Below are 451,064 nucleotides of genomic sequence, written 5' to 3'. Positions count from 1 at the left end.
AATCGATGGCCTGCAGCAGCCGGCCCAAAGGCTCGTCGCAGCCCTGCACATCCCCGATCAGATAAGACGCCATGTGTTCTCCAACAACGACGCGCGACTCTACACGCCGCCGAATGCTGTAGATTGCACAGCAATCAGGGAGGACAGCCATGGATTCGACTTCGGGTTTCGGAGAGCTCAGTGACATCGACCGCTCCGAGCTGCAGATGGCCTACGGCGCCTGCGTGGCCGACATCGAGCTCTTCACACGCCAGCAGTGGTGGGCCGGTGCCTATGCGCTGGTGATCTACGCGCTGCTGCTGGCCGGCGTGCACCAGCTGGTCGATCCGATCGCCGAAGGGGGCGTGCGCCACTGGGTACTGGTGCTGATCACCTGGGCCATCTGCCTGTACGGGCTGCTGGCGATCAAGCGCATGCAGGTCTCCATCGTGGTCGGGCGGCGCCGGTTGGACCGCGTGCGCGCGCACTTCGGCCGTCCCTTCCAGGAGATCTGGTCGATTGCGCGGCCGCGCGAGGACATCCACCGCATGCTGTACGGCGTGATGGTGCTGGGCGCCGTGCTCGTGACCTGGATGGCGCTGGACAAGGCCTACGCCATCAGCCTGCCGATGCCCGGGCCGACCCCCCTGTCCTGATGGACTTCCTGCTGATCGCGCTGTTGACCGCGCTCAACGGCGTGTTCGCGATGTCGGAGATGGCGCTGGCCACCAGCCGCAAGGCGCGCCTGGTGGCCATGGCGGAGGGCGGCGACAAGGGCGCGGCGGCGGCGCTGACGCTGCTGACGAATCCGACGCAGTTGCTCTCGACGGTGCAGGTCGGCATCACGCTGATCGGCATGCTCAACGGCATCCTGGGCGAGGCCGCCTTCAGCAGCGCCGTGGCGGACTGGCTCGTGGCGCTGGGCCTGGGCGACAGGGCGGCCGACATCGCGGCCACGGCGCTGGTCGTCACCGCCATCACCTTCGTGACCATCGTTTTCGGCGAGCTCGTGCCCAAGCGCATCGCCCAGCTGTATCCGGAGAAGGTGGCGAACGCGGTGGCGCGGCCCATGGCCTGGGTGGCCCGCGTGGCCAAGCCGTTCGTGCGCCTGTTGTCGCTGAGCACCCAGGGCGTGTTGGCCGCGCTGCGCGTGGACACCGCCGCCGCCCGGGCCGTGACCGAGGAGGAGATCGCCGCGAGCCTGGAGGAGGGCGTTGACGCTGGCGTGATCGAGGCGCACGAGCACCGCATGGTGCGCAACCTGTTCCGCCTGGACGAGCGCCCCCTCACCTCCATCATGGTGCCGCGCGACGACGTGGGCTGGCTCGACGCCACGCTGCCGGTGCTGGATGCGCTGCGCCTGGCCGGGGGCGAGGCCGAGTACGCTGGACACTCCTGGTACCCGGTGTGCCGCGGATCGCTGGAGGAGGTGGTCGGCATCGTCAGCGTGGCGCGCCTGCTGGCGCTGGCCGGGCAGGACCGCGAGGCGCTGATCGGCGCGCATGTGCTGCCGGCCACCTTCGTGCCCGAGACGCTGTCGGGCCTGGAACTCCTGGAGCAATTCCGCGCCCGCGCCGGGCGCATGGTCTTCGTGGTCGACGAATACGGCGTGGTGCAGGGCGTGCTGACGCCGCGCGACCTGCTCGAGGCCATCACCGGTGAGCTGCAGCCCGAAACCCAAACGGAGGCCTGGGCCACGGCGCGCGGCGACGGCTCCTGGCTGCTGGACGGGCTGATGCCCATCGGCGAGCTCAAGTCGCGCCTGGACATCGACGAATTGCCCGAGGAGGACCGCGGCCGCTACAACACCGTGGCCGGCCTGCTCATGGCGGTCTCGGGCCACATGCCGGCCACCGGCGAACGCATCGAATGCGCCGGCTGGGTGTTCGAGGTGCTGGACCTGGATGGCCGGCGCATCGACAAGGTGCTGGCCGAGGCGCTGCGCGCAGACGAGGGCAGCGCGGGCGGCTGATCAACGCGTCTCGACGCCTGCGAAGCCGGCGTCCGGATAACGCGCACCTTGCACCGTGCCGGGTGCGAACAGCGCATCGAGTTCGGCCAGCAGCGCCTCGGGCAGCTGCAGCGCACAGGCCGCCAGGTTCTGGCGCAGATGGGCCTGGCGCCGCGTGCCGGGGATCGGCAGCACGTGCGGCTGGCGTTGCAGCAGCCATGCCAGGGCCAGCGCGGCGACGGGCTGGCCGATCTCGGCCGCGCATGCGGCCAGGCGCTCGCGCAGGTGCAGGTTGGCCGCGCCGGCCTCGCCCTGCAGGCGCGGCAGCGCACGCCGGAAGTCGTCCTGGGCCAGCGTCTCGGCCTCGGGTGGCCGGTCGGTCAGCACGGCGCGGCCCAAGGGGCTGTAGGCGACGAAGGCCACACCCAGTGCGCGCGTGGCCGGTAGCACGGCAGCCTCGGCGCCCCGCTCCCAGAGCGAATATTCGCTCTGCACGGCAGCGATCGGGTGCTGGGCATGGGCCTGGCGCAAGCTGTCTGCGCTGATTTCCGAGAAGCCCAACGCGGCGACCTTGCCGGCGCGCACGAGCTCCGCCATGGCCCCCACGACCTCGGCCAGCGGCACCTGCGGATCGCGCCGGTGGCAGTAGTACAGGCCGATGCGCTCCACGCCCAGGCGCTTGAGCGAGGCTTCGCAGGCGGCGCGGATGTAGGTGGGCGAGTTGTCGATGCGGCGTTCGTACGTGTCCTTGGCGCGCACGATGCCGAACTTGGTGGCCACCACGAGCTCGGCCCGCTCGACGGGTGCCAGGTCGCGCAGGAAGCGGCCGAGCAGCTCCTCGTTGTGGCCCAGGCCGTAGGTGTCGGCGGTGTCGAAGTGCTGCACGCCCAGGTCGCGCGCGGCCCGCAGCGTGGCCAGAGATTCGGCTTCGTCCGACGGGCCGTAGAACTCGCTCATGCCCATGCAGCCCAGGCCGAGCGGGTGGATGGAATGGCCTGCGAGCGAGCGGGTGGTGGCTTGGGGTGTGGTGGTCATGGCAAGGCTTCCTGTGTGTTGGAGGCTGGATCATCCATCGCCAAGCTGTAGCGCACAATCGGCCGAACCATTCACGCACTGTGCGGCCAGGCTGCACAATCGGCCATGGCCGTACCCGAACTCCTGCACCTGCGTGCGCTGGCCGCCGTGGCCGAATGGTCCAGCTACCGCCGTGCGGCGCAGGCCATGAACGTCTCGCCGTCGGCGCTCAGCCAGGCCGTGCGCACGCTGGAGCAATCCCTGGGTGTGCCGCTGTTGCAGCGCACCACGCGCAGCGTGGCGCCGACCGAAGCCGGGCGCGCGCTGCTCGCCGAACTGCAGCCCCTACTGGCGGGTCTGGACAGCGCCCTGGCCAACGTGGGCCAATTCCAGGCCCTGGTGCGCGGCACGTTGCGGCTGAACCTGCCGCGCAGCGCCGCCAGCCTGTGGCTGGAGCCCCTGCTGGGCGATTTCCTGCGCGCCCATCCTGGCATCCAGCTGGAGGTCAGCAGCCAGGACGCCATGGCCGACATCGTGCCGGGTGGTTTCGACGCGGGCGTGCGCTTTCCCGAAGCCTTGCCGCAGGGCATGGTGGCCGTGCCTGTGGGGCCGATGCAGCGCTTTTGCGTGGTGGCACGGCCTGATGTGGCCGGCGCGCAAGCCCTGCCACTGCTGCCCGAAGACCTGCTGGCGCGCCCCTGCGTGCGCCAGCGCTTCCCGAGCGGAGCGCTCTACCACTGGCAGTTTCGCAAAGGCGAGGTGGCGAAGGCGCTGGATGTGTCCGGCCCGCTGACCGTGGACGACCAGCGCCTGGCGCTGGGTGCCGCGCTGGGCGGCGTGGGCTGGGCCTACATCTACGAGGCCCTGGCCGCGCCCGCATTGGCGGCCGGCCGGCTGGTGGAGGCACTGGCGGACTGGTGCCCGCCGGAGCCGGGCTTTCACTTGTACTACCCGGGCCGGCGCCAGGTCAGCCCGGCGCTGCGGGCGTTCATGGACTGGGTGCAGGCCCGGCAGGCGGCTTAGTTCAGGCCACAACCACCGCAGCGCCGTCGCCGCGTGCCGCGATGGCGCCGATGGTGTGGACCGTCTCGCCCGCCGCGCGCAGTGTCGCGGCCGTGGCCTCTGCCTCGGCCGCGGCCACCACGACCACCATGCCGATGCCGTTGTTGAAGGTGCGGTTCATCTCGATGTCGTCGATGCCGGCCGTGGCCTGCAGCCAGGCGAACAGCTCGGTCTGCGGCCAGCTGCCGGCCCGCAGGTGGGCGGCCAGGCCCTCCGGCAGCACGCGCGGGATGTTCTCCAGCAGGCCGCCCCCGGTGATGTGGGCCAGCGCCTTGATCGGGTGCTGTGCCAGCGCGGCCAGCACATTCTTGACGTACAGGCGGGTGGGCTCCATCACGGCCTGCTTGAAGGGCTTGCCATCCAGGGTGGCGGGAACGCTGCCGGCGGCTTCGGCGCGTTCGATGCACTTGCGCACCAGGCTGAAGCCGTTGGAGTGCACGCCGGCCGAGGCCAGGCCCAGCACGACGTCGCCGGCGACCACGTCGCGGCCCGTGAGGATCTTGCTCTTCTCCACCGCACCGACGGCGAAGCCGGCCAGGTCGTATTCGCCCGGCGGATACATGCCCGGCATCTCGGCGGTCTCGCCGCCGATCAGCGCACAGCCGGAGAGTTCGCAGCCCTTGGCGATGCCGCCGACCACGGCTGCGGCAGTGTCCACGTCCAGCTTGCCGCAGGCGAAGTAGTCGAGGAAGAACAGCGGCTCGGCGCCCTGGACCAGCACGTCGTTGACGCTCATGGCCACCAGGTCGATGCCGACGGTGTCGTGCATGTTCCATTCGAAGGCCAGGCGCAGCTTGGTGCCCACGCCGTCGGTGCCAGACACCAGCACCGGCTCCTTGTAGCGCTTGGGCACCTCGAACAGCGCACCAAAGCCGCCGATGCCGGCCAACGCGCCCTCGCGCATGGTCTTCTTGGCCAGCGGCTTGATGCGCTCGACCAGAGCGTCACCGGCGTCGATGTCGACACCGGCATCCTTGTAGGACAGCGGAGAGGGGGAGGCGGGGGTGTTGCTCATGGGGGCAGGGTGCCTGCGACGGCACAGGGGGCAATGGGTACGCGGAGAAGACTAAAATCCGCGCGAATTCTACGGGGGCTCCCCCCGCTACCCGCTCCATCCCCTTGATGCAACAGTTGGCCCTCGACATCGGTCTGGCTTCCGGCCCCACGCTGGCGAACTTCTTCGCCGGACCGAACGAGGCTGCGCTGCAGCATCTGCAGCTGTGGTCCGGCAGCCCCACGCGCTCGCCGGTGCCCACCTACCTGTGGGGCCCCGAGGGCGGTGGCAAGACCCATCTGCTGGAAGCCGTGCGCGCCGCGCTGCGCGAGCAGGGTGGCAAGGTCGGCTGGCTCGACCCGAGCGTGGCCGAGCCGCCCGAATTCGACGAGGACTGGGCCGCCGTTCTGCTCGACGACGTGCAGCACTACAGCGCGGTGCAGCAGCACGCGGCCTTCAACTGGTTCGTCAATGCCCAGGGCCTGCAGCGCTGGGTGCTGGGCGCCGGCACCTTGCCGCCGGCCGACCTGCCGCTGCGCGATGACCTGCGTTCGCGCCTAGGCTGGGGCCATGTGTTCCAGCTGCAGCTGCTGTCCGAAGCCGAGCGCCGTGCCGTGCTGCGCCAGCAGGCCGACGCGCGCGGCATCTTCCTGTCCGACGAGGTGATGGATTTCATGCTGCGGCGTTTCAGCCGCGACCTGGCCAGCCTGGTCCAGCTGCTGGACCACCTGGACGGCTACGCGCTGCAGACGCAGCGCGCCATCACCATTCCGCTGATCAAGTCCATGCTGGAGCACACTTGAACCTGGCTTTGTTCGATCTGGACCACACGCTGTTGCAGATCGATTCCGACCACGCCTGGGGCGTCCACACCACCCGCATCGGCTGGACCGACCCCGAGGCCTTCGCCCTGCGCAACGACGCGTTCTACGCGCACTACAAGGCCGGCACGCTGGACATCCACGACTACGTGCGCTTTGCCACCGACGCCGTGCGCGAGCGCGGCCCCCAGGCTGCCGCCGCCGCCCATGCCGACTTCATGCGCGAGATGGTGCTGCCGGCCCTGCTCCCGGCGGCGCGCGAACTCGTGGAGCAGCACCGTGCGCGTGGCGACACGCTGCTGCTGGTCACGGCCACCAACGAGTTCGTGACCGCGCCGATCGCCGATGCTCTGGGCATCGAGCACCTGATCGCCGTGCAGCTGGAACGCGCGCCCTTGCCTGACGGCAGTGGCGACTGGATCACGGGCGCGATCCGCGGCGTGCCCTCGGCGCGCGAGGGCAAGGTCACGCGCATGCAGGCCTGGCTGGCAGAGCGCGGCCTGGATTGGGACCGCGTGCATTGCACCTTCTACTCCGACTCCATCAACGATCTGCCGCTCCTGGAGAAGGTCCAGGTTCCGGTGGCCACCAATCCCGACGACCGCCTGCGGGCGATTGCGCAGACGCGCGGCTGGCGCATCCTGGACCTGTTCGAAAAACTCACATGATCAAGAAACTCATCGACAAGCTGCTGGGCAAGAGCACACCCGCCGCCCGCGGCCGCCCAAAGTTCGGCAAGCGCCAGGAAATCCCGGCCGAGGTCCACCGGATCGACCCCAACCTGGTGGACGAGCGCGCCGCCAATGTCGTCAGCACGCTGCAACAGGCCGGCTACGAGGCCTACATCGTGGGCGGCGCCGTGCGCGATCTGCTGGTGGGCCTGAAACCCAAGGATTTCGACGTGGCCACCAACGCCACGCCAGAGCAGGTCAAGAGCCTGTTCCGCCGCGCCTTCATCATCGGGCGACGCTTTCGCATCGTGCACGTGGTCTACGGACGCGGCCGCGAGCACGAGGTGATCGAGGTCTCCACCTTCCGCGCCTACCTGGACAACGCCGCGGCCGAGCAGGTGGCCGGCAACGAGCGCACCAGCAAGAGCGAACTGGCCGGCATGCAGCATGCCGTGGACTCCACCGGCCGCGTGCTGCGCGACAACGTCTGGGGCCCGCAGGAAGAAGATGCCGCACGCCGCGACTTCAGCATCAACGCGATGTACTACGACCCCAAGCGCCAGATCGTGGTGGACTACCACGATGGCCTGAAGGACGTGCAGAGCCGCAGCATCCGCATGATCGGCGACCCCGCCACGCGCTACCGCGAAGACCCGGTGCGCATCATCCGCGCCGTGCGCTTCGCGGCCAAGCTCCATGCGCTGGGCTTCACGATCGAGCCCAAGACCGCGGCGCCGCTGGTCAAGTCGCAGCAGTTGCTGGCCGATGTGCCGCAAAGCCGCTTGTTCGACGAGATGCTCAAGCTGTTGCAGACCGGGCACTCCATCGCCACGATCGACAAGCTCAAGGAGTTGGGCATGGCGACCGGCATCTACCCGCTGCTAGACCTCGTGGTCGAGCGTGCCGACCAGCCCTTCGTGCGCGCCGCGCTACAAGATACCGACCGCCGGGTCGGCGAAGGCAAGCCCGTGGCACCCAGTTTCCTGTTGGCCTGCGTGCTGTGGGCAGATGTGCGCGACGGTTGGAACAACCGTATCGAGCACAAGCGCCAGCCGCCGTTCCCGGCGCTGCAGGACGCCATCGAGGATGTGTTCAGCGCGCGCATCGGCGACGTCTCCGGCCGCGGCAAGCTGGCCGGTGACATGCGCGAGACCTGGACCATGCAGCCGCGCTTCGACAAGCGCACGGGCAGCGCACCCTGGAGCCTGATCGAGCAGCCGCGTTTCCGCGCGGCGTTCGACTTCATGCGCCTTCGCGCCGACTGCGGCGAGGTCGACGAGGCGCTGGCCGAGTGGTGGCAGGAGTTCAGCCAGGCCAGCGACGAGCGGCGGCAGGATCTGCTGGACCAGGCGCGGGAGGAGTCGGGGCGTGCGCGCGTGCGTGTGGTGAAAGCCCCCAACCGCGAGGCCGATGCATCGGACGTCGTTGCAGCGCCCCAGGAAGATGGGACCGCTGTGGCCCCCAAGAAGCGTCGGCGCCGGCGCAAGCCGGCCGGCGAACGCGCAGCGCCTGCGCCCGACGACGGCGTCTGAGCCGTGGCGGCCGCCAGTGCGTTCGTCGGCCTGGGCGGCAACTTGGGCGATGCGCGGGCGGCCGTCTTGTGGGCTCTGGCAGCACTGGACCGCCTGCCAGGCACGCGCCTCGTGTGCTCATCGTCGCTGTACCGCAGTGCACCGGTCGAAGCGGGTGGTCCGGACTACGTGAATGCTGTGGCAAAGCTGGCGACGCACTTGTCGCCGCTGGATCTGCTGGATGGCTTGCAGGCGCTCGAGTTGCAGGCGGGCCGCGAGCGTCCGTACGTCAACGCACCGCGTACGCTGGATCTCGATGTGCTGCTGTACGCCGACCGTGCGCTGGATCTGCCGCGGTTGAAGATCCCGCACCCGCGCATGTGGCAGCGCGCATTCGTGCTACAGCCCCTGGCCGAGATCGAGCCCGGCTTGGTGCCAGCCTCGGCGCTGGAGTCCGTCTCCGGTCAGCAGATCACGCGCTGTGAGCAGCAGGGCTCAGCCGGATGAGGGGCCGGCCGGCGGTGCGTGCCGGCCGATGAGCGGGACAGAGCTCAGTCGCGCTTGCCGTAGCGGCGTTTGATGATGACACCCATGACCAGCAAGCCCGCCAGAAGCATCGCCTGGCCGGTCTGCTCTTCAGCCTCCAGAGCCGGCGCGGTGGCCGCAGTACGGCTGCGGCTGCCGGTGCCCCCTGCGTCGAAAGCCGTCTGGGTCTTCGGTGCTGTGGTGGGATTTCCTTGTGCGAACTGGGCCAATTGCTGCAACTGGCCAGTGATCTGGTTCGTCACGGAAGACACAGTGCCCGACTCGTTTGCGGCCTGCGCCGTTCCGGCACATGTGAGGGCAAGCGCGCATGCTGCGATGGAAAAAATATTCCGCATGGTGGAGTCCTTTGTGTGCAAGATGGATCGCATTCTCAGGGTTAGTATGTAGACTATTGTGCAGTGCAGCAATAGTCCAAATGGACTAAGTGGCCTGAAAGTACTATCGAAGGCTGTGCCAAGGCCGACTGGGCCGAGAATCGCCGTCTTCAGGAGAGCCCTCAGATGAGACTTGCGGAAATTTTTGTGCTGTTGCGTGCCCGCTGGAAGTTGGCGGCATTGGTATGGGTGACGGTGGTGGCTTTGGTCGCTGCAGTGACCTTGCTGAAGGAGCCGAAGTACACGGCGACTGCTTCGGTTGTGCTTGATGTCAAGTCGCCCGATCCCATTGCAGGGGTCATATTGCCAGGCATGGCCAACAGTAGTTATATGGGCACCCAACTTGGGGTTGTGCGCAGTGACCGTGTGGCCTTGCGTGTTGCGCAGGCCTTGGGATGGGACAAGGACGAAGAGCGCCGCAAGCGTTGGCTCGAGGCCAACGAAGGCCGCGGTGATTTCAGCGCCGCACTTGCCGGCTCGCTTTTGCGTGACATGGAGGCCTTGGCCACGCGCGACTCGAACGTCATCACTGTGGCCTACACCTCGTCGGACTCTTTGCGGGCGGCACAGATCGCAAATGCCTGGGTGAAAGCCTATATCGACACGACTCTGGAATTGCGCGTTGACCCGGCGCGGCAATACAGCGGATTCTTCGACACTTATGGCAAGCAACTGCGCGAGGATCTCGAGCGCGCCCAGGCAAAGCTCTCGGCCTATCAGCGCGAGCACGGTCTCGTGGCAACTGACGAACGCGTCGATGTTGAGAACCTGCGTCTTGTCGAGTTGTCCTCGCAGCTGGTCGCGCTGCAGGGTGTGGCCAATGAAACCGGTGGACGTCAGAGTCAAGCGGTTGCGAATGCCGACCGCATGCCCGAGGTGTTGTCCAACCCGGTTATCGTCAATCTGACTGCGGAGCTTGGACGGCAGGAAGCGCGAAATAAAGAACTCGGCGAGCGGCTGGGCGAGCGGCATCCGGAAATGCTTGAGCTCAAAGCCAAGATCGCCGACCTCCGGGCCACCATAGACGCTGAAACGCGCCGGGTGACCGGTAGCATCACCGTAACCAACAATGTGAACCAGGCGCGTCTGGAACAGTTGCGTGCTGCCGTGGAAGAGCAACGTGCCAGGTTGCTGCAACTGCGAGCGCTTCGCGACGAAGCGGGAGTTCTACAGCGCGATGTCGAGAATGCACGGCGAGCCTATGACACCATCATGGCGCGGGTGAGCCAGACGAACATAGAGAGTCAGTCCACGCAGACCAACGTCAGCGTGCTGAAAGAGGCCACCGAGCCGACGAGCCCGTCGGAGCCGCGAGTGGTATTGAACATGGCTGTTGCAGTTCTTGCAGCCACTCTTCTGGCAATGGCTGCAGCGCTGGGCACCGAGATGCGTGATCGCCGGCTCCGCACAGAACAGGACGTTCTGCGCGGATTGCATCTGCCATTGCTGGGAACGATGCCCGACCGGACTAGGCGTCCAGTCCGCAGTGTGGGCTGGACTGCGCAGATTGCTGGTGGGACACCAACCCAGCGCCAATCCAACTGAGCCGACAAGCGTAGCAAATGACCATAGAACCAAGCCGCACCAAGCTCCATTCCATGACGGCGATCGATGACGGACTGGACACCCGCCCAGACCCACCGGCCGCTGTTTCGACACCGGAGCCGGGAAGTCAGCTTGTCGACCGCTCCATCGGCGACCTCATCCGCGAAGTGCGCAAACTTGATGCGCGGCAGGTCGAACTCATCCTGCAGCACCAGCGCCAGCATGGCACGCGCTTTGGTGACGCGGCGATCGCCCTCAAGCTCGCATCGCGCGACGATGTGCTGTGGGCGTTGTCACAGCAATTCCACTACCCCTACGCGGCCGAGGGCGGTCGCGGTGACTTGAGCAATGAATTGGTCACCGCGACCGATCCGTTCAGCGATGCCGCGGAGGTATTCCGCGACGTGCGCAGCCAGTTGCTCATGGGTGTATTGGCGCCCGACCAGCCGCGCCGGGCGCTCGCGATCCTTAGCCCCGACGTGGGCGACGGAAAGACTTACTTTGCTGCCAATCTGGCCGTGGCCTTCTCCCAGTTGGGCGAGAGCACGCTGCTGATCGATGCAGACATGCGCACTCCGCGCCAGCACATGTTGTTCGGCATGCAGCCGGGCACCGGGCTGAGCAACATCCTGGCAGGCCGAGCCGCCGCCGATGTCGAGCAGGACGTGCCGGGCCTGCCTGGCCTGAGCCTGCTAACCGTGGGCACGCTGCCACCCAATCCGCTGGAATTGATGCAACGCCCCAGTTTCAGCTTCCTCATGCAGGACGTGCTGACCCGGTTTGATCATGTGGTGGTCGACACGCCCGCCGGCGTGCGCGGCGCTGACAGTCGCGTGCTCGCTGCGCGTTGCGGTGCTGCACTGGTGATCGGGCGCCGCAACCGCACCCGCATGGACGCGTTGCAAGACCTGGTGCAGCAGATCGGACGCTCGCACGCCAAGATTGCGGGAGTTCTGCTCAATGAGCATTGACCGCAGCCTGTCGATCCTCGTGGTGATCCCCACGCTCAACGAGCGTGCGCACATCGACAGCGTGGTGGACACACTGGCGCTAGACTGGCCACAGCAGCACCGCGTGCGCATAGTCGTGGCTGACGGTGGCAGCACCGACGGCACTGTGGAGCGGGTGCACGAATTGGCGCAGAGCCGGCCCTGGCTGTCGCTACTGCCCAACCCGCAGCGCGTCCAGAGCGCCGCGGTGAATTTGGCGGCGCGCGTGGAGGGCAAGGCGGCCGATGTTCTGGTCCGTTGTGACGCACACGCCGAGTATCCGGCGGGCTTCGTGCGTCGCCTGGTGGACACATTGGAGCGAACAGACGCCGATGCAGTCGTTGTGCCCATGGATTCGGGCGGCTCCAACTGCCTGCAGCGCGCCGTTGCCTGGGTTTCGGACACGCCGCTGGGATCGGGAGGATCCGCCCACCGTGGTGGGCGTCGCAGCGGCTTCATCGACCATGGCCACCATGCGGCGTTCCGCATGGAGAGCTTTCGCCGGGCTGGCGGCTACGACGAGAGCTTCACGCACAACGAAGACGCCGAACTCGACTGCCGCCAGCGTGCACTGGGCAGCCGCATCTACCTGGATGCCGACATTCGAATCGGCTACAGCCCGCGTGACACCTTGCGGGGCTTGTGGCGGCAGTACTTCAACTACGGGCGCGGCCGCTCGCGCACGGTGCGTCGCCACCCTTCCTCCTTGCGCTTGCGCCAGTTGGCAGTGCCTGGGTATGTGGGTTCCTGCATCGTGGCGGTGCTGCTGAGTCTGTGGTGGCCGCTGTTATTGTTATGGCCTGGGATCTACCTGGCGTCTCTGGTGGGCGTCTCGCTGCAGCTGGTGCTGCGGCGCCGGTCCGTTTGCGCGCTGCTGGCGGGGCCTGCGGCTGCGGCCATGCATTGGTCCTGGGCGTTGGGGTTTTTCAGCGGATGGGTCACGGTGCGGGAGCGGAGGTGGACACCCGCTATGGCGCCGAGCATGGAGCCGACATTGGCTGAAGGTCGAAAAGGATGAGGGATGCCGCCGCGCCTTTCAATGCGCGCATGTCAGATGTGCCGTTGGACGCGGCGCGCCGGCGGGATCCGCGCATTGACAGCCGTATGGCCGTCCGCCCCTCCCTCCGCCTTGCCGAGAGGTGGGTCAACAGGCTCCCGCTAGCCGGTGTGACGTTGCTTTCGAAGGTCGGGGCACCCAAGCTTGCAGCGCTGGGAATTTCTTTTTCGATTCCGTTCATCTACCTCGGCGGATTGCTAGGGCTTCTGACCGGCCGGCTGGTGATCGACCCGGCGCGCTTCGTCTGGTTCCTCACCATGGCCGCTGTGCTTTGGCTGATGCAGTTCGTGCACGGGGGACCTTTCTCGGTTCTCTCGTTGCTGATGCTGTGCGTTCTGCACTTGCCTTATGTGCTGGGGGGAAGGGCTGTGAACGGCGGCCCCGAGCGTGCTTGGGATGCGTTTCGGCTTCTCGCTTCTTTCTTGGCAATCTGCGGCATAGCGCAGTACCTGCTGCAATTCGTCATCGGACCGTTGTTCGCCTTCCCGATGGACAACTTGCTTCCTGAGCCCTTGCGCGTGCTCGGATTCAATGGGCAAGGGTGGATCGAGTATGGGTCTACAACGTTTCGTTCCAATGGCGTCTTCATGCTGGAGGCGTCTTTCTTCAGCCAACTCCTCGCCATTGCCTTGGTCGGCGAACTCCTCAATCGCGCGCTCAGCTGGAAACGCGTTGCGCTCTATTGCGCCGGGATCGTTGTGTCCTATTCGGGAACTGGAATCTTGTCCTTGATTGTGTGCTTTCCGATCTGGATGGTGAGGCAGCGACGCTGGGATGTTGCGGCAGTTCTGTTGATTGCAATCGCTTTGTTCTGGGCCGTGCTGTTATCTGGCGTTGCCAACGAAAATGTGTTCGTCAAGGTGTTTTTAGACCGCAGTCGTGAGTTCACTTCAACCGGATCGAGTGGCTTTGCCCGGTTTGTCGGCGGCTTTTACTTGTTCGAACAGTTTCTGTGGCCCGATCCGCTGCGCACCTTGTTCGGCTTTGGCTCCGGTTCGTTCGTTGCATATATTGCCGAAGCACAGTTTCCGGCCCACGGCATGGCTCTGTTCAAGATGGTGTTCGAGTTCGGCATTGTTGGCGCCACTGCCTACTTCGGTTTTCTGCTGTACTGCTTTTCCCGCTCGCGGGCGCCACTCGAACTGCGGGCTGCCATCTTTGTCCCACTCTTGATTCAGAACTACGTGCCGTTTGCACATGGGTTGGCGTTTGTCCTTCTGGTGTGGAGTACGCCCTCCGTGGCGCAGTTCTTGAGGAGTAAGGCATGAAGAAGCATTTCTTGATGATCGCGCTGGCTGCCACGATGGCTGGCGCGACGCCAGCGGCAGAGCCGCCTGCTCTTGGGACCTATCAAGGTGCCGGTTGCACGGGCCGTGACCGCTTGAAGGCGCACGAGACGTGGTTGGGCCGGAAGGTGGATGTCGTGCTCGATGGCCCTGCGCAGGACTCTTGGAGCGCGATGCGATCCAGCACCAAATGGATCGCTCAATGTTGGCAGAACACCGGCAAGGCAATGGTGTTCAGCTTGCCGATGCTGCCCAAGGACGGGAGTTCGACACTGGTAGCCGGAGGCCAGGGCGCCTACAACGCTCACGTTCGGCAGATCGCCCAGACACTTGTTGAGCACGGGCATGCAAATGCGACCATTCGCATTGGCTGGGAGTTCAACGCTGCATGGTTCCACTGGAATTCGCTGAAGGACCCGGAATCCTGGAAGGCCTACTGGCGTCAGATCGTCACGACGATGCGCGCTGTGCCAGGAGCACAGTTCCAGTTCGATTGGTGTGTGATCGTCCATGCGGGCGCGCCTTCGCCAGAGGCGGCTTATCCCGGTGACGATGTTGTCGACACCATCGGTGCTGACGTCTACAACGGCAACTGGAACCCCTCGCTCAGCGCTGAGCAGCGCTGGGGCATGGTTCGCAATGCGCGCTTCGGGCTGGATTGGCATCGCCGCTTCGCTGCAGAGCATGGCAAGCCGATGTCCTTTCCGGAATGGGGTACCGGTAGTCGGCCGGACGGCCATGGCGGCGGCGACGATCCTGTGTTCATGCGCAACATGATCCAGTGGATTCAGTCCAACCCTGTGAAGTACCACATTTACTGGGATTACAAGGCCCCCGATTACGACGGCCAACTGTCGTCCGGGAAGCGTCCGCTCGCCGAGGCGGAATTCCTCCGCGCTTTTGGAGTGCAACGTTGAATTCGAGTCATCGCGGCGACCGCGTATTGCCGACGCTAGCGCTTGGGTGCGCGCGCATCGGATCCGCCTTGACCCCATTGAGTCGGCGCGAATGCATCGCTCTGTTGGATGCCGCTTTAGAACTCGGCGTGCGCCACTTCGACACTGCCAGCATTTATGGGCAGGGCGACAGCGAACGATATATTGGGGAGGCCTTGCACGCTCGCCGGAAAGAGGTGATTCTTGCCAGCAAGGCCGGCCAGCGCTTGACCGCCAAACAAGCTTTGATCTCGCAGTTCAAAGTGCCCATTCGCTGGCTCGCCGCGCAACGCGGCGCAGTCCACAAGCGTGTCGCCGACCATCGAGCGCAAGGTGTGCCTCGCTGCTTCGAGCCCGACTACCTGGAGCGTTCTCTTCTTGAAAGCTTGAAAAGGCTGCGCACCGACCATCTCGATATCTTTTATCTGCACAGCCCCGACCCCGGCGTGCTGGACGACGAGCAACTTTTGCGTCGCGTCGAGCAGTGGCGCGCCAAGGGCCTGTTCCGTGCATTCGGCGTCTCCTGCGATGAAGATGCATTGGTGTGGAAAGCCGGAACGCATCAGTCTGTGGACGTTGTCCAGTTCGCTTTCGATGCGACGGTTCGCGCTCCTGACTTGCTCGCCACTCTTTCGCAGCACGGCAAGCGCGTTGTGCTGCGAGGTTTTCTGCCCGCGGCGCCGCATGGCGTTTCCATGGAACAAGCGCTGCGCGGGGCTCTGGGCAGTGCTTTGAGCCTGCCCGCCGTCGAGGCACTGATTGTGGGCACGACGCGATTGACACATCTGCGGGCCAACGCGCAGGCCTATCAGCACGCCTTGGCCGACGTTTCCGATCGGGAGCTGCGGGCATGAGCACGGCTACTTCAGGCGACCATGCCCTCAACAACTTTGACCTTGTGCGGGTGTTTGCTGCGGCGCAGGTGGTGGTGGTTCACCTGGTCAGCTTCATGCCTGGGATGCACAGCGCTTCTTGGCTAGAGGTGCTTAGCTTGTTTCCCGGCGTGCCGATCTTCTTCTTCATCAGCGGATTTTTGATCGGCGGATCGTGGCGGCGCAACCCGAACGTTGCCGCTTACATTGCCAGTCGCGCGCTGCGCATCTTCCCGGGCTTGTGGGCCGCTTGCCTGTTCAGCCTCGCATTACTGCTGTTCCTGTACTCCGAGCCTTTGAGGGAGAACGTTGGCACGACGTTGATTTGGATAGCGATGCAACTGAGCTTTCTGCAGTCCTGGAATCCGCAGTTTTTGCGGGGCTACGGAATGGGGGTTGCGAATCCAGTGCTTTGGACCATCCCGGTTGAACTTGCGTTCTATGTGGTGCTACCGCTGCTGGTCATTTTGGGCCAGCGGATCAGGCGCTTGTATGGCGTGCTTATCGGTGCGGCGCTAATTTCTCTCTTGGTGTGCTGGTGGGCTACGGCTGGTCTGGATCCTCGTGACGCGCAAGTGGAAACTCTCCGTAAAGTCATGACCGTGTCGCCGCTGTCATTCGTCAGCTGGGTGTGGATGTTCTTGCTTGGCGTGCTGGCGCAGTTGCAGTTCGACCGGCTTCAGCCGCTGATTGCAGGGCGCGCGTTGCCGTTCGTCCTGATCGCCGTTGCTGTTGGCATCCTGTCCTTGTTTGTGGACTTCCCTCCGCTGCTGCATCTGCCCGGCAACGAGATTGGGCTGCTCAATGCCGTCGCAAATGGGCTCGCCTGTCTTGCTTTCGCATATTCGTATCCTGGTCTTGCCCTTCGCTGGTTGCGCGGCAACGACCTGTCTTATGGCGTCTATCTTTATCACATGCCTCTCGCCAATGCGTTGATCGCCGTTGGCGTTGTGGGTTGGCAGGGAGGTGTTCTCGTGTTGATTGGTACTTTTGTGTGCGCGTTCCTGAGCTGGGTCTTGATCGAGCGCCGCGCGCTGGGCTTGAAGAGCCGCTTGCAGCTGTTGCTCGACCGCCGCTCGAGCCTTGGTCGTGAGATTGCGACGTGAACATGAAAGCCCTCTGGATCGCACGCGCCCAGCCATTCCCGCTGGACACCGGTGACCGCATTTACACCGCCCGTCTGCTGCGTGCTGTCGCACAGGCCGGTGCCGACATCACCTTCGCCGGCTTCCCGTGCGAGCCGCCCGCTGTCGTGCCGGCCGACTGGCCGGTCCGCTGGCGCCTGGTGCCCGGCACGCCGCGCGGCACTGCCCGCTCCTTGCTCAGCACGATGCCGCTGGTCGCCGCTTCGCACGCCACGCCGGCCTATCGCCAACTGGTCGAAGAGTTGGCGCAGGAGACTTGGGATTTCGTGGTCTTCGACCAATACGGACTGGGCTGGGCCATGGCGCCGTTCCTCAAGGCACGCGCCGGCCGGGCCGCACCAGTGCTGGTGCATGTGGCGCACGACCACGAGGCATCGGTCTATACCTCGTTGGTGCGCGGGTTCAAGGGTTCGGTCTTCAAGCATGCAGGCTTGTGGCAGAACTTGATCAAGACACGCGCCATCGAGCGCCACATCGCGCGCACCGTCGATCTGGTGACGGCCATCACGCTGGAAGATGCGGAGAAGTTCCATGCCGACGCGCCCGACACCGCCACCGTGGTGCTGACGCCAGGCTACGACGGTGTGGTGTCTACGCGCGAACGCATGCCCGCCGACACGCCGCGCAACGTGATCATGGTGGGCAACTACCACTGGGTTGCCAAATCGGAGAACCTTCGTCAGTTCGTCGCCGCAGCGGATGCGCTGTTCCACCAGAACGGCATCACGCTGCACGTGATCGGCGGCATCCCCGACGACCTGGCTGCCGAACTGCGCCGCAGCAGCCGCGCCACCGTCATCCACGGATTTGTCGACGAGATCGCCTCGCATTTCGCGCAGGCGCGCCTGGCCATCGTGCCCGAGGCCATCGGTGGCGGCTTCAAGCTCAAGTTTCTCGACTACATCTTCAACCGAGTGGCCGTGGCCACGCTGGCGTACGCCGCCGCAGGGCTGCCGCAGGACATCCGCGCCAGCATGCTCCAGAGCGACAACCTGGCCGGCCTGGCGCGCGCCATCGTGGAGGCCATTGGCGACCACGAACGCTTGAACGGTATGCAGCAGCGCGCCTTCGTGGCCGCCCAGTCACGCTACCGTTGGCCCGACCGTGGCAACGACCTGCTGGCCGCCGTGCGCAGCGCACGCGCAAGCATCGACGCGGTTCCCGCCCAGGCCAGGCCATGACCGCATCGCCTCTGGGCAGTTGGCTGTTCGTGGACGCATCGCCATTTTTCGGCGGCCACGAAGTCATGCTGCTGCGCTGGATCGACGAACTGCAAGCGCAGGCGCAGGTGCGGCCCCGCGTGCTAGCCCGGGCGAGCTCGCGTTTGCTGGACCAGGCCCCACAGGCCACGCGCTGCGAGCCGTTCCCTGCAGAGGGGGGCTTGCGGGCCGAACTGCAGTGGCTGCGCCGCAGCGTGCGTGCGCTGGAGCCGGAGTGCGTTGTCGTGGCGTCTGGCGCACTGGGGGCGCACGTGCCGCATGTGATGATGCTGCGCGCCATGGGCCTGCGCGTGCTGCTGTATGTGCCGCTGCTTGGCGCCTTCGCGTCGATGGGCTACCGGCTCGGCGCATGGAAAGATCGCTTCGTGCGCTGGTTCTATGCCAAGGTGCCCAGTGGCTGGGTGGCGATCACCGAAGCGCAGGCCGACGAGTTCCGGGCCTGGGCGCGGCCTTCCGGCCCGGTGTTCGTGCTGCCCAACACCATCGCACCGGAGCTGGAACAGGCCGCCCGCATGCCCGTGCGTGCGCGCGGACCGCAGGAGCCGCTGCGCGCGCTGGTGCTCGGCCGTCTGGACGCCCACCAGAAGGGGTTGGACCTGCTCTTGGACCACCTGGCCCAATCAGATCCGGCGCGCTACGGCGGCCTGCATTTCAGCCTGGTCGGCGATGGCCCGTACCACGGCGATATCGAAGCCACGGTGCGCACGCACCCAGCATTGGCCCAGCACGTGCAACTGCAGCCCTGGATGTCGGCGCATGCGGCGCTGGCCGACTGCGACGTGCTGCTGCTGTGCTCGCGCTACGAAGGCGTGCCGCTGGTCATGCTGGAGGCGATGGCCCTGGGCGTGCCAGTGGTGTGCAGTGATTTGCCGGGCACGCAGCCCTACGTGCCGGCGGGGTGCCGCTTCGCGGTGGGCGACATCGCCGCTGCGCTGGCGGCGTTGCAGACGCTGCGGCCGGTGGAACGGCGTCGCCAACTGGCCGATGCCGGCCGTGCAGGCTTCGAGGCGCAGGCTTCCGGGCGCGCGTTCAGCGCCCATGTACAGCAACTGACACGCAGCGTTCGAGCCCGCTTCAACATCCCTGGCGCTGCCGCCGCCATGTCAGAAGCCCCCGGCATCGCTGGATTCCAAGCTACCCGAGAACTGAGCATGCTGGTCACCGTCTACATCCCCACCAAGAACCGGCTGGCGCTGCTGCAGCGCGCAGTGGCTTCCGTGCTGGCGCAGACGCACCAGGATCTGGAAGTGATCGTTGCCGACGACGGCTCCACCGATGGAACGCTGGCCTGGCTAGAGCAGCTGAGCACCCAGGACGGCCGCATCCGCTTCTTCCACCATGCCCAATCGTTGGGGGCGCCGGCTGCGCGGAACAAGGCGATTCGCAGCGCCCGCGGCGAGTGGGTGACTGGGCTGGACGACGACGACAGCTTCATGCCCGAACGGCTGGCCCTGTTCCTCGAGCATGCTGCGCGGCTGGACGCAAGCGGCCAGCGCTACAGCGGGCTGTACGCGACCGAGGTGATCGAGAGCGAGAAGCGCAGCTACACGCTGGACAAGCCGGCCGTCACTGAATTCGGCGATTTGTTTCGATACAACACCATCGGCAACCAGATCTTTGCCCGGCGCCAGGCTTATCTGGATGCAGGCCTGTTCGACGAATCCATGCCCGCGTGGCAGGACCTCGACCTGTTCCTGCGCATGGTCCACAAGTGCGGGCCGGCGCACCTGGTGCCACAGGCCACCTACAGGCTGGCCGACGATGACCGCTCGGACCGCATCTCCAAGAAGAAGAAGCCCAAGCTGATCGACGCCTATGCACGCATCTGCGCCAAGTGGCCCGATGCGCCGGCAACGGACAAGCAGCGTCTGTATCTGCAACTGCTGGCGCCGTTCTATGGATTTCCGCTGGAGTGGGCGGATGTGCGGCGGTACTTTGGGCAGGGGGTTTCGCTGTCGGCCGCTGTCGCGCTGTTCAAGAACGTCGTGAAGCGCGCCCAGCGACACGGGCGCGCGGCTGCAGCATGACAGCACGGCAACGCATCGACGCTGCGGATGGCCCTGCCGCTGCTGCCACGGCGGTGCGAGGCAGCGATGCGCAGCCGACCAGACGCAAGCCACTGTACGTACGTGCCTTCGGTTTTGCGCGCCACAAGATCGAACGATTGCATCACCGCATCGATCTGGCCTTGCTGCCATTGGCGGCATCCAGTCCCTGGCTTGCCAAGACCTATTACTACTTCTTCAGTTCAGAGTTCAACCGGGAGCAGCATGCGACGGTTGCCGGTCGACTCCACCACATTCGCCACGAAGCTTCGAGCGAGGTGGCATCCGTCATCATCCGTCGCAACGTCCACCGCCTTGAAAAGGGCCTCTGCATGGTGCCGGCGCGCAAGGTGTTCGCGCTCGATTACATCGACGAGACGCTAAGGGCGTTCGAGAACCTGCTGCAAGCGTCCAGCGCCCATGACGTGTCGTTGCTCAAGTACGCGCACGACGTTCTAGGCAGCTACTTCTCGGCGACCGAGTGGAAAGAGTCCGCACAGCAGCCACGGCGGTTTGCTCGATTGAGCGATCAGGCCCGCGCTCTGCTGCATGCGCAGGACTGCACGCCTGCGGCGCCGGCCGTTCACGCGCAGCTTCCGACCAGCGATGTGACGTACGACCAGTTGCTGACCCTGGCTCAGCGTCGGGCCTCCGTGCGCAATTTCGAATCTCGCGCCGTGCCGCGCGAATTGATCGAGCGCGCCGTTGCCGTGGCAGCGCAAGCACCTTCTGCTTGCAACCGCCAGCCAATGCGCTATGTCGCGGTGGCCGACGGCCCTGTCAAGACGGCGCTTGTGCATTTGCCCATGGGCACCGCCGGATACGCCGATGGAATTCCGGTCATGCTGGCCGTCGTTGGCGATCTGAGCGCTTACCCGTACGAACGCGACCGCCACATCATCTACATCGACGCCAGCTTGGCCAACATGCAGCTGATGCTTGCGTTGGAAACTTTGGGACTGGCCTCTTGTTCGATCAACTGGCCTGACATGGAGCAGCGTGAGCGCAAAATGGCGCGCTTGCTGAACCTTGAGCCGTACGAGCGCGTGGTGATGCTGATCGCTGTGGGCTACCCGCAAGCTGCAGGCCTGGTTCCGCATTCAGAGAAGAAGCATGTCGATGAAATGCTGCGGTGGATCTGAGACAAGGTGAGCGTGCTGAACATTGAAATCGTCGGCGTGTCCCCGCACAACAAGGGGGCGTTGCTCATGCTCGAAGCGATCCGTGAACGCTTCAGCCAGCACCTGCCGGGAGCGCGCTTTGCCGTGCCGTTCACCTGGCCTACCGACAAGCGCATGCACTATGGCTTGTACAGCACGTATCCCCGCGATCGTGGAGGGTTCGACAAATCCAGGCTGTGCGAACTCGTGCCGCGTGGCTTTCGCCAAGGCGTGGGGTTCATGGCGCCGAGTGACATCGACGTGGTGCTCGACGCGTCAGGATTTGCGTACGGCGACTATTGGGGCCTGCAGAAGCTGCAGCGCCGCTTGGTTGCCGTCGCAACCAACTGGAAGACGGACCGCAACACGTTCGTCGTGCTTCCGCAGGCCCTGGGGCCCTTCAAGGAGCCAGGCATGGCCAGCGCCTTTGAAAAGGTGCTCGGCAAGGCCGATCTGATCTGCGTGCGTGACAAGACGTCGATGCAGCATGTCCAGGGCCTTGCTGCAGACAAGCACAACGTACGCCTCAGGCCTGACTTCACGAACCTGCTCCACCCGGAACTGCCCGAGCGGCTGCGGGAAGTGCAGGGCGCTGTGTTGTTGATCCCGAACGAAAAGATGGTCGGCCAGGACCAGGCAAGGCGCAACACATACCTTGCTTTCCTTCGTTGTGCGGCAGCGCAGCTCGGCGCTACGGGCCGGCGGCTTGCACTTCTTGTGCATGAGGGTGACGGTGACCGGCGCCTGGCCGTTGAACTCAATGCCATGCTGCCGCAGCCTATCGAGGTGCTGGACGAGCCATCTCCGCTGGTGACAAAGGCCATCATCGGCGTTGCGCATGCAACAGTCTCTTCGCGCTTCCATGGGCTGATCAGCGCACTGGCGGCGGCCGTGCCGTCGGTGGCCTGCGGATGGACGCACAAGTACCAGGAGGTGATGGCGGACTACGGGTGCATTCATCTCAACATCGACCTGGCCAACCAGGCCGCATGGCAGCCTACGTTGCAGCGTCTCATGGCTGCGGCCCAGCACGCTGAAGCGCGCAGGCAACTTGCGTCCGCCGCGGCAGATCAGCGTTCGCTGAGCGAAGCCATGTGGGCGGAAGTCTTCGCCCTGCTGCGCCGCCGTCATCCTGAGGCAGCCTAAATGGAAAGAGCTGTCGTCGCCCGATGTGGCGGCATCTCGGTGATCGTGCCGACCTACCGAGACGGGCACGCCGCTGTGCAGACGGCCGACGCGATTCGGACCCTGCTGCGCGAGGGCGACGAGTTGCTGATCATCGACAACGGTTCAGAGGCTGAGCACGTGCAGGTCTGCCAGGCGTTTGCCAACCGCCATGCCTGGACGCCCATCCGCATCCTCGTGTGCGGACAACGTGGCAGCTACGCGGCGCGCAACTTGGGGGTAGAGCATGCGCAGGGCGAAATTCTCGCTTTCACGGATGCGGGCTGTCTTCCCGCCGCATCCTGGCTCAGCGCGGTGCGAGATCACTTCGCGACGCGAGACGAATCGCGCGTGACTGGCCCAATCGAGATGACCTACGCAGGCGCGCACCCGTCGCTTGTGGAACTGGTCGACGCGCGCATGCACTTGAACCAGGATGGCTACGCGGCGCAGGGTTGGGCGGCAACGGCCAATCTGGCCATTCGGCGTGATGCTCTTCTTGCCTTGGGAGGCTTCGATCCGACTCTGCACAGTGGCGGCGATGTCGAGTTCGGCATGCGGGCAATGGCCAGTGGACACCAGATCGGATGGAGTTCTGCCATGGTGGTTCGGCACCAGGCGCGGGCGACAGTCCAGGAACTGCTGACGAAGCGACGGCGCGTACGGGCCGGGCATCGGCAACTTGCGGCGCGGCCAGGCTTCGCTGAGGTGGTGCAGCATGCGACGCAAGCCAGCGCGCGGGTTCAGCTGGACGCGACAGAGCGGAACTACCCAGGCGTGAGTGGGTTGCGCTGGCAACTTGGCCGAGTTGCCGTGCGCTTATTGCGTGAGTACGAGAAGCTGTTTGGGGCAGAACCGTGAGCCTGCGTATCGTGTTGAGCCCAGGCTGTTGCGGTCGATGAAGCATGGCGACTGAATTGCCTGGCACCATGTCCGAGCCCATCAAGCCAGGCCCGCCAGTCGACCTGGGCGAACTGCGCAGGAAGTCGGTGAGTGGCGGCTTGCTGACTGTGGGCGCGAGATTGGTCAGCGTGGTCTTCAGTCTGGCCTCGACGGCGGTACTTGCGCGTCTGTTGTCGCCGGAGGATTTCGGCGTGTTGGCCATGGTGCTTTCGGTGACGGCCTTTGTTGCTGTCTTCAAAGACTTTGGCCTTTCTGCCGCTGCAGTGCAAAAGGGCAGCCTCCTGACCGCCCTGCAAGCCAGCAACCTCTTCTGGTTGAACCTTGCAGCGGGGGTGGCGCTGAGCGTCCTCGTGGCCACGGCAGCGCCATTGGCTGGCTGGATCTTCGGCAATCCGGCCTTGGTCCCTGCGACGATGCTGATCTCCATCTCTTTCGTGCTGACCAGCCTGGGCAGCCAGCATGGCGCCATGCTGCAAAGCCGGCTGCAATTCAAGCGCAAGGCACTGGCGGACGTCGTGGGCGCCTTGGCCAGTTTGCTGGTGGCAGTGGTCCTTGCCTTTCAGGGGCACTCTTACTGGTCGTTGGTATGGGGGACCATCGCCGGCGCCGCGGCTACCAGCCTGTTGCTGATTCTGTTGGTTACGTTGCGCATCCAGCGGCCGCAACGCGGACAGGGTGTGCGCAGCCTCTTGCAGTTCGGCGGACACGTGACCGCTTTCGAGTTCGTCAACTACTTTCACCGCAATCTGGACAACATCCTGATTGGGCGCGTGTGGGGTGCCGAAGCGTTGGGCATCTACAGCCGAGCCTATCAGTTGCTGATGTTTCCGATCACGAACTTGCGAACGCCCATCAGCGCCGTGGCCTTCTCAGCGATGAGTCGACTGCGCGATGAGCCTGAGAAGTTTCGAGCCTACTATCTCAAAGTCAGCTTCCTGCTAGCCCTGACGTCCATGCCGTTGGTTGCGTTTCTGGCGGTTGCAGCCGAGCAGGTGATCGGCTTGCTATTGGGGGAGAGATGGCTCGCTGCTGTCCCGATTTTTCAGGCGCTCGCTGTGACGGCTTTCATCCAACCCGTTGCCAGCCTGCGCGGGCTGGTGTCACTGGCGTCTGGCCGCTCGCGCGACTATCTGCTGCTAGGGGTCATCAATGCCGTGGTGGTCTGCGCTGCTTTCGTTGCGGCGCTGCCCTGGGGGCCATTCGGGGTTGCAGTGGGCTACGGCGTTGCTGTGTACGCCTTGCTGTACCCCACGCTTCGGCTGGCGTTCAGACAGACGGGCATTCAGATGGGGGACTTCTGGCGCTCGATCCGGCTGCCGGTCGCTACCTCCCTGGTCGCTAGCTGTCTGGCTTCGGCGATTGGCGGCCTCGCCGCACTCGAAAGCGTTAGTCACATCGTCATGCTGAGCGTCCAAGCTGTCGCCTTCGTCGTCGCCTGGGTGATGGCGATCGCAGTCTTGCCAGGAGGCTGGAAAGCCTTGCGTGAGACCGGCGCCTTATTCAGGCAATTGCGCTAGTTGTTTGGCTCCTCGATGCACTCACTTATCCAAAGAAGAATTAGACAGCAACCGCAGGCGCGCGAATTGCGTGTGGCATTTGCTTGGCTTGTGTTGCTTCACCCATATCCATGAGATCACCGCGTTCCGCATCCCGCAAGGTCATTGTCCATCGCTCGGATGTGCTTCCCTACTCGGAAACGTTCATCAAGGAGCAGGTGCAAGCCTGCAGAAATTGGGAGCCAGTATTGGTGGGAGTGAGGCGGACTACTCCAAGTTTGGGGCTGGATGGCCTCGAGCTACGCATGCTGCGCAACGCTGACCCAGCGGGGCTGGTCTGGCGGCTGTGCCAAGTCTTGAACTTGCCGCCGCCAGGTGTAGTTGCGCAACTGCGGCGCGAGCAAGCAGACCTTGTCCATGTGCACTTTGGTACCGATGCCGTAGCGATGTGGCCTGCTCTTCGTCACCTTGGGTTACCGGTCCTTGTAACCCTGCACGGCTACGACATCAATACTTACAGATCATGGTGGGAGGAAGGCCAAGGGGGATGGCTAGGCCGAAGCTACCCCCACCGGCTAGTCGCGATGTCCCGACATCCACGCGTACGAATTGTTGCAGTGAGCCATGCGGTGCGCGAGGCTGCCATTGCTTATGGCATTGCGCCGGAGAAGATCGCAGTGCACTACATTGGCATCGACATGGCTCGCTTCACTCCGCAGGGCTTGCCGGTAGCGAAGCGTCGACCAAGAATACTTTTCGTCGGGCGGTTGGTTGAGAAGAAGGGCTGTGCGCATCTGATTGATGCATTCGCGCGTGTGCGGCAGGAAATACCCCATCTCGAGCTCGCCGTGATCGGCGATGGTCCGTTGGCGCCGATCCTGCGTCGCCAAGCAGAACAACTGGGTGTTCCGGTGGAGTTCTTGGGCAGCCAGCCTGCGGAGGCGGTTAGAGCGCAGATTTCCCAGGCTCGGCTGCTGTGCTTGCCAAGCGTTGTTGCCGAGAATGGGGATGCCGAGGGGTTGGGCTTGGTCATCGTCGAGGCTCAAGCTTGTGGCGTACCCGTTGTTACCTCTGCAAGAGGGGGCGCAACAGAGGGCATCGTCGATGGGGTTACAGGGCTGGCGACGGTTCCAGGCAACGTGCCCGGTTTGGCTAGTGCGCTCAGCCGCATACTCAGCGATCCCGCGCTCGCAGAGCGCATGTCTGCCGCAGCCACTGGCTTCGCGCGTGAGCGCTTCGATCTCGGGGCTTGCACGCGACTGCTCGAGCAGGAATACGACGACTGGGCGCGCATTGCGCCGGTCCTTTGAGCAGCATTTCAACGATTGCTATGGAAATCGTCTACTACAAAGATCCGAAGCACAACTTCGGTGACGACTTGAATGAGGTTGTATGGCCTCAACTGTTCCCTGCCGAGATGCTGGACGATCCGGACATCGTGCTTGTCGGCATCGGTAGTGTTCTGACTCAGCAGCAACTGGCCCCGTTCGCAGGCACACGGCGTAAGGTCATCGTGCTTGGTTCGGGGACATCTTATGGTGTGCCGCCGCAGGACATGAGCGGCTGGCATGTGCTGGGGGTTCGAGGGCCGCTGACGGCAGCGGTGATCGAAAGGCCCGAGGCCGCTGCAACCGATAGCGCCATTTTGCTGGCCGCACTTCCGCAGGTAGTGCAGCGCGCGGAAGAGGCGGGCAAGGTGCTGTTCATGCCGCATCACCGGTCGATCTTCTCGACGCCTTGGCGACAAATGGTGGAGGACTTGGGCATGACCTACGTGACGCCGCAGCAGCCAGTCCGGGACATCCTGGCGCAGTTTGCGCAGGCTCGATTGGTTGTGACAGAGGCCATGCACGGGGCCATCGTTGCTGACACTCTGCGTATTCCGTGGGTTCCGCTGAGAATCTCGCCAGCCATCGAGGAGTTCAAGTGGCGCGACTGGTGCCTCTCGCTGGGCCTTACGTATGCGCCGGTGAGCATTCCGGCAGGAACCGCCAGTGATCGCGACCGCTTTGGCCATATGCGCAAGCTGTTGCTCCGCACGGGCGTGCGCGGTGAAGCCGATATACCCGAAAACGCCGAGGCGGCCACGTTGCGCGCCTATCTTGAGCGACGGTTCTCGTCCGCCAACAGCGAACTTAACTTCGCGCGCCAGCGCAGGCTGGTGCGGCTGCTACGCTGGCCAATGCGCTTGGCCGACCCGCTATACACCAGAGGCGCTCGACTGGCTTTGGCGAGTGCGGCCAAGGGACCGTGCTATCTCAGCCGCGACGCTGATTTTGCGCGGAGGCTAGTGCAGATGCAGGAAGCTGTCGAGGCTGCGAAGCGCCTTGCAACTTGAGCCGGATATGAACGAACGCCAACCCTCGCCCGAGCGCGTGACCGTGTTGATTGCCGCTTACAACGCGGCCAGCTTTGTTGACCGCGCCATCGAATCTGCACAGGCGCAAACCTGGCCGGTACATGAGATTCTCGTCGTCGATGACGCGTCGCAGGACGGCACAGCCGAAGCTGTGCGCGCACTCGCCGTCAAGGATGGGCGCATTCGCTTGCTTCGCCTGGCGCAGAACGGTGGACCCTCGAAAGCGCGCAACGCTGGACTAAATGCCGCGATAGGCGACTGGATCGCAGTTCTCGACGCCGACGATGCGATGGTGCCCGGACGCATCAAGCATCTGCTGCACGTTGCGCAAACAGAGCAGGCGGATGCGGTCGCCGACAACTTTGCCTGGTTCAACGTGAAGTCTGGCTCGTTTAGCCAAGCAGGGCTGGGCGAGGGGCAGAGCCCCGAGCTGATCTCCGCCGAGCGCTTCGTTGATCGCGCCCGCCCCTTCAACGACGAGTCGGACTGGGGGCTACTCAAGCCGATGTTTCGCCGCGCCTTCATGGACGAACAGAAACTGCATTATCCGACGAAGTCGCGACATGGCGAGGACTACCTGCTGATGTTCGACCTGCTGCGAGCTGGTGGCCGCTATGTGCTGACGCGCGAAGTCGGCTATCACTACACGGACCGGTCCTCGGGTTTTAGCCGCACGCGCATTGACTACGGTGCCATGGTCGACCACAGCGCGCAGTTGCTGAACGATCCGTTCGTGGCTGGCAATCCGAGGTTGCGTGCGTTGATGGAGCAGCGTGTGGCAGCTGTGAGGCAACTGCAGACGCGATACGAAGCGGTGTCTGCGGTGCGTGGGCTGCAGTTCGGAACGCTGTTGACTCGTGGGGCGCGGGACAAGGCCTTTGCAGCCGCAGCGTTCGACTTTGTGCGTGAACGCTCGGGCGCAGCCCTGCGGAAAATCGCGCGCCTTGGGCGCTGAATAGGCGGGGACCCGAGTCGCAAGCATGAGCAGCATCACCGACAAGCTGATCAAGGGCAGCGCCTGGCTGTCCTTCGCCCGCGCCATCGTCAATCTGCTGTCGATCATCAGCATGGTTGCCATGGCACGTTTGCTTTCGCCAGACGATTTTGGGGTGGTTGCCGTGGCGACGACTCTGATGCTGCTGGTCACGGAGGTCACCGAACTATCGCTTGCACAGGCGCTGGTGCGGCATCGGGCACTGACTGACGCGCATTTTCATTCCGCCTTCACGATGAACGCGCTGCGAGGCGGCGTGCTCGGCGGCGCACTCGCATTGGCCGGTTCACCGCTGGCCAGCTTCTACGATGATCCACGCTTGGTGGGCATCATGGCGGGCATGGGTGCTAGCGTGTTCCTCGGTGGACTGGCCAACCCGCGTCGTATCGTGCTGCAACGCGAACTGATCTTCTGGCAGGAGTTCGTGCTCAATGTCAGCCAAAAGCTGGTTGGCGTTGTAGCTTCTGTCGTTGTCGCCTACATCTTCCGTAGCTATTGGGCGCTGGTGGTAGGGATCGTGGCGACGCAGCTGACGACGCTGGTTGTGTCGTACACGGTAATGCCATACCGACCGCGACTGGGCTTGGCGCATGCGAAGGATCTGTTGTCTTTCTCGGTTTGGGTGTCGGCCGTGCAGATCGTGAACACGCTGAACTGGCGTTTCGACACTTTGTTTATTGGTAAGTTGCTCGGAAACGAGGCGCTTGGCCACTACTCGGTGGGCGGCAACCTTGCGGCGATTCCAACGCGCGAAGCGACGACACCGCTGCGCCAGACGTTTTATCCTGCGTTCTCCAGCATGCGCGATGACCGGGAGCGCTTGTCGTCGGCCTACCAGCGGGCGCAGGCGGTCGTGACCGCCATCGCCCTTCCGGCGGGCATCGGTGCGGCACTGGTTGCCGATCCGCTGATCCGTCTAGGTATGGGTGAAAAGTGGGTGCCTGCGATCTTCATCGTGCAGGCGCTCGCTTCTGTACATGCGGTGCAGACGCTTGGTTCTTCGGCAGATGCGCTTGGTATGGCGCTGGGGCAGACCCGGCTGCTGTTTGTGCGCAGCGTGCAGATGCTCGTGGTGCGCATTCCGTTGATCGTAGGCGCAATGTATCTTTATGGCCTGGAAGGTGTGATCGGCGCGCGCGTTTTCACCGGCTTGATCGCGACAGTCGTCAACATGGTGTTGGTACGGCGTTTGATCAACGTCTCTGTCGCCGAGCAACTGGCCGTGAACGCGCGGAGCTTCTGTGCCGCAGCGGTGATGGTGATTGGCACGCTTGCCGTCGTATATTTTCTGCCTGCGCGTGCTGATACGTGGTCGCTTGCGCTCGAGATATTGGTGCTTGGCGCCACGTCCATATTGCTCTACAGCACCAGCTGTCGGTGGCTGTGGCGACGGGCTGGCAGGCCGTCTGGCCCCGAGCAAGAAATTGGCCGTTTGATGGCCAAAGTTTGGAAGAAGTTGCGGCCAGGCAGCGCAGACGCCTGAGCCGGTTGGCCACTGTGGCCTAGGAGCAATGAATGCAACCACAAACATCCCGCGAATACATTGCGGCCATGCAGGGCAAGATCCACGACGTGCTTGGGCCGTTGATCGGCAAGGCGCCGATGGCCATCGTCGACTTTCCCGACATCCGTAACGTGGGCGACTCTGCCATTTGGTTAGGTGAAATAGCGTACCTAAAGCAGCATTATCACAAGTCGCCCGACTACGTCTCAAAAATTGAGGACTTCTCTGATCGACAACTGGAGCGGAAGGTGCCACAGGGACCGATCTTCATTCATGGTGGCGGCAATTTTGGAGATATATGGGTGTCGCACCAGAACTTTCGCGAGCGCATATTGAAGCGATGGCCGGACCGGCTGATCGTGCAGTTCCCGCAGTCGATCCACTATGACAGTGACGCGCGTGTCGAGGAGTCTGCTCGCGTGATTGCCAAGCACAAGAACTTCGTGCTTCTGGTCCGCGATCAAGAGTCGTTGGAGTTTGCGCGCAAGCGCTTCGACTGCGAGGTCAAGCTGTGTCCGGATATGGCTTTCTGCATTGGTACGCTGGATGCCATGCCTCCGCCCTCAATACCGTTGTTGGCAATGTTGCGCGAGGATAAGGAAAAGGTTGCCTCACGCGACGGCACCGCTGAGCTTGACTGCCCGGTAGAGGACTGGATCAAGGAGCCCAAGTTGCCGGTGCGCTGGGCCAAGACTCTCGGCACGATGGCGGCAATATCCACGCTTGATCGGATTGCCATGAGAAAAAGCATGTTCGACGCAGCGGCGGCGCAACGATTTGGCCGCGGCACGCGCCAGTTGGCGCGCGCGCGCGCGATCGTTACTGATCGGCTCCACGTGCATATCGTGTCGCTGCTGATGGGCAAGCCGCACGCGGTATTGGACAACTCCTACGGCAAGATCACGAGATTCATGGATGCCTTTCCGGGTGGGATGGACCTTACGTATCGTGCACGTTCACTGCAAGACGGGATGCAGTGGGCGCGGGAGCAGGCGGCAAGCGTAGCGGGCGTCGCTAAGGAGGCCGCGCGGTGACTGCTCTTACCTTCGTTGTGCCGGTCCGGCACCCAAAAAATGCACGGGATTGGCCGCAACTCAAGGCTAACTTGGCGCAGACCGTCAAGTCGATCTCGGCGCAGGCGCACCCTGATTGGCGCGGGTTGATCGTCGCAAATACCGGCTCTGATCTACCACCTCTACCCGACCGCTTCGGCGTAGAGTGGGTTGACTTTGCTCCGAACGTTCTGCACGACCAAGGTCGCGCGACCAAGCAGGACTTCCTGGAGGCGTTTCGGCTCGACAAGGGGCGCCGAGTGCTGCGCGGCATGCTCAGCGCCCGCGGCAGCCGCTTCTTCATGATTTCAGATGACGACGACTTCGTCAGTGCCCGGCTTGCAGGCTTCGCGGCAGAGCGTCCACAGGCCCACGGATGGCGCATTGCAACTGGCTGGGTTTGGGGCGATGGCGGCTCCGTTGTCATGCGCCATGACAACTTCAATCGTGTCTGCGGCACTTCGCTGGTCGTACGCGCCGATGCTTACGGCCTACCCGAGCGCTTCGAGGATGCCAGCGCTGATTACATTAAGAGCATGCTGGGTGGCCACTACCGCGTGCCCGGTTTCCTCGCTGATCGCGGAGCGCCGCTGGAAGACCTTCCTTTCGACGGCGCTGTCTACCGCATCGGCCAAGCCGGGTCACATAGCATGACCCCCGGGATATTCAAGAAGTACATATTCAATCGAGAGGCGTTGCGCGATCCAGCTCAGGTATGGAGTCACTTGAAGGCGCTGAGGCCCTTGACGGCCTCTATGCGACGTGAGTTCTTCGGTGAGCGCTGAGAGGCTTGATCATTGCAGGCTTAGCGCTTGTGCAATGACTCCACCAATCCAGTCACCAAACGCTCGAGCGGCGCCGACTTGTAGCTCGCCAAGTAGTTGCGCTGGCTCTGCGCCACGTCGGCCAACGGCTCAAAGGGTTGGAAAGTCGTCGTCGGTGTCAGGGCCACACCGGTGCGGCCGGCGCGCTGTATCAGCAAAGACAACTCATTGATGTGCATATGAAAGTCAGGCTGCATGGGCTGCTTGCGGCCCTCGCTGAGCGCACGGGACATCTCTGCGATGCCGAGTAGTTTGTCTTGCGCGTAGATTTCGCGCCGCCGCAGCCAACTGACAAGCTTGTGCTTGGGAGAGCGGCCAACGCCCTTTTCGGCCTCGACTGCGTGCGACATCCAGCGACGTACCAATGGCTGGCGGCGGCCGCCCACGCCGAACAGGCGCCCAATTAACGGCTGAGTGCGCACCGTGTAAGCCTTGCGTGCGGCCAGCGTGACGCGCGAGAACCGCTCCAGATGCACGGGAGACTGGTCGTGGAAGACGTTGTCAGCGGTGATCTCGCCTTGCTCGCCGATGATGTGCATCTGGTGGTTGCGGGGCGATACCCAGGTGCAGGTGACACGCGCGGCTACACCGTTGGCAAAGTGCAGGCAGGCCACTGAGAAATCGGGCGTGTCGGCTGGGATCAAGGGGGTGTCGGTTTTGTGGTGCACCAGGAAGTCAGAGAATGCGGTGACCGACAGCACGGGGCCGAACATGGCGCACAGCCATACCAAGTGGTAGGCCACGTGTTCGACGGTGCAGCCCTCCTGGAATTCCTCAGCGTAGGGGAAAGGCGCACCGGTGGGGCTCTGCACTTTTTCCAGTTGCATCATGTGGGCGGGGTTGTCGTCCAGTTCGGCGTACACAAGCACCGGCTTGCCGATCGCGCCATCGCGCACCGCCTTCCACAAGGTGCTGACGGCATCGCAGTAAAGGTTGCTGGGCGCACCGCTAAGCACAAGGCCGCGCGTTTCGGCCATTGCGAACAGCTCGCGTGTCTTGTCTATGTCGGTCGTGAATGGCTTTTCGGAATAGACGTGTTTGCCGGCTTCCAGCGCGCGCTTGGTGGTGGCGTAGTGAGAGTGGATGCTGGTGAGGTTCACGACAGCTTCCACCTGCGGGTCGGCCAGCAAAGTTGCTAGGTCGGGGTACACCTTGAACCCGTAGTGCTTAGACACGGTGGCGGAGCGGGTGGTGTCGAGGTCGAACACGCCGCAGATGTCCAGTTCCGAGTGCGCCCAATGCGTGCGCATGTAAATGTCAAACACATAGCCGCAGCCGACGAAAGCGATCTTCATGTCGCGTCTTCCCTGGTTCTAATAATCATGAGCCGCGCGCACTTCGACGAGTGGGGGCACGGTGGATGCGCCGATGCAGCGCGCTGCGGTGTCAGAACAGACTCTCGCGCACGTAGATAACGTCGTTGGGCTCGAGCATATCAGTGAGTTCGGGCTGGATTTGTTGTACGACACCAGACGCATCTCGCCGATGCAGGCGCAAGCGCGTCTCGCTGCCGCGGTTGGTTGGGCCACCGCCTTGCGCCAACCCCTGCATGACCGTCATGCCGCGCTCGATGCGGTAGGGACCAGGGCGCTGCGCTTCGCCATATATATAAAAGACGGGTGCACGATGCACATACAATGTGTCGCCACCCATAACAAGCAAATTGGCAGAGGAATCCTCCGTCAGGAACAGCGCTGGAATGTCGATCAGCATGCGGAAGACCTTGCCATCACGCGTTCCAATCAAGATAACAACGTCGTCGCCAGTCGGCATGGCGCCGCCTGCCATCGCCAGCACGTCTGACACCTTTGTGTTGGCAATCTCCAGTGGGAAACGTCCTGGTCGTTGAACTTGGCCCAGCACCGAGACTTGATTCCCTCGCACTTGGACCAAGACGATGTTAACTTGCGGTTGTTGCAGGAAGCCACCAGCGCGCAATGCGTTTGCGATGTGCCGCTCGGCATCCGAGATGGTCAGCCCACCAATCACGGTGTTACCGATCAGCGGGACAGTGATGGACCCGGACTCGGAGACACGCGCCTCCACCGTCAAGTCAGGGCTTTGAAATACCAGGACGCGCACGGTGTCGCCCGCCCCCAGGCGGTAATCTTGGGGCGCTGTTGCGTTCTGAGAAAGTGCCGGAAACGCTGTTAGCAGCAGCGCGAAGGCCAAGATAAGGTGGCGTAGCCGGCCAAGTGGCGAGATGTAGTAGAAAATTGTGTTGGTCATAAACTCATACTCAGAACACGAACTTGGCCGAAAACTGGGCCGACGTATTGGAATAGCCAAAGCCCTCCAGATTGGAAGTGCGCAGTTCGCGATAAACTCCTGCATTCAGCGATAGTGCGTCAAACGGCTCCCACCGCACGCCGAGCCCTGCAATGTTTGTACGGTCTTCCCGAGCGTTGTTATCGACGCCTGGCAGTGCCCCGTCGAATGAGTAGCGGAGATGGTCCAAGCTTGCGTAGACCGCCGCGCGAGAACTAATGCTCCAGTAAGGATACATTGAGATGCGGTTGCCAACGGTATAGCTTGCGGTGTTTGTTTGGTATGGACTGATGCTGCGCGCCAGCGTCAATTGGACGCCGGACTTGCCTGTTGCGCGCCAATTGACATTTAAATTCCCGCGCAAGCCAGAAAAGTCACGCACGGCCAAATCACGATGTTTTCTGTCTATATATCCGAGCGTGGCGCTGACTGTTGTTTTTGCAGTGACCGACCACGAAACTTGTACTTCATGTTCCAACTGCGAGTAAGCAGTCGGCGTTGCAGTCACTCCGGGAACTCTGTTGAAGTAGTCGCCTTGGCCATCCAAAACTCGGTAGCTGATGCGGCTCCCTGATGGAAATACCCGACGAACTCCAGCTGAAATGTTGCGCAACGTGTAATCTCCGGACTGAGCCGTCGGCCGCTCGTTGCTGCGCTCGTCGCGCTCAATACCGCCGAGGAGCAGCCAATCACGCCCAAGCACTGCTACAGCAGTGGCGCCAGTCTTAATGTCGGTGCGAACGTTTCGGTCAAAACTGCGGAAGTAGTCGAAGGTATTGATGTCATCGCTGCGTGTTCTGCTGATCGAACCGCGCAGCCTCGGCGTCACACTCCAATGCCAGACGGCACGGTAATTCACGGCGTTGAAGTTTAGGTAGTCGTTGCTGCGGTAGCGGTTCGATGCCAAGTTGACATCGAGCTCCACGCGCTGCAACGAGTAACGTTTGTCCAACTGCAGCCCCACCGTGGTGGTCGACAAAGTTTCCGAGCGAGCGTTGGTACTGCGGCGAAACAGGTTGCTGTCGTAGCGCTGCCCTTGCGATGCACTGAATTTTAAAGCGTCAATATCCACGTCCTGGGCGGCTACGCTCGCCGCCCACAGCGCCAACAGGATCGCCAACCGTGGCGCGGGACGAAACCGTCGTGTCATAACAGGTGTCAATACGCCTTCGTGTCCTTGAACACCACGCCCACCGTGCGCGCGATGATGTACAGATCCAACCGCAGCGACCAGTTGCGCAGGTAATCGAGGTCAAACTCAATGCGCCGTTGCATGGACTCCAGGTCGTCGCCGCCCCGGAAGCCATTCACCTGCGCCCAACCCGTGATGCCGGGGCGCACCTTGTGGCGGATCATGTAGCCGGAGATGAGCTTGCGGTACTGCTCGTTCACGGCGATCGCGTGCGGCCGCGGGCCGACCACGCTCATGCGTCCCTGCAACACGTTGATGAACTGCGGCAGCTCGTCCAGCGAAGTCTTGCGGATGAAGGCGCCGATCTTGGTCACGCGCGCATCGCCCCGCTTCACCTGCGTGTAGCTCTTTTCGCCGTCTTCGGTCACCGTCATGGAGCGGAACTTGTAGACCATGATCTCCTTGCCGTCCAAACCGTAGCGGCGTTGCTTGAAGATGATGGGGCCGGGGGACGTCAGCTTGATGCCGATGGCCACCGCCAGCATGATCGGAGCGATCAGCAGCAGGATCACGGACGCCAGCAGGATGTCCCAGCCACGCTTGACCAGGCCGGTCGTGCCGCGGAAAGGGGTCTCGCAGACCGAGATCACGGGCGTGCCGCACACCGATGCGCTGCGGCCCTGGATCAAGTCGGTCACGAACATGTCGGGCACGAAGTAGATCGAGGCCGTGGTGTCCTTCAGGCCGTCGAGCACCTGCAGGATGCGCGGCTGCGATGCCATGGGCAGCGACAGATAGATCATCTGCACATTGTTGGCTTTGACATAGGCCGGCAAGGCTGCGAGGCGGTCGATCAGGCCGAAGCCCATCGGAGCGTTCAGGCGATGCAGTTCGCGGTCGTCGAAGAAGCCAGAGACGTCGATCTGGGAATACGGTGTTTCACGGATGCGGCGCGCCAGCGCCACCCCTTGGGTGTTCATGCCGACGATCACGGCTTTGCGCGGCGGTCCGCGCAAGGCCAGGATGGCGGGAGCTGCGAGCCGCAGGGCGCGGTGGGCAGCGATCTGCGACACGGGCGCCAGCCATAGCCACATGACAAGCGCGCCCACAGGGAAGTGGCGGTTGTATCCGGTGGCCACCCCCATCACCAGCAGCAGCGCCGCGATGGCGGCCCAGTTGATGAGGGTCTGCGTGACCAGCTTGCGCAGCGACGAGCGGATCTGCGTCGTGCCGGGAAACGTCATCGCAAACACGATGACGGACAGGATGAGGTACTCGGGCCGCAGGCTGCCCGTGTGGTAGAGCCCGACGCCCCACAGCGACAGCACCAGCATGCCGGGGTCGATCAGCGATTCGATGAAGCTGAGGGGGTGGTCCTTGCCCAGGCTACCGCTGCCAGCGACATCGGGCGCAGACTTGACTTGCGTCAAGGGAATGGGAGAGCTATCCATGGGCGTAATGACTGTTCTTCAGCCGGGACACCGCTTGGGCGCGGTTGTAGACGTCCAGCTTCTTGAAGATGCGTTGCAGGTGGTTCTTGACGGTGAATGCGCTGATGTCGAGGATGGTGCCGATTTCCTGGTTGGTCTTGCCCATTTCGACCCATTGCATGATCTCCAACTCGCGGCCGGTCATGCCGTTGTCGGGCACGGGGTTGTCCAGCCCGTGGCGCGAGATGGTGATCTGCGCAGGTCCGCCGCAGGCGGTGCCTTGCGTGATGATCTTGGAGGGCAGCGCGGCCTGGCGCATCGCCATGTCGATGTGGGGGAGCAGCGCTGTCATCGCCGCGGTACCTGTTTTCTCGGTGATTGCTTCGCGGCTCAGCACGACGTACAGGCAATCCTGTTCACCGCGCAGGTCGCGCAGGCCATGCACCATGGCAGAACGCATGGCCGGGATGGTCGAGTGGAGCAGCTCGGGCTGCGGCGAAAGCCCGAGAACGCCGTTCATTCGGTCGGCAGCGGTCACGTAGGGCTGCTTGTTCAGGGCGGACCAGTTGGCAAACAACTCCTGCAGCCGAGAGACCAGGGCCGACATGCTGGCCTGCGCCGTGCGCACGCCACGCAGTGGAAAGACGATGTCGTGGCCGATGGTGCCCCGCTGGAAGTCACCCCAGGCGGCAACCACGATGTCGTGCGGCATGAAGTACTGGACGCCACCACGTAACCAATTGACCAGATCCACATGCGTGCGGATGTGCGCGACTTCTGCCAGCACATCGAAGCAGCGTCCGCGGTCTGCGATGGATAAATTGCTCAGAAATGACATTCACATCCTCGGGGAAGACCAGTCGATCGGAAACACACCACACGGCCGTCGACGTGCGCGCTTCGAAATGGTGCATTTTCTTGAATGTCCCCCCGGCCTTGTTCTCTGCGCAAGCCAGTTTGATGCCTGTCCATGTCTGCCCGATGGCATCTCATACATAGGCCAAATTGTCATGTTGACGGTAAATGTTCCGGGTTGCCACACCCGGTCAATGCCTGGCTTGCAGGCCGCCACATTCGGGAAATTCTGCGTCGACAGATTGTCGAAGCCGTGCTCGGTAAGCCGGGATGTTAGCGGCACTCTGCGGCACAGCAACTTTCAAGCCATCAGAAAATGTAACAGTGTCTGGCCCTGTCGGGTGTGCTTTACTCCTCAGGCCGGGTTGCTTATTTGCTTACCCATGGATGCTCTCCCGCCATGACGCCACGGCCTGCTCGACCAGGCTGTGCGTCTCCTGGTAGACCGATTCATGCTTGAGGTAGGGGTCGGCAATGGCCGTCCCGAGCCAGTGCCCGAGCATGCGGGCCTTGCCTGGCGCTTGCGGGTCCACATGGGCAAGTTGCCGGATGTGGGCCGTCTCCATCACCAGAATCAAGTCGGCCCACCAGAGGAGGGTGGGGTTGATCTGTTGCGCGCGATGCCGTTCCAGTTCTTGCAGAAGCCGGGGCTGCTGGCGTGCGACATACAGCACGGTTTCGTCCGCAGGTTTGCCGACCAGCGCGCGTGTTCCGGCGGATTGCACCTGCGTCGCCTCTGCACGGCCATCGGCCTGCAACTGCAGGCGCAGCAAGGCCTCGGCGAGTGGACTTCGACAGACATTGCCGGTGCACACGACAAGAATTCGTTCGTACATGGAACCGCGTGGGTAACTGCTGGGCGCCCGATCGTGCCAGAAAGTGCCAGCGCGAATGCGCGATGCGTATCCGCAAGCCCGTGCCGGGCTGCACGACAGTGCAATGAGCCTGCTGAAGTCGTGAGTCTGCGTTCAACCGCCCGTCGAAGCTTCGTCACCTGACGAGCGAGGCGCGTGCTGGATGCTGTGTACCTCATGGCCCTCGTGCGGCGGAACTCGGCCAGATGGGGCCAGCCGGGCGAGTGATATCGGTGATCACGACGGCATGCTGCAGGGGCCGCAGGAGAGTGGGTCGGCGGGCCCGCCGGCGCAACGGGCGGAACCACGGCACACGGGCCGGAGCGCCGGAACGCGCAGTTACACTGCGCCCCGTTTCACCGAAACGTCATATTTTTGACACACCCCAGGATCTGCGCATGCTGTTCGGCAAGCTGATGCCACGCGATGGCAACTTTTTCGAGATGTTCAACCAGCATGCCGATCGCATCGTGGAGGCTGCTCGCGCCTTCTCGCAGCTGGTGGCAAATTACCACGATGCGCACCTGCGTGAGCAGTACAACCGCGATGTGGACAACGCCGAGCGTGCCGCCGACCGTGTGACGCAGGAGGTCAACCGCTCGCTGCACAAGACCTTCATTACACCGATCGACCGCGAGCAAATCCACTCGCTAATCAACTCCATGGACGACGTGGCCGACCTGCTGCAGGACGCGGCCGAGACCATGGCACTGTACGACGTGCGCAGCATGACGGACGAGATCCGCCGCCTGACCGAGCTGTGCATGAAATGCTGCGAGCGCGTGAAGGACGCGGTCAAGCTGCTTTCCAATATCGGGGACCCGGCGACCGCCGAGGCCGCGCTCAAGACCTGCGAGGAGATCGACCGCTTGGAATCCGATGCCGACCGCGTCATGCGTTCGGCCATGAGCAAGCTGTTCAGAGAGGAGCCGGACGTGCGTGAGCTGATCAAGCTCAAGGCCATCTACGAGCTGCTGGAGACAGTCACCGACAAGTGCGAGGACGTGGCCAACCTGATCGAGGGCATCGTCCTCGAGAACTCCTGATCCGGGCAGAGCGCGATGGCTTCTGTGCAGGTGGCCCTGTGGGTCGTGGTGCTGCTGGTCACCCTGGCCCTGGTGTTCGACTTCATGAACGGCTTTCACGACGCGGCCAATTCGATCGCGACCGTGGTGTCCACGGGCGTGCTCAAGCCCGGCCAGGCGGTGGTGTTCGCGGCGTTCTTCAACTTCATCGCGATCTTCGTGTTCCACCTCAGCGTGGCGGCCACCGTGGGCAAGGGCATCGCCGAGCCGGGTGTGGTGGATGTGCACGTGGTGTTCGGCGCGCTGATCGGCGCCATCTCGTGGAACCTGATCACCTGGTACTACGGCATCCCCAGCAGCTCCTCCCATGCGTTGATCGGCGGCATCGTGGGCGCTGTGATGGCCAAGACCGGTGCCTCGGGTTTGGTGGGCAGCGGCATCGCCAAGACGGTGGCCTTCATCTTCGTTTCGCCGGTGCTGGGTTTCGCGCTGGGCTCGCTGATGCTGGTGATCGTGGCCTGGATCTTCCGGCGCGCCACGCCCTCGCGCGTGGACCGCTGGTTCCGTCGGCTGCAGCTGGTCTCGGCCGGGGCCTACAGCCTGGGGCATGGCGGCAACGACGCGCAAAAGACGATCGGCATCATCTGGCTGCTGCTGATCGCCACCGGCTATGCCTCGGCTGGCGATGCCTCGCCGCCGGCCTGGACGATCATCAGCTGCTACATGGCCATCGCGGCGGGCACCATGTTCGGCGGCTGGCGCATCGTCAAGACCATGGGCCAGAAGATCACCAAGCTCAAGCCGGTGGGCGGCTTCTGCGCCGAGACCGGCGGTGCGCTGACGCTGTTCATGGCCACGATGCTGGGCATTCCGGTGTCGACCACGCACACCATCACGGGCGCCATCGTCGGTGTAGGGTCCACGCGGCGCGCCAGCGCGGTGCGCTGGGGTGTGGCGGGCAACATCGTGTGGGCCTGGATCTTCACGATTCCGGCCAGCGCCTTCGTGGCGGCGATCGCCTACTGGGTCAGCTTCCGCGTGTTTTGAGCGGCTACTGCGAGATCTTGCGCGCCTCTTCGATCTGGTACTCGAAGTAGCGCTGGAAGCTGAACGCCAGACTGGCCATCAGCACGCCGGTGCCCAACAGCAGTGCGGCGGCGACCCCGATCACGGTGAACCAGTTGGTGCTGCCGGCTGGCGCTTCCGACGAGCCCGCCGTGTTGAAGGCGGCGTTCCACTTCTCGGGCGAGCGCAGGCCGTAGACGATGGCGGTCAACGCGCTCGCCGCGATCGACACGCCCAGCAATGGGATCAGCAGCCAGCTCCAGTGGTCGTCCTGGCCGAATTGCTGCACGCGCTCGATGCCGTACAGGCCCAGCGCCGTGGGCAGCGGGTAGAGCCAGCCCCACAGGTCGCCCAGGCCGCGCAGGTAGAAGCGGTGCAGGCCCAGCGGGCCTCCCAGCAGGGCCAGCCAAGTGGCCAGGGTCTTGTTCTTGTTCCTCGGCATTGGCTTCAGACCGGCGGCTGGCTGTCGCCCGCGCCCAGTGCCTTTTCCATCAACACGATGTCGAGCCAGCGCTCGAACTTCCAGCCGCACGAGCGGATCACGCCGACGTGCTCGAAGCCCAGCGCGCGGTGCACGCCGACGGAGCCGGCGTTGGCCGAGTCGCCGATCACGGCGATGAGCTTGCGCACGCCACACGCCTGCGCCGCCTCGGCCAGCGCCGTCAGCAGCTGGCGGCCCAGCCCGCGGCCGGCCGCCTCGGGCGCCAGGTAGATCGAGTCCTCGGCCGAGAAACGGTAGGCCGGGCGCGGCTTGAACCAGTTGCAGTAGGCAAAGCCCAGCACGCGGCCGTCTTCCTCGGCCACGAGGTAGGGCAGGCCCTTGGCCAGCACGTCGGCGCGACGGGCGACCATGTCCTGGGCCGAGGGCGGATCGATCTCGAAGGTTCCGGTGCCGTGCAGCACATGGTGGGTGTAGATCGCGGCAATGGCGGCGACGTCGGCGTCGGTGCTGGGGCGGATGCTTGGCATGTGGAAAGGAGAAGCAACAGGTGCAGGCTATAATCGCGGGCTTTTCAGCGTGTCGCTGGCCGGGTGGCCACAGCGCGTGTCTCAGCGCTGAATCTGAAAAATGAATCTGGCCCATCGGTGCTATCTAACCGGCGGGCCGACCCCTTGAGGATAAATCATGGTTGTCATCCGGCTTTCTCGCGGCGGCTCTAAGGCCCGCCCCTTCTTCAACATCGTCGTTGCCGACAAGCGCGTCCGTCGTGACGGCCGCTTCATCGAGCGCATCGGTTTCTACAACCCGACCGCCAAGGCCAACGAAGAGAGCATCCGCGTCGTCCACGACCGCCTGAACTACTGGCGCAGCGTCGGCGCCCAGGCCTCGCCCACGGTCGAGCGTCTGGTGGCCCAGGCCGCTGCCGCCCCGGCTGCTGCTCCCGCAGCCGCTGCCTGAGTTGGCAGGCCTGCTCATGCTGCAGGCACTCGATCCGGCGCCCCTGCCGGACGATGCGGTCGAAGTGGCCCGCGTCGCTGGCGGTTGGGGCGTCAAGGGCTGGCTCAAGCTGCTGCCCCACAGCGCCCAACCCGAGGCGCTTTTTTCTTCCAAACGCTGGTATCTGCAGGCGTCCGAACGGGGGGCCAAGGCCTTCGACGGCACCTTGCTGCTCAAGGTGCGCGAGGCACGTGAGCATTCCGGCGGCGTCGTGGCCCAGGTACAGGACATCGCAGACAAGGATGCTGCCGATGCGCTGAAAGGCGCGCGCGTGTTCGTCTCGCGCTCTAGCTTCCCGAGTGCCGCGACGGACGAGTACTACTGGGTCGACCTGATCGGCCTGGACGTGGTCAACCGCGAAGGCGTGGCGCTGGGCCAGGTGCGCGAGCTGCTGTCCACCGGCCCGCAGACCGTGCTGGTCATAGAAGAGCAGCCTGGCGCCGAGGGCGAGAAGCCCGTCGAGCGCATGGTTCCTTTCGTCTCGGCCTTCGTCGACAAGGTCGATCTGCCCGGCCGCTGCATCACGGTGGACTGGCAGCCCGACTACTGAGCGGGGCTGCCTGAGGCCATGCGCTTCGACGTCATCACGCTGTTTCCCGAACTGTTCGCACCCTTCCTGACCAGCGGCGTGACGCGGCGCGCGTACGCTTCGGGCCAGGTCGACGTGCGGCTGTGGAACCCGCGAGACCAGGCCGAGGGCAACTACAAGCGTGTGGACGACAAGGCCTTCGGCGGCGGCCCAGGCATGGTCATGCTGGCCGAGCCGCTCGCGCGCTGTCTCGATGCGATCCTGACCGAGCGCGGCGTTGGCACGCCCGTCGTGCTGTTCACGCCGGTGGGCGCGCCGCTCAACCACACGGCGGTGGCCGGCTGGGCCGAAGGCGAGGGCGCCGTGCTGCTGTGCGGCCGCTACGAGGGCATCGACCAGCGCCTGGTCGACCGCTACGTGACGCACAGCATCAGCCTGGGTGACTTCGTGTTGTCGGGCGGCGAGATCGCCGCATTGGCGCTGCTCGACGCCGTGGCGCGGTTGCAGCCCGGCGTGCTCAACGATGCCGAAAGTCACCAGTTCGACAGCTTCCATCCGGCCCTGGACGGCCTGCTGGACTGCCCCCACTACACCCGGCCTGAGGAGTGGCGCGGCGCGCCGGTGCCCGAGGTGCTTCTGTCCGGGCACCACGGCCGCATCGCGCGTTGGCGGCGCGACGTGCAGTTGCGCCTCACGGCCGCGCGTCGGCCCGAGCTGCTGGCCGCTGCGCGTGCGGCAGGGCGCCTGAGCGCTGCGGACGAGGCAGTGCTGGCGCAAACGGCGTCCGGCACGCTATAATCGCGGGCTTTTCGGATCCTCTGTCCGCTGCCTTACGCAATGTCGCGTCTGGCTCCGTCCCGGCAAGCTGCAGCTTTTGCAGTGCTTCAATGCCCCGTGACACCCGAGCGTGAGCAAGATCCTGTGGAAGAACCATGAACCTCATCCAGATCCTCGAGCAGGAAGAAATTGCCCGTCTGGGCAAGAAGATCCCTGAATTTGCGCCCGGCGACACCGTGATCGTCAGCGTCAACGTGGTCGAAGGCACGCGCAAGCGCGTCCAGGCCTACGAAGGCGTGGTCATCGCCAAGCGCAACCGTGGCCTGAACAGCGGCTTCACCGTGCGCAAGATTTCCAGTGGCGAAGGCGTGGAGCGTACGTTCCAGACCTACAGCCCGCTGATCGCCGGCATCGAAGTCAAGCGCCGCGGTGATGTGCGCCGTGCCAAGCTGTACTACCTGCGCGAGCGCAGCGGCAAGTCGGCCCGCATCAAGGAAAAGCTGGTGCTCAAGGCCCCCAAGGCCGCTGCTGCAGCCCAGTAATCCGAACGGCCTTTCGGTCCGTCAAGCCGCCACCTGCTTCGCGCGTGGCGGCTTTTTGCTTTTCGGCTCCTGCCGTTCTTCCCAGTTGTGAGTGCCTGTGTCCGATCTGCCGCTGACGCCGCTGTCCAAGATTCCCAACTTCGATCCGCGCCACGCTCCTTCGCTGGGCACGGATGCCCATCTGCCCGCGGTGCCGCTGGCACGCCTGGGCGCAGAGGCACTGCGCGAGCGCTTCCGTTCGCCGCCGGTCTGGGAGCCCGAGGTGCGGGCCGAGCCGCGTTTCACCGACCGCCCGCCGGCCCGCGCGGCCGTGCTGGTGCCTGTCGTGTTGCGCGAGGGCGGCCCCACGCTGCTGCTGACCGAGCGGTCGCTGCAGTTGGCCAACCATTCGGGCCAGGTTGCGTTCCCCGGTGGCCGCGTCGATGCGACCGACGCCGATGCCAATGCCGCCGCGCTGCGCGAGGCGCAGGAGGAGGTCGGGCTGGACCGGTCCCATGTCGAACTCATCGGCGTGTTGTCCAACTACGTGACGGGCACGGCCTTCGTGGTGACGCCCGTGGTGGGGTTGGTGCGGCCGGGCTTTGCGCTGACGCTGAATGCCGGCGAGGTGGCGGCTGCCTTCGAGGTGCCGCTGGCCTTTCTGATGGATCCGGCCAATCACCACCGGCACATGCTGGAGTGGCAAGGCGCACGGCGCGAGTGGTTCTCGATGCCGTTTCGGGACGGCGAGACCGAGCGCTTCATCTGGGGCGCGACCGCCGGCATGCTGCGCAATCTGTACCGCTTTCTGTCGGCGTGAGGCCGTGCGCCCGTCGCCTATGATGGCCGCCCCATGAGCTTCTTCGCCATCTTCTGTGCGCTGCTGCTCGAGCAGGTGCGGCCGCTGGCCCGCGACAACGCCATCCACGGCTGGTTGCGCGCCTGGGTGCGCTGGAGCAGCGACAACTTCGACGCCGGCAAGTCCCTGCACGGCTGGACCAGTTGGGCCCTGGCCGTGCTGCTGCCCACCCTGGCGGCGTTGGCCGTGTACTGGATGCTCGCGCACTGGATCGGCTGGCCCGCCGCCGTGCTGTGGAACGTGGTGGTGCTGTACGGCACGCTGGGCTTTCGGCAGTTCAGCCACCACTTCACCGAGATCCGCAATGCGCTCGATGCTGGCGACGAACTGCAGGCGCGCGAGCACCTCGCGGCCTGGCAGCGCGTGGACGCGAGCGAGCTGCCGCGCCGCGAGATCGTGCGCCATGTGATCGAGTATTCGGTGATCGCTGCGCACCGCCATGTGTTCGGCGTGCTGGTCTGGTTTGCGGTGCTGGCTGCGCTCGGCCTCGGGCCTGCCGGTGCGGTCTTCTACCGGATGGCGGAGTTCGTCTCGCGTTACTGGCGGTACCGCGTCAACCCGCAGAACCAGCCGGCCAGCGCCGCCTTGCAGCAGGTGGCGGGCGCCGCCTGGACCGTCGTCGACTGGCTGCCGGCGCGCGCCACGGCCCTGGGCTTTGCCATCGTCGGCAGTTTCGAGGACGCGATCGACAGCTGGCGCCACCATGCCCAGCAGTTCCCCAACGACAACGACGGCGTGATCCTGGCAGCCACCTCGGGCGCGGTGAACGTGCGCCTGGGTGGCGAGGCGCTCAAGGCCAAGCCGGCGGCCAACGCCTTGCAGCCTTTCGAAGCGGGGCTGCAGCCGCCGCAGGATTCCGCCGCCACGCCGGGGCGCGAGCCCGAGCTCGCGCATCTGCGCAGCGTGGTGGGGCTGGTGTGGCGGACGGTTGTTTTGCTGCTGGGCCTGCTGGCGCTGTTGACCTTGGCGCGCCTCTTGGGATGAGCTTCACGAGCCCACACCTGGCCGCGCTGGTGCCCTATTCACCAGGCGAGCAGCCGGTCATCGAAGGTCTCGTCAAGCTCAACACCAACGAGAACCCGTACCCCCCGTCGCCGCGCGTGCTGGCAGCGATCGAGGGCGCCACGCGTGCGGGCCTGCAGCTCTACCCGGATCCCGAATCCCGCGTGCTGCGCAGCGTCATCGCGCGCCACCATGGCGTGGCGCCCGATCAGGTCTTCGTGGGCAATGGCTCGGACGAGGTGCTGGCACTGGCCTTCGACGCCTTTTTCCGCCATGCGGGCCAGCCGCTGCTGCTGCCCGATGTGAGCTACAGCTTCTACCAATCCGTTTGCCGCTGGCTGGGCGTGGTCGTGCGCCAGTTGCCCGTGGACGATGGGCTGCGCGTAGACCTTGCAGCCTTCGAGGCCACCCGCGGCGAGTCGGTGGCGGGCATGGTCATCGCCAATCCGAATGCACCGACCGGCATCGCGCTGCCGCTGGATGCGCTGGAGCGCCTGGCGCGGATCCATCCGCAGCGCGTGCTGTTGGTCGACGAGGCCTATGTGGATTTCGGCGCCGAGTCGGCCGCTGCGCTGGTGGCGCGGCATCCGAACGTGCTGGTGGTGCAGACATTGTCGAAGTCGCGCGCGCTCGCCGGGCTGCGCGTGGGCTGGGCCATCGGCCAGGCACCGCTGGTCGATGCACTCACGCGCGTGAAGAACAGCTTCAACGCCTATCCGCTGGACCGGCTGGCGCAGGCCGGCGCCATCGCAGCCCTGGAGGATCAGGCTTACTTCGTGCGCCAGCGCGACGCCGTGGTGCACTGCCGCGAAGGCCTGTTGCTGCAGCTGGAAGACCTGGGCTTCACGGTGCTGCCTTCGCAGGCCAACTTCGTGTTCGCGCGGCATCCCGCGCACGACGCCGCGCAGTTGGCCGCGGCGCTGCGGGGCCGAAAGGTCCTGGTGCGCCACTTCGCGCAACCGCGCATCGGCCAGTACCTGCGCATCAGCGTGGGCACGCCTGCGCAGTGCGAACAGCTGCTGCAGGCGCTGGCCGCCTGCCTGCAGGGCTGAGCTTCAGCCGCGCAGCGCCTGCGCGTGGTGGGCGAAGTGCTCACCCAGAAAGCTCGCGATGAAGTAGTAGCTGTGGTCGTAGCCCGGCTGCAGCCGCAGCGTGAGCGGGTGGCCGGCGGCGGTGCAGGCGGCCTGTAGCAGCTCGGGCTGCAGCTGGCCGGCCAGGAATTCGTCGGCGTCGCCCTGGTCGATCAGCAGCGGCAGTCGCTCGCTGGCACTCTTGACCAGTGCGACCGCATCCCAGGCCGCCCAGCCTGCGCGGTCTGCACCCAGGTAGGCCGTGAGCGCCTTCTGCCCCCAGGGCACCTGCGAGGGCGCGACGATGGGCGAGAAGGCCGACACGCTCCGGTAGCGGCCGGGATGGCGTAGGGCCGTGATCAGCGCGCCATGGCCGCCCATGGAGTGGCCGAAGATGCCGCGCGCGGCGGTCGCCAGGAAATGCTGCTCGACCAAGGCCGGCAGTTCGTCCGCCACGTAGTCCTGCATGCGGTAGTGCGCAGCCCAGGGCTCCTGGGTGGCGTTGACATAGAAGCCCGCACCTTGGCCCAGGTCGTAGCCGGGGTGATTGGCCACCGCCTCGCCGCGCGGGCTGGTGTCTGGCGCGACGATGATGAGTCCGTGGCGCGCTGCATGCTCCTGCGCGCCAGCCTTGGTGATGAAGTTCTGCTCGGTGCAGGTCAGGCCCGAGAGCCAGTACAGCACGGGGCAGTGCTCGCCCCGCAGTGCGGCGGGCGGCAGGTAGACACCGAACTTCATCTCGCAGCCCAGCGCTGTGGAGGCGTGTTTCCAGACCTCTTGCCGGCCGCCGAAGCTGGCGTGGCTTTCGACGCGTTCCATCAGTAGTGCACCACCGAGCGGATCGACTTGCCTTCGTGCATGAGGTCGAAGGCTTCGTTGATGTCGGTGAGCGGCATGGTGTGCGTGACAAACGGGGCCAGCTGGATGTCGCCCTTCATCGCGTCCTCGACCATGCCCGGCAACTGGCTGCGGCCCTTGACGCCGCCGAAGGCCGTGCCCAGCCACTTGCGTCCCGTGACCAGCTGGAACGGCCGCGTGGAGATCTCCTGCCCCGCACCGGCCACGCCGATGATGACGGACTGGCCCCAGCCGCGGTGCGCGCATTCCAGCGCCGCGCGCATCACCTTCGTGCTGCCGATGCACTCGAAGGAGTGGTCCACGCCCCAGCCCGTCATCTCGACGATGACCTGCTGGATGGGCTTGTCGAAGTCCTCGGGGTTCACGCAGTCGGTGGCGCCGAAGGTCTTGGCCAGGTCGAACTTGGAAGGGTTCGTGTCGATGGCGATGATGCGGCCGGCCTTGGCCTTCTTCGCGCCCTGCACGACAGCCAGGCCGATGCCGCCCAGGCCGAACACGGCGACCGTGTCGCCTTCCTGCACCTTGGCCGTGTTCCAGACAGCGCCCAGGCCGGTGGTCACTCCGCAGCCCAGCAGGCAGACCTGCTCGGGGTTGGCTTGCGGGTTGATCTTGGCCAGCGAGACTTCGGCGACCACGGTGTACTCGCTGAAGGTGGAGCAACCCATGTAGTGGTAAATCGGCTCGCCGTTGTAGGAGAAGCGCGTGGTGCCGTCTGGCATCACGCCCTTGCCCTGCGTGGCGCGCACGGACACGCACAGGTTGGTCTTGCCGCTCTTGCAGAACAGGCATTCGCCGCATTCGGCCGTGTACAGCGGGATCACGTGGTCACCAGGCTTCACGCTGGTGACGCCTTCGCCGACCTCGACCACGATGCCTGCGCCCTCGTGGCCCAGCACCGCCGGGAACAAGCCTTCGGGGTCGTCGCCCGACAGCGTGAAGGCATCGGTGTGGCAGACGCCGGTGTGGGTGATCTTGACCAGCACTTCGCCCTTTTGCGGCGGGGCGACATCGATCTCGACGATCTGCAGCGGTTCTCCGGCCTTGAAGGCGACGGCGGCGCGGGATTTCATGGGTGTTTCTCCTGGGAGGGGGTTAGCGGAGGTAGGTGCGGACCAGGGTGGTCATGTCCTGCACGCGCTGGGCATGGCGCGCGTCGCCGGTGTCGGGCGTGCCGAACTCCTCACGGATGTGGGACTCCAGCACCTCGGCCATGAGGCCGTTGACGGCACCGCGGATGGCTGCCAGCTGCTGCAGCACGGGGCCGCAATGGGCGCCGGCCTCGAGCGCGCGCTCGAGCGCATCGGCCTGGCCGCGGATGCGGCGCACGCGCAGCAGGGCCTTCTTCTTCTCGGCGGGGGAGTGCGGCATGGCGCCGCACTATACCCCAGGGGAGTATCGGATCAGTAGCGCGGCGGCTGACTCAATTCGGCGAACAGGTCGGCGTAGATGGCATGGCGGCGTGGCGCGATGTCGCCGCCTTCTCCCACAGCGGCCAGCACTGCGCAGCCCGGTTCGTGCAGGTGCGTGCAGTTGTAGAAGCGGCACTGGTCCGCATGCGCTGCGATGTCGGGCATCAGCGTGGCGAGCTGGCGCGGCGCAATCTGGTGCAGGCCGAATTCCTGGAAGCCAGGCGAGTCGATCACCGCCGTCGTGCGCGTTGCATCGGTCCAATACCAGGTGGTGCTGGTCGTGGTGTGCTTGCCCGACTTGAGTGCGTACGAGATTTCCTGCGTGAGCACCGCGGCACCGGGCACGAGCTGGTTGATCAACGTGCTCTTGCCGGCGCCCGAGGGCCCCAGCACCAGCGTGGCCTTGCCCTGCAGCAGCGGCGCCAACTCGGCAGAGCCCTCGGCGCGCAGGCTGGCCGTGTGCACGCCGTAGCCCATGGCGCGGTAGGGCGTCAGGCGCTGCGAGGCACGCGCGAAGGGTTCGGGCAGGTCGCGCTTGTTGAGCACGACCAGCGGCGCGATGTGCGCTGCCTCGGCCGCGATCAGCACGCGTGCGAGCTGGTGTTCGGAGGGCTCGGGTTCGGCCGCGATCAGCACCAGCACCTGGTCGAGGTTGGCCGCGAAGGACTTGGTGCGGATCTCGTCCTGCCGGTACAGCAGGTTGCGGCGCGGCTCGACGGCTTCGATGCTGCCTTCCTCGCCCTGGCCGGTCGGAGGCGACGACCAGCGCACCCTGTCGCCGACCACGGCCTGGCTTTTCTTGCCGCGTGGGTGGCAGATGCGCCGGCTGCCATCGTCGGCTTCGACAAGACAGTGCCGCCCGTGTGCGGCGACGACCAGACCGGTGGGCAGGGCGCTCAAACTTCAGCCTGCAGCAGCGCGTCGAAGCGCGCGGCGCAATCGAAGTCGGTTTCGGAGATGCCGTGCACGTCGTGCGTGTTCAGCGCCACCACGCAATGGTCGTAGCGCACCAACAGTTCGGGATGGTGGTCTTGTACGTGGGCGACGAAGGCGACGGCGTTCACGAAGGCCATGGTCTCGTGGTAATTGGCGAAGCGGTAGGTCTTCTCGATCGCTACGTTCTCGCCGTCGCCGCGCAGCGTCCAGCCCTGCAGCTGGGCCAGCCGGGTCACGATGTCGGTGGGCTTGAGCGCGCGGCGCGGCGTGGTCGCCCAGTCCTTCTTTGGCAATGTGCTCATGCGGTGCTCCTCAGGAGGCGGGCTGCAGTCGGGCCAGCCGTTCCGAGGCTGGTGGGTGGGAGTAGTAGAACTTCACGAACACGGGGTCGGGCGTCAGCGTGCTGGCGTTGTCCTCATAGAGCTTGAGCAGTGCGGCCGACAGGTCGGCGCCGCTGGTTTGCGCCACGGCGAAGGCATCGGCCTGGAACTCATGGCGGCGCGACAACTGTGCCGACAGCGGCGCCACGAAGAAGCTGAACACCGGCATCGCCAGCATGAACAGCAGCAGCGCCAGCGCGTCGTTGGGGGCGGGGCGGCCGTCGGGCAGCAGGGCCATGAAGGGGTGCACGCCCAGGCCTGTGTAGAACCAGGTCTGGCCCGAGAGCCAGCCCAGCAGCGCGAAGCCGGCCAGGCTCAGCGCGAACATCATGACGATGCGCTGCACGATGTGCTTGTGCTTGAAGTGGCCGAGTTCGTGCGCGAGCACGGCGTCGACCTGGCGCTGCGACAGCCGGGCCAGCAGCGTGTCGTAGAAGACCACGCGCTTGGCAGCGCCGAAACCCGTGAAGTAAGCGTTGCCGTGCGCGCTCCGGCGGCTGCCGTCCATCACGTACAAGCCCTTGGCGGCAAAGCCGCAGCGCTGCATGAGCGCGGTAACACTGGCCTTCAGGCTTTCGTCCTCGAGCGGTTTGAACTTGTTGAAGAGCGGCGCGATGAAGCTCGGGTAGACCATCAGCAGCACGAGGTTGAAGCCCATCCACGCCGCCCAGGCCCACAGCCACCAGCGCTGGCCAGCCGCGCCCATGAGCCACAGGATCAGCGCTGCAATCGGCAGGCCGATCAGCGCGCCGACCAGCGCCGACTTGAGCAGGTCGGCCAGCCAGAGCCGGCCAGTCATCTTGTTGAAGCCGAAGCGTTGCTCGATGCCGAAGGTCTGGTACAGCGAGAACGGCAGTTCCAGCAGGCCGCCGATCACCGCGAACGCGGCCAGCAGCGCCAACTGCTGCAGCATGCCGGCTCCCAGGGCACGCAACAGCAACTCGTTCAGCAGGTTCAGGCCGCCCAGCAGCGTCCATGCCAGCAGAACGGCTGCGCCGAAAGCCATGTCGAGCAGGCCGAATCGCGTCTTGGCGATGGTGTAGTCGGCGGCCTTGCGGTGCGCCTCGGGCGTGATGGTGCCGGCGAACGCGGAGGGCACAGCGTCGCGGTGGAGCGCCACATGGCGGATCTGGCGGCTGGCCAGCCAAAACTTGACCAGGAGGCCGAGCACGAGGGCGACCGCGAATGCCGCGGTGAAAAGGTCCGCAGCGGACAGGTCAGGGGGCATAGCCGGGCAGTGTAGGCCATCGGCGAGAATGGTTGCATGGACCCGACGAACACCATTTCCACCCCCGTCCTGCTGGGAAAATCCGACAAGAACCTGGTCTGGCTGGACTGCGAGATGACCGGCCTGGACCCCGAAGTCGAGCGCCTGATCGAAATCGCCGTGGTGGTGACGGGCCCGGATCTGCAGCCGCGCGTGGAAGGGCCGGTGCTGGTGATTCACCAGTCGGACGAGCAGCTGGACAAGATGGACGCCTGGAACAAGGGTACGCATGGCCGCAGCGGCCTGATCGACAAGGTACGGGCATCCACCGTGACCGAAGCGCAGGCCGAGGCCGAACTGCTGGCCTTCCTCGCGCGCTACGTGCCCAAGAACGTGGTGCCCATGTGCGGCAACAGCATCGGCCAGGACCGGCGCTTCCTGGTCAAGTACATGCCGAAACTGGAGGCCTTTTTCCATTACCGCAACCTGGACGTCAGCACCCTCAAGGAGCTGGCCAAGCGATGGAAGCCCGCGGTCTACAGCGGCTTCAAGAAGGCGCAGAAGCACACCGCACTGGCCGACGTGCACGAGTCGATCGACGAATTGGTGCATTACCGCACGCACTTCTTGCGCATGGATTGACAGGACATGCCATAATCGATGGCTTCGGCAAAGTCGCTTGACTGCGCCGATCCTGTGCATCTCCCCTCACACTCTCGGCTCTGGATCGTTGCATCCTGCATAAGCCGCCAACGCCCAGCGTTCAGCTCGGTGTTGTTTCGTTTGAAGGTGGATGTTTGTTCCACCGACAACGAGCCTTGCACCGCCAAGCAGCGCGGCGCATTGCACGTGTGAGAAATTCATGACCGACTCTTTTGAAGACCGGGCAGCTTTGCCCATGCCCGCCCACGACAACGCTTTCGTCGAAGGCGACTCCTCCTCTTCTCCCGTCGCCGCTGCGCCGGTGAATGTTTCCGCCTTTGCCGCCCTGGGCTTGGCCGAGCCGCTGTTGCGTGCCGTCGCCGACATGGGCTACACCCAGCCTACGACCGTGCAACTGCAGACCGTTCCGATGGCCATGGGCGACATCGCCGGCTTCAACGACCTGATGGTCTCCAGCCAGACGGGCAGCGGCAAGACCGCAGCATTCCTGCTGCCTGTGCTGCACACCTTGATCCGCCAGCAGGAGGCCGACGAGGCGGCAGAGCGTGCAGAACGCGAACGCCTGGCCGCCGAGGCTGTGGCGCGCGGTGAAACCTCACCCAAGAAGCCGCGCCGCAAGGATCCGACCAACCCGCGCCACTTCAAGGCTGCTGAGCCGGGTGCACTGATTCTGTGCCCCACGCGTGAACTGGCGCAACAGGTCGCGCACGACGCCATCGAACTGGTCAAGCATTGCCGCGGCCTGCGCGTCGCCAACGTGGTGGGCGGCATGCCCTACGCACTGCAGATTGCCAAGCTGCAGAACGCCAACCTGGTCGTCGCCACGCCGGGCCGCCTGTTGGACCTGCAGCGCTCGATGCAGCTCAAGCTCGACAAGGTGCGTTTCCTGGTGGTCGACGAGGCCGACCGTATGCTGGACCTGGGCTTTGCCGATGATCTGGCCGCGGTCAACGATCTGACGGCCCAGCGCCAGCAGACCATGATGTTCAGCGCCACCTTCGCGCCGCGCATCCAGCAACTGGCCATGCGCGTGATGCGCGAACCCAAGCGCGTGCAGATCGATTCGCCGCAGGAAAAGCACCAGAACATCCGCCAAGTGCTGTTCTGGGCCGACAACGCCCAGCACAAGCGGGCGCTTCTGGACCACTGGCTGCGCGATGCCAGCATCGAGCAGGCCATCGTGTTCGCCAGCACCCAGATCGAGTGCGACGGCTTGGCCAACGACCTGCAACAGGCGGGGTTCTCGGCCGTGGCCCTGCACGGCGCGCTGAGCCAGGGCCTGCGCAACCGCCGCCTGATGGCGCTGCGCAATGGCCAGGTGCAGATTCTCGTGGCCACCGACGTGGCGGCGCGCGGCATCGACGTGCCGGCCATCACGCACGTGTTCAACTTCGGCCTGCCGATGAAGGCAGAGGATTACACGCACCGCATCGGCCGTACCGGCCGCGCAGGACGTGACGGCTTGGCTGTGACCTTTGCCGAGTTCCGCGACCGCCGCCGCATCCAGGACATCGAGCATTTCACGCGCCAGCCGTTCAAGGCTGAGGTCATTCCCGGCATGGAGCCGCGCGAGCGTGCGCCCGAGCCGCGCAAGCCCGCCTTCGGCCGTGGCGGTCCGCGTGGCAATGAGCCGCGCAACCGGGGTTTCGGTGGCCCACGTGGCGGTCAGCACGACCGCGCCGGGTTCGGTACCTGGCAGGGCGGCGACCACGGCGGTTTTGGCAGCCAGGCACGGCCTGCGCCGCGTGCTGACGGCGCCCGCACTGGCGGCGCTCCGCGCCCCTCCGGTGGCGGCAAAGTGTTCGTGCCTTTTGACGCCAAAAGGCGTCCGCACAAAGCGTCGCGCTAGTCCGACAAGGAGAAGGCAGGCCGCATCTGATGCCGTGCCGGCCTCCTACAATCGTCCGGAGATTTGTGGGTTTTTGCGCAGATTCCGCTCAAATTGGGGAGCAATCGTTGCGCCCGTGGCTGGATCGCGGCTGCCCTGCATCTGTTGGCACGTACAGTTGTGGTTGGCGGGCTCTGTCTTTTACCGGGAACGGCATCGGATGATTCGACTTCGACGTAACAACACCAATGGGGGGCGCTCCCTGATTGCTCCTGGCGCTTGGGCCGAGGGTCGCGGCGCATGATCAAGTTGTTCAACCACTACCTGCATCGGCGTACGGTGTTGCAGGTGGTTCTTGATTTCGTCTTGATCCTGGCCGCCGTGTTCGCCGAATTGCTGTGGCGCCGCGCGGAGTGGCCGACGATGGTGCCGGTGTTGGGCTACACCGCATTGTTGGCCACTGGCATGCTGGTCATCAACGGCAGCATGGGCTTCTACCAGCGTGTGCATGGCCGTTCTCTCAACCAATCGCGCGCGCGCGCGGCGCTGGCGCTGCTGCTGGCGGTCCCCGTCACCTATGCTGTTTTCGGCTCGGTGCCCCTGGGCATCGACGGGCGCCAGTCACTGGCCCTGGCCGCCATGGTCGGCCTGCTGGTCGTGCTGGCGCACCGTGTCGATGCAGCCCATTCCGGCGCACAGTCTGCGCTGCGGCACCGTGTGCTGGTGTTCGGCACCGGCCCCCGCGCCGCGTTGGTGGGACGGGCGCTCAAGAAAGACGACCCGCATGTGGACGTGGTGGGGTACTACGCCAGTCCGAACGAATCTGAGGCCGAGGTATCCGCCTGGGGCATCCTGTCCAAGAACAAGTCGCTGACCGACACGGCGCTGGAGCTCGAAGTCGACGAAATCGTCGTGGCCCTGGTCGAACGTCGCGGCGGCAGCATGCCTTTGCGCGAACTGCTGGACTGTAAGCTGCACGGCGTGCGCGTGACCGACATGGCAACGCATTTCGAGAAGACCAAAGGCCAGATCCGGCTCGACTCGGTGTCCGCCGGCTGGCTGGTCTTTGGCGAGGGTTTCAGCCAGGGCGGGCTGCGCACCGCAGTCAAGCGCATGTTCGACATCGCTTGCGCGCTGCTGCTGATCGGCATCACTGCGCCGGTGATGCTGGTCACCGCGCTGGTCATCAGGCTGGAAAGCCGCGGGCCCGTGTTCTACCGCCAGGAACGGGTAGGCTTCAACGGCCGGCTGTTCAATGTCGTGAAGTTCCGCAGCATGCGCATCGACGCGGAAAAGGATGGGCCGCAGTTCGCAGCCGCCAAGGACAGTCGCGTGACGCGCGTGGGTGGCTTCATCCGCAAGGTGCGCATCGACGAGCTGCCGCAGCTGTTCTCCGTCTTGAATGGCGACATGAGCCTGGTGGGGCCCCGCCCCGAGCGGCCATTCTTCGTCGATCAACTGACGCGCGAGATTCCCTACTATGCGGTCCGCCAGAGCGTCAAGCCGGGCGTGACCGGCTGGGCCCAGGTGCGTTACCACTACGGTGCCTCGCTGGAGGACTCGGCGGAAAAGCTGCAGTACGACCTGTACTATGTCAAGAACCACTCCCTTTTCCTCGACCTCGTGATCCTGTTCGAGACCGTCGGGGTGGTATTGATGGCCAAGGGCGCGCGCTGAGCATGCCGGCGCCTGGTGTGGCGCAGGACTGCTCGCGCCCGGAGTAGGGAGGCGCGTGGACAGTCCCAACATCCTGCTGAGCGTCTGGGGGTATGCCTTCACCGGGCTGGCCTTCAGTGCATTCGCCGTGGCGTTGGCGCGGCAGCGCACCCTGTGGGCGGCGCGAGAGGTCTCTCCTGGGCTGCTGCTCGGGGCGGTCGTCGCCTCCACGGTGTGGGCCTTCCTCGTGCTGGCTGCCCTGCTCAGCGCGTCGTCCTGGCTGGTCGACCTCAGCCTGCTTGCCGATTGCCTGCGCTATGCGTGCTGGATTGGTTTTCTGCTGCTGCTGTGGCGGCCCGAGCGGCCAGGTTGGCTGGTCCAGCGCTTCGGCTGGGCGGGCGTGGTTGCGGCGCTGCTGGTCGGCGGCACGGTGGTTGTGCGGGTAAAGAACCTGCTGGACGGCAATGCCGCGGCCGTGGTTGGCCAGTGGCAACTGCTGGGCGCGATGGCACTTCCGGTCTTTGCGCTGTTCTTGTTGGAGCAGGTGTACCGCAACGTGGCCGACGACGTGCGCTGGAGCCTCAAGCCCCTGTGTCTGGCCCTGGCCGGAACTTTCCTGTTCGACCTGTACGTGTTCTCGCAGGCGGTCTTGTTCAACCGACCAGACCTGGACGCGATGAGCGTGCGCGGCCTGTTGCATGCGGTGCTGGTGCCGCTGATGTGGCTGTCGATGAGCGGGCGCAGCGACTGGGTCGGCAAGGTGCGTGTCTCGCGCACGGCCATCTTCCATTCGGCCACGCTGGTGCTTGCCGGCGCCTACCTGATCTTCATCTCCGCCGTTGGCTACTACGTGCGCTACTTCGGTGGCGACTGGGGCCGGGCGCTGCAGCTGGCGCTGGTGTCCGTGGCCTCGGTCGGCATGATGGTGCTGCTGATGTCGGGTACCGTGCGCTCGCGTCTGCGGGTCACGCTGGGCAAGCACTTCTTTCGCTACCGCTACGACTACCGCGAGGAGTGGCTGCGTTTCACCCAGACCCTGTCGAACGACCGCTCGCCGCTGGCTGTGGGCCAACGTGTAATCCGTGGGCTGGCCGACATGCTGGAGAGTCCAGCCGGCTTGCTGTGGCTGCGTAGTCCGGGCGAAGGCTCGTTGCGCTGTGCGTCGACCTGGAACATGCCTGCGTCCAAGGACAAGGAGGAGGCCGACTCCGCGTTCTGCCGCTTCCTGTTGCAAAGCGGCTGGGTCATCAACCTGCAGGAGTACCGGTCCTTCCCGCAACGCTACGGTGATCTCGCGCTGCCGGCCTGGCTGCACGAGGTGCGGCAGGCCTGGCTCATCGTGCCGCTGACCGTGGGCGACGAGCTGACGGGCTTCGTCGTGCTGGCCAGCGCGCGTGCCGATGTGGACGTCAACTGGGAGGTCAATGACCTGCTGAAGACCGCCGGCCGGCAGGCAGCCAGCTTCCTGGCCCAGATGCAGGCCACCGAAGCCTTGCTGGAAGTGCGCAAGTTCGATGCCTTCAACAAGATGTCGGCCTTCGTGGTGCACGACCTCAAGAACATCGTGACCCAGTTGTCCCTGATGATGAAGAACGCCAAGCGCTTGCAGGGCAACCCGGAGTTTCAGCAGGACATGCTCATGACTGTTGAAAATTCTTTGGACAAGATGCGACAGCTGATGCTTCAATTGCGCGAGGGTGCCAAGCCGACCGGTACCGTGCACGGTGTGGCGCTGGCTGGCATCGCCCAGCGCATCGCCCGCGTGGCCGACAGCCGCGGCCGGCAATTGGAGCTTGACCTGGACGACGAGCCGGTCGCCCGAGGGCAGGATGAGCGGCTCGAACGCATCATCGGCCACATGGTTCAGAACGCCTTCGATGCCACCGACCCTTCGGGCCGTGTCTGGCTCAAGCTTGGACGAGAAGCCGGCATGGCGTTGGTCGAGGTCGGGGACACCGGGCGCGGCATGTCCGAGGAGTTCGTTCGCGAGCGCCTCTTCAAGCCCTTTCAGACCACCAAGCAAGCGGGCATGGGCATTGGCGCCTATGAGAGTTATCAATATGTGCAGGAGTTGGGCGGGAAAATCCGGGTGGACAGCGAACTTGGCCGCGGATCGGTGATCAAGATGCTGTTGCCACTGTTCGATGCCCATTCGACATCCGTCCTGCAGCCTTTGGAGAACGCATGAGCTCGGAAAAAATGCGCGCGCTGTTGATCGTCGAAGACGACCCGGCGCTGCAGAAGCAGATCAAGTGGTCACTGGACCGCTTCGAGTCGGTGACGGCACTGGACCGCGAGTCCGCGTTGGTGCAGATGCGCCGCCACACGCCGGCAGTCGTCACCATGGACCTGGGGCTGCCGCCAGATGCTGACTCCGTCAGCGAGGGCTTCAAGCTGCTCGAGCAAATCCTGGCCGTGGAGCCGGACACCAAGGTCATCGTCCTGACGGGGCAGAACGACCAGGCCAATGCCCTGCGCGCCGTGGCCATGGGCGCCTACGACTTCATGCCCAAGCCGTTCGATCCGGACGTGCTGAACCTGACGGTGGACCGCGCCTTCCGCCTGTTCGAGCTGCAAAAGGAGAACCGCCGGCTGCGCTCCATGCAGCAGCCCGATGCGCTCGGTGGCTTGATCACGCGCGATCCGGAAATGCTGCGCATCTGCCGCACCATCGAGAAGGTGGCCAACAGCACGGCGACCGTCATGCTGCTGGGCGAGAGCGGAACCGGCAAGGAGGTCTTGGCCAAGGGCCTGCACCAGGCCTCGCCACGTCGCAACGGCAAGTTTGTTGCCATCAATTGCGCCGCGATTCCGGAGAACCTGCTCGAGAGCGAACTTTTCGGCTACGAGAAGGGCGCCTTCACGGGCGCGGCCAAGACCACGGTCGGCAAGATCGAGACGGCCAACGGCGGCACATTGATGCTCGACGAGATCGGCGATCTGCCGTTCAGCCTGCAGGCCAAACTGTTGCGCTTCCTGCAGGAGCGCACCATCGAGCGCGTGGGCGGCCGCCAGGAGATTCCGGTGGATGTGCGCATCGTCTGCGCCACCCACCAGGACCTCAAGGCGCTGAGCAAGGAAAACCGCTTCCGAGAAGACCTGTACTACCGGCTCGCGGAGATCGTCGTCAACATCCCGCCGTTGCGCGCCCGTGTCGGCGATGCCGCGCTGCTGGCCCATGCCTTCGTGCGCCGCTTCGCACAGGAGCAGAACCGCGGCACGGTGAGCCTTGGCGAGGAGGCCATCCGTGCCATCGAGGTGCACGCCTGGCCCGGCAACATCCGCGAACTGGAAAATTGCATCAAGCGCGCGGTCATCATGGCCGACGGCAACCAGATCGTGCGGGACGACATCGGCCTGGTGGCGCCGGATGCTCCGGATGGTCTGGACCCTGCGCTCGACCTGCGCGCCGTGCGCGATGCCGCCGAGCGCACCGCCATCATCGCGGCACTGGGCCGGGTCAACGGCAACATCGTCAAGGCCGCTGAGCTGCTCGGTGTCAGCCGGCCCACGCTGTACGACCTCATGCACCGCTTGGGCTTGAAGTAAGCCTGCCTTCCCCTCAAGACCATCTCAGAGAGCAGTCCCATGCCGCACCATAAAACTTCCTTTGCCACCATCGCCATGGCAGTGGCCCTCTTGCTTGCCGGCTGCGGCGACAGTCCCGAGGCCTTGCTGTCCTCTGCCAAGGACTACATGGCCAAGAACGACTACAAGGCGGCCACCATCCAGATCAAGAACGTGCTGCAGAAGCAGCCCGATTCGGGTGAGGCCCGCCGCCTGCTCGGTCTGGCGCTGCTGGCCGGTGGCGATGCGTCGGCTGCGGAGATCGAGCTGGTCAAGGCGCGCGACCTCAAGCAACCTGCCGACCAGGTCCTTCCGAAGCTGGCACAAGCGCTGTTGATGCAGGGCAAGAACAAGAAGGTCATCGAGGATTTCGCCGATACGCAGCTGTCGTCTCCCGACGCCATTTCCGAACTGCAGACCGCGCTGGCGAGCGCCTATTCGGCCGAACGCAATCAAGCCGCGTCGGCAAAGGCGCTGGAGAAGGCACTGGCCGCCGATCCACGGAACCAGGGCGCGCTGCTCTTGCAGGCCCGCAGCAAGCTGGCCGCACGCGACACCGAGGGGGCGATCGCGGTGCTGGACGGTGTGTTGCAGCGCAATGCCAAGAACGCGGATGCCTGGCGCGTCAAGGGCGACATCCAGCAGTATGTGCTTCGGGCGCCCGATGAGGCCGCAACGTCCTACCGCAAGTCCATCGAGGCCCAGCCCGGTGATGTGCGTGGCTACTTCGGCCTGATCGGCATGCTGACCAGGCAGGCCAAGCTGGACGATGCCGAAAAGGAAATGGCGACCCTGCGCAAGCTGGCACCCAAGCATCCCGAGGCGATCTACCTGGATGCGCAGCTGGCCTATGCGAAGAAGGACTTTCCCAAGGCCCGGCAGCTGGCTCAAGATCTGCTGCGCGCCGTTCCCACGAACGCCCGCGCACTGGAGCTTGCCGGCGGCATCGACCTGCAACGCAATGCGCTGGTCACGGCCGAGGAGTACCTCGCCAAGGCCGTGCAGGGCGATGGCTCCCTGGAGATGGCCCGCCGCTGGCTGGCCATGACCTACCTGCGCTCCGGCCAGGCCGCCAAGGCGCAGGCCACGCTGGCGCCAGTGGTCAACGACAGCACCAACGATGCGACGCTGCTGTCGCTGGCGGGCGAAATCCAGCTGATGAGCGGAGATGCCCGCAAGGCCGAGGAGTATTTCGCGCGCGCCAGCAAGCTCGATCCCAGCGACGGCCGCAAGCGCACGGCGCTGGCCATGACGCAGATGGCCAGCGGCAAGCTGGATGCGGGCCTGGAGCAACTGCAGGACATCGCGGCCACGGACAAGGGCACATCCGCCGACATGGCTCTGATCAGTACCCTGGTGCGCCGCAACGAGCTCGACAAGGCGCTGGCCGCGATCGACCGCCTGGAAAAAAAGACACCCAACGTTCCGCTGACCGGGCAGCTGCGCGCTGGCGTGTTGATGGCCAAGAACGATCTGGCCGGCGCGCGCAAGAGCTACGAAGCTTCCCTGGCGATCAACCCCAACTTCTTTCCTTCCGTGGCCGGGCTGGCCGTGCTGGACCTGGCCGACAAGAAGCCTGAGCAGGCGCGCAAGCGCTTCGAGGATTTGCTCGCGCGCGAGCCGAAGAACTCGCGCGCCATGCTGGCACTCGCCGAGGCCTATGCCCGCCAGCCGGGCGACAACACCAAGCAGATCGGAGACCTGCTCGCCCGCGCGGTGCAGGCCGATCCGGCGGAGGTGGCGCCGCGCGTGATGCTGGTGGACCACCTGCTGCGCCAGCAGGACACGAAGCAGGCGGTGTCTGTCGCCCAGGCTGGCGTGGCCGCACTGCCGGACAACGCGGCCATGCTCGACGCGGCGGGCCGCGCCCAGATGGCGGCCGGCGACACGAACCAGGGCCTCACGACACTGGCACGCGTCGTGTCGCTGCAGCCCCAGTCCACGGTGCCGCTGGTGCGCCTGGCCGATGCCCAGATGGTGAGCAAGGACGCGGCGGCCGCCGAGCAGACGCTGCGCAAGGCGCTCGACTTGCAACCCAACCTCATCGAGGCGCAACGGCGGATCATTTCATTGCGCAACGAGCAAGGGCGCATGGCCGATGCAGTCGCGCTCGCGCGCACGGTCCAGAAGCAGCGCCCCACCGAGCCCATCGGTTTCCTGCTGGAAGGCGATGCGCGAATGGCCGGCAACGATCCTGCCAGCGCGCTCACGGCCTACCAGGCCGGGCTCAAGGTCGCTGCGGCGCCTGAGCTGATGGTGCGCGTGCTGGGCAACCTGCGCAGCACCGGCCGCACTGCCGAGGCCGATCGCCAGGCCACTTCCTGGCGCCAGAGCCAGCCCAGGGACATGGTGGTTCCCATGTTCCTGGCCGAGACGGCGATGTCTGACAAGCGGATGGCAGATGCCGAAAGGCTGTACCTGGACGTGGTCAAGGCACAGCCCAACAACGCCGTGGCATACAACAACCTCGCCTGGGTGTCGTCCGAGCTCAAGCGCGACGGCGCCATGGCGTATGCCGAAAAGGCCAACGAACTGGCGCCCGACCAGCCGGCCTTCATCGACACCCTGGCGATGCTGTTGGCCGAGAAGCAGGACTACAAGAAGGCCATTGAGCTGCAGACCAAGGCGATGAGCCTGCAGGCCAACAACCTGCTGTTCAAGCTCAACATGGCCAAGATCTACGCCAAGGCCGGGCAGAAGACCGAAGCGCGCCAGCTGCTGGATGAACTCACCAAGCAGGGCGACAAGTTCGCCGGTCAGGCCGAGGTCGAGAAGCTGCGCGCCACGCTCTGATGGCCAGCACGCGCCGCCGTTGGCTCGCTGGCTGCGCGGCGGCAGCCTGGTGCCTGGCAGCCGCGCCCGCGCGGGCGCAGTTCGTCGAACTGATCGAGAAGACCAAGCCCTCGATCCTGATCGTTGGCACCTACAAGGCCACCAACAGCCCGCGCTTCAACCTGCGCGGAACAGGCTTTGTGGTGGGCGACGGCAATTTGGCGATCACCAATGCCCATGTCTTGCCCGCGCCTGGCGAGCCTTCGGACGGCTCCGATCTGGTGGTTCAGGTGCGGCTGGGGCGCGAACTGCAGATGCGCACGGTCAGCGTGCTGGAGATCGACCGTTTACGGGACCTGGCCCTGCTGCGTTTTTCGGGTGATCCGGCACCGGCGCTGGCCCTGGGCGACTCCGACGCGGTGAAGGAGGGTCAAGCGATCGCCTATACCGGCTTTCCGATCGGCGGTGCGCTGGGCTTCTCGCCGGTGACGCACCGCGGCATGGTGTCTTCGATCACGCCCATCGTGCTGCCGTCTGCCAACGGGCAAAGCCTGTCGGCTCGCTCGATTCGCAATGTGCGGGACGGCAGCTTCGACATCTTCCAGCTCGATGGCACGGCCTACCCGGGCAACAGCGGCGGGCCGGTGTTCGATCCCGCCACCGGCGCCGTCATCGCCGTGATCAACATGGTCTACGTGCGGGGCACGCGCGAAAGCGCGCTCTCGCAGCCGTCGGGCATCACCTACGCGATTCCGAGCAACTTCATCGTGCCGCTGCTGCAGCGCCACCAGGGCCAGCCGCGCTGACCCTGGCGCTGCGCTGCCTCAGGCGGCAGCGGCGGAGTTGCGCAGGCGGATGTGCAGTTCGCGCAGCTGTTTCTCGTCCACAGGGGCCGGTGCCTGGGTCAGCAGGTCCTGCGCGCGCTGCGTCTTGGGGAAGGCGATCACGTCGCGGATCGACTCGGCACCCGTCATCAGGGTGACGATGCGGTCCAGGCCGAAGGCCAGGCCGCCGTGCGGCGGGGCGCCGTACTGCAGCGCGTCCAGCAGGAAGCCAAACTTCTGCTGCGCTTCCTCGGCGCTGATCTTCAGCGCGTCGAAGACCTTCTGCTGCACATCGGCGCGGTGGATGCGGACCGAGCCACCACCCATCTCCCAGCCATTGAGCACCATGTCGTAGCCCTTGGAGATGCACTTCTCCGGCGCAGTGACCATCCAGTCCTCATGTCCGTCCTTGGGCGCCGTGAACGGGTGGTGCACGGCGGTGTAGCGCTGCGCTTCCTCGTCGAACTCGAACATCGGGAAATCCACCACCCACAGCGGGGCCCAGCGGCTCTCGAACAGGCCGCTCTTCTTGCCGAACTCGCTGTGACCGATCTTGATGCGCAACGCGCCGATGGCGTCGTTGACGACCTTTTCCTTGTCGGCACCGAAGAACAGCAGGTCGCCGTCCTGCGCGCCGGTGCGGGTCAGCACCTCCTGCAAGGCCTTGTCGTGGATGTTCTTCACGATGGGCGACTGCAGGCCCTCGCGGCCCTTGGCCAGTTCATTGACCTTGATGTAGGCCAGGCCCTTGGCGCCATAGATCTTGACGAACTCGGTGTAGCCGTCGATCTCGCCGCGCGACAGGCCCGTGCCTTCCTTGGCGCCGCCCGGCACGCGCAGGGCGACCACACGGCCGCCCTTGGCGTTGGCCGCCGCCGAGAAGACCTTGAAATCCACGTCGCCCATGACGTCCGTCAGTTCGGTGAACTCCAGATTCACGCGCAGGTCGGGCTTGTCCGAGCCGAAACGGCGCGCGGCCTCCTGGTAGGTCATGACCGGGAACTCGCCCAGGTCCACGCCCAGCGTGTTCTTGAACACCGTCACGATCATGTCCTGGAACATGGCGCGGATGTCCTCTTCCGTCAGGAACGAGGTCTCGATGTCGATCTGGGTGAACTCGGGCTGGCGGTCGGCGCGCAGGTCCTCGTCACGGAAACACTTGGTGATCTGGTAGTAGCGGTCGTAGCCGGCCACCATCAGCAGCTGCTTGAACAGCTGCGGCGACTGGGGCAGTGCGAAGAAATGGCCATCGTGCACGCGGCTGGGCACGAGGTAGTCGCGCGCGCCTTCGGGCGTGGACTTGCCCAGCATGGGCGTCTCGATGTCGATGAAGCCCTTGGCGTCCAGGAACTTGCGCACCTCCATGGCCACGCGGTAGCGCAGCATGAGGTTCTTCTGCATGTAGGGGCGGCGCAGGTCCAGCACGCGGTGCGTGAGGCGCGTGGTCTCGCTGAGGTTCTCGTCGTCGAGCTGGAATGGCGGCGTGACGGAGGGGTTCAGCACCGTCAGTTCCTGGCACAGGATCTCGATCTTGCCGCTCTGGATCGTGTCGTTGGTGGTGCCAGCGGGCCGGGCACGCACCAGTCCCTTGATCTGGATGCAGAACTCGTTGCGCAGGTCTTCTGCGGTGGCGAACATCTCGGGACGGTCCGGGTCGCAGACCACCTGCACATAGCCTTCGCGGTCGCGCAGGTCCACGAAGATCACGCCGCCATGGTCGCGGCGGCGGTTGACCCAACCGCACAGGGTCACGGTCTGGCCCATCAGCGCTTCGCTGACGAGGCCGCAGTAGGTGGTACGCATTTGAGATTCCATATCCAGCTCGGGAGTCTTGGCGCCTGTGCCGGCGCCGGTGGAGAGAAGCGCTGGCAGCAGGCTCAGCGCAAGGTCGGATTCGGGTTGGGCGGCATCATGGGCGCCACCACCCCCATCGAAACAATGTATTTGAGCGCCTCGTCGACGCTCATGCGCAACTCGACGCAATCGCTGGCCTTGACCAGCACGAAGTAGCCGCCGGTCGGGTTCGGCGTGGTCGGCACGTAGACGCTCAGGTAGTCCTGCGGCGGCAGGTGGTTGGCCGTGTCGCCGCGCGGCGTGCCGGTGACGAAGGCGATGGTCCACATGCCGGCGTGCGGCCATTGCACGAGCACCGCGGTGCGGAAAGCGTTGCCGTTCTCGGAGAACACCGTGTCCGAGACCTGCTTCACGCCCGAGTAGATCGAACGCACGATCGGAATGCGGTGCAGCAACTGGTTCCACCAGTCGACCAGCTTGCGGCCCAGGAAGTTGCTGGCGACGGCGCCGACCGACAGCAGGATCGCCAGCGCCAGCAGCACGCCGAAACCGGGCACGTGAAAGCCGAGCAGGCGGTCCGGATGCCATGCGGAAGGCAGGATCAACAGCGTCTGGTCGAGCGTGCTGATGACCCACTCGAGCACCCATGCGGTGATCACCGCGGGCACCACGACGAGCAGGCCTGTGGCCAGCCATTTGCGCAAGGCATTCATCGGTGGGCGCTCAGGTGCTGCCGGTCGACGAGGGGGACGGGGCGGCAGGGCTGGCGGCGGCGGGTGCGGCGGCAGGAGCGGGCGCCGGCGCGGGGCTGGCCGCTGCATCGCTGGCGGGCGCCGGTGCCGCTGCGCTCTCGTCGGGCTTGCCTGCAGGCGCGCTGGCGGGGGCGCTGCCGTTGTTGCGGAAGTCCGTCACGTACCAGCCCGAGCCCTTGAGCTGGAATCCGGCTGCCGTCACCTGCTTGCGGAACGCGTCGGCGCCGCATTGCGGACACTGGGTCAGCGGTGCATCGGAGATCTTTTGCAGAACATCCTTGGCATGGCCGCAGGACTCGCAACGGTAGGCGTAGATTGGCATGGCGTGGGCGGACGGTTGGGCTCAAAAAAACCCTCGATTATAGGCCGCGGCCCGCCCGCGGCATGCGTCATGCGCTGCGCACCAGCGGGTGGTGGCCGGCGTGCCGGTTGGCGATCCACTGCGGCGCCAGCGAGCCGACCACCATGCCGGCCATGGATGCCAACACGCCGGCCAGTTGCGCCGGGAACACTTCAGCCCATGGCATGTACATGACGGCCAGCCAGGTGCCGATGCCGGCGATGACGGCCGCGATGGCGCCCTGGGTGCTGGCGCGCTTCCAGTACAGGCCGAACACCAGCGGAACGAAGGCGCCGACCAAGGGCACCTGGTAGGCGCCGGACACGAGTTCGTAGATCGAGGTGCCTTCCATCGCGATGGAGTAGGCCAGCACGCAGGCGCTGAAGACCAGCACCGTGATGCGCATGGTCAGCAGTTCCTGGCGATCGCTGGTGCGCGGCACGAACTGCCGCCAGATGTTCTCGGTGAACGTGACCGAAGGCGCCAGCAGCGTGGCCGAGGCGGTCGACTTGATGGCCGACAGCAGCGCGCCGAAGAACAGCACCTGCATCACGAACGGCATCTTCTCCATGACCAGCGTGGGCAGGATCTTCTGCGGGTCGTCGGCCAGCAGCGCCTGGGTCTGCTCGGGCATGATGATCAGCGCGCTGGCCACCAGGAACATGGGCACGAAGGCGAACAGGATGTACAGCGTGCCACCGATCACGGGGCCCTTGGTCGCGGCCGAGACGCTGTGGGCCGACATCACGCGCTGGAACACGTCCTGCTGCGGGATCGATCCCAGCATCATGGTGATCGCGGCGGCAAAGAAGAACAGCATGTCGTGCAGACTGGGCTCGGGCCAGAACTTGAACAGGTCGCGGCTCACGGCCAGGTCGATCACCTTGTCGGCGCCGCCGGCCATCTGACCGGCGAACACCGCCAGGATGGCCAGCCCGGCCACCAGGATGATCATCTGCACGAAGTCCGTCACGGCCACCGACCACATGCCGCCGAACAGCGTGTAGGCCAGGATGGAGACCACGCCGATCACCATCCCCATGGACACGCTGATGGCACCGCCCGATAGCAGGTGGAACACCAGACCCAGGGCCGTGACCTGGGCCGAGACCCAGCCCAGGTAGCTCAGCATGATGATCAGCGAGCAGCCCACCTCGACCACGCGTCCGTAGCGCTCGCGGTAGTAGTCGCTGATGGTCAGCAGGTCCATCTTGTAGAGCTTGGCGGCGAAGAACACGCCCACCAGGATCAGGCAGAAGCCGGCGCCGAACGGGTCTTCGACCACGCCATTGAGCCCACCCTGGACGAACTTGGCCGGGATGCCCATCACGGTCTCCGAGCCGAACCAGGTGGCGAACGTGGTCGTCACGATCATGATGAGCGGCAGGTTCTTGCCGGCGACTGCGAAGTCGGCCGTGGTCTTCACCCTGCGGGCGGCCCACAGGCCCACTGCAATGGTGGCGAGAAGGTAGACGAACACCAGTGTCAGCAACACGATCCCAGTTCTCCCGTCAAGTCGTTGTTCAGAACAGCTGCACGCGCACCCACAGCTGCATGGCCAGCAGGCCCAAAGCAAAACCGATGCCGCCGTAGATGATGGCCTGCAGCAGCCGGTTGGTGCGGCGCTGCTCGGCCAGCAGTTGCAGCAGCTGGCGGTCGTGCGCGGGCGCGTGGCCGCCGCGGCGCAGGTAGTCGACCAAGAGGCGCGGCATCTCGGGCAGCAGCTTGGCGTAGCGCGGCGCCTCGTCGCGCAGCTGGCGCAGCAGGGCTTGCGGGCCGATCTGCTGCATCATCCATTTCTCCAGGAAGGGCTTGGCGGTGGCCCACAGATCCAGGTCGGGATCGAGTTCGCGTCCGAGGCCCTCGATGTTCAGCAGCGTCTTCTGCAGCAGCACCAGCTGGGGCTGGATCTCCACATGGAAGCGGCGCGAAGTCTGGAACAGCCGCATCAGCACCATGCCCAGCGAGATCTCCTTGAGCGGACGGTCGAAGTAGGGCTCGCAGACGGCGCGAATGGCGGCCTCGAGCTCGTCGACGCGTGTGTTGGCCGGCACCCAGCCCGATTCGATGTGCAGCTCGGCCACGCGCTTGTAGTCGCGCCGAAAGAAGGCCGTGAAGTTCTGTGCCAGGTACTCCTTGTCGAACTCGGTCAGCGTACCGACGATGCCGAAGTCCAGCGAGATGTAGCGCCCGAACGTGGCCGGCGCCAGGCTCACCTGGATGTTGCCGGGATGCATGTCGGCGTGGAAGAAGCCGTCGCGGAACACCTGCGTGAAGAAGATGGTGACGCCGTCGCGTGCCAGTCGGTGCATGTCGACGCCGGCCTCGCGCAACCGTGCGGTCTGGCCAATGGGCACGCCGTTCATGCGCTCCATGACGATCACGTCCGGCGCACAGTAGTCCCAGAACATCTCGGGAATCAGCACCAGGTCCAGGTCGGCCATGTTGCGGCGCAACTGGGCTGCGCTGGAGGCCTCGCGCAGCAGGTCAAGTTCGTCGTGCAGGTACTTGTCGAACTCGCCCACCACCTCCAGCGGCTTGAGCCGCTTGGCTTCGTTGGATGCACGCTGCACCCAGCTGGCCAGCATGCGCATCAGCCCCAGGTCGTTCTCGATGGTGGCCAGCATGCCGGGGCGCAGCACCTTGACGGCCACCTCGCGCTGCTCGCCCTTGCGTGTGCGCAGCACGGCAAAGTGCACCTGCGCGATGGAAGCGCTGGCGATCGGCGTGCGGTCGAACTGGATGAAGACCTCGTCGAGCGGCTTGCGGAACGCGCGCTCGATGGTCTGCACCGCGATCTCGGAAGGAAAGGGCGGCACGCGGTCCTGCAGCCGGGCGAGCTCGTCGGCGATGTCGGGCGGCAGCAGGTCGCGCCGCGTGGACAGCACCTGTCCGAACTTCACGAACAGCGGGCCCAGTTTTTCCAGCGCCTCGCGCAGGCGCTGGCCGCGCGGCGCGCTCAGGTCGCGCCCGACCGAGAGCACGCGCGTGAGCCCGCGCAGCCAGGGCTGGCGGAAACTGGAGAGCACCAGCTCGTCTAGGCCGTAGCGCAGCGCGATCCAGGAGATGTAGGCGCCGCGGGCGAGCTGCCTCACGGTGCGGCCTTCCTGCCGGCCGTCGTGTCGACGCTCATGCCGGGTTCTTGCCGCGCGCGCCGCTGGCCAGTGCCACGAACTTCTTCAGCGCCGCGGACGCAGCCCGGCCGACCTGGCCCAGCGTGTGGGCCGGTGCGTCACCGATCACGCGCGACAGGTCTTCCTCGATGTCCCAGCGCACGTGCTCGATGAGCCAGTTCACGTCGGCGGCCAGCTGCACATCGCCCTCGATGCGGATGCCGGGCTTGTCTCCGCGCAGCAGCGTCTGCGCCAGCGCGGCCGGGGATTCCTCGGTCACGGTCAGTGTCAGGTCGGCCGGTGTCAGCGCGTCGGCCAGGTCCAGCAGGCCGGCGGGCGTGGCCTTGAGGTGCAGCGTGAAGTGGCGCCACTGGAAGCGCACGGCGCGGCCCTGGTGGCGCACCAGGCGGTCCATGGCCTGCGCTTCCTGCATCAGCACGTGGTTCAGCAACAGCACCAGGCGCCGGTGGAATTCCTCCACGGCCCAGGTGGGCGGCTGCAGCGAGCTGCCGACGCGGTCGAGCAGATTGCCCAGAAAAGAAAAAGGGGACGATGTGGCCATGTCCCCGATTATTTCCGCGTTTGCGCCGCATTCCGCGGCGCATTGGCTTTATTGCAGTGCCTGAACACCGGCCACCAGCCAGCCGGCATGGCCGCTCTTGGGCTTGGTCATGTTCCAGACTTCGCGGAACGGGCTCGGGCCGGCCGAAGGCTCCTCGCGGATCATGCCGGAGAACTCCACGCTCGCCATGTAGTCTTCGCCCGTGTCCTCGATGCCCAGCAGCTTGGCATCCAGCATCACGACTTCGGTGGTGTTGGACTGGCCGCCGGTGTGGGCTTCGCGTTCCTTCAGCTGCGCCTGGATCTCGCCCAGCATGGTGTCGGTCATCATGGCGCGCAGCGAAGAGATGTCGGCACGGTCCCAGGCCGATTGCAGCGTCACGAAGTTGCGCTTGGCGGCAACCAGGAAGCCATCGGTATCGAAGTCGGCCGGAATGCCCCAGGTCTGCGAGCCCGACAGGCCCGAGCCGATCACCACGCCCGTGCCGCCGGCACCGGTTGCGCCGCTGGCATCGAACGCAGTCGCGTTGCGCTCCCAGGGGCGGGCCGAGGCGTCGTTGCCGACGTTCTCGGGCCGGTAGCTGCGCGGCGTCAGCGGCTCCTGCGGGGAGGCGGGGCCTGCGCCCTGGAAAGCGAACGGGCTGCGGTTGGCCTGCTGCGGCTGGGCGCCGCGGCGTGCGCGCATCACCGCCCCGATGACCACCATGGCCACCAGCACCAGCAAAGCGATCAGCATGAACTGGCCGAAGGCTTCGCCCAGTCCCAGCGACGAGGCCAGCCAGGCCAGGCCCAGGCCGGCGGCCAGGCCGCCCAGCATGGCGCCCCAGGGGCGCTTGGGCGCTGCAGCAGCCGCGTTGGGGGCTGCGGCGGTCTTGCCCGGCACGGCGTTGTTGGCCGACTGTGCAGGCGCGGCCGGTGCCTGCGGCGTGGCTTCGCGCTGCGTCACGTTGTTCGACTGCTTGCCGAAGGATTTCCCACCGCCCATGCGGCGCTGTGCGTCAGCGTCGGTACCCAGCGTCAATATCATTGCGCCGGCCAAAATCACGGTCCAGAACTTCATCGAGGTCTCCTCGTCGTCTTCAAATCAAAGAAAAGCGGTTCAGCACTTGATGCCCACGTGCAGGGCCACCATGCCACCGGTCATGTTGTGATAGTCCACGTGGCCGAATCCCTGCGCCTGCATGAGGCCTTTGAGGGCCTGCTGGTCGGGGTGCATGCGGATCGATTCGGCCAGGTAGCGGTAGCTCGCATCGTCGCCGGCAACCATCTTGCCGACCTGCGGCAGCACCTTGAAGGAATACCAGTCGTAGGCCTTCTCGAGCGGCTTGGCCACCTTGGAGAACTCCAGCACCAGGAGCTTGCCGCGCGGCTTGAGCACGCGGCACATCTCGGCGATGGCCTTGTCCTTGTGCGTCATGTTGCGCAGGCCGAAGGCCACGCTGACGAGGTCGAAACTCTCATCGGCGAAGGGCAGGGCCTCGGCGTCGCAGACCATGCTGGGCACCACCACGCCTTCGTCCAGCAGGCGGTCGCGCCCGGTGCGCAGCATGGCCTCGTTGATGTCGGTGTGCACCACCAGCCCGGTGCGGCCCGCGCTCTTGGCGAAGCTGCGCGTGAGGTCGCCGGTGCCGGCCGCGATGTCCAGCACATGCTGGCCTTCGCGCACATTGGCCACCAGCGTGGTGTAGCGTTTCCAGACGCGGTGCAGCCCGGCGGACATGAGGTCGTTCATGAGGTCGTACTTGGGTGCGACCGAATCGAACACCTCCCGCACGCGGCTGGCCTTTTCCGTCTCGTCGACGGACTGGAAACCGAAATGGGTGGATGACATGCGACGAATCCTAGGACACAAGAGGTGTGCAGGGACTCACATCCCTGCACCAGATCGGGGATTGTGTGGCGGTTTGCGCCACAGTGGAGGGGCGCAGGCGCGCGGGGCCGTCAGTGGCTGGCGCAGCCGTGGCCCGCCGGCGGAGCCATCGGTGCGTCGCGGTCGACGCCGGCCTCGGCGAGGCGGCGCGTGTAGTCGGCCCACAGCTGTTGTTCTTCCTTGCCCAGGAAGTACAGGTATTCCCAGGTGAAGATGCCCGAGCTGTGGCCGTCCGAGAACCCGGGCTGCACGGCGTAGTTGCCGACGGGCTCCAGCCCCAGCAGCGTGACATCGCGCTTGCCGGTCTGCAGCACCTCCTGGCCAGGCCCGTGGCCCTGGACTTCGGCCGAGGGCGAGTACACGCGCATCAGCTCGAACGGGATGCGAAACCGCGCCCCGTCGGAGAACGCGATCTCCAGCACGCGCGACTGGCCGTGCACGGTGATGTCTTCGGGCTGTGGGGTGGTGGGGGTCAGGCCGGCCATGGGAACTTTCTCAGACGAGCACGCGCTCGATGCCGCCGCGGTTGGCGTCGGCGACGTAGGTCTGCATCCAGTCCTCGCCGAGGATCTTGCGCGCCATCTCGACAACGATGTAGTCGGCCTCGAGCAGGCCGCTCTGCAGGTCGTTCTGGTAGCGCGACAGCCCTTGCAGGCAGCTCGGGCAGCTGGTCAGGATCTTGAGGTCGCCCTGCACGCCCTGGGCGCGCAGCGCGGTCTCGCTCTTGCGCAGTTCCTCTTCCTTGCGGAAGCGGATCTGCGTGGAGATGTCCGGCCGGGTCACGCCCAGCGTGCCGGATTCACCGCAGCAGCGCTCGCTCTTGGTCACGCCATCGCCGAGCAGCGCCTTGACGGTCTTCATGGGCTCCTGCTGCTTCATGGGCGTGTGGCAGGGGTCGTGGTACAGGTAGGCCCCGCCTTCGCCCAACGTGATGCCCTTCTCCAGCAGGAACTCGTGGATGTCGATGATGCGGCAGCCCGGGAAGATCTTGTCGAACTGGTAGCCCTGCAGCTGGTCGTAGCAGGTGCCGCAGCTGACCACCACCGTCTTGATGTCCAGGTAGTTCAGCGTGTTGGCCACGCGGTGGAACAGCACCCGGTTGTCGGTGATGATCTTCTCGGCCTTGTCGAACTGGCCCGAGCCGCGCTGCGGATAGCCGCAGCACAGGTAGCCCGGCGGCAGCACGGTCTGTACGCCGGCGTGCCAGAGCATGGCCTGCGTGGCCAGGCCCACCTGGCTGAACAGCCGCTCCGAGCCGCAGCCGGGGAAATAGAACACCGCCTCCGAATCCGTGCTCGTGGCCTGCGGATTGCGGATGATGGGCACGTAGTCCTTGTCTTCGATGTCCAGCAGCGCACGCGCGCTGCGCTTGGGCAGCCCGCTCGGCATCTTCTTGTTCACGAAGTGGACCACCTGCTCCTTGATGGGAGCGGGCCCCACCGTGGCTGGCGGCGCGGCGGTCTGCTTCTTCGACAGGCCACGCAGCAGGTCACTGGCCAGGCGCTGGGCCTTGAAGCCGACATCGACCATGGCCGTGCGCATGAACTTGATGGTCTGCGGGTTGGTCGCGTTGAGCATCAGCATCGCGGCCGCGTTGCCGGGGCGGAAGCTCTTCTTGCCCATCTTGCGCAACAGGTTGCGCATGTTCATGGTCACGTCGCCGAAGTCGATCTTGACCGGGCAGGGCGTCAGGCACTTGTGGCAGACCGTGCAGTGGTCGGCCACGTCCTCGAACTCGGCCCAGTGCTTGATCGACACGCCGCGGCGCGTCTGCTCCTCGTACAGGAAGGCCTCAATCAGCAGCGAGGTGGCCAGGATCTTGTTGCGCGGGCTGTAGAGCAGGTTGGCGCGCGGCACGTGCGTGGCGCAGACCGGCTTGCACTTGCCGCAGCGCAGGCAGTCCTTCATGCTGTCGGCAATCGCCCCGATGTCGCTCTGCTGCAGGATCAGCGACTCATGCCCCATCAGCCCGAAGCTCGGGGTGTAGGCATTCGTCAGGTCGGCGTGCAGCGCGCTGTCGCGCAGCAGCTTGCCCTTGTTGAAGCGGCCCTCGGGGTCGACGCGGCGCTTGTAGTCGGCGAAGGGCGCGACCTCGTCCTCGGTCAGGAACTCCAGCTTGGTGATGCCGATGCCGTGCTCGCCCGAGATCACGCCGTCGAGCGAACGCGCCAGCACCATGATGCGGGCCACGGCCTCGTGCGCGGTCTGCAGCATCTCGTAGTTGTCGCTGTTGACCGGCAAATTGGTGTGCACGTTGCCGTCGCCGGCGTGCATGTGCAGCGCAACCCAGACGCGGCCCTTCAGCACGCGCTGGTGGATGGTGTCGCACTCGGCCAGCAGCGGGCGGAAGGCCGCACCCGGAAACAGGGTCTGCAGCGGCGCGCGGATCTGCGTCTTCCAGCTCGCGCGCAGGCGGTGGTCCTGCAGCTCAGGGAACAGTGCATCCACGTCGTGCAGCCAGCCCTGCCACTGCATGCGCACCTCGCGCAGCAGCGCCAGCGCCTGGGCCACGCGGTCTTCCAGCAGCTCGGCCGAGGCGATCTCGGAGGCATCGTCCTCCTTGCCCAGCGGCAGCTTGCCGGCGCCGAAGAACTCGATCAGCGCATCCACCAGCGCCAGCTTGTTGCGCAGCGAGAGCTCGATGTTGATGCGCTCGATGCCGTCGGTGTACTCGGCCATGCGCGGCAGCGGGATCACCACGTCTTCGTTGATCTTGAAGGCGTTGGTGTGGCGGCTGATGGCCGCCGTGCGCTTGCGGTCCAGCCAGAACTTCTTGCGCGCCTCGGGGCTGATGGCGATGAAGCCCTCGCCGCTGCGCGAGTTGGCGATGCGCACCACCTCGGAGGTGACACGCGCCACGGCGTCGGCGTCGTCGCCCGCGATGTCGCCGAACAGCACCATCTTGGGCAGGCCCGCGCCATGGCTCTTGGACTTGGTCGCGTAGCCCACGGCCTTCAGGTACCGGTCGTCCAGGTGCTCCAGGCCGGCCAGCAGCACGCCCGAGCGCTTCTGCTCGGCGAACATGAAGTCCTTGATCTCGACGATGCTGGGCACGGCGTCCTTGGCGTTGCCGAAGAACTCCAGGCAGACCGTGCGCGTGTGCGCCGGCATGCGGTGCACGATCCAGCGCGCGCTGGTGATCAGGCCATCGCAGCCTTCCTTCTGGATGCCCGGCAGGCCCGACAGGAACTTGTCCGTCACGTCCTTGCCCAGGCCCTCCTTGCGGAAAGTGCGGCCCGGAATGTCCAGGCGCTCGCTGCGCACCGGCGTCTTGCCGTCGGCCTCGAAGTACTCCAGTTGGAAGCTGGCCACTTCCACGTCGTGGATCTTGCCCAGGTTGTGGTTCAGCCGCGTGACTTCCAGCCACTGCGCCTGCGGTGTGACCATGCGCCAGGATGCGAGATTGTCCAGCGCCGTGCCCCACAGCACGGCCTTCTTGCCGCCCGCGTTCATGGCCACGTTGCCGCCGACGCAGGAGGCCTCGGCCGAGGTCGGGTCGACCGCGAACACATAGCCGCTGCGCTCGGCCGCATCGGCCACGCGCTGGGTGACGACGCCGGCGCCGGTCCAGATGGTGGCCACTGGCTGTTCCAGGCCGGGCAATGCGACGAGCTCGACCTCGGTCATGGCCTCGAGCTTCTCGGTGTTGATGACCGCGCTGTTCCAAGTCAGCGGGATCGCGCCGCCCGTGTAGCCGGTGCCGCCGCCACGCGGGATGATGGTCAGGCCCAGCTCGATGCACGCGGCGACCATGCCGGCCATCTCGGCCTCGGTGTCGGGCGTCAGCACCACGAAGGGGTATTCGACGCGCCAGTCGGTCGCGTCCGTCACATGGGACACGCGCGACATGCCGTCGAACTTGATGTTGTCCTTGGCCGTGAGCTTTTGCAGCGTGCGGCGCGCGCGCCGGCGCAGCGTGGCGACCTCTGCGAAGTCGGCGTCGAAGCGGGCCACGGCCTGGCGCGCGGCCTCCAGCAGCTCGCCGACCAGCGCATCGCGGGCCGGGTCGGCCTGCGGCGTGCGGCGTTCCTCGGCAGCGGCCAGCCGGTGCTGCAGCGCCTGCACCAGCAAGGCACGGCGTTTGGGGTTGTCCAGCAGGTCGTCCTGCAGGTAGGGGTTGCGCTGCACCACCCAGATGTCGCCCAACACCTCGTACAGCATGCGGGCGGAGCGGCCCGTGCGGCGTTCGGCACGCAGGGTCTGCACCAGCTCCCAGGCGCGCGCACCGAGCAGCCGCACGACGATCTCGCGGTCGGAGAACGAGGTGTAGTTGTAGGGAATCTCGCGCAGGCGCTGCGTCTCTTCTGCCGGCGCCAGAAGCTGGTTCAGGGTATTCGGGGCATTCATCGGGGGAGGGGCGTGGCTGACCGCCGGCCCTGCGCAGGCGGGGCTGGATGTTACCGCAGCGCAACAATCAGCGCCGCCATCCGCGCGGACCATGGAAAGCCCGCATGGGCGCATGACAGTCACTGCGCTTAAATCGTTCTGTCACATGGCGCAGCTAGGCTGCCGCCTTCCTTCAATTCGGAGCATTCATGAAGAAGACCTTTGCCCTGGCGGCACTGGCCGCCGCCGCGTTCGCGCTGCCGGCCCACGCACAGACCGAAATCCAGTGGTGGCATGCCATGAGCGGCCCCTTGGGCGAGTGGGTCAACGACCTGGCCAAGCAGTTCAACGCAAGCCAGAGCGAGTACAAGGTCGTGCCCACCTACAAGGGCCAGTACGACGAGACGCTGACGGCCGGGGTCGCCGCCTTCCGCGCCGGCAATGCGCCGCACATCCTGCAGGTGTTCGAAGTCGGCACCGCGACCATGATGGCCTCCAAGGGCGTGATCAAGCCGGTCGGCGAGATCATGAAGGATTCGGGCGCCAAGTTCGACCAGGCCGCCTACATCTCCGCCGTCGCCGGCTACTACACGGCGCCGAACGGCCAGATGCTGAGCTTCCCGTTCAACAGCTCCACGACCATCTTTTACTACAACAAGGACGCCTTCAAGGCGGCCGGCCTGGACCCGAACAAGGCGCCGACGACCTGGCCCGAGGTCGTCGCCGCGGCCGCCAAGCTCAAGGCCAGCGGCCACAAGTGCCCGTTCACGACCAGCTGGGTCAGCTGGACGCAGCTGGAAAGCTTCTCGGCGTGGCACAACACGCTGTACGCCACGCTCAACAACGGCTTCGGCGGCACGGCCACGCGCCTGGCCTTCAATTCGCCGCTGCACGTGCGCCACTTCGAGAACCTGGCCAACATGTCGCAGCAGGGCCTGTTCGTCTACAAGGGCCGCAACAACACCCCCGACGCCTCCTTCCCCTCGGGCGAGTGCGCGATGATGACCGGCTCCTCCGGCCTGTACGCCCGCGTGGCCAAGGACGCCAAGTTCGCCTACGGCATCGGTGCGCTGCCCTACTACCCGGACGTGGCCGGCGCGCCGCAGAACACCGTGATCGGCGGCGCCAGCCTGTGGGCCATCGGTGGCAAGAAGCCGGCCGAGTACAAGGGTGTGGCCGCGTTCTTCAGCTTCCTGTCCAACGCCGACGTGCAGTCCGCCAGCCACAAGCGCACGGGCTACCTGCCGGTCACCATGGCCGCCTATGAGTTGACCGAGAAATCGGGCTTCTACAAGCAGAACCCCGGCACCGACGTGGCCGTCACGCAGATGATCCGCAAGACCACCGACAAGTCGCGCGGCATCCGCCTCGGCAACTTCCTGCAGATCCGCACCATCGTGGACGAGGAAGCCGAACAGATCTGGAGCGGCAAGCAAAGCGCCAAGCAGGCGCTGGACAACGCCGTCAAGCGCGGCAACGAGCAACTCGAGCGCTTCCAGAAGGCCAACAAGGGCTGAGCCCTCCGGTAGGTACACTCGCCCGCCGCGGCGCCAGGGAGCGCGCCGCGGTAACCCCGGCCGAGGACGATCACAACATGGAAAAACGCGTGCTGTTCCGCTCGGCATGGCTGCCCTGGCTGCTGGTCGCGCCGCAGATGGCAGTCGTGCTGGTGTTCTTCTTCTGGCCGGCCAGCCAGGCCATCGTGCAGTCGCTGCAGAGCGAGGACGCCTTCGGCACCTCGACCACCTGGGTCGGGCTCGACAACTTCGTCGCGCTGTTCGAGGACGAGGCCTATCTGGAGTCGTTCAAGGTCACGGCGGTGTTCTCGGCGCTCGTGGCCGGCATCGGCATCGCCGTCTCGCTGGTGCTGGCGGTGTTCGCCGACCGCATCCTGCGCGGCTCTCTGGTCTACAAGACCTTCCTGATCATTCCCTACGCCGTCGCACCCGCCGTCGCGGGCGTGCTCTGGGTGTTCATGTTCTCGCCCAGCATCGGCATCGTGGCCTACGGGTTGCGCGGGCTGGGCTACGACTGGAACCACCTGCTCAATTCCGGCCACGCGCTCACGCTGATCGTTGTCGCTGCCATCTGGAAGCAGATCTCCTACAACTTCCTGTTCTTCCTGGCGGGACTGCAGTCCATCCCGAAGGCGCTGATCGAGGCCGCCGCCATCGACGGCGCCGGCCCGGCGCGCCGCTTCCTCTCCATCCAGCTGCCGCTGCTGTCGCCCACCACGTTCTTCCTGCTCGTCATCAACGTGGTCTACGCCTTCTTCGACACCTTCGCCATCGTGCACGCGACCACCGAGGGCGGGCCCGGCCGAGACACCTCCATCCTGGTCTACAAGGTCTGGCACGACGGCTTCAAAGCGCTCGACCTGGGCGGCTCGGCGGCGCAGTCGGTGGTGCTGATGGCCATCGTCGTGGTGCTGACCGTCATCCAGTTCCGCTACGTCGAGAAGAAGGTCAACTACTGACATGGTCGAACGCCGCCCCCTGCTGACGCTGCTGTCCCACCTGGTGCTGGTGCTGGGCATCCTGATCGTCGCCTTCCCGATCTACCTGGCCTTCGTGGCCTCCACGCACACGCGCGACGAGATCGTGCAGGTGCCCATGCCGATCACGCCCGGCAGCCACATGGTGGAGAACTACAAGGCGGCCCTCACGGGCACCGGTTCCACCCAGGGTTCGGCGGCGCCGGTCGGCCGCATGATGTGGGTGAGCCTGGTCACGGCGCTGGTCATCAGCCTCGGAAAGATCGCGATCTCGCTGCTGTCGGCCTTCGCCATCGTCTACTTCCGCTTCCCGTTCAAGAAGCTCGTCTTCTGGATGATCTTCATCACGCTGATGCTGCCGGTGGAGGTGCGCATCCTGCCCACCTACAAGGTCCTGTCGGACCTGAGCATGCTGAACACCTATGCCGGTCTCACGGTGCCGCTCATCGCCTCGGCCACGGCGACCTTCCTGTTCCGCCAGTTCTTCCTGACCGTGCCCGACGAACTCGTGGAGGCCGCGCGCATCGATGGCGCCGGGCCCATGCGCTTCTTCAAGGATGTGCTGGTGCCGCTGTCGCAGACCTCCATCGCGGCGCTGTTCGTGATCCAGTTCATCTACGGCTGGAACCAGTACCTGTGGCCGCTGCTGGCCACGACCACCGAAGACATGTACCCCATCGTCATCGGCATCAAGCGAATGATCGCCAGCGGCGATTCCGCCACCGACTGGAACATCATCATGGCCACCGCCATCCTGGCCATGCTGCCGCCGGCGCTGGTCGTGGTGCTGATGCAGAAGTGGTTCGTCAAGGGCCTGGTCGACACCGAGAAGTAAGCAAGCACACATGGCCTCCATTTCCATCCGCAAGCTCATCAAGCGCTATGGCCACGGCGCCAAGGCGCTGCAGGTCATCCACGGCGTCGACGCCGAGATCCACGACGGCGAGTTCGTCGTCATCGTCGGGCCCTCGGGCTGCGGCAAGTCCACACTGCTGCGCATGGTGGCGGGCCTGGAAGAGGTCAGCGAGGGCGAGATCGCCATCGGCGCGCGCGTGGTCAACGATGTGGAACCGGCCGAGCGCGACATCGCGATGGTGTTCCAGAACTATGCGCTGTACCCGCACATGACGAACTTCGAGAACATGGCCTATGGCCTGAAGATCGCCAAGGTGCCCAAGGACGAGATCCGCCAGCGCGTGGACAAGGCAGCCAAGATCCTGGAGCTGTCGCATCTCTTGGACCGCAAGCCGCGCCAGCTGTCGGGCGGCCAGCGCCAGCGCGTGGCCATGGGCCGTGCCATCGTGCGCCAGCCGCAGGTCTTTCTGTTCGACGAGCCGCTCTCCAACCTGGACGCCAAGCTGCGCGCCCAGACGCGGCTGGAGATCCAGAAGCTGCACAACGAGCTCGGCATCACCTCGCTGTTCGTCACGCACGACCAGGTCGAGGCCATGACGCTGGCGCAGCGCATGATGGTCATGAATGCCGGCCGCATGGAGCAGTTCGGCACGCCCGAGGAGGTCTACCACCGGCCCGCCACGACCTTCGTGGCCAGCTTCATCGGCTCGCCCCCCATGAACCTCATCGAAGGCCGGGCGGAAGGCGCGCGCTTCGTCGTCGGCGAGCAGCGCCTGGCCTTGCCGCTGGCGGCGCCGCGCGACGGCGCGCTGGTGCTGGGCCTGCGGCCCGAACATGCCGAGTTGCGCGCCGATGGCGCCTGGCAGCTGGTCGTCGAAGCGGTCGAGATGCTGGGAGCCGAGCGCCTGGTCTATGGCCGCGTCGGCCAGAGCCTGTTCACCGTGCGGCAGGACGCGATGCTGGAGGCGCCGCGCATCGGCGACACCGTGGCCATCGGCGTGCCCGCCGCGCAGTTGCACTGGTTCGACGCCGAAACCCGGCAGCGGCTGTGAGCACCGCGCCCTGGCCTTACCCCGCCTGGGTGGCCCACCGCGGCGCCGGCAAGCTGGCGCCGGAGAACACGCTGGCCGCTTTCCGCCTGGGTGCCGCGCACGGGTACCGCATGTTCGAATGCGATGTGAAGCTCAGCGCCGACGGCGTGCCCTTCCTGCTGCACGACGCCACGCTGGAACGCACCACCAACGGCCAGGGCACCGCCGGCGACAAGCCCTGGGACGAACTCTCTCGGCTGAACGCTGGCCGCTGGCATTCCCGCGCCTATGCGGGCGAACCACTGGCCACGCTGGCCGGCGTCGCCCGCTTTTGCCAGGCCAACGGCCTGCTGCTCAACATCGAGATCAAGCCCACGCCGGGCGCCGAGGCGGCCACGGGCGCCGCGGTGGCCGAAGCGGCAGCGGCACTGTGGGCTGACCAGCCGGTGCCACCGCTGCTCACTTCATTCCAATTGGAGGCCCTGGCGGCCGCCCATGCGGCCCAGCCGGCGCTGCCGCGCGGCCTGCTGCTGGACGAGCTGCCGCCCGGGTGGGAGCAGGCGGCGCAACGCCTGGCCTGCCAGGTGCTGGTCTGCCGGCACAGCCTGTGGACGACCGGCCGGGTGCAGCAGGCACGGGCCCTGGGGCTGCGGATGGCGAGCTACACCGTCAACGACGAAGCCGAGGCGCAACGCTTGCGCGCGCTTGGCGAGCACACCGTCATCACAGACCGCGTCGATCTGTTCGCGCCATTGCGCTAAAGCACAGGCGTACATGTAACGGTGGAGAAGTGCGTGATAAATCGCGCACTTTTCATGCCAAAGAACGTACTAATTTGTTATCGTCTTGCGCGGGTGCAGGAGTGTGTACTGGCGCATCGACAGACCGGGATCCATTCCGTTCGCATGCGCTCCGCAGAGGAAAGGGTTCCCGCGCATGGTCGCAATCGAGAAGTTTCAGGCGCGCGCACTGCAGGTGCTGAGGAGCAGCCGCATCTTCGGCCAGCTCGACCAAGAGGTGCTGCAAGACCTGGCGCGCTTCCTCGTGCGGCAGGATGTGCCCGGCGGCCACCAGGTGCTGCGTGAGGGCGCGCCTTCGGACAGCATGCTGATCCTGTTGAGCGGCCGCTTGCGGGTATCGCGCACCAATCCCGACGGCAGCCTGCTGCTCTACAACGAGATCAGCGTGGGCGAAGGCGTCGGCGAGACCGGCATGATCCTGCAACAGCCGCGCACGGCCGACGTGACGGCGGTACGGGACTCCACACTGGCCGTGCTGCACAGCAGCGATTTCGAGGCCCTGCTCAAGCTGCGGCCGCTGGCCGTCAACCGGGTGTTCTCGCAGGCCATCTACAACCATCTGCGCCACGGTGCCCAGGTGGTGCAGCGTGCCTTCGCGCAGTCCTTCGTGGTGGTGCCCCTGCACCCGGATGCGCAGGCCGGCGCGGTGGCCCGGGCCCTGACCGCGGCCTTCGCTAAGACCGGGCGCGCGCGGCACCTGGCGCCGCCTGCACAGGAGACCGGTGACGACGACCGCGCCGATGCGCTCGACGAGCAGTTCGACCACCTGGTCTACGAGGCCCAGGCCCAGCCGTCGGAGTGGACACGCCGGGCCTTCCGCCAGGCGGACCAGGTGATTTATGTGGCCCGCGCAGACGGTGCGCTGGCCGTCAGCGAGCTGGAGCAGCAACTGGCGCGCGAACCCGGGTACGCGCTCAAGCGCAAGCACCTGGTGGTCATGCATCCTGCTGATGCCCAGGCGCCGCACGAGGTGCGGCGCTGGCTCGCCGGCCGTGCCTGCGAGCGGGTCTACCCGCTGCGGACCGACCATGTCGAGGACTTCGCCCGGCTGGCGCGCTTCCTGACCGGCAACGCCATCGGCGTGGTGCTGGGTGGCGGCGGCGCCCGCGGCTATGCCCACCTGGGCATCCTGCGCGCGCTGCACGAGGCCGGCATCCCGATCGACATGGTGGGCGGCAACAGCATGGGCGCGCTGGTCGGTGCGCAGTACGCGTGCGATCTGTCGCTGGACGAGATCATGCGCAACACCCAGGCCTTCGCGGCCGGCGGCGAGCGGTTGACGCTGCCCTTGATCTCGTTGGTCTCGGGCTTCCGGGTCGAGCGCGACCTGCGCAAGATGTTCGGCGAGCGCAGCGTCGACAGCCTGTGGCGCCCGTTCTTCGCCGCCGCCTGCAACCTGTCCAAGGGCCACACCACGGTGCAGGACACCGGGCCGCTGTGGAAGGCCGTGCTGGCCAGCAACTCGCCGGCCGGGCTGTTTCCGCCCGTGCTGCACAAGGGCGACCTGCTCGTGGACGGCGCCATCCTGGAGAACGTGCCGGTCGATGCCATGCGCATGCGCCTGGGCACGCCGCTGGAGCGCCGGCGCGGCAACGGCACCATCATCGCCATCGACGTGGACGTGCAGGAAGACCTGGCCGTGGCGCAGGACCTGGCCCGCCTGTCGCGCCGCAGCGCGCTCAAGGGCATGCTGGCACGCAAGCCCACGCAACCCGGCATCGTCGAGATCCTCTACCGGGCCGGCCACATCGGCGGCCTGCACAAGCGCGCCGGCACCGTGGCGCAGGCCGACCACTACCTGGAGCCGCCCGTGGCCGAATACTCCATGATGGACCACAAGCGCGCGCCCGAGATCGTCGAGGCAGGCTACCGCTACGCCGTGGAGAGGATTGCGCAGTGGACGCGCCCGTAGTCCATGCCGACCCGGCCGCCGACGGCGAGCGCAGCGACGGACTGGCGCTGTCGCTGAGCCAGCGCGAGGTCTGGCTGGACCAGCGGGCCTGGCCTGGCAGCGCCCACCTGAACATCGGCGGCGGTGCCTTCCTGGTCGGACTGCTGGACCTGGCGGTCTTCCGCCGCGCGCTCGCGCACCTGGTCGCCGAGAACGAAGCCCTGCGCCTGGCGCCGATGTCGGATGGCCGCCAGCACCTGTTGGCGCCGACCGAGGAGCCGGCGCTGGAGGTGGTGGACCTGGGCGACGCCGAGGACCCGAAGGAGGCGATGCGCCGTTGGTGGCAGCAGCGCATGACCGAGCCCTTCGTGCTGGACGGCCGCTCGCCATGGCGTTTCGCATTGCTGCGCGCGTCCGACCAGCTGCATGGGCTGACCATCCAGTTCCACCACCTGGTCATGGACGGCTGGGGCACCTCGCAGGTCATGCGGCGCTGGGCCGAGATCCACAACGCGCTGCTGGACGGCGAACCGCCACCGATGTCGTCGGTGCCGCACTACAGCACCTTCATCGCCGAGTCCAACGCCTACCGCAGCTCCGAGGGTTTCGCGCGCGATGCACGTTACTGGCGCGAACGCATTCCGGAGCTGCCCACGCCGCTGATCGAACGGCGCTTCAGCCAGGCCCGGCCCGACACGCTGCCGCCGGCCAGCCTGGCCTTCCACCGCGTGCCGCGGGCCGACTACGAGCGCCTGCGCCGCCATGCGACGGAGCAGGGCCAGACCGTGTTCAACCTGGTGCTGGCTGCGCTGGTGCTGTACTTTGCGCGGATCTGCGAGCGCAGCGATGTGATCGTCGGCGTGCCCAGCCTGAACCGGGGCGGGCGCCGCTACACCGACACGCTGGGCATGTTCGTCGGCGTGGTGCCGATCCGCATCGAGATCACGCCGCAGATGCCGGTGGCCGAACTGATCGCCAACGTCGGCGCCTCCATGCGTGCGGCGCTGCGCCATCCGCGCTACCCGATCAGCGAACTCGGCCGCGAGCTGCAGATGATCCGCGCCAACCGCGACGGGCTGTTCGACGTGCTGCTCTCGTTCGAGCGGCAGGACTACGCCGTCTCCTTCGGCGCGGCCCAACTGGTCGAATCGCGCCAGCTGTTCTCCGGCGTGGCCCGGTTCCCGCTGGGCGTGACGGTGTGCGAATTCCACCCGACCCAGGACGTGGAACTCGCGCTGGAGGCCAGCGCCGCCTGCTTCTCGGCCGGCGAGACCGAGCTGCTGGGGCGGCGGCTGTGGCACCTGGTCGAGGCCATCATGGCCACGCCGCCAGGGGGCACCGTCGACGGCATCGAGCTGCTGCCGCCCGAGGAGCGCTGGCACGTGGTCTCGGGCCAGCACAAGGATGTGGCCTGGCACCAGGTGGTGCTGCCCTTCGTGAATTTGTTCGAGTACCAGGCGGCGCTGCGGCCAGAGGCCGTCGCCCTGGCCTGGGACGGCGGCAGCATGGATTACCTGGCGCTGGACCGGCACGCCAACCGCCTGGCGCGCAAGCTGGTCGAGCGTGGCGCCGGGCGCGATGTCGTCGTCGCCATGGCGCTGGAGCGCTCGCCGGAACTGGTGGTCACGCTGTTGGCCATCGCCAAGGCCGGTGCGGCCTTCCTGCCGCTGGACGTGGACGCACCGCTGGCCCGCCTGGGCGCCATCCTGCAGGAGAGCGGGGCGGCGGCGCTGGTGATCCAGCCGCGCCATGCCGACCGCCTGGGCGGGCTGCACGGCAACACGCTGGTGCTGGAGCCGCTGGGCGACGAGCTCTTCGACGCCAACGCGACCGACCTGCCGCCGCGCCGGCCGGCCGCCTCGGACATGGCCTACGTGCTGTTCACCTCGGGATCCACCGGGCGGCCCAAGGGTGTGACCATCGAGCACGGCATGCTGTCGCGCCGGCTCATGTGGCTCTCGCGCGCCTGGGCGGTGGATGCGCGCGACCGGTCCGGCCAGGGCACGCAGGCCACCTTCGATCCCTCCCTGATCGAACTGCTGCTGCCGCTGATCCACGGCGCCAGCGTGGCGCTGCCGCCGCCTGGCCGGCTGCTGCCCGAGATGCTGGCCGATTTCGCGCTGCGCCACGGCGTGACGTTCATGGCCTTCGTGCCCTCCACGCTGGCGCGCTTCCTCGATGCCGTGGCCGGCCGCCCCGGCCTCAAGCTGCGCGTGGCCTGCTGTGGCGGCGAGGTGCTGCCACCCGAGTTGGCCAGCCGCTTCATCAGCGTCACGGGTGGGCGTTTGTTCAACGTCTACGGGCCGACCGAGGCCACCATCTTCGCCACCGCCTGGGAGTGCGAAGCCCAGCGCAGCCACGCGGCACTGCCGATCGGCCGGCCCATCGACGACACCCGCATCTACGTGCTGGACGCCGGCCTGCGCCCGCTGCCGCTGGGCGTGGCCGGCGAGATCTTCATCGGTGGCGCGGCCGTGGCGCGGGGCTACCTGCACCGGCCCGAACTGGACCTGCAGGCCTTCGTGGCCGACCCCTTCCATGTCGGCGAGCGCATGTACCGCACCGGCGACCGCGGCTGGCTGGCCAGCGATGGCCATCTGCACTTCGTCGGCCGGCTGGACCGCCAGGTGAAGCTGCGCGGCTACCGCATCGAGCTTGGCGAGATCGAATCGGCGCTGCTGGCCATCGACGGCGTGGTGCAGGCCGCGGCCGCGCTGCGCGAGCTGCGGGGCAAGCCCGCCATCCATGCCTGGGCCCAGGCGCCGGGCCAGAGCGCCGAGCGGCTGCACGCGCTGCTGCGGGCGCGCCTGCCCGACTACATGCTGCCGGCCAGCATCACGCTGCTGCCCGAGCTGCCGTCCAGCGGCACCGGCAAGATCGACTACAAGCAGCTGCCCGACCCGGTGGCGCAGCCGAGCGGGGGCACGCGCGCCCCGGCGAACGACACCGAGCGCGCGCTGCTGGAACTCTGGAAACAGGTGCTCAAGCTGCCCACGCTGGGCGTGCAGGACAACTTCTTCGACCTCGGCGGCGACTCGCTTGCGGCGGTCAACATGATGAGCGGGCTGGAGAAGCTGGTGGGCCGGCAGGTGCCGCTGTACCTGATCACCGAGCATCCCACGGTGGAGAGCCTGGCGGCCGCGCTGCAGCAGCACAGCACCACGCCCGGCCTGCTGCTGCCGCTGGGCGGCAGCGGCCGCGTGCCGCTGTACTTGGCGGCTTCGGGCCACGGCGACCTGCTGCGGCTGCAGAACCTGGGGCCGGCCATGGGCGAGGCCTGCAGCCTGTACATGCTGCAGCCGCCGCCCGGCGAACCGATCGCGACCATCGCCGAACTCGCCACCATGTACGCCGACCGCATCCAGGCGCAGGCGCTGGCCGAGGGCTTCGACGGTGGCTGGGTGGCCGGCTTCTCGGTGGCTGGCATGGCCGCGCTGGAAACCGCGCGGCTGCTGCGCCAGCGCGGCTGGCCCGTGCGCGGCCTGGTGTTGCTGGACACCACCTACCCCAGCTCGGTGCTGGGCGGCACCCGGGCCTGGCGCGCGGCCGGGTGGATGGTGCGGCACTTCCACATCCAGGACTTAACGATGAACGGCCGCCGGCTCGACGCCATGTTCAACGACCCCGGCCTCGTGAGCCAGGTCATGGCGCTGCGGGGCTACAAGCCCGAGGCCTACGACGGGCCCATGCTGCTGGTGCGCACCTCCGGCCTGCGCACCTGGGACCGCTGGCTGTTCAAGCCCTGGCGCCGGCTCATGGGCCGGCACCTGCGAGAGGTGGAGATCGCCGGCATGCACGGCACCATGTTCGACGAGCGGCATGTGGCCGAGCTGGCCGCGGCGCTGCGCGAGCGCATGGAGCAGGGCCAGTGACGGCCGCCCGGGCTCTCCAAGGCCTTCGGTGCCGCAGCGCGCCGCGCGAAGGTCTCCAATGAGCGCGCCACGCGGATTGCGCGGCCGGCTCTGGGGCCTCGTGCTGGCTCTGGCCGTGCTCATCGGCCTGGCCGTGGCCTGGACCTGGTCGCCCATGCGCGAATGGCTGGATGTGGACCGCATCGTGGATGGCCTGCAGGAGCTGGGCGCATCCTTCGGCCCCGTGGCCGCGGTCGCCGGGCTGAGCCTGGCCCTGGTGCTGGCCGTGCCGCTGACCTTCCTGACGCTGGTGACACTGGTGGCCTTCGGGCCCTGGACCGGCTTCGTCACCTGCATGGCCGGCGCCTTGGTTGCGGCCGCCGCCAGCCATGGCCTCGGGGCACTGCTGGGCCGCGAGGTCGTGCAGCGCCTCGGCGGGCCCCGCGTGAACGCCGTGAGCCAGCGCCTGGCCGACCATGGCCTGCTGGCCGTGGTCGCGATCCGCATGGTTCCGGTGGCGCCGTTCGCCATCATCAACATGGTGGCCGGCGCCTCGCACATCAGCCTGCGCCACATGCTGCTGGGCACCTTCATCGGCATGGCGCCCGGCACCTTGGTGATGGCCTTCTTCGTCGACCAGATCGTCGCGGCCCTGCGCGACCCCGGCCCGCTGACCTACGCCCTGATCGCGGGAACCTTGTTGCTCATCGTCGGCGCCGGTTTCGGCGCCAGGCGCTGGGTGCAGCGCGTGGAGGCGCAGCGCAGCCTCAGAGGACCCGGTTGAACCAGGCCAGCGACAAGCCGGCCGAGATGAGTGCGAGCAGCGCACCGGCCAGCGCCAGCAGCGCCGAGATCTCGGTCTCCTTCTTCTCGACCGTCAGCCGTGAACTCAGGGTCTGGTAGACCTTGCGCAGGTTCTCGGCCGAGCCGGCGTAGAAGTACTCGGCCTGGGTGCGCGTGGCCACGGCCTTGAGCGTCTCCTCGTCCAGCCGCACGCGCATGGACCAGCCCTCGAAGCCGATGGTCTCGCCGTCCACGGTGCCGATGCCCACGGTGTAGACGCGCACGCCGCGGTCGGCCGCCATCTTGGCGGCCTCCAGCGTGTCCACGCCCGTGGTGCGCTGGCCGTCGGTCAAGAGGATGATGGCGGCCGAATCGTAGGAGCCGGGTGCCACCGGGGTGAACTCCTTGACCTCGCCCTTGGCGGCCAGGTCCTTGTCGAGAGACTGGCCGCGCGGACGCTCGCGGCCATACGTCATGGCACCCACGTCGATGCCTGCATCGGGGAACAGTTCGGCCAGCGAGACGACGATGGCGCTGCCGATGGCCGTGGCGCGCTGCAGCTGGAATTTGTCGATGGCCACCACCAGATCCTCGCGCGACAGCGTCGCCGGCTGCACCACCTGCGCCGTGCCGGCAAAGGCGACGATGCCCACGCGCACATGGCGCGGCAGGTCGGCGATGAACGCCTTGGCCGCACTTTGCGCCGCCACCAGGCGGTTGGGCTGCACGTCGGTGGCGCGCATGCTGCCCGACACGTCCATGGCCAGGATGATGGTCTCCTGCTGCGACGGCAGGCTGATCACGGCCATGGGCCGCGCGGCCGCGACGATCAGCGCACCCAGGGCCAGCAGGAACAGGAGCGGCGGCAGGTGCCGCTTGAAACCCTGGCGCGCGCCCATGGCCTCGCGCACGATGGACAGGCTGGCATAGCGCAGTGCCGTCTTCTTGCGCCGGCGCAGCAACCAGAGATAGAGCAGCACCAGCAGCGGTGCCAGCAACAGCAGCCAGAGGAATTGGGGCCAGAGGAAGTTCATGGGCGTTCTCCTGCTGGAACAGGTTCAGGCGGCCATGGCGGGCCGCAGATGGGTTGGCAGGCCGCCGCCGGCACCGGACAGCCGGCTGCGTCGGCGGCGCAGTTCGGCAAAGCGCAGGATGGCGGCCGCGAGGTCATCGTCGGTGGACAGCTCCAGCGTGTCGACCCCGGCCTCGCCGAGTGCCTGGCGCAGTTCGGCTTCGCGCTGCGCGGCGATGCGCGCGAAGCGCTTGCGAAAGCCGGCGTCCGAGGTGTCGACCAGCAGCTGCTCGCCGGTCTCGGCGTCGCGGATGGGGATCAGGCCCAGGTCGGGCAGTTCCAGCTCCAGCGGGTCGAGCAGGCGCACGGCCAGCACCTCGTGGCGCTGGGCCAGCTGGGCCAGCGGCTTCTCCCAGCCCGGCGCGCTGATGAAGTCGGACACCACGAACACGGTGGAGCGCCGGCGCATGAGGCCGCCAGCGGCCTGCAGCAGCTCGTGCAGGTGCGTCACGCGGCCGGGCTCGGCGGCCTGCCCCGGGGCAGGCAGCATGCGGTGCAGCAGATCCAGCACATGCAGGCGGCTGGCGCGCGGTTGCAGCACCTGGTCCAGCCCTGCGCCGTAGAGCATGGCGCCGACGCGGTTGCCATGGCGGGTGAGCAGCCGGGCCAGCACGGCCACGAAGGCGGCCGAGACCTCACGCTTCTTCTGCTCGCCCGAACCGAAATCGACCGAAGGCGACAGGTCGAGCAGGAACCAGGCCGCCATCTCGCGGTCCTCGGTGAACACGCGCACATGCGGCTGCTGCAGCCGGGCCGTGACGTTCCAGTCGATGTGGCGCACGTCGTCGTGGTGCTGGTATTCGCGCAGATCCGCGAGGTCCATGCCCGTGCCGCGCATCAGCGTGCGGTAGTCGCCCTGCAGCAGGCCGTCGAGCCGGCGCAGCACCGTCCACTCGAGCCGGCGCAGCAGGTGCTCTGCCTGCGCGGCCGGTGCTGCGGGTGTGGCCTTGGGTTTAGGCGGCGAGCTTTTCATGTTCCAGCGGCTTGGGCGGGGCCGGGATGCGGGCCATGACCTTGCCGATCAGCGTGTCGGCCGTGACGCCCTCGGAAAGCGCCTCGTACGACAGCGCCACGCGGTGGCGCAGCACGTCGGGCACCAGGTCGCTCATGTCTTCGGGCAGCGCGTAGCTGCGCCCGCGCAGCATGGCCAGCGCGCGCGCGCCCTCGGTCAGGTTGATGGTGGCACGCGGGCTGGCACCGAAGGTGATGAAGCGCGCCAGCTCCTTGAGGCCGTGCGCCTCGGGCCTGCGCGTGGCCGAGACCAGCTTGACGGCGTACTGGATCAGCGATGGGTCGACGTAGATGCGCCGGCATTCCTTTTGCAGCGCGGCCAGTTGCTCGACCGTGGCCACGGGCGCCACCTGCACGGCTGGGCCGGTCACGCGCGTCACGATCACGAACTCTTCCTCGTCGGTCGGGTAGTCGACCAGCACCTTCATCATGAAGCGGTCGACCTGCGCCTCGGGCAGCGGGTAGGTGCCTTCGGTCTCGATCGGGTTCTGCGTGGCCATCACGAGGAAGGGCTTGGGCACGTGGTGCGTCTCGCCCGCGATCGTCACCTGGCGCTCCTGCATGACCTCGAGCAGCGCGCTCTGCACCTTGGCGGGTGCGCGGTTGATCTCGTCGGCCAGCAGCAAATTGGTGAATACCGGACCCAGCGCGGTGGCGAAGTCGCCGGTCTTCTGGTTGTAGATGCGCGTGCCGACCAGGTCGGCGGGCACCAGGTCGGGCGTGAACTGGATGCGCTTGAACTGGCCCTGGATGGTTTCGGCCAGGGTCTTGACCGTGAGGGTCTTGGCCAGCCCCGGCACGCCTTCCACCAGCAGATGGCCCTGGGCCAGCATGGCCACCATCACACGCTCGAGGAAACGGTCCTGCCCGACGACGACACGCTTGACCTCGTAGAGGATCTGCTCCATCAGCTGGGCGGTGTCTGGGCTCTGGGTGCTGGCTTCGCTCATGAAGGGTCCTCAGGATGGTCAGAAGGGATGCAGGCCCACGGCCGAGGCGGCGTTCTCGATCGGCACGGCAAAGCCGATGCCCACGAAGGTGCGTTGCTGCGACGGGTTGAGGATGGCGGTGACGATGCCGACCACCTGCCCGTCCATGGTCACCAGGGGGCCGCCGGAGTTTCCGGGGTTGGCCGCGGCGTCGAACTGGATCAGGTTGGTCAGCACATGCTTGCCTTCCGGCGAGCGGAACGAGCGGCCCAGGCCGGAGACCACGCCGGCCGAAGTCGAGGGGCCGATGCCGAAGGGAAAGCCGACCGCGACCACCTGGTCGCCGGGCGAGAGGTCGGCCGTGGAGCGCATGGTGGCGGCGATCATGTCGTCCGGGATTTTGTGCGCCTGCAGCACGGCCAGATCGTTCTCGGGCTGCATGCCGGTCACGCTGGCGGTGGTTTCCATGCCGTCGGAGAACGTGACCTTGATGCTCTGCGCACCGGAAACCACATGCAGGTTGGTCAGGATGATGCCCTTGTCGACGATGACCACGCCGGTGCCCACGCCTTGCTCCACGTCCTTGCCGTCCTTGCCCTTGACGAAGCCCATGACGCGCACCACCGACGGGATGATGGCGGCGTAGGCCTTGGCCGCCGGCGACGGCAGCACGTTGGTCTCCAGCGTGCGCATGACGGCCGCGTCGATGTCCTTCTGGGTCAAGGTGCGCGTGCCGGGACGCAAGGCGACGGTGCCGGCACCCAGCGCCGCCGCCGCCAGCAGCACGATGGTGGCCCACAGCAGGCGCGGATCGCTCCACCAGCGCTTGCGCATGGACGGTGGCGCCGCGGGCGCTGCTTCGGGGGGCTGGGGGGGGGAGGGGGCAGCGTCGGCATCCGGCGGCTCGGGTCGGGCACGGGATGCACTGCTGTAAAGAGCCGGCCTACGCATGGTGATCACCTGATGGGACGTTGTGCGGATCTACGCAATGACAGTACCACGGTTCATTCCAGGGCGCATCCCCGGCCGGAGGGCATCCCCCAGGCGACGTACGGCGATGCCGCACCGGACCCGTGCAGCGCCCGCAGGCCGCGCGCTACAGTGGTGCCATGCCCTGGATCGACACCCACTGCCACCTCGATGCGCCGGAGTTCGGGCGGGACCACGCACTGGCGCTGGCGGCGCGCGCGCAGGCGTCCGAACGCGGGGTGGCGCTGTGCGTGGTGCCGGCCGTTGGCGTGTTCGATTTCGACACGGTGCGCGCCTTCGCCCACCGCACGGGAGATGCCTACGCGCTGGGCATCCACCCGCTGCTGGTGCCGCGCGCCGACGACGGTGACCTGGAGCGGCTGGACGCTGCCCTGACGGAACACGCCGGCGACGCGCGCCTGGTCGCGGTCGGCGAGATCGGCCTGGACTTCTTCGTGCCCGAACTAACTGAGCCGGCCATGCGCGCGCGCCAGCTGCACTTCCTTCGCAAGCAGCTGCAATTGGCGCGGCGCCACGGCCTGCCGGTCATCGTGCACACGCGGCGCAGCGTGGACCAGGTCCTGCGCCAGTTGCGCGAGGTCGGCGCGGGCGGCCGCTGGGAGGGCATCGCCCATGCCTTCAACGGCAGCGTGCAGCAGGCCAGGGCCGTGCTGGCCCAGGGCTTGAAGCTGGGGTTTGGCGGTGCCATGACCTTCGACACCGCACGCCAGCTGCGCCAGCTGGCCGCCGAGCTGCCGCTGGATGCCATCGTCATGGAGACCGACGCACCCGACATCCCGCCGCAATGGCTCTATGTGCGCCAGTCCGAGCGTGCTGCCGGCCGGCCCCAGGGCCTGAATACGCCGGCCGAGCTGCCGCGCATCGCCGAGACGTTGGTGGCGCTGCGCGGCCTGCCGCTGGCCGACATCGAGGCGGCCACCACGGCCAACGCGCTCGTGGCCCTGCCGCGCCTGCGGGCGCTGTTACCCGGGCAGGCCACAATCGCGGACGATGACCAAAGCCGCTAAATCCGCCCCTGCACGACGCGCCCAGCCCGCGCTGCCCGAGGTGCAGTTCGCCGACGATGGCGTGGTGCGCACCCTGCACTTGGGCACCGAATGGGTGCAGGGCTCGATGCTGATCGACAAACCCTACGACATCGAGCTCGAGTACGTGCAGCGCATGATGGCCTGGCTGCTGTTCGTGCCCGCCGAGGGCATCACCAAGCGCCACGCCATGCAGTTGGGCCTGGGCGCCGGCGCGCTGACCAAGTTCTGCCACAAGAAGCTGCGCATGCGCACCACGGTGATCGAGCTGAACCCGCAGGTGATCGCGGCCTGCCGCGGCTGGTTCAAGCTGCCGCCGGACGATGCGCGGCTGCACGTGCGCCTTGCCGACGCCGCCCTGGCGGTGCTGGACGCCACGCTGCACGGCACCGTCGATGCGCTGCAGGTCGACCTCTACGACCACGAGGCGGCTTCTCCCGTGCTGGACAGCGCCGACTTCTACGCCGACTGCCGCCGCCTGCTGACCGAGGACGGCGCCATGACGGTCAACCTGTTCGGCCGCTCGTCGCGCTACGAGGCGAGCCTGGAGCGCATTGCGGCGGCCTTCGGTGAGTCCGCGGTCTGGGCCTTCCGGCCCACGCGCGAGGGCAACACCGTGGTGCTGGCCCAGCGCGAGGCCAGCCGGCCCGAGCGCGCCGACCTGCTCGCCCGCGCGGCCGACATCGAATCGCGCTGGGGCCTGCCGGCGCGCAAGTGGCTGCGCGTGTTCAGCCCGGTGGCGCCATGAGCGCACGCGGCGAGGGGCCCCGCAGCGCGGGGATCGACGCCAGCGCGAGGGGCGCCGGCCACCGACCAGCGCGGCCTGTGTTCTCGTGCGATGGCGCGGAGGTGGCGCCATGAGCGCACGCGGCGAGGCGCCCCGCAGCGCGGGGATCGACACCAGCGCGAGGCGCGCCGGCCACCGACCAGCGCGGCCCGTGTTCTCGCGCGATGGAGCGGAGGAGGCCCCATGACCGCCCCCTACGTCGGCCCGCTGACCTGGCGCCTGCTGGTCGACTGGCTGGCCGCCGACGGCGTGATCTCCGCCGACGAACACCGCCGTACTGTGGCGCGCTGCGCCCAGGCCGAGAGTGCCCAGCCGGCCCTGGTGCGGCTGGCCAGCGTGGCCATGGCGCGGGCGCGCGATGGCAAGCCGCTGGACATCGAGATGCTGGCCGAATGGCTGGCCGGCCGCGCCGGCCTGCCGTACCAGCGCATCGACCCGCTCAAGGTCGATGTGGGCAAGGTCGCCGACACCATGAGCGCCGTCTACGCCGAGCGCCACAAGGTGTTGCCCCTGCAGGTGGGCGCGACAGAGGTCACCGTGGCCACGGCCGAGCCCTTCGTCAGCGACTGGGTGCCCGAGGTCGAGCGCCAGTCGCGCCGCAGCGTGCGCCGCGTGGTCGCCAATCCGCTGGACATCCAGCGCTACACGGCCGAGTTCTTTGCGCTGGCCAGATCGGTGCGCGCTGCGCAGAAGGCCGGCGGCAGCGCCGGGTTGGCCAGCTTCGAGCAGCTCGTCGAGCTCGGCAAATCCAACAAGACGCTGGACGCCAACGACCAAGGCGTGGTGCAGCTGGTGGACTGGCTCTGGCAATACGCCTTCAACCAGCGTGCCAGCGACATCCACCTGGAGCCGCGGCGCGAGCAGGGCGTGATCCGTTTCCGCATCGACGGCGTGCTGCACCCGGTCTACCAGATGCCCATGGGCGTCATGAATGCCGTGGTGGCCCGGGTCAAGCTGCTGGGCCGCATGGACGTGGTGGAGAAGCGCCGGCCGCAGGACGGCCGCATCAAGACGCGCAACCCCCGGGGCGACGAGATCGAGATGCGCCTGTCCACGCTGCCCACGGCCTTCGGCGAGAAGATGGTGATGCGCATCTTCGACCCCGACACGGCCGTCAAGGATCTGGACGCGCTGGGCTTCTCGCCGCACGACGCCACACGCTGGGAGGCGCTGGTGCGCCAGCCGCATGGCGTGGTCCTGGTCACTGGGCCCACCGGTTCGGGCAAGACCACCACGCTGTACTCCACGCTCAAGCGCGTGGCGACCGAGGCGCTCAACGTCAGCACCATCGAAGACCCGATCGAAATGATCGAGCCGGCCTTCAACCAGACCCAGGTGCAGCCGCAGCTGGACTTCGATTTCGCCGAGGGCCTGCGTGCGCTCATGCGCCAGGATCCGGACGTGATCATGGTCGGCGAGATCCGCGACCTGCAGACGGCCGAGATGGCGATCCAGTCGGCGCTGACAGGCCACTTGGTGTTCTCCACGCTGCACACCAACGACGCCCCGGCCGCGCTGACCCGGCTCATGGAACTGGGCGTGCCGGCCTACCTGCTCAACGCCACTGTGCTGGGCGTGCTTGCGCAGCGCCTGGTGCGCGTGCTGTGCCGGCACTGCCGCGCGCCCGACGAAAGCACCACGGCCGAGACGCTGAACCGCGTGATCCAGCCCTGGCGCATCAACGGCGCCTGCACGCCGTACAAGCCAGTCGGCTGCCTGGAGTGCCGCATGACCGGCTTCATGGGCCGCATGGGTCTGTACGAGCTGCTGACCGTCAGCGAGAGCTTCAAGGACAAGCTCGCCCAGGGCGGCGGCCAGCCCTCGGCATTGCGCCGCCAGGCGCTGGTGGACGGCATGCGGCCGCTGCGCCTGGCCGGGGCGCTGCGCGTGGCCGAAGGGCTGACCACCATGGCCGAAGTGCTCAGCGCCACGCCACCACTGGAGGCGCCGCCGACGGCGTGACCGTCCGTCACACAGGCCGTCGCTGCGCCGCCAATCCGTCAGGCGGACGTCAGCGAGCATGTAGGTGGAATCCACATCTTTTGGCTGTTTGAAAGCACCCACAATCGCGCCACCTTTGGTTTCGAGGAGGCATTTTTGTGAACATCAAAAGTCAGAAAGACTTTTTCTCAGGGCTCATGTTCACCGTTGTCGGTGTCGCGTTCGCCTGGGGCGCGACGACCTACACGGTAGGCAATGGCGCCCGCATGGGGCCGGGCTATTTCCCGCTCATGTTGGGCATCGTCATGGCCATCATCGGCATGATCATCACCTTCACCTCCTTGGTGACCGAGACGCCGGACGGCGACAAGATCGGCAAGTGGGCGTGGAAGCAGGTGGTCTTCATCCTGGGGGCCAACTTCGCCTTCGGCGTGTTGCTCGGCGGCCTGCCCAGCCTGGGCATCCCGGCCATGGGGCTGATCGTGGCGATCTACGCGCTCACCATCATCTCCAGCCTGGCTGGCCATGAGTTCAACCTCAAGGCGGTGCTGATCCTGGCCACGGTGCTGGCGATCGGCAGCTACTTCGCGTTCATCTGGGCTTTGAAGCTCCAGATCCAGGTCTGGCCGACCTTCATCACGGGCTGAGCAAGACACCATGGATCTGATTCACAACCTCTCGCTGGGTTTCGGCGTCGCCTTCACGCTGACCAACCTGCTGTACTGCCTGATCGGCTGTATCTTGGGCACGCTGATCGGTGTGCTGCCCGGCATCGGCCCGGTGGCGACCATCGCCATGCTGCTGCCGGCCACCTACGCGCTGCCGCCTGTGTCCGCACTCATCATGCTGGCTGGCATCTACTACGGCGCGCAATACGGCGGCTCCACCACCGCCATCCTGGTCAACCTGCCGGGCGAATCCTCCTCGGTGGTGACCGTGATCGACGGCTACCAGATGGCGCGCAAGGGGCGGGCGGGGCCTGCGCTGGCTGCTGCCGGCCTGGGCTCGTTCTTCGCAGGCTCGGTCGGTACGCTGATCCTGGCCGCATTCGCGCCGCCGCTGACCGAAGTGGCGTTCAAGTTCGGCCCTGCCGAGTACTTCTCGCTGATGATCCTGGGCCTGATCGGCGCCGTGGTGCTGGCTTCGGGCTCGCTGCTCAAGGCCATCGGCATGATCGTGCTGGGCCTCCTGTTGGGCCTGGTGGGTACCGACGTGAACTCGGGCGTGGCCCGCTTCAGCTTCGACATCCCCGAACTGACCGATGGCATCGGCTTCGTGGCCATCGCCATGGGTGTGTTCGGCTACGGTGAAATCATCACCAACCTGTCCAAGCCGGAAGACGAGCGCGAAGTGTTCACGGGCAAGGTCACGGGCCTGTTCCCGACCAAGGAAGACTTCAAGCGCATGCTGCCGGCCGTGCTGCGCGGCACGGCGCTGGGTGCGGCCCTGGGCATCCTGCCCGGCGGCGGTGCGCTGCTGGCGGCCTTCGCGGCCTACACCATCGAGAAGAAGACCAAGCTGCATCCGGGCGAAGTGCCGTTCGGCAAGGGCAACATCCGCGGTGTGGCGGCGCCCGAGTCGGCCAACAACGCCGGCGCGCAAACGTCCTTCATCCCGCTGCTGACGCTGGGCATTCCGCCCAACGCGGTGATGGCGCTGATGGTGGGTGCCATGACCATCCACAACATCCAGCCGGGCCCGCAGGTGATGACCAGCAACCCCGAGCTGTTCTGGGGCCTGATCGCCTCGATGTGGATCGGCAACGCGATGCTGGTGATCCTGAACCTGCCGCTGATCGGCATGTGGATCAAGCTCCTGACCGTGCCCTACAAGTACCTGTTCCCGTCCATCGTGCTGTTCTGCGCGATCGGCGTGTACTCGACCAACAACAACACCTTCGACATCTGGATGGTGGGCGCCTTCGGCTTCATCGGCTACCTGTTCAACAAGCTCGGGACCGAACCCGCGCCGCTGCTGCTGGGCTTCATCCTGGGGCCGATGATGGAAGAGAACCTGCGCCGTGCGCTGCTGCTTTCGCGCGGCGACTGGAGCGTGTTCGTCACGCGCCCGATCTCGGCTGGCCTGCTGATCGCCGCGGCGATCCTCGTGATCATCGTGCTGCTGCCGGCGGTCAAGAACAAGCGCGAAGAGGCCTTCGTCGAAGACTGACGCTTCGCGCGGCTTTTCACCGGAACGGCGCCTTTGGGCGCCGTTTTTTTTATGATCGGCGCCCGATTCAGGGCAACAAACGGAGAACTCGATGGACTTGGGTATTGCAGGCAAATGGGCGCTGGTGTGTGGCGCGAGCAAGGGTCTGGGCTTCGGCTGCGCGCAGGCGCTGGTGCGCGAAGGCGTGAACGTGTTGATCGTGGCGCGCGGTGCCGAGGCGCTGCAGGCAGCCGAGCGCACGCTGCTGGACGATCCGCAGCGTCCGGCCGCAGCCGAGGTGCGCCACGTGGCCGCGGACATCACAACGCCCGCCGGCCGCGCCGCCGTGTTCGCCGTGCGGCCCGAGTTCGACATCATCGTGACGAATGCCGGCGGCCCGCCGCCCGGCGACTTCCGCGACTGGAACCGCGAGGACTGGGTCAAGGCGCTGGACGCCAACATGCTGACGCCGATCGAACTGATCAAAGGTGCGGTCGACGGCATGGCCGCGCGCGGCTTCGGCCGCATTGTCAACATCACCTCGAGTTCGGTGAAGGCGCCGATCGACGTGCTGGGCCTGTCCAATGGCGCGCGCAGCGGCCTGACCGGCTTCGTCGCGGGCGTGGCGCGCACCACCAAGCTGGCCTCGGCCAACGTGACCATCAACAACCTGTTGCCCGGTGTGTTCGACACCGACCGCATCCGCGCCACCGTGGCCGGCCAGGCCGCCAAGACCGGCAAGCCGGTCGAGGACATCGTCGCTGCGCGCAAGAACAACATCCCGGCGCGGCGCCTGGGCACGCCGGCCGAGTTCGGCGCGATCTGCGCCTTCCTGTGCAGCCAGCACGCCAGCTACATCACGGGCCAGAACATCCTGCCTGACGGCGGCGCCTACCCCGGCACGCACTGAGCCGCAGGCGGGCCTAGGTGCCTGCCGCGCTCCGGCGGGAGGACACCACGATGCCGCCCACGATCAGCGCGAACGCGAATGCGTGGTAAGGCCGTGGCGGCTCGTGCAGCACCAGGCCGGACAGCAGCACCGCGAACAGCGGCGTGAGGTTGGCGAAGAAGCCCGCCGTGCTGGGGCCCACGCGCCGCACGCCTGCGCCCCAGCACAGATAGGCCGTCAGCGAGGGGCCGAGCGCGATGTACAGCAGCGCGCCGGCCAGCGGCCAGCCCCAGGCCGTGGCCACGGGCGCCATCCACAGCGCCTCGCCCAGCGCGAAGGCTCCGGCCCAGGGCAGGCCGAACACCACCTGCGCCATCAGGAAGCCGGCCCAGTGCGCACGCAGCGAGGCGGGGTAGCCGGGCCGTGTCAGCAGCCAGCTGTAGGCGGCCCAGGCCAGCGTGGCGGCCAGCATGTACAGGTCGCCCGGCACCAGGCGCAGCTGCAGCAGCTGCTGCGCTTCGCCACGGGCCAGCACCACCAGCACGCCGGCGACCGACAACGCCGCGCCCAGCAACTGCAGGCGCGAGACCGGGGCACCGAACAGCAGGCCGATGGCCAGCATCCAGACCGGCAGGCTGGAGCCCACCAGCGTCACGTTGATGGGCGTGGAGGTTTGCAGCGCCAGATACTGCAGCGCGTTGTAGCAGCCCACGCTGAGCAGGCCGAGCAGCAGCAAGCCACGGCGGTGCTCCCACAGGCCGGAGCCGCGGCGCAGCACGGCTGCGGCCAGCGGCAGCAGCAGTGCGAACACCAGCACCCAGCGCAGGAAGTTCAACAGGACAGGCGGAATCATGCCGGCCACCAGCCGGCCGACGATGGCGTTGCTGGCCCACATCAAGGGGGGCAGTGTGAGCAGGGCGACCGTGGAAGGCGTCAGGCGTTGCGAAGGCATTGAAGCGACTGTAACAACGCGCCATCGCTGCTAGCATCCGCCGCTTCGATTGCAGCGCACGAGAGGAAGACATGACGACGACAAGCAAGGCCATCCGCATCGACCGCCACGGCGGCGCCGAGGAAATGCAACTGGTGCAGGTGGAAGTGGGCGAGCCCGGCCCGGGCGAGATCCGCATCCGCCACAAGGCCATCGGCCTGAACTTCATCGACGTCTACCAGCGCAGCGGCCTGTACCAGCTGCCCATGCCGCTGCAACTGGGCATGGAGGCCTCGGGCATCGTCGAGGCCGTCGGTGCCGGCGTCACGCACCTCGCGGCGGGTGACCGGGCTGCCTACGCGAGCCAGCCTCCCGGCAGCTACAGCGAGCTGCGCGTGATGCCGGCGAAGAACGTGTGCAAGCTGCCCGACGGCATCGACTTCGAGACCGGCGCGGCCATGATGCTCAAGGGCCTCACGGCCCAGTACCTGCTCAAGAAGACGCTGCCCCAGGGCGGCCTGCAGCGCGGCGACCATGTGCTGTTCCATGCCGCGGCCGGCGGCGTGGGCCTGATCGCCTGCCAATGGGCACGTGCCATGGGCCTGGAGCTGATCGGCACGGCCGGCTCGCCCGAGAAGTGCCAGCTGGCCCTGGCCCATGGCGCGGCCCATGCCATCGATTACAAGCGCGAGGACTTCCTGGCCCGCGTCAAGGAGATCACGGGTGGCAAGGGTGTCAAGGTGGTGTACGACTCCATCGGCAAGGACACCTTCGACAAGTCCCTGGACTGCCTGCAGCCCTTCGGCCTCATGGCCAGCTTCGGCAATGCGTCCGGTCCGGTGCCGCCGTTCCCGCCAGGCTTGCTGGGCACCAAGGGCTCGCTGTATCTGACGCGGGCCACGCTGTTCACGCACATCGCCACGCGCGAGAGCAACCAGGCCATGGCCGATGACCTGTTCGACGTGGTGCTGCGCGGCGACGTGAAGATCCGCATCGACCAGCGCTACCCCCTGGAGCAGGTGCAGCAGGCGCACCGCGACCTGGAGGCACGCAAGACCACCGGCTGCACCATCCTGACCTTGTGAACGCGCTGGCGCTGGACCCGGCCTGGTGCGCGGCGTTGCAGTCGCGCGCGCACCAGGCGCCACAGGCCCCGCGCGTGCCGCTGCTGTGGCAGGAGCGCGAGATCGGCAGCATCGAGCCGGCGCTTCCGCTGGCGCTGGGCTGCCTGGCGGCGGCCGACGGCACGGCGCTGCTGTGCCGCGAGGGCGTCGCCTACTGCGTGCGCGGCGCGCTGGGCGACAGCCTGGAGCGGCTGGCACGGGCATTGCGCGCCGCCGGCCTGGCCCATGCCTGGCGTGACGAGCAACTGGCCGTCTGCGATGTGCACGGCGTGCCGCTGGCCAGCGTGGAACGTGCCGTGGTGCGCGTGCTTGGCATCGCGACCCGCGCCGTGCACCTGGTCGGCTTCGACGAACGCGGCCATGTCTGGCTGCAGCAGCGTGCGTTCGATAAGGCCAACGATCCCGGCATGTGGGACACGCTGATGGGCGGCATGGTCGCCGCGGGCGACACGCTGGACACCGCGCTGGAACGGGAGACCTGGGAAGAGGCCGGCTTGCACCTGGAGGCCTTGCAGGACCTCTACCAGGCGGGCTGGGTGCACCAGCGCCGGCCCGCTGGTGACGGCACGCGCCATGGCTACCTGGTCGAGGACATCGCATGGAGCCGTTGCGTGCTGCCCGACGGCGTTGTGCCCAGCAACCAGGATGGCGAGGTGGCGCGCTTCGAATGCGTGCCGCCTGAGGAGGTGGTGGCCCGGTTGCAGCAGGGCCTGTTCACCGACGAGGCCGCGCTGATCCTGCTCCAAGCACTGCGCGAATAGACCGGCTGCTGTCCACATCCGGTTGCGGCGCCGCGTTGCGTCTCTCGATGGCGCCGTGACTGCTGTATGCATTTCTATTGGCTGGGATGCCGGTGGGCAGCTGGCGCAGCGGATACGATGTGGGTGCAGTACCGGCTCCCCGGGCTGGATGCGATGGGCATGGGGAGTCTGCACAAGGGGGCACCACATGGATTCGAACGTGCGGCAGACCGTCCTGGTCGTGGACGACTCGGCGCTGAACCGCCAGATGCTGACCGACCTGCTGCGATCGGACTACGCCGTCATCTCTGCGCGCAACGGCGAACAGGGGCTGGAGCTGGCGCGCCAGCACCAACCCGACCTCATCCTGCTCGATGTGGTGATGCCGGGGCTGGACGGCCATGAGGTGCTGCGCCTGCTCAAGGCCGATGGGCGCACCGCGGTGATCGGCGTGATCTTCATCACCGGCCTGGATTCAGCGGCCGAGGAGGAGCGCGGCCTGCGCGCCGGCGCATCCGACTACGTCGTCAAGCCGTTCCACGCCGCGGTCGTGCGCGCCCGCGTGGCCTTGCATCTGCAGCTGGCCCGCCAGCGCCGCCTGCTGGAGCAACTGGCCCGCATCGACGGCCTGACCGAGATTCCGAACCGCCGCCATTTCGACGGCATGCTGGCGCAGGAGACGGCGCGGGCCAGCCGCGGCGGCGTGGGGCTGGCGCTGGTCCTGCTCGATGTCGATTGCTTCAAGCAGTACAACGACCACTATGGGCATGCCAAGGGCGACCGGGCGCTGCAGTCCATCGCCCGCGTGCTGCAGGCCGGCCTGCGCCGCCCTGCGGACCTGGCAGCGCGCTACGGTGGCGAGGAGTTCGTGCTGCTGATGCCCGATACGGACCTCGACGGCGCGGCGGGGCGCGCCGAGCGCCTGCGCGAGGCCGTCGAGCAGCTGGGGCTGCCCCATGCCTGGTCGGATGCCGCGCCCTGCGTGACGGTCAGCATGGGCATCGCGCACGCGGCGCGCTCCGAGGATCTGTCGGGCGCCGCGCTGCTGCTGCAGGCCGACCGCCGCCTCTACGTCGCCAAGCGCACCGGCCGCAACCGGGTCGTTGCCGAAGGCTGATCAGCCCAGTTCGTCGAACTTGGATTCGCGGATGCGGCTGGGCGCCAGCGCCCCGGCCGAATCCAGGATGGGGTAGGCGATCGAGCAGATGTGCGAGTTGATGCGCTTGAGCTCGGACAGCAGGTCGATGTGCAGCGAACTGGTCTCGATGCTGGACACGGTCTTGTCGGTCAGCCGGGCCAGGTGGGTGCGCGAGTAGGCGCGTTCGAGGTCGCGAAAGCGCGCCTTCTCTTCGAGCAGCTTGCGCGCATCGTGCACCGTGCCGTTCAGGAACACGCTCATGCCCAGCCGCAGGTTGGACAGCAGCCGCTCGTGCAGTTCGCGGATCTCTGCCATGCCGGCCTCGGAGAAGCTGCGGCCCGGGCGGATCTTCTTGTCCTCGATGTCGATCAGCACGCGCTCGATGGTGTCGCCGATGTGCTCCATGTTGATCGTGAAGCTGATGATGTCCGTCCAGCGCCGGCTCTCCTCTTCACCCAGCGCCTCGCGCGAGATCTCGGTCAGGTAGTACTTGATCGAGGAGTACAGCTGGTCCACCGTGTCGTCGAGCTTGCGCAGGTCTTCGGCCAGGCGCAGGTCGTTGCGCACGATCACGTCGAGCACGCCGCGCAGCATGGTCTCCACCACGTCGGCCTGGTGCAGCGCCTCGCGCGCCGCGCAGGAGATCGCCAGCGAGGGCGTTGCCAGGGCCGAGGGGTCCAGGTGCCGGGGGCGCTCCAGCGGCCCGCCCTGGCCGCGCGGCTGGCGCGGCAGCCAGCGCTCCACGCCGCGCCCGATCCACTGCGTGAGCCCGATGAAGACGATGGCCACGGCGACATTGAAGGCCAGGTGGAACAGCACCACCTGCGTGGCCGTGTCGGCGATGTAGGGGCGCACCGCCGGCAGCCACAGCCCGACGCAGGGGGCGGCCAGCACCACGCCGAGCAGCTTGAACACCAGGTTGCCGAGCGGTACCTGGCGCGCCTCGACGGTCGAGCGCAGCGTGGTCAGCACGGCCAGTGCGCCGCTGCCCAGGTTGGCGCCCAGCACCAGGCCCAGCGCCACCTCGGCCGGCACCACGCCAGAGGCGGCGAGCGTGGCCGTCAGCAGCACGATGGCAAGGCTGGAATACGAGATCACGGCCAGCAGCGCGCCGACCGTGATTTCCAGCATGAGATCGCTGGACAAGGAACCCAGCAAGGACTTGATCGCGGGTGCCTGCGTCAGCACGGCCGTGGAGGCCGTGACCAGGCGCAGCGCCAGCAGCATGAGGCCCAGGCCGATCAGCACGCGGCCGAAGCGGCCCACGTTGGTGGACTGGCGTGCGATGAACAGCACCACGCCGACGAAGATCAGGAGTGGCGAGAGCCAGGACAGGTCGAACGAGAACACCACGGCCATGAGGCTGGTGCCCACGTCGGCGCCCAGCATCACCGCCAGTGCGGCGGGCAATGCCACCAGGCCCTGGCCGACGAAGGAGGAGACGATGAGGGCAGTGGCCGTGCTCGACTGCACGAGGGCCGTGACACCCAGGCCTGAAGCGAAGGCCGAGAAGCGGCTGGACAGGCTCATCGACAGCGCGCTGCGCAGGTTGGCGCCGAACACGCGCAGGATGCCGGTGCGCACCATGTGCGTACCCCAGACGAGCAGCGCGATGGCCGCCAACAGATTCAGCAGATGCTTCATGAATGTGCAGACGACTATACGCTGCACGGCGCTGTGGCCTGGTGGCCACAGCCGGTGCTTCAGCGGCCGCGCCGCATGCGCCGCAGCTCGTCCAGGATCAACAGCACGGCACCGACCGTGATGCCGCTGTCCGCGATGTTGAAGGCCGGGAAATGCCAGCCGGCCCAGTGGAAGTCCAGGAAGTCGACCACGTAGCCGTGCTGCAGCCGGTCGACCACGTTGCCGATGGCGCCGCCCAGGATCAGCGTCAGCGCGAACGAGAACAGCCGCTGGCCCGCATGCGCGCGCAGCAGCCAGACGATGAACACCGCCGCGCCCACGCCGATGGCCGTGAAGAACCAGCGCTGCCAGCCCGAGGCGCCGGCCAGGAACGAGAAGGCCGCGCCCGGGTTGTGCGCCCGCACGATGTTGAAGAAGCTGGTGATGGGCGTGGCATCGCCGTGCTGGTAGTGGTCCAGGATCCACTGCTTGGTCCACTGGTCGGCCACGAAGATCGCGGCCGCCAGCAGCAGCCAGGGCCACCAGCGCGGGCGTGCGCTGCCGGACGCCATCAGGCGAAGGTCCGGGTTTCGCCGGCGCCGAACAGGTTGTCCGTGCAGCGGCCGCACAGCGTGGGATGCGCCGGGTCGCTGCCCACGTCGGCGCGGTAGTGCCAGCAGCGCTCGCACTTGGTGTCCGCCGAAGCTGTGACCTGCACGGCGAGCTCGGCGCCCGGCTGCAAGTCGGCCTTGGAAGTGATCAGCACGAAGCGCAGGTCTTCGCCCAGCGCGGCCAGCACGGCGTGGTCATCCGCCGCGGCCGACAGCACCACGTTGGCCTGCAGGGAGGAACCGACGGCACCCGTGGTGCGGACGGCCTCGATCTCCTTGTTGACCGCATCGCGCACATTGCGGATGCGCGACCACTTGGCCAGCAGCGCCTCGTCGGGCGGGGGCAGGGCGCTGTAGGTCTCCATGAAGATGGAGTCCGACGTGCCGACCAGCTTCCAGGCCTCTTCTGCCGTGAAGGAGAGGAATGGCGCCATCCAGCGCAGCATGGCCTGGGTGATCTGCCACAGAGCCGTCTGCGCGCTGCGGCGCGCCAGCGAGCCAGCGGCCGTGGTGTACAGGCGGTCCTTCAGGACGTCGAGGTAGAACGCACCCAGGTCTTCCGAGCAGTAGACCTGCAGCTTGGCGACGACCGGATGGAATTCGTACACCTTGTAGTGCGCCAGGATCTCGGCCTGGAACTGCGCGGCGCGCGCCAGCGCGTAGCGGTCGATCTCCAGCAGTTGGTCAGCCGGCACGGCGTCCTTGGCCGGGTCGAAGTCGCTGGTGTTGGCCAGCAGGAAGCGCAGGGTGTTGCGGATGCGGCGGTAGGCGTCGACCACGCGCGCGAGGATCTTGTCGTCGCCGGCGATGTCACCCGAGTAGTCGCTGGCGGCCACCCACAGGCGGATGATCTCTGCGCCCAGCTTCTTGTTGACCTCTTGCGGGTCGATGCCATTGCCGAGCGACTTGCTCATCTTGCGGCCCTGGCTGTCCACCGTGAAGCCGTGCGTGAGCAGGCCACGGTAAGGCGCGCGGCCTTCCAGCGCACTGGCCAGCAGCAGCGAACTGTGGAACCAGCCGCGGTGCTGGTCGTGGCCTTCCAGGTACAGGTCGGCCTCGGGGCCTTCGGTGTGAAAGCCCGGCGCGTGCGTGCCGCGCAGCACGTGCCAGAAGGTCGAGCCTGAGTCGAACCAGACCTCCAGGATGTCGGTGCTCTTGGTGTACTGGGCCGCGTCGGCGCCCAGGATCTCCTCGGTCGTCACGCGGCTCCAGGCCTCGATGCCGCCTTTCTCGACGATGTCGGCGGCCTGGTCCAGGATCTCCATGGTGCGCGGGTGCAGATCGCCCGAATCCTTGTGCAGGAAGAACGGGATCGGCACGCCCCAGCTGCGCTGACGCGAGATGCACCAGTCGGGCCGGTTGGCGATCATGTCGTGCAGGCGCGCTTTGCCGTTCTCGGGGTAGAAGCTGGTCTGCTCGATGGCGGCCAGCGCGGTCTGGCGCAGCGTCTGCGGGGCCTTGTCCTTGGTGAACACGCCTTCGCCCTCGTCCATGCGGATGAACCACTGCGCGGCGGCGCGGTAGATCACGGGCGTCTTGTGGCGCCAGCAGTGCGGGTAGCTGTGCGTGATGGTCTCGGTGGCCAGCAGGCGGCCGGCGGCCTTCAGCGCGTCCAGGATGACGGGCACGGCCTTCCAGATGTGCTGCCCGCCGAACAGCGGGAAGTCGTCGGCATAGGCACCATTGCCCTGCACCGGGTTCAGGATGTCCTCGTTGCGCACGCCGTGCGCGGTGCAGGAGTTGTAGTCCTCCAGACCATAGGCCGGCGCGGAATGCACGATGCCGGTGCCGTCGTCGGCCGTGGCGTAGTCGGCCAGGTACACAGGCGCCAGGCGGCGGTATCCCGGGTCCACGTCGTACAGCGGGTGTTCGAAGTCGAGGCCACCGAGCTTTTCGCCTTTGGTTGTCGCCAGCACCTGGCCTTGCAGGCCGTAGCGCGCCATGCATTTGTCGACCAGCGAGGCGGCCAGCACCAGCAGGCCGCGCTCGGTGTCGACCAACGCGTACTCGAGCTCGGGATTCAGGTTCAGCGCCTGGTTGGCCGGGATGGTCCAGGCCGTCGTGGTCCAGATCACCACGAAGGCATCTTTGTCCAGCGCGGGCAGGCCGAAGGCGGCAGCCAGCGCAGCCGGGTCGTGCGCCTTGAAGGCCACGTCCAGCGTCTGGCTCTTCTTGTCGGCGTACTCGATCTCGAACTCGGCGAGCGACGAGCCGCAGTCGAAGCACCAGTACACGGGCTTCAAGCCCCGGTAGACGAAGCCGCGCTCGATCACACGCTTGAACGCGCGCAACTCGCCTGCCTCGTTGGCGAAGTCCATGGTCTTGTAGGGATGGTCCCATTCACCCAGCACGCCCAGGCGCTGGAAGTCGGCCATCTGCTGGGCGATCTGCTCGGTGGCGAACGCGCGGCTCTTGGCCTGCATGTCGTCGCGACTGAGCTTGCGGCCGAATTTCTTCTCGATGGCGTTCTCGATCGGCAGGCCATGGCAGTCCCAGCCCGGCACGTAGAGTGCGTCGAAGCCCTCCAGCTGGCGCGCCTTGACGATCATGTCCTTCAGGATCTTGTTGACCGCGTGGCCCATGTGGATCTGGCCGTTGGCATAGGGCGGGCCGTCGTGCAGGATGAACTTGGGCTTGCCGGCGCGCGCCGCGCGCAGCCGCTTGTACAGGCCTTGCTCGTTCCAGTCCTTGACCCAGCCCGGCTCGCGTTTGGGCAGGTCGCCACGCATGGGGAACGGCGTGTCGGGCAGGTTCAGGGTACTGCGGTAGTCGGTGGTGTCGGTCATGGTGCGGGCAGGGCGTCGTCGGCGACGGCGCCGTGGAACGTGGGGAGGGGGGAAGCGCGGCCCGGTTGGCAACCGGGAGCACGCGCGAGCGCGGAAGCCGGGCGGCTAAATTCGGTCGCGCGTGGTCTGGCGGCGCGTCTGCGCATGGCCGGCCGCCAGCCAGGCACGGGCGTCGTCGCAGTCCCTGTTGATGCCGGTCGTGAGGGCATCCAGGCTGTCGTACTTCAGCTCGTCGTGCAGTTTGTGCAGCAGTTCCACGCGCACGATCTTACCGTAGCCCCCCTCTGGCCCCAGGCTGGCGGGCCAGTCCAGGCAGTGCGTCTCCAGCAGCACACGGCCGCCGTTGACGTCGTTCGGGTCCAGCGAAGGGCGCACGCCCAGGTTGGCGACACCGGCCAGCGGCTGCTCCGCCAGGCCGTGCACCCCGACCACGAAGATGCCCGAGGCGGCCGGTTTCCAGTGGGAGAAGCGCATGTTGATGGTGCGGAACCCGAGCTCGCGGCCCAGCTGGCGGCCGCGCACCACATGGCCGCTGATGCTGTAGGGCCGGCCCAGCAGGCGCGCCGCGTCGTCCATGCGGCCCTGGCCCAACGCCTCGCGCACGGCCGAGCTCGAGACGCGCACGCTGCGCCGGCCGCCCTGGGCCGCGGGGTCGGGCAGCGAGACTTCGTAGCTGTTCATGCGCGCCACCTCGAAGCCCATGGCACTGCCGGCCGCAGCCAGCATGGCGTAGTCGCCGGCGCGCTTGGCGCCGAAGCGGAAATCGTCCCCCACCAGCACGTAGCGCACGTTCAGGCCGGCGACCAGCACATCCTGGATGAAGGACTCGGGGCTCTGGCTGGCCAATGCGGCGCGAAAGGGCAGCACGATGGTCTGGTTCACGCCGCAGCGGGCCAGTTCGGTCAGCTTGTCGCGCAGCGTGCCGATGCGCGCGGGTGCGATCTCGGGCTTGCCGGTCGCCTGCGCGAAGTAGTCGCGCGGGTGCGGCTCGAAGCTCATCACACAGCTTTCCACGCCACGGTGCTGGGCCTCGTTGCGCAGCAGCGCCAGCATGGCCTGGTGGCCGCGGTGCACGCCGTCGAAGTTGCCAATGGTCAGCGCGCACGCCGGTGCGATGCCCCGGTAGTGGAAGCCGCGGAAGATCTTCATGGTGTCGTTGTCTTTTTCATAGCGCCAAAGGCATGCCCCCGGCGGCGCCCGTCATATCCTGGCCACGCGAACCCTGTATATTGTGACGCGGCGCACCAATGCCAAGTGGTGCGCGCAGCCTGGATGTTTTGCGATTCCGTGTCCGTGCGCATGCACGCTAGCTGGAGGCGTCATTTGAAGGTCTTGAAGCTGTCGGGGCAGGGCCTGCCCCAATCCTGGATCACGCTGGAACAGGCGGTGCTGCACTACGCCGCCGACGAGGTGCGCTGGGAGTCCGGCGCGGAGGTCGCGGTGTTCCGCGGCGGCCACAACGCCGTCACGGGCCTGCAATCGAAGATCGCCGTCAGCAGCATCATCGGCACCAAGGGCGTGCCGGGGGTCAACCCGTTTCGCGCACGTCCGGCCCTGACCAACAGCAAGCTGTTTGCGCGCGACCGCAACGTCTGCGCCTACTGCGGGCAGCATGTGCCGGAGGATGCCCTCACGCGCGAGCACATCGTGCCGCTGGCCCAGAAGGGGCAGGACCACTGGATGAACGTGGTCACGGCGTGCCGCAGTTGCAACCACCGCAAGAGCAACCGCACGCCCGAGCAGGCGCGCATGCCGCTGCTGTACGCACCCTATGTGCCCAGCCTGTGGGAAGACTTCATCCTGCGCAACCGCCGCATCCTGGCGGACCAGATGGAGTTCCTGATGGCGCATGTGCCCAGGTCGTCTCGGCTCCTCGTATGAAAAAAGCCCCGCACTGCGGGGCTTCTTCTTTCTGAGGGGCAAGCGCTTCAGGCGAACACGCCAGCCTTGTCCTGCATGCGAGCCGAGACCTCGCCCAGGTGGTGCAGGGTGTCGCCGAACAGGATCTCCATCTGCGTGAGCCGCTTGAAGTAGTGGCTGCCCACGTACTCGTCGGTCACCCCGATGCCGCCGTGCAGCTGCACCGAGTTCTGGCCGACAAACCGCAGGGATTGGCCCAGCTGGTACTTGGCACGCGCCATGGCGCGGCGGCGTTCCTCGGCCGGGGCATGGAGCTTGAGCGTGGCGTAGTAGCTCATCGAGCGCGCCAGTTCCTGCTGCATCTTCATGTCGGCCATGCGGTGGCGCAGGGCCTGGAAGCTGCCGATCACCACGCCGAACTGCTTGCGCGTGTTCAGGTATTCCGCCGTGATCTCCATGGTCTTGTCGATGGCGCCCACGGCCTCGGCGCACAGCGCGGCGATGCCGATGTCCACCGCATGCTCCAAGGCTGTGAGGCCGTCGGCGGTCACGAGCGTGGCAGGTGCCTGCTGCAAATCGACCTCGGCGGCGCGCGAGCCATCCTGCGTGACGTAGCCGCGTGTGGCCACGCCCGAGGCGGCACGTTCGACCAGGAACAGCGCGATCTTGCCGTCCACGGTGGCCGGCACCAGCAGCGCGTCGACCTGGTCACCCGCCGGCACCACGCTCTTGTGGCCCGAGACGGTCCAGCCAGCACCGGCCTTGGTGGCCGTGGCGGCGCACCGGTCGAGGCGGTAGCGCGCGGCGCGCTCCTGGTAGGCCAGAACCACGAGGGCTTCGCCGGCGGCCAGGCGCGGCAGCCACGTGGCCTTGAGCGCGTCGTCGGCATAGCCGGACAGCACGCCGCTGGCGATCAGGGTCTGGCCCAGCGGCTCGAGCACGATGCCGCGGCCCAGTTCTTCCAGGGCCACCATGGCGTCGACCGGGCCCATGCCCATGCCGCCATGTTCCTCGGCCACGTACAGGCCGGTCAGGCCCAGGCCGGCCAGTTCCCCGTAGGCCTCGCGCGAGAAGCCGCCTGCCTTGACCAGGCCGCGGCGGTGTTCGAAGCCATAGCCCTTGTCGACCCATTTGCGCACGGCATCGCGCAGCTGTTCCTGGTCGTCGCTGAAGTTGAAGTCCATTCGCGTCTCCTGCTCAACCCAGCACAGTCTGGGCGACGATGTTGCGCTGGACCTCGTTCGATCCGCCGTAGATCGTGGTCTTGCGCATGTTGAAGTAGGTGGCAGCCAGCGGCGCGCAGTGCGCAGCGCCCACGTAGTCGCCCTGCCAGCCGGCTTCCATGGCCTCCTGGATGAAGGGCAGGCTGTACGGGCCGGCGGCCAGCATCATGAGTTCGCTGTAGCGCTGCTGGATCTCGCTGCCCTTGATCTTGAGCAGGCCGGCCACGTCGAGCGGGTTCTTGCCCGACTTCTCGGCCGACAGTACGCGCAGCACCATCATTTCCAGGGCCACCACGTCGACCTCGAGCTTGGCGATCTCGTCGCGGAAGCGGATGTCGTCGTAGACGCCCTCTGCCTTGGCGATGCGCTTGAGGCGCTCGAGCTCGCGCTTGGCGCGGTTCACGTCGGCGATGTTGGTGCGCTCGTGGCTCAGCAGGTGCTTGGCGTAGGTCCAGCCCTTGTTCTCCTCGCCGACCAGGTTCTCCACGGGCACCTCGACGTTGTCGAAGAACACCTCGTTCACCTCATGGCCGCCGTCCAGCATGATGATGGGCCGCACCGTGATGCCGGGGCTCTTCATGTCGATCAGCAGGAAGCTGATGCCGGTCTGCGGCTTGCCTTCCGTGCTGGTGCGCACCAGGCAAAAGATCCACTCGCCGTACTGGCCCAGCGTGGTCCAGGTCTTCTGGCCATTGGCGATGTACTTGTCGCCTTGGCGCACGGCGCGGGTCTTGACCGAGGCCAGGTCCGAGCCCGAGCCCGGCTCGCTGTAGCCCTGGCTCCACCAGACTTCACCGCTGGCAATGCCGGGCAGGAAGCGCTTGTGCTGCTCGGGCGTGCCGAAGGCCATGATCACCGGGGCCACCATGACGGGCCCGAACGGCACGATGCGCGGTGCGCCGGCCAAAGCACATTCCTCTTCGAACAGGTGTTTTTGCACGGCACTCCAGCCGGGGCCGCCGAACTGCGTGGGCCAGCCATAGCCCAGCCAGCCCTTGCTGCCCAGGATCTTGGCCCAGCGCTGCATATCGTCACGCGTCTGGTGCAGCGCGTTGTGTACCTTGTAGGCAATGTCCTGGGGCAGGTTGGCGCGCACCCAATCGCGCACCTCCTCCCGGAACTGTTGCTCTTCGGCTGTGAAAGCCAAATCCATGGTGGTCTCCTGTGGGTCGTCGCAAGCCGTCCAACGACGGCCCGCAGCTTTGTAGCACGACCGTGCGCTTTGGGTTGTCACCTGCGTGTGGGGATAATCCCGCGCGCTGATGAAGAACCTTGTGATCCTGATTTCCGGCGGTGGCTCCAACATGGAAGCCATCGTGCGTACCGCGCAGCAGCGCGACTGGCCCGGCCGCCTGCAAGCCCGCGTGGCCGCCGTGTTGAGCAACCGTCCCGATTGCGCCGGCCTGGCGCGTGCACGCGCCCTGGGCGTGCCGACCGCGGCCGTCGACCACCGGGCCTTTGCCCAGGCGGCCGACCCGCGTGGCGCCTTCGACGCCGCCCTGGCCGATGCCATCGACGCGCATGCGCCCGAGCTCGTGCTGCTCGCGGGCTTCATGCGCATCCTGACGCCGGGTTTCGTGCGCCACTATGCCGGCCGGCTCGTCAACATCCATCCCTCGCTGCTGCCGGCCTTCCCCGGCCTGCACACGCACCGGCGCGCGATCGAGGCCGGTTGCCGCGTGGCCGGCGCCACTGTGCACCGCGTGACCGAAGAGTTGGACCATGGCCCCATCCTCGACCAGGTGGTGGTGCCTGTGCTGCCCGGCGACGACGAGGCCGCCCTGTCGGCCCGCGTGCTGGCACAGGAACACCGCATGTACCCGCGCGTGATCGAGCGCCTGCTGACCGCTGCCTGAGGACAATCGCACCATGCATCCCAAAGCTGTTCTGGACGCCTGCGCCGAGCTCGTGCGCGAGGCGCTGGTCTTCGACCATCCCGCCGACGCCGTGGCGGCGCGCTTCTTCCGCGCCCACCGTGGCCTGGGCCCGCGCGAGCGCGCCACGCTCAGCGACACCTTGTTCGCCGTGCTGCGCCGCAAGCTGCAGTACGAGCATTTCGCACCCTCGGGCTCGGGCCCGCGCGAGCGCCGCCTGGCCATCCTGGGCTTCGGCGGGCCGCGCGACTTCCTGTTCTCTGCGCTGACGCCACAGGAGAAGGAGTGGCTGCAGCAGTGCGATGCAGTGGCTCCGTCCGACCTGCTGGAGCGCCATCGCCACAACCTGCCCGAATGGCTGGTGCAGCCGCTGCGCGCGCAGCTGGGCCAGGATTTCTGGCCGCTGGCCGACAGCTTGCTGGGTCCGGCGCCGCTGGACCTGCGCGTGAACCAGCTCAGCGCCAAGCGCGCCGAGGTGCAGCAGGAGCTCAAGGCTGCCGGCATCGAGTCCCAGCCCACGCCGCACTCGCCCTGGGGCCTGCGTGTGCAGGGCAAGCCGTCGCTGAACCGCGCGGACGCGTTCACGCGCGGTGCCGTCGAGGTGCAGGATGAAGGTTCGCAGCTGCTCGCGCTGTTGCTCGATGCCCGTCGCGGCGAGATGGTGACCGACTTCTGCGCTGGCGCTGGCGGCAAGACACTGGCCATCGGCGCCGGCATGCGCAACACCGGCCGGCTCTACGCCTTCGACACCTCGGCGCATCGGCTCGATGCGCTCAAGCCTCGCCTGGGCCGCAGCGGCCTGTCGAACGTGCACCCGGTCGCGATTGCGCACGAGCGCGACGAGCGCATCAAGCGCCTGGCGGGCAAGATGGACCGCGTGCTGGTCGATGCCCCATGCAGCGGCACCGGCACGCTGCGCCGCCACCCTGATCTCAAGTGGCGCCAGAACCAGGCCGCCATCGATGCGCTGGCCACCCTCCAGCTGGCCGTGCTGCAGAGTGCGGCGCGGCTGCTGAAGCCGGGCGGGCGGCTGGTCTACGCCACCTGCAGCCTGCTCGCGCAGGAGAACGAGGCCATCGCCACAGCGTTCTCGGCCGCACAGCCGACGTTTGTGGCCGTGCCGGTCGCTGCGGAGCTGGAGCGCTTGAAGGTGGCCGGAGCGGACGGCCTGTGCGCTGGGGAAGACGGCCGGTTCCTGCGCCTGTGGCCGCACCGGCATGCCACTGACGGCTTCTTCGCCGCCATCTGGCAAAGACAAGCCTGAGAAAAGGTTGTTTCGACGCCATAGGCCAAAACGGGGCAGCATCCTACAATAGCCGGTTTCTGCGCTGTGCCATCTGTGCTATGTGCGCGCCTGCGGAAAACGGAGAAGGGGCTGATACCTATATGTTGCTACCCGATTGGGCCGTGCTGAACGCTACCGTGGACTGGCTCGCCAATGGCCTGCTGGGCTTTTCCTGGTGGCAGATCGTTTTGTATGCACTGCTCACAACGCATATCACGATCGCCAGCGTGACGATCTATCTGCACCGCCACCAGGCGCACCGTGCAATGGATCTGCATTGGCTGCCTGCGCACTTCTTCCGTTTCTGGCTCTGGCTGGCGACGGGACAGGTCACCAGGGAATGGGTGGCCGTACACCGCAAGCACCACGCCAAGTGCGAAACCTCGGACGACCCGCACAGCCCGCATGCCCACGGCATCGAGACCGTGTTCTGGAAGGGTGCCGAGCTGTACCGCGCGGAAACCAACAACCAGGAAACCATCAACAAGTTCAGCCTGGGTTGCCCCAACGACTGGATCGAGCGCAACCTGTACTCGCGTTACAGCTGGCAGGGTGTGGGCCTCATGCTGATCTTGAACCTGGCGCTGTTCGGTGCGGCCGGCCTGGTTGTCTGGGCCGTCCAGATGGTCTGGATTCCGTTCTGGGCGGCAGGCGTCGTCAACGGCATCGGCCACTACTGGGGTTACCGCAACTTCGAGGCACCGGACGCGAGCACCAACATCTCGCCCTGGGGCATCATCATCGGCGGTGAGGAGTTGCACAACAACCACCATACCTACCCGACCTCGGCCAAGTTTTCGGTCAAGCCCTACGAGTTCGATGTGGGCTGGATGTACATCAGCATGATGCAGCGTGTCGGCCTGGCCAAGGTCAAGAAGACGCCGCCGCGCCTGCAACTCGGCCAGATCAAGCCGGTTGCCGACGAGAAGACGCTCGAGGCCCTGATTGCCCACCGCTACGAAGTCATGGCCGGCTATGCGCGCGAACTCAAGCGCACCTGCCAGGATGAGATCGCCGCGCTCAAGGCCAAGCAGGCCGACGCTTCGGTGCTGGTGGCTGCCCGCCGCTGGTTGCACCGCGACGACGAACGTGTGCCGGCATCGGTCCAGCCCAAGATCGCCGAGGCGCGGGCCGCGCACCCGGTGCTCGACAAGATGGTCACCATGCGCGAGGAATTGCGCCAGATGTGGCTGTCGACTTCGCTGACGCGCGAGCAGTTGACCGCCAACCTGCAAGCCTGGTGCCACCGCGCCGAGAGCAGCGGCATCCAGGCGCTGCAGGACTTTTCCGTCCGCCTGCGTTCTGCCCACGTTTGAGGGCTGCCCGCTCCCAAGAACCCCGCCGCGTGCGGGGTTTTTTGTTGCCGGCGGGTCCATTTGTCAGGCTGCCGGCCGCGCTGGCTGTCGGCGGTGTTCCATTTGTGGCAGCGCGCGGCACCGGCCTGCAGGCTGGCCCCGATACTGCGTTGTCACAACAGCAACAGGAGCGGGACATGCGTACACGGACTGTTCAACTCGGTGGGGGCCTCATCCTGTGGATGGCGGCCATGGCCTTGCCGGCAGGTGCCCAGTCGCCTGCTGCCCAGGCGGCGGCGGCCGGTGGTGGCAGCAGCAACTCGGCCAACGGCGGTACGGGTGGCGTGGGCCTGGGCGGTGCCGGGCCTGGCGTCGCGGTCCGCCCCGGTACGGCGGGCGGTGCGGGAAGCCCGGACACGGCGCGTCCACCGGGCAATGGTGCACTGGTCGGCCCGCGCGCGGAACGCCAGAGCCGGGAATTGACGGCAGAGCATCCGGAGCGGGGGGCCAGCGCGCCGCGCAACACCGGCCAGCGCGCGCTGATGCTCGACCAGTCGCGCCGGCCGGCGACGGCGACTCCGGCGACGAAGAACTGAACGCGCATGGACGAGACCCTGCGCTCGCACGCCTTCGCCTCCCCCCTGACTGGTGCGCGGCTGGTCGTGCTGGGAGGGGTGCACGGCGACGAGACCTGTGGAACCGTCGCCATCGAGCGCCTGCGTGCCGACCTGGAATCCGGCCGGCTGGCGCTGCGGCGCGGCGAGCTGACACTGGTGCCGGTTGCCAACCCGCTGGCGCGCCAGCGCCAGCACCGCGAGGGCGAGCGCAACCTGAACCGCTCTTTCCAGCCCGATCCGCAGCCGGCCGATTACGAAGCACGCATCACCAATCTGCTGTGTCCCCTGCTTGCACGCCACGACGTGTTGCTGGATCTGCACTCCTTCCACACAGCCGGGGCGCCTTTCGCCATGATCGGACCGCGCGACAACAGCGGACCATTGGAGCCTTTCAGCCGGGCACGGGAGGAGGGCTGGTTGGCGCTGCATCTGGGCATGGAGTGCGTCGTCGAGTCATGGCTGGACGTCTATGCCGCGCGGCTCGCCCGGCTCGGTCGGTCCACGGACGCGCGCGCCTTGGCTTTCGGCTGGGGCACCAATGAGTACATGCGCAGCCAGGGCGGTTACGCGGTGACGCTGGAATGCGGCCAGCACCGCGATCCGCAGGCCCCCGAGGTGGCCTACCGCGCGATTCTGGCCAGCCTGGCCCTGCTGGACATGGCGGGCACCGCGCAGTCCCCACCCAGGCCGCCACGGCTGCTGCGCTTGGTCGATGTGGTCGATCGCCAGACCGAAGGCGACCGCCTGCTGCGCGACTGGGCCAGCTTCGACCCGGTGCAGCGCGGCCAGCCCATCGGCGTGCGCGCCGATGGGCGCGCGGTCGAAGCGCCATGCGATGGCGTCATCGTGTTTCCGAATCCGCAGGCCACGCCTGGGAGCGAGTGGTTCTATCTGGCCGTCGACAGCGAACGGCGCCTGGCCGACCCTGGCCTCACGCCAGTTCCGTGACCACCTCGAAGCGGGCCAACTGGTGCTCGCCGAACACCATGGTGATGGGCACGTCGGCAGCGTCACGGCCGCGCGCCAGCAGCACGCGCCCGATCCGTGGCGTGTTGTGCCGTGCGTCGAAGGTGTGCCACTGGCCGCCCAGGTAGACCTCGAACCAGGCGCTGAAGTCCATGGGATAGGGCACTGGCGGGATGCCGATGTCGCCCAGGTAGCCGGTGGCGTAGCGTGCTGGAATGTTCATGCTCCGGCACAGGGCGACAGCCAGGTGGGCAAAGTCGCGGCACACGCCCACGCGCTCATGCCATGCCTGCAGGGCGGTTCGCGTCGGCCGCGCGCAGCCGTAGTCGAAGCGCAGGTGCTGGTGCACGTAGTCGCAGATGGCCTGCACACGGCCCCAACCGGGCTGCACGCCAGAGAAGCGGCTCCAGGCAAAGGCCAGCAGTTCTCCGTCGAAATCGCAGTAGCGGCTGGGCAGCAGGAACTGCAGGCTGTCCACAGGCAAGTCGCCAACGGCGTGCTCCCAGGCACCCCAGTGCACTGGGTCGGGCAGGCCGCTGTCCTGCACGACAGCCTGGTTGCGCAGCCGCACCTCGCCCGTGCCTGCGTCGACGCGCACGCGCGCGCACTGGTTGCCAAAACCGTCGAGGTAGAAGTCCGTGGCCAGTGGTGGGCTCAGCGTGATGTCCTCCGGCGCCAGCAGGTCGCCTGCGCGCGAAGGATGCAGTTGGAGCAGATAGATCAGCGCGGTGGGTGCATTGACGCGGAGCGCAATGTCATAGCCGATGCGGATCAACATGGCGGTCTGCGGCCAAGCCGCGCGTTGGAATTGTGCATTGCAGCATGGTATGCCTACGCGCCGCTGCCGCGCGGTTGTATTTTTCCCGCGTGCGCGTAGGCGCAGGGCGCTGTTCAGCGCTGCTGCAGTCGGTCCAGCAACTCCTGGGTCGGGAAGCCGTCGGCTGCCAGGCCCACGCTGCGTTGCCAGCGCCGGATGGCGCCACGCGTCGCAGGCCCCAGCACGCCGTCGATGCTGCCGGGATCGAAGCCCTTGGACTGCAGCGCCTGCTGCAGTGTCTGAAGCGCGTTGCGCGAGAGCGGCCTGAGATCACGGGGCCAGGCCGCCTGGATCGCAGGACCGCCCGCGATGCGCTGCGCCAGCAGGCCCACACCGAGGGCATAGCTGGTCGCGTTGTTGTAGCGCAGGATGGCGCGGAAGTTCGGCCCGACCAGGAACGCCGGTCCACGCGCGCCAGCCGGCAGCAGCAGGCTCGCGTCGGGCAGGCCGGGTAAGGTCGTGCCATCTACGGTGCGCACGCCTTCTTCGGCCCATTGGGCACTGGACTGGCGCAGCGCGTCGTCGGCGCGACCCACGTCGAAGCCGGGCGGCAGCAGCACCTCCATGCCCCATGGCTGCCCGCGCTGCCAGCCTTCTCGCGCCAGGAAATGCGCGGTAGAAGCCGTCACGTCCGCCATGCTGCCCCAGATGTCGCGCCGTCCGTCGCCGTCCGCATCCACCGCGTAGGCCAGGAAGTTCGAGGGCAGGAATTGGGTCTGGCCCATCGCGCCGGCCCAGGAGCCTAGCATGCGTTCGCGCGGGATGTCGCCGTTTTGCAGGATGCGCAGCGCCGCCATCAACTGGCTGCGCGCCCACGCCGCGCGGCGGCCCTCGAACCCCAGCGTGGCCAGCGCGTCGATGGTGGGCGTGTCGCCGTAGTTGCTGCCGTAGTTGCTCTCCATGCCCCAGATGGCGACGACGATCTCGGCCGGCACGCCGTAGCGTGCCGCGGCGGCCTCGGCATAGGCCTGCACCTCGAGCAGCTTGTCCTGGCCGCGCGCCACGCGCGTGGGAGAGACCGCGGTGTCCAGGTAGTCCCAGACGGCGCGCGTGAATTCGGGCTGCGAGCGGTCGAGCGCAACCACCTGATCCAGGTGCCGCACGCCGTCGAACGCCGCGTGCAGGGTGGTCTCCGTGATGCCGCCCGCACGCGCCTCGGCGCGGAAGCGTTCCACCCATTGGGCGAAGTCCTGGCTCTGCGGCGTCGCCGTGGTGGGGGAGGGCGCCGCAGCCCCTGGTGGTGCGGACGCCGGCGGGGGGGCCGCTGGCGTGGTGGAGGCAGGGGGCGGCGTGGGTGGGGGCGTCGGCGCTGTCGCGCACGCCGTCATGACCAGGGCCGCCAGCAGCGGTGCGAGGGTGCGGTGGCGGTGCGTCAGGGGCATGGGCGCGGATGGGGTCTGGCGGAAGCTGTGAGATTCGAACTCACGGATGGTTTCCCATCGCCGGTTTTCAAGACCGGTGCAATCGACCACTCTGCCAAGCTTCCGAGGCCTCGGATTCTACTCAGGCGGTCTGCAGCATCCCGCGTTGCTCGATGAAGCGCACCACCTCGACCAGGCCGTCCCTGGTCTTCAGGTTGGTCATCACGAAGGGCTTGAGTTCGCCGCGCGCATTGGTGCGCATGCGCCGCGTGTCGGCTTCCATCACCGCCAGGTCGGCGCCCACGTAGGGCGCCAGGTCGGTCTTGTTGATCACGAACAGGTCGCTCTTGGTGATGCCTGGGCCACCCTTGCGCGGGATTTTCTCGCCGGCCGCCACGTCGATCACGTAGATGGTGAGGTCCGACAGCTCGGGGCTGAACGTGGCGGCCAGGTTGTCGCCGCCGCTTTCCACGAACACCACGTCGGCCTCGGGGAAGTCCTCCAGCATGCGGTCGATGGCTTCCAGGTTGATCGATGCGTCCTCGCGGATCGCCGTGTGCGGGCAGCCGCCCGTCTCCACGCCCATGATGCGCTCGGCCGGCAACGCGCCGCTCACCGTCAGCAGGCGCTGGTCTTCCTTGGTGTAGATGTCGTTGGTGATGGCGACCAGGTCGTACTGCGCGCGCATCTGCTTGCAGAGCATCTCCAGCAGCGTGGTCTTGCCCGAGCCGACCGGGCCGCCGATGCCCACGCGCAAGGGTGGCAGTTTCTTGGTGCGGTGGGCGATGTGGTGCAGGGCGGTCATGGTCGAAGGCTTCTTAGGAACGGAACAATCGGGAGTATTGGGTTTCGTGCTGTGCGGACAGGATGGCCAGCATGGGCGCGAAGGCCTGGCGTGCATCTTCTGGCGTGGCCAGCGCCTGTTCGACGGCCGCCGGAATCGCTTGCGCCAAGCGCTGCAGCATGCGCTGGCCGGCGCTCTGGCCCAGTGGCACGGCCTTGACGGCGGCAGCCACCATGTTCTCCGCCCAGCCGAAGGCGAAGGCCAGGCAGGCCTCGCGCGGCTGCGCACCGGCGCGGGCTGCCGCGAATGCGAAAGCGACGGGATAGCAGGGCGTGAGACCGGCGAAGGCGGCCACGGCGTCGCCGTGCTGCAGCTTGAGCCATTCCAGCATGGAGCGGCCCATCTGCTCGGTCTGCAGCACGAACTCGGCAGACTCGCGCGTGCAGCGCAGCCAGGCATCGAGTGCCTGCACGCGTGCATGGTCGCCCGCCTGCCAGGCGGCAACGGCCTCGGCCACCACGGCCAGGTCGCTGCGCGCCTGGCTCAGTTGCAGCTGCGCCAGCAGCCAGTCGCCGGCCTGCTGCTCGCCGTTGGCCAAGTTGGCCTCGACAGCCGCTTCCAGTGCCTCGGAGTAGCTGAAGCCACCCACCGGCAACGCAGGCGAGGCCAGCCAGATCAGGCCCAGCAAGGTGGGCGAGGAGATGCTCAGCGTGTTCAGAGTCGGCCCAGCAGTTCGGTTTTCTTGGCCTGGAATTCGGCGTCGTCCAGCACGCCCTTGGCGCGCAGTTCCGCCAACCGCTCGATGGTGGCGAAGATGTCTTGCGCGTTGCCGCTGCCCGGCGCCGCCGCAGCAGGGGCCTGGTGCGGCGCTGGCGTGGACTGGTGGGGCGTAGCGCCCACAGGTTCCATGCCATTCACCGAGACCACCGGCAGGCTGGCCACATCGATCAAGCCGTACTGGCTGTTGAAACTCAACGAGCCGCCATAGGACTGCTGCTGCGAGAAGCCGCCGATCTGGTGGTCCAGCGTGTCGTAGATGGTCACGGTGCCGTTGGCTTCGATGGCCAGGCGCCGGGCCTGCGCGAAGTTGGCATAGCGCACACCGTTCTGCGAGCCCGTGCTGTCGGGCCAGCGCAGCGAGGGCCCCCACCAGTCGGGCGGTGGCGCCACGAACAGGCTGGCGCCCTGGCCTCCGCCGCCCGCATGGCTGTGGCCACTGCCGCTGAACTGCTCCTGCCCGTTCTGGCTCTGCGACTGGAAACTGCCTGTGCGCAGCAGGTCCGGCTGGCTTGCCACCAAGCCGGCGAGTTCGAAGCACAGGGCGTCGACGCGCGACTTCAGGTGGCCGTTGAACATGTCCGACACCATGGTCATGCCGCCGCGCATCCATTGCCCGGAGCCGCCGAACTCCGGATGGTTGAACTGGGCCATGCCGCCATTGCCGCGGACCACGGCGTCCAGCATGCTCAGCGCGGCGTCCGTGCTGATGCCGTGCCGCCGGGCGATGTCGTCGATGGCCTGCTGGCCGGTCGGAGAGAGTTGGCGCATGGGGAACCTCGCTCTGCGGTGGATGGGGCGGATTCTGGCAGCGGGATGTCAAGCCGGTGCGGCTACTGCTGCTGGTCCTGCCCATCGTGGTGATGGGGATGTGGGTGGCCGTGCTGGTGGGCGTGGCCGTGGCCATGGTCGTGATCGTGGTCGTCATGGCCATGGTGTGCGTGGCCGTGCGCATGGCCTTGCGCCGCATAGGCGCCGCCCTCCGGTTCGAAGGCCTCCGCCACGGGCGTCACGATCAGGTGCATGGCGCGCAGCATGTCGGCCAGCACATGGTCGGGTTCGATCTTGAGGTGGTCGGGCTTGAGCTCGATCGGCACATGGCGGTTGCCCAGGTGGTAGGCCGCGCGGATGAGGTCGAAGGGTGTGCCGTGCGCCGTGCAGTGCGTGATCCGCAGAACGTCCTGCGGCGCGGCCAGCACGCGGATCAGCGAGCCGTCCTCGGCCACCAGCACATCGCCGCCGCGCACGGCCGTGCCGCGCGGCAGGAACACGCCGAGTTGGCGGCCTTGCGAGTCGGTGGCATCGAAGCGGCTCTTCTGGCGCACGTCCCAGTCGAGTTCCACGGTGGCGGCGCGCTTGAGCAGCACGGGCGCGAGGCCGGCGCCCTGGGGCATGAGTTTGCTGGTGGTGAGCATGGCGTTTGTCAAAGGCACGGTTTGCCCATAATATAACGATTGTTATAACTTCGGTCGAGGTGACCCATGTCCGCACTCAAGCTGACCCAGATCGGAAACTCGGTGGGTGTGATCTTGCCCAAAGAAGTTCTCGCCCGCATGAAGCTGGGCAAAGGTGACACCGTTTTTGTGACCGAGGCGGCCAACGGCGGCGTCACGCTGAGTCCGTACGATCCATCGCTTGAAGAGCAATTGGCTCTGGGGCGCGAGTTCATGCGTGAGTACCGTGACACCTTCCACCAACTCGCCAAATGAGCCACTGGAAGTGGGTCAGCCGCGAGGTGCTGCTCCTGCTGCATGACGAGAGCCTTGCGGAGCATGGGGGCGCCGCAGGGACCAGGGACGAAGGTTTGCTGGAGTCTGCGCTGGCGCGACCTTTGCACCTGGTGGCCTACGGCGCGCCGGACGTGGCCGACCTCGCTGCGGCCTACGGGCTCGGCCTTGCCAAGAACCATCCCTTCGTCGACGGCAACAAGCGCGCTGCTTTTCTGGCGGTCGGCTTGTTTTTGATGGTCAACGGTCACCGTCTGCGCGCGAGCCAGGTGGAAGCCACGCTGACCATGCTCGAATTGGCGGCGGGCCATCTCAACGAAGCCGATTTCGCGCAGTGGATCCGCGATCACATCGAAGCGCGTTGATTGGCCCTCAGAACAGGAAATACCGCTGCGCCATCGGCAGCACCTTGGCCGGCTCGCAGGTCAGCAACTGGCCATCTGCCCGCACCGCATAGGTCTGCGGATCGATTTCCATCTTCGGCAGGTAGCCGTTGTGGACCAGGTGCTGCTTGCGCACGTTGCGGATGTTCTTGACGGCGCTCAGGTTCTTGGCGAGGCCGAAGCGCTCCTTGATGCCGGCCGCCAGCCCCGCCTGCGACACGAAGGTCAGCGAGCCCCTGGCGATCGCGCCGCCGTAGGCACCGAACATCGGCCGGTAGTGCACCGGCTGCGGCGTGGGGATCGACGCATTCGGATCGCCCATCGCCGCCATCGCGATGCTGCCGCCCTTGAGGATCAGCGCCGGTTTCACGCCGAAGAAGGCCGGTTTCCAGACCACCAGGTCGGCCCACTTGCCGACCTCGATGCTGCCCACCTCGTGGCTGATGCCGTGCGCGATGGCCGGGTTGATCGTGTACTTGGCCACGTAGCGCTTGGCGCGGAAGTTGTCGTTGCGCGCGCTGTCTTCCGGAAGAGCGCCGCGTTGCACCTTCATCTTGTGCGCGGTCTGCCAGGTGCGCAGGATGACCTCGCCGACGCGGCCCATGGCCTGGCTGTCCGAGCTCATCATGCTGATCGCGCCCAGGTCGTGCAGCACGTCCTCGGCAGCAATCGTTTCCTTGCGGATGCGCGATTCGGCGAAGGCCAGGTCCTCGGCGATGCCGGCGTCCAGGTGGTGGCACACCATCAGCATGTCCACGTGCTCGTCCAGCGTGTTCACGGTGTACGGCATCGTCGGGTTGGTGGACGAGGGCAGGAAGTTCGCCTCGCCCACCACGCGCAGGATGTCGGGCGCATGCCCGCCGCCGGCGCCTTCGGTGTGGAAGGCGCACAGCCCACGGCCCTTGGTCGCGGCGATGGTGTTCTCGACGAAGCCCGATTCGTTGAGCGTGTCCGAATGGATCGCCACCTGCGTGTCGGTGGCGTCCGCCACGTCCAGGCAGTTGCTGATCGCCGCCGGCGTCGTGCCCCAGTCCTCGTGCAGCTTCAGGCCGATCACGCCGGCATCGATCTGCTCGTGCAGCGCGGCCGGCAGGCTGGCGTTGCCCTTGCCGAGGAAGCCCAGGTTCATCGGGAAGGCGTCGGCCGCCTGCAGCATGCGCTCGATGTTCCAGGGGCCGGGCGTGCAGGTGGTGGCGAAGGTGCCCGTGGCCGGGCCGGTGCCGCCGCCCAGCATGGTCGTGACGCCCGAGGCCAGGGCTTCTTCGATCTGCTGCGGGCAGATGAAGTGGATGTGGCTGTCGATGCCGCCCGCCGTCACGATGTTGCCCTCGGCCGCGATGATTTCGGTGCCCGGGCCGATGACGATGTCCACGCCCGGCTGCACGTCGGGGTTGCCCGCCTTGCCGATGGCCACGATGCGCCCGCCCTTGAGGCCGATGTCGGCCTTCACGATGCCCCAGTGGTCCAGGATCAGCGCGTTGGTCAGCACGCAGTCGACCGCACCCTCGGCGCGCGTGCGCTGACCCTGGGCCATGCCGTCGCGGATGGTCTTGCCGCCGCCGAACTTGACCTCTTCGCCGTAGCCGCCAGCGGCCAGCGTGTAGTCGTGTTCGACCTCGATCAGGATGTCGGTGTCGGCCAGGCGCACGCGGTCGCCGGTGGTGGGGCCGAAGATCTCCGCGTATGCGCGGCGCGAGATGTTCGCCATGTCAGAGTTTTCCTTGGATCAGGCCGCGAAAGCCATAGACCGTACGGTCGCCGGCGAAGTCCACCAGTTCCACGGTGCGCTGCTGGCCGGGCTCGAAGCGCACGGCCGTGCCGGACGCGATGTTCAGCCGCATGCCGCGCGCGGCTTCCCGGTCGAAATCGAGCGCGCCGTTGGTCTCGGCAAAGTGGTAGTGCGAGCCGACCTGGATCGGCCGGTCGGCGCTGTTCTTGACCAGCACGGTGAGCGTGCGTCGGCCGGGATTGAGTTCGTGGTCGCCCGCGTCGACCAGCAGTTCGCCCGGCGTCATGGAATCGGCTGGTGCACGGTGACCAGCTTGCTGCCGTCGGGGAACGAAGCCTCGACCTGGATGTCCGGGATCATCTCGGCGATGCCTTCCATCACGTCGGCGCGCGTCAGCACGTTGCGGCCTTCGCTCATGAGTTCGGCCACCGTCTTGCCGTCGCGGGCGCCCTCCATGACGGCGGCCGAGATCAGGGCCACGGCTTCGGGGTAGTTGAGCTTCAGGCCCCGGGCTTTGCGGCGCTCGGCCAGCAGGCCGGCGGTGAAGATCAGGAGCTTGTCTTTCTCTCTCGGTGTGAGTTCCATGTCGTCGCTTGGAGATCAGGCCGTAGTGGATGTCATCGCACAAGGTTCAGCAAGCATCGTGCCGCCACGCAGCCACGTGGCATGAAAGCTGCGCTGCAACCACCCCGTGCAAGACGTCTCCGACCCCACAGAGCCCAACGCGCCGCAGCGCATCGTCAAGGTCCGGCGCGACTACAACAGCTGGGTCGCGCGCGAGACCATGGAAGACTACGCGCTGCGCTTCACGCCCACGCGCTTTCGCAAGTGGTCGCCCTGGCGCGTGGCCAACACGGCCTTCGGCGCGGCCTCGTTCCTGATCCTCGAAGCCGTGGGCGCCACGCTGCTCGTGCAGTACGGCTTCGTCAACGCGTTCTGGGCCATCCTGGCCACCGGCCTCATCATCTTCCTGGCCGGGTTGCCCATCAGCATCTACGCGGCCCGCTACGGGCTGGACATGGACCTGCTCACGCGCGGCGCGGGCTTCGGCTACATCGGCTCCACGCTCACCTCGCTGATCTACGCCAGCTTCACCTTCATCTTCTTCGCGCTGGAGGCCGCCGTGATGGCCTATGCGCTGGAGCTGGCGCTGGGCATCCCGCCCACCTGGGGCTACCTCGTCTGCGCGCTGGTGGTGATCCCGCTGGTCACCCATGGCGTCTCGGCCATCAGCCGCCTGCAGATGTGGACGCAGCCGCTGTGGCTCGTCATGCTGGTCGTGCCCTTCGTCTATGTGCTGATGCGCGATCCTGGTGCATTCGCAGGTGTGACGCACTATGTCGGTGACAAATCAACCGGCGGAGGCTTCGAATTGCACCTATTTGGTGCCGCCCTGACCGTGGGCATCGCGCTGATCACCCAGATGGGGGAGCAGGCCGACTACCTGCGGTTCATGCCGGTGCGCCAGCGCGGCAACCGGGGCCGCTGGTGGCTGGGCGTGCTGGTCGGCGGCCCGGGCTGGGTGGTGCTGGGCGTGGTCAAGATGCTGGGCGGTGCGCTGCTCGCTTACCTGGCCATCACCCACATGGTGCCCAAGGAGCGCGCCGTCGATCCGAACCAGATGTACCTGGCGGCCTACGAATACGTGTTCCCGAACTACGGCTGGGCGGTGGCGGCCACCGCGCTGTTCGTGGTGGTCTCGCAGCTCAAGATCAACGTGACCAACGCCTATGCAGGCTCGCTGGCCTGGTCGAACTTCTTCTCGCGCGTGACGCACAGCCACCCCGGGCGCGTGGTCTGGGTGGTGTTCAACACGCTGATCGCCTTCATGCTGATGGAGATGAACGTGTTCCAGGCCCTGGGCGAGGTGCTGGGGCTGTACTCCAACCTGGCGATCGCCTGGATCATGGCCGTGGTGGCCGACCTCGTCGTCAACAAGCCGCTGGGCCTGTCGCCCAAGGGCATCGAGTTCAAGCGCGCGCACCTGTACGACATCAACCCCGTGGGCGTCGGCGCGATGGCGCTGGCCTCGGTGCTGTCCATCAGCGCCTACATCGGGCTGTTCGGCCCGCTGGCGCAGGCCTTCTCGGCACTGATCGCGCTGGGCACGGCCTTCGTCGCCTCGCCGCTGCTGGCCTGGGCGACGGGCGGGCGCTACTACATCGCTCGCCAGTCGACGCCCCAGGCCCACCGCTGCGTGATCTGCGAGCGCGAGTACGAAGGCCCGGACATGGCGCACTGCCCCGCCTACCAGGGGCCGATCTGCTCGCTGTGCTGCACGCTGGACGCGCGCTGCGGCGACCTCTGCAAGCCGCGCGCCTCGTTGTCCTGGCAGTGGTCGGCCGCGCTGCGCTGGCTGCTGCCGCGGCGCATCTGGCCGTACCTGGAGACGGGCCTGGCCCACTACCTCCTGCTCATGCTGATCCTGGTGCCGCTGCTGGCGGCCGTGTTCGGCCTGCTCTACAGCCAGGAGACGGCGGTCACCGAGGGCGTGGCCGGCGCACGGCTGGCCGAGGAGGTCCTGCGCTCCGGCTTCACCAAGGCCTACATGGCGCTGCTGCTGGCGGCCGGCATCGTGGCCTGGTGGCTGGTGCTGGCGCACAAGAGCCGGCAGGTGGCGCAGGAAGAATCCAACCGCCAGACGCACCTGCTGGTGCGCGAGATCGCGCTGCACCGCCAGACCGATGCCGAGCTGCAGCGTGCGCGCCAGGTCGCCGAGGAGGCGCGCCGCCAGGCCGACCAGGCCAACCAGGCCAAGAGCCGCTACATCAGCGCCATCAGCCACGAGCTGCGCACGCCGCTCAACAGCATCCTGGGCTATGCGCAGCTGATGGGCGAAGACACCGCCGTGCCGCCGCACCGCCGCCACGCCGTGCAGGTGATCAAGCGCGGTGGCGAGCATCTCTTGCAACTGGTCGACGGCACGCTGGACATTGCGCGCATCGAGTCGGGCAAGCTCACGCTGAACATCCGGCCCATGGCCTTCGCCGACACCGTGCACGAGGTCGCCTCCATGTTCGAGCTGCAGGCCGCCGGCAAGGGCCTGGCCTTCCATTTCGAGCCCGAGGGCACGCTGCCCGAACTCGTGCGCGCCGACGAGCAGCGGCTGCGCCAGATCCTCATCAACCTGCTGGGCAACGCCATCAAGTTCACGGCCGTGGGCCATGTGCGCTTTCGCGTGCGCTACCAGCGCGAGATGGCCACCCTGGAGATCGCCGACAGCGGCCCGGGCATCGCGGCCGATGCGCTGGCACAGATCTTCGAGCCCTTCGCGCGTGCGCCTGCGCCCGGGCAGGCGGCGCCCGGCGGCGCCGGCCTGGGCCTCACGATCGCCAAGATGCTGACCGACCTGATGGGCGGCGAACTCACGGCCACGAGCGAGCCCGGCGTGGGCTCGCAGTTCAAGGTGCGCCTGTTCCTGCCCGCCTTGCACGGCAGCGCCGCGCTGCCGGCTGCGCGCGTGGCCGTGCAGCGCCATGGCTACGCCGGCGCCCGCCGCAGCATCCTCGTGGTCGACAACGAAGAGGTCGACCGCCAGCTGCTGGTGCACCTGCTGGAGCCGCTGGGCTTTGCGCTGCGCACCGCCGCCAGCGGCCACGACTGCCTGGACCTGCTGGTCAGCGGCTACCGGCCCGACGCCATCCTGATGGACCTGGCCATGCCCGGCATCGACGGCTGGGAAACCATCCGCCGCGTGCGTGCGCTGCTGCCGCGGCCCCCGCGCATCGCCATCGTCTCGGCCAACGCCTTCGACAAGGGGCTGGAAAACGATGTCGAGATCCGGCCCGAGGACTTCCTGGTCAAGCCCGTGCGCTTCGCGGAACTGCTGGATTGGCTGGGCCGCCAGCTGGCGCTCGAGTGGCTGGACAAGCCGCCCGTTGCGACCCCGCCGCCGCCCGCGGCGGCCGGGCCGCTGGCTTATCCCGACGCGGCCAGCCGCGCCGCCCTGCAGCAGGCCGTGGACCTCGGCTTTCACCGCGGCATCATGAACGCGCTGGACGCCATCGAGCGCGAGCAGCCGGCCTGCGCCGGCTTCGCGCAGCAGATGCGCACGCTGGCCCGACAATTTCAGTTCGAAGCCATGAGCCGATTGCTGCAACAAGCCGATGCCGCCCGAACCGCTTGACCAGACCCTGGACCGCGCCAACAGCGATGTGGTGCTGATCGTCGACGACGTGCCCGACAACCTGGCGGTGCTGCACGATGCGCTCGACGAATCGGGCTTCACGGTGCTGGTGGCCACCGGCGGCGAGATGGCCCTGCAGCGCGCTGCCCAGGCGCTGCCCGACGTGGTGCTGCTGGACGCCATGATGCCCGGCATGGACGGCTTCGAGGTGGCGCGGCGGCTGAAGGCCTCGCCGGCCACCGCGCACATCCCCATCATCTTCATGACCGGGCTGACCGAGACCGAGCACCTGGTCGCGGCGCTGGAGTCGGGCGGCGTGGACTACGTCACCAAGCCGATCAAGCCCAAGGAAGTGCTGGCACGCATGGCCGTGCACCTGGCCAGCGCGCGCGAGCGCCGCCAGGCGCGCAATGCGCTGGATGCCTTCGGCTACGCCAGCATCACCGTGCGCGTGAGCGATGGCCGGCTGATGTGGCAGACCGTGCTCGCACGCGAATTGCTGCAGCGCTACTGCGGTGGGCCGGCCGCCGGCAGCGTGGCGCCGCAGGTGCTGCTGGACTGGCTGCGCCGGCACGCGGCCGACGCCGAGCAGCGCCAGATCGAGCCGCCGCCGCTGCGCGTGGAGCAGGGCGCACGGGCGCTGAGCTTCCGGCTGCACCAGCAGACGGGCGACGGCGAGGGCGGGGGCGACTGGCTGATCGTCATGCGCGAGGAATCCGATGCCGCCGTGATCGAGTCGCTGGGCCTGTCGCTGGCGCTGACCGCGCGCGAGGCCGAGGTGCTGTACTGGCTGGTCAAGGGCAAGACCAACCGCGACATCGGCGAAATCCTGGGCGCCAGCCCGGCGACCATCAAGAAGCACCTGGAGCGCGTCTACGTCAAGCTCGGCGTGGAGACGCGCACGGCCGCAGCCGCGGTGGCGCTGCAGCGCGTGCGGCAATTGCAGCCGCAGTTTCAGCCGCAGTTCCAGGGGTAGTTCAGGCGGCCGTGGGCGCGTCCGCGAAGCGCGCGCGGATCGCCAGCAGCTGCGGCAGGATGCCGACGAAGACTGGCACCAGCGCCGCGTCGAACTGCTTGCCGGCCTCGCGCTCGAGCAGCGCCACGGCGTCCTCCACGCTCCAGGCCGCCTTGTAGGGGCGCACGCTGGTCAGCGCGTCGAACACGTCGGCGATGGCCACGATGCGCGCCTCCAGCGGGATGGCTTCACCGGCCAGGCCGTCCGGGTAGCCGCTGCCATCCCATTTCTCGTGGTGGCTGCGCGCGATCTTGGCCGCGATGTGCAGCACGCCGCTGTCGTGCTGGCCGATGATGTCGGCGCCGATGGTGGCGTGCGAGCGCATCACCGCCCATTCCTCGGCCGTCAGCTGGCCCGGCTTGCGCAGGATGTGGTCGGGGATGCCGATCTTGCCCACGTCGTGCATGGGCGCGGCGTGCAGCAGGTCTTCGGCATCGCGCGGGTCGAAGCCCAGCGCCAGCGCCAGCGCCTGCGCGTAGTGGCTCATGCGCAGCACGTGCTGGCCGGTCTCGTTGTCCTTGTACTCGGCGGCGCGGCCCAGGCGCTGCACGATCTCCAGCCGCGAGGCCTTGAGCTCGTCCATGCGCACCAGCGACAGATGGGTGCGCACGCGCGCGCGCACCACGGGCGGGCTCACCGGCTTGATGATGTAGTCGACGGCGCCGGCATCGAAGCCCTGCGCCTCGTCGCCGGCGTCGGCCAGCGCGGTGACGAACACCACCGGGATGGACTGCGTGCCCGGGTCGGTATGGAGCGTGCGGCAAACCTCGTGGCCGCTCATGCCCGGCATCATCACGTCCAGCAGCAGCAGGTCGGGCTTCTCCTCCCGCGCAAGCTTGAGCGCCGTGGCGCCGTCGCGCGCGTACAGCAGCCGGTAGTCGGCCTGCAGAATGCCGCGCAGCACCTGCAGGTTGGTGGGCTCGTCGTCCACCAGCAGCAGGCGCGGGCGGCGGTCGGTTTCGGTGGTCATGGCAGGGTTTCGGTGTCGGTTTGCAGATGGGCGCGCAGCCGGTCGACGCAGCGCACGGCGGCGTCGAAGTCGAAGTTGTCGATGGCATCCATCAGCTGGCGCATGTCGGCAGGCGAGAGCACGTCGGCCAGCTGGTTCAGCGCATCTTCATCGAGCGCGTTGCGCTTCAGGGCCCGCTGCAGGCCTTCCAGGTCGGACAGCACGCTGCGCTGCTCCAGCGGGGCCAGCACCGTGGGCGTGCGCGGCGCCGGCGCCGGTGCCGGTGCCGGCAGGATCGCCACCACGGCATGCAGCTGCGCCAGCAGGGCCGGCACCCCGGCCTGCATGGCGCCTGGCTGTCCAGCGCGCGCCGCGCGCTCCAGCACCTGTGCGGCCAGCCGCAAGGCCGGCAGCGCCAGGTTGCCGGCGGCGCCGCCGATGCGGTGGGCCAGCGCGGCCAGCGTGGCCGTGTCCTGGCGGTCCAGCGCGTCGGCCAGATCCAGCGGCGTGGCGGCATGCGAGCGCACGAAGTTTGCAATGGCAGCCTGCAGCCGTTCACGGCTTTTCCACAGGGCCAGGCCCTGCTCCCAGTCGACCACATCGTTCGCGCCGTCGCGCAGTTCCTGCGGTCGCGTGGCCGGCGCCTGCACCAGCAAGCCCAGCACGCGCGCCATCTCGGCGAACAGCTGGGCGGTCACCACCGGCTTGGTGGCGAACCCGTCCATGCCCGCCTCCTGTGCCGCCAGCCGGTCGGCCGCCTGCACGCTGGCTGTCAGCGCGATGACGGGCGTGGGCACCAGACCTGCGTCGCGCTCGTGCGTGCGCCATGCACGCGTGGCGCTCAGCCCGTCCAGTTCGGGCATGTGCATGTCCATCAGCACCAGGTCGAACTTGTGGTCTGCGAGCAAGGCCAGTGCCTCGCGCCCGTTGCGCGCACTGCGCACGCTGTGCCCGTCGGCCTGCAGCAGCAGGTCCAGCAATTCCACGTTCTGCGGTACGTCGTCGGCCACCAGCACCGAGAGCGGCGGCAGTTGGCCGGCGCCCGCACCAGCGTCCACCACCGGCGCCTCGCCGCTGCGCAGAGGCAGCTGCACCTCGAAGCAGCTGCCCACGCCGACCTGGCTGCGCACCACGATGCTGCCGCCCATCAGCTCGGTCAGCTGGCGCGCGATGGTGGTGCCCAGGCCCGTGCCGCCGAACTGGCGCGTGATGGTGGCGTCGGCCTGCGCGAAGGCGTCGAAGATGCGCTCGACACGGTCCGGCGCGATGCCGATGCCTGTGTCGGCGATGGCGACCACGGTCATCTCGGCACGCTGTTCGACGCGGACATCGATGCGGCCCCGGTGCGTGAACTTGATGGCGTTGCCGACCAGGTTCACCAGCACCTGCTGGATGCGCAGTGCATCGCCCTGGCGGAAATCGGACAGCGCCGCCGGGTAGTCCAGTGCCAGCACCAGGCCCTTCTTCTCGGCCGTCAGCCGCATCGATGCCACCACCTGCTCGCACAGCTGGCGCAGAGAGAAGTCGCTCAGCTCCAGTTCCACCGCGCCCTTTTCCAGCTTCGCGGTGTCCAGGATGTCGTTGAGCAGGCCCAGCAGCGACTGGCCGGCCTGGCGCACGGTCTCCAGGTGGCGGCGCTGTGTGGGCGCCAGCGCGGTGTTGAGCAGCACGTCGGTGAAGCCCAGGATGGCGTTCATGGGCGTGCGGATCTCGTGGCTCATGTTGGCCAGGAAGCTGCTGCGCGCCTGGGCCGCCTGCTCGGCACGCGCCTTGGCCTGGCGCAGCTCGCGCTCCATCGTCTTGCGCAGGGTGATGTCGGTCTTGAAGGCCATCGTCTTGACGACGCGGCCGGCGCCGTCGAACACCGGGTTGTAGGTGGCCTGCACCCACAGCTCGCGGCCGTTCTTGCCCACGCGCTCGAACTCGCCGGCCAGCACCTCGCCGCGCTTGATCGCCTCCAGCGTGCGCTGCTGTTCGGGCGAGGCGCGCTGGTGCCGCGGCATCATGTCCTGGTAGGGCCGGCCGATCAGCTCGTCGGCACGGTCGTAGCCCAGCATGGCCACGTAGTTGTCGTTGCAGTGCAGGATGCGGCCGTGCGGATCGATCTCCAGCACGGCCATGGCGCGGTTCAGCACGGAGCCGGTGGTCTCGAAGGCCTTGGCGCGCGCGCGTTCCTCGGTCACGTCCAGCATCACGCCGTCGATCCACTGCAGCACGCCCTCGGCGTCGCACACGGCGCCGGCCGATTCGGAGACCCAGCGTTCGGCACCGTCGGCGCGGCGGATGCGGTACTCCACCGCGTAGGGCTGGGCGAGCGCCAGCCCCTGGGCGATGGCGTGGCTGCGGGCCTGGCGGTCGGCCGGCGGGATCAGCGCCTCCAGGCTGCGCAGATTGCCGGTGAACTCATCGGCGCGCCAGCCCGTCAGTGTCTCGATGCGCTCGGAGACGAACAGCATCTGCCCATGCAGCTTCGCCTCGCTGCGGAACGCGACGCCGGGCATGTTGGCGATCAGCGTGCGGTACTGGGCTTCGCGGTTGCTCAGCGCGCCCTCGATGGCCTTGCGTTCGGAGATGTCCGTCACGATGCCCAGGTACATCGGCTCGCCGGTGTCTTCGGTGCGGCTGATCGCCAGCCGCAGCGCGACGGGATGGCCGTCGCGGTGCTTGCCGACGACTTCCCGGCTGGCGCCCAGCAGCGCGCCGAAGCGGTCTCGCAGCTGCGCGGCATGGGCGGGCGAGCCGGGGTGGCCGGACATGTTGTTCATCAGCAGGCCGATGTTGCGGCCCACGATCTCCTGTGCAGCCCAGCCGAAGATGCGCTCGGCCGAGGCGTTGAAGGACAGGACGCGGCCGCTGCGGTCGGCCGAGACGATGCCGTCCACGGCCGTGTCCAGCACCGCGCGCAGCCGGCCCTCGCTGGCGCGCAGGCGCTGGTTGAGCTGTTGCGAGCGCAGCAGTGCCTGCACCGTGACGGCCAATGCGCCGATGGTCACGGCCACGAAGGCGATGCCCAGCGCCAGCACGGCCTGGCTGTCCTGGGTCGGGTCGAATGCCGGATGGGTGGGGCCGATGAAGCGCGCGGCGGCCATCCCCAGGTAGTGCATGCCGGCGATGGCCAGCCCCATCACGGCCCCTGCCAACAGGTTCAGTGCGTGGCCGCCCAGGCGCAGGCGGTGCGCCAGGCCGAAGCGGATCCACAGCGCGAGCACGGCCAGCACCACCGCCAGCACGATGGAGGCGGCGAAGCCCAGCGGGTCGAACGCCAGCCGCGCGTCCATGTGCATGGCCAGCATGCCGCCGTAGTGCATGGTGCCGATGCCGGCGCCCACCAGCACCCCGCCCAGCAGGAGTTGGCCGGCGCTCACACGCGGGCGCGCCAGCAGGTGCAGGGCGGCAGCGGCGGCCAGGAGGCTGGGCAGCATGGACAGCAGCGTGATGCCGGGGCTGTAGTCCACATCGGTGCACAGCTGGAACGCGAGCATGCCGATGAAGTGCATGGCCCAGACGCCGCCGCCCAGCACCAGGGCGCCTGCTCCCAACGCAGACCAGCGCGCCGCCGGCCGCGTGGTGCGCCGGGCGCCCACGGCCAGCTGCATGGCCGCCCACGAGGCGGCGACCGCCACCACCACCGAGAGCGCCACCAGCCAGGGGTTGTAGCTGCCCGCGATCTGCTGGGCCGGCGGCACGGCCTCCAGGAGGAACCAGCGGGTCCAGTCGAACGTGAAGGGCGGCTGCATCGGATATGTTACAAAATTTGACGAAATTGTGCGGGTCTTATGTTCGCCAAAAGGACGGATCGAGACGTGCAAACATTCCACACGCATGCAGATTTCGGCACCGGGTGTGGCGCGCGCGCCGCAGTTTTGTCAGCTCTGCAGTGGTCAGCCCTGCAGGCGCAGCGCGGCGGCTTCTGCCATTTCCGGCAGGCTGTACAGGAAGCCTTGCGCGCCATCGCAGCCGCAAGCAGCCAGGAATTCGGCCTGGGCCTGCGTCTCCACGCCCTCGGCCAGCACGCGCAGGCCGAGGCCGCGCGCCAGGGCCACCGTGGCGTGCACGATGGCCGCGTCCTGCTGGTCCTGGGGCAGGGCGGTGACGAAGCTGCGGTCGATCTTCAGTTCGTCCAGCGGGAAACGCTTGAGGTAGGCCAGCGACGAATAGCCGGTGCCGAAGTCGTCCAGCGAAAGCCGGATGCCCAGCGCGTGGATGTCGTGCAGCAGGCCGATGATCTGGTCGCCCTCGCCCATGGCGACCGTCTCGGTGATCTCCAGCCGCAGCAGCGCCGGGGGAATGGCGCTCTCGCGCAGCGCCAGCCGCACGACCTGCACGATCTCGCCGTTGGTCCACTGGCGTGCCGACACGTTGACGGCCACCGGCACCGGCTGCAGCCCGGCTGCCAGCCAGCTGGCCAGTTGCCGGGTCACCTGGCGCACGGCCCAGGCCCCCATGTCGACGATCAGGCCGGACTCCTCGGCCAGCTGGATGAACTCGGACGGCGGGACGTACTGCCCCGGCACCTGCTCCCAGCGCATCAGCGCTTCCATGCCGATCATGCGGCCGGTGTCGAACGCGAACTGCGGCTGGTAGTGCACTTCCAGGCGCTCGTGCAGCAGTGCCTGGCGCAGGTCGACCTCGCGTGCCAGGCGGTCGTGCATGCGGGCGTTGATGTCGCTGGCCCAGATGTGGAAGCTGGCCTTGGGCTGGCCCTTGGCGCGGTACATCGCCATGTCGGCCTTGGAAAGCAGGTCTTCGATCTGCGTGCCGTCGCGCGGCACCAGCACCACGCCCACGCTGGCCGAACTGGGCAGCAGGCGGTGGTTGAACTCGGGGCCCAGCGCCACGTCGCGCGACAGCGCGTCGACGATCTTGCTGGCCCCCAGGGCAGCGCCCTCCGGTCCGCCCACGTCTTCCAGGATCAGCACGAACTCGTCGCCGCCCCAGCGCGCCACCGTGTCGGTGTTGCGGCACAGGGCTTGCAGCCGCTGGGCCAGCACGCGCAGCATGGCATCGCCGGTGCGGTGGCCCAGTGTGTCGTTGATGTGCTTGAAGCGGTCCAGGTCGACGAAGAGGATGGCGGCCACGCTGTGCTGGCGCTTCACGCGCGACAGTGCGAGTTGCAGCCGCTCGTGCAGCAGCACCCGGTTGGGCAGGCCGGTCAGGGCGTCGTGGGTCGCGGCATGCTCGCGTTCGCGGGCGGCTTCCAGCGCGCCGGTCATATCGGTGAACACCAGCACGGCGCCGTCGATCTCGCCGTCCGTGGCACGCAGCGGGCTGACGGTCGCGCGCAGGCTGCGCAGTCCGTCGGCCGAGCGCAGGCGCAGCAGTTCGCGCACCCGCACGCTGACGCCCTGGGCCACACAGGCGGTGATGGCGGCATGCAGTGCCTCATGGCTCTGCGCCTCCAGTGGATAGGCGATGGCCAGCGGGCGACCTTCCAGCGCCCTGGGTGCGGCCTGCTGCACAGCACTGGGATTGGCGAAGCGCACGGTGTGCTCGGCGCCATCGACGGTGAGCACCGCGTCGTCGATGGCGCGCAGGGCGGCCTGGGCCTGCGCACGCGTGCGCTGCAGCTGGCGCTGTACCGCGCGCGCGCGCGCCGCCTCGCGAAAGCCCAGCGCCACCGCCAGGCCCGCCACTGGCAAGGCTGGGGGCAGCCAGCGGTGCTGCGTCAGCAGGGCCGCGCTGGCGGCCAGCGGCAGGCACAGCAGCGCCAGGGCCAGCAGCCCGCGTGCCAGCGCCCCGCGCGGGCGCAGCGCCACGGCGCTGACCAGCAGCAATGTGAACAGTGCGGCCAGCGGCGTGGGCACCGGTTCGATGACCGCCGCGCGGGGGATGGCCAGCGTGGCGGGCGCTGCGGCGCCGGGCTGCAGAAGGTGGTAGGCCAGCTGGTCCAGATGTTGCAGCCCCTCGGGCTGCCACCAGGCCAGCAGCAGCGTGACGGCGGCACCGGCGAACCACCAGGTGGCGCGTGCTGCGGCCGCGGCGGCGAGATTGCGCCGGCGGGGCCGCGTGCTCCTGCGACCGGTCGGATCGACGGGACGGGGGAGCAGGGCAGACATGGTGGCTAGGCTGTTGCTGTGAATCGGCCCAGATTGTATGGATTGTTGTAAAACAAGAGTTTTGTATTCACATGGAATGTCGTGTTGTTCAGGTGGGACTGGAGCGCAGGCCGTAGGTCTTGTCGCCCACGAACAGGTATTCCACCCGCATGACAGCGTCGCCCTGCTCGCCCTTGAAGGTGAAGCCCACCGCCGCCACCCGGTCCCCCGCCCGGATCTCCTCGGCCTGCCAGGCGCGCATGCGGGTGAGTGGCGCCAGCTCCAGCTCCCAGCGCCGTTCCCTGCGTGTGGGCAGCACGGTCTTGGCCAACAGCGCAGCGCCGTCGATGCCGGCGCTTTGCGCGGGCAGGGGCCGCTGCTGCAGCCCAGCTGGCAGCGCCAGCGCGGCCGGTGGCTCGATCACGAGCTCTGCATGCGGGTTGCGCCAACGGCTCTCGACGACCTGGCCCTCCAGGTAGATCGGCCGGTCCTGGTCGAAGCTGCTCCAGCCGTGGTGGGCGTGGGCGCGCTGCATCGCCAGCGGGGTGGCCAGGCTGGCCAGCGCGAGCAGCCGGCGGCGCGTGAGGTGCGGGTTCATGGCATCGCTCCTTGGTGGTGGTTCATTCGTAGGCAATCCAGCGGCCACAGGCGATGGCCGCAAGCCACAGCAGGCTGGAGGCCAGCATCTGCAACCGGGCCAGCCGGTCGAGCCGGGCCAGGGCGCCGCGGCCGTGGAACCAGGCCGCGTTGCAGCCGGCCAGCGCCAGCAGCCCCATCTTGAGCAGGAAGCTGCGGTTGGCCAGCAGTTCGACGGGATGGGTGGCGAACATCAGCAGGCCGCTGGCGGCGGCCAGTGCGAAGCCGGCCAGCGCCAGCGTGAGCGACAGCCGCGCCAGGGCCGGCACCGGCAGCGCGGCGGCACCGCCGAACACGCGCACCTCGAGCGCGACGAGGTTGCCCAGCAACAGCGCGATGCCGACGATGTGCACCACCTCCAGGGCAGGGTAGGCCCAGGGGTGGGACTGCAGGGCGGCCAGGGCTTGCATGCGGCCATCTTCGCACCGGCCCGCGGTGCGCCGCGAATGCCCCCAGCCGGTGCCGTTTCAATCGTCGGGGAGCGCGCCTTCGCGCGTCATGAGTGCCGCGGCCGACGCCCGCGTCTCCACGCCCAGCTTGGCGTAGGCATGCTCCAGGTGCTTGTTCACGGTGCGCGGCGACAGGCCCAGGATGTCGCCGATGTCGCGGTTGGTCTTGCCCTTGGCCAGCCAGGACAGCACCTCCACCTCGCGCGGCGTGAGGTCGGCCTCGCGCAGCCGCGAGGCCGCCTGCGGCCGCACCTGCAGCAGCGCCATCGCCTCGCCCATGCCGCTGGCGCCGATCCACTGCAGCCGCAGTTCCTCGCCGCCCGTGGCGGCCAGCAGCGTGGAGCCGCCACCGGCCGCGCGCAGCGGCGCGATGAACGGCGCCAGCCAGCCGGGCCACTGCTCGGCCGGACGGTCGGCGAAGCGGCGCAGCCAGTCGGCCGCGCGCGGCGAACGCCAGGCCAGCCGGTCCTGGTGGTCCAGCAGCAGCACGCCCATGCCGCCCAGGTCGACCGCCTCGCGCGCCAGCCGCGACACGCGGGCGTTGCGCACGTGCGTGGCCAGCCGCACCAGCACCTCGTCGATCTTGAGCGGCTTGACCACGTAGTCCACGCCGCCCGCCTCGAAGCCGGCCACGATGTGCGCGGTCTCCGACAGCGCGGTCATGAAGATCACCGGCACGTGCGCGCGCTCGGGCAGCGCCTTGATGCGCCGGCAGGTCTCGAAGCCGTCCAGGCCCGGCATCAGCGCGTCCAGCAGGATGGCGTCGGGGATCACCCATTCCAGGCTCTGCAGCGCGGCCTCGCCGCTGCGCGCGACCAGCACGCCGTAGCCGGCGGCTTCCAGCGCGTCGACGAGGAAGCCCAGCGCGTCCGGCGCGTCGTCGACCACCTGCACCACCAGCTTCTGCGGTGTCGTCATTCCCGTTGCAACCATCTCAGAAGACTTTCCAGATCGACGCGGTCGACCAGCTGGCGCAGGTAGTCGCATTCGCGCTGCGTGGCGGGGTCGGCCGCGGCCATGCGGGCGATGCCGCGTTTGAGTGAGCCCAGGTCGCCGATGCGGGCGAGCCAGATCAGCTCGGCCGTCGCTTCGTTCGACAGGGTGTGGGCCAGCGGCGCTGCCGCCTCCTGCGCCACCGCAGCTGGCGGCGCCTCGTGGATCCATTCGAGCTGCAGCAGGCGTTCCAGCTGGCCCAGCAGCTCGGACTCGGCCACGGGTTTGGTGACGAAGCCGTTGCAGCCGCTGCCATCGAGCTGCTCGGGCGCATGGAACACGTTGGCCGAGACCATCACCACCGGCAGCGCCGCATGGCCGGCCTGGCGCAGTGCGCGGCAGGTGGCCCAGCCGTCCATCTCGCCCATGTTCACGTCCAGCAGCACCATGTCGGGCGGGTGGCTGGCCACGGCCTCCAGGCACTCGGGCCCGCTGGCCGCCTCCTGCGCCGCGAAGCCCAGCGGGATCAGGATCGCGGCCATCAGCTGGCGCTGCTCGGGCTGGTCGTCCACCAGCAGCAGCCGGCGCCGCTCGCCGCGGTAGCCGATCACCCGCCGGTGGTTCTCCACCTGGTGCTGGTCGATGGCGGTCAGCTCGCGCATGTACAGCCGCAGCTTGAAGCAGCTGCCCTGGTTCACCGTGCTGGTGACCGACAGCTCGCCGCCCATGAGGTCGGCCAGCAGCTGCGTGATGGCCAGGCCCAGGCCGGTGCCTGGCTCGTGCGCGATGCGGCCCGAGCTGCTGCGTTCGAAGGGCAGGAAGATGCGCTCGATGTCGTGCGGCGCAATGCCCAGGCCGGTGTCCTCGACTTCGAAGCGCGCCACCTCCATGCGGTGCGACACGCGCAGCACCACGCGGCCCTCGGCAGTGAACTTGATCGCATTGCTCAGCAGATTCAACAGGATCTGGCGCAGCCGCTTGGCGTCGGCCTGCACGTACGCGGGCAGGGCACGCGCCGGCAGCTCCAGCTGGAAGTCCAGCCGCTTGGCGTGCGCCTGCGGCTCGACCATGCGCACCAGGTCGTCCAGGAAGTCGCGCAGCGAGATCGCCGCCGGCTCGATGCGCATGCGGCCAGCCTCGATGCGGGCCAGGTCGAGCATGCCGTCCACCAGGCTGGACAGGTGCTGGCCGCTGCGCTGGATGGTGGCCACCGGCCCGCGCACGGCCTCGCTCGCCGCGCTGCGCAGCAGCACCTGCGAGTAGCCCAGGATGCTGTTGAGCGGCGTGCGGAATTCGTGGCTCATCCCGGTCACGAAGCGCGTCTTGGCCAGGTTGGCGGCCTCGGCCACCTCCTTGGCCTTCTGCAGCGCGGCGTCGGTGCGCTTGTGCGCGTCGATCTCGCGCAGCAGCAGCTGGTTCTGGTGGTTGGATTCGTCCTGCGCCACCTCGCGGCTCTCCACACCCAGCACGATCCACCAGGCGCCCACGGCCAGCAGCAGCAGCGCCAGCGTGTAGACCTTCTGGAAGCCCGTGCGCATGCTGGCGCGTGCATGGTCGTCCAGGCCGGCGGCCACCACGTCCTGGTAGTACACGAGCCCCATCACGGTGGACAGCAGCAGCACCAGCGAGACCAGCACGACCAGGTAGTGCGTGAGGCGGAAGTTGATGCTGCGCGCCATCACGCCCGGCAACAGCCGGCGCAGCAGGTCGTGCGTCTGCTCGGAGGCGCTCGAGCGGCTCTTGCAACGGTCGTGGCAGCGCGATTCGAGCGTGCAGCACAGCGAGCAGATCGCCGCACCGTAGGCCGGGCAGAACGACATGTCCTCGGATTCGAAACGGTTCTCGCACACCGAGCAGGACACGCTTTCGCCGGGCTGCCACAGCGGCGTGCGCGGCCGCGCGATGTACCAGCGCCCGCCCGTGCCCCAGGCGATCAGCGGCGCCGCCACCAGGGCGGTGCCCAGCGCCAGCAGCGGCGAGAACGCGCGCGCCGCCTGGCCCAGCGCCCCGGCATAGCTGGCCACGCCCACGGCGCCGGCCAGCAGCGTGGCGCCCACGCCCACCGGGTTGATGTCGTACAGGTGGCCGCGCTGGAACTCGATGCCCTGGGGCGACAGGCCCAGCGGCTTGTTGATGACCAGGTCGGCCACCAGCGCGCCGACCCAGGCGATGGCGATGTTGGCGTACAGCCCCAGCACCTCCTCCAGCGCGCGGAACACGCCGAGCGTCAGCAGCAGGATCGCGATCAGCACGTTGAACACCAGCCACACCACGCGGCCCGGGTGGCTGTGCGTGAGCCGCGCGAAGAAGTTCGACCAGGCGAGCGAGCCCGCGTAGGCGTTGGTCACGTTGATCTTGATCTGCGAGATCACGACGAACACCACCGTGATGGCGACCGCCCAGGCCGGATCGGCGAACAGCAGACCGAACGCCGCCAGGTACATCTGCGTGGGATCGAGCGCCTTGTCCAGCGGCAGCTGGATCTGCAGCACCAGGTAGGACAGCAGCATGCCGCCCAGCATCTTGAGCATGCCCGGCACGATCCAGCCCGGCCCGGCGGCCAGCACCGCGCCCCACCAGCGCCAGCGGTTGCGCGCCGTCTTCTCCGGCAAAAAGCGCAGGAAGTCGACCTGCTCGCCGACCTGCACCACGAGCGCGAAGGCCATGGTGGCGGCGGCGCCGAACATCAGCCAGGAGAAGTCGCTCTCGCCCGAGGTGAAGCCCGACAGGCCCGGCAACTGCGCGAACACGCCCGGGTTCTTGACCGCGATGGCGATGAAGGGCAGCACCAGCAGCGCCAGCCACAGCGGCTGCGTCCACGACTGCAGCCGGCTGATGAAGGTGATGCCGTAGGTCACCAGCGGGATGACGACCAGCGACGAGAGCAGGTAGCAGGCCGTGATCGACCAGCTGGTGAAGTACAGCTGCAGCGCCGACGCCATGATGGCCGCCTCCAGCGCGAAGAAGATGAACGTGAAGCTCGCGTAGATCAGCGAGGTGATGGTCGAGCCCAGGTAGCCGAAGCCCGCGCCGCGCGTGAGCAGGTCCATGTCGACCGCGTAGCGCGCGGCGTAGTAGCTGATCGGCAGCGCGGTGAGGAAGGTGATCGCGCCGACCAGCAGGATCGCCCACAGCGCGTTGGCAAAGCCGTAGTTGAGCGCCATCGCCGCGCCGATGGCCTCCAGCGCCAGGAACGAGACCGCGCCCAGCGCCGTGTTGGCGACCCGGAACTCCGACCAGTGGCGCCGCGCGCGCGGCGTGAAGCGCAGCGAGAAGTCCTCCATGGTCTCGTTCGCCACCCAGGTGTTGTATTCCCGGCGGATGCGGAAGATCTTCTGGGCAGGTGCGGAGGAGGGGGGGTCGTCCATGGAACCCCTGGCCCATGCAATAAGCGTACCGAAGGGGTCAGCGCCGCCCGGACCGGGCCTCCAGTGCTTGCACACGCTGCGCCAGCGCGTGTTCGGCCGTGATGTCCGTGATCAGCCCATACCAGCGCCGGACCTCGCCTTGCGCGTCGAACTGCGGCCGGGCCCGGCTGCGCACCCACTTCCATGTGCCGTCCGGCCACAGGATGCGGAACACGGTCTCGAACGGCTGCTTGCTCGGCAGGTGGGCCAGCCACTCGGCCCGCACGCGCACCTGGTCCGCCTCATCCATGCGTTCGCGCCAGCGGGCGTGGCGCTCGGCGCTGGTGCTCATGGGCGACCACTCCCAGGTCTGGCCCATGTAGTCGATGCTGCCGTCGGGGCCGGCAGCCCAGGTCACGTTGGGGGCCAGCGCGATCACCTCGCGGTAGTGCGCGATGGTCTCCTGCAGCGTGCGCTCGGCGGCCACCCGTTCTGACACGTCCATGGCGAACACCGAGACCCCCAGGGGCTGCCCCGATGCGCTGCGCACCTGCTGCAGGGCGATCAGGCTGATCGCGCCCGTGTCGCGGCGCCGGTACTCCAGCGGCGACAGCGGCTCGCCGTCCAGCACGCGCTGCAGGGCCTGCGCGAAGTCCGCCAGGCGCCGGCCGTCCACCAGCTGGTCGACCGCGCGGCCGGTCGCCTGCGACAGGTCCAGCCCCAGCATCTCGCCGATGCGCGCGTTGGCGCTGACCACGCGCAGCTGCGCGTCGATGAAGCCCAGCCCCACCGGCGCGGCCTCGTACAGCGATTCGAGCTGGTGGAAGCGCTGGAACGGCGAGGTGTCCAGCGGGCGGTCGCGCCGCGAGAAGCCGCCGTGCCGCTCGAGCGCCTGCCGCGCCTGCGCTGCGGCCTGCGGCGCGCCCCACAGGTAGCCCTGGCCGAGCGCACAGCCCATGCGGGCCAGGATGGCGGCCTGCCGTTCGTTCTCGATGCCCTCCGCCACCACGTGCACGCCCAGGCTCTGGCCCAGGCCGAGCACGGCGGTCACGATCTTCAGGCTGTTGGCGTCGGTCTCCAGCGCGCGCACGAAGCTGGCGTCGATCTTGATCTCGTCGAAGGGCAGGGCCTGCAGCCGCGTCAGGCTGGAATGGCCGGTGCCGAAGTCGTCCAGCGCCAGCCGCATGCCGGCCTGCTTGAACAGCGCGATGGCGCGCTGCGCCGTGGCGTTGCTGTGGAACAGCGAGCTCTCGGTGATCTCGATGCACACCCGCTGCAACGCCAGGCCGCCGGCCGCGGCCGCCGCGCTGATCTCGTCGACGATGCCCAGGTCAAGGAACTGGGTCGGCGCCAGGTTGAACGCCAGCTGGAAGTCGCCGGGCCAGGCGCTGGCCTGCGCGCAGGCCTGGCGGACCAGATGGAGGACCAGGCCGTCCAGCAGCCCCGCCTGTTCGGCCACGGGGATGAAGCGCACAGGAGGCACCGGCCCCAGCGTGAGCGAACTCCAGCGTGCCAGCACCTCGAAGCCGACGATCCGGCGCGTCTGCAGGTCCACTTGCGGCTGCAGGGCTGGCCAGATCTCCCCTGCAGCGAGTGCACCGCGCAAATGCTCCAGCAGCAGCTGTTCGTCCATGCTTGTCTCCCTTGGTTTCGCGTTGTAAACCAAAGCGGCCGGCAGCGGTGGGCGATGTCGCGGGCGATGCTGAAAGATGGCTGAGTTTGGGCTGGACCGCGCGGTCCGGCCGCTTCCCGGACCGCGCGAGCACTGCGGCGGTGGGCCGTGGCGCGGGCCCGGTGCGGGTGGCGTCACCCCAGCCGGTCGGCGCTCAGGCGGGGCGCACCAGCGCGGCCTGGCATGCTTGCGCAAGCTGCTGTGCCATCGCTGCGGGGTTGGCGATGCGGTGCACGGCCGCCGCGCCGAACACGGGCTCCAGTTCGGCCGCCGCCAGAGCATCCGGCGCGAGGCACTGTGCCTGCATGCCGGCCGACCGCAGTGCCTGCACCGCGCGGCGCGCATCGCACAGCAGGTGGCCGGCCTCGAACACGTCAATGTCCCAGGGCTGGCCATCGCTGAGCAGTACCAGGCTGCGGCGCGGGCTGTTCTGCTCGGCCAGCAGCGCCTGGGCGTGGCGCAGCGCCGCGCCCAGGCGTGTGGAGTGCCGCACAGGCAGCGCGGCCAGAGCCGCTGCATCGCACGGCGCGCCAAATTCCACCGCCCGCCAGTACGCGACCTCGGAGCGGCCGTTCGACGCGAAGCCGTGCACGGCCACGCGCGCGCCCTGCGCCGCCAGGCGGTTGGCCATCCACAGCGCGGCGCGCTGCTGGGCGGCTTGCACGCTCAGCGGGCCGGCCCCCCACATGGCGAGCGTGGACTGCGACAGATCGAGCAGCAGCAGCACGCTGGCGCGCACGGGCGGCAGCGTGCGCTGGAACAGGCGCGGGTCCCAGCTGCGGGCAAGCCGCCGGTCCACCAGGGCCGCGACGGTGGCCGGCAGGTCCAGCGCCTCGCCCTCCGCCTGGGGCGGCAGGCGTCGGCGAGTGGGCGGGGCCGCCGTGCCGCGGCGTGCCACGGAACGCTCCTGCACGCGGCACCAGCCCGGGCGCCACTGGCCCAGCCGGTCATGCCATTCGGCATAGTGCCGCTCACGCAAGACGGGGGAGCCCTGGGCTCCAACGAGGTCACCGGCCGACGGTGCCTGTGCACCGCCGTCTGCGGGCAGCGCATCCGCATCGCCGGTTCGGCCGTGGTCCCACAGGTAGCTGTGGTCGTCGCGGTAGGCCGCTGCCGGCCGGTACTGCGTGTCGAACGGCACGCGCATCTGGCCCAGCATGTTGGCCAGACGCATCGCCAGGTCGGCGAAGGCCTGCGGACCAGCGTTGGCCGGCAGCGCCCAGAAGCCCTGCTGCGCGCGCTGCACCCAGTGGTGGCCGTCGTGCGCGGCCGGGTCGGCCAGCGCGCGGTCCAGCCGATGCATCAGCGCGGCGAAGCCCAGGCCCTCGGGCGCGGTGCCCGGCAGACCAGTGGCGAACCAGCGGCGCACGCCGGGAAATTCCTCGAGCAACAGGCGTTCGACGCGCGCGTCCTCGACGGCCGACAGCAGGGCCAGCGCCAGCGGCTTGCGGCCACGCGCATCGCGCGCTGGCGGGGAATGGCGCAGGTGCGCCGCGGCGTGCGCGATGGCCGCAGCGCCGTGCACGAGGCCGGGCGGCAGCAGCAGCTGCGCGGGCGCCAGCACGGGCTGCGCCAAGCCGGTGACCGGCTCGACCGTGCAGGCGCGCCGGGACAGCGCCTGCAGCAGGAGCCGCAGCGCCGCGGTGTTCACGGGTAGAGCGCGTCCGCCAGCGCGCGCAGTGCCTGCACGCGCTCGGGCTGGTCCGACCAGGCTTGCACCAGGGCCAGTTCGCAGGCAACACGCGCCTGCATGCCGCCGGCCATCAGCTGCCCTGCGCGCACCAGCATGCGCATGGACAGGGCTGCTTGCGCGCCCTCGTCCAGTGCGCGCGCACGCTCGGCCAGACCGACGAGGCGCATGGCCTGCTCGGGCTCCAGGCCCGCCTCATGCACCAGGATCGCCACCTGGGCCGGCACCGGTGGCGCCTCGAACGCCATGGCCACGAAGCGCTGGCGCGTGGCCGGCCGCAGGTCGCGCCCCGGCTGCGGGTTGTACGAGACCACCAGCTGGAAGCGCGGGTGCGCCGCGAGCAGTTCGCCGTTGCGCTCCAGCGGCAGCACGCGGCGCGTGTCGGCCAGCGGGTGCAGCACGGTGAGCGCATCGGGCCGCGCCTCGATCAGCTCGTCCAGGTAGCACAACGCGCCGTGGCGCGCGGCCAGGCTCAACGGGCCGTCCTGCCAGCGCGTGCCGTCGGCGTCGATCAGCCAGCGGCCCAGCAGGTCGCCGGCCGCCATGTCTTCGTGGCAGGCCACGGTGACCAGCGGCAGGCCCAGCGTCCAGGCCATGTGCTCGACGAAGCGCGTCTTGCCGCAGCCGGGCGGTCCTTTGAGCAGCAGGGGCAGGCGCAGCGCGTAGGCGTCCTGGAACTGTGCGACCTCGTCGCCGACCGGACGGTAATAGGGCTCGGCCGCGACCCGCCAGTCCGCCAGCGGATCGGCCGGTGCCTGCAGAACGGCACTCACCGGTGGTCGGGCAGGGTGTTGGGAATGCCGTCGATCGGGCACTCGGGCGTGCCCGGCGTGCTGCGCGTGAACGCCTCCACTCTTTTCCGCGTGCCTTCGGGGTCCTTGATCCAGTCGGCATAGAAGCCATACGGGCAGGCTGCCACGCCGTGCATGTCCTCGCCCGAGTTGATCTTGCCGGTGTAGCCGCGGTGCAGCAGCTTGTAGAGGTGGTTCTGCGACTGGCCGTTTTGGCGCGCGTCGCGGATCAGGTGCATGGAGAGCTCGGCGTAGTTGATGCCCATCTCTTCCTCGCCGCACTCGCCCAGCGTGCGGCCGTCGAAGCCGATCAGCGCCGAGTGGCCGAAGTACGAGTACACGCCGTCGAAGCCGGTGGCGTTGGCCACGGCCACGTAGCAGTTGTTCATGAAGGCCATGGCCTTGGCCACCAGCACCTGCTGCTCCTTGGCCGGGTACATGTAGCCCTGGCAGCGCACGATGAGTTCGGCGCCCTTCATCGCGCAGTCGCGCCAGATCTCGGGGTAGTTGCCGTCGTCGCAGATGATCAGGCTGATCTTCATGCCCTTGGGGCCGTCGCTCACGTAGGTGCAGTCGCCCGGGTACCAGCCCTCCACCGGCACCCAGGGCATGATCTTGCGGTACTTCTGCACGATCTCGCCCTGGTCGTTCATGAGGATCAGGGTGTTGTAGGGTGCCTTGTTCGGATGGTCCTCGTGGCGCTCGCCGGTCAGCGAGAACACGCCCCAGACCTTGGCCTCGCGGCAGGCCGCCGCGAAGATCGCGGTCTCCTCGCCGGGCACGGTGGCGGCGGTCTCGTACATCTCCTTGGCGTCGTACATGATGCCGTGCGTCGAGTACTCGGGGAACACCACCAGGTCCATGCCCGGCAGGCCGCGTTTCATGCCGACCACCATCTCGGCGATCTTGCGGGCGTTGGCCAGCACCTCGGCCTTGGTGTGCAACCGCGGCATCTTGTAGTTGACGACGGCCACGCCGACGCTGTCCTTGCTGCTCGAAATGTCGCCGTGGCGCATTGCATTGCTCCTGCTGTGTGGGATCGGGCGGCCAGTGTTGGACCCGGTTGCACAAAGCGCACTACGTTGAATGACGTATTCGTCCTGCGCACCGTCGCGGATACCTTCTGTTGCACCGCAGCACACCAACTTCCCGTGCTGCGACCGGTCCAACCCAAGGAGTGTTCATGTCCGCAGATTCCCGTCCCGAATCCGTCCTGCGCCGCCGCATGCTGCAGATGGCTGCCATGTCGCCGCTCGCAGGCCTGTCGACCGCCGCGCTGGCCCAGCAGTTCCCCACCGCCAAGGTCAACACCACGGGCCTCGCGGTCACCGACACCGAGGTGACGGTGGGCCAGTTGCACTCGGCCACCGGCACCATGGCCATCAGCGAGACCGGCTCGATCCAGGCAGAGCAGCTCGCCATCGACCAGATCAACGCCATGGGCGGCATCCTGGGCCGCAAGATCAAGGTCATCAAGGAAGACGGCGCCTCCGACTGGCCCACCTTTGCCGAGAAGAGCCGCAAGCTGCTCGTCAACGACAAGACCGCCTGCGTGTTCGGCTGTTGGACCAGCGCCTCGCGCAAGGCCGTGCTGCCGGTGTTCGAGAAAGAGAACGGCCTCTTGTACTACCCCACCTTCTATGAAGGCCTGGAGCAGAGCAAGAACGTGATCTACACCGGCCAGGAAGCCACGCAGCAGATCATCTGGGGCCTGGACTGGGGCGCGAAGGAGAAGAAGGCCAAGACCTTCTTCCTGGTCGGCTCCGACTACATCTGGCCGCGCACCTCGATGAAGATCGCGCGCAAGCACATCGAGACGGTGGGCAAGCTGGGCAGCGTGAAGGGCGAGGAGTACTACCCGCTGGGCCACACCAACTTCAACTCGCTGATCAACAAGATCAAGGTGGCCAAGCCCGACTGCATCTTCGCGGCCGTGGTGGGCGGCTCCAACGTGGCCTTCTACAAGCAGCTCAAGGCCGCCGGCATCACCGGTGACAAGCAGTTCCTGCTGACGCTGTCGGTCACCGAGGACGAAATGACCGGCGTGGGCGGCGACAACTTCGCCGGCTTCTACTCCTCGATGAAGTACTTCCAGTCGCTCGACAACGAGAACAACAAGAAGTTCGTCGAAGCCTTCAAGGCCAAGTACGGCAAGGACGCGGTGATCGGCGACGTGACGCAGGCCGGCTACCTGGGCCCCTGGCTGTGGAAGGCCGCGGTCGAGAAGGCCGGCAGCTTCGACGTGACCAAGGTGGCGGCGGCCTCGCCCGGCATCGAGCTCAAGACCGCGCCGGAAGGCTACGTCAAGGTCGACGCCAACCACCACCTGTGGAGCAAGGCACGCATCGGCCAGGGCCAGAAGGACGGAACGTTCAAGGTGGTCGCCGAGTCGGGCAGCCTCATCGCGCCCGATCCGTTCCCCAAGGGCTACCAATAAGCCAAGCCCGGCCCTTCCCCGGCGGTCGGGGGAGGGCGTTGTCGAGAACCTGAGAGAGCGAGCGCGCCATGACCATTTCCGAGATGCTCAACATCGGCCTCATGCAGGGCTTCGCGGGCCTGTCCCTGTTCGCGGTGCTGCTGCTGATGGGCCTGGGCCTGGCCATCATCTTCGGCCAGATGGGCGTCATCAACATGGCGCACGGCGAGTTCATGGCGATCGGCGCCTACACCGTCTACATGGCCAACGTGCTGACCGAGCATTGGCTGCCCGGTGCCATGTCGGTCTACTTCCCCATTGCCATCCTGCTGGCCTTCTGCATGGCCTTCGTGTTCGGCTGGGTCATGGAATGGGCGTTGATCCGCCACCTGTACAGCCGGCCGCTGGACACGCTGCTGGCCACCTGGGGCGTGAGCCTGGCGCTGCAGCAGTGCTTTCGCACCTTCATCGGCCCCAAGGAGGTCAGCCCCAACCTGCCCGAATGGCTGATGGGCTCTTGGGCGCCGCTGGAGGGCCTGGACATCCCGATCAACGGCATGTTCGTGCTGGCGCTGACGCTCATCGTCACGGCCGGCGTGCTGCTCGCACTCAACAAGAGCCGCTGGGGCCTGCGCGTGCGCGCCACGGTGGCCAACCGCACCATGGCCAACGCCACGGGCATCGACACCAAGAAGACCGACCGCCTGACCTTCGCCATCGGCTGCGGCATCGCCGGCGTGGCAGGCGCGGCGTTCACCACCATCGGCTCCACCGGGCCGACCTCGGGGCAGCTCTACATCGTCGACGCGTTCCTGGTCGTCACCTTCGGCGGCGCCGCCAGCCTGCTGGGCACCGTGGTCTCGGCCTTCGGCATCGCGCAGACGCAGTCGATCACCGAGTTCTTCATGAGCGGCTCCATGGCCAAGGTGCTCACGCTGTCGCTGATCGTGCTCATTCTGATGATGCGGCCGCAAGGGCTGTTCGCTTCCAAAGTCCGTCGCTGAAGGCCCGCCATGCAATTCCTCAAAGACATGATCCACCGCTACCACCTGGCCAGCGTGCTGCTGCTGACCGTGCTTCTGGTCGTGGTGCTGCCGCTGTCGCTCGACATCTTCCGCCTGAACCTGGTCGGCAAGTACCTGACCTATGCCTTCGTCGCCGTCGGCCTGGTCATGGTCTGGGGCTACGGCGGCGTGCTGAGCCTGGGGCAGGGCGTGTTCTTCGGCCTGGGCGGCTACGCCATGGCCATGTTCCTGAAGCTCGAAGCCTCGGACCCGGAGACCACCAAGATCCAGTCCACGCCCGGCATCCCCGACTTCATGGACTGGAACCAGCTCACCGAGCTGCCGCTGATGTGGCTGCCGTTCAAGAGCCTGCCGCTCACGCTGATCCTGGTGGTGGCCGTGCCGATGGCGCTGGCCTGGCTCATCAGCTTCGCGATGTTCAAGCGGCGCGTGGGCGGCGTCTACTTCGCCATCATCACGCAGGCCGTGGCGCTGATCCTCACGGTGCTGATCGTCGGCCAGCAGGGCTACACCGGCGGCGTGAACGGCATGACCGACCTGAAGACGCTGATGGGCTGGGACATCCGCACCGACAGCGCCAAGACCATCCTGTACTTGGTCTGCGTGGCGCTGCTGATCGCCAGCATCCTGCTGTGCCGCTGGATCCAGACCAGCAAGCTCGGCACGCTGCTCCTGGCCATGCGCGACAAGGAAGACCGCGTGCGCTTCTCGGGCTACGACGTGTCCAACTTCAAGGTGTTCACGTTCTGCCTGGCGGCCGGCCTGTCGGGCATCGGCGGCGCGCTGTTCACGCTGCAGGTGGGCTTCATGTCGCCGACTCTGGTGGGCATCGTGCCCTCCATCGAGATGGTGATCTACGCGGCCGTGGGCGGGCGCATGAGCCTGGTCGGCGCGGTGTACGGCGCGCTGCTGGTCAACGCCGGCAAGACGCTGTTCTCCGAGAGCTTCCCCGACCTGTGGCTGTTCCTGATGGCCGCGCTCTTCATCGGCGTGACCATGGCCTTCCCGATGGGCCTGGCGGGGCTGTGGGAAGACAAGATCAAGCCCTGGTGGCAGGCGCGCGGCGCGGCCCGCCGCGCCTACGACGACAAGCTGGTGGCGGCCAAGACGGCGCCGCACGCGGCTGCGGTGGCCAGCAGTGCCGAGACCGGCACGCCCGACGCCAGCCTGCACGGCCAGCGCGCCTGACACCCGACCGGAGCACCCCCATGAGCAACACCGACTTCGCCCTGGCCGTGGAAGACCTCACGGTCGCGTTCGACGGCTTCAAGGCCATCGACACGCTGACGCTGTACATCGACAAGAACGAGCTGCGCGTGATCATCGGCCCCAACGGCGCCGGCAAGACCACGCTGCTGGACCTGATCTGCGGCAAGACCAAGGCCAGCGCCGGCAGCATCAAGTTCAAGAACACCGAGCTGACCGGCATGGCCGAGCACAAGCGCGTGCGGCTGGGCATCGGCCGCAAGTTCCAGACGCCGTCGATCTACGAGAACCTCTCGGTGTTCCAGAACCTGGAGGTGTCCTACCCCTCGGGCCGCTCGGTGTTCGGCGCGCTGGCCTTCAAGTGCACCGACAAGATCAAGGCCGCGGTGCAGGCGGTGGCCGAAGACATCTTCCTGGCCGACAGGCTGCACACCGAGGCCGGCCTGCTGAGCCACGGCCAGAAGCAGTGGCTGGAGATCGGCATGCTCTTGATGCAGGAGCCCGAGCTCTTGATGCTGGACGAGCCCATCGCCGGCATGAGTTCGCGCGAGCGCGAGCTGACGGCCGAACTGCTCAAGCGCATCAGCAACAACCGCGCCGTGATCGTGATCGAGCACGACATGGACTTCGTCGCGCAGATCGCCCACAAGGTCACCGTCATGCACCAGGGAAAGATCCTGGCCGAAGGGCCGATGGACAAGGTGCAGGCCGACCCCAAAGTGATCGACGTCTACCTGGGGCATTGAGATGGAGCTGTTGCAGTTTGGTCGTGCGACGGCGGTTGCACGTGATGCGCAAGGCGGCGGGGCGCCCCATCGCTCCGTGTCCCCCGGCCTGGCCGCCTCCTCCTTTCACCTGCGCGATGGGGCACCCCACCACCTTGCTCGGCGGTGGCTCATCGTCTTCACGTGCAACGGCCGGTGCCCTGCTCGGGGTGTGGGTGGGGGCGTCCACGAAGGTAAAGGAGGAGGCCGCCAGGCCGGGGGACACGCAGTGGACGCCCCCACCCGCAGCCCGAGCTCCCGCCCGTGTTGTCCCCTGTATCACCGTGCGAATGGCGTGCAACGCCGTGGAGACCTGACATGAGCAACATCCTCCTGAACGTCGACGACATCCACACCGCCTACGGCCAGAGCGAGGCGCTGCACGGCATCTCGTTCCAGGCCCACGCCAACGAGACCGTGGCCATCATGGGCCGCAACGGCATGGGCAAGACCACGCTGTTCAAGAGCCTGATGGGCATCCTGCCGCTCAAGAGCGGCCATATCCAGGTGGCGGGGCAGGATGTGTCCAAGGACGAGAGCTTTCGCCGCGTGGCCAAGGGCATCGCCTACGTGCCGCAGGGCCGCATGATCTTTCCCACGCTGACGGTGGAAGAAAACATCCAGACCGGCCTTCAGAGCGCCCCCAGCCTGCGCGTGCCGGACGAGATCTACGCGCTGTTCCCGGTGCTGTTCGAGATGAAGAAGCGCAAGGGCGGCAACCTGTCCGGCGGCCAGCAGCAGCAGCTGGCGATCGCGCGTGCGCTGGTCACCAACCCCAAGGTGCTGCTGCTCGACGAGCCGACCGAGGGCATCCAGCCTTCCATCATCAAGGACATCGCCAAGGCGCTGAACGAGATCCGCCGCATGAAGGGCATCGCCATCGTGGTGTCCGAGCAGGTGCTGTCGTTCGCCATGGATGTGGCCGACCGCTTGTTCGTGATCGAAGGCGGCCGCCTGGTGCACGAGACCGCGCGCGACAAGACCGACATCGCGCACATCAAGAAATACCTGTCCGTCTGAACTTCAACAAAGGAGAAGTGAATGCCTGAAACCCTGATCAAGGTCGACCTGAACCAGCCGGCCCCCAGCAACGAGAACGTGCACAACCGCTGGCACCCCGACATCCCGATGGCCTGCTGGGTCAACCCCGGCGACGACTTCGTGCTGGAGACCTACGACTGGACCGGCGGCTTCATCAAGAACGACGACAGCGCCGACGACGTGCGCGACATCGACCTGACCACCGTGCACTACCTCTCCGGCCCGGTCGGCGTGAAGGGCGCCAAGCCCGGCGACCTGCTGGTGGTGGAGCTGCTGGACATCGGCGCCAAGCAGGACAGCCTGTGGGGCTTCAACGGCTTCTTCAGCAAGAAGAACGGCGGCGGTTTCCTGACCGAGCACTTCCCGCAGGCGCAGAAGTCGATCTGGGACTTCCACGGCATGTTCACGACCTCGCGCCACATCCCCGGCGTGAAGTACGCCGGCCTGATCCACCCGGGCCTGATCGGCTGCCTGCCCGACCCGGCCATGCTGGAAACCTGGAACACACGCGAGCAGGCGCTGATCGATTCCGACCCGGCCACCAGCGGCCTGGCGAACCCGCCCTTCGCGGGCACCGCCCACATGGGCAAGCTGAAGGGTGACGCCGCTGCCAAGGCGGCAGCCACCGGCGCGCGCACGGTGCCGCCGCGCGAGCATGGCGGCAATTGCGACATCAAGGATTTGTCGCGCGGCTCCAAGATCTTTTTCCCGGTGTATGTGGACGGCGCGGGCCTGTCGGTGGGTGACCTGCACTTCAGCCAGGGCGACGGTGAGATCACCTTCTGCGGCGCCATCGAGATGGCCGGCTGGGTGCACATGAAGGTCAGCATCATCAAGGGCGGGATGGCCATGTACGGCATCAAGAACCCGATCTTCAAGCCCAGCCCCATCGTGCCGACCTACAACGACTACGTGATCTTCGAGGGCATCAGCGTCGACGAGAGCGGCAAGCAGTACTACCTGGACGTGAACGTGGCCTACCGCCAGGCCTGCCTGAACGCCATCGAGTACTTGAAGAAGTTCGGCTACTCGGGCGCGCAGGCCTATTCCATCCTGGGCACGGCGCCCGTGCAGGGCCACATCAGCGGCGTGGTGGACGTGCCGAACGCCTGCGCCACGCTGTGGCTGCCGACGCAGATCTTCGACTTCGACATCAACCCGAGCGCTGCCGGGCCGACGAAGTTCATCGACGGGTCGGTGCAGATGCCGCTGTCGCCCGACCTGATCTGAGCTGAGCTGAGCTCGCGGAGCCGCGGCATGATCCCGTCATGCCGCGGCCGCACCACCATGTCTACGTCGTCGAGCTGGCCGACCAGGTCTGGAACAGCGCGCGCTTTCGGCGCGCCAATCCCGGTTACCAGCTCTGCAGGCCCTTCGTCTACGTCGGCATGACCGGTGTGGATCCCGACATCCGCTTCGACAAGCACAAGGCCGGCATCCAGGCCAACCGCTTCGTGATGCTGTACGGCGAGCGCCTGCTGCCGGCGCTGTACGAACGCTACAACCCCATGCCCTACGAGGCTGCGCGCGAGATGGAGGTGGAGCTTGGCATCCGCCTGCGTGCGCAGGGCTTCGGCGTCTGGCAGGGCTGAAGCCACTACGTCATTCGACGTAGTGCCCGGCACGGCCTCCGTGCGCAGAATGGGTTTGAACTTTCCAACCGACCGGACCTTGCCGATGCCCACCTACGACTACGACTGCCCCGGCTGCGGCGGCTTCGACGCGTTTCGCACGCTGGCCCAGCGCAACGAGCCTGCCGCCTGCCCGGACTGCAACACGGCCTCGCCCCGCGTCTTCGTGAGCGCGCCGCGCCTGGCGCTCATGGACGGTGGCACGCGCGCCGCCATCGGCGTGAACGAGCGCGCGCGGCACGAGCCCAAGAACTCGCGCGACTACCAGCGCATGCGGCACCCGGCCGGCTGCGGCTGCTGCAGCACCAGCGGCAAGCGTTCGGCCACGGTCACGGCGCCCAGCGGCGCCAAGGTGTTCCCGTCCAAGCGGCCCTGGATGATCAGCCACTGAGCTGCGGCGAGCGCAGCGTCTGCACCAGCATGCGGTACAGGCTGTCCACCGCCTGCGAACCCTGCGAGGCCTTGCTGCGGTAGACGGCCACCTGCATCGGCTCCATGGGCCCCAGGCCGTGTTCGAGGCCCAGCACCTGCAGGTGCTCCGGCGCGCTGCATTGGGTCAGCGCCGCCACGGCCAGCCCGCTTTCCACTGCGGCGATCTGGCCCGCGAGGCTGGAACTGTTGTAGACCACCTTGTACGGCCGGCCCTGCTGCGCCAGCGCCTGCAGCGCGCTGCGCCGCCCCAGGCTGGCGGCCTCGTACACCGCGATCGGCAGGGGCGTGCGCCGCCAGACCTCGAACTGCGGCGAGCCGACCCACACCATGGGCTCGTGGAACAGCAGCATGCCGCGGCGCGCGTGGTCGCGCGAGACCAGGGCCAGGTCGAGGTCGCCGCTGGCCACGCGCGGGATCAGGGAGGTGGATTGCTCGCAGTCGAGCTGGATCTCCACCCCACCGTGGCGCGGGCCGAAGCGCTTGAGCACCGGCGTGAGGTACTTGCTGGCGTAGTCGTCGGGCACGCCCAGGCGCACCTGGCCCGAGACGGTCTCGCCCTGCAGCGTGGCCTGGGCCTCGGCCTGCAGGTCGAGCATGCGGCGCGCGTAGCCCAGCAACTGCTGGCCGTCGGGTGTGAGCTGCAGGTGGCGCGGCCCGCGCGCCAGCAGCGGCCTCCCGACGGCTGCCTCGAGCTTCTTGAGCTGCATGCTGACGGCCGACTGCGAGCGGTGCACGGCGAGGGCGGCGCTGGAGAGCGAACCCGCATCGACGCAGGCGACGAAGCTCCTGAGCCAGTCGATCTGCAGGTCGTTCATGGATTCGATTTACGCATGGCAGGGTGTCGAATTATCCGCTTTCCAGAACGCTGGGCGGCGCGCACAGTGCGGCCATGCGTTCCTCCCATGCCCTTTCGCCGGCCCTGCAACACGGCGCCCTCGATGCGCGCGCCACCGGCGTCATGGCGCTGCTGTGCCTGCTCTGGAGCCTGCAGCAGATCTCGCTCAAGGCCGTGGCCGAGCAGGCCAGCCCCATGCTCATGGTGGCCCTGCGCTCGGGCGTCGCGCTGGCGCTGCTGGCCGCGCTGATGGCCCGGCGTGGCGAGGTGCCGCAGCGGGCGCGCTTTGGCGCAGGCGCGGTGGTGGGGGCGCTGTTCGGCCTCGAATACCTGCTGGTGAGCACGGCGCTGGGCCTGACCCAGGCCTCCCATGTGGTCGTGTTCCTCTACACCTCGCCGATCTTCGCGGCGCTGGGTCTGCAGTGGCGGCTGCCGGCCGAGCGGCTGGGCGCGCTGCAATGGCTGGGCATCGCACTCGCGTTCTGCGGCATCGCCTTCGCTTTCCTCGGGGGACCGGCTGGCGCCTCGACCACCGATCCACAGGCCTGGCTCGGCGACCTGCTGGCGCTGGCGGCCGGCGCGGCGTGGGGCGCCACCACGGTGGCGATCCGCTGCTCGTCGCTGTCCGCTGCGCCGGCCACCGAGACGCTGCTCTACCAGCTGCTGGGGGCGTTCGTCCTGCTGCTGCCGGCTGCATGGCTGCTGGGGGATTGGCACTTTGTCCCGTCGCCCGCGGTGTGGGCGCACCTGGCCTTCCAGGGCGTGGTGGTTTCGTTCGCGAGCTTCCTGACCTGGTGCTGGCTGCTGCGGCGCTACCTGGCCTCGCAGCTGGGCGTGTTCTCGTTCCTCACGCCGCTGTTGGGCGTGCTGCTCGGGGTGTGGCTGCTCGGCGAGGCGCTGGAGCCGCGTTTCGTCGCCGGTGGTGGCCTGGTGCTGGCCGGCATTGCGCTGGTCGGCGGCCATGCGGCACTGGCACGCTGGCTGGCAGCCCTGCGCCGGCCCGCGCTGCGCTGATCCAACGGCGCGCCACGTCGCCGCCACCGCATACGCCACCTGGCGTACAGACCCTTTGCGGGGTTCTCCCTAGGATCGCGTCCAAGGTCAGACAAGGCTCACAGCCTTGTAGGACCGGACCGAACCAACCATCCACGGGAGCACTCCGAATGCAACGCAGCTTCACCCTCAAGGCCACCGCCCTGGCCAGCGCGGCCATCGCCCTGGCCGGCCTCGCCGCCGTTCCCGCCCACGCCCAGGACACCATCAAGGTCGGCGTGCTGCACGCCCTGTCCGGCACCATGGCGATTTCCGAGACCGCGCTCAAGGACATGGCGCTGATGACCATCGAGGACATCAACGCCAAGGGCGGCGTGATGGGCAAGAAGCTCGAGCCGGTGGTGATCGACACGGCATCCAACTGGCCCCTGGCCGCCGAGAAGGCCAAGCAGCTCATCGGCCAGGACAAGGTGGCCGTGACCTTCGGCTGCTGGACCTCGGTGTGCCGCAAGTCGGTGCTGCCGGTCTACGAGGAGAACAACGCGCTGCTGTACTACCCCGTGCAGTACGAGGGCGAGGAACTCTCCAAGAACGTGTTCTACACGGGCGCGGCACCGAACCAGCAGGCCATCCCCGCGGTGGAATACCTAATGGGCAAGGAAGGCGGCTCGGCCAAGCGCTGGGTGCTGCTGGGCACCGACTACGTGTACCCGCGCACCGCCAACAAGATCGTGCGCGCGTTCCTCAAGTCCAAGGGTGTGGCCGACGCCGACATCATGGAAACCTACACGCCGTTCGGCCACAGCGATTACCAGACCATCGTGGCCGACATCAAGAAGTTCAGCCAGGGCGGCAAGACGGCCGTGGTCTCCACCATCAACGGCGACTCCAACATCCCGTTCTACAAGGAGCTGGGCAACGCCGGCCTGTCCGCCAAGAACGTGCCCGTGGTGGCCTTCAGCGTGGGCGAGGAAGAGTTGCGCGGCCTCGATCCCAAGCCGCTTGCCGGCCACCTGGCCTCGTGGAACTACTTCATGAGCGTGAAGAACCCGACCAACACCGCCTGGATCAAGCAGTGGGGCGACTACGCCAAGGCCAAGAAGCTTCCCGGCCAGTCCACCAAGCCGCTGACCAACGACCCGATGGAAGCCACCTATGTCGGCATCCACATGTGGAAGCAGGCCGTGGAGAAAGCCAAGTCTACCGACGCCGACAAGGTCATCGCTGCCATGGCCGGCCAGACCTTCAATGCGCCCAGCGGCTTCACGCTGACCATGGACGCCAAGAACCACCACCTGCACAAGCCGGTGCTGATCGGCGAGATCCGCCCGGACGGCCAGTTCAACGTGGTGTGGCGCACCAAGGCCCCGGTCAAGGCCCAGCCCTGGAGCCCCTTCATCGAAGGCAACGACAAGAAGAAGGACGAGCCCGAGAAGAAGTGATCTTCCCGGCCTGACGCACGCACGAGAAGGGGCCGCGCGCCCCTTCTTTCACATCGGAACGAACACCAGGGGGTTGCCTTGCGAAGTTGGACAAAGGCATGGGCCGCGGCGCTGGCCTGGCTGGCCATCGCGCTGCCGGCGCACGCGCTCACGAACGAAGCCGCACTGGCCATGGCCTCGGGCACCTCGTCCGAGCGCATCGAGGCCATCACGGCTGCCGTCATCGAGGCGGTGGACAAGGGCGACGCCAGGACGGTGGCGTTCCTCCAGGCGCTGTCCGACGACACCGTGCGCTTCACGGCCGACAAGGCCTTCATCGTGCAGGGCGACAAGGGCCTCGACCCGGTGACGGGCGCCGAGGTGGCCGTGCCTGCGGATGCCGAGGACGTGGTCAACAACAACCTGATGCGCAACGAGCTCGACGTGGCCCTGGCCGCGCTGCAGCTGCGCAGCGAAGACGCCAGCGTGCGTGCCGATGCGGCGCGCGCACTGGCCGCGGCGCCTTCGGAGGCGCGGCTGCCGCTGCTGGACAAGGCGCTGGCCATCGAGAAGGACGCCGCCATCCGCGAACAGCTGGAGCTGGCGCGTGCCGGTGGCCTGTTGTCCAGCGAGGACCCCGCCAAGCGCCTGGCCGCCGCCACCACGCTGGCCGAGAACAAGCGTCCCGCCACCAAGCTGCTGCTCAACGAGCGCCTGGCCGAGGAGCAGGACCCGGCCGTTAAGAAGGCCATCGTGGCTGCCATCGCCGGCATCGACGCCGGCCTGATCTGGGGCGAACGCCTGGGCCAGGCCTTCACGGGCGTGAGCCTGGGTTCCATCCTGCTGCTGGTGGCCCTGGGCCTGGCCATCACCTACGGGCTGATGGGCGTGATCAACATGGCGCACGGCGAACTCATGATGATCGGCGCCTACGCCACCTACGTGGTGCAGGGCCTGTTCCAGAAATATCTGCCAGGCGCCTTCGACGCCTACCTGATCGCGGCCATTCCGGCGGCGTTCCTGGCGTCCGCGCTGGTCGGTGCCATCCTGGAGCGCGGCGTGATCCGCTTCCTGTACGGCCGGCCGTTGGAAACCCTGCTGGCCACCTGGGGCATCAGCCTGGTGCTCATGCAGCTGGTGCGCACGACCTTCGGCGCGCAGAACGTGGCCGTGGAAAGCCCGTCCTGGATGAGCGGCAGCGTGCAGCTGCTGCCCAACCTGGCGCTGCCCTGGAACCGCGTGCTGATCATCGTGTTCGCGCTGCTGGTGCTGGGTGCCGTGGCCTGGATGATCGGGCGCACGCGGCTGGGCCTGTTCGTGCGCGGCGTGACGCAGAACCGGCCCATCGCCTCGTGCATGGGCGTGAACACCGCGCGCATCGACACCTACGCCTTCGCGCTGGGCTCGGGCATCGCGGGCCTGGCCGGCTGTGCGCTGAGCCAGGTCGGCAACGTGGGGCCCGACCTGGGCCAGAGCTACATCGTCGACTCCTTCATGGTCGTGGTGGTCGGCGGCGTGGGCCAGCTGGCCGGCACGGTCTATGCCGCGCTGGGCCTCGGCATTCTGAACAAGCTGTTCGAGGGCTGGGCCGGCGCCGTGCTGGCCAAGATCGCCGTGCTGGTCCTCATCATCGTCTTCATCCAGAAGCGGCCGCAGGGCATCTTCGCGATGAAGGGCCGCAGCGCAGAGGCCTGAATCCCATGAGCAGTACACCCATGTCTTCGATCGAAAGCGCGCTGGCCGCCGAGGCCGGCACCCAGGTGCCTGCGCCGCCCCCACCCCCGCCGCCGCTGGGGCAGGCCGGGCGAGTGGCCTTGCCCGGGCGCGCACCGCTGCTGACCCGGCCCGGTTGGGCCGCCTTCTTCGTGGCGCTGCTGGCGGTCTGCGCGCTGGCGCCGGTGCTCAACCTCGTGGTGCCCGATGGCAGCGCGCTGCACCTGTCGGACTACACCGTGGCCGTGCTCGGCCGCATCATGTGCTACGCCATCGCCGCGCTGGCGATGGACCTGATCTGGGGCTACACCGGCATCCTGTCGCTGGGCCACGGGCTGTTCTTCGCGCTGGGCGGCTACATGATGGGCATGTACCTCATGCGCCAGATCGGCCTGGAGGGCAACTACAAGAGCGAGCTGCCCGACTTCATGGTCTTTTTGGACTGGAAGGAACTGCCCTGGCACTGGACCTTCAGCGGCTCGTTCGTGCTGCAGATGATCCTGGTGGTGGCGTTGCCGGGGCTGCTGGCCTTCGTGTTCGGCTACTTCGCGTTCCGCTCGCGCATCAAGGGCGTGTATTTCTCGATCATCACGCAGGCGCTGACCTTCGCGGCCATGCTGCTGTTCTTCCGCAACGAGACGGGCTTCGGCGGCAACAACGGCTTCACGGACTTCAAGCGCATCGTGGACATCCCGATCGCCACGCCGCAGATGCGCATGACGCTGTTCGTCACCACGGGCCTGGTGCTGCTGGGCTTCTTCCTGTTCGCGCGCTGGCTCGTGGGCAGCAAGTTCGGCCGCGTGCTGCAGGCCATCCGCGATGCGGAGAGCCGGGTGATGTTCTCGGGCTACAACCCTCTGCGCTACAAGCTGACCATCTGGACGCTGTCGGCCATGATGTGCGGCGTGGCCGGTGCGCTGTACGTGCCGCAGGTCGGCATCATCAACCCGACCGAGATGTCGCCAGCCAATTCGATCGAGATCGCGATCTGGGCCGCGGTGGGTGGCCGGGCCACACTGATCGGCCCCATCGTCGGCGCCTTCCTCGTGAGCGGCGCCAAGAGCTGGTTCACGACGGTGTTCCCCGAGTACTGGCTGTACTTCCTGGGCGCCATGTTCATTTTGGTGACGCTGTACCTCCCGCACGGCGTGGTGGGCCTGGTGCGCAAGCTGCTCGCACGCGGCAAGGAGGAGCGCGCATGACGCCGGATCTGATGGAAGAGGGCGCGCAGCGCCTGGAGCGCACCGCGGTGGCCAAGCTGGGCCAGACCGAATCGGGCGGCCGCGAGGCCGGCTTCTCGCGCATCGCCACGCCGGGCGAGGTGGACATCACGCACGGCCGCATCCTGTACCTGGAGGACGTGCACCGCTCGTTCGACGGCTTCAAGGCCATCAACGGGCTCTCCCTGGACATCGCGCCGGGCGAGCTGCGCTGCATCATCGGCCCCAACGGCGCCGGCAAGACCACGATGATGGACATCATCACGGGCAAGACCCGGCCAGACAAGGGCACGGTGTTCTTCGGCAGCACCATCGACCTCTTGCGCCACACCGAGCCCGAAATCGCCCAGCTGGGCATCGGCCGCAAGTTCCAGAAGCCGACCGTGTTCGAGCACCTCACGGTGTTCGAGAACCTGGAGCTGGCGCTGGCGACCGACAAGGGCGTGAAGTCGTCCATGCTGTTCCGCCTCGATTCGCGCCAGAGCGACCGGCTGGCCGAGATCCTGCACACCATCCACCTGGCCGACAGCGTGAACCGGCTCTCGGGCAACTTGAGCCACGGCCAGAAGCAGTGGCTGGAGATCGGCATGCTGCTGATGCAGGACCCGAAACTGCTGCTGCTCGACGAGCCCGTGGCCGGCATGACCGACGAGGAAACCGCGCGCACCGCGGAGCTGTTCCTCACGCTCAAGGGCAAGCATTCGCTGATGGTGGTGGAGCACGACATGAGCTTCATCCGCACGATCTCGGAGATCGTCACGGTGCTGTGCGACGGCGCGGTGCTGGCGCAGGGCACGCTCGACCAGGTGCAGGCCGACGAGCGTGTGATCGAGGTTTACCTGGGACGATGACATGAGCATCCTGAGCGTCAAAGGCGTGAACCAGTACTACGGTGGCTCGCACATCCTGCGCGACCTCGGCTTCGAGGCGCAACTGGGCAAGGTCACCGTGCTGCTGGGCCGCAACGGCGTGGGCAAGACCACGCTGCTGAAATCGCTGATGGGCCTGGTGCCGATCAAGACCGGTTCGATGGAGTTCGACGGCAAGCCGATCCAGGGCCGCACGCCCTACGACCGCGCACGGGCCGGCATGGGTTACGTCCCCCAGGGCCGCGAGATCTTCGCGCGCCTCACGGTCGAGGAGAACCTGCGCATGGGCCTGGCCTACAAGAGCGGCAGCACGCCGATCCCGGCCGAGCTGTTCGAGCTGTTCCCTGTGCTCAAGCAGATGATCCACCGGCGCGGCGGCGACCTGTCTGGCGGGCAGCAGCAGCAGCTGGCCATTGCGCGGGCGCTGGCGCCCAAGCCCAAGCTGTTGATCCTGGACGAGCCCACCGAAGGCATCCAGCCCAGCATCATCAAGGACATCGGCCGCGTGATCCGCATGCTGGCCGACCGTGGCGACATGGCCATCCTGCTGGTGGAGCAGTACTACGACTTCGCCGAGGAACTGGCGGACGAATACCTGGTGATGGAGCGCGGCGTGTTCATCGCGCGCGGGCCGGGCAGCGAGATGCAGGAGAAGGGGATTCGCCAGCTGGTGGCGATTTGAGTGCAGCCGGGGCGGCGCCGGCCCGGCTGCACAGAGCAAGGTGCCGCCGTGGCTGGCGGCACCCGGACACGCGCTTTACAGCGCTGCGTCCTTCAGCTTCTTCAGCGAGCGCACCTTCACGCGCACGGTGGCGGGCTTGGCGGCGAACTCGCGCTCGACCTTGGTGAAGGGGTCGATGCCGCGGCGCTTCTTCTTCGCGGGAATCGCGACGGAGGTGACCTTGATCAGGCCGGGCAGCGTGAACTCGCCGAGGCCCTTCTTGTTCAGCGAGGCGACCATCGTCGCTTCCAGCGCGGTCAGCACGGCCTTGACCGTCTTCGGCTCGGCGCCGGACAGTTCGGCCAGGTGCGCTTGCAGGCTGGTCTTGTTGAACGCGGTCTTGATGGGCTTCAGGGGGCCGGATGCTGCGGCCTTGGCGGGTGCAGCCTTGGCAGGTGCGGCCTTCTTGGCCACCACGGGCTTCTTGGCGGGAGCGGCCGTCTTCGCGGGAGCGGCTGCCTTCTTGGCAGGAGCGGCTGCCTTTGCAGGAGCCGCCTTCTTGGCGGGCGCCACCGTTTTGGCGGTGGCGGTCTTCTTCAGGGGAGCGGTTTTTTTAGCAGTTGCCATGTCGAGATACTTCTTTGGAATCGGAAATGCGCAATGTCGCGCCGCGCGATTTTAGGAAAGTTGCGACAGCCCCTTTGAAACCAGCGTCGACGAGGGGCTGCTGCCTTGCGCAACACCATGCGCAACGGCCTCGCGCAACGGCCTCGCGTGGCTGCGCCAGCCACGCTGCGCGCACCTTCATGCCGCGCCTGTGGCTGCCTCGCTGCGCCTGGCCAGGCCATAGAACTGGAAGTACACGGCATAGATCAACATGACGAAGTTCAGGAGGTCGACCCAGGTCAGCGGATCGCCACCGAAGCCGGGGACGATCTCCGCCTCGTGCAGCACGGCTTGTGCGAACCAGCGCGTGTAGACCACGAACGACAGCACGCCCAGGCCCCAGCAGCAGGCGGCGCGCAGCAGCCGGTTGGCCGCCGCGCCGAAGCGCTGCGGCCAGTTGCCGGCAACGTTGCTCCAGAAGATCAGCCAGAACACGATCCACACCCCCAGTTGCGCGGGCCACAGCGCGAGGTTGTCCGCGAGCTTGGCGACGGCGTCTGCCGGGATGAGCAGCCCTTCGAGCAGCGCCAGGTGGGCCCAGTAGATCGCCGTGCCCAGCGCGAAGTTGCCCACCAGCGCTGCCAGCGCCACATGGCTGCGGCGCCGCAACAGGTTCCACGGCCAGTTGTCGAAGATGAGGAAGGTGGCAAGCCACGCCACGACGACCGAGTAGAACCAGCCGATGGTCACCGGCAAGGGCAGCAGCACCGCGTGCGGCAACGGCATGGCCGACACGCCGGGATAGACGAGCAGCAGATAGCCCAGCGTGGTGAGGCAGCCTCCGCAAGCCAGCTGCGCCAACCCGCTTTGGGCAGGCGCCAGGCCGTGGTCGGTCCAGGGCCATCCACCCATGCCGGTGGCCAGCACGCCGAAGCCGTAGAAGCCGATCAGCACGATGAGCCCTGCCGCGCCGAAACCGGCGCCGCCAGCCGCGCTGAACGTGGGGTCGAGCGCGCCATAGCCATGCACCAGCGCGGCCGGAATGGCAAAGCCGAGTGCCAGCGTCAGGCCCGTGGCGAATAGGCCACGCCAGGGCTGGCGGATCGCCTCGAACCCGGCCATGACGAAGTTGAAGCCGATGAAGACCAGCACGAGGATGCCCCAGAACAGGTACATGCCGAACGGCTGCGGGTTGTGGTTCCAGACCGCCTGCGCTGGGTCTGCGAACAGCCGCCAGACGAGCAGGCTGACGACGTGCACGACGAGGAACACTGCCGCGGAGAACGCGAGCGGCGCCAGTGCAATGCCCTGCGGCGCGGTGGCGGGTGGTGTGGATGCCGGGGCGGCATCGACGGCGGACGTGGCGGATGGCGAAGACGGCATGGCATGGATCCTGGTGCGCACCTGGCCGACCGCGCGGCCGGCCAGGCGCAGGCCGGCCCCGCGCCGCCAAATGCGGCGCGGGACAGGCGGGGACGAGGGAAGCGAGAGGGAAGGGCCTGGGCTGCCGGATCAGCCAGCGACCGGCTGGACGATGATCTTGACGTTGCCGTCCTTGTTGTTGACCAGTTCCTCGAAGCCGCGCGTGACGATGTCGGCCAGCGTGATGCGGCCGGTGATCAGGGGCTGCACGTCGATGCGGCCATCGGCGATGAAGCGGATCACGTCGGCGAATTCGCCGTTGTAGGCCAGCGAACCGATGACCTCCTTCTCGGTCGCCACCAGCTCGAAGAAGTTGAATTGGCTCGGCTCTTCGAAGATGCCCACCATGACGCAACGCCCCGCCTTGCGGATCACGTCGATCGCCAGCTTGGCGGTGTTCTTGTTGCCGATGCATTCGAACGAGACATCGGCGCCGTAGCCACCGGTCAGTGCCTTGACCTCGGCGATGGCATCGCACTCCTTGGGGTCGATGACGATGCTGGCGCCGACCTCCAGCGCCTTCGCCTTGCGTGCCGACGACATCTCCAGCGCGATGATGCGGCCCGCCCCGGCGGCCTTGGCGCACATGATGGTGCACAGGCCGATGGTGCCGGCGCCCACCACCACCACCGTCTTGCCGACGATGTTGCCGGCCTTCTTGACGGCATGCAGGCCGACCGCCAGCGGCTCGATCAGCGCGCCGGCTTCGGTCGGGAAGTTCTCGGGCAGCTTGTAGAGCAGCTCGGCCGGCACGTTCACGTACTCGGCGAATGCGCCGTTGTTCATGAGGCCGGTGAAGGCGAGGTTCTCGCAGATGTTGTACAGGCCGTGCGTGCAGTAATAGCACTTGCCGCAATGCTGGCAGGCGTCGGCCGTGACGCGTTCACCGACGGTGTAGCCGCTGACGCCTTCGCCGATCTCGGCGATCTCGCCGCTGAACTCGTGGCCCAGCGTGCATTGCCCCTTGAGGCCGGTGAGCGGGTGCGGATGGTCGACTGGAATGAAGACCGGGCCGGCCACGTACTCGTGCAGGTCCGATCCGCAGATGCCGCACCAGTGCACGCGGATCTTGACCCAGCCGGCGGGCGGTGCCTGCGGCACCGGCACCTCCTGGACACGGATGTCGTGGCGCCCGTGCCAGACGGCGGCTTGCATGCTGCGTTGGTGTTCGATGGTTGTGCTGTTCATGGTTGTCTCCAGTGGGGTGGGAAATGGCTCAGCGCATGGCGGACGTTCGCCATGGCGTTGCAGGGGGGAACGTGTCAGACCAGGACCATGCCGCCGTCGACCACCAGCGACTGGCCGGTCATGTAGTCCGAGTCCGCTGAGGCGAGGAAGCACGAGACGCCGACCAGGTCTTCGGCCTTGGACGGCCGGCCGAGCAGGATGTCGGCCGAGAACTTGTCGAAGGCCTCGTTCTCGTGCGTGGTCATGCCTTCGCTGCGAAAGCCCTGGTCGATCAGCTTCCACATGTCGGTGGCGACCACGCCGGGGCAGATCGCGTTGACCTTGATCTGGTGTTCGCCCAAGGCGCGCGCGCCGGCCTGCGTGAGGGCCACCACGCTGAACTTGCTGGCGCAGTAGTGGGCCAGCGGCGCATAGCCTTGCTTGCCGGCGATCGATGCGGTGTTGACGATCTTGCCGCCGCCGCCCTGCGCAATCATCTGCCTGGCCGCCTCCTGCATGCCGATCAGCACGCCCAGGGCGTTGATGTCCATCACGCGGTGCCAGTCGTCTTCGGTGATCGAGAGGAAGGCGCGTGTCTGCGCAATGCCGGCGTTGTTGAACATGCCGTCGAGCCGGCCGAACGCCGCCACCGTGGTCTCGACCATGGCCTTGACGCTGGCGCGCTGACTCACGTCGACCTGCACGGCGATGGCCTCGCCGCCTTGCTCGCGGATGGCGCGGGCCACGGCTTCGGCACTGCGGGCGTCGATGTCGGCGATGGTCAGGCGGGCGCCTTGCGCGGCCAGGCCACGGGCGATGGATGCGCCGATGCCGCGGCCCGCGCCGGTGACGATGATGGATTGCTGTTCGAGTCGGCTGGACATGGGTGTCTCCTGTCTATTGGTGTGGAAGGCCAGCCCTCTTTGCACGCGCCGTGCCAGCCGATTTGGGCCCGATTGCGGCGATTTGCGGGCCGGATTCGGCGTTTGGGGCGACACCTGTCGCGGCCGCTTGCAACAGGCGTTGCGCGAAGGAGGCGACAGGTGGCGCGTGCGCAAGGCGCTGGTGGCCGTTCCGGTGGGAAGGGACGCAGCGATAGGCACGGAGGCTGCTGTAGTGGTTTGGCGAAGAGATGTGCGACGCCACGTTGACGAGAGGCATGCCATGCAGCTGGCGTTCGCGCTCGGCGTCTCGTGCAATCCGAACGCACCGCACACCGCGGATGCCGAGGAGTTCGTGGGCGAGCAGCACCATGCCCGCCAGCACGCAGGCCCCCGGGACCGGCGTCGGCAAACAGTGCGTAGTGCTGCGGCTCCAGCGGCTCTGCGCGCGACACCTGCGTCGCGCTGAGGGCGCAGGCGCTACAGCAGGTGCGGCTGCGTGATGCCGTAGCGCTTCATCTGCCGGTAGATGGTCGCGCGGCAGCGCTGCAGCGCGCGCGCCGTCGACGCGATGTTCCAGCGGTGCGCCTTCAGCGCGTGCAGCAGGCGCGCCGCGCCGATGTCTTCCGTCGCTTCATCGGCCTCGGCGGCCGGCCGCGCGTCGTGCGCTGTTGGTGCCGGCGCCGTGCTTGCCGCCTCGCGCCGGCCTGGCGCGCTGGACACCTCCAACGGCAGGTCCGCGACCCCCACGGGCCGGTCTCCCGCTTGCGCCAGCGCGAAGCGCAGCGCATTGCGCAGCTCGCGGATGTTGCCGGGCCAGTCGTACGCCAGCAGGCTGTGCAGCGCATCGGCATGCAGGGCCGTGTCGAGGCCGAGGGTCTGCGCCTCCTCGGCGAAGAGCTTCTCGATGAGGAACTGCCGGTCTGCCCGCGCGCGCAGCGGCGGCAGCGCGAGGGTCGCCCCCGCCAGGCGGTAGTAGAGGTCTTCGCGGAAGCTGCCCGCCGCGATGGCCTCGCGCAGGTCGCGGTGCGTCGCCGCGATCACGTTCAGGCGCACGGCGATGGGCCGCTCTGCGCCGAGCGGCAGGACCTCGGATTCGGCGAGCACGCGCAGAAGCCGTGTCTGCAGCGCCAGCGGCATGTCGCCAATCTCGTCCAGGAACAGCGTGCCCCCATCGGACTGCGCGATCAGCCCCTTCATGCCCTTGCTCTTGCCGCCGGTGAAGCTGCCCGGCGTGTAGCCGAACAGTTCGCTTTCGATCAGGCTCTCCGGGATCGATGCGCAGTTGACGGCGACGAAGGGCTGCGCGGCGCGCGCGCTGTAGGCGTGCAGTGCGCGCGCCAGCACCTCCTTGCCGGCGCCGGTCTCGCCGCGGATCAGCAGGTGCACATGGCTGTCGACCAGCCGCTTCGATTGGTCGACCAGCCCGCGCATCACCGCGTCGTCGCCGAGCAGCCGGTCGAGTGCATCGTGCCGTGCGCCGGCTGCAGGGCGCCGGTCGCGGGCCAGGGCCAGCGGCTCGCGGCCATCGGCGTCTGTGGCCACGGGGCCGGGTGCGGCCGTGCCCCCGCCGCGGGGCGGGATCATGACCCCCTGGAACTGCTCGCGCCGCTGCGGCCCGCCGAGCGCCACCGGCTCCGGCGCGCCGCTGCGCGCCATGCTGCGCAGCGCGTCCATGCCAATGTCCAGCAGCTGCGTGAGCGGCTGGCCCACGAGATCGGCCGCGTGCCCACCGAAGCGCCGCCTGGCGCCGGTGTTGGCGCCGCACACGACGCCATCGTCGTCGAGCGCGAACATCACGTCACCCGACACCTCGACCAGTCCGGGCACGGTGCCCAGCCGCAGCACGGCGTGCCGGGCGAAGCAGCGCAGGAAATTGGCGTCCTCGATCATTTGCGCGTACATCGCCGTCAGGTGCTGGACCAGGTGCTGGCTCTCGCGTGCTTCCGGCGAGTGCAGGGCCGACACGTCCAGCACGCCCAGCAGTTGCCCGTTGGGCGCACGCAGCGGTGCCGCGGTGCAGGTCAGCCCGATGTGCGTGGCATCGAAATGCTCGGCCTGATGGCAGATGATCGTGGCCTGCTCGACCAGGCAGGTGCCCACGCCGCAGGTGCCGGCATGGGCCTCGTTCCAGTCGGCACCGATGTACAGGCCGGCCGCCTTGAGCTGCGGCTCGGAAGCCGGGTTGCCGATGTAGTCGACGGTCACGCCATCGGCATCGGTCAGCAGCAGCATGTAGCCCAGGTCGGCGACGCGGCGGTACAGGTCCTGCATGCCGGCACGCGCGACGCGCATGAAGCCGTCCATGCGCTGCTGGTGGTCGCGCACCAGGCTGGAGGGCAGGATGCGGGTGGGCGTGGGGCGCGTCGGGTCCAGTCCATGCTGCTGCATGCAGCGCGTCCAGGACTTGTGGAAGATCGCCTGCGGCCCCGCGCCGGACACGCTGGACGCTGCGGACGAGCCGATCCGGACCACGTTGTCGATGTGACTTGACCTGACGCTGGGCATCGCTGCGGCTCCTGGTGTGGTGTTCGATGCGGTGGGTGCGTGCCATCCCGTGGCGTCTTCGTTCGGCGCTGCGCGGCGCACTCTGGACCGCCCGGAGGGGCGGGGGTGTGGCATCGGGTCCGCATGATGGTGCGGTGCATCCGGTGGCTCAATTGCCGCTTTCCCTAGGCGACAGGTGTCGCATGCGGCCGGTTTGTCGCAGCTTGCGACTGCGTTAGCATCGCCGCGGGCCGGCCACACTGCCAGCCACGTCGCTCGGACGGTTCCGGGCGCTTACGTGAAAGTCTTCCCATGTCCGCATCTTCTGCAGGCAAGCGCCGTTTCGCGCGCATCGACCGCCTGCCTCCCTACGTGTTCAACATCACGGCCGAGCGCAAGCTGGCCGCACGCCGCGCCGGCGTGGACGTGATCGACATGAGCATGGGCAACCCCGACGGGGCCACGCCGCCGCACATCGTGGCCAAGCTGGTCGAGGCGGCGCAGCGGCCCGACACGCACGGCTACTCGGCCAGCAAGGGCATCCCGCGGCTGCGCCGCGCGATCTGCCACTGGTACCAGGACCGCTACGGCGTCGCGTTCGATGCCGACACCGAGGCCATCGTGACCATCGGCTCGAAGGAGGGCCTGGCGCACCTGATGCTGGCCACGCTGGACCGCGGCGACACCGTGCTGGTGCCCGACCCGAGCTACCCCATCCACATCTACGGCGCGGTGATCGCGGGCGCCGACATCCGCTCCGTGCCCATGGCGCCGGACGTGGACTTCTTCGGCGAGCTGGAGAAGGCCATCCGCGGCAGCTACCCCAAGCCCAAGATGATCGTGCTGGGCTTCCCGTCGAACCCGACGGCGCAGTGCGTGGAGCTGGACTTCTTCGAGCGCGTGGTGGCGCTCGCGAAGAAGCACGACATCTTCGTCGTGCACGACCTGGCCTATGCCGACATCGTGTTCGACGGCTGGAAGGCACCGTCCATTATGCAGGTCAAGGGCGCGCGCGACATCGCGGTGGAGTTCTTCACGCTCTCCAAGAGCTACAACATGGCCGGCTGGCGCATCGGCTTCATGGTGGGCAATGCCGACCTCGTGGCCGCGCTGGCGCGCATCAAGAGCTACCACGATTACGGCAGCTTCACGCCGCTGCAGGTGGCGGCCATCGCGGCGCTGGAGGGCGACCAGCAGTGCGTGAAAGACATCGCGCTGCAGTACCAGCGCCGGCGCGATGTGCTTTACAAGGGGCTCACGGAGGCGGGCTGGGCGGTCGAGTGCCCCAAGGCCTCGATGTACATCTGGGCGCGCATCCCAGAGGCCTACCGTGCCATGGGTTCGCTGGAGTTCAGCAAGCAGCTGCTGGACAAGGCCCGGGTCAGTGTCTCGCCCGGCATCGGCTTCGGCGACCACGGCGACGAGCATGTGCGCTTCGCGCTGATCGAGAACGAGGCGCGCATCCGCCAGGCCGTGCGCGGCATCAAGACCATGTTCAAGGCGGACGGCCTGATGTGAAACGCTAGTGCGCGATAGTGAGCATGCGTTATCATTAGAGCCTCGCGAGGGCAGCCGCCCTCGCTTTGCTTTTTCTGAGAATCGCGCATTGCCATGGATCTGCTCGGCATCCTGATCGCCACCCTGGTCGCCGGCGTCGGCAGCGTCTGGCTCGCGGCATTGCTGCTGCGGCTGGCCGCACGCCAGCGCCGGCTCGTGGCCGACCGCCGCTTCCTTCTGAGCTTCGCCGCCGGCGCGCTGCTGGCCACCGCCTTCGTGCACCTGCTGCCCGAGGCCTTCGAGAGCGGCATGAACCCGGCGCTGCTGTTCGGCGTGCTGCTGGGCGGCCTGGTGGTGTTCTTCCTGCTCGACAAGGTGGAGCTGTGGCACCACGGCCATGAGCACGCGGACCATGGCCTTGGCCACGACCATGACCATGCGCATGGCCACGACCATCACCATGGTCACCACCACCATGGCGGCAAGGGCGGCAACTGGGCCGTGCTGGCGGGCGACAGCGTGCATTGCTTCGGCGACGGCATCGTGATCGCCTCGGCCTTCACGGTCAGCCCGGCTTTGGGCGTGGTGGCGGCCCTGGCGGTGCTCGCGCACGAGGTGCCGCACCACATCGGCGACCTGGTGGTGCTGGACGGCGGCACCGGCACGCCGCGCGTGGCTGTGCTCAAGCTCACGCTGGCCGGCATGGTCACCGCCCTGGGCGGCCTGGTCGGCTGGTGGCTGCTGGAGCGGCTGCAGGCCTGGTTGCCGTACTTCCTGGTGGTGGCCAGCAGCAGCTTCATCTATGTGGCGCTGGCCGACCTGATCCCGCAGCTGCAGACGCGGCTGACCAAGCGCCAGACCGTGGCCCAGGTCAGCTGGCTGGTGGCCGGCATCGCGCTCGTGGCGGTGGTGGGCACCCTGGCGCACCACGGCCACGGCCATGGCCATGGGGACCACGACGGCCACGGCCATGACGGTGTCACGCACTCGCGCGACCATGAGGCCGAGCACGCGCACGACCACGCGCCTGCGGCGCCGGCCGCCTTCAAGTAGGGAACTTCCAGGCCGCCGCGGCGGTCCGCACGGTGACAACAGCACGACGCAGCATGCCCATCTCTTCTTCTTCCCTGATCCGCCGCCTGCTCGCGGCCTCTGGCCTGGCGCTGGCGCTGGCCACACCGGCTTTCGCGCAGCACGACCACAAGGCCCATGCGCACGGCCGCATCGAGCTCGACGTGGCGGTGGATGCCCAGCGCATCAGTCTGCGCATGGAGTCGCCCCTGCACGACCTGCTGGGCTTCGAGCGGGCCCCGCGTTCGGTGGCCGAGCGCGGCCGCGTGACGGCGCTGGCAGAGCGGCTGCGCGCGGCCGACAAGCTGTTCGTGCTCGATCCCGCGGGCGAGTGCCAGCTGGCCGACGCCATGGTCGAGGCGCCCGTGCTGGGCCTGGGGGCGGCCGCGGCGCCAGCCTCCGCCGCATCCACGCCGGCGGTGGCGCCCGACGCCGAGGCCCATGCCGACCTGGTGCTGACGGCCAACTTCGACTGCCGCAAGGCCGCGGCCGCGCAGCATGTGGACGTGCGGCTGTTCGATGCCTTCCCGGGCGTGCGCACCGTGGCCGCCCAGGTGGCCGGCCCCCGGGGCCAGGGCCTGACGATGCTGCGCAAGGCCGCGGCCCGCCTGCCGCTCGCCGGCAAGTGAGCACGCCCGTCCTGCAGGTCGAGGGCCTGCGCTTCGCCTGGCCCGGCAGCCGCGAGGACTGCCTGGACATCGCGGCCTTCACCGTGGCGGCCGGCGACACCGTGTTCGTCCACGGCCCCAGTGGCTGCGGCAAGAGCAGCCTGCTGGCCCTGGCCGCCGGCGTGCTGCTGCCCCAGCACGGCCGCGTGCTGCTGGCCGGGCGCGACTGGCAGGGCCTGGGCCGCGCCGCGCGCGATCGCTGGCGCGTGGACCATGTGGGCATCGTGTTCCAGCAGTTCAACCTGCTGCCCTACCTGAGCGTGCTCGACAACGTGCTGCTGCCCTGCCGCTTTTCAAAGCAGCGCCAGCGCGCGGCGGCGCAGCAGGGCGGCTCGGCGCGTGCGCAGGCGGGCCACTGGCTGGCGGCCATGGGACTGGACGAGGCGCTGTGGTCGCGCCAGCCCGGCCAGCTGTCGGTCGGCCAGCAGCAGCGCGTGGCGGCAGCGCGTGCGCTGGTCGGCATGCCGGCCCTGGTGATCGCCGACGAGCCGACCTCGGCGCTGGACGAAGACCGGCGCGACGCCTTTGTCGACCTGTTGCTGGCGGCCTGCGCGGGCGCGGGCAGCGCGCTGCTGTTCGTGAGCCACGACCGGCGGCTGGCGCCGCGCTTCGGTCGCCAGGTGGCGCTGCCCGAACTCAACCGCGCGGCGGCGGGGAGGGCCGTGGCATGAAGCCCTTCCTCGCCTTGCTGGCGCTGCGCAGCGCCTGGAACCGCCGCTTCACGCTGGCGCTGACGATCGCCTCGATCGCGCTGTCGACCTTCATGCTGCTGGGCGTGGAGCGCATCCGCAGCGACCTGCGCGACAGCTTCGCCTCGGCCGTCTCAGGCACCGACCTCATCGTCGGCCCGCGCACGGGCTCGGTGCAGCTGCTGTTGTACTCGGTGTTCCATGTCGGCGGCGCGCGCAACAACATCGGCTGGAACACGGTGCAGGCGCTCAAGGCGCAGCCGGCCGTGGCCTGGGTGGTGCCGCTGTCGCTGGGCGATGCGCACCGCGGCTTTCCGGTCATGGGCACCAGCGTCGAGATCTTCGCGCACTTTCGTCATGGCGAGCGCCAGCCGCTGCGCCTGGCGCAGGGCCAGCCGTTCGCCCAGCTGTTCGACGCGGTGATCGGCGCCGAGGTGGCCGAGCGCCTGGGCTATGGCCTGGGCCAGCGGATCACGCTGGCGCACGGCGGTGGCGAGCTGGAGCAGGACAGCCACGCCGACAAACCCTTCGGCGTGGTCGGCGTGCTGGCGCGCACCGGCACACCGATCGACCGCAGCGTGCTGATCAGCCTGCAGGCCATGGAGGCGCTGCACGCCGACTGGATCGGCGGCATGCGGCTGCCGGGCCGTGCGGCCGCGGCGCTGCCGGCCGACCTCACGCCCAAGTCCGTCACGGCGGCGTTGGTCGGCCTCAAGAGCCGGGCGCAGGTGTTCTCGGTGCAGCGCTGGGTCAACAACTACGGCGGCGAGCCGGTCATGGGCATCCTGCCCGGCGTGGCCATGGACGAGCTCTGGGACGTGATTGGCCCCGGCGAGCAGGCGCTGCTCGCCATGTCGGGCCTGGTCGCGCTGGTCAGCATGGCGGGCCTGGTGGCCGTGGTGCTGGCCGGCCTGAACGAGCGCCGGCGCGAGCTGGCGGTGCTGCGCGCCGTGGGCGCCGGCCCGGTGCAGGTCATGGGCTTGCTGGCACTGGAAGGGCTGTGGGTCACGCTGGCCGGCCTGATGCTGGGCCTGGCGGCGCAGTGGGCCGTGATCGCCGCGACCGGGCCCTGGCTGCAGGCGCAGTTCGGCCTGAGCCTGCAGCTGGCTTTGCCGAGCGCAGCACAATGGATGTTGCTGGCCGCCTTGCTGGTGGCTGGATTGCTGGCCAGCCTGGTGCCGGGCTGGCGCGCCTACCGTTTGTCCCTGGCCGACGGCCTGACCCCGAGGATTTGATATGTTGCAAAACCGTGACCGCCTGCCGACGCGCCGGGCCGCCCTGGTCGCCTGTGCCGTTGCCGCCCTGGCGCCGCTGGCCGCCCGGGCCGCGCAGTTCCGCGAGATCACCTGGACCGAGCTGGTGCCGGCAGGCTGGGATCCGGCCAAGGACCTGCAGGGACTGAGCGGCGGCGCCGGCGGCCTGCAAGACACCGACCCGCGCGCCAAGGAGCTCATGGACAAGCTGCGCGAGATCTGGGACAACGCGCCCACCGTCGCCGCCATGAACGGCATCGACGCCAAGCTGCCCGGCTACCTCGTGCCGCTGGAGGAGGGCAAGCAGGGCATCCGCGAGTTCCTGCTGGTGCCGTACTTCGGCGCCTGCATCCACACGCCGCCGCCGCCGTCCAACCAGATCCTGCTGGGCCGGGCCGACAAACCCTTCACGGGCCTGCGCACGATGGAAGCGGTCTGGGTCTACGGCCGGCTGGAGATCGAGCGTGCGCCGTCGTCGATGGGCGTGGCCGGCTACACCATGCGCGTGGCCAAGGTCGAGAAGTACCGAGAGAAATAAGGCGTGGAGCGCAGTACCCGCCAGCGCGACGCGATCCGCCAGGCCCTGGTGCAGGCCGGTCGGCCGCTGCTGCCCACCGAGATCCTGGCCGCAGCGCAGATCGAGGTGCCGGCGCTGGGCATCGCCACCGTGTACCGCAACCTCAAGCAGCTGGCCGAGGCGGGCGAGGTGCAGAGCGTGGAGCTGCCCGGCGAGGCGCCGCGCTTCGAGCCGGGCGGGCACCACCACCACCACCACTTCAGTTGCACGGCCTGCCACCGCGTATTCGACGTGCACGCCTGCCCTGGCGACATGCACAAGCTGGCGCCGCCGGGCTTCGCGGTGGAGCGCCACGAACTCACGCTGTATGGCCGTTGCGACGAGTGCGCGGCACCCAAGCCCAGCCGCCGCGGCGCGGCCCTGCGGCGAGGCTGAGAAAAGCGCCCGTCGACGCGCTTTTGTCCCACAATGTTCGGGCGGGCCGATGGCGAGAATGCGCTCGTCGGGCGTGCTGGCCCGCCCACAGGAGGACGTATGGACAGCTTGCGAACGCGTGCGGCCCTGGCCGTCGGTCTGCTGGCGTGCGCCTGCGCTTTCGCGCAGGGCAGCAGCACCTCATCCTCACCTCCATCCGGCGCGAACTACGAGCTGCGCCGCGGCAGCTGGTTGCCGGGCGGCTATGCGGGGATCAACCTGGGCCGTCCGAGCTACCGGCTCGATTGCGGCCCGGGCGGCTGCGACCAGCCCAGCCTGTCGGGCAATGCCTATGTGGGCGGCATGTTCACGCCCAACTTCGGTGCCGAGATCGGCCTGCTGAGCATGGGTGATCTCGAGCGCGGCGGCGGCGACACCCGGGCCGAGGGCGTCAATTTCAGCCTGGTCGGCCGTGCGCAGGTGGCTGCCGGTGTCGGGGTGTTCGGCCGCGTCGGCACCACCTGGGGGCGCACACGCATCGACGCCGCGCCCGGCGCCGGCATTGCCACCGGCCGCGCGAGCGGCTGGGGGCCGGCCTACGGCCTCGGTGTGGACTGGGCCTTCAGCAGCAACTGGTCGGCGGTGCTGGATTGGCAGCGCCACCGTTTCGATTTCGCTGGCGACGACAATGGCTGGGTCCGTTCCACCAGCATCGGGCTCAAGTACCGCTTCTAGACACTGCCTCCATGCCCCAGACCCGTATCCTGTACGTCGAAGACAACGAAGACCTGCGCGATTCCATCGCCATGCTGCTGGAGGAGGAGCCCGGCTACGCCGTGAGGGTCTGCGCCAGCGGCGAGGAAGGCCTGGCCCTGCTGGCGCAGGACGATTGCGACATCCTGATCACCGACGTGGGCTTGCCCGGGCTGTCGGGCGTGGAACTGGCACAGCAGGTGCTGGCGCGCAAGCCGGCACAGCACGTGCTGCTGTGCTCGGGCTACGACATGGGGGGCGAGCTGGCGGCGCTAGGGCCGCACGTGCATGCCCTGACCAAGCCTTTTGAAGTCGACGCGCTGGAGCAACTGCTGCATAAGATGGTGGCCTCGCTAGGCAAGGCGTGAGGCCGGCGCGGGCGCTTGTGCGGACGCTTCAGTAGCGCCGTTCCATCCAGCCGACCGCCTGGTCGCGCAGCTGCACGATGCGCGACCAACTCACGCACATGCGGGCGTAGGCGCGCAGCACGTCGGTGCTGACCGGGGCCTCCATGCCGTCCATGGCGGCGGGTTCCAGTCGGTCGCGCGCCACCGTCTCGAATTCGCTGCTCGCTTGCAGCCATTGGTCGGCCAGGTCGCCATAACCGGAGTCGTGCAATGCCATGCACGTGTCGTCCCGCCGGTGCTCCTCGATCAGAGCCAAGGCCTGTGCCTGGTGCAAATCCATGTCGCTTTCCCCTCTTTCTGCGCCCAGACGCCGCTGTTGCATCTGGTTTCGGTGGGGATATTGCGTGTCCGCAAGCGGGCTGCTTGTAGGCCGTTGGCGCATGCACACGTGCGGCTTGTCCGTGGTCGGCTGACAAGCGCGGGCGCGATGGCGCGCGACGGGAGCGGCCCACACACTTGGACGGCACCAGCCTACAGGCCGTGGCACGCCGTTGCTCGAGGATCACTAGGCACGTGTTTGCGTGCGTTACGGATGGAGGATCCGATGAAGACGTTCCTGTTGGCAACCGTTGCGGCACTGAGCATGGCCACCGCTTCCGCCCAGATCGGCAAGGCCGCCTCGGAGGCGACCGATGCCACCAAGCACAAGATCGACCAGAAACGCGCCGAGAACGAAGCCGAGAAGAGCGGCCCTGTGGGCAAGGTGGTCAACAACGTGAAATCGGATTACCACAAGAAGCAATCCCAGCGCTCCGCCGGCAAGGCCAAGAAGGCGCTCAAGGACGCCGGCTGAGCTGGCGCTGCAGGAAGGCGGGCCCTCAGGCGGATTCCGCCCAGGCCAGCGCCTGCAGGTGCGCCATGTTGACCTGCCGGCTCGACAGGGCCAGCGCATTGGCCACACGCGCGAAGACCGCGTCGTCGCCGCGCTCGCAGGCCTCCGTCAATTCGAGGAAGGGCGCATACAGGCCACGGCGGTGCTGCAGCGCATCGACCACCGGCTCGGGCAGTTCGACCGACTCCAGCGCCTTGGCCATGGGCACACCCAGCATGCTGTCCAGCAGCGAGAACACGCCGACGGTGAAGGCGTTGTCGCATTCCTCCGGTGACAGCAGTTCGGCCGTCAGCAGCTCCATGAGACGGCCGCGGACCACCGCGGTGTGGCCGATGGCCGGTGGCGGCCCACCGCTGTGCGAGGTGCTCATCAGCAGCGCGGCCCAGCGGAACAGCTTGTGCATGCCGAGGATCATGACCGCGTGGCGGAATGAGGTGATCTCGCAGTTCAGCCCGAAGCCCGAGGCATTGATGAAGCGCAGCAGATTGAACGACAGCGTGGGGTCGCGCTTGAGCAGATCTTCCAGTTCGGTGGCGTCGGCCTGGTTCCGCACGAGGTTGATGAGCCGGATGATCGTCGCCTGCGATGGCCGGATCGTCAGGGCCTTGACCATCGTCGGCTTGGCGAACCAGTAGCCCTGGAACAGCTTGACACCGTAGCTGGCCAGCAGCTTGTGCTGCTCGCCCGTTTCCACCTTTTCGGCCACCAGCTGGGCGTTGGTGTTGCTCCGCGCGAACTGCACGAAGGCTTCCACCTTGTCGCTGGACAGCACCATCAGGTCCAGCTTGACGTAGGCCGCCAGCGGGCGCCAGGGTGCGTAGCCGCGCGTCAACACGGTGTGGTTGAAGGCGAAGCGAAAGCCTTCCTTGTGCAGCTTCTGCATGACCTCGGCCATCTTGGCGATGAGGGCGGGGTCGTGCCCGGCGATCGGCGGCACCTCCAGCACCACCTTGTCCGGGTGGATCAGCTCCAGGTGGCCACCGGCCAGGCTCTCGTGCGTGCAGTTGATGAACACGAGCTTGTTGCCGACCAGGGTCTCGGTGTCGGCGAACGACAGCGCGTTGAACAGCAGGGCGGCGTCGCTGTCGGCCGTGTGCTGGCTGGGCGAGGTCGATCGGTCGAAGAGCTCGTAACCGAGCACCGTCCGGGTGTCGTCCACGATGGCCTGCCGCGCGATCACGACCTGGTTGTCGGCATCGCCGGGAGGCGGCTTCATGGGTGTCAGCGCGTCGGAGATGATGGACATGGTGCAGGCTCCGTGCGGGCAAGCGGTTCTGGACAGCGGGCAGGCGTTGGCTGGTGCGGGTGGGCGTGGCTCACTCGACCAGGGCGTCGGCCCAGGCCAGCGCATCGAGGTGCGCCAGGCTGACCTGGCGCTCGGTGAGGTGCAGGGCCGCCGTGGCACGGCGGAATGACTCGGCATCGCCGGTTTCGCAGGCCTGCGCCAGGGCCAGCAGGTCGGCATACGGGCCATTGCCGTGCAGCAGCGCGTCGACGATCGGTGGCTGCAGCGTCAGCAGGCCCACGGCCTGCTCCATGGGCATGCCCAGCATGGTGTCCAGCAGCGAGAACACGCCCACCACGAAGGCGGCATCGCACTCTTCGGGCGACATCGACTCGGCCGCCAGCAGTTCCATGAGCCGGCCGCGGACCACCGCCGTGCTGCCCACCACCGGCGACGCTGCGCCGCCGGCTGCCGTCGTCAGCAACAGTGCGGCCCAGCGGAACAGCTTCTTCAGGCCCAGCAGCATGACGGCCTGACGGAACGAGGTGATCTCGCGCGTGAGCCCGAAGCCTGAGGAATTGATCAGGCGCATCAGGTTGAAGCCCAGCATCGCGTCCTTCTTGAGGACCTGCTCGATCTCATCGGTGCTGGCCTGGTTGCGCACCAGGTTGATGAGCTGGATCACGTTGGCCTGGGAGGGGGGCAGCAGGCGCGTCTTGATCAGGTCGGGCTTGGCGAACCAGTAGCCCTGGAACAGCTCCACGCCATAGCCGGCCAGCTGCTCGTACTGGGCGGCGGTCTCGGTCTTCTCGGCGATCAGCCGGGCGCCGGTACGGGTCTGCGCGGCCTGGATCAGCTTGGGCAACTGCATCGGGTCGATGGCCGCGAGATCCATCTTGATGAAGTCGGCCAGCGGCTGCCAGCTGGCATAGGCCGGATCGAGCACCTGCTGGCTGAAGGCCAGGCGGAAGCCGCGCTTGCGCAGCCCCAGCAGGGCATGCGAGTGCGCGTCGATCTCGGCGGGTGCGTCGCCCGCGATGCCTTCGATCTCCAGCACCAGCCGTTCGGGCTGGACCAGGTCCAGGTGGCCGCCGGCCAGGCTGTTGTGCGTGCTCTTCACGAAGATCGCGAACTGGCCGACCAGGGCCTCGCTGCCGGTGTGGGCCAGCGCGCTGAACACCAATGCCACATCGTGCGCCGGCGTATGCGCCTGGCCCGGGTGCGAGCGGTCGAACAGCTCATAGCCGAACACCGCCCGGCGTTTGTCCACGATGGGCTGGCGGGCGATCAGCATGGACGCGGTATCGGCAACGGTCATGGGGGGGTGGCAGTTCAACCAGAATGGAGTCTTGGCGAATTCTAGGGCGCTACGTTTCATTCGCACGCCATCTCATTCCAATGGGCTCCCACACTTGACCCAATCTTCGAACATCGAAGCCGGCCTGCGCCCGGCCGCGCTGTGTGCGTTGTGCGAAAGCGCGCCTGCGCGCAAGGCCGCGCTGGCCCGTGCGCTGGACGATGGCCTGGCGCTGGACGTGCGGCAGCCGCTGCAGCGACCGGCACCGGTGCCGGGCCGCCCGGCCCAGCCCGTGCTGGTGCCCCACCAGCAGCTCAAGCCGCGGCCGGTGCACACGCCGGCGGGCCGCGCGGTGCTGCTCCACGCGCTGGCGCACATCGAGTTCAACGCCATCAACCTGGCCTGCGACATCCTGTGGCGCTTCCCCGGCCTGCCCGAGGCCTTCTACCGCGACTGGGCCCGCGTCGCGCGCGAAGAAGCGCTGCACTTCCAACTGCTGGCAGCGCACCTGGCGGAACTCGGCCATGCCTATGGCGACTTCCCGGCCCACAACGGCCTGTGGGACATGGCCGAGAAGACCCAGGACGACCTGCTCGCCCGCCTGGCGCTGGTGCCGCGCACGCTGGAGGCGCGTGGCCTGGACGCCGCACCCCCGATCCGTGCCAAGCTGGTGGCCGCGGGCGACCTGCGCGCCGGCGAGATCCTGGACGTGATCCTGGCCGACGAGGTCGGCCATGTGGCCATCGGCAACCACTGGTACGGTTGGCTCTGCGGAGCGCGCGGGCTGGAGCCGGTGGCCACCTACGCCGAGTTGGCCCGCCGCTACGGCGCACCGCGCCTGCGCGGCCCATTCAACCTGGACGCGCGGCGCGCTGCCGGCTTCAGCGAGGCCGAGCTCGCGGCCCTGCAGCAGCCGGACGCCTCCCTACAATGACCTGAGACACCACCACGAGGACGCAACATGGCTTTGTACGCATTGGATGAACGCACGCCCCAGGTGGCAGAGACAGCCTGGGTGGCCGAGAGCGCCCAGGTGATCGGTGGCGTGGCGCTGGGGCCGGACGCCAGCGTCTGGCCGGGCGTGGTGATCCGCGGCGACAGCGGGCCGATTTCCGTGGGCGAGGGCAGCAACATCCAGGACAACAGCGTGCTGCACGCCGACGAAGGTGTGCCGCTCACCATCGGCAAGCACGTCACCGTGGGCCACCAGGTCATGCTGCACGGCTGCACCGTGGGCGACGAGTCGCTGATCGGCATCGGCGCCATCGTGCTCAACAACGCGAAGATCGGCCGCAACTGCCTGGTCGGCGCGGGTGCGCTCGTGACCGAAGGCAAGGAATTCCCGGACGGCTCGATGATCGTCGGCAGCCCTGCCAAGGTGGTGCGCCAACTGACGCCCGAGCAGGTCGAGGGCCTGCGCCGCAGTGCCCAGCACTACATGGCCAATGCCCGGCGTTACCGTGCCGGCCTGCGGAAGATCGGCTGATGTCGGAATTGCGCAAATTCCTGTTCGACGGCCTGCCCGTACGGGGCGCCATCGTGCGCCTGACCGACGCCTGGCAAGAAGTGCTGCGCCGGCGTGCCTCCAACACCACGGCCGGGGCCTACCCCGTGCCGGTGCAGTCGCTGCTGGGCGAGATGACGGCCGCGGCCGTGCTGATGCAGGCCGGCATCCAGTTCGACGGCGCGCTGGTGCTGCAGGTCTTCGGCGACGGCCCGCTCAAGCTGGCCGTGGTCGAGGTGCAATCCGACCTGCGCGTGCGGGCCACCGCTTCGCTGACGGGCCCTGTCGAGAGCGGTGCCACGCTGGCCGAGCTGATCGACCAGACCGGCCAGGGCCGCTGCGCGATCACGCTCGACCCGGCGCGCAAGCAGCCGGGCCAGCAGCCCTACCAGGGCGTGGTGGCCCTCAGCGATGGCGAGGGGCAGAGCTTCGGCCGCATGGCGCAGGTGCTGCAGCACTACATGCGGCACAGCGAGCAGCTGGACACCGTGCTGGTGCTGGCGGCCGATGCGCAGGTGGCCGCCGGGCTGCTGATCCAGCGGCTGCCCGTCAAGGGCGAGGCCAACCTGGCCGGCCAGGCCGGGCAGGCCAATGAGGGCGAGGAAACCGATCAGGCCGACACCCAAGGCCAGAACGAGGACTTCAACCGCATTGCTCACCTCGCCAGCACGCTCAAGCGCGAAGAGCTGCTGAGCCTGGACATCGACACCGTGCTGCGCCGCCTGTTCTGGGAAGAGGGCGTGCTGACCTTCGCGCCGCTCACCGGCGACAGCGGCCCGCGCTTCGCCTGCACCTGCAGCCGCGAGCGGGTGGCGCAGATGATCCGCGGCCTGGGCGTGGCCGAGGCCGAGTCCATCCTGTCCGAGCGCGAGAACATCGAGGTCGGCTGCGAGTTCTGCGGCCAGCAATACCGCTTCGACGCGGTGGACGCTGCGCAAATCTTCGCGCCGCCGGGTTCGCTGCCGCCGGGCAGCCAGGCCGTGCAGTAAGGGCTGCTGCCGGCGCGGCCGGCGCCGGCTCAGCGCGCCGTCAGGCGCTGGAACAGCCGGTGCTCGCAGCTCGCGTCGCCATCGCAGCCACAGCGCCAGCGTGCCCGTGGCGGCGGCTCCGGCAGCGGTTCGAGCCGGCCGGCGAGCGCTGGCAGATGGTGCAGCGCGCGTTCGGCGCGGGCCAGGCGCGCCGCGCCGCTGCCGTAGACCACCTGGTAGGGCAGGCCGGCACCCTCCAGCGCGGCGCGCACCAGCGCATCCACGGGCGCCTGCACATGCGGGCCGTCGCGTTGCAGGCCATCGGCCACCCAGGGCAGATCCAGGCCCATCAGCAGGGTCAGTGCGTAGCCGCGCTGGTGTTCCAGCGCGAAGGGGTAGAGGGAACGGTCTTTGAACAGCAGATCGCTGTAGACGGCGACCATCAGCGGCGTGGTGTCTGCGATGAGCAGCTCGGGCGCCTTGGCGGCGGCGGCATCGATGGCGCCGGCGTGCGCCCGCGCAATGCCATCCTGCTCCTCCGGGCGCGGCGTGCGGCCGGCGTCCAGGCACCACTGGCGCAGCAGCTCGGGCACCAGTGCCACCCCGAGGCCGCGCGCGGCGAGCGATTGCGCCAGCGCCTGGGACAGTGCGGTCTTGCCGCTGCTCTCGGCACCGAGCAGCGCGATCCGGATGCTCACAGGGTGCCCGGAACGGCCGTGGCGAGCCGACGCTTCCAGGCCTGCCAGCCCAGCCAGCTCAAGCCGATGAATGCGGTGTAGAGCAGCGTGGTGAGCCACAGGCCCTTGTAGGCGAACAGGCCCACGCTGACGGTGTTGACGACCAGCCAGACCAGCCAGTTCTCGATGTACTTGCGCCCCAGCAAGTACTGGCCGACCAGGCTCACGGCCGTGGGGAAGGCGTCCCACCAGGGCACGTCGGTGTCGGTGAAGCGCATGAGGAACAGCGCCACCAGGGGCCACAGCACGGCGCATGCGGCCACCACGGCCCAGCAGCCCCGGGCGGACAGGCGCGCCACGCGCAGCGCCGAGCCGTCCGGCCGGTGGCCGCGCAGCCAGTTGAACCAGCCCCACAGCGCCACGCTGGCGAAGAAGATCTGCAGCGCGGCATCGCCATAGAGCTTGCTGCGCGAGAAGAGGCCGAAATACAGCAGCGAACTCACGATGGCCAATGGCCAGCCCCAGTGCCGCTCGCGGATGTTGAAGCCCACCATGGCCAGCGCCAGCAGCACGGCCAGGAGCTCGAGCCAGCTGCTGGCCACGCCCCACAGCGTGAAGGCCGGCTCCAGCAGCCACAGCCACAGGGCGATCAGCGGCTCGGGCATTCAGCGCGTCAGCTGGACGAACAGTTCGTTGGGCTTGACCATGCCCAGTTCGCCGCGGGCCTTTTCTTCCACCATCTCCAGGCCGTCCTTGAGGTCGGCGACCTCGGCCGCGAGGCGGTCGTTGACGGCCTGGGCCTTGGCATTGGCGGCCTGCTGGTCGATCAGCCGCTCCTGCAGCTCGGCCACGTTGGAGATGCTGCCGCGGCCAAACCACAGCTGGGCGTGCACGACGGCCAGCAGCACCAGCAGCACGGCCGGAACGAAGCGCGAGCCCATGGGAACGGCGACGGAGCAGGTGGGAGCGAAACGCTCAGCGCAGCACGTTGAACGCGCGGCGGCCCGGGTAGCGTGCGACGTCGCCGAGGTCTTCCTCGATGCGCAGCAGCTGGTTGTACTTGGCCATGCGGTCCGAGCGCGACAGCGAGCCGGTCTTGATCTGGCCGGCGTTGGTGCCCACCGCGATGTCGGCGATCGTGGAGTCTTCGGTCTCGCCCGAGCGGTGGCTGATGACCGAGGTGTAGCCCGAGGTCTTGGCCAGCTCGATGGCGGCGAAGGTCTCGGTCAGCGTGCCGATCTGGTTGATCTTGATCAGGATGGAGTTGGCCACGCCACGCTCGATGCCCTGCTGCAGGATCTTGGTGTTGGTCACGAACAGGTCATCGCCGACCAGCTGCACGCGCTTGCCCAGCACGTCGGTCTGGTGCTTCCAGCCATCCCAGTCGCCTTCGGCCATGCCGTCTTCGATGCTGATGATGGGGTACTTGTCGCACCAGCCGGACAGCATGGCGGTCCACTCTTCGCTGGACAACGACAGGCCTTCGCCTTCGAGCACGTACTTGCCGTCCTTGTAGAACTCGGAGGCGGCGCAGTCCAGGCCGAGGGCGATCTGCTCGCCGGGCTTGTAGCCGGCTTGCTCGATGGCCTGCAGGATCATCTGGATGGCGGCTTCGTGGCTCGCAACGCTGGGGGCGAAGCCGCCCTCGTCGCCGACGGCCGTGCTGATGCCCTGGTCGTTCAGGATCTTCTTGAGCGCGTGGAAGGTCTCGGTGCCGTAGCGCAGCGCTTCGCGGAAGCTGGGTGCGCCAACCGGGATGATCATGAACTCCTGCAGGTCCAGCGAGTTGTTGGCGTGGGCGCCGCCGTTGATGACGTTCATCATCGGCACCGGCAGCGAGATGCCGCCCATGCCGCCGAAGTAGCGGTACAGCGGCAGGCCCGATTCCTCGGCGGCGGCACGGGCCACGGCCATGGACACCGCCAGCATGGCGTTCGCGCCCAGGCGGGACTTGTTCTCGGTGCCGTCCAGGTCGATCAGGGTCTTGTCCAGGAAGGCCTGCTCGGAGGCGTCCAGTCCCAGCACGGCTTCGCTGATCTCGGTGTTGACATGCTCGACGGCCTTGAGCACGCCCTTGCCCAGGTAGCGGCTCTTGTCGCCGTCACGCAGTTCGATGGCTTCGCGCGAGCCGGTGGAGGCGCCGGACGGCACGGCGGCGCGGCCCATGGTGCCGGACTCCAGCAACACGTCGCACTCGACGGTGGGATTGCCGCGGCTGTCCAGGATCTCGCGACCCACGATGTCTACGATGGCACTCATTGATGCTTCTTTCTAAGAGCTAGGGAATCCTTGGGGCGGCGGCGTTCAGACGCCTTCGACCACGACCATGCGCATGATGGCCGCGCCCTGGCGCGCGGCGCGCGCCTTGCCGTACTCGGGCGAATCGTTGAAGGCCTTGGCCGCCTCGACGGTGGGGAACTTGAGCATCACCATGCGCGTCGGGCTCCAGTCGCCTTCCAGCACTTCGACCTTGCCGCCGCGCACGCAGACTTCGGCGCCATGGGCCTGCATCGCCGCGGACGACCACTTCTTGTAGTCCTCGTACTGCGCGGGGTTGGTGACGGTCACATCGGCAATGATGAAGGCGCTGGGCATGGTGTCGTGGTCTCCTGGTGCGGCGTGGCTCAGGCCACTTCGGCGGCTTGGGTCGGCTGCGCAAGGCCGGCGCTCTGCTGGTCCAGCGCAGCCTTCACGAAGGCGTTGAACAGCGGGTGCCCATCCCACGGCGTCGACTTGAACTCGGGGTGGAACTGCACACCCATGAACCACGGGTGCTGACTCTTCGGCAGCTCGACGATCTCGGTCAGCTGCTCGCGCTGCGTCAACGCGGAGATCACGAGGCCGGCGGCGCGCAGCTTGTCCAGGTACTTCACGTTAGCTTCGTAGCGGTGGCGGTGGCGCTCGGTCACCACGTCGCCGTAGATCTCGTGGGCCAGCGTGTTCTTGGCCACGTCGGAGCTCTGCGCGCCCAGACGCATGGTGCCGCCCAGGTCGGACTTCTCGTCGCGCGTCTTGATGCTGCCGTCGGCGTCCTTCCACTCGGTGATCAGCGCGATCACGGGGTGCGGCGCAGTCGGCTCGAACTCGGTGCTGTTGGCATGGGCCAGGCCCGCCACGTGGCGCGCGAACTCGATGGTGGCGACCTGCATTCCGAGGCAGATGCCCAGGTAGGGCACGCGCTGCTCACGTGCATAGCGCGCCGCGCAGATCTTGCCTTCGACACCACGCTTGCCGAAGCCGCCCGGCACCAGGATGGCGTCGTACTGCGCCAGCTGCGCCACGTTGCCGGGCGTGATGGTCTCGGAATCGAGGTAGCTGATCTTCACGCGCGCATGGTTGCGCATGCCGGCATGGCGCAGCGCCTCGTTGAGCGACTTGTAGCTGTCGGACAGGTCGACGTACTTGCCGACCATGGCGATGTTGACTTCGTGCTGCGGGTGCTCGGTCTCATACACCAGGTCGTCCCAGCGCTTGAGCTTGGCCGGTGGCGTGTTCAGGCGCAGCTTGTCGCAGATCAGGCCGTCCAGGCCCTGCTCGTGCAGCATGCGCGGCACCTTGTAGATGGTGTCCACGTCCCACATGGAGATCACGCCCCAGCGCGCCACGTTGGTGAAGAGCGAGATTTTCTCGGCTTCCTCGTCGGGAATGCGGCGGTCGGCGCGGCACAGCAGCGCATCCGCCTGGATGCCGATCTCGCGCAGCTTTTGCACCGTGTGCTGCGTGGGCTTGGTCTTGAGTTCGCCGGCCGCGGCGATCCAGGGCAGGTAGGTCAGGTGCACGAAGGCGGCCTGGTTCGGGCCCATGCGCAGGCTCATCTGGCGCACGGCTTCCAGGAAGGGCAGCGATTCGATGTCGCCCACGGTGCCGCCGATCTCGACGATGGCCACGTCGACCGCGTCCGGCGTGCCGACACCGGCGCCGCGCTTGATGTACTCCTGGATCTCGTTGGTCACGTGCGGGATCACCTGCACGGTCTTGCCCAGGTAGTCGCCGCGGCGTTCCTTCTCCAGCACGGACTGGTAGATGCGGCCCGTGGTGAAGTTATTGGTGCGCCGCATGCGCGTTTCGATGAAGCGTTCGTAGTGGCCCAGGTCCAGGTCGGTCTCGGCACCGTCGTCGGTCACGAACACTTCGCCATGCTGGAACGGCGACATCGTGCCCGGATCGACGTTGATGTACGGATCGAGCTTGATGAGGGTGACCTTCAGGCCACGCGATTCCAGGATCGCAGCAAGGGAGGCTGAGGCGATTCCCTTGCCGAGGGAGGACACCACACCGCCGGTGACGAAGACGAATTTGGTCATGTCAGGGTCGGGAAAACGTTCCCGGGGAGGTGGTAAAGCGAGATTATAGGAGGGCGCCCGGCCCCATTGCGGTGCGGCCGCGGGTGGCCTTGCCTTGTCTGCTAAATTGCGCCCCCACGTGCAACGAGGGAACCCCATGGACAACTCCGCCCAGCCGCAGCCGGGCGCGGCAGGCGATCTGGCCGGCCGCCACATCGTGCTGGGCCTGACGGGCGGCATTGCTTGCTACAAGTCGGCCGAGCTGTGCCGGCTGCTCATCAAGCAGGGTGCGACCGTGCAGGTGGTCATGACCGAGGCGGCCGAGCAGTTCATCACGCCCGTGACCATGCAGGCGCTGTCGAACCGGCCGGTCTACGGCTCGCAGTGGGATGCGCGCGAGCCGAACAACATGCCGCACATCAACCTCTCGCGCGAGGCCGATGCGATCGTGCTGGCGCCGTGCAGTGCCGACTTCATCGCGCGGCTCGTGCATGGCCGTTCCGACGAGTTGCTGAGCTTGCTGTGCCTGGCGCGGCCGATGCAGCGCGTGCCGCTGCTCGTGGCGCCGGCCATGAACCGCGAGATGTGGCTGCACCCCGCGACCCAGCGCAACATGGCGCAACTGGCCTCGGATGGCGCCGTGCTGCTGGGCGTTGGCAGCGGGCCGCAGGCCTGCGGGGAGACCGGCGACGGTCGCATGCTGGAGCCGGCCGAGATCGTCGACGACCTGATCGCCCACCTGTCGCCCAAGCCGCTCGCGGGCCAGCACGTGCTCGTCACGGCAGGGCCGACCTTCGAGGCCATCGACCCGGTGCGCGGCATCACCAATCTGTCCAGCGGCAAGATGGGCTTTGCCATCGCGCGTGCCGCGCGCGAAGCCGGTGCCCGCGTGACGCTGGTGGCGGGCCCAGTGCACCTGGCCACGCCGCGTGGCGTGGCGCGCGTGGACGTGCGCTCGGCGCAAGACCTGCTGCTGGCCGTGGAGCAACATGTGGACGCGGCCTCGGTGTTCGTCGCCACGGCTGCCGTCGCCGACTGGCGGCCTGCGCATGCGGCCGAGCAGAAGATCAAGAAGGACGGCTCGGGCCAGGTGCCGGCGCTGAGCTTCGTCGAAAACACCGACGTGCTGGCGCGCGTGGCGCAGTCGCCGCGCGCCCGAAGCGGTGCGCTGTACTGCGTGGGCTTCGCCGCCGAGAGCGAGGCCCTGCTGCAGAACGCCCAGGCCAAGCGGGCCCGCAAGGGCGTGCCGCTGCTGGTGGGCAACATCGGCCCTGCGACCTTCGGCCAGGACCACAACGCCTTGCTGCTGGTCGACGAGGCTGGCGCGCGCGAACTGCCGCATGCGTCCAAGCTGGCGCTGGCGCGCCAGCTGGTGGCCGAGATCGCCACGCGCTTGAGCTGATGCACTCGCCCTACGACACGCCGCCCGATGGCGACTTCGCGCGCTACATCGAGCAACTGACCCGGCCGCAGCCGCCGGCCGGCGCGCCTGCGCCGAAGCGCCCGCCGCGCATGCCCGTGGCCAAGGCCATCCCCGCAGCCGCCAAGGCCTTCGCGCCGCTGCGCCAGCTGGTGCAGGGCGCGCTGTTCCTGTATGTGGTTTGGTTGATGCTGTCCGCGGCCGTGCCGCTGCTCGCCCCCTGGGGCGCTCTGGTCGCGCTGGCCTACCTCGTCTTCGCCTTCCTGCGCCTGCGCCATCTGCCATGGCGCAACCTGCTCCCGCAAAAACGATGAACATCGACGTCAAGATCCTCGATCCCCGCATGGCCGAACAGCTGCCGGCCTATGCCACTCCGGGCAGTGCCGGCCTGGACCTGCGGGCCTGCCTGGAGGCGCCGCTGCTGCTGGCGCCCGGCGCCTGGCAACTGGTGCCCACCGGCATCGCCATCCACCTGGCCGACCCGGGCTACGCCGCCATGATCCTGCCGCGCTCGGGCCTGGGCCACAAGCACGGCATCGTGCTGGGCAACCTGGTGGGTCTGATCGACAGCGATTACCAGGGGCAGCTGATGGTGAGCGCCTGGAACCGCAGCAGCACGGCCTACACCGTGCAGCCCATGGAGCGCATTGCGCAACTCGTGGTGGTGCCCGTGGTGCAGGCGACGTTCAACATCGTGCAGGACTTCGAAGCCTCCGCCCGCGGCGCGGGCGGCTACGGCTCGACCGGCACCGCCTGAGCCGCGTTGCAGCCGCTCAGTGCAGGGTGTCGTTGCCGGCCACCGGCACCTGCACCTTGAAGAAGCCCGTGCCGGCGGTGCCGCGGCCGATCTCGTCCTCGGTCGCCTCGCGCACGGCGTTGACCGTCAGTGACAGGCGCAGCGCGATGCCGGCCAACGGGTGGTTGCCGTCCAGCACCACGTGCTCGGGGTAGATCTCGGTCACGGTGTACATGCGGTTGCGCGGGATGGCGGCCGACAGGCCCTCGGGCAGGGCCGTGCCTTCGAAGCTCATGCCTTCCTCGAGCGCATCGGGGAAGAGCGCGCGCGGCTCCAGGAAGATCAACTCCTCGTTGAAGTCGCCGAAGGCCTCCTCGGGCTCCAGGTGCAGGTGCAGCGTGTCGCCGGCCGCATGGCCTTGCAAGGCCTCTTCGACCTTGGCCAGCAGATCGTCGCCACCGACCAGGAATTCCACGGGGTCGCTCAGCACGTCCAGGTCTTCGCCCAGCGTGTCCTTGAGGGTCCAGGTCAGCGCCACGACGCATTGGGGGATGATTTCCATGGAAGAATTGTCGCAGCTTCGCCCCGTCGACTTGCCGGCGGGGCGATGGCGTTTTTGCACAGGACCCGATGGACACCACCCAACCTCTGCCGCTGCTGGGCGGCCTCACGCCCGAGCGCTTCATGCACAAGCACTGGCAGAAAAAGCCCCTGCTGGTGCGTGGCGCCATTCCCGGCTTCAAGGCTGTGCTCGAACGCAACGCGCTGTTTGCGCTGGCCGGGCAGGAGGGCGTGGAGTCGCGCCTGGTGCAGCAAGGCCCCAAGGGCTGGACGCTCCGGCAAGGCCCGTTCGCGCGGCGCGCATTGCCGCCGCTGAGCCGGCGCGCGTGGTCGCTGCTGGTGCAGGGCGTGGATCTGCACAGCGACGCCGCTCACGCGCTGCTGCAGGCCTTCCGCTTCGTCCCCGATGCGCGGCTGGACGACCTCATGGTCAGCTACGCCACGGACGGTGGCGGCGTTGGCCCGCACTTCGACAGCTACGACGTGTTCCTGCTGCAGGCCCATGGCCAGCGCCGTTGGCGCATCGGCCGCCAGCGCGACTTCCAGTTGCAGCAGGGCGTGCCGCTCAAGATCCTGGCCGCGTTCGAGCCCGAGGAGGAGTACGTGCTGGAACCGGGCGACATGCTCTACCTGCCGCCGCGCTACGCGCACGACGGCGTGGCCATCGGTGAGTGCATGACCTATTCCATCGGTTTTCGCGCGCCGAGCCGCGGCGGCATCGCACGCGAACTGCTGCAACGCCTGGCCGACACGGCCGAGGAGGGCTTGGGTGCCACGCTGTACCGCGACCCCAAGCAGCCGGCCACGGCGCAGCCGGCTGCCGTGCCAGCCGATGTGCGCGCCTTCGCGGCCGATGCCTTGCGTGCGCTGCTCGACGATCCGGCCGCACTGGACTGCGCGCTGGGCGAGATACTCAGCGAGCCCAAGGCCCAAGTGTGGTTCGGCGACGGGGCGGATCTGCCCGATGGCTGCGGCGTTGCACTGGACCGGCGCAGCCGCATGCTCTACGACGCCGGACATGTCTACCTCAACGGCGAGAGCTGGCGCGCTGGTGGCCGCGATGCGCGCCTCATGCAGCGCCTGGCGGACCTGCGCGGCCTGTCTGCGCGCGAGGTGGCCAGCGCCAGCGACGGCGCGCGCGCACTGTTGGCGCAGTGGTGTGAGGACGGCTGGCTGCAGCCGCAGCCGCATGGCTGACGACGCCACGCCGGCACTGCCGCAAGGCCGCTTCGAGGGCCGCGCGCAATTCCGTGAGTGGCTGTGCGCAGGCCTGCAGGCGGCGGCGCGCGCCGGCTGGGCCGAGTTGATCCTGGCCGATGCCGACTTTGCCGACTGGCCGCTCGGCGAGCGCGCCGTGATCGCCGAGCTGCAGGCCTGGGCACGGCCCGGCCGCCGCTTCGTGATGTTGGCAGCCGATTACGAGGAAGTGCAGCGGCGCCATGCCCGCTTCGTGCAATGGCGCACGCAATGGGACCACCTGGTCAGCTGCCGCGCCTGCAAGAGCGCGGACCGGCAGGACTTCCCGAGCGCGCTGTGGAGCTCGCACTGGAGCCTGCGCCGGCTCGACGCCGTGCATTGCACCGGCTGGGCCGGCCCGGAAGCCGCACGGCGCGTGCAGACGCAGGAACTGCTGGCCGAATCGCTGCGGCGCAGCACGCCCGCATGGGCGGCCTCCGTGCTGGGCTTGTGAGGGTCTAGGGTTTACACCTTATTTACAAAGCCCCCTGCCTATAATCGGAGGCTGAGCTGAAGGCGACCTTGTGCTTTCATCTCGGTTGCTGCAGGCCCTTGTTCTTCTGGCGGGACTGCATCTCTTCAGGATTGTTTTCCAGAGAACACAAAGGATTCATGCAATGAACAAGAAACTCGTTCTGGCCGCTCTGATGGCCGCTGCTGCCCTGGCCGCATGCGGCAAGAGGGAAGAGCCGGCGCCCGCGCCCGCTCCGGCCGTCGAAGCACCGGCTCCCGCACCTGCACCCGCCGCCGCTCCGGCCGAAGCTGCTGCTTCCGCCGCTGCCGACGCCGCCAGCGCCGCCTCTGCAGCTGCCAACTCGGCCGCTTCGGCCGTGGGCTCTGCCACGGAAGCTGCCAAGGACGCTGCCGCTGCTGCCGTTGGCAACGCCACCGAAGCTGCCAAGGACGCCGCCGCTGCTGCTTCCGATGCCGCCAAGGCCGCTGCCGAAGCAGCCAAGGGCGCTGCCAAGCAATAAGCTGCCTCGCAGCCTGCAAAAAAGCCACCGCAAGGTGGCTTTTTCGTTGGTGGGTGGTGCCTAGACCTGGATCCAGTCCGTGCCCGTGACCGGATCGGCCACGCCCAGCGCCAGGCCGCCGCAGCCTGCGGCGCCAGCCAGCGCGGCCAACGCCAGGTCGGGCCGGTTGTTCTGCCGGCTCAGGTGGGCGGCGACGATCTGCTGCAGCCCTTGCGCCGCCAGCGCCGTGGCGATGCCCGCAGCCAGCGGGTTGGCCAGATGGCCGTGCGTGCCGCCCACGCGCCGCTTGAGGAAGTACGGGTAGGCCGAGGCTGCCAGCAGTTCCGGGTCATGGTTGCATTCCAGCAGCATGGCGCGGCAGCCGGCCAGCTGCGCCAGCACGTGCGGCGTGGCATGGCCCAGGTCGGTCAGCACGCCCAGGCAGGCGGCGCCGTCGGACAGGCGCAGCTGCAGCGGCTCGCGTGCGTCGTGCGGCACGGTGAAGGGGCGAAACTGCAGCGCCCCCAGGTCGACCGCGTCGCCATCGCGTGCGATGTGCAGCAGGTCGCCCAGGTCGGGCGCGCCGATGGCCTGGTGCGTGCCGTGGCTCATCCACAGCGGGATGCGGTGGCGCAGCGCGATCTTGCACGCGCTGCCGATGTGGTCGCTGTGCTCGTGCGTGACGAAGATCGCGTCGATGTCGGCCATGTCCAGGCCAGCGAGGCCGAGGCGCGTGGCCAGCGTCCGCGGGCCCAGGCCACAGTCGATCAACAGGCGGTTGGGCCGGCCGCCGTCACGGGCTTCCACCACGGTGGCGTTGCCCGTGCTGCCGCTGCCCAGGTTCTTGAAGCGCAGCATCTGTGCGCGGGCCCCTCAGCGCAGGTCGTCGGCGATGACCTTGACGATGTTCTGGGCATCGGCCTGCTTGGCCGGGCCGCCGTCGGCACCCAGCACGGCCACCGTGCTCGTCTCGCCCTGGCTGCGCACGGTGATGCGGTACTTGAGCGGTGCCTCGGTCTTGGAGCCACCACCGAACAGCTTGCCGAAGAAGCCGGGCTCGGCCTTGTTCGGGTCCGGCGCCACATAACGCACGAAGTAGGTGCCCTGGCTGCGGTCGCGGTCTTCCACGGTGAAGCCGGTGCGGTCCAGCGCCAGGCCGACACGGCGCCAGGCGCGGTCGAAGCCGTCGTCCATCTGCACCACGGGCTGGTTGTTGACGCTGGCCACGCGGGTGGTCGAGCGCACGGTGGTTTCGGACACGGCGGCAGCCTTGACCTGCTCGTCGCGGCTACCGAGCTTGACCAGCAGGCGGCGCAGGAACTCGGCCTCGAGCTCCGGGTCGACGGCGCGCGGCTGCCAGACGGTGCGGTCGCGCGCGTTGGTGTCGGGGTAGACCTCGATCATGCCGCGGTGGCTGATGAAGACTTCAGCGCCCGTGGCCGTGCGCTCGATGCGCGTGCGGAAGCGGTCGCGCTCACCGGTCGAGTAGACCGAGTCCAGCACCTTGCCCAGCGTGCTGCGGATGAAGTCCTGCGGCAGCTTGGCGCGGTTCTCGGCCCAGTCGGTTTCCATGATGCCCAGGTTGCGCTGGTCGATCGTGAGCAGGAAGCCGTTCTCCTGCCAGAAGTCGCGCACCTGTTCCCAGAGCTTTTCGTCCGGCGCGCGGCTCAACACCAGCCAGCGCGTGTTGCCGTCGCGTTCGATGCGCACGTCGCCGATCTGGCTGGCCGCGATCGGCACGCCAGCCTGCTGTTGCGGCTGGGTGGTCTGGTAGGCATTGGCCGACACGGTGCTGCCGGGCACGACATAGCGGCTGTCGCGGCTGAGCTGCGTGAGATCCGGTGGCACCTCCAGCGTGGGCGCCTTGCCGGCGCTTTTGTAATCGATCTTGCTGCCTTCGAGCACCGAGCAGGCGCCAAGCGCCAGGGACAGCGCGAGCAGCGCCAATCGAGCGGGAAATTTCACGGACGGGATTCCTGTAGAAAGACCGGGGCGCCGGCGGCTCAAAGAAGGCCGCTGGCGCGCAATGCCGCTTCGACGACGGCTTCGTTGTTCTGGGCCAGTGGGGTCATCGGCAGCCGCATGGTGCCGCCACACAGACCCATGCGGGCCATGGCCCACTTCAGTGGGATGGGGTTGGCTTCGACGAAGAGGTGCTTGTGCACGGGCAGCAGCTTGCGCTGGATCTCCATGGCGCCACGGGCGTTGCCGGCGATGGCTGCCACGCAAAGTTCATGCATGAGCCGCGGCGCGATGTTGGCCGTCACGCTCACGTTGCCCTGGCCGCCGCACAGCATCAGCGCCACGGCGGTCGGGTCGTCGCCCGAGTAGATGGCAAAGCCCTTGGGCACGTCGCGGATGAGCCACTGTGCGCGCTCGATGTTGCCCGTGGCTTCCTTGATGCCGACGATGCCGGGCACCTGGGCCAGGCGCAGCACGGTGTCGTGCGCCATATCGGCCACGGTGCGGCCGGGCACGTTGTACAGCACGGTGGGCAGGTCGCCGACGGCTTCGGCAATGGCCTTGAAGTGCTGGTACTGGCCTTCCTGCGTCGGCTTGTTGTAGTAGGGCACGACCTGCAGCTGGCAGTCGGCGCCGACCTTCTTGGCGAAGCGCGCCAGCTCGATGGCTTCCGACGTGGAGTTGGCACCGCAGCCGGCCATGATGGGCACACGGCCCTTGGCCTGCTCGACCGAGACGCGGATGATCTCGCAGTGCTCTTCGACGTTGACCGTCGGCGACTCGCCGGTCGTACCCACAACGCCGATGCAGTCCGTGCCTTCGGCGATGTGCCAGTCGATCAGCTTGCGCAGCGTCGGGTAGTCCACACTGCCGTCTTCCAGCATGGGAGTGACGAGGGCGACGATGCTGCCGGTAATGGGGGTCATGTCCGCAGTCTGAATCGGAAAAACGCGCATTCTACCCAGCCGGTCTGGCTGGGAAGGGGTCAGAGCCGGTGCCGCACCGGGAGTTCCGCAGGCTGTTCACGCACCGCCGCGATGCGCTGGACGAAGCGCGGATGCTCTTCCAGGAAGCCGTCTTCATAGGCCACGACCCGCAGTCCGGCGGCCGCCTGCAGCAGCTCACCCGGTCGCAGCAGGAACTCGGGCCGCGCCGGCCGGCCGACGCTCTCGTTGCCCAGCGCGAAGGTCTCGTAGACCAGCACGCCGCCCGGGCCGACGGCAGCCACGGCATCGGCCAGGCGCGGGCGCCACAGGTAGTTGGTGACGACCACGGCGTCGAACTGGCGGCCCGCCAGCGGCCAGGGGCCGTCCTCCAGCTCGGCCCGCAGCACCTCGGCGCCCGCTGCGGCCAGCGGCGCCAGGCTGGCCAGCGCCTCGGGCGAGCGGTCGACCGCCGTCACGCTGAAGCCTTGCGCGTGCAGCCAGTAGGCATGGCGGCCCGGGCCGCAGGCCAGGTCCAGCACCCGGCCACCGGGGCGCACCAGCTGCGCCCAGCGCTGCACCCAGGCGGATGGCGGGTGGAGCGGCGCGGGGGGGCCGACGGTGCTCAAAAGCAGGCCCAGACCTGGTTGGCCAGCCCGACCATGAACTCGGGCTGCAGGTACAGCATGAACACGCCGCCCAAGGCCGCCAGCGCGGCGGCCCAGCCCAGGAGCCGGAGCGTGTTCATGTGGCCTTCAGCGCCGCGCCGCGCTGGATTGCAGCTTCCTTGACCGGCAGGTTCACGAGGCCGGCGAACACGCCGAGCGCGATCGTGATCATCCAGACCACGTCGTAGCTGCCGGTGCGGTCGTAGAGGTAGCCGCCCAGCCACACGCCCAGGAAGGAGCCGATCTGGTGCGAGAAGAACACGAAGCCGCCCAGCATCGACAGATGCTGGATGCCGAAGATCGAGGCCACGGCGGCCGTGGTCGGCGGCACGGTGGACAGCCACAGCAGGCCCATGGTGGCGGCGAACAGGTACACGCTCGTGGGTGTGAGCGGCGCCATCACGAACACGGTGATGACCACGGCGCGTGCGAAGTAGATGAAGGACAGGATGTTCTTCTTCGGCATGCGCTGGCCCAGCGTGCCCGCGATGTAGGTGCCGAACACGTTGAACAGGCCGACCAATGCCAGCGCATAGCTGGCCACCTGGGGCGACAGCCCGTGGTCCTTGAGGTAGCTGGGCAGGTGCACGCCGATGAAGACGACCTGGAAGCCGCAGACGAAGTAGCCCGCCATGAGCAACTGGAAGCTGGGGTACTTGAAGGCTTCCGTCAGCGCCTGGCCGATGCTCTGGTCGCGCTTGGCGGGCGTGCTGCCGGAGAAACCGGGTTCGCGCAACGCGAACGCCAGCGGCACGATCAGCAGCGCGGCGGCGCCCAGGATCACCAGCGCCTCCTGCCAGCCGAAGCGCGCGATCAGGAAGCCCTCCACCGGCACCATCAGGAACTGGCCGAACGAGCCCGCGGCGGCCGCGATGCCCATCGCCCAGGAGCGCCGTTCGGCCGACACGTTGCGCCCGATCACGCCGAAGATCACCGCGTACGTGGTGCCGGCCTGGGCCATGCCGAGCAGCACGCCGGTGGTCAGCGAGAACATCAGCGGCGTGGTGGCGTGCGCCATGCCGACCAGGCCCGCCGCATAGAGCGCCGCGCAGACCAGCAGCACACGGAAGGCGCCGAAGCGGTCGGCCGCCATGCCCGCGAAGATGCCGGCGATGCCCCACGAGATGTTCTGCACCGCGATGGCCAGCGCGAAGGCCTCGCGCGTCCAGTCGTTGGCCTGCGTGATGGGCTGCAGCCACAGGCCGAAGCCGTGGCGAATACCCATGGACAGCGTCACGATCAGGCCGCCGCAGATCAGGATGCGGGCGAGCGGAAGGGTTGTCTTCGTTGTACTTGTCATGGGCGCGCACTGTAGTGAATTTGCTTGACCCTTGCCGTCGCCCAGGCGCTCCGTCTGTAATTGCATCCAGTGATGCCAATGGACGACCCTACAATCCCGCGCCATGGCAACCCAACCCTCCGCTAAGGCACAGCCACAGTACGGCGAAGCCTCCATCCGAGTTCTGAAAGGCCTGGAGCCCGTCAAGCAGCGGCCCGGCATGTACACGCGCACCGACAACCCGCTGCACGTGGTCCAGGAAGTGCTGGACAACGCGGCCGACGAGGCGCTCGCCGGCCATGGCAAGCGCATCCGCGTCACGCTGTTCGCCGATGGCTCCGTCGGCATCGACGATGACGGCCGCGGCATCCCCTTCGGCATGCACCCCGAAGAGAAGGCGCCCGTCATCGAACTGGTCTTCACACGCCTGCACGCGGGCGGCAAGTTCGACAAGGGCAAGGGCGGCGCCTACAGCTTCTCGGGCGGCCTGCACGGTGTCGGCGTGTCCGTCACCAACGCACTGGCCAAGCGGCTGGAGGTGACGAGCCACCGCGAAGGCCAGGTGGCCCGCCTGGTGTTCGCCGATGGCGACGTGGCCGAGCCGCTGGTGCTGCGCAAGGCCGGCGAGGGCGACCGGCGCACCGGCACCTCGGTGCGCGTGTGGCCCGACGCCAAGTACTTCGACAGCGACGCCCTGCCCATGCAGGAGCTGGCCCACCTGCTGCGCAGCAAGGCCGTGCTGATGCCCGGCGTCACCGTCTCGCTGACGGTCGAGAAGACCCGGGACAGCCAGACCTGGCAGTACAAGGGCGGCCTCACCGACTACCTCTCGCAGACGCTCAACGCCGACCCCGTGATCCCGCTGTTCGAGGGCGAGGGCTATGCCGACAGCAACGAGACCTTCGCCGAGGGCGAGGGCGCGCAGTGGTCGGTGGCCTTCACCGAGGACGGCCATGTGGTGCGCGAGAGCTATGTCAACCTCATCCCGACCAGTGCCGGTGGCACGCACGAGGCCGGCCTGCGCGAGGGCCTGTTCACGGCCGTCAAGAGCTTCATCGAACTGCACTCGCTGCTGCCCAAGGGCGTCAAGCTGCTGCCCGAGGACGTGTTCGCGCGCGCCAGCTATGTGCTGTCGGCCAAGGTGCTGGACCCGCAGTTCCAGGGCCAGATCAAGGAGCGGCTGAACTCGCGCGACGCCGTGCGCCTGGTGGCCAGCTTCGTGCGCCCGGCGCTCGAGCTGTGGCTGAACCAGCATGTGGACTACGGCAAGAAGCTGGCCGAACTGGCCATCCGCGCCGCACAGACGCGCCAGCGCGCCGGCCAGAAGGTCGAGAAGCGCAAGGGCTCGGGCGTGGCCGTGCTGCCCGGCAAGCTGACCGACTGCGAGAGCCGCGACATCTCGCACAACGAGGTGTTCCTGGTCGAGGGCGATTCGGCCGGCGGCAGCGCCAAGATGGGCCGCGACAAGGAATGCCAGGCGGTGCTGCCGCTGCGCGGCAAGGTGCTGAACACCTGGGAGGTCGAGCGCGACCGGCTGTTCGCCAACACCGAGATCCACGATATCTCGGTCGCCGTCGGCGTGGACCCGCACGGCCCCAACGACAGCCCGGACATGTCGGGCCTGCGCTACGGCAAGATCTGCATCCTGGCCGACGCCGACGTGGACGGCTCGCACATCCAGGTGTTGCTGCTCACGCTGTTCTTTCGCCACTTCCCCAAGCTGATCGAGGCCGGCCACGTGTTCGTGGCGCGCCCGCCGCTGTTCCGCGTCGATGCACCGGCCCGCGGCAAGAAGCCGGCGTCCAAGACCTACGCGTTGGACGCTGGCGAATTGACCGCCATCCTCGATAAACTGCGCAAGGAAGGCGTACGCGAGGGCAGCTGGACCATCAGCCGGTTCAAGGGCCTGGGCGAGATGAGTGCGGAGCAGCTGTGGGACACCACGCTCAACCCCGACACGCGGCGCCTGCTGCCGGTGCAGCTCGGGGCCGTGGACTTCACGGGCACCGAGCAGCTGATCACCAAGCTCATGGGCAAGGGCGAAGCCGCATCCCGTCGCGAGTTGATGGAATTGCATGGCGACGCAGTCGAGGTGGACATCTGATGACACGCGCACGACGGAACTGGAAGGCACTGCTGGCGACCCTGGCCCTGGCGACCACGCTGTGGCCGGCACTGTCGCACGCGGATGTCTGGGGTTTCATCGATGCGCGTGGCGTGGCCCATTTCGCAAGCACCCAGGTCGACGAGCGCTACGCACTGTTCTACAAGGGTGACGACAGCTTCGACACCCGAAGCGGCATCGGCGCCTTCAACCCGCCGGCCGAGGAACGGCCCGCGCTGCCGCTCAAGCTGCAGAACTTCTTCGAAGTCTCGCCGACCTACAAACAGGTCTTGCCGCATCTGCGCGCGGCCGCGGCCCGGCACGGCATCGAGATCGAGCTGCTGCAGGCGCTGATCGTGGCCGAGTCGGGTTTCGACCGGACGGCCGTCTCGCCCAAGGGCGCCGTCGGCCTCATGCAGATCATGCCGGCCACCGCCGAGCGCTACGGCGTGGTGGGCGACGCGAAAGCGCCGATCGAGACCAAGCTCACCGACCCCAAGACCAACATCGGCATCGGCACGCGCTACCTGCGCTTCCTGCTCGACCTGTTCCCGGGCCAGCTCGACCTGGCGCTGGCCTCCTACAACGCCGGCGAAGGCGCCGTGCAGAAGGCCGGCAACCGGATCCCGAACTACAAGGAAACGCAGGACTACGTGCGCACCGTCACCCGGCTCTACCAGGGGCTCAAGCCGCCTGCGGAAAGCCGTCGGCTGCAGGTGCCGCAGCACCGCGTGCGCGTGGAACTGCGCGGCCGCGCCCCCGTGGGCGACGCCACCACGCAGCTCGCGCAACAGCCCTGATGTCCTGAGCCGGCCCGCGCCGGCGACTTCGGCGGCAGTCGGTCTGCCGCACGCCTTTCTTCTTGCAACATGACAGATTCTTCGATCCTGGACGATTCCAACCTGCCCCCGCAGGGGCCCGGCACGGGCGGTCCCGCCGATGGCGAGGGCGACGACGCGCTCGACCTGGGCCGCTACGCCCAGCGCGCCTACCTCGAATACGCGATGAGCGTGGTCAAGGGCCGTGCGCTGCCCGACGTCTGCGACGGCCAGAAGCCGGTGCAGCGCCGCATCCTGTATTCCATGTCGCGCATGGGCCTGGGCTTCGGCGGTGCCAACGGCACGGTCGGCGCCAAGCCCGTCAAGAGCGCGCGCGTGGTCGGCGACGTGCTCGGCCGATTCCACCCGCACGGCGACCAGGCCGCCTACGACGCGCTGGTGCGCATGGCGCAGGACTTCAGCCAGCGCTACCCGCTGATCGATGGCCAGGGCAACTTCGGCAGCCGCGACGGCGACGGCGCGGCGGCCATGCGCTACACCGAGGCGCGGCTGGCGCGCATCACGCGCTTGCTCCTGGAAGAGATCGACGAAGGCACGGTCGACTTCGTGCCCAACTACGACGGCTCGACGGAGGAGCCGCGCCAGCTGCCCGCGCGCCTGCCGTTCACGCTGCTGAACGGCGCGAGCGGCATCGCGGTGGGCTTGGCCACCGAGATCCCGAGCCACAACCTGCGCGAGGTGGCCGACGCCTGCGTGGCGCTGATCAAGAACCCCAAGATCAGCGACGAGGAACTGCTGCAGATCCTGCCCGGCCCCGACTACGCGGGCGGTGGCCAGATCATCAGCGCGGCCAGCGACATTGCCGACGCCTACCGCACCGGCCGGGGCTCGCTCAAGGTGCGCGCGCGCTGGAAGATCGAGGAACTCGCGCGCGGCCAGTGGCAACTGGTGGTGACCGAGCTGCCGCCCGGCGTCAGCAACCAGCGCGTGCTGGAGGAGATCGAGGCGCTGACCAATCCGCAGGTCAAGGCCGGCAAGAAGACGCTGAGCCAGGAGCAGCAGCAGCTCAAGGCCAGCATGCTGGCCGTGCTCGACGTGGTGCGCGACGAATCCAGCAAGGACGCCGCCGTGCGCCTGGTGTTCGAGCCCAAGACCAGCCGCATCGCCCAGCCTGAACTGATCGGTGCGCTCCTGGCCCACACCAGCCTGGAAACCAGCGCGCCCATCAACCTGACCGGCGTGGGCCTGGACGGCCGGCCTGTGCAGAAGTCGCTGCGCCAACTGCTCGAAGAGTGGGTCGCCTTCCGCCAGACCACGGTGCAGCGGCGCTCCCAGTTCCGGCTGGACAAGGTGCTGGACCGCATCCACATCCTCGAAGGCCGGCAGCTGGTGCTGCTCAACATCGACGAAGTCATCGCCATCATCCGCCAGTCGGACGATCCGAAGGCCGCGCTGATCGCGCGCTTCAACCTCTCCGACCGGCAGGCCGAGGACATCCTGGAGATCCGGCTGCGCCAATTGGCGCGGCTCGAAGCCATCAAGATCGAGCAGGAGCTCAAGGAACTGCGCGAGGAGCAGGGCCGGCTCGAGGACATCCTGGCCAACCCGGCCTCCCTGCGCCGCCTCATGGTCAAGGAGATCGAGGCCGACGCCAAGACCTTCGCCGACGCCCGCCGCACGCTGATCCAGGCCGAGAAGCGCGCCGTGGCCGAGGTGCGCGTCGTCGACGAACCCGTCACCGTGGTCGTTTCGCAGAAGGGCTGGGTGCGGGCGCAGAAGGGCTGGGCCAGGGACCGGGCCACGCCCGCCGAGTACAGCTTCAAGTCGGGCGACACCTTGTACGCGGCCTTCGAGTGCCGCAGCGTGGACCATTTGCTGGTGTTCGGCAGCAACGGCCGCATCTACACCGTGGCGGTGTCGGCGCTGCCGGGTGCGCGCGGCGACGGCACGCCGTGCAGCTCGCTGATCGAACTGGAAAGCGGCACGCAGCTCGCGCATTTCTTCGCCGGCCCGGCCAGCGCCCAGCTGCTGCTGTCGAGCTCGGGCGGCTATGGTTTCCTGGCGACGGTGGAGAGCATGCTGTCGCGCCAGCGCGGCGGCAAGAGCTTCGTCAGCGTGGGCGAGGGCGAGTCGCTGTGCCGGCCTTCGCATGCCTCCGGCGTGGCCCAGGGTCTCACGCTGGCCCCGGCCACGCACGTGGCCTGCGCCTCTACCGGCGGCCGCATCCTGACCTTCGAGATCGCCGAACTCAAGGCGATGGAGAAGGGCGGCCGCGGCCTCATGCTGATGGACCTCGAACCCAAGGATGCACTGGCCGGTGCGGTGGCCTATACGCGCAGCATCCGCATCGAGGGCATCGGCCGCGGCGGCAAGGCGCGCGAGGAGCAGCTGGAGATCCGCTCGCTCAACAACGCGCGCGCGCTGCGTGGCCGCAAGGGCAAGAGCACGGACCTGGGCTTCAAGCCCGTGACGGTTCTCCGCGTCGAGTAAGCAGCCGCGGCCGGTGCAGGCCGCGGCCCGTCCAGCAGGGACTCAGGCCCCGATCACGCCACCGTCCACGCGGCGGATCACCACGGTGGCCGAGCGCGGCCGGTTGGCGCCCTTGTCCGGCCAGTTCGAAAAGCGCGTGGGCGCTTGCGGGTCGCTGCGCTCGCTCGGGCTCTCGCCCGGGTGCTGGATGTTGATGAACATGGTGCGGCCGTCCGGGGTGCCGGTGGCGCCCGTGATCTCGCAGCCGGCCGGGCCCGTCAGGAAGCGCCGGATCTGGCCCGTGGCCGGGTCGGCCGCCAGCATCATGTTGTGCGCCAGGCCGGCCAGTTCGCCCTTGCCCATGGCCGAGGTCGACATGTCGGTCTGGATCCACAGCACGCCGCGCGCATCGACCCACAGCCCGTCGGGGCAGGCGAAGGCATCGCCCTGCACATTGCCCTTGGCCTCGGCGCGCTCGTTGAGCGGGTCGCCGGCCAGCACGAAGTGGTTCCACTGGAACGCCAGGCCGTCGTGGTCGCCGTCTTCCTTCCAGCGGATGATGTGCCCCATGCCGTTGTTGGCCCGCGGGTTGGCCGCATCCACGCCCGGCTGGTCCTTGCCGGCGCGGTTGCTGTTGTTGGTCAGCGTGCAGTAGACCCAGCCTTGCCTGTCCACTGCGATCCATTCGGGCCGGTCCATCTTCGTCGCGCCCAGGCGGTCGCTGGCCTGGCGGCTCTTGATGAGCACCTCGCCCTGGTCGGCGAAGCCGTTGGCGGCGGTCAATGCGCCTTCGCCATGGGTCAGCGCGATCCAGCGGCCGCGGCCGTCGGCGTCGAAGCGCGCCACGTACAGCGTGCCGGTGTCGAGCAGCGTGGCGTTGGCAGCGGCGCCGCCGCTCTGGATGCGGCCGGCGCTCACGAACTTGTAGATGTACTCGAAGCGCGAGTCCTCGCCCATGTAGACCACGGCACGGCCGTCGCGCGTGACGGCCACGGTGGCGCCCTCGTGCGCTGCGCGGCCCAGGGCCGTGCGCTTGACGGGCGTGCTGCTCGGGTTGGACGGGTCGATCTCGACCACCCAGCCGTGGCGGTTGGGCTCGTTCGGGTGCTTGCCGGCGTCGAAGCGCTCGTCGTGCTCGTGCCAGCGGTAGCCGGCCGGGTCGCCCTTGCGCAGGCCCCAGCGTGCCTGGTGGGCGTCGGGCTGGTCCGGGCCCTTGAAGTAGTTGATGAAGTTCTCTTCGCAGGTCAGGTAGGTGCCCCAGGGCGTGATGCCGCTGCCGCAGTTGTTGAAGGTGCCCAGCACGCGCCGGCCGCTGGGGTCGGCAGCCGTCTTGAGCATGGCGTGGCCGGCGGCCGGCCCAGTCACTGCCATGGGCGTGCGCGCCGTGATGCGGCGGGCCCAGGGCGATGGCTGCACCACACGCCAAAGGCCGTCCGCGAGAGCGACCTCGCAGACGCTGACGCCATGGGCGGCCTGGGCCTTGCGCACCTTCTCGGCCGTCCAGCTGGCCATGCCGCCCGCGTGCAGCAGGCCGTCGTCGGTGTACTCGTGGTTCATGACCAGGAGGCCCGAGGTCGCGCTCTGCGCGTAGAAGTGGATGCCGTCGTGGTGCATGCCGAACTGCGCCTCCTGCTCGGCCGCGCTGTTGGTGGCGTCGGCCTTGTAGGCAGGCATCTCACCCGACAGACCGACTGGGTCGCCCCAGGGCGCGATCACCTGGGCGGTGTAGCCCTCGGGCACGGTGATGGTGTCGGCGTTGGAGATCGGCAGGCCCTTGAACCCGAGCGCCGTGCCCGTGGCACCGCCGCCGGTGGTGGCGCAGCCCGCAAGGCCCAGGCCGGCCAGGGGGGCGAGAAAGGCCGAGGCCGCCGCGCCGCGCAGCAGCGTGCGGCGCGAGGGCTGGCTGACGTCGTGGATGCTGGGGTTGGGACAGCGGTTGCTGTCCTCCATCGTGGAGAAGTCCTTCGGCATGGTGTTCTGGGGTGTGGTGGGAAACCCCGGAACACTGCCCGGTCACGGTGACGCTCTGGTGACAGTCACACGGCGCGCGTGATGCCGCCGTCGATGCGGATGTTCTGGCCCGTGATGTAGCCGGATTTGTCTCCCGCCAGGAAGGCGATCAGCTCGCCCACTTCTTCCGACGTGCCATAGCGGCCCATGGGGATGCGCGCGCGCCGCTCCTCTTTCTCGGGCAGGCTGTCGATGTAGCCCGGCAGCACGTTGTTCATGCGGATGCCGTCGGCCGCATAGCGGTCGGCATAGAGCTTGGCGAAACTGGCCAGGCCGGCGCGGAACACGCCGGACGTCGGGAACGCGGCCTCGGGCTCGAAGGTGGCGTAGGTCGAGATGTTGACGATGGAGCCGCCTTGTTGCTGCTGCATCTGCGGCGTCACCAGCCGCGCGATGCGCACCACGTTGAGCAGGTAGAACTCCATGCCCAGGTGCCAGTCGGCGTCCGTGATGGCCAGCAGATCGCCCTTGGGGCCGTGGCCGGCGCTGTTGACCACGGCGTCGATGCGGCCCCAGCGCGCCAGCGTGGCATCGACGAGGCGGCCGAGGTCGGCGTCGGACTGGTTGGAGCCCGTCACGCCGATACCGCCGAGTTCGGCCGCCAGTGCCTCGCCCTTGCCGGACGAGGACAGGATGGCGACGCCATAGCCCGCCGCTGCCAGCGCACGCGCCGCGGCTGCGCCCATGCCGCTGCCGCCAGCAGTCACGATGGCTGTGCGCTGGGTCATTCCACCTCCGCGATCAGCTCGATCTCGACGCAGGAGCCCATCGGGATCTGCGCCACGCCGAAGGCGCTGCGCGCATGCGCGCCGGCCGGGCCGAACAGTTCGCCCAGCAGTTCGCTGCAGCCGTTGGTGACCAGATGCTGCTCGGTGAAATCGGGGGTGGAGTTCACCAGGCTCATGAGCTTGACGATGCGCTTGACCTTGGACAGGTCGCCCGTGGCCGCCTGCAATGTGCCCAGCAGATCGATGGCGACGGCGCGCGCGGCGGCCTTGCCTTCCTCGGTCGTCACGTTCTTGCCGAGTTGGCCGACCCAGACCTTGCCATCCTTCTTGGCCAGGTGGCCCGACAGGAACACCAGCTTGCCGGTCTGCACGAAGGGCACGTAGGCTGCGGCCGGGGTGGACACGGGAGGCAGTTCGATGCCCAGTTGTTTCAGTTTGTCGTGGATGCTCATGGGTTCACTCCTGATGTTGGCTTTGGCTTTGGCTTTGGCTTTGGCTTTGGCTTTGGCTTTGGCTCTGGCTCTGGCTCTGGCTCTGGCTCGGGCTCGGGCTCGGGCTCGGGCTCGGGCCGTCGCCTTCGGCCTCGCCTGGTTCCGGCAGGGGGGCCACCGTCACGCCCACGTGCAGGATGTGGCGGGCCCCGCCATGGATGACGCCGCGCATCGGCGAGACGTCGGAAAAGTCGCGGCCCACGGCCAGCGTCACATAGTCTTCGCCGGGCGCGCGGTCGTTGGTCGGGTCGAAGTCGTACCAGCCATCGTGGTCCGCCACGTCGGGCACGTACAGCGAGACCCAGGCGTGCGATGCGTCGGCGCCGACCAGCCGTGGCTGGCCGGGAGGCGGCTGCGTGAGCAGGTAGCCCGACACGTAGCGCGCCGGCAGGCCCAGCATGCGCAGGCAGGCCACCATGATGTGGGCGAAATCCTGGCACACGCCCTTGCGCTGAGCCAGGGCTTCGACCGCCGGGGTATTGATCTCGGTGCTCTCCGACGCGTACTCGAAATCGCGGTGGATGCGCCGCATCAGGTCGTCGGCAGCCGCCAGCAGCGGCGCGCCCGGTGTGAAGCTGGGCCGCACATAGTCCATGAAATCGGCATGGCGCGGCACGTAGGGCGAGGGGAACAGGTACTCGGACGCGGCGTCGTAGGCGCTGCCGGCGCGGTAGCGGAAGCGGTCGCGCACCTGTTCCCAGCCGAGCGGGCTGGCCGGGCGCAGCGGCACCTGCGTCTCGACGACGCTGTCGGCCACCACGCGCAGTTCATCGTGGCCGGTCTGCAGGGCGAAGAAGCTGCGCATGTTGCCGAACACGTCGCGGCCCGTGCGCAGTTCGTCCGGTTCGGGCGTGACCACCAGGCGGTGCTGCAACAGCCGCTGGCTGGCCGTGTCGCGCGGCTGCAGGTGCGCGACATGCTGTGCCGTTTCCACGGCAGGCGTGTAGTCGTAGCGCGTCTCGTGGATGACTTGCAGTCGCATGCGTCTGCCCTTAGGCACCCACACTGGTCTTGGCGTCGCGCGAGTGCGTGAAGTAGATGGCGCCGACGGCGTCGGAGATGTCGTAGGCCGACTGCACGCAGCCTTCCAGCCGCTTGAGCAGGTCGGCGTGCTTGCCTTCCCCATCGACGGCGCAGATCTCCTCGAGCGACCAGCGGGCAGGCTGCAGCACCTCGCGCGCCAGCGGTGTGTCCTGCACCTTGGCCTCGCCCGCCAGCTTGGCCAGGCGGCCGGCCAGCGTGTGGGCGACCCAGCCGAGCGAACGCGGGTTGTCGCGGTCCAGCACCAGCAGGTCGAGCAAGGCCGGCAGTTCACGGCCCTGCTGGTATTGGGAGTGGAAGGTGATGCTGCTGTCGAAGAGCGAGAGCACGGACTCGAAGCCGCCGGTGGTTGCGGTGGCGCCGCTGGACAGCGCACGCGCCAGGGCGGAGGACAGGAAGCCCAGCCGCTCCACATGCCGGCCGATGGACAGCAGCCGCCAGCCGTCGTCGCGCGTCATGCGGTCGGTCTGCGCGCCGGTCATGGCGGCGGTGGCGGTGCTGGTGGTTTCCAGCAGGCGCATCGCCTCCAGCGCGGAGAAGTCGCCGCTGCGCGTGGCTTCGGTGCAGCGCGCCAGCAGGTCTTCCTCGGCCTGCACGATGACGTTCCAGTGCTCCTGCGAGAGCCGCTCGCGCACGGCCGAGGCGGCAAAGCGCGTGGACCGCAGGTTGTAGCCCACGCTCTGCACCTTCTCGGTGTCGCCCAGGCCGGCGATCAGCGAGCGCTCGAACACCCGGCGCGCCTGAATGGGCGAGGGCACGGCCGGCAGCACCAGCGCGAAGCTCTTGCACATGTCGTACAGCCAGGCCAACAGCGGCGCCAGCGATTGGTCCTCGCCGTTCAGTGCAGACAGCGTCACGCGCGCCAGCCGCAGCGTGTTCTCCGAGCGCTCGGCGTAGCGGCCGAGCCAGAACAGGTTTTCCGCAGCGCGGCTGGTGACCAGGCGCCGGCGGCGCACCACGGCCGCGGGCGACTGCTGCTGGTGCAGCAGCGTGGTGCGGTCGACCTCGCCCTCGGTGCGCACCCAGACATCGGCGCTGCTGCCGCCGCGCTGCATGGAGGCGATGCTGTGGTGCGCGCTGACCATCCGTGCCAGGCCACCGGGCAGCACACGCCAGGAACGTGGGCCGTCGGACACCGCGAACACGCGCAACATGACCGAGCGCGGTGCGATGCGCGGCGGGTAGCCCGCGCCACTGCTCCAGGTCGGCATCTGCGACAGCGGCATGTAGGTCTGCACGGTGTGCTCGTCGCCCTGGCGCACGATGCGGCCCGCCCATTCGTCGAGCTGGCGGCGCGACAGCGCGTTGCCCAGCACGGCATCGAACGGCACCGACCCACCGCTGTCGCCATAGGTGGGCTTGATCACGCAGCGGGCCAGGTCGGGCAGGGCGGCTTCCATGGCGGCACGCTCGCCGCACCACCAGGTCGGAACGGCCGGCAGTTGCAACTCCTCGCCCAGCAGGTGCCGCGCCAGCGCCGGCAAAAAGCCCAGCAGCGCGGGCGATTCCAGGAAGGCCGAGCCCGGTGCATTGGCCACCAGCACGTTGCCGGCGCGGATGGCCTGCAGCAAGCCGGGTACGCCCAGGCGCGAATCGGGCCGCAGCTCCAGCGGGTCGAGGTACTGGTCGTCCAGCCGTTTGATGAGGCCGTGCACGGGCTCCAGGCCCTTGAGCGTGCGCAGGTACAGGTGCTGGTCGCGCACCGTGAGATCGCTGCCCTCGACCAGCGTGATGCCCAGGTAGCGTGCCAGGTAGGCCTGCTCGAAGTAGGTCTCGTTGTAGGGGCCGGGCGTCAGCAGCGCGATGTGGGCATCGGCCCCGGCCGGGCTCATGCGCTTGATGCCCTCCACCATGGCGCTGTAGGTGGCGGCCAGGCGTTGCACGTGCAGCGACTCGAAGGCCTCTGGAAACAGCCGCGAGATCGCCAGCCGGTTTTCCAGCAGGTAGCCCAGGCCCGAGGGTGCCTGGGTGCGCTGCGAGACCACCCACCAGTTGCCGTCTGCGCCATGGGCGAGGTCGTAGGCCGTGATGTGCAGGTGCGTGCCGGCCAGCGGCTCGCAGCCGTGCATGGCGCGCAGGTAGCCCGGGTGGCCCTGCACCAGGGCAGGCGGCAGCAGGCCCTTGGCCAAGAGGCGCTGCGGGCCGTACACATCGGCCATGACGCTGTCGAGCACGCGCACGCGCTGCAGCACGCCGGCCTCGATCTGGCGCCAGCTGTCTGGGCTGACCAGCATGGGGAACAGGTCCAGCGACCAGGGCCGCTGCGGGTTGGCGGCGTCGGCGTAGACGTTGTAGGTGACGCCGTTGTCGCGCAGTTGGCGGCGCATCAGCGCGGTGCGGCGCTCCAGGTCGGCGAAGCCGTCGCGCCCCAGCAGCTCGAAGAAGGCGGTCCAGTCGGCCGTCAGCGGCGGCCGGGCCGCGTTGTCGCGCCCGGCGCTGTCCCCGGCCGGGCGCACCCGGCCGCGCAGCTCGTCGTAGTGGCCGGGCATGGCCGGCCGGGCCAGCGAAGACGCGAGCCCGGCTGGGCTTTCCTGTCCCTGCCCGTCGAAAAGGTTGTTGCTTGCTTGGTCCACGTCAGCGGCATTGTCACATCCCGGTCACCGCCGGGATGCTGCATACACGCCACAGTCGCCGGTGGCCCCGCGTTCAGCGGCGCAGGTCCAGCGTGAACGGGAACTCGCGGCTGCCGGGAACGTTGATGGTGGCGGGGGGCACCACCATCGTGCCCGGCGTATGGCCGAGGGGGAAGAAGCGCGACAGGCGCCGGCTTTCGGCCTCGTACGAGTTGACCGGGAAGGTGTCGTAGTTGCGGCCACCCGGGTGCGCCACGTGGTACTGGCAGCCGCCCAGCGAGCGCTTCATCCAGGTGTCGACGATGTCGAACACCAACGGCGTGTGCACGCCGATGGTAGGGTGCAGCGCCGACGGTGGGTTCCAGGCGCGGTAGCGCACGCCGGAGACGTACTCGCCTTTCACGCCGGTGGGCTGCATGGCCAGCGCGCGGCCGTTGCAGGTGACGACGTAGCGGCTCTCGTTGAGGCCGGTCACGCGCACCTCGATGCGTTCCAGGGAGGAATCGACATAGCGCGCGGTGCCGCCGGGCGCACCTTCCTCGCCCATCACGTGCCAGGGCTCCAGCGCATTGCGCAGCGTGAGTTCGATGCTGTGGGTCTGCACCTGGCCGACGATGGGGAAGCGGAATTCCAGGTGCGGCGCGAACCAGGAACTGTCGAACGCGTAGCCGGCTTCGCGCATCTCGCGAATCACATCGTCGAAGTCCATCTTGACGAAGGTCGGCAGCAGGAAGCGGTCGTGCAGTTCGGTGCCCCAGCGCGTGGCGGGCGCCTGGTAGGGCGCGTTCCAGAAGCGGGCGATCAACGCGCGCAGCAGCAGCTGCTGGGCGATGCTCATGCGGGCGTGGGGCGGCATCTCGAATGCGCGCAGTTCCAGCAGGCCCAGGCGGCCGGTGCTGGTGTCGGGCGAGTACATCTTGTCGATGCAGAACTCGCTGCGGTGGGTGTTGCCCGTCACGTCGATCAGCACGTTGCGCAGCGTGCGGTCCACCAGCCAGGGCGGCATGTCCTGCCCGTAGACCTCGCGGTTGCGCGTGATCTCGCGCAGCGCGATCTCCAGCTCGTAGAGCTGGTCGTTGCGGGCTTCGTCCACGCGCGGTGCCTGGCTGGTCGGGCCGATGAACATGCCCGAGAACAGGTAGGACAGCGAGGGGTGGTTGTGCCAGTACAGCAGCAGGCTGGCCAGCAGCTCGGGCCGGCGCAGGAAGGGGCTGTCTGCCGGTGTGGCGCCGCCCAGCACGAAGTGGTTGCCGCCGCCGGTGCCGGTGTGGCGGCCGTCGGTCATGAACTTTTCGGCCGACAGGCGCGTCTCGAACGCGGCCTGGTACAGGAACTCGGTGTGCTGGACCAGGTCGCCCCAGTTGTGCGCCGGGTGGATGTTGACCTCGATCACGCCGGGATCGGGCGTGACCTGCAGCATCTTCAGGCGTGCGTCGCGCGGCGGCGGATAGCCTTCCAGCACGATCTTCACGCCGAGCTCCTCGGCCGTGGCCTCGACGGCGGCCAGCAGGTCCAGGTAGTCTTCCAGCCGCGCCAGTGGCGGCATGAACACGTAGAGGTGGCCGGACTTGGTGCCGACGCGCTCGGCCTTGGGGCCGCTGGCACGGCGCGGGTCGCGCGCCTCCACGCACAGCGCGGTGCGGGTGATCCAGTGCGCCGACTCGAAGCGGTCCGGGCTGCGCAGGAAGCTGGCCGGCTCGGTCTGCAGGGTGTCCGCGGCGGCGGCCTCGCCCAGGCGGCGGTCCTGCAGCTTGCGGGCGGCTTCGGCGGGGCGGTCGGCCGTGCTGACGAAGCGGGCCGGGTCGGCGCTGGCAGGGGCTGCAGCTGCAGCGGCGGATGCGGCATGGGCCGCGCCGGCGCTGCCGTGGCCCTGCGCTCCCAGGGCTGCCGCATAGCTGGCGCGCAGGGCTTCACCGGCCGGCAGCGGGCCGCGCGGGTCCATCGGGTCGCGCTCGTGGAAGTAGGGGTACTCGCCCTTGCTGACCCAGGGCAGCGAATCGAGCGGCAGGCGGTAGCCCATCGGCGAGTCGCCCGGCATCAGGTACATGCGCTCGTCGCGGAAGAACCAGGGGCCAGTGGTCCAGCGGTTGCCTGCCACGCTGGGGCCTTCACCCACCTGCAGCGGCAGCACGTAACCGATCACGGCATCGAGCTTCTGCTCGAACACGCGGCGCAGCCGGGCGCGTTCGAGCTCGTCGTCCAGCCGCGTGTCGAACGGATCGACGTTGACAGGCAGCCGGCGCTCGCGCCACAGGTAGTAGAAAACATCCTCGTAGCCGGGCTCGATGAAGCTGTCGGCCAGGTTCAGCTTGGAGGCCAGCAGCGACGTGAAACGGCGCGCGTCCTCGCTGCTGTAGTCAGCGGCGTCGCGCTCGTCGGCGAACAGCGCCGGGTTGCGCCAGCTCGGCTGGCCATCGGCACGCCAGAAGATCGACAGCGCCCAGCGCGGCAGTTGCTCGCCCGGATACCACTTGCCCTGGCCGAAGTGCAGGAAGCCGCCACGGCCGTACTCGTCGCGCAGCTTGTGCACGAGCTCGGTGGCGTAGCCACGCTTGGTCGGGCCCAGCGCGTCGGTGTTCCACTCGGCTGCGTCGCGGTCGCTGGTGGCCACGAAGGTGGGTTCTCCGCCCATGGTCAGGCGCACGTCGCCGGCCACCAGTTCGGCATCGACCTGCTGGCCCAGGGCCAGCACCTGCGCCCATTGCTCCTCGGTGTAGGGCTTGGTCACGCGCGGCGATTCGTAGATGCGCGAGATGCCCATGTGGTGCTCGAACGTCACCTCGGCGTCGTCCACCAGGCCTTCGATGGGCGCGGCGCCCGAGGGCTGCGGCGTGCAGGCCAGCGGGATGTGGCCCTCGCCGGCCAACAGGCCAGAGGTGGCGTCCAGGCCGATCCAGCCCGCACCGGGCAGGTAGACCTCGCACCAGGCGTGCAGGTCGGTGAAGTCGTGGTCGGTGCCGCTCGGGCCGTCGAGGGCCTTCACGTCGGGCGTGAGCTGGATCAGGTAGCCCGAGACGAAGCGCGCCGCCAGGCCGCAGCGGCGCAGCAGCTGCACCAGCAGCCAGCCCGAGTCGCGGCACGAGCCGCTGGCCGCCGTCAGCGTCTCCTCGGGCGTCTGCACGCCGGGCTCCATGCGGATCAGATAGCGGATGTCGCTGGCCACCTGCTGGTTGATCTTGACCAGGAAATCGATGGTGCGCTGCTCGCTGCGGTCGATCTTGGTCAGGTACTCGGCGACGAGCGGCGTGACCGGGTCGAGCGCGAGATAGGGCGCCAGCTCTTCCTTGACCTCTTCGCTGTAGGCGAACGGGAAATTCTCGGCCGCCGGCTCCAGGAAGAAGTCGAACGGGTTGTAGACGGCCATCTCCACGACGAGGTCGACCGTGACCTTGAACTCGGTCGTTTTTTCCGGGAACACCAGGCGCGCCTGGTAGTTCGCGAACGGATCCTGCTGCCAATTGACGAAATGGTTGGCGGGCTCGACCTTCAGCGAATACGCAATGATGTTGCTGCGGCAATGCGGTGCTGGCCGCAGACGGATCACTTGCGGCCCCAACTGCACGGGGCGGTCATAGCGGTAGTGGGAGATGTGGTTCAGCGCTGCGTGTGTGGACATCTGTGTCTCTTGCTCTGGATGTAACGACCATGGCCCTCGCGACCGGTGCCGGATACTAGCAAGAGACGAGCCAGTGGCCAGCACTTGGCAGTCGAGTGAGGGCATATGACCGAAGAGGCGGTGGAGGCGTCACGGACCGGCCCCTGGCTGGCCAGCTGCATCGGTTGCGTGCTCGGCACCGCCGCACAGCTGCAGCAGCCCGGGCTGTGGGTGGCCTGGCCCTACGCCGGGCTGTGCCTGCTCGGGTGCATGCTGGGCTGGTTCGGTTGGCGCTTTCGGCGGTGGACCGCGCCGCTGCTGGCTGTGCTGGGCGCGGCGGCACTGGGCTTCGGCTCGGTGGGCCTGCGTGCGCTGGCATTCGAAGCGCAGGCATTGCCGCCTGCACTGGAAGGGCGCGACCTGCTGCTCACGGGCCGCGTGGCCGCCATGCCGCAGCCCGGCGACCTGGTCCTGCGCCTGCTGCTGGACGTGGAGGCGGCAGAGCTGGACGGCGCGGCCGTGCGCGTGCCGCCGCGCGTGGAGCTCTCCTGGTACCGCGGCAGCCTGGACGGTGTGCCGCAGCGTGCTGTGGATCTGCTGGCCGGCGACCGCTGGTCGCTGCAGGCGCGGCTGCGTGCACCGCACGGCCAGCGCAATCCCCATGGCTTCGACTACGAACTCTGGCAGTGGGAGCGTGGCGTGCAGGCCACAGGCTACGTCAGAGCAGGGCCGAAGGACGCGGCGCCGCAGCTGCTGGAGCGCGGCTGGCGGCATCCCGTCGAACGTGCACGCCAGGCCATGCGCAGCGCCATCTTCGCGCGCATCGCCGAGCCGGCACGGGCCGGCGTGGTCGCCGCGCTGGCCATGGGCGACCAGGGCGCGGTGGAACGGGCCGACTGGGATCTGTTTCGCGCCACGGGCGTCAGCCATCTGCTCAGCGTGTCGGGCCTGCACGTGACGATGTTCGCCTGGCTCGCCACGGCGCTGGTCGGCTGGGGCTGGCGGCGGCTGGACCGGCTGGGTTGGGCCGCGAGCCTGTGGTGCCCGGCCCCGCATGCGGGCCTGGTGGGCGGCGTGGCGCTGGCCGCGGCCTACGCCTTGTTCAGCGGCTGGGGCGTGCCGGCGCAGCGCACGCTCGTGATGCTTGCGGCGGTTGCGCTGCTGCGCCTGGCGGGCCGGCAGTGGCCCTGGTCGCTGGTCTGGGCCCTGGCCGGGCTCGCGGTGCTGGTGCTCGATCCGTGGGCGCTGCTGCAGGCCGGGTTCTGGCTCAGCTTCGTCGCGGTCGGCGTGCTGTTCGCCAGCGATGCGGGGCCAATGGCGCAGGGCGCATGGGCGCGCGTGCAGCGCCTGCTCCGCGAGCAGGCCATCGTGACGGTGGCGCTGGCGCCGCTGTCGCTGATGCTGTTCCAGCAGATCTCGCTCGTGGGGCTGGTGGCCAACCTGCTGGCCATTCCATGGGTCACCCTGGTGCTGACGCCGCTCGCGCTGTTGGGCGTTGCCTTCGCGCCGCTGTGGGACCTGGCAGCCATGGCCACCAGCGCGATGCTGACCGTGCTCGGCTGGCTCGCGCAATGGCCGCTGGCCAGCCTCTCGCACGCGGCCGTGCCCTTGCCGCTCGGCGCCGCGGCCTTGCTGGGCGCGGTGCTGCTGGTCCTGCGGCTGCCGCTGGGTGTTCGGCTGCTGGGCCTGCCGCTGCTGCTGCCGGCTTTGTTCTGGCAGCCGGCGCGGCCAGTGCCGGGTGCGTTCGACCTGCTGGCCGCCGACATCGGGCAAGGCAATGCCGTGCTGGTGCGCACGGCCCGCCACAGCCTGCTGTTCGACACCGGCCCGCGCCATGGGCAGGACAGCGATGTCGGCCACCGCGTGCTGGTGCCGCTGCTGCGGGCGCTGGGCGAGCGGCTCGACACCGTGGTCGTGAGCCATGCCGACAGCGACCACAGCGGCGGTGCCGCGACCGTGCTGGCAGCCCAGCCGCAGGCTGTGCTGCTGGCCTCCTTGCCCGAAGGCCATGCCCTCGCGGCCCGCCATCCCGTGACGCCTTGCGTGGCCGGGCAGCAGTGGGAGTGGGATGGCGTGCGCTTCGAGGTGCTGCATCCACCCGCGGGCGCCGCCCGCGATGCCAAGCCAAACACCGTCAGCTGCGTGCTGCGTGTGGCAGCGCAGGGGCGCGCCGTGTTGCTGGCCGGTGACATCGAGCACGCGCAGGAGCAGCAGCTGGTGGCCAGCGGCGCTGTGTTGCAGGCCGACCTGCTGCTGGTGCCCCACCACGGCAGCAAAACCTCGTCCAGCACAGCGCTGCTGCGTGCGGTGGCGCCGCGCCTCGCTTTGGTGCAGGCGGGCTACCGCAACCGTTTCGGCCATCCCGCGCCCGAGGTCGTCCAGCGCCTGCAGGCGCATGGCGCCAACGTGGTGGGCTCGCCTGCCTGCGGTGCGGCGCAGTGGCGCAGCGACGACCCCGGGCATGTGGACTGCGCGCGGGCCCAGCAGCCGCGCTACTGGTACCACCAGCCGTGAAGGTTTTTTTTTAAAGCCGCGTCCGGCGCCGCCCGTCTCTGGCTTGCAACTTGCTATTCTCCGTACAGGAGATTGGTCCCATGCAGAAATTTGACGAGATGTATACCAAGCTCCCCTACGAGTTCTTCTCGAAGGGTGAGCAGATCCGGGATCACTACAAGATCTACGACGCCTGGCTGGCGCGCCAACCTGGCGACATGATGGCCAAGCGCCGGGCCGAGGCCGAGATGATCTTTCGTCGTGTCGGCATCACCTTCGCGGTGTACGGCGCGAAGGACGAGGACGGTTCGGGCACCGAACGCCTGATTCCCTTCGATCTGATCCCGCGCATCATCCCGGCGGCCGAATGGGCGTCGATGGAGAAAGGCCTGGTGCAGCGCGTGACGGCGCTGAACCGCTTCATCCACGACGTCTACCACGACCAGGAGATCATCAAGGCCGGCCTGATCCCCAAGGAACAGATCGTCAACAACGCGCAGTTCCGCCCCGAGATGGTGGGTGTGGACGTGCCCAACAACGTGTACTCGCACATTGCTGGCGTGGACATCGTGCGGGCCCCCGATGCCCAGGGCAAGGGCGAGTACTACGTGCTCGAAGACAACCTGCGCGTGCCCAGCGGGGTCAGCTACATGCTGGAAAACCGCAAGATGATGATGCGGCTGTTCCCCGACCTGTTCAGCCATCACCACGTGGCGCCGGTCGCGCACTACCCCGACCTGCTGCTCGAGACGCTGCGCGCCTCCGCGCCGCCAGCCACGCCCGATCCGACCGTCATCGTGCTGACCCCCGGCATGTACAACAGTGCCTACTTCGAGCACGCCTTCCTGGCGCAGCAGATGGGCATCGAGTTGGTCGAGGGCCAGGACCTCGTGGTCAAGGACAACTTCGTCTACATGCGCACCACGCGCGGCCCCAAGCGGGTCGACGTGATCTACCGCCGCGTGGACGACGACTTCCTCGATCCCGATGTGTTCCGCCCGACCTCGACGCTGGGCTGCGCGGGCCTGATGGAGGCCTACAAGGCTGGCAACGTGGTGATCTGCAATGCCGTGGGCACGGGCGTGGCCGACGACAAGTCGATCTACCCCTACGTGCCCAAAATGATCGAGTTCTACCTGGGCGAAAAACCCATCTTGAACAACGTGCCGACCTACATGTGCCGGCAGGCCGACGACCTCAAGTACGTGCTGGCCAATCTCAAGGATCTGGTCGTCAAGGAGGTGCACGGCGCCGGTGGCTACGGCATGCTGGTTGGCCCGGCTGCCACCAAGGCCGAGATCGAGGACTTCCGCAAGGCCGTGATCGCCAACCCCAGCGGCTACATCGCCCAGCCCACGCTGTCGCTGTCGAGCTGCCCGACCTTCGTGGAGAGCGGCATCGCGCCGCGCCACATCGACCTGCGGCCCTTCGTGCTGTCGGGCAAGGAAGTGCAGATGGTGCCGGGCGGCCTGACCCGCGTGGCACTCAAGGACGGCTCGCTGGTCGTCAACTCCTCGCAGGGCGGCGGCACCAAGGACACCTGGATCCTGGAAGACCCGGACATTCCATTCGCCACCTCTGCGCCCGGCCAACAACAATCACAAACCCAGGGGGAGTAATCCATGCTGAGCCGCACCGCCGATCACCTCTTCTGGATGTCCCGGTACACCGAGCGCGCTGAAAACACGGCCCGCATGCTGGATGTGAACTACCAGTCCTCGCTGTTGCCGCAGTCCGCCGCCGTGGCCCAGCTGGGCTGGCAGGGCCTGCTGTCGATCAGCGAACTCGGAGGGCTGTACAGCGCCAAGCACGAGAAGATCAGCTCGCGCGATGTCATGGAGTTCATGGTCAACGACGAGAGCAACCCCTCCTCCATCGTCTCCTGCTTGCGGGCCGCACGCGAGAACGCGCGCGCCGTGCGCGGCAGCCTGACCACCGAGGTCTGGGAAACTGCGAACAGCACCTGGCTGGACCTGAACCGCATGCTCAAGTCGGGCGAGTTCAAGGACGATCCGGCGCAGTTCTTCGAGTGGGTCAAGTTCCGCTCGCACCTGTCGCGCGGCGTCACGCTGGGCACCATGCTGCAGGACGAGGCCTTCTACTTCCTGCGCCTGGGCACGTTCCTGGAGCGCGCCGACAATACGGCCCGCCTGGTCGACGTGAAGTTCCACGCGGTCGAGAGTGACTTCTACGGCGCCGCCAGCGAAAAGGACCAGGAGTACGACTTCTACCACTGGAGCGCGATCCTGCGTTCGGTCTCGGCCTTCGAGGTCTACCGCAAGGTCTACCGCGACGTGATCAAGCCCGAGCGCGTGGCCGAGCTGCTGATCCTGCGTGCCGACATGCCGCGCTCGCTGCATGCCAGCCTCAACGAGGTGCTGGCCAACCTGGAGATGGTGGCCAGCGACCCGGCCAGCGAGACGCTGCGCCGCGCCGGCAAGTTGCGCGCCGACCTCAAGTTCGGCCGCATCGACGAGATCCTGGCGACTGGCCTGCATGCCTTCCTTACGCAGTTCCTGGACCGCGTGAACGAGCTGGGCAGCCACGTCAGCCGCGAGTTCCTGGTACCCGTGCAGAACTGAGCGCCCCGCTGGAGCGACAAGGCCCCGCACCCGGTCAGCCGGGGCGGGGCCTTGTGTCTTCTGGGGGGCGAGGCTCAGTCGGGGTCGAGCACGGCGCCTGCGGCATCGCCATACTTCTCGACGAACCATGCGTTGCTGGCTTGCGTGCCGGGCTTGTAGGGGCAGGCATCGCGCAGGATCTTGCGCACCTCTTGCGCGGCACGCCATCGCGCCAATGCTTGCGCGTTGGCTGCATCGGTGCCGACGGGGCGGCTGGCCAGGATGAACAGGGCCAGGCGACGATCGACTTCGAGGATGACGGTGGGCTCGGCGCGCATGCAGTTGCAATAGCAAGTCCCGGGCCGCGCCGGCTGTCTCAGGACTCCGGATGATCCCGGGGGTCGCTCTCGGGTGGATGCTGCAAGAAGGCCTGGATGACCTGCTTGGCCTCGTCCAGCCTGGCCGGTTGCGGTTCGGTCAGCGTCTGGTGCAGCAGATTGGTGAATGCCTCCAGCACCATCTGTGTGCGCTCGCTCATGCCGTGCTGCTGCGTGGCCTGGCGCACGCCGGGCGCGGCACGTGCCAGGGCCTCGTGCAGCACGGCGCGTTGCGGATGGGTCGCGGCCAGCGCGGTGGTCACCGCCGTCAGTGCCGTGACCAGGCCCAGCAACTCCTCGTTGCTGCGTTCGAGCTGTTCCAGCCGTTCTTCGATGTAGCGGGGCCCAGTTCGGCCGGTGTCAGACATGCAGTGTGGAATTCAGGGCGCAGCGCGCTCGATCAGCGCCGTGATGGCGGTGAGCACAGTGACCATCGCCAGCGCGTGCAGCACGAATGTCACGCGGACGTGCCGCCACAGCGAAGGCACGCGCGGCGGAGGCGGTGGAAAGGCGGTGGCTTTCACCAACGGCTTGTCGTGGAGGAACTCGGGGGCGCTGCGCATGGCTCGCATTCTTGGGGGAGCGGGCAAGCATCAAGGATGCCAGAACCGCTTGTCATCCACCGAACGGAGGACGTAACAGCGGGCAAGAGTGTACCTGGCCGTGGTAAGGGGGTTTCCGGCGTCGCTCGATCGTGGCATAGCATGCGGCGCATGAAAACAGGCATGAAGCAATGGGGGGCCGCCGCGGCCGTGCTGGCATTGGCAGGGTGTGCGGGCCTGGGCGAACGGCCCGGCGCGCCTGGGGCATCGGCCCTGCCTGCGACCTGCGATGCCGCTGCCGCGCAGTTCGCCGTCGGCCAGTCGTTCGGCCCGACGCTGGAGCGCGACGTGCGGGCCCGCTCGGGCGCCAGCATCGTGCGCTGGCTCAGCCCTGGCCAGGCCGTGACCATGGAGTTCAACCCGGCGCGCCTCAACCTGACGCTGGACGGCCGCAGCCGCATCACCAAGGTCGCCTGCGGCTGAACTCAGCGGGCACCGCCCAGCGCCTTGGGCGTGGGCAGCTTGGTCGGATCCTGTGGCACCTTGGTGTCGGGGCAGGCCGTCAACAGTGCCAGGGCAGCACAGGCTGTGATCAGAACGCGGCACATGGTGTCTCCTTGGGTCAGCCATCGACCGAGGCGCTCCAGCGCTCGCCCCAGCCACCCGTGGCGGCATCGAGCTCGCGGCGTTCCCGCTTGGTGGGCCGGCCGTGTTCCTGGGCCAGCGCCGGCTCGGGGGCCAGCCTGCGCTGTTCGGCCTGCTGCGCGCGCGCCTGCAGGCTCTCGGGCGTTTCTTCGTAGAGCGCCTGTGCCACTGGCGCAGGGCCGCGCTGGCCGCTGACGCCGCGCACGAGCACCGTGCGCAGCACCGGACCCTGGCGCAAGGACACGGTGTCGCCCGCCTTGACCTCGCGCGCCGGCTTCACGTCGTGGCCGTTGACCTGCACGCGGCCGCGCTCCACCTCGTCCGCCGAGAGCGTGCGCGTCTTGTAGAAGCGCGCTGCCCACAGCCACTTGTCGATGCGAATTCTGTCCATCGCGGCCCATTGTGCGCCTGCTGGATGACCGGTTTTGTAGGCCAACGGCGCACCGTCGCGGCGCGCCGGGCCGTCGTCGGTGCACCGTTACCATGCCCCGATGCCCGCCACCGAATCCGCGTTGCCGCCCGACGCCAGCAGCATGCTGGCGCTGGCCGCGCGCTCCATGTTCCACCTGTTCTCCAGCATGAGCCAGGGCATGTTCCTGGTCGACAAGGCCGGCACCATCGTCTGGGTCAACGAGGGCTACCGGCGCTTCCTGCCGGCGCTGGGCTTTTCCAGCATCGACGAATTCCAGGGCCATCCGGTCGAGGAGGTCATCCCCAACACCCAGATGCGCCGTGTGCTGGAGACCGGTGAGCCCATCCTGGTGGACCTCCTGACCAACAAGGCCGGCACGTTCGTGGTCAGCCGCATTCCGCTGCGCGAGGAAGACGGCCAGACCATCGGCGCCATCGGCATCGTGTTGTTCGACCAGCCCGAGACCACGCTCAAGCCGTTGATCGAGAAGTTCGCGCTGCTGCAGCGCGACCTGGACGACGCCCGCCGCGAGCTGGCCAGCCAGCGCAGCCGGGCCCTGCTGCATGGCGATGGCGGCTCCGGGCAGCGCCGTGCCAAGTACACCTTTGCCAGCTTCATCGGCACGAGCGCGGCGGCGTTGGAGGTCAAGCGCCACGCGCGCCGCGCGGCCCAGTCGTCCAGCCCGGTGCTGCTGCTCGGCGAGACCGGCACCGGCAAGGAACTGCTGGCCCACGCCATCCACCTGGCGTCGGCGCGCGCGCGCGGCCCGTTCGTGAGCCTGAACATCGCGGCCGTGCCCGACACCTTGCTGGAGGCCGAGTTCTTCGGCGTGGCGCCCGGTGCCTACACCGGCGCCGACCGGCGCGGGCGCGAGGGCAAGTTCAAGCTGGCCGACGGCGGCACCTTGTTCCTGGACGAGATCGGCGACATGCCGGCCGCGTTGCAGGCCAAACTGCTGCGCGCGCTGCAGGAGGGCGAGATCGAGCCGCTGGGCTCGAACCGGCTGGTGCCGTTCGATGCGCGCGTGATCGCCGCCACCTCGCGCGACCTGCCAGCGCTGGTGCGCCAGGGGCGCTTCCGTGAAGACCTGTACTACCGGCTCAACGTGCTGCCGCTCAAGCTGCCGCCGCTGCGCGAACGCCGCGGCGACATTCCGGCCCTGGTGGAGGCGCTCAGCGAAGACCTGGCCCAGCGCAGCGGCGAAGTCCCGCCGGAGCTGATGCCCGATGCGCTGGCGTTGCTGGCCGGCCAGCACTGGCGCGGCAACATCCGCGAGCTGCGCAATGTGCTCGAGCAACTGGCCATGCGCAGCGACAGCCAGCGCGTGGACGCGGCCGAGGTGCGCCGCGTGCTGGCCGAGACCGGTGTGGAGGCCATCGCCGCCGCCGCGCTGCCGCCTGCGCCCGAGGGCCAGGGCCACGCCGCGCTGCTGCGGCCCTTGGCCACGCAGGTGGCCGAACTGGAGGGGCTCGCCATCGCCGCGGCCATGGCCGAAACCGGTGGCAACAAGCTGGCGGCCGCGCGGCTGCTCGGCATCTCGCGCGCTACCCTGTATGGCCGGCTGCAGGGCGCCACGTAAAGCCCGCTTTCATCACATCTGCGGACCGTCGATCGGTTGCTGTGCCCAGGCCCTGATAAGTTCTGCGCTCCGGCCTGACAGGCCCCGTATTTCAGGGATAGAACTTATGCGCAACCACGTGCGCGGCAGCGGCCTTGCTGGCATCACCAACCTTGCCTTGCAGGCGCGCGTCCGCGAGGGCCTGGCCCCTGGCTTCGAACCCATCAGCTACCTGGAGCGGCTGCGCCGCCTGCTGGATGCGATGCACTCCTCGCGCCGCAACGCGCGCGAATCCGAGCTGCGCGACTCGGCCTTCCCCGACCCGGTCGGCCGCTTCAACATGATCAGCGGCTTTCGCTATGCGCTGGTGCCGCCTGCGCTGGTCGGCTCCAAGTCCTGGCATCTGTCGTTGAACGTGAGCTTCGACGGCGGCTGGGAGCCCTACATGCGGGTCATCTACCGCGACATCGGCCCCCTGCTGGACGCGCTGCTGTGCCACTGCGAGGGCTACCCCGGTTCGCGCACCAGCGATTTCGACACCTACTGCCGCTGGGTGCGCAGCGCCGAGCAGGATGCCGGCATCTTCTACACCGACGGCCCGGCCACCCTGTCCGACCAGCGCTACCTGGCCAGCGTGGAGCGCCTGCAGCGCGAAAGCGGAGACCCGGCGCAGGCCGACCGGGCCATCGCCGCCCATGCCGAACCCGACGCACTGAGCGCCACGCGCCAGGGCCTGGAGCGCATGCTCGGCGACCTGGAAGGGTTTCTGCCGCTGCACCTGCGCACGCTCAAGGGCCTGTACCGCCTGACCGGCTGGTGGGCCGGCGCCGATGGCGACATCCTGCTGCGCTTTGCCCACCTCGCGCTCAAGGGGCTGCAATCCACGCTGGCGACAGAGGCCTTCAACCAGCACCCCCAGGTGCCGCTCATCAAGAAGCTGTTCGCCGACGAACTGGCCTGGCTGGCCCGCCCGCTGCCCGAGCCGGTGCCGGCCGACCGGCTGGCCTGGAACCCGGACGCGCTGCAGGCCGCCGTGCTGGGCCAGGGCCTGCGCGCCACGCATGGCGCGCTGGTGCTGCTGCGCGTGACCGATCCGCAGCGTGCCGCCGAGCACCTGGCCACGCTGGCGCCGCGCTGCGCCGCGCCGGCGGCGGCCGAGGGCGAGGTGCGCCTGCACATCGGCTTCACGATGGCCGGCCTGCGCGCGCTGCACATCGACCCCGAGCGGCTGGACCGCCTGCCGGCCGAATTCGCCGAAGGCATGGAGCCGCGCGCCGGCCTGCTGGGCGACCTGCGTGGCAACCACCCCGACCACTGGCACCGCCCGCTGCGCCATGGCGTGGACCCGGCGCGCGAGGACCGCATCGAACTCGGCGTGGTGCACGTGGCAATCATGATGCGCACCATCGACACCGCGGACGAAGGCCACGGCCTGCACCCCCTGATCCAGGGTGCGGTGCGGGTGCTGGGGCAGGGCACGGGCCTGGCGGTGCTGGCCGTGGAACCCACGCGCAGCCGGACCACCGCCCCCGACGGCCGCGAGCATTTCGGCTTCGTCGACGGCATCAGCCAGCCCATGGTCGCGCCCGAACTCACGCCCGATCCGGCACCCGACACGTCGCCTTATCCGCGCCAGCACCAGGTGCGCCCCGGCGAACTGGTGCTCGGTTTCGCCAACGACCGCGGCGACGGCCCGTACCCGGCCGAGGCCGACGGCCTGCTCGACCGCGGCAGCTTCCTCGTCGTGCGCAAGCTGCGCCAGCGGCTGGACCACCTCCACGCCGCGCTGGAAGACTACGCCGAGGGCGATGCGCAGCGCCGCACCGAGCTGCTCGAGCGCATGATGGGCCGCCGCCAGGACGGCAAGCCGCTGGTGGCGAGCGGCCCGGGCGGCGACAACGACTTCCGCTACCGCGGCGCCGACCAGGCGCAATGCCCGTTCTCCTCGCACGTGCGGCGTGCCAACCCGCGCGACGGCCAGCCCGGCCTGCCGCGCATCCTGCGCCGTGGCATGGGCTACGGGCCGGCCTCGCTGGAGGCACCGCCCGAGGCCGACCGCGGCATCCTCTTCATGGCCTACTGCGCCAGCATCGCCGAGCAGTACGAGACCGTGCAGCGCTGGCTGGCCGGCGGCAACAGCTCCGGCGTGGGCTCGACCCAGTCCGACCCTTTGCTGGGCGTGCCGCGCGCGGGCCAGCCGCGCGTGTTCCGCTGGGTGGATGACTGCGGCGCACCGCAGCGCGCCGACCTGGGCGACAAGGCCTTAGTCGAACTGCAGTGGGGCCTGTACCTGTTCGTGCCCGCGCTGGCGGCACTGGAGCGGCTGTCCGACTTCCGCAGCGCACCCGAGCCCGTGCTGGCGCCGGCGCCCGTGCCGTCCAGCGCGCTCGACGCGTGGCGCAACCGGCTCGAGGACCGCGACAACGGCCGCGCCACCTGGCGCGCCGTGCGCGAGCAGCATGGCGGCGAGCAGCACGCCGAGCCCTATGGGCGCCTGCTCGGCACGGCCGGCAAGGTCTTCCCGGCGCTGGCCGATGCGCCGTGCAAGCACTTCTCGGTGCAGGGCTTCGGCGAACGCATGGAGGCCTCGCTCGGCGTGAACCACCTGGGCATGGACCCGGCAGACGGCCACAAGGAGGTCGGCCCCGTGGTGAACGCGGCGGTCGCCAGCATCGGCGAAGCCCAGGCCTTCGCCGCCGCCAGCGCTGTGGCGCAGGCCGTGCTGGCCGAGACCGTGCGTGCCTCCAGCGGGGCCTTCGCGCTGCGCCACCCCGACGGCCGCGTGCGCGTGGCGATCGACCTCATGGGCTTCTCCGAGCAGGTGGTCGGCGCCTTGTCCAAGCTCTGGTTCGGGTTGCCCGATGGCCAGAACATGGTCGTCGGCGGGCGCAGTCCCACGCCCGACCCGCAGGGCAAGCCGCGTTGCCCCGGGCACATCATCGGCCCCTCGCGCATGGTCTTCGGCGCCCATCCGCAGGTGCATGTCACTGCCGAGGGCGAACTGCACGGGCCCATGGTGCTGCAGGCGGTCAAGGACCAACTGGCCGGCGGCGCCTCGCCCGGGCTGGTGGCGGCCTTGCGTCCCGGGCTGGCCGCGCTCGGCCAGGCGCATGGCCCGGACCTGCTGGAGCGCGAGATCACCGGGCTGCTGCTGGGCTTCGCACCCACGGTCCACGGCAATTTCCTGACGGTCATGAAGAACTGGATCGAGGATGGCCGGCTGTGGTCGCTGCAGCAGGACCTGGCCGAGCGCACGCTGGCCGAGGAGGGGCCGCTGGCCACGGCGCGTGCCGCACTGTGGCGGCCCATGCTGGACACCATGCAGGCCGAGCCGGTGCCGCCCATGGTCTGGCGCCGCCCCGTGGTGGACGGCCAACCCGACCCCGACGCCACCGTGGTGCTGGGCCTGGCCTCGGCCATCGAAAGCCTGCCACCTGGAGAGCAGGCCCGCCGCGACGCACTGCTGTTCGGCGGCGACTACTTTGCGCCTGGCACCGACCGCTGGGGCCTGCACGCCTGCCCGGGCTCGCGCATGGGCGTGGGTGTGATGCTGGCCATGGCTGCTGCGCTGCTGCAAGCGGGCACCTTGCGGCCGACGGGTTCGCCAGTGCTGCTGATCCTGACGCCCAAGGTGGCGGTGCCCGCGACCGCCTGACCGGGCAGGCGCCGGGCCCGCTCAGGCGCGGGCCGGTGCAGCGCGAACACGGCCTGGCGCACGCCCACCCTGCGCCCGCGCCCGCATGGGCTCCGGCTGGCGCCGCCAGCGGCGCGATTCAGAGCTGCGCGCGCAGCCGCTGCGCCTGTTCCAGGTGCCAGGCCATGTCCATGGTGTCGAACGCCGCCTCGGCCTCGGCCAGCAGCGCGCCTGCGCGGGTGCCGTCGCCGCTGGCGGCCGCCAGTTCGGCCTCGGCCAGCTGCGTCACCGCCCGCTCGTGCGCCGCGCCGCGCGCCTGTGCCACGCGGTGGGCGAAGGCCAGCTGGCGCTGTGCGGCGGCGTGCTGGCCGCTCGCATGGGCTGCGCGCGCCATCGCGCGCGCCGCCATGGCCAGTCCGATGCGGTCTTCGCGGCGGCCGCGCTGCAGGGCCAGGAAGGCGTGCCGGCGCGCCTCGTCAGGCCGCCCCAGGGCCAGCAGGCTTTCTGCCAGCCAGCCGTGGTTGAGCGAGCGGAACAGGCCGCTGTCGCGCGGCAGCACCCAGTCGGTGACGGCCACCAGGCCTTCGATGGCCGCAGGGTCGCGCCGCAGCATCCAGTCGGCATAGCCGCCGATGGCACGTGCCACCGACAGCTGCCACAGCGAGCGCGTCGCCTCGGCGATGCGGGCGGATGTGGCGGCGGCCTGGTGCGCGGCCTCCCAGCGGCCCTGCCACAGCAGCACGGCCGCGCGCCAGCCTTCGATGCTGGTGCCGATCTGGTGGGTGATCCCGACGATGCATTCCTGCGCCTGGTCGAAGCATGCGGCTGCGGCGCCGAAGCGCCCCTGGTCACCCAGCACCACGCCGCGGCAGACCAGCGAGTAGGCCAGGCCCACATTGGTCCGCCGGCCGCTGCGGTGGCTGCGCTTGACCTCGATGGCGCGGTCCAGCAGCTGGGCGGCCCGCTCGTAGCGCCCGGCCGCGGTATGGGCCTCGCCGAGCGAGGCCACGACCTGCGTGGCGAGCGGCGCGTCGGAGGCGGCCTCGGCTTCGCGCAAAGCCTGCTCGCCGTGGCGGATGGCCTGGCGCGGATCGCCCAGCGCATAGTGCACACAGCCCAGCCAGTGGCGTGCGCGCGCCACGCGCCCGAGGTCGCCATGGCGCTGGGCCAGCTCCACGGCCCGCTCGGCCAGCGCGATCTGGCCGCGCTCGGGCTCGAACATGCAAACCATGGCCAGCCTCTCGACGATGTCGACCCAGCGCAGCGCGCGTTCGCCTGTCAGCTCGCCCCGTTCCAAGGCCGACAGCGCAGCGTGGAAGTGTGCGCGGGCGCGGTCCAGCGCCGAGACGGCCAGCGCGCGGTCGCCGGCCAGCTCGGCGTAGTGCGCCTCCAGGGCCGGGTCGCCACCTGCACCGAAGTGCAGGGCCAGGGCCTCGGCATCCTCCTGGGCGCCGGCCTGGGCCTGCTGCATGAGCGCCACGGCGATGCGCAGGTGCAGCCACTGGCGCTGCAGCAGGCCGACCGAGGCGTACACGACGTCGCGCGTGACACCGTGCTTGAAGCGCAGCGTGCCGGCATGCTCGCCCGGGAACAGGAAGTCCTGCTCGGCCAATTCGCGCAGCAGCGGGCCGTCCGGTCCATGGCCGGTGATGCGTGCCAGCAGCCAGGCCGGCACGGTGTTGCCGATCACGGCCGCGGTGCGCAGCATGTCCACCAGCGGCGCGGCCAGGCCTTGCACGCGCGACTCGATGAGCTGGTTGATCCAGCCGGCCGGGCTGGGCGGGGGCGCCAGCCGGCCGCTGTCGCCATGCGCGGCGGAATGGCACAGCTCCTCGATGAACAACGGGTTGCCACCGGCGCGGGCGCAGATCTGCGCCACCACGAAGGGGTCGGCGCCGGGCAGGTAGGCGGCCACGGCTTCGGCGGCCGTGGCCTGCACCAGCGGCGCCAGCGTGACGGTGTCGAAGCCGGGGGCGGCCGGCGCGGCGGCGCTGCCGACCACGCGCCGGGTCAGCACCACCAGCAGGCGCAATCCGGCCTCGCGCTGGATGCCGGCCAGCACCTGGTGCGAGGCATCGTCGGCCCACTGCCAGTCGTCGATGAACAGCACCAGCGGCTGCTCGGCCGCCAGCCGCTGGAAGGCGGCCGCGAAGGCGTGCGGGCGCGCCGGCAGCTCGGCCGTGCCGAGCGATTGCATCATCTGGCGGAACGGCTGCAGCGGCGCCGCGCCCAGGCCGCTGTCACAGCTGCCGCGCAGCACACGGCAGTCGCGTTGGTGGGCATGGTGCAGGAATTCCTCGACCAGCCGCGTCTTGCCGATGCCGGGCGGCCCGGCCACCTCGACGCCGGCCGGCGCGCCGGCGAAGGCCGCGTCGAGCGCGTGCGCCAGCCGCTCGAACTCGGCCTGCCGGCCCACCAGCGGCGCCTGCTTGCGGCTGCGTGCCTGCACGCCGGCCAGGGTCTCGGCCTGGCTGCCGATGCGGTAGACCAGGATCGGCGCGTCGCGCCCCTTGACCATGAGCATGCTGGGCGCGCCGGCCCCGAAGAAGCGGCGCGCTGGCCCCAGCGTCTCGTCGCTGACCACGATCTCGTGCGGGCCGGCGGCGTCGGACAGCCGGGCAGCGATGTTGGGCACCGTGCCCATGAGCTCGAAGCGGCCCCGCTCGATGTCGCCATCGCCGATCAGCACCAGGCCGGCGTGGATGCCGGTGTGCAGCTGCAGCATGAATCCCGCTGGCAGCTGTGGCGCCAGCCTGCCGACGGCCCGGTGCAGCGCCAGGGCGGCCTCGACCGCGCGGCGCCCGGCTTCCTCGTGCGGCACCGGGTGGCCGAACATGGCCAGCAGGCCGTCGCCCTGCACGCGCACGATGGTGCCGCCCCAGCGCGGCACGGTTTCCTGGTAGGCGATGCGCAGCATGGACAGCAGCGTGGCGTACTGCTCGGCCTCCATGGCGCCGGCCAGTTCCGTCGAGCGCGACAGATCGGAGAACAGCAGCGTGACGTAGTGGCGCCGCTGCACCACGGCCAGATCCGTGGGGAGGGCAGGGGCGGGCGGCAGCGTTTCGATCATGGGGCGGCGCTGCGGCGTTGCAGCGCATCAGGCATGTCGGCGTAGTGTTGTCGTTGAACCACACAGAATGGTACAGGGCAGCGTGGTCGCGTGCTGTCCCGCTGCGCGCGGTCGCGCATCTGCAACACGTTCAGGCCTCGCCGCGCCGGATGGCGTCGGCGCGCAGCGCGATCGCACCGCGCTCCGCATCGGACAGCCGCGCCAGGTTCTGCACCTGCGCGCGCAGGCGCGGGTGCTCCGCGAAGCGCTGCGCGTGGCGCGCCAGGAAGTCCCAGTACAGCGTGGTGAACGGGCAGGCGTTCTCGCCCGTTCGCTCGGCGGGCCGGAAGCGGCAGTGCCGGCAGTGGTCGCTCATGCGTGCGATGTACTGCCCGCTGGCCACGTAGGGCTTGCTGCCCAGCAGGCCGCCGTCCGCGAACTGGCTCATGCCCAGCGTGTTGGGCAGTTCCACCCATTCGACGGCGTCCACGTAGACCGCCAGGTACCAGGCATGGACCTGCACCGGTTCCACCCCCAGCAGCAACGCGTACAGGCCGGTGACCATCAGCCGCTGGATGTGGTGGGCGTAGCCCAGGTCCAGCGTCTGGGCGATGGTGTCGCGCAGGCATTCGCGGTCGGTCTGGCCGGTCCAGTACCAGGGCGGCAGGTCGGCGTGCGCGTCCAGCGCATTGCGCGCCAGGTAGCCGGGCATCTCGCGCCAGTAGATGCCGCGCACGTACTCGCGCCACCCCAGGATCTGGCGGATGAAGCCCTCCGCGCAGGCGATCGGCACCTGGCCTGCCCGGTACGCCGCTTCGGCCCGCGCGATCACCTCGCGTGGGTCCAGCAGCTTGAGGTTCAGTGCCGCGCTGAGCTGCGCGTGGTAGAGCCAGGGCTCGCCGCCCCACATGGCGTCCTGCCAGTGGCCGAAGAGCGGGAGCCGTTCGGCGACGAAGGTGTCGAGCGCCTGCAGGGCCTCGCTGCGTGTGACCGGCCAGGCGAAGGCGTCGAGCCGGCCCGGGCGCTCGGCGAAGTGCTTGCGCACGAGCGCGATCACCTGCTGCGTGGTGGCATCGGGCGGGAAGGCTGCGGGCTGCGGCAGGAAGCCCGGGCCATCGCGGCCGAATGCGCCGCGGTTGTCGGTGTCGAAGTTCCACGCGCCGCCGGCCGGGGCGTCGCCGTCCATGAGCACGCGGTGGCGCTTGCGCATGGCGCGGTAGAAGTGCTCCATGACCAGTTGGGGCCGGCTTTCGGCGTACCGGGCGAAGGCGGCAGGCGTGCACAGGAAATGCCGGTCTTCGCGCTCGTCCAGCGCCACGCCCGCATGTGCGGCGACGGCGCGCAAGGCCTCTTGCACGCGCCACTCGCCGGGCTGCACCAGCACCAGGGCGGCCGGTCGCATCCGGGCCAGCGCCGCGGCCAGTTCGGCGGCCAGCGTGCCCCGGTTGTCCGCGTCGTCCAGCAGCCGGTAGTCCACCTGCAGGCCCTCACCGCGCAGCGCCTCGGCGAAGTGGCGCATGGCCGCCAGGAAGATGGCGATGCGCGGCTGTGTGCTCCAGACCTGGGTGGACTCTTCGATCGCTTCGGCCATCCACACCCGGTCCTGCGCGGGATCGAAGCCGTCGAAGGCGGCGGACTGCCGGTCGAGCTGGTCGCCCAGCACCACGACCAGGTGGCGCAAGCGGGAGGGGCAAGCGTCCGGCGCGTGGAGAAGCGTCATGGCCGGGATTCTGCAATGGCTGCATGACCGCGGGCACAATGCGGCGCCTCCGTACCCCGACCACCATGCACATCCTGCTCGTTGAAGACGACGAAGCCCTGGCCGTCTCGGTCGCCGGCGCGCTGCAGGCACAGGGCTGGCGCGTGGACGTGAGCGCGCGCGGCGAGCCCGTGCCCCGCTCGCTGGCGCAGGACGCCTACGACCTGCTGGTGCTGGACCTGGGCCTGCCCGGCATCGACGGCCTGGAGACGCTGCGCCGCGTGCGCGAGAGCGGCTGGCTGCAGCCGGTGCTGGTGCTGACCGCGCGCGACAGCGTGGAGGACCGCGTCGCCGGCCTGGAATCCGGTGCCGACGACTACATGTGCAAGCCCTTCGCGCCCGCCGAACTGGTGGCCCGGCTGCGCGCGCTGGTGCGCCGGCACGAGAACCGGCGTGAAGGCCGGCTGGCGCTGGCAGCGCTGCGCTTCGACCTGCAGGGCATGCGTGCCACCATCGGCGAGCAGGCCTTGCCGCTGAGTGCGCGCGAGTCCACGCTGCTGCAGTACCTGATGACGCGCGCTGGCCAGATCGTCGCGCGCGAGCAGCTCATGGCCCTGGTGCCGGGCTGGGCCGCGGCCACCTCCGACAACGCGCTGGAACTGCAGGTCTCGCGCCTGCGCGCCAAGATCGAGCCGGGTGGCGTGCGCCTGCGCACCGTGCGCGGCCTGGGCTACCTGCTCGAAGCCGCGGACGCCGATGGCGTCTGAACGCCCGGCGCCCAGCCTGCGCCGGGCGCTGCTGGCCTGGCTGGTGCTGCCGCTCATCGTCCTCGTGCCGCTGGCCACGGCCTTGCTGTACCTGCTGGCCGTGCAGCCGGCCATGGACAGCCTGGACCGCGCGCTGACCGACACCGCGGTGGCGCTGGCGCAGATCCTGGACGAGCGCGCAGGCCAGGCCGTGCTGCCCCTCAGCGCCCAGACCGCCCACGCACTGCGCGCCGACCTCGTGGACGAGGTGGTGTTCGCGGTCGGCGATGCGCAGGGGCGCCTGCTGGGCGGCGAGCGCGCGCTGCTGGCGCAGGATCCGCGCCTGGCACGCGGCGACTGGCGCTTCTTCGACGGCCAGCTGCGCGGCCGGGCGATGCGCATGGTCGCCCATGGCGCGTCCTGCGGTGCGCAGACCTGCCCCATCCTCGTGGCCGAGTCGCTGGGCAAGCGCGATGCCGCGGCGCGCGCCGTGGTGCTGGCCGCGGCCGGCGTCAGCCTGCTGCTGGCGCTGTGCCTCGCGCTGCTGGCCCGTGTCGCGGTGGGGCGTGGCCTGCGGCCGCTGCAGCAGGCATCGCAGGAACTGGAGCGGCGCTCGCTGCAGCAGCTGGAGCCGCTGCCGCTGCAGCAGCTGCCGCGCGAGGTGGCCTTCTTCGGTGCCGCGCTCAACGAACTGTTCGGCCGGCTGCGCCAGGCGGTTGGCGCGCAGCGCAGCTTCCTGGACGATGCCTCGCACCAGCTGCGCACGCCGCTGGCCGTGCTGCTGTCCGAATCGGCGCAGGCGCTGGAACAGCCGCACCCGCCCGAGCTGCATGCGCGGCTGCAGCGCCTGCACGCCGCGGCCGAACGCAGCGCCCACCTGTCGCACCAATTGCTGACGCTGGCGCGCGCAGAGGGCGCGGCGCTGGAGCGGCGCGGCAGCGCGTGCATCGACCTCGTCCAGCTCGTCACCGAGGCCGCCGCCGACTGGGTGCGGCCGGCCCTGGCCGCGGGGCAGGATCTCGGCTTCGACCTGCAGCCGGCCGCGACCCAGGGCGAGGCCTGGCTGCTGCGCGAGCTCTTGTCCAACCTGCTGCACAACGCCCAGCAACATGCCGGCCGCGGCGCGCAGGTCACGGTGCGCACCCGCACCGAGGGCGGCCAGGCCGTGCTGGAAGTGGAGGACGACGGCCCCGGCATCGACCCGGCCGACCGTGCCCGCGCCTGGGACCGCTTCCACCGCGGCAGCATGGCCAGCGGCCCCGGCACCGGGCTGGGCCTGCCCATCGTGCAGCACATCGCGCAGCTGCACGAAGGCCACGCTGAACTGCTCGCCGGGCCGTCCGCACGCGGCCTGTGCGTGCGGGTGCGCCTGCCGCGCGCGGTGCGCTGACAGGCCCGCGCGCGAAGCTGTCACAAAGCTGTCGTACGTGGTACCCGATGGTGCGCCGCACCGGTGTGCCGCCAAGAATTCCGCCACGGCCAGCGGGTTCCTGCCTGCGCGGCCCACAGGCGCCAGCGCAGCCGTTCTGCGGCCGCACGGGCGTGGAGACAAACCCATCGGAAGTTCATGATGATCGACCGCAATCTCGCGAGGGGCCTGTTCCTGGCCCTCATCGCCCTGGTATTCGGCGGCTTCTCGCTGCAATACCAGACCGGCTCCCTGAGCCACGCCGGGCCCGGCCTGTTTCCGCTGATCGTCAGCGGCATCCTGTTGGCGATCGCGCTGATGATCGTCGTGCGCTCGCGCTTCGTGGCCCGCGAGCCGCTGAACCTGAACCTCATGAACATCGGCCTGCTGCTGTTCTCGCTGTGCGTGTTCGCGTTCCTCTCGCTGTACGTGAACATGCTGGTCGCCATCGTGGCCATGGTGTTCATCTCGGGCAAGGCTGCCACCACCTACTCGGTGCCACGCAACATCAAGATCAGCATCGGCCTGATCCTCGTGGCCTTCGCGTTCCAGAAGCTGCTCGGCCTGTCCCTGCCGCTGATCTGAGGGAACTGCCATGGAAGTCATCCACAACCTCATGTTCGGCTTCGGCCACGCGCTGACGCTGAGCAACCTCATGTACTGCGCCCTCGGCTGCACCGTGGGCACCATGGTCGGCCTGCTGCCGGGCCTGGGGCCGCTGGCCACCATCAGCCTGTTGCTGCCGCTCACCTATTCGATGCCGCTGGACGGCTCGCTCATCATGCTGGCCGGCATCTACTACGGTGCGCAATACGGCGACAGCGTGAGTGCGATCACGATGAAGATCCCGCACGCCAGTTCCATCGTGGCCTGCATCGACGGCTACGCGATGACGCTCAAGGGCAAGACCGGGCTGGCGCTGTTCACGGCGGGCTTCTCCAGCTTCATCGGTGGCACCGTGTCGATCGTGGTGCTGGCGTTCCTGGCGCCCACGCTGAGCCAGGTGGCCTTCCTGTTCGGCCCGTCGGACTACTGCGCGCTGATGCTGGTGGGCTTCGTCTGCGTGAGCTTCGTCACCACCGGCAGCCTGCTCAATGGCCTGGCCATGTGCATGGTGGGTGTGCTGCTGGGCCAGATCGGCACCGACGTGAACAGCGGCGTGGCCCGCTTCACGATGGACATGCCATTTTTGGCCGACGGCATCGGCCTGGTCAGCATCGCGCTGGGCTGCTTCGGCATCGCCGAGATCACCAAGAACCTGGACGCCAAGGAAGAGCGCACGCCCTTCAATGGCGCCATCAAGCTGATCCCGACCTGGCCGGAGTTCAAACGCATCATCCCGAGCGCGCTGCGCGGCAGCGTGATCGGCTCGTTCCTGGGCATCCTGCCCGGCGGCGGCCCGGTGATCGCGCAGTTCGCGGCCTATGCGGTGGACAAGAAGGTCAGCAAGTACAAGCACGAGATCGGTGACGGCGCCATCGAAGGCGTGGCCGGCCAGGCCGCTGCCGACGAATCGGCCGCGCGCACCAGCTTCATCCCGCTGATGAGCATCGGCATCCCCGAGAACGCCGTCATGGCGCTGATGATGGGCGCCTTCATGATCAAGGGCGTCACGCCCGGCCCGAACCTGATCCCCGAGCACCCGGACCTGTTCTGGGGCCTGGTGGCCAGCATGTGGGTGGGCAACTGCTTCCTGCTGATCCTGAACGTCCCGCTGGTGCGCTGGTGGCTCACGCTGTTCAAGATCCCGTACAGCGTGCTGTTCCCGGCCATCCTGTTCTTTTGCTGCATCGGCTCGTTCAGCGTGAACAACAACGTCGACGACATCTTCGTCACCGCCGCCTTCGGTGCCATGGGCTACATGTTCATGCGGCTGGGGCTGGACGCCGCGCCGCTGATGCTGGGCTTCATCCTCGGCCCGATGCTGGAGGAGAACTTCCGCCGCGCCATGCTGCTGACGCGAGGCAGCTTCGTGGAGATGGCGCACCGGCCGATCGCCGGCACGCTGTTCGCGCTGGTAGGGTCGTTCATCGTGTGGCAGATGGGGCTGGCGGTGTGGAAGCTGCGCAAGGGGGGAGGGCAGCCGGCGGCGGTGGCCGTGGCGCAGCACTGAGCCTGCGCTGACCGCAAGGCCCGCGCGTTGTTTCGCGCGGGCCTTGTCGCGTGTGGGCCGGACGGTTCAGCGCCCCAGCACCCGCAGGGCCGCCAACACCACCGTCCCCAGCCCCAGCAGCACCGTGCAAACCTTCCAGAACAGCACGGGGTCGCGCTCCACGAGTGGCAGCGCGCGTGCCTGCAGCAGCGCGCCGCCCGGCCGGTGCAGGTCGTGCACGAACTCCGACACCGCCTCCTGCCGCCGCGCGGGCTCGGGCTGCAGCGCCTTCAGCAGCACCGCATCCAGCCAGGCCGGCAGTTCCGGCCGGTGGTGGCGCAGCGGCACGTAGCGCAGACGCTTGAGGTCGGCGGGCTGGCGCAGCTGCGTCACCTGCAGTCCGTACGGCAGCTGGCCGCTCAGCATCTGGTACGTCAGCACCGCCAGCGCGAACAGGTCGGCCGCGGCCGTGGGCTGGCCGCCGACGAAGTACTCGGGCGCGGTGTACTGCAGGGAGCCCACGATGCGCGTGGCCTGGTGCGCGGGTGCGGCCTCGGCCAGCCCGGCCACGTGGGCCGAGCCCAGGTCGATGATCTTCACGGTGCCGCTGCGGTCGACCATCACGTTCTCGGGCCGCAGGTCCTGGTGCAGCATCTCCTTGCCATGCAGGGCCTGCAAGCCCTTGGCCAGTTGCGCCACCAGGCCGCGCACGCTGTCCAGGTCCGGGCGGGGGTGGTCTGTCATCCACTGCGCAAGCGTCTGGCCCTCGACGTAGGCCATGGCCACGAACAGGTGTTCGCGCGCACGCTCGCTGGCCCAGGCCTGCAGCACATGCGGGCTGCGCACGCGCCGCGCCACCCATTCCTCGAGCAGGAAGCGGTCCAGCGCATCGGGGTCCTCGCGCAGTTCCACGGACGGCACCTTGAGCACGAGGTGCTGCCCGGTCTGGTGGTCCAGCGCCAGGAAGACCTGGCTGCGCGCGCTCGCATGGAGTTCACGCACCAGCGTGCAGCCCTCGAAGGCCATGCGCGGTGCCAGCGGCGGCGGCAGCCGCAACTGCGCGCGCTGCGCCTGCCAGGGCTGGGCCTCGTGCGGCGGCAGCGTGTCGATGCGCAGAAGCTGCACGGTGGCGTCATCGGTGCTGCCGCGTGCGCGTGCTGTCTCGGCCAAGGACCGCGCGGCCGCGTCGAAGTCATCGGGCCAGCGGGCCAGCGCGGCATGCACGGCGGCTGCGTCCAGGCGTTCGTAGGCGCCATCGCTGGCCAGCAGGTAGAGCGCGCCGGCTTCGGCCTCCAGGCAGTGGTGGTCGATCTCCACATGCGCCGTGGCACCCAGCGCGCGGCCCAGGTAGGAACGGTCCGCACCCAGGTGCACGCGGTGGTCCTCGGTCAGTTGCTCCAGCGCCTGCGCGTGCACGCGGTAGATGCGCGTGTCGCCCACGTGCAGCACATGCAGTTCGCGGCCCTTGAGCACCAGCGCGCTGAAGGTGCAGCAGTAGCCGCGGTCCTTGTCGAAGCGCGCATCGCCACGCTGGTTCTGCGCATGCAGCCAGGCATTCGTGGCGCCCAGCACGCGCTGCGCGGCGCGGCGCACGGACCAGGCCTCCGATGTGGCGTAGTAGTCGTCGAGGAAACCGCGCACGGCCGCCGCGCTGGCGACCTGGCTCACGGGGCTGGAGCCGATGCCGTCGGCCAGCGCGACGGCGATGCCCTTGAAGTACAGCGCCGAGCCCGTCGGGACGACGGCGCCGTGGAAGTCCTGGTTCAGTCCCTTGTCGCCGGCCAGCGAGTGCTGGCCGAGCGTGACCTCAAGCGGGGCGGCGCTTGGCACCGGTCTTGTAGTGCGTGGAGTACAGCGTGAGGCCGACGAAGGTCAGGCCGCCGACCAGGTTGCCCAGCACGGTGGGGATCTCGTTCCAGATCAGGTAGTCCATGAACGTGAACTTGCCGCCCAGCATCAGGCCGATGGGAAACAGGAACATGTTGACGATGCTGTGCTCGAAACCCATGTAGAAGAACACCATCACGGGCATCCACATGCCGATGGCCTTGCCCGACACGGAGGTCGACATGAAGGCCGCCACCACGCCCGTGGACACCATCCAGTTGCACAACACGCCGCGGATGAAGAGTGTCAGCATGCCGGCGGCGCCGTGGGCCGCATACCCCACCGTGCGGCCTTCGCCGATGTGGCCGATCTTCTCGCCGACGGCATTGGGCGCTTCGGAGAAACCGAAGGTGAAGATGATGGCCATGAACACGGCCACCGTGAAGGCGCCGGCGAAGTTGCCGCAGAACACCAGGCCCCAGTTGCGCAGCACGCCCTTCCAGGTGGCACCGGGGCGCTTGTCCAGCACCGCCAGCGGGGCCAGCGTGAACACACCCGTCAGCAGGTCGAAGCCCATCAGGTACAGCAGGATGAAGCCGACCGGGAAGAGCATGGCGCCGACCAGCGGGTTGCCGGTGTTGACCGTGACCGTGACGGCGAAGGCGGCGGCCAGCGCGAGGATGGCGCCGGCCATGTAGGAGCGGATCAGCGTGTCGCGGGTGGACATCAGCAGCTTGGATTCACCGGAGTCGACCATCTTGGTCACGAATTCGGTCGGGGCGAGGTAGGCCATGGCGTGTCTCTGTGGAGGGATGGAAAGTCAGTTCAGGGCGACGAGCACGTTGCCGTCTTCGATGCGCACGGCATGCACGGAGACGGAGTGCTCCGGCGCTTCCAGGCATTCGCCCGTGGCCAGGTCGAAGTGGTTCTTGTAGAGCGGCGAGGCGACGACGACGCGCTCGCCCAGGCTGCCGATCAGGCCGCGCGACAGCACGCTGGCGCCGGACTTCGGGTCGATGTTGTCGATGGCATGGAAGCGGTCGTCGCCGAGGCGGAACACCGCCACGTGGTGGCCCTGGACGAGCGCGCAGACGCCGGTGTGGGGCACGATGGCGTCTGCGGTGCAGACGGAGGTCCAGGTGTGGGTCTTGGCCAGCATGGTGCGGTTCCTTCAAACAGTGGCGGGGGCTTCGCGCTCTTCCGCGCGGGCGGGGCGGATCTGGCCGCGTTCCTTCACGAACACGATGCGCTGGTCGGGCTGCTCGCTGTTCACGAAGCTCTTGAAGCGCTGGCGCACGGCAGGGTCGGTCACGGCGGTCTTCCACTCGCACTGGTAGGTGTCGACCACGTGCTGCATCTGCGCCTCGAGCTCGGCACCGATGCCGAGCGAATCCTCGATCAGCACCTGCTTGAGGTAATCCAGCCCGCCCTCCAGGCTCTCGCGCCAGGTGCTGGTGCGCTGCAGCCGGTCGGCCGTGCGCACATAGAACATCAGGAAGCGGTCGATCATGGCGAGCAGGGCTTCCTTGCTCAGGTCGCTGGCGATCAGCTCGGCATGGCGCGGTTTCATGCCGCCGTTGCCGCAGACGTAGAGGTTCCAGCCCTTCTCGGTGGCGATGATGCCCACGTCCTTGCCCTGCGCCTCGGCGCATTCGCGCGTGCATCCCGACACGCCGAACTTGATCTTGTGCGGCGCGCGCAGGCCCTTGTAGCGGTTCTCCAGCAGCACCGCCAGGCCCACGGAATCGTCCACGCCGTAGCGGCACCAGGTGCTGCCCACGCAGCTCTTCACGGTGCGCAGCGACTTGCCATACGCATGGCCGCTCTCGAAGCCGGCGGCGATGAGTTCTTCCCAGATCAGCGGCAACTGCTCGAGCCGCGCGCCGAACATGTCGACGCGCGCGCCGCCCGTCACCTTGGTGTAGAGACCGTATTTCTTGGCCACCTGGCCGACGGCGATCAGGCCATCTGGCGTGACCTCTCCGCCCGGCATGCGCGGCACGACGGAGTAGGTGCCGTCCTTCTGGATGTTGCCCAGGAAGTAGTCGTTGCTGTCCTGCAGCTTGGCCAGCTGCGGCTTGAGCACGAACTCGTTCCAGATCGAGGCCAGCACGCTGGCGGCCACGGGCTTGCAGACGTCGCAGCCCAGGCCCTTGCCGTGCTTGGCCAGCAGCTCGTCGAAGGTCTTGATCTCGCCGACGCGCACCAGGTGGTAGATCTCCTGGCGCGAATAGGCGAAGTGCTCGCAGACATGGTTGTTGACGGCCATGCCGCGCCGCGCCATCTCGAACTTCATGACCTGCGTGACCAGCGGCACGCAGCCGCCGCAGGTGGCTCCGGCCTTGGTGCAGGCTTTGAGGTCGCCGATGGTGCAGGCGCCTTCGCCCACGGCCGCGCAAATCTGGCCCTTGCTGACGCTGTTGCACGAGCAGATCTGCGCGCTGTCGGGCAGGGCGTCGACGCCCAGGCCGGGCTTGGCCTTGCCGTCGCTGGAGGGCAGGATCATGAACTCGGGATCGTCCGGCAGCGCCAGGCCGTTGAGGGCGGTCTGCAGCAGCGTGCCGTACTCGTCAGCATTGCCGACCAGCACGGCGCCCAGCAGCTTCTTGCCGTCTTCGCTGACCACGATCTTCTTGTAGATCTGCTTGCGCTCGTCGACGAACTGGTAGTTGCGGCAGCCCGGCGTCTTGCCCTGCGCGTCGCCGATGCTGGCCACGTCCACGCCCATCAGCTTGAGCTTGGTGCTCATGTCGGCGCCGGTGAAGGCGGCGTCCGCATCGCCGGCGATGTGGCGCGCGGCCGTGCGCGCCATGTCGTAGCCCGGCGCCACGAGACCGAACACCTGCTCGTTCCAGGCCGCGCATTCGCCGATGGCGTAGACATCGTGGTCGCTGGTGCGGCAGTGGTTGTCGATGACCACACCGCCGCGCGGGCCGATGGCCAGCACGCACTGGCGCGCGAGGTCGTCGCGCGGGCGGATGCCGGCGGAGAACACGATCATGTCGGTCTCCAGGTGCGTGCCGTCGGCGAAGACCATGCGGTGGCGCGCGGTGGCGCCGTCGGTGATCTCGGTCGTGTTGCGGCCCGTGTGCACCTGCACGCCCAGCGCCTCGATCTTGGTGCGCAAGGTGCGGCCGCCGCCTTCGTCCACCTGCACGGTCATGAGCCGCGGGGCGAACTCGACCACGTGGGTCTGCAGGCCCATGTCGCGCAGGGCCTTGGCGCATTCCAGGCCGAGCAGGCCGCCGCCGATCACGACGCCGCTTTTGCTCTTGGCGCCGGATGCCTGCATGGCCTCCAGGTCCTCGATGGTGCGGTAGACGTGGCAGTGCGCGCGCTCGCGGCCGGGCACGCCGGGCACGAAGGGGTTGGAGCCGGTGGCCAGCACCAGCTTGTCGTAGGGGATGACTTCGCCATCGGCGGTGGTCACGGTCTTGGCGCGGCGCTCCACGGCGGCGGCGCGGGCGGCCAGGCGCAGCTTGAAGCCGCTCTTCTCGAAGAAGCCAGGCTCCACCAGCGAGAGGTCGTCGGCGGTCTTGCCGCTGAAGAACTCGGAAAGGTGTACCCGGTCGTAGGCGGCGCGCGGCTCCTCGCAGAGCACGGTGACATCCAGGTCCGGCAGACCGCTTTCGGCCAGGCTCTCGAGGAATTTATGGCCCACCATTCCGTGGCCGACGACGACGATCTTCATGCGCTTGCGCTCCTGCTGGCTGCGGGCAGGCCGCGGCGCATCGGGCGCCTTGGCCGACCCTGGCGGGTGGCGCTTGCGCGCTCCGCCGGTTGGGTTGGAACACCGCCTGCGCGCGGTCCAAACGGACCACCAGCAGGCAGAGGTTCCGCCACCGTTGGCGGAGAGTCGGGCGGATGTGAAACCGCCCCGTCACCCGGCTACGGCGCCGGGGGACAGGGCGGTTGTTGCAATTGATGTGCCAGTTGCTGGCGCAATGGAATCAATGGCTTGCGTGGGAGTGTCGGCGCGGCACCGGCAAGCGTGGTGCGCGCCAAGCCCCAATTTGGGGCATCCCCGGGCCGGCGTGTGCCAGCCTGGGGCAATGCCTCATGGCGTGACAGGACTGATCTTCGCGCCCTGCAGGGCAACGCCGGCTTCCAGGCCCGCGTTGGTCAGCACGTAGCCGACGACAGGCTGGCGGATGGTGTTGCTGTCGACCTGGCCGTTGGCGCCGACGGTGGCCAGGGCCACGGTGGCGTCGGCGCCCACGGTCCAGCCCTTGCTCGCGCGGAACTTCTCCAGCGCGTCGCGGGTGCTGAAGACGTAGATCACGGCGCGCGACTGGGCGCCGGCCTGCCAGCCGACCGAGCCGGCCGTGGTGCTGTAGTAGCCCACCGTGCGGCTGCCTTCGCGCAGTGCGCCGCGGCCGTACTCGGCCCCGATGCCCAGGCTGGCGCTGATCACGGACGGGAACACCAGCGTACCGGCCGAGCGCGCCACGAGCTCGCGCGAGCCGGGCACGGTGTTGTAAAGCTTGGACAGAGCCGCATCCACGTCGGCGTCGATGGCGTGCCGCGCCGAAGCGGGAGCGCTGGCCGTGCCGGGCTTGGTGGTCGTGCAGCCGACGAAGGCGAGGCTGCAGGCGCCCAGCAGGGCGGTGGCGGCGAGGGTGCGAAAGCGGTTGTTGTGCATGTTGTGCATGTCGGTTCCTTGGGTAGCTCCATCAGGCCCGAAAGGGCGAGGGCAATGCTAGGCCGGCAGCGGCGGGCAGGGGCTTCGGTTGCGGCAGCGGCCTACAGACCGCGCGGGCTGGGAGCACCAGGAAAACCCTGTAAAAACGCCAGGCAATTGTCTGGTTTCAAGACATTTTGCATGACTGAATCACGGAGTCTCGGCGAGGAAGATGAGTGTAAGTAGTTGAAATTCAACAAACTACAGGACTGGCATGGACTGTGCAATTTCCAGGCATTACATATTTGGAGACTACGCCATGAACCGTCGCCGTCTGGCACGTTTGTCAGCCGTTGCCGCACTCGCCCTGTGCGCCACCGCAAGCTTTGCCCAGCCCAAGGAGATCCGCATCGCCCATGTCTATGGCAAGACCGGCGCATTGGAGGCCTACGGCAAGCAGACGCAGACCGGCTTCATGATGGGCCTGGACTACGCCACGGGCGGCAGCATGGCGGTGAACGGCAAGAAGCTGGTCGTGATCGAGAAGGACGACCAGGGCAAGCCCGACCTGGGCAAGTCGCTGCTGGCCACGGCCTATGCCGACGACAAGGCGGACCTGGCCGTGGGCACCACGGGTTCGGGCGTGGCGCTGGCCATGCTGCCGGTGGCCGAGGAGTACAAGAAGGTGCTCATCGTCGAGCCCGCCGTGGCCGCCTCGATCACCGGCGACAAGTGGAACAAGTACATCTTCCGCACCGGCCGCAACTCCAGCCAGGACGCCATCAGCAACGCCGTGGCGTTGGACAAGGACGGCACGACCATCGTCACGCTGGCGCAGGACTGGGCCTTCGGCCGCGACGGCGTGAAGGCCTTCAAGGACGCGGTGAAGAAGGCCAAGATCGGCCACGAGGAGTACCTGCCGCCGACCACCACCGACTTCACGGCCGGCATCCAGCGCATCGTCGACCAGCTCAAGGACAAGCCGGGCCGCAAGGTGGTCTGGGTGGTGTGGGCCGGCGCCACCACGCCGTTCAACGCGCTGGCCGATGCCGACCTGCAAAAGCGCTTCGGCATCGAGGTGGCCACGGGCGGCAACATCCTGCCCGCCATGACCGCCTACAAGCGCTTCCCGGGCATGGAAGGCGCTACCTACTACTACTTCGGCCTGCCCAAGAATCCGGTCAACGAAGCGCTGGTCGCGGCCCACTACAAGGCGTTCAAGGCGCCGCCGGATTTCTTCACGGCCGGCGGCTTCTCGGCCGCGATGGCGGTGGTCACGGCGCTCAAGAAGACCGGGGGCGAGACCAACACCAACAAGCTCATCACGGCCATGGAAGGCATGAGTTTCGACACGCCCAAGGGCACGATGACCTTCCGCAAGGAAGACCACCAGGCCATGCAGAGCATGTACCACTTCCGTATCAAGCAGGACCCGGCCTTCGCCTGGGGCGTGCCCGAGCTCGTGCGCGAGATCAAGCCGGAAGAAATGGCCGTGCCCGTCCGCAACAAGCGCTGAACGCGGCGTGCTGGAGACCCGAGACCTGACGATCCGTTTCGGCGGACACGTCGCGGTGAACGCCGTCAGCTGCAGCTTCGCGTCCGGCACGCTGACGGCCATCGTCGGCCCCAACGGCGCGGGCAAGACGACCTACTTCAACCTGATCTCGGGCCAGCTCAAGGCGAGCGCGGGCACGGTGTCGCTGAATGGCCGCGATCTCTCCGGGCAGCCCCCATCGGCCCGCACCCGCGCAGGCCTGGGCCGGGCCTTCCAGCTCACCAACCTGTTCCCCAACCTCTCGGTGCTGGAGAACGTGCGCCTGGCGGTGCAGGCCACGCAGGAGGGGCCGCACCGGCGCGGCCTGAACCTGTGGAGCATCTGGAGCGACCACCAGGGCCTGACGGCACGGGCCGATGCCATCCTCGCCGAAGTGGCTCTGAAGGCGCGCGAGCACGACACCGTGGCCAGCCTGCCGCATGGCGACCAGCGCAAGCTCGAAGTGGCGCTGCTGATGGCGCTGGAGCCGCAGGTCTTCATGTTCGACGAGCCCACGGCGGGCATGAACGCGGCCGAGGCGCCCGTCATCCTGGACCTGATCCGCAAGCTCAAGCAGGACAAGCGCAAGACCATCCTGCTGGTGGAGCACAAGATGGACGTGGTCCGCGAACTGGCCGACCGCATCATCGTGCTGCACAACGGCCAACTGGTGGCCGACGGCGAGCCGGCGCAAGTCATCGCTTCGCCCATCGTGCAGGAAGCCTATCTAGGAGTCGCGAAGGCATGAATCTGCTCGAACTCCAGGGCGTGCACACGCACATCGGCGCCTACCACATCCTGCATGGCGTGGACCTGGTCGTGCCCCAGGGCCAGGTCACCATGCTGCTGGGCCGCAACGGCGCTGGCAAATCGACCACGTTGCGCACCATCATGGGCCTGTGGCATGCGTCCAAGGGCAGGGTGGCGCTGGCGGGGCAGGACATCACGGCAGCAGCAACGCCGCAGATCGCGGCGCTGGGCGTCGCCTATGTGCCGGAGAACATGGGCATCTTCGCCGACCTCACGGTGAAGGAGAACATGCTGCTGGCCGCGCGCGCCGCCAAGCGCGCCGAGCAGATGGACGCTGCGCGGCTGCAATGGATCTTCAAGATGTTCCCGGCCGTCGAGAAGTTCTGGAACCACCCGGCCGGCAAGCTCTCGGGCGGGCAGAAGCAGATGCTGGCGGTGGCCCGCGCCATCGTCGAGCCGCGCCAGCTGCTGATCGTGGACGAGCCCAGCAAGGGCCTGGCGCCGGCCATCATCGACAACATGATCGACGCCTTCGCCGAACTCAAGGCGCAGGGCGTGACCATCCTGCTTGTCGAGCAGAACCTCAACTTCGCCAAGCGGCTGGGCGACACCGTGGCGGTGATGGACAACGGCTGCGTGGTGCACGCTGGATCGATGGCCGACTTCGCCGCCGACACGGCGCTGCAGCAGTCCTTGCTGGGATTGGCGATATGAGCAATTTCGACTGGAAACCGCTGGCGCTCGTGCCGGTGCTCGCGCTGCTGGCCTTGCCGCTGGTGGGCTCGCCCTCGACGTGGCTCACGCTCACGGTCGCGGGCCTGGCCATGGGCATGATCATCTTCGTCATCGCCTCGGGCCTCACGCTGGTGTTCGGCCTCATGGACGTGCTGAACTTCGGCCATGGCCTATTCATCGCGCTGGGCGCCTTCGTGGCCAGCAGCGTGCTGGGCCTGATGGGCGACTGGACCGGTTCGCAGCAGCTGTGGCGCAACCTCGTCGCCGTGTTCCCGGCCATGCTGGTGGCGATGGCCGTGGCGGCGGCAGTGGGCCTGGCCTTCGAGCGCTTCATCGTGCGGCCGGTCTACGGCCAACACCTGAAGCAGATCCTCATCACCATGGGCGGGATGATCATCGGCGAGGAGTTCATCAAGATGGTCTGGGGTCCGGCGCAGATCCCGCTGCCGCTGCCCGAGGCGCTGCGCGGTTCACTGTTCGTTGGCGAGGCTGCGATCAGCAAGTACCGGCTGCTGGCCGTGGCCGTGGGTCTGGTGGTGTTCGTGGCGCTGGCCTGGACGCTGGCGCGCACCAAGATCGGCCTGTTGATCCGCGCCGGCGTGCAGGACCGCGAGATGGTGGAATCGCTGGGCTACCGCATCGGCCGGCTGTTCGTCGGCGTGTTCGTGGCCGGCAGCGCGCTGGCGGGCCTGGGCGGCGTGATGTGGGGCCTGTTCCAGCAGAACCTGATCCCGCAGATGGGCGCGCAGGTCAACGTGCTGATCTTCATCGTCATCATCATCGGCGGCCTGGGCTCCACGCTGGGCGCGCTGATCGGTGCACTGCTGGTGGGGCTGATGGTCAACTACGTGGGCTTCGTGCTGCCGGTGGCCACGCAGTTCGCATCGATTGCCTTGATGGTCGCCGTGCTGATGTGGCGGCCGCAGGGCGTGTATCCGGTGGTGAAGGTATGAGCCGCGTCCTCTCCCACGACCTGCCCCGCAGCCGCTGGCTGGCCGTGATCCTCGTGGCGCTGCTGCTGGGCCTGGCCTTCGCGCCCTTCCTGTTTCCGGGCGTCAAGGCGCTCAACGTCGCCGCCAAGGTGGTGGTGTTCGTGGTGCTGGTCGCCAGCTTCGACCTGCTGCTGGGCTACACCGGCATCGTGAGCTTCGCGCACACCATGTTCTTCGGCATCGGTGCCTACGGCGTGGCGATCGCTTCCTCGCGCATGGGGGCGGGCTGGGAGGCGCTGGCCGTGGGCGTGGGCGCGGCGCTCGCGCTGTCGTTCGTGCTGTCGCTGGCCATCGGCCTGTTCTCGCTGCGCGTGCGCGCGATCTTCTTCGCCATGATCACGCTGGCCGTGGCCTCGGCCTTCCAGACGCTGGCCTCGCAGCTTTCCAGCTTCACGGGCGGCGAGGACGGGCTGACCTTCAAGATGCCCGAGCTCATCTCGCCGAGTTTCGAGTTCGCCGAAGAACCCTTCCTGGGTGCCTCGCTGGATGGCCGGCTGCTGTGCTACTACCTGTTGTTCGTGCTGGCCGTGGTGTTGGTGCTGGCGCTGCTGCGCATCGTCAACTCGCCGTTCGGCCGCGTGCTGCAGGCCATCCGCGAGAACGAGTTCCGCGCCGAGGCCATCGGCTACCGCGTGGTCGTCTACCGCACGACGGCGGCCGTGCTGTCGGCGCTGTTCGCCACGCTGGCCGGCGCCATGCTGGCGATCTGGCTGCGCTACAACGGGCCGGACACCTCGCTCTCGTTCGAGATCATGGTGGACATCCTGCTCATCGTCGTGATCGGTGGCATGGGCACGCTGTACGGCGCGGCCATCGGCGCAACACTGTTCGTGGTGGCGCAGAGCTATCTGCAGGACCTGCTGCGCATGGCCAATGAGGCCGTCACCGGAGTGCCCTGGCTCGCGGCGGTGTTCACGCCGGACCGCTGGCTGCTCTGGCTGGGCCTGTTGTTCGTGCTGTCGGTTTACCACTTTCCCACCGGCATCGTCGGGCGCCTGCGGGCGCGCGCGTTGGCACGGCGCTGATTTCTTTCAACGACGAGGAGACAGACCATGCGATGCGAGAACCTGCGGCGGATGCCGCTCTGTGCGGGGGCCATGGCGGTGGCGGCCATGGTGGCGGGCTGCGGCGGCGATGACGGGCCCAAGGCCAACGCCAAGCCCGAGTTCGTCGGCACGGTGACCATGCTGGAGTACGACGGCGGCCAGGACGACCTGCTGACGGCCGGCCTGGGCAAGACCGGCCTGGCAGGCGATGCACCCGCCTACACCAATGCCGCTGCGCCGACCGCGGTGGAGCTGCGCCGCAATGCCATCTACAACAACTACCGCGCCCTGCTGGACATGACGGCCAAGGGTGGCTACGGCGTGCTCTACGGCCCCAACGTGGCGCTGGACGGCACTCCCTCGCTGGGCGAAGGCAAGGTGGCCGGCGGCGAGTACATCGCCTACAGCGACGACGGCACGGGCCGGCGCAATGTCACGCTGATGGTGCAGGTGCCCAACAGCTTCGATGCCAGGCAGCCCTGCATCGTCACCGCCACCTCGTCGGGCTCGCGCGGCGTGTATGGCGCCATCTCGGCCGGCGAATGGGCGCTCAAGCGCGGCTGTGCCGTGGCCTACACCGACAAGGGCACGGGCGCGGCGCCACACGACCTGCAGAACGACACCGTGCCGCTGATCGACGGCACGCGCGCAGCGGCCAACGCGGCCGGCACGGCGGCGGCCTTCCGCGCCGCGCTGACCGACAGCGAGCGCGCCGCCTTCAACGCAGCCACGCCCAACCGCTTCGCGTTCAAGCACGCGCACTCGCAGCAGAACCCCGAGAAGGACTGGGGGCGCTTCACGCTGCAGGCCGTGCAGTTCGCCTTCTACGTGCTCAACGAGCGGCTCGGCGAGCGGGCAAGCGATGGCACGCGGCGGCAGACCTTCGCGCGGGGCAACACGCTGGTGATCGCGTCCAGCATCTCCAACGGCGGCGGCGCAGCGCTGGCAGCGGCCGAGCTGGACGACGCAGGCTGGATCGACGCGGTGGCGGTGTCGGAGCCCGCGGTGGAGCTGCCGGCCGACCCGGGTGTGAGCATCCGCCGCGGCGCCACGGCCGTGCCGGTCAGCGCGAAGACGCTGGTGGACTTCACGACCTATGCGCAGGTGTACCAGTCCTGTGCATCGCTGGCGCCCAGCCTGGCGGGGGCGCCATTCCAGGCGGCCTATGCGGCGACACTTTCGCCCCTGGCGGCGGCCCGCTGTGCCTCGCTCAGGTCCAAGGGCTTGCTGACGGGTGCTGACAGCGCGGCCCAGGCCGAAGAGGCACTGGCCAAGCTGCGCGCCTACGGCTGGGAGGCCGAGGCGCAGGTGCTGCATCCTTCGCTGGCGGCCTTCGAGGTGGCGCCGGCCGTGGCTGTGACGTTTGCCAACGGGCTGGCGCGTGCAGGCGTGCAAGAGCGCTTGTGCGGCTACGGCTACGGTGCCACGACCGCAACGGGCGTGCCCGAAGCGCTGAATGCCACCGCACTGGCCGCCATGTTCGTCACTGGCAACGGTGTGCCGCCGGCCGGTGGCGTGCAGCTCATCAACGAGAACAACCCTGGAGGAGCCGCGCGCGATCTGCTGTCGCGCTCGCCTTCCACCGCCAGTTTCGACATGAACCTGGACGGTGCGCTGTGCCTGCGCCAACTGGTCGAGGGCAACGACGCCTGGGCGCAGCGCCTGAAGACAGGCGTGGACGAAACCCGTCGCAATGGCAACCTGCGCGGCAAGCCGGTCGTGATCGTGCACGGCCGCGACGACGCGCTGCTGCCGGTGTCGCACACCTCGCGCCCCTACGCCGCACTGAACAAGCGTGTCGAAGGTGCGGCCAGCAAGCTGAGCTACATCGAGGTCACCAATGCCCAGCACTTCGACAGCTTCATCGGCCTGCCCGCCGTGCTGCCCGGCTACGACAGCCGCTACATCCCGCTGCACGTCTACCTGAACCAGGCGTTGGACGCCGTCTGGGCGAACCTCAGGAACGGCACGGCGCTACCGCCCAGCCAGGTGGTGCGCACCGTGCCGCGTGGCGGCACGCCGGGCGAGGCGCCTGCCATCACGGCCGCGAACGTGCCGCCCATCGCCGCCACGCCGGCCGCCGCCAACCGCATCGACTACGCCGCTGGCGTGCTCACGATCCCCGATTGAGCCTTCCATGATTCCCAGTTCGCACTACGTCGCCTGCGCCGGCCGCGAGATCCACTACACCGCCTGGGGTGCACCCGACGCCCCGGTGGTGATCGCCTGGCACGGCCTGGCGCGCACCGGCCGCGACATGGACGAGCTGGCCATGCGCCTGGCCGACCGCTACCGCGTGGTCTGCCCCGACACCATCGGCCGGGGCCTGAGCCAGTGGAGCCCTGCGCCGCGCGAGGAGTACTGCATCGCCTTCTACGTGCAGCTGGCCGAGGCGCTGTTCGATGCATTGGGCATCGACCATGCACACTGGGTCGGCACCTCCATGGGCGGTGCCATCGGCACGGCCTGCGCCGGCGGCCTGGTGGCGCCGGGCATGCGTGCGCGCATCCGCAGCCTGGTGCTCAACGACAACGCGCCGCAGCTGGCCGATGCCGCCATCGCGCGCATCCGCGCCTATGCCGGGGAGCCACCGGCGTTCGCCACGGTGACGGAGCTGGAGGCGTTCTTCCGCCAGGCCTATGCGCCGTATGGCTGGCTCGGCGATGCGCAGTGGCGCCGGCTGACCGAGACATCCACCAGGCGCCTGCCCGACGGCCGCGTGACGCCGCACTACGACCCGGCCATGGTCGGGCAGTTCGTCGACCATCCCGACGACTACCTGCTGTGGGACGCCTACGACGCCATCAGTGCGCCGGTGCTGTGCCTGCGTGGCGCGCAGTCGGATCTCGTGCTGCCCGAGACGGTGCACGCCATGCGCAGCCGCGGCCCGGGCGCGGCGGGGCGTCTGCAGGTGATGGAGGTGCCCGATTGCGGGCATGCGCCGGCCCTCAACGTGGCGTCGCAGCTGGATCCGGTGCGTGCCTTCATCGATGCGGCGCAGGCCGCTGCCTGAAGGGCGCCGGGCAGTTCATTCGGCCACCACGACGAGTTCTTCCGGCGGCGGCTCCAGCCACGCCGGTCCGCGGCTGGGCGGGCCGACATCGTCCGGCACGGCGTCCTGCGCGTAGAGCGCGTCGTCTTCTTCCTCGCCTCCGCCACAACCGGGCAGCAGGGCAAGGGCGAGCAGAAGTGCGGGGAAGGTCTTGAACAGATGCATGGGAATGTGAACCTCTGGATCGGGATGGGTGTTAGGTTCATCACGGGCCCGCAGGTTCTGTGTACGTCACAGTCCCGCCACCATTGCAGGCTGCACTGAGGGCGCGCAGCACCAGAGGCTGGCGCCGTTTTGCAGTGTGCATGCGGGCTTGCGCAGCGGGAGACCGCGCAGAACCGTTTACGAAGCGACACACATCCGTTCGGCGGAGAAGGCGCCTCAGCCCATGCCGGCTGCAGAGCTGCCCAGGCTGAACGACGCTGTTCCGATGCCACGAAGCGGTGCCGACTTGTCCCTGCAGCCCGTGGGCAAGGCTGTGGACAAGCCCCTGTGGAACTCTCGAAATCGTTGCCTGGCGCGGCTTGCAACGCGGTGCCTGCGAAACGGGCAGTGCCGCGTGTCGGTCGCTGGACCTGTGTGACGCCGGAGAAAGCGGTCGCGTCAAGGATTGTTCCGACCGCGGAAACGGTCCATTCCCCTGCGCCTGGTTTTTCTTTCTGGTGGCCGCTTCGACAATTGAGCCATCGATGAGACGCACATGAAACGACCCATCGAGACGCGGGCGGACATGGGGTCTGGCCGCGCCGAACGAGACGCTGCATCCATCACCGAAAGGAACCATCATGAACAAGTTCGTCGCATCCGCCCTGATCGCCGCCGCCGGTTTTGTCGCTGCTCCCAGCTTCGCTGGCGACAACATCAGCGGTGAAGTCGGTTACGTGCCCCAGGTGTCCAGCACCGTGAGTGGCCTGACCCGCGAAGCCGTGACCGCCGAATACCTGCAAGCTGAGCGCAACGGCACGCTGCCCGAACTCGGCGAGGCGGCCGACATCGGTGCCGTGGCCACCGCCAAGAGCACGCTGAGCCGCGAGGCGGTGCGCGCCGAAGCCGTCTACGCTGTCCGCCATGGCCAGCTGCCTGGTGGCGAAGTCTGAGCGACCTCTCGCCCTGCGATGAACCGCCTTCGGGCGGTTTTTGCGTTTTGGGGCGACCTCGGCCCATCGGCTCGCAGAACATCGCCGGATGGCAGCCCCGCCTGGCGCATGCAACGGCGCGGGTTTCGGGCGCCGCATGGTCCAGGCGCAAGAAGACGCCGCTGTGCGTGCGCCAGCGTCGCTCCACCGCTATTCGCGGTTGCGCTCAGAGCGCTGAACATGCAGTGACTTTTGCGCCGGCACCATCGGGTCCAGCGCCGGGCCGTCGAGGCAGACGGATGTTTGGCAGGGCGTCCGGACGGCTCGCCATTTTGTGACAGCCGTACGCGCGGATAGTCTGCAATCTGCTCGAAACAGGGTTTTCACTCGTTCAAAAAGTCGGTGAATGCGGCGACCATCCCGGTATCAAATCGTTTCACAAAACACGGTCCGAGATACCTTATGACCATCTCCGCACTTGCTGCTGTCGCACTCATCGCATATCTTGTCCGCGGCGCACTGGCTGCCGGCACACGGCTTGAACAGATCAGCCAGGAACGCCAAGAGCGTGCCGCGGCTCGCCGGAGCTACTGACGCCGCCCCTCGCCTCACCGCCAGGTCGTGCCTGGCTTCTTCTGCAGGACCGCCCCGCAATCGCTGAGCGAGCCAGCGCCGCATGATTCACACGAGAACCAGCCGCAGCTCTGCATCGAGCGGTGCAGTGCGGCCGCGGTAGCAGGCCATCAGCGCCGATTCCAGCGCGCCATCCAGAGCTTCCGCTGCTGCGGATTCCATGGGCGTTGGCGCGTGCAGAGGCGCGAGACCGCTGTCTCCCCACGTTGCCCGGGCCCGGTCGCCTGCAATGGCTTCCTCGGGGCTGATTCCTGCACGCTGCAGAAACAACAAGGCCGCGGCGGTTCCGCGCTCGGCGTCTGCCTGCGAGGCTCCCGGCGCATGGAACTGCAATCGCATGCTGCTCATGGGGCCACCCGGCCACCGCCGCCACGGATCTGCAACGGAGCCTGCCGTTGCGCAACGCGCTGAGGGCGTCCGTCCACATGCCCCAACTGCCAGCACGCAGCACCTGGCACATCGTCATCGCGGTCATGCAGCCCTGGCGGCGGTGTGGGCCTCAGCGGAGGCCGGCTGGGTCGGCTGCCACGGCGAACGGCATGCTGGCCGCTTCGACCGTTGCGCAGGCTCAAGCAGAACTGGGACATCGTCGGAAACTTCTGTGCAAAAACCCGAGTGTCCCGCGGAGCCCCCTGCGGGCAAGGCCAGCCCGCGCCGACGGCCCTGCGCGTTTGACCGCTGGTCAGCAGGGCAGCCTCCAGGCCAAGGCGGCGGGCCCTCGGGCGGAGTTTCGGCGACCGGCTTTCCGACGCAGGCTGGCCGCTGGCGCCGCCTGGTTCTTTCCCACGACGATGGGCTGGGCGACGCTTCCAGGTTGTCCCTGCAGCGCGTGGGCAACGCTGTGGACAACCCATGGGGCAACTGCGGAGATCGTTGCCCGGCGCGGGCTGCGACGCGGTGCCCACCGATTGAGCACTGGCATCGAAATCAGCGCGGCAAGGTTGGCGCATTGACGCCAAGCAGGCCGCTGCGGGTGGCTCTGGACGCGAGCGGCAACGCACGTCTTAGGTACGGCGCCGGTACGAACTTAAACGCGCCCCGGAAAGCACAAAGGGTCAGCCCCTTGTGGAGGCTGACCCTTTGCTTTTTCTGGTGCCGGAGAAAGGAATCGAACCCTCGACTTTCTCATTGCGAATGAGCGCGTTGGACTGGGCGTATCAAACATCGGCATTGAACGGTTCATCGTCCGGTAGGTCACGGAAGATTTGGCAGCAGCCCATTCCACGCGCTGAGATAGCCCCCTGGTTCCCCGGCCCCATCCTGTCGCTTACCGTCGCACGGTCCCATTTCGGGTGTTCTTGGCTCTCTCTCTGTACCGTGGGAGGTCACCGTCTGGAGAAACCATCTCTCCGACGAGCGGAATTGCTGAGGGGCGTTGCTTGACTGTATGGGGCCCACGCTACGGCTTTGCGAGCCGTCAGACATGTAGCGAGGACCACGCATGCAGGTGGCGCGGACTTACACCGCGCAGGGCGACGGCCCGCGACCATGGACGCTTCAATTCGAAAGGAGCACTCCATGGGCAACGAAGACACCAACTTTGCACCGAATGCCACCGGCCCCGAACGCATCGACGTCGGTTCCGATGAGGCGCTGCGCACCTGGGCAAAGCGCCTCGATGTCAGCGCGGAGCAGATCCGAGAGGCCGTCGCAAAGGTGGGCGACCGCGCAAGCGATGTGGAACTGCACCTGAAAGGCAGTCGCAGCACGACCAACGACGATCGCATCGAGGCGGCTAAGTAACGGCGACCGGCGTCGCAGCACCTCCGGGTGTCAGCCAATGCCGCGCTGTTGTTGCGATGCAGGAAACGATCCATTCCCTTGCGCCTGGTTTTTCTTTCGGGCTGCGACTTCGACAATTGAGCCATCGATGAGACGCACTGAAAACGACTCATCGAGACGCGGGGGACATGGGGTCCGGCCTCGCCGATTGAGCAGTTGCATCCATCTGAAGGAACCATCATGAAGACCCAATTCTTTGCCACCGTCCTCGTCGCAGCAGTCGGTTTCATGGCCGCCCCCAGCTTCGCTGGCGAAAACATCAGCGGTGAAGTCGGCTATGTGCCGGAGGTTTCCACCAACGTCAGCGGTCTGACCCGCGAAGCCGTCCGCGCCGAAGTCCTGCAAGCCGAACGCAATGGCACCATGCTTGAGTTGGGCGAAGGTGCTGATGTGGGCGCTGTCGCTACCGCCAAGAGCACGCTGAGCCGTGATGCGGTGCGCGCCCAGGCCGTCTATGCCGTTCGCCATGGCCAACTGGTGGGCGGCGAAGTCTGAGCCTCACCGCATCCTGCGATGAGCCGCCTTCGGGCGGCTTTGTCGTTTGAGACCTACTTGTATTCAATCCCGAGCTGGGTCTGCAGAACCTGCGATGCGCTGTTGACGCTTGTTCGGAGAGAAAGCGAGTCGGGACTCATGTCGATGCACCTGAAAGCGCGTGCAGTCGGTACAGCGTCGGTACGAACGGTATTGAAGCGTAGAAAGCACAAAGGGCTAGGCCCCTAAGAGGCCTAACCCTTTGATTTGTCTGGTGCCGGAGAAAGGAATCGAACCCTCGACCTTCTCATTACGAATGAGCTGCTCTACCAACTGAGCTACACCGGCGTAGCCCGCGATTATAGCGTCATTTTTCGGCGTGGTAGCCGGTCACGCGCTCGACCTCGTTCTTCGAACCCATGATCACGCTCACGCGCTGGTGCAGCTTGGTCGGCTCGATGTCCAGGATGCGCTCCTTGCCGTTGGTGGCGGCGCCGCCGGCCTGCTCGACCAGCCAGCTCATGGGGTTGGCCTCGTACATCAGGCGCAGCTTGCCTGGCTTCTCGGGCTCACGCTTGTCCCAGGGGTACATGAAGACGCCGCCGCGCGTCAGGATGCGGTGCACGTCGGCCACCATGCTGGCGATCCAGCGCATGTTGAAGTCCTTGCCGCGCGGACCTTCCTTGCCGGCCAGGCATTCGTCGATGTAGCGCTTCACCGGGGCGTCCCAGTGGCGCATGTTGCTCATGTTGATCGCGAATTCCTTGGTGTCCTCGGGGATGCGCAGGTTCTCCTGCGTGAGCACGAAGGAGCCTTGTTCGCGGTCCAGCGTGAACTGGGCCACGCCGTCGCCGACCGTCAGCACCAGCGTGGTCTGCGGGCCGTAGACGCAGTAGCCGGCCGCCACCTGCTTGGCGCCGGCCTGCAGGAAGTCGGCTTCCTGCACGCCAGGGTGGCCGTCTGGCTTCTTGAGCACGCTGAAAATGGTGCCGATGCTGACGTTCACGTCGATGTTGGACGAGCCGTCCAGGGGATCGAACAGCAGCAGGTACTCGCCCTGCGGGTAGCGGTTGGGCACCACATAGATGCCCTCCATTTCCTCGGAAGCCATGGCGGCCAGGTGGCCACCCCATTCGTTGGCCTCGATCAGCACCTCGTTGGCAATGATGTCGAGCTTCTTCTGCAACTCGCCCTGCACGTTTTGGGTCTCGGCGGCGCCCATGACGTCGCCGAGTTCGCCCTTGTTGACGGCGAAGCTGATGCGCTTGCAGGCGCGGGCGACCACCTCCAGCAGCAGGCGCAGCTGGGCCGGGATCAGGCCGTCGACGCGCTGCTGCTCGACGAGGTAGCGGGTCAGTGAAACTTTCTGGGACATCGGGTTCCTTCGAAGTGGGTGATTAAAAGCGGCCGAGCGCCGGGCCGCCCCAAGCCGGCCGCGCCTCCCCCTCGGGGGGTGGAGTTACACGACCGAAGGGAGTGAAAAGCCGGGGGGCCATCTAGTCGAGTGCGCGGTTCACGACCTCGCGCACGTCATTGGACAGGTCGGCCTTGGCCGCCACGCGGGCCAGCGCCTCGCGCGCGGCCGTGCGGTAGGGCTCGGCCAGCTTCTTCCAGCGGTCCAGCGCGCGCGCCAAGCGGGCGGCGACCTGCGGGTTGATGCCGTCGAGCTCGATCACGCGGTCGGCCCAGAACACGTAGCCGGCAGCGTCCGCGCGGTGGAAGCCGCCGGGGTTGGCGCTGCAGTAGCTGAAGATCACGCTGCGGGCGCGGTTCGGGTTGCGCAGGTTGAAGTCGGCATGCTTCATGAGCTGCTTGACGGCCGGCAGCACGTTGCCGTTGCGGTCGGGGCTACCGGCCTGCAGCGCGAACCATTTGTCCAGCACCAAGGCCTCGTCCTTGAACAGCGCATGGAAGCGCTGCAGGGCCGGCGCGGCGAGTTCGTGCGCGCTGGCCACCAGGGCCGACAGCGCATTGAAGCGGTCGGTCATGTTGCCGGCGTCCTTGAAGCGCTGGTAAGCCTTGCCCGGCCAGACGGTGTCGCCGCTGGCCCGTGCGGCCAGGCAGAGCTGGGCCAGCGCCAGGCCGGCCAATGCGCGCCGGCCCGAAGAGCGCGGATCGGGCTGGTAGGCGCCGTTGTCGCGGTGTTCCTCGTAGGCCCATTGCCAGTCCTCGAACAGCGCCTCGGCCAGTTGCGCGCGCATGGCTTCGCGCACGGCGTGGATGCGCTGCGGGTCGACCACGTCCAGCTGCTCGGCCAGGTAGGTCTCGGACGGCAGCGTCAGCACCAGTTCCTTGAAGGCGGCGTCCAGCTGCGGATGGCGGAGCACCTCGCGCATGGCCCCGACGAAGGCGGCATCCAGCACGGGCTGGCCGGCAGCAAAGCCGTCGTCGGCGATGGCCTTGAGTGCGCGGCGCAGGGCCAGGCGCTGGCCGGCTTCCCAGCGGTTGAACGGATCGCTGTCGTGCGCGAGCAGGGCGAGCAACTGGGCGTCGCTGTAGTCGATGTCCAGGATCACCGGAGCCGAGAAGCCGCGCAGCAGCGAAGGCACGGGCTCGGCGGCCAGGCCTTCGAACACGATCTGGTGCTGCGCTTCGGTCATCACGAACAGCGCGGGCTGCTGCGTGGCCAGCTCCTGGGCGCCTTCGCCCAGCAGGCCGAGCGCGACCGGGATCACGAAAGGCTCCTTGAGCACCTGGCCCGGCGTGGGCGCACAGCTCTGCGTGAGCGTCAGCGTGTAGCGGCCCGCGGCAGCATCCCACTGGCCTGCGGCATGCACGCGGGGCGTGCCGGCCTGGCTGTACCAGCGCTTGAACTGCGGCAGCAGGCGCGCCAGTTCGGAGCCCGGGTTGGCGTCGGCGATCGCCTGGGCGAAGTCGTCGCAGGTCACGGCCTGGCCGTCGTGGCGCTCAAAATACAGCTTCATGCCGGCGGCGAATCCGTCGCGGCCCACCAGGGTCTGCATCATGCGCACGACCTCGGCGCCTTTCTCGTAGACCGTGACGGTGTAGAAGTTGTTGATCTCCACGTAGCTGTCGGGCCGCACCGGGTGCGCCATGGGGCCGGCGTCCTCGGGGAACTGGGCGGTGCGCAGCACGCGCACATCCTCGATGCGCTTGACGGCGCGGGCCGAGGGCTCTGCGCACAGGTCCTGGCTGAACTCCTGATCGCGGAACACCGTGAGGCCTTCCTTGAGCGAGAGCTGGAACCAGTCGCGGCAGGTCACGCGGTTGCCGGTCCAGTTGTGGAAGTACTCGTGCCCCACCACCGATTCGATGTTGGCAAAGTCCACATCGGTCGCGGTGGCCTGGTTGGCCAGCACGTACTTGGTGTTGAAGATGTTGAGGCCCTTGTTCTCCATGGCCCCCATGTTGAAGTCGCTGGTCGCCACGATCATGAAGCGTTCCAGGTCCAGCGGCAGGCTGAAGCGGGCCTCGTCCCAGGCCACCGAGGCCATCAGCGACTGCATGGCGTGCTCGGTCTTGTCCAGGTCGCCGGGGCGCACATAGACCTGCAGCAGGTGATCGCCGCCCAGGCGCGAGCGGATGCGCTGCTCGCGCGCCACCAGCTTGCCGGCCACCAGCGCGAACAGGTAGCTCGGCTTCTTGTGCGGGTCGACCCACTTGGCGTAGTGGCGGTTCTCGTTGCCTTCCCCGCCCAAGGGGCCATGCTCGACCAGGTTGCCGTTGGACAGCAGCACCGGGTAGAGCGTCTTGTCGGCACGCAGCGTCACCGTGTAGCTGGCCATCACGTCGGGACGGTCCAGGAAGTAGGTGATGCGGCGGAAGCCTTCTGCCTCGCACTGCGTGAAGAACGAGCCGTTGCTGACGTACAGGCCCATCAGCTTGGTGTTCTTGGCCGGTGCGCAGGTGGTGAAGATCTCCAGCGCGAACGCGCCTTCCTCGGCCGCCGGCAGGTTCTCCAGCACGAGCTGGCCGCCCTCGATGCGGAACGAGGTGCCCTGGCCGTTGACCAGCACGCGGGCCAGGTTCAGTTCCTCGCCGTCCAGCCGCAGCGGCTGGGCCGGCACGTCGGGGTTGCGGCGCAACACCATCTTGTTGAGCACCCGGGTCTTCGCCGGGTCCAGGTCGAAGCAGAGGTCGACCGTGTCGATCCAGAAGGCCGGGGCCTGGTAGTCGCCACGGTGGATGGCCACGGGCTGGCTTTGCGCATCACGCAATTGCAACATCGAGCATCTCCAGAAATTTCGAGTGGGCGAGTTCGTCGTAGTTGCGCACGGCCGCGATCACATGCGGGCCGGCGAGTTCTTCTGCGCTGTGGGTGCTGCACACAGCCACGGCGCGCATGCCGCCGCGGCGGGCGGCTTCGATGCCGAAGGGCGCGTCCTCGAACACGATGCAGTGTTCGGGCGCCACGCCGATGCGGCGCGCGGCTTCCAGGAAGATGGCCGGGGTGGGCTTGCCCGAGAGGCCTTCGTCACCGCCGACGATGGCCAGGGGCAGCGGGTCCATGCCGAGGCGCGACATCACGAACGCGATGTTGTGCCTGTCGCCCGCGGTGCCGACCGCCAGCTTGAGCCCGCGGCCCGCGGCCTGGCGCGCAAACGCCGTGAAGCCCGCCACCTCGCGGAACTCGGCCGCGAAGAGGGCGCGGTAGATCGCTTCCTTCTCGTGCACGAAGGCCAGGGCCTCGGCTTCGTCCAACGGGCGGGCGAACACCTCGGCCATGCATTCCACGCCGGTGCGGCCGGTGGTGCGCGCGAGGATCTCGGCCGCTTCCATCTGGATGCCGTGCTGGCGGCAGAACGCCACCCAGGATTGGGCATGCCAGGGCATGGAGTCAACCATGGTGCCGTCCATGTCGAAGATCAGGGCTTCGGTGCGCATCCTCAGATGCCCTGCTTCAGCGAAGCTTCGATGAAAGGGTCGAGGTCGCCGTCCAGCACCTTCTGCGTGGCCGAGATTTCCACGTTGGTGCGCAGGTCCTTGATGCGGCTGTTGTCCAGCACGTAGCTGCGGATCTGGTGGCCCCAGCCCACGTCGGTCTTGCTGTCTTCCAGCTTTTGCTGCTCTTCCTGGCGCTTGCGCATCTCGTGGTCGTACAGGCGCGAGCGCAGGCGCTTCCAGGCCACGTCGCGGTTGCTGTGCTGGCTGCGGCCGTCCTGGCACTGCACCACGATGCCGGTCGGGATGTGCGTGAGCCGCACCGCCGAATCGGTCTTGTTGATGTGCTGGCCGCCGGCGCCGGACGCGCGGAAGGTGTCGGTGCGCACGTCGGACGGGTTGATGTCGATCTCGATGGAGTCGTCGATCTCCGGGTAAACGAAGATGCTGGCGAAGCTGGTGTGGCGCCCGCCCGACGAGTCGAAGGGCGACTTGCGCACCAGGCGGTGCACGCCGGTCTCGGTGCGCAGCAGGCCGAACGCATACTCGCCCTCGATCTTGATCGTGGCGCCCTTGATGCCGGCCGTGTCGCCGGGAGACTCGTCCTCGACCGTGGTCTTGAAGCCCTTGCGCTCGGCGTACTTGAGGTACTGGCGCAGCAGCATGCTGGCCCAGTCGCAGGCTTCGGTGCCGCCGGCGCCAGCCTGGATGTCGACGAAGCAGTTCAGCGGGTCGGCCGGATTGCTGAACATGCGGCGGAACTCCAGCGCCTCGACCTCGGCGGCCAGCTTGGCGCCTTCGGCCTCGATGGTCGCCAGGCCCGCCTCGTCGCCATCGTCCTTGCTCATCTCGTAGAGCTCGCTGTTGTCGGCGAGTTCACGGGCGAGCCGCTCCAGCGTCACGACGACGTCTTCGAGCGCCTTCTTCTCCTTGGCGAGCTCCTGGGCCTTCTTGGGTTCGTTCCAGACCGCGGGGTCTTCCAGCGCGGCGTTGACGGTCCTCAGGCGTTCGGCTTTGGCATCGGCGTCAAAGATACCCCCGTAGTTCCTGGGTCCTCGCGGCCAGGTCCGTCAGTTGCGTGCCGATCTGGTTGATGTGCTCTGCGTCCATGGTGTTCTCGCTGTGTTCGGTGGTGCCTTGCGGCAAAACGTGCGATTTTCTCATGCGCGCCGCAGCACCCGCCGTGCCCTTGCGGCGGGCGGGGGGAGGGGGCCGTTCAGGCCGCTGCGTGGGCCAGGCGTGGCCGGCCGCTGCCGAGCCGGAACACGGCCACGGCCTGCACCAGATCGTGCGCCTGCGACTTGAGGCTGCTGGCGGCTGCGGCGCTCTGTTCGACGAGTGCCGCGTTCTGCTGGGTGGCGTGGTCCATTTGCGTGACGGCCTCGCCGATCTGGGCCATGCCCGAGCTCTGCTCCTGGCTGGCGGCGCTGATCTCGCCCATGAGGTCGGTCACGCGCTGGATGGCGGCCACCACCTGCTGCATGGTGGTGCCGGCCGCGCCGACCTGGGCCGAGCCTTCCTCCACGCGCGCGCTGCTGGTGCCGATCAGCGCCTTGATCTCGCGCGCTGCCTCGGCGCTGCGCTGGGCCAGGTGGCGCACCTCGCTGGCCACCACGGCGAAACCACGGCCCTGCTCGCCGGCGCGGGCAGCCTCCACGGCCGCGTTGAGCGCGAGGATGTTGGTCTGGAAGGCGATGCCGTCGATGGTGCCGATGATGTCGGCGATGCGGCGCGAGGCATCGGCGATGCCCTGCATGGTCTGCACCACGCGGCCCACGGCGGCGCCGCCCTCGGCCGCGATGCGCGAGGCCTCCTGCGACAAACCGTTGGCGCTGCGTGCGTTGTCAGCGTTCTGGCGCACGGTGGCGCTGAGCTGTTCCATGGAGGCTGCGGTTTGCTCCAGTGCCGAGGCCTGCTGCTCGGTGCGGGCCGAGAGGTCGTTGTTGCCCAAGGCGATCTCGGCGCTGGCCGTGGCCACACCCTCGGCGTTCTCGCGCACATTGCTGACCACAGTGGACAGCGCGCCCTGCATGGCATGCAACGCGTTGAGCAGTTCGGCCACCTCGTCTCGGCCCAGCACCTGGGCGGCGGCGGTCAGGTCGCCGGAGGCCACGGCGCGCGACACGGCCACGGCCCGGTCCAGCGGACGCACCACGGAGCGGCTGAAGGCGATGGCGCCGCCGATCGCCAGCACGCAGACCACGGCCATGGTGGCCAGGCTGATGGCCAGCGCGCGGCGCGACTGCGCGGCCGCCACGTCTGCGATGCCGCGGCTCTCGGCCGCGATCTTCTCGCCGGCCTGGTCCAGCAGCTGGGCCGGTTCGCGGTCCATGCCCTGCACGGCCTTGTCGCCAGCGCTGGAATCGAATGCTGCGGCCTCGAAGGCTGCATAGCCCTTGCGGTAGCCGGCGCCCATGGCGGTGTGGGTTTCGCGGAAGCGTGCGATCAGCTGGCCGGCCTCGCTGCCGCCCAACGCAGCCGCGAGCTGCTGCGCGTTGCGAGACACGTCGGCTTCCTTCTTCTGGAAGGCGGCCCAGTAGCGTTCGCGCTGCGCAGCGTCCTTGCCGCGCAACAGCACGTTTTTCCACTCCTGCACCTGGGTCTTGAAGTCGTTGAGCAACGCGCCCACATCGCGCTCGAGCGCGGTGTGGGCGCGCACGGTGGTCTCATAGGTGCTCAGGCCCTGGTTGAGCTGGAACATGCCGAACAGGGCGGCGCAGAGCAGGGCCGCCAGCGCGGCGACGAATGCCAGCGGGAGCTTGAGGCTGAGTTTCATGCGGATCTCCGGGAATTCACGGAGCGCATTGGACGGCAATTGCGTGACGGCTGCAACGCCTTGTAACGGGTCCGCCTAGGCGATAAAACGCTCGATGGCCTGCGCCACGGCCAGCGGCTGGTCGTGCTGCAGCATGTGGCCGGCGTCTTCGATGCGTGCCACGCTGCAATCGGCGATTTCGCGCAGGCGCTGGTGGTAATCCTCCAGCGTGTAGCGGCCCTTCCACCACTGTGAGAGGCTGTCGTCGGAGGCCTCCACGGCCAGCACCGGCGCGGTGATCCCGCGGTACAGCGCCAGCACCTCGTCCACGCGCATGGCCTGGGCGAAGATGGTCTTGTGCGCCGCGTCGCCGCGGATGCGCCACTCGGTCGTGCCGTCGGCACGCGGCGTCTCGTGCGCCCACTCGCGCGCCAGCCAGTCCGCCTTGTCCTGCGGCAACCTGCGGTTCGTCCTCATGAGGCGGCGCGCCACGCCGTCTGCACTGTCGTAGGGGGCCAGGCCCATCTCGCCGCGGTGGAACTGCTTGAGCTCGTCCATCCAGCGCGCATAGCGGCCGGGGGCCTCCTCGGGCCGGTGCTCGGGCGAGCCGAAGCCCTCCAGGTTGACGAGCCGGCGGATGCGGGCGGGCCGCACGCCGGCGTACATCATGGCCACGTTGCCGCCCATGCTGTGGCCGACCAGGTTCACGGGCTGGTCGCCGGCGTAGTGGTCGAGCAGGAAATCCAGGTCGCCCAGGTAGTCGGCGAAGCAGTAGCTGTCGACCGGCGTGGCTTCCGTCAGGCCGTAGCCACGCCAGTCCGGGGCGACGATGAAGTGCTCCTGCGCGAGTGCGTCCACCACGAACTGCCAGGAGGCCGAGACATCCATCCACCCGTGCACGAGCACCAGCGGTACGCGGCCCGAGGCTGGCTCGCCCCACAGGCGGACATGGGCACGCAGCGTGCGCAGGGGGATCATTTCGCTGCGCGAGGGGCGGAGTGGCTGGTACATGGGCGGCGATGGTAGGGCAGGGGCGGGGACGGGCGCGGTCAGCCGCGCGACAGGAAAACTGCGACACTCCCGCGCTTCTTTTTGCCGCACCGACAAGCATCTCCATGCACACTGTTCCCCTGGGCCGCAGTGGCCTGCACGTGACACCGCTCTGCCTGGGCACCATGACCTTCGGCGAGCAGGTCGACAGCGCCACGGCGCATGCCATCCTGGACCGTTCGCTGGCACTCGGCATCCACTTCATCGACACGGCCGAGATGTACGCCGTGCCGGCGCGGGCCGAGACCTATGGCGCAACCGAGACCATCCTCGGCGACTGGTTCGCCGCCCGCCCCGGTGCGCGCCAGCGCGTGCTGCTCGCAACCAAGGCGGCCGGCCCGCCGCGCGGCATGCCGTGGATCCGCCAGGGCAGGGCCGAGTTCAAGGCCAGCGACATCGTCGAGTCCTGCGAGGCGAGCCTCAAGCGCCTGCGCACCGACGTGATCGACCTCTACCAGTTGCACTGGCCGGCGCGCAACCTGCCTGCCTTTGGTGCGCGCTACTTCGACCCCGCCCAGGACAAGCCCGCGCCCGGGATCGAGGAACAGCTGCGCGCGCTCGACAGCCTGGTGCGCGCGGGCAAGGTGCGCGCCATCGGCCTGTCCAACGAGACGCCCTATGGCGTGCACGAGTTCGTGCGCCTGGCCGAGGCCCACGGCCTGGCGCGCGTGGCCTCGGTGCAGAACGCCTATTGCCTGATCAACCGCAGCGTGGAGCATGCGCTGGACGAAACCCTGCACCGGCTGGACGTGGGTCTGCTGGCCTATTCGCCGCTGGGCTTCGGGCTGTTGACCGGCAAGTACGACACGGGCGGCACCAGCGGCCCGGCGGCGCCGGCCGAGGCGCGCATCGCGCGCTATGCCTCGGTGCGCTCGGGCCGCTGGGGGCGCGATGCGGCCCTGGCTGCCGCGCGCCGCTACAACGCGCTGGCGCGCGCGCACGGCCTCACGCCCACGCAGCTGGCGCTGGCCTTTTGCCGCAACAAGTGGCAGGTGGCCAGCACCATCCTCGGGGTGACCAGCGTGGCACAACTCGAGGAAGACGTGGCGGCCTTCAGCGCCGAACTGTCGCCCGAGCTGATGGCTGCGTTGGACGCGCTGCACCTGGAACTCGGCAACCCGGCCCTGTGAGCATGGCCAAGCAGCACGTCTCGGAAACGCCGGCCACGCAACTGCTGCGCGCGCACAGGATCGCCTTCACCGAGCATCCCTACGCGTACCTGGAACACGGCGGCGCCCAGCACAGCGCCGAGGTGCTGGGGCTGGACCCGTTCACGGTCGTCAAGACTCTGGTCATGCAGGACCAGGACGCCAAGCCGCTCGTGGTGCTGATGCACGGCAACCGCAAGGTCTCCACCAAGAACCTGGCGCGCCAGATCGGCGCCAAGTCGGTGGAGGCCTGCGCGCCCGAGGTGGCGAACCGGCACAGCGGCTACCTGGTGGGCGGCACTTCGCCGTTCGGCACCAGGAAGCGCATGCCGGTCTACATCGAGGAAACGGTGCTGGCGCTGCCGTGGATCGCCATCAACGGCGGGCGGCGTGGCTTCCTCGTGGGCATCGATCCACAAGTCTGCGTGCAGCTGCTGGACGCCAGGCCGGTGCAGTGCGGCCTGCCGTTGTGAGGACACGCGCTGGCACAATGCGCGCGCTTTTCGCCGGAGACGTTTGCATCCCATGAATTCCTTCCTCGCCACGCTGGCGGCCTACCTGCTGGGCTCGCTGTCCTTCGCCGTGATCGTCAGCCGCGTGATGGGCCTGTCGGACCCGCGCAGCTATGGCAGCAAGAATCCCGGTGCGACCAATGTACTGCGCTCGGGCAGCAAGCCGGCGGCGATCGCCACGCTGCTGCTCGACGCGCTCAAGGGCTGGCTGCCGGTGGCGCTGGTGGTGTGGTACGGGGAGCGCTTCGGGCTGCAGGAGGGCACGGTGGCGCTGGTCGGCCTGGCGGCCTTCCTGGGCCACCTGTACCCGGTGTTCTTCCGCTTCCAGGGCGGCAAGGGCGTGGCCACGGCGCTCGGCGTGCTGTTCGGCGTGGACTGGATGCTGGGCCTGGCCGTGGCGCTGACCTGGCTCATCATCGCCTTCTTCTTTCGCTATTCCTCGCTGGCATCGCTGGTGGCGGCCGTGTTCGCGCCGGTCTACTACCTGTTCGGCAACGGCCTGGCCTGGTATGCCGACAAGCGCATCGCGCTGGCGCTGGGCGTGATGGCCTTGCTGCTGTTCTGGCGCCACCGCGAGAACATCGGCCGGCTCGCGCAGGGGCGTGAATCGCGCCTGGGCAGCAAGAAGAAGTAGCGGCTCAGGCCGCGTGCGTGCGCTCGGCCTGCAGGCCCTGGCGCAGCAAGGCCTGGTGGTTGATGCGCACGCGGTTGCGCAGCAGCTCGGGCGTCAGTGCCGACTGGATGGCCGGGCCACCGTGGCCGATGCGCTGCAGCCGCGGCGTCATGAGCTTGTCGCCGCTGCGGCCGAGCACGGTGGCCACCAGCGGGTGGTTGGCCTGGCGGCCGCGGCGCAGCACCAGGGCCACCTCGCCCGAATCCAGTCGCACGAAGCTGCCCGGCGGGCACAGCCCCACGGCGCGCACCAGGGCCATGCCGGCGGCTTCGCGCGCGACATCGCCACGGCCCAGCATGGCGCGCACGGTTTCGATCACGCTGCGCGCGGCGCGCGATTTGCGCGGACTGATCATCGCGGCGTAGCGGTCCACCACCTGCAGGATGCGGGCCAAACGCTGCACCGGGGGCAGTGTTTCCAGGGCAGCGGAGGGCAGGCTCTCGTGGTGCAGCGCAACCACCTGGAGCCAGTCCGCATCGCCCACGCCCAGGCGGCCCAGCAGCATGCTGCCGGTCTGCGCGTGCGCGTCGATCTGTTCCTTCTGCTCCGCGCCGGGCGCCTCCGTCTGCTCGGCCAGGCGGTTCTGCAGCGCCGTCATGGACAGGTTCATGGTCAGCGCCGCGCCCACCAGGCTGTCGCGTTCGGCCTGCGGCAGTGCCATCTCCGCCGCCAGCACATGGCACAGCACGCCGCACACCAGCGCATGGGCGCTGCTGTAGCCCAGCGTGCGGTTGGCGGCGAGCTGGTAGAGCAGGTACAGGCCGGTGTCCATGTCGTGCTGGAGCAGGTCCTGCATCCAGCGGTCGTACTGCCGCACCTTGTGCGGGAACTCGGCCACCTGGCGGGGGCGCAGCAAGAGCGTGGACAGGCCCGACTCCAACTCGGCCCACAGGCCGAGCAAGTCCTCGTACTCCGCGTCCTGCGGGTGGGGAACGGCGGTGGGCTGCACGGCCATCAGTAGCGCTGCTCCAGCACCATCTGCTGCGGGCCGCGGCTCATCTGGAAGCGGGCCAGCACGTTGTTGCCGAGCAGCACATAGGGCATGGGCTGGGGCACGACGGCGGCTTCCACGTCGCTGAGCTCGCTGTCGCCGATGCGCAGCGAGGCCAGCCGGACGACCCAGACCTCGATGGCGCCGTTCGCCGTGCCCATGCGCACCTGGCGGCCTTTGCGGAAATTCAGCTTCAGGCGCTCCGCCTCGGCGACGTCCAGTGCCACGGTGCTGGCGCCCGTGTCCACCATGAACTGCACGAGCTGGCCGTTGATGCGGCCCTGGCCCATGAAGTGGCCGCGGCCGTCGGCTTGCAGCACGATGCGCTTGTTGGCGGCGGCCCCGGCCATGCTGACCGGCGAGGCACCCAGGCGCACGCTGGTGCGGCGCCCGCCGAACTCGAGCTCGGCCTGTTCGCCCTGCACGGACAGCAGCTTGACGCCGCGCCAGGTCTCACCGATGGCCACGCTGCGCGGGCCGGCGCCGTCGACGACCAGCAAAGCGCGCTGGCCCAGCACGCCCGTCAGCGCCACGGACTGCGCCTGCGCCTGGCCCAGCCAGGCGGCCAGCAGCAGGGCGGCCAGCGCGGCAGCCGGGCGCATGCGCATCAGTCTCTGAAGTTGTTGAACGACAGCGGGATGTCGGTGATGTCCTTGCGGATCAGCGCCATCGCGGCCTGCAGGTCGTCGCGCTTGGTGCCGGTCACGCGCACGCTCTCGCCCTGGATGGCGGCCTGCACCTTGAGCTTGCTGTCCTTGATCAGGCGCTGCAGCTTCTTGGCCAGTTCGGCCTCGATGCCGTTGCGCACCTTGATCACGCGCTTGACCTTGTCGCCGCCCATCTTCTGCACGTCGCCCATGTCGAGGAAGCGCACATCGACCTCCTGCTTGGTGAGCTTGTTGCGCAGCACGTCGGCAATCTGGTCGAGCTGGAACTCGGCATCGCCGATGAGGGTGATGTCCTTGTCTTTGAGTTCGATGGCGGCCGAGGTGCCCTTGAAGTCGAAGCGGGTGTCGATTTCCTTGGCGCTGTTGTCCACGGCGTTGCGGACCTTGACGAGGTCGGCTTCACAAACGGTGTCGAAAGAAGGCATGGGTGTGGTTCCTGGAGGTTGCGCCGGGCCGTGAGCGCGGGCGTCAGGGCCGGCATGCGATGCGACAATTCCGGGATGTTAGTCGAGATGAATGTCCCGCTGCGGGCCTACAACGCCTTCGGCATCGTGGCGCGCGCGCAGACCCTGGTGCGTGTGGCGTCGGAGGCCGATCTGGCGGCCATACTGGCCGATCCGGCGCTTGCGGCCGCGCCCAAGTTCGTGCTCGGCGGCGGCAGCAACATCGTGCTGACCGGCGACGTGCGCGCGCTGGTGCTCAAGGTGGAGATCATGGGCCGGCGCGTGGTCGAGGAGACCGAGCGTGCCTGGATCGTCGAGGCCGGTGCTGGCGAGAACTGGCACGCCTTCGTGGCCTGGACGCTGGCGCAGGGCTGCCCGGGCCTGGAAAACCTCGCGCTGATCCCGGGCACCGTGGGTGCCTCGCCGGTCCAGAACATCGGCGCCTACGGCGTGGAGCTGCAGGACCGCTTCGAGGCGCTCGACGCGATCGATCTGGCGACTGGAAGGGCCTTCACGTTGAACGCTGCGCAGTGCGCATTCGGTTACCGCGATTCGGTGTTCAAGCATGTTGCGGCCGAGCTGTCGGATTTCGGCCTGGCGGGCCGCGCACTGATCACGCGCGTGCGGCTGCGCCTGCCCAAGGCCTGGAAGCCCGTGGTGGGCTACCTAGACCTGGAGCGCAAGCAGGCCGAGACCGGCATTGCCGCGCCCACGGCCCGGCAGATCTTCGACTGGATCTGCGAGATCCGCCGCCACAAGCTGCCCGACCCGCAGGTGATCGGCAATGCCGGCAGCTTCTTCAAGAACCCGACCGTGACGCCCGAGCAGTGCGCCGACATCATCGGCCGCGAACCGCGCGTGGTGCACTACCCGATGGCCGATGGCAGCATCAAGCTGGCCGCGGGCTGGCTCATCGATGCCTGCGGCTGGAAGGGCAAGAGCGTGGGCAATGCCGGCGTCTACGAGAAGCAGGCGCTGGTGCTCGTGAACCGTGGCGGGGCGGAGAACCCCGCCACGGGCGGCGAAGTCATGACGCTGGCCCGGGCCATCCAGACCAGCGTCTACGAGCGCTTTGGCATCCGGCTGGAGCCGGAGCCGGTGGTCGTCTGACCAGGCGCTGCTCTTCAGCCGTAGTGGCAGATGTAGTGGTACGGGCCGGTCTCGGCCGTCACGCGGATGTCGAACTTGGTATTGCCGGGCACGCTGAACTGCTCGCCAGCGCTGGACTTCACCCAGGCATCGGTGCCGGCCAGGCGGTATTCGCAGGCGCCACCCACACATTCCATGATCTCGGGCGCGGCCGTGCCGAAGGTCAGTTCGGCCGGCAGGACGACGCCCACGCTCTTCTTGGTGCCATCGGCAAAGGTGATGCCGTGGCTGACGCATTTGCCGTCGAAGTACACATTGGCCTGGGTCGTGACGGTCACGCCCGCGATGCTGCTGGTGGTCATGGTCTCAAAAAGACAGAGTGAAAAAACTAGTTGCGGCGCGTGGCCCATGCCTCGGGCGCAAAGCCCACGGTTACGGTGCCATCGTCCCATTCGACGACCGGGCGCTTGATCGCACTGGGCTGCGCGCGCAGCAGCGCGGTGGCGCTCGGCGCGTCATGGACAGCGGCCTGCTGTGCCGCGTCGAGCTTGCGCCAAGTCGTGCCCTTGCGGTTCAGCACGGCTTCCCAGCCGAGCTGGGCGACCCAGGTGTCCAGCTGCGCCGGTACGCCAGCCTTCTTGAAATCGTGGAAGGCATAGGTTGTGCCCTGCGCGTCGAGCCAGGTGCGCGCTTTCTTGACGGTGTCGCAGTTGGGAATGCCGTACAGGGTGGTCATGGCGCGCGATTATGGCGAACGTGTTTGCGACAATCCGCCCCCTATGGAAAGCTTGGCACGAACTCTCGCCCAATGGCTCGCGCACTGCGAGCAACTGCACGCCCGACCGATCGACCTGGGGCTGGACCGCGTGCGCCAGGTGGCCGAGCGCATGCAACTGCGTTTCGACTGCACGGTCATCACCGTGGCCGGCACCAACGGCAAGGGCTCGACCTGCGCCATGCTGGAAGCCATCGCTGGCCAGGCCGGCTGGCGTACCGGCGTCTACACCTCGCCGCACTTGGTGCATTTCGAGGAGCGCTGTCGCATCGGGGGCGTGCCCGTGGCCGAGGCGGATCTGCTGCCGCAGTTCGCGCGCGTGGAAGCAGCGCGCGGCGAGACCACGCTGAGCTATTTCGAATTCACCACCCTGGCCATCCTGGGCTGCATGGCCGAAGCCAAGCTGGACCTGGCCGTGCTGGAAGTGGGGCTGGGCGGGCGGCTGGATGCCGTCAACATCATCGATGCCGACTGCGCCGTGATCACGAGCATCGACCTGGACCACATGGAGTTCCTGGGCCCGGACCGCGAATCGATCGGCTTCGAAAAGGCGGGCATCCTGCGGCCGGGCCGCCCGGCCGTGGTCAGCGACCCGATGCCGCCGGCCAGCATCGCCCAGCACGCGCAGGACATCGGCGCCGACCTGTGGCAGTCTGGCGTGGACTTCAACTTCTCGGGCGACCAGCAGCAATGGGCCTGGGCCGGGCGCGGCAAGCGCTACAGCGGCCTGGCCTATCCGGCGCTGCGCGGCGCCAACCAACTGCTGAACGCGGCCGGCGTGCTGGCCGCGCTGACGGCTGTGCGCGAGCGTTTGCCCATCCCGGCCCAGGCCGTGCGGGCCGGCCTGGCGCTGGTCGAACTGCCGGGGCGCTTTCAGATCGTGCCGGGCCAGCCCACGCTGGTCCTGGACGTGGCGCACAACCCGCACGCGGCCTCCGCGCTGGCGGCCAACCTGGATGCCATGGGTTTTTTCCCCAACACGCATGCGGTCTTTGGCGCCATGGCCGACAAGGATCTGGACGGCATCCTGCGCCGCATGGCTCCGGTCGTGGACCGCTGGTACTTCTGTGACTTGCCCGGCGCGCGCGCGGCCCGGGGCGATGCGCTGCTGCAACGCTGGCAGGCGCTCAACACGCGCAAGGACGCTTCGGCTGGCGTCCATGCCGGCCCTACGCAGGCCCTCGCTGCGGCCGTGGGCGCGGCAGACCCCGCTGATAGAATCCTTGTCTTTGGGTCATTCCTGACCGTAGGTGGCGTGCTGGAGCAAGGCCTCCCCAAATTGCACGCCAAGCACCTCGGTAGCTGAACTCACTCCCATGGCCTTTTTCAAGTTTCGCGCGCGCGGCCCCAAAGGCGACGAGCACCCGGCCAGCCCTGCGGAAACCATCGACGACATGCGCCGCCGTGCGCGCCATCGGCTCATCGGCGCCACCGTGCTCGTGCTGGTCGGCGTGCTGGGTTTCCCGCTGCTGTTCGACTCGCAGCCGCGGCCGATCCAGGTCGACATTCCATTCGACATTCCAGACCGCGACAAGGCCCAGCTCCCGGGTGCCGGCGCCGGTGGCAAGGTTGCCCAGGCGGCGCCCGATGCTGCGCGCGCTCCGGGCAGCGTGGCGGCCGATGCCAGCCTGAACGCCAGAGAAGAGGTGGTGCCTCCGGTTGCGCCGCCGCTTGCCCGCAGCGAAGCCAGGGCCGAGCCGAAGGCCGAAGCCAAGGCCGAGCAAAAGTCCGAGCCGAAGTCCGAGCCGAAGGCCGAAGCCAGGGGCGAGCCGAAGAGCGAACCCCGCCACGAGCCCAAGGTGGAGGCCAAAGCGCCAGTGCCGAATCCCGCGCCTGCGCCGGCCACCGACAGCGGTGCCCGTGCGCGTGCGTTGCTGGACGGCAAGACTGCGGCACCTGCCGCGCCCCCCGCGAGCGCTGCTGAGCAGTCCGGCCGCTTCGTGGTGCAGGTCGGTGCGTTCGCCGATGCCGACAAGGCGCGCGAGACGCGCCAGCGCCTGGAGCGCGCCGGCCTCAAGACCTACACACAGGAAGTGCAGACCAAGGAAGGGGCTCGCATCCGCGTGCGCGTCGGACCCTATGGCGTGCGGGCCGAGGCCGACAAGGTGGCCGATCGGATCAAGGCGCTGAGCCTGCCGGCCTCGGTGCTCACGCTCTGACCTCCGTGCATGCCCATCCTCGACTGGATTCTGTTGGCCGTGCTGGTCTGCTCGCTGCTGCTGGGGGCATGGCGCGGGTTGGTGTTCGAAGTGCTGTCGGTGCTGGGCTGGATCGCCGCCTTCTTGCTGGCGCAGTGGCTGGCGCCCGATGTGGCACCGCACTTGCCAATGGGCGGCGCGGCCGATACGGTGCGCTACGTGGCGGCGTTCGCGCTGGTGTTCGTGCTGGGTGCATTTGCCTGTGGCTTGCTGGCGGCGCTGTTCAAGCGGCTGGTGCAGGCGGTGGGCCTGCGGCCGGTGGACCGCGTGCTGGGCATGGTGTTCGGCCTCTTGCGTGGCGCCATCTTGATTCTGGCGGCCGGCGTCATCATCTCCAACACACCATTGCAGCGCGAGCCCTGGTGGCGCCAGTCCCATGGGGCAGGCATCACGGTGTCGGTGCTGCATGCGTTCAAGCAGGCCCTGCCGAGCGGGCTTGCCGAGTATCTACCCTGAGTCTTGCGGCCTGAGCCTGGCCGCCCCTTTTACCTGCGGGATCAACCATGTGCGGAATCGTCGGCGTCGTCAGCAATGCTCCTGTCAACCAGCTGATCTATGACGCGCTGCTGCTGCTGCAGCACCGCGGCCAGGATGCGGCCGGCATCGTGACCCAGCAGGAGCGCAAGTTCTTCATGCACAAGGCCAAGGGCATGGTGCGTGACGTGTTCCGCACGCGCAACATGCGCGCGCTGCCGGGCAACTGCGGCCTGGGCCAGGCGCGCTATCCCACCGCTGGCAATGCCTACAGCGAGGAAGAGGCCCAGCCTTTCTATGTCAACGCACCGTTCGGCATCGTGCTGGTGCACAACGGCAACCTGACCAACGCCCACGCGCTCAAGGCCGAGCTGTTCAGCACCGATCACCGCCACACCAACACCGAGAGCGATTCCGAGGTGCTGCTGAACGTGTTGGCACATGAATTGGAGCGTTCAACGCGTGGCGTGCCACTCAACGCCTCCGAGGTGTTCGCGGCCGTGCGGGCCGTGCACAAGCGCGTGCGCGGCTCCTACGCCGTCGTCGCGCTGATCGCCGGTTACGGCCTGCTGGCCTTCCGCGATCCGTATGGCATCCGTCCGCTCGTGATGGGGCGCAGCGGCGACACCGTCATGGTCGCCAGCGAATCGGTGACGCTGGAAGGCACGGGCCACGAGTTCGAACGCAACGTGCAGCCCGGCGAGGCCGTGTTCATCGACCTGCAGGGCCAGGTGCACGCCGAGCAATGTGCCGAGTCGCCGCGGCTGAACCCCTGCATCTTCGAGTACGTCTACCTGGCGCGGCCCGATTCGGTCATGGACGGCATCTCGGTCTACCAGGCCCGCTTGAACCTGGGTGAAGCGCTGGCCAAGCGGCTGGTGTCGACCCTGCCGCCGAGCGGCGTGGACGTGGTGATCCCGATTCCCGAATCCAGCCGCCCCAGTGCCATGCAGCTGGCGCAGTTGCTGGGCATCCCGTACCGCGAAGGCTTCGTCAAGAACCGCTACGTGGGCCGCACCTTCATCATGCCGGGGCAGGGCGTGCGCAAGAAGTCCGTGCGCCAGAAGCTCAACGCCATCGCCAGCGAGTTCAAGGACCGCAACGTGCTGCTGGTCGACGACTCCATCGTGCGCGGCACCACCAGCCGAGAGATCGTGCAGATGGCGCGCGATGCCGGCGCCCGCAAGGTCTATCTGGCCAGCGCTGCACCACCGGTGCGCTACCCCAATGTCTACGGCATCGACATGCCGACCAAGGATGAACTGGTGGCGCACGGCCGCACGGTCGAGGAGATCCGCGCCATCATCGGTTGCGACGCGCTGATCTACCAGGACGTGGACGGCATGAAGAAGGCCATCGGCTCGTTGAACCCTGCCATCCATGGCTTCGATGCCTCGTGCTTCGATGGCGTCTACGTGACTGGCGACATTTCCGAAGGCGACATCGCCCGACTCAACGAGCGCCGCGTGGGCGGCAGCGAGGACGATGCCGACAGTTCGCGCCTGGCCCTGCCGAACGCCGAAGCCGCCTGATTTTCATTTTCGACATGCCGACCACTTCTGTCCGTACCCGTTTCGCTCCGTCGCCGACCGGCTTCATCCACCTGGGCAACATCCGCTCGGCGCTGTACCCCTGGGCCTTCGCGCGCGCCAGCGGCGGCACCTTCGTGCTGCGCATCGAGGACACCGACCTGGAGCGCTCCTCGCAGGCCGCCGTCGACGTGATCATCGAAGGCATGCGTTGGCTCGGCCTTGACCACGACGAAGGCCCGTTCTACCAGATGCAGCGCATCGCGCGCTACAAGGAAGTGCTGGCCCAGATGCAGGCGCAGGGCCTGGTCTACCCCTGCTACATGGGCGTGGCCGAACTCGACGCGCTGCGTGAGCGCCAGATGGCCAACAAGGAAAAGCCGCGCTACGACGGCACCTGGCGGCCCGAGCCCGGCAAGGTGCTGCCGCCGGTGCCGGAAGGTGTGCAACCGGTGCTGCGTTTCAAGAGCCCGCAGGATGGTGTGGTGGTCTGGGAGGACAAGGTCAAGGGGCGCATCGAAATCCGCAACGACGAACTCGACGACCTGGTGATCGCTCGGCCCGACGGTACGCCGACCTACAACTTCTGCGTGGTCGTCGACGACATCGACATGGAGATCACCCATGTGATCCGTGGCGACGACCACGTCAACAACACGCCGCGCCAGATCAACATCTTCCGTGCGCTCGGCAAGGAGCCTCCGGTCTACGCGCACCTGCCTACGGTGCTGAACGAAGTCGTGGACGAGCATGGCGAGAAGCGCGTGGAGAAGATGTCCAAGCGCTACGGTGCCAAGCCCGTCACGCAGTACCGCGACGAAGGCTATCTGCCCGACGCCCTGGTGAACTACCTCGCGCGCCTGGGCTGGAGCCACGGCGACGACGAGATCTTCAGCCGCGCGCAGTTCCTGGAGTGGTTCGACCTGGACCACCTGGGCCGCAGCGCCGCCCAGTTCGACGAAGCCAAGCTGCGCTGGGTCAACGCCCAGCACCTGAAGACCACGGCCGACGAAGTGCTCGCACCCCTGGTGGCCGAGCAGCTCGGCAAGCAGGGCATCACCCCGGACGAGCGCCTGCCCGCGATCTGCGGTTTGTTCAAGGACCGCTGCGACACCACGGTGGCTTTGGCCGACTGGGCCGCGGCCTTCTACCGCGGTGTGCAGCCCAAGCCGGAGGAACTGACGCAGCATGTGACCGACGCCGTGCGTCCTGCCATCGCAGCACTGGCCGACAAGCTGGAAAACGTGGCCTGGGAGAAACCGGCCATTGCTGCGGCGCTCAAGGAAGTGCTGGGCGCCCACGGACTCAAAATGCCGCAACTGGCCATGCCCGTGCGGGTGCTGGTCATGGGCACGGCCCAGACGCCGTCGCTCGATGCGGTGTTGGCGCTCTCCACGAAAAAAAATGTGATTGAAAGATTGCGAGGCGCTTGAAAAGCGTTCTATAATTTGAGGCTCGATAGATGACGACACATCAGGTTGAAAGACCTGTAAAACGTCGAAATTGACAACTACCCAAGGGGGTATAGCTCAGCTGGGAGAGCGCTTGCATGGCATGCAAGAGGTCAGCGGTTCGATCCCGCTTACCTCCACCAAGTAAGTTGTCGGTTCTGTCGATTGGATCCGTCCAACAAAATTTGACCCTATCGTCTAGAGGCCTAGGACATCACCCTTTCACGGTGAGTACCGGGGTTCGAATCCCCGTAGGGTCGCCAAGTTCGTAGCGCTTGGGTTGCCGCAAGGTGCCGAAGCTACCTACCAGGAGTGGTAGTTCAGTTGGTTAGAATACCGGCCTGTCACGCCGGGGGTCGCGGGTTCGAGTCCCGTCCACTCCGCCATATTTCCTTCAGGAGATCGACGGGCTTGCAGCAGAAATGTTGAAGCCCGTTTTATTTTGAAGATTGACGGTTCACCCGGGGGGTATAGCTCAGCTGGGAGAGCGCTTGCATGGCATGCAAGAGGTCAGCGGTTCGATCCCGCTTACCTCCACCACGTGAGCCGTCGGTCGGTCGGTCCTTGACCCTGTCGTCTAGAGGCCTAGGACATCACCCTTTCACGGTGAGTACCAGGGTTCGAATCGCCGTAGGGTTGGCAAGTTCGTAGCGCTTGGGCTGCCGCAAGGCGCCGAAGCTACCTACCAGGAGTGGTAGTTCAGTTGGTTAGAATACCGGCCTGTCACGCCGGGGGTCGCGGGTTCGAGTCCCGTCCACTCCGCCAAGAATGAAAACGGGTCACGCAAGCAATTGCGTGGCCCGTTTGTCTTTTGCGGTGCGCAGAAGAAGACAGGCGAAGGTTCAGCTTGGCGCGCGGCGGGCACGGGCCCGCGCCAGCGCGGCCTCGACCATGGCGCGCCGCGGATCGGCCGGAGTAGCGTTCGGCCCGGCGGACGGTACTTCTTCATGGAGCGGCGCTGGCGAGGGCGCATCGGATGGTGGCCGCGCCACATGCCGCGCATACCGCGCGCGCGCGGCCATCGCTTGACCCTGCGACCAGGCGGCCCAGCCGGTCAGGCTGCCACTTGCAGGCTCGAGGTGGATGCAGTCGACAGGGCAGACCGGAATGCAGAGTTCGCAGCCGGTGCAATGCGCTTCCAGGACCGTGTGCATGGCTTTGTTGCTGCCGATGATCGCGTCGACGGGGCAGGCCTTGAGGCACAGCGTGCAACCGATGCACCAGTCCTCGTCGATGAAAGCCATCTGGCGCGGCCCCTCGGCGCCGTAGGTCAGGTCGAGGGGTGGCGCGGCCCGGCCGGTCAGCTGCGCCAGACGCTCCACGCCCTCGGCGCCACCAGGTGGGCAGCGGTTGATGGGGGCTTGTTCATCGGCGATGGCTTGCGCGTAGGCCGCGCAATCGGGGTAGCCGCAGCGCGTGCACTGCGTCTGCGGCAGTTCGGCCAGCACGCGCTGGGCCAGGGCGGACACCGTGCTCAGGCGGCGCTCGTCTTCTTGGCAGCAGCGCGCGTTGTGGCGGTGCGTGCCACGGCGCCGCCGCGTGGCGTGCTGGGCTTGGCGCTGTGGTTGTGCGCGAGGATGAAGTCACGGACCTTGGGGTAGACACCTTCGCGCCAGCGCCGGCCACTGAAGATGCCATAGTGGCCCGCGCCCTTGACCTCGAAATGCTCACGCTGGTCGGCAGCGATGCCGCTGCACAGCCCATGCGCGGCGGCGGTCTGGCCCGAACCGGAGATGTCGTCGAGTTCGCCTTCGACGGTCAGCAGCGCGCAGCCCTGGATGTCCTGCGGCCGAACCAGCTCGGACACGCCCTTGGCGTTGCGGACCTGCCAGGTGCCATTGACAAGCTTGAAGTCCTGGAACACCGTGGCGATGGTTTCCAGGTAGTAATCGGCGTCCATGTCCAGCACCGCGTTGTACTCGTCGTAGAACTTGCGGTGGCTTTCGGCGCCGACGTCATCGCCCTGCAGCAGGTGCTCGAAATAGTCGTAGTGGCTCTTGGCGTGGTGGTCGGGGTTCATGGCCACGAAGCCCGCATGCTGCAGGAACCCTGGATACACGCGCCGGCCCGCGCCCGGGAAGGTCTGCGGAACGCGGTAGATCACATTGTTCTCGAACCACTCGAAGCTCTTGTGCATGGCCAGGTTGTTGACGGCCGTCGGCGACTTGCGCGCGTCGATGGGGCCGCCCATCATGGTCATGGACAGCGGCAGGCGCTCGCCGCGGGAAGCCATCAGCGAGACGGCGGCCAGCACCGGCACGGTGGGCTGGCAGACGCTCATCACGTGGCAGTCGCCGTAGACAGACTGCAGGTGGCGGATGAATTCCTGGACGCAGTTGACGTAGTCGTCCAGGTGGAACTCACCATCGGAGAGCGGCACGGTGCGCGCGTTCTTCCAGTCGGTGATGTAGACCTTGTGGCCGCCCAGCATCGACTTGACCGTGTCGCGCAGCAGGGTTGCATAGTGGCCCGACAGAGGGGCGACGATCAGCACCGCGGGCTGGCCTTTGAGGGTGGCGAGCGTGCCGCCGTCGTCGGTGAAGCGCTTGAAACGGCGCAACTCGCAGAAGGGCTTGTTGACCTCCACGCGTTCGTGGATGGCGACGTCCACGCCGCCCACGGTCACGGTCTGCAGACCGAACACCGGTTTCTCATAGTCCTTGCCCAGCCGGTACAGCAGGTCGTAGCCGGCGGCCACGCGCTGGGCGAAGGGGTTCTGGCCCAGCGGCGACGCCGGGTTGCCGAACAGCTTGGAGGCGGCATTTGCAAACTCGGCAAATGGCTCCATGAGGGAGCGTTGGGCTTCGTAGATCTGGTACAGCATCGCAGGGAAGGAGAGAAGAGAAGGATGTACAGCGCATTCTTGCTGCACTGCAGCAATATAGCAGTTGTCAAGCTGGCGTGCATGACGGGAAACACCAATGCAGTGCGCAATGCCCCATTTGCGCACGCTCTTGCATTCCGTTCTTGCACGCCATGGGTGCGCCTATAGCGGCGACCGCGCACCACTACACTGCCTGGCATGCTGAACGGTTTGTGGCTGGGCTTCTTTCTGACCGCGGCCGCCAGTGCCGGCTGGCGCTGGTTGATGGAAGGCGAAGCAGAGGTCTTCGCCGCGATGGTGCAGGCGCTGTTCGCCATGGCCAAGCTGGCGGTGGAGGTCATGGTGCTGCTGTTCGGCACCCTGACGCTGTGGCTTGGCTTTCTGCGCATCGCCGAACAGGCGGGCCTGGTCAACTGGCTGGCCCGGCTGCTGTCGCCGCTGCTGTGTCGGCTGATGCCGCAGGTGCCGCCGGGCCATCCGGCGCTGGGGCTGATCACGCTGAACTTCGCCGCCAATGCGCTCGGCCTGGACAATGCGGCCACCCCGATCGGCCTCAAGGCCATGCGCTCGCTGCAGGAACTCAACCCGAGCGCCACGGTGGCCAGCAATGCCCAGATTCTGTTCCTCGTCCTGAACGCTTCGGCGCTGACGCTGTTGCCGGTCAGCATCTTCATGTACCGCGCTCAGCAGGGGGCGGCCGACCCGACGCTAGTCTTTCTGCCCATCCTCTTGGCCAATGCGGCTGGCACGCTGGTGGCGTTGCTGGCCGTGGCTGCCGTTCAGCGCTTGAAGCTGTGGGATCCGGTGGTGCTGGCGTACCTGGTCCCTGGCGCCCTGCTGATGGGCGGCTTCATGGCACTGCTGGCGGGCCTGTCGGCCACGGCGCTGGCGGCCTTGTCCTCGCTGCTGGGCAACCTGACGATGTTCGCCATCGTGCTGCTGTTCCTCCTAGCGGGCGCGCTGCGCCGCGTGCCGGTCTATGAAGCCTTCGTCGACGGGGCCAAGGAGGGCTTCGACGTAGCCAGGAACCTGCTGCCCTACCTCGTCGCGATGCTGTGCGCCGTCGGGGTGCTGCGGGCTTCAGGTGCGCTCGACCTGGCGCTGGATGGCCTGCGCAGGCTCGTCTCGCTGGCGGGCTGGGACACGCGCTTCGTCGATGCCATGCCGACGGCACTGGTCAAACCCTTCTCCGGCAGCGCGGCGCGTGCGTTGCTGCTCGAGACCATGCAGAGCCAGGGCGTGGATAGCTTCGCCGCGCTGCTGGCCGCAACGGTGCAGGGCAGCACCGAGACCACCTTCTATGTGCTGGCGGTGTACTTCGGCGCCGTCGGGATCCAGCGTGCGCGCCATGCCGTGGCCTGCGCCGTGCTTGCCGATGTGGCTGGCATCCTGGCCTCGATCGGCGTCTGCTACTGGTTTTTCGGCTGACCGCAGCATGCAAAACGCCGCGCGGTGCGCGGCGTTTTCAAGGCGCATCAGCAGCCCGTCAGATGACCTTGGCGATGCTGGCGCAGACGTAGTCGATGTTCTTGCTGTTCAGCGCTGCCACGCACATGCGGCCGGTGTCGGTACCGTAGACGCCGAATTCGTTGCGCAAGCGCACCATCTGGTCCTTGTTGAGGCCCGAGTAGCTGAACATGCCCACCTGGGTCGTGATGAAGCCCATGTCCTGCTGCACGCCGGCGGCCTTGAGTTTCTCGACCAAGGCCACGCGCATCTGCTTGATGCGCGTGCGCATGCCGGCCAGTTCTTCTTCCCACAACGCGCGCAGTTCGGGCGTGTTCAGCACCGAGGCCACCACGCTGCCGCCGTGCGTGGGCGGGTTGCTGTAGTTGGTGCGGATCATGATCTTGAGCTGGCTCAGAACGCGGTCGGCCTCGGCCTTGTCTTGGCACAGTACAGACAGCGCGCCGACGCGCTCGCCGTACAGGCTGAAGCTCTTGCTGAACGAGGTCGACACGAAGAAGGACAGGCCAGCAGCCAGGGCCTTGGATACCGCCACGCCGTCTTCTGCGATGCCTTGGCCGAAGCCCTGGTAGGCCATGTCCAGGAAGGGCACGAGCTGGCCCGCCTTGACCGTGGCGATGACCTGGTCCCATTGGGCTGGCGTGATGTCGTAGCCCGTGGGGTTGTGGCAGCAGGCATGCAGCACCACCACGGTGCCGGGCGCGGCGGCCTTCAGGTCGGCCAGCATGCCGTCGAAATCGACGCCCCGCTTGGCAGCGTCGTAGTAGCGGTGGCTCTGCACCTCGAAGCCCGCCTGCGTGAACAGCGCGCGGTGGTTCTCCCAGCTCGGGTCGCTGATCAGCACCTTGGCGTTCGGGTTCAGGCGCTTCAGGAAGTCGGCGCCGATCTTCAGCCCGCCGGTGCCACCCAGGCCCTGCACGGTGGCGACCCGGCCGCTCTTGACAGGTTCGCTGTCGGCCCCAAATACCAGGTTCTTCACGGCGCTGTCATAGGCCGCGATACCGTCGATGGGCAGATAACCGCGGGCCTTGGGAGCTTGCATCATGGCTTGTTCGGCCTTTTGCACGCACGCCAGCAGCGGCAGCTTGCCGTTGTCGTCGTAGTAGACACCGACGCCCAGGTTGACCTTGTTGGGGTTGGTGTCGGCGGCAAACTGCTCGTTCAGACCCAGGATCGGGTCGCGCGGTGCCATCTCGACGGCGGAGAACAAAGACATTGAAGTTCCTGCAGAGGGTTGTCGCTAGCGGGGAGGGCCGTGCTGCGCTAGCCTATCGGGTTGCCCCTCGCTCAGCACGCGAGGAAGCCGGCGACGGCCGTGCACCAATTTTAAGCATTCCTGTCACGATCGGATTCCCTGATGTCAGAAGTTCTGGAACCACCTGCCGAAGAGAAGAAGGGCGAGTTCGTCCGTTTCCCAGGTTCGCCCTTCGAACTGTTCCAGCCCTATCCGCCGGCCGGCGACCAGCCGGAGGCGATCGACAAGCTCGTCGAGGGCGTGCGCGACGGGGAGGTGTTCCAGACCCTGTTGGGCGTGACTGGTTCGGGCAAGACGTACACCATGGCCAATGTGGTGGCGCGGCTGGGCCGGCCCGCGATCGTGTTTGCGCCCAACAAGACGCTGGCCGCGCAGTTGTACAGCGAGTTCCGCGAGTTCTTCCCGAAGAACGCCGTGGAGTACTTCGTGAGCTACTACGACTATTACCAGCCCGAGGCCTATGTGCCGCAGCGCGATCTGTTCATCGAGAAGGATTCGGCGATCAACGAGCACATCGAGCAGATGCGGCTGTCGTGCACGAAGAGCATCCTGGAGCGGCGCGATGTGTTGATCGTGGCCACGGTGTCGGCGATCTATGGCATTGGTGAGCCCGAGAGCTACCACCGCATGATCATGACGCTGCGGGCTGGCGACAAGCTGGGCCAGCGGGACGTGATCGCCCAGCTGATCCGCATGCAATACCAGCGCAACGACCAGGATTTCCAGCGCGGCAAGTTCCGCGTGCGCGGCGACACCATCGACGTGTTCCCGGCCGAGCACTCCGAGCTGGCGATCCGCATCGAGCTCTTCGACGACGAAATCGAGACGCTGCAGCTGTTCGACCCCCTGACCGGCCGGATCAAGCAGAAGATTCCGCGCTTCACGGTCTACCCCAGCAGCCATTACGTGACTCCGCGCGACAAGGTGCTCACGGCCGTGGAAACCATCAAGCTGGAACTGAGCGACCGGCTCAAGGAGCTTGTGGCAGCCGGCAAGTTGGTCGAGGCGCAGCGCCTGGAGCAGCGCACGCGCTTTGACCTGGAAATGCTCAGCGAGGTGGGCCATTGCAAGGGGATCGAGAACTACACGCGGCACCTGTCGGGTGCGGCCCCTGGTGATCCGCCGTCCACACTGACCGACTATCTGCCCAAGGATGCCGTGATGTTCCTGGACGAGAGCCACGTGCTGATCGGCCAGCTGGGCGCCATGTACAACGGCGACCGTTCGCGCAAGACCACGCTGGTCGAGTACGGCTTTCGGCTGCCGAGCGCGCTGGACAACCGGCCGCTCAAGTTCGAGGAGTTCGAACGGCGCATGCGCCAGGCGATCTTCGTCTCGGCCACGCCGGCCGACTACGAGAAGACCCACGCCGGCCAGGTGGTGGAGCAGGTGGTGCGGCCGACCGGCCTGGTCGACCCCGAGGTGGAGGTGCGCCCCGCCGCTACCCAGGTGGACGACGTGCTGCAGGAGATTCGGCTGCGCGTGGAGCGCAACGAGCGCGTGCTGATCACCACGCTGACCAAGCGCATGGCAGAGCAGCTGACCGACTACCTGGCTGACAACGGCGTCAAGGTGCGCTACCTGCATTCGGACATCGACACTGTGGAGCGCGTGGAGATCCTGCGCGACCTGCGCCTGGGCAGCTTCGACGTGCTGGTGGGGATCAACCTGCTGCGCGAAGGCCTGGACATTCCCGAGGTGTCGCTGGTCGCCATCCTGGATGCCGACAAGGAGGGCTTCCTGCGTTCGGAGCGCTCTTTGATCCAGACCATCGGCCGGGCTGCGCGCAACCTGCAGGGCCGGGCCATCCTCTACGCTGACCGCATCACCGATTCCATGCGCCGCGCCATCGACGAGACCGAGCGCCGGCGCATCAGGCAGGTGGCGCACAACGAGGCCCGGGGCATCACGCCACGGGCCATCGTCAAGAAGGTGCGTGACCTCATCGACGGTGTCTACAGCGAAAAGAGCGGCAAGGAGGCCGAGCGCATCGAGCAGGCCGCGATGCAGCGCGCCAAGGTCGAGGACATGAGCGAGAAGGACGTGGCGCGCGAGATCAAGCGGCTGGAAAAGCAGATGCTGGAGCATGCCCGCAACCTGGAGTTCGAAAAGGCCGCCCGTGTGCGCGACCAACTGGCGCAGCTCAAGGCCCAGGCCTTCGGTGCAGCGGGCGATGACCACGTCCCGGGCGTGTGACCCTTAACCCGACCGATTCAATAGGGATTTCTGCTATACTTGAGTTAATTGATCGGGAACAAAAGCGCATCGAAGAAGTCCATCGCTGAGGGCTCCAAACCGCTTCCACATCGTCAACGAGTGAAGAGCTGGTGAAAAGCGCGTCGGGCTGGGTGAGACCCCGCTCCGGCTTCAACGGTAGATCAAGCAATTGAGAAGGAGCTTGCGATGCGTCTGACAACCAAGGGCCGTTTTGCGGTCACAGCCATGATCGATCTGGCATTGCGCCAGAACAACGGTCCGGTCACGCTGGCGGCCATCAGCCAGCGCCAGCAGATCTCCCTGTCGTACCTGGAGCAACTGTTCGGCAAGCTGCGCCGCCATGACCTGGTGGAGTCCACGCGCGGCCCGGGCGGCGGTTACACGCTGGGCCGCAAGGCGACCGAGATCACCGTGGCCGACATCATCGTCTCGGTCGACGAGCCCATCGACGCCACCCACTGCGGCGGCAAGGAAAACTGCCTGGGCGAGGCCGGCCGCTGCATGACGCACGAGTTGTGGGCTGCACTGAACCAGCGCATGGTCGAGTTCCTCGATTCCGTGACACTGCAAAAGCTCGTCGATGACCAGATTGCCAAGGGTGTGCAGGTCGAGAGCAAGCCCATGCTCAAGCGCGCCATTTCGCCGCAGCCGGTGGTCAAGCCGATCCGCGTGAACGCGCCCAACTCCGTGTTCGCGCTGGGCAACGCGTTCGCCAAATCCTGAACCCTCTCGCGTCTTTGCGCCCGCCATTTCCAGCCAGCCGCGACTGAAAGCTAGCCAATGTCAAGCACGCCCCATTTCCCGATCTACATGGACTACAGCGCCACCAACCCCTGCGACGAGCGGGTGGTGGACGCCATGATTCCTTGGCTGCGGGAGCATTTCGGCAACCCCGCATCGCGCAGCCATGCCTGGGGCTGGGAAGCCGAGGCAGCCGTCGAGAAGGCGCGCGAGCAGGTTGCAGCGCTGATCGGTGCAGACCCGCGGGAGATCATCTGGACTTCCGGCGCCACGGAATCGGACAACCTGGCAATCAAGGGCGCCGCCCAGTTCTACAAGGGCAAGGGCAAGCACATCATCACGGTCAAGACCGAGCACAAGGCCGTGCTCGACACGTGCCGCGAGCTGGAGCGCCAGGGCTTCGAAGTCACCTACATGGACGTGCAGCCGGACGGGCTGCTGGACCTGGCTGCGTTCGAAGCGGCGATCCGCCCCGACACCATCCTGGCCAGCGTGATGTTCGTGAACAACGAGATCGGCGTGGTGCAGGACATCGCGGCCATCGGCGAGATCTGCCGTGCCAGGGGCGTGGTGTTCCATGTGGACGGCGCCCAGGCCACGGGACGCGTCGAGATCGACCTGGCCACGCTCAAGGTCGACCTCATGAGCCTGACCTCGCACAAGACCTACGGCCCCAAGGGCATCGGTGCGCTGTACGTGCGCCGCAAGCCCCGCATCCGCATCGAGGCGCAGATGCATGGTGGCGGTCATGAGCGTGGCATGCGCTCTGGCACGCTGCCTACGCACCAGATCGTCGGCATGGGCGAGGCCTACCGCATCGCCAAGGAAGAGATGGCGGTGGAGAACCAGCGCATCCAGGCGCTGCACGACCGCATGCTCAAGGGCCTGCAGGACATCGACCAGGTGTTCATCAATGGCCACGCCACCCGGCGCGTGCCGCACAACTTGAACATGAGCTTCAACTTCGTCGAAGGCGAGTCGTTGATCATGGGCATCAAGGGCCTTGCCGTGTCCAGCGGTTCCGCCTGCACTTCGGCCAGCCTGGAGCCCAGCTATGTGCTGCGTGCGCTGGGCCGCAGCGACGAGCTGGCCCACAGCAGCCTGCGCATGACGATCGGCCGCTGGACCACCGAGGCCGACATCGACTACGCCGTGCAGACCATCCGCCAGAACGTGGACAAGCTGCGCGAGTTGAGCCCGCTGTGGGAGATGTACCAGGATGGCGTCGACATCTCGTCGATCCAGTGGACTGCGCATTGAACACACAACACACAGAGTGAGAGAACCATGGCTTATTCGGACAAGGTCGTAGACCACTACGAGAACCCGCGCAACGTCGGCTCCTTCGACAAGGGCGACGATTCCATCGGCACCGGCATGGTCGGGGCGCCGGCCTGTGGCGACGTGATGAAGCTGCAGATCAAGGTCAACCCGCAGACCGGTGTGATCGAGGATGCGCGTTTCAAGACCTATGGCTGCGGTTCGGCCATCGCCTCGTCCTCGCTCGTGACCGAGTGGGTCAAGGGCAAGACGCTGGACGAGGCCGCTGCGCTCAAGAACAGCCAGATCGCCGAAGAGCTCGCGCTGCCGCCGGTCAAGATCCATTGCTCCATCCTGGCCGAAGACGCCATCAAGGCGGCGGTGGACGACTACCGCAAGAAGCGGACGGGCGACGCGACGGTGCACTGAGATGGCAGTGACCTTGACCGAGGCGGCTGCCCGCCATGTCAACCGTTACCTGTCCAAGCGCGGCAAGGGCGTCGGCGTGCGCCTGGGTGTCAAGACCACCGGCTGTTCAGGCCTGGCTTACAAGCTCGAGTACGTCGACGAGGCCGCGCCCGAAGACCTGGTGTTCGAGGAGCACGGCATCAAGGTGCTGATCGATCCGAAGAGCCTGGCCTACCTGGATGGCACCAAGCTCGACTTCGTGCGTGAAGGCCTGAACGAAGGCTTTCGCTTCGAGAACCCGAACGAGCGCGACAAGTGCGGTTGCGGCGAGAGCTTCCGCGTCTGACCCTGCGCTCCATCCCGGCAACCGCCATGGCGCACTGCGTGATGGCGGTTTTTTCTTGGGTGCGCCACCTGCGTGCACAGTGACCATGAACCTGCAGTCCACCGATTTCGAACTGTTCGATGTGCCGCCCCGTTTTGCGCAGGACCTCGATGCCCTGCAGCAGCGCTGGAAGGCGTTGCAGCGCGAAGCCCATCCCGACCGATTCAGCGCCCATGGCGCGGCGGCGCAACGCGTCGCCATGCAGTGGTCGGTGCGCATCAACGAAGCTTGGCAGCGCCTGCGTGATCCGCTGCGGCGCGCGGCCTACCTGTGCGAACTGAACGGCGCGCCCGTCGACGTGCATGGCAACACCAAGATGCCGCCAGCCTTCCTGGTGCAGCAGATGGAATGGCACGAGCAGTTGGACGACGCGCGCAGTGCGCAGGACTTCGACGCGCTGGACCGGGAACTGGCCGCCACGCATGCCCAGGGGCTCGCCCGCTGCGCGCAGTTGCTGGACGAGGCGGGCGACTTCGCCGCGGCCGCGGCCGAGGTCCGGGCGCTGATGTTCGTCGAGCGCCTGCAGGCCGGCGTGGACGACAAGCGCGATGCCAGTGCAACCGAAGGGGGCGCTGCTTCCGGGGGACAATGAAACCATGGCGCTTCTACAGATTTCCGAACCCGGCTTTTCGCCCGATCCCCACCAGCGCCGCATCGCCGTCGGCATCGACCTGGGCACCACGCATTCGCTCGTGGCGGCCGTGCGCAACGGCGTGGCCGAGTGCCTGCCCGACGAGCAGGGCCGTGTGATCCTGCCGTCGGTCGTGCGCTATCTCGCCGCCGCGGCCGGTGGCTCGGGCCGCCAGATCGGCCACGAGGCATTGGCCGCGCAGACCACCGACGCAGAGAACACCATCGCCTCGGTCAAGCGGCTCATGGGCCGCGGCGCGGCCGATGTTGCCGCTGCAGGCTTGCCGTACCGCTTCGCTGCCGGCGAAGGTGCGGGCATGTTGCGCATCGAGACCGCGGCCGGCCCCAAGACACCGGTGGAAGTCAGTGCCGAGATCCTGGCCACGCTGCGGTTTCGGGCCGAAGACAGTTTCAACGACGATCTGCACGGCGCGGTGATCACGGTGCCGGCCTACTTCGACGATGCCCAGCGCCAGGCCACCAAGGATGCAGCCCAGCTGGCGGGCGTCCATGTGCTGCGCCTCATCAACGAGCCGACCGCGGCCGCCATCGCCTACGGCCTGGACAACGCGGCCGAGGGCGTCTATGCGGTCTACGACCTGGGCGGCGGCACCTTCGACATCTCCATCCTGCGCCTGTCGCGCGGCGTGTTCGAGGTCATTGCGGCCGGTGGCGATTCCGCACTTGGCGGCGACGATTACGACCACGCGCTGGCCGATTGGGCGCAGCAGGCCAGCGGCGTGCGGGCCGAGGGCGCGCAGCAGCAGGTCGCTTTGCGCCGGGCTGCGCGCGCCGCCAAGGAACAGCTGACGGACCAGGATCGCACCACGCTGCGCGTGCAGCTGGGCGGGCGTGAGCTGGCCGTGGAAGTGACCCGTGCCGACTTCGAGGCCAGCACGGCCGCCTTGACGGCCCGCACCGTCGTCTCTGTGCGCAAGGCGCTGCGGGACGCCAAGCTGAGCCCGGCCGAGGTGCAGGGCACGGTGCTGGTCGGTGGTGCCACGCGCATGCCGCAGGTGCGCAGCGCGGTCGAGGCCTTCTTCGGCAAGCCGCCGCTGACCAACCTGAACCCCGACGAGGTCGTCGCGCTCGGCGCTGCCATCCAGGCCGACCAACTGGCCGGCAACAGCGGCGCGGCCGACCTGCTGCTGCTCGATGTGATCCCGCTGTCGCTCGGCATCGAGACCATGGGTGGCTTGGTCGAGCGCATCGTGCCGCGCAACCAGACCATCCCGACCGCGATGGCGCAAGACTTCACAACCTACCAGGACGGCCAGACCGCGCTGGCGCTGCACGTGGTGCAGGGTGAGCGCGACCTCGTGGCCGACTGCCGCAGCCTGGCGCGCTTCGTCTTGCGTGGCATCCCGCCGATGGCGGCCGGCGCGGCGCGCATCCGCGTCACCTTCACGGTCGATGCCGATGGGCTGCTGACGGTCAGCGCGCGCGAGCAGGGCAGCGGTGTGGAAGCCAGCGTCGATGTGAAGCCGTCCTACGGCCTCAGCGACGACGAGATTGCGCGCATGCTGCAGGACAGCTTCAGCACCGCCGGCCAGGACATGCAGGCCCGCGCGTTGGTCGAAGCCCGTGTCGAGCTCGACCGCATGCTGCTGGCCACGCGCAGCGCCCTGGAGGCCGATGGCGATCTGCTGCCGGCACCCGAGCGCGCCGCCATCGACGCCCTGGTCGCTGCGGCGCAAGATGCGCGTGCGGCCGACCAGGTGCAGGCCATGACCGCCGCCACCGAGGGCCTGGCCAAGGGCACGGAGGCTTTCGCCGCCCTGCGCATGAACGCTGGCATCCGCAACGCCCTGTCCGGTAAGAACATCGAGTCCGTCTGATCCCCATGCCCGTCATCAAGGTCCTTCCCCATCCCGAATTCTGTCCCGCCGGCGCGGAACTGCGTGCCGCGCCCGGCACCAGCGTCTGCGAGGCCTTGCTGGACAACGGCATCGCCATCGAGCACGCCTGCGACATGAGTTGCGCCTGCACCACCTGCCACGTGATCGTGCGCCAGGGTTTCAACACGCTCGAGGAGCCTCAGGAAGAAGAAGAAGACCTGCTGGACAAGGCGTGGGGCCTGGAGCCGCAGTCGCGCCTGTCCTGCCAGGTCATGCTCGGCAAGGACGACCTGACGGTCGAGATCCCCAAGTACACGATCAACCACGCGCGCGAGAACCACTGATGCGCCAGATCGTCCTCGACACCGAGACCACGGGCCTGTCGGCCGCCACCGGCGACCGCATCATCGAGATCGGTTGCGTGGAGCTGCTCAACCGCAAGCTCACAGGCAACAACAAGCACTTCTACCTGAACCCCGAGCGCGACAGCCACGAGGACGCGCTCAAGGTCCACGGCATCAGCAACGAGTTCCTGCGCGACAAGCCGAAGTTCGCACAGGTCGCCGACGAGCTGCTGGACTACCTGCGGGGCGCCGAGATCATCATCCACAACGCGCCGTTCGACGTGGGCTTCCTGAACAAGGAACTCGAGTTGCTCGGCCGTGGCCCGATCTCGGGCGTCGTCGACAACGTGGTCGATTCGCTGGTGATGGCCAAGGAGATGTTCCCGGGCAAGCGCAACTCGCTCGACGCGTTGTGCGGCCGCCTGGAGGTCGACAACTCGGGTCGCACCTTGCATGGCGCCTTGCTCGATGCCGAACTGCTGGCCGACGTCTACATCAACATGACGCGTGGGCAGGACGCGCTGTTGATCGAAGTCGAGACCGAGGACGAGACCGTCACCACCCGCGAGGTGCCCCGCATCGACCTGTCCAGCATCGTGCTGCCCATCCTGGTCGCAAGCGAGGAAGAGGTCGCTGCGCACGAGGCCGTGCTCGCCCAACTCGACAAGTCGACCGGTGGAAAAACAATTTGGCGGATGGCCGAAAAAACTATGGCATAATGACAGGCTTTCCTGAACAAGATTCAGGGCGGTTAGCTCAGGGGTAGAGCACTGCCTTCACACGGCAGGGGTCGCAGGTTCGAAGCCTGCACCGCCCACCAAGACAGAAGCCTCGTCGATCACTGATCGACGAGGCTTTTTTCTTTGTGTCGCGAGAGGGCTTGCGGAATCAGGGCTGCTGCAGGTCGCGCACGAAGGCTTCGAGCTGGGTGGCCGACAACGGCCGGCTGAACAGGTAGCCCTGGGCTTCGTCGCAGCCTTGCTGGCGCAGGAAGCGCAGCTGCGCCTCCGTCTCCACACCTTCTGCGATGGTCTGCAGGCCCAGGCTGCTGGCCATGTGGATGATGGCGGCGACGATGGCGCGGTCGTCCGCGTCGACGCTGATGTCGCGCACGAAGGACTGGTCGATCTTGAGCTTGTAGGCGCGAAAGCGCTTGAGGTAGCTCAGCGATGAATGGCCGGTGCCGAAATCGTCGATCGACACGCGCAGGCCGCGCTCGTGCAGCGCCTGCAACACGGCGATGGCATGTTGCGGGTCTTGCATGGCGGCGCCTTCCGTCAGCTCCAGCTCCAGGTCGGACGGTACGAGGCCTGCCTCGCGCAGAACGTCGTCGATCAGCGCGGGCAGCTGGGTCTGCTGCAACTGCATGGCCGACAGGTTGACGGCCATGGTCAGGCCGGGCAGGCCGCGGTCGCGCCAGGCCTTGAGCTGGAAGGCGGCGTTGCGCAGCGCCCACTCGCCGAGCGTGTCGATGAGGCCACAGGCTTCGGCCAGTGGAATGAACTCGGCCGGGGAGACATTGCCCAGTTCCGGGTGGCGCCAGCGCAGCAGCGCCTCGACACCGCTCACGTGGCCGCTGCGCAGGTCCACCATGGGCTGAAAGGCCAGTGTGAACTGCTGGCGTTCCAGTGCGCGGCGTAGCGCGTTCTCCATTGCCAGAGCGCGCGCCGCCTCGCTCTGCATGGCCGGCGTGAAGAAGCGGTAGGCGCTGCCGCCGTTGCGCTTGGCCTGGTGCACAGCGGCGTCGGCGCGCTGTGTGAGCGTGTCGAAGTCCTCGCCGTCCTGCGGGTACATCGCGATGCCGATGGAGGAAGAGATGCTCAGCTCGCGCTGCGCGATGTCGTAGACGGGCTCGGTGCTCGCCATGAGCTTGTCGGCCACGTGCGCCGCGCCATGCACATCGGTATCGGGCAGCACGAGCATGAACTCGTCGCCGCCCAGGCGGGCGACGAGGTCGCGTTCACGCACGGCCGAACGCAGGCGCTTCGCCAGCGCGGCCAGCAACTGGTCGCCAATGCGGTGCCCCAATGAATCGTTGACGTACTTGAAGCGGTCCAGGTCCAGGTACAGCATGGCCAGCGGCTTGCTGCCTGCATGCGCCTGCGCGATCGCCTGCGTGGCATCGCGCGCCAGCAGCGTGCGGTTGGGCAGGCTGGTCAGCTCGTCGATGTCGGCTTGGCGCCAGGCGCGCGAAGCGCTTTCTGCGTACTGCGCGACCTGCTGTTGCAGCAGCAGCACCTGGCGTTGCAACGCGTCCGCCGGGTCCGGGGCCAGTCCCACATCCGTCAGCAGCCAGACCATGCCGGCTTCCGGCCGGCCGGCGTTCTGCGCCTGCACGCGCGCATGGCAGCGCAGTGCGCTGCCGTCCTGGCGCTGCAGCGTCAGATCCGCGTCGAACACCTGGCCGGACTTCAGCGCGGCGGCACAACGGCGCTCCACCTCGGCCCACTGCGCATCGTCCGCATGCCAGGCGCGCGACGACCGCCCCACGAGGTCCTGCGCGGCATACCCCAGCATGGCGGCAAACGGCGCATTGCAGTACTGGATGCGCAGCTCACGCAGCCAAGCCACGCCGGCGGGCAGGGTGTCCAACACCGTGCGCAGCCCGTCGGATGGCGTGGAAAGCGAAGGAGAGTCCTGTAACGCGAGCAGTGGGCCGGCCATGGGGATCAGTCTTCGAGCGGCGAGATGCCGACCACCACCAGGGAAAGGTTGTCGCCGCCGCCACGCGCACGCGAGCGGGCCTTGTCCACCAGCAGTTCGGCGGCATCGCGCGGCGAGACCGCCGCCAGCAGGAGACCGAGCTCGGCGTCGTTGAAGTAGTGCCACAAGCCATCGCTGCACGCCAGCAGCACGTCGCCGGGCGCGAGCTGTCCGATGCGGTGCTCGTTCAACGGCGGGTCGGCCTCGCTGCCCAGGCAGCCGACCAGGATGTTGGAGTCGGGATGGACGCGCGCCTGCTCCTCGCTCAGCTCGCCGCGGTCCACCAGCGACTGCACATACGAATGGTCGCGTGTGCGGTGGATCAGCCGGCCCTTGTGGAAGTGGTAGATGCGCGAATCGCCGACATGGGCCCACTGGCAGTCGCCCTGGGGCAGCACCAGGAAGGCAGCGATCGTGCTGTGCGGCTCCTGCTCAGCCGAGATGGCCGTCAGCTTGATCACCATGTGCGCCTGCGCGACCACGCTGCGCAGCAGTGCAGCGCTGTCGTCGCTGACCGGGTCGAAGCGCTCGAACAGCTGGCGCGCGGTCAGCTGCACCTGGTCGGCGGCCTCGCGGCCGCCGCTGCGCCCTCCCATGCCATCGGCCACCACACCGAGCAGGCAGCCCTTGATGCGCGGATGCTGCAGCAGTGCCACCTGATCCTGCTGGTACTGCCGATCGCCCTTGTGGATGCCGGTCGCGGCGCTGATCCGGAATCCTTGGGGTGGCGGCTGGGGCATCGTGGGTGCTGGGCTTCTTGTAACGAGCGCGTATTATCAAACGATCCGACGCATGTCCCGTGCGCGCCGGCTCCCATCTTGTCTGCCAATCTCCACTCTCCCGAACGCCAGCTGATCGAGCTGCGCATCGAGCATGCCGACCTCGACGCCCTGGTGGACCGCATGGTCCACGCCACACCCGTCGACGAGTTGCTGGTGCAGCGCCTGAAGAAGCGCCGCCTCGCCTTGCGCGACCGCATCGCGCGGCTGGAGTGGCAACTCGAGCCCAAGGAGCCCGCGTGAACGCAGACGCTGGCGCCGCGGTGCCGGCGCTGGTGCAGCAGGTGCGCGCGGCCTTCGCCGAAGGCGGCGTGCTGGCGCAGGCCGCCGACCATTACCGGCCGCGCCAAGGCCAGATCGACATGGCCGAGGCCGTGGCCCGCACCATCGCGGATGGCGGTGCCCTGGTCGTGGAGGCCGGCACCGGTGTCGGCAAGACCTTTTCCTATCTTGTGCCGGCGCTGCTCAGCGGCGAGCGCGTGCTGGTCTCCACCGCCACCAAGACCTTGCAAGACCAACTGTTCGGCCGCGACCTGCCGCGCCTGCGCGATGCACTGGGCCTGGCCCCGCGCGCGGCCTTGCTCAAGGGGCGCAGCAGCTACCTGTGCCTGCACCGCATGCGTCAGGCCGGCCAGACACTGGCCCGTGAGGAGACTGCGGCCTGGCGCACGCTGACGGCGGTGCAGCACTGGGCAACGGCCACGCGCACGGGCGATCTGGCCGAGCTGGCTGGCCTGGACGAGCGCTCGCCCGTCACCCCGCTGGTCAGTTCCACGCGCGAGAACTGCCTGGGCAGCGACTGCCCCGATTTCCAGGCCTGCCATGTTTACCGCGCGCGGCGCGAGGCCATGGCGGCCGACGTGGTGGTGGTCAATCACCACCTTTTCTTTGCCGACATGGCGATGCGCGAGTCGGGCATGGCCGAACTGCTGCCCACGGTGCGCGTGGCGATCTTCGACGAGGCGCATCAACTCAACGAGACCGGTGTGCAGTTCCTCGGCCAACAGCTGGGCACGGGCCAGCTGCTGGATTTCGTGCGCGACGCCCTGGCCACGGTGCGGCCGCTGGCGGGTGGCCTGGTCGACTGGCAGGCCGAACTGGAGCCCGTGGAGCGCAACGCGCGCGATCTGCGCATGCTGGCCGGGCCGGCGGCGCCCGGCACGCGCCTGCGCTGGCTCGGGCAGGCCCCCGAGGGGCTCGACGTGAACGAATGGGCCGATACCCTGCAGGCGCTGGCGGCGGCGCTGCAGCGCTTGTGCGGTTGGCTGGAGGGTGTGGCCGCCATGTCGCCCGACCTCGCGCGTCTGCACGCACGCGCAGCTGCGCTGGTCGAGCGCGTGGCCCAGTTCGCGGCGGTGGGTGCCGACGGCGTGGTGCGCTGGGTCGATGTGGGCCTGCAGCTGCGGCTGGTGGAGGCGCCGCTCTCCATCGGCTCCGCCGTGCAGGCGCAGCTGTTGCAGCAGCCCGGCCGCGCTTATGTCTTCACCTCGGCCACGCTGGGAGACGACCCGGGCCTGCACTGGTTCACCGAACCGTGTGGGCTGGAGCAGGCCGAGATCCTGCGGGTGGACAGTCCGTTCGACTACGCGCGCCAGGCTGCGCTGTACGTGCCGCGCAACTTGCCCAAGCCGGCCGATGCCGCGCACGGTGGCGCCGTGGCCGCGCTGGTTGCCGACGCGGCCAGGCGGCTGGGTGGGCGCACCTTGGTGTTGACCACCACGCTGCGTGCGCTGCGCAACATCGGCCAGGCATTGCAGGCTCAACTGCAAGGGCAGCTGGAGGTGCTGGTGCAGGGCCAGATGGCGCGCCAGCGCATCCTGGACCGCTTCCGCGAGGGCGGGCAGGGCGGCGCCTCGGGCTGTGTGCTGGTGGCCTCGGCCTCGTTCTGGGAGGGCGTGGATGTACCGGGCGATGCGCTGCAGCTGGTGGTCATCGACAAACTGCCGTTTCCGCCGCCGAACGACCCGCTGGTCGAAGCGCGTGCCCAGCAGATCGAGCAGGCCGGCGGCAGTGCCTTCAAGGAGTATTTCCTGGCCGAAGCCGCAGTGGCGCTCAAGCAGGGGGCCGGGCGGCTGATCCGCCGCGAGAGCGACCGCGGCGTGCTGGTCGTGGGGGATACCCGTCTGGTGCAGATGGGCTATGGCAAGCGACTGCGGGCGGCGTTGCCGCCGATGCGTCAGCTGCAGGACGAGGCTGAATTCCTGCAGGCGCTGGAGGCGCTCGGGCCTACCAGACCTTCCACCACGGATCGTCTTTGGGCTTGAAGCCGCCGCGCTGCACGTAGGCGCTCTGCGGGTAGTTGGTCTCCAGCACGCGGCGGGCATCGTCACGCAACTGGGTCATGCCCAGCGCTTCATAGCTCCTGTAGATGATGTACAGCGCCTCTTCCAGGGCCGGCACTTCCCGGTAGTCGGCCAGCGCGATCTGGGCGCGGTTGATGGCGGCCACGTAAGCGCCGCGCGTGTAGTAGTAGCGCGCCACATGCACTTCGTACTGCGCCAGCGAATTGACGATGTAGTTCATGCGCTGGCGCGCATCGGGCGTGTAGCGCGAGTCCGGGAAGCGCGTCACCAGTTCCTTGAAGGATTCGAACGAATCCTTGGCGGCCTTCTGGTCTCGCTCGGACAGGTCCTGCCGGCTGATGAACGCGAACATCCCCATGTTCTCATTGAAGTTCACGATGCCCTTGAGGTACAGCGCGTAGTCGAGCGCCGGGCTGGCCGGGTGCAGCTTGATGAAGCGGTCCAGCGTGGCGATCGCCTGGGCCTGCTCGTTCGACTTGTGGTACGCGTAGGCCTTTTCCAGCTGGGCCTGTTGCGCCAGCGGCGTACCCGCGGCGCGGCCTTCGAGCTTCTCGAAGAGCGTGATGGCGCGCTCGTAGCCGCCCGAGCCGAGTTCTTCCTTGGCCTCGCTGTAGATGCGGTTCGGGCTCCAGTTCGCGGTCTCGTCTACCGTCTTGGTCGCACAGCCCACCAAGGCCGCGGCCAGCAGCAGTGGCGCGAGCGCCGATAATTTGGAGCGATGGAACACGGGCAAATCCCTTGAAAGAAGCGGCGGCAATTATATCGACCGACCCCCATGGCGGCGCCATGGCGGAAGGCCCCGAGGACGAACAGGGCTTGGCAGCCGAGGTGGAGCTGCGCCAGGTGGTGGTCGATGCCGGCCTGCACGGCCAGCGCCTTGACCGCGCGTTGGCAACGCTGGTGTCGGAGTTTTCGCGCAGCTACCTGCAGCAGTTGATCGAAGCCGATGCCGTGCAGCTGAACGGCCGGCCGGTGCGCAAGAGCGCCCTGCGCGTGCACGTGGGCGATATCCTGCAGGTGGAGCTGCGGCCGACCCTGCAGAGCCAGGCCTTCCTGGCCCAGGACATGGCGCTGGACACCGTCTACGAGGACGCCCACCTGCGCGTGGTCCACAAGCCTGCGGGCCTCGTCGTGCATCCCGCGCCGGGCAACTGGAGTGGCACCCTGCTCAACGGCCTGCTCGCGCTGGATTCGGCCGCGGCCACGCTGCCGCGCGCCGGCATCGTGCACCGGCTCGACAAGGACACCAGCGGCCTCATGGTCGTCGCGCGCACGCGCGCCTGCATGGACGCGCTGGTCGCCCTGATCGCGCAGCGCGCCGTCAGCCGCCAATACCTGGCGCTGGCGCACCGGCCCTGGAGTGGGCCTGCGCAACGCACGGTGGACGCGCCGATCGGCCGCGATCCGCGCAACCGGCTGCGCATGGCCGTGGTCGACCTCGCGCGCGAGGCAGGCAAGACAGCGCGCACGGACTTCGACTGCCTGGCACAGGCGGAGCAGGGCTGCTGGCTGCGCTGCACCTTGCACACCGGCCGCACGCACCAGATCCGCGTGCACGCGGCCTCGCTGGGGCACCCGCTGGTGGCCGACACCTTGTACGGCGGCGCGCCGGCCGCCGGTCTGGCGCGCCAGGCCCTGCACGCCTTCCGGCTTGCGTTCGTGCATCCCATGACGGGCCAGCCCATTGAGCTGTTTGCGCCCCTTCCCGAGGACATGCGCCAGGCGCTGGACGCCTGGGGCCTGCGCTACAATCCGTGACCAGCGCACCGGGCCTGACCCAAGGCCCGCAGCGCGAACTCCAGAGTCCACGCCCGATGCGTTCGCCGAGGCGGTGACCAGTCCACCCAGACGCATCCGTGCCCGCACCGCCCCGGTGCTTATCCCGGAACCGTAGCAGCCATGAATTCGGCAGAGGCCAAGCATGTCCTCGAAGCGGCATTGATGTGCTCGCCGCAGCCCTTGCCTGTGCGCGAGCTGCGCGTGCTGTTCGACGACGTGCTGGGTGCCGACACCATCAAGACACTGCTGGCCGAGTTGCAGCTGGAGTGGGCGCAGCGTGGCCTGGAACTGGTCAGCGTGTCCTCGGGCTGGCGCTTCCAGAGCCGGCCCGCGATGCGCGCCTACCTCGATCGGCTGCACCCGGAAAAGCCGCCGCGCTACACGCGTGCAGCGTTGGAGACGCTGGCCATCATCGCCTACCGCCAGCCCGCGACGCGCGGCGACATGGAGGACATCCGTGGCGTCAGCATCAACGCCCAGGTGCTCAAGCAGCTGGAAGACCGCGGTTGGGTCGAGGTGATCGGCCACCGCGAGACCGTGGGCCGTCCGGCGCTGTTCGCAACCACGCGCCAGTTCCTGGACGACCTGGGTCTGGAGTCGCTGGACCAACTGCCCGTGGCCGACGATCCGGCCCAGCGTGCGCAGCTGATGGCGGCATTGGCCTCGGCCGATCCGGCCCAGGTGGCCTTGCCCATCGACGAGGTGGAGCCGGCTGTTGACGCCGACGAGCCACCCACCCCCCCCGAGCCTTCTCCCGAAACGAACCCCGACGACGGCGCATCCCGCGCAGCGTCCGAACCAGCGGATCCCAGCCCATGAACGACATTCCCGGCACCGCGCCCGAAGACGAAGACAACGGTGCGCACGCCGAGGCGCCGCAACCCGCCCAGCAGGCCGGACCGGCGTCCCCGCCTGATGCACCCGCACCCGAGGCCCTCGAGGGGGCCGATGCGCCAGAGGTGCCAGAGGTGCCCGTGGGCCAGCCCGAGGCCGCGCCGGTCGAGAGCCGCTTTGCCGACGTGGTGTCCGGCCGCTTCGACGAAGACGAGGAAGCCGCCGACCTGACCCCGCCCAAGCGCGTGCTGGCGCCGCAGCCCGAGACGCCCAAGCTGCACAAGATCCTGGCCCAGGCCGGCCTGGGTTCGCGGCTGGAAATGGAGCAGCTCATCACCGAAGGGCGGATCTCGGTCAACAACGAGCCCGCCCACATCGGCCAGCGCATCCAGTACGGCGACCAGATCAAGGTCAACGGCAAGCCCATCCGCGTGCGCATCGACGCGCCGCCACCCCGCGTGATCGCCTACCACAAGCCGACCGGCGAGGTCGTCACGCACGACGATCCGCAGAACCGGCCCACGGTGTTCCGCAAGCTGCCCAAGCTGTTCCAAGGCAAGTGGCAGTCGGTCGGCCGGCTGGACCTGAACACCGAAGGCCTGCTGCTGTTCACCAACTCGGGCGAGCTGGCGAACAAGCTCATGCATCCGCGCTTCGGCCTGGAGCGCGAGTACGCGGTGCGCGTTCTCGGCGCGCTCAGCAACGAAGAGAAGCAGCGCCTGCTCGATGGCGTGCGCCTGGACGACGGCCAGGCCCAGTTCGGCAGCATCGAGGATGGCGGCGGCGAAGGTTCGAACTGCTGGTACCGCGTGACGATCTCGGAGGGCCGCAACCGCGAAGTGCGGCGCATGTTCGAGGCCGTCGGCCATGCCGTCAGCCGGCTGATCCGCATCCGCTACGGCGCCATGCAGCTGCCGCGTGGCCTCAAGCGCGGTTCGTCGCTGGAGCTGGACGCGCGCGACATCCAGGCCCTCATGCGTGCGGCCGGCGCCGAGGCGTCGCAGCCGCAGGCTCCGCGAGGGGCCGGCGGGCGCAATCTGCCGCCCGACCGCCGCGCCGGCGGCCGCAATGCGCGCGGCGGACAGGGTCAGCGCCAGTCCGAAGGCGGCGAGGGCGGCATGCCTGCGCAGCCGCGCGGTGCGCGTGGCGATGGCGGCGGACGCAACCGGCGCGGCGGCCCCAATCCGGGCCAGGGCGGCAACGCCGGCGCGCGCCGCGAGGGCGGCAACCGCTCCGAAGGTGCCATTCCCAATCCGCTGACGGTCAGCACCCCGGGCGGCCAGCGCCGCAATGCGCGCGATGGCGGCGGTGGTGGAGGTGGAGGGGGCGGCGGTGGTGGCAACGGCGGCCAGCCCGATCCCATGAAGACATCCTTCGGCTACATCGGCGCCGACAGCTTTACGCGCCAGCGCCAAGGCCAGCAACGCCGTGGCGGCGGCGGTGGTGGAGGTGGTGGCGGCGGATCGCAGCGGCGCGGCGGCCGCGGGCGCTGACGCCCGGCATTTCCCTGGCGCGTGCGCAGCTTTCGAATACAGACGGCGGCACGGGCTAAAATCACGGGCTTTGCGCCCTCTGGCGCATTCCCCGTTTCTCAAACGATCCACGGCCTCGCGGCTTAACCCAAGGACACTACAAAAATGGCCATCGAACGCACCCTCTCCATCATCAAGCCCGACGCCGTTGCCAAGAACGTCATCGGCCAGATCTACGCCCGTTTCGAAGCAGCCGGCCTGAAGATCGCCGCAGCCCGCCTGGTGCAGCTGTCGCGCGCCGAAGCCGAGCAGTTCTACGGCGTGCACAAGGAGCGCCCGTTCTTCAAGGACCTGGTCGACTTCATGATCTCCGGCCCCGTCATGATCCAAGTGCTGGAAGGCGAGAACGCCATCCTGAAGAACCGCGACCTGATGGGCGCCACGGACCCCAAGAAGGCGGCCGCCGGCACCATCCGCGCCGACTTCGCCGACAGCATCGACGCCAACGCCGTGCACGGCTCGGACGCCGCCGAAACCGCCCAGGTCGAAGTTGCCTTCTTCTTCCCGGGCCTCAACGTCTACGCACGCTGACATGCTGCATCCCGCGCCTTGCCACCCCGCTCGGGGTCGTCGCCGGCGCGGGCTGAGCGCGGCGGAGGCTCCACGATGAGCGCTGCCCCCGTCAACCTCCTGGAGTTCGACCTTGACGGCCTCGCGGCTTTCTGCGAGCGCCTGGGCGAGAAGCGCTTTCGCGCGACCCAGCTGTTCCGCTGGATCCACCAGCGGGGCGCCAGCGACTTCAGCCAGATGAGCGATCTGGCCAAGTCGCTGCGCGGCAAGCTCGAGGGCGCCGCGCAGGTCACGGCGTTGCCCGTCATCACCCAGAACATCTCGCAGGACGGCACCGTCAAGTGGCTGTTCGATGTCGGTGCTGGCGATGCGGTCGAGGCCGTCTTCATCCCCGAGGACGACCGCGGCACGCTGTGCATTTCCTCGCAGGCCGGCTGCGCTGTCGGCTGCCGCTTCTGCTCCACCGGCCACCAGGGCTTCAGCCGCAACCTCACCACTGGCGAGATCCTCGCCCAGCTGTGGTTTGCCGAGCACTTCCTGCGCAAGCACCTGGGCGTGTCCGAGCGCGTCATCTCCAACGTGGTGATGATGGGCATGGGCGAGCCGCTGCAGAACTATTCGGCCCTGGTGCCGGCCTTGCGCGTGATGCTGGACGACCACGGCTATGGCATGTCGCGCCGGCGCGTGACGGTGTCCACCTCGGGCGTGGTGCCCATGATGGACCGGCTCGGCCAGGACTGCCCCGTGGCGCTGGCCGTCTCGCTGCATGCGCCCAACGACGCGCTGCGCGACAAGCTCGTGCCGCTGAACCGCAAGTACCCGCTCGCCGAGCTGATGGAGGCCTGCCAGCGCTACCTGGCGCACGCACCGCGCGACTTCATCACCTTCGAGTACTGCATGCTCGATGGCGTGAACGACCAGCCCGAGCATGCGCGGGAGCTCATCGCGCTCATCGAGCGCTACCGCACCGATGGCGTCTGGTGCAAGCTCAACCTCATCCCGTTCAACCCGTTCCCCGCCTCGGGACTCAAGCGCTCGCCCGCACCGCAGGTCAGCGCGTTTGCCAAGCTGCTGCTCGACGCCGGCCTGGTCACCACCGTGCGCAAGACGCGCGGTGACGACATCGACGCCGCCTGCGGCCAGTTGGCCGGCGACGTGAAGGACCGTACGCGGGTGACCCAGCGCATCGCGCTGCAACGCCAGGTGCCGCTGCAGGTCATCGCGGCACCGCCGGGGGGGGACTGACGCGATGCGCACGGCGACGCGCCTGCCCGGCAGCACGATGGCCTTGTGTCTCGCCAGCCTGGCCCTGTGCGGCGCGGCATTGCTGTCTGGCTGTGCCATGCCTGCCGGTGGCGCGCGCGGCACGGACCCTTCCGGCGTGGTGCTGCCCTCCGAGGAATCCGAGGCGCGCAAGCGGGCCCGGGTCCGGCTCGAGCTGGCTTCCCGCTACTTCGACCAGGGCCAGACCAATGTGGCGCTGGAGGAGGTCAAGCTCGCGCTGGCGACCGACCCCGCCTTCGCCGAAGCCTTCAACCTGCGGGCCCTGGTCTACATGCGGCTCAACGACCTGGCGCTGGCCGAAGAGAGCTTCCGCCAGGCCCAGCGGCTGAGCCCGCGCGATCCCGGCACGGCCCACAACTACGGCTGGTTCCTGTGCCAGCAGCGCCGCTACGACCAGGCCGTGGCGCAGTTCGCCGTGGCGGTGGAGAACCTGACATACACCGACAAGGCCAAGACCTGGCTGGCGCAGGGCATGTGCCAGCAGCAGGCCGGCCAGGACGTCCAGGCCGAGCAGAGTTTGCTGCGTTCGTACGAGCTCGACCCGGCCAACCCCATCACCGGCTACAACCTGACGCAGCTGCTGTTCAAGCGCGGCGACCTGCAACGCGCGCAGTTCTACATCCGCCGCATCAACAACAGCGAGTACGCCAACGCCGAGTCCCTGTGGCTGGGCATCAAGGTCGAACGCAGCCTGGGCAACCGCCAGGCTGTCGAGCAACTGGGCACGCAATTGCGCAACCGTTTCGTCCAGTCGCGCGAGTACATGGCTCTGGAGCGACAAGCATTCGATGAGTGACAAGAACCTTTCCCCCGACGTGGCGTCGCCGCCTTCCGACCAGGCCACCAGCGGCGCGCAGCGTGCCGGCGCCATGCTGCGCCAGGCACGCGAAGATGCAGGCCTGCATGTGGAGGCCCTGGCTGTCGCACTGAAGGTGACGGTCAAGAAGCTGGAGGCCCTGGAGGCCGGCCGCATCGACCTGTTGCCCGATCCCACCTTCGCGCGGGGGCTCGCGGCCAGCATCTGCCGCGGCCTCAAGCTCGATCCCAAGCCGGTGCTCGACCTGATGCCCGGCATCGCCGGCGAGCGCAGAGAAGTGGCGCCGCCGGCCATCAACGCGCGTTTCGAACCCGGTGCCGCCGCCTCGGGCAGTTCGGCATTGCGCAGCAGCCCGAGCCCGGCCATGTGGATCGTGGCCGTGTTGCTGCTGGGCGCGCTGGCCATCTACCTGTGGCCGGGCATGGGCGGCAGCCCTGCCGATGCCGACAACGGCTCTGCCGCCACGCCCATGGGTGCGCCGAGCACCGTGACCGAGAGCGTGACGCCGGCAGAGCCGGCCCCGGCCGCAGCTCCGACCGTGGTCGAACCGGCGCCGGTCGCCCCGGCCCCGGCCGCGGTGGCCGAGCCCGCCCCGCTGCTGCAGTTCGTGGCCAAGAGCGAGACCTGGGTCCAGGTGACCGATGCCACCGGCGCCACGCCGCTGCGCCGCAGCCTGGTTGCCGGCGAGACCGTGACCGCCGCCGGCACGCCGCCATTGAACGTGGTGGTCGGCCGCATCGACGCGGTCGAGGTGCAGGTGCGTGGTGAGCCGCGCGACCTGCGCACCATCGCCAAGAACAACGTCGCACGCTTCGAGGTGAAGTGACCATGTCGAACGCCGTCGATCCCCGCATCTCCGCTGCACCTTGCGCCATCGAGCCCGTGGCCCCGGCCGCACGCCGTACCCTGCAGGCCGAGATCCGCTGGAAGGACCACCTGCTCACGCTGGGCGGCGACGCGCCCGTGCGCGTGCAGTCCATGACCAACACCGACACGGCCGACGCCATCGGTACCGCGATCCAGGTCAAAGAGCTTGCACTGGCCGGCTCGGAGATGGTGCGCATCACGGTCAACACGCCCGAGGCCGCAGAGGCCGTGCCGCACATCCGCGAACAGCTGGACCGCATGGGCATCCATGTGCCGCTGATCGGTGACTTCCACTACAACGGCCACCGGCTGCTGACCGACTTTCCTGCCTGTGCCGAGGCACTGTCCAAGTACCGCATCAACCCGGGCAACGTGGGCAAGGGCGACAAGCACGACAAACAGTTCGGCCAGATGATCGAGGCCGCCATGCGCTGGAACAAGCCGGTGCGCATCGGCGTGAACTGGGGCAGCCTGGACCAGGAACTGCTGGCCAGCCTGATGGACGCGAACAACGCGCGTGCCGAGCCGCTGGACGCCAAGCAGATCATGTACGAGGCGTTGATCACCTCCGCCATTTCCTCGGCCCAGCTGGCCGAAGGCATGGGCATGGCGGCACAGCAGATCATCCTGTCGTGCAAGGTCAGCGGCGTGCAGGACCTGATCACCGTCTATGGCGAACTCGCGCGCCGTTGCCGCTACCCGCTGCACCTAGGCCTGACCGAGGCCGGCATGGGCACCAAGGGCACGGTGGCTTCGTCAGCCGCCCTCGCGGTGCTGCTGCAGCAGGGCATCGGCGACACCATCCGCGTGTCGCTCACGCCGCAGCCAGGCGAGGCACGCACGCAGGAGGTGGTGGTGGCTTCCGAGATCCTGCAGGCCCTGGGCATGCGCAGCTTCGTGCCCAGCGTCACGGCCTGCCCGGGCTGCGGCCGCACCACCAGCACCACCTTCCAGGAACTGACCAAGCAGATCGACGACTTCCTGCGCCTGCAGATGCCGGTCTGGCGTAACCGCTATCCCGGTGTCGAGAAGCTCAAGGTGGCCGTGATGGGCTGCATCGTCAACGGCCCGGGCGAAAGCAAGCATGCCGACATCGGCATCAGCCTGCCCGGCACCGGCGAGGCCCCGGCCGCGCCCGTCTTCATCGACGGCGAGAAGGCCATGACGCTGCGCGGCGAGGGCATCGCGCAGGACTTCCAGAAGGTCGTCGAGAACTACATCGAAAAGCGTTTCGGCCAAGGCTCCACGGCCGTCGCCTGAACAACCGGATTTCCATGGCTGACAAGATCAATGCCGTCAAAGGCATGAACGACATATTGCCGGCGAGCGTGCCGCGCACCGACAAGCTGCCCGACTCGGCGCTGTGGCACTGGTTCGAGAGCACCGTGCGCGAGGTGCTGGCCCGCTACGGCTACCAGTACATCGTGACGCCGGTGGTGGAGCCGACCGCGCTGTTCGTGCGTGGCCTGGGCGAAGTGACCGACATCGTCGAGAAGGAGATGTACTCCTTCACCGATTCGATGAACGGCGACAAGCTGACACTGCGCCCAGAGGCCACGGCCGGCATCGTGCGCGCCATGGTCGAGCACAACGCGCTGTACAACGGGCCACTGCGGCTGTGGACAGCGGGCCCGATGTTCCGCCACGAGCGGCCGCAGAAGGGCCGCTACCGCCAGTTCCACCAACTCGACGTCGAGGCCCTGGGCTTCGCCGGTCCGGACGTGGATGCTGAACTGATCCTGCTGGTGCGTGCGCTGTGGAAGCAGCTGGGCCTCGTCGAAGGCCAGCATGTGCGGCTCGAGCTCAACAGCCTGGGCCAGCCGGCCGAGCGCCAGGCGCACCGCGATGCGCTGGTGCGCCACTTCGAGGCCCATGCCGACCTGCTGGACGAAGACGCCAATCGCCGGCTGCACAGCAACCCGCTGCGCATCCTGGACACCAAGAACCCGGCCATGCAGGCCATGGTCGAGGCCGCCCCGCAACTCATGGACTTCCTCGGTGAGGAGTCGCGCGCCCACTTCGACGCCGTGCGCGCAGTGCTCGATGCCGCTGGCCTGTCGTACCGCGTGAACCCGCGCCTGGTGCGCGGCATGGACTACTACAACCTCACCGTGTTCGAGTGGGTTACCGACCAGCTGGGTTCGCAGGGCACGGTCTGCGGCGGTGGCCGCTATGACGGGCTGATCGCGCAGATGGGCGGCAAGAGCGCGCCGGCCGTGGGCTTTGGCCTGGGCATCGAGCGCCTGCTGCTGCTGATCCAGGGCCTGGGCCTGGCGGTGCCCGATGCGGCCCCCGCGGCCTACGCCATCGTCACCGCACCTGAATTGCTGCCGCGTGCCATGGTCGTGCTCGAGCAGCTGCGCGAGACCGGCCTCAAGGTCGTGCTGCATGCCGGCGGCGGCAGCATGAAGTCGCAGTTCAAGAAGGCCGATGCCAGCGGCGCGCAGTACGCGCTGGTTTTCGGCGCCGACGAAGCGGCCGCCGGCGAGCTGACCGTCAAGGCATTGCGCGACGGGCAGGGCGCCCAGCAGCGCCGCTCCCTTTCCCATGTGGCCGAGTGGGCCGCATCCCTACAATCGCGCGCTTGATTTCGCGCGTCTGAACGCGCTTTTCGCTCTTCCTCATGGCAAAACATCTCGATCTCGAAGAACAGGAACAGCTCGACCAGGTCAAGCACCTGTGGCAGCGCTACGGCAATGCCATCACCTGGGTGCTGATCCTCGTGCTGGCCGGTTTTGCCGGTTGGAACGGCTGGCAGTACTGGCAACGCAGCCAGGCGGCCAAGGCCGCCGCGCTGTACGACGAAGTGGACCGTGCGGCCAGGGCCGGCGATACGGCGCGTCTGGAGCGGGCCTTCGGTGACATCCGCGACGGCTACGGCAACACCGCCTACGCGCAGCAGGCTGGCCTGGTGGCCGGCAAGGTGCTGCATGAGAAGGGCAATGCCGATGCCGCGAAGGCGGCACTGGGCTGGGTGGGCGAGAAGTCATCCGATCCCGCTTACCAGGCCCTGGCGAAGCTGCGCCTGGCTGGTCTGCTGTTCGATGCCAAGGCCTACGACGATGCCTTGAAACAACTCGGCGGCAGCTTCGCCGGCGAGTTCGCCGCCCTGGCGGCCGACCGCCGCGGCGACATCCTGGCCGCGCAGGACAAAAAGGCCGAGGCACTGGCGGAATACCGCAAGGCCTACGCCGGGCTGGACGCCCGCTCGGGCTACCGCCGCATGGTCGAGGTCAAGCTCAATGCGATGGGCGTGGATCCCACCACGACGGCATCCACCACCACCACCGGAGCGGCGAAATGATGGCGCGCAGCATCACCCGCCGCTGGGCTTCCACCGCGACGCTGCTGGGCCTGACGGCGGCCTTGCTGGCCGCTTGCGGCAGCGGCGGCAAGCCCAAGCCGGCCGAACTCGGCCCCAACCCCGGCCTGCTGGGCGCCCGCCAGGTCTGGACCGCCAAGGTCGGCGAGGTCGGCTATCCACTGGATGTGCAGGTCACGGGCCAGCAGGTCGCCTTGGCCAGCAGCGACGGCACAGTGCTGGCGCTGGATGCGCGCACCGGCCGCGAACTGTGGCGCGCTTCGACCAAGGCCAAGCTCTCGGCCGGCGTCGGCAGCGATGGCCAGCGAACGGCTGTGGCAACGCAGGCCAACGAGATCGTCGTTTTCGAGTCTGGGCGCGAACTCTGGCGCCAGAAGCTGGCGGCCCAGGTCGTCACGGCGCCCTTCGTGGCCGGCGGCCGCGTGTTCGTGCTGTCGGCCGACCGCTCGGTCACGGCGCTGGACGGCGCCAGCGGCCGCCGCCTGTGGGCCCAGCAGCGTCCGGGCGATCCGCTGGTGCTGCGCCAGAGCGGCGTGATCCTGGCGGTTGGCGACACGCTGGTCGTGGGTCTGTCCGGCCGCCTGGTCGGCCTGAATCCCCTGAATGGCCAGGTGCGCTGGGACGTCCCCGTGGCCACGCCCCGCGGCACCAACGACGTGGAGCGTCTGGTCGACCTGGTCGGCCGCGTGAGCCGTGTCGGTGACTCCGTCTGCGTGCGTTCTTTCCAGATCGGCGTGGGCTGCGTGGACGCTGCGCGCGGCACCCTGGCCTGGACCAAGCCCTCGTCGGGCTATGTGGGCGTGCACGGCGACGACCGCATGGTGTACGGCCCCGAAAGCGACGGCAAGCTCGTGGCCTGGAACCGCAGCAACGGCACGCAGGCATGGGTGTCCGAGCGCCTGCGCTACCGGCAGCTGACGGCACCGCTGGCGCTGGGCCGCTCGGTCATCGTCGGCGACGAGACCGGCCTCGTGCATTTCCTGTCGCGCGAGGACGGTTCGCCGCTCACGCGCGTGAGCACCGATGGCTCCCCCATCGTGGCGGCCCCGGTCGTGGCCGGCGACACCCTGGTGGTCGTCACGCGCAACGGCAACGTGTACGGCTACGCGCCCGAGTGAACTGGACAAGATGAAACCCGTCATCGCCCTGGTGGGCCGGCCCAATGTCGGCAAGTCCACGCTGTTCAACCGGCTCACGCGCTCGCGCGACGCCATCGTGGCGGACTTCGCCGGGCTCACGCGCGACCGCCACTACGGCAACGGCAAGCAGGGGAAGCACGAATACATCGTCATCGACACCGGCGGCTTCGAGCCGACGGCCGAGAGCGGCATCTACAAGGAGATGGCCAAGCAGACGCGCCAGGCCGTGGCCGAGGCGGATGTGGTGATCTTCGTCGTCGATGCGCGCGGCGGCGTATCGGCGCAAGACCACGACATCGGCAACTACCTGCGCCGCCTGGGCAAGCCCTGCGTGCTGGCGGCCAACAAGGCCGAAGGCATGCACGACGGCCAGCAACTGGTGGAGTTCTTCGAGCTCGGCCTGGGCGAGGTGCATGCGGTGTCCGCTGCGCACGGGCAGGGCGTGCGCACGCTGGTCGATCTGGCGCTGGCACCGCTGAACCTTCCCGACGAACCCGAAGAGGCTGCGGACGGCGAGCCCGGTGTGATCCGTTTGGCCGTGGCCGGCCGGCCCAACGTCGGCAAGTCCACGCTGATCAATACCTGGCTGGGCGAAGAGCGCCTGGTGGCCTTCGACATGCCTGGCACCACCCGCGACGCGATCAGCGTGCCATTCGAGCGGCATGGCCAGCGCTTCGAACTCATCGACACGGCCGGTCTGCGCCGGCGCGGCAAGGTGTTCGAGGCGATCGAGAAGTTCTCCGTCGTCAAGACGCTGCAGGCCATCGAGGGCGCCAATGTGGTGCTGCTGCTGCTCGATGCCACGCAGGGCGTGACCGACCAGGACGCCCACATCGCGGGCTACATCCTGGAAAGTGGCCGCGCCGTGGTGGTGGCCATCAACAAATGGGATGCGGTGGACGCCTACCAGCGCGAGCTGGTGCAGCGTTCCATCGAGACACGGCTGCCGTTCCTCAAGTTCGCCGCGCTGCATTTCATCTCGGCGAAAAAGCGCCAGGGGATCGGGCCGCTGTGGGGCGCCATCGCGCAGGCGCACAAGGCCGCCATGTGCAAGATGTCCACGCCGGTGCTCACGCGGCTGCTGCTGGAGGCCGTGCAGTTCCAGTCGCCCAAGCGCAGCGGCATGTTCCGGCCGAAGATGCGCTATGCCCACCAGGGCGGCATGAATCCGCCCATCATCGTGATCCACGGTAACTCGCTGGAGCACGTGACCGAGACCTACAAGCGGTTCCTGGAAGGGCGCTTCCGCAAGGAGTTCGACCTGACCGGTACGCCGCTGCGCATCGAGATGCGCACCTCGGCCAACCCGTTTGCCGACAAGTCCGACCGCTGATGCGGCGGCCGCTTCGCACCGCGATGGTGCGTCCCGGCGGCGTGTCTCAACACGCAATCTAAGGACATCAGTGTTTCTACGGGGGGCTCGTACCCGCTGTGGTATGGTCCCCTTCTTCCAAATAACAACGGTTTGAACACGGAGGATATCGTGAGCAACAAAGGTCAACTTTTGCAGGATCCTTTCCTGAATACGCTGCGCCGCGAGCATGTGCCGGTGTCGATCTATCTGGTCAACGGCATCAAGCTGCAGGGCCAGATCGAGTCGTTCGACCAGTACGTGGTTCTGCTGCGCAACACGGTGACCCAGATGGTCTACAAGCACGCCATCTCCACCATCGTTCCGGGTCGCGCCGTGAACTTCCAGCCGGCACAGGACGACAACGCGGATCCCGCGGCCTGACATCCTCCGCCGGCACTTGTGTGTCGGCCCCGCGCGCCACCACCAAGGTGGTGCGCACTTTCGGTTCTCTCCGATTGACTGAAATCCCTGTTGCGGACGCTGCGGCGGCCTCGGCCATCCTGGTCGGGGTCGATTTCGGCCTTCCCCATTTCGACGCCGAACTCGAAGAGCTCGGCCTGTTGGCCCAGACCGCCGGCTTGCAGCCGGTCGCCCGCGTCACCTGCAAACGCAAGGCACCGGATGCCGCGCTGTTCATCGGCAGCGGCAAGGCCGAAGAGATCAAGCTGCTCGCGCGCATGCACAAGGCGAGCGAAGTGCTGTTCGACCAGGCCCTGAGCCCGGCCCAGCAGCGCAACCTCGAGCGTGCGCTGGAACTGCCGGTCAACGACCGGACCATGCTGATCCTGACCATCTTCTCGCAGCGCGCACGCAGCCATGAAGGCAAGCTGCAGGTCGAGCTGGCACGCCTGCAATACCTGTCGACGCGCCTCGTGCGGCGCTGGTCGCACCTGGAGCGCCAGCGCGGCGGCATCGGTACGCGCGGCGGCCCGGGCGAACGCCAGATCGAGCTGGACCGCCGCATGATCGGCGAGTCCATCAAGCGCACCCGCGAGCGCCTGTCCAAGGTCGTGCGCCAGCGCGGGACGCAGCGGCGCCAGCGCGAGCGGCGCGACGCGTTCACGATCTCTCTGGTGGGCTACACCAACGCCGGCAAGTCCAGCCTATTCAATGCCATGGTGAAGGCGCGCGCCTATGCGGCCGACCAGTTGTTCGCCACGCTGGACACGACCACGCGCCAGCTGTACCTGGGCGAGGCCGGGCGTTCGGTGTCGCTGTCCGACACGGTGGGCTTCATCCGCGACCTGCCGCACGGCCTGGTTGATGCGTTCCGCGCGACGCTGCAGGAGGCCGCCGACGCCGACCTGCTGCTGCACGTGATCGACGCGTCCAATCCGCACCATCCCGAGCAGATGGAGGAAGTCCGCCGCGTCCTGGCCGACATCGGTGCCGACGAGGTGCCGATGCTGCTGGTGTTCAACAAGCTCGATGCGCTGACGCCCGAGCAGCGCCCGCTGCAACTGGCCGACACCGTGGAGGTCGATGGCCGGCAGATCGGCCGCGTGTTCGTCAGCGCCCGGACGGGCGAAGGCATGCCTGCGCTGCGTGCCGAACTTGCGCGTCGTGCGGAGCAGATCGCGCCGGCGCAGGGCCCCGATTCCCCTGGGTATGATGAGGCCGATCCCCGTTTCGGCACAATCGTCCGTTGACCACAAGAGACCAGAGCGCATGAACCTTTCTTCTCGGCCGTCGGCTTGGGCGGGCCTTCCCGGCCGCATCCGCGGCATGTTCAATCTGAACGATCCCCGCTGGGGCCGTGGAGACGACAAGGCGGGTGACTCTGACGAGAAGCCCGACACCCGCCGTCCCGACAACGAGCGCCCCTTCGAGCCCCAGCGTCCCACGCCCAACCGCGGCGGCAACCAGGGGCCGCCGGATCTGGACGAACTCTGGCGCGACTTCAACCGCAAGCTCGGTGGTCTGTTCAACGGTGGCCGCAACGGCGGCCGCGGCAACATGGGTTCGGGCAACGGCGGAGGCTTCCAGCCCGATATGAAGGGTGCCGGCATCGGCATCGGCCTGATCGGTGCGGTGGCCGTGCTGATCTGGCTGGGCACCGGCTTCTTCATCGTGCAGGAAGGCCAGCAGGCCGTCATCACGCAGTTCGGCCGCTACCACTCGACCGTGGGCGCGGGTTTCAACTGGCGCCTGCCGTACCCCGTCCAGCGCCATGAACTGGTGTTCGTGACGCAGATCCGCTCCATCGACATCGGCCGCGACGTGATCATCAAGGCCACCGGCCTGCGCGACTCGGCCATGCTGACCGAGGACGAGAACATCGTCGAGATCCGCTTCGCCGTGCAGTACCGCCTGAACGATGCGCGCGCCTTTCTGTTCGAAAGCAAGGACCCGACCGCGGCCGTGGTGCAGGCGGCCGAGACGGCCGTGCGCGAGGTGGTCGGCAAGATGCGCATGGACTCGGCCCTGGCCGAAGAGCGCGACCAGATCGGCCCGCGCGTGCGCACGCTGATGCAGACCATCCTGGACCGCTACAAGGTCGGCATCGAGGTCGTTGGCATCAACCTGCAGCAAAGCGGTGTGCGTCCGCCCGAGCAGGTGCAAGCCGCGTTCGACGACGTGCTCAAGGCCGGCCAGGAACGCGAGCGCGCCAAGAACGAGGCCCAGGCCTATGCCAACGACGTGATCCCCCGCGCCACCGGTACGGCATCGCGCCTGATGGAAGAAGCGCAGGCGTATAAGTCGCGCATCACGGCCCAGGCCGACGGTGACGCGCAGCGCTTCCGCTCGGTGCTGACCGAGTACCAGAAGGCTCCGCAAGTCACGCGCGACCGCCTGTACACCGAGACCATGCAGCAGGTCTACGCCAATGTCACTAAGGTGATGGTGGACTCGCGCCAGGGCTCCAACCTGCTGTACCTGCCGCTGGACAAGCTGGTGCAGACGGCTGGCCAGTCGGCCGGCGTCATTGGCGATCCGGCCCTGGCCGGCAGTGGCCAAACCTCTTCGACCGCGCCGGCGGTGCCGCCGCTGGCCAGCGGCGACATGCGCGCCCGCGACGGGCGCACCCGCGAACGTGATTTGCGCTAGGAGACGCGCCAAGTGAACAGAATCGGATTCATTGCATCTTCGCTGCTGGTGCTGCTGGCACTGGCGAGCTCCATGCTGTTCGTGGTGGACCAGCGCCAGTACGGCGTGGTGTACGCACTCGGGCAGATCAAGAAGGTCATCACCGAGCCCGGCCTCAACTTCAAGATGCCGCCGCCGTTTCAGAACGTGCGCTACCTCGACAAGCGCCTGCTGACGCTGGAGAGCAGCGACTCCGAGCCGATGCTGACGGCGGAGAAGCAGCGCGTGGTGATCGACTGGTACATCCGCTGGCGCGTGACCGACCCGTCGGAGTACATCCGCAACGTGGGCCTGGACGAAGGCGCCGGTGCCAACCAGCTGAACCGTGTGGTGCGCAACGCGTTCCAGGAAGAGATCAACCGCCGCACCGTGCGCGACCTGCTGTCCACGCGGCGCGAGGAGTTGATGGCCGACGTCAAGCGCGAGGTGCTGGAAGTCGTGCGCGGCGGCCGCCCCTGGGGCGTCGACGTGGTGGACGTGCGTATTACTCGTGTCGACTATGTGGAGTCCATCACCGAGTCGGTCTACCGCCGCATGGAAGCCGAGCGCAAGCGCGTGGCCAACGAGCTGCGCTCCACCGGTGCAGCCGAGGGCGAAAAGATCCGTGCCGAGGCCGACCGCCAGCGCGAAGTGACGATCGCCAACGCCTACCGCGATGCGCAGAAAGCCAAGGGCGAGGGCGATGCCCAGGCCGCCGCGCTGTACAGCGATGCCTTCGGCCGTGACCCGCAGTTCGCGCAGTTCTACCGCAGCCTGGAAGCCTACCGCGCGAGCTTCAGCAAGAAGAGCGACGTGATGGTGGTTGACCCTTCGTCCGACTTCTTCCGGGCCATGCGCGGGGCGAACCCGACAGCGCCAGCCGGCCGCTAGCCACCGCCGCGCCCCGTGGACACCCTCTGGGTGGCATTGGCCCTGGTGCTGGTCATCGAAGGGCTGATGCCGTTTCTGTCGCCGGGCGGCTGGCGGCGCATGTTCATGCAGGTGCTGCAGATGTCCGACGGGCAGATCCGTTTCTTCGGCCTGTGCAGCGTGCTGCTGGGTCTTGCGCTGCTGGCCCTGCTGTCCTGAGTCCTCGCCCACGGTCTGCCGGGCCTCAATCCGAGGCCGGTAGAATCCCGTTTTTAACAGCGCACTGATTTCCATGTCCGCCTGGGTCCTGCCGGATCACATCGCCGATGTATTGCCTTCCGAGGCCCGGCACATCGAAGAACTCCGCCGTGAACTGCTGGACACCGCCCGTGGCTATGGCTACGAGCTGGTGATGCCGCCGCTGCTGGAGCACCTGGAATCGTTGCTCACCGGAACCGGTGAGGCGCTGGATCTGCTCACCTTCAAGCTGGTCGACCAGTTGTCCGGCCGCATGATGGGCCTGCGTGCCGACACCACGCCGCAGGTGGCCCGCATCGACGCCCACCTGCTGAACCGCCAGGGCGTGGCCAGGCTGTGCTATTGCGGCCCCGTCGCCCACACGCGTCCCGACCGTGCCTACGCCACCCGCGAGCCGCTGCAGTTTGGCGCCGAACTCTATGGCCACGGGGGCCTGGAGGCCGACTTCGAGGTGCTGCTGCTCGCACTGGATTGCCTATCGGCCGCTCAACTGAGCGATCTGACGGTGGATTTGTCCGATGCGCGCATCGTGCAGGCCCTGTTGGCCGACAGTGCGCTGGCCCCGGCCGAACTTGTCCGCATCCATGCCGCGCTGACGACCAAGGACGCCGGCGAACTGGCCGCGCTGACCGCCAGCCTGCCCGCCGTGGACCGTGAAGGGCTGCAGGCCTTGCTGCAGCTGTACGGCGATGCCAGCGTGCTGGACGATGCCGAGCGCATGCTGCCCGACCGTCCCGCGCTGCGCCACGCACTGGCCGAGCTGCGCCGCTGCGCGGCCCTGCTGGGCGGGCGCGCCAGCGTGCGCGTGGACCTGGCCGACCTGCGTGGCTACGCCTACTACAGCGGCGTGCGCTTCTCGATCTACACCGAACACGGCGACGCGTTGGTGCGCGGGGGCCGCTACGACGAGGTGGGTGCGGTGTTCGGCCGCAAGCGGCCAGCCGTGGGCTTCAGCCTGGATCTCAAGCAACTGGTCGCGGCCGTGCCGCCGCGCCCGCTGCGCGCGGCCATCCGCGCGCCATGGGGTGAAGACGGCGCCTTGCGCTCTGCCATCGCGGCCCTGCGCCGCGGCGGCGAAACAGTGGTTTGCGCCTTGCCAGGCCACGAAAGTGAAATCGATGAGTTCCATTGCGACCGCGTGCTCATGCACAAGGGCGGCGAATGGGTCGTGCAAGCCATCTGAACCTGCCCAGCTTGGGCACTCTAGACATGAACACAGGTAATCGCGCGACCTCCGGTCGCAACGTGGTCGTCGTTGGCACCCAGTGGGGCGACGAAGGCAAGGGCAAGCTGGTGGACTGGCTGACCGAAAGCGCCCAGGGCGTGGTGCGCTTCCAGGGCGGCCACAACGCCGGCCACACGCTGGTCATCAACGGCAAGAAGACGGCTCTGCACCTGATCCCCAGCGGCATCATGCGCCCCGGCGTCAAGTGCTACATCGGCAACGGCGTTGTGCTGTCGGCCGCCAAGCTACTCGAAGAAATCCAGGGCCTGGAAGCCGCGGGCGTGGAGGTGCGTTCGCGCCTGCGGATCAGCGAGGCCTGCCCGCTGATCCTGCCGTTCCACGCGGCACTGGACGTGGCGCGTGAAGCCGCGCGCGAGAAGGTCGGCATCGAGAAGATCGGCACCACCGGCCGCGGCATCGGCCCGGCCTACGAAGACAAGATCGCCCGCCGCGCGCTGCGCGTGCAGGACCTGAAGTACCCCGAGCGCTTTGCGACGAAGCTGCGTGAACTGCTGGCGCTGCACAACTTCGTGCTGACGGGCTTCCTGCACGCCGCGCCCATTGACTTCGACCAGGTCTACGCCGAGTCCATGCAGCACGCTGAGCTGCTGCGGCCCATGATCGCCGACGTGTCGCGGGAACTCAACGCGGCGCACCAGGCCGGCGCCAACCTGTTGTTCGAAGGCGCCCAGGGCACGTTGCTGGACGTGGACCATGGCACCTATCCCTACGTCACTTCCAGCAACTGCGTGGCCGGCAATGCCGCGGCCGGTGCCGGTGTCGGCCCTGGCATGCTGCACTACGTGCTGGGCATCACCAAAGCCTACTGCACGCGCGTCGGTGGCGGCCCGTTCCCGACCGAACTCGAATGGGAGAAGCCGGGCACGCCGGGCTACCACATGAGCACCGTGGGCGCCGAGAAGGGCGTGACCACAGGCCGTTCACGCCGCTGTGGCTGGTTCGACTCTGCATTGCTCAAGCGCTCGGCCCAGGTCAACGGCCTGTCGGGCCTGTGCATCACCAAGCTCGACGTGCTGGACGGCCTGGAAGAACTCAAGCTGTGCACGGGCTACAAGCTCGACGGTGAAATGATCGACATCCTGCCCATGGGCGCCGACGATATCTCTCGCTGCGAGCCGGTCTACGAGACGCTGCCTGGCTGGACCGAGTCCACCGTGGGCGTCACCGACTACAACGCGCTGCCGGCCGCCGCACGGCGCTACCTGGAGCGCATCGAGCAGACCACCGGTGTGCCGATCGCGATGGTGTCCACGAGCCCGGACCGCGACCACACCATCCTGATGCACAACCCCTACCAGGTGTCCTGATCCCAGGCCCGCCCCACGGAGAACCCCATGCTGACCGAAGACGGCAAACACCTGTACGTGAGCTACGACGAGTACCACAACCTGATCGAGAAGCTCGCCATCAAGGTGCACCAGTCGGGCTGGGAGTTCGACAACATCCTGTGCCTGGCACGCGGCGGCATGCGGCCTGGCGACATCCTGTCGCGCATCTTCGACAAGCCGCTGGCCATCATGTCCACGAGTTCGTACCGCGCAGATGCCGGCACGCGGCAGGGCTCACTGGACATCGCGCGCTACATCACCACGCCCAAGGGCGAGATCGCCGGCAAGGTGCTGCTGGTCGACGACCTGGCCGACAGCGGCCACACGCTGAAGGCCGTGATCGAGCTGCTCAAGACCAGCTACGCGCCCATCACCGAGCTGCGCAGCGCCGTGCTGTGGACCAAGGGTGTTTCGCTGTTCACGCCCGACTACTCCGTCGAATTCCTGCCCACCAATCCCTGGATCCACCAGCCGTTCGAAGGCTACGACACCATGGGCCCGGCGCAGCTGCTGGAGAAGTGGAAGGTCTGATCGCCGGCGCGGAGGGCGGCGGCTAACATGGCCGCATGCCTTGTCCCACCACCGATCTGATCCACCACCCCTACGTCCCGCCGGCGGAGTTCGCCGCGCCGCAGCCCGGCGTGTTCAAGGCCTCCACCGTGATCTTCCCGAACGTGGCGGCCATGCGCAGCCGCGAGTGGCGGGACAAATCCGCCTACACCTACGGCCTGCACGGCACGCCCACGACCTTCATCCTGGAAGAGCGCCTGGCCGCCATCGAAGGTGGCCTGCAGTGCCTGCTCGTGCCCAGCGGGCTGGCCGCCATCGCCAACGTGGCGCTGTCGTTGCTGCGCAGCGGCGACGAGATGCTGATTCCGGACAACGCCTACGGGCCCAACAAGACGCTGGCGCGTGGCGAGTTGCAGGCCTGGGGCATCACGCACCGCTTCTACGATCCCATGGACCCGGCCGACCTGGCGGCCAAGATCGGTGAGCGCACCCGGCTGGTCTGGCTGGAGGCCGCCGGCTCGGTGACGCTGGAGTTTCCGGACCTCGCGCAGCAGGCGCGGATCTGCCGTGAACATGGCGTCGCGGCGGCACTGGACAACACCTGGGGCGCGGGCCTGGCCTTCGATCCCTTTGACCTCGGCACGCTGGACGCGCCACTGGCCGTCGACATCTCGGTCCACGCGCTGACCAAGTACCCCAGTGGCGGTGGTGACGTGCTGATGGGCAGCATCGTCACGCGCGACGATGCGCTGCACCAACGGCTCAAGATGACCCATATGCGGCTGGGCCTGGGCGTTGGCGGCAACGATGCCGAAACGGTGTTGCGCTCGCTGCCCAGCATGGCCTTGCGTTACCAGGCGCACGACGCGTCGGCGCGTGCGCTGGCCAGCTGGTGTCTTGGGCGGCCGGAATTCGTCCAGGTGCTGCATCCGGCGCTGACGGGTTCACCGGGCCATGCGCACTGGGCCGCGCTGTGCGCGCGCGGCGAGCCTGACCGGCTGGGCCGCGCAGCGGGCCTGTTCAGCGTGATCATCGATCCGCGCTACACGCAGGTACAGGTCGATGCCTTCTGCGACGCGCTGCGCCTCTTCAAGCTCGGGTACAGCTGGGGTGGTCCCATGAGCCTGGTCGTTCCTTACGAACTGGCGCAGATGCGGACGCAGTGGCCGGCCCATCTGGCGCGGGGCACATTGGTCCGTTTCTCCACGGGTTTGGAGGATGCCAGCGACCTGCAGGCGGACCTCGAGCAAGCGGTGGTGGCGGCATTCGCTGCCTGATCGTGTACATCTCGAAGGCGAAAAAACTCAGTATTCACGCGTCTCCCCGCTTGCGGTAGAGTGACACGATCCAACCTACCAGCGAGCACACATTGGCAACTCCCAATTACGGATACGAGAAGCGGCAAAAGGAATTGGCCAAGAAGCGCAAGAAGGAAGACAAGCTCAAGGCCAAGGCCGACCGCAAACTGAATGGCCCGGGCGATGGTGAGGCGCCCGCCGACGAGGCTGCGGAAACCGAGGCCGGCGCCACGCCGCCAGCCCAGGACGCGTGACCGGACAGGTGCAATGCCGGCAGCGTGCCGGCTTCGGCGTCAGCGCAACAGCTTGCGCAGCTCGGGCCAGACGTTGTCCAGCATGGCGGCCTGCGCCTCTTCACGCGGATGGATGCGGTCGGTCTGGAACAACGCCGCGGCATTGGGCCCGTCGGCAATCCCCTTGAGCAGAAACGGCACCAGCCCCGCCTTGTGCTCGCGTGCTACATCACCGAACAGCGTGCTGAACTGGCGGCCGTAGTCGGCGCCATAGTTGGGGGGCATCTGCATGCCCACGATCAGAACCTTGGCGCCCGCCTGCTGCGCTGCCTGGGTCATCGCAGCCAGGTTGTCGGCCGTGTTCTTGAGCGGCAAGCCGCGCAGCGCGTCGTTGCCGCCCAGCTCCAGCACCACGTGGGTCGGTTGGTAGTTCTTGAGCAAGGGTGCCAGACGGGCGCGCCCACCCGAGGTGGTGTCGCCGCTGATGCTGGCGTTGCGCACCTCGGCCGCGATCTTCTGCTCGGACAGCCGCTGCTCCAGCAATGCCACCCAGCCCGTGCCGCGCCGCAGGCCGTACTCTGCCGACAGGCTGTCACCGACCACGAGGATGCGGGGCGCGCTGGCCTTGGTGGTGGCGGCTTTGGCGCTTTGCGCCCACGATGGCCCGGCCAGCAAGGGGATGTACAGGCCCGCGATAAAGTGTCGTCGTCTCAAACCAAGAAGCCTTTCAATGTCCCAATCCCCCGGTGCCGCGTTGGTGTCTGTCGAGCATGTGTTCAAGTCGGTCGCCGATTCGACGGGCACGCTCGACATTCTGCGCGATATCGATTTCGCCCTGGCCGCAAGGGAAACGGCGGCCATCGTCGGGGCTTCGGGGTCGGGCAAGAGCACCTTGCTGTCCATCATCGCTGGCCTGGATACGCCGACGCGCGGCACGGTCCGCATCGCCGGGCACGACCTGTTCGCGCTCGACGAGGACCAGCGCGCGGCCCTGCGTGCCCAGCAGGTGGGCTTCGTGTTCCAGAGCTTCCAGTTGATGGGCAACCTGACCGCGCTGGAGAACGTCATGCTGCCGCTGGAACTGGCAGCTAGGCGCGACGCGCGCCAGGCCGCCACCGAGATGCTTGCGCGCGTCGGGCTGTCAGAGCGGCTGTCGCACTACCCCAAGGTCCTGTCCGGCGGCGAGCAGCAGCGTGTGGCTTTGGCACGCGCCTTCGTCGTGCAGCCGGCCGTGCTGCTGGCCGACGAGCCCACGGGCAGCCTGGACTTCGCGACAGGCGAGAAGGTCATGGAGCTGATGTTCGAACTCAACCGTGAACTCGGCACGACCCTGGTGCTCGTCACGCACGACCGCGGGATCGCCGCGCGCTGCGAGCGGCGCATCACCATCGAGGCGGGCCGCATCGCAGCCTGAGGCGCTGCGGGGCGCGCCGATAATCGCGCCCCATGTCAGCCCCCAAAGTCCTGTTCGGCTTCCACGCGGTCAGCGTGCGCCTGAAGACCGCCCCGCAGTCCATCGTCGAGATCTACTACGAGCCCACCCGGCGCGATGCGCGCATGCGCCAGTTCCTCGACCGCGCCCGTGAAGCAGGCGCGCGCCTGATCGAGGCCGACGGCCTGCGGCTCGCCAAACTGGCTGGCAGCCACGGCCACCAGGGCGTCGCCGCGCGCGTGCAGCCGTTGGTGCAGCAGCATTCGCTGGACGAGTTCCTCGACGGGCTGGACGGACCGCCTCTTCTTCTGGTGCTGGATGGCGTGACCGACCCGCACAACTTGGGCGCCTGCCTGCGCGTGGCCGACGGCGCCGGTGTCCACGCGGTCATTGCGCCCAAGGACCATGCGGCCGGTATCAACGCCACGGTGGCCAAGGTGGCCAGCGGGGCAGCGGAAACCGTTCCCTACTTCATGGTCACCAACCTGGCGCGGACCTTGGGCGAGCTGAAAGAGCGCGGGATCTGGTGCATCGGCACCAGCGGCGATGCCGACAAGACGCTGTACCAGACGGATCTGACAGGCCCCGTAGCATTGGTGCTGGGTGCCGAGGGCGATGGCATGCGCCAGCTGACGCGCAAGACCTGTGACGCGCTCGTGCGTATTCCCATGCAGGGTGCGGTCGAAAGCCTCAATGTGTCCGTTGCCAGCGGAGTCTGCTTGTACGAAGCCGTCCGCCAGCGTGGCGGGTGAGACCACTGCCGATTTCTGTGAAGTCGGCAACAAAGCGGCGCTGAATTCGCGAGATTTGTAAGCAAAAGCCGGGCTTCCAGTTACAGTCGCCCGCATTTTCTGCATACGCTGGCGTCGATTCGGCCGGCTTCTCGCCATGTCCATCCACGCCTCGCCATTACGTGCATCTTGCCGTGCCCTGTGCCTCACGGCGTTTCTGGCGGCCGCTGTGCCGGCTGGCGCAGTCGACAGCAAAGCGGGGCGCTTCTATGAAGATGCACTGACCCGCTACGAGCGGCGCGACATGTCGGGCGCCATCATCCAGCTCAAGAACGCGCTGCAGGTCGACAAGAACATGCTGCCCGTGCAGTTGCTGCTGGGCAAGGCGCTGCTGGCCAACGGTGAGGTCGCCGCCGCCGAAGTCGCCTTCGCCGAGGCCGTGCGGCTGGGCGTGGACCGCGCTGAGGTGGTGGTGCCGATGGCCCAGGCGTACCTTGCCCAGGGCAAGCACCGGCAGATGCTGGAGGAGCCGTCCCTTGCGATGGGGGGCTTGCCGACGCGCACCCGGATCGAACTGTGGGTGTTGCGTGCTTCCGCGCTGTCCGATCTGGGCGATGCACGCGGCGCCCTGCATGCGGTCGGGCAAGCACGAGCCCTGGACATCGGCGCCCCCGATTCCTGGCTGGCCGAGGTGCCGGTGCGCGTTCGCGCGCGCCAGCTCACCGAGGCCGCCGCTGCAGCCGACCGTGCCCTGGCGCTCGCACCCCAACTGGCCGAAGCACGCTACCAGCGTGGATCGGTCTACCACGTGCAAGGCGATCTGCGCGCGGCAATCGCCGCCTACAACCAGGTGCTGGCGCTGGACGCCGACCACCTGGAGGCGCGCATCGCCCGCGCGGGCCTGTACGTGGACTTGCGACGCGATGCCGATGCCGCCGCGGATCTCGTCCACCTGCAGCGCCTGTCGGACACGGAACCGCGTGCGGCCTACCTGCGCGCCGTCCTGGCCGAACGGGAGGGCCAGCCTGCGCAGGCCAAGGTGCATCTCCAACAGGTCACTCGGCTGCTGGACCCCGCGCCCGTCGAATTCATCCAGTACCGCTCCCAGCTGCTGCTGCTCAATGGCTTGGCGCACCTCGGGCTCGGAGAGGAAGAAAAGGCGCAGGCCTACCTGGAATCGCTCGAGCGGATTCAGGGCACCACGCCGGCCTCCAAGCTGTTGGCACAGCTCTACCTGAAGCGGGGTGAGTCCGAGCGGGGCATGTCCGTCCTGGCGACCTATGTGCGTGCTGTGCCCGGCGACAAGCAAGCGCTCATGCAGCTGGCGGCAGCCTATACCGCGCAAGGCCGCAATTCCCAGGCGATCTCCTTGATGCAAGAGGCCTTGCGCGGCGAGGACCGCCCGGACATGCGCGCGGCACTGGGCATCGGCCTGGTCGGGAGCGGGCGCATCGGACAGGGCGTGGGCGAGCTGGAAGCGGCACTGCGCAAGGACCCCGGTCAGGCCCAGGCCGGTACCGTGCTCGCCGGCCTCTACCTGCGGGCAGGGCAGTCCGCCAAGGCTGCCAAGGTGGCACAGGATCTCGCCAAGCGCGATCCCAACAATGCAGTGTTCCAAGATCTGCTGGGGATGGCGCTGGCGCAGACCGGAGACACCGCTGCCGCCAAGGCAGCCTTCGAGCGTGCGATGCGCCTGGATGAGACGCTGCTGGCGCCGCCGCTGCACATGGCGCGCCTGGAGATCGGGACGCGGCAGTACGACGCCGCAGCCAAGCGCCTGCAGGGCCTGCTGGCCAAGGACGACAAGAACACCGAGATCCTGCTGGAACTGGCATTGCTGGCGGAGCAGCGCGGCCAGCTGCCACAGATGGAAGAGTGGCTGCGCAAGGCGGACGACCATGCGGGGCCCATCGAGGTGCGTCCTGTTCTCGCGCTGACCGATCTCTACCTGCGCACGCAGAGAACCGGTCCGGCCCTGGAGGCCGCGCGCCGTGCAAACGCCAAGGCGCCGCCCGATGACCTGCCGACGCAGTTGGCCTACGGCCGCGCTCTGGCCGCCAGTGGCGACAAGGTGGCTGCGCGTGCGGCCTATGCCTCCGCTTCGCGCTTGGCCGAGGCCAATGCACCGCTGCAGGTGCGCATCGCCACCTTGCAGCTGGCCATCCAGCATCCGGAAGGCGCGGCCTACAGTCTGGAGAAGGCCTTGACGTCGCGCCCCGACCTCCTGGCTGCGCAGGCGCTGATGGTCGACGTGGACGTCCAGCGCAAACAGTTCGCCGATGCCGAACGCCGTGCGGCGCAGATCGTCCAGCAGCAACCCAAGCTGGCCGTGGGGTACAGCTTGCAGGGAGATGTCGCGTTGGCACGTGGCCAGCAGGCTGCCGCCATCGAGGCCTACCGCCGTGCACACCAGACCGAACCCTCGCCGGACACTTTCCTGCGGCTGTCCAGCGTGCTGTGGGAGGTCGACGGGGGCCGGCCGGCCGTGCAACTGGCCGAACAATGGTCGCGCCAACGCCCTGCGGACGCGGGAGCACGCCGCGTTGTGGCCGACGCTTACGCCCGCTCCGGCCAGTACGCGCAGGCGCGGACAGGTTACGAGGCCCTGCTGAAGACGGCGCCGCAGGATCCTGCCGTGTTGAACAACCTGGCCAATGTCCTGCTGCGTTTGAAAGACCCGGGTGCCGTGGCCATTGCGGAGCGTGCGGCGGCTCAGGCGCCCGAGGACGCTAGCGCACTCGACACCCTGGGGTGGGCGCTGTTCCAGGGCGGTGGAGACGCCCAGCGCGAACGCGCCTTGGGGCTGTTGCGCACAGCGCGCCTCCGTGCGCCGGGCAATCCCAGCATTCGCTACCACCTTGCCGCGGTACTGGCGCAGTCCGGCCGACAGGCCGAAGCACGCCTGGAAGCGCAGGGCGCCCTCGATGTCGGCACGGCCTTCGAATACAGGGCCGAAGCTGAGCAGTTGCTCAAGACCCCGCGCTGACTGTCGGATTTCTATCCACCCCTGTCGCTTGTACCGGGTTTGATGCGAGCTAATGCGTTGATTTGTAGAACTTTTGTGTTCTGGCACGCTTTTCGCAATTTGTGTCCAAATGTTGATTCAAATTTGATCGGGGGATCTTGCAAATGACGAAGAACAAGTTTTTGCAGTTGCTGGGCGGCGCCGCCGTGGCAGTGGCTGCCACGGGTGCGATGGCCGACTGGACGTTCAACAACACGAACACCTCCACCGAAGCGAGCACGGGCGTGAAGGCAACGGCTTCTGCCTACTACATCGCCAACGGCAGCGGTGGCGCCTTTGTGTCGACCACCGGCAAGGTCGTCTCGGCGGATACCAGCCTGACCTACAACAACAGTTCCGGCCTTGGCGTGTCGTCCGCCAAGGAAACGGGTTCGCCCAACCATGCGGTGGACAACCAGACGCGCACCGACATGATCCTGTTCAGCTTCACCGGCCTGGTGGAGCTGGACTACGTGAGCCTGGGCTGGACCAGCAACAGCTCCGGCTCCAGCACGGCCAGCAACCGCGATGCCGACTTCAGCGTGCTGCGCTACACGAAGACGCAGCTTCCGGCCGGCAAGGACGCCCAGACCCCCTACACCATCGTCGGCAAGACGTGGGACACGCTCATGGCCGAAGGCTGGGCGTTGGTCAACGACGTCGATGGCAAGAACGTGGCCACGTATGCGGTCAATGGCCAGGGTTCGAATACCACCAAGGACAGCGGCCTGGTTTCCAGCTGGTGGATCGTCAGCGCGTTCAACACCGGCTTCGGCGGCAAGAGCGGCCTGAGCAATGGCAACGACTATTTCAAGCTGGCCAGCCTGAAGGGCACTGTGCACACGCCTTCGTCCGAAGTGCCCGAGCCCAGTTCGCTGGCACTGCTGGGCCTGGCCGCGCTCGGCCTGGCCGCAAGCCGCCGGCGCGCGAAGTCGCGCAACTGATCCTCGCGGTCACCAAGAAAAACGGCGCCACATGGCGCCGTTTTTCGTTGGAGCCTCGCAGCTGCTCAGATGACCTGTGCGCTGCGCAAGCCGGCGATGTCCGCGTCCTGCAGGCCCAGCTCGCGCAACACCGCCTCCGTGTGCTGCCCGAGTGCCGGCGGTGCATGGCGCAGGACGGGCGGATGCTCCGACAGCCGCAAGGGGCTGGCCACGCCGGCCACCGATGCGATGCCGTCGCCTGCGCCGCGGGGAAGATCCAGGCGCAGGCCGCGCGCCACCACCTGCGGGTCGGCAAAGGCTTGGCCGATGTCGTTGATCGGGCCGCAGGGCACCGCCTTGTCTTCCAGCAGCGCGACCCACTGCGCCGTGCTGCGCTGGCGCGTGAGCTCTTCCATGGCCGGAATCAGCGCCGTGCGGTTGTGCACGCGTGCAGTGTTGGTGGCAAAACGCGCGTCGCGCGCCCACTCCGGCTGGCCCGCCGCCTCGCACCAGCGCGCGAACTGGCCGTCGTTGCCGATGGCCAGCAGCATGGCGCCGTCCGCCGTCGGAAAGTCCTGGTAGGGGGCCAGGCTCGGGTGGGAGTTGCCCTGGCGCTGCGGCACCTTGCCGGTGTTCAGGTAGCCGGCCGCCTGGTTGGCCAGGATGGCCATGCCCACGTCGAGGAGGGCCATGTCGACGTGCTGGCCGCGGCCCGTCTGCTCGCGCGCCCGCAAGGCCGCCAGCACCGCGGTGGATGCGTAGACCCCGGTGAACAGGTCCGTCAGTGCCACGCCGACCCGCACGCCGCCGCCGCCGGGCTCGCCGTCGGCGCGGCCGGTGATGCTCATCATGCCGCTGGAGGCCTGGATCAGCAGGTCGTAACCCGCGCGCTCGGCGTAGGGGCCGGTCTGGCCGAAGCCCGTCACCGAGCAGTAGACCAGCCGCGGGTTCAACGCCGCCAGGCTGGCGTAGTCCAGCCCGTACTTCGCGAGGCCGCCTACCTTGAAGTTCTCCACCAGCACATCCGCCTGCCCGGCCAATTGCCGGATCAGGGCCTGGCCTTGCGGCTTGGACATGTCGATGGTGACCGAACGCTTGTTGCGGTTGCAGGCGGCGAAGTAGCTGGCCTGGTCGGTGTCCTGGCCCTGCGCATCCTGCAGGAAGGGCGGCCCCCAATGGCGCGTGTCGTCTCCGGCGCCTGGCAGCTCGACCTTGACCACGTCGGCCCCCAGGTCGCCCAGGATCTGGGTGCACCACGGGCCGGCCAGCACGCGCGACAGGTCCAGCACCTTGATGCCGGCCAGAGCGCCGGCCGCGGGAGATGCCTGTGCCATGTTCAGTTGGCGAAGGCCGCGATGCCGGTCTGCGCGCGGCCCAGGATCAGCGCATGGATGTCATGCGTGCCCTCGTAGGTGTTGACCACTTCCAGGTTCACCAGATGGCGCGCCACGCCGAACTCGTCGGAGATGCCGTTGCCGCCCAGCATGTCGCGCGCCAGGCGGGCGATGTCCAGGGCCTTGCCGCAGTTGTTGCGCTTGATCAGCGAGGTGATCTCGACCACGTTCTGGTGCTCGTCCTTCATGCGGCCCACGCGCAGCGCGGCCTGCAGGCCCAGCGTGATCTCGGTCTGCATGTCGGCCAGCTTCTTCTGGACCAGCTGGTTGGCCGCCAGCGGGCGGCCGAACTGCTTGCGGTCCAGCGTGTACTGCAATGCCGTGTGCCAGCAGAACTCGGCCGCGCCCATGGCGCCCCAGGCGATGCCGAAACGCGCGCTGTTCAGGCAGGTGAACGGGCCCTTCAGGCCCTGCACCTCGGGGAAGGCGTTTTCTTCGGGCACGAACACGTCCTCCATCACGATCTCGCCCGTGACGGAGGCGCGCAGGCCGACCTTGCCGTGGATGGCGGGGGCGGAGAGGCCCTTCATGCCCTTTTCCAGCACGAAGCCGCGGATCGGGCCGACCTGGCCGCCGGTGGCCACTTCCTTGGCCCACACCACGAACACGTCGGCGACCGGCGAGTTCGTGATCCACATCTTGCTGCCCTTGAGCCTGTAGCCGCCGTCCACCTTGTAGGCGCGCGTGGCCATGGAGCCGGGGTCGGAGCCGTGGTCGGGTTCGGTCAGGCCGAAGCAGCCGATGAACTCGCCGCTGGCGAGCTTGGGCAGGTACTTCTGCTTCTGCGCTTCGGTGCCGAACTCGTTGATCGGCACCATCACCAGGGAGGACTGCACCGACGCCATGGAGCGGTAGCCCGAATCCACACGCTCGATCTCGCGCGCCACCAGGCCGTAGCTCACGTAGTTCAGGCCGGCGCCACCGTACTGGGTCGGGATCGTGGGGCCCAGCAGGCCCAGTTCACCCATCTCGCGAAAGATCGAGAGGTCCACGGATTCGTTGCGGAACATGGACTGCACGCGCGGCATCAGCCGGTCCTGGCAGTAAGCCCGCGCCGCATCGCGGATCAGGCGCTCGTCTTCGGTCAGTTGTTGGTCGAGCTGAAAGGGGTCTTGCCAGTCGAAGCGCGCGTTGGCCATGGGGTCTCCTCAGGGGCACATTGCAAAGGCGCCATCCTAGCCCCGGCCGGGGAGGGCGGCAAACGATGATTGTTGATCGAGATATGAGGGTTGCGAATAATTGGCCGCGCACTGGCGGGATAGGCGGGCCTTAAATGTGTATATTCAGAATACTTTGCACCGCAAGCTCCCATCCACCCAGGCCCTGGTCTGCTTCGAGGCGGCCGCCCGCCATGAAAGCTACACGCGCGCCGCACAGGAGCTGGCACTGACCCAGGGCGCCGTGTCGCGGCAGATCGCCGCCCTGGAGGAATTCGTCGGCGTCGTGCTGTTCCGCCGCACGCGCCATGGCGTGGCCCTGACCGACAGCGGCCGCGACTACGCCCGCCAGGTCGCACGGCGGCTCGACGGACTGGAGCTGGACACCCTGAACGCGATGGCGCGCCAGCACAGCGGCCATTCGCTGGCGCTGGCGGCCGTGGCCACGTTCGCCACACGCTGGCTGATCCCGCGCCTGCCGGCCCTGGCGCAGCGGCACCCGCAGATCACCGTCAACATCGAGACGCGCACGCGGCCCTTCCTGTTCAGCGACGACGGTTTCGATGCGGCGCTGTACGCCGGCACGCCGGAGCAGGTCCAGAACTGGCCCGGCACCAGCGCCGTGCTGCTCATGAGCGAGGAGGTGCTGCCAGTCTGCAGCGCAGCCTTGCTGCAGGGCCGCGGCGCGCTCACGCCCGCACAGGTGGCCGAACTCCCGCTGCTGCAGCAGAGCACGCGCCCGGACGCCTGGCGACTCTGGTTCGAGGCCATGGGCGTGCAGGCCGCGCACTGGCAAAGTGGTCCGCGCTACGAACTGTTCTCGATGTCGGCCACGGCGGCGGCCCACGGGCTCGGCGTGGCATTGGTGCCGCGCATGCTGGTCGCCCAGGATCTGGCGCGCGGCGACCTTGTGCTGGCCTGCGACCGCGCGCTGCGCGGCAGCCGCGGCTACTACCTGGTCAGCCCCGAGCGGCGCGACCCGCCTGCAGCGCTGGCGCTGTTCCGCGACTGGCTGATGGAGTGCGCGGAGACCGACGCGGGGTGATGCAACCAGTCCGGGTTTTCCTGATGTCGGATCCACTTACACGGCTCGCCTCGCCGGGCAAGTGACTTGTTTCACGCTCTACCGAAACGTTCATAACTTCCTGATTTTTCGTGATTTATTTGGAAGCATTGTCTCTGGCCCACAGTTTGCTAAGTCGCATGCATGTGGGAAATATTCGTCATTTTGTATGTAATTTTCCTGGCTGTCGGGCTTCGCAAGATTCCCTGACGTCCGGCGGCGCTTGCTTTCCTGCCCGCGGGGCCGGTTCGGCGAGCCGTTGCGCCAGGAAATCCAGGAAGCAGGCAATGCGCGCGGCCAGCTGCGTGTTGCGGTAGTACACCGCGCTGACGGATTCACGCACGTCCACCGCCAGGCGCGGCAGCACTTCCACCAGATCGCCGCGCAGGCGGTCGGGGGTGGTCATGAAATCGGCCAGGCAGCAGATGCCGGCACCGGCCAGCGCCAGCTGGCGCAGCGTCTCCCCACTCGATGCGGTCATCCCCGGGCTGGCTGGCCATTCGTCACCGTGCGGCCCGCGCAGCGGCCAGCGGTTCAGCGATTCGGGTTGGTTGAAGCCGATCAGCCGGTGCTCCGCGAGGCTCGCCAGGCTGGTCGGCCTGCCATGCGCGGCCAGGTAGGCCGGGCTTGCCAGCACACGGCGCCGGCTCGTGCACAGCGGACGCGCGTGCAGCGTGGAATCGCGCAAGGGACCGATGCGGATGGCGATGTCGGTGCGGCGCGCCAGCAGGTCGATGTTGAGCTCATCGGTCTCCAGCTCCAGGACGATCTGTGGATAGAGCTGCTGGAACTGCGGCACCAGCGGCACGATGGCATGCAGCATGAAAGGCGTCGCGGCGTTCAAGCGCAGGCGGCCGGCCGGTTGCTGGCGGCGCAACGCCATGTGTTCCTCGGCGTCGTCGATGGCCGCCAGGATCGCGCGGGTGCGCACGAGAAAGGCCTGGCCTTCCTCGGTCAGCGCGATGCGCCGGGTCGTGCGGCGCAGCAGCGTGGTGGCGAGCTTCTTCTCCAGCCGGCCCAGCGCACGGCTCACGCCCGACACCGTCTGCCCCAGCTGCTCGGCCGCAGCCGTGATGGAGCCGGTGGCGACAACCGCCGCGAAGGCCTGCAGTTCGTCCAGCGTCGTCTTCATGGCGCGTCTCAGTGGCCTGCGCTCGCCGAGAACAGGTTGATCACCAGCACACCAGCCACGATCAGGCCCATGCCCGCCAGCGCCGGCGCGTCCAGCCGCTGGCCGAACAGCACGAACGCCACCACCGCCGTGATCACGATGCCCACGCCGGACCAGATCGCATAGGCCACTCCCACCGGCATGCTGCGCAGCACCAGCGACAGGCAGTAGAACGAGGCGGCGTAGCCCAGCGCCGTGGCCACCGCGGGCCCTGGCCGCGTGAAGCTGTCCGAGGCCTTGAGCATGGCCGTGGCGAACACCTCCAGCCCGATGGCCGCGCCCAGCCACAGGTAGGCGGTCATGCGGTCGCCGCCTCGGTGCGCGCGAGCAGCGCATCCTGCAGGGCCTGGCGCTCCCTGGCCGACAGCTTGTAGATGCCCAGCAGGTCGGACAGCCACAGGCCGTCCGCCGCGAGCCGCACGATGAGCTCCTGCGTGCCTTCCGCGTTGTCGCGCCGGCAGGCGCCGACCCAGTCGCTCCACTGGCGCGCCAGGGGCCGCTCGACCACACAGGCTGCCAGCACGGCGCGCCAGCGGCGCGTCACATGGCGGCGCTGGCCTGCACGCACGGTGGCGCGCAGGTAGCTGGCGGCCCCGAGCGGGCTGCCGCCATGGCGCGCGGCGGCGCGGCCCAGGTCGTCCAGGAATTCGGCCTGCGTGCTGCCCCACAAGGCCTGCAGCAAGGCCTCGCGCGTGCCGAAGTGGTGCTGCACGGCCCCCTTGGTCACGCCGGCCGCATCGGCCACGCTGCCGATGGACAGCGGCGCGCCCTCGGTCAAGAGCTCGGCGGCGGCCGCGAGGATGCGGGCGTAGACCTCGGCCGGGGCGCGTGTGCGTGTGCGTTGGCGAACATCGTTCATCGTTGCTTTCCAAGAATACGAGCGTATTTTAATGAAGCGCCTGTCCGCCATGCGGCGCACCCGCGATGACCTTCGTCATGCGTCTGCGCAGGACCGGCTGGCTATGCTGGCCGCCAGGGTTTCCCTTGGGGATACGGATGCGCACCGCTGGCAATCGATCGGGATGTTTCACACACCGCAGCCACCCGCTCGGCTGGCTGGTGCGTGCCGCCGCGCTGCTGGCCTTGCTGTCGGCTTGCGGCGGTCCGCCCAAGGTGCCGCCCACCACCGTGGCCGGCAGCGTGGCCGCGGTGGCGGGCGTCAACCCCAGCGTCAGCGGGCGGCCCTCGCCGCTGCTGCTGCGCGTCTACGAACTCAAGACGGCCACGGTGTTCGCCGCCGCCGACTTCGTCTCGCTGTACCAGCGCGACCAGGCCGAACTGGGCGCCGAGCTGGTCGGCCGCGAGGAGATCATGCTGGCGCCAGGCGAAAGCCGCCCGCTCAACCGCACGCTGGCGCCCGAAACCCGCTTCCTGGCCGTGTTCGCTGCCTACCGCGATGTCGAGCATGCCCGCTGGCGTGCCGTGCTGCCCGTGCAGCCGGGCCAGGCCCATCGCGTCACCATCCGCGCGAGCGAGCTGGCGGTGACGGCCGAGTTGGCCCCATGAGCGCCCAGCCCGACGAAGCTGCCGCATCCGGCCCGGTGTCCGCGCCCGGCGCGCCGCTGCCCGCCGCCGACAAGGTGGTCTGGACCCAGGGCATGTTCCTGCTGCCGCACCACTTCCAGCAGGAGACGCGCTACCTGGAGAGCCTGATCGACCGCCGCGTGCGCCTCCTGGGCGTGCACGGCTGGGGCTTCACCGAGCTCGTGCTCGACGAATCGCTGCTGCCGCAGGGCCATCTTGGCCTGGTGCGCGCCCAGGGCGTGCTGCCCGATGGCACGCCGTTCTGCATCCCGCAGGCCGACGCGGCGCCGCTGCCGCTCATGCTGCCGGCCGACGTGCAGAACGAACTCGTCTACCTGGCCGCGCCGCTGGCGCGCGACGGTGTCGACGAGGTCGATTTCGAGACGTCCGACGCCGGACCCGGTGGCCGGCCCCAGCACCGCTACCGCATCGCCGACCATGCGCTGCGCGACCGCACCAGCGCTGGCGACGACCCCGAACCCGTGCAGACCGCCGCGCTGTGCCTGCGCCTGGTGCGCGCGCGCGATCTCGGCGACGGCCAGGCGGCTCTCGGCGTGGCCCGCATCGCCGAGCGGCGCAGCGACCGCCAGCTCGTGCTCGACCGCGCCTACACCGCGCCGCAGACGCGCCTGGACGCCAGTGGCCAGCTCTCGGCCATGGCCACGCTGCTGCACGGCCTCATCCGCCAGCGCGCCGAGGCCCTGGCCGGCCGCATGGGCCAGCTCGGCCATGGCGTCTCCGAACTCAGCGATTTCCTGATGCTGCAGACGCTGAACCGCGCCGACCCGCTGTTCCGCCAGCATGCCCGCGCGCCCCATGCCCATCCCGAGCAGCTGCACCGCGACTGCCTGCAGCTGGCCGGCGAACTGGCGACCTTCGCCGTCGCCTCGCGCCAGCCGCGCGAGTACCCGCTCTACCAGCACGACGACCTGCAGGCCAGCTTCGCGCCGCTGCTCGACGCGCTGCGCGCGATGCTCTCCATCGTGCTGCTGCGCCATGCCGAGCAGATCGCGCTGACCGACCGCACGCACGGCGTGCGCACGGCGGTGCTGGCCGATGCCGAGATGCTGCGCAGCGCCAGCCTGGTGCTGGCCGTCAACGCACAGCTGCCGGCCGAGCAACTGCGCCAGCGCTTTCCGGCGCAGTCCAAGCTCGGTCCGGTGGACCGCATCCGCGACCTCGTCAACCTGCAGTTGCCCGGTGTCGCGCTGCGGCCGCTGCCGGTGGCGCCGCGCCAGTTGCCCTTCCATGCCGGCCACCACTACTTCGAGCTCGAGCGCGGCGGCGAACTCTGGAAGCAGCTCGAACGCAGCGGCAGCCTGGCCCTGCATGTGGCGGGCGACTTCCCCGGCCTGGAGCTCGAGCTCTGGGCCATCCGCGCCTGACGGGCCTGCGCCATGGACCGCCCGATCGACGACCCCTTTGCCGCGCTCGACGAGCAGCACACCTTCGTCAAGCCCCGCCCGGGCGGGGCGCCCGGCCCGCGCCCGTCCGCCAGCCCCTTGGCGGCCACCGTTGTGGAAAGCGAGGCCGCCGCACCGGCTCCGGGACTGAACCCGCTCGTCACGCTGGCCAACCGGTTGCTGCTGCTGGTGCCCGCGCTGCGCGCCACGCAGCGCGTGGACGATCCGGCCGCGCTGCGCCAGGCGCTGGCCCAGGGCATCCGCGACTTCTGCGCCGATGCGGCCACGGCCGGCATCGCGCCCGAGCGCGTGATGGCCGCGCGCTACGTGCTGTGCACCATGCTGGACGAGGCCGCGGCCGACACGCCCTGGGGCGGCTCGGGCGCCTGGGCGCAGTACAGCCTCCTGGCCATGTTCCACAACGAGACGCGTGGCGGCGAGAAGGTGTTCCAGCTCATGGCCCGGCTGGCCGAGCAGCCGGCCGCCAACCGCGACCTGCTCGAACTCGTCTACGCCGCGCTGGCGCTGGGCTTCGAAGGCCGCTGGCGCGTCGTCGACAACGGCGCTGCGCAGCTCGAGGCCGTGCGCGACCGGCTCGCGCAGATCGTGCGCAAGGAGCGCGGCGACCATCCCCAGGCGCTGGCGGCGCACTGGCAGGTCGCGCCGCTGCCGCAGCGCCGCTTCTCGGGCTGGCTGCCGCTGGCCGCCACGGCCGCCGGCGCGGCGCTGCTGCTGGCGCTGGTGTACTCGGGCCTGTCGCTGTCGCTGGCCGAGCGCTCCGACCTGGTGTTCGGCCAGATCCAGGCGCTGCGGCTGACGCCCCCCGTCACCGCGCCGCCGCCGCCCGCACCGGTGCCGCGCCTGGCCCAGTTGCTGCAGCCCGATGTGAAGGGCGGCCTGGTGGCCGTGCGCGACGAGGTCGACCGCAGCGTCGTCACGCTGCGCGGCGACGGCCTGTTCGCGCCGGCGAGCGCCACCCCGGCCACCGGCCAGCAGGCGCTGCTCGGCCGCATTGCCACCGCGCTCAAGCAGTTGCCTGGCACCGTGCTCGTCACCGGCCACAGCGACAGCAGCCCGATCCGCACGGCCCGCTTTCCGTCCAACTGGCACCTCTCGCAGGAGCGCGCCGAGGCCGTGCAGGCGCGGCTCGTGGCCGATGGCCTGCCGGCCGAGCGCGTGCGCGCCGAAGGCCGGGCCGACGCCGAGCCCCTGGTTCCCAACGACAGCACCAGCAACCGCGCCCTGAACCGCCGCGTGGAGATCACGCTGATGGTGCTGGGCCGCGCGCCGGTCGCTGCCACCGCCGCGGCCCCGGCCGCCTCGGGAGCCACGCGATGAAGAAGCTGCTGGGCTGGATCTTCAACCGCTGGCTGCTGCTGGCGCTGCTGTTGCTCGCCCTCGCGTGCGTGCTCTGGATCGCCGGGCCGCTGCTGGCTTTCGGCGAAGCCCGGCCGCTGGAGACGGAACGCGCACGCGCCATCGCCATCGTGCTGCTGCTGGTGCTGGTGGCACTGCGCATCGCCTGGGGCCGCTGGCGCGCCAGGCGCGGCAATGCCGCCGTGGTGCAGCAGCTGATCCAGTCGGCCCCGTCGGCGGCCACCGGCCCGCGCGAGAGCGCCGACATGGCGGCCGTGCGCCAGCAGTTCGAGCGCGCATTGCGCGGCCTGGAGCAGGCCCGCTTCGGCCCGCGCGGCACGCTCAAGGGCTGGGCCGCGCGGCTGGGCGGGCGGCACCTGTACGAGCTGCCCTGGTACCTCATCATCGGCGCGCCCGGCTCGGGCAAGACCACCGCGCTGCGCTACAGCGGGCTGCACTTTCCGCTGGCCGAACTGCTGGGCAAGGAGGCGCTGCGCGGCGTCGGCGGCACGCGGCATTGCGACTGGTGGTTCACCGACCGCGCCGTGCTGATCGACACTGCGGGCCGCTTCACCACCCAGGACAGCGATCCCGACAACGACCAGGCCACCTGGAACGGCTTCCTGCAGATGCTGCGTCGCACGCGCACGCGCCAGCCCGTCAACGGCGTGCTGGTCACCGTTTCCGTCAGCGACCTGCTCGCGCGCCCGGCGGCCGAGCGCGCCCAGCATGCGCAAACGGTGCGCGCGCGCGTGCAGGAACTGCATGGCCAGCTCGGCATGGCGTTTCCCATCTACCTGATGGTCACCAAGGCCGACCTGCTGGCCGGGTTCATGGACTACTTCGCGGCGCTCGACAAGGAGCAGCGCAACACGCCCTGGGGCTTCAGCTTCGCGCGCGACAGCCAGGCGCCCCTGGCGGGCATGCCGGCCGAATTCGATGCGCTGCAGCAGCGCCTGGTCGACGGCCTGCTTGCGCGCCTGCAGGCCGAGCGCGACCCGGGCCGGCGTGCGCGCATCTACGGCTTCCCGGTGCAGTTCGCGGCGCTGCGCGAGGCGCTGCAGGAATTCGCCGAAGGCGTGTTCGCGCCCTCGGCGCTGGAGGCCAGGCCGCTGCTGCGCGGCATCTACTTCGTCAGTGGCACGCAAGAGGGCGCCCCGATCGACCGCGCGCTGGGCGCCGTGGCGCGCCGCTTCCGGCTCGAACAGGCGCTGATGCCGCCGCGGCAGGCCAGCGGCCGCAGCTACTTCCTGCAGCGCCTGCTCGAAGAGGTGGTATTCGCCGAAGCCGGCCTGGCCGGCATGCGCGGCGGCGCCGAACGCCGGCGCCGGTGGACGCTGGGCGTGGCCTACGGCGCCGTGGGCGCGGTCACGGCCGGGCTGCTGGCGGCCTGGACGCTGAGCTACCTGGACAACCGCCGCTACGTCGATGCCGTGGCCGCGCGCGCCGGCCCGGTGCAGCAGCTGCTGGCCGCCACGCCCGACCGCGCCACGCCCGACCTGCTGCCACTGCTGCCGGCGCTGGAGGCCACGCACGCGCTGGCCCAGCCCGAGGCCGCGCCCGGCGGCTTCGGCCTGTCGCAGCAGCGCAAGCTCGACAGCGCCGCCCAGGCCGCCTACGCGCGCATGCTGGCCGACGCGCTGCTGCCGCGCCTGGCGCTGCGCATCGAGGAGCAACTGCGCCAGGGCGTGGGCGCGCCCGAGCTGCAGTACGAGGCGCTCAAGGTCTACGCCATGCTGCATGCGCCGCAGCACTTCTCGGCCGACGCATTGCGCCGCCATGTCGAGGCCGACTGGCAGGCCACGCGCCGCGAACTCACGCCGGCCCAGCGCGCGCAGCTGCAGCGCCACCTGGACGCGCTGCTGGCCCAGGGCGGCGTGGCCTCGCCGCTGCAGGCGGACAACGCGCTCGTCACCGCCACGCGCGCCCAGCTGGCCAGCCTGCCGCTGCCCCAGCGCGTCTACAACCGGCTGCGCAACCAGGGCCTGGGCCAGGAGTTCGCGCCGTTCACGGTGGTGCGCGCCGCCGGGCCCAATGCCGCGCTGGTGTTCACGCGGGCCAGCGGTGCGCCGCTCACGCAGGGCGTGCCCGGCCTGTACACGCGCGAAGGCTACTTGCGGGGCTTCCAGCGCGAGGTCGGCCAGGTGGCCGACCAGCTGGCGGCCGAGCAGCCCTGGGTGCTGGGCGTGGCAGACGAGCCGCGGGACGCCGCCGCGCGGGTGCGCGCCAACGCCCCGCTGGTGGACGACGTGCGCCGCCTGTACCTGAACGACTACGCCGCCACCTGGGAGGCCTTCATCGCCGACATCAAGCTGCTGCCCATGGGCCAACTGGCGCAGTCGGTGCAGATGTCGCGCCTGCTCTCCGCCTCCGACAGCCCGCTGGCGCCCTTGCTCAAGGCGATCTCGCGCGAGACCACGCTGGCCAGCGGCGGCTCCACGGTGGAAGCGGCCGAGCAGCGCGCGCAGGACATCGTGCGGCAGGGGCGCGAGAAGCTGGCCGGCGTGCTGGGCGCGGGCACCGCCACGGCGGGCCCGGGGGCGCCATCGCTGGAAGAGCAACTGGTCGATGCGCGCTTCGCCAACCTGCGCCACTTCGTCACCGCGCCGGCCGGCGGCCGCGCGCCGCTGGACGACACGCTGGCCCTGGTGGCCGAGGTCAACCTGCTGCTCAACGCGGCGCAGACCGCGCTGCAGGGCGGGGCGGCGCCACCGCCGTCGCCGCTGCCCAACCGGGTCAAGGCCGAGGCCGCGCGCATGCCGCAGCCGCTGCGCACGATGATGGAGACGCTCTCGCAGGGCAGCGCCAACATCGCCCAGGGCCTGCTGCGCCAGACCCTCGCGCAGGAGGTGCGCTCGCAGGTCAGCGAGTTCTGCCAGCAGGCCGTGGCCGGGCGCTACCCGTTGGTGGCGGGCTCAGCGCGCGATGTGACGCAGGCCGACTTCGCCGCGCTGTTCGGCCCCGGCGGCAAGATCGACCAGCTGTTCCAGCAGAAGCTGGCCCCCTATGTGGACACCAGCACGCGGCCCTGGCGCTTCCGCGCCGTGGAGGGCACGCCGCTGGGCGCCGACGGTGGCCAGCTGCCGCAGTTCCAGCGCGCCGCGGCGATCCGCGAGACCTTCTTCCCCGGGGCCGGCGCGCCCGCGCTGCGGCTGGACTTCAAGCCCATCGAGATGGACGCCTCAATCCAGCAGTTCATCCTCGACGTCGACGGCCAGATCGTGCGCTACGCCCATGGCCCGCAGATCCCGAGCGCCGTGCAATGGCCCGGCCCGCGCGGCAGCTCGGAGGTGCGCGTGCAGCTGAGCCCACCCAGCGCGAGCGGAGCCTCGGGCCTGGTGGATGGCGGGCCCTGGGCGCTGTTCCGGCTGTTCGACCGCGTGCAGATCGAGCCCACGGGCGCGCCCGAGCGCTTTCGCGCCACCTTCGACATCGGCGGGCGCAAGGCCGTGTTCGAGGTCACCACGAGCAGCGTGCGCAACCCGTTCCGGCTGCGCGAGTTGCGCGAGTTCGGCTGTCCGGCGGGGCTGTGATGGATCTCGAGCCGGACACCGTCACCCTGCCTGCCGCTGGCTTTGGCATGGGCGTGGCCGTGGCCGTGGCCGCGCCACCGGCCTGGTACGGCAAGCTCTCCATGCTGGGCGACTTCGCCCAGCGCCGGCTGCCGCAGGAGGTGGCCCAGGCCTGCGACCAGTGGCTGGCCGCCACCATGCACGCGCTGCCCCAGGTGCTGGGCGAGCGCTGGCCCTGGGCCTACCTCGAGGCGCCACTGCTGCGCTTCGCCTGCGGGCCCGGCGTGCTGTCGGCGCACTGGTGGTTCGGCGTGCTGATGCCCAGCTGCGACAAGGTGGGCCGCTACTTCCCGCTGTGGGTGGCGCAGAGCAGCGTGCAGCCGCCGCGCCATGCCGCGGGCCTGGCCGGCCTCGTGGCGTGGTACGACGCGCTGGCCCGCGCGGCGGTGCGCACGCTGGAAGACGGCGCCACGGTGGCAGGCTTCGAGGCCGATCTCGCCGCCATGCCGCCCTGGCCCGCAGCGGCTGGCCGGCAGCCGGCCGCCGCGGCGCTCCCGGAAGCCCTGGCCCTGCTGGCGGCCGACGCACTGGTGGCCCGGCTGCCCGGCTGCACCCTGTGGTGGCCGGCCACGCGCCAGGCCGCGCGCCCGGTGCAGTTGCAGCTGGCCCAGGGGCTGCCGGGTGCCGAGACGCTGGCGCAGCTGCTGCTGGCGGAGCAGCCCGCAGGCCGCTGACGGTCAGTCGGCGGCCACGATCCACACCGCGATCGCGCTGTAGTTGTCCTGGTCGCGCCGGCCTTGCGCCGCGATGGCATCGCGCATGGCCGCCAGCCAGGCCTGCGGCGAGTCGGCCGCCACCAGGCTCGCGACGATGCCGGCATCGCCCACGCTGGCCCACCAGCCGTCGCTGCACAGCAGGAACACATCGCCGCTGGCCAGCGGCTGCTCGGCCGTGGTGTGCGGCTGCAGCTCGCCTTCGATCCCCAGCGCGGCCGCCAGGTGGTGCTTGTGCGGGTGGTGCGTGGCCTGCTCGGGCGTCAGCACACCGGCGTCGATGAGGCCCTGCACCAGCGTGTCGTCGCGCGTGACCTGGTCGATGCTGTGGCCGCGCAGGCGGTACAGCCGCGAATCGCCCACATGGCTCCACAGCGCGACACCGCGGCGCGGGTCCAGGCACAGCGCCACCACGGTGGTGTGCATGGGCGCCTGCGCGCGCCGGCCCTCGCGCACCTCGGCATGGGCGGCCAGCACCGCATCGGTCAGCAGCTCTGGCCGCCAGGGCAGCGTGGCATCGCCCAGGCCGGCCTGCAGGCTGCCGACGGCCCGGCGCGCTGCCTCGGCGCCATCGGCATGGCCGCCCGCGCCATCGGCCAGCACGGCGAACCAGGCCGGGCCGTTGTCGCGCATGAGCACCACGTCCTCGTTGATGGCGCGTGTTCCCTGTTCGCTGCAGGCTGCCACCTGCAGGCGCAGAGGTGGTGCCGTCATTGCTTGTCGCCGGCGTGCCGGGCCAGCCGCTGCAACTGCTCTTCGTAGGCTTCGAGGAAGGCCTTGCCGAACAGGGCATGGAAGTCCTCGCGGGCCTCTTCGCGCAGTGCCTCGAAGTGGCGCAGGTACAGCTCCCAGAGCCTGGCCTTGCGGTTCTGCGGCAGCACGCTGTCGAGCACCGAGCGGCCACTGAGCTTGGACTCCAGCACCGTCGGCTCGAAGCGGGCCAGCACGCCCTCCAGCGCAGCGCGCGTGCCGGCCATGCTGCCGATGGTGTGGCCCACCAGGTCCTGCATGGCGTCGTGCATGGCCTCGCCGGCGGGCAGGAAACCGCGCAGCGGTGGGCGCAGCAGCTGCTCCAGCACGGACTGCGCGTCGGGCGAGAACTTGAGCGGGTTGTTGTCGCGCGCGCGGATCATGGTCACGTTGGCGCGCAACTCCTGGCGCGTGGCCGCGCGCACGGCCAGCATCTTCAGGGTGCCGTCGATGGCCGCGCGCAGCAGCTCGCCGACCAGCTGCATGCGTTCGACGCCGCCGCCCTGGGCCGGATCGGGCCGGATGCCGGCGCCGGCGCAGAAGGCGTCCCAGAGCGGGTCGGCGCCCGCGGGGGCGGCCGGCGGCGGCGCGGCCATCGGCGCCGGCATCGGCGCCGGCACCGGCACCGGGCTCGGCACGGGGCGTGGCACGAAAGGCGTCTGCAGCAGCGGCGCATGGTCCGCCTGCGTGGCCGGCGCAGCCGGGTGCGTGGGCGTGGTGCCGGCGGTGCCGGCCAGGAAGCCCGCCATCGCGTCGTGCGTCGGCGTGCCCGACGCCAGGCCGAACATCTCGTCCAGCGAGCGGCCCTCGCTGGCGGGCAGCAGGTCGGCGAAGGGGTCGTCGGCGGTCGCCGCCGGCATGGGCGCGGGCGCCGGTGCGCGCCGGCTGTCCGCGCGCGCGGCGAAGGGATCGAAGTCGTCGGGCAGCAGCGCGGCTGCCGGCGCTGCACGGGCGGGCGGCGCCCGGGATGGCGTGGTGCCGGCGCCGAGCAGGTCCGCGAAGGGATTGCCCGCACCGACCGGCATGGCCGGCGCTGCCGGCCGCAGCAGCGTGGCCCCTGCATCGGGCTCCAGGCCGGCCACCACCTCCAGCCGGTAGCCGCCGATGCGCACCTCGTCGCGCGCCTGCAGCGGTGCCGATTCGCCCTGCAGCAGCGGCTGGCCCGCGACCACGATGGGGTTGGCGCTGCCGATGTTGCGGATCAGGAAACCGCCCTGCGGCCGGGCCTGGATCTCGGCCTGCTGGCGCGAGATGTGGCGCTCCGGGTCGGGCAGGGCCAGCGTGTTGTGGTCGGCCCTGCCGATGGTGCCGCCCCGGCCGTCGAACTGGGCCGTGATCGGCTGGGTCAGCGGCAGCTCGTTCAGCGACACCGCGCGCAGGGTCAGGGTCATGGTGAAGCGCTCCTTCGGCCCGGCCATGGTGGGGCCGCAGGGCGCCGCGCTCAATGTCCGAAAGTCATGGCCAGCCAGGTGGCGACGGCGCCGAACACCAGCGCCAGCCAGGCCCAGGTGCGCACCGCGCCGTCGGCGCGCCGCAGCCGCAGTGCGCGCACCGCGGCCGCCACCAGGAAGGCAACGGCCAGCAGTGCGAACACCAGATCGGTGTGCATCAGCCGCCGCGGCCTGGCAGGCCGAGCAGGCGGCGCTGCCGCCAGGTCGGAGCTGCCACGTTGAACAAGGCCTGCCCCGGCTGCAGCAGCACCAGCCGCTGGGCCGCGAGCGCGCGCTGGCGCTGGGTGCCCGTGCGCAGCACCTGGCCCAGGTGCTCGGGCGTCGGCGCTGCGCCAACGAAGCAGGGCGCGGCGCCTGCGAAGGCGGATGCCTGCGCCTGCCACCAGCGCTGCACGCGCGGCGGGTCGGGCCAGGGCAGGTTCTCGTCGTCGTCCAGCGCCACGTCGTCGTCGTCCGGGTCGTCGTTGGGGCCGGCCGCGAAGTCCGCGGGCGCAGGCCGTTCCAGCGCCAGCGCCGCCAGGTCGGCGCCGGTGATGGTGGAGAAGGCCTCGCCGGCCACGCGTGCCAGCGCAGCATCTTCCATGCGTTCGATGAGCCAGGGCACGAGCCGCGCGTCGCCGAGCCAGCCGATGGCGCGCACGGCCTCGCGCGGGGCCATGGGCATCAGCTGGCGCAGCTGCGCGCGCGCCTGTTCGGGCGCCAGCGCCTGCACGGCCAGGGGGCGCAGCAGGTCGCAGGCGGCGGGCGTGGCGAAGGCCGCCTGCGCGAGGGTGCGCAAGGCCGCACCACGGTCGCCGAGCAGGCAGGCGGCATGGGCGGCGGCTGCAGCCAGGGAGGGCGTGTCCAGCGCGGCCAGCACCAGCGGCAGCAGGTCCCTGCGGCCCAGCGCGGCCGCGGCGCGCAGCGCGGCCAGGCGCAGCACGGGGTCGGCTTCGCGCAGGGCCTTGGCCAGCGCCGGGCCGGGATCGACGCGGTGCAGCCGGCAGGCGTCCATGCCGAGCGCGCGCTGCCAGGGCAGGGCCGCGGCCAGCAGCGCACGCACGGGTTCGCGCAACAAGGGCGCGCTGGTCCAGCCCAGCGCCGAGACGATGCCGCGCCGGGCCTCGGGCGCGGTGGGCGCAAGCGCCAGCACGCGTTGCTGCATGGCCGCGTCCTGCGCCTGCAGCGCGGCGGTCAGGGCCGCGAAGACCTCGCCGCAGCCGGGCTGCTCCAGCGCGGCCTGCGCCCGTGCCTGGCCGTACTCCCCGGCCACGGCCAGGCCGTCCAGGTGGGCGTCCAGCCGCTCGTCGAGACGGCCCAGCTGCAACAGCCGCACATGCGGCGCGCGCACCAACACCGAGCGCACGTGGCGCAGGTGCAGCGCATCGTCGGCATGCTGCTGGACGATGGCCGCGATCGGCGGGCGCTGCAGCACGGGGCGCGGCGCGGGCGCGGCGGTGGCGGGCTCGGCCTGCATGGGAACCGGGGCGAAGGGCGCTTGCACGAGGGCATGCTGCGCGTGGGGAGCGCCCCACGGCAATGTCCGAAAGTCACCTGCGCAATGCGCACGCGGCTCCCATACTGCAGGCGTCGCATCGAGAGCGTCTTCCATGCCGAAACCATCCCTGGTCTTCGTGGCGGTGCTGGTGCTGCTGGCCGGCTGTGCCGCACCGCCTTCACCGGCACCCGCGCCGGTGCCCACCATGCCGGCGGCCCCGCCACCGCCGCCCGAGCCCGAGCCCCCGCCGCCGCGCGCGCCGCAGCGCCCTGCCACGGCGGCCGAGGCGGCGCAGGCGCAGAAGATCGCGCGGGCCGTGATCGACCTGCTGGAGGCGGGCAAGGAGGACGAAGCGCGCGCCGAACTGGAACGCGCGCTGGCGCTGGACTTCAACAACAAGCTGGCCGTGAACCTGATGCGCCAGATCACGATGGACCCGGCCGAACTCGGCCGCGAGTCCTTCAACTACACGGTGCGGCCCAGCGACACGCTGTCGCGCATCGCCCAGCGCTTCCTGAACGACCTCTACGCCTTCTACATCCTGGCGCGCTACAACGGCCTCTCCGTGCCCAAGCAGATCAGCAGCGGGCAGGTGCTGCGCATCCCCGGCAGGCCTCCCGCGGGCGGCACTGCCGCCGCGCCCGAGCCCACAGCGCGGCCGCCGGCACCAGCGCCCAGCCGGGCCGCCCCTGCACCAGCGCCACCACCAGCACCGGCCGAGCCGCCTGCCGCAGCGCCCGCACCGGTACCGCAGCCGCCCGCGGCACCGGCGCCAGCGCCCGAGCCCTCGCCGGGCGAGCAAGCGCTGCGCAGCGCAGAGGCGGCCGAACGCGCAGGCCAGGCCGAACGCGCGCTGGCCGAGTACGAGCGCGCGGCCGCACTCGACCAGCCGGGTGCCAAGGCACGCGCGGATGCCGCGCGCAAGCGCCTCGTGGAACGCCACAGCCTGGCCGCGCGCTCGGCCTTCGCCCGCCAGGACTTGGCCGGCGCCATCCGCGGCTGGGACCGCGTGCTCGAACTCGAACCGGCGAACGAGACGGCGCGGCTGGAACGGCAGAAGGCCCAGCAGCTGCAGGAGCGGGCCGACAAGCTGAAATGAGCGCGTGGCTCAGGGCACGTCGGCCTTGTTGCCCGCGGGCGGCTTCGCCGCCGGCCGCAGCCGTGGCGGCGCAGCCTCCAGCCCGTCGCGCCGCTGGATGGTGAGGCGCGAGGGCTTGCCCAGGTACATGCGCCGGTTGCGCTCGCGTTCGAGCGCGCGCAGTGCATCGGCTGCCTGCGCATGGTCGGGCTGCAGCGCCAGCGCGCGCAGGTAGTGGGTGGCGGCCTGGTCCGGCGCGCCGCGCCTCTGGGCCGCTTCCGCGCGTTCCAGTTGCTCGACCACCGCGGCGGCGATGCGCTGGCGCAGCGCGGCAGCGCGTTCGCGGTACGGCGCATGCGCAGGCCGCAGCACCACCAGAACCTCCCAGGTCCAGGCCGCGTCGGCCCACTGGCCCTCGTCTTCCAGTTGCAGTGCGCGCACCCGCTGCAGGCCCTCGAAGCGGCCGACGGCCTGCTCCTGCTGGCCGGGCGACGGGGCGGCCGCGCGGTCCGCGGGCGGCCCGGAGGGGGGCGCGCTGGCGCAGCCGGACAGCGCCAGCGCGCAGGCGGACAGCGCCAGCGCGCAGGCGGCCAGCAGCGGCGCCGACGCTGCCCTCATGGCTGCGCGCCGATGCGCCGGCTGGTCTGCAGGCGCGCCCGGAACGCCTCCATGTCGTGGTCGCCGAAGACCATCGTTCGCCGCAGCATGAACGGCTGGGCGAAGAACGCATTGCCGCCCGGCGTGACGGTGACGGCCAGCGTGTAGTGCTGGCGCGCCAGCAGGTCGAGCACCTGTTCATTGGCGTCGCCGAACGGGTAGGCGTAGTGCTGCACCGGCGTGGGCAACCGCTGCTGCAGCAGTTCGCGCGGCACGCGGATCTCCTGGTCCAGGCTCTGGCGGTAGCGCTCGTCGCTCTCGCCGCCCTGGCGCTCGATCAGGTTGCGGTGCGTCTTGGAATGCACCTGCACGTCGACGAGGCCCGATGCCGACAGTTCCTGCAGCTGCGGCCAACCCACGGCGAGCCCGGCGCCGATGAAGTCGGTGTAGACGAACAGCGTGGCGGGCAGGCCGAGCCGGCGCAGCACCGGCCAGGCATGCTGGTGGAACGAGGCATAGCCGTCGTCCACCGTGACGACCACGGCGCGCGGCGGCAGCGCGGCGCGGCCCGCGAGGTAGTCGCCCAGTTGCGCGAGCCGGACCACGCGGTAGCCGTTGTCCACCAGCCATTGCATCTGCTCGGCGAAGCGCGCCGGCGTGACCGTCATGCGGCCGCCGCCACTGCCGAAACGGTGGTAGCACAGCACGGGCACGGTCTGGTAGCTGTCACCGGAGATGCCACCCGGGTTGGGGCTCGACAGCGGCACCACCAGCGGCACACCGGGCTGCGGCTGGGCAATGCCGCCATTGGCCGCGGCGATCTGCCAGTCTTGCTCCTCGCCGCCCAGCCATTGCGCGGCGACGCTGCGCAGCGTGTCGCCGCTGCGCGGCAGGTAGACCAGCAGGCGCTCGCCGCGCGCGACCACGCCGTCCTGCGCGGCAGGCACCGCGGCCACAGGCGTTGCCGGGGCGGCCGCAGGCGGTGCCATCGGCCCGGTGCCGCAGGCCGCCAGCAGCAGTGCAGGCACCAGGGCCGAAGCAGCGCGCAGCAGGCAGGGCAACGGCCGCATGGCGTCAACCCGGTTGTTCGGCCGGGGGCGGGGCCTCGGCAGCCGGCGGCGCAGCACGCTCCTGCAGCGTTTGGGCCATGCGGTCGAAGGCCGCGTAGAGCTGGCCGAACTCGTCCTTGCGCTGCTCGCTGATGCGGAAGTCCAGCCGCCCCGCGGTGATCTCGTCCATGGCTTCGCCGACCAGCCGGATCGGCCGCGCGAACCAGGTGCCCACCAGGTACATGGCCAGCGCCACGGCCGCCACCGTGACCAGGGCCAGCACCGCCATCAGCCACTGCGACTGGCGCGCCACGGCGGCCAACGCGCGCTCGGGCAGGCCCAGCACGACCTGGCCCACGGCCTTGCCCTGGAAGGTGATGGGCGCCGAAAAGCCCAGCACGGTCTCGCCGCCAGCCTCGTAGCGCGTGCGCTGCACGCCGCCGGCCTCGCCCAGCGCCTCGCCGGCCGGCGCGCGCCAGGGCTGGCCCACCAGCTCGGGCCGGCTCGCGGCGCGCACCACGCCGCCGCGGTCGGTCACGGTGATGCTCTCGAAATCGCGCGTCTGCATGAGGTTCTGCAGCGCCACGTCGACCACCACCCAGTCATCGGACAGCGCCGGCACCGCGTTCTGCGCCGCGATGAAGCGCGTCAGCGCGGCGCCCGAATCGCCCACCTGGGCCATCAGCGCGGCCTGCTGGCGCTGCACGATCACCGAAGCCGTGATGGCCATCACCACGGCCACGATCAAGGCCATGAGGCCAGCCCATTTGAGCCGCAGCGGCACGCCGCGCGCCTGCGTGCCTTCGCCCGCGCGCGCCTGCTCGTCCATCTCGGCCAGCACGCGCTGCAGCGCCTCGGCCAGCGCCGCGCCGCTCTGGTGGCGCCGCTCGGGTGCCTTGGCCAGGCAGCGGTCGACCACGCGGCGCAGCGCGGGCGGTACCTCGGGGCGCAGCTTCTCGATCGGCGTCGGGTCTTCCTTGGAGATCTTCAGCGCCAGCGTGACCACGCTGTCGCCCTGGAAGGGGCGCTGCCCGGTCAGCATCTGGTAGAGCACGATGCCGGCCGTGAAGAGGTCCGAGCGGCCGTCGATCTTGCCGCCCTGCATCTGCTCGGGCGACATGTACTGCGGCGTGCCCAGCACGTCGCCCACGCGCGTGCGCTGCTCGCCTGCCGAGGTGGCCACCATGTGCGCGATGCCGAAGTCCATCACCTTGATGGTCTGCCCGCCGTGCAGCCGCGCCATGTTGCCGGGCTTGATGTCGCGGTGCACGATGCCGCGCTGGTGGGCGTAGTCCAGCGCCTGCGCGAGCTGGATGCCCATGACCACCACGTCGCGGACCGGCAGCGGCTGGCCGCCTTGCAGCAGGTCGGCCAGCGGATCGCCGTCCAGCAGCTCCATCGCCATGTAGGGGCGGCCGTCGATCTCGCCGACGTCGTGCACGGTCACGATGTGCGGGTGCGACAGGCCGCCGGCCGCGCGCGCCTCGCGCAGGAAGCGCGTGCGGTACTCCTCGTCCTCGCACAGCGAGGCGTGCAGGAACTTGATCGCCACGTCGCGGCCGATGTCGGGGTCGTGCGCGCGGAACACCGTGGCCATGCCGCCGCGCCCGAGCTTGGCGAGGATCTGGTAGCGGCCGACCTGGCGCACCTCGAGGTCGGCCGCGTGGGCGCTGCCGCCCGGCAGGGTCAGGCCGCTGCCGCGGGTGTGTGGGGTGCGGGTGCTGGTCTGGGTGTGCAGCCGGGTGTGGGTCGGCGGCGCGCGCGGGCCGGAGGTGTGGGGCGCGATGCGGGTGGCATCGGCGTCGAGCGGCGTGGCCTGTGCATCCGCCTCAGGCGGGGCGGAAACGTGCAGTGTCTCGTCGCGGGCGGCTTCGGGCATGGGGGCATGCTGAACGCGGCGCCGCGGCGCGGCAATGAACGAAAGTCATGGCGCGCGCAGCATGCCGGCGTAGATGCCGGGCGTGGAGTTCGGGATCTCCATGGCGCCCGCGACCTGGCGAAAGAACTCGGGCGCGCCGACGGCACCGGCGATGGCGTAGCCGTAGCCCATGGCGCGCATGTCGTGCAGGCAGGCCAGCAGCAGGGCTGCGCCGATGCCGCTGCGGCGGGCGGTGTCGCGCACGCCGATGGGGCCGACGAAGCCGCGGGCGGTGGCGTCGTAGGCGCAGAAGCCCAGCAGTTCGGCGGGGTTGCCGCGGGTGGCGATGAAGAGGGTGAGAGGGCGGTTGGCGAGGGCGGCGCGGGCTTCGCTGGCCCAGGCGGGGGAGAAGTGGTGGGCGATCCAGGCGGTGACGAGGTTGTGTTCGGGAGCGAGGGGTTTGCGCACGGCCAAGGCAAGCAGAGCGGGGACGGCGGGCGCAGCGTGCAGGGCGATGAGCATGTCCATGGTGTGGTCGTCAACGGATGTGCACTCCTGCATGCATCATTCGATGCGCAAGGTGGCTTGTGCGAACGGCCCGCCGAGCTGGTGCACCATGCGCGCCAGCGCCTCGAAGGCCAGGTCATCGACCTGCGCGCTGGCCAGCGCCAGCCAGCACAGATCGCCATTGACCTGGAGGCCGCCGTTGGGGATCAGCAGAGATGGAACGGGGTCGCCGTCGGCAGCGAAGCCGCCCAACGCACCGACCGACAACCAGATGTCGATGACGTCGTCGAGCGCATCCTGCGCACCGGGATGCAGCACGCTCGGCAGCTCGATCTCCACGGACAGCGCATCGGCTTCGCGCCAGTCGGCGATGCCGAACGCATCGAGCGGTGCTTCCGACACGGGCGGCATCCACTCGCACCAGTCCGTCATCCCGCCGCGCCCGACAAGGGCTCGGTCGGGCGGTGTCGGCAGGTGGCGGAGCATGCCTTTCAGCACGCCCAGCCACTGAGGCTGCATGGGCAGCGGCAGCGGCGACCAGGTGAGCACGCCGGCCCTGGGTGCACTGCCTATGGGATCGAGACTGCTCTGAGCCGGCCCAGGCTCCAGGGTCTCGAGCAGGGAAACGAACATCATCACGCAGATCTCGCACAGGTCCGCGCTGTCTTTGGGTACGCTGCCCTGGTCCCAGTGGACCGCCAGCTCGGACCACCGGTCCGGGAAGCTGCGCTGGACGAGCAAGCGGGTCATGGCGCCGTGCCATCCAGACGGGACAACCAGACATCCGTTTCCACATCGAACGAATCGAGCGGCAGGGGAATGTCGACCCACCGTGTCATGCGCAAGGGGCGCAGCACCTTGGCGGCGTGCCGCAGGCCGGCAATGTCCGGCGCGCGCCGGTTCACGTCGCCCAATGGCGGCAGGTTGCCCGCGATCAGCAGGCGGCCACCGTGCTCCAGATCGACTTCGCGGTAGCCGGCAGGCGCACCGGTGGCGGTGGCGAGGCGAGGCGCCAGCGGCTGCGAGAGGAAGGTCAGCCAGCCCGGCCCCTTGATGTGCTCCCGCAGGTAGGCGTAAACGGCCCGGTTGGGCAGGTCCAGGCCCAGGTGGCGCATGCAGGTCGCGAACAGCCTGGGCCCGCAGGCCTGTTCGAAGTCGTCGCCCCAGATGACCCCCATGCCCAGACCCGCGCTGGCGTGCACCAGTCCATCGGTCTGCAGCAGCGCCGTGAACTCCTGCAGCAGTTCGGCCGCTAGTGCAGGCGTGACGGCGCTGTCCAACGCCCGGCACATGACGACTGCGCTGGAAACCGCGTCGTTGTCGGGCCACAGGTCGATCTCCAGGGTGTGCGCGCCCAGTTCGTAGCCTGGTGCGGAGTTGATCCAGTAGTACTCGTTCTTGGCGCTGCAGCGCACGAGCGCCGCATCGATGCGTTGGCGGTCCTTCGGTGCAAGCGGGCGGGGCGACAGCGCGCTGCGGTTGACATAGTGCAAGGGCGCGTCCGCGGGGACACGGTCGAGCCAGTTCCGGTAGAGCACATGTGCCTGGCGCGCGAAAGCGGCGCCGCCGTACAGTTGGACGGTGATGCAGGCCCGCGCGACGCGCTGGCTGGATTCCTCCGTGCGCACGCCGATGTCAAACGAAGACCAGTCGGTCATGGGTGTGCCTCAGTAGGCATGAAAGCCGCCCGGCGTGATCGACAGGGTCCGCTTGGAGCTTCCGGTTCCCTGGTTTAGCGCCTGGTAGGTCTCACGCTGGTCTTTGCTCATTCTGGTGTTGGAATTGCCCTTGGACAGTTTGTTCCTCGAGCCACGCTTGTGCCCCGAGGGCTGGCCCTTGGGGCAGGGGAACTTGAAGTCTACGAACAACTTCTTGCCGCCGCCCAGGTTGATCGCCGCATCGGGGAAGACGCGGCCCTTGAGCGCCTTGCCGATGGCCCTGGAGACGGCCTTGCGTGCGGCCTTGCCGGTCAGACCTGCCGCCTTGGCGGATGCCGCGCCCTGGGCGGCTGCCGCCTGGATGATGCCGCTGCGCCCGGGGCCTGGCGGCGGTGTCACATAGCCCGGGTCGGGTGGGACCGGTGGCTTGGGATAGCCGCACTCCGGCTCGGGATGACCCGGCGGCGCAGGAGGCGGGGTCTTGTGGGGATTCTTTTTGCGGTAGTCCTCGATCTTCTCCTCCATGCAGGCATGCTTTTCCCGGCCGAGCTGCTGGCACGACTTCTTCTTCCCACCCTTGGACTTCGGTACAGAGCCGTCGCATTCCTTGACCCATGCCTGCAGCGTCAGCAACGCTTCACGGGGGCTCTGGAATTCGCCGGCCAGGTCCACCGTGTTCTCGTGGTTCTGCAGCTTTTTGTCGGTCAACCGGCAGGCGTTCTGGCCATCCATCTTGACGTCGAAGGAGTACAGGATCCAGGTGCTCTCCTTCATGAAGGTCGACGAATTGACGCCGCCCGCCACGCCGGGGTTGTCGCCGTTGGACAGGCTGAACTCGCTGCCCTTGGTGGCGATCATCATGCCGCCATCGGCCTTGACGGTCGTCGTGCCCTTGGCCAGCGTGGCAGACTGCGAGATGTTTGGATATGGGAGCGGAACCGGTCCGCCGGGCGACGGAGTTTTGCAGACGTCCGGCATGGTCGCGATCGAGAAGCCGCTGCTGCCCTTGTGGACCAGCGAGTTCATGGTGCCGTTGACCTTGATGGTCACCGCCATGCTCAGTTCCTCCTTGCTGTGGCGAGCAGCGTCGCGGCGCGCTCGCCGTGCTCCGAGCTGGCCCAGGCGAGCGCCATGTCGCCCCGGCTGTAGCCCTTGCATCCGGCCACGGTGGCCAAGCACAGGTGCAGGGGGCCGCCGGCGGCGGCGACGTCCCCCCAGCAATCGGCCGGGGCGACGAATCCGGAAGCCGCGACGAAGCTTGCCTGGGTCCGCATCGCGGTGAAGCCGAATTCGTCCGCCCGATAGGGTTCGCCATTCAGGTCGCAGTAGACGTCGCTGATCTGAGTGCCATCGGGCAGGCCGCCGAGCGCGTTCCGGAACGCCTGGGTCAGACCCTCGCCGATGCAGACGGTCTGCGTCTTGATGCGTTTGTCCTCCATGGCCGTGCCGGTACCCAGCACATGGGCCAGCGGCTGCAGGCCGCTGGCCCGCGCCTTGGCCTGCCGCATCAACACCAGCGCAGCAGCGCCTTCGCCCGGGATGAAACCCCAGGCATTGTTGGAGGGCCCAGCACCATGCAGCTGGCTGCAGCCCTCCAGCCATTCCAATGCCAATGGGGCGATGTAGCTGTCGACGCCTGCGACCAGACAAACGTCGAGCGTGCCCTGCTCCAGCTTGTTCACCGCAGCCTGCATCGCCAGCAGCCCGGCAGCGTGGCCGGCGGTGAAACAAGCTGCGCTGCCCAGCGCATCGCCGTAGTGGTGCTGCAGGCGCCTGCGCATCTGCTGGGGCAGGCTCTCCGGAAAGCCTGGCCGGGCGCTCGGCAGGCCCAGTGCGATGGCCATCCGCAAGGGCGCCAGGCTGGCGCTGCTCACGGGTGCGAGTGCCTCGTCGATGGCGGGGAACAGCAGCGCCGCGAGCCGGTCTGCGCCGTCCAGTCCGATGTCCAGCCAGGGTGCGATCGCGGCACGCATGGGTTCGCCGGCCGTGTCGAGCATGTAGGGGTGCTGCACGAAGCCGGAGATGCCGGCGCGCACCGCGGCTGCGCTGGCCCAGACGTCGCGGCCCAGTGGAGTGCAGGCACCCATGGCAACGATCACGGCATGCTCGCGCATCTCAGGCCAGTTCCAGGTCGGCATCGTCGGGCTGCCGGTTGCCGGTGCTGAGGTCGATCTTCAGCGTGACGATGGTCCGCTCCAGCTGGTGCACCCGGAAGTGGCAGGGCAGCATGCTGTGCCACACCAGCGAGACCCGTGGAAGGTCCGGCTCGAGGATGACCGTGTGCAGGCGTCGGTGCTGGTGCAACTGGTGGCTGCCGTCGTCGAAACGGGTGTCAAAGCCCAGAGACAGCTTGGGCAGCGTGAAATGGATGCGCCCGCGCGGATGCAGGTTGAGCAGGGTCACCGGCTCACCGCCGCGCAGGAACTCTTGCGTCTGCTGGTCGGCCGGCGCGCACTGGAAGTGCCGGTCGTCCAGGTCGTCCGCCAGCAGGGGCTGGCGCGTTGCCATCCAGTGCGCGTCGTAGGTTCCTGCATAGCCCGCGCGCGGTTGCCAGTGGCTGGCAATCGGGCCGAAGCCCGCAGGTGGTGGACGGTCACGCCAGGAGCCGATCAAGCGATCGGGATACTCGATGTTCGGCAGCCTCATGCCCGTGGCGTGGTCGCTGGACACGGCGTAGCCGCAGCCGACCGGGTTCCGCCAGTCCCAATCCTTGTCCGGCATGCGCGATTTCGCGTCGACGCCTCCGTAGGCTCGCTCGTACACCAGTGGCATTTTCTGGAATGGCTCTGGCGCCGAGGGGCCGAAGCTTCCCCACACCCTGTCGCCGAAGACGCGCAACACCTTTTGCAGTGAACCGACCCGCAAGCCGACATCGGTTCTGACCACTGCCGTGCCTGCCGGTGCCCAGGCGTGGCCGACGACGAGCACGTCGGAGGTCTTCTTGGTCAGCACCAGGTCCGCTTCATACCGGATGCTGCTTGCGCCCTCTACGCCGTGGTAGAGCGGTAGCCTCAGCACAGGGGGTTGCTCCCGCGCGACCTCGAGCTTGCCATCGGCGGTGATGTCGAAGCTGGCCTTCACGGCCACCAGCCAGATCTCGGTGCCGTCACGTCCTCGCACCCAGCTGCGTTCTGCGGCAAATGGAGTTCGGTTGTCGATCTGCCACATGGCTGTTGCGCGCGGGACGGCATCAGTTGATGTCGATGGCCGCGCCCTTGATCTTGTGGTGACCGGTCGACCGGCTCAGGATGTAGTTGCCCTGCACAATGATCTTGCCAGCACGTGTCAGCGTGATGCTGGCGTCGCCACAGCGCAGCACGATCTCGCGTTCGGCCTCAATCACGTGGCGCTCGCCGTCGGCAACGACCGCCATTCCGCCATCATGCGGCGTGGCTGGCGCGGCCGCAGGGGCGATGACGCCGATGATGATCGGCGGGTCCGTGTCGGCTTCTGCGAGCAGCACCACCACATCCAGACCCACCATCGCGTGTTGCAACGCCACGGTGCTGCGCGCAGCCATCACCAGGCCTGGGCGTGCCGCGATCCCGCCGACCAGGGCTTGCTCCCACAGATCGAAGCCTGCCAGCCGGGCCACGGCCACCGTCGATGCAGCTGCACCGCGCATCGCCGTCGCGCACAGATCCTCGGACGCGTCGGGCATTGCCAATTGCAGGAACGGGTCGTGTGCACGGTCCATCGAATGTGCTCCTCAGTTCAGTCCGATCTTGGAGCCCTTGACGGCGACGGCTCCGCTAGCCTTCACATTGATCTTTCCCGATCCATCGATCAGGATGTCCTTGCCCTTGATGGTGATCGTGCCGTCCTTCTTCATCGTGAGACTGGCGCTGCCGGTCTTGATCGACACGGAGTCGCCCGCATCGATCACCAGGTTCTTGCCCACCTTGAGCGCATCGTCGTCGGCCACCGACACGCTGCGCCCTTTGCCGACCTTGGTGCTCTGCGCGCCTCCCACCTGCAGGCTGCGGTCCGAGCCCACGTCGGTGCTCTGCTTGGCGCCCACGCTGGTCGACTGGTTCGCGCCCACCGTGATGGTCTGCGCCGCCCCCACCGCCACCACCTGCATCGCGCCGATGGCGATCTCCTGCGCCGCGCCGATGGCGATGGTCTCGTTCACGCCCACCGTGTGCGTGCGCTGCAGCGCCACGGTGGCGGTCTCGCTGGCGCCCACGGTGATGGTGCGGTTCGAACCGATGGAGATGGTCTCGTTCGCCCCCACGGTCTCGGTGCGGTTGGCACCGACGGTGATGGTCTCGTTGCTGCCCACGGTCTCGGTGCGGTTCACGCCGATGGCAATGGTCTCGTTGTTGCCGACCTGCTCGCTGCGGTCCACGCCGATGGTGATGGTCTCGTTGTGGTCCACCGTCTCCGTGCGGTCGTGCTTCACATGCACCGTCTCGTCGTGGTCGATGGTCTTGGTGCGGTCGTGCCCGACCCAGTGCGTCTCGTCGTTCTCGACCTCGATGTCCTGGTTCTTCTCGGCATGCAGCCAGACCTGCTCGCTGCCCTTCTTGTCCTCGAAGCGCAGCGCGTTGGCGTTGGCCACGGCGCCGCCCTTGCTCGAGCGCGTGAGGATGCCGCTCTGCGTGGCGTTGGCTGGCAGCGTCCAGGGCGGCATCTGCTCGGCGTTGTAGACGCGGCCGGTGACGAGCGGCTGGTCCGGGTCGCCTTCCAGGAAGTCGACCACCACCTCCTGGCCGATGCGGGGGATGTGGATGGCGCCGTAGTTCTTGCCCGCCCAGGGGTGTGACACGCGCACCCAGCAGGAGCTCTTCTCGTCCTTCTTGCCCCGCCGGTCCCAGTGGAATTGCACCTTCACGCGCCCATATTTGTCGGTGAACAGCTCCTCGCCGCTGGGGCCGGTGACCACCGCCGTCTGCGGCCCCTGCACGAAGGGCTTGGGCGTGCGGCGCGGCGGGCGGAACTGCTGGCCTGAGGGGATGGCGGAGAACTCGCACTGCCAGCTGCCGGCGCTGCCGCCGGTCTCGTAGGCATCGTTGCGCGCGTGCACAGTGGTCTGGGTCACCAGGTATTCGGCGTTCTGGCTCTCGCGCGGGTGGCGCTCCAGGTTCAGCAGCCGGCCGGCTTCGACGCCGTGTGCGTTGCTGCTTCCGTGCGCGGTGTCGTAGCGGGTCTGCTGCTCGTCCAGCCGGGCCTCGGCCCACTGCTTGCCGTCGGGGGCCTGCACGTAGTCGCCCTGCCAGTCGTATTGCTCCAGCGTGCCGATCTTGTAGGGCGGCTTGGTCTCGGCCTTGACCTCCAGCGGTGTCGACGGGCGCTCGAAGTCGTAGCTGCGCAGCAGCGTGTGGTCAGTCTCCACGCCGCTGGCGAACTGCCAGCCCGAGATGCACTCGACATCCGGCGGCGCCTCGCCGGGGTTCTCGTAGTAGGGCAGCGCCTTGCAGTCGGGCGCGGCGTCGTGCGCGCTCCTGGAGTCCACCAGCACCAGCTTGTGCTGGCCCTCGCCGTGTTCCACGTACCAGTAGATGCCCTCGTGCTCGAGCAGGCGGGCGACGAAGTTGTAGTCGCTCTCGCGGTACTGCACGCAGTAGACCCACTTGCGGTAGCTGCGGAAGAGGTTGAACTTGAAGCTGGCGCCGCCGTGGTCCTCGAACACCTTCTTCACGATGTCGGGCACGCTCAGGTCCTGGAAGATGCGGCAGTCCGTGGTGCGTGTGAGGAACCACAGCCAGGGCCGCACGCTGGCCTGGTAGCCGTAGTAGCGGCCGCTGCGCGCACCGATCGAGAAGCGCGTCACATGGCCGTGGAAGTGGCGCTTGGCGTCGCCCTGCAGCTGCACCGTCACGCCCACGGTCTTGCCGAGCAGGTCTTGCGGCTTCAGGTCGGGCTTGGCGCTGACCAGGGCCAGCTGCATCTCGCCGAGCATGCTCAGGCCTTCGGAGCAGCGCATGGACTCGAACAGCAAGTCCTCGGGCGGCAGCGGGGAGGTGAGGGTGATCGGGGCCGGCATGGTGCTGGTGCAGTCCATGCAACGGTAGGGGGCGGGGGCGGGGCGGGCAACAGACTAAAGTCATCGGCGCGGGCCCGCGCCCGGCGGCGGACCGCGCAGAATCTGCCGCATGGACAAGCCGGTTCTGTGGGCGCAGCGCGGACCGATGGCGGTGCCATGGCAACTCGGCGACCTGGCCGCCATGGACGAGGCGCATGTGTGGCTGCTAGGTTGGGATGCCGCATCGCCTGACGCCGGCGTGCCGCGGCCAATCGGCCGCACCATTGCGTGCGCGCTGGCTGGCACCGCGAAAGTCGGTTTTCTGCGAGCCGGAACCCGCCATGCAGGGCCGGCGGCATGGGTGCGCGACGACGATGGCGACTGCGCGCGCATGGCGTCGGGGCAGTCGGCGCTGCGCACCGTGATCGGACGGCTGCGCGGTCACGGTGCGGCGATCACGCTGGTCTGCTCGCGGCGCCCCGAAGCCATCGCAGAGATGTTCGAGGCACCGGCGTTTCCGTGGTGGCTGCAGTCGCAGGTCTTGCTGCTGTCCGCCCCCGATGCGCCGCCGCCGGATGTGACCCCTGCGCAGGCACTGGCGCTGTTGGAGCCCGGTTGGGCCGTGCGCGCGGCTGCGTTGCGAAGCCGTGGTGTCCTCGCCGTCGCGAGGCCTGCCGTCGATGGCGATGCGCTGGGGTTGCTGGCGCTCGATGAGGTCTTCGCCGAGCGCCTGCTCGCGTCGCTCGCGACGCAGGCCCAAGCGGCAGGCTTCGCGTGGTCAAGGGCGCCGTAGCACCATGCGACGCAGATGCCGCCGAAGGCAAGCGCGAGACGATCAACTCAGCCAGGGCCCGTCACAAGCGCTTCGCGAACGGCCAGAAGAAACGCGCGTATCGTGGCGCGGAAAAACGTGGGGATGACGTCGGGCCGGAAGAACTCCTGGAACTGTTCTTCCATGCCGTCGTCGCCTGTGGCGAGGAAGGCGTCGATGTTGTCGACCAGCGGCGCCACCAGCGCGGCGTCGCCTTCGGCCTTGAACGCCGCAACCACTTCCTCCAGGGATTCGCCGTGGATGTCGAAGTCCTGATGGAACCAGCCGCCCATGAACGCGGCCAAGTCGGCAAACTGTTGTTGCCCGTTGGAGGTGGTGATGCAAGACTTTGGCTTCATCGTCTCCTCGCGCCGGACGGTGCGAAGCTCACCGGCATGTGCCGAGGTTCAGTGCGCTGTCCGTGTCGCACGGCAGCCGATTCTTCAGTCCACCGAGGTGCCCGGTGATGGGAGCATGGCAGGCGATCTCGCGCTGCCGGCCCCCGCTGCTTGCCAAGCGCACGCCAGCACGGCGCACGCCATCCTCGCGGTAGTCGAACACGGTGTATTCCGTGCCTTGCTCGCCGAAGCGGACCTCGACCCGATCGGTTCCGTAGCGGCTGTACTGCGCGTACAGCATGCGCCCGGCATGGGGCTGTGCGCTGGGTGGGTACTGGAGTTCGACGACGCCGATTCGGCCAAACCGGTAGACGACCGCATCGTCAGCGTCGCGACACAAGGCAACCACACGGCCGCCTGTCGTCGGGCAGGCGAAGCTCGTTTGCGCCGGCGCGGCGCAATGGCTGGGAGGTGTTGCACCTCCCGCCGCGCCTGCTGCACCCCATGGCAGGCAGAGCCAGGCAGCCATGCATGACCCCGGATTCATCATCGTCTTTCCTGTAGGACGCAGCGGAACGCGGCTACCTGCCGGCTTTCGTCGCCGCAGGGTAGTTTTGCAGGTACGCCAGCAAGGTCGACACGCGTTGCTTGACGATCTGGTGCCGGTATGACGCACGCGATAGCGTGGACGAACTGCCGAAGTTCTGCGGTGTCCAGTTCTTCCCAATGAACCGGAACTCCGCATCCCGGAACTTCAGCCACTCGCGCTGGGCCTGGGCGAGCGCGCGCCGTGTGCCGGTGTCTTCCACTGCTGCCAGAAGATCCTGGTACGCCTTGTTCAGCTCTGCATCCAGGAACGTGGCGTAGGCGGCGGCTGCGTCCGCGATCTCGCTGCTGCGCGATGCCTGCGAGAAGCGCTCTTCGTAGGGTTGGGCGCGCGACAGGAACGCTGCGTTGCGGTCCGGCGCGTCCGGGTTGTCGATGGCGTAGGTTGTAGTGCAGCAGGAAAGCGCTGCGGCGAGCAGCGCACGGCGACGCGTCCAGGTGATGGCCCAGAGGCCGGCATGGCGCGCTGGCAGTCCACGCCGGGCATCACCATCGTGCATAGGTCGCCGTTGTGTAGATCCGCCATTCGCATTGGCGGCGGTTGTCCAGTCCCTTCATCACCTGTCCTTGAGATTTGTTCCAGGCCTTCCACGCTGCTTCCAGGCCCGAGTATCCGGTGGGCGCAGCCGGATTGTTGACCAGCTTGACGACAGACGATCCCTTGAAGGCCTTGGCGCCGATGTTGAAGGCGAGGATGACCAGGGCATCGAACTCGTATTGCTGCAAACTGATGGCCACGCTGTCCCGTACCACGCTTTCGAATGGTGCCAGGTCCGTGGTGAAGAGCTGATCGGCTTCGGTCTCGGTGAGGCCGCCTTTGTATTTGCCCCAGTCGCCCTGGGCGATCAGGTGTCCGTAACCGATCGTCGCGCCGGCACTCCAGGTGGTGGCGTCCTGGCCGGTCTGGTCGTCGTAAGGCTTGAGCCGCAGCTCCTCGACCGACTTGAGCAAGGCGATTCCCTCCATGCCCAGGTACAGGCCCGCAACGGCAAACCCTCCCGCCACCGACACCCGGTGCGATGGCCGCTCCGGGTTCTTCGGCAGCGCGCAGACCGGGCCCGGCTCTGGCATGCGCCACAGGGCGTTCGTGCCCTTGTCGATGGTGTCGGGGTGGGTGCCACACAGCGGGCCCGGGATCTGGAAGCCCCCCATGCCTCACCCGAACCCGTAGCTGAAATCCCCCTCCCGCACCCCCAGCGTGATCCGCTGCAGGTTGCCCCCCGCCGCCAGCCGCGTCAGGTATTCCAGCGACACGCGCGGCAGCACCGTGTTGGTCAGGATCGCATCGATCACGCGCCCGCCCGACTCCGCCTCGGTGCAGCGCGAGACCACCAGCTGCACCACCGCGTCGTCGTAGGTGAACGGGATGTCGTGGTTCTCCTGCACGCGCCGGGCGATGCGGCCCAGCTGCAGCCGCACGATGTCGCCCATCATCGCGTCGGACAGCGGGTAATAGGGCACCACCACCAGCCGGCCCAGCAGCGCCGCCGGGAACACCTGCAGCAGCGGCTCGCGCAGCGCGGTGGCGATCTGCTCGGGGTCGGGCAGCGGGCCGGGGCCGCGGCAGCTGCGCATGATCAGCTCGCTGCCGACGTTGCTGGTCAAGAGGATGATGGTGTTCTTGAAGTCGATGCCGCGGCCCTCGCCGTCTTCCATCCAGCCCTTGTCGAAGACCTGGAAGAACAGCTCGTGCACGTCGGGGTGGGCCTTCTCCACCTCGTCGAGCAGCACCACGCTGTAGGGGCGGCGGCGCACCGCCTCGGTCAGCACGCCGCCTTCGCCGTAGCCGACGTAGCCGGGCGGCGCGCCCTTGAGCGTGGAGACGGTGTGCGCCTCCTGGAACTCGCTCATGTTGATGGTGATGACGTTCTGCTCGCCGCCGTACAGCGATTCGGCCAGCGCCAGCGCGGTCTCGGTCTTGCCCACGCCCGAGGTACCGCACAGCATGAACACGCCGATCGGCTTGCCCGGGTTGTCCAGCCGCGCGCGCGAGGTCTGCACGCGCCGCGCGATCATCTCCAACGCGTGCTTCTGGCCGATGACGCGCTGGTTCAGCGTGTCGGCCAGGCGCAGCACGGCCTCGACCTCGTTCTTGACCATGCGGCCCACGGGCACGCCGGTCCAGTCCTGCACCACGCTGGCCACGGCCTGCTCGTCCACGGTCGGCAGGATCAGGGGGGCATCGCCTTGCAGTTCGCGCAGGCGGATTTGCAGGGGACGCAGTTCGGCGAGCAGGGCGTCTCGGTCGGGTGGCGGCGGGGCACTGTCGCTGGGCGCGGCAGCCGGCGCGGGCGAGGGCGCAGGTGGAGATGCGGATGGAGATGCAGATGGAGATGCAGGTGGAGATGCAGATGAAGAAGAGGATGGCTCCGGCCCGCGCAGCAAGGCCCGCAGCTCCAGGATGCGGTCCACCACGCCCTTCTCCTCCACATGCCGCGCCTGCAGTTCGGCCAGCCGCGTCTGCTCGGCATCGATGGCGCTGGCGGTGCGCTGGCGGCGCGTGTCTGTGTCGATGCCGATGGCGGCCTCGCGCGCGATGATCTCGCGCTCCACCTGCAGCGCCTCCAGCCTGCGCTGGCAGTCCTCCAGGGCCGGCGGCGTGGCGTGCTGGCTCACGGCCACGCGGGCGCAGGCGGTGTCCAGCAGGCTCACGGCCTTGTCGGGCAACTGGCGTGCGGGGATGTAGCGGTGCGCCAGCCGCACGGCGGCCTCGATGGCCTCGTCCAGCAGTGCCACACGGTGGTGCTTCTCGAGGATGCCGGCCACGCCGCGCAGCATCAGGATGGCCTTGGCCTCGCTGGGCTCGGCCACCTGCACGACCTGGAAGCGCCGCGTCAGCGCCGGGTCTTTCTCGATGTACTTCTTGTACTCGGCCCAGGTGGTGGCGGCGATGGTGCGCAGCTTGCCGCGCGCCAGCGCCGGCTTGAGCAGGTTGGCCGCATCACCGGTGCCGGCCTGGCCGCCGGCGCCCACCAGCGTGTGCGCCTCGTCGATGAACAGGATGATGGGCTGCGGCGAGGCCTGCACCTCGTCGATCACGGCGCGCAGCCGGCTCTCGAACTCGCCCTTCATGCTGGCGCCGGCCTGCAGCAGGCCCACGTCCAGCATGTGCAGGCGCACGTCCTTGAGCTGCGGCGGCACGTCGCCGCGCGCCAGCCGCAGTGCGAAGCCTTCGACCACGGCTGTCTTGCCGACGCCGGCCTCGCCGGTCAGGATGGGATTGTTCTGCCGGCGGCGCATCAGGATGTCGACGATCTGGCGGATCTCCTCGTCGCGGCCGGCCACGGGATCGATCTCGCCCTTGTGCGCGCGTTCGGTCAGGTCGACGGCAAAGCGCCTGAGGGCTTCCTGCTTGCCCATTGCAGCCGGTGCGATGGCGCCACTGGCCTCGCCGGGCGCGGCGCCGCTGGCCGTGGCGGCTTGGCCGTCTTCCGGGGAGCCGGCGACGATCTTGCCGAAGTCCTGCGCGAGCGCGTCCGCCTGGATGCGTTCGAACTGGCGCGAGATGGAGACCAGCACCGCGCGCAGGCCGGTGGTCTTGAGGATGCCCAGCAGCAGCGTGCCGGTGCGCACCTGCGTGTCGCCGAACATCAGCGAGCCGTAGACCCAGCCGCGTTCGACCGCGTTCTCCACCCAGCTGGACAGGTCGGTCACCGACGAGGCGCCGCGCGGCAACCGGTCCAGCGCGGCCGTGAGATCGGTGGCCAGCGCGCCGGCGTCGATGCCCACGTGCTTCACGATGCGGTGCAGGTCGGAGTCCTGCCCGTTCAGGATCTGGTAGAGCCAGTGCTGCAGTTCCACCACCGGGTTGCCGCGCAGCTTGCAGAACACGGTGGCGCCCTCGATGGCCTTGTAGGCCGTGGCATTGAGCTTGCCGAACAGCGCGGTGCGGGAGATGTCAGGCATGGTGGTCTCCATGGCGGTGCACAAACGAGGCGGTGGGCTGCAGGCGCAGGTCGCCCCGGTCGCGCTGTTGCCGGCCCAGCCAGGCGGCCACGCCGAGTGGCGGGCCCTGCGTTGCGCGCCGGCCGAGCCGCGGCGGCGGCAGCTCTGCATGCGCCAGCACCAGCTGCACGTCCCATTGCAGGTCCAGCCCCGCGTACTGGCGTATCCAGTCGCGCAGCGCCGGCCAGGCCCGGCCACCGGGCAGGAAGCCCAGGTATTGCGCCAGCGTCAGCGGGCCCAGCACCACGCGGAACTTGAACTGCCGGTCGCGCACGGCGCGGCCGGCGTTGGCACTGTGGCCCAGCTGCGCGGCGGGCAGGGCCGAGCGCTGGGGCCGGTTGCTTGCATGGCCCAGGCGGCTGCGGTCCTCGGGGGCGATGGGCAGCCAATGGGCGATGTGCTCCTCGATGCGCACCGGCACGCGGAAGTGCTGCGCCAGCAGCTTGGCCAGGCCCTCGGGATGGCGGCTGCGCGTGGCCAGCAGGCCGGCCTGGAACAGCTGCGCCTGGCGCGGCAGCGCGCCCTGCAACGGTGCCGTGCCGGCGTGGCCGAAGCCGGCGCCCAGCCAGGCGGCGAAGCGGTCCTGTGCCGGGCGGTCCTGCTGCACCGTGGGCTGGGTGTCGGCCCAGGCGCGGTAGAACAGCGCCAGCATGCGGTGGTGGAAGATGTCCAGGAAGCGCGCTGCGGTGGGGTCGCTGCGCCAGCGCTGTCGCTCGCGCACGTATTCGGTCAGGTGCAGCGGCATCGGCCCGTGCGGGCCGAGCAGGCCGAAGAAGCGCACGCCCAGGCGCGGGGCGGGCATGTCTTTCTCTTGGGCGAAGCTCGCGAGCGGGGCGGGCGCGAAGTCGAGTTCCGCCTCCTGCCCCAGTCGCACCGGTTCCTGCGAGGGGCGCAGCGCGCGGCCGATGCGCGGCTGGCCGGGGTGCAGGGCTTCCAGGCGGCGCAGCAGCGCGAAGAAATCGTGCGCCCAGGGCTCGGCGCGCACGGCCGCGAACAGGGCCTCGCGCTGCGCGTTCACAGCGTTTCCCGCTGGCCGATGCGCGGTGCCCAGCGCATCAGTTCGCCGCGCTGGGGCGTGCGCAGCACCAGTTGCGTGAACGCGTTGATGGCCGCGTGGCGCGCGAAGAATCGCTCCAGCACGCTGGCGAACAGGAAGGCGCTGGTGCCCTGGAAGGCCAGCTCGTCCAGCTCCAGCACGATCTCGATGCCGCTGCCGAAGCCCATGGGGCCCTTGACGGGCAGTCGGCGCACGATGGGCTGCACCTGCAGCGCCAGCACACCGGCCACCTGGCGCGCCCAGGCTGCGTCGTCGGGCGGGGCGTACAGCGCCAGCGTGGTGCGCAGCGCCGCGGCAGCGTCGGCCGGCGAGGCGCCGACCAGCGACAGGTGGTTCAGGCTCAGGTGGCTGACGAGCTGCCAGCCGGGTTCGCCCACCGGCCTGCGCGTGACCGGCCGCGTCGGCCCGCGCAGTGCGTCCACGCGCCGCACGGGGCCGGCCGCGTCGAGCCGCCAGACCGGCTTCTGGTCCGCATCGGCGCCATGCGGCAGCAGCATCGGCAGGTCGCGGTTGCTGACCCGGGCCGCCACCGACAGCTGGCGGATGTCGTCGCGGTAGGGCGCATGGTGCGGATCGACCAGGGCGAGATACACCTCCTGGCCGATGTACGAAGAGCGCGCGCCCTGCGCCATCTGCCGTTGCGAGCGCAGCCGCGGCTCGCGCCGCAGCGTGTAGAAGCCGTGTGCCGGCGCGGCATCTCCGGTGCCCGTGTCGGTACCGCTGCCGGTGGCCTGGTGGGTCGCGTAGAGCGGCTCGAAGCGCTGTTGCCCCACGGCCCCGTTGCCGTAGCCGATGACCGTCTCCAGGCTGTGCACTTCGAAATCCATGGGCCGGGTGCGGTCGGGCACCACGTGGTATTCCCAGGCGCCGGGGCCGAGCTGGATGCGGTCCAGCCGCTTCCTGAACAGGTTGATGGCCGGCGTGCAGTGCAGCGCCAGGCTGCTGCGGTCGACCAGTGCCTCCAGCGGCGCATCGCCACGGCGCAGCAGCACGACCAGCTCCACCTCATCGGCAGTCACGTTGGCGAGCCGGGCGGCCAGGTCGCCGATCTCGAAGAACAGCAGGCGCTGCGGCATGGCGGCCGCCTCCTGCAGCAGCCGGTAGCCGGAGAAGGCGCGCAGCGATTCGGGCAGCAGTGCCTCGTCGGCGGCGAAACCCAGCGGCCGCAGGCTGGCCGGCCCGCGCCAGGCCGGCAGCGTGCCCGCCTGGCCGGTGGCCACCAGGGTGCCGGTGCAGGCGCCGTGGAGCAGCTCGTGGAGGCGCAGGGCCACCTCGTCGGGCGCGCTCAGGTAGAAGGCCAGCCGGTCCAGGCCCAGCTGGTGCCAACCCAGGCCACCGCCGGTGCGCAGCCGGATGCGCAGGCCGCCCTGCGTGCCCTGGGCCTGCGGCAGGCGGCCCAGCGGCAGGTCGGGCGCGTGCGTGAAGTACTGCACCGACACCAGCTCGATGGGCCACAGCGTGACCGCATGCGCGGTGCGGAACTCGCAATGCGTGTCCTGCCCGCGTGCCAGCTCGGCCGTGATGGCGCTGCCGCGCGGCACCACATGGCCGCGCGTGAGGTTCGGGTCCAGCACATCGGCGTCGAAGCGCGCCACCATCATCGACGGCACGGGTGCGAGGAAGTTCGGGTAGCTGGCCTCGAGCAGCTGGGCGATGAGCCGCGGCTGCTCGGCCTCGATCTTGAGCTGCACGTGCGCCGCCATGAACGCGAAGCCCTCCATCAGCCGCTCGACATACGGGTCGGTGACCTCCACGCCTTCCATGGACAGGCGCGATGCGATCTTGGGGAAGGCGTGCGCGAACTCGCTGCCGACCTCGCGCAGGTGGGTCAGCTCGTCGCTGTAGAGGCGCAGGAGGCGAGGGTCCATGGGGCGGAACGGCTCCGGCTCAGCCCGCGATGAAGCCGAAGTTCATGTTGGCTTGCTTGGTCTGCACGCAACGCTGAAAGTAGGCAAGGATGTCTTTCGTCATCGCGTCGACATTCGGGTTGCGTGCCAGAACTGCGATCTCCGTTGCCGCGAAAACCTTGTGATCTTTGGAAATCCGCGATCCGACACTGAACGACACCGCGCCCACCGCGTTCGAAGCAAAGAGCCCAGATAACGCTCGCCAGATCACGAAGCCGTTTTGCTTCCAAACCTCTTGCGGCAATTTGTCGATCTCCTTTGCCCACAGCAGTAGGTTTGGATACGGCATGCCGTGCGTGGAAATTCGAGCGAGCACGTCCGGAAGAATTTCCTTGGTTGCCATCTGCGCATTGGACCGCTTCAGTTCGGAAAGCTCTTGCCAGACTGGCCTGAAGAACTCTCCCGCGTAAAGCAGGGTGCGATCAGGCGCGGCACGGATCTGGCTCCGTACGCCCGGATTCTTCTGAAGAAACTGCAGCAGTTCCTTGGTGGGTTGAAGCAGAGACATGACGCTTCCTTGACATTCGTGAGCGGAGGATTCAGCGTGACTTTGAAGACGTCGCCGCCCCATCCCTTACCTCCACCTGCCCCGCCTCCAGATCCATCTGCGTCCTCAGCAGGATCTCCAGCGGCACCGGCTGCGACCACAGATGGCCGCTGATCTCGAACTCGATCACGTTGTGCGTGTCCAGCACGCTGCTGGGTTCCACTGCGCGCACCTGCAGGCTGTCGGCCAGGATGCGCGGCTCGTAGCGCAGGATGGCCTGGCGGATGGCGCGCTCGAGCACGCTCACGTCCAGCTTGGACGCGAGCTGGCCCGACAGCGCCGGCAGCCCGAAAGTCAGCACGCTGCCGGCCACCTGCGGGTAGGCATCGGCGGCAGCGCCGAGCGGCTGCACGGTGTTGAACAGCGCGCTCAGGTCGCGCAGCACGGCCTGGCGCAGTTGCGCCTTCGACATGGTGCGGCGTTCGTCGGTCTCGCGCTTCTCGCCCGGCGCGTCGTCGGTGAGCCGGTCCAGCAGGGCCGGCTGCAGTCGGTTGCGGGCGTCCACGGTGGCCATGGCGCACCCGGCCCTCAGGCGGGCAGGACCTCGTCGTCGAAGCTGAACGTGCCCGAGCCCAGGCCCGCGTTCTGCTGCGGCTGGTAGGCGATGCCGATCTTGGTGAACGCGATGGACACGCGCTCCACCGGCCGGCCGTCTTCGCCCACATCGATGTCCAGCGCCACCACGCGGGCGCCTTCCAGCGTCATCGTGAAGTAGTCCAGGGCCTCGCCGCCGGCCTTGCGCATGGTCAGCACCGCCTCCTTGATCTCATCGTTGGTGGCCAGCGCGCTCAGCAGCGCGGTGGACGCCGAATCGATGCCCTTGGTCACGACGAGATGGCGGTACACGCGGCGCGCCGTGCGCTCGGTCGAGCCGATCGCCGTGTTGGCGCTGACACCCCAGGTCCAGCAGAGCAGCTGGATCTCTTCCTCATGGCCTTCGGTCGTGACCTCGCCCTTGACCTTGCCGGCGCGCTTGGTCTGCACGCTCAGGAAGGCATCGGAGGCTGCGTCGCGGCCACCGACCGAGGTGTCCTGTCCGGGAATGCGCAGCGGCATGGCGGTGGCCTCGCGGTGCGCTAGACCTTCTTGTTGGTCGTGACGTCCCAGCCGCCCACGACCTCGCCGCCCAGGCCGCCCTTGCCGTCCTGCGGCTTGTACTTGAACTCGATCTTTCCGTAGTTCAGCGCCACCTGTTCCATGGGGATGAGGTCGGCACCCGCGGAGCCGCTGTTCTGGTAGCTGCTGACCATCACCGGCGACAGGATGACGGTGAGGAACTCCTCCTGCTCGCCGCCGGCCTTGCGGCACACCAGCGTGGCGGTGGCCAGGTGCTCGCCGGTGCAGCAGGCGGTGAGCAGCTTGGCCGAGGCCTTGTCGGTCTTCTTCACGAAGTGGAAGTCCTGCAGCGAGACCTTGCCGCTGCCGCCGCCGCCGCCGCTGCTGAACGAGCCGGCGTTGGTGCCGCCCAGGCTCCAGGATTCCAGTTCGATCTCGCCGGCATGCTTGTCGTCGGTGGACTCGCCGTCGACGCCGTCGATCTTCAGGTAGTAGTCAACATGGGCCATGATTTCCTCGCTTCGGTGGTGGTTGAACGTCGTGGCGTTGGCAGGGATGCAGCGGGCACGCACGACGGCCCGTGCCCGGCTCCGCGGTCGGCGGCTTCAGGCGCTCTTTTGCGATGGCAGCTTGGACACCAGCCGCAGCGACACCGTGAGGCCCTCGAGCTGGTAGTGCGGCCGCAGGAAGAACTTGGAGGTGTAGTAGCCCGGGTTGCCGGGCACCTCCTCGACGGTGACCTCGGCCGCGGCCAGCGGCTTTCGGGACTTGGTAGCCTCGCTCGAATTGGCCGGGTCGCCGTCCACGTAATTCATGATCCATTTGTTCAGCCACTTGGCCATGTCGGCGCGCTCCTTGAACGAGCCGACCTTGTCGCGCGCGATGCACTTGAGGTAGTGCGCAAAGCGCGAGCAGGCGAACAGGTAGGGCAGGCGGGCCGACAGGTTGGCGTTGGCCGTGGCGTCGGGGTCGTCGTACTCCTCGGGCTTTTGCAGCGACTGCGCGCCGATGAAGACGGCGAAGTCCGAGTTCTTGCGGTGCAGCAGCGGCATGAAGCCGTTCTTGGCCAGTTCGGCCTCGCGCCGGTCGCCGATGGCGATCTCGGTCGGGCACTTCATGGCCACGCCGCCGTCGTCCGTGGGGAAGGTGTGGGTCGGCAGGCCCTCCACCGCGCCGCCCGACTCGACGCCGCGGATGCGCGTGCACCAGCCGTACATCTTGAACGAGCGGTTGATGTTGACGGCCATGGCATAGGCCGAGTTGGCCCAGGCATAGGCCGAGTGGTCCGCCCCGGTGGTCGATTCCTCGAAGTTGAACTCCTCCACGGGCGCGGTCTTGGCGCCCCAGGGCAGCCGCGCCAGGAAGCGCGGCATGGCCAGGCCGATGTAGCGCGCGTCGTCCGAGGCGCGCAGAGAACGCCAGGCCGCGTACTCGGGCGTCGTGAAGATCTTGGTCAGATCGCGCGGATTGGAGAGCTCCTGCCACGAGCCCATCTGCATCAGGTTGGGGCTGGCCGCGGCGATGAAGGGCGTGTGCGCGGCGGCGGCCACCTTGCTCATCTCGCCCAGCAGCTCCACGTCGGGCGGGCTGTGGTCGAAGTAGTAGTCGCCCACCAGCGCGCCGAAGGGCTCGCCGCCGAGCTGGCCGTACTCCTCCTCGTAGATCTTCTTGAACAGCGGGCTCTGGTCCCAGGCCGTGCCCTTGAACTTCTTGAGCGTCTTGCCGAAGTCCTTCTTCGAGATGTTCATGACGCTGATCTTCAGCATCTCGTCCGTCTCGGTGTTGTTGACCAGGTAGTGCAGGCCGCGCCAGGCACTCTCCAGCGCCTGGAAGTCCGGGTGGTGCAGGATCAGGTTGACCTGCCTGGAGAGCTGCTCGTCGAGCTCGGCGATCATGGCCTCGATGCTGGCCATCACGTCGCCGTCGATCAGCTTGGTCGAGGCCAGCGCCTGCTGCGCCAAGGTGAGCACCGCGTTCTGCACGGCGTTGCGGGCGTCGTCGGACTTGGGTCTGAACTCCTGGTTCAACAGCGCGGCGAACTCGCTGCCCTCGTACGCGATGCCTTGCAGCGGCGCTGCGCTCTGGAGTGTGTCTTCGGCCATGGTTGCGTCTCTCCCGGGAATGCGGATACAGGAGCCGGCGGCGTCAGGCGGCGGCGGCCGGCTGGTCGGCTGCAGGCGCTTCGGGCTTCTTCGCTGCGGCCAGCGAGGCCAGCAGCGCAGGGTCGGCCATCACCTTGGCCAGCAGGTCCTCGGCGCCGGTCTTGCCGTCCATGTAGGTCAGGAGGTTGGCCAGTTCCTGGCGCGCCTTGAGCAACTGCTTGAGCCCGTCGACCTTCTGCGCCACGGCAGCGGGCGAGAAGTCGTCCAGGTTCTTGAACGTGAGCTCGACCGAGAGCTTGCCCTCGCCCGTCAGCGTGTTGGTGACCGGGAAGGCCACGCGCGGCTTCATCGACTCCATGCGCGCGTCGAAGTTGTCCACGTCGATCTGCAGGAACTTGCGCTCGTTGACGGGCGGCAGCGGCTCGGCCGGCTTGCCCGAGAGATCGGACAGCACGCCCATGACGAAGGGCAGCTGCACCTTCTTCTCGGCGCCGTAGAGCTCGACGTCGTACTCGATCTGCACGCGCGGGGCGCGGTTGCGGGCGATGAACTTCTGACTGCTGGTGGCCATGGTGGGGCTCCTTCGGTTCGGTGGACGCGGGGCGGTCGGATGGTTTACTTCGGGGCGCCGGCCAGCTTCTCGATCTGGCCCACGCCGTCGGGCATCAGGTCGCGGATGATCTCGAGGAAGCTCTTGGTCATCAGGCGTTGCGCACGCTTGATGAACAGCGGGGCGGGGTTGCTCGGCTCGTTGCGCTCGATCCAGTCGCTGACGCGCTCCAGCATGCGGATCGCGTCCTCGCGCGAGTTGATGCTGCCGGGCGCTGGTGCAGCCAGGGCCGCTCCGGCCGCCGCGGCGTTCGCCACGGGGAGCGGTGCAGGCCCTCCCTGCGCCTGCTGGCCGGCCTGGGCCACGGCGCCCAGCAGCGCGGCCAGCGGCTTCAGATCGGGCGACCGGCCGGCGCCGAGCTGCCGGTCCAGCGCCGCCGCCATGCCCTGGACGGCGGGCAGGCCGGCCTGCATCGCGCCAGCCAGCGCCGGGGTCTGCGCCTGGGCGGCAGCAATGGCGGGAGACAGGGCCTCGGCCGTGGGAACGGCTTCGCCGCCATGCGGCTTGGCGCCCCCGAAGGCCAGTTCCAGATCGCGCACCGTGACGGCATTGCGCGCAGGCGTCAGCGCGGCGCGGCGCAGGTCGGCCAGGCCTTCTTCCTTGAACAGGGGCCAGATGGCGCTGATGCGTTCCGTGGGGTCGTTGTCGTCGCCGGCATCCAGTTGCGGATGCACCAGCGGCCAGTGCTGCTCCAGCAGGCCCTGCAGCAGCTGCAGGCCCTGCACCATGCCGACCAGGCCCTCGACATGGGCGGCACTGCGCGTGAGCCAGACGGCCACACGCAGGTCGCGCGTGCGGGCGGCCAGGTCCTGCGCATGCCGGTGCACGGCATGCCAATCGGGCGGCGTGGCCGCGATGAGCTTGGTGCCGTACTGCTGCTCGGGCGTGCCCGCCGCGGCGCGCTCCAGCGCCTGGAAGGCGTCGTCGTGGTCCAGCGCCGGCCCGCACGGCATGGCGCCGGCGAGGGGGGTGAGGAGCGCGTCGATGTCGAGCGTTGGCATGCAGTGGTCCTGCAGGGGGGTTGCGGACCACTTTAGGACGGCAGGACCTGCTGCACAGCGGACGAAAGTCACTTTGGGCCGGCGCGGCATCCCGTGAAAAGGGGATGGCTGGACGGTGCGCGTCCGCCCGGCTTCTCAGGGCAGCATGCCGCGCACCGTGCCGAGCAGCTTGCGCGGCTGCAGCGGCTTGACCAGCACCGTGTGGCCGGCGTCGGCAGCGCGCTGCAGCTCCTCGTGCGTGGTGTCGCCGGTCACGACGATGGCCGGCACCTCGTAGCCGCATTGGCGGCGCACGGCGGCGATGGCGGCGATGCCGTCGGCGTCCTCCCCCAGGTGCAGGTCGGAGATGATCAGGTCGGGCGGCAGTTCCATGCCGGCGGCCGCGTGCCGGGCCGCTTCGGCGCTGGCCACGGCCGCCACCGCATAGCCCCATTCCTCCAGCAGGATGCGCAGGCCTTCGCGGATGGCCTCGTCGTCGTCGATCACGAGCACGGCGCGCGCCTGCGGCACCGGCATCGGCCGGGTGTCCGCGGCGGCGGTGGCGTCGCGGATCTCGGGCAGGCCGCCGCGCGCGATGGCCAGCCGGAACATGGTGCCGCGCCCGGGGTGCGAGGCCACGGTCAGCCCGTGGTCCAGCAGCCGGGCCAGGCGCCGCACGATGGCCAGGCCCATGCCCAGTCCCTGGGTGCGGCCGCGGGTGGAGCGCCCGCACTGGTAGAACTCCTCGAAGACGCGCGGCAGCTCGGCCGGCGCGATGCCGATGCCGGTGTCCCAGACCTCCACGTGGATGTGGTCGCGCGTGGAGCGCGCCACCAGCACCACGCCGCCGCGCTCGGTGTAGCGCAGCGCGTTCTGCAGCAGGTTTCCGAGGATGCGTTCGAGCAGCTGCGGGTCGCTCGTGACCGACTTGCCGCCGGGCGAGAAGCGCAGCCCCAGGCCGCGCGCCTCGGCCTGGCCGGCGTACTGCATGTGCAGCCGGCGGAACACGTCGCGCAGCGGGAAGTGCTGCAGGTTGGGCTCCACCGCGCCGGCATCGAGCCGCGAGACGTCCAGCATGGCGTTGAACGAGCGCTCCAGGCCCTCGATGGAGCGGATCACGTTGCGCACCAGCGGCTCTTGCTCGGTGCCGAGCAGCCGCAACTCCAGCGCGCCGGCGAACAGGCCCAGCGCGTGCACGGGCTGGCGCAGGTCGTGCGTGGCGGTGGCGAGAAAGCGGGTCTTGTCGCGGTCAGCCTGGTGCGCGGCGCGCAGCGCGGTCTCGAGCGCGTGCAGCGCATCGCCGCGTTCGGAGAAGGCCTGGCGCTGGCGCCGCCAGCGGCGATGCCCGAGCAGGGCCAGCGCGCCGCAGAGCAGGGCCGCTGCGCCGGCGCTGCCGATGGCGGCCGCGGCGGCCCCGTGCGACGCCCAGGCAAGGGCCTGCGACGCCGGCACGGCGGCCAGCAGCGCCACGGCCGGGCCGAGCGGCGCCAGCAGCGCGGCCAGCAGCGGTGCCAGTGCCAGCAGGGCCACGGGCGGCGCGGCGGCCGTTGGTGTCGCCGGCAGCAGCCAGGGCAGGGCGCAGAGCAGCACGGTCCAGGCCAGCAGCAGCACGCCGCACGCACGGCGCCGCGCGTGCTGGCGCCGGCGTGCCGCCGTCGGCATGCGGCCCAGCTGCCGCGCGATCAGCGCGCAGGCCAGCGCTGCGGTCGCCGCCAGGCCGAGCAGCGCCACCACGCCGGCACCCGGCGGGCCGGGCCAGGCAAGACCCAGGGGCATGAGCCAGCCGGCGGCGAGGCAGGCCGGCCAGCTGGCCAGTGCCTCGTCGACCCCGGCATCGCGCAGCCGCCGCGCAGTGGAGCGGCGCGCGCGCCGCTCGACCGGCGGCGTGTCGTCCGGCGCGGCGCTTTCGACGGCGGTGAAGGCTGCGTTCGGCATGGTGTGCCGGAACGCGGGCGGCTCAACGGAACAGGCTGATCATGTGCGAGCGCGAGCGCACGTCCAGCGCCAGCAGCAGCGAGGACACGTAGTTCTTGACCGTGCCCAGCGAGAGCTCGGTCGAGTTGCTGATCTCCTGGTTGCCGCAGCCCGACAGCACGAGTTCCAGGATCTCCAGGTGGCGCGGGCCCAGTTCGGCGACGCGGTCGAACATCGCCGAGGACGGGAAATGCGGGAACAGGTTGGTGTCCATGGCCGGGCGGCGCTGGCGCGCGCTGTCCAGCAGCGCCTGCAGCGAGTGGCGCATCTGGTCCATGTGCGCGCTCTTGGGAACATAGCCCACGGCGCCCAGCGCGCGCGCCTGGCGCACGACGAATTCGTCCTGGGTGCCGCTGAACACCGCCACGCGTGCCAGCGGGAAGGCCTGCATGAAGCGCCGCAGCCCCTGCAGGCCCTTGCAGTCGCCCAGGTTCAGGTCGAGCAGCACCGCGTCCACCGGCGTGCGCTCGCCGTACAGCTGCAGGCCCTCGTCCAGCGTGGATGCCTCCACCCACTCGATGCGCAGGCCGCCCAGCACGGGGTACAGCGTGCGGATGCCGGCACGCACGAGCTCGTGGTCGTCGATGAGCAGGATGCGGCGCGCGGTGCGCGGCACGGCGGTCGTCGCATCGGCATCGATCGGTTCGTAGAGGGGCACATCCAGCAGTGTTTCCATGGTCTTCTCCTTGGCAGCGGGCCCCGGACTTACCGCTGCCAGCAGACTAATCACACCGGGCGTATGCATCGTAGGACTGCCCAATGGAGATCGGCAACCTCATTTTTTAGTATGCAGACTGTGCGGTAATGCACATTTCCGGGAGTTGTGTATCAGCTTTGTTGCGCCAGCCGTTCCGCCAGGAAATCAATGAAACACAGGGCGCAGGCGCCCGCTGCGTGCGCGGCTGGATCGTTGATCCGAAGGCAAAAATGTTTGCCTCTTGGCGCGGTGTTTCTGCCAGACGAACAGGCCCACACTGCGGCGCTGGAAAGGACCACCATGAACACCAGCATTCCTCCCTTCGGTCTCGGCACCTTCCGCCTGAAGGACCAGGTCGTGATCGACTCCGTGCGCAATGCGCTCGATGTCGGCTACCGCGCCGTCGACACCGCGCAGATCTATGGCAACGAGGCCGAGGTCGGCCAGGCCATTGCCGACAGCGGCGTGCCGCGCGCCGAACTGTTCCTGACGACCAAGGTCTGGACCGACCACTTCGCGCGGGGCACGCTCGTGCCCAGTCTCAAGGACAGCCTGCGCAAGCTGCGCACCGAGCAGGTCGACCTCACGCTGATCCACTGGCCTTCGCCCGGCAACGCGGTGCCCATGGCCGAGTACCTGGGCGCGCTGGCCGAGGCGCAGGACCGGGGCCTTACCCGGCTGATCGGCGTCTCCAACTTCACGGTGGCGCTGCTGCGCGAGGCCATCGGCATCCTGGGCGCGGAGCGCATCGCGACCAACCAGGTCGAGCTCTCGCCCTACCTGCAGAACCGCACGCTTGCGGCCTTCATGCGCGACCAGGGCGTGCACCTGACGTCCTACATGACGCTGGCCTACGGCCGCGTGCTGGGCGATCCGGTGCTGCAAGCCATCGCCCAGGCGCATGGGGCCAGCACCGCGCAGGTGGCGCTGGCATGGGCGCTGCAGCAGGGCTATGCGGTGATCCCCTCATCGACCCGGCGCGAGAACCTGGCGGCCAACCTGCAGGCGCAGCAACTGCGCCTGAGCGAGGACGAGATGGCCCGCATCGCCACGCTGGAGCGCGGCGAGCGCCAGGCCAATCCGGCCAGCCTGGCGCCCGCCTGGGACTGACCGGCTACAGCGGCCCCGGCAGCTTGCCCACGCCGGGCAGGCGCAGGGCCAGGTCGTCCACGTCGACGCCGAAGCCCAGGCCCAGCACGTTGAGCTCCAGGCCCTCGTCGCGCGCCAGCGTGATGCCGGCCAGGCCCAGCAGCGAGACCTGCCAGCCGGTGCCGCTGGGCGCGTGCGCGACGAACTGCGTCGGGCCCAGGTAGTCCTTGCCGATGGCGGTGGGCGGCAGGTCCAGCCGCAGCTCGGGCACCTCGCGCGCGACCCAGGCCACGAAGGTGTTGCTGTTCGGGCCGGGCCACAGGCCGTAGGTGTGGCCCCAGGGGTAGCGGGCCACGGCGGCCTCGATGCGGTCGATCATGGCCTCGGCCTCGGGGCCGCGGTGCTCCACCAGCAGGCGCGGGTAGGCGCCGTACCAATGCGTGTCGGGCAGGGTGCTCTCGCCCTGCACCAGCGCATCGCCACCGTAGCGCGCACGCCATCCGAGGATCTGCCACGTGGTGTAGCTGTCGGCGCCCGCGCGCTTGACCGCAATCCAGGGATGGATGCCGAAGGCACCGCGCCAGCGCACGATGCGCGCGCCATAGACCTGCACCACGGCGCGCCGCTCCACGGCCGGGTCGGGCGCCTGGCCGGTGGCCGAGCGCTCGCGGCTGTGCCAGGGCGTGTCCAGGTCCAGCTTGCCCGAGGCCAGCACGCCGATGGGCCCCAGCAGCAGCAGCCCCACCAGGGCCAGCAGGCGCAGCGGCCAGCGCAGCCACTTGCTCATGCGCCTGCCTCCATGCGCGCCAGCGCCTGTGCGAAGTCGCGCTGCAGATCGCCGATGTCTTCCAGCCCCACGGCCAGCCGCACGAAGTTGGGCGCGATGCCCGCCGCGGCCATCTGCGCCTCGTTCATGGTGCCGGCCCACATGGCGGCCGCGTGCACGATCAGCGTCTCCACGCCGCCCAGGCTCACGGCTTGCGTGGCCAGCCGCAGCGAGGCGACGAAGCGGCTCGTGGCGGCGTAGCCGGCCTGGAGCGCGAACGCGATGACGGGGCCGCCGCCGGCCATCTGGCGCCGGGCCAGCGCGTGCTGCGGATGGCTTTCGAGCAGCGGGTAGTGCACGCGCTCGACCTGCGGCTGGCGCTCCAGCCAGGCCGCCAGTGCCAGCGCGTTGGCGTTGATGCGCTCCATGCGCACCGCCAGCGTGCGCAGGCCGCGCAGCAGCAGCCAGGCGTCCATGGGCGAGAGCACGGCGCCCAGCGTGGTGTGCATGGGCCAGATGCGCTCGGCCAGCGCATCCGAGCAGCAGATCACGCCGGCCGTCAAATCGTGGTGGCCGCCCAGTGACTTGGTGGCGCTGTGCACCACGATGTCGATGCCCAGCGCATGCGGCTTGCAGTTGACGGGCGAGGCGAAGGTGTTGTCGGCGATGGTCAGGATGCCGCGCGGCTGCGCAAGCGCCGCCACGCCGGCCAGGTCGGTCAGCACCAGCGTGGGGTTGGCCGGCGTCTCCACCAGGATGAGCCGCGTCTCGGGCCGCAGCGCGGCGGCGATGGCGGCCAGGTCGCTCTGCTCGACGATGCTGACCTGCACGCCGAAGCGCGGCAGCACCTCGTCGAACAGCTTGGCGGTGCTCATGTAGTGCCGCGTCTGCGCCACCACATGGTCGCCGGCCTGCACCAGGGCCAGCACCGTGGTGCTGATGGCGCCCATGCCCGAGGCCGTGAGCAGCGCGGTCTCGGTGCCTTCCAGCGCGGCGACGATGGCCGCGGCGCGCTCGTGCGTGGGGTTGCCATAGCGCGTGTAGTAAGCGGCGTGGCGTGGCGTGCCGGCCATGGCCGCGAACGCGGCAGCGTCGCGCGCCTTGAAGGTGGCGCTGTAGTGGATGGGCGCGCTGACGGCCGTGTCGTCCGACAGGCCGGCGTCGCCGTGCAGCATGCGGGTGGCGTCATGCCAGGCGTCGTCGGGTGGGAGATGCATCGCGTGAATTTCCGCAGGAGAAAGCCAGTGCGCATGATGCCCCCGCACGCGCCGGCTGCGGGTAATCCCGGGGCGGCGGCCGGGTTCCAGATTTCTACAATATGGACACATATCCACAATATGGACAAATCACAATGCCGACCGACCGCACCGATCCCGAGCCGCTGACGCCCTACCAGTACCCCAATCCGCCCGAGGCGCTGCCCGAGATCGTGATCCCCAACGCGATCCCCACGGACGAGCGGCTGTGGGTGCCGCAGGCCGAGAACGTCTGGTTCCGCCCGCTGTGCCTGAACGCGAGTCAGGGCTACTGGATGAACCTGCTGCGCGTGCGCAAGTCCGGTGTGTTGAGCCGGCACCGCCATCCGCAGGCCGTGCACGGCTTCGTGCTCAAGGGCCGCTGGAAGTACCTGGAGCACGACTGGTGGGCCGAGGAGGGCGGCTATGTGTTCGAGCCACCGGGCGAGACGCACACCCTCTACGTGCCCGAGGACGTGAAGGAAATGATCACCTACTTCCAGGTCAACGGTGTCATGTACTACACCGACCCGTACGGCAAGGGCATGGGCTACGAGGACGTGTTCACCAAGATCGACATGTGCAAGAAGCACTTCGAGGCGGTGGGCCTGGGCGCGGACTACGTCAAGCAGTTCGTTCGATGAGCGCAGCCTCGTACGACTTCACGGGCCGCGTGGCCGTGGTCACGGGCGGCGCGAGCGGCATCGGCGCCGAGACCGCACGGCTGCTGCGGTCGTTCGGCGCCAGCGTGGTGGTCTGGGACCTGTCGGCCGAGGGCGACCTGCAGGTCGACGTGGCCGACCGCGCGGCGGTGGCACGTGCCGCGCAGCAAACGGCCGAGCGCTGGGGCAGCATCGACGTGCTGGTGCACAGCGCCGGCTTCACCGGCCCGACCATGGCGCTGGACCAGTTCGATCCCGAGGTCTGGCAGCAGGTGGTGCAGGTCAACCTGGTCGGCACGTTCAACGTCTGCCACGCCGTGGTGCCGCTGATGCGCCGCGCCGGCCGCGGCCGCATGGTGCTGATCGCCTCGCTGGCCGGCAAGGAGGGCACGCCCAACGCCTCGGCCTACAGCGCGGCCAAGGCCGGCGTGCTGGCGCTGACCAAGTCGCTGGGCAAGGAGTTGGCCGGCACCGGCATCCTCGTCAACGCCATCGCGCCGGCCGCGGTGCGCACACCCATCCTGGCGCAGATGGCGCCCGAGCATGTGCAGACCATGGTCGCCAAGAGCCCGATGCAGCGCCTGGGCGAGCCCGAAGAGGTGGCCGCGATGGCGGCCTGGCTCGCATCGGATTCCTGCAGCTTCAACACCGGCGCGGTGTTCGACCTGTCGGGCGGCCGCGCCACCTACTGATCCCCTTCCCACCGATGCACCAAGGAGACTTTTCGATGTCCGATTTCCTGTCCCGCAGGCAGTTCGCCAGCCTGGCTGGGCTGCCGTTCCTGGCCGGCACGGCCTTCGCCCAAGCCGAATTTCCGAACAAGCCGATCGAGCTCGTCGTGCCCTTCCAGCCCGGTGGCGGCACCGACGCGCTGGCGCGCTCCTTCGCCGACGCCACGCGCAAGCACACCACGCAGAGCTTCATCATCGTCAACAAGCCCGGCGCCAGCGGCTCCATCGGCTGGCAGGACGTGATGCACGCCAAGCCCGACGGCTACCGCCTGGCCATCATCACCGTGGAACTGGCAACGCTGGCGCACATCGGCATCGGCAAGATCACGGCCGACGACCTGCAGCCCATCGCGCAATTGAACGCCGACCAGGCGGCCATCACCGTGCGCAGCGATGCACCGTGGAACACCGTCGAGGAGTTCCTGGCCGCCGCGAAAAAGGAGCCCGGCAAGATGGGCATGGGCAATGCCGGCCCCGGCTCGATCTGGCATCTGGCGGCCTCCGCGCTGGAGGACAAGACCGGCGTGAAGTTCAACCACGTGCCCTTCCAGGGCGCAGGCCCCGGCGTGCTGGCGCTGCTGGGCGGCCACATCGATGCCGTGGCCGTGAGCCCGGCCGAGGTCACCACGCATGTGCAGTCGGGCAAGCTCAAGACGCTGGCCGTGATGGCCGAGCAGCGCGTGAAGGGCTTCGAGAAGGTGCCCACGCTGAAAGAGCGCGGCATCGACCTTGTGATCGGCACCTGGCGCGGCATCGCTGCGCCCAAGGGCACGCCGCCGCAGGTGGTGGCCTACCTGAAAGACCTCGCGCTCAAGGCCTCCAGCGAACCGAGCTTCCGCGAGACGCTGGACAAGCAGAACCTGGGCTTCGTCTACGCCGACGACGTGGCGTTCAAGGCCAAGATCCAGAAGGACAACGCGTACTTCAAGGACCTCATCACCAAGCTGGGAATCAAGGCCGGATGACCTACCAAGCAGACCTCCTCAAGGGCAAGCGCGCCCTGGTCGCCGGTGCCACGCAGGGCATCGGCGCTGTCATCGCCAACCACCTGGCCGCCCTGGGCGCCGAGGTCACGGCGCTGGGCCTGGGCGCGGGCGACGGCACGCTGGCAGCCAACGTCGAGCCGCGCCAGTGCGATGTGACGGACGCCGCGAGCCTGGACGCCGCGCTGGCCGACATGCCGGAACTCGACATCGTCTTCAACTGCGCCGGCATCATCCAGCGCGGCGCCGAGCACGACCTCGAAGTGTTCCAGCGCGTGCTGAACGTGAACCTCACGGGCACCATGCGCGTGTGCACGGCCACGCGCGAACGGCTCAAGGCGCGGCGTGGCTGCATCGTCAACACCGCCTCGATGCTGAGCTTCTTCGGCGGCGGCCTGGTGCCGGGCTATGCGGCCAGCAAGGGTGGCGTGGCGCAGCTGACCAAGTCGCTGGCGATCGCCTATGCGCCCGACGGCATCCGCGTCAACGCGGTGGCGCCGGGCTGGATCGCCACGCCGCTCACGCAGGCGCTGCAGGACGACCCGGCGCGCGCCGGCCCCATCCTCGCGCGCACGCCGCTGGCACGCTGGGGCACGCCCGACGACGTGGCCCGCGCGGCCGTGTTCCTGTGCACGCCCGCGGCCGCCTTCATGACGGGCGTGATCCTGCCGGTCGATGGCGGTTACATGGTGACTTGATAATCCGCGCCGCAATGACCACGGCGCCCGACCTCTCCCCCGAACCCGACGACGCGGCCCTGCCTGCCGTCGCCGGCACCCAGGCCTTCGGCAAGTTCATGCGCGTGCTGCAGCTCGTGGCCGATGCGGAGCAGCCGCCCAACGTGGCCGCGCTGATGCGCGCCACGGGCTTTCCGCGGCCCACCGTGCACCGCATCGTCGCCGGCCTGGTGGCCGAGCGCATGCTCGTGGAAGACGCTGCCACGCACGGCCTCGCCCTGGGCCCGCGGCTGATCCAGCTGGCTGCGCGCAGTTGGGGCCGCTCCGACCTGCGGCTCGCGGCCATGGACGAACTCAAGCGCCTGCGCGACATCACCGGCGAGACCGTGCACCTGGCGGTGCCCAATGGCCGCAGCATGGTCTTCATCGAGAAGCTGGAAAGCCCCTCGGCCGTGCGCATGAGTTCGCGCATCGGCACCAGCGTGCCGCTGCACGTGACGGCCGTGGGCAAGGCCTACCTGGCGGCGCTGCCCGCGGCCGAGCGCGCCGCGCTGCTCAAGGGCCTGCCGCTGCCGCGCCACACCGGGCACACGCTGACCGAGCGCGGCGCCTTCGAGGCCGAGCTCGCCGCCACCGCGGCCGCGGGCTGGTCCACCGACCGCGAGGAGCACGAGAACGGCGTCTACTGCTTCGGCGCCGCCGTGCGCGGGCCCGACGGCCGGCCCGTGGCTGCGATCAGCGTGACCACGCTGGTGTTCCGCCAGAAGGACGACCCCGCGAAGGCCTATGTGGCACCGCTGCTGGCCGCCTGCGCCGCCGTGGCCGAGCGCATCGCCGAGGTGCCGGCGCTGGCCAAGGCCGACCTGCTGTAGCACGCCATGTCGCGCCTCTTGCAGCACCTGCGCGTGCGCCCCTACCTGGTCGGCTCGTGCGCCGCGGGCCTGGCCTGCGCGCTGCTGCTGCCCGCGCCCAACCTGGTCACGCGCGCGCTGCTGGGCTGGAACGTGGCAGTCTGGCTCTACCTCGTGCTGCTGGCCGGCATGATGGTGCGCGCCGACCATGGCCGTGTGCAGCGGGCGGCCGTTGCCCAGGCCGAGAGCGCGGCCACGGTGCTGGCCCTGGTCAGCCTGGCCGCGGTGGCGAGCCTGGTCGGTGTGGTGTTCGAACTCTCGGCCGCCAAGCTGCCCGGCGTGCCGCATGCCTGGCCGCATGTGCTGCTGGCGTTGGCCACTGTCGTGGGCTCGTGGACGCTGCTGCCCATGGTGTTCGCGCTGAGCTATGCCAGCGTCTACTACCGCAGCCATGGCAAGGGCCTGCGCTTTCCGGACGACGATGCCGGCTTCCGGCCCAACTACGGCGACTTCCTGTACTTCTCGTTCACCATCGCCGTGGCCTCGCAGACCTCCGACGTGAGCGTGAGCAGCGTGGCGATGCGGCGCGTGGTGCTGCTGCAGACGCTGCTGTCGTTCGCATTCAACGCAACGATATTGGCGTTCAGCATCAACATCGCTGCAAGTTTGTTTTGAGCCGAGGTGCGCGGCTGGCGCACGCGGCGGTCAGCGGTACCAGGCCACGAGCACAGCGGTGGCCAGGCACTGGAGTGCGTTGGCGGCGTTGACCAGGACCAGCTTGTTCAGCCTGCGGCCGCTGCGTTCATACAGGCTGGCCCCCATGGCCGCGTTCGCGCCCACCCAGACCAGCCAGGTCAGCAGCGAATGCTGGCTGGAGTCGCCTTGGTGGTGGATGGCCCACATGGTCGGCAGGTAGGTCAGCAGCCGCAGCGTGCTGAGCACGGCGAAGCTCCAGTCCAGCACGGCCAGGTAGCGGGCATGGGATGGCGCCAGGAAGGCGAAGGCGGCGGGGTGGGGTGTGCGCATGGGGGCTCCTGCGGATTCCCGCCGGCACCGTGCCGGCGTGAATGCAGTGTTGCGCGCGGCCGGCGCTGCGTCCTCAGGCCGCCCTCAGGGATTTCTGAAGATGCCGTTCGCTACGGCATGCCCGCCGCGGCGAGCAGGCGCAGCAGCTGGTCCATCTGTTCGCGGTGCGCGGCTTCGCGGGCGGGTGGCAGGCGTTCGCGCACGGCCTGCAGGCTGGTGAAGGCGGTGCGTTGGCGCAGGAAGGCCACCCAGGCCCGGGCTTCCTCGGTGGCCCCGAGCTGTTGCGCGGCCGCGGCGCCGGTCAGGTAGGCGGTGCCGAAGTCCGGGTTCACCGCCATGGCCTGCTGCGAGGCTTCCAGTGCGGCCGCATAGTCGTGCAGCGCCAATCCCGCCCAGGCGAGCGCCAGATGCCAGACCACCCGCAGCGGCTCCCGCGGGCTCAGCGCAAAGGCGCGCGCGCACAGCGCAGCCGCCTCCTGCGGGTGGCCGCGCCGGGTGCGGATCAGCGCCAGCAGGCCGTGCGCGGGTGCATGCGAGCCGGACAGCCGCATGCAGTGGCGCAGCGACTCTTCGGCGCGCGCGGCCTGGCCCAGGCTGTAGGCCACCAGCCCCAGCACGTAGTGCGCATCGGGCTCCCGCGGATCCAGCGCCACGGCCTGTTCGGCGTGCTGCAACGCCAGCGCGCGCTGCGCCGCCGCCGCCACGGCGCCCCAGCCGAACTGCGCCTGGCGCCAATGGCAGAACGCCAGGCAGGTCGAGGCCAGCGGCAGCGCCGGCGCCAGCGCGATCGCCTGTTCGGCCCAGGCCTGCGCCTGCGCCGTGACCTCGCGCGTTTCGGGGCGGGCGAACAGCGCGATCCAGGCCCGGCTGGCCAGGGCCTGCGCCTGCGACGCGTCCGGTCCCGGGAGCGCGGGCGCGGGCGCGCGCGCGGCCTGGTCGAGCAGTTCCAGATTGAGCGCACGCGCCAGCCTGCCGGCGACCAGGGCGCCGGTGTCCCACCAGGCGGCCAGCGGCAGCTCCACCGCATCGACCCAGCTCTGCGTGCCTTGCGCGGTCGACACCATTTGCACGCGCACGCGCAGCGTGTCGCCGCGCAGCTCCAGCAGCCCGTCCACCAGGTAGGCCGCGCCCAGCTCGCGCCCGATCTGCTGCGGGGACAGGTGCTCCTGGCCGGCGTAGCTCAGCATGGTGCCGAGTGCCACCACCACCAGCTGCGGATGGCGCGACAACTCGGCGATCAGCTCGTCGAGCAGGCTCTCGCGGATGAAGGCATGGCTGTCGGGCAGCTGGCGTGCGCGCAGCGGCAGCACCGCGAGCGCATGCGGCCCCAGCGCAGGCGCCGCCACCATGCCCACCGGTGTGCTCGGCGCGGCGAGCAGCGCCAGGCGGTAGCCCTTGCGCGGCACCGTCGCGATGGCGTCCGGGCCGAGGATCTTGCGCAGCTGCGCCACGGCCTCGTACAGCGATCCCGGAGTCACGACGACCTGCGGCCAGACGGTGTCCAGCAAGGTCTCGGTGCGCACCAGGCCGCCCTGGGCCTGCGCCAGCACGCACAGCAGCCGCATGGTGCGCGGCTCCAGCTTGACGCTGTGCTGGCCGTCGTGCAGGGTGTCGAGCTGTGGGTCCACCCGCCAGGGGCCCAGCGCGAAGGCAGAGGTGTCCGAAGGAGACGTCACGGTGGGCGGGCAAGACGAGCTGCGGGGCATGTTAATGAAATCCTCAGGAATCGTTGCGGTCCGGCTCAGTGCGTTCCTGGGCTTTGCACGGAGCATTGGCGACCGAACTTCATGCAGGAGAAATGCCATGCCGATGCCATCGACCGCCCTTCCGTTTCCCCGCCTGCGCGGCTTGCCCGGCCGCGCCTGGCTCGCCGTGGCCATGCTCTGGTGCAGCGCGGTGCCTGGCCTGGCGCTGGCCCAGCAGGCCTGGCCGGTGCGGCCCATGCACCTGGTGGTGCCGTTCGCGGCCGGCACGGCACCCGATGCCATCGGCCGCGCGCTGGCCGAGAGCTTCACGCAGAGCCTGGGCGTGCCGGTGGTCGTGGAGAACCTGCCCGGAGCCGGCGGCACCATCGGCGTGGGCCGCGTCGCCAAGGCCCCTGGCGATGGCTACATGCTGGTGCTGTCCGGCGACGCCGCCATCGTCGGAGATGCCCGCTTCGGCGTGAAGCTGCCCTATGACCCGACCACTGAGCTGGTTCCGGTCTCGCAGGTCGCGGTCAGCCCCAGCATCCTCGTGGTGGGCAACGACGTACCGGCCCGCACCCTGCAGGAGCTGGTGGCCCTGGCGCGCAGCCGGCCCTGGGGGCTGAGCTATGCGTCGGCCGGCTACGGCACCTCGTCGCACCGTGGTGGCGAGATGCTGAGCCGCGCGGCCGGGCTGGAGATGGTGCACGTGCCCGGCAGCGCGAGCCCGTTGCCCGACGTGGTCGGCGGCCGGGTGACGATGTTCTTCGCCAATGCCGCCTCCTTGCCCTTGGTGCGCGAGGGCAAGCTGCGCGCGCTGGCCGTGTCTTCGCGCGAGCGCCTGGCGCTCGCGCCGGAACTGCCGACGGTGGCCGAATCCGGCTACCCCGGATTCGAGGCCGTGGCTTGGTTCGCGCTGTTCGCGCCCCGCGGCACGCCGCCGGAGATCGTGGCGCGCCTGGAGGTGGCGGCCCGCCATGCCGTGGCAGGCCCCGCCATGCGCGAACGCCTGCAGGGCATGGGGGCGATCCCTGTCGGCGGCGATGCGGCGGCGCTGGCGGGCCTGATCGCGGCGGCCGCCAGGTGAGCGGCCCGGGCATGGCGCATCTGCCTGCCGGCACCCTCGGGAGGTTCGCGCCCGGCCATGCAGGCCATCCATGCGAGCGCGCGGCAGATCACCGGCATGCTGCAGCGGTCGCAGCTCGGCACCGCTGCGCTCGGCGCCCGAGCCGCGTCAGCCGCGCAGCCCTTCGCGCAACACCGCGGCCAGCACCGCCATGCCCTGCGCAATCTGCTCGGCCGTGAGCCCGGCATAACCCAGCACCAGCCCCGCGGGGCGGCTGTGCCCGGCCGGCCCGGCGAACAATGGCGAGACCGGGTACACGCCCACGCCACGCTGGCGCACCGCCGCCGCCAGCGCCGCCTCGTCCCGCGGGCGCAGCGCCGGCAGCCACAGCACCACGTGCAGGCCGGCAGCGGTGCCGGTCACCCGGGCACCGCCGGGCAGTTGCGCCACCGCCTCGAGCAGGGCGGCGCGCCGGCGTTCATGGCTGCGGCGCATGCGCCGCACATGGCGTTCGTAGGCACCGCTGTCCAGCAGCGCGGCCAGCACGCGCTGCTCCAGCACGGGCGCATGGCGGTCGGCCAGGCGCTTGGCCTGGCGGAACACCGGCACCAGCGGCGGCGGCAACACCATGTAGCCCAGGCGCAGCTGCGGCGACAAGGCCTTGGACACCGTGCCGATGTAGAGCACGCGGCCGTCGGTGTCCATGGCCTGCAGCGCCGCGATCGGCCGCTGGCCGTAGCGGAACTCGCCGTCGTAGTCGTCCTCGACCACCCAGGCCTGCTGGCGCTGCGCCCATTGCAGCAGCGCCATGCGCCGGGCGATCGGCAGCACGCCGCCCAGGGGGAACTGGTGCGAGGGCGTGACGTAGACCAGCCGCGCCCGCGCCTTCTGCGGCAAGCGCGCGGTGTCCAGCCCCTGGGCGTCCGCCGGCACGGCCAGCAGCTGCGCGCCGGTGGCCTCGAAGCTGCACCGTGCCATCAGGTAGCCGGGGTCTTCGAAGACGAAGGCGTCGTCGGCGTCGAGCAGCAGACGCGCACACAGGTCGATGGCCTGCTGCGCGCCGTGCACCACGAGGATCTGCTCGGCCGCGCAGGCCAGGCCGCGCGCGCGGTGCAGGTAGGCCTGCAACGCGCGGCGCAGCGCGGCATCGCCCTCGGGTGCGGCGTAGTAGAGGCTGGGCTGCTGGCGCAGCAGCTCGGCCTGGTAGGCGCGCCGCCAGGCCAGCACCGGGAAGTCGCGCGGGGCCAGCGCGCCGTACAGGAAATCGATGCGGGGCGGCGTGTCCGTCGCCAGCACCGGCAGCGCCATGGCCGCGACGCGGTGGCCGAAGGCGGACAGCACGGGCGGCACCTGGCCGGCGCGCCTGTTGCGCGCCACAGGCGCTGCCACCGGCGCCGGCGGTGTCGCCACGCGCGCCGCGCGCCCGCCCGATGTCAGCAGGAAACCCTCGGCCGCCAGCTGCTCGTAGACCGCCGTGACGGTGGTGCGCGAGACGCCCAGCTCGCTGGCCAGCGCCCGTGTGGAGGGCGCCCGCGCACCGGCCGGCAGGCTGCCGTCGGCGATCTGCGCACGCAGCAGTTGGTAGATGCGGCGGCCGGCGCCGGTGCCCGTGAGACGCTGCAACTGGTCCATGCGAATGTGATGAAACTGGTTCTTCCCATTGTGCCGGTCGTGCGCCACAGTGCGGCCTGTCGACCTCTCGCCCAGCACCACGATGTACCTGCCCGCCCACTTCGCCGAACAACGGCCCGCCGAACTGCAGCGCCTGGTCCAGGCCTATCCGCTGGGCACGCTCGTGAACCACGGCCCGGATGGGCTGGACGCCGAGCACATCCCGTTCGAGTTCGATGCCGGCACCGGCCCGCTGGGCCTGCTCACGGCCCATGTGGCACGCGCCAACCCGCTGTGGCAGCGCTGCCCGACGGGCACGCCCGTGCTGGTGGTGTTCCATGGCCCCCAGGCCTACATCTCGCCCAACTGGTACCCGAGCAAGCACGAGGCGCACCGCCAGGTGCCGACCTGGAACTACGAGGTGGTGCACGCCCACGGCGTCCTCGCCATCCGCGACGACGAGCGCTTCGTGCGCGGCCTGGTCGCCCGGCTCACGCGCCGGCACGAGGCGGCCGAGCCGCAGCCCTGGCGCATGGGCGACTCCGCGCCCGCATTCATCGACGGCCTGCTGCAGCACATCGTGGGCATCGAGATCAGCGTCACGCGCCTGGTCGGCAAGTCCAAGCTCAGCCAGAACAAGGAGCCGCGCGACCGCGAAGGCGCCGCCGTGCGGCTCGACGCGCTGGACCATGCCGAACTCGCGCAGGCCATGCGCCGCACCCTCTGAGGCGGCGCGCATGTTTGTCTCCACCTTCACCTTCGCGCCGGGCGCGTTCGACGCAGAGTTCCACCGGACGGACGCGGCCATCGCCGAGCTTGCGCGTGCCATCCCCGGCTACCTGGGCGAGGAAAGCTGGGAGAACCCGTCCACGGGCCTGGTCGCCAACAGCTACTACTGGGACAGCATGGCAGCGCTGGAGCAGCTCATGCAGCACCCCACGCACCGCGCGGCCAAGCAGCAGCAGGCGCGCTGGCTGGCGGGCTACCACGTGGTCGTCGCGCAGGTGCTGGCCTCGCATGGCGACGGCCGCATCGCGCACCCGTTGGCGCCGAAAGCCGGCTAAGCGCCCATGTTGGCGAGCGAGGCCTCGATGGCCGCGGCCGTTGCCAGCGGCCGTTCCATCGGGAACAGGTGGCTGCCGTCCAGCATCATCACGCGGCCCGGATCGCCCTTGCCGTCGGCGCCGACGATGCGCGCCGTCATGGCCATGCCGACCTGGCGCATCTCGGCCGACTGGCGCCCGCCCAGGAATGCCACGGGGCACTTGAGCGGGTGGCGGCGCAGCAGGCGGTCCAGGTGGTCGGGCAGGGTGTTGTAGATGGCGGTCTCCACGTCGCGGTCGAAGGACAGCACGCGGCGCGCCTGGCCCTCGTGCTGCGCATCGTGCGTGCCGTGGGCGATGTAGTCGGCCAGCACCTCGGGTGCCCACTTGGCGAAGGCCTTCTTGTGCCGGAAGTGCTCCAGCGCCGCCGCCGCATCGGGCCAGGCATTGCGCCGCGCGCGGCTGATGCGGCCGGGCGAGACCGAACCCACCAGCGGCGTGCGCTTGGCCAGGCCCAGCGTGGTGGCGCGCCAGCCGCCGATCAGCGGTGAATCGATCAGCAGCACGCCGCGCGCCAGCTGCGGCGCGCGCGCGGCCGCCATCACGCTGAGGAAACCGCCCAGCGAATGGCCCACCAGCCAGGCCTTCTCGCTCCGGGCTTCGGTCTGCTGCGTGGCAAAGTCCACCAGCTGCTGCACCAGGTGCGGCCAGTTGTTGCTGACCGGGTAGGCGGGATCGTGGCCGTACTTCTCGACCGCAGCGAGGCGAAAGCCGCGGGCGCGCAGCTCCGCGAACAGCACGCGGTAGGTCGAGGCCGGGAAGCTGTTGGCGTGCGAGAAGACGATCAGCCCGCGCCCGCCCGCGGCAGCGCTCAAATCAGGCGCTCGTCCGGGTTGGTGATCTTGCGCAGCGGCTTGCCGCGGCTGGCTGCGACCATCAGCGGCAGCTCGGTCGGGCCGCCGGTCCATTGCGGGTCTTCGATGCTGTCGAAGACCTCGCGCAGCTTCTGGCCCCAGGAGCCGTGCAGCATGCGGAAGTAGGGGTTCTGGTCGTCGATGCAGACCACCTTGTCGGTGCGGAAATCGTCCACGCCGTAGACCACGAGGTCCAGCGGCAGGCCCACCGAGAGGTTGGACTTGAGCGTGGAGTCCATCGACACCAGCGCGCACTTGGCGGCCTCGTCCAACGGCGTGTCCGGCGTGATCACGCGGTCCAGCACGGGCTTGCCGTACTTGGATTCGCCGATCTGGAAGTAGGGCGTCTCGGGCGTGGCCTCGATGAAGTTGCCGGCCGAGTACACCTGGAACAGCCGCATGCCTTCGCCCTTGATCTGGCCGCCGAAGATCATGGAGACGTTGAACTCCACGCCCGACTGGCGCAGCGAGGCCGCGTCCCGGTCGTAGACGCGGCGCACGGCCGCACCCAGCACGCGCGCGGCATCGAACATGCTCTTAGCGTTCCAGATGGTGATGGGCTCGCTGTCCTCGTCCTCGCGCAACTGCTCGACCTGCAGGATCTCGCGCACCGACTGCGAGATCGACAGGTTGCCGGCCGACAGCAGCACCATGAAGCGGTCGTCCGCGCGCTCGTACACGATCATCTTGCGGAAGGTGCTGATCTGGTCGAGACCTGCGTTGGTGCGCGAATCGGACAGGAACACCAGTCCGGCGTTGAGTTTGAGTGCGACGCAGTAGGTCATGGTGTGGGGGTGTTGGCGGCGAGGGTGGCCTGTTCGCGGCGGGCGATGTTCTTCAAGCGGTACAGCGCATCGAGCGCTTCGCGCGGCGTCAGCGCATCGGGGTCGATGCCGGCCAGCGCGGATTCTACGGGGCTGGGTTCGGCCACGGCGGCTGCGGGCGGCGGCGCGAACAGGTCGATCTGCGCCTGGCTCGCGCTGGCCTGCTGCTCCAGCGCTTCCAGGGTGTGGCGCGCATGGTGGAGCACCGGGGCCGGCATGCCGGCCAGCCGCGCCACCTGGATGCCGTAGCTGCGGCTGGCCGGGCCGGCCTGGATCTCGTGCAGGAACACGATGTCGCCGCCCGATTCGGCCGCGCTCACGTGCACGTTCTGCGCCGCATGGTGTTTGGCCGGGAACTCGGTCAGCTCGAAGTAATGCGTGGCGAACAGTGTGAAGGCCTGCGTGCGGTCGTGCAGCTGGGCGGCGATGCCGCTGGCCAGCGCCAGGCCGTCGAAGGTCGAGGTGCCGCGGCCGATCTCGTCCATCAGCACCAGGCTGTGGCGGCTTGCGCCATGCAGGATCTGCGCGGCCTCGGTCATCTCGACCATGAAGGTCGATTGCGCGTTGGCCAGGTCGTCGGCCGCGCCGATGCGCGTGTGGATCGCGTCGATGGGGCCGAGCCGGCAGCTGCTGGCCGGCACGTGGCTGCCGATGCTGGCCATCAGCACGATCAGCGCCACCTGGCGCATGTAGGTCGACTTGCCGCCCATGTTGGGGCCGGTGATGATCTGCATGCGCTGCTTCACGTGCAGCCGCGTGTCGTTGGCGATGAAGGCGGCCTGCGAGGTCTCCGCCAGGCGCGCTTCGACCACCGGGTGGCGGCCGCGCTCGATCTCGATGCAGGGCTCTTTCACGAACTGCGGCGCGCACCAGTTCAGCGTCAGCGAGCGCTCGGCGAAGCTGCACAGCACGTCGAGCGCGGCCATGGCCTGGGCCAGGCGCGACAGCGCGGGCACGAAGGCCTGCAGCTGGCCCAGCAGCCGGTCGTACAGCCACTTCTCGCGCGCCAGTGCGCGCTCCTGCGCCGACAGCGCCTTGTCTTCGAAGGCCTTGAGCTCGGGCGTGATGAAGCGCTCGGCGTTCTTGAGCGTCTGGCGCCGGCGGTAATCGGCCGGCACCTTGTCGAGCGCGCCCTGCGTGACCTCGATGTAGAAGCCGTGCACCTTGCTGAACTGCACCCGCAGGTTGCCGATGCCGGTGCGGGCGCGCTCGCGCGTCTCCAGGTCGAGCAGGAAGGCGTCGCAGTTGTTCTGGATCGCGCGCAGCTCGTCGAGCTCGGCGTCGTGGCCGGTGGCGATCACGCCGCCGTCGCGCACCAGCGCGGCCGGCTCCTCGAGGATGGCAGCGGCCAGCAGTGCCGCGCAGTCGGGCGGCGGTTGCAGGTCCTGGCGGATGTGCGCCAGCAGGCCGGTCAGGCCGTCGATGCTGTCGGCCAGCAGGCCGGCGCGCTGCAACGCCAGCTGCAGCGCCACGAGTTCGCGCGGGCGCACCTGGCCCAGCGCGGTGCGCGCCGTGATGCGTTCCACATCGCTCGTGCCCTTGAGCTGCCCGCGCAGCTTGGCGTAGTGGCCGGCACCCGGTGCGTCGCGCAGCACGGCGGTGGCCAGGAGGCGCGCGTGTGCTTCGCTGCGGTCGCGCTGCGGCTCCAGCAGCCAGCGCTTGAGCAAGCGGCTGCCCATGCTGGTCATGCAGGTGTCCAGCAGCGAGAACAGCGTGGGGCTGTCCTCGCCGCGCAGGGTCTGCACCAGCTCGAGGTTGCGCCGCGTGCTGAGCGGCAGGTCGATGGCCGCGTCGCTGCGCGCCACGCGCAGCGCCTGCAGGTGCGACAGCGCCTGGCCCTGCGTGTGCTCGGCGAAGGCCAGCAGCGCCGATGCCGCGGCATGCGCCTGCGGCAGGCCTTCGGCATGCCAGGCCGAGAGGCTGGCCACGTGCAGGTGCTCGCAGAGCTTGCGTTGGCCCAGCGCGCCATCGAACTGCCATGCAGGGCGCAGCGACAGCGCCAGCGGGCCGCCCTGCGGTGTGGTGAGGCGCAGGCTGCGGATGCGGGCCTCCAGCGCATCGGGCACGTCGGCCGGCAGCAGCAGCTCGGCCGGGCCGATGCGGGCCAGCCAGCCCGGCAGTTCGTCCATGCTGCACTCGGCCAACTGCAGTTCGGACTGCGTGAGCGCCAGCCAGGCCAGGCCACAGCGCTGGCGCGGGCCGGGGTAGAAGGCTGCCAGCACCGACTCGGTCTTGTCGGCGAGCAGCGCGGTGTCGGTCAGCGTGCCGGGCGTGACGACGCGCACCACCTTGCGCTCTACCGGGCCCTTGCCCGTCACCTCGCCGACCTGCTCGCAGATCGCCACCGACTCGCCGAGCCGGATCAGCTTGGCCAGGTAGCTCTCCACCGCATGGAACGGGATGCCGCACATCGTGACGGGCTCGCCGGCCGACTGGCCGCGCCGCGTGAGCGTGATGTCCATCAGCGCCGCGGCGCGCTCGGCGTCGGCGTAGAACAGCTCGTAGAAATCCCCCATGCGGTAGAAGACCAGCGTGTCGGGGAAGTCGACTTTCAGCGTGAGGTACTGCTGCATCATCGGCGTGTGGGCCGAGAAGTCAGGCTTGGGCATGGGCGGGAGCGAAGACAAGAGGCGTGGCGTGCGGTTGGGAAGCGGGGCGCGATTGTCGCCAAGTTGCCGCCCGCGGTCGCTCGCAAGGCCATCCGGCGCGGGAGGCCAGCGCCATGGACGCGGCCGCACAAAAGTATCCAACGGGCTTGCGGCTGTGGTTTTGGCGTCATGGCCGCACCGTTCGGTCCGCCAGCGCCGCCCTTCGTCGGCGGCCGGTGGCCGGCGCGCCGGCCGGCTGATGAAATGGCCGCGGGTTCCGCCCACAAAAGGAAAGCCGCGATGAAGCTGCGCAGCCAGGTGCTGGGGTTGGGGGTGGTCGGCGTCGTGATGGCCGGCCTCGTCGGGGCGATCGGTTTGCTCAATGGCAACCGGCTGGCCGCCGAGATCGGCCGTGCGGTCGACCTCGGCACGGCGCTGCAGAGCAGCCAGGAGGCCGACATGATGCACGACGCCGTGCGCGGCGACGTGCTGCTGGCGTTGCTGGGCGCGCAGGGCGGCAACGCTGCACAGATCGCCGAGGCGAAGCAGGACCTGGTGGCCCATGCCGGGACCTTCCAGAAGGCGCTGGCGCAGCTGCAGGAGCTGCCCACCTCGGACGAGGTCAAGCGCGTCGTGGCCACCACGCTGCCGCTGGTGTCCACCTACACCGCGGCGGCGCAGCGCATCCAGCAACTGGCCGGGAGCGATGCCGGCGCCGCGCAGGCGGCCTATCCAGCGTTCCAGAAGGCCTTCTCCGACCTGGAGACGCAGATGGCCGCGCAGGCCGATGCCATCGAGCGCAATGGCCAGGTCGTGCGCGACGAAGCCGCGCGCAGCGTGCAGACCGCGGCGCTGCAGGTGGTGCTGGCGCTGGCCGTGGCGGCGGTGCTGCTCGTCGGCGCGGCCGTCTGGCTCACGCGCCAGATGGAGCGGCCCATGGCCGATGCCGTGGGCATGGCCGACCGCCTGGCCCATGGCGACCTCACCGTCAGCGCGGCAGCGCACGGCAACGACGAGACGCGGCGCCTGCTCTCTGCCATGGCGCGCATGCAGGCCCAGTTCAGCGAGATCGTGCGCAGCGTGCAGCACAACTCCGACAGCGTGGCCCACGCCAGTGTGGAGATCGCCCAGGGCAACCAGGACCTGAGCATGCGCACCGAGCAGCAGGCCAGCGCGCTGCAGGAGACCTCGGCCTCGATGGAGGAACTGCGCGCCACCGTGCTGCACAACGCCGACAGCGCGCGCCAGGCCAATGCGCTGGCCGCCAAGGCCAGCACCGTGGCCGCCCAGGGAGGGGCGGTGGTGGGCGAGGTGGTGCGCACCATGCAGGAGATCGAGGAATCCTCGCGCCGCATCGCCGACATCATCGGCACCATCGACGGCATCGCGTTCCAGACCAACATCCTCGCGCTCAATGCCGCGGTGGAGGCGGCGCGCGCAGGTGAGCAGGGCCGCGGCTTCGCGGTGGTGGCGTCCGAGGTGCGTTCGCTGGCCAGCCGCTCGGCCGAGGCGGCCAAGGAAATCAAGGCCTTGATCGGCACCAGCGTGCAGCGCGTGGAGGCCGGCACGCGGCTGGTCGGCAGCGCTGGCGGCACCATGGCCGAGATCGTCGCGGCGATCCGCCGCGTGACCGACATCGTCGGAGAGATCACCGCCTCCAGCGACGGCCAGGCCGCCGGCATCTCGCAGGTGGGCGACGCCGTCACGCAGATGGACCGCAGCACGCAGCAGAACGCCGCGCTGGTCGAGGAGATCGCCGCGGCGGCCAGCAGCCTCAAGGGCCAGGCGCAAGGCCTGGTGAACGCGGTGGCGGCGTTCCGCTTGCCGGGCAGCAGCCCGGCGGCGCTGGACCTGCGGCGGCAGGCGACATGAAGCGCGCATGCCGCGCGGCGGCCTGGCTGCTGGCCGCATCGACGGTCTCGGCTCCGGCCTGGGCCGGTCGCCCGCTCACGGTGGACGATGCCAACGTGGCCGAGGTCGGCGGCGGCCAGCTCGAGAGCTGGTACGCCCGCCCGGCCGGCCGCGACCGGCTGTGGACGAGCGCGCTGGGCGTGGGCGTGCTGGACTGGCTGGAACTGGGCGTGGGCGTGGAGCGGAACTTCTCCGTGCCCGAAACCAGCACGGCCGTGCAGGCCAAGATGCGGCTCACGCCCTCGGTGGAAGGCGGCTGCAACGCGGGCGCCGTGGTCGGTCGCATGCATTTGCACCGCGAGCGCGGCGACGCCACCTATGTCAACGGCCTCGTCACCTGCAACCTGGACGGCGGCCCGCTGCACCTGAACCTGGGCGCGCACCGGCCCGACGGCGGCGGCACGCATGCCACCTGGGGCGTGGCCAAGGAGTTCGAACTGGGTGCGGTGACGGCCCATGTCGAGGCGTTCGGCCAGCAGCACGGCAAGCCCACGCTGCAGTTCGGCCTGCGCCGCGAGATCTTCAAGAACGTGCAGATCGACGGCACCTTGGGGCGCGCGGAGCGCAAGGCGGTGTTCAGCGTGGGGCTGCGGCTGGGGTTTTGAACCTCGGGGGCTCGTCCAGCGAGCCGGGCGGCCGAGCGGCGCCGGCGTTCTGGAGGGCCGGCGGGCCCGTCAATCCAGGTCGATGAACGACTCCGGCGCAGGGAATCTGGCGCGCATCCATTCGGTCCGCAGCTGCAATGCCTGTACCACCTCGGCCGGTAGCGCGTCGAGCATCTCGGGTCCGCCGGGCGGCATGTCAGCCAGCAGCATGGCCAGATGCACCACGGCGGCCAGCCGGTCGAAGGGCTTGCTCGCCATCGGGTCGGACGCCGCGTCGAGCGCGTGCACGATCTCGGCCGGGAAGTTCCAGCGCCGTGCCAGTTCGGCCGTGATCTGGCCTTCGCTGAAGCCGGTGAGCCGTGTCTCACGCTCCCAACGACCGCCGGGCGGGTGCGGCAGCTTCTCGATCTCGGCCAGGCTGGCCGGCTGGGCCTGCGCGATCATGAGTTCGCCCAGCCGCACCATCATGCTGGCCAGCCAGGCGTGGCTGGTGTCCAGGCCGATCTGCGACGACAACCATTGGCCGTAGCCGGCGCTGACCATGCAGCTGTGCCAGAACTCGGTGCGGCTCAGGCCGTCGACCACGGGGAACGCATCGCCCATCGAGGCAGCCAGCCCCAGGGTACGCACCCGGCCCATGCCGACGAGGGCGATCGCATCGTCCAGCGTGGCGACCCGCCGGCTCAGGCCGAAGCTCGCACTGTTGGCCAGCCGCAGCAGCCTTGCGGTCAGTGCGGCGTCCCTGGCGATGATGGCCCCAACCTCCTGGTTGGACGCGTTGTCGTCGTTCAGCGTGCGGATCAGTGCGTGCGCCACCTCCGACATCACGGGCAACTTCACCGACTGGAGGAACACGGCGATATCCGGCATGGAGGTCCTTCGACAGAGGGCGCCCAGGGGCGTGTCGTCCCATTCTGATGGAGCAACTTGCGTGTTGTGCTGTCTGGCCGACACGCGGCCGGGTGGGCGGAACAGACGGTGTGGCCAGGCCCGCGGGCCAGGCGATGCGATCCAGAGGATGGCGCGGCTGCGTTCCTTCAGCGTCCCACCGGCCGGCCCATGGCCTCGTACCGCGTGCCGTTGAAGCGCACCAGCTGCACCTTCTCGATGGGCCGGTAGTCGTCCGGGCCGGTCTTCACCTCGATGCCGGGGTGCAGCATGGGCAGCACCATCGACAGGTTGGCCGCCTGGCGCATGAGGTTCTCGCGCGTGAGGTCGTCGCCGGCCTGCCGGATGGTCTGCACCAGCGTCTGCGCGGTGGAGTAGCCCAGCACGTTGAGGAAGTCGCTGGCCTCGCCGGCCGGGTAGTACTGCTGCATGAAGGTGCGGTAGTCGGCCAGTTCGCGCGTGTCCTTCAGCGTCTCGTCGTCCGGGTCGCGGATGAACGAGGCGGAGATCACGCCGGTGGCGTTGTCCAGCCCGGCCGGCTTGAGCACGGCCTGCACGAAGATCGACACGCTGGCCAGGTACTGCAGCGGCCGCCAGCCGGTTTCGGCGGCCTTGCGGATGGCCTGCGCCGCGAAGCGCGGCGTGGCGATGTTGAAGAACACGTCCGCGCCGCTGGCCTTGAGCGCGATGATCTGGCTGTCCACCGTGGCGTCGGTCACCTCGTAGCTGGCGCGGGCCACGACCATGGTGGCGGCCTTGTCGCCCAGCGCGTCCAGGAAGCCCTTGAGGTAGTCCTTGCCGAAATCGTCGTTCTGCAGCAGCACGGCCACCTTGGCATTCGGCCGCGTGGCCAGGATGTGCTGGGCGTAGATGCGGGCCTCGTCCTGGTAGGTCGGCTGCCAGCCCATGGTCCAGGGGAAGGCCTTGGCATCGCCGAACCGCGTGGCCCCCGTGGCCACGAACAGCTGCGGCACCTTCTTCGCGTTCATGTAGCGCTGGATCGCCAGGTTCTGCGCCGTGCCCAGCGGGGCGAACAGCGCCAGCACCTCGTCCTGCTCGACCAGCTTGCGTGCCTGCTCGACCGTCTTGGCCGGGTTGTAGCCGTCGTCCACGCTGAGCAGCACGATCCTGCGGCCGTGGACGCCGCCTTCGGCATTGACCTTCGCGATGTACGCGCTGGCGGCTTTGCCGATGGTGCCGTAGGCCGAAGCCGGGCCCGAGTAGGGGCCGATGTGGCCGATGCGGACCTCGGTGTCGCTGGCGCCAGGGTCGTAGCGCTTCTGGGCGATGGCGGTGCCGGGGAGCGTGAGGGCGAGCACGGCGGTTGCGCAGGTGTGCAGGCCGCGGGCAAAAGGAGAACGGTTCTTCGGGAGCATCGATGGCGGTTGGTCAGGGGTCGCGCGGCGTCGGCCAGCAGTCTAGCCCGGCGCGGTTGCCGCGGCTTCTTCCCGGTCGCTGAAAATCCCCACCCATGCCCCTGCCTGAAAGCCCCATGTCCACGCCCGATGGCCAGCCGCCAACCCGCTTCGGCGCGCAAGACCGGGCGAGCCTTTACAGCGTGCTGCAGGAGCGCCGCGACATGCGGCATTTCGTGCCCGGAGAGGCGGTGGCGGACGAGGTGCTCGCGCGTGTCGTGCGGGCCGCCCATTGCGCGCCCTCGGTCGGCCTGATGCAGCCCTGGCGGCTGATCCGCGTGCAGGATCCGGCGCTGCGCGAGCGCATCGCGCAACTGGTCGAGCAGGAGCGGCTGGCCACGGCCGCTGCCATGCAGCAGCGCTCCGATGAGTTCCTCGCGCTCAAGGTCGAGGGCGTGCGCGACTGCGCCGAGCTGCTGGTGGCGGTGCTGGCGCCCGACGACGGCACGCTGTTCGGCCGGCGCACCATGCCGCGCGACATGGCGCTGTGCTCGGCCGCCTGCGCGATCCAGAACCTGTGGCTCGCGGCGCGGGCCGAGAACCTGGGCATGGGCTGGGTCTCGCTGTTCGAGCCGGCCGCGCTGGGGCAGCTGCTGCAGTTGCCCGAAGGCGCGCAAGCCATCGCCGTGCTGTGCCTGGGGCCGGTGCCGGCGTTCTATCCGAAGCCCATGCTGGAGTTGCAGGACTGGCGCCATGGCCGGCCGCTCGAAGAGATGGTGGCGACCGACCGGTGGACCAGCGACCTGACCAGCGACCTGACCGGCGACCTGGCCGGCGATGGGCCCGGCGCCTAGCGCCAGCCGGCGCCCTCAGCCTGGCGGCGCCTGCGACCGCAGCCACGCCAGCACGGCGCTGGTCGCTGCCGCCGGGCCGTGGTCGGCGCGTGTGACCAGGTGGTAGGCGTGGCCGGCGATGGCGGGGCCGAAGGGCTGCACGAGCTGGCCTGAGGCCAGCTCCTGCGCCACCATCGCCAGGCTCAGCAGCGCGACCCCCTGGCCGGCCACGGCCGCCTGGATCGCATGCCCTTCGTCGGAGTAGCGCAGCTGGCCCAGCGCGGCGTCCGGTTGCCATCCCGCGTGGGCGAACCAGCGGTCCCAGGTCGGGTGGGTCGGTGAGGCACTCTTCCAGTCGAAGTGGATGAGCCGCACCGTGGCCAGATCCGCGGCGCTGGCCACGCGCAGCAGCGGGTTGGCCACCGGCGCGTAGCTGTCTTCGAAAAGGACCTCGGCCACCAGGCCGGGATAGGGGCTACGCCCGTAGCGGACCGCGATGTCCACCTGGCGCTTGCCCAGGTCCACGGCCTCGTCGGAAGCGTGCAGCTGCAGGTCGATCTGCGGATGCAGCGCGTGGAAGCCGGCGACCCGCGGGATCAGCCATTTCGCCGTGAAGGCATTGGTCGCGGAGATCGTGACCTGGGCCCGTCGGTTCGGCTGCCGCAGGCGCAGCAGCACCGCCTCGAAGGCATCGAAGCCCTGCTGCAGCACCGGATACAGCTGCGCGCCGGCTTCGGTCAACCGAACCTGGCGGACCGCCCGCGCGAAGAGCGCCAGCCCGAGCGACTCTTCCAGCGCCCGGATCTGGTGGCTCACGGCCGTGGGCGTCACGGCCAGCTCTTCTGCCGCGCGCTTGAAGCTGGCGTGGCGCGCCGCGGCCTCGAAGGCACGGAGCGAGGAGAGTGGGGGAAGGCGGCGCACGTTCAGCGGTGTTGGTGAGATGAATTCATCTATTACCTGATTATTCATCGTTTGTAGAGAATTTTCGTCAGGAAGAAGATGCGTTCCTGCGTGCAGAAGGGTGAAAGCAAATCACCTGTTCTGCCATCTTCATCGCAACCGAGGAACCTCACCATGCTTGAACGCATCACGACCGAGCCCGACCACTACGCACCCTTCCTGCTGTCCCAGGGCATGCGCTTCGGCGAGCTCGTCTTCATCTCCGGACAGGCCGGTGCGGGCGCGGATGGCCGCATCGTCGAAGGCGGCTTCCTGGCGCAGGGCCGGCAGGCCTTCGCCAACCTGCAGCGGGCATTGGAGGCGGGCGGCTCGCGCCTGGACCGCGTCATCAAGGTCACGATCTTCGTCACCGACATGGGGCATTTCCAGGACGTGGTGGCGCTGCGGCGCGAGTTCTTTCGCGCGCCCTATCCGGCCGACACCATTGCCGAGGTGCGTGCCCTCTACGACGCCAAGGCCTGCATCGAGATCGAAGCGATTGCCGCAGTCGATGCGTCCGGTGGGCAGTGACCATGGAACACCACGCCCACCAGCGCCTGTCGGAGCCGCTCGCCCTCGGGCGCCTGCAGCTTGCCAACCGTCTCGCGGTGGCGCCCATGACGCGCGTCAGCGCATCGGCCCAGGGCCTTCCCACGCCGCACATGGCGGACTACTACCGCGGCTTCGCCGAAGGAGGCTTCGGGCTGGTCATCACCGAAGGGCTGTACACGGACGAGGACTTCTCGCAGGGCTACCTGTTCCAGCCGGGCATGGCCAACGAGGCGCAGCAGCAGGCCTGGCGCGGCATCATCGCCGGCGTGCAGGCGCAGGGCGCGCGCATGCTGGCCCAGCTGATGCACGCCGGCGCCCTGTCGCAGGGTAACCCGCACCGCGTGGGCACGGTGGGGCCTTCGGCCGTGCAGCCCGTCGGCCGCCAGATGCCCTTCTACCGCGGCAGCGGCGCGTATCCGCTGCCCGCGGCCATGGCGCCGCAGGAGATCGATCATGCGGTGCAGGGCTTTGCGCTGTCGGCGCGGCGTGCCCGGCAGGCGGGCTTCGACGGTGTCGAGATCCATGGCGCCAACGGCTATCTGCTCGACCAGTTCCTGTCCGAAGGCAGCAACCTGCGCGAGGACGGCCATGGCGGCGCGCTGGCGGGCCGTTTGCGCCTGATCTGCGAGGTCGCGTGGGCGGTCCGCGCGGCCGTCGGTCCGGACTTCGTGGTCGGCCTGCGCATCTCGCAGGCCAAGGTCAATGACTTCGCCTGCAAGTGGCGGGGCGGCGAGGCCGAGGCGCGCGCGCTGTTCGAGCTGCTGGGCCGGCTGCCCCTCGACTACCTGCACACCACGGAGCACATGGCATGGCAGCCGGCCTTCGGCATCGGCCCCAGCCTGGCCGCCTTGGCCAAGCGCTACGCCGGCTTGCCCGTGCTGGCCAACGGCGGGCTGCACGACCCCGCGCGGGCGGCCGGCATGCTGGCGCGCGGCGAGGCGGACTTCGTGGCGCTGGGCCGTGGCGCGCTGACGCATCCGGACTGGCCCCGGCGTGTCGCGCAGGGCCTGCCGCTGAGCGAGTTCGACGCGGGCCTGCTGGCGCCGATCGCCGATCTGGCGCATGCCGACCTGCACCGGGCCGCAGCCCGGGCGGCGCTGGAGCGGACGGCTGCGGGTCCCTGAGCCGCAGCACGGTCGTTGTCAGAGTTCGCCGCCCGGCAGCGCGCCCGCACGCAGCGCCTGCACGGCCTGCGCACGCACCTCGGCGCGCGTGGTGTCGCGGTGGTCAGCCGCCAGCTGGCCGATGTCTCCGACTTCGCCGGAGGGCGCAGGGCCGGAGGCGGCCAGTTCGCGCAGGACCTGCGCGCGGCTCAACGGCGTGCCGGTGGCGGGCGCTGTCCAGACGCCGGCTTCGCCGCCGGCCGGCCATTGGCCGCGGGCCTGTGCCTGCAGCACCGCGGCGCGCACCTGCTCTCGCGTGGGCGGGGCGTCGGACGCCAGTGCGGGCTGGGCCAGGCCGAACACGGCGGCCAGGGAGAGCAGGAGGGCGGAGGGGCGAGGCATGGTGTTTCCTTTGTCGGATGGTCCGCGCGGTGTTGCGCGGTGCCTTGCATTCTGGAAATCCAAACCTCAGGAAGCCGCACCGTTCGATGACGTTTGCGTCATCTGCGCATCGCCGAGCCACAGGCCGATGCGGGTGCGTCCCGCGGCCGATTCGGCCAGCGTGCCGCCACCATGCATGCGGGCGATCGCCGCCACGATGGCCAGGCCCAGGCCATGGTGCTGGTCGGCCTGGCTGCGCGCGGGGTCGGCGCGGAAGAAGCGGTCGAACAGCCGCGGCAGGTGCTCGGGCGCGATGGCCGCGCCGGCGTTCTCCACCGTGATGCGGGTGCGGCCGTCCGCGCGGGCGATGGCGACCAGCACCGTGCTGCCCGGCGTGGCATGCCGCGTGGCATTGCCCAGCAGGTTGGACAGCGCGCGCTGCAGCAGCCCCGCATCCACCGCGGCGGCCGCATCGCCTTCGATGCGCACCGCGAGCGCGGCCTGCTGCAGCGCGGCCTCGTGGAACTCGGCCACCTCGGCCGCCAGCGCCGCGAGGCTGGCCACCTGCGTGCGCCGCGCGCTGCTGCCGCGCTGCGCGCGCGAGAGGAACAGCATGTCCGCCACGATGTGGGCGAGCCGGTCGAGTTCCTCAAGATTGGAGCCCAGCACCTCCTGCAGCTCGGTTGCGCTGTGGGCGCGGCGCAGCGCCAGTTCGCTGCCGCTGATCAGCGTGGCCAGGGGCGTGTTGAGTTCGTGTGCGACGTCGGCGTTGAAGGCCTCCATCTGCGCGTAAGCGCTGGCCAGGCGGTCCAGCAGCGCGTTGAACTGCGCGATCAAGGGCTGCAGTTCGGCGGGCTGGGCGCGCCCGTCCAGGCGACGGGCCAGCGTGTCGGCGTCGAGCTGGCCGGTCTGCGCCGCCAGCTCGCGCAGCGGCGCCAGGCCCAGGCGCACCAGCCACCAGCCGCCGAGCGAGATCACGGCCGTGCCGCCCAGCGCGGCCAGCAGCAGCAGCCCCGCCATGCGCCGCAGCAGCGCGGCGTCGGCGCGCGGGTCCAGTTGCAGGCTGGCCTGCACGGGTGCGGGCCAGCCCTCCACGGCCACGGCGAAGCGGTGCGCGGCGGCCCGCACATCCGCCGGCAGGGGCCGGCTGAACACGGTGCGGCCGGCGCCGTCGGTCAGCGTCAGCGCCAGGTCGCCATGGCCGGCCAGCATGTCGTCCAGCAGGTGCGGCAGGTCTTCGGGCCGGTGGTCGGCGCGGCCCTCGGCCAGCAGTTCGCGCACGGCGGTTTCCTTCTGCGCGAGCGTCTCGTGGCGGCGCTGCGCCAGCGTCCAGTCCAATGCCAGGTACAGCGCGCCGCAGACCAGGCCGAGCCCGGCCAGCGATTGCAGCGCCAGCCACAGCGACAGCCGCGCGCGCAGGCTGCGCTGCGTCATGCCCTGGCTTCGAGCACGTAGCCCATGCCGCGCACCGTGTGCAGCAGCGGCCGCTCGAATGGCCGGTCCACCTTGTCGCGCAACCGGCGCACGGCCACCTCGACGATGTTGGTCTCGCTGTCGAAGTTCATGCCCCAGACCTGGGCCGCGAGTTCGGTGCGCGACAGCACCGCGCCCTGGCGGCGCAGCAGCAACGTGAGCAGGTTGAACTCCTTGTTGGTCAGCTCCACGCGCTGGCCGGCGCGCAGCACGCGGCGCCGGATCAGATCGACCTCCAGGTCGGCCAGGCGCAGCACCGTGGCCTCTGCCGGCGTGGCGCTCGCGCGGCGCAGCAGCACCTGGATGCGGGCCACCAGTTCGGAGAAGGCGAAGGGCTTGACCAGGTAGTCGTCGGCGCCGCTGCGCAGGCCGCGCACGCGGTCCTCGACCTCGCCGCGCGCGGTCAGCATGAGCACGGGGGTCTGGCGGCTCTGGCGCAGCGCGGCCAGCACGGCGAAGCCGTCCAGCCCCGGCAGCATGCCGTCGAGCACGACGAGGTCGTAGGCGTGCTGCAACGCGGCCTCCAGGCCGGTCACGCCGTCGTGCGCCACGTCCACCGCAAAACCTTCCTCGCGCAGGCCCTTCTGCAGGTACTGCGCGAGCTTGGTTTCGTCTTCGATCACCAGCAATTGCATGGGGCATTGTGTGGTGCCGGCAAGCGCTGTTTCGATGACAAATTTGTCATCCACTTCGCCATCCGGGTTGCATGTCCGGCCGCTACACTCGCGCCGCTGCTGCAACGCAGCAACCCTCCATCCATGCGCCGTTTCCTCTCTGTCGTGCTGATGCTCGTGCTCGTGCTGCAGGCCACCTGGTCTGCGGCGGCGGAAGTCTGCCGCCACGAACCGACGACGGCCGAGGCGCACTTCGGCCACCACGTGCACCTGGACGCGCACGAGCCGGCCCAGGCCGAGAACGGGCCGCAGGTGCCGCACCTCGATTGCGTGGGCTGCCACGGCGGCATGTGCGCCGCGTTGCTCGGCTGGCCCGCGGCGCTGCCGACCGGCTTGCCGGACCTGCGCCACGCCACGCCCTACCAGCGCAGCATCACCGACGGACTGCCCGAGCGGCTGATCCGTCCACCCCACCGCTTCCTCGCCTGAGCCCCTGAGGCTTTGGTCGGCCCCTGTGCGGGGCCGGTTCGCGGACGTCCGTCCGCTTCCACGAGGATTCGCATGCATTGGAAGTTTTCGCCCCGGCGGGCATCCCACCGGCTGGGCGCCGCTGTGCTGGCGTTGGCCAGCCTGCCGTCGCTGGCCCAGACGCCGCCCGCGCCCGCCAGCAGCCTGGCCGAGGCCTTCGCCCAGGCCTGGGCCCAGCAGCCCGAACAGGCCGGCACCGCCGCACGGCGCGATGCCGGCCAGGCCCAGCGCGTGGCGGCCGACCGCTGGACGCCCGAGCCGCCCGCGCTCGAAGCCGCGCTCAAGTCCGACCGGCTGAGCGGCAACGACGGCGCGCGCGAGATCGAGGCCGGGGTGGCCGTGCCGCTGTGGCTGCCGCGCGAGCGTGCGCTGACGCAGGCCCAGGCAGGCGCCGAAGGGCTGGCGCTGGAGAGCCGGCTGCGCGCGGCGCAGTGGCGCCTGGCCGGTGAGCTGCGCGAGGCCTGGTGGGCACTGCAACTGGCGTTGCTGGAGCAGCAGGCCGCCGCTGCGCGTGAAGACAGCGCGGACAAGCTGGCGCGCGACGTGGCGCGCCGCGTGGCCTCCGGCGACCTCGCGCGCGCCGACCAGAACCAGGCCGACGGTGCACGCGCCCAAGCCGAGGCCGAGGTGGCCGAAGCCGCGCTGGCCGTGGTGCAGGCGCGCCAGGCGCTCGCAGCGCTGGGCGTGCAGCCGCCGGCCGGCGTGGCGCTGGCCGAGCCGCTGCCGCAGGCCACGGCGCCCGACACCACCCATCCCGCACTGGTCGAACTCGACGACCGCGCACGCCTGGCCGCCCATGCGCAGGAATTGGCGGCCGTGCGCAAGCGCGCCAACCCCGAACTGGCGCTGCTCGTCACACGCGAGCGCGGCGCCTATGGCGAGTCCAACACCCACGCGCTGACGGTCGGCCTGCGCGTGCCGCTGGGCTCGGCCTCGGGCCACCGTGCCAAGGTGGCCACGGCCAGTGCGGAACGCATCGAGGCCGAGCAGCTGCGCGTGCTGCAGGCCCAGCGCCTCGCGGCCGATGCCGCCGTGGCGCGCGCGCGCCTGGCCACGGCCCAGGCCGTGGCCACGGCGGCCGCCCGGCGCACGGCGCTGGCGCAGCAGACGCGCGGCTTCTTCGAGACCTCGTTCCGCCTGGGCGAGACCGACCTGCCCAACCGCCTGCGCGTGGAGCTGGAGGCCTACGAGGCCGAACGCCAGAGCGCGCGTGCCCGCGTGGCCGTGCACCAGGCCATCTCCGCGCTGCGCCAGGCCCTGGGCCTGTTGCCGCAATGAACCCTCTTCGCGAAAGAACTTCCATGCGATTTCTCTTCCTGACCCTGGCGCTGCTGCTGGCCGGCCCGGCACGCGCCGGCGACGGCCACGACCATGGCGGTGCCGAACCGGCAGCCGCCGGCCCCGCGCTGCCGCGCTTCGCCGCGAGTTCGGACCTGTTCGAACTCGTCGGCGTGCTCGACGGCCACCACCTGCGCATCTGGCTGGACCACGCGCCCAGCAACGCGCCGGTGGACAACGCCCAACTGGTGCTGGAACTGAACGGCCAGCCCGTGGCGCTCAAGAGCGTGGCGGCCGGCGAGTTCGAGGCCGAGCTGGCCGCGGAACCCGGCCCCGGCACGCACCCGGTGACGGCCACCGTCACGGCCGGCGCCGATGCCGACCTGCTGGCGGGCGAACTCGACATCCACGCCGAGGCCGCTGCCGCCGAGGCACCGCATGCGCACGGCTGGCGTGCCTGGGCCCCGTGGGCGGCCGGCGGCCTGGTGTTGCTGCTCGCGCTTGTGACCGTGTTCAAACGCCGCCGTCCGAACCTGGGAGCCGCCGCATGAAGGCCGTCGCCAACCTCCTGCTCGCCAGCCTGCTGGCCGGCCCCGTGCTGGCCGGCGAAGGCCACGACCATGGCGAAGCCCCCGCGGGCGCGAACGCCAATGCACCCCAGCGCCTGCCAGACGGCAGCGTGTTCCTGCCCAAGCCCACGCAGCGCCAGATCGGCGTGCGCACGCTGGTGGCCGAACAACAGCAGCTGCCGCGCGCCTTCACGCTGGCGGGCAAGGTGGTGATGGACCCGAACGCGGGCGGCCGCGTGCAGCCCACACAGCCGGGCCGGCTGGAGCCCGGCCCGCGCGGCTTTCCCACGCCCGGCCAGGCCGTGCGCAAGGGCGAGGTGCTGGCCTATGTGGCGCCGGCAGCCGCGCCGCTGGAGCGTGCCGGCCAGGCCGCCCAGGTGGCCGAACTGCGCGCCGCGCGCGCGCTGGCCGAGAAGCGGCTGGCACGCCTGCGCGAGTTGGCCGACACCGTGCCGCGCAAGGAGATCGAGGCGGCCGAGAGCGAGCTGGCCAGCCTGGGCGAGCGGGCCGGCGTGATGGCCGGCGCGCTGTCGGGCCGCGAGGCGCTGGTGGCGCCCGTGTCCGGCGTCATCGCATCGGCCACCGCCATCGCCGGCGCCGTCGTCGATGCGCGCGAACTCGTGTTCGAGATCGTCGACCCGACACGCCTGCGCATCGAGGCCCTGGCCTACGACCCGGCCCTGGCGGCCGACATCGCGGGCGGCGCGCTGGCCGTAGGCGGCACGCGCGTGCCGCTGCGCTTCGTGGGCGCGGCCAGGGCGCTGCGCGAGCAGGCGTTGCCGCTGCAGTTCGCGGCCCAAGGGCCGGCGCTGCAGGCCCTGGCCGTGGGCCAGCCGGTGCAGGTGGTCGTGCAGACCAAGAGCCAGTTGAGCGGCGTGTCCGTGCCGGCCGCCGCACTGGCGCGCAACCCCTCGAACCAGAGCATCGTGTGGGTCAAGGTCGCGCCCGAGCGCTTCGAGCCGCGCGTGCTGACGACCGAACCGCTGGACGGCGCCAACGTCGTCGCGACCGCGGGCCTGAAACCGGGCGACCGCGTGGTCCACCAGGGCGCGAGCCTGGTCAACCAGATCCGATAGGGCGCCCATGTTCAAGTGGCTACTCGACAGCAGCCTGGCCAACCGGCTGCTGGTCATCATCGCGGGCCTGGTGCTGGTCGCCTACGGCGGCTTCACCCTGACCACCATGCCGGTGGACGTGTTCCCCGACCTCAACAAGCCCACCGTCACCATCATGACCGAGGCCGGCGGCATGGCCGCCGAGGAGGTGGAGCAGCTCATCACCTTCCCGCTGGAGACCACGCTGAATGGCCTGCCCGGCGTGGAATCGGTGCGCTCCACGTCCAGCGCGGGCCTGTCCTTCCTGTACGTGACCTTCGACTGGTCGACCGAGATCTTCCGCGCGCGGCAGATGGTGTCGGAGCGCCTGTCGGCCATGGAGGAGGGCCTGCCCGCGGGCGTGGTGCCGCGCATGGGCCCGATCAGCTCGGTGATGGGCGAGATCATGCAGATCGCGATTCCCATCGACGGCAAGATCGGGCCGATGGCGGTGCGCGAATATGCGGACTGGGTCTTGCGCCCGCGGCTGCTCGCGATCCCGGGCGTGGCGCAGGTCATCCCCATCGGCGGCGAGGTGCGGCAGTTCCAGGTGCAGCCGGACACCGCGCGCATGTCTGCCCTGGGCATCACGCACGAGCAACTGGAGGCTGCGCTCAAGGGCTTCTCGTCCAACACCTCGGGCGGCTTCCTGGAGCTCAATGGCCGCGAGTACCTGATCCGCCACCTGGGCCGCACCTCGCGGCTGGACGACCTGCGCCAGCTGGCCATCACGGCCACGGTCTCGGCCACCGGCGGCCAGCCCATCGTGCTGCAGCAGATCGCCAAGGTGGAGTTCGCGGCCGCCATCAAGCGTGGCGACGCCGGCATCGCGGGCCAGCCCGCCGTGATCCTGGGCGTGCAGAAGCAGCCCACGGCCGACACCATCGCGCTGACGCAGTCCATCGAACGCGCGCTCGTGGAAATGAAGACCGCGCTGCCCGCCGGCATGCAGGCGCCGCAGGTCACCTTCCGCCAGGCCAGCTTCATCGAAGCGTCGATCTCCACGCTGCAGGGCAAGCTGATCGGCGCCTCGGTCTGCGTGGCGCTGATCCTGCTGCTGTTCCTCGGCAACCTGCGCACCACCTTCATCGCGCTGGTGGCGATCCCCGTGTCCTTCCTGGTCACGGCGCTGGTGTTCCGCTGGTTCGGCATGTCGATCAACACCATGACGCTGGGCGGCCTGGCGATCGCCATCGGCGGGCTGGTGGACGACGCGGTGGTCGACATCGAGAACGTGCTGCGCCGCCTGAAGGAGCAGCGCGCCGCGCACCCCGGCACCTTCAATGCGCTGCAGGTGGTGCGTTCGGCCACGATGGAGGTGCGCTCGGCCATCCTCTACGCCACCGTGATCATCGTGCTGGTGCTGGTGCCGCTGTTCGCGCTGCCGGGCATGGAGGGCCGGCTGTTCGTACCGCTGGGCGTGGCCTTCATCGTCTCCACGCTGGCCAGCCTGCTGGTCTCGGTGACGGTGACGCCGGTGCTCAACCTGTACCTGCTGCCGCGCATGAAGTCGCTGGACCATGGCGACACCCGGCTGCTGGCCTGGCTCAAGGCGCGCTACCGCAACGGCCTGGCGCCCGTGCTACACCACCCGCGCAAGGCCATCGCGGCCGGTGCGCTGGCCGTGCTGGTGGCGGCGGTGGCGGTGCCGTTCTTTCCTACGACCTTCCTGCCGCCGTTCAACGAGGGCACGCTGCTGATCGGCCTGCGGCTGAACCCCGGTGTGACGCTGGCCGAGAGTTCGGCGCTGGCGGCGCAGGCCGAGCGGCTCGTGGCCCAGGTGCCCGAGGTCGCGCACGTGGGCCGGCGCAGCGGCCGCGCCGAACTCGACGAGCATGCCGAGGGCGTGCACGTGAGCGAGATCGACGTGGGCCTCCAACCCGCGGGCGAGATCACGCGCAGCATGGATGCGGTGCAGGCCGACATCCGCGCGCGGCTGCAGCACCTGCCGGCGGCCATCGCCATCGGCCAGCCGATCTCGCACCGCATCGACCACATGCTCTCGGGCGTGCGTTCGCAGATCGCGGTCAAGATCTTCGGCGAGGACCTGGACCAGCTGCGCGGCCAGGCCGAGGCGCTGCGCGCGCGGCTGGCCACGGTGCCGGGCCTGGCCGACCTGGAGATCGAGAAGCAGGTGCTGGCGCCGCAGATCAAGGTGTCCATCGACTACGCGGCCGCGGCGCGGTACGGCGTGCCCGCGCCGCAGGTGCTGGCCGTGCTGCAGAGCCTGGTCGAGGGCGAGCGCGTGACGCAGATCGTCGAGGGCAACCGGCGCTTCGCGCTGGTGGTGCGGCTGCCGGAAGAGGCGCGCTCGGTCGACGGCCTGGCGCAGATCCTCGTGGAGACGCCCACGGGCCGCGTGCCGCTCTCACTGCTGGCGCGCATCGAGGACAGCGACGGCCCCAACCAGATCAGCCGCGACGATGGCAAGCGCCGCATCGTGCTCTCGGCCAACGCGCAGGGCCGGCCGCTGTCCGAGGTGGTGGCCGACATCCGCGCCGCCGTGGCCGCGCACCCGCTGCCCGAGGGCCTGTTCGTCACGCTGGGCGGGCAGTTCCAGGCGCAGGAAGAGGCTTCGCGCCTGGTGGGCCTCTTGTCCATCGTCTCGCTCGTCGGCATGTTCGTGGTGCTGTTCAGCCGCTACCAGAGCGCGCGGCTGGCGCTCCTGATCATGGCCAATATCCCGCTGGCGCTGGTGGGCGCGGTGCTGGGGCTGTGGATCTCCGGCCAGCCGCTCTCGGTGGCGGCGCTGGTGGGCTTCATCACGCTGGCCGGCATCTCGGTGCGCAACGGCATCCTGAAGGTCAGCCACTACATCAACCTGATGCGCTTCGAGGGCGAGGCCTTCGACCACCGGATGATCCTGCGTGGCTCCATCGAGCGGCTGAGCCCGGTGCTGATGACGGCGCTGGTCACGGCCTTCGCGCTGGCGCCGCTGCTCTTCGAAGCCGAGCGGCCCGGCACCGAGATCCTGCACCCGGTGGCGGTGGTGATCTTCTCCGGCCTGGTCAGCTCCACGCTGCTGGACACCTTCCTCACGCCGGCCATGTTCTGGCTGTTCGGCCGCAAGGACGCCGAGCGGCTGGCGCGCGACGACACGGCCGAGGCGCTGTGATGCCCTTTTCTCCAACCTTCCTGCAACGAGGACACACCATGAAGACCCTGACCCTCACCCTGTTCGCCGCGCTGAGCCTGGCCGGCGCCGCTTCGGCCCAACAGGCCCACAGCCATGGCGCAGCCCACGACCACCAGCCCCTGCACGGCGGCGTGGTGGTCGAGGCCAGCGACATGGACTTCGAGCTCGTGGCCAAGGCCGACAGCATCGCGCTGTACGTGCGCGACCACGGCAAGGCGGCTGACCTGAAGGGCGCCACGGGCAAGCTCACCTTGCTGGCCGGCAGCGCCAAGACCGAGGCCGCGCTGGCGCCGGCCGGCGACCGGCTGGAGGCCAGGGGCAGCTTCCCCACCGCGGCCGGCACCAAGGTGGTGGCCACCGTGCAGCTGGCCGGCAGGAAGCCGGCGAACGTGCGCTTCGCGTTGAAGTAGGGCGACGCCGGGCTGTCGTGCGGGGCGCATAGCATGCGTTCCTTTTGCGTGCTGCGACTTGCCGATGCCCGTTCCCACCGTCCGAACCGACAGCCCCTGGCGCGTGCTGCTGGTGTTCCTGCGGCTCGGCCTGACCTCGTTCGGCGGGCCGGTCGCCCACCTGGGCTACTTCCGCACCGAGTTCGTGGAGCGGCGGCGCTGGCTCGACGACCGCGCCTATGCCGACCTCGTGGCGCTGTGCCAGTTCCTGCCGGGGCCGGCCAGCAGCCAGGTGGGCATGGCGCTGGGCCTGGGGCGTGCCGGTGGCTGGGGCATGCTGGCGGCCTGGGTGGGCTTCACGCTGCCGTCGGCCTTGCTGCTGGTGGCGCTGGCCGAGCTCATCGTGCGGCAGCCGGCGCTGGCCGCGGCGGGCTGGGTGCACGGCCTCAAGGTGGCGGCCGTGGCCATCGTGGCCCAGGCCGTCTGGGGCATGGCACGCACGCTGTGCCCGGACCGCCAGCGCGCCGCGCTGGCCATCGTGGCCGCGCTGGTGCTGCTGGCCTGGCCCGTGGCGCTGGCCCAGGTGCTCGTGATCGCGGCCGCGGCGCTCGCGGGGCGCTGGCTGCTGCGGCTGCCGGCTGCAGCGGCCGCGCCTGCGCCGCAGCGCTGGCCGCTGTCGCGCCGTGGCGGCGTGCTGGCCCTGGTGCTGTTCCTGCTGCCGCTGGCCTTGTTGCCCCTGTGGGCTGCGGTGGCCGGCACGCCGACGGCCGCGCTCATCGACGGCTTCTACCGCGCCGGCGCGCTGGTGTTCGGCGGCGGCCATGTGGTGCTGCCGCTGCTGCAGGCCAGCGTGGTCCCCGGCGGGGTGCTCGGCAATGCGGAGTTCCTGGCCGGCTACGGTGCGGCGCAGGCGGTACCGGGCCCGCTGTTCACCTTTGCTGCCTATCTCGGTGCGGCGGCCCACTGGCCCTGGCAGGGCTGGGTCGGCGGGCTGATGCTGCTGCTGGTCATCTTCGTGCCGGCCGCGCTGGTGCTGCTGGCTGCGCTGCCGTTCTGGCAAACGCTGCGCGGGCGGCCGGGCGTGCAGCCCGCGCTGGCCGGTGTCAACGCGGCCGTGGTCGGCGTGCTGCTGGCCGCGCTCTACGACCCGGTCTGGACCAGTGCCATCCAGGGCCGCAACGATTTCGCGCTCGCGCTGGCGGCCTTCGGCCTGCTCGTGGTGGGGCGCTGCTCGCCTGTGTGGGTGGTCGCGTTGGCCGCGCTGGCGGGCCAGGCGCTGGCCTGGATGTCGTGACGGCGCACGAATCTTGCCAATTATTCGCTTGATCGATGAGCGGATGAGTGGCCCAATCTCGTTCCATGGCCCCCCTCTCTTCCATCGCTTCCAGCGGCATGCAGGCCGCCCAGCAGCGGCTGCAGGCTTCCGCGCACAACGTTGCCAATGCGCAGACCGAGGGCTTCACGCGGCTGGAGGTGGTGCAGCAATCGCGCAGCGAGGTGGGCGGCGTGGACGCAGCGACCCGGCGCGCTGAGTCGGTCGGCATGTCGCTGGAATCCGAGATGGTCGACCAGCTGTCGGCCAGGAACGCCTTCGTGGCCAATGCCACCGTGTTCCGCACGGCCGACCGCATGGCCGGCGCGCTGCTCAACGTCTACGCCTGAGGCGACCCCCGCAAGCGGCCGCCTAGGCTGCAGCGGCCTGCTGCAGGTAGACCTGCAGGTGCACATGGGCGGCCTGCAGCGTGGGCGCCGGCACGCCGTGGCGCGCGGCGCGCACCAGCATGTCGCCGACGATGCCGTCGGCCTCCAGCCTGGCCATGCCGGCGTCGATGTCGCGCGCCATCGATGCCTTCCACGCCGAAGCAGGATTGAGCAGCAGGCCCTTGATCTGCGCGACCGCGTCCGGCGCCAGTGCGAAGCCTTCGGCCGAGGCGACCTGCAGGCACTCGGCCAACGCCGTCTCGACGAAGCCGCGGCCATGCGCCGTGGCCAGGATCTGGGCAATGGTGCCGCGGAACAGGCAGGTCACCGCGGCGCCGCTGCACAGCATGACCCACTTGGTCCACAGCTGCTGCGCGATGTGCGCGTCCACCGCGCGCAGGCCCGGGCTGCGCGCCAGCAGGCCATACAGGTCATCGGCCAGCAACTGCAGCTGCGGCGTGCGCGCACCCAGGACCACCCGGTCCGCGGCGCCCAGGTGGCGCGTGGACCCATCGGGCTGCAGTGCCACGGCGATGTAGGCCACGCCGCCCAGCACCGATGCCTTGCCGAAGGCGGCGTCGAGCAGGTCGTAGGTCTGCATGCCGTTGAGGAAGGGCAGGATGGCCGTGCGCGCGCCGACGGCCGGCGCGATGCTGCGCATGGCCTCGGGCAGGTCGTAGGTCTTGCAGGCCAGCAGCACGACGTCGGCCTCGGGCAGGGCGTCGCCGGCTTCGACCACGTCGACCGCGCCGGAGAAGTCGCCCAGCTCGCTGTGGACGCGCAGGCCGTGCGCGCGCAGCTGCCGGGCGCGCGCGCTGCGCACGAGGAAGGACACGGAGGCGCCGGCCTGCAGCAGCCGGGCGCCGTAGTAAGCGCCGATGGCGCCGGCGCCGAGAACGAGGATCTTCATGGGGTCACCTGTGGGTGGGGGGATGGGGCGCGTGCATGCGGTCAGCGCACGCCGGGGAACAGGGCCGGCCGTGCCGCGGCAGCGGGCAGCACGCAGGCCACGTCGTGCCGGCAGCCCGGCACCACGTGCAAAGGCCGCGGCCGGGCCGGCTGCAGCACCTGCTGCTCGTAGGCGGCATAGCCCTGGGCGCGCTGCAGCCGGTATGGGCCTTGCAGCTGGGCGGCGCAGCCGTGGTCCAGCACCTTGTCGGCATTGCCGGGGCCGGGGCCGTCGTCGAGCCCGCCGGCCAGGTAGGCCAGGTCCGCGGCGCGGTAGCGCGCACGGGCGGCCGCCGCGTCGCCCAGGTGGGCCGGCAGGTCGGCCACGCCGTACTTCCACTGGTCGTAGTGCGGACATGCCGCGGCATCGGGCGTCTGCATTGCCCACCGGCAGGCCGCCGGGGCATCGGCTGCAGGGCTGCACGGCGATGGATCGGCCGCGCCACCGCCCGCCGGCCGTGGCCGCACCGGATCGAAGTACAGCCAGGTGCCCGGGTCGGCGATCACATGGCGCAGCCGCACGCCAGGCGGCGCTGCGGCTGCAAAGGCCACGTGGTGCTGCAGCAGCTGGGCGCCGGCCGAGAAGCCCGCGAGCGTGACGGTGCGCAGGCTGGGCCACTGGCGCGCGAGTTCGGCCACAAGCGCATCGAGTGCCGCGAAGGAGGTGATGGGCTGCGCCCCTTCGGACGCCTCGCCGGCCAGCCAGGTGCCGCAGCGCCACCGTGCATCGCCGGCCTGGGCGGTCGTCTCGCCGGGCGTGTGGCAGCGCTGCGCCTGCGCTGGACCGACCTGGAACAGCGGCGCCACGACCAGCACGCGGCCCTGCAGGCCGGCGCCCTGCACCGCAGCCAGCCCGGCGTTGAAGCTGTGCGCCGCATCGCGCGGGTAGCCGTGCATGACGAGCAGGGCGGTGTCGGGTGCCGGTGCGGCGGCGGGTTGCTGCGACACGTAGTAGGCCAGCTGGCCGGCATCCTGCGGCAGCGCCAGGCGCAGCAGGCAGCCGGCGGGCTGGGCCTGCCGGTCGCAGGCGGTGCCGGGGTCGGTGGCCGGCGTGCTTGGCACGGCGGGCGCTGCCTGCGCGCTCAGCGCCACGAGCAGCCCGAGGGCGCAGGCCCATGCGCGCGCCATGGCGTCAGGGCCGCGCGGGCGCCAGCGCGGCCGGGGCGGTGCGGGCACGCACCAGCAGCACGGCGACGGCGGCGACGAGGCAGGCGGCACCGGCCGTCATGAGGGCTGGCGTGTAAGAGGCCAGCACCGAGCGCGACAGGCCCGCGCCGTAAGCCGCGACCGCCGCGCCGAGCTGGTGCGAGGCGAAGACCCAGCCGAACACCAGCGGCGCGCGCTCCGGGCCGAACTCCGCGGCCGCCAGCTTGACGGTGGGCGGCACGGTGGCGATCCAGTCCAGCCCGTAGAACACCGCGAACAGCGACAGGCCGGCGATGGTGAACTCCGAATACGGTAGCCAGAACAGCGACAGCCCGCGCAGGCCGTAGTACCAGAACAGCAGCTTGCGGCTGTCGTAGCGGTCGGTCAGCCAGCCCGACAGCGTGGTGCCAATCAGGTCGAAGATGCCCATCATGGCCAGCACGGAGGCGGCAGGAACCGCGCCCAGGCCGTAGTCGCCGCACAGCGAGATGAAGTGCGTCTGCACCAGGCCATTGGTGCTCAGGCCGCAGATGAAGAAGGTGCCGGCCAGCACCCAGAACGCCGGCACGCGCGAGGCGCTGGCCAGGGTCTTGAACGGCAGCGCCCAGTTCGCGCGCGGTGCGGGCTGGGCCGGCGGGGCGTTCGGGTCGGCACCGTACGCGGCCAGGCCCAGCTGGGCCGGGCTGTCGCGCATGAACAGCAGCACCAGCACGAACACCAGCGCCGAGGCCGCCACCACCGGCAGCAGCGCCCAGCGCCAGCCGTGGTGCTCGATGAGCCAGGCCGCCACCGGCAGGAACAGCAATTGCCCCGTGGCGCTGCTGCCGGCCAGCAGGCCCATCACGAGGCCCTTGCGCTGCACGAACCAGCGGTTGGCCACCATGGCGCCGAGCACCATGGCCGTGAGCCCGGTGCCGATGCCCAGCACCACGCCCCACAGCGCGAAGGCCTCGCCCAGCGTGTGCATGAACATGCCCATCACCAGCGTGCTGGCGATGACCGCGGCAGCGAACGCCACCACGCGCGAGACGCCGTAGCGCATCAGCACCACGGCCGCGAACGGGCCGAGCAGGCCGTACAGCGCGAAGCGCGTGGCGAAGACGGAGGACAGCTCGGTCGTGCTCCAGCCGAACTCCTTGCCCAGCGGCTGCATCAGCGCGCCGGGCAGGCCGAGCGCGGCCGAGGTGACGAGCATGGCCAGGAAGGTGATGGCCGCGATGGCCCAGGCGTAGTGGATTCCGCGGCGCTGCAGCAGCGCGGCAAGACGGTGGGCCAGCATGGTGTGTGTGGGTTTTGGAGGTGGCGAAGGTTTCAATGATAATGACCGCAATCAAAAATTGTCAACGCAGGGGCATGCGATGAAGGTGACCAAGGAACAGGCGCAGCAGAACAAGCTGGCTTTGCTCGAAGCCGCGGGCCAGCTGTTCAAGCAGCACGGCATCGACGGCGTGGGCGTGGCCGATGTGTGCCGGCAGGCCGGGCTCACGCACGGCGCGCTGTACAAGCACTTCACGGACAAGCAGGACCTCGCGGCCCAGGCCTTCGCGCATGCGTTCGAGGCCGGGCACGGGCGGGTCGCGCGCGCAGCGGGCGGCGGCGCGGGTCGCCAGCGCAGCCTGGCGACCTACCTGGACCGCTACCTGAGCCTGAACGTGCGCGACGACATGGCCAAGGGCTGTCCGCTGGTCTCGACCGCCTGCGAGACCGCGCGCCAGGGCGAGGCCGTCAGCCGCAGCTATGCCGATGCATTCGCCGAGCTGCGCGCCGGGGTCGAGGCGAGCCTGCCCGGCGACGCGCCGCAGGCAGAGCGCCAGGCGCTAGCCAGCACCGTGGTAGCTGCGCTGGTCGGCGCGATGGCGATCTCGCGCGGCATGGCCAAGGCCGACCGGGCCGAGGCCGATGCGGTGCTGGCGCAGGTGCGCGGCGTGCTGGAGAGCCTGGCCGCGCGCTGATCAAATCGTCACGCCGCCGTCGATGACGAGGTTCTGGCCGGTCATGAAGGCGCCGGCCTGCGAGGCCAGGAACACCGCCGCGCCGGCGATCTCGTCGGGCTCGCCGATGCGGCGCAGCGGCGTGGTGGCGGTGCGCTTGGTCAGCAGCTCGGGGTCTTCCCAGAGTGCGCGCGCGAAGTCGGTCTTGATGAGGCCGGGCGCGATGCAGTTCACGCGCACGTTGTGCGGCCCGTATTCCACCGCGAGGTTGCGGGCCAGCTGCATGTCGGCGGCCTTGGAGATGCAGTAGGCGCCGAGGATGGGCGAGCCGCGCAGCCCGCCGATGGACGAGACGATGGTGATGCTGCCGCGCCGGCGCTCCACCATGCCCGGCGCGGCAAAGCCGATCAGCCAGTGGTTGGCGATGACGTTGTTCTCCAGGATCTTGCGGAACTGCGCGTCCTCGATGCCGGCCATGGGGCCGTAGTAGGGGTTGCTGGCGGCGTTGCAGACGAGCGCGTCGACGGGCCCGAGCCGGCGCCCGGTCTCCTCGACCAGGTGGCGCAGTTCGTCCTTGGACGAGATGTTGGCGGGGATGGCGATGGCCGCGCCATCGCCATGGGTGCGGCAGATGGCGGCCGCCACTTCCTCGCAGGCCTCGGCCTTGCGCGAGGAGATGACCACCTTGGCGCCATGCTCGGCCATGCGCTCGGCGATGGCACGGCCGATGCCGCGCGAGGAACCCGTGACGATGGCCACCTGGCCGGCCAGTGAGAACAGTGACATGCGTTGCCTCCTTGTTGACGGACGGCGCAGCATGCCGCATGGCGCCGGCCAGTGGTGCAACGCATGCGACGCCGCCCACCCGCGCTGGCCGCGCGCCCTCAGCTGCACATGGCGCGGATGTCGTCGGGGATCGGCACGGCGCGGATGCCGGGCGCATGGTCGGCGCGGTGCGCCGCGAAGATGCGCACCTCGTCGCATTCCATGATCAGCGTCTCGCCGCGCGTGACGCGGTGGCGCAGCACAAAGCTGCTGCGCCGCCATTCGGCCACGCTCACCGCGATGTCGAGCACATCGCCGTAGCTGGCGGTGGCGATGAAGCGCGCATGCGTGTCGACGATGGGCGTGCCGAGGATGCCGCGCTCCTTCTCCAGTTCATGCCAGGGTGGCACGCCGCATTGCACGAAGAAGTGGTGGCCCGCCGCATCGATCCAGCGGAAGTAGTTCGGAAACCAGACGATGCGCGCGGGGTCGCAGTCGCCGAACTCCACGCGTACACGGTGGACGACGCTGCGGCCCGGCGGCGCGGTGGGGGGGAGGGGATGGGACATCCCCCCATGGTAGGGGCGGTGCCGCGCCGTCGCGCCTGCCTTCGGCCGGAATGCAGCTCAGCTTTTCGTCGTTGCCGCGGCAACGCGGGCCCGCACGTCCCCGATCAGGCCGAGGATGGTTTGTTGCCGCGCATTGGCCACGGAGGAGCTCGTCAAGGCGGCTTTCAGCGCGTCCAGCTCGGCCGGCGTCTTGCTGTAGTCGCTCTTCTTCACCGAAGCGAACAGCGCTTGGCTCTGTGCCAGCAGAGCGCTGCGGCGGGCGGCGGCTTCGGCGGGCGTGCTGAAGTCGGCATCGGTCAGCGCGCGGATGCCCTGGTCGATCTTGGACCACGAGGACGACATCGGCACCAGGTCCTTGGTCGTCATGAGGTCACCCACCAACTTGGAAGCCGTGGCGACCTGGGCGATGAAGACTTCGGAAGAGAACCGGTCCATGCCTGGGTAGAACGCCTGGTAGCCAGAGCTGGGCCAGTCGCCCGTGATGTGCCAGACCGGGTGGTTGCCCAGGGACTCCAGGTGCGCGGCAAAGTTGCGGCCGAACCAGTTGTTCTGCTGCTTGCCATTGACGCCGGGGCGTTCCTCGGCGTTTACCTGTGCACGCGGCAGGGCGCCCATCTTCACCGCCTCGATGGCCTTGGCCACATTGACATCGTTGCCGTGCGTGTTGACGTAGGTCGTCATGGCCCGCCCTGTGGCACGGAACTCGTTGCCGGCATCGGCCATCTGGGCGCCGCCCACGTGCTCCATCGACACGCCGCCGATGATGTACTTGCTCAGCCTGTCGTGGTTGTCCTCGACGAAGTCGAACGGGTAGGTGCGCTCGGCGCCCGGTACGAAGTGCCGCGTGTCGAACACCATGTAGATGCTGCGCGGTCGTTGCTCCCGGGGGATCTGGCTGTAGTACTTGGCCACCGCGAGGATGCCCAGCGAGCCCGCATCCTGGATCAGCGCGGGGCCGTCGACGTGCGTGGCCATCATGACGGCGGTGTCCTTGTTGGTGCCGAAGTCCTTGCCGGGCAGCGTGGCCACGAGCGTGTAGGCCAGCGCGTCCTGCTCGACCTGCGCGTTCAGCTTCAGCGTGGCGGTTTTGCCGGCGCGCGCGTCCTCGATCACCTTGGCACCATTGACCTTGTCCAGCAGCAGCCCGGGGACCTCGTAGCGGTCAGGCGTGCCGTGCTGGCGCCCACCCTGTGCAGCGCCAGGCGGCATGTCCAGCACCACCACGTGGCCGACCGGCAGGTTGCTGCTGGCGCGGAAGAAGTTGTTGATGGTGGCGCCCATCTGGCCGTACTGCTGGCGGTTGCGGTAGCTCGCCTCGTAGCTCGGATCGACAGCGGTGAACGGCGCCAGGAACTGGTCCTCGTTGGTGCGGAATTCGTAATCGGTGTAGCCCGCGCTGAGGCCCGTGTAGGTGTAGGGCGTCTGCTTGACGACGACGATCTTGCCGGCCATCTGCGCGGCGGTGGGCCGCGTGGCGGCAGGCGCCGAAAGGTCGTAGAGCACCAGCTGCGCCGTCACGCCGTTCGGGCCGGTGGAGCCGGATTGCGTGGCATACGAGGCCACGTCCACGGCGGTGCCGTCGGACGTCAGCGACCAGCCGGTCTTGTCAGGATATTCGGTGGTGTACCAGCGCTCGTACGGGAAGCGGGCGCGCGTGATGCCCTGGGCGCCGTACTCCTGCAGCCGTTCCTCGATGAAGCCCATGTAGGACTTCCAGGCCGGCGAGCCGGTGTACGTCGCGCCCCAGCCGGCCTTGGTCTGGAACCACTGCGTGGCCTCGGTCGGGCTGATCAGCTGGGCCTTGTCCACGGTGCTCAGGCGAGCGTCGGGCGCATCGTTGTCGCCGCCGCCGCCGCCGCCGCCGTTGCAGGCGGCCAGGGTGGTGGCGAATGCCAGCGTGCCAAGGCGCCACGCCACATTGCGTATCTTCATCTTGTCTGTCTCCGGGTGATGTCTTCAAACACCGTCAGCGTCCTGGCGGCATTGAAAAATAGAATGGTCATCTCGCGATTGGGCGTGATTTTGTGCATCTCGCCAGCGACAGTCCAATTCGTTGCGCCCGCAAGATATTCAGAAATAGAATTGCTGATGACGCCAACCGTCTTGTTCGCCCGCCTCATGGCGCGTGCCCGGCTGCGCCACCTGCAACTGCTGGTGCGCACGGCTGAACTGGGCAATCTGCAGCGCGCCGCGGCGTCCATTCCGATGAGCCAGCCCGGTGCGACCCATGCGCTGGCCGAGCTGGAGACGATGCTGGGTGCTCCGCTGTTCGAGCGGCACGCACGCGGCATGCGCTCGACGCCCCTGGCCGGCGCGCTGCTGCCGCTGGTGCGCAACGCGCTGGCACAGCTGCAGGCCGGGGCCGTGGCGGCCGCCTCGGTGCATGCGGGGGCTGCTGGCAATGTGCGGATCGCCGCCATCGCGGCAGCCTTGTCCGGCCTCGTCGCGCCGCTGTTGCCTGGCTTCACCGTGCGCCATCCGGAAGTGGCGGTCGACGTGCGGTCCGCTGGCGCGGACGAATTGTTCAAGCTGCTGGACCAGGGCGCCGTCGATCTGCTGGCCTGCCGAGAACCGGTGCAGCTGCCGGCGCATCTGGCGTTCGTGCCGCTGGTCGAGGACCGCTATGTGGTGCTTTGCGGCCCGCAGCATCCGCTGCTGGCCGTGCAGCCGGTCGGCACCGCGCAGCTGGCGGCCGCCGTCTGGCTGCTGCCGCCGCCCTCCACCCTGGCAGCGCACGACTTCGATCGGCTGTGCAGCCTGCTGGGCATCGCGCCGCAGGTCTGCTGGGTTTCGGCCCGGCCGATCCTGATGACGTTGGCCATGCTGCAGCAGCGCGATCTGCTGGCGCTGGTGCCGCGCAACGTGGCGGTGCAACTGCTGGATGCGGGCCTGCTGTTCGCGCTGGCCTGCAGCCCGGAGATGACGCCGCCCATGCCGCCCCTGGGGCTGGTGCTGCCGCGCGACCCCGCGCGCTGCAGCGCGGAGGTGTTGCAATTCATCGCCTATGTGCAGGACTGGGTGCCACCATCCCCGGGCGTGGACTGAAGCGCTGCGCGTCGCGCGCGTAGCGTTGCGCGAAGTCCTGCTGCGCGGTGGCCGCCGGCAGTGTCAGGCCCAGCCGCTGAAGGGCCTGCACGGCCTCGGGCGCGGCCAGCGCGTCCAGGAGGGCCTGGCGCAGCCACGCGGTGCTGCGCTCGGAGACCGCCTGCGGCACGAACCAGCCCGCCCAGGACTCCAGCGGAGGCGTGCGCCCGCCGGCATCGCTGGCCATCCATTCGGACAGCCGGGCCAGCAGCTTGGCGCGGCCTTGCTCGGCGGCCACGGCGCCGGCCGGGCTGGCCACGATCGCCAGATCGATGTGCCCGCCTGCAAGGTCGTTGAGCATGGGCGCGGAGCCCTTGTACGGGACGGGCAGCAGCTCGATCTGCAGCTGGCGCGCCAGGATCGGCAGGGCGAGGTACTGCACGCTCTCGGTGCCCGGGTGGCCCGCGGCGATGGCGGACTGGCGCCGCGCTGCCAGCGCGGGCAGGTCCTGCAGCCGATCCACGGGCAGGGACGGCGCTGCCAGCACCAGGTAGTCGGTCTGGCCGGTCTCGCCGATGGGCTGGAAGTCCGCGGGTCCGTAGCCGGCCGAGGCAATCTGCGCAGGCGCCAGCACCAGTGTGGTCAGGCTGCCCGCCAACACGGTGCAGCCATCGGCCGGCTGTTGCAGCACATGCTGCACGCCGATGGTGCCGGCGCCACCGCCGATGTTGCGCACGACGAAGCTGCGTTGTGTGGCGCGGCTGGCTGCGTCCGCCACGATGCGCATGGTGCTGTCCATCGAGCCACCGGCCGGATAGGGCACGACCACGGTCACCACGTCGCGGTCGCAGGCCATGGCCGCTCCTGCCGCGAGCAGCCAGGCGAGGCCGCAGGCACGCCACCGCCCCCATGGGCCGCGGTGAAGGGTGCAGGAGCCTGACAGCCGGGCCTCAACCACGCGTGGCCTGGCCGCTCACGGCTGGTAGCCCGACTTCTGCACCACCGGCGCCCACTGCGCGCGGTAGGCCTTGAGCATGGCCGCGGTCTGCGCCTGCGTGGCGACCACGGGCTGCATGCGCGTGTCGGTGAACTTGCGTTGCGTGTCCGGATCCTGCATGACCTCGTGGATGGCGGCGGCCAGCCGCGCGGCTTTCTCGGCCGGCATGGTGGCGGGCGCGAAGAAGGTGTTCCAGCCCAGCGCAGCGAGATCCAGGCCGGCTTCCTTGAAGGTGGGCACGTCGGGCGCGAAGGCCGAGCGCTTGCTGCCCGAGACCGCCAACACGCGCAGCTTGCCGGCCTCGTGCTGCGGCACCAGCACGTCGAAGGTGTCCACGGCCATCGGCAGCTGGCCGCCGATCAGGTCGGTGATGGCCGGGGCCGAGCCCTTGTAGCCGATGACCTCGGTGCGCACCTTGGCCTTGTCGCCCAGCATCAGCGCGAAGAAGTGCGGCAGGCTGCCGGTGGCCGGCACGCCCACGTTGGCCTGGTTGGGGTTGGCGCGCATCCACGCCAACAGGTGGGAGAGTTCCTTGACCGGCACGGCGGTGGAGACGGCCAGGCCGAACTCGTAGTCGTTGACGTGGGAGACGGGCACGAAATCGCGCTCGGCGTCGTAGCCGTTGTCCTTGAACACCAGCGGCGCCACCACCATCACAGCCGGGTTGGCCAGCATCAGCACGTTCTGGCCCGCGGGTGTGGCCTTGGCCTGCTGGGCCGCCAGCCGGCCGCCTGCGCCGGGCTTGTTCTCCACCAGCACGGGCACGCCGAGCTTGGTCGCCAGCTTGTCGCCGACGATGCGGGCCACGCGGTCGGTGGCGCCGCCGGGCGGGTAGCCGACGACGATGCGCAGCGGGCCGCCGTCCAGCGGCTGGGCGAAGGCGGGGGCGGCGCAGGCAGCGCAGGCGGCCAGCGCGAGCCGGGCAAGCCAGCGGCGGGTGAGGGGCTGCGCGGGCGCGCGCAGCCGGGCGAACGGGTTGGACGGCATGGGTCTCCTCGGACAATGAAGCGGCCGGATGTTACGTGGCCGGCCGGCCGTGCAAGCCGGCGTTAGACAGCGATGCCGTGGGTCTGGACCGCGCCGCGCAGCTGGTCCAGCGCCGCGTCGAACTCATAGTCCTGCAGCGCGCTGGCGACGCGGGCCGTCGCGCCTTCGCCCAGCAGCTGGCGCAAGGCAGGGCGGTGGGTGTTGAAGTAGTCGCCGGCATCGCTGTCGCTGGCCTGCAGCAGCGCGGCCAAACGGCTGGCGTGCTGCGCCAGTTCGCTCGGCGTGGCGGTGCGTGCCGCGGGCTCCTGGGCCAGCTCCGCGGGCGGTGCCAGCGCTGTGCGCAGGCCCGTGGTCGCGGCCGCCAGCTGCTGCTCGAACGCTGCCAGCACCTCGGCATGCGGCACGCCCGTGCCAATGGCCGCCTCCAGTGCCTGGGCCTGCTGCTGCAGGGCGCCGAAGCCCAGGTTGCCGGCCACGCCGCGCACGGTGTGGGCGATGCGCTCGGCCGTTGCCGCATCCTGCGCTGCCAGTGCGGCAGCGATGCGGGCGCCGGCATCGGCCTGCCTTTCGTGGAACTGCTGCAGCAGGCGCAGGTACAGCGCCGGCTTGCCGCCCACGCGGGACAGGCCGGCCGCGGTGTCCAGCCCCGCCACCATGGGCAGGGGCTGCTCGGCGGTGCCGGGCTCGGCAGCGCCAGGCATGCGGGGCGCATCGCCGCGCGGCTGCACCCAGCGGGCCAGCGTCTGGATCATCGTGGCGGGGTCGATCGGCTTGGTGATGTGGTCCACCATGCCTGCGGCCAGGCAGCGCTCGCGCTCCTCGACCATGGCGTGCGCGGTCATCGCGATGATGGGCAGCTGCGCGAAGCGGGCATCGGCCCGGATGCGCGCCGTGGCCTGCATGCCGTCCATCACGGGCATCTGCAGGTCCATCAGCACCGCGTCGAAGGCCGCACCGGCGGCCAGCACGTCCAGCGCCAGCTGGCCATTGGCGGCCACGGTCACGGCGGCGCCGGCGCTTTCCAGCAGTTCGACGGCGATCTGCTGGTTGATCTCGTTGTCCTCGGCCAGCAGCAGGCGCACGCCGCGCAGCGGCATGGGCTCGTGCGCCTCTGGCGTGGGCACGGCTACGGGGCCCGCGCGCTCTGCCACGCCCATGCGCACGCTGAACGAGAAGCGGCTGCCTTGGCCGGGCGTGGAGTCCACCGCGATGGCCCCGCCCATGGCCTCCACCAGCCTCTTGCTGATGGTGAGTCCCAGGCCGGTGCCGCCGTACTTGCGGGTGGTCGAGCCGTCTGCCTGCGAGAACGCCTGGAACAGCCGCGCGGTCTGCGCTGCATCCATGCCGATGCCGCTGTCGCGCACCTCCAACTGCAGCCGCACGCCGTCGGGCAGGCGTTCGTGCAACCGCACCTGCACGGCCACATGGCCTTGCTCGGTGAACTTGATCGCGTTGCTGACCAGGTTGGTGATCACCTGGCCGAGCCGCAGCGGGTCGCCGACGAGTGCGGGCGGCACGTCCGCGGCCATGTCCACCGTCAGCGCGAGGCCCTTCTCGCCGGCCTTGCCTTCCAGCAGCGTGCCGACATTGGCCAGCACATGGCCCAGCTCGAACGGCACGTTCTCGATCTCCAGCTTGCCGGCCTCGATCTTGGAGAAGTCCAGGATGTCGTTGACGATGCCCAGCAGCGCCGTGCCGGCCCCATGCACCTTGGCGATGTAGTCGCGCTGGCGCGGCGTCAGGCCGGTCTTGAGCGCCAGGTGCGACATGCCGATGATCGCGTTCATGGGCGTGCGGATCTCGTGGCTCATGTTGGCCAGGAACATGGACTTGGCCTGCGTGGCCTCGTCGGCCAGGCGCTTGGCCTCGCGCAGCGCCTCGGCGTTCTGGTTCTCCTCGGTCACGTCTTCCATCACCCAGACGCTGCCGTGCGTGGAGTTCGGATCGATGTAGCGGGCCTGCATGCGGCACCAGAACGCGCTGCCATCCTTGCGCTGCAGCAGCAGGTCGTGGCGGCTGCTGTGGCCGATGCGCTCGTTGGCGATGCGGCGGCCCTCGGCGTAGGCGGCTTCGCTGGCGTACCAGATGCGCGTCGGCTGGCCTTCGAGTTCGCCGGGTTCGTAGCCGAAGATCTCCTCGAGCCGGCGGTTGCAGCGCAGGACCACGCCTTCGCGCAGGATGCCGATGCCCACGCTGGCCGCCTCGAAGATCGCCAGCTGCGCCTTGTGGGCCACGCGCAGCGCCTCTTCCGAACGCTTGCGCTCGGTGATGTCGTCGATCATCCAGATGGTGGCGTACTGGTAGCCGGGGTGGCTGATCGCCCGTGCGCGGGCGTAGGCGTCGAAGGTGCTGCCGTCCTGGCGGGCCGCCTTCCACTCGCCGCTGTACACCTGGCCTGCCGCGAAGGCCTTGCCGACCTCGGCGCCGAAGCGCTTGAGTTCGGTCTCGTCGGGATACAGGCAGGCGCTGCCCCGGCCCACCAGGGTGTCGGTGTCGGCAAAGCCGAACATCTCGGCAAAGCGTGGGTTGGCGCGCAGCAGCTTGCCATCGCCGGTGTAGACGATCCCCACCTGCAGGTTCTGCAGCAGCAGTTCCTGCTCGGCCGCGAGCGCGCGTAGCCGCTCGGCGGCGGCATGTTCGTCGGTGTTGTCGGTGATCCAGGTCACGCGCAGCACCTCGCCCCCGATGTGCACGCGGGCCGAGTCCATGAGGCCCCAGAACTCGCTGCCGTCCTTGCGGCGAAAGCGCGTCTCGCAGTGGCGCAAGGCGCCATCGCGCTGCATCTGCGCGTGCAGCCGCGCACGCGCGGCCTCGCCATCGGCATGCACGTCGGCGGCGGCCAGGGTCGCCATGTCGCCGCGCGCGTAGCCGAACAGCTGCAGCCACTGGCTGTTGACGTGGCGCACGCGGTGGTTGCGGTCGGTCACGACCAGGCTGGACTGCCCGGTCTCGGTCAGCGTGCGCATGAAGGCTTCGCTTTCCGACAGGGCCGAGGCGCGCCGCTCGGCGTCGGCCTGCAGCTGCTGCAGGGCGCGCTGCGCCGTGGACTGCCGCCACAGCGCCAACGCGGCGATGCCGAACAGAACCAGCGCGAGCGTGCCGAGGCCCACTTCGTTCATGTGTCTCCAGCCCGGGTCGCGGGCATGCGGCCGTGGTGGCCATTGGACGGGTGCGGACTCCGTCGACGGCCCGGCCGGAGCCACTGAGGCGCGGATTAGCGCATTGAATCGAACGAAGTTGACGCTTTATATGGCATTCCGGCGGTACTAACAAGTTGTAACTTGTCGCGCTGGTGCGATCACCGCGAGGCAGTGTTTACGACCATGGCGCTGGGCGCGCTGGCATCGCACACTGGCTGTAGCCGTTTGTCGTTCGACTGCCAACCGTTCAGGCGGAAAGCCTTGCCAGGTCGATGGCGCGGCAGCCACCATGTGGCTGTCCGCGTCGTCGGCGGGCCGGGCCGAAAGGCGACGCAAACGGAAGGTCTGCATGTCCTGGGGCGTGCGGACTGGTACGGCATCGGTAGAACGGGTGGATGGCATGGATTTCCCAGACGATTTCCTGTGGGGCGCGGCAACGGCCGCCTACCAGATCGAGGGCTCGCCCCTGGCGGACGGTGCGGGCGCCTCGATCTGGCACCGCTTCTGCCACACGCCAGGCATGGTGCGCGACGGGGACACCGGCGACGTGGCCTGCGACCACTACCACCGCTGGCCGGAAGACATCGCGCTGATGCGGCGCCTGGGGCTGCAGAGCTACCGCTTCAGCATCGCCTGGGGCCGCGTGCTGCCGCAGGGCACGGGCGCGGTGAACGAGGCCGGCCTCGACTTCTACGAACGCCTGGTCGACGGCCTGCTCGAGGCCGGCATCGCGCCCAACGCCACGCTGTACCACTGGGACCTGCCGGCGGCACTCGACGACTGCGGCGGCTGGCTCAACCGCGACAGCGCCGACTGGTTCGCCGAGTACGCCGAGCGCGTGTTTCGGCGCCTGGACGGCCGCGTGAAGATGTGGACCACGCTCAACGAGCCCTGGGTCGTGATGGATGGGGGCTACCTGTCGGGTGCGCTGGCGCCGGGGCACCGCAACCTGTACGAGGCCCCCATCGTGGCGCACAACCTGCTGCGGGCCCACGGCAAGGCGGTGCAGGCCTACCGTGCCAGCGGCGCGCACCGCATCGGCCTGGTCGTGAACCTGGAACCCAAGTACCCGGCCTCCGATGCGCTGCAGGACCGCGCCGCCACGCGCCGGGCCCATGCCTACATGAACCGGCACTTCATGGACCCGGTGTTCCGCGGCCGCTACGACGAGGTGCTGGTGCAGATGTTCGGCGCGGCCTGGCCGTCGTTCCCGGCCTCCGACCTGGAGCTGATCCGCACGCCCATCGATTTCCTGGGCATCAACTACTACACGCGCAACGTGGTGCGCGACGACGGGGGCCGCTTTCCGCTGCCGGTGGACCGGCCCGTGCAGCCCGGCGCCACGTATTCGGAGACCGGCTGGGAGGTGTTCCCGCAGGGCCTGCTGGACACGCTGAACTGGGTGCGCACGCGCTACGGCAACCCGCCCGTCTACATCACCGAGAACGGCTCGGCCTTCTACGACCCGCCGGTGGCGCAGGGCGGGGCGGTGCACGACCCCTTGCGCATGCACTACCTGCGCCAACACCTGCGGGTGCTGCGCCAGGCCATCGCCGACGGCTGTGACCTGCGCGGCTACTACGCCTGGTCGCTGCTGGACAACCTGGAGTGGGCGCACGGCTACTCCAAGCGCTTCGGCCTGGTGCATGTCGACTTCCAGAACCAGCGGCGCACGCTCAAGGACAGCGGTGCGCACTACGCGCGTGTGATCGCCAGCAATGGCCAATGCCTGTTTGACGAGGTGTGATGCCATGACCTTCTCCATCGATTTCGCCACCGCAGCCTCGCGCCGCCAGTTCTGCATTGCCGCGCTGGCCGCCGCCAGCGGGCCGGCGCTCGCAAGCCTGCCCGCAGACGCCGACACGGCCGCGCCAGCCTTCGCGTTCGACAAGCTGCAGCGCCAGACCTTCAACTACTTCTGGGAAACCGCCCATCCGGTGACCGGCCTGGTGCCGGACCGCTTTCCCTCGCCCTCGTTCTGCAGCATCGCCGCGGTCGGCTTCGGCCTCACGGCCTATGGCATCGGCGCCGAGCGCGGCTACGTCGGGCGCGCGCAGGCCGCGGCACGCACGCGCAAGACGCTGCGCTTCCTGCTCAATGCACCGCAGGGCGAGGCCGAGGCGGGCATGGCCGGCCACCGCGGCTTCTTCTACCGCTTCCTGCATCTCGAGAGCGGGCGGCGCTACGGGCAGATCGAACTGTCCAGCGTGGACACCGCGCTGCTGATGGCCGGCGTGCTGTTCTCAGGCAGCTACTTCGACGGCGACCACCCGACCGAGCAGGAGATCCGCCGCCTCAGCGCGGCGCTGTACGAGCGGGTGGACTGGCAGTGGATGCAGCCGCGCGCGCCGGCCATCGCCCATGGCTGGCTGCCGGACGTGCGCAAGGCGCCTGCAGACCTCTTGGTCGCCGGCAGCGACCACAGTGCGAGCGCGAAGGCCCGCCACGCGGGCTTTCTGAGCCTGGACTGGGTCGGCTACAACGAGGCCATGCTGGTCTACATCCTGGCGCTCGGCTCGCCCACGCATCCCGCGCGCGGCGACGCCTACGCCGCCTGGACCCAGGGCTACGCCGCCCACTGGGGCGCGGTCGAAGGCCAGGCCCAGCTCAGCTTCGGCCCCTTGTTCGGCCACCAGTACAGCCAGGTCTGGCTGGACCTGCGCGGCATCCAGGACGCGTTCATGCGCAGCAAGGGCCTCGACTATTTCGAGAACTCGCGCCGCGCCGCCTACGCGCACCAGGCCTACGCCGAACGCAACCCCCTGGGCTGGAAGGGCTACGGCAACACCATGTGGGGGCTGGCGGCGTGCAACGGCCCGGCCGATGTGGTGCGCAACGTCAAGGGCGTGCCACGGCGCTTTCGCACCTACGCCGCGCGCGGCGTGGGCCTGGCCGACACGGTGGACGACGGCACGATCGCGCCCACCGCCGTGGCCGCGTCCCTGCCGTTCGCCCCCGAGATCGTGTTGCCGACGCTGGCCAGCATGGCGGCCCGGCATGGCCCGTACATCATGGGCTCGTACGGCTTCTTCGACGCCTTCAACCAGAGCGTGCCGGCCGACGTGACGCTGAAGCACGGCAGCATCAAGCCCGGCTTCGGCTGGGTGGACACCGACTACCTGGGTATCGACCAGGGCCCGATCGTCGCCATGTTCGAGAACCACCGCAGCGGCCTGGTCTGGGAGCGCATGCGGGCCAACCCCGCGGTGCGGCTGGGCCTTTCGCGCGCTGGCTTCGAAGGCGGATGGTTGAGCGAGGGCGACGCGGACGAGGTGTCGTGAGGGGCATGCGCCGGCGCACACTGTTGCTGGGCACCGGCGCCTCCGTGGCGCTGAGCGGCTGCACCGCTTCGTCGGGCCGGCAGCCCCTGCAGTTCTGGGCCATGGGCCGCGAGGCCGAGGTCGTCCGCGAACTGCTGCCGGGCTTCGCGCAGCGGCATCCGGGGATCGCGGTGCAGGTGCAGCAGATTCCCTGGTCGTCCGCGCACGAGAAGCTGCTGACCGCTTACGTGGGCAACAGCCTGCCCGACGTCTTCCAGCTGGGCAACACCTGGATCGCCGAGATGGCGCAGCTCGGTGTGCTGGCACCGCTCCAGGCGCGCGTGCAGGCGTCCACGGTCGTCGACACCGGCGACTACTTCCCCGGCATCCTGGCCACCAACCGGGCCGCGCGCATCGCCGCGCGTGCGGCCACCGGTGCGCCGGCCCTGCTGGGCCTGCCCTGGTACGTGGACACGCGGCTGCTGTTCTACCGCCGCGATCTGCTGGCCCAGGCCGGCTTCGCGCAGATGGCGCAGGATTGGGCCGGCTGGGCGCAGATGCTGGAGGCGCTCAAGCTGCGGCTCGCGGGCCAGGGCAAGCCGATGTTCCTGGCCGTCAACGAGTTCGAGCCGCTGCTGGCGCTGGCCCTGCAGCAGGACGAGGGCCTGCTGCGCGAGCAGGACACGCGCGGCAACTTCTCCAACCCCGGCTTCGGCCGCGCGCTGGATTTCTACAGCGGCTTCTTCCGCCGCGGCTGGGCCGACCTGCAGGGCAAGGAGCAGATCAGCAACCTGTGGACCGAGTTCGGCAAGGGCCGCTTCGCCTTCTTCGTTTCCGGCCCCTGGAACATGGGCGAGCTCAAGCGCCGCCTGCCGCCGCAGCAGCAGGCCAGCTGGGGCTGCGCGGCGCTGCCGGGGCCCAACGGCCCGGGCGCGTCGATCGCCGGTGGCGCGAGCCTGGTGGTGCACAGCCGCAGCCCGCGGCAGGACGCGGCCTGGCGCCTCGTCGAGTACCTGAACGAGCCCGCGGTGCAGGCCCGCTTCCATGGGCTGACTGGCAACCTGCCGTCGCGCCGCAGCGCCTGGCCACTGGCCGGGCTGCACGCGGACGAGAGGGCCTCTGCCTTCGCCGACCAGTTGCAGCGCGTCAAGCCTGCCCCGGCCGTGCTCGAATGGGAGCGCATCGCCGTGGAGATGCAGCGCGCGGCCGAGCAGTTGGTCCGCGGCGGCGACGCGGCGACCCCGACGCTGGCCGCACTCGATGCCCAGGTCGATGCGATCCTGGCCAAGCGCCGCTGGCTGCTGCAGCCGTCCGGCGAAGGGCGCGCGTGAGGCGCAGCCGGGCCACCTGGGTGGCATGGATCTTCGCCGGCCCCGCGCTCGCGCTGATCGCCGTGTTCTTCCTGCTGCCCGTGCTCATGGCGCTGCTGCTCAGCATCACCGACTTCGACCTCTACGCGCTGGCCGACATGCGCCAGCTGCGCTTCGTCGGCCTGCAGAACTACCTCGCGCTGCTGCGCTCGGCGGAGTTCTGGAACGCGCTGGGCAACACGCTGTACTTCGTGCTGCTCGGCGTGCCGCTGTCGCTCGGGCTCTCGTTGCTGTGCGCGCTGCTGCTGCATGCGGCGGCCGCGCGCGTGCAGGGCTTCTTCCGCACCGCGGTCTTCGCGCCGGTGGTGGCGACCATGGTGGCCGTGGCCGTGATCTGGCGCTACCTGCTGCACACGCGCTACGGCTGGGTCAACCACCTGCTGGCGCAGGTCGGCATCGCACCGGTGGACTGGCTCGGCGACCCGCGCTGGTCCATGCCGGCCATCGTGCTGTTCGCGGTGTGGAAGAACTTTGGCTACAACGCCGTGATCCTGCTGGCGGGGCTGCAGGGCATCCCGCGCGATCTCTACGAGGCGGCGGCGATGGACGGCGCCGGCGCCTGGCAGCGCTTTCGCCGCGTGACGCTGCCGCTGCTCGGGCCCACGCTGTCCATGGTGGGTATCCTGACGGTGACGGGCTACTTCCAGCTGTTCGGCGAGCCCTATGTGATGACCCAGGGCGGGCCGGCGCGCAGCACCGTCAGCGTGCTCTACCTGATGTACGAGGAGGGCTTCAAGTGGTGGAACCTGGGCTCGGCCAGCGCCGTGGCCTTCTTGCTGTTCGTGCTCATGATGGTGTTCACGGGCGCCTTGCTGGCGCTGCGCCGGTGGAGGCGCTGGTGATGCCCGGGCATGGCACCGCGGGGCAGGGCATCGCCGTGCATGGCCTGCTGCTCTTGATCGCGCTGTTCGCGCTGAGCCCGCTGGTCTGGATGCTCAGCGTCTCGTTCATGGCCCCCGGCGAGGCCAGCACGGTGCCGCCGCCCTTGCTGCCGGCGCAGGCCACGTTGCACAACTACCGCGAGCTGTTCGCGCTGGAGGGCCTGTGGCGCTACATCGCCAACAGCGTGCTGCTGGCCAGCGCGAGCACGCTGCTGTCGCTGGCCTTCAACAGCGCCGCGGGCTACGCCTTCGCCAAGCTCGCGTTCGCCGGCAAGGAGCGCATCTTTCAGCTGCTCGTGAGCGCGCTGGTCATCCCGGGCCAGGTGGCGATGCTGCCGCTGTTCCTGTTGCTCAAGAACATGGGGCTGGTGAACACCTACCTCGGCGTGCTGATCCCCGGCATGGCCAGCATCTTCGGCATCTTCCTGATCCGCCGCCAGGCCGAGACCATCCCCGACGAACTGCTGGAGGCGGCGCGCATCGACGGCGCGGGCGAGTTCTACATCTTCCGGCGCATCGTGCTGCCGCTGCTGCGCCCGGCGCTGGCGACGCTGGCCGTGCTGACCTTCCTCGGCAGCTGGAACGACTTCATGTGGCCGCTGATCGTGCTGACCGGCGACCGCCTGCACACCCTGCCGCTGGCGCTCGCCTCGCTGTCGCGCGAGCATGTGCAGGACAGCGAACTCATGATGGCCGGCGCCGTGGTGACGGTGGCGCCCGTGCTGCTGCTGTTCCTGTGCACCCAGCGCTTCTACGTGAGCGGCATCCTGTCGGGCGGGGTGAAGTGATGCGGTGGATCGCACTGCTGCTCTGGGCCTGGCTCATGCCCGCGCTGGCGCCTGCGCTCGCACAGGCGCGCACCCTGGCCGACTTCACGGACCTGCAGGCGTGGACGCTGTCGGCCACCGACCAGGTGCAGGCCGAGTTGCGGCCCGCGCCGGACCGCAGCAGCGCGGCCTGCGTGCGCTACGACTTCGGCCGCGTCGCGGGCCATGTGGCCTTGGGCCGGGCCTTGCCGCTGGACTTCGAGGGCAACTTCGTGCTCGCCATCCCGGTCCGTGGGCAGGGCGCGCTCACGGCGCTGGAACTCAAGCTCGTCGATGCGAGCGGCAACAACGTCTGGTGGCACCGGCGCGCGGATCTCGCCGCACCGGCGCAATGGACGGCGCTGGCCACCAAGCGCCGGCACATCGGGTTCGCGTGGGGCCCGGCGGCGGACAAGACCCTGCGCCACACCGAGCGCATCGAACTGGTGCTGGTGGGCGCGCAGGGCGCGCGCGGCGAACTGTGCTTCGACGCACTGGCCATGGAGCCGCTGCCGGAGCCGCCCGCGCAGTGGCCTGATCCGATGTGGCAGGCGGGTCACGGTGCGCCGCAGCCGATGCCCTGGAGCGCCGCAGCGCCCACGGCCGGCCAGCCGGTCGTGCTGCAGACCGACTTCGGCCAGCCGCGCGAACTCAGCGGCATGGTGCTGCACTGGGCACCGGGGCAGCATGCCAGCCGCTACCGCGTCGAAGGCTCGCTGGACGGGCAGGACTGGCGGACCCTGCAGGCCGTGGCGGCGGGCCTCGGTGGGCACGAAGTGCTGTATGCCCCGGAGCAGGAGGCGCGGCAACTGCGCCTGGTGATCGAGCAGGGGGCAGGCGACCGCCTCGCACTGCAGGGCGTGGAGTTCCTGGACGCCGGCGCACTGGGCTCGCCGAACGCCCTGGTCGAGAAGCAGGCGACGCTCTCCCGGCGCGGGCAGTTCCCGCGCGGCTTCAGCGGCGAGCAGGCCTACTGGACGGTGCTGGGCGTGCCGGGCGGGGCCGCGCAGGCGCTGATGTCGGAAGACGGGGCCGTGGAGCCGATGAAGGCCGGGCCTTCGGTCGAGCCCTTCGTCGAGATCGACGGGCAACTGCACGGCTGGGCCGATGTGCAGGTCGCGCAGAGCCTCTACCGCGGCTACATGCCGATGCCGCAGGTGGCCTGGACACACCCGCAGTTCCGCCTCGAGACCACGGCCTTCGCCGACGACGCGGGCGGCCTGCAGACGCAGGTGCGCTACAGACTGCACAACCCCACGGCACAGGCCCGCACCATCACGCTGTGGCTGGCGGTGCGCCCCTTCCAGGTCAACCCGCCGACGCAGTTCCTGAACATCCCGGGCGGCGTTGCGCCGCTGCACCGGCTGGACTGGCAGGACGGCGTGCTGGCGCGCGACGGCCAGCCCTTGCTCGCGACCACCACCCGGCCCACGCGGCTGCTGTTCGGCCAGGGCGGGGCGGGCGGTTTGCGCGCGCTGCGGCACCCAGCCGGCGCCGACCAGGCCGCGCACTGGGAAGACCCGCAGGGCTTCGCGTCGGTCGCGCTGCAGTACGCCGTCGAGCTGCCCGCAGGCGCCAGCGGCGACATCGTGGTCGTGCTGCCGCAAACGGTGCCGGCCCGCCTGCCGCAGGCCGTGGCGCCGGCCGCCTGGTTCCAGGCCGCGCGCCAGCGCAGCGCCGCGCAGTGGGCTTCGCTCCTCAACCGCACCGGCCTGCGTTTCGAAGGCGACACCCAGGGCCTGGCCGACACCGTGCGCACGGCGCTGGCCCACATCCTCATCAACCAGCAGGGCGCGGCCATCCGCCCGGGCACGCGGTCGTACGCGCGCTCGTGGATCCGCGACGGCGCGATGACCAGCGCCGCGCTGGCCAGCCTGGGCCACGCCCAGGTGGCGCGGGACTACGCCGACTGGTTCACGCCGCAACTCTTCGCCAATGGCAAGGTGCCCTGCTGCATCGATGCGCGCGGCGCCGACCCGGTGCCCGAGAACGACAGCATGGGCGCCTACCTGCACCTGCTGGCCACCACCTACGGCCACACCGGCGACCTGGCCTGGCTGCGCGACAAGTGGCCGGCCGCGCAAAAGGTGTTGGCCTACATGGACAGCCTGCGTGCCGAGGAGGGCGCACAGAAGAACGGCACGCCCGCGCGCAGTCTCTACCTGGGTCTGCTGCCGCCCTCCATCAGCCACGAAGGCTATTCCGACCAGGCGGCCTACGCGTACTGGGACAACTTCTGGGGCCTGCTGGGCTATGCCGATGGCGCGGCGATGGCGCAGGCGCTGGGCGACACCACGGCCGCGGCGCATTGGCGCGCGCAGCAGGCCTGCTTCCAGCGCGACGTGCTGTCCTCCATCGCCCAGGCGCAGCACAAGTACGGCATGGCCGCCATCCCCGGCGCGGCCGACCGCGGCGACTTCGACGCGACCTCCACCACCGTGGCCCTCGCCCCGGCCGGTCTGCAGGGCGTGTTGCCGCCGGCCGCGCTGCACGCGACCTTCGCGCAGTACTGGCGCAACTTCACCGAGCGCCGCGACGGCCCCCAGACCTGGGATGCTTACACCCCCTACGAATGGCGCACGGTGGGCGCGCTCGTGCGCCTGGGCGAGCGCGAGCGCGCGCTGGCCGCGGCGGACTACTTCCTGCGCGACCGCCGCCCGCTGGGCTGGAAGCAATGGGCCGAGGTGGTGGGGCGCGACCCGCGCGCGCCGCGCTTCCTGGGCGACATGCCGCACGGCTGGGTGGCGTCCGACTTCCTGCGCGCCACGCTGGACCTGTTCGCCTACGAAGCGCCCGAGCGCGAGGCCTGGGTCCTCGGCGCCGGCGTGGATCCGGCCTGGCTGCAGGGCCAGGGCCTGGCGCTGCGCGAACTGCACACGCCGCGCGGCCCGCTGAGCTACCGCGCCCGCCGCGTGGGCGCGACGATGACCGTGGACATCGCCGGCGGCATGCGACCGCCCGCCGGCGGGCTGGTCATCGCGCTGCCCGGCAGCGCCGCGCCCGCGCGCGCCAGCATCGACGGCAAGCCGCTGGCCTGCCTGCCACCCGCCGGCCTCGTGGTGCACCGCTTGCCGGCCCGGCTGCGGTTCACGGCAGCCGCCGGCGGCCGCGCGCTGCCACCCTGCCCATCTCTCCACCGTCCGTCCCTCCCGCATCCATGAACGCTCCTCTCGATCCGGCCGCTGCCGGGCTGGTGCTGCAAAGCCCCGGCGGCCTGTCCGCGGCCTTCCATGCCAATGGCACCTTGCACCGCCTGGACTTCGGCGACACCACCATCAAGCTGTTCGCCGGCGATGCGCTCGAAGCCGGCGCCACGGCCCTGTGGCTGCGGCGCCGAGAGGGGGCGGCGGTGCTGGACAGCCTCAACCTGCTCTCGCCGACCAGCGGCGCGCAATGGCGCCTGCACGCCGGTGCGTGGGAGGCACGCGGGCGCTGGGGCGATCTGCGCTACCGGGTGCGGATGCAGCTGCACGCCACGGCGCCGGTCTGGTCCTGGCACGTGGACCTGCACAACGCGGGTGACAGCGCGCAGACGGTCGACCTGGTGCTGCTGCAGGACGTCGCGCTGGCGCCCTACGGCGCGGTGCGCATCAACGGCTACTACGTCAGCCAGTACCTGGACCATGCACCGCTGGCGCATGCGTCGCGGGGCACCGTGCTCGCGACGCGGCAGAACCTGGCAGGCGCCGGCCAGCGCCATCCCTGGCTGCTCATGGGCTCGTTGCGGCGTGCGGTCGGCTACGCGACGGATGCGCTGCAATCGCTCGGCCTGGGCTGGCGCAGCGGTGCGGCGCCCGTGGTGGCCACGGCCGACCTGCCGAGCCAGCGGCTGCAGCACGAACACGCCATGCTGGCCTTGCAGGACGCGCCCTGCGTGATGGCGGCGCACGCGGATGCGCGCCTGGGCTTCTTCGCCGGCGTGCAGGCCGACCATCCCGAGGCGAGCGGCATGGCCGACCTGGCGCAGGCCGATGCGTGGGCGACACTGGCCGCTGCCGTGCCGGCCTTGAAAGAGTTGGCCGAGTCCGCCGAGTCCGCCGAGTCCGCCGAGCCTGCCCCGGCGTGGCGCGAGGCCGTGCCCAGCCTGTTCACGCAGGCGGGCGGCCTGGCAACGCAGGAGCTGTCCGAGCCGCAGCTGGTCCTGCGCTTCCCGACGCCCTGGCGCCAGTTGGAGCGCAGCGCCGACGGGCGGCTGCTGTCCTTCTTCGCGGCCTGCGGCACGCACGTGGCCTTGCCGCACAAGGAGCGGCAGACGCTGCGCCCGCATGGCCAGTTGCTGCGCACGGGCGCGCACCTGGTGCCCGACGAACGCAGCCTCACCAGCACTTGCTGGATGGCCGGCGTCTTCCATTCCATGGTGACCGAGGGCCATGTCGCCATCCACCGGCTGCTGTCCACCGAGCGCAGCTACCTGGGGCTGAGCCACAGCAGCGGCCAGCGCGTATTTGTGGAAGTCGACGGGCAATGGCAGCGGTTGGGCCAGCCCTCGGCCTTCGCCATGTCCGACCGCCGATGCCAGTGGGTCTACGCCCATGCGGGCGGCGTGCTCACGGTCAGCGCCAGCGCCGCGGCCGAGGACCACGTGCTGTCGCTCGCGCTGCAGGTGGACGAAGGCCCCGCGCGGCGCTTCCTCCTCACGCACCACCTCGCCCTGCAGGGCGACGACGGCCTGGCTCCGGGCATGCCCACCTGGCGGCGCGGCGAGGACGGCACGGTGACGGTGGCGCCCGCGCCCGGCAGCGCCGCGCAGCAGCAGTACCCGGGCGGCAGCTTCGCGCTGCAGCCCCATGCGCACAGCGCGGCGCTGCTGGACGGTGTGGGCGCGGACGAACGGCTCTACCTGGACGGGCAGTCGCGCGGCCAGCCCTTCCTGTGCCTGCAGACCCTGCCGTGCCACGCCTTCGGCCTGGACATCCGCTCCCGGCTGCTCGGCCCGTCGGAGGCGCCCGATGCCGCCTTGCCCCGCCTGACAGCGCTGCACCTGCCGCGGCTGGACCTGCCGCAGGGTGGAGCCCAGGCCAGCATGGCGGCGCTGTCCGAATGGCTGCCCTGGCTGCAGAACAACGCGCTCGTGCACTACCTCGCCCCGCGTGGCCTGGAGCAGTACACGGGCGGCGGCTGGGGCACGCGGGACGTGAGCCAGGGGCCCGTGGAACTGCTGTTGGCGCACGGCTGCCTCGCGCCGCTGCGCGACCTGCTGCTGCGCGTGTTCGCCGAGCAGCAGCCAGACGGCGACTGGCCCCAGTGGTTCATGTTCTTCGCGCGCGACAGGCTGGTGCGCGCCAGCGATTCGCACGGCGACATCGTGTTCTGGCCGCTCGTGGCACTGGGCCAGTACCTGCAGGCCTCGGGCGACAGCGGCCTGCTCGACGAAGTGCTGCCCTTCTTCCATGGCGAGGGCCCGACGCATGCCGAGCGGGCCACGGTGTGGCAGCACGTGGAACGGGCGCTGGGCGTGGTGGCGCACCGGCGCATCCCGTCCACGCATCTCGCGGCCTATGGCCACGGCGACTGGAACGATTCGCTGCAGCCGGCCGACCCGGCGCTGCGCGAGCGGCTGTGCAGCACCTGGACTGTGACGCTGCACTACCAGATGCTGCGCACGCTGGGGCAGGCGCTGCAGTCACTGGGTCGCACGGCCGAGGCGAGCGCGCTGCTGGCGCAGGCCGCTCCGGTGCTGCACGATTTTCAGCAGCAGCTGATGCCCGATGGCGTGCTGGCCGGCTATGCCCTGTTCGAGGCCAGCGGCGCGCCGCGCTACCTGCTGCACCCGCGCGATGCGGTCACGGGCGCCCGCTACAGCCTGTTGCCCATGGTCCACGCCGTGATCAACGAGATGCTGGACCCGGCCGAGGCCGCCCGGCACCTGGCCCTGGTCCGCGCGCATCTGCTGGGCCCCGACGGCGCGCGTTTGTTCGACCGCCCGCTGGCCTACCGCGGCGGGCCGCAGACGCTGTTCCAGCGGGCCGAGAGCAGCAGCTTCTTCGGCCGCGAGATCGGGCTCATGTACACCCATGCCCACCTGCGCTATGCCGAGGCGCTCGCGCAGCACGGCGATGCCGAGGCCTTCTTCGCCGCCCTGTGCCAGGCCAACCCGGTCGGCATGCAGCAGTGGCTGCCGCAGGCCCGGCTGCGTCAGGCCAACTGCTACTACTCGAGTTCCGACGCGGAGTTCGCCGACCGCTACGAGGCCGCAGCGCAATACGACCGCCTGCTCGCCGGCGAGGTAGGCGTGCAGGGCGGCTGGCGCGTGTACTCCAGCGGTGCAGGCATCGCGCTGAGCCTGGTCATGCGGCAGCTGCTGGGGCTGCGCTCCAGCCACGACGCGGTGCAGTTCGATCCGGTCATGCCGCAGAGCCTGGACGGCCTGGCCGCACAGGCCACGCTGCGCGGAACCGCCCTGGCGGTGCGCTACCGCGTCGGGCCGCGCGGCTGCGGCGTGCAACAGCTGGTACTGAACGGGCGGCCACTGGCCTTCACGCGCGGGGCCAACCGCTACCGCCCGGGCGCTGCCAGCGTGGCGCTGCGCGACTGGGAGGATGCGCTGGCGCAGGCCGCAGGCGCGGCCGCGCTGGAGATCGTGCTGGGCTAGTCCCCGCGGATGCCGCGCGCGCGGATGATCGCCCCGAAGCGCTTGGAGTCTTCCTCCGCGCGCTGGTGGAACTGCTCCGGGCTCAAAGGCAGTGCCTCTCCACCCAGGGCCAGCATGCGCTCGCGCAGCGGCGCCGTCAGCAGGATGCGGTTGATCTCGCGGTTCAGCCGCGCGATCACCTCGGCCGGCGTGCCGGCCGGCGCGTAGAAGCCGAACACGGTGTCCGCGTCGAAGCCCGGCAGGCCGGCCTCGGCCAGCGTGGGCACATCGGGGAAGGCCGGCGAGCGCTTGGGGCTGCCCACGGCCAAGAGGCGCAGCTTGCCGGCGCGCACCTGGTTCAGGCCGATGCCGGGGTCGAAGAAGTAGTCGATCTGGCCGGCCAGCAGATCCTGCAGCGCGGGCGCCGCGCCGCGGTAGGGCACGTGCACCGCGAAGACATTGGCCTGCGCCTTCATCATCTCGCCGGCCAGGTGCGGCGAGCTGCCGTTGCCGGGCGAGCCGTAGGAGAGCTTGCCCGGGTTGGCCTTCAGGTAGGCGATGAACTCGGCGATGTTCTTGGGCGGCAGGTCGGGCCGCACCAGCAGGTAGACCAGCACGCGCGCGGCCGAGGCCACGGGCACGATGTCGCGCACCGGGTCGAACGGCATGCGGGCATAGATGTGCGGGTTGACCGAGACCATGCCGCCCGAGCTCATCAGCAGCGTGTAGCCGTCCGGTGCGGCCTTGGCCACGGCCTCGCCGCCGATGTTGCCGTTGGCGCCGCCGCGGTTCTCCACCACCACGGGCTGGCCCAGCGCTTCGGACAGCGGGGTGCCAACGGCGCGCGCGATCTGGTCGGCCGCGCCGCCGGGCGGGAAGTTGACGACCAGGCGGATCGGCTTGGCGGGCCAGGCCTGGGCCTGGGCCTGCGCATCGGCGGTCCACGCGGTCGTGAGTGCGGCCATTGCGGCCAGTGCGGTGCGGCGGTGGATGGTCATGTGTTCGTCTCCTTGGGCGTTCTTCTTCAATCGACTTCGATTTCCAGCAGCGTGGGCTGGGCTGCGGCCAGTGCCTGCGGCAGCAGCCGTTCCAGCGCCTCGGCGTCGGCCGCGCGCAGGCCCTGGCAGCCATGGCCTTGGGCCAGGGCCACGAAGTCCAGGTCGGGCAGGGCGGTGCCCGGCAGTTCCGTACCGGCCGCGAAGCCGAAGGCCGGCGCGAACATGTTGAGCGCCGCATAGCTGCGGTTCTTGAGGATCAGCACCGTGAGCGGCAGGCGCAGCTGGGCCGCGCTCCACAGCGCCTGGATGGCGTACATGGCGGAGCCGTCGCCGATCAGCGCGATGACTTTCTCGCCCGGCCGGCCCAACGCCACGCCCACGGCGGCCGGCAGGCTGTGGCCCAGCCCGCCGCTGCACATGGTGTAGAAGCTGCCGGCCGCGCGCATGGGCAGGTGCTGCTGCATGGTGTGGCGCGCGCTCGGTGCTTCTTCGACGACCACGGCGCCAGCCGGGCGCAGGCGGTCCAGCCGGTGCAGCACCCAGGCTGTGGACGGGCGCACGCCCGGCGCCGGCGGTTCCGGCAACGGCACCGGCTGGCGCGCCAGCGGCGGCTCGCGGTGGCCGGCCTCGGCCAGGGGCCGGGCCAGCAGTTCCTCGACGGCCAGCCGGATGTTGCCGACCACCGCCAGGCCCACCGGCGCCCAGGCCGCCACCTGCGGGTCGTCGACGATCTGCGCCAGGCTGGCGCCGGCCGGCAGGTGCGGGCCCTGGCCTTCCACGTGGTAGGTGAAGGCCGCGGCGCCCAGTGCGACCACGAAGTCGTGGCCGGCCAGCTTCTGCACGATCTGCTCGCGCATGGCCGGCAGGAAGCCGGCGAACAGCGGGTGGTCTTCCGGGAAGCCCGCGCGGCCCGACATGGGCGCGATCCACACGCGGGCCAGGTGGCGCTCGGCCAGGGCCACGGTGGCGTCCCAGGCGCCGGCGCGGTCGGTGGCGGCTCCGACCACCAGGGCGGGCCGGCGGCTCGCCTCCAGCTGCTCGCCGATGCGCGCCAGCAGGGCCGGATCGGGCCGCGCCACCTGGCTCACCGTGCGCGCCAGCACGGGCTCGGCCGGCCGCGCCCAGTCGTCGGCCGGGATCGACACCAGCACCGGCCCCTTGGGTTCCTGCATGGCGACGTAGTAGGCCCGCGCGATGGCCAGCGGCACGTCTTCGGCACGCGCGGGCTCCACGCTCCACTTCACGTAGGGCTTGGGCAGTTCGGTCGCCTGGGCCGAGAACAGGAAGGGCTCGAACGGCAGGATGGAGCGCGCCTGCTGCCCGGCCGTGATGACCATGGGCGTGCGGTTCTTGTGCGCCGTGAAGATGTTGCCCATGGCGTGGCCCACGCCGGCGGCCGAATGCAGGTTGACGAAGGCCGCGTTTCCCGTGGCCTGGGCGTAGCCGTCGGCCATGCCCACGACCACGGATTCCTGCAGCCCCAGCACGTAGCGGAAGTCGGCCGGGAAATCGAGGAACAGCGGCAGCTCGGTGGAGCCGGGGTTGCCGAAGATGGTGTCGATGCCGAAGTCGCGCAGCAGTTGCAGCACGGCATGGCGGACGGTGGGCACGCTGGGTTGGTCGGGCATGGGTGCGGTGTGCATGGAATGAAGCCCACGATCTTCGGCCGGCTGGCTCATGCGATCAATAAAATGATCCGGATAAGAACCATTCGCCAGATGCATATCAACGCGCTCGACCTGAACCTGTTGCGGCTGTTCGACGCCATCGGCCGCACGCGCAACGTGAGCCGGGCGGCCGAGTTGCTGGACATCACCCAGCCCGCCGCGAGCCAGGGCCTGGCGCGGCTGCGCACGCTGCTGCACGACCCGCTGTTCGTGCGTGCCGGCGCAGGCGTGCGGCCCACGCCCAAGGCCGAGGCCCTGGGCAGCGCGGTGCGCGAGGCGCTGGGCATCCTGGAGCAGGCGCTCAACGCGCAGGCCAGCTTCGATCCGGCCAGCGCGCGCCAGGTGTTCCGCCTGCACCTCTCCGACATCGGCGAGGCGCGCTTCCTGCCCGAGCTCATGGCCGCGCTGCTGCGGGCCGCGCCTGGCGTGCGGGTGGAGACCATGCAGCTGCCGGCGGCCGAGATCGCCCCGGCGCTGGACGACGGCCGCATCGACCTGGCCTTCGGCTTCCTGCCCACGGTGCAGGGCACCGAGCAGGTGGCGCTGCTGCGCGACCGCTACATCGTGCTGCTGCGCGAGGGCCACCCGCTGCTGCGCACGCGCCGCAAGGCGGGCGATGGCCTGGCTTGGCTGCGCGAACTGGAACTGGTGGCCGTGCGCACGCATTCGGACACGCTGCGCATCCTCGAGCTGCTGCAGCTGCAGGACCGGCTGCGCCTGACCACGCACCACTTCCTCGTGCTGCCGGCCATCGTGCGCGCGACCGACCTCGCCGTCGTGATGCCACGCAACATTGCGCTGGGTTTTGCCGAGCAGGGCGGCTATGCGCTGGTGGAGCCGCCGCTGCCGCTGGCGGAGTTCACGGTCTCGCTGCACTGGAGCCGGCGCCATGCCAGCGAGCCGGCGCGGGCCTGGTTGCGCCAGTTCATCGTGGGCCTGTTCGCGAACACGGGGGCTTGACGGGCTTAACGCGCACGTCATCAGGGGCCGGCAAGCTGCCGGGCTTTGTTCCTCCACAAGGTTCCCCGATGAAGAAGCTCCCCGCGATGGTCCACCCGCTGGCCGAGGCCGCGCCCACCCAACCCGGCCGGCGCCGCTTTGTGCGCCAGGTTGCGCTGGGCGCCGCCGCGCTCGGCGGCCTTGCGCTGGCCGGCTGCGGCGGCAGCGACGACGATCCCGAGGTCGCGTTCGCGCATGGCGTGGCCAGCGGCGATCCGCTGGCCGACCGCGTGATCCTCTGGACCCGCGTGAGCACGGCGGCCACCGGGGACATCGTGCTGCGGTGGGAGGTCGCCACCGACAGCGCATTCGCCAACATCGTCGCCAGCGGTGAGACGCGCACGGCGGCCGCGCGCGACCACACCGTGAAGGTCGACGCCACGGGACTGTCGGCCGGGCGCAGCTACTGGTACCGCTTCAACGCCTACGGCCAGCTGTCGCCCGTGGGCCGCACGCGCACGCTGCCGGCCGCCGGCGCGGCGCAGGTGCGCCTCGCGGTGTTCTCGTGCGCCAACTACCCGGCCGGCTACTTCAACGTCTACGCAGAAGCTGCCAAGCGCAACGACCTGGACGCCACCGTGCATCTGGGCGACTACATCTACGAGTACGCGCGCGGCGGCTACGCCTCTGCCGACGCGGCGGCGCTGGGCCGGCTGTCCGAGCCGGCCACCGAGACCGTGCAGCTGGCCGACTACCGGCGCCGCTATGCCCAGTACCGCGGCGACGCCGACCTGCAGGCCCTGCACGCCGCGGTGCCGATGATCGCGGTGTGGGACGACCACGAGATCAGCAACGACACCTGGCGCAACGGGGCGGAGAACCACCAGCCCGACGAAGGCGACTTCGGCGCGCGCAAGGCGGCCGCCGTGCAGGCCTACCACGAGTGGATGCCGATCCGCAGCGGCACGGACACCGGGCTGATCTACCGCAGCTTCGACTTCGGCGGCCTGCTTGCCCTGCACATGCTCGACACGCGGACGATCGGCCGCGACGAACAGCTGTCCTACACGCCCTACATCACGCAGACCGGGCTGGACGCCGCCGGCTTCTCCGCCGCCGTCGGCGATCCGGCGCGCCAGCTGCTGGGCAGCACCCAGGCCGCCTGGCTCGGCCAGCAGATGGCGGCTTCCACCGCCACCTGGCAGGTGCTGGGCCAGCAGGTGCTGATGGGCCGCATGCAGGTGCCGGCGCCGCTCCTGTTCGGCCTGCTGGGACTGGGCGGCGTGTCGCTGGTCGAGTACAGCGCGCTGGCCACCAAGGCCGCCACGGCGCCGCAAACGCTGACGCCGCAGGAACTCGCCGTGCTGCAGGCGCCCGCGATTCCCTACAACCTGGACGCCTGGGACGGCTACCCGGCCGCCCGCGAAGCCGTGCTGGAGATGGCACGCAGCCGCGACAAGAACCTCGTGGTGCTGGCCGGCGACACGCACAACGCCTGGGCCAGCGACCTGCTGGACGCACAAGGCGGCCGGATTGGCGTGGAGTTCGCCACCTCGTCGGTCACCTCGCCCGGCTTCGAGGACTACCTGCCCGGCGAGAACCCCGCCGTGCTGGCTGGCGCGCTGACGCAGCTGGTCGGGCCGCTGCAGTATTGCGACACCGCGCGCCGCGGCTACATGGTGCTGACGGCCACGGCCACCGAGTGCCGCGCCGACTGGACCTACGTGGACACCATCGCCAGCCGCAGCTACCAGGCGGTGACCGACAAGGCGCTGCGTGTGCTGCCGGGTGCGGCGAACCGCCGCATCGTCGCGGTCTGAAGCGGGGGTTTCCCCGGGCGGTGGGAGCGGGGGCGGGCGCCCTTAATATCGCGCCACGCTCGGTTTTGGTGCATGGCCGGCGGGGAAAGGCTGCCGCAAGGTGGCATCGACCTTGCTGGTATGACCGAAACACATCCAGACCCGCCCAGAGGTGCCCCCGCTGCCCATGACAACTCCAAGATTGGCACTCGCCAACATCACCAAGGCCTATCCGGCCGTCGTGGCCAACAGCGATGTGTCGCTGACCGTGATGCCCGGCGAGACCCACGCGGTGCTCGGCGAGAACGGCGCCGGCAAGTCCACGCTGATGAAGATCATCTACGGCTCGGTCAAGCCCGACCAGGGCACGGTGCAGTTCAACGGCCGCGAGGTGCACATCCGCAATCCGCAGGAAGCGCGTGCGCTGGGCATCAGCATGGTGTTCCAGCACTTCAGCCTGTTCGACACGCTGACCGTGGCCGAGAACGTCTGGCTGGGGCTGGACAAGCACCTCAAACTGGCCGAGGTCACGCGTCGCATCACGGCCAAGGCAGGCGAGTACGGCCTGGACATCGACGCCACGCGGCCCGTGCACACGCTGTCGGTCGGCGAGATGCAGCGCGTGGAGATCATCCGCGCGTTGCTGACCGACCCCAAGTTGCTGATCCTGGACGAGCCTACTTCGGTGCTGACGCCGCAGGCGGTCGAGAAGCTGTTCGTGGTGCTCAAGAAGCTCGCGGCGGAGGGCTGCAGCATCCTGTACATCAGCCACAAGCTGCACGAGATCCGCGAGCTGTGCACGGCCTGCACGGTGCTGCGCGGCGGCAAGGTGACGGGCGTGTGCAACCCGCAGAACGAGAGCAACGCCTCGCTGAGCCGGCTCATGATCGGCGCCGAGCCGCCTGCGCTGCAGCACCGCGCGGTGAAGGCCGGCGCCACCGTGCTGCAGGTGCAGGGCCTGAGCCTGGCGCGCGAGGACCAGTTCGGCGTCGACCTGGAAGGCATCGACCTCGACGTGCGCGCGGGCGAGGTGGTCGGCATCGCCGGTGTCTCGGGCAACGGGCAGCGCGAGCTGCTCTACGCGCTGTCGGGCGAGGACTGCCGCGCACAGCCCGCCATGGTGCGCATCTTCGGCCAGGACGCAGCCCGCCTGCGGCCTGGCAAGCGCCGTGCGCTGGGCCTGCACTTCGTGCCCGAGGAGCGGCTGGGCCGCGGCGCCGTGCCCACGCTGAGCCTGGCGCACAACCTGCTGCTGACGCGCAACGACGCGGTCGGCAAGAGCGGCTGGATCCGCGTGCGCCGGCTGACGGAGCAGGCGCGCGAGACGATTGCGCGCTACAAGGTCAAGGCCGGCGGGCCGCAGTCGGCTGCCAAGTCGCTGTCGGGCGGCAACCTGCAGAAGTTCATCGTCGGCCGCGAGATCGACGCGAACCCCAAGCTCTTGATCGTCTCGCAGCCCACCTGGGGCGTGGACGTGGGCGCGGCGGCGCAGATCCGTGGCGCCATCCTGGCGCTGCGCGACGCAGGTTGCGCGGTGCTGGTGGTCAGCGAGGAGCTGGACGAGTTGTTCGAGATCAGCGACCGGCTCTATGTGATCGCCAAGGGGCGGCTGTCGCCCTCCGTGGCGCGGGCAGAGGCCACGGTGCCGCAGATCGGCGAATGGATGTCGGGCCTGTGGACCAGGGCAGGGGAGGCGCAGCATGCTCAAGCTTGAGGCCCGGCCCGAGCCGTCGAAATTCTGGAGCTTCGGCTCGCCGTTGCTGGCGCTGGCCGTCACGGTGCTGATCGGCACGCTGCTGTTCGTCGCGCTGGGCAAGGACCCGCTGCGCGGCCTGGGCGTGTTCTTCTGGGAGCCGCTGCGCAACGCCTACGCGCTGGGCGAGCTCATGGTCAAGGCCACGCCGCTGTTGATCATCGCGCTGGGCCTGGCGGTGTGCTTCCGCTCCAACGTCTGGAACATCGGCGCCGAGGGGCAGTTCGTGATCGGCGCGGTGTGCGCCGGTTGTGTCGCGCTGATGGCCGGCAAAGGCACCTCGGGCTGGATCGTCGTGCCCATCCTCTTGGCCGGCATCCTGGGCGGCATGGTCTGGGCCGGCATCGTGGCGCTGCTGCGCGACCGCTTCAACGCCAGCGAGATCCTGGTCAGCCTGATGCTGGTCTACGTGGCGATCCAGTTGCTGGGCTACCTGGTGCAGGGGCCGCTGAAGGATCCGGGCGGCTACAACTTCCCGCAGAGCAAGACCTTCGAGGCCATCACGCAGATCCCGCGGCTCATGAAGGGCTCGCGCGTGAGCATCGGCTTGCTGATCGCGCTGGTCGGTGCGGGTGCGCTGTGGGTCTTCCTGTTCCGCACGCGCGCCGGCTTCGCGCAGCAGGTGGGCGGGCTGGCACCGGCGGCGGCGCGCTATGCGGGCTTCTCGTCGCGGCGCGCGCTGTGGATCGCGCTGCTCACGTCCGGCGGCGCGGCCGGCCTGGCCGGTGCGCTGGAGGTGGCCGGCCCGATCGGCCAGCTCACGCCCTATGTGCCGGCGGGCTACGGCTTCGCGGCCATCATCGTGGCCTTCGTCGGCCGGCTGCACCCGGTCGGCATGGTCTTCTCGGCGGTCCTCATGAGCATGTTCTACATCGGCGGTGAACTGGCGCAGTCGCGCCTGGGCCTGCCCAAGTCGCTGACCGGGGTGTTCCAGGGCCTGCTGCTGTTCACGCTGCTGGCCTGCGACACGCTGATCGCGTACCGCGTGCGCTTCACCGGCCTGCGGAGGGCTGCGTGATGGACTCCTACGCACTGCTGCTGGCGGCCACGCTCAACGCAGGCACCGTGCTGGCGCTCGCGGCGCTGGGCCTGCTCATCAACGAGAAGGCCGGCATCATCAACCTGGGTGCCGAGGGCATGATGCTGTGCGCCGCCATCGCCGGCTTCGCGGCCGCCGTGCACAGCGGCAGCACCTGGGTGGGCTTCGCGGCCGGCATGGCGGCCGGCGCGGCCCTGGCGGCGGCCTTCGGCGTGCTGGTGATCTGGTTCAACACCAACCAGTACGCCACGGGCCTCGCACTGAGCCTGTTCGGCAGCGGCTTCTCGGCGTTCGTCGGCGTGGCCTACGTGCAGGAGAAGCTGCCGCCCTCGCCGCAGTACGCCATTCCCGTGCTGGCCGACATTCCGTGGTTCGGTCCGGCGCTGTTCCGCCACCATCCCATGGTCTACCTCACGGTGCTGTTCACGGGCGCGCTGATCTGGTTCCTGATGCGCACGCGTTCGGGCCTGGTGCTGCGCTCGGTCGGCGAGTCGCCGGAGTCGTCGCACGCGCTGGGCTACCCGGTGCGGCGCATCCGCTTCCTCGCGGTGCTGGCGGGCGGCGCGCTGTGCGGGCTGGCGGGCAGCTACCTGTCGGTGGTCTACACGCCGCTGTGGGTCGAAGGCATGGTGGCCGGCAACGGCTGGATCGCGCTGGCGCTGACCACCTTCGCCACCTGGCGGCCGGCACGCGTGCTGCTGGGCGCCTATCTGTTCGGCGGCGTCGGCCAGCTCGGCTTTTTCCTGCAGAGCCAGGGCGTGCAGGTGCCCAGCCAGTTCCTGTCGATGCTGCAGTACATCGCGCCCGTGGTGGTGCTGGCCATCATCTCGCGCAACCCCGCGTGGATCCGGGCGAACATGCCCAACTCCATCGGAAAGCCGTTCTACCCAGGCTCATAATCGGGCCGCTTTTTTTCGTTGACACCTCCGGAGAATCCATGACCGACCAGAACAAACGTTCGATGCTGCGCGTGGTTGCGCTGAGCGCGATGGCCGCCGCAGCGCTGGCTGCCTGCGGCAAGAAGGAAGAGCCCGCGCCCGCCCCGGCGCCGGCGGCAGCCGCACCCGCACCGGCGCCCAAGGCCGAGCCGCTCAAGATCGCGTTCGCCTATGTCGGCCCGGTGGGCGATGGTGGCTGGACCTTCGCGCACGACAACGCCCGCAAGGCGCTGGAGAAGGAATACGGCGACAAGATCGTCACCAGCTTCGTCGAGAAGGTGCCTGAGTCGGCCGATGCCGAGCGCGTGTTCCGCGACCTCGTGGGCCAGGGCAACAAGCTGATCTTCGGCACCACCTTCGGCTACATGGAGCCCATGCTCAAGGTGGCGCCGGATGCGGCCGACGTGAAGTTCGAACACGCCACCGGCTACAAGACCGCGCCCAACCTGCGCACCTACGACAGCCGCACCTACGAAGGCGCCTACATGGCCGGCGTGATCGCCGGCGCCATGACCAAGAGCAACACGCTGGGCGTGGTGGCCTCCATTCCAATTCCGGAGGTGGTGCGCAACATCAACAGCTTCACGCTGGGCGCGCAGTCGGTGAACCCGAAGATCACGACCAAGGTGGTCTGGGTCAACGAGTGGTTCAACCCGCCCAAGGAAACCGAGGCCGCCACCGCGCTGATCAACGGCGGCGCCGACGTGCTGATGCAGAACACCGATTCGGCCGCCGTGCTCAAGACCGCGCAGGACAAGGGCAAGCGCGCCTTCGGCTGGGACTCGGACATGACGGCCTACGGTCCGCAGGCCCACCTCGGCTCGGCCATCATCAACTGGGCGCCGTACTACATCAAGGCCACCAAGGACGCGCTGGAAGGCACCTGGTCGACGGGCGCGGTCTGGTGGGGCGTGAAGGAAGGCGCGATCGACATGGTCTCCATCGCTGCCGACGTGCCGGCCGAGACCAAGGCCAAGATCGACGAGATCAAGAAGGGCCTGAAGGACGGCACGTTCTCGATCTGGAAGGGCCCGATCGCCGACAACGCCGGCAAGGAAGTCGTGGCCGCGGGCGCCGTGGCCGACGACCAGTTCCTGTCGGGCGTGAAGTTCTACGTCAAGGGCGTGGAAGGCAAGGTGCCGGGCGACAAGTAGGCTGCGCCTGCACTGAAGACGGCCGCCTTCGGGCGGCCGTTTTGCGTTCAGCGAGGTGGTGCGAGCTGGTCGATCAGCACCGCGCTGGCCGCGTTCAGACCCACCACCTCCACCGTGCACCCGTGGTGGCGCAGGCGCTGCACCACCTTGTCGAGCGCGGCCACGGCGGTCACGTCCCAGAAGTGGGCGCGCGTGACGTCGATGCGCACCGGGCGGCCCTCGGCGCCAAGCACGTCGAAGGCGTCGATGAACGCGTCGGCCGAGGCGAAGAACACTTGGCCCGTCACGGTCCAGCTGCGCAGGCCCGTGGGGTCGTCTTCCGCGCGAACGTCCAGCATGTGCGCCACCTTGAAGGCGAAGAACACGCCGCTCATGACCACACCGACGGCCACGCCGGCGGCCAGGTTGTGCGTGGCCAGCGTCACGGCCACGGTGGCCAGCATCACCGCGCTGGACAGGCGCGGATGCCGCACCAGCGTGCGCAGCGAGCCCCAGTCGAAGGTGGCGGCCGAGACCATCACCATGATGGCCACCAGCGCGACCACCGGCACCTGCGCCACCCAGGGCTTGAGCAGCACCATGAGGATCAGCAGGAACAGGCCGGCGAACAAGGTGGACAGCCGGCCGCGGCCGCCGTACTTCACGTTGCTGACGGTCTGGCCGATCATTCCGCAGCCTGCAATGCCGCCGAACAGGCTGGCGGCGATGTTGGCCATGCCGAGGCCACTGCACTCGCGGTTCTTGCTGCTGGGCGTGTCGGTCATCTCGTCGACCACGCTGGCTGTCATCAGCGATTCCAGCAGGCCGACCATGGCGATGGCCAGTGCGGGCATGGCGATCAGGCGCAGGGTTTGCAGGTCGAGCGGCACGCCGGGCCATCCGAAGCTGGGCAGGGTGTCGGGCAGTTTGCCCAGGTCGACCACGGTGGCCAGCGGCAGGCCCAACCACAGCGACAGGCCGGTCAGCACCAGGATGCAGATCAGTGGCGAGGGCAGCACCGTGAACAGCCTGAACGGCAAACGCGGCAACCCGTAGATCAGCGCCAGGCCCAGCGCCAGCATGGCCCAGGTGGCCGTGTTCGCATCCTGCAGGTGCGGCAGCTGGGCGGAGAAGATCAGCACCGCCAGCGCGTTGACGAAGCCGGTACGCACCGAACTGGAGACGAAGCGCATCAGCACGCCCAGGCGCAGCAGGCCGAAGACGATCTGCACCACTCCGGCCAGCAGGCCGGCGGCGAGCAGATAGGGCAGGCCGTGCGACTGCACGAGCGGCGCCGCCACCAGCGCCACCGAGCCCGCGGCGGCCGAGACCATGGCCGGCCGCCCGCCCGTGAACGCGATCACGATGCTGATGACGAAGGAGGCGAACAGCCCCACGGCGGGGTCGACACCGGCGACGAACGAGAAGGCGATGACCTCGGGAATCAGCGCGAAGGTGGCGACGGCGCCGGCCAGCAGTTCGCGCGGAACGCTGGGGCACCATTCGGCGCGCAGGCGGGACAGGGACATGGGGGCAGGGCGGGACGAAAAGGGCGCGATGTTAGGCGAGGCCTTGTGTGGACGCTGCCCGCCAAAGCGATTTAGAGTGGCGCCATGACATCCCACGCCCCGAATTTCTCCGCCATCCCCACCGAGCGCCTGCCCGAGCTGCTGCGCGGCATGCCCAAGGCCGAACTGCACATGCACATCGAGGGCTCGCTGGAGCCCGAGCTGATCTTCGCGCTGGCGCAGCGCAACAGCGTCGCCATCCCCTACGCCAGCGTGGAAGAGCTGCGCCGCGCCTACGCCTTCAGCAACCTGCAGAGCTTCCTGGACATCTACTACGCGGGCGCCTCGGTGCTGCTCAAGGAGCAGGACTTCTACGACATGGCCTGGGCCTACCTGCAGCGTGCAGCGGCCGACAACGTCATCCGCACAGAGATGTTCTTCGACCCGCAGACGCACACGGCGCGTGGCGTGGCGATGGAGACGGTCGTCAACGGCCTGCACCGTGCCTGCGTCGACGCACAGGCGCAACTGGGCGTGAGTGCCGACCTGATCCTGTGCTTCCTGCGCCATCTGAGCGAAGAGGAAGCCTTCGAGACGCTGGAGCAGGCGCTGCCTTTTCGCGACAAATTCATCGGCATCGGCCTGGATTCCAGCGAGGTCGGCCACCCGCCCGAGAAGTTCGCGCGCGTGTTCGCACGCTGCCGCGAACTGGGTTTCCATCTCGTCGCGCATGCGGGCGAGGAAGGGCCGCCGGCTTATGTGTGGACGGCGCTGGACCTGCTCAAGGTCGAGCGCGTCGACCACGGCGTGCAGAGCACCAAGGACCCGGCATTGATGCGCCGGCTCGCGCAGGACCGCATCCCGCTGACCGTGTGCCCGCTGTCCAACCTCAAGCTCTGCGTGTTCCCTGACCTGGCGCAGCACAACCTGGGCGCGCTGCTCGACGCCGGCCTGGTCGCCACGGTCAACTCCGACGACCCGGCCTACTTCGGCGGCTACATGAACGAGAACTTCCTGCAGACCTTCGCCGCCACCGGCCTCACGGCGCAGCAGGCGTTCCAACTGGCGGACAACAGCTTCGTGGCGAGCTTCGCCCCTGCCGCGCAGAAGCAGGTCTGGCGCGACCGCCTGCACGCCCACTTCGCGGGGTTCTGAGCTGCCAATGGGTCTGCTGATCGATCCCCGATCCATCGCCCCCCATCTCTCGCCGTCCACCTACGCACGTGGCTTGCAGGTCTACCTGAACCAGGGCGTGCTCGAGCACGAACTGCATGCCGAGAGCGCAGAGCTCTGGCGCGTGGACGGCGTGGTGCGCGGCAGCGAGCGCGATCCGTACGAGACCAGCCTCGTGATGGAAATGGACACCGAAGGCCGGGTCGTGGGCTTCGATGCCAACTGCTCCTGCCCCGTGGGCAGGGACTGCAAGCACGCGGTGGCGCTGGCGCTCAAGGCCGCCTATGCGGCAGGCGCCGTTCGCCGCGCCGCGACGCCCGATGCCCCCGCGTCGCCCGCTGTCCCCTGGCCCTCGCCACCGGCCGCGCCGGCGGTGCCGCGGGCAACGGCCACCATGCACGCCTGGCTGGACCTCTTCGAGGCCGAGCCCACCAATGCAGTCGCACGCGCGGTGGCCGGCCATCCCGAGGTGCCGCTGTACCTGCTCTCGGCCGCCCCGCAGGCGCCGCGGGGCAGCGAGCCGCCGCGCCTGCAACTGGCTTGGCAGATGTCGCGCGCGCTCAAGCGCGGCGGCTGGGCCAAGCCCAAGGTGCCGGGCTACGAGGCGCAACTGCGCATGGCGGCCCTGGCGAGCGCCGTGCCCAACGACGACCGCGAGTGCGTGCGCCTGATCCAGTCCCTGGGGACGCAGCGCCACAGCCACGGCCCGTCGCACAGCGGCATCGTCGATGGCGCCATCGGCAGCCTGGCCGTGCAGGCGGCTGCGCGCACGGGCCGGCTGTTCGCGCTGGTCGAATCGGGCGAGATGGGCGAGGCCCCGTTGCGCTGGGGGCCGCCGCGCCGCTTGCTGTGGCAGTGGCATGAAATGAAGCAGCCGCGCGAGGAAGAGAGCCTGTGGATGCTGCGCGCAGGCGTGGCGGAGCAGGGCGCCGATCCGCAGGCGCCAGACGCCAGGCCTGCGCCGCGCACGGCCGTGTACGGTGCCCAGTCGCCGCTGTACCTGGATCTCGAGAACCGCTCCTGCGGCCCGGTGGATGCGCCTGGGCTGGACGCGGCCCAACTGCGCTTGTTGCTGGCCGCCCCGCCCTTGCCGCAGTCCGCCTTCGGCGATGTGCGGAGTCGGCTGCTCGAGCGCCTGGCCGGCCTGCCGCTGCCGCCGGTCGTGGCGCCGCCCGAGCGCTGGCCGCAGGTGCCGCCCGTGGCCTGCCTGCGGCTGGCGCGCGTGCCGGCGGCCGAGCGCGCCCAGCGCGGCCTGCTGCGCGCCACGCTGGACTTCGACTACGCCGGCCTGCGCGGCCAGTGGTTCACGCCGCAGGCCCATGTGCTGGTCGCCCACGAAGGCCGCCGCGTGCTGCTGGCCCGCGATGTGGCGGCGGAGCGGGCGGCCGAGGTGCGCCTGCACGCGCTGGGCCTCGCGGGCGACGCCCTGTCGCGCTTCCACCTGCCTGCTGCCAGCATGGCCTGGCTGGAGTGGGCGCTGGACGACTGGGCGCCGCTGCGTGCCGCAGGCTTCGATGTGCAGGCCGGTCCGGAACTGGCCGGCTTCGTGGAGCAGGCCGACGCCTTGCTGGTGCAGGTGGCCACACCGCCGGCCGGGCAGGACGACACCGTGCTCGAAGATGCCTTGCGGGCCGGTACCGATGTCGCGTGGTTCGACCTCTCGCTGGGCATTGCCATCGACGGTGCGCGCCACAACGTGCTGCCCTGGTTGCCGGCGCTGCTGCGGCAGGTGCGCTACACGTCCGAAGGCCCGCAGCTGCCGCCCTGGCTCTGGCGCGAACAGGCTGATGGCCGCTGGATGCGGTTGCCGTCGGGGCCGCTGCAGCCCTGGCTGCAGGCCTTGCTGGAGCTCGTGGGCGAGCGGCCCGACCGCGACCTGGAAGCCGACGCGCTGCGCCTGTCGCGCCTGGAAGCGCTGCGCATGGGCGTGCTGCTGGGCGAGGGTGCGGTGTGGGAGGGCGGCGAGGGCCTGCGCGCGCTGCTGCGCGAACTCGGCAGCGGCGCACCGCCGGCTGTGGCGCCACCGGCCGGCCTGCGCGCGCAGCTGCGGCCCTACCAGCAGCAGGGCCTGAACTGGCTGCAGTTCCTGCGCCGCGCGGGCCTGGGCGGCATCCTGGCCGACGACATGGGACTGGGCAAGACGCTGCAGACCCTGGCCCACCTGCTGCGCGAGCACGAGGACGGCCGGCTCGACCGGCCCAGCCTGGTGCTGGCGCCGGTCAGCGTGCTGGGCAACTGGCGCCGCGAGGCCGAGCGCTTCGCCCCGGCGCTGCGCACGCGGGTGTGGCACGGCGCCGACCGGCACAAGGCCGACTTTGCCGGCTGCGACCTGGTGGTGGCGCCGTACTCGCTGTTGCAACGCGACCGCGAACGCTGGTTGCAGCAGCGCTGGCACCTGGTGGTGCTCGACGAAGCCCAGCACATCAAGAACGCCAGCACCCAGGCCGCGCAGGTGGCGGCCTCGCTGCAGGCCCGCCAGCGCCTGTGCCTCTCCGGCACGCCGATGGAAAACCACCTGGGCGAGCTGTGGAGCCTGTTCCATTTCCTGATGCCGGGCTTCCTCGGCAGCCAGGCGCGCTTTCGCGAGGTGTTCCGCCAGCCGATCGAGAAGCATGCCGACACGCAGCAGCTCGCCCAACTGCGCCGGCGCATCGCGCCCTTCATGCTGCACCGGACCAAGGCGGCCGTGGCCACGGAGCTGCCCGCGCGCATCGAGAGCATCAGCCCGGTGACGCTGGACGGCGCCCAGGCCGACCTGTACGAGACCATCCGGCTGGCCACCGAGAAGTCGGTGCGCGCAGCGCTGGCAGACAAGGGCCTGGCGCGTTCGCAGATCCAGGTGCTGGACGCGCTGCTCAAGCTGCGGCAGGTCTGCTGCGACCCGCGGCTCGTGAAGGCCGCGCCGGGGGTCACCAAGGCTGCCGGTTCGGCCAAGCTCGAGCTGCTCATGGAGATGCTGCCCGAGCTGCTGGAGGAAGGCCGGCGCGTGCTGCTGTTCTCGCAGTTCACCGGCATGCTGGCGCTCATCGAAGCCGCGCTGCGCGAGCGCAACATCGCCTTCGCCACGCTGACCGGCCAGACCCAGCAGCGCGATGCCGTGATCGAGCGCTTCACGAGCGGCGCGGTGCCGCTGTTCCTGATCAGCCTGAAGGCCGGCGGCACCGGGCTGAACCTGCCGCAGGCCGACACCGTGATCCACTACGACCCCTGGTGGAACCCTGCCGTGGAAGAGCAGGCCACGGCACGCGCGCACCGCATCGGCCAGCAGCGCCAGGTGATGGTCTACAAGCTGGTGGCCGAAGGCACGATCGAGGAGCGCATCCTGGCGCTGCAGGCACGCAAGGCGGCGCTGGCGCAAGGCCTGCTGCACGGCGCGGCCACGCGCGATGCGCCGCTGTTCGGCGAGGACGATGTGGCCGAGCTGCTGCGGCCGATCGGTTGATGGCGCGTCACGGCAGGGCCCGGTAGAAGTAGTGCGTGGCGCACAGGCCGCCGTGCGGCCACAGCGCGTAGCCGGGGATCACGCCGCAGGACTGCCAGCCGAGGCGGCGGTACAGCCGTTCTGCGTCGGAGCCGTCCACGGTGTCCAGCACCAGCAGCGTCTTGCCGCAGTCCAGCGCCAGTTCATCGGCCGCGCGCATGAGCGCCTCTCCCATGCCGAGCCGGCGCGCGCGGCGGTGCACCAGCATCTTGGCCAGGTCGGCGCGGTGCGGCTGGTTGTCGGGCTGGGCCAGCACCAGCTGCACCGTGCCGGCGATGCCCTGCGCGTCCTCGGCGACAAGCAGCGCCCGCTCGCCGCGCGCCACGCCCTCAGCCACGCCGCGCCAGAAGGCCAGCGCGCGCTCTTGCGCCAGCGGATGCATGAAGCTGACGGACGCGCCGCCGGCGACGCAGTCGATCAGCAGTTCGGCCAGCGTGTGGCACTGGTCGGCGTCGATCTGCCGCAGGCGGCGGATCTGGAATGCGCTGGCGGACATCTCATCTCCCAAGGGGGGCCGCGGCCTCGTGCACGATGACCACGGCATAGCGCGCCGGGCGGCGCGTGGGGTTGCTGTAGACGATGGGGCGGTCCAGCGGATGGGCCAGGCAATCGCCCGTGGCGAGTTCGTGGGCGGTGTCGCCCAGGCGGATCTGCATGCGGCCTTCCAGCACCCAGATCTGCTGGTGGACGCTGGGGCTGCGCGCGCCCGTCTCGTAGGCCACCTCTGCGCCGGCAGGAAATTCGACTTCGACGATGCGCACCGGTGTGCCGGCTGGCGAGACATTGCGCCTGAGGTAGCCCGATGCCGGGTCGCGCCACAGCGGCTGCGCCGCCAGGCGCGCGACGGGATCGGCCGCCGTGGCCGGCGCCGCATCGAACAGCGCCGCCAGCGGCACGCCCAGGCCGCAGGCCAGGCGTTCCAGCACCACGGCCGTGGGGCTGCTCTCGCCGCGCTCGATCAGCGAGATCATGGAGCGGCTCACGCCGCAATGGCTGGCCAGCGCGTCGAGCGACAGGCCGCGCGCCGCGCGCAGCTGGCGCACCTGCCCGGCGATGCGCTCATGCAGCGACAAGGGAGTGTCTTCCGTCATGGTGGATAATTATTCCAGTATGTTGGACAACGTGGCAAGCCGCATCGCGTGTTGGTGGACAATGCGAGCTCCTGTTTCCAGTCCCTGTTGGACATCCCATGAAGAGCGTCACTTCTAAAATACGCAGCAGCGGCCTTGGCCGCGCTTTCATTTCTGCCGACCGCTGCACGGCACAACCCCCACTCGCGAGTCTGTCGCGCCGGCACCTGCTGGCGACGGTGGCCGCCTGTTGCCTGCCTGGCATGGCAGCGGCACGCGAGCCGCTCAAGATCGGCTTCGTCTACGTGGCTCCGCTCACCGACGCCGGCTGGGTGCGCCAGCACGAAGAGGGCCGCAAGGCCGTGCAGGCTGCGCTCGGCAGCGAGGTGCAGACCCGCTATGTGGAGAACGTGGCCGAGGGCCCGGATGCCGAGCGCGTGATCCGCGAACTCGCGCAGCAGGGCTGCGGCCTGATCTTCACGCCGAGCTTCGGCTACATGGAGCCCACGCTGCGCGTGGCCCGCGATTTCCCGGAGGTGCGCTTCGAGTCCATCACGGGCTACAAGACGGCCGACAACGTGGCCACGGCCAATGCGCGCCACTACGAAGGCCGCTATCTGGCCGGCGTGGCGACAGGGCGCATGAGCAAGACCGGCACGGCAGGCTATGTGGCGGGCTTTCCGATTCCCGAGGTGCTCCAGGGCATCAACGCCTTCACGCTGGGCCTGCGCTCGGTGGCGCCGAAGGCGGTGGTCAAGCTGGTGTGGCTGCAGGCCTGGTTCGATCCGCCGCGCGAGCGCGATGCGGCCATGACGCTGATGAACCAGGACGCCGACGTGATGCTCTTTCACACCGGCTCGGCCGCCGTGATGGCCGCCGCCCAGGAGCGCGGCAGGCTGGCCATCGCCTACCACTCGGACATGCGCAAGACCGCGCCGGACGCGCAGCTGCTGGCCGTGCGCCACGAATGGGGTGACTATTACACCCGCCGCGCGCGCGCCGTGCTGGATGGCAGCTGGAAGAGCGGCAATGTCTGGGGCGGCGTGCGCGAGGGCATGGTCCGGGTGGGCGATTTCGGCCCGCGCGTGCCCAAGGCTGTGCAGGAGGAGGTGCTGGCGCGCCAGCAGGACATCGCGGCCGGGCGGCTGCACCCCTTCCATGCGCGCAGTGCGATGCGTGACAGCAATGGCCGAGTGGTGCTGGAGGCCGGCCGCACGCTGGCCGACCCGCAGATCCTGGCGATGGACTGGCTGGCCGAAGGCGTGGTGGGCGGCCTGCCACGCTGAAACTGATGGGACCTGCCGGCCCCTACAATCGCCGCCCGTTTCGAAAGAGCCTTCACCCATGACGATCAAGAGCGACAAGTGGATCCGCCGCATGGCCGAGCAGCACGGCATGATCGAGCCGTTCGAGCCCGGCCAGGTCCGCGAGCGCGAAGGCCACAAGATCATCAGCTACGGCACCAGCAGCTACGGCTACGACATCCGCTGCGCGCCGGAATTCAAGGTCTTCACCAACATCCACAGCACCGTGGTCGACCCCAAGCACTTCGACGAGAAGAGCTTCGTGGATTTCGAGGGCGACAGCTGCATCATCCCGCCCAACAGCTTTGCGCTGGCGCGCACGGTTGAGTACTTCCGCATCCCGCGCAACGTGCTGACGATCTGCCTGGGCAAGAGCACCTATGCGCGCTGCGGCATCATCGTCAACGTGACGCCGTTCGAGCCCGAATGGGAAGGCTACGTGACGCTGGAGTTCTCCAACACCACGCCGCTGCCGGCCAAGATCTACGCGGGCGAGGGCTGCGCCCAGGTGCTGTTCTTCGAGAGCGACGAGGTTTGCGAGGTCAGCTACAAGGACCGCGGCGGCAAGTACCAGGGCCAGGTCGGCGTCACGCTGCCCAAGGCCTGATGCATCAGGCGGGCGGGGCGTCCAGCGCTGCCAGCGCCGCCGCCAGATCCTGCCGTGCGCGTTCGCGTGTTTCGTCGGTCAGCCGGGCCGGGTCCAGTGTGAGCTGCAGACCGGCGTAGTTCTGGTGCATGCGGGCCAGTTGCTCTGGCTCGTCGGGGTGGATGCCCTGCAGCGCGAAGCAGCGCACATCGCGTGAGACACCCTTGGCGGCCAGCGGCTCGCGCTCTTCCGCCTCGAACTCGTCTTTCACCAGGGCATAGGTTTCGTAAGACATGACCACGCCGTCCGGCGTGCCGTTCTGCTCCAGCCGCGCGGCGATGTTGACCTCGCTGCCGATCACCGTGTAGTCCATGCGCTGCTCGCTGCCGAAGTTGCCCACGTGGCAGAAGCCGGTGTTGATGCCGATGCGCACCTGGAAGGGCTGGCGGTAGCCCTTGTCGCGCCAGACGGCCTGCAGCTCGCGCATGCGGCGCTGCATGGCGACCGCCATGCGCACGCACTGGCGCGCGTCTTCCTCCACGCCGCGCGTTTCCGGGTCGCCGAAGAAGATCACGATGGCATCGCCGATGAACTTGTCGATCGTCGCGCCGTGGTCCAGCGCGATCTTGGACATCTCCGAGAAGTAGTTGTTCAGGAAGTAAGTGAGGTCTTCGGGCTGCATGCGCTCGGCATTGCGCGTGAAGTCCTTGATGTCGGAGAAGAAGATCGTGAGCTTCTTGCGCACGGCCGAAATCGAGACATCCTGCGCCCCCTCGAAGATCGACTTGTAGATCTGCGGCGACAGGTAGCGCGAGAGCTTGTCGGACAGCGAGCGCAGCATGCGCGTGCGGATGGACAGAGCGATGTGGTTGTGCACGCGCGCCAGCAGGATGGGCGGGCTCAGCGGCTTGGTGATGTAGTCGACGGCGCCGAGCTCGAAACCCTTTTCCTCCGAATGTTCGTCCGTCATCGCGGTCAGGAAGATCACCGGGATGTGCGAGAGAGCCGGGTCGGCCTTGAGCCTGCGGCAGACCTCGTAGCCGTCGATCTCCGGCATCATGATGTCGAGCAGGATCAGGTCTGGCGGCGCGTTGGCGGCGGTGGCCAATGCCTTCGCGCCGTGGTTCACGACCTTGACGCGGCAGGTGTCGCGCAGCAGCGCAGCCATCAGCGTGAGGTTGTCCGCGGTGTCGTCGACCACAAGGACGGTGGGTTTGTCGGCCGGAGTCAGGTCCATCGGCAGGCTTCCTTCGGAGTGCGGCGGTGCCAGGGGCCGGGCGGGGCCGGCATCCGCGGTGCATCGTACATGCCGAAACATTGGTGTTGGCCGGCGCCCGCCCGGCCGCCGGACGAGCGGTACCATCGCGCCACCACAAGGCAGGAGAGACCCATGCGCTGGGAAGGAAATCGGGAATCGGAGAACGTTGAAGACCGGCGCGGGCAGGGGGGCGGCGGTGGCCGTCCCGTGTTCGGTGGCCGCAGCATCGGCATCGGCACCATCGTGATCGCGCTGGTGGGCGGCTGGGTGCTAGGCGTCAACCCGCTGACCTTGCTGGGCATGCTCAGCGGGGGCGGGCCAGTGGCCATCGAGCAGCCGCAGGCACCGGCGCAGCGCCCGCCGGCCGACGACCAGATGGCCAAGTTCGTCTCCACCGTGCTGGCCGACACCGAGGACGTCTGGCGCAAGCTCTTCACCGAGGCCGGTGGCCAGTACCGCGACCCCACGCTCGTGCTGTTCCGCGGCGCCACGCGCACCGCCTGCGGCCAGGGCCAGGCCGCCATGGGGCCGTTCTACTGCCCGGCCGACCAGAAGGTCTATATCGACCTGGGCTTCTACGAGACCCTGAAGAACCGCCTGGGCGCGCCGGGCGAGTTCGCACAGGCCTATGTGATTGCCCACGAGGTGGGCCACCATGTGCAGAACCTGCTCGGGATCACGGCCAAGATGGACCAGATGCGCCAGCGCATGAGCGAGGTGCAGTACAACGGCATGAGCGTGCGCCTGGAACTGCAGGCCGACTGTTTTGCCGGTGTATGGGCGAACAAGGCGCAGGACGCGCGCCAGATCCTGGAGAACGGCGACATCGAGGCGGCCATGAACGCCGCCGCCAAGATCGGTGACGACGCGCTGCAGCGCGGCAGCGGTGGCGCCGTGGTGCCCGAGAGCTTCACGCACGGCAGCAGCGCCCAGCGCCAGCGCTGGTTCTCCAATGGCCTGAAATCCGGCAGCGTGAAGGCCTGCGACACCTTCTCGGCCAGCGCGCTCTGAGCACCGCGCTATAATCTTTGAGCTTTGCCTCGTGCAAGGCGCACGTTGGCAGTCAGTTCCGTCGGCCAACGCAAGTGAAAACCTCCGGAACCTGCCCTTGCCGTACGTGGCGAGATGCGTCGGGCTCCGGTCCATCCTGGAAAATCCATGATTGCAGCATCCATCAAGGCCGAGGTCGTCCAGGCCAACGCCCGCGCCGCCAATGACACTGGTAGCCCCGAAGTTCAAGTTGCGCTGCTGACCGCACGCATCAACGAACTGACCCCCCACTTCAAGACCCACGCCAAAGACCACCACGGTCGCCGCGGCCTGCTGCGCATGGTGAGCCGCCGCCGCAAGCTGCTGGACTACCTGAACGCCAAGGACCACGACCGCTACGCGGCCCTGATCG

408 protein-coding genes and 9 tRNA genes (2 of these 417 only partly in view) are annotated in these 451,064 nt (G+C 68.8%); 231 read left to right on the top strand and 186 right to left on the bottom strand.

What is annotated here, in order from left to right; genetic code table 11:
• Positions 1-73, bottom strand: partial view of a symmetrical bis(5'-nucleosyl)-tetraphosphatase gene (locus tag DES41_RS03285; RefSeq protein WP_114465843.1) — the 5' end (the start) only. It extends 770 nt beyond the left edge of the window; 73 of the gene's 843 nt are visible here — the first part of the coding sequence; it begins with the start codon at positions 71-73; its stop codon lies beyond the left edge, outside the window.
• Between the two features lie 76 nt (positions 74-149).
• On the opposite strand from DES41_RS03285, the gene DES41_RS03280 reads away from it, so the two are divergent.
• Both DES41_RS03280 and DES41_RS03275 read left to right on the top strand, forming a co-directional pair.
• Positions 150-635: a hypothetical protein gene (locus DES41_RS03280; RefSeq protein WP_114465842.1), complete on the top strand. Its 486-nt coding sequence runs from the start codon at positions 150-152 to the stop codon at positions 633-635.
• Positions 635-1,951, top strand: coding sequence for a hemolysin family protein (locus DES41_RS03275; RefSeq protein WP_114465841.1), 1,317 nt, complete (start codon positions 635-637; stop codon positions 1,949-1,951). The genes DES41_RS03280 and DES41_RS03275 overlap by 1 nt, the downstream gene beginning before the upstream one ends.
• On the opposite strand, the gene DES41_RS03270 is transcribed toward DES41_RS03275, so the two are convergent.
• A complete protein-coding gene (locus tag DES41_RS03270) occupies positions 1,952-2,965 on the bottom strand; it encodes an aldo/keto reductase (protein ID WP_114465840.1) in 1,014 nt (337 codons plus the stop codon).
• A 105-nt stretch (positions 2,966-3,070) separates the two neighbouring features.
• Between DES41_RS03270 and DES41_RS03265 the strand changes: the two genes are divergently transcribed.
• Positions 3,071-3,967 (top strand): LysR family transcriptional regulator, encoded by an 897-nt coding sequence (locus DES41_RS03265; RefSeq protein WP_114465839.1) that lies wholly within the window; start codon positions 3,071-3,073, stop codon positions 3,965-3,967.
• A 1-nt stretch (position 3,968) separates the two neighbouring features.
• Here the strand turns inward: DES41_RS03265 and purM are convergent, their stop codons facing one another.
• The gene (gene purM / locus DES41_RS03260) at positions 3,969-5,021 is read right to left on the bottom strand and encodes a phosphoribosylformylglycinamidine cyclo-ligase (RefSeq protein WP_114465838.1); all 1,053 of its coding nucleotides are present in this window, start codon (positions 5,019-5,021) and stop codon (positions 3,969-3,971) included.
• A gap of 107 nt (positions 5,022-5,128) precedes the next feature.
• Here purM and hda point away from each other — a divergent pair, with 107 nt between their 5' ends.
• The 4 genes from hda to folK are packed head-to-tail and all read left to right on the top strand — an operon-like array spanning position 5,129 to position 8,510.
• A complete protein-coding gene (gene hda / locus DES41_RS03255) occupies positions 5,129-5,803 on the top strand; it encodes a DnaA regulatory inactivator Hda (RefSeq protein ID WP_114465837.1) in 675 nt (224 codons plus the stop codon).
• Complete coding sequence (locus tag DES41_RS03250; protein ID WP_245965548.1) at positions 5,800-6,489, top strand: HAD family hydrolase; 690 nt, start codon at positions 5,800-5,802, stop codon at positions 6,487-6,489. The genes hda and DES41_RS03250 overlap by 4 nt, the downstream gene beginning before the upstream one ends.
• Positions 6,486-8,024 carry a polynucleotide adenylyltransferase PcnB gene (gene pcnB / locus DES41_RS03245; RefSeq protein WP_114465836.1) on the top strand — a complete coding sequence of 513 codons (1,539 nt, stop codon included), beginning with the start codon at positions 6,486-6,488 and terminating at the stop codon, positions 8,022-8,024. Before DES41_RS03250 ends, pcnB begins: the two co-directional genes overlap by 4 nt.
• Before the next feature lie 3 nt (positions 8,025-8,027).
• Complete coding sequence (gene folK, locus DES41_RS03240) at positions 8,028-8,510, top strand: 2-amino-4-hydroxy-6-hydroxymethyldihydropteridine diphosphokinase (RefSeq protein ID WP_114465835.1); 483 nt, start codon at positions 8,028-8,030, stop codon at positions 8,508-8,510.
• 44 nt (positions 8,511-8,554) lie between these two features.
• Here the strand turns inward: folK and DES41_RS03235 are convergent, their stop codons facing one another.
• Positions 8,555-8,884: a hypothetical protein gene (locus DES41_RS03235; protein ID WP_147282791.1), complete on the bottom strand. Its 330-nt coding sequence runs from the start codon at positions 8,882-8,884 to the stop codon at positions 8,555-8,557.
• Between the two features lie 165 nt (positions 8,885-9,049).
• Here DES41_RS03235 and epsF point away from each other — a divergent pair, with 165 nt between their 5' ends.
• The 19 genes from epsF to DES41_RS03140 all read left to right on the top strand — a co-directional run bounded on the left by epsF (position 9,050) and on the right by DES41_RS03140 (position 31,434).
• The gene (gene epsF, locus DES41_RS03230; RefSeq protein ID WP_114465833.1) at positions 9,050-10,468 is read left to right on the top strand and encodes a chain length determinant protein EpsF; all 1,419 of its coding nucleotides are present in this window, start codon (positions 9,050-9,052) and stop codon (positions 10,466-10,468) included.
• A gap of 53 nt (positions 10,469-10,521) precedes the next feature.
• Positions 10,522-11,439: a polysaccharide biosynthesis tyrosine autokinase gene (locus DES41_RS03225; RefSeq protein WP_114465832.1), complete on the top strand. Its 918-nt coding sequence runs from the start codon at positions 10,522-10,524 to the stop codon at positions 11,437-11,439.
• Complete coding sequence (locus DES41_RS03220) at positions 11,429-12,475, top strand: glycosyltransferase family 2 protein (protein ID WP_114465831.1); 1,047 nt, start codon at positions 11,429-11,431, stop codon at positions 12,473-12,475. Before DES41_RS03225 ends, DES41_RS03220 begins: the two co-directional genes overlap by 11 nt.
• Positions 12,472-13,782, top strand: coding sequence for a hypothetical protein (locus tag DES41_RS03215; protein WP_114465830.1), 1,311 nt, complete (start codon positions 12,472-12,474; stop codon positions 13,780-13,782). The genes DES41_RS03220 and DES41_RS03215 overlap by 4 nt, the downstream gene beginning before the upstream one ends.
• Positions 13,779-14,717 carry a glycoside hydrolase family 26 protein gene (locus DES41_RS03210; protein ID WP_114465829.1) on the top strand — a complete coding sequence of 313 codons (939 nt, stop codon included), beginning with the start codon at positions 13,779-13,781 and terminating at the stop codon, positions 14,715-14,717. Before DES41_RS03215 ends, DES41_RS03210 begins: the two co-directional genes overlap by 4 nt.
• Positions 14,714-15,589, top strand: coding sequence for an aldo/keto reductase (locus DES41_RS03205; RefSeq protein WP_281277156.1), 876 nt, complete (start codon positions 14,714-14,716; stop codon positions 15,587-15,589). The genes DES41_RS03210 and DES41_RS03205 overlap by 4 nt, the downstream gene beginning before the upstream one ends.
• Positions 15,586-16,713 carry an acyltransferase family protein gene (locus tag DES41_RS03200; RefSeq protein ID WP_114465827.1) on the top strand — a complete coding sequence of 376 codons (1,128 nt, stop codon included), beginning with the start codon at positions 15,586-15,588 and terminating at the stop codon, positions 16,711-16,713. Before DES41_RS03205 ends, DES41_RS03200 begins: the two co-directional genes overlap by 4 nt.
• Positions 16,714-16,715: 2 nt before the next feature.
• Positions 16,716-17,933, top strand: a complete 1,218-nt coding sequence (locus DES41_RS03195) for a glycosyltransferase (RefSeq protein WP_114465826.1) — start codon at positions 16,716-16,718, stop codon at positions 17,931-17,933.
• Positions 17,930-19,999 (top strand): glycosyltransferase, encoded by a 2,070-nt coding sequence (locus DES41_RS03190; RefSeq protein WP_114465825.1) that lies wholly within the window; start codon positions 17,930-17,932, stop codon positions 19,997-19,999. The genes DES41_RS03195 and DES41_RS03190 overlap by 4 nt, the downstream gene beginning before the upstream one ends.
• Entirely contained in the window at positions 19,996-21,159 is a 1,164-nt protein-coding gene (locus DES41_RS03185) for a nitroreductase family protein (RefSeq protein WP_114465824.1), read from the top strand. The genes DES41_RS03190 and DES41_RS03185 overlap by 4 nt, the downstream gene beginning before the upstream one ends.
• Positions 21,160-21,165: 6 nt before the next feature.
• Complete coding sequence (locus DES41_RS03180; protein WP_114465823.1) at positions 21,166-22,323, top strand: polysaccharide pyruvyl transferase family protein; 1,158 nt, start codon at positions 21,166-21,168, stop codon at positions 22,321-22,323.
• Positions 22,324-23,202, top strand: a complete 879-nt coding sequence (locus tag DES41_RS03175; RefSeq protein ID WP_114465822.1) for a glycosyltransferase family 2 protein — start codon at positions 22,324-22,326, stop codon at positions 23,200-23,202.
• Positions 23,203-23,270: 68 nt separating this feature from the next.
• A complete protein-coding gene (locus tag DES41_RS03170) occupies positions 23,271-24,761 on the top strand; it encodes a lipopolysaccharide biosynthesis protein (protein WP_170168084.1) in 1,491 nt (496 codons plus the stop codon).
• A gap of 110 nt (positions 24,762-24,871) precedes the next feature.
• Positions 24,872-26,050 carry a glycosyltransferase gene (locus DES41_RS03165; RefSeq protein WP_114465820.1) on the top strand — a complete coding sequence of 393 codons (1,179 nt, stop codon included), beginning with the start codon at positions 24,872-24,874 and terminating at the stop codon, positions 26,048-26,050.
• Between the two features lie 20 nt (positions 26,051-26,070).
• Complete coding sequence (locus DES41_RS03160) at positions 26,071-27,078, top strand: polysaccharide pyruvyl transferase family protein (RefSeq protein WP_114465819.1); 1,008 nt, start codon at positions 26,071-26,073, stop codon at positions 27,076-27,078.
• Between the two features lie 7 nt (positions 27,079-27,085).
• A complete protein-coding gene (locus DES41_RS03155; RefSeq protein ID WP_114465818.1) occupies positions 27,086-28,054 on the top strand; it encodes a glycosyltransferase family 2 protein in 969 nt (322 codons plus the stop codon).
• 25 nt (positions 28,055-28,079) lie between these two features.
• Positions 28,080-29,576: a lipopolysaccharide biosynthesis protein gene (locus DES41_RS03150; protein ID WP_114465817.1), complete on the top strand. Its 1,497-nt coding sequence runs from the start codon at positions 28,080-28,082 to the stop codon at positions 29,574-29,576.
• A 32-nt stretch (positions 29,577-29,608) separates the two neighbouring features.
• Entirely contained in the window at positions 29,609-30,631 is a 1,023-nt protein-coding gene (locus DES41_RS03145) for a polysaccharide pyruvyl transferase family protein (RefSeq protein ID WP_114465816.1), read from the top strand.
• Positions 30,628-31,434: a glycosyltransferase family 2 protein gene (locus DES41_RS03140; protein ID WP_114465815.1), complete on the top strand. Its 807-nt coding sequence runs from the start codon at positions 30,628-30,630 to the stop codon at positions 31,432-31,434. The genes DES41_RS03145 and DES41_RS03140 overlap by 4 nt, the downstream gene beginning before the upstream one ends.
• Before the next feature lie 20 nt (positions 31,435-31,454).
• Here the strand turns inward: DES41_RS03140 and DES41_RS03135 are convergent, their stop codons facing one another.
• The 6 genes from DES41_RS03135 to DES41_RS03110 form a co-directional block, all read right to left on the bottom strand.
• On the bottom strand, positions 31,455-32,768 hold the full coding sequence (locus DES41_RS03135) for a Gfo/Idh/MocA family protein (protein WP_114465814.1): 1,314 nt from the start codon (positions 32,766-32,768) through the stop codon (positions 31,455-31,457).
• A gap of 91 nt (positions 32,769-32,859) precedes the next feature.
• The gene (epsE, locus tag DES41_RS03130; protein WP_114465813.1) at positions 32,860-33,702 is read right to left on the bottom strand and encodes a polysaccharide export protein EpsE; all 843 of its coding nucleotides are present in this window, start codon (positions 33,700-33,702) and stop codon (positions 32,860-32,862) included.
• A 10-nt stretch (positions 33,703-33,712) separates the two neighbouring features.
• Positions 33,713-34,861 carry an XrtB/PEP-CTERM-associated polysaccharide biosynthesis outer membrane protein EpsL gene (gene epsL, locus DES41_RS03125; RefSeq protein WP_170168082.1) on the bottom strand — a complete coding sequence of 383 codons (1,149 nt, stop codon included), beginning with the start codon at positions 34,859-34,861 and terminating at the stop codon, positions 33,713-33,715.
• Positions 34,862-34,899: 38 nt separating this feature from the next.
• Positions 34,900-36,324 (bottom strand): undecaprenyl-phosphate glucose phosphotransferase, encoded by a 1,425-nt coding sequence (locus DES41_RS03120; RefSeq protein WP_114465811.1) that lies wholly within the window; start codon positions 36,322-36,324, stop codon positions 34,900-34,902.
• On the bottom strand, positions 36,317-37,141 hold the full coding sequence (epsA, locus tag DES41_RS03115; protein ID WP_114465810.1) for an XrtB/PEP-CTERM-associated transcriptional regulator EpsA: 825 nt from the start codon (positions 37,139-37,141) through the stop codon (positions 36,317-36,319). The genes DES41_RS03120 and epsA overlap by 8 nt, the downstream gene beginning before the upstream one ends.
• A gap of 394 nt (positions 37,142-37,535) precedes the next feature.
• Positions 37,536-37,994 carry a low molecular weight protein-tyrosine-phosphatase gene (locus DES41_RS03110; RefSeq protein WP_114465809.1) on the bottom strand — a complete coding sequence of 153 codons (459 nt, stop codon included), beginning with the start codon at positions 37,992-37,994 and terminating at the stop codon, positions 37,536-37,538.
• A 416-nt stretch (positions 37,995-38,410) separates the two neighbouring features.
• Here DES41_RS03110 and DES41_RS03105 point away from each other — a divergent pair, with 416 nt between their 5' ends.
• Together DES41_RS03105 and DES41_RS03100 are read left to right on the top strand one after the other, a co-directional pair.
• Positions 38,411-39,058, top strand: a complete 648-nt coding sequence (locus DES41_RS03105) for a DUF47 domain-containing protein (protein WP_114465808.1) — start codon at positions 38,411-38,413, stop codon at positions 39,056-39,058.
• Positions 39,059-39,073: 15 nt separating this feature from the next.
• On the top strand, positions 39,074-40,084 hold the full coding sequence (locus tag DES41_RS03100; protein ID WP_114465807.1) for an inorganic phosphate transporter: 1,011 nt from the start codon (positions 39,074-39,076) through the stop codon (positions 40,082-40,084).
• A 4-nt stretch (positions 40,085-40,088) separates the two neighbouring features.
• On the opposite strand, the gene DES41_RS03095 is transcribed toward DES41_RS03100, so the two are convergent.
• Both DES41_RS03095 and DES41_RS03090 read right to left on the bottom strand, forming a co-directional pair.
• Entirely contained in the window at positions 40,089-40,544 is a 456-nt protein-coding gene (locus DES41_RS03095; RefSeq protein ID WP_114465806.1) for a hypothetical protein, read from the bottom strand.
• 5 nt (positions 40,545-40,549) lie between these two features.
• Positions 40,550-41,071, bottom strand: coding sequence for a GNAT family N-acetyltransferase (locus DES41_RS03090; protein WP_114465805.1), 522 nt, complete (start codon positions 41,069-41,071; stop codon positions 40,550-40,552).
• 157 nt (positions 41,072-41,228) lie between these two features.
• Between DES41_RS03090 and rpsP the strand changes: the two genes are divergently transcribed.
• The 7 genes from rpsP to hisC all read left to right on the top strand — a co-directional run bounded on the left by rpsP (position 41,229) and on the right by hisC (position 46,280).
• Positions 41,229-41,501 (top strand): 30S ribosomal protein S16, encoded by a 273-nt coding sequence (gene rpsP / locus DES41_RS03085; RefSeq protein ID WP_114465804.1) that lies wholly within the window; start codon positions 41,229-41,231, stop codon positions 41,499-41,501.
• Positions 41,502-41,517: 16 nt separating this feature from the next.
• Positions 41,518-42,090 (top strand): ribosome maturation factor RimM, encoded by a 573-nt coding sequence (gene rimM, locus DES41_RS03080; protein WP_114466804.1) that lies wholly within the window; start codon positions 41,518-41,520, stop codon positions 42,088-42,090.
• Positions 42,091-42,108: 18 nt separating this feature from the next.
• Positions 42,109-42,867, top strand: a complete 759-nt coding sequence (trmD, locus tag DES41_RS03075) for a tRNA (guanosine(37)-N1)-methyltransferase TrmD (RefSeq protein WP_114465803.1) — start codon at positions 42,109-42,111, stop codon at positions 42,865-42,867.
• Positions 42,868-43,001: 134 nt separating this feature from the next.
• Positions 43,002-43,388 carry a 50S ribosomal protein L19 gene (rplS, locus tag DES41_RS03070; RefSeq protein WP_056656603.1) on the top strand — a complete coding sequence of 129 codons (387 nt, stop codon included), beginning with the start codon at positions 43,002-43,004 and terminating at the stop codon, positions 43,386-43,388.
• A gap of 97 nt (positions 43,389-43,485) precedes the next feature.
• Positions 43,486-44,187, top strand: coding sequence for a CoA pyrophosphatase (locus DES41_RS03065; RefSeq protein WP_245965590.1), 702 nt, complete (start codon positions 43,486-43,488; stop codon positions 44,185-44,187).
• A 33-nt stretch (positions 44,188-44,220) separates the two neighbouring features.
• Complete coding sequence (locus tag DES41_RS03060) at positions 44,221-45,210, top strand: CobD/CbiB family protein (RefSeq protein ID WP_114465802.1); 990 nt, start codon at positions 44,221-44,223, stop codon at positions 45,208-45,210.
• Entirely contained in the window at positions 45,207-46,280 is a 1,074-nt protein-coding gene (gene hisC, locus DES41_RS03055) for a histidinol-phosphate transaminase (protein WP_114465801.1), read from the top strand. Before DES41_RS03060 ends, hisC begins: the two co-directional genes overlap by 4 nt.
• Before the next feature lie 3 nt (positions 46,281-46,283).
• Here the strand turns inward: hisC and fghA are convergent, their stop codons facing one another.
• The 6 genes from fghA to DES41_RS03025 are packed head-to-tail and all read right to left on the bottom strand — an operon-like array spanning position 46,284 to position 51,109.
• The gene (gene fghA / locus DES41_RS03050; protein WP_114465800.1) at positions 46,284-47,117 is read right to left on the bottom strand and encodes an S-formylglutathione hydrolase; all 834 of its coding nucleotides are present in this window, start codon (positions 47,115-47,117) and stop codon (positions 46,284-46,286) included.
• Positions 47,117-48,226, bottom strand: a complete 1,110-nt coding sequence (locus DES41_RS03045) for an S-(hydroxymethyl)glutathione dehydrogenase/class III alcohol dehydrogenase (RefSeq protein ID WP_114465799.1) — start codon at positions 48,224-48,226, stop codon at positions 47,117-47,119. Before DES41_RS03045 ends, fghA begins: the two co-directional genes overlap by 1 nt.
• Before the next feature lie 22 nt (positions 48,227-48,248).
• Positions 48,249-48,524: a formaldehyde-responsive transcriptional repressor FrmR gene (gene frmR / locus DES41_RS03040; RefSeq protein ID WP_114465798.1), complete on the bottom strand. Its 276-nt coding sequence runs from the start codon at positions 48,522-48,524 to the stop codon at positions 48,249-48,251.
• 32 nt (positions 48,525-48,556) lie between these two features.
• Positions 48,557-49,465 carry a ribosome small subunit-dependent GTPase A gene (rsgA, locus tag DES41_RS03035; RefSeq protein WP_114465797.1) on the bottom strand — a complete coding sequence of 303 codons (909 nt, stop codon included), beginning with the start codon at positions 49,463-49,465 and terminating at the stop codon, positions 48,557-48,559.
• Positions 49,462-49,803 carry a 4a-hydroxytetrahydrobiopterin dehydratase gene (locus DES41_RS03030; protein WP_114465796.1) on the bottom strand — a complete coding sequence of 114 codons (342 nt, stop codon included), beginning with the start codon at positions 49,801-49,803 and terminating at the stop codon, positions 49,462-49,464. Before DES41_RS03030 ends, rsgA begins: the two co-directional genes overlap by 4 nt.
• A 10-nt stretch (positions 49,804-49,813) precedes the next feature.
• Positions 49,814-51,109 (bottom strand): M48 family metallopeptidase, encoded by a 1,296-nt coding sequence (locus tag DES41_RS03025; RefSeq protein ID WP_211332882.1) that lies wholly within the window; start codon positions 51,107-51,109, stop codon positions 49,814-49,816.
• 36 nt (positions 51,110-51,145) lie between these two features.
• Here DES41_RS03025 and orn point away from each other — a divergent pair, with 36 nt between their 5' ends.
• From orn to DES41_RS02990, 7 genes are all read left to right on the top strand, one after another.
• The gene (gene orn, locus DES41_RS03020; RefSeq protein ID WP_114465795.1) at positions 51,146-51,730 is read left to right on the top strand and encodes an oligoribonuclease; all 585 of its coding nucleotides are present in this window, start codon (positions 51,146-51,148) and stop codon (positions 51,728-51,730) included.
• A 220-nt stretch (positions 51,731-51,950) separates the two neighbouring features.
• A complete protein-coding gene (locus tag DES41_RS03015) occupies positions 51,951-53,600 on the top strand; it encodes a DEAD/DEAH box helicase (protein ID WP_425466329.1) in 1,650 nt (549 codons plus the stop codon).
• A 279-nt stretch (positions 53,601-53,879) separates the two neighbouring features.
• Positions 53,880-55,256, top strand: coding sequence for a TIGR03013 family XrtA/PEP-CTERM system glycosyltransferase (locus tag DES41_RS03010; RefSeq protein WP_114465793.1), 1,377 nt, complete (start codon positions 53,880-53,882; stop codon positions 55,254-55,256).
• Positions 55,257-55,311: 55 nt separating this feature from the next.
• Complete coding sequence (prsK, locus tag DES41_RS03005; protein ID WP_114465792.1) at positions 55,312-57,423, top strand: XrtA/PEP-CTERM system histidine kinase PrsK; 2,112 nt, start codon at positions 55,312-55,314, stop codon at positions 57,421-57,423.
• Positions 57,420-58,784, top strand: coding sequence for a PEP-CTERM-box response regulator transcription factor (gene prsR, locus DES41_RS03000; RefSeq protein ID WP_114465791.1), 1,365 nt, complete (start codon positions 57,420-57,422; stop codon positions 58,782-58,784). Before prsK ends, prsR begins: the two co-directional genes overlap by 4 nt.
• A 39-nt stretch (positions 58,785-58,823) precedes the next feature.
• Positions 58,824-61,595, top strand: a complete 2,772-nt coding sequence (gene prsT, locus DES41_RS02995; RefSeq protein WP_114465790.1) for an XrtA/PEP-CTERM system TPR-repeat protein PrsT — start codon at positions 58,824-58,826, stop codon at positions 61,593-61,595.
• Positions 61,595-62,380 (top strand): S1C family serine protease, encoded by a 786-nt coding sequence (locus DES41_RS02990; RefSeq protein WP_114465789.1) that lies wholly within the window; start codon positions 61,595-61,597, stop codon positions 62,378-62,380. The genes prsT (DES41_RS02995) and DES41_RS02990 overlap by 1 nt, the downstream gene beginning before the upstream one ends.
• Positions 62,381-62,398: 18 nt before the next feature.
• Here the strand turns inward: DES41_RS02990 and aspS are convergent, their stop codons facing one another.
• From aspS to DES41_RS02940, 10 genes are all read right to left on the bottom strand, one after another.
• Positions 62,399-64,201 carry an aspartate--tRNA ligase gene (gene aspS / locus DES41_RS02985; protein ID WP_114465788.1) on the bottom strand — a complete coding sequence of 601 codons (1,803 nt, stop codon included), beginning with the start codon at positions 64,199-64,201 and terminating at the stop codon, positions 62,399-62,401.
• A 74-nt stretch (positions 64,202-64,275) separates the two neighbouring features.
• On the bottom strand, positions 64,276-64,905 hold the full coding sequence (locus DES41_RS02980) for a DUF502 domain-containing protein (protein ID WP_114465787.1): 630 nt from the start codon (positions 64,903-64,905) through the stop codon (positions 64,276-64,278).
• A 10-nt stretch (positions 64,906-64,915) separates the two neighbouring features.
• Positions 64,916-65,266, bottom strand: coding sequence for an FmdB family zinc ribbon protein (locus tag DES41_RS02975; RefSeq protein ID WP_114465786.1), 351 nt, complete (start codon positions 65,264-65,266; stop codon positions 64,916-64,918).
• Between the two features lie 67 nt (positions 65,267-65,333).
• Positions 65,334-66,779, bottom strand: coding sequence for a high affinity choline transporter 1 (locus tag DES41_RS02970; protein WP_114465785.1), 1,446 nt, complete (start codon positions 66,777-66,779; stop codon positions 65,334-65,336).
• A gap of 28 nt (positions 66,780-66,807) precedes the next feature.
• Positions 66,808-68,379, bottom strand: coding sequence for a ubiquinone biosynthesis regulatory protein kinase UbiB (gene ubiB / locus DES41_RS02965; RefSeq protein WP_114465784.1), 1,572 nt, complete (start codon positions 68,377-68,379; stop codon positions 66,808-66,810).
• A 34-nt stretch (positions 68,380-68,413) separates the two neighbouring features.
• Positions 68,414-68,959, bottom strand: coding sequence for a ubiquinone biosynthesis accessory factor UbiJ (locus DES41_RS02960; protein ID WP_114465783.1), 546 nt, complete (start codon positions 68,957-68,959; stop codon positions 68,414-68,416).
• Between the two features lie 48 nt (positions 68,960-69,007).
• A complete protein-coding gene (locus DES41_RS02955) occupies positions 69,008-70,018 on the bottom strand; it encodes a Tim44 domain-containing protein (protein WP_114465782.1) in 1,011 nt (336 codons plus the stop codon).
• Positions 70,019-70,057: 39 nt separating this feature from the next.
• A complete protein-coding gene (gene ubiE / locus DES41_RS02950; protein WP_114465781.1) occupies positions 70,058-70,789 on the bottom strand; it encodes a bifunctional demethylmenaquinone methyltransferase/2-methoxy-6-polyprenyl-1,4-benzoquinol methylase UbiE in 732 nt (243 codons plus the stop codon).
• A gap of 110 nt (positions 70,790-70,899) precedes the next feature.
• Entirely contained in the window at positions 70,900-71,313 is a 414-nt protein-coding gene (locus DES41_RS02945) for a gamma-butyrobetaine hydroxylase family protein (protein ID WP_114465780.1), read from the bottom strand.
• A gap of 10 nt (positions 71,314-71,323) precedes the next feature.
• Positions 71,324-75,175 (bottom strand): DUF3683 domain-containing protein, encoded by a 3,852-nt coding sequence (locus DES41_RS02940; RefSeq protein WP_114465778.1) that lies wholly within the window; start codon positions 75,173-75,175, stop codon positions 71,324-71,326.
• Between the two features lie 188 nt (positions 75,176-75,363).
• Here DES41_RS02940 and ugpB point away from each other — a divergent pair, with 188 nt between their 5' ends.
• The 8 genes from ugpB to DES41_RS02900 all read left to right on the top strand — a co-directional run bounded on the left by ugpB (position 75,364) and on the right by DES41_RS02900 (position 86,860).
• On the top strand, positions 75,364-76,671 hold the full coding sequence (ugpB, locus tag DES41_RS02935; RefSeq protein WP_114465776.1) for a sn-glycerol-3-phosphate ABC transporter substrate-binding protein UgpB: 1,308 nt from the start codon (positions 75,364-75,366) through the stop codon (positions 76,669-76,671).
• 77 nt (positions 76,672-76,748) lie between these two features.
• Complete coding sequence (ugpA, locus tag DES41_RS02930) at positions 76,749-77,630, top strand: sn-glycerol-3-phosphate ABC transporter permease UgpA (protein ID WP_114465774.1); 882 nt, start codon at positions 76,749-76,751, stop codon at positions 77,628-77,630.
• Between the two features lies 1 nt (position 77,631).
• On the top strand, positions 77,632-78,483 hold the full coding sequence (gene ugpE / locus DES41_RS02925) for a sn-glycerol-3-phosphate ABC transporter permease UgpE (RefSeq protein ID WP_114465772.1): 852 nt from the start codon (positions 77,632-77,634) through the stop codon (positions 78,481-78,483).
• A gap of 10 nt (positions 78,484-78,493) precedes the next feature.
• Entirely contained in the window at positions 78,494-79,555 is a 1,062-nt protein-coding gene (locus tag DES41_RS02920) for a sn-glycerol-3-phosphate import ATP-binding protein UgpC (protein ID WP_114465770.1), read from the top strand.
• A complete protein-coding gene (ugpQ, locus tag DES41_RS02915) occupies positions 79,552-80,295 on the top strand; it encodes a glycerophosphodiester phosphodiesterase (protein WP_114465768.1) in 744 nt (247 codons plus the stop codon). Before DES41_RS02920 ends, ugpQ begins: the two co-directional genes overlap by 4 nt.
• 175 nt (positions 80,296-80,470) lie before the next feature.
• A complete protein-coding gene (locus tag DES41_RS39525) occupies positions 80,471-82,246 on the top strand; it encodes a cyclic nucleotide-binding and patatin-like phospholipase domain-containing protein (protein WP_114465766.1) in 1,776 nt (591 codons plus the stop codon).
• Positions 82,231-86,097 (top strand): non-ribosomal peptide synthetase, encoded by a 3,867-nt coding sequence (locus DES41_RS02905; RefSeq protein WP_114465764.1) that lies wholly within the window; start codon positions 82,231-82,233, stop codon positions 86,095-86,097. Before DES41_RS39525 ends, DES41_RS02905 begins: the two co-directional genes overlap by 16 nt.
• Positions 86,098-86,155: 58 nt before the next feature.
• Positions 86,156-86,860: a TVP38/TMEM64 family protein gene (locus DES41_RS02900; RefSeq protein WP_170168081.1), complete on the top strand. Its 705-nt coding sequence runs from the start codon at positions 86,156-86,158 to the stop codon at positions 86,858-86,860.
• On the opposite strand, the gene DES41_RS02895 is transcribed toward DES41_RS02900, so the two are convergent.
• Genes DES41_RS02895 through DES41_RS02880 form a run of 4 tightly spaced genes read right to left on the bottom strand, consistent with a single transcriptional unit; the run spans position 86,844 to position 90,822 of the window.
• Positions 86,844-87,893 carry a VWA domain-containing protein gene (locus DES41_RS02895; protein ID WP_114465760.1) on the bottom strand — a complete coding sequence of 350 codons (1,050 nt, stop codon included), beginning with the start codon at positions 87,891-87,893 and terminating at the stop codon, positions 86,844-86,846. The genes DES41_RS02900 and DES41_RS02895 overlap by 17 nt on opposite strands.
• A 24-nt stretch (positions 87,894-87,917) precedes the next feature.
• A complete protein-coding gene (locus tag DES41_RS02890) occupies positions 87,918-88,904 on the bottom strand; it encodes a DUF58 domain-containing protein (protein WP_114465758.1) in 987 nt (328 codons plus the stop codon).
• A complete protein-coding gene (locus tag DES41_RS02885; RefSeq protein ID WP_114465756.1) occupies positions 88,885-89,892 on the bottom strand; it encodes an AAA family ATPase in 1,008 nt (335 codons plus the stop codon). Before DES41_RS02885 ends, DES41_RS02890 begins: the two co-directional genes overlap by 20 nt.
• Positions 89,893-89,910: 18 nt before the next feature.
• Positions 89,911-90,822 carry a S1C family serine protease gene (locus tag DES41_RS02880; RefSeq protein ID WP_114466801.1) on the bottom strand — a complete coding sequence of 304 codons (912 nt, stop codon included), beginning with the start codon at positions 90,820-90,822 and terminating at the stop codon, positions 89,911-89,913.
• A 158-nt stretch (positions 90,823-90,980) separates the two neighbouring features.
• On the opposite strand from DES41_RS02880, the gene DES41_RS02875 reads away from it, so the two are divergent.
• The 6 genes from DES41_RS02875 (at position 90,981) to DES41_RS02850 (ending at position 97,672) form a co-directional block, all read left to right on the top strand.
• Positions 90,981-91,868: a TatD family hydrolase gene (locus tag DES41_RS02875; protein WP_114466800.1), complete on the top strand. Its 888-nt coding sequence runs from the start codon at positions 90,981-90,983 to the stop codon at positions 91,866-91,868.
• Positions 91,852-92,634 (top strand): class I SAM-dependent methyltransferase, encoded by a 783-nt coding sequence (locus DES41_RS02870; RefSeq protein ID WP_114465754.1) that lies wholly within the window; start codon positions 91,852-91,854, stop codon positions 92,632-92,634. The genes DES41_RS02875 and DES41_RS02870 overlap by 17 nt, the downstream gene beginning before the upstream one ends.
• Before the next feature lie 222 nt (positions 92,635-92,856).
• Complete coding sequence (tfpB, locus tag DES41_RS02865) at positions 92,857-94,635, top strand: type IV pilus assembly ATPase TfpB (protein ID WP_114465752.1); 1,779 nt, start codon at positions 92,857-92,859, stop codon at positions 94,633-94,635.
• Positions 94,636-94,772: 137 nt separating this feature from the next.
• Entirely contained in the window at positions 94,773-95,261 is a 489-nt protein-coding gene (locus DES41_RS02860) for a tripartite tricarboxylate transporter TctB family protein (protein WP_114465751.1), read from the top strand.
• 10 nt (positions 95,262-95,271) lie between these two features.
• A complete protein-coding gene (locus DES41_RS02855) occupies positions 95,272-96,783 on the top strand; it encodes a tripartite tricarboxylate transporter permease (protein ID WP_114465749.1) in 1,512 nt (503 codons plus the stop codon).
• Between the two features lie 91 nt (positions 96,784-96,874).
• The gene (locus DES41_RS02850; RefSeq protein WP_114465748.1) at positions 96,875-97,672 is read left to right on the top strand and encodes an SDR family oxidoreductase; all 798 of its coding nucleotides are present in this window, start codon (positions 96,875-96,877) and stop codon (positions 97,670-97,672) included.
• A 13-nt stretch (positions 97,673-97,685) separates the two neighbouring features.
• Here DES41_RS02850 and DES41_RS02845 read toward each other — a convergent pair whose 3' ends face one another.
• Positions 97,686-98,603: a DMT family transporter gene (locus DES41_RS02845; RefSeq protein WP_114465746.1), complete on the bottom strand. Its 918-nt coding sequence runs from the start codon at positions 98,601-98,603 to the stop codon at positions 97,686-97,688.
• A 71-nt stretch (positions 98,604-98,674) separates the two neighbouring features.
• Between DES41_RS02845 and DES41_RS02840 the strand changes: the two genes are divergently transcribed.
• The 3 genes from DES41_RS02840 (at position 98,675) to DES41_RS02830 (ending at position 101,563) form a co-directional block, all read left to right on the top strand.
• Positions 98,675-99,667 (top strand): quinone oxidoreductase family protein, encoded by a 993-nt coding sequence (locus DES41_RS02840; RefSeq protein WP_114465744.1) that lies wholly within the window; start codon positions 98,675-98,677, stop codon positions 99,665-99,667.
• Positions 99,664-100,467 carry an NUDIX hydrolase gene (locus DES41_RS02835; protein WP_114465742.1) on the top strand — a complete coding sequence of 268 codons (804 nt, stop codon included), beginning with the start codon at positions 99,664-99,666 and terminating at the stop codon, positions 100,465-100,467. The genes DES41_RS02840 and DES41_RS02835 overlap by 4 nt, the downstream gene beginning before the upstream one ends.
• A gap of 187 nt (positions 100,468-100,654) precedes the next feature.
• The gene (locus DES41_RS02830) at positions 100,655-101,563 is read left to right on the top strand and encodes a diguanylate cyclase (RefSeq protein WP_114465741.1); all 909 of its coding nucleotides are present in this window, start codon (positions 100,655-100,657) and stop codon (positions 101,561-101,563) included.
• Here the strand turns inward: DES41_RS02830 and DES41_RS02825 are convergent, their stop codons facing one another.
• The 4 genes from DES41_RS02825 to DES41_RS02810 all read right to left on the bottom strand — a co-directional run bounded on the left by DES41_RS02825 (position 101,564) and on the right by DES41_RS02810 (position 107,753).
• Entirely contained in the window at positions 101,564-103,228 is a 1,665-nt protein-coding gene (locus tag DES41_RS02825) for a Na/Pi cotransporter family protein (RefSeq protein WP_114465739.1), read from the bottom strand.
• Positions 103,229-103,287: 59 nt separating this feature from the next.
• Positions 103,288-103,779 (bottom strand): signal peptidase II, encoded by a 492-nt coding sequence (gene lspA, locus DES41_RS02820; protein WP_114465737.1) that lies wholly within the window; start codon positions 103,777-103,779, stop codon positions 103,288-103,290.
• Positions 103,779-106,604: an isoleucine--tRNA ligase gene (gene ileS / locus DES41_RS02815; RefSeq protein ID WP_114465735.1), complete on the bottom strand. Its 2,826-nt coding sequence runs from the start codon at positions 106,602-106,604 to the stop codon at positions 103,779-103,781. Before ileS ends, lspA begins: the two co-directional genes overlap by 1 nt.
• Positions 106,605-106,709: 105 nt before the next feature.
• Entirely contained in the window at positions 106,710-107,753 is a 1,044-nt protein-coding gene (locus DES41_RS02810; protein WP_114465734.1) for a bifunctional riboflavin kinase/FAD synthetase, read from the bottom strand.
• Positions 107,754-107,927: 174 nt separating this feature from the next.
• Here DES41_RS02810 and DES41_RS02805 point away from each other — a divergent pair, with 174 nt between their 5' ends.
• The gene (locus DES41_RS02805; RefSeq protein ID WP_114465732.1) at positions 107,928-108,485 is read left to right on the top strand and encodes an HNH endonuclease; all 558 of its coding nucleotides are present in this window, start codon (positions 107,928-107,930) and stop codon (positions 108,483-108,485) included.
• Positions 108,486-108,532: 47 nt separating this feature from the next.
• On the opposite strand, the gene DES41_RS02800 is transcribed toward DES41_RS02805, so the two are convergent.
• Both DES41_RS02800 and DES41_RS02795 read right to left on the bottom strand, forming a co-directional pair.
• On the bottom strand, positions 108,533-109,648 hold the full coding sequence (locus tag DES41_RS02800) for an acyl-CoA dehydrogenase family protein (protein WP_114465730.1): 1,116 nt from the start codon (positions 109,646-109,648) through the stop codon (positions 108,533-108,535).
• A gap of 13 nt (positions 109,649-109,661) precedes the next feature.
• Entirely contained in the window at positions 109,662-110,840 is a 1,179-nt protein-coding gene (locus DES41_RS02795; protein ID WP_114465728.1) for an acyl-CoA dehydrogenase family protein, read from the bottom strand.
• A gap of 109 nt (positions 110,841-110,949) precedes the next feature.
• Between DES41_RS02795 and purN the strand changes: the two genes are divergently transcribed.
• The 5 genes from purN (at position 110,950) to DES41_RS02770 (ending at position 115,706) form a co-directional block, all read left to right on the top strand.
• Positions 110,950-111,543 (top strand): phosphoribosylglycinamide formyltransferase, encoded by a 594-nt coding sequence (purN, locus tag DES41_RS02790; protein WP_114465727.1) that lies wholly within the window; start codon positions 110,950-110,952, stop codon positions 111,541-111,543.
• 13 nt (positions 111,544-111,556) lie between these two features.
• The gene (locus DES41_RS02785; protein ID WP_114465726.1) at positions 111,557-112,825 is read left to right on the top strand and encodes an RsmB/NOP family class I SAM-dependent RNA methyltransferase; all 1,269 of its coding nucleotides are present in this window, start codon (positions 111,557-111,559) and stop codon (positions 112,823-112,825) included.
• 122 nt (positions 112,826-112,947) lie between these two features.
• Positions 112,948-114,162 carry a DesA family fatty acid desaturase gene (locus DES41_RS02780; protein WP_114465724.1) on the top strand — a complete coding sequence of 405 codons (1,215 nt, stop codon included), beginning with the start codon at positions 112,948-112,950 and terminating at the stop codon, positions 114,160-114,162.
• A 176-nt stretch (positions 114,163-114,338) separates the two neighbouring features.
• Positions 114,339-114,737, top strand: a complete 399-nt coding sequence (locus DES41_RS02775; RefSeq protein ID WP_147282790.1) for a hypothetical protein — start codon at positions 114,339-114,341, stop codon at positions 114,735-114,737.
• A 6-nt stretch (positions 114,738-114,743) separates the two neighbouring features.
• Complete coding sequence (locus tag DES41_RS02770) at positions 114,744-115,706, top strand: M14 family metallopeptidase (RefSeq protein WP_114465720.1); 963 nt, start codon at positions 114,744-114,746, stop codon at positions 115,704-115,706.
• Here the strand turns inward: DES41_RS02770 and DES41_RS02765 are convergent.
• The 7 genes from DES41_RS02765 to ureE all read right to left on the bottom strand — a co-directional run bounded on the left by DES41_RS02765 (position 115,690) and on the right by ureE (position 120,878).
• Entirely contained in the window at positions 115,690-116,502 is an 813-nt protein-coding gene (locus DES41_RS02765) for a transglutaminase-like domain-containing protein (RefSeq protein WP_114465718.1), read from the bottom strand. The genes DES41_RS02770 and DES41_RS02765 overlap by 17 nt on opposite strands.
• Positions 116,503-116,615: 113 nt before the next feature.
• The gene (locus DES41_RS02760) at positions 116,616-117,923 is read right to left on the bottom strand and encodes a lytic murein transglycosylase (protein WP_114465716.1); all 1,308 of its coding nucleotides are present in this window, start codon (positions 117,921-117,923) and stop codon (positions 116,616-116,618) included.
• A 16-nt stretch (positions 117,924-117,939) separates the two neighbouring features.
• A tRNA-Ser gene (locus tag DES41_RS02755) sits at positions 117,940-118,027 on the bottom strand.
• Positions 118,028-118,044: 17 nt separating this feature from the next.
• Positions 118,045-118,707, bottom strand: a complete 663-nt coding sequence (ureG, locus tag DES41_RS02750; protein WP_114465714.1) for an urease accessory protein UreG — start codon at positions 118,705-118,707, stop codon at positions 118,045-118,047.
• Between the two features lie 13 nt (positions 118,708-118,720).
• On the bottom strand, positions 118,721-119,374 hold the full coding sequence (locus tag DES41_RS02745) for an urease accessory protein UreF (RefSeq protein WP_425466328.1): 654 nt from the start codon (positions 119,372-119,374) through the stop codon (positions 118,721-118,723).
• A gap of 26 nt (positions 119,375-119,400) precedes the next feature.
• Positions 119,401-120,234, bottom strand: a complete 834-nt coding sequence (locus tag DES41_RS02740) for an SHOCT domain-containing protein (RefSeq protein ID WP_114465712.1) — start codon at positions 120,232-120,234, stop codon at positions 119,401-119,403.
• 62 nt (positions 120,235-120,296) lie between these two features.
• Positions 120,297-120,878 carry an urease accessory protein UreE gene (gene ureE, locus DES41_RS02735; protein ID WP_114465710.1) on the bottom strand — a complete coding sequence of 194 codons (582 nt, stop codon included), beginning with the start codon at positions 120,876-120,878 and terminating at the stop codon, positions 120,297-120,299.
• Positions 120,879-120,944: 66 nt separating this feature from the next.
• Here ureE and DES41_RS02730 point away from each other — a divergent pair, with 66 nt between their 5' ends.
• Positions 120,945-121,172 carry an AbrB/MazE/SpoVT family DNA-binding domain-containing protein gene (locus DES41_RS02730; protein ID WP_114465708.1) on the top strand — a complete coding sequence of 76 codons (228 nt, stop codon included), beginning with the start codon at positions 120,945-120,947 and terminating at the stop codon, positions 121,170-121,172.
• A complete protein-coding gene (locus tag DES41_RS02725; protein WP_114465706.1) occupies positions 121,169-121,555 on the top strand; it encodes a type II toxin-antitoxin system death-on-curing family toxin in 387 nt (128 codons plus the stop codon). Before DES41_RS02730 ends, DES41_RS02725 begins: the two co-directional genes overlap by 4 nt.
• A gap of 7 nt (positions 121,556-121,562) precedes the next feature.
• Here the strand turns inward: DES41_RS02725 and ureC are convergent, their stop codons facing one another.
• From ureC to ureA, 3 genes are read right to left on the bottom strand one after another with little or no spacing between them, the layout of a single operon-like run.
• Positions 121,563-123,281 carry an urease subunit alpha gene (gene ureC / locus DES41_RS02720; protein WP_114465704.1) on the bottom strand — a complete coding sequence of 573 codons (1,719 nt, stop codon included), beginning with the start codon at positions 123,279-123,281 and terminating at the stop codon, positions 121,563-121,565.
• Between the two features lies 1 nt (position 123,282).
• The gene (locus tag DES41_RS02715; RefSeq protein WP_114465702.1) at positions 123,283-123,588 is read right to left on the bottom strand and encodes an urease subunit beta; all 306 of its coding nucleotides are present in this window, start codon (positions 123,586-123,588) and stop codon (positions 123,283-123,285) included.
• Positions 123,585-123,887 carry an urease subunit gamma gene (ureA, locus tag DES41_RS02710; protein WP_114465626.1) on the bottom strand — a complete coding sequence of 101 codons (303 nt, stop codon included), beginning with the start codon at positions 123,885-123,887 and terminating at the stop codon, positions 123,585-123,587. Before ureA ends, DES41_RS02715 begins: the two co-directional genes overlap by 4 nt.
• A gap of 88 nt (positions 123,888-123,975) precedes the next feature.
• Between ureA and DES41_RS02705 the strand changes: the two genes are divergently transcribed.
• Together DES41_RS02705 and DES41_RS02700 are read left to right on the top strand one after the other, a co-directional pair.
• A complete protein-coding gene (locus DES41_RS02705; RefSeq protein ID WP_425466339.1) occupies positions 123,976-127,428 on the top strand; it encodes an ATP-binding protein in 3,453 nt (1,150 codons plus the stop codon).
• On the top strand, positions 127,409-128,404 hold the full coding sequence (locus DES41_RS02700; protein WP_114465624.1) for a response regulator transcription factor: 996 nt from the start codon (positions 127,409-127,411) through the stop codon (positions 128,402-128,404). Before DES41_RS02705 ends, DES41_RS02700 begins: the two co-directional genes overlap by 20 nt.
• 1 nt (position 128,405) lies before the next feature.
• On the opposite strand, the gene DES41_RS02695 is transcribed toward DES41_RS02700, so the two are convergent.
• The 11 genes from DES41_RS02695 to DES41_RS02645 all read right to left on the bottom strand — a co-directional run bounded on the left by DES41_RS02695 (position 128,406) and on the right by DES41_RS02645 (position 145,961).
• Positions 128,406-129,413, bottom strand: coding sequence for a response regulator (locus DES41_RS02695; RefSeq protein WP_114465622.1), 1,008 nt, complete (start codon positions 129,411-129,413; stop codon positions 128,406-128,408).
• Positions 129,410-133,129 (bottom strand): PAS domain S-box protein, encoded by a 3,720-nt coding sequence (locus DES41_RS02690; RefSeq protein ID WP_170168080.1) that lies wholly within the window; start codon positions 133,127-133,129, stop codon positions 129,410-129,412. The genes DES41_RS02695 and DES41_RS02690 overlap by 4 nt, the downstream gene beginning before the upstream one ends.
• Positions 133,130-133,273: 144 nt before the next feature.
• Positions 133,274-135,448, bottom strand: coding sequence for a putative bifunctional diguanylate cyclase/phosphodiesterase (locus DES41_RS02685; protein ID WP_114465618.1), 2,175 nt, complete (start codon positions 135,446-135,448; stop codon positions 133,274-133,276).
• An 88-nt stretch (positions 135,449-135,536) separates the two neighbouring features.
• Positions 135,537-136,025, bottom strand: a complete 489-nt coding sequence (locus DES41_RS02680) for a DUF6152 family protein (RefSeq protein ID WP_245965547.1) — start codon at positions 136,023-136,025, stop codon at positions 135,537-135,539.
• A 22-nt stretch (positions 136,026-136,047) separates the two neighbouring features.
• Positions 136,048-136,473 (bottom strand): hypothetical protein, encoded by a 426-nt coding sequence (locus DES41_RS02675; protein ID WP_114465616.1) that lies wholly within the window; start codon positions 136,471-136,473, stop codon positions 136,048-136,050.
• A 57-nt stretch (positions 136,474-136,530) separates the two neighbouring features.
• Positions 136,531-137,445 (bottom strand): response regulator transcription factor, encoded by a 915-nt coding sequence (locus DES41_RS02670; RefSeq protein ID WP_211332881.1) that lies wholly within the window; start codon positions 137,443-137,445, stop codon positions 136,531-136,533.
• Positions 137,427-140,813 (bottom strand): hybrid sensor histidine kinase/response regulator, encoded by a 3,387-nt coding sequence (locus tag DES41_RS02665; protein WP_114465612.1) that lies wholly within the window; start codon positions 140,811-140,813, stop codon positions 137,427-137,429. Before DES41_RS02665 ends, DES41_RS02670 begins: the two co-directional genes overlap by 19 nt.
• A gap of 37 nt (positions 140,814-140,850) precedes the next feature.
• Positions 140,851-142,425, bottom strand: a complete 1,575-nt coding sequence (locus tag DES41_RS02660; protein ID WP_114465610.1) for a sensor domain-containing phosphodiesterase — start codon at positions 142,423-142,425, stop codon at positions 140,851-140,853.
• A 193-nt stretch (positions 142,426-142,618) separates the two neighbouring features.
• Positions 142,619-144,115, bottom strand: coding sequence for a nitric oxide reductase activation protein NorD (locus DES41_RS02655; protein ID WP_114465608.1), 1,497 nt, complete (start codon positions 144,113-144,115; stop codon positions 142,619-142,621).
• Entirely contained in the window at positions 144,112-144,927 is an 816-nt protein-coding gene (locus tag DES41_RS02650; RefSeq protein ID WP_245965546.1) for a CbbQ/NirQ/NorQ/GpvN family protein, read from the bottom strand. Before DES41_RS02650 ends, DES41_RS02655 begins: the two co-directional genes overlap by 4 nt.
• Positions 144,924-145,961, bottom strand: a complete 1,038-nt coding sequence (locus DES41_RS02645; protein ID WP_114465604.1) for an aliphatic amidase — start codon at positions 145,959-145,961, stop codon at positions 144,924-144,926. Before DES41_RS02645 ends, DES41_RS02650 begins: the two co-directional genes overlap by 4 nt.
• Before the next feature lie 167 nt (positions 145,962-146,128).
• Between DES41_RS02645 and urtA (DES41_RS02640) the strand changes: the two genes are divergently transcribed.
• From urtA (DES41_RS02640) to DES41_RS02605, 8 genes are all read left to right on the top strand, one after another.
• On the top strand, positions 146,129-147,382 hold the full coding sequence (gene urtA, locus DES41_RS02640) for an urea ABC transporter substrate-binding protein (protein ID WP_114465602.1): 1,254 nt from the start codon (positions 146,129-146,131) through the stop codon (positions 147,380-147,382).
• Between the two features lie 68 nt (positions 147,383-147,450).
• Complete coding sequence (urtB, locus tag DES41_RS02635; RefSeq protein ID WP_114465600.1) at positions 147,451-148,365, top strand: urea ABC transporter permease subunit UrtB; 915 nt, start codon at positions 147,451-147,453, stop codon at positions 148,363-148,365.
• Positions 148,366-148,374: 9 nt separating this feature from the next.
• Positions 148,375-149,574 (top strand): urea ABC transporter permease subunit UrtC, encoded by a 1,200-nt coding sequence (gene urtC / locus DES41_RS02630; protein WP_114465598.1) that lies wholly within the window; start codon positions 148,375-148,377, stop codon positions 149,572-149,574.
• A 20-nt stretch (positions 149,575-149,594) separates the two neighbouring features.
• Positions 149,595-150,338, top strand: a complete 744-nt coding sequence (gene urtD / locus DES41_RS02625; RefSeq protein WP_114465596.1) for an urea ABC transporter ATP-binding protein UrtD — start codon at positions 149,595-149,597, stop codon at positions 150,336-150,338.
• A 336-nt stretch (positions 150,339-150,674) separates the two neighbouring features.
• Positions 150,675-151,376, top strand: coding sequence for an urea ABC transporter ATP-binding subunit UrtE (gene urtE, locus DES41_RS02620; protein WP_114465594.1), 702 nt, complete (start codon positions 150,675-150,677; stop codon positions 151,374-151,376).
• A 21-nt stretch (positions 151,377-151,397) separates the two neighbouring features.
• Positions 151,398-152,627, top strand: coding sequence for a formamidase (gene fmdA, locus DES41_RS02615; protein WP_114465592.1), 1,230 nt, complete (start codon positions 151,398-151,400; stop codon positions 152,625-152,627).
• Positions 152,628-152,665: 38 nt separating this feature from the next.
• Positions 152,666-152,989, top strand: coding sequence for a hypothetical protein (locus tag DES41_RS02610; protein ID WP_114465590.1), 324 nt, complete (start codon positions 152,666-152,668; stop codon positions 152,987-152,989).
• Between the two features lie 85 nt (positions 152,990-153,074).
• Positions 153,075-153,419 carry an FmdB family zinc ribbon protein gene (locus DES41_RS02605; RefSeq protein ID WP_114465589.1) on the top strand — a complete coding sequence of 115 codons (345 nt, stop codon included), beginning with the start codon at positions 153,075-153,077 and terminating at the stop codon, positions 153,417-153,419.
• On the opposite strand, the gene DES41_RS02600 is transcribed toward DES41_RS02605, so the two are convergent.
• The gene (locus DES41_RS02600) at positions 153,409-154,275 is read right to left on the bottom strand and encodes a LysR family transcriptional regulator (RefSeq protein WP_114465588.1); all 867 of its coding nucleotides are present in this window, start codon (positions 154,273-154,275) and stop codon (positions 153,409-153,411) included. The genes DES41_RS02605 and DES41_RS02600 overlap by 11 nt on opposite strands.
• Positions 154,276-154,349: 74 nt before the next feature.
• Here DES41_RS02600 and DES41_RS02595 point away from each other — a divergent pair, with 74 nt between their 5' ends.
• The 6 genes from DES41_RS02595 to urtE (DES41_RS02570) all read left to right on the top strand — a co-directional run bounded on the left by DES41_RS02595 (position 154,350) and on the right by urtE (DES41_RS02570) (position 161,193).
• Positions 154,350-155,309 carry a DMT family transporter gene (locus DES41_RS02595; protein ID WP_114465586.1) on the top strand — a complete coding sequence of 320 codons (960 nt, stop codon included), beginning with the start codon at positions 154,350-154,352 and terminating at the stop codon, positions 155,307-155,309.
• A 149-nt stretch (positions 155,310-155,458) separates the two neighbouring features.
• A complete protein-coding gene (gene urtA / locus DES41_RS02590) occupies positions 155,459-156,730 on the top strand; it encodes an urea ABC transporter substrate-binding protein (RefSeq protein ID WP_114465584.1) in 1,272 nt (423 codons plus the stop codon).
• Positions 156,731-156,901: 171 nt separating this feature from the next.
• Complete coding sequence (gene urtB / locus DES41_RS02585) at positions 156,902-158,404, top strand: urea ABC transporter permease subunit UrtB (protein WP_114466796.1); 1,503 nt, start codon at positions 156,902-156,904, stop codon at positions 158,402-158,404.
• 20 nt (positions 158,405-158,424) lie between these two features.
• Positions 158,425-159,624: an urea ABC transporter permease subunit UrtC gene (gene urtC / locus DES41_RS02580; protein WP_114465582.1), complete on the top strand. Its 1,200-nt coding sequence runs from the start codon at positions 158,425-158,427 to the stop codon at positions 159,622-159,624.
• Positions 159,621-160,493, top strand: a complete 873-nt coding sequence (gene urtD / locus DES41_RS02575) for an urea ABC transporter ATP-binding protein UrtD (RefSeq protein WP_114465580.1) — start codon at positions 159,621-159,623, stop codon at positions 160,491-160,493. Before urtC (DES41_RS02580) ends, urtD (DES41_RS02575) begins: the two co-directional genes overlap by 4 nt.
• A gap of 7 nt (positions 160,494-160,500) precedes the next feature.
• Positions 160,501-161,193 carry an urea ABC transporter ATP-binding subunit UrtE gene (urtE, locus tag DES41_RS02570; protein WP_114466795.1) on the top strand — a complete coding sequence of 231 codons (693 nt, stop codon included), beginning with the start codon at positions 160,501-160,503 and terminating at the stop codon, positions 161,191-161,193.
• Positions 161,194-161,268: 75 nt separating this feature from the next.
• Here urtE (DES41_RS02570) and DES41_RS02565 read toward each other — a convergent pair whose 3' ends face one another.
• The 5 genes from DES41_RS02565 to DES41_RS02545 form a co-directional block, all read right to left on the bottom strand.
• The gene (locus DES41_RS02565) at positions 161,269-161,799 is read right to left on the bottom strand and encodes an HU family DNA-binding protein (RefSeq protein WP_211332880.1); all 531 of its coding nucleotides are present in this window, start codon (positions 161,797-161,799) and stop codon (positions 161,269-161,271) included.
• Between the two features lie 177 nt (positions 161,800-161,976).
• Positions 161,977-163,161 carry a hypothetical protein gene (locus tag DES41_RS02560; protein WP_245965545.1) on the bottom strand — a complete coding sequence of 395 codons (1,185 nt, stop codon included), beginning with the start codon at positions 163,159-163,161 and terminating at the stop codon, positions 161,977-161,979.
• Positions 163,162-163,290: 129 nt separating this feature from the next.
• Positions 163,291-164,355, bottom strand: a complete 1,065-nt coding sequence (locus DES41_RS02555) for a 2,3-butanediol dehydrogenase (protein WP_114466793.1) — start codon at positions 164,353-164,355, stop codon at positions 163,291-163,293.
• A gap of 107 nt (positions 164,356-164,462) precedes the next feature.
• Positions 164,463-165,251, bottom strand: coding sequence for an SDR family NAD(P)-dependent oxidoreductase (locus DES41_RS02550; protein WP_114465576.1), 789 nt, complete (start codon positions 165,249-165,251; stop codon positions 164,463-164,465).
• 477 nt (positions 165,252-165,728) lie between these two features.
• The gene (locus tag DES41_RS02545) at positions 165,729-167,756 is read right to left on the bottom strand and encodes a sigma-54-dependent Fis family transcriptional regulator (RefSeq protein ID WP_114465574.1); all 2,028 of its coding nucleotides are present in this window, start codon (positions 167,754-167,756) and stop codon (positions 165,729-165,731) included.
• Between the two features lie 291 nt (positions 167,757-168,047).
• Here DES41_RS02545 and alaC point away from each other — a divergent pair, with 291 nt between their 5' ends.
• The 9 genes from alaC (at position 168,048) to DES41_RS02500 (ending at position 174,965) form a co-directional block, all read left to right on the top strand.
• Complete coding sequence (gene alaC, locus DES41_RS02540) at positions 168,048-169,253, top strand: alanine transaminase (RefSeq protein ID WP_114465572.1); 1,206 nt, start codon at positions 168,048-168,050, stop codon at positions 169,251-169,253.
• Positions 169,254-169,346: 93 nt separating this feature from the next.
• The gene (locus DES41_RS02535) at positions 169,347-170,285 is read left to right on the top strand and encodes a ZIP family metal transporter (protein WP_114465571.1); all 939 of its coding nucleotides are present in this window, start codon (positions 169,347-169,349) and stop codon (positions 170,283-170,285) included.
• A gap of 53 nt (positions 170,286-170,338) precedes the next feature.
• Positions 170,339-170,932 (top strand): ZrgA family zinc uptake protein, encoded by a 594-nt coding sequence (locus DES41_RS02530; RefSeq protein WP_114465569.1) that lies wholly within the window; start codon positions 170,339-170,341, stop codon positions 170,930-170,932.
• Positions 170,929-171,642 carry an ATP-binding cassette domain-containing protein gene (locus DES41_RS02525; protein WP_114465567.1) on the top strand — a complete coding sequence of 238 codons (714 nt, stop codon included), beginning with the start codon at positions 170,929-170,931 and terminating at the stop codon, positions 171,640-171,642. Before DES41_RS02530 ends, DES41_RS02525 begins: the two co-directional genes overlap by 4 nt.
• Positions 171,639-172,895 carry an ABC transporter permease gene (locus DES41_RS02520; protein ID WP_114465565.1) on the top strand — a complete coding sequence of 419 codons (1,257 nt, stop codon included), beginning with the start codon at positions 171,639-171,641 and terminating at the stop codon, positions 172,893-172,895. The genes DES41_RS02525 and DES41_RS02520 overlap by 4 nt, the downstream gene beginning before the upstream one ends.
• A gap of 1 nt (position 172,896) precedes the next feature.
• Positions 172,897-173,451 carry a DUF3299 domain-containing protein gene (locus DES41_RS02515; protein ID WP_114465564.1) on the top strand — a complete coding sequence of 185 codons (555 nt, stop codon included), beginning with the start codon at positions 172,897-172,899 and terminating at the stop codon, positions 173,449-173,451.
• Between the two features lie 3 nt (positions 173,452-173,454).
• Entirely contained in the window at positions 173,455-173,865 is a 411-nt protein-coding gene (locus DES41_RS02510) for a Fur family transcriptional regulator (RefSeq protein ID WP_114465562.1), read from the top strand.
• A gap of 99 nt (positions 173,866-173,964) precedes the next feature.
• Entirely contained in the window at positions 173,965-174,579 is a 615-nt protein-coding gene (locus tag DES41_RS02505) for an outer membrane beta-barrel protein (protein ID WP_114465560.1), read from the top strand.
• A gap of 11 nt (positions 174,580-174,590) precedes the next feature.
• A complete protein-coding gene (locus DES41_RS02500) occupies positions 174,591-174,965 on the top strand; it encodes a response regulator (RefSeq protein ID WP_114465559.1) in 375 nt (124 codons plus the stop codon).
• A gap of 28 nt (positions 174,966-174,993) precedes the next feature.
• Here the strand turns inward: DES41_RS02500 and DES41_RS02495 are convergent, their stop codons facing one another.
• Positions 174,994-175,284, bottom strand: coding sequence for a hypothetical protein (locus tag DES41_RS02495; RefSeq protein WP_114465557.1), 291 nt, complete (start codon positions 175,282-175,284; stop codon positions 174,994-174,996).
• A gap of 264 nt (positions 175,285-175,548) precedes the next feature.
• Here DES41_RS02495 and DES41_RS02490 point away from each other — a divergent pair, with 264 nt between their 5' ends.
• Complete coding sequence (locus DES41_RS02490; RefSeq protein WP_114465555.1) at positions 175,549-175,797, top strand: hypothetical protein; 249 nt, start codon at positions 175,549-175,551, stop codon at positions 175,795-175,797.
• Positions 175,798-175,822: 25 nt separating this feature from the next.
• Here DES41_RS02490 and DES41_RS02485 read toward each other — a convergent pair whose 3' ends face one another.
• Positions 175,823-177,082 (bottom strand): EAL and HDOD domain-containing protein, encoded by a 1,260-nt coding sequence (locus DES41_RS02485; RefSeq protein ID WP_114465553.1) that lies wholly within the window; start codon positions 177,080-177,082, stop codon positions 175,823-175,825.
• Positions 177,083-177,152: 70 nt separating this feature from the next.
• Positions 177,153-178,379: an EAL and HDOD domain-containing protein gene (locus DES41_RS02480; protein ID WP_114465551.1), complete on the bottom strand. Its 1,227-nt coding sequence runs from the start codon at positions 178,377-178,379 to the stop codon at positions 177,153-177,155.
• Positions 178,380-178,473: 94 nt separating this feature from the next.
• On the opposite strand from DES41_RS02480, the gene DES41_RS02475 reads away from it, so the two are divergent.
• The 3 genes from DES41_RS02475 to hslO are packed head-to-tail and all read left to right on the top strand — an operon-like array spanning position 178,474 to position 180,851.
• Positions 178,474-179,292, top strand: a complete 819-nt coding sequence (locus tag DES41_RS02475; RefSeq protein ID WP_425466327.1) for a ferritin-like domain-containing protein — start codon at positions 178,474-178,476, stop codon at positions 179,290-179,292.
• A 27-nt stretch (positions 179,293-179,319) separates the two neighbouring features.
• Complete coding sequence (locus DES41_RS02470; protein WP_114465548.1) at positions 179,320-179,844, top strand: gamma carbonic anhydrase family protein; 525 nt, start codon at positions 179,320-179,322, stop codon at positions 179,842-179,844.
• Positions 179,844-180,851, top strand: coding sequence for an Hsp33 family molecular chaperone HslO (gene hslO, locus DES41_RS02465; RefSeq protein ID WP_114465546.1), 1,008 nt, complete (start codon positions 179,844-179,846; stop codon positions 180,849-180,851). Before DES41_RS02470 ends, hslO begins: the two co-directional genes overlap by 1 nt.
• Positions 180,852-180,880: 29 nt before the next feature.
• Here hslO and DES41_RS02460 read toward each other — a convergent pair whose 3' ends face one another.
• Genes DES41_RS02460 through DES41_RS02435 form a run of 6 tightly spaced genes read right to left on the bottom strand, consistent with a single transcriptional unit; the run spans position 180,881 to position 185,811 of the window.
• Positions 180,881-181,528 (bottom strand): AAA family ATPase, encoded by a 648-nt coding sequence (locus tag DES41_RS02460; protein WP_245965544.1) that lies wholly within the window; start codon positions 181,526-181,528, stop codon positions 180,881-180,883.
• Positions 181,525-182,172 (bottom strand): nicotinamide riboside transporter PnuC, encoded by a 648-nt coding sequence (gene pnuC / locus DES41_RS02455; protein ID WP_114465544.1) that lies wholly within the window; start codon positions 182,170-182,172, stop codon positions 181,525-181,527. The genes DES41_RS02460 and pnuC overlap by 4 nt, the downstream gene beginning before the upstream one ends.
• Positions 182,173-182,448 (bottom strand): septum formation initiator family protein, encoded by a 276-nt coding sequence (locus tag DES41_RS02450; protein WP_114465542.1) that lies wholly within the window; start codon positions 182,446-182,448, stop codon positions 182,173-182,175.
• 34 nt (positions 182,449-182,482) lie between these two features.
• Complete coding sequence (gene eno / locus DES41_RS02445) at positions 182,483-183,766, bottom strand: phosphopyruvate hydratase (protein ID WP_114465541.1); 1,284 nt, start codon at positions 183,764-183,766, stop codon at positions 182,483-182,485.
• A 45-nt stretch (positions 183,767-183,811) separates the two neighbouring features.
• A complete protein-coding gene (locus DES41_RS02440) occupies positions 183,812-184,102 on the bottom strand; it encodes a DUF1330 domain-containing protein (protein ID WP_114465540.1) in 291 nt (96 codons plus the stop codon).
• Between the two features lie 29 nt (positions 184,103-184,131).
• Positions 184,132-185,811, bottom strand: a complete 1,680-nt coding sequence (locus tag DES41_RS02435) for a CTP synthase (RefSeq protein ID WP_114465538.1) — start codon at positions 185,809-185,811, stop codon at positions 184,132-184,134.
• Positions 185,812-185,947: 136 nt separating this feature from the next.
• On the opposite strand from DES41_RS02435, the gene coaBC reads away from it, so the two are divergent.
• From coaBC to dut, 3 genes are read left to right on the top strand one after another with little or no spacing between them, the layout of a single operon-like run.
• Positions 185,948-187,192, top strand: a complete 1,245-nt coding sequence (gene coaBC, locus DES41_RS02430) for a bifunctional phosphopantothenoylcysteine decarboxylase/phosphopantothenate--cysteine ligase CoaBC (RefSeq protein ID WP_114465536.1) — start codon at positions 185,948-185,950, stop codon at positions 187,190-187,192.
• Positions 187,192-187,524 carry a hypothetical protein gene (locus DES41_RS02425; RefSeq protein WP_114465534.1) on the top strand — a complete coding sequence of 111 codons (333 nt, stop codon included), beginning with the start codon at positions 187,192-187,194 and terminating at the stop codon, positions 187,522-187,524. Before coaBC ends, DES41_RS02425 begins: the two co-directional genes overlap by 1 nt.
• Positions 187,521-187,967 (top strand): dUTP diphosphatase, encoded by a 447-nt coding sequence (gene dut, locus DES41_RS02420; protein ID WP_114465532.1) that lies wholly within the window; start codon positions 187,521-187,523, stop codon positions 187,965-187,967. The genes DES41_RS02425 and dut overlap by 4 nt, the downstream gene beginning before the upstream one ends.
• 16 nt (positions 187,968-187,983) lie before the next feature.
• On the opposite strand, the gene DES41_RS02415 is transcribed toward dut, so the two are convergent.
• The gene (locus DES41_RS02415; protein ID WP_114465530.1) at positions 187,984-188,508 is read right to left on the bottom strand and encodes an FKBP-type peptidyl-prolyl cis-trans isomerase; all 525 of its coding nucleotides are present in this window, start codon (positions 188,506-188,508) and stop codon (positions 187,984-187,986) included.
• Between the two features lie 68 nt (positions 188,509-188,576).
• Between DES41_RS02415 and DES41_RS02410 the strand changes: the two genes are divergently transcribed.
• From DES41_RS02410 to DES41_RS02400, 3 genes are all read left to right on the top strand, one after another.
• Entirely contained in the window at positions 188,577-189,704 is a 1,128-nt protein-coding gene (locus tag DES41_RS02410) for a cupin domain-containing protein (RefSeq protein ID WP_114465529.1), read from the top strand.
• Entirely contained in the window at positions 189,697-190,197 is a 501-nt protein-coding gene (locus DES41_RS02405) for a hypothetical protein (RefSeq protein ID WP_114465527.1), read from the top strand. Before DES41_RS02410 ends, DES41_RS02405 begins: the two co-directional genes overlap by 8 nt.
• Before the next feature lie 163 nt (positions 190,198-190,360).
• Complete coding sequence (locus DES41_RS02400; RefSeq protein ID WP_114465525.1) at positions 190,361-190,717, top strand: hypothetical protein; 357 nt, start codon at positions 190,361-190,363, stop codon at positions 190,715-190,717.
• Between the two features lie 60 nt (positions 190,718-190,777).
• Here the strand turns inward: DES41_RS02400 and DES41_RS02395 are convergent, their stop codons facing one another.
• From DES41_RS02395 to DES41_RS02375, 6 genes are read right to left on the bottom strand one after another with little or no spacing between them, the layout of a single operon-like run.
• Positions 190,778-191,554 (bottom strand): MBL fold metallo-hydrolase, encoded by a 777-nt coding sequence (locus DES41_RS02395; protein ID WP_114465523.1) that lies wholly within the window; start codon positions 191,552-191,554, stop codon positions 190,778-190,780.
• A gap of 15 nt (positions 191,555-191,569) precedes the next feature.
• A complete protein-coding gene (gene bamC, locus DES41_RS02390; RefSeq protein ID WP_114465521.1) occupies positions 191,570-192,661 on the bottom strand; it encodes an outer membrane protein assembly factor BamC in 1,092 nt (363 codons plus the stop codon).
• 38 nt (positions 192,662-192,699) lie between these two features.
• A complete protein-coding gene (gene dapA, locus DES41_RS02385) occupies positions 192,700-193,584 on the bottom strand; it encodes a 4-hydroxy-tetrahydrodipicolinate synthase (RefSeq protein WP_114465519.1) in 885 nt (294 codons plus the stop codon).
• Between the two features lie 59 nt (positions 193,585-193,643).
• Positions 193,644-194,210, bottom strand: a complete 567-nt coding sequence (locus DES41_RS02380) for a class I SAM-dependent methyltransferase (RefSeq protein WP_114465517.1) — start codon at positions 194,208-194,210, stop codon at positions 193,644-193,646.
• Entirely contained in the window at positions 194,207-194,329 is a 123-nt protein-coding gene (locus DES41_RS39520; protein WP_281277155.1) for a hypothetical protein, read from the bottom strand. The genes DES41_RS02380 and DES41_RS39520 overlap by 4 nt, the downstream gene beginning before the upstream one ends.
• Positions 194,326-195,549, bottom strand: coding sequence for an MFS transporter (locus DES41_RS02375; protein ID WP_114465516.1), 1,224 nt, complete (start codon positions 195,547-195,549; stop codon positions 194,326-194,328). Before DES41_RS02375 ends, DES41_RS39520 begins: the two co-directional genes overlap by 4 nt.
• A 103-nt stretch (positions 195,550-195,652) precedes the next feature.
• Between DES41_RS02375 and DES41_RS02370 the strand changes: the two genes are divergently transcribed.
• The 3 genes from DES41_RS02370 (at position 195,653) to parC (ending at position 200,901) form a co-directional block, all read left to right on the top strand.
• Entirely contained in the window at positions 195,653-197,632 is a 1,980-nt protein-coding gene (locus DES41_RS02370) for a DNA topoisomerase IV subunit B (protein ID WP_114465514.1), read from the top strand.
• On the top strand, positions 197,632-198,432 hold the full coding sequence (locus DES41_RS02365) for a lytic transglycosylase domain-containing protein (RefSeq protein ID WP_114465512.1): 801 nt from the start codon (positions 197,632-197,634) through the stop codon (positions 198,430-198,432). Before DES41_RS02370 ends, DES41_RS02365 begins: the two co-directional genes overlap by 1 nt.
• Before the next feature lie 69 nt (positions 198,433-198,501).
• Entirely contained in the window at positions 198,502-200,901 is a 2,400-nt protein-coding gene (parC, locus tag DES41_RS02360) for a DNA topoisomerase IV subunit A (RefSeq protein WP_114465510.1), read from the top strand.
• 42 nt (positions 200,902-200,943) lie between these two features.
• On the opposite strand, the gene DES41_RS02355 is transcribed toward parC, so the two are convergent.
• From DES41_RS02355 to DES41_RS02330, 6 genes are all read right to left on the bottom strand, one after another.
• A complete protein-coding gene (locus DES41_RS02355) occupies positions 200,944-202,851 on the bottom strand; it encodes a PhoX family protein (RefSeq protein ID WP_114465508.1) in 1,908 nt (635 codons plus the stop codon).
• Positions 202,852-202,916: 65 nt separating this feature from the next.
• Entirely contained in the window at positions 202,917-203,618 is a 702-nt protein-coding gene (locus DES41_RS02350; RefSeq protein WP_114465506.1) for an SDR family oxidoreductase, read from the bottom strand.
• On the bottom strand, positions 203,615-204,070 hold the full coding sequence (locus tag DES41_RS02345; protein WP_114465504.1) for a RidA family protein: 456 nt from the start codon (positions 204,068-204,070) through the stop codon (positions 203,615-203,617). The genes DES41_RS02350 and DES41_RS02345 overlap by 4 nt, the downstream gene beginning before the upstream one ends.
• A gap of 4 nt (positions 204,071-204,074) precedes the next feature.
• Complete coding sequence (locus tag DES41_RS02340; protein ID WP_114465502.1) at positions 204,075-205,091, bottom strand: transglutaminase family protein; 1,017 nt, start codon at positions 205,089-205,091, stop codon at positions 204,075-204,077.
• 10 nt (positions 205,092-205,101) lie between these two features.
• Positions 205,102-207,723, bottom strand: coding sequence for a circularly permuted type 2 ATP-grasp protein (locus DES41_RS02335; protein WP_114465501.1), 2,622 nt, complete (start codon positions 207,721-207,723; stop codon positions 205,102-205,104).
• Positions 207,724-207,796: 73 nt separating this feature from the next.
• On the bottom strand, positions 207,797-211,339 hold the full coding sequence (locus DES41_RS02330) for a transglutaminase family protein (RefSeq protein ID WP_114465500.1): 3,543 nt from the start codon (positions 211,337-211,339) through the stop codon (positions 207,797-207,799).
• A 105-nt stretch (positions 211,340-211,444) separates the two neighbouring features.
• Here DES41_RS02330 and DES41_RS02325 point away from each other — a divergent pair, with 105 nt between their 5' ends.
• The 3 genes from DES41_RS02325 to DES41_RS02315 all read left to right on the top strand — a co-directional run bounded on the left by DES41_RS02325 (position 211,445) and on the right by DES41_RS02315 (position 216,393).
• Positions 211,445-213,832, top strand: a complete 2,388-nt coding sequence (locus tag DES41_RS02325; RefSeq protein WP_114465499.1) for a DNA internalization-related competence protein ComEC/Rec2 — start codon at positions 211,445-211,447, stop codon at positions 213,830-213,832.
• Positions 213,833-213,912: 80 nt separating this feature from the next.
• Complete coding sequence (locus DES41_RS02320) at positions 213,913-215,430, top strand: circularly permuted type 2 ATP-grasp protein (RefSeq protein ID WP_114465498.1); 1,518 nt, start codon at positions 213,913-213,915, stop codon at positions 215,428-215,430.
• A gap of 3 nt (positions 215,431-215,433) precedes the next feature.
• Positions 215,434-216,393 (top strand): alpha-E domain-containing protein, encoded by a 960-nt coding sequence (locus DES41_RS02315; protein ID WP_114465497.1) that lies wholly within the window; start codon positions 215,434-215,436, stop codon positions 216,391-216,393.
• Between the two features lie 74 nt (positions 216,394-216,467).
• On the opposite strand, the gene DES41_RS02310 is transcribed toward DES41_RS02315, so the two are convergent.
• The 3 genes from DES41_RS02310 to DES41_RS02300 are packed head-to-tail and all read right to left on the bottom strand — an operon-like array spanning position 216,468 to position 217,312.
• A complete protein-coding gene (locus DES41_RS02310; RefSeq protein WP_114465496.1) occupies positions 216,468-216,710 on the bottom strand; it encodes a hypothetical protein in 243 nt (80 codons plus the stop codon).
• Positions 216,711-216,748: 38 nt separating this feature from the next.
• Positions 216,749-217,117: a hypothetical protein gene (locus DES41_RS02305; protein WP_114465495.1), complete on the bottom strand. Its 369-nt coding sequence runs from the start codon at positions 217,115-217,117 to the stop codon at positions 216,749-216,751.
• Positions 217,118-217,129: 12 nt separating this feature from the next.
• Positions 217,130-217,312, bottom strand: coding sequence for a hypothetical protein (locus DES41_RS02300; RefSeq protein ID WP_114465494.1), 183 nt, complete (start codon positions 217,310-217,312; stop codon positions 217,130-217,132).
• Between the two features lie 162 nt (positions 217,313-217,474).
• Here DES41_RS02300 and DES41_RS02295 point away from each other — a divergent pair, with 162 nt between their 5' ends.
• Positions 217,475-217,774 carry an I78 family peptidase inhibitor gene (locus DES41_RS02295; protein WP_245965543.1) on the top strand — a complete coding sequence of 100 codons (300 nt, stop codon included), beginning with the start codon at positions 217,475-217,477 and terminating at the stop codon, positions 217,772-217,774.
• 2 nt (positions 217,775-217,776) lie between these two features.
• Here the strand turns inward: DES41_RS02295 and DES41_RS39515 are convergent, their stop codons facing one another.
• Positions 217,777-217,899: a hypothetical protein gene (locus DES41_RS39515; RefSeq protein ID WP_281277154.1), complete on the bottom strand. Its 123-nt coding sequence runs from the start codon at positions 217,897-217,899 to the stop codon at positions 217,777-217,779.
• Positions 217,900-217,913: 14 nt separating this feature from the next.
• The gene (locus DES41_RS02290; protein ID WP_114465492.1) at positions 217,914-218,327 is read right to left on the bottom strand and encodes an RNA-binding S4 domain-containing protein; all 414 of its coding nucleotides are present in this window, start codon (positions 218,325-218,327) and stop codon (positions 217,914-217,916) included.
• Positions 218,328-218,427: 100 nt separating this feature from the next.
• Here DES41_RS02290 and DES41_RS02285 point away from each other — a divergent pair, with 100 nt between their 5' ends.
• Positions 218,428-219,927 (top strand): sigma-54 interaction domain-containing protein, encoded by a 1,500-nt coding sequence (locus DES41_RS02285; protein ID WP_114465491.1) that lies wholly within the window; start codon positions 218,428-218,430, stop codon positions 219,925-219,927.
• Positions 219,928-220,033: 106 nt separating this feature from the next.
• Entirely contained in the window at positions 220,034-223,561 is a 3,528-nt protein-coding gene (locus tag DES41_RS02280; RefSeq protein WP_114465490.1) for a Dyp-type peroxidase, read from the top strand.
• Between the two features lie 118 nt (positions 223,562-223,679).
• On the opposite strand, the gene DES41_RS02275 is transcribed toward DES41_RS02280, so the two are convergent.
• Entirely contained in the window at positions 223,680-226,610 is a 2,931-nt protein-coding gene (locus DES41_RS02275; RefSeq protein WP_114465489.1) for an ATP-binding protein, read from the bottom strand.
• A 130-nt stretch (positions 226,611-226,740) separates the two neighbouring features.
• A complete protein-coding gene (locus tag DES41_RS02270; RefSeq protein ID WP_114465488.1) occupies positions 226,741-228,309 on the bottom strand; it encodes a cryptochrome/photolyase family protein in 1,569 nt (522 codons plus the stop codon).
• Between the two features lie 65 nt (positions 228,310-228,374).
• Between DES41_RS02270 and DES41_RS02265 the strand changes: the two genes are divergently transcribed.
• The 4 genes from DES41_RS02265 (at position 228,375) to DES41_RS02250 (ending at position 232,555) form a co-directional block, all read left to right on the top strand.
• On the top strand, positions 228,375-229,055 hold the full coding sequence (locus DES41_RS02265; RefSeq protein ID WP_114465487.1) for a response regulator: 681 nt from the start codon (positions 228,375-228,377) through the stop codon (positions 229,053-229,055).
• Positions 229,045-230,424, top strand: a complete 1,380-nt coding sequence (locus DES41_RS02260; RefSeq protein WP_114465486.1) for a sensor histidine kinase — start codon at positions 229,045-229,047, stop codon at positions 230,422-230,424. Before DES41_RS02265 ends, DES41_RS02260 begins: the two co-directional genes overlap by 11 nt.
• A gap of 180 nt (positions 230,425-230,604) precedes the next feature.
• Complete coding sequence (locus DES41_RS02255; protein WP_114466791.1) at positions 230,605-231,027, top strand: tripartite tricarboxylate transporter TctB family protein; 423 nt, start codon at positions 230,605-230,607, stop codon at positions 231,025-231,027.
• A 10-nt stretch (positions 231,028-231,037) separates the two neighbouring features.
• A complete protein-coding gene (locus tag DES41_RS02250) occupies positions 231,038-232,555 on the top strand; it encodes a tripartite tricarboxylate transporter permease (RefSeq protein ID WP_114465485.1) in 1,518 nt (505 codons plus the stop codon).
• Between the two features lie 66 nt (positions 232,556-232,621).
• Here the strand turns inward: DES41_RS02250 and DES41_RS02245 are convergent, their stop codons facing one another.
• The 5 genes from DES41_RS02245 to DES41_RS02225 all read right to left on the bottom strand — a co-directional run bounded on the left by DES41_RS02245 (position 232,622) and on the right by DES41_RS02225 (position 239,003).
• The gene (locus tag DES41_RS02245; protein ID WP_114465484.1) at positions 232,622-234,364 is read right to left on the bottom strand and encodes a bifunctional protein-serine/threonine kinase/phosphatase; all 1,743 of its coding nucleotides are present in this window, start codon (positions 234,362-234,364) and stop codon (positions 232,622-232,624) included.
• Positions 234,342-235,154: a formate/nitrite transporter family protein gene (locus DES41_RS02240; RefSeq protein WP_114465483.1), complete on the bottom strand. Its 813-nt coding sequence runs from the start codon at positions 235,152-235,154 to the stop codon at positions 234,342-234,344. The genes DES41_RS02245 and DES41_RS02240 overlap by 23 nt, the downstream gene beginning before the upstream one ends.
• A 27-nt stretch (positions 235,155-235,181) precedes the next feature.
• Positions 235,182-235,520, bottom strand: a complete 339-nt coding sequence (gene nirD / locus DES41_RS02235; RefSeq protein WP_114465482.1) for a nitrite reductase small subunit NirD — start codon at positions 235,518-235,520, stop codon at positions 235,182-235,184.
• Positions 235,521-235,532: 12 nt separating this feature from the next.
• Positions 235,533-238,052, bottom strand: coding sequence for a nitrite reductase large subunit NirB (nirB, locus tag DES41_RS02230; RefSeq protein WP_114465481.1), 2,520 nt, complete (start codon positions 238,050-238,052; stop codon positions 235,533-235,535).
• Between the two features lie 366 nt (positions 238,053-238,418).
• On the bottom strand, positions 238,419-239,003 hold the full coding sequence (locus DES41_RS02225) for a BPSL1445 family SYLF domain-containing lipoprotein (protein ID WP_114466790.1): 585 nt from the start codon (positions 239,001-239,003) through the stop codon (positions 238,419-238,421).
• 298 nt (positions 239,004-239,301) lie between these two features.
• On the opposite strand from DES41_RS02225, the gene DES41_RS02220 reads away from it, so the two are divergent.
• The 7 genes from DES41_RS02220 to DES41_RS02190 are packed head-to-tail and all read left to right on the top strand — an operon-like array spanning position 239,302 to position 247,052.
• Positions 239,302-240,498, top strand: coding sequence for a substrate-binding domain-containing protein (locus DES41_RS02220; RefSeq protein WP_114465480.1), 1,197 nt, complete (start codon positions 239,302-239,304; stop codon positions 240,496-240,498).
• Between the two features lie 7 nt (positions 240,499-240,505).
• Entirely contained in the window at positions 240,506-241,264 is a 759-nt protein-coding gene (locus DES41_RS02215; RefSeq protein WP_114465479.1) for an ABC transporter ATP-binding protein, read from the top strand.
• Complete coding sequence (locus DES41_RS02210; RefSeq protein ID WP_114465478.1) at positions 241,261-241,980, top strand: ABC transporter ATP-binding protein; 720 nt, start codon at positions 241,261-241,263, stop codon at positions 241,978-241,980. Before DES41_RS02215 ends, DES41_RS02210 begins: the two co-directional genes overlap by 4 nt.
• A complete protein-coding gene (locus DES41_RS02205; protein ID WP_114465477.1) occupies positions 241,977-242,954 on the top strand; it encodes a branched-chain amino acid ABC transporter permease in 978 nt (325 codons plus the stop codon). Before DES41_RS02210 ends, DES41_RS02205 begins: the two co-directional genes overlap by 4 nt.
• Complete coding sequence (locus tag DES41_RS02200; protein ID WP_114465476.1) at positions 242,951-244,018, top strand: branched-chain amino acid ABC transporter permease; 1,068 nt, start codon at positions 242,951-242,953, stop codon at positions 244,016-244,018. The genes DES41_RS02205 and DES41_RS02200 overlap by 4 nt, the downstream gene beginning before the upstream one ends.
• Positions 244,019-244,045: 27 nt before the next feature.
• Complete coding sequence (locus DES41_RS02195; RefSeq protein ID WP_114465475.1) at positions 244,046-246,169, top strand: D-(-)-3-hydroxybutyrate oligomer hydrolase; 2,124 nt, start codon at positions 244,046-244,048, stop codon at positions 246,167-246,169.
• A gap of 7 nt (positions 246,170-246,176) precedes the next feature.
• Positions 246,177-247,052, top strand: a complete 876-nt coding sequence (locus DES41_RS02190) for an alpha/beta fold hydrolase (protein WP_114465474.1) — start codon at positions 246,177-246,179, stop codon at positions 247,050-247,052.
• A gap of 15 nt (positions 247,053-247,067) precedes the next feature.
• Here DES41_RS02190 and DES41_RS02185 read toward each other — a convergent pair whose 3' ends face one another.
• Positions 247,068-247,256, bottom strand: coding sequence for a hypothetical protein (locus tag DES41_RS02185; protein ID WP_114465473.1), 189 nt, complete (start codon positions 247,254-247,256; stop codon positions 247,068-247,070).
• Between the two features lie 620 nt (positions 247,257-247,876).
• Here DES41_RS02185 and DES41_RS02180 point away from each other — a divergent pair.
• Complete coding sequence (locus DES41_RS02180) at positions 247,877-248,188, top strand: DUF4148 domain-containing protein (protein ID WP_114465472.1); 312 nt, start codon at positions 247,877-247,879, stop codon at positions 248,186-248,188.
• 660 nt (positions 248,189-248,848) lie between these two features.
• Here the strand turns inward: DES41_RS02180 and DES41_RS37670 are convergent.
• Entirely contained in the window at positions 248,849-249,148 is a 300-nt protein-coding gene (locus DES41_RS37670; protein WP_147282789.1) for a hypothetical protein, read from the bottom strand.
• Positions 249,149-250,318: 1,170 nt separating this feature from the next.
• Between DES41_RS37670 and DES41_RS02175 the strand changes: the two genes are divergently transcribed.
• Both DES41_RS02175 and DES41_RS02170 read left to right on the top strand, forming a co-directional pair.
• Positions 250,319-250,543 (top strand): DUF3606 domain-containing protein, encoded by a 225-nt coding sequence (locus DES41_RS02175; protein ID WP_114465471.1) that lies wholly within the window; start codon positions 250,319-250,321, stop codon positions 250,541-250,543.
• Positions 250,544-250,762: 219 nt separating this feature from the next.
• Positions 250,763-251,077 carry a DUF4148 domain-containing protein gene (locus DES41_RS02170; RefSeq protein ID WP_114465469.1) on the top strand — a complete coding sequence of 105 codons (315 nt, stop codon included), beginning with the start codon at positions 250,763-250,765 and terminating at the stop codon, positions 251,075-251,077.
• 251 nt (positions 251,078-251,328) lie between these two features.
• Here the strand turns inward: DES41_RS02170 and DES41_RS02165 are convergent.
• The 7 genes from DES41_RS02165 to DES41_RS02135 all read right to left on the bottom strand — a co-directional run bounded on the left by DES41_RS02165 (position 251,329) and on the right by DES41_RS02135 (position 259,664).
• A tRNA-Thr gene (locus tag DES41_RS02165) sits at positions 251,329-251,404 on the bottom strand.
• A gap of 19 nt (positions 251,405-251,423) precedes the next feature.
• A complete protein-coding gene (locus DES41_RS02160) occupies positions 251,424-252,431 on the bottom strand; it encodes a class 1 fructose-bisphosphatase (protein ID WP_114465467.1) in 1,008 nt (335 codons plus the stop codon).
• A 121-nt stretch (positions 252,432-252,552) separates the two neighbouring features.
• On the bottom strand, positions 252,553-255,243 hold the full coding sequence (gene pepN / locus DES41_RS02155) for an aminopeptidase N (protein WP_114465465.1): 2,691 nt from the start codon (positions 255,241-255,243) through the stop codon (positions 252,553-252,555).
• Positions 255,227-255,901 (bottom strand): HAD family hydrolase, encoded by a 675-nt coding sequence (locus DES41_RS02150; RefSeq protein WP_114465463.1) that lies wholly within the window; start codon positions 255,899-255,901, stop codon positions 255,227-255,229. The genes pepN and DES41_RS02150 overlap by 17 nt, the downstream gene beginning before the upstream one ends.
• A gap of 2 nt (positions 255,902-255,903) precedes the next feature.
• Positions 255,904-257,008, bottom strand: a protein-coding gene (prfB, locus tag DES41_RS02145) for a peptide chain release factor 2 (RefSeq protein ID WP_114466789.1) whose coding sequence is annotated in 2 segments (ribosomal slippage) — positions 255,904-256,926 and positions 256,928-257,008 — 1,104 coding nt in all. Because the reading frame shifts where the segments join, the coding sequence is not laid out codon by codon here.
• Between the two features lie 106 nt (positions 257,009-257,114).
• The gene (locus DES41_RS02140) at positions 257,115-258,674 is read right to left on the bottom strand and encodes a methyl-accepting chemotaxis protein (protein ID WP_114465461.1); all 1,560 of its coding nucleotides are present in this window, start codon (positions 258,672-258,674) and stop codon (positions 257,115-257,117) included.
• 75 nt (positions 258,675-258,749) lie between these two features.
• A complete protein-coding gene (locus tag DES41_RS02135; protein WP_114465459.1) occupies positions 258,750-259,664 on the bottom strand; it encodes an alpha/beta fold hydrolase in 915 nt (304 codons plus the stop codon).
• Between the two features lie 104 nt (positions 259,665-259,768).
• Here DES41_RS02135 and DES41_RS02130 point away from each other — a divergent pair, with 104 nt between their 5' ends.
• Genes DES41_RS02130 through plsY form a run of 3 tightly spaced genes read left to right on the top strand, consistent with a single transcriptional unit; the run spans position 259,769 to position 261,997 of the window.
• The gene (locus DES41_RS02130; protein ID WP_114465457.1) at positions 259,769-260,833 is read left to right on the top strand and encodes an aldo/keto reductase; all 1,065 of its coding nucleotides are present in this window, start codon (positions 259,769-259,771) and stop codon (positions 260,831-260,833) included.
• Positions 260,834-260,835: 2 nt separating this feature from the next.
• Entirely contained in the window at positions 260,836-261,324 is a 489-nt protein-coding gene (gene ybaK, locus DES41_RS02125; protein ID WP_114465456.1) for a Cys-tRNA(Pro) deacylase, read from the top strand.
• Positions 261,325-261,376: 52 nt separating this feature from the next.
• Entirely contained in the window at positions 261,377-261,997 is a 621-nt protein-coding gene (gene plsY, locus DES41_RS02120; protein ID WP_114465454.1) for a glycerol-3-phosphate 1-O-acyltransferase PlsY, read from the top strand.
• A gap of 4 nt (positions 261,998-262,001) precedes the next feature.
• On the opposite strand, the gene DES41_RS02115 is transcribed toward plsY, so the two are convergent.
• The 3 genes from DES41_RS02115 to DES41_RS02105 are packed head-to-tail and all read right to left on the bottom strand — an operon-like array spanning position 262,002 to position 264,120.
• Positions 262,002-262,991 (bottom strand): HD-GYP domain-containing protein, encoded by a 990-nt coding sequence (locus DES41_RS02115; protein WP_114465452.1) that lies wholly within the window; start codon positions 262,989-262,991, stop codon positions 262,002-262,004.
• Entirely contained in the window at positions 262,991-263,629 is a 639-nt protein-coding gene (locus DES41_RS02110; protein WP_114466788.1) for a retropepsin-like aspartic protease family protein, read from the bottom strand. The genes DES41_RS02115 and DES41_RS02110 overlap by 1 nt, the downstream gene beginning before the upstream one ends.
• A 5-nt stretch (positions 263,630-263,634) precedes the next feature.
• The gene (locus DES41_RS02105) at positions 263,635-264,120 is read right to left on the bottom strand and encodes a YajQ family cyclic di-GMP-binding protein (protein ID WP_114465450.1); all 486 of its coding nucleotides are present in this window, start codon (positions 264,118-264,120) and stop codon (positions 263,635-263,637) included.
• A 75-nt stretch (positions 264,121-264,195) separates the two neighbouring features.
• On the opposite strand from DES41_RS02105, the gene murB reads away from it, so the two are divergent.
• Positions 264,196-265,248, top strand: coding sequence for a UDP-N-acetylmuramate dehydrogenase (gene murB / locus DES41_RS02100; RefSeq protein ID WP_114465448.1), 1,053 nt, complete (start codon positions 264,196-264,198; stop codon positions 265,246-265,248).
• Positions 265,249-265,262: 14 nt separating this feature from the next.
• Here the strand turns inward: murB and ppnP are convergent, their stop codons facing one another.
• The gene (gene ppnP, locus DES41_RS02095; protein ID WP_114465447.1) at positions 265,263-265,589 is read right to left on the bottom strand and encodes a pyrimidine/purine nucleoside phosphorylase; all 327 of its coding nucleotides are present in this window, start codon (positions 265,587-265,589) and stop codon (positions 265,263-265,265) included.
• A gap of 26 nt (positions 265,590-265,615) precedes the next feature.
• The gene (locus DES41_RS02090) at positions 265,616-265,963 is read right to left on the bottom strand and encodes an ArsC family reductase (protein WP_114465445.1); all 348 of its coding nucleotides are present in this window, start codon (positions 265,961-265,963) and stop codon (positions 265,616-265,618) included.
• A gap of 43 nt (positions 265,964-266,006) precedes the next feature.
• Between DES41_RS02090 and folC the strand changes: the two genes are divergently transcribed.
• The 11 genes from folC to DES41_RS02040 all read left to right on the top strand — a co-directional run bounded on the left by folC (position 266,007) and on the right by DES41_RS02040 (position 272,419).
• Complete coding sequence (gene folC / locus DES41_RS02085) at positions 266,007-267,308, top strand: bifunctional tetrahydrofolate synthase/dihydrofolate synthase (protein WP_114465443.1); 1,302 nt, start codon at positions 266,007-266,009, stop codon at positions 267,306-267,308.
• A 10-nt stretch (positions 267,309-267,318) separates the two neighbouring features.
• On the top strand, positions 267,319-268,161 hold the full coding sequence (locus DES41_RS02080) for an SPOR domain-containing protein (protein ID WP_114465442.1): 843 nt from the start codon (positions 267,319-267,321) through the stop codon (positions 268,159-268,161).
• 9 nt (positions 268,162-268,170) lie between these two features.
• Positions 268,171-268,656 (top strand): CvpA family protein, encoded by a 486-nt coding sequence (locus DES41_RS02075; RefSeq protein ID WP_114465440.1) that lies wholly within the window; start codon positions 268,171-268,173, stop codon positions 268,654-268,656.
• Positions 268,657-268,703: 47 nt separating this feature from the next.
• Entirely contained in the window at positions 268,704-270,206 is a 1,503-nt protein-coding gene (purF, locus tag DES41_RS02070) for an amidophosphoribosyltransferase (protein WP_114465438.1), read from the top strand.
• A 14-nt stretch (positions 270,207-270,220) separates the two neighbouring features.
• On the top strand, positions 270,221-271,636 hold the full coding sequence (gene gltX, locus DES41_RS02065) for a glutamate--tRNA ligase (protein WP_114465436.1): 1,416 nt from the start codon (positions 270,221-270,223) through the stop codon (positions 271,634-271,636).
• Positions 271,637-271,721: 85 nt separating this feature from the next.
• A tRNA-Ala gene (locus DES41_RS02060) sits at positions 271,722-271,797 on the top strand.
• A gap of 44 nt (positions 271,798-271,841) precedes the next feature.
• A tRNA-Glu gene (locus DES41_RS02055) sits at positions 271,842-271,917 on the top strand.
• 46 nt (positions 271,918-271,963) lie between these two features.
• Positions 271,964-272,040: transfer RNA gene (locus DES41_RS02050), tRNA-Asp, on the top strand.
• A 78-nt stretch (positions 272,041-272,118) separates the two neighbouring features.
• Positions 272,119-272,194, top strand: a tRNA-Ala gene (locus tag DES41_RS02045).
• 26 nt (positions 272,195-272,220) lie between these two features.
• Positions 272,221-272,293: transfer RNA gene (locus DES41_RS38295), tRNA-Glu, on the top strand.
• Between the two features lie 49 nt (positions 272,294-272,342).
• A tRNA-Asp gene (locus tag DES41_RS02040) sits at positions 272,343-272,419 on the top strand.
• Between the two features lie 77 nt (positions 272,420-272,496).
• On the opposite strand, the gene DES41_RS02035 is transcribed toward DES41_RS02040, so the two are convergent.
• Both DES41_RS02035 and DES41_RS02030 read right to left on the bottom strand, forming a co-directional pair.
• The gene (locus DES41_RS02035; protein WP_114465435.1) at positions 272,497-273,123 is read right to left on the bottom strand and encodes an RnfABCDGE type electron transport complex subunit B; all 627 of its coding nucleotides are present in this window, start codon (positions 273,121-273,123) and stop codon (positions 272,497-272,499) included.
• Positions 273,124-273,128: 5 nt separating this feature from the next.
• Entirely contained in the window at positions 273,129-274,478 is a 1,350-nt protein-coding gene (locus DES41_RS02030; RefSeq protein ID WP_114465433.1) for a polyhydroxyalkanoate depolymerase, read from the bottom strand.
• A 198-nt stretch (positions 274,479-274,676) separates the two neighbouring features.
• Here DES41_RS02030 and DES41_RS02025 point away from each other — a divergent pair, with 198 nt between their 5' ends.
• On the top strand, positions 274,677-275,906 hold the full coding sequence (locus DES41_RS02025; RefSeq protein ID WP_114465431.1) for a nucleoside recognition domain-containing protein: 1,230 nt from the start codon (positions 274,677-274,679) through the stop codon (positions 275,904-275,906).
• Positions 275,907-275,964: 58 nt separating this feature from the next.
• Here DES41_RS02025 and DES41_RS02020 read toward each other — a convergent pair whose 3' ends face one another.
• Complete coding sequence (locus tag DES41_RS02020; RefSeq protein WP_114465429.1) at positions 275,965-277,161, bottom strand: amino acid aminotransferase; 1,197 nt, start codon at positions 277,159-277,161, stop codon at positions 275,965-275,967.
• Between the two features lie 141 nt (positions 277,162-277,302).
• Here DES41_RS02020 and uvrB point away from each other — a divergent pair, with 141 nt between their 5' ends.
• The 10 genes from uvrB to DES41_RS01970 all read left to right on the top strand — a co-directional run bounded on the left by uvrB (position 277,303) and on the right by DES41_RS01970 (position 285,843).
• Entirely contained in the window at positions 277,303-279,396 is a 2,094-nt protein-coding gene (gene uvrB / locus DES41_RS02015; protein ID WP_114465427.1) for an excinuclease ABC subunit UvrB, read from the top strand.
• Positions 279,397-279,603: 207 nt separating this feature from the next.
• Positions 279,604-280,140: a Fe-S cluster assembly transcriptional regulator IscR gene (iscR, locus tag DES41_RS02010; RefSeq protein WP_056900234.1), complete on the top strand. Its 537-nt coding sequence runs from the start codon at positions 279,604-279,606 to the stop codon at positions 280,138-280,140.
• A gap of 57 nt (positions 280,141-280,197) precedes the next feature.
• Entirely contained in the window at positions 280,198-281,418 is a 1,221-nt protein-coding gene (locus tag DES41_RS02005; protein WP_114465425.1) for an IscS subfamily cysteine desulfurase, read from the top strand.
• A 27-nt stretch (positions 281,419-281,445) separates the two neighbouring features.
• Positions 281,446-281,847 carry a Fe-S cluster assembly scaffold IscU gene (gene iscU / locus DES41_RS02000; protein WP_114465423.1) on the top strand — a complete coding sequence of 134 codons (402 nt, stop codon included), beginning with the start codon at positions 281,446-281,448 and terminating at the stop codon, positions 281,845-281,847.
• A 1-nt stretch (position 281,848) separates the two neighbouring features.
• Positions 281,849-282,172, top strand: a complete 324-nt coding sequence (gene iscA / locus DES41_RS01995) for an iron-sulfur cluster assembly protein IscA (protein ID WP_114465421.1) — start codon at positions 281,849-281,851, stop codon at positions 282,170-282,172.
• 85 nt (positions 282,173-282,257) lie between these two features.
• Positions 282,258-282,803, top strand: coding sequence for a Fe-S protein assembly co-chaperone HscB (gene hscB, locus DES41_RS01990; protein WP_114465419.1), 546 nt, complete (start codon positions 282,258-282,260; stop codon positions 282,801-282,803).
• Positions 282,804-282,807: 4 nt separating this feature from the next.
• Complete coding sequence (gene hscA, locus DES41_RS01985; protein ID WP_114465418.1) at positions 282,808-284,679, top strand: Fe-S protein assembly chaperone HscA; 1,872 nt, start codon at positions 282,808-282,810, stop codon at positions 284,677-284,679.
• A 5-nt stretch (positions 284,680-284,684) separates the two neighbouring features.
• Positions 284,685-285,023: an ISC system 2Fe-2S type ferredoxin gene (gene fdx, locus DES41_RS01980; RefSeq protein ID WP_114465416.1), complete on the top strand. Its 339-nt coding sequence runs from the start codon at positions 284,685-284,687 to the stop codon at positions 285,021-285,023.
• Positions 285,020-285,742 (top strand): DNA polymerase III subunit epsilon, encoded by a 723-nt coding sequence (gene dnaQ, locus DES41_RS01975; RefSeq protein ID WP_114466787.1) that lies wholly within the window; start codon positions 285,020-285,022, stop codon positions 285,740-285,742. The genes fdx and dnaQ overlap by 4 nt, the downstream gene beginning before the upstream one ends.
• Before the next feature lie 26 nt (positions 285,743-285,768).
• Positions 285,769-285,843, top strand: a tRNA-Val gene (locus DES41_RS01970).
• A gap of 68 nt (positions 285,844-285,911) precedes the next feature.
• Here DES41_RS01970 and DES41_RS01965 read toward each other — a convergent pair.
• Positions 285,912-287,687, bottom strand: a complete 1,776-nt coding sequence (locus tag DES41_RS01965) for a putative bifunctional diguanylate cyclase/phosphodiesterase (RefSeq protein ID WP_114465414.1) — start codon at positions 287,685-287,687, stop codon at positions 285,912-285,914.
• 5 nt (positions 287,688-287,692) lie between these two features.
• A complete protein-coding gene (locus DES41_RS01960) occupies positions 287,693-288,466 on the bottom strand; it encodes a PP2C family protein-serine/threonine phosphatase (RefSeq protein ID WP_114465412.1) in 774 nt (257 codons plus the stop codon).
• Between the two features lie 78 nt (positions 288,467-288,544).
• On the opposite strand from DES41_RS01960, the gene DES41_RS01955 reads away from it, so the two are divergent.
• Both DES41_RS01955 and yoaA read left to right on the top strand, forming a co-directional pair.
• Positions 288,545-288,748, top strand: a complete 204-nt coding sequence (locus DES41_RS01955) for a YdcH family protein (protein ID WP_114465410.1) — start codon at positions 288,545-288,547, stop codon at positions 288,746-288,748.
• A complete protein-coding gene (yoaA, locus tag DES41_RS01950; RefSeq protein ID WP_484279514.1) occupies positions 288,745-290,769 on the top strand; it encodes an ATP-dependent DNA helicase in 2,025 nt (674 codons plus the stop codon). Before DES41_RS01955 ends, yoaA begins: the two co-directional genes overlap by 4 nt.
• Here the strand turns inward: yoaA and DES41_RS01945 are convergent.
• Positions 290,732-291,499 carry an outer membrane protein assembly factor BamD gene (locus tag DES41_RS01945; protein WP_425466338.1) on the bottom strand — a complete coding sequence of 256 codons (768 nt, stop codon included), beginning with the start codon at positions 291,497-291,499 and terminating at the stop codon, positions 290,732-290,734. The two genes, yoaA and DES41_RS01945, sit on opposite strands and share 38 nt — an antisense overlap.
• Positions 291,500-291,594: 95 nt before the next feature.
• Between DES41_RS01945 and DES41_RS01940 the strand changes: the two genes are divergently transcribed.
• The 22 genes from DES41_RS01940 (at position 291,595) to DES41_RS01835 (ending at position 313,076) form a co-directional block, all read left to right on the top strand.
• Positions 291,595-292,566: an RluA family pseudouridine synthase gene (locus DES41_RS01940; RefSeq protein WP_114465408.1), complete on the top strand. Its 972-nt coding sequence runs from the start codon at positions 291,595-291,597 to the stop codon at positions 292,564-292,566.
• A gap of 141 nt (positions 292,567-292,707) precedes the next feature.
• A complete protein-coding gene (scpB, locus tag DES41_RS01935) occupies positions 292,708-293,406 on the top strand; it encodes an SMC-Scp complex subunit ScpB (protein WP_114465406.1) in 699 nt (232 codons plus the stop codon).
• On the top strand, positions 293,403-294,914 hold the full coding sequence (locus DES41_RS01930) for a pseudouridine synthase (protein ID WP_114465405.1): 1,512 nt from the start codon (positions 293,403-293,405) through the stop codon (positions 294,912-294,914). The genes scpB and DES41_RS01930 overlap by 4 nt, the downstream gene beginning before the upstream one ends.
• A gap of 144 nt (positions 294,915-295,058) precedes the next feature.
• Positions 295,059-295,484 (top strand): nucleoside-diphosphate kinase, encoded by a 426-nt coding sequence (ndk, locus tag DES41_RS01925; RefSeq protein WP_114465403.1) that lies wholly within the window; start codon positions 295,059-295,061, stop codon positions 295,482-295,484.
• 75 nt (positions 295,485-295,559) lie between these two features.
• Positions 295,560-296,708: a dual-specificity RNA methyltransferase RlmN gene (gene rlmN / locus DES41_RS01920; RefSeq protein WP_114465402.1), complete on the top strand. Its 1,149-nt coding sequence runs from the start codon at positions 295,560-295,562 to the stop codon at positions 296,706-296,708.
• 4 nt (positions 296,709-296,712) lie between these two features.
• On the top strand, positions 296,713-297,543 hold the full coding sequence (pilW, locus tag DES41_RS01915) for a type IV pilus biogenesis/stability protein PilW (RefSeq protein WP_245965542.1): 831 nt from the start codon (positions 296,713-296,715) through the stop codon (positions 297,541-297,543).
• Complete coding sequence (locus DES41_RS01910) at positions 297,536-298,390, top strand: helix-turn-helix domain-containing protein (protein WP_114465400.1); 855 nt, start codon at positions 297,536-297,538, stop codon at positions 298,388-298,390. The genes pilW and DES41_RS01910 overlap by 8 nt, the downstream gene beginning before the upstream one ends.
• 2 nt (positions 298,391-298,392) lie before the next feature.
• Complete coding sequence (gene ispG / locus DES41_RS01905; protein ID WP_114465399.1) at positions 298,393-299,691, top strand: flavodoxin-dependent (E)-4-hydroxy-3-methylbut-2-enyl-diphosphate synthase; 1,299 nt, start codon at positions 298,393-298,395, stop codon at positions 299,689-299,691.
• A gap of 14 nt (positions 299,692-299,705) precedes the next feature.
• Positions 299,706-301,019, top strand: coding sequence for a histidine--tRNA ligase (hisS, locus tag DES41_RS01900; protein WP_114465397.1), 1,314 nt, complete (start codon positions 299,706-299,708; stop codon positions 301,017-301,019).
• Positions 301,020-301,054: 35 nt separating this feature from the next.
• Positions 301,055-301,735 carry a YfgM family protein gene (locus DES41_RS01895; RefSeq protein WP_114465395.1) on the top strand — a complete coding sequence of 227 codons (681 nt, stop codon included), beginning with the start codon at positions 301,055-301,057 and terminating at the stop codon, positions 301,733-301,735.
• The gene (gene bamB, locus DES41_RS01890) at positions 301,735-302,871 is read left to right on the top strand and encodes an outer membrane protein assembly factor BamB (RefSeq protein WP_425466337.1); all 1,137 of its coding nucleotides are present in this window, start codon (positions 301,735-301,737) and stop codon (positions 302,869-302,871) included. Before DES41_RS01895 ends, bamB begins: the two co-directional genes overlap by 1 nt.
• Before the next feature lie 10 nt (positions 302,872-302,881).
• A complete protein-coding gene (gene der, locus DES41_RS01885; RefSeq protein WP_114465391.1) occupies positions 302,882-304,225 on the top strand; it encodes a ribosome biogenesis GTPase Der in 1,344 nt (447 codons plus the stop codon).
• Positions 304,226-304,375: 150 nt separating this feature from the next.
• Entirely contained in the window at positions 304,376-304,627 is a 252-nt protein-coding gene (gene hfq, locus DES41_RS01880) for an RNA chaperone Hfq (RefSeq protein WP_425466326.1), read from the top strand.
• 74 nt (positions 304,628-304,701) lie between these two features.
• Entirely contained in the window at positions 304,702-305,895 is a 1,194-nt protein-coding gene (gene hflX, locus DES41_RS01875; RefSeq protein ID WP_114466783.1) for a GTPase HflX, read from the top strand.
• A 19-nt stretch (positions 305,896-305,914) separates the two neighbouring features.
• On the top strand, positions 305,915-307,294 hold the full coding sequence (gene hflK / locus DES41_RS01870; protein ID WP_114465387.1) for an FtsH protease activity modulator HflK: 1,380 nt from the start codon (positions 305,915-305,917) through the stop codon (positions 307,292-307,294).
• 12 nt (positions 307,295-307,306) lie between these two features.
• On the top strand, positions 307,307-308,203 hold the full coding sequence (gene hflC, locus DES41_RS01865) for a protease modulator HflC (protein WP_114465386.1): 897 nt from the start codon (positions 307,307-307,309) through the stop codon (positions 308,201-308,203).
• A 15-nt stretch (positions 308,204-308,218) separates the two neighbouring features.
• The gene (locus DES41_RS01860; RefSeq protein WP_245965541.1) at positions 308,219-308,401 is read left to right on the top strand and encodes a DUF2065 domain-containing protein; all 183 of its coding nucleotides are present in this window, start codon (positions 308,219-308,221) and stop codon (positions 308,399-308,401) included.
• 73 nt (positions 308,402-308,474) lie between these two features.
• Entirely contained in the window at positions 308,475-309,623 is a 1,149-nt protein-coding gene (locus tag DES41_RS01855; protein WP_114465384.1) for an ATP phosphoribosyltransferase regulatory subunit, read from the top strand.
• 26 nt (positions 309,624-309,649) lie between these two features.
• Entirely contained in the window at positions 309,650-310,993 is a 1,344-nt protein-coding gene (locus DES41_RS01850; protein ID WP_114465382.1) for an adenylosuccinate synthase, read from the top strand.
• Positions 310,994-311,020: 27 nt separating this feature from the next.
• Positions 311,021-311,545 (top strand): phosphoribosyltransferase, encoded by a 525-nt coding sequence (locus tag DES41_RS01845; RefSeq protein WP_114465380.1) that lies wholly within the window; start codon positions 311,021-311,023, stop codon positions 311,543-311,545.
• A 35-nt stretch (positions 311,546-311,580) separates the two neighbouring features.
• Positions 311,581-312,801, top strand: coding sequence for a PLP-dependent transferase (locus DES41_RS01840; protein ID WP_114465378.1), 1,221 nt, complete (start codon positions 311,581-311,583; stop codon positions 312,799-312,801).
• Between the two features lie 92 nt (positions 312,802-312,893).
• Positions 312,894-313,076, top strand: a complete 183-nt coding sequence (locus DES41_RS01835; protein WP_114465376.1) for a hypothetical protein — start codon at positions 312,894-312,896, stop codon at positions 313,074-313,076.
• 39 nt (positions 313,077-313,115) lie between these two features.
• Here DES41_RS01835 and DES41_RS01830 read toward each other — a convergent pair whose 3' ends face one another.
• A complete protein-coding gene (locus DES41_RS01830) occupies positions 313,116-313,769 on the bottom strand; it encodes an arylesterase (protein ID WP_425466325.1) in 654 nt (217 codons plus the stop codon).
• A gap of 16 nt (positions 313,770-313,785) precedes the next feature.
• Here DES41_RS01830 and DES41_RS01825 point away from each other — a divergent pair, with 16 nt between their 5' ends.
• From DES41_RS01825 to xdp1, 4 genes are all read left to right on the top strand, one after another.
• Complete coding sequence (locus DES41_RS01825; protein ID WP_114465374.1) at positions 313,786-314,469, top strand: ABC transporter ATP-binding protein; 684 nt, start codon at positions 313,786-313,788, stop codon at positions 314,467-314,469.
• 32 nt (positions 314,470-314,501) lie between these two features.
• A complete protein-coding gene (rlmB, locus tag DES41_RS01820; RefSeq protein ID WP_114465372.1) occupies positions 314,502-315,239 on the top strand; it encodes a 23S rRNA (guanosine(2251)-2'-O)-methyltransferase RlmB in 738 nt (245 codons plus the stop codon).
• Positions 315,240-315,375: 136 nt separating this feature from the next.
• A complete protein-coding gene (gene prsT, locus DES41_RS01815; protein WP_114465370.1) occupies positions 315,376-318,204 on the top strand; it encodes an XrtA/PEP-CTERM system TPR-repeat protein PrsT in 2,829 nt (942 codons plus the stop codon).
• Positions 318,205-318,347: 143 nt separating this feature from the next.
• Complete coding sequence (gene xdp1, locus DES41_RS01810) at positions 318,348-319,166, top strand: exosortase-dependent surface protein XDP1 (protein WP_114465368.1); 819 nt, start codon at positions 318,348-318,350, stop codon at positions 319,164-319,166.
• Between the two features lie 65 nt (positions 319,167-319,231).
• On the opposite strand, the gene DES41_RS01805 is transcribed toward xdp1, so the two are convergent.
• Together DES41_RS01805 and DES41_RS01800 are read right to left on the bottom strand one after the other, a co-directional pair.
• The gene (locus DES41_RS01805; RefSeq protein WP_114465366.1) at positions 319,232-320,479 is read right to left on the bottom strand and encodes a CaiB/BaiF CoA transferase family protein; all 1,248 of its coding nucleotides are present in this window, start codon (positions 320,477-320,479) and stop codon (positions 319,232-319,234) included.
• A 2-nt stretch (positions 320,480-320,481) separates the two neighbouring features.
• Complete coding sequence (locus tag DES41_RS01800; RefSeq protein WP_114465364.1) at positions 320,482-321,678, bottom strand: acyl-CoA dehydrogenase; 1,197 nt, start codon at positions 321,676-321,678, stop codon at positions 320,482-320,484.
• A 154-nt stretch (positions 321,679-321,832) separates the two neighbouring features.
• Here DES41_RS01800 and DES41_RS01795 point away from each other — a divergent pair, with 154 nt between their 5' ends.
• Positions 321,833-322,741: a LysR substrate-binding domain-containing protein gene (locus DES41_RS01795; RefSeq protein ID WP_114465362.1), complete on the top strand. Its 909-nt coding sequence runs from the start codon at positions 321,833-321,835 to the stop codon at positions 322,739-322,741.
• Positions 322,742-322,919: 178 nt separating this feature from the next.
• On the opposite strand, the gene DES41_RS01790 is transcribed toward DES41_RS01795, so the two are convergent.
• The 3 genes from DES41_RS01790 to DES41_RS01780 are packed head-to-tail and all read right to left on the bottom strand — an operon-like array spanning position 322,920 to position 324,789.
• Positions 322,920-323,891 (bottom strand): LysR family transcriptional regulator, encoded by a 972-nt coding sequence (locus tag DES41_RS01790; RefSeq protein WP_114465361.1) that lies wholly within the window; start codon positions 323,889-323,891, stop codon positions 322,920-322,922.
• 8 nt (positions 323,892-323,899) lie between these two features.
• Positions 323,900-324,232, bottom strand: coding sequence for a DMT family transporter (locus DES41_RS01785; protein WP_114465359.1), 333 nt, complete (start codon positions 324,230-324,232; stop codon positions 323,900-323,902).
• Positions 324,229-324,789, bottom strand: coding sequence for a TetR/AcrR family transcriptional regulator (locus DES41_RS01780; protein ID WP_170168077.1), 561 nt, complete (start codon positions 324,787-324,789; stop codon positions 324,229-324,231). The genes DES41_RS01785 and DES41_RS01780 overlap by 4 nt, the downstream gene beginning before the upstream one ends.
• A gap of 137 nt (positions 324,790-324,926) precedes the next feature.
• Between DES41_RS01780 and tssJ the strand changes: the two genes are divergently transcribed.
• From tssJ to tagF, 5 genes are read left to right on the top strand one after another with little or no spacing between them, the layout of a single operon-like run.
• Complete coding sequence (gene tssJ, locus DES41_RS01775; RefSeq protein ID WP_211332878.1) at positions 324,927-325,436, top strand: type VI secretion system lipoprotein TssJ; 510 nt, start codon at positions 324,927-324,929, stop codon at positions 325,434-325,436.
• Positions 325,433-326,839, top strand: a complete 1,407-nt coding sequence (gene tssK / locus DES41_RS01770) for a type VI secretion system baseplate subunit TssK (protein ID WP_245965540.1) — start codon at positions 325,433-325,435, stop codon at positions 326,837-326,839. Before tssJ ends, tssK begins: the two co-directional genes overlap by 4 nt.
• A gap of 12 nt (positions 326,840-326,851) precedes the next feature.
• Positions 326,852-328,195 carry a DotU family type VI secretion system protein gene (locus tag DES41_RS01765; RefSeq protein ID WP_114465353.1) on the top strand — a complete coding sequence of 448 codons (1,344 nt, stop codon included), beginning with the start codon at positions 326,852-326,854 and terminating at the stop codon, positions 328,193-328,195.
• Positions 328,192-331,746: a type VI secretion system membrane subunit TssM gene (gene tssM / locus DES41_RS01760; protein WP_114465351.1), complete on the top strand. Its 3,555-nt coding sequence runs from the start codon at positions 328,192-328,194 to the stop codon at positions 331,744-331,746. The genes DES41_RS01765 and tssM overlap by 4 nt, the downstream gene beginning before the upstream one ends.
• Positions 331,746-332,459: a type VI secretion system-associated protein TagF gene (gene tagF, locus DES41_RS01755; protein ID WP_114465349.1), complete on the top strand. Its 714-nt coding sequence runs from the start codon at positions 331,746-331,748 to the stop codon at positions 332,457-332,459. Before tssM ends, tagF begins: the two co-directional genes overlap by 1 nt.
• A gap of 3 nt (positions 332,460-332,462) precedes the next feature.
• Here the strand turns inward: tagF and DES41_RS01750 are convergent, their stop codons facing one another.
• The 4 genes from DES41_RS01750 to DES41_RS01740 are packed head-to-tail and all read right to left on the bottom strand — an operon-like array spanning position 332,463 to position 336,182.
• Positions 332,463-333,212, bottom strand: a complete 750-nt coding sequence (locus DES41_RS01750) for a PP2C family protein-serine/threonine phosphatase (protein WP_114465347.1) — start codon at positions 333,210-333,212, stop codon at positions 332,463-332,465.
• Complete coding sequence (tagH, locus tag DES41_RS01745) at positions 333,209-334,639, bottom strand: type VI secretion system-associated FHA domain protein TagH (protein WP_170168075.1); 1,431 nt, start codon at positions 334,637-334,639, stop codon at positions 333,209-333,211. The genes DES41_RS01750 and tagH overlap by 4 nt, the downstream gene beginning before the upstream one ends.
• Positions 334,640-334,689: 50 nt before the next feature.
• Positions 334,690-334,857: a hypothetical protein gene (locus DES41_RS38290; RefSeq protein WP_170168074.1), complete on the bottom strand. Its 168-nt coding sequence runs from the start codon at positions 334,855-334,857 to the stop codon at positions 334,690-334,692.
• Positions 334,857-336,182 carry a TIGR02270 family protein gene (locus tag DES41_RS01740; RefSeq protein ID WP_211332877.1) on the bottom strand — a complete coding sequence of 442 codons (1,326 nt, stop codon included), beginning with the start codon at positions 336,180-336,182 and terminating at the stop codon, positions 334,857-334,859. The genes DES41_RS38290 and DES41_RS01740 overlap by 1 nt, the downstream gene beginning before the upstream one ends.
• Positions 336,183-336,288: 106 nt before the next feature.
• On the opposite strand from DES41_RS01740, the gene DES41_RS01735 reads away from it, so the two are divergent.
• A complete protein-coding gene (locus DES41_RS01735; protein WP_114465342.1) occupies positions 336,289-337,275 on the top strand; it encodes a LysM peptidoglycan-binding domain-containing protein in 987 nt (328 codons plus the stop codon).
• Between the two features lie 9 nt (positions 337,276-337,284).
• Here the strand turns inward: DES41_RS01735 and DES41_RS01730 are convergent, their stop codons facing one another.
• From DES41_RS01730 to DES41_RS01680, 11 genes are all read right to left on the bottom strand, one after another.
• Positions 337,285-337,872: a hypothetical protein gene (locus DES41_RS01730; protein ID WP_114465340.1), complete on the bottom strand. Its 588-nt coding sequence runs from the start codon at positions 337,870-337,872 to the stop codon at positions 337,285-337,287.
• Positions 337,869-338,921 carry a polysaccharide deacetylase family protein gene (locus DES41_RS01725; protein WP_147282788.1) on the bottom strand — a complete coding sequence of 351 codons (1,053 nt, stop codon included), beginning with the start codon at positions 338,919-338,921 and terminating at the stop codon, positions 337,869-337,871. Before DES41_RS01725 ends, DES41_RS01730 begins: the two co-directional genes overlap by 4 nt.
• A gap of 4 nt (positions 338,922-338,925) precedes the next feature.
• Positions 338,926-340,779 carry a protein kinase domain-containing protein gene (locus DES41_RS01720; RefSeq protein WP_114465337.1) on the bottom strand — a complete coding sequence of 618 codons (1,854 nt, stop codon included), beginning with the start codon at positions 340,777-340,779 and terminating at the stop codon, positions 338,926-338,928.
• A 45-nt stretch (positions 340,780-340,824) separates the two neighbouring features.
• Positions 340,825-341,286, bottom strand: coding sequence for a GNAT family N-acetyltransferase (locus tag DES41_RS01715; protein WP_170168073.1), 462 nt, complete (start codon positions 341,284-341,286; stop codon positions 340,825-340,827).
• 36 nt (positions 341,287-341,322) lie between these two features.
• Positions 341,323-342,015, bottom strand: coding sequence for a hypothetical protein (locus DES41_RS01710; RefSeq protein WP_114465331.1), 693 nt, complete (start codon positions 342,013-342,015; stop codon positions 341,323-341,325).
• Complete coding sequence (locus DES41_RS01705) at positions 342,012-342,923, bottom strand: type VI immunity family protein (protein WP_114465329.1); 912 nt, start codon at positions 342,921-342,923, stop codon at positions 342,012-342,014. The genes DES41_RS01710 and DES41_RS01705 overlap by 4 nt, the downstream gene beginning before the upstream one ends.
• 9 nt (positions 342,924-342,932) lie before the next feature.
• Positions 342,933-343,901 carry a DUF4150 domain-containing protein gene (locus tag DES41_RS38680; protein ID WP_245965586.1) on the bottom strand — a complete coding sequence of 323 codons (969 nt, stop codon included), beginning with the start codon at positions 343,899-343,901 and terminating at the stop codon, positions 342,933-342,935.
• 80 nt (positions 343,902-343,981) lie between these two features.
• Entirely contained in the window at positions 343,982-345,037 is a 1,056-nt protein-coding gene (locus DES41_RS38970; protein ID WP_245965539.1) for a beta-ketoacyl synthase N-terminal-like domain-containing protein, read from the bottom strand.
• A 1-nt stretch (position 345,038) separates the two neighbouring features.
• A complete protein-coding gene (locus tag DES41_RS01690) occupies positions 345,039-346,091 on the bottom strand; it encodes a DUF2169 family type VI secretion system accessory protein (protein ID WP_114465323.1) in 1,053 nt (350 codons plus the stop codon).
• A 22-nt stretch (positions 346,092-346,113) separates the two neighbouring features.
• Positions 346,114-346,620 (bottom strand): DUF6484 domain-containing protein, encoded by a 507-nt coding sequence (locus DES41_RS01685; protein WP_114465322.1) that lies wholly within the window; start codon positions 346,618-346,620, stop codon positions 346,114-346,116.
• A 12-nt stretch (positions 346,621-346,632) separates the two neighbouring features.
• A complete protein-coding gene (locus DES41_RS01680; protein WP_114466779.1) occupies positions 346,633-348,912 on the bottom strand; it encodes a type VI secretion system Vgr family protein in 2,280 nt (759 codons plus the stop codon).
• A gap of 109 nt (positions 348,913-349,021) precedes the next feature.
• Between DES41_RS01680 and DES41_RS01675 the strand changes: the two genes are divergently transcribed.
• On the top strand, positions 349,022-349,684 hold the full coding sequence (locus DES41_RS01675; protein ID WP_114465321.1) for a hypothetical protein: 663 nt from the start codon (positions 349,022-349,024) through the stop codon (positions 349,682-349,684).
• Positions 349,685-349,731: 47 nt separating this feature from the next.
• On the opposite strand, the gene DES41_RS01670 is transcribed toward DES41_RS01675, so the two are convergent.
• The 16 genes from DES41_RS01670 to DES41_RS01595 form a co-directional block, all read right to left on the bottom strand.
• On the bottom strand, positions 349,732-350,061 hold the full coding sequence (locus DES41_RS01670; protein WP_114465319.1) for a contact-dependent growth inhibition system immunity protein: 330 nt from the start codon (positions 350,059-350,061) through the stop codon (positions 349,732-349,734).
• 28 nt (positions 350,062-350,089) lie between these two features.
• Entirely contained in the window at positions 350,090-350,569 is a 480-nt protein-coding gene (locus DES41_RS37665) for a hypothetical protein (protein WP_147282787.1), read from the bottom strand.
• Positions 350,570-350,621: 52 nt separating this feature from the next.
• The gene (locus tag DES41_RS01660) at positions 350,622-351,146 is read right to left on the bottom strand and encodes a lysozyme inhibitor LprI family protein (RefSeq protein WP_114465315.1); all 525 of its coding nucleotides are present in this window, start codon (positions 351,144-351,146) and stop codon (positions 350,622-350,624) included.
• Entirely contained in the window at positions 351,133-351,798 is a 666-nt protein-coding gene (locus tag DES41_RS01655) for a lysozyme (protein WP_211332874.1), read from the bottom strand. The genes DES41_RS01660 and DES41_RS01655 overlap by 14 nt, the downstream gene beginning before the upstream one ends.
• Before the next feature lie 3 nt (positions 351,799-351,801).
• Complete coding sequence (gene tssH, locus DES41_RS01650; protein ID WP_114465313.1) at positions 351,802-354,552, bottom strand: type VI secretion system ATPase TssH; 2,751 nt, start codon at positions 354,550-354,552, stop codon at positions 351,802-351,804.
• Complete coding sequence (tssG, locus tag DES41_RS01645; protein WP_170168072.1) at positions 354,545-355,609, bottom strand: type VI secretion system baseplate subunit TssG; 1,065 nt, start codon at positions 355,607-355,609, stop codon at positions 354,545-354,547. Before tssG ends, tssH begins: the two co-directional genes overlap by 8 nt.
• Positions 355,606-357,516, bottom strand: coding sequence for a type VI secretion system baseplate subunit TssF (gene tssF, locus DES41_RS01640; protein ID WP_114465309.1), 1,911 nt, complete (start codon positions 357,514-357,516; stop codon positions 355,606-355,608). The genes tssG and tssF overlap by 4 nt, the downstream gene beginning before the upstream one ends.
• A 19-nt stretch (positions 357,517-357,535) precedes the next feature.
• On the bottom strand, positions 357,536-358,063 hold the full coding sequence (locus tag DES41_RS01635) for a hypothetical protein (protein WP_114465307.1): 528 nt from the start codon (positions 358,061-358,063) through the stop codon (positions 357,536-357,538).
• A 31-nt stretch (positions 358,064-358,094) separates the two neighbouring features.
• Positions 358,095-358,616 (bottom strand): type VI secretion system baseplate subunit TssE, encoded by a 522-nt coding sequence (gene tssE, locus DES41_RS01630; protein WP_114465305.1) that lies wholly within the window; start codon positions 358,614-358,616, stop codon positions 358,095-358,097.
• A gap of 14 nt (positions 358,617-358,630) precedes the next feature.
• Positions 358,631-359,158 carry an Hcp family type VI secretion system effector gene (locus DES41_RS01625; protein ID WP_114465303.1) on the bottom strand — a complete coding sequence of 176 codons (528 nt, stop codon included), beginning with the start codon at positions 359,156-359,158 and terminating at the stop codon, positions 358,631-358,633.
• Between the two features lie 20 nt (positions 359,159-359,178).
• Positions 359,179-359,667 (bottom strand): Hcp family type VI secretion system effector, encoded by a 489-nt coding sequence (locus tag DES41_RS01620; RefSeq protein ID WP_114466777.1) that lies wholly within the window; start codon positions 359,665-359,667, stop codon positions 359,179-359,181.
• 96 nt (positions 359,668-359,763) lie between these two features.
• Positions 359,764-361,260 carry a type VI secretion system contractile sheath large subunit gene (tssC, locus tag DES41_RS01615; protein WP_114465301.1) on the bottom strand — a complete coding sequence of 499 codons (1,497 nt, stop codon included), beginning with the start codon at positions 361,258-361,260 and terminating at the stop codon, positions 359,764-359,766.
• A 43-nt stretch (positions 361,261-361,303) separates the two neighbouring features.
• On the bottom strand, positions 361,304-361,831 hold the full coding sequence (tssB, locus tag DES41_RS01610; RefSeq protein ID WP_114465299.1) for a type VI secretion system contractile sheath small subunit: 528 nt from the start codon (positions 361,829-361,831) through the stop codon (positions 361,304-361,306).
• A 44-nt stretch (positions 361,832-361,875) separates the two neighbouring features.
• Entirely contained in the window at positions 361,876-362,871 is a 996-nt protein-coding gene (tssA, locus tag DES41_RS01605) for a type VI secretion system protein TssA (protein WP_170168071.1), read from the bottom strand.
• A 135-nt stretch (positions 362,872-363,006) separates the two neighbouring features.
• On the bottom strand, positions 363,007-364,785 hold the full coding sequence (locus DES41_RS01600) for a hybrid sensor histidine kinase/response regulator (RefSeq protein ID WP_114465296.1): 1,779 nt from the start codon (positions 364,783-364,785) through the stop codon (positions 363,007-363,009).
• 22 nt (positions 364,786-364,807) lie between these two features.
• Positions 364,808-365,500 (bottom strand): response regulator transcription factor, encoded by a 693-nt coding sequence (locus DES41_RS01595; protein ID WP_114465295.1) that lies wholly within the window; start codon positions 365,498-365,500, stop codon positions 364,808-364,810.
• 321 nt (positions 365,501-365,821) lie between these two features.
• Here DES41_RS01595 and dkgB point away from each other — a divergent pair, with 321 nt between their 5' ends.
• Entirely contained in the window at positions 365,822-366,631 is an 810-nt protein-coding gene (gene dkgB, locus DES41_RS01590) for a 2,5-didehydrogluconate reductase DkgB (protein WP_114465294.1), read from the top strand.
• A 4-nt stretch (positions 366,632-366,635) separates the two neighbouring features.
• Here dkgB and DES41_RS01585 read toward each other — a convergent pair whose 3' ends face one another.
• Together DES41_RS01585 and DES41_RS01580 are read right to left on the bottom strand one after the other, a co-directional pair.
• Positions 366,636-367,397, bottom strand: coding sequence for a DUF3750 domain-containing protein (locus DES41_RS01585; RefSeq protein ID WP_114465293.1), 762 nt, complete (start codon positions 367,395-367,397; stop codon positions 366,636-366,638).
• The gene (locus DES41_RS01580; protein ID WP_114465292.1) at positions 367,394-368,593 is read right to left on the bottom strand and encodes a trans-sulfuration enzyme family protein; all 1,200 of its coding nucleotides are present in this window, start codon (positions 368,591-368,593) and stop codon (positions 367,394-367,396) included. Before DES41_RS01580 ends, DES41_RS01585 begins: the two co-directional genes overlap by 4 nt.
• Before the next feature lie 134 nt (positions 368,594-368,727).
• Here DES41_RS01580 and DES41_RS01575 point away from each other — a divergent pair, with 134 nt between their 5' ends.
• Genes DES41_RS01575 through DES41_RS01550 form a run of 6 tightly spaced genes read left to right on the top strand, consistent with a single transcriptional unit; the run spans position 368,728 to position 373,190 of the window.
• On the top strand, positions 368,728-369,255 hold the full coding sequence (locus DES41_RS01575) for a 2,4'-dihydroxyacetophenone dioxygenase family protein (RefSeq protein WP_114465291.1): 528 nt from the start codon (positions 368,728-368,730) through the stop codon (positions 369,253-369,255).
• A complete protein-coding gene (locus DES41_RS01570) occupies positions 369,252-369,965 on the top strand; it encodes an SDR family NAD(P)-dependent oxidoreductase (RefSeq protein ID WP_114465290.1) in 714 nt (237 codons plus the stop codon). The genes DES41_RS01575 and DES41_RS01570 overlap by 4 nt, the downstream gene beginning before the upstream one ends.
• Before the next feature lie 35 nt (positions 369,966-370,000).
• The gene (locus DES41_RS01565; protein ID WP_114465288.1) at positions 370,001-370,969 is read left to right on the top strand and encodes a Bug family tripartite tricarboxylate transporter substrate binding protein; all 969 of its coding nucleotides are present in this window, start codon (positions 370,001-370,003) and stop codon (positions 370,967-370,969) included.
• Positions 370,966-371,685 (top strand): SDR family NAD(P)-dependent oxidoreductase, encoded by a 720-nt coding sequence (locus DES41_RS01560; protein ID WP_114465286.1) that lies wholly within the window; start codon positions 370,966-370,968, stop codon positions 371,683-371,685. The genes DES41_RS01565 and DES41_RS01560 overlap by 4 nt, the downstream gene beginning before the upstream one ends.
• A 14-nt stretch (positions 371,686-371,699) precedes the next feature.
• The gene (locus DES41_RS01555; RefSeq protein ID WP_114465284.1) at positions 371,700-372,536 is read left to right on the top strand and encodes an IclR family transcriptional regulator; all 837 of its coding nucleotides are present in this window, start codon (positions 371,700-371,702) and stop codon (positions 372,534-372,536) included.
• Positions 372,537-372,542: 6 nt separating this feature from the next.
• Positions 372,543-373,190 carry a DUF1345 domain-containing protein gene (locus tag DES41_RS01550; RefSeq protein WP_114465282.1) on the top strand — a complete coding sequence of 216 codons (648 nt, stop codon included), beginning with the start codon at positions 372,543-372,545 and terminating at the stop codon, positions 373,188-373,190.
• A gap of 30 nt (positions 373,191-373,220) precedes the next feature.
• On the opposite strand, the gene DES41_RS01545 is transcribed toward DES41_RS01550, so the two are convergent.
• Positions 373,221-373,541, bottom strand: coding sequence for a hypothetical protein (locus tag DES41_RS01545; RefSeq protein ID WP_114465280.1), 321 nt, complete (start codon positions 373,539-373,541; stop codon positions 373,221-373,223).
• Positions 373,542-373,651: 110 nt separating this feature from the next.
• Positions 373,652-375,217 (bottom strand): winged helix-turn-helix domain-containing tetratricopeptide repeat protein, encoded by a 1,566-nt coding sequence (locus tag DES41_RS01540; RefSeq protein WP_170168070.1) that lies wholly within the window; start codon positions 375,215-375,217, stop codon positions 373,652-373,654.
• A 127-nt stretch (positions 375,218-375,344) separates the two neighbouring features.
• Here DES41_RS01540 and DES41_RS01535 point away from each other — a divergent pair, with 127 nt between their 5' ends.
• Positions 375,345-376,313, top strand: a complete 969-nt coding sequence (locus tag DES41_RS01535; protein WP_170168069.1) for a Bug family tripartite tricarboxylate transporter substrate binding protein — start codon at positions 375,345-375,347, stop codon at positions 376,311-376,313.
• Positions 376,314-376,460: 147 nt separating this feature from the next.
• Here DES41_RS01535 and pdxR read toward each other — a convergent pair whose 3' ends face one another.
• On the bottom strand, positions 376,461-377,924 hold the full coding sequence (pdxR, locus tag DES41_RS01530; RefSeq protein WP_114465276.1) for a MocR-like pyridoxine biosynthesis transcription factor PdxR: 1,464 nt from the start codon (positions 377,922-377,924) through the stop codon (positions 376,461-376,463).
• Between the two features lie 82 nt (positions 377,925-378,006).
• Between pdxR and DES41_RS01525 the strand changes: the two genes are divergently transcribed.
• A complete protein-coding gene (locus DES41_RS01525) occupies positions 378,007-378,630 on the top strand; it encodes an FMN-binding negative transcriptional regulator (RefSeq protein ID WP_114466775.1) in 624 nt (207 codons plus the stop codon).
• Positions 378,631-378,640: 10 nt separating this feature from the next.
• Complete coding sequence (locus tag DES41_RS01520) at positions 378,641-378,967, top strand: antibiotic biosynthesis monooxygenase family protein (RefSeq protein WP_114465274.1); 327 nt, start codon at positions 378,641-378,643, stop codon at positions 378,965-378,967.
• Here DES41_RS01520 and DES41_RS01515 read toward each other — a convergent pair.
• The 3 genes from DES41_RS01515 to mutS are packed head-to-tail and all read right to left on the bottom strand — an operon-like array spanning position 378,964 to position 383,293.
• Positions 378,964-379,821 carry an alpha/beta hydrolase gene (locus DES41_RS01515; protein WP_245965538.1) on the bottom strand — a complete coding sequence of 286 codons (858 nt, stop codon included), beginning with the start codon at positions 379,819-379,821 and terminating at the stop codon, positions 378,964-378,966. The two genes, DES41_RS01520 and DES41_RS01515, sit on opposite strands and share 4 nt — an antisense overlap.
• Entirely contained in the window at positions 379,818-380,645 is an 828-nt protein-coding gene (locus DES41_RS01510; protein ID WP_114465270.1) for a proteasome-type protease, read from the bottom strand. The genes DES41_RS01515 and DES41_RS01510 overlap by 4 nt, the downstream gene beginning before the upstream one ends.
• A complete protein-coding gene (gene mutS, locus DES41_RS01505; protein WP_114465268.1) occupies positions 380,642-383,293 on the bottom strand; it encodes a DNA mismatch repair protein MutS in 2,652 nt (883 codons plus the stop codon). Before mutS ends, DES41_RS01510 begins: the two co-directional genes overlap by 4 nt.
• A gap of 279 nt (positions 383,294-383,572) precedes the next feature.
• Here mutS and DES41_RS39510 point away from each other — a divergent pair, with 279 nt between their 5' ends.
• Both DES41_RS39510 and DES41_RS01495 read left to right on the top strand, forming a co-directional pair.
• Positions 383,573-385,144, top strand: a complete 1,572-nt coding sequence (locus DES41_RS39510) for a methyl-accepting chemotaxis protein (RefSeq protein WP_114465266.1) — start codon at positions 383,573-383,575, stop codon at positions 385,142-385,144.
• Positions 385,141-385,788, top strand: a complete 648-nt coding sequence (locus DES41_RS01495) for a hypothetical protein (protein WP_114465264.1) — start codon at positions 385,141-385,143, stop codon at positions 385,786-385,788. The genes DES41_RS39510 and DES41_RS01495 overlap by 4 nt, the downstream gene beginning before the upstream one ends.
• A gap of 69 nt (positions 385,789-385,857) precedes the next feature.
• Here the strand turns inward: DES41_RS01495 and DES41_RS01490 are convergent, their stop codons facing one another.
• Both DES41_RS01490 and DES41_RS01485 read right to left on the bottom strand, forming a co-directional pair.
• A complete protein-coding gene (locus DES41_RS01490; RefSeq protein WP_114465262.1) occupies positions 385,858-386,658 on the bottom strand; it encodes an HDOD domain-containing protein in 801 nt (266 codons plus the stop codon).
• A 167-nt stretch (positions 386,659-386,825) separates the two neighbouring features.
• Complete coding sequence (locus DES41_RS01485; RefSeq protein WP_114465261.1) at positions 386,826-388,052, bottom strand: ABC transporter substrate-binding protein; 1,227 nt, start codon at positions 388,050-388,052, stop codon at positions 386,826-386,828.
• Positions 388,053-388,147: 95 nt separating this feature from the next.
• Between DES41_RS01485 and bluB the strand changes: the two genes are divergently transcribed.
• Positions 388,148-388,885, top strand: coding sequence for a 5,6-dimethylbenzimidazole synthase (gene bluB / locus DES41_RS01480; RefSeq protein WP_170168068.1), 738 nt, complete (start codon positions 388,148-388,150; stop codon positions 388,883-388,885).
• Between the two features lie 15 nt (positions 388,886-388,900).
• On the opposite strand, the gene DES41_RS01475 is transcribed toward bluB, so the two are convergent.
• Positions 388,901-389,785 carry a LysR substrate-binding domain-containing protein gene (locus DES41_RS01475; RefSeq protein WP_245965536.1) on the bottom strand — a complete coding sequence of 295 codons (885 nt, stop codon included), beginning with the start codon at positions 389,783-389,785 and terminating at the stop codon, positions 388,901-388,903.
• A gap of 153 nt (positions 389,786-389,938) precedes the next feature.
• Here DES41_RS01475 and DES41_RS01470 point away from each other — a divergent pair, with 153 nt between their 5' ends.
• Entirely contained in the window at positions 389,939-390,334 is a 396-nt protein-coding gene (locus DES41_RS01470) for a RidA family protein (RefSeq protein ID WP_114465256.1), read from the top strand.
• Positions 390,335-390,336: 2 nt separating this feature from the next.
• On the top strand, positions 390,337-391,479 hold the full coding sequence (locus tag DES41_RS01465) for an oxidoreductase (protein WP_114465254.1): 1,143 nt from the start codon (positions 390,337-390,339) through the stop codon (positions 391,477-391,479).
• 18 nt (positions 391,480-391,497) lie between these two features.
• On the opposite strand, the gene DES41_RS01460 is transcribed toward DES41_RS01465, so the two are convergent.
• The 3 genes from DES41_RS01460 to DES41_RS01450 all read right to left on the bottom strand — a co-directional run bounded on the left by DES41_RS01460 (position 391,498) and on the right by DES41_RS01450 (position 393,947).
• The gene (locus DES41_RS01460) at positions 391,498-391,860 is read right to left on the bottom strand and encodes a DUF4148 domain-containing protein (protein WP_114465252.1); all 363 of its coding nucleotides are present in this window, start codon (positions 391,858-391,860) and stop codon (positions 391,498-391,500) included.
• 66 nt (positions 391,861-391,926) lie between these two features.
• The gene (locus DES41_RS01455) at positions 391,927-393,273 is read right to left on the bottom strand and encodes a heavy metal sensor histidine kinase (RefSeq protein ID WP_114465250.1); all 1,347 of its coding nucleotides are present in this window, start codon (positions 393,271-393,273) and stop codon (positions 391,927-391,929) included.
• Positions 393,270-393,947 carry a heavy metal response regulator transcription factor gene (locus DES41_RS01450; protein ID WP_114465248.1) on the bottom strand — a complete coding sequence of 226 codons (678 nt, stop codon included), beginning with the start codon at positions 393,945-393,947 and terminating at the stop codon, positions 393,270-393,272. The genes DES41_RS01455 and DES41_RS01450 overlap by 4 nt, the downstream gene beginning before the upstream one ends.
• 123 nt (positions 393,948-394,070) lie before the next feature.
• Between DES41_RS01450 and DES41_RS01445 the strand changes: the two genes are divergently transcribed.
• From DES41_RS01445 to DES41_RS01410, 8 genes are all read left to right on the top strand, one after another.
• On the top strand, positions 394,071-394,415 hold the full coding sequence (locus DES41_RS01445) for a hypothetical protein (RefSeq protein WP_114465246.1): 345 nt from the start codon (positions 394,071-394,073) through the stop codon (positions 394,413-394,415).
• A 72-nt stretch (positions 394,416-394,487) separates the two neighbouring features.
• Positions 394,488-395,732 (top strand): TolC family protein, encoded by a 1,245-nt coding sequence (locus DES41_RS01440; protein WP_114465245.1) that lies wholly within the window; start codon positions 394,488-394,490, stop codon positions 395,730-395,732.
• A 23-nt stretch (positions 395,733-395,755) separates the two neighbouring features.
• Positions 395,756-396,283 carry a hypothetical protein gene (locus tag DES41_RS01435; protein WP_114465243.1) on the top strand — a complete coding sequence of 176 codons (528 nt, stop codon included), beginning with the start codon at positions 395,756-395,758 and terminating at the stop codon, positions 396,281-396,283.
• Positions 396,280-397,377, top strand: coding sequence for an efflux RND transporter periplasmic adaptor subunit (locus DES41_RS01430; protein WP_114465241.1), 1,098 nt, complete (start codon positions 396,280-396,282; stop codon positions 397,375-397,377). The genes DES41_RS01435 and DES41_RS01430 overlap by 4 nt, the downstream gene beginning before the upstream one ends.
• A gap of 7 nt (positions 397,378-397,384) precedes the next feature.
• Positions 397,385-400,510, top strand: coding sequence for an efflux RND transporter permease subunit (locus tag DES41_RS01425; RefSeq protein ID WP_114465239.1), 3,126 nt, complete (start codon positions 397,385-397,387; stop codon positions 400,508-400,510).
• 38 nt (positions 400,511-400,548) lie between these two features.
• Complete coding sequence (locus DES41_RS01420; protein WP_114465237.1) at positions 400,549-400,941, top strand: hypothetical protein; 393 nt, start codon at positions 400,549-400,551, stop codon at positions 400,939-400,941.
• Positions 400,942-401,005: 64 nt separating this feature from the next.
• The gene (gene chrA / locus DES41_RS01415; RefSeq protein WP_114465235.1) at positions 401,006-402,214 is read left to right on the top strand and encodes a chromate efflux transporter; all 1,209 of its coding nucleotides are present in this window, start codon (positions 401,006-401,008) and stop codon (positions 402,212-402,214) included.
• 65 nt (positions 402,215-402,279) lie between these two features.
• Positions 402,280-402,582 carry a flagellar basal body protein gene (locus DES41_RS01410; RefSeq protein WP_114465233.1) on the top strand — a complete coding sequence of 101 codons (303 nt, stop codon included), beginning with the start codon at positions 402,280-402,282 and terminating at the stop codon, positions 402,580-402,582.
• Positions 402,583-402,604: 22 nt separating this feature from the next.
• Here the strand turns inward: DES41_RS01410 and DES41_RS01405 are convergent, their stop codons facing one another.
• From DES41_RS01405 to DES41_RS01395, 3 genes are read right to left on the bottom strand one after another with little or no spacing between them, the layout of a single operon-like run.
• A complete protein-coding gene (locus DES41_RS01405; RefSeq protein ID WP_114465231.1) occupies positions 402,605-403,531 on the bottom strand; it encodes a ketopantoate reductase family protein in 927 nt (308 codons plus the stop codon).
• A 41-nt stretch (positions 403,532-403,572) separates the two neighbouring features.
• Entirely contained in the window at positions 403,573-404,697 is a 1,125-nt protein-coding gene (locus DES41_RS01400) for a hypothetical protein (protein ID WP_211332873.1), read from the bottom strand.
• A 4-nt stretch (positions 404,698-404,701) separates the two neighbouring features.
• Positions 404,702-405,994, bottom strand: a complete 1,293-nt coding sequence (locus DES41_RS01395; protein WP_114465230.1) for an MFS transporter — start codon at positions 405,992-405,994, stop codon at positions 404,702-404,704.
• Positions 405,995-406,073: 79 nt separating this feature from the next.
• Here DES41_RS01395 and DES41_RS01390 point away from each other — a divergent pair, with 79 nt between their 5' ends.
• On the top strand, positions 406,074-406,667 hold the full coding sequence (locus DES41_RS01390; protein WP_170168067.1) for a TetR/AcrR family transcriptional regulator: 594 nt from the start codon (positions 406,074-406,076) through the stop codon (positions 406,665-406,667).
• Here DES41_RS01390 and DES41_RS01385 read toward each other — a convergent pair whose 3' ends face one another.
• The 3 genes from DES41_RS01385 to DES41_RS01375 form a co-directional block, all read right to left on the bottom strand.
• Entirely contained in the window at positions 406,668-407,432 is a 765-nt protein-coding gene (locus tag DES41_RS01385; protein WP_114465226.1) for an SDR family oxidoreductase, read from the bottom strand.
• A 98-nt stretch (positions 407,433-407,530) separates the two neighbouring features.
• A complete protein-coding gene (locus DES41_RS01380; RefSeq protein ID WP_114465224.1) occupies positions 407,531-407,980 on the bottom strand; it encodes an acyl-CoA thioesterase in 450 nt (149 codons plus the stop codon).
• Positions 407,981-408,037: 57 nt separating this feature from the next.
• Positions 408,038-409,912, bottom strand: a complete 1,875-nt coding sequence (locus DES41_RS01375; RefSeq protein WP_114465222.1) for a hypothetical protein — start codon at positions 409,910-409,912, stop codon at positions 408,038-408,040.
• A 156-nt stretch (positions 409,913-410,068) separates the two neighbouring features.
• On the opposite strand from DES41_RS01375, the gene DES41_RS01370 reads away from it, so the two are divergent.
• Positions 410,069-411,025, top strand: coding sequence for a LysR family transcriptional regulator (locus DES41_RS01370; RefSeq protein ID WP_170168066.1), 957 nt, complete (start codon positions 410,069-410,071; stop codon positions 411,023-411,025).
• Here the strand turns inward: DES41_RS01370 and DES41_RS01365 are convergent.
• The 3 genes from DES41_RS01365 to DES41_RS01355 form a co-directional block, all read right to left on the bottom strand.
• Entirely contained in the window at positions 410,976-411,860 is an 885-nt protein-coding gene (locus DES41_RS01365) for a tripartite tricarboxylate transporter substrate binding protein (protein ID WP_114465220.1), read from the bottom strand. The genes DES41_RS01370 and DES41_RS01365 overlap by 50 nt on opposite strands.
• A 117-nt stretch (positions 411,861-411,977) precedes the next feature.
• Complete coding sequence (locus DES41_RS01360) at positions 411,978-412,988, bottom strand: tripartite tricarboxylate transporter substrate-binding protein (protein WP_114465218.1); 1,011 nt, start codon at positions 412,986-412,988, stop codon at positions 411,978-411,980.
• 62 nt (positions 412,989-413,050) lie between these two features.
• A complete protein-coding gene (locus DES41_RS01355) occupies positions 413,051-416,107 on the bottom strand; it encodes a PAS domain-containing hybrid sensor histidine kinase/response regulator (protein ID WP_114465216.1) in 3,057 nt (1,018 codons plus the stop codon).
• Between the two features lie 421 nt (positions 416,108-416,528).
• Between DES41_RS01355 and DES41_RS01350 the strand changes: the two genes are divergently transcribed.
• Genes DES41_RS01350 through DES41_RS01320 form a run of 7 tightly spaced genes read left to right on the top strand, consistent with a single transcriptional unit; the run spans position 416,529 to position 429,037 of the window.
• A complete protein-coding gene (locus DES41_RS01350) occupies positions 416,529-417,875 on the top strand; it encodes a GH1 family beta-glucosidase (RefSeq protein ID WP_114465215.1) in 1,347 nt (448 codons plus the stop codon).
• 4 nt (positions 417,876-417,879) lie between these two features.
• On the top strand, positions 417,880-419,409 hold the full coding sequence (locus DES41_RS01345) for a glucoamylase family protein (RefSeq protein WP_114465214.1): 1,530 nt from the start codon (positions 417,880-417,882) through the stop codon (positions 419,407-419,409).
• Positions 419,410-419,414: 5 nt separating this feature from the next.
• On the top strand, positions 419,415-420,719 hold the full coding sequence (locus DES41_RS01340) for an extracellular solute-binding protein (RefSeq protein WP_114465212.1): 1,305 nt from the start codon (positions 419,415-419,417) through the stop codon (positions 420,717-420,719).
• The gene (locus tag DES41_RS01335; protein WP_245965535.1) at positions 420,716-421,600 is read left to right on the top strand and encodes a carbohydrate ABC transporter permease; all 885 of its coding nucleotides are present in this window, start codon (positions 420,716-420,718) and stop codon (positions 421,598-421,600) included. Before DES41_RS01340 ends, DES41_RS01335 begins: the two co-directional genes overlap by 4 nt.
• On the top strand, positions 421,600-422,427 hold the full coding sequence (locus tag DES41_RS01330; RefSeq protein WP_114466772.1) for a carbohydrate ABC transporter permease: 828 nt from the start codon (positions 421,600-421,602) through the stop codon (positions 422,425-422,427). The genes DES41_RS01335 and DES41_RS01330 overlap by 1 nt, the downstream gene beginning before the upstream one ends.
• The gene (locus tag DES41_RS01325; protein ID WP_114465210.1) at positions 422,427-425,606 is read left to right on the top strand and encodes a discoidin domain-containing protein; all 3,180 of its coding nucleotides are present in this window, start codon (positions 422,427-422,429) and stop codon (positions 425,604-425,606) included. Before DES41_RS01330 ends, DES41_RS01325 begins: the two co-directional genes overlap by 1 nt.
• Positions 425,603-429,037, top strand: coding sequence for a GH36-type glycosyl hydrolase domain-containing protein (locus DES41_RS01320; RefSeq protein ID WP_211332872.1), 3,435 nt, complete (start codon positions 425,603-425,605; stop codon positions 429,035-429,037). Before DES41_RS01325 ends, DES41_RS01320 begins: the two co-directional genes overlap by 4 nt.
• Here the strand turns inward: DES41_RS01320 and DES41_RS01315 are convergent.
• Positions 429,034-430,014, bottom strand: a complete 981-nt coding sequence (locus DES41_RS01315) for a Bug family tripartite tricarboxylate transporter substrate binding protein (protein WP_114465208.1) — start codon at positions 430,012-430,014, stop codon at positions 429,034-429,036. The genes DES41_RS01320 and DES41_RS01315 overlap by 4 nt on opposite strands.
• Positions 430,015-430,040: 26 nt before the next feature.
• Positions 430,041-431,657: a benzoylformate decarboxylase gene (gene mdlC, locus DES41_RS01310; protein WP_114465206.1), complete on the bottom strand. Its 1,617-nt coding sequence runs from the start codon at positions 431,655-431,657 to the stop codon at positions 430,041-430,043.
• A gap of 75 nt (positions 431,658-431,732) precedes the next feature.
• Between mdlC and DES41_RS01305 the strand changes: the two genes are divergently transcribed.
• The 6 genes from DES41_RS01305 (at position 431,733) to DES41_RS01280 (ending at position 439,303) form a co-directional block, all read left to right on the top strand.
• Positions 431,733-432,641 carry a LysR family transcriptional regulator gene (locus tag DES41_RS01305; protein ID WP_211332871.1) on the top strand — a complete coding sequence of 303 codons (909 nt, stop codon included), beginning with the start codon at positions 431,733-431,735 and terminating at the stop codon, positions 432,639-432,641.
• Positions 432,642-432,709: 68 nt separating this feature from the next.
• On the top strand, positions 432,710-434,440 hold the full coding sequence (locus DES41_RS01300) for an alkaline phosphatase D family protein (RefSeq protein WP_114465204.1): 1,731 nt from the start codon (positions 432,710-432,712) through the stop codon (positions 434,438-434,440).
• A gap of 166 nt (positions 434,441-434,606) precedes the next feature.
• Positions 434,607-436,133, top strand: coding sequence for an ABC transporter ATP-binding protein (locus tag DES41_RS01295; RefSeq protein WP_114465202.1), 1,527 nt, complete (start codon positions 434,607-434,609; stop codon positions 436,131-436,133).
• The gene (locus DES41_RS01290) at positions 436,120-437,190 is read left to right on the top strand and encodes an ABC transporter permease (RefSeq protein WP_114465200.1); all 1,071 of its coding nucleotides are present in this window, start codon (positions 436,120-436,122) and stop codon (positions 437,188-437,190) included. Before DES41_RS01295 ends, DES41_RS01290 begins: the two co-directional genes overlap by 14 nt.
• Complete coding sequence (locus DES41_RS01285) at positions 437,190-438,110, top strand: ABC transporter permease (RefSeq protein ID WP_114465198.1); 921 nt, start codon at positions 437,190-437,192, stop codon at positions 438,108-438,110. The genes DES41_RS01290 and DES41_RS01285 overlap by 1 nt, the downstream gene beginning before the upstream one ends.
• A gap of 38 nt (positions 438,111-438,148) precedes the next feature.
• Positions 438,149-439,303 carry a BMP family ABC transporter substrate-binding protein gene (locus tag DES41_RS01280; RefSeq protein WP_114465196.1) on the top strand — a complete coding sequence of 385 codons (1,155 nt, stop codon included), beginning with the start codon at positions 438,149-438,151 and terminating at the stop codon, positions 439,301-439,303.
• 47 nt (positions 439,304-439,350) lie between these two features.
• Here DES41_RS01280 and DES41_RS01275 read toward each other — a convergent pair whose 3' ends face one another.
• Positions 439,351-440,811: a SulP family inorganic anion transporter gene (locus tag DES41_RS01275; protein ID WP_114465194.1), complete on the bottom strand. Its 1,461-nt coding sequence runs from the start codon at positions 440,809-440,811 to the stop codon at positions 439,351-439,353.
• Between the two features lie 84 nt (positions 440,812-440,895).
• Between DES41_RS01275 and DES41_RS01270 the strand changes: the two genes are divergently transcribed.
• Both DES41_RS01270 and DES41_RS01265 read left to right on the top strand, forming a co-directional pair.
• On the top strand, positions 440,896-441,945 hold the full coding sequence (locus DES41_RS01270) for an adenosine deaminase (RefSeq protein ID WP_114465192.1): 1,050 nt from the start codon (positions 440,896-440,898) through the stop codon (positions 441,943-441,945).
• 7 nt (positions 441,946-441,952) lie between these two features.
• Complete coding sequence (locus DES41_RS01265) at positions 441,953-445,405, top strand: DEAD/DEAH box helicase (RefSeq protein ID WP_114465190.1); 3,453 nt, start codon at positions 441,953-441,955, stop codon at positions 445,403-445,405.
• 7 nt (positions 445,406-445,412) lie between these two features.
• On the opposite strand, the gene DES41_RS01260 is transcribed toward DES41_RS01265, so the two are convergent.
• Together DES41_RS01260 and DES41_RS01255 are read right to left on the bottom strand one after the other, a co-directional pair.
• Entirely contained in the window at positions 445,413-445,940 is a 528-nt protein-coding gene (locus DES41_RS01260; RefSeq protein WP_114465188.1) for a GNAT family N-acetyltransferase, read from the bottom strand.
• A gap of 1 nt (position 445,941) precedes the next feature.
• Positions 445,942-446,535, bottom strand: coding sequence for a helix-turn-helix domain-containing protein (locus tag DES41_RS01255; protein ID WP_114465186.1), 594 nt, complete (start codon positions 446,533-446,535; stop codon positions 445,942-445,944).
• A 242-nt stretch (positions 446,536-446,777) separates the two neighbouring features.
• Here DES41_RS01255 and DES41_RS01250 point away from each other — a divergent pair, with 242 nt between their 5' ends.
• Together DES41_RS01250 and dcd are read left to right on the top strand one after the other, a co-directional pair.
• Complete coding sequence (locus DES41_RS01250) at positions 446,778-447,800, top strand: BMP family ABC transporter substrate-binding protein (RefSeq protein ID WP_114465184.1); 1,023 nt, start codon at positions 446,778-446,780, stop codon at positions 447,798-447,800.
• A gap of 58 nt (positions 447,801-447,858) precedes the next feature.
• Positions 447,859-448,425 carry a dCTP deaminase gene (dcd, locus tag DES41_RS01245; protein WP_114465182.1) on the top strand — a complete coding sequence of 189 codons (567 nt, stop codon included), beginning with the start codon at positions 447,859-447,861 and terminating at the stop codon, positions 448,423-448,425.
• A gap of 4 nt (positions 448,426-448,429) precedes the next feature.
• Here the strand turns inward: dcd and DES41_RS01240 are convergent, their stop codons facing one another.
• Entirely contained in the window at positions 448,430-449,641 is a 1,212-nt protein-coding gene (locus DES41_RS01240; protein WP_211332870.1) for an adenylate/guanylate cyclase domain-containing protein, read from the bottom strand.
• Positions 449,642-449,794: 153 nt separating this feature from the next.
• Here DES41_RS01240 and ypfJ point away from each other — a divergent pair, with 153 nt between their 5' ends.
• Entirely contained in the window at positions 449,795-450,673 is an 879-nt protein-coding gene (ypfJ, locus tag DES41_RS01235; protein WP_114465178.1) for a KPN_02809 family neutral zinc metallopeptidase, read from the top strand.
• A gap of 147 nt (positions 450,674-450,820) precedes the next feature.
• On the top strand, positions 450,821-451,064 hold the 5' portion of the coding sequence (gene rpsO / locus DES41_RS01230) for a 30S ribosomal protein S15 (RefSeq protein ID WP_056899063.1). It continues 23 nt past the right edge of the window; the window shows 244 of its 267 coding nt (coding positions 1-244); it begins with the start codon at positions 450,821-450,823; the stop codon falls past the right edge of the window.

This window comes from Pseudorhodoferax soli (genome assembly GCF_003337555.1).
GTDB lineage: Bacteria > Pseudomonadota > Gammaproteobacteria > Burkholderiales > Burkholderiaceae_C > Pseudorhodoferax > Pseudorhodoferax soli.
This window is presented reverse-complemented; position numbering and strand designations above follow the sequence as displayed.

Bases quoted from the DNA above. Each gene is read 5' to 3' on its own strand.
- tssC (WP_114465301.1), bottom strand. From the start codon at position 361,260: ATGGCCGAAGACACACTCCAGAGCGCAGCGCCGCTGCAAGGCATCGCG.
- DES41_RS02600 (WP_114465588.1), bottom strand. From the start codon at position 154,275: ATGAACGACCTGCAGATCGACTGGCTCAGGAGCTTCGTCGCCTGCGTC.
- DES41_RS01455 (WP_114465250.1), bottom strand. From the start codon at position 393,273: ATGACGCAGCGCAGCCTGCGCGCGCGGCTGTCGCTGTGGCTGGCGCTG.
- DES41_RS02680 (WP_245965547.1), bottom strand. From the start codon at position 136,025: ATGAACCCGCACCTCACGCGCCGCCGGCTGCTCGCGCTGGCCAGCCTG.
- DES41_RS01395 (WP_114465230.1), bottom strand. From the start codon at position 405,994: ATGCTGGCCCACCGTCTTGCCGCGCTGCTGCAGCGCCGCGGAATCCAC.
- epsF (WP_114465833.1), top strand. From the start codon at position 9,050: ATGAGACTTGCGGAAATTTTTGTGCTGTTGCGTGCCCGCTGGAAGTTG.
- DES41_RS01725 (WP_147282788.1), bottom strand. From the start codon at position 338,921: ATGCGGCCGTTGCCCTGCCTGCTGCGCGCTGCTTCGGCCCTGGTGCCT.
- mdlC (WP_114465206.1), bottom strand. From the start codon at position 431,657: ATGCACACCGCACCCATGCCCGACCAACCCAGCGTGCCCACCGTCCGC.
- DES41_RS03185 (WP_114465824.1), top strand. From the start codon at position 19,996: ATGACAGCACGGCAACGCATCGACGCTGCGGATGGCCCTGCCGCTGCT.
- DES41_RS02520 (WP_114465565.1), top strand. From the start codon at position 171,639: ATGAAGCCCTTCCTCGCCTTGCTGGCGCTGCGCAGCGCCTGGAACCGC.
- fmdA (WP_114465592.1), top strand. From the start codon at position 151,398: ATGCCTGAAACCCTGATCAAGGTCGACCTGAACCAGCCGGCCCCCAGC.
- DES41_RS02890 (WP_114465758.1), bottom strand. From the start codon at position 88,904: ATGAAAAGCTCGCCGCCTAAACCCAAGGCCACACCCGCAGCACCGGCC.
- DES41_RS39520 (WP_281277155.1), bottom strand. From the start codon at position 194,329: ATGAACACGCTCCGGCTCCTGGGCTGGGCCGCCGCGCTGGCGGCCTTG.
- DES41_RS01330 (WP_114466772.1), top strand. From the start codon at position 421,600: ATGCCCGGGCATGGCACCGCGGGGCAGGGCATCGCCGTGCATGGCCTG.
- DES41_RS02280 (WP_114465490.1), top strand. From the start codon at position 220,034: ATGCGCAACCACGTGCGCGGCAGCGGCCTTGCTGGCATCACCAACCTT.
- DES41_RS02900 (WP_170168081.1), top strand. From the start codon at position 86,156: ATGAGCGCGCCACGCGGATTGCGCGGCCGGCTCTGGGGCCTCGTGCTG.
- DES41_RS01790 (WP_114465361.1), bottom strand. From the start codon at position 323,891: ATGAAGACGACGCTGGACGAACTGCAGGCCTTCGCGGCGGTTGTCGCC.
- DES41_RS02695 (WP_114465622.1), bottom strand. From the start codon at position 129,413: ATGACCACCGAAACCGACCGCCGCCCGCGCCTGCTGCTGGTGGACGAC.
- DES41_RS03060 (WP_114465802.1), top strand. From the start codon at position 44,221: ATGAGCTTCTTCGCCATCTTCTGTGCGCTGCTGCTCGAGCAGGTGCGG.
- DES41_RS01800 (WP_114465364.1), bottom strand. From the start codon at position 321,678: ATGGCCAACGCGCGCTTCGACTGGCAAGACCCCTTTCAGCTCGACCAA.
- DES41_RS02665 (WP_114465612.1), bottom strand. From the start codon at position 140,813: ATGGACGACCCCCCCTCCTCCGCACCTGCCCAGAAGATCTTCCGCATC.
- DES41_RS03030 (WP_114465796.1), bottom strand. From the start codon at position 49,803: ATGAGCACATTGCCAAAGAAGGACTGGGCGACCACGCCGCGCCGCGCG.
- DES41_RS01785 (WP_114465359.1), bottom strand. From the start codon at position 324,232: ATGACCGCCTACCTGTGGCTGGGCGCGGCCATCGGGCTGGAGGTGTTC.
- DES41_RS37665 (WP_147282787.1), bottom strand. From the start codon at position 350,569: ATGGCTGCCTGGCTCTGCCTGCCATGGGGTGCAGCAGGCGCGGCGGGA.
- DES41_RS38290 (WP_170168074.1), bottom strand. From the start codon at position 334,857: ATGCACACCGATCTGGTGTTCGCACTGCTGGCCGTTGCCTTCCTGGTG.
- DES41_RS02645 (WP_114465604.1), bottom strand. From the start codon at position 145,961: ATGCGCCACGGCGACATTTCGAGCAGCAAGGACAGCGTCGGCGTGGCC.
- epsE (WP_114465813.1), bottom strand. From the start codon at position 33,702: ATGACCAACACAATTTTCTACTACATCTCGCCACTTGGCCGGCTACGC.
- urtD (WP_114465580.1), top strand. From the start codon at position 159,621: ATGACGCCGGATCTGATGGAAGAGGGCGCGCAGCGCCTGGAGCGCACC.
- DES41_RS39515 (WP_281277154.1), bottom strand. From the start codon at position 217,899: ATGTGCCGCGTTCTGATCACAGCCTGTGCTGCCCTGGCACTGTTGACG.
- DES41_RS02170 (WP_114465469.1), top strand. From the start codon at position 250,763: ATGAAGACCCAATTCTTTGCCACCGTCCTCGTCGCAGCAGTCGGTTTC.
- frmR (WP_114465798.1), bottom strand. From the start codon at position 48,524: ATGCCGCACTCCCCCGCCGAGAAGAAGAAGGCCCTGCTGCGCGTGCGC.
- DES41_RS02485 (WP_114465553.1), bottom strand. From the start codon at position 177,082: ATGTCCATCATCTCCGACGCGCTGACACCCATGAAGCCGCCTCCCGGC.
- DES41_RS02765 (WP_114465718.1), bottom strand. From the start codon at position 116,502: ATGTTGATCCGCATCGGCTATGACATTGCGCTCCGCGTCAATGCACCC.
- tagH (WP_170168075.1), bottom strand. From the start codon at position 334,639: ATGACCCTGACCCTGCGCGCGGTGTCGCTGAACGAGCTGCCGCTGACC.
- hda (WP_114465837.1), top strand. From the start codon at position 5,129: ATGCAACAGTTGGCCCTCGACATCGGTCTGGCTTCCGGCCCCACGCTG.
- pcnB (WP_114465836.1), top strand. From the start codon at position 6,486: ATGATCAAGAAACTCATCGACAAGCTGCTGGGCAAGAGCACACCCGCC.
- DES41_RS01440 (WP_114465245.1), top strand. From the start codon at position 394,488: ATGCATTGGAAGTTTTCGCCCCGGCGGGCATCCCACCGGCTGGGCGCC.
- DES41_RS01305 (WP_211332871.1), top strand. From the start codon at position 431,733: ATGCATATCAACGCGCTCGACCTGAACCTGTTGCGGCTGTTCGACGCC.
- DES41_RS02400 (WP_114465525.1), top strand. From the start codon at position 190,361: ATGAACAAGAAACTCGTTCTGGCCGCTCTGATGGCCGCTGCTGCCCTG.
- DES41_RS03175 (WP_114465822.1), top strand. From the start codon at position 22,324: ATGGAAAGAGCTGTCGTCGCCCGATGTGGCGGCATCTCGGTGATCGTG.
- ureC (WP_114465704.1), bottom strand. From the start codon at position 123,281: ATGGCGAACATCTCGCGCCGCGCATACGCGGAGATCTTCGGCCCCACC.
- DES41_RS01270 (WP_114465192.1), top strand. From the start codon at position 440,896: ATGACATCCCACGCCCCGAATTTCTCCGCCATCCCCACCGAGCGCCTG.
- DES41_RS02530 (WP_114465569.1), top strand. From the start codon at position 170,339: ATGCCCATCTCTTCTTCTTCCCTGATCCGCCGCCTGCTCGCGGCCTCT.
- hisS (WP_114465397.1), top strand. From the start codon at position 299,706: ATGGCTGACAAGATCAATGCCGTCAAAGGCATGAACGACATATTGCCG.
- DES41_RS02730 (WP_114465708.1), top strand. From the start codon at position 120,945: ATGTCCGCACTCAAGCTGACCCAGATCGGAAACTCGGTGGGTGTGATC.
- DES41_RS01320 (WP_211332872.1), top strand. From the start codon at position 425,603: ATGAACGCTCCTCTCGATCCGGCCGCTGCCGGGCTGGTGCTGCAAAGC.
- DES41_RS02725 (WP_114465706.1), top strand. From the start codon at position 121,169: ATGAGCCACTGGAAGTGGGTCAGCCGCGAGGTGCTGCTCCTGCTGCAT.
- DES41_RS03165 (WP_114465820.1), top strand. From the start codon at position 24,872: ATGAGATCACCGCGTTCCGCATCCCGCAAGGTCATTGTCCATCGCTCG.
- eno (WP_114465541.1), bottom strand. From the start codon at position 183,766: ATGAGTGCCATCGTAGACATCGTGGGTCGCGAGATCCTGGACAGCCGC.
- DES41_RS02310 (WP_114465496.1), bottom strand. From the start codon at position 216,710: ATGCGCGCCGAGCCCACCGTCATCCTCGAAGTCGATCGTCGCCTGGCC.
- DES41_RS38970 (WP_245965539.1), bottom strand. From the start codon at position 345,037: ATGCGCGAGCATGCCGTGATCGTTGCCATGGGTGCCTGCACTCCACTG.
- DES41_RS02850 (WP_114465748.1), top strand. From the start codon at position 96,875: ATGGACTTGGGTATTGCAGGCAAATGGGCGCTGGTGTGTGGCGCGAGC.
- DES41_RS01705 (WP_114465329.1), bottom strand. From the start codon at position 342,923: ATGACCGACTGGTCTTCGTTTGACATCGGCGTGCGCACGGAGGAATCC.
- DES41_RS02670 (WP_211332881.1), bottom strand. From the start codon at position 137,445: ATGGTTGCAACGGGAATGACGACACCGCAGAAGCTGGTGGTGCAGGTG.
- ureA (WP_114465626.1), bottom strand. From the start codon at position 123,887: ATGGAACTCACACCGAGAGAGAAAGACAAGCTCCTGATCTTCACCGCC.
- DES41_RS02770 (WP_114465720.1), top strand. From the start codon at position 114,744: ATGGACGAGACCCTGCGCTCGCACGCCTTCGCCTCCCCCCTGACTGGT.
- DES41_RS02320 (WP_114465498.1), top strand. From the start codon at position 213,913: ATGCAGAAATTTGACGAGATGTATACCAAGCTCCCCTACGAGTTCTTC.
- DES41_RS01710 (WP_114465331.1), bottom strand. From the start codon at position 342,015: ATGACCCGCTTGCTCGTCCAGCGCAGCTTCCCGGACCGGTGGTCCGAG.
- DES41_RS02140 (WP_114465461.1), bottom strand. From the start codon at position 258,674: ATGAAACTCAGCCTCAAGCTCCCGCTGGCATTCGTCGCCGCGCTGGCG.
- DES41_RS02345 (WP_114465504.1), bottom strand. From the start codon at position 204,070: ATGAGCATCCACGACAAACTGAAACAACTGGGCATCGAACTGCCTCCC.
- DES41_RS01350 (WP_114465215.1), top strand. From the start codon at position 416,529: ATGGATTTCCCAGACGATTTCCTGTGGGGCGCGGCAACGGCCGCCTAC.
- DES41_RS02270 (WP_114465488.1), bottom strand. From the start codon at position 228,309: ATGACGCTTCTCCACGCGCCGGACGCTTGCCCCTCCCGCTTGCGCCAC.
- DES41_RS02005 (WP_114465425.1), top strand. From the start codon at position 280,198: ATGTCAAGCACGCCCCATTTCCCGATCTACATGGACTACAGCGCCACC.
- DES41_RS02110 (WP_114466788.1), bottom strand. From the start codon at position 263,629: ATGCGCCCGGCTGCCGCGCTGGCCGCCCTGCTGCTGGCCGCCTGGCTG.
- DES41_RS02190 (WP_114465474.1), top strand. From the start codon at position 246,177: ATGATTCCCAGTTCGCACTACGTCGCCTGCGCCGGCCGCGAGATCCAC.
- DES41_RS02370 (WP_114465514.1), top strand. From the start codon at position 195,653: ATGGCAACCCAACCCTCCGCTAAGGCACAGCCACAGTACGGCGAAGCC.
- DES41_RS02945 (WP_114465780.1), bottom strand. From the start codon at position 71,313: ATGGCCGGCCTGACCCCCACCACCCCACAGCCCGAAGACATCACCGTG.
- DES41_RS02895 (WP_114465760.1), bottom strand. From the start codon at position 87,893: ATGAACTTCCTCTGGCCCCAATTCCTCTGGCTGCTGTTGCTGGCACCG.
- tssJ (WP_211332878.1), top strand. From the start codon at position 324,927: ATGCGCACCGCTGGCAATCGATCGGGATGTTTCACACACCGCAGCCAC.
- DES41_RS02675 (WP_114465616.1), bottom strand. From the start codon at position 136,473: ATGCAAGCCCTGGCCGCCCTGCAGTCCCACCCCTGGGCCTACCCTGCC.
- xdp1 (WP_114465368.1), top strand. From the start codon at position 318,348: ATGACGAAGAACAAGTTTTTGCAGTTGCTGGGCGGCGCCGCCGTGGCA.
- DES41_RS03095 (WP_114465806.1), bottom strand. From the start codon at position 40,544: ATGCCGAGGAACAAGAACAAGACCCTGGCCACTTGGCTGGCCCTGCTG.
- ppnP (WP_114465447.1), bottom strand. From the start codon at position 265,589: ATGACCACCAGCAGCATCGCGGGCGTGACCGTCACGACCCAGGCCAAT.
- DES41_RS02220 (WP_114465480.1), top strand. From the start codon at position 239,302: ATGAACCGTCGCCGTCTGGCACGTTTGTCAGCCGTTGCCGCACTCGCC.
- DES41_RS02075 (WP_114465440.1), top strand. From the start codon at position 268,171: ATGCCCATCCTCGACTGGATTCTGTTGGCCGTGCTGGTCTGCTCGCTG.
- DES41_RS03025 (WP_211332882.1), bottom strand. From the start codon at position 51,109: ATGCCCCCTGACCTGTCCGCTGCGGACCTTTTCACCGCGGCATTCGCG.
- DES41_RS03150 (WP_114465817.1), top strand. From the start codon at position 28,080: ATGAGCAGCATCACCGACAAGCTGATCAAGGGCAGCGCCTGGCTGTCC.
- DES41_RS03015 (WP_425466329.1), top strand. From the start codon at position 51,951: ATGACCGACTCTTTTGAAGACCGGGCAGCTTTGCCCATGCCCGCCCAC.
- DES41_RS02030 (WP_114465433.1), bottom strand. From the start codon at position 274,478: ATGCTGTACCAGATCTACGAAGCCCAACGCTCCCTCATGGAGCCATTT.
- DES41_RS01585 (WP_114465293.1), bottom strand. From the start codon at position 367,397: ATGAGCAAGTGGCTGCGCTGGCCGCTGCGCCTGCTGGCCCTGGTGGGG.
- DES41_RS02020 (WP_114465429.1), bottom strand. From the start codon at position 277,161: ATGTCTTTGTTCTCCGCCGTCGAGATGGCACCGCGCGACCCGATCCTG.
- ileS (WP_114465735.1), bottom strand. From the start codon at position 106,604: ATGACCGACACCACCGACTACCGCAGTACCCTGAACCTGCCCGACACG.
- DES41_RS01840 (WP_114465378.1), top strand. From the start codon at position 311,581: ATGCCTTGTCCCACCACCGATCTGATCCACCACCCCTACGTCCCGCCG.
- DES41_RS02470 (WP_114465548.1), top strand. From the start codon at position 179,320: ATGGCTTTGTACGCATTGGATGAACGCACGCCCCAGGTGGCAGAGACA.
- DES41_RS01535 (WP_170168069.1), top strand. From the start codon at position 375,345: ATGCCGATGCCATCGACCGCCCTTCCGTTTCCCCGCCTGCGCGGCTTG.
- DES41_RS39525 (WP_114465766.1), top strand. From the start codon at position 80,471: ATGGTCGCAATCGAGAAGTTTCAGGCGCGCGCACTGCAGGTGCTGAGG.
- DES41_RS02210 (WP_114465478.1), top strand. From the start codon at position 241,261: ATGAATCTGCTCGAACTCCAGGGCGTGCACACGCACATCGGCGCCTAC.
- iscR (WP_056900234.1), top strand. From the start codon at position 279,604: ATGCGTCTGACAACCAAGGGCCGTTTTGCGGTCACAGCCATGATCGAT.
- DES41_RS02265 (WP_114465487.1), top strand. From the start codon at position 228,375: ATGCACATCCTGCTCGTTGAAGACGACGAAGCCCTGGCCGTCTCGGTC.
- DES41_RS01910 (WP_114465400.1), top strand. From the start codon at position 297,536: ATGAGTGACAAGAACCTTTCCCCCGACGTGGCGTCGCCGCCTTCCGAC.
- DES41_RS01520 (WP_114465274.1), top strand. From the start codon at position 378,641: ATGTTTGTCTCCACCTTCACCTTCGCGCCGGGCGCGTTCGACGCAGAG.
- DES41_RS03105 (WP_114465808.1), top strand. From the start codon at position 38,411: ATGCTGTTCGGCAAGCTGATGCCACGCGATGGCAACTTTTTCGAGATG.
- DES41_RS02135 (WP_114465459.1), bottom strand. From the start codon at position 259,664: ATGTACCAGCCACTCCGCCCCTCGCGCAGCGAAATGATCCCCCTGCGC.
- gltX (WP_114465436.1), top strand. From the start codon at position 270,221: ATGCCGACCACTTCTGTCCGTACCCGTTTCGCTCCGTCGCCGACCGGC.
- DES41_RS02250 (WP_114465485.1), top strand. From the start codon at position 231,038: ATGGAAGTCATCCACAACCTCATGTTCGGCTTCGGCCACGCGCTGACG.
- DES41_RS02410 (WP_114465529.1), top strand. From the start codon at position 188,577: ATGGACACCACCCAACCTCTGCCGCTGCTGGGCGGCCTCACGCCCGAG.
- fghA (WP_114465800.1), bottom strand. From the start codon at position 47,117: ATGGAACGCGTCGAAAGCCACGCCAGCTTCGGCGGCCGGCAAGAGGTC.
- DES41_RS01570 (WP_114465290.1), top strand. From the start codon at position 369,252: ATGAGCGCAGCCTCGTACGACTTCACGGGCCGCGTGGCCGTGGTCACG.
- DES41_RS01855 (WP_114465384.1), top strand. From the start codon at position 308,475: ATGTCCGCCTGGGTCCTGCCGGATCACATCGCCGATGTATTGCCTTCC.
- epsA (WP_114465810.1), bottom strand. From the start codon at position 37,141: ATGTCATTTCTGAGCAATTTATCCATCGCAGACCGCGGACGCTGCTTC.
- DES41_RS01670 (WP_114465319.1), bottom strand. From the start codon at position 350,061: ATGAAGCCAAAGTCTTGCATCACCACCTCCAACGGGCAACAACAGTTT.
- DES41_RS01300 (WP_114465204.1), top strand. From the start codon at position 432,710: ATGAAGAAGCTCCCCGCGATGGTCCACCCGCTGGCCGAGGCCGCGCCC.
- DES41_RS01720 (WP_114465337.1), bottom strand. From the start codon at position 340,779: ATGCCCGAAGCCGCCCGCGACGAGACACTGCACGTTTCCGCCCCGCCT.
- DES41_RS03235 (WP_147282791.1), bottom strand. From the start codon at position 8,884: ATGCGGAATATTTTTTCCATCGCAGCATGCGCGCTTGCCCTCACATGT.
- DES41_RS02355 (WP_114465508.1), bottom strand. From the start codon at position 202,851: ATGCCGAAGGACTTCTCCACGATGGAGGACAGCAACCGCTGTCCCAAC.
- pepN (WP_114465465.1), bottom strand. From the start codon at position 255,243: ATGTTGCAATTGCGTGATGCGCAAAGCCAGCCCGTGGCCATCCACCGT.
- DES41_RS01765 (WP_114465353.1), top strand. From the start codon at position 326,852: ATGGACCGCCCGATCGACGACCCCTTTGCCGCGCTCGACGAGCAGCAC.
- DES41_RS03155 (WP_114465818.1), top strand. From the start codon at position 27,086: ATGAACGAACGCCAACCCTCGCCCGAGCGCGTGACCGTGTTGATTGCC.
- DES41_RS02365 (WP_114465512.1), top strand. From the start codon at position 197,632: ATGACACGCGCACGACGGAACTGGAAGGCACTGCTGGCGACCCTGGCC.
- DES41_RS01930 (WP_114465405.1), top strand. From the start codon at position 293,403: ATGAACGACATTCCCGGCACCGCGCCCGAAGACGAAGACAACGGTGCG.
- DES41_RS02980 (WP_114465787.1), bottom strand. From the start codon at position 64,905: ATGAATGCCTTGCGCAAATGGCTGGCCACAGGCCTGCTCGTCGTGGTG.
- DES41_RS01655 (WP_211332874.1), bottom strand. From the start codon at position 351,798: ATGGGGGGCTTCCAGATCCCGGGCCCGCTGTGTGGCACCCACCCCGAC.
- DES41_RS02715 (WP_114465702.1), bottom strand. From the start codon at position 123,588: ATGACGCCGGGCGAACTGCTGGTCGACGCGGGCGACCACGAACTCAAT.
- DES41_RS03220 (WP_114465831.1), top strand. From the start codon at position 11,429: ATGAGCATTGACCGCAGCCTGTCGATCCTCGTGGTGATCCCCACGCTC.
- alaC (WP_114465572.1), top strand. From the start codon at position 168,048: ATGTCCGCATCTTCTGCAGGCAAGCGCCGTTTCGCGCGCATCGACCGC.
- DES41_RS01385 (WP_114465226.1), bottom strand. From the start codon at position 407,432: ATGTCACTGTTCTCACTGGCCGGCCAGGTGGCCATCGTCACGGGTTCC.
- DES41_RS03190 (WP_114465825.1), top strand. From the start codon at position 17,930: ATGACCGCATCGCCTCTGGGCAGTTGGCTGTTCGTGGACGCATCGCCA.
- DES41_RS01625 (WP_114465303.1), bottom strand. From the start codon at position 359,158: ATGCCGCTGCGCATTCCCGGACAGGACACCTCGGTCGGTGGCCGCGAC.
- DES41_RS01545 (WP_114465280.1), bottom strand. From the start codon at position 373,541: ATGCGCACACCCCACCCCGCCGCCTTCGCCTTCCTGGCGCCATCCCAT.
- DES41_RS02545 (WP_114465574.1), bottom strand. From the start codon at position 167,756: ATGCCCAGCGTCAGGTCAAGTCACATCGACAACGTGGTCCGGATCGGC.
- iscA (WP_114465421.1), top strand. From the start codon at position 281,849: ATGGCAGTGACCTTGACCGAGGCGGCTGCCCGCCATGTCAACCGTTAC.
- DES41_RS01495 (WP_114465264.1), top strand. From the start codon at position 385,141: ATGAAGCGCGCATGCCGCGCGGCGGCCTGGCTGCTGGCCGCATCGACG.
- tssF (WP_114465309.1), bottom strand. From the start codon at position 357,516: ATGGACCCTCGCCTCCTGCGCCTCTACAGCGACGAGCTGACCCACCTG.
- DES41_RS01490 (WP_114465262.1), bottom strand. From the start codon at position 386,658: ATGCCGGATATCGCCGTGTTCCTCCAGTCGGTGAAGTTGCCCGTGATG.
- prsR (WP_114465791.1), top strand. From the start codon at position 57,420: ATGAGCTCGGAAAAAATGCGCGCGCTGTTGATCGTCGAAGACGACCCG.
- DES41_RS38680 (WP_245965586.1), bottom strand. From the start codon at position 343,901: ATGCCGGACGTCTGCAAAACTCCGTCGCCCGGCGGACCGGTTCCGCTC.
- DES41_RS01575 (WP_114465291.1), top strand. From the start codon at position 368,728: ATGCCGACCGACCGCACCGATCCCGAGCCGCTGACGCCCTACCAGTAC.
- DES41_RS02425 (WP_114465534.1), top strand. From the start codon at position 187,192: ATGCACTCGCCCTACGACACGCCGCCCGATGGCGACTTCGCGCGCTAC.
- DES41_RS01400 (WP_211332873.1), bottom strand. From the start codon at position 404,697: ATGGCGCGCGCATGGGCCTGCGCCCTCGGGCTGCTCGTGGCGCTGAGC.
- DES41_RS02275 (WP_114465489.1), bottom strand. From the start codon at position 226,610: ATGATCGAAACGCTGCCGCCCGCCCCTGCCCTCCCCACGGATCTGGCC.
- DES41_RS02285 (WP_114465491.1), top strand. From the start codon at position 218,428: ATGCCCGCCACCGAATCCGCGTTGCCGCCCGACGCCAGCAGCATGCTG.
- DES41_RS01750 (WP_114465347.1), bottom strand. From the start codon at position 333,212: ATGACGGCACCACCTCTGCGCCTGCAGGTGGCAGCCTGCAGCGAACAG.
- DES41_RS02740 (WP_114465712.1), bottom strand. From the start codon at position 120,234: ATGCGCCAACTCTCTCCGACCGGCCAGCAGGCCATCGACGACATCGCC.
- DES41_RS02395 (WP_114465523.1), bottom strand. From the start codon at position 191,554: ATGCTGCGCTTCAAGAACCTGGGCAGCGGCAGCACGGGCAACGCCACC.
- DES41_RS02160 (WP_114465467.1), bottom strand. From the start codon at position 252,431: ATGTCCCAGAAAGTTTCACTGACCCGCTACCTCGTCGAGCAGCAGCGC.
- DES41_RS01260 (WP_114465188.1), bottom strand. From the start codon at position 445,940: ATGTCCGCCAGCGCATTCCAGATCCGCCGCCTGCGGCAGATCGACGCC.
- bluB (WP_170168068.1), top strand. From the start codon at position 388,148: ATGCCCCTGCCTGAAAGCCCCATGTCCACGCCCGATGGCCAGCCGCCA.
- DES41_RS02795 (WP_114465728.1), bottom strand. From the start codon at position 110,840: ATGGATTTGGCTTTCACAGCCGAAGAGCAACAGTTCCGGGAGGAGGTG.
- urtB (WP_114465600.1), top strand. From the start codon at position 147,451: ATGACCATTTCCGAGATGCTCAACATCGGCCTCATGCAGGGCTTCGCG.
- DES41_RS01895 (WP_114465395.1), top strand. From the start codon at position 301,055: ATGGCAAAACATCTCGATCTCGAAGAACAGGAACAGCTCGACCAGGTC.
- DES41_RS02840 (WP_114465744.1), top strand. From the start codon at position 98,675: ATGACGACGACAAGCAAGGCCATCCGCATCGACCGCCACGGCGGCGCC.
- DES41_RS01805 (WP_114465366.1), bottom strand. From the start codon at position 320,479: ATGGCACAGGCATCTCCCGCGGCCGGCGCTCTGGCCGGCATCAAGGTG.
- DES41_RS01290 (WP_114465200.1), top strand. From the start codon at position 436,120: ATGCTCAAGCTTGAGGCCCGGCCCGAGCCGTCGAAATTCTGGAGCTTC.
- nirD (WP_114465482.1), bottom strand. From the start codon at position 235,520: ATGCTGGCCAAGACCCACACCTGGACCTCCGTCTGCACCGCAGACGCC.
- DES41_RS01780 (WP_170168077.1), bottom strand. From the start codon at position 324,789: ATGAACGATGTTCGCCAACGCACACGCACACGCGCCCCGGCCGAGGTC.
- DES41_RS03010 (WP_114465793.1), top strand. From the start codon at position 53,880: ATGATCAAGTTGTTCAACCACTACCTGCATCGGCGTACGGTGTTGCAG.
- rlmN (WP_114465402.1), top strand. From the start codon at position 295,560: ATGAGCGCTGCCCCCGTCAACCTCCTGGAGTTCGACCTTGACGGCCTC.
- DES41_RS01560 (WP_114465286.1), top strand. From the start codon at position 370,966: ATGACCTACCAAGCAGACCTCCTCAAGGGCAAGCGCGCCCTGGTCGCC.
- DES41_RS01425 (WP_114465239.1), top strand. From the start codon at position 397,385: ATGTTCAAGTGGCTACTCGACAGCAGCCTGGCCAACCGGCTGCTGGTC.
- tssH (WP_114465313.1), bottom strand. From the start codon at position 354,552: ATGCCTGACATCTCCCGCACCGCGCTGTTCGGCAAGCTCAATGCCACG.
- DES41_RS01550 (WP_114465282.1), top strand. From the start codon at position 372,543: ATGTCGCGCCTCTTGCAGCACCTGCGCGTGCGCCCCTACCTGGTCGGC.
- ndk (WP_114465403.1), top strand. From the start codon at position 295,059: ATGGCCATCGAACGCACCCTCTCCATCATCAAGCCCGACGCCGTTGCC.
- DES41_RS02325 (WP_114465499.1), top strand. From the start codon at position 211,445: ATGACCGAAGAGGCGGTGGAGGCGTCACGGACCGGCCCCTGGCTGGCC.
- prsT (WP_114465790.1), top strand. From the start codon at position 58,824: ATGCCGCACCATAAAACTTCCTTTGCCACCATCGCCATGGCAGTGGCC.
- urtC (WP_114465582.1), top strand. From the start codon at position 158,425: ATGTCTTCGATCGAAAGCGCGCTGGCCGCCGAGGCCGGCACCCAGGTG.
- DES41_RS01460 (WP_114465252.1), bottom strand. From the start codon at position 391,860: ATGCCTCGCCCCTCCGCCCTCCTGCTCTCCCTGGCCGCCGTGTTCGGC.
- DES41_RS03280 (WP_114465842.1), top strand. From the start codon at position 150: ATGGATTCGACTTCGGGTTTCGGAGAGCTCAGTGACATCGACCGCTCC.
- DES41_RS02560 (WP_245965545.1), bottom strand. From the start codon at position 163,161: ATGCCGTCTTCGCCATCCGCCACGTCCGCCGTCGATGCCGCCCCGGCA.
- pnuC (WP_114465544.1), bottom strand. From the start codon at position 182,172: ATGCCCGAGCCGCTGATCGCCCTGTGGCTGTGGCTGCTGGAGCCGGCC.
- ugpA (WP_114465774.1), top strand. From the start codon at position 76,749: ATGGAAAAACGCGTGCTGTTCCGCTCGGCATGGCTGCCCTGGCTGCTG.
- DES41_RS02505 (WP_114465560.1), top strand. From the start codon at position 173,965: ATGGACAGCTTGCGAACGCGTGCGGCCCTGGCCGTCGGTCTGCTGGCG.
- DES41_RS02555 (WP_114466793.1), bottom strand. From the start codon at position 164,355: ATGCAAGCCGCCGTCTGGCACGGGCGCCACGACATCCGTGTCCAGGAG.
- DES41_RS01525 (WP_114466775.1), top strand. From the start codon at position 378,007: ATGTACCTGCCCGCCCACTTCGCCGAACAACGGCCCGCCGAACTGCAG.
- DES41_RS01360 (WP_114465218.1), bottom strand. From the start codon at position 412,988: ATGCCGTCCAACCCGTTCGCCCGGCTGCGCGCGCCCGCGCAGCCCCTC.
- DES41_RS02090 (WP_114465445.1), bottom strand. From the start codon at position 265,963: ATGACCACCCTGTACGGCATTCCCAACTGCGACACCGTCAAGAAAGCG.
- plsY (WP_114465454.1), top strand. From the start codon at position 261,377: ATGAATTCCTTCCTCGCCACGCTGGCGGCCTACCTGCTGGGCTCGCTG.
- DES41_RS01365 (WP_114465220.1), bottom strand. From the start codon at position 411,860: ATGGCCTGCGACCGCGACGTGGTGACCGTGGTCGTGCCCTATCCGGCC.
- DES41_RS02875 (WP_114466800.1), top strand. From the start codon at position 90,981: ATGCCCTGGATCGACACCCACTGCCACCTCGATGCGCCGGAGTTCGGG.
- mutS (WP_114465268.1), bottom strand. From the start codon at position 383,293: ATGCCCAAGCCTGACTTCTCGGCCCACACGCCGATGATGCAGCAGTAC.
- DES41_RS03100 (WP_114465807.1), top strand. From the start codon at position 39,074: ATGGCTTCTGTGCAGGTGGCCCTGTGGGTCGTGGTGCTGCTGGTCACC.
- purF (WP_114465438.1), top strand. From the start codon at position 268,704: ATGTGCGGAATCGTCGGCGTCGTCAGCAATGCTCCTGTCAACCAGCTG.
- DES41_RS39510 (WP_114465266.1), top strand. From the start codon at position 383,573: ATGAAGCTGCGCAGCCAGGTGCTGGGGTTGGGGGTGGTCGGCGTCGTG.
- DES41_RS02800 (WP_114465730.1), bottom strand. From the start codon at position 109,648: ATGGACTTCAACTTCAGCGACGACCAGGAACAGCTGCGCGATGCCGTG.
- DES41_RS01600 (WP_114465296.1), bottom strand. From the start codon at position 364,785: ATGCCGAACGCAGCCTTCACCGCCGTCGAAAGCGCCGCGCCGGACGAC.
- DES41_RS02195 (WP_114465475.1), top strand. From the start codon at position 244,046: ATGCGATGCGAGAACCTGCGGCGGATGCCGCTCTGTGCGGGGGCCATG.
- urtA (WP_114465602.1), top strand. From the start codon at position 146,129: ATGTCCGCAGATTCCCGTCCCGAATCCGTCCTGCGCCGCCGCATGCTG.
- DES41_RS03135 (WP_114465814.1), bottom strand. From the start codon at position 32,768: ATGAAGATCGCTTTCGTCGGCTGCGGCTATGTGTTTGACATTTACATG.
- DES41_RS02480 (WP_114465551.1), bottom strand. From the start codon at position 178,379: ATGACCGTTGCCGATACCGCGTCCATGCTGATCGCCCGCCAGCCCATC.
- DES41_RS02610 (WP_114465590.1), top strand. From the start codon at position 152,666: ATGCCGCGGCCGCACCACCATGTCTACGTCGTCGAGCTGGCCGACCAG.
- chrA (WP_114465235.1), top strand. From the start codon at position 401,006: ATGCCCGTTCCCACCGTCCGAACCGACAGCCCCTGGCGCGTGCTGCTG.
- DES41_RS01940 (WP_114465408.1), top strand. From the start codon at position 291,595: ATGGCGGAAGGCCCCGAGGACGAACAGGGCTTGGCAGCCGAGGTGGAG.
- DES41_RS02180 (WP_114465472.1), top strand. From the start codon at position 247,877: ATGAACAAGTTCGTCGCATCCGCCCTGATCGCCGCCGCCGGTTTTGTC.
- DES41_RS03225 (WP_114465832.1), top strand. From the start codon at position 10,522: ATGACGGCGATCGATGACGGACTGGACACCCGCCCAGACCCACCGGCC.
- DES41_RS02130 (WP_114465457.1), top strand. From the start codon at position 259,769: ATGCACACTGTTCCCCTGGGCCGCAGTGGCCTGCACGTGACACCGCTC.
- DES41_RS02225 (WP_114466790.1), bottom strand. From the start codon at position 239,003: ATGCACAACAACCGCTTTCGCACCCTCGCCGCCACCGCCCTGCTGGGC.
- DES41_RS01280 (WP_114465196.1), top strand. From the start codon at position 438,149: ATGACCGACCAGAACAAACGTTCGATGCTGCGCGTGGTTGCGCTGAGC.
- tssB (WP_114465299.1), bottom strand. From the start codon at position 361,831: ATGGCCACCAGCAGTCAGAAGTTCATCGCCCGCAACCGCGCCCCGCGC.
- purM (WP_114465838.1), bottom strand. From the start codon at position 5,021: ATGAGCAACACCCCCGCCTCCCCCTCTCCGCTGTCCTACAAGGATGCC.
- DES41_RS01325 (WP_114465210.1), top strand. From the start codon at position 422,427: ATGCGGTGGATCGCACTGCTGCTCTGGGCCTGGCTCATGCCCGCGCTG.
- DES41_RS01265 (WP_114465190.1), top strand. From the start codon at position 441,953: ATGGGTCTGCTGATCGATCCCCGATCCATCGCCCCCCATCTCTCGCCG.
- DES41_RS01845 (WP_114465380.1), top strand. From the start codon at position 311,021: ATGCTGACCGAAGACGGCAAACACCTGTACGTGAGCTACGACGAGTAC.
- tssM (WP_114465351.1), top strand. From the start codon at position 328,192: ATGAAGAAGCTGCTGGGCTGGATCTTCAACCGCTGGCTGCTGCTGGCG.
- rpsP (WP_114465804.1), top strand. From the start codon at position 41,229: ATGGTTGTCATCCGGCTTTCTCGCGGCGGCTCTAAGGCCCGCCCCTTC.
- DES41_RS01680 (WP_114466779.1), bottom strand. From the start codon at position 348,912: ATGCCGGCCCCGATCACCCTCACCTCCCCGCTGCCGCCCGAGGACTTG.
- DES41_RS01295 (WP_114465202.1), top strand. From the start codon at position 434,607: ATGACAACTCCAAGATTGGCACTCGCCAACATCACCAAGGCCTATCCG.
- DES41_RS02340 (WP_114465502.1), bottom strand. From the start codon at position 205,091: ATGCGACTGCAAGTCATCCACGAGACGCGCTACGACTACACGCCTGCC.
- rimM (WP_114466804.1), top strand. From the start codon at position 41,518: ATGCTGCAGGCACTCGATCCGGCGCCCCTGCCGGACGATGCGGTCGAA.
- DES41_RS01255 (WP_114465186.1), bottom strand. From the start codon at position 446,535: ATGACGGAAGACACTCCCTTGTCGCTGCATGAGCGCATCGCCGGGCAG.
- DES41_RS02115 (WP_114465452.1), bottom strand. From the start codon at position 262,991: ATGGCCGTGCAGCCCACCGCCGTTCCCCACCCGCAGGACGCGGAGTAC.
- DES41_RS01715 (WP_170168073.1), bottom strand. From the start codon at position 341,286: ATGGACATGCTCATCGCCCTGCACGCTGCGCCCGCCGTCCCCGCTCTG.
- DES41_RS01435 (WP_114465243.1), top strand. From the start codon at position 395,756: ATGCGATTTCTCTTCCTGACCCTGGCGCTGCTGCTGGCCGGCCCGGCA.
- DES41_RS01370 (WP_170168066.1), top strand. From the start codon at position 410,069: ATGACGCCAACCGTCTTGTTCGCCCGCCTCATGGCGCGTGCCCGGCTG.
- orn (WP_114465795.1), top strand. From the start codon at position 51,146: ATGGACCCGACGAACACCATTTCCACCCCCGTCCTGCTGGGAAAATCC.
- DES41_RS01450 (WP_114465248.1), bottom strand. From the start codon at position 393,947: ATGCAATTGCTGGTGATCGAAGACGAAACCAAGCTCGCGCAGTACCTG.
- DES41_RS01410 (WP_114465233.1), top strand. From the start codon at position 402,280: ATGGCCCCCCTCTCTTCCATCGCTTCCAGCGGCATGCAGGCCGCCCAG.
- bamB (WP_425466337.1), top strand. From the start codon at position 301,735: ATGGCGCGCAGCATCACCCGCCGCTGGGCTTCCACCGCGACGCTGCTG.
- DES41_RS01405 (WP_114465231.1), bottom strand. From the start codon at position 403,531: ATGAAGATCCTCGTTCTCGGCGCCGGCGCCATCGGCGCTTACTACGGC.
- DES41_RS01285 (WP_114465198.1), top strand. From the start codon at position 437,190: ATGGACTCCTACGCACTGCTGCTGGCGGCCACGCTCAACGCAGGCACC.
- tssA (WP_170168071.1), bottom strand. From the start codon at position 362,871: ATGCCAACGCTCGACATCGACGCGCTCCTCACCCCCCTCGCCGGCGCC.
- DES41_RS02300 (WP_114465494.1), bottom strand. From the start codon at position 217,312: ATGCGCAGCGCCCCCGAGTTCCTCCACGACAAGCCGTTGGTGAAAGCC.
- DES41_RS02955 (WP_114465782.1), bottom strand. From the start codon at position 70,018: ATGAAGTTCTGGACCGTGATTTTGGCCGGCGCAATGATATTGACGCTG.
- DES41_RS02315 (WP_114465497.1), top strand. From the start codon at position 215,434: ATGCTGAGCCGCACCGCCGATCACCTCTTCTGGATGTCCCGGTACACC.
- DES41_RS02535 (WP_114465571.1), top strand. From the start codon at position 169,347: ATGGATCTGCTCGGCATCCTGATCGCCACCCTGGTCGCCGGCGTCGGC.
- iscU (WP_114465423.1), top strand. From the start codon at position 281,446: ATGGCTTATTCGGACAAGGTCGTAGACCACTACGAGAACCCGCGCAAC.
- tssE (WP_114465305.1), bottom strand. From the start codon at position 358,616: ATGGCCACCGTGGACGCCCGCAACCGACTGCAGCCGGCCCTGCTGGAC.
- DES41_RS01315 (WP_114465208.1), bottom strand. From the start codon at position 430,014: ATGACCATCCACCGCCGCACCGCACTGGCCGCAATGGCCGCACTCACG.
- DES41_RS01675 (WP_114465321.1), top strand. From the start codon at position 349,022: ATGGACAAGCCGGTTCTGTGGGCGCAGCGCGGACCGATGGCGGTGCCA.
- DES41_RS01430 (WP_114465241.1), top strand. From the start codon at position 396,280: ATGAAGGCCGTCGCCAACCTCCTGCTCGCCAGCCTGCTGGCCGGCCCC.
- DES41_RS02565 (WP_211332880.1), bottom strand. From the start codon at position 161,799: ATGGCAACTGCTAAAAAAACCGCTCCCCTGAAGAAGACCGCCACCGCC.
- ureE (WP_114465710.1), bottom strand. From the start codon at position 120,878: ATGCTCACCACCAGCAAACTCATGCCCCAGGGCGCCGGCCTCGCGCCC.
- DES41_RS02785 (WP_114465726.1), top strand. From the start codon at position 111,557: ATGCATCCCAAAGCTGTTCTGGACGCCTGCGCCGAGCTCGTGCGCGAG.
- DES41_RS02885 (WP_114465756.1), bottom strand. From the start codon at position 89,892: ATGAGCGAAGCCAGCACCCAGAGCCCAGACACCGCCCAGCTGATGGAG.
- DES41_RS02940 (WP_114465778.1), bottom strand. From the start codon at position 75,175: ATGAATGCCCCGAATACCCTGAACCAGCTTCTGGCGCCGGCAGAAGAG.
- DES41_RS02255 (WP_114466791.1), top strand. From the start codon at position 230,605: ATGATCGACCGCAATCTCGCGAGGGGCCTGTTCCTGGCCCTCATCGCC.
- DES41_RS02660 (WP_114465610.1), bottom strand. From the start codon at position 142,425: ATGGACGAACAGCTGCTGCTGGAGCATTTGCGCGGTGCACTCGCTGCA.
- DES41_RS03210 (WP_114465829.1), top strand. From the start codon at position 13,779: ATGAAGAAGCATTTCTTGATGATCGCGCTGGCTGCCACGATGGCTGGC.
- DES41_RS02415 (WP_114465530.1), bottom strand. From the start codon at position 188,508: ATGGAAATCATCCCCCAATGCGTCGTGGCGCTGACCTGGACCCTCAAG.
- DES41_RS02240 (WP_114465483.1), bottom strand. From the start codon at position 235,154: ATGGCCTACCTCGCCCCGACCGAATTCGTGACCAAGATGGTCGACTCC.
- DES41_RS02845 (WP_114465746.1), bottom strand. From the start codon at position 98,603: ATGCCTTCGCAACGCCTGACGCCTTCCACGGTCGCCCTGCTCACACTG.
- dkgB (WP_114465294.1), top strand. From the start codon at position 365,822: ATGAACACCAGCATTCCTCCCTTCGGTCTCGGCACCTTCCGCCTGAAG.
- DES41_RS01685 (WP_114465322.1), bottom strand. From the start codon at position 346,620: ATGGACCGTGCACACGACCCGTTCCTGCAATTGGCAATGCCCGACGCG.
- urtE (WP_114465594.1), top strand. From the start codon at position 150,675: ATGAGCAACATCCTCCTGAACGTCGACGACATCCACACCGCCTACGGC.
- DES41_RS02880 (WP_114466801.1), bottom strand. From the start codon at position 90,822: ATGCGTAGGCCGGCTCTTTACAGCAGTGCATCCCGTGCCCGACCCGAG.
- ypfJ (WP_114465178.1), top strand. From the start codon at position 449,795: ATGCGCTGGGAAGGAAATCGGGAATCGGAGAACGTTGAAGACCGGCGC.
- DES41_RS01960 (WP_114465412.1), bottom strand. From the start codon at position 288,466: ATGCCCCAGCCGCCACCCCAAGGATTCCGGATCAGCGCCGCGACCGGC.
- DES41_RS02550 (WP_114465576.1), bottom strand. From the start codon at position 165,251: ATGTCCAGCCGACTCGAACAGCAATCCATCATCGTCACCGGCGCGGGC.
- DES41_RS01735 (WP_114465342.1), top strand. From the start codon at position 336,289: ATGCCGAAACCATCCCTGGTCTTCGTGGCGGTGCTGGTGCTGCTGGCC.
- DES41_RS02440 (WP_114465540.1), bottom strand. From the start codon at position 184,102: ATGCCCAGCGCCTTCATCATTGCCGATGTGACCGTCACCAACCCCGCG.
- DES41_RS02960 (WP_114465783.1), bottom strand. From the start codon at position 68,959: ATGGCCACATCGTCCCCTTTTTCTTTTCTGGGCAATCTGCTCGACCGC.
- DES41_RS03090 (WP_114465805.1), bottom strand. From the start codon at position 41,071: ATGCCAAGCATCCGCCCCAGCACCGACGCCGACGTCGCCGCCATTGCC.
- DES41_RS02105 (WP_114465450.1), bottom strand. From the start codon at position 264,120: ATGCCTTCTTTCGACACCGTTTGTGAAGCCGACCTCGTCAAGGTCCGC.
- dapA (WP_114465519.1), bottom strand. From the start codon at position 193,584: ATGACCCCCATTACCGGCAGCATCGTCGCCCTCGTCACTCCCATGCTG.
- DES41_RS01240 (WP_211332870.1), bottom strand. From the start codon at position 449,641: ATGGACCTGACTCCGGCCGACAAACCCACCGTCCTTGTGGTCGACGAC.
- trmD (WP_114465803.1), top strand. From the start codon at position 42,109: ATGCGCTTCGACGTCATCACGCTGTTTCCCGAACTGTTCGCACCCTTC.
- DES41_RS02870 (WP_114465754.1), top strand. From the start codon at position 91,852: ATGACCAAAGCCGCTAAATCCGCCCCTGCACGACGCGCCCAGCCCGCG.
- DES41_RS02330 (WP_114465500.1), bottom strand. From the start codon at position 211,339: ATGTCCACACACGCAGCGCTGAACCACATCTCCCACTACCGCTATGAC.
- DES41_RS01465 (WP_114465254.1), top strand. From the start codon at position 390,337: ATGGAACACCACGCCCACCAGCGCCTGTCGGAGCCGCTCGCCCTCGGG.
- DES41_RS02500 (WP_114465559.1), top strand. From the start codon at position 174,591: ATGCCCCAGACCCGTATCCTGTACGTCGAAGACAACGAAGACCTGCGC.
- rlmB (WP_114465372.1), top strand. From the start codon at position 314,502: ATGTCAGCCCCCAAAGTCCTGTTCGGCTTCCACGCGGTCAGCGTGCGC.
- DES41_RS01510 (WP_114465270.1), bottom strand. From the start codon at position 380,645: ATGACCTACTGCGTCGCACTCAAACTCAACGCCGGACTGGTGTTCCTG.
- hisC (WP_114465801.1), top strand. From the start codon at position 45,207: ATGAGCTTCACGAGCCCACACCTGGCCGCGCTGGTGCCCTATTCACCA.
- DES41_RS01620 (WP_114466777.1), bottom strand. From the start codon at position 359,667: ATGGCCCATGTTGACTACTACCTGAAGATCGACGGCGTCGACGGCGAG.
- fdx (WP_114465416.1), top strand. From the start codon at position 284,685: ATGCCCGTCATCAAGGTCCTTCCCCATCCCGAATTCTGTCCCGCCGGC.
- DES41_RS02810 (WP_114465734.1), bottom strand. From the start codon at position 107,753: ATGAAGATCTTCCGCGGCTTCCACTACCGGGGCATCGCACCGGCGTGC.
- DES41_RS02205 (WP_114465477.1), top strand. From the start codon at position 241,977: ATGAGCAATTTCGACTGGAAACCGCTGGCGCTCGTGCCGGTGCTCGCG.
- DES41_RS37670 (WP_147282789.1), bottom strand. From the start codon at position 249,148: ATGAGCAGCATGCGATTGCAGTTCCATGCGCCGGGAGCCTCGCAGGCA.
- tagF (WP_114465349.1), top strand. From the start codon at position 331,746: ATGGATCTCGAGCCGGACACCGTCACCCTGCCTGCCGCTGGCTTTGGC.
- pdxR (WP_114465276.1), bottom strand. From the start codon at position 377,924: ATGGACCAGTTGCAGCGTCTCACGGGCACCGGCGCCGGCCGCCGCATC.
- DES41_RS01470 (WP_114465256.1), top strand. From the start codon at position 389,939: ATGCTTGAACGCATCACGACCGAGCCCGACCACTACGCACCCTTCCTG.
- aspS (WP_114465788.1), bottom strand. From the start codon at position 64,201: ATGCGTACCACCTACTGCGGCCTCGTCAGCGAAGCGCTGATGGGCCAG.
- DES41_RS03145 (WP_114465816.1), top strand. From the start codon at position 29,609: ATGCAACCACAAACATCCCGCGAATACATTGCGGCCATGCAGGGCAAG.
- urtD (WP_114465596.1), top strand. From the start codon at position 149,595: ATGAGCAACACCGACTTCGCCCTGGCCGTGGAAGACCTCACGGTCGCG.
- DES41_RS01420 (WP_114465237.1), top strand. From the start codon at position 400,549: ATGAAGACCCTGACCCTCACCCTGTTCGCCGCGCTGAGCCTGGCCGGC.
- hflK (WP_114465387.1), top strand. From the start codon at position 305,915: ATGAACCTTTCTTCTCGGCCGTCGGCTTGGGCGGGCCTTCCCGGCCGC.
- DES41_RS01850 (WP_114465382.1), top strand. From the start codon at position 309,650: ATGAACACAGGTAATCGCGCGACCTCCGGTCGCAACGTGGTCGTCGTT.
- DES41_RS01635 (WP_114465307.1), bottom strand. From the start codon at position 358,063: ATGTCTCTGCTTCAACCCACCAAGGAACTGCTGCAGTTTCTTCAGAAG.
- nirB (WP_114465481.1), bottom strand. From the start codon at position 238,052: ATGAAGATCGTCGTCGTCGGCCACGGAATGGTGGGCCATAAATTCCTC.
- DES41_RS01580 (WP_114465292.1), bottom strand. From the start codon at position 368,593: ATGCATCTCCCACCCGACGACGCCTGGCATGACGCCACCCGCATGCTG.
- DES41_RS02605 (WP_114465589.1), top strand. From the start codon at position 153,075: ATGCCCACCTACGACTACGACTGCCCCGGCTGCGGCGGCTTCGACGCG.
- DES41_RS03195 (WP_114465826.1), top strand. From the start codon at position 16,716: ATGAAAGCCCTCTGGATCGCACGCGCCCAGCCATTCCCGCTGGACACC.
- DES41_RS03200 (WP_114465827.1), top strand. From the start codon at position 15,586: ATGAGCACGGCTACTTCAGGCGACCATGCCCTCAACAACTTTGACCTT.
- DES41_RS02290 (WP_114465492.1), bottom strand. From the start codon at position 218,327: ATGGACAGAATTCGCATCGACAAGTGGCTGTGGGCAGCGCGCTTCTAC.
- DES41_RS01340 (WP_114465212.1), top strand. From the start codon at position 419,415: ATGCGCCGGCGCACACTGTTGCTGGGCACCGGCGCCTCCGTGGCGCTG.
- murB (WP_114465448.1), top strand. From the start codon at position 264,196: ATGTTAGTCGAGATGAATGTCCCGCTGCGGGCCTACAACGCCTTCGGC.
- tfpB (WP_114465752.1), top strand. From the start codon at position 92,857: ATGACCGCCCCCTACGTCGGCCCGCTGACCTGGCGCCTGCTGGTCGAC.
- DES41_RS02685 (WP_114465618.1), bottom strand. From the start codon at position 135,448: ATGTCTGCCCTGCTCCCCCGTCCCGTCGATCCGACCGGTCGCAGGAGC.
- DES41_RS02990 (WP_114465789.1), top strand. From the start codon at position 61,595: ATGGCCAGCACGCGCCGCCGTTGGCTCGCTGGCTGCGCGGCGGCAGCC.
- DES41_RS02775 (WP_147282790.1), top strand. From the start codon at position 114,339: ATGCGTACACGGACTGTTCAACTCGGTGGGGGCCTCATCCTGTGGATG.
- DES41_RS01275 (WP_114465194.1), bottom strand. From the start codon at position 440,811: ATGTCCCTGTCCCGCCTGCGCGCCGAATGGTGCCCCAGCGTTCCGCGC.
- DES41_RS02185 (WP_114465473.1), bottom strand. From the start codon at position 247,256: ATGCATCTGTTCAAGACCTTCCCCGCACTTCTGCTCGCCCTTGCCCTG.
- dut (WP_114465532.1), top strand. From the start codon at position 187,521: ATGAACATCGACGTCAAGATCCTCGATCCCCGCATGGCCGAACAGCTG.
- DES41_RS01690 (WP_114465323.1), bottom strand. From the start codon at position 346,091: ATGTGGCAGATCGACAACCGAACTCCATTTGCCGCAGAACGCAGCTGG.
- DES41_RS02595 (WP_114465586.1), top strand. From the start codon at position 154,350: ATGCGTTCCTCCCATGCCCTTTCGCCGGCCCTGCAACACGGCGCCCTC.
- DES41_RS02825 (WP_114465739.1), bottom strand. From the start codon at position 103,228: ATGAAGCATCTGCTGAATCTGTTGGCGGCCATCGCGCTGCTCGTCTGG.
- DES41_RS01345 (WP_114465214.1), top strand. From the start codon at position 417,880: ATGACCTTCTCCATCGATTTCGCCACCGCAGCCTCGCGCCGCCAGTTC.
- der (WP_114465391.1), top strand. From the start codon at position 302,882: ATGAAACCCGTCATCGCCCTGGTGGGCCGGCCCAATGTCGGCAAGTCC.
- DES41_RS02150 (WP_114465463.1), bottom strand. From the start codon at position 255,901: ATGCGCACCGAAGCCCTGATCTTCGACATGGACGGCACCATGGTTGAC.
- DES41_RS02405 (WP_114465527.1), top strand. From the start codon at position 189,697: ATGGCTGACGACGCCACGCCGGCACTGCCGCAAGGCCGCTTCGAGGGC.
- prsT (WP_114465370.1), top strand. From the start codon at position 315,376: ATGTCCATCCACGCCTCGCCATTACGTGCATCTTGCCGTGCCCTGTGC.
- DES41_RS02350 (WP_114465506.1), bottom strand. From the start codon at position 203,618: ATGACCCAGCGCACAGCCATCGTGACTGCTGGCGGCAGCGGCATGGGC.
- DES41_RS02450 (WP_114465542.1), bottom strand. From the start codon at position 182,448: ATGGGCTCGCGCTTCGTTCCGGCCGTGCTGCTGGTGCTGCTGGCCGTC.
- DES41_RS03275 (WP_114465841.1), top strand. From the start codon at position 635: ATGGACTTCCTGCTGATCGCGCTGTTGACCGCGCTCAACGGCGTGTTC.
- urtB (WP_114466796.1), top strand. From the start codon at position 156,902: ATGGCCTCGGGCACCTCGTCCGAGCGCATCGAGGCCATCACGGCTGCC.
- DES41_RS03270 (WP_114465840.1), bottom strand. From the start codon at position 2,965: ATGACCACCACACCCCAAGCCACCACCCGCTCGCTCGCAGGCCATTCC.
- DES41_RS01485 (WP_114465261.1), bottom strand. From the start codon at position 388,052: ATGCTCCCGAAGAACCGTTCTCCTTTTGCCCGCGGCCTGCACACCTGC.
- DES41_RS02025 (WP_114465431.1), top strand. From the start codon at position 274,677: ATGCTGAACGGTTTGTGGCTGGGCTTCTTTCTGACCGCGGCCGCCAGT.
- DES41_RS01660 (WP_114465315.1), bottom strand. From the start codon at position 351,146: ATGCACGATGGTGATGCCCGGCGTGGACTGCCAGCGCGCCATGCCGGC.
- DES41_RS02975 (WP_114465786.1), bottom strand. From the start codon at position 65,266: ATGCCAATCTACGCCTACCGTTGCGAGTCCTGCGGCCATGCCAAGGAT.
- ugpE (WP_114465772.1), top strand. From the start codon at position 77,632: ATGGTCGAACGCCGCCCCCTGCTGACGCTGCTGTCCCACCTGGTGCTG.
- DES41_RS01965 (WP_114465414.1), bottom strand. From the start codon at position 287,687: ATGGCCGGCCCACTGCTCGCGTTACAGGACTCTCCTTCGCTTTCCACG.
- DES41_RS02200 (WP_114465476.1), top strand. From the start codon at position 242,951: ATGAGCCGCGTCCTCTCCCACGACCTGCCCCGCAGCCGCTGGCTGGCC.
- folC (WP_114465443.1), top strand. From the start codon at position 266,007: ATGGAAAGCTTGGCACGAACTCTCGCCCAATGGCTCGCGCACTGCGAG.
- DES41_RS02435 (WP_114465538.1), bottom strand. From the start codon at position 185,811: ATGACCAAATTCGTCTTCGTCACCGGCGGTGTGGTGTCCTCCCTCGGC.
- DES41_RS02295 (WP_245965543.1), top strand. From the start codon at position 217,475: ATGAAGCAATGGGGGGCCGCCGCGGCCGTGCTGGCATTGGCAGGGTGT.
- DES41_RS02375 (WP_114465516.1), bottom strand. From the start codon at position 195,549: ATGACAAGTACAACGAAGACAACCCTTCCGCTCGCCCGCATCCTGATC.
- DES41_RS01565 (WP_114465288.1), top strand. From the start codon at position 370,001: ATGTCCGATTTCCTGTCCCGCAGGCAGTTCGCCAGCCTGGCTGGGCTG.
- purN (WP_114465727.1), top strand. From the start codon at position 110,950: ATGAAGAACCTTGTGATCCTGATTTCCGGCGGTGGCTCCAACATGGAA.
- ureG (WP_114465714.1), bottom strand. From the start codon at position 118,707: ATGACCGCCCTGCACCACATCGCCCACCGCACCAAGAAACTGCCACCC.
- DES41_RS02495 (WP_114465557.1), bottom strand. From the start codon at position 175,284: ATGGATTTGCACCAGGCACAGGCCTTGGCTCTGATCGAGGAGCACCGG.
- DES41_RS01445 (WP_114465246.1), top strand. From the start codon at position 394,071: ATGCGCCGTTTCCTCTCTGTCGTGCTGATGCTCGTGCTCGTGCTGCAG.
- DES41_RS02515 (WP_114465564.1), top strand. From the start codon at position 172,897: ATGTTGCAAAACCGTGACCGCCTGCCGACGCGCCGGGCCGCCCTGGTC.
- DES41_RS01730 (WP_114465340.1), bottom strand. From the start codon at position 337,872: ATGAGGGCAGCGTCGGCGCCGCTGCTGGCCGCCTGCGCGCTGGCGCTG.
- DES41_RS01555 (WP_114465284.1), top strand. From the start codon at position 371,700: ATGACCACGGCGCCCGACCTCTCCCCCGAACCCGACGACGCGGCCCTG.
- dcd (WP_114465182.1), top strand. From the start codon at position 447,859: ATGACGATCAAGAGCGACAAGTGGATCCGCCGCATGGCCGAGCAGCAC.
- DES41_RS01380 (WP_114465224.1), bottom strand. From the start codon at position 407,980: ATGTCCCATCCCCTCCCCCCCACCGCGCCGCCGGGCCGCAGCGTCGTC.
- ugpB (WP_114465776.1), top strand. From the start codon at position 75,364: ATGAAGAAGACCTTTGCCCTGGCGGCACTGGCCGCCGCCGCGTTCGCG.
- urtC (WP_114465598.1), top strand. From the start codon at position 148,375: ATGCAATTCCTCAAAGACATGATCCACCGCTACCACCTGGCCAGCGTG.
- DES41_RS01390 (WP_170168067.1), top strand. From the start codon at position 406,074: ATGAAGGTGACCAAGGAACAGGCGCAGCAGAACAAGCTGGCTTTGCTC.
- DES41_RS01375 (WP_114465222.1), bottom strand. From the start codon at position 409,912: ATGAAGATACGCAATGTGGCGTGGCGCCTTGGCACGCTGGCATTCGCC.
- DES41_RS02490 (WP_114465555.1), top strand. From the start codon at position 175,549: ATGAAGACGTTCCTGTTGGCAACCGTTGCGGCACTGAGCATGGCCACC.
- DES41_RS02175 (WP_114465471.1), top strand. From the start codon at position 250,319: ATGGGCAACGAAGACACCAACTTTGCACCGAATGCCACCGGCCCCGAA.
- hscA (WP_114465418.1), top strand. From the start codon at position 282,808: ATGGCGCTTCTACAGATTTCCGAACCCGGCTTTTCGCCCGATCCCCAC.
- ispG (WP_114465399.1), top strand. From the start codon at position 298,393: ATGTCGAACGCCGTCGATCCCCGCATCTCCGCTGCACCTTGCGCCATC.
- pilW (WP_245965542.1), top strand. From the start codon at position 296,713: ATGCGCACGGCGACGCGCCTGCCCGGCAGCACGATGGCCTTGTGTCTC.
- DES41_RS02260 (WP_114465486.1), top strand. From the start codon at position 229,045: ATGGCGTCTGAACGCCCGGCGCCCAGCCTGCGCCGGGCGCTGCTGGCC.
- DES41_RS02855 (WP_114465749.1), top strand. From the start codon at position 95,272: ATGGATCTGATTCACAACCTCTCGCTGGGTTTCGGCGTCGCCTTCACG.
- DES41_RS01250 (WP_114465184.1), top strand. From the start codon at position 446,778: ATGGCAGCGGCACGCGAGCCGCTCAAGATCGGCTTCGTCTACGTGGCT.
- DES41_RS02920 (WP_114465770.1), top strand. From the start codon at position 78,494: ATGGCCTCCATTTCCATCCGCAAGCTCATCAAGCGCTATGGCCACGGC.
- DES41_RS03170 (WP_170168084.1), top strand. From the start codon at position 23,271: ATGTCCGAGCCCATCAAGCCAGGCCCGCCAGTCGACCTGGGCGAACTG.
- DES41_RS03120 (WP_114465811.1), bottom strand. From the start codon at position 36,324: ATGGATAGCTCTCCCATTCCCTTGACGCAAGTCAAGTCTGCGCCCGAT.
- ubiE (WP_114465781.1), bottom strand. From the start codon at position 70,789: ATGTCATCCACCCATTTCGGTTTCCAGTCCGTCGACGAGACGGAAAAG.
- DES41_RS03110 (WP_114465809.1), bottom strand. From the start codon at position 37,994: ATGTACGAACGAATTCTTGTCGTGTGCACCGGCAATGTCTGTCGAAGT.
- hslO (WP_114465546.1), top strand. From the start codon at position 179,844: ATGTCGGAATTGCGCAAATTCCTGTTCGACGGCCTGCCCGTACGGGGC.
- DES41_RS03265 (WP_114465839.1), top strand. From the start codon at position 3,071: ATGGCCGTACCCGAACTCCTGCACCTGCGTGCGCTGGCCGCCGTGGCC.
- DES41_RS02080 (WP_114465442.1), top strand. From the start codon at position 267,319: ATGGCCTTTTTCAAGTTTCGCGCGCGCGGCCCCAAAGGCGACGAGCAC.
- scpB (WP_114465406.1), top strand. From the start codon at position 292,708: ATGAATTCGGCAGAGGCCAAGCATGTCCTCGAAGCGGCATTGATGTGC.
- DES41_RS01355 (WP_114465216.1), bottom strand. From the start codon at position 416,107: ATGAACGAAGTGGGCCTCGGCACGCTCGCGCTGGTTCTGTTCGGCATC.
- DES41_RS01595 (WP_114465295.1), bottom strand. From the start codon at position 365,500: ATGGAAACACTGCTGGATGTGCCCCTCTACGAACCGATCGATGCCGAT.
- lspA (WP_114465737.1), bottom strand. From the start codon at position 103,779: ATGGCGTCCGGCAGCGCACGCCCGCGCTGGTGGCCCTGGCTGCTGCTG.
- parC (WP_114465510.1), top strand. From the start codon at position 198,502: ATGACAGATTCTTCGATCCTGGACGATTCCAACCTGCCCCCGCAGGGG.
- DES41_RS03215 (WP_114465830.1), top strand. From the start codon at position 12,472: ATGAGGGATGCCGCCGCGCCTTTCAATGCGCGCATGTCAGATGTGCCG.
- DES41_RS02760 (WP_114465716.1), bottom strand. From the start codon at position 117,923: ATGCCCCTGACGCACCGCCACCGCACCCTCGCACCGCTGCTGGCGGCC.
- DES41_RS03160 (WP_114465819.1), top strand. From the start codon at position 26,071: ATGGAAATCGTCTACTACAAAGATCCGAAGCACAACTTCGGTGACGAC.
- hscB (WP_114465419.1), top strand. From the start codon at position 282,258: ATGAACCTGCAGTCCACCGATTTCGAACTGTTCGATGTGCCGCCCCGT.
- DES41_RS03045 (WP_114465799.1), bottom strand. From the start codon at position 48,226: ATGAAATCCCGCGCCGCCGTCGCCTTCAAGGCCGGAGAACCGCTGCAG.
- DES41_RS01825 (WP_114465374.1), top strand. From the start codon at position 313,786: ATGTCCCAATCCCCCGGTGCCGCGTTGGTGTCTGTCGAGCATGTGTTC.
- urtA (WP_114465584.1), top strand. From the start codon at position 155,459: ATGCAACGCAGCTTCACCCTCAAGGCCACCGCCCTGGCCAGCGCGGCC.
- ybaK (WP_114465456.1), top strand. From the start codon at position 260,836: ATGGCCAAGCAGCACGTCTCGGAAACGCCGGCCACGCAACTGCTGCGC.
- DES41_RS02830 (WP_114465741.1), top strand. From the start codon at position 100,655: ATGGATTCGAACGTGCGGCAGACCGTCCTGGTCGTGGACGACTCGGCG.
- DES41_RS02780 (WP_114465724.1), top strand. From the start codon at position 112,948: ATGTTGCTACCCGATTGGGCCGTGCTGAACGCTACCGTGGACTGGCTC.
- DES41_RS02305 (WP_114465495.1), bottom strand. From the start codon at position 217,117: ATGTCTGACACCGGCCGAACTGGGCCCCGCTACATCGAAGAACGGCTG.
- tssK (WP_245965540.1), top strand. From the start codon at position 325,433: ATGAGCGCCCAGCCCGACGAAGCTGCCGCATCCGGCCCGGTGTCCGCG.
- coaBC (WP_114465536.1), top strand. From the start codon at position 185,948: ATGGACAACTCCGCCCAGCCGCAGCCGGGCGCGGCAGGCGATCTGGCC.
- uvrB (WP_114465427.1), top strand. From the start codon at position 277,303: ATGTCAGAAGTTCTGGAACCACCTGCCGAAGAGAAGAAGGGCGAGTTC.
- rplS (WP_056656603.1), top strand. From the start codon at position 43,002: ATGAACCTCATCCAGATCCTCGAGCAGGAAGAAATTGCCCGTCTGGGC.
- DES41_RS02700 (WP_114465624.1), top strand. From the start codon at position 127,409: ATGCCGCCCGAACCGCTTGACCAGACCCTGGACCGCGCCAACAGCGAT.
- DES41_RS02690 (WP_170168080.1), bottom strand. From the start codon at position 133,129: ATGCAGCCGCCCTTCACGTTCGACTGGACCCGCTGGTTCCTCCTGGAG.